Annotated in this window: 384 protein-coding genes, 6 pseudogenes and 1 riboswitch (2 of these 391 cut by a window edge); of the genes and pseudogenes, 210 read left to right on the forward strand and 180 right to left on the reverse strand. The window is 68.8% G+C overall.

What is annotated here, in order from left to right:
* The 14 genes from tsf to HDC36_RS07340 all read left to right on the forward strand — a co-directional run.
* Positions 1–759, forward strand: the 3' portion of a protein-coding gene (tsf, locus tag HDC36_RS07275; protein ID WP_179565874.1) for a translation elongation factor Ts. Its footprint begins 120 nt before the window's first position; the window shows 759 of its 879 coding nt (coding positions 121–879); its start codon lies beyond the left edge, outside the window; its stop codon occupies positions 757–759.
* A 113-nt stretch (positions 760–872) separates the two neighbouring features.
* Complete coding sequence (locus HDC36_RS07280; protein ID WP_179565876.1) at positions 873–2378, forward strand: GGDEF domain-containing protein; 1506 nt, start codon at positions 873–875, stop codon at positions 2376–2378.
* 93 nt (positions 2379–2471) lie between these two features.
* Positions 2472–3194 (forward strand): UMP kinase, encoded by a 723-nt coding sequence (gene pyrH / locus HDC36_RS07285; protein WP_104558608.1) that lies wholly within the window; start codon positions 2472–2474, stop codon positions 3192–3194.
* A 194-nt stretch (positions 3195–3388) separates the two neighbouring features.
* A complete protein-coding gene (gene frr, locus HDC36_RS07290) occupies positions 3389–3946 on the forward strand; it encodes a ribosome recycling factor (RefSeq protein WP_179565877.1) in 558 nt (185 codons plus the stop codon).
* Positions 3947–3984: 38 nt separating this feature from the next.
* Positions 3985–4722 carry a polyprenyl diphosphate synthase gene (uppS, locus tag HDC36_RS07295; protein ID WP_179565878.1) on the forward strand — a complete coding sequence of 246 codons (738 nt, stop codon included), beginning with the start codon at positions 3985–3987 and terminating at the stop codon, positions 4720–4722.
* Positions 4719–5543: a phosphatidate cytidylyltransferase gene (locus tag HDC36_RS07300; protein ID WP_179565879.1), complete on the forward strand. Its 825-nt coding sequence runs from the start codon at positions 4719–4721 to the stop codon at positions 5541–5543. The genes uppS and HDC36_RS07300 overlap by 4 nt, the downstream gene beginning before the upstream one ends.
* A gap of 2 nt (positions 5544–5545) precedes the next feature.
* Entirely contained in the window at positions 5546–6733 is a 1188-nt protein-coding gene (dxr, locus tag HDC36_RS07305; RefSeq protein WP_179565880.1) for a 1-deoxy-D-xylulose-5-phosphate reductoisomerase, read from the forward strand.
* Between the two features lie 26 nt (positions 6734–6759).
* A complete protein-coding gene (rseP, locus tag HDC36_RS07310) occupies positions 6760–8124 on the forward strand; it encodes an RIP metalloprotease RseP (protein WP_179565881.1) in 1365 nt (454 codons plus the stop codon).
* An 86-nt stretch (positions 8125–8210) separates the two neighbouring features.
* Complete coding sequence (bamA, locus tag HDC36_RS07315) at positions 8211–10577, forward strand: outer membrane protein assembly factor BamA (protein WP_179565882.1); 2367 nt, start codon at positions 8211–8213, stop codon at positions 10575–10577.
* A 380-nt stretch (positions 10578–10957) separates the two neighbouring features.
* Positions 10958–11980: a UDP-3-O-(3-hydroxymyristoyl)glucosamine N-acyltransferase gene (gene lpxD, locus HDC36_RS07320; RefSeq protein ID WP_179565884.1), complete on the forward strand. Its 1023-nt coding sequence runs from the start codon at positions 10958–10960 to the stop codon at positions 11978–11980.
* A complete protein-coding gene (gene fabZ / locus HDC36_RS07325) occupies positions 11977–12432 on the forward strand; it encodes a 3-hydroxyacyl-ACP dehydratase FabZ (protein ID WP_179565886.1) in 456 nt (151 codons plus the stop codon). Before lpxD ends, fabZ begins: the two co-directional genes overlap by 4 nt.
* 19 nt (positions 12433–12451) lie before the next feature.
* On the forward strand, positions 12452–13243 hold the full coding sequence (lpxA, locus tag HDC36_RS07330) for an acyl-ACP--UDP-N-acetylglucosamine O-acyltransferase (protein ID WP_179565888.1): 792 nt from the start codon (positions 12452–12454) through the stop codon (positions 13241–13243).
* Positions 13240–14550 carry a lipid-A-disaccharide synthase gene (gene lpxB, locus HDC36_RS07335; RefSeq protein WP_255432638.1) on the forward strand — a complete coding sequence of 437 codons (1311 nt, stop codon included), beginning with the start codon at positions 13240–13242 and terminating at the stop codon, positions 14548–14550. The genes lpxA and lpxB overlap by 4 nt, the downstream gene beginning before the upstream one ends.
* Positions 14547–15266: a ribonuclease HII gene (locus tag HDC36_RS07340; protein ID WP_179565890.1), complete on the forward strand. Its 720-nt coding sequence runs from the start codon at positions 14547–14549 to the stop codon at positions 15264–15266. Before lpxB ends, HDC36_RS07340 begins: the two co-directional genes overlap by 4 nt.
* Before the next feature lie 281 nt (positions 15267–15547).
* Here HDC36_RS07340 and HDC36_RS07345 read toward each other — a convergent pair whose 3' ends face one another.
* On the reverse strand, positions 15548–15730 hold the full coding sequence (locus HDC36_RS07345) for a hypothetical protein (protein ID WP_179565892.1): 183 nt from the start codon (positions 15728–15730) through the stop codon (positions 15548–15550).
* 575 nt (positions 15731–16305) lie between these two features.
* Between HDC36_RS07345 and dnaE the strand changes: the two genes are divergently transcribed.
* The 3 genes from dnaE to HDC36_RS07360 all read left to right on the forward strand — a co-directional run bounded on the left by dnaE (position 16306) and on the right by HDC36_RS07360 (position 21833).
* Positions 16306–19896 (forward strand): DNA polymerase III subunit alpha, encoded by a 3591-nt coding sequence (gene dnaE / locus HDC36_RS07350; RefSeq protein ID WP_179565894.1) that lies wholly within the window; start codon positions 16306–16308, stop codon positions 19894–19896.
* 194 nt (positions 19897–20090) lie between these two features.
* Positions 20091–21050 carry an acetyl-CoA carboxylase carboxyltransferase subunit alpha gene (locus tag HDC36_RS07355; RefSeq protein WP_179565896.1) on the forward strand — a complete coding sequence of 320 codons (960 nt, stop codon included), beginning with the start codon at positions 20091–20093 and terminating at the stop codon, positions 21048–21050.
* Positions 21051–21074: 24 nt separating this feature from the next.
* A complete protein-coding gene (locus HDC36_RS07360) occupies positions 21075–21833 on the forward strand; it encodes a tetratricopeptide repeat protein (protein WP_179565898.1) in 759 nt (252 codons plus the stop codon).
* A 73-nt stretch (positions 21834–21906) separates the two neighbouring features.
* On the opposite strand, the gene HDC36_RS07365 is transcribed toward HDC36_RS07360, so the two are convergent.
* Entirely contained in the window at positions 21907–22362 is a 456-nt protein-coding gene (locus HDC36_RS07365; RefSeq protein ID WP_179565900.1) for a CopD family protein, read from the reverse strand.
* A gap of 81 nt (positions 22363–22443) precedes the next feature.
* Between HDC36_RS07365 and HDC36_RS07370 the strand changes: the two genes are divergently transcribed.
* Positions 22444–23049 (forward strand): class I SAM-dependent methyltransferase, encoded by a 606-nt coding sequence (locus HDC36_RS07370; protein ID WP_179565902.1) that lies wholly within the window; start codon positions 22444–22446, stop codon positions 23047–23049.
* 63 nt (positions 23050–23112) lie between these two features.
* Positions 23113–24342: pseudogene (gene phaZ, locus HDC36_RS07375) on the forward strand (polyhydroxyalkanoate depolymerase); the annotation flags it as partial.
* 133 nt (positions 24343–24475) lie between these two features.
* Here the strand turns inward: phaZ and HDC36_RS07380 are convergent.
* Both HDC36_RS07380 and HDC36_RS07385 read right to left on the reverse strand, forming a co-directional pair.
* The gene (locus HDC36_RS07380; protein ID WP_179565906.1) at positions 24476–25396 is read right to left on the reverse strand and encodes a sensor domain-containing protein; all 921 of its coding nucleotides are present in this window, start codon (positions 25394–25396) and stop codon (positions 24476–24478) included.
* The gene (locus HDC36_RS07385) at positions 25393–25758 is read right to left on the reverse strand and encodes a PadR family transcriptional regulator (RefSeq protein WP_179567918.1); all 366 of its coding nucleotides are present in this window, start codon (positions 25756–25758) and stop codon (positions 25393–25395) included. Before HDC36_RS07385 ends, HDC36_RS07380 begins: the two co-directional genes overlap by 4 nt.
* A gap of 160 nt (positions 25759–25918) precedes the next feature.
* Here HDC36_RS07385 and HDC36_RS07390 point away from each other — a divergent pair, with 160 nt between their 5' ends.
* The gene (locus HDC36_RS07390; protein WP_179565908.1) at positions 25919–27688 is read left to right on the forward strand and encodes an XVIPCD domain-containing protein; all 1770 of its coding nucleotides are present in this window, start codon (positions 25919–25921) and stop codon (positions 27686–27688) included.
* An 85-nt stretch (positions 27689–27773) separates the two neighbouring features.
* Entirely contained in the window at positions 27774–28688 is a 915-nt protein-coding gene (locus HDC36_RS07395; RefSeq protein WP_179565910.1) for a peptidylprolyl isomerase, read from the forward strand.
* A gap of 45 nt (positions 28689–28733) precedes the next feature.
* Here the strand turns inward: HDC36_RS07395 and HDC36_RS07400 are convergent, their stop codons facing one another.
* Together HDC36_RS07400 and HDC36_RS07405 are read right to left on the reverse strand one after the other, a co-directional pair.
* Positions 28734–29249: a DinB family protein gene (locus HDC36_RS07400; RefSeq protein ID WP_179565912.1), complete on the reverse strand. Its 516-nt coding sequence runs from the start codon at positions 29247–29249 to the stop codon at positions 28734–28736.
* An 11-nt stretch (positions 29250–29260) separates the two neighbouring features.
* Positions 29261–30169, reverse strand: a complete 909-nt coding sequence (locus tag HDC36_RS07405) for a DMT family transporter (RefSeq protein WP_179565914.1) — start codon at positions 30167–30169, stop codon at positions 29261–29263.
* Positions 30170–30412: 243 nt separating this feature from the next.
* On the opposite strand from HDC36_RS07405, the gene HDC36_RS07410 reads away from it, so the two are divergent.
* The 4 genes from HDC36_RS07410 to HDC36_RS07425 all read left to right on the forward strand — a co-directional run bounded on the left by HDC36_RS07410 (position 30413) and on the right by HDC36_RS07425 (position 33702).
* Positions 30413–31354, forward strand: coding sequence for a LysR substrate-binding domain-containing protein (locus HDC36_RS07410; RefSeq protein WP_179565916.1), 942 nt, complete (start codon positions 30413–30415; stop codon positions 31352–31354).
* A gap of 189 nt (positions 31355–31543) precedes the next feature.
* The gene (locus HDC36_RS07415; RefSeq protein ID WP_179565917.1) at positions 31544–31858 is read left to right on the forward strand and encodes a metalloregulator ArsR/SmtB family transcription factor; all 315 of its coding nucleotides are present in this window, start codon (positions 31544–31546) and stop codon (positions 31856–31858) included.
* Between the two features lie 32 nt (positions 31859–31890).
* A complete protein-coding gene (locus tag HDC36_RS07420) occupies positions 31891–33342 on the forward strand; it encodes a DUF2867 domain-containing protein (protein WP_179565919.1) in 1452 nt (483 codons plus the stop codon).
* Between the two features lie 66 nt (positions 33343–33408).
* Positions 33409–33702 carry a hypothetical protein gene (locus tag HDC36_RS07425; protein WP_179565921.1) on the forward strand — a complete coding sequence of 98 codons (294 nt, stop codon included), beginning with the start codon at positions 33409–33411 and terminating at the stop codon, positions 33700–33702.
* Positions 33703–33829: 127 nt separating this feature from the next.
* Here HDC36_RS07425 and HDC36_RS07430 read toward each other — a convergent pair whose 3' ends face one another.
* Together HDC36_RS07430 and HDC36_RS07435 are read right to left on the reverse strand one after the other, a co-directional pair.
* Positions 33830–34588: a DUF4349 domain-containing protein gene (locus HDC36_RS07430; RefSeq protein ID WP_179565923.1), complete on the reverse strand. Its 759-nt coding sequence runs from the start codon at positions 34586–34588 to the stop codon at positions 33830–33832.
* Positions 34589–34749: 161 nt separating this feature from the next.
* Entirely contained in the window at positions 34750–35106 is a 357-nt protein-coding gene (locus tag HDC36_RS07435; RefSeq protein ID WP_179565925.1) for a GFA family protein, read from the reverse strand.
* 103 nt (positions 35107–35209) lie between these two features.
* Between HDC36_RS07435 and HDC36_RS07440 the strand changes: the two genes are divergently transcribed.
* Positions 35210–37027 (forward strand): DUF885 domain-containing protein, encoded by a 1818-nt coding sequence (locus HDC36_RS07440; RefSeq protein WP_179565927.1) that lies wholly within the window; start codon positions 35210–35212, stop codon positions 37025–37027.
* A gap of 346 nt (positions 37028–37373) precedes the next feature.
* Here HDC36_RS07440 and HDC36_RS07445 read toward each other — a convergent pair whose 3' ends face one another.
* Positions 37374–39203 (reverse strand): ABC transporter ATP-binding protein, encoded by a 1830-nt coding sequence (locus HDC36_RS07445; RefSeq protein WP_179565929.1) that lies wholly within the window; start codon positions 39201–39203, stop codon positions 37374–37376.
* A gap of 100 nt (positions 39204–39303) precedes the next feature.
* Entirely contained in the window at positions 39304–40266 is a 963-nt protein-coding gene (locus HDC36_RS07450; RefSeq protein WP_179565931.1) for a helix-turn-helix domain-containing protein, read from the reverse strand.
* A gap of 91 nt (positions 40267–40357) precedes the next feature.
* Between HDC36_RS07450 and HDC36_RS07455 the strand changes: the two genes are divergently transcribed.
* Entirely contained in the window at positions 40358–40774 is a 417-nt protein-coding gene (locus HDC36_RS07455; protein WP_179565933.1) for a rhodanese-like domain-containing protein, read from the forward strand.
* A 739-nt stretch (positions 40775–41513) separates the two neighbouring features.
* Here the strand turns inward: HDC36_RS07455 and HDC36_RS07460 are convergent.
* From HDC36_RS07460 to HDC36_RS07485, 6 genes are all read right to left on the reverse strand, one after another.
* Entirely contained in the window at positions 41514–41924 is a 411-nt protein-coding gene (locus HDC36_RS07460; protein WP_343204321.1) for a VOC family protein, read from the reverse strand.
* On the reverse strand, positions 41921–43528 hold the full coding sequence (locus HDC36_RS07465) for a serine hydrolase (RefSeq protein WP_179565935.1): 1608 nt from the start codon (positions 43526–43528) through the stop codon (positions 41921–41923). Before HDC36_RS07465 ends, HDC36_RS07460 begins: the two co-directional genes overlap by 4 nt.
* 256 nt (positions 43529–43784) lie before the next feature.
* On the reverse strand, positions 43785–45038 hold the full coding sequence (locus HDC36_RS07470) for a sigma-70 family RNA polymerase sigma factor (RefSeq protein WP_179565937.1): 1254 nt from the start codon (positions 45036–45038) through the stop codon (positions 43785–43787).
* Positions 45039–45093: 55 nt separating this feature from the next.
* Entirely contained in the window at positions 45094–45501 is a 408-nt protein-coding gene (locus tag HDC36_RS07475; protein WP_179565939.1) for a VOC family protein, read from the reverse strand.
* Positions 45502–45543: 42 nt separating this feature from the next.
* The gene (locus HDC36_RS07480; RefSeq protein WP_179565941.1) at positions 45544–45966 is read right to left on the reverse strand and encodes a VOC family protein; all 423 of its coding nucleotides are present in this window, start codon (positions 45964–45966) and stop codon (positions 45544–45546) included.
* Positions 45967–46005: 39 nt separating this feature from the next.
* Positions 46006–46422, reverse strand: a complete 417-nt coding sequence (locus HDC36_RS07485; RefSeq protein ID WP_179565943.1) for a YciI family protein — start codon at positions 46420–46422, stop codon at positions 46006–46008.
* Positions 46423–46599: 177 nt separating this feature from the next.
* On the opposite strand from HDC36_RS07485, the gene HDC36_RS07490 reads away from it, so the two are divergent.
* The gene (locus HDC36_RS07490) at positions 46600–47001 is read left to right on the forward strand and encodes a YciI family protein (RefSeq protein ID WP_179565945.1); all 402 of its coding nucleotides are present in this window, start codon (positions 46600–46602) and stop codon (positions 46999–47001) included.
* Between the two features lie 110 nt (positions 47002–47111).
* Here the strand turns inward: HDC36_RS07490 and rraA are convergent, their stop codons facing one another.
* A complete protein-coding gene (rraA, locus tag HDC36_RS07495; RefSeq protein WP_179565947.1) occupies positions 47112–47594 on the reverse strand; it encodes a ribonuclease E activity regulator RraA in 483 nt (160 codons plus the stop codon).
* 168 nt (positions 47595–47762) lie between these two features.
* Here rraA and HDC36_RS07500 point away from each other — a divergent pair, with 168 nt between their 5' ends.
* The 3 genes from HDC36_RS07500 (at position 47763) to HDC36_RS07510 (ending at position 50796) form a co-directional block, all read left to right on the forward strand.
* Positions 47763–48593, forward strand: coding sequence for a DUF72 domain-containing protein (locus tag HDC36_RS07500; protein WP_179565949.1), 831 nt, complete (start codon positions 47763–47765; stop codon positions 48591–48593).
* Between the two features lie 209 nt (positions 48594–48802).
* Positions 48803–49768, forward strand: a complete 966-nt coding sequence (gene kdgT / locus HDC36_RS07505) for a 2-keto-3-deoxygluconate transporter (RefSeq protein ID WP_179565951.1) — start codon at positions 48803–48805, stop codon at positions 49766–49768.
* An 80-nt stretch (positions 49769–49848) separates the two neighbouring features.
* A complete protein-coding gene (locus tag HDC36_RS07510) occupies positions 49849–50796 on the forward strand; it encodes a DMT family transporter (RefSeq protein WP_179565953.1) in 948 nt (315 codons plus the stop codon).
* 18 nt (positions 50797–50814) lie between these two features.
* Here the strand turns inward: HDC36_RS07510 and HDC36_RS07515 are convergent, their stop codons facing one another.
* From HDC36_RS07515 to HDC36_RS07525, 3 genes are all read right to left on the reverse strand, one after another.
* On the reverse strand, positions 50815–51882 hold the full coding sequence (locus HDC36_RS07515; protein WP_179565955.1) for a sensor domain-containing diguanylate cyclase: 1068 nt from the start codon (positions 51880–51882) through the stop codon (positions 50815–50817).
* A gap of 88 nt (positions 51883–51970) precedes the next feature.
* The gene (locus tag HDC36_RS07520) at positions 51971–52690 is read right to left on the reverse strand and encodes a pseudouridine synthase (RefSeq protein WP_179565957.1); all 720 of its coding nucleotides are present in this window, start codon (positions 52688–52690) and stop codon (positions 51971–51973) included.
* A 131-nt stretch (positions 52691–52821) separates the two neighbouring features.
* A complete protein-coding gene (locus HDC36_RS07525) occupies positions 52822–54828 on the reverse strand; it encodes a DEAD/DEAH box helicase (RefSeq protein WP_179565959.1) in 2007 nt (668 codons plus the stop codon).
* 159 nt (positions 54829–54987) lie between these two features.
* Here HDC36_RS07525 and HDC36_RS07530 point away from each other — a divergent pair, with 159 nt between their 5' ends.
* From HDC36_RS07530 to HDC36_RS07545, 4 genes are all read left to right on the forward strand, one after another.
* Positions 54988–55494, forward strand: a complete 507-nt coding sequence (locus tag HDC36_RS07530; RefSeq protein ID WP_179565960.1) for a sigma-70 family RNA polymerase sigma factor — start codon at positions 54988–54990, stop codon at positions 55492–55494.
* Between the two features lie 21 nt (positions 55495–55515).
* Positions 55516–56175: a serine/threonine protein kinase gene (locus HDC36_RS07535; RefSeq protein ID WP_179565962.1), complete on the forward strand. Its 660-nt coding sequence runs from the start codon at positions 55516–55518 to the stop codon at positions 56173–56175.
* A 123-nt stretch (positions 56176–56298) separates the two neighbouring features.
* On the forward strand, positions 56299–56520 hold the full coding sequence (locus tag HDC36_RS07540) for an RNA-binding S4 domain-containing protein (RefSeq protein ID WP_179565964.1): 222 nt from the start codon (positions 56299–56301) through the stop codon (positions 56518–56520).
* A gap of 58 nt (positions 56521–56578) precedes the next feature.
* On the forward strand, positions 56579–56917 hold the full coding sequence (locus tag HDC36_RS07545; RefSeq protein ID WP_179565966.1) for a hypothetical protein: 339 nt from the start codon (positions 56579–56581) through the stop codon (positions 56915–56917).
* A gap of 366 nt (positions 56918–57283) precedes the next feature.
* Here the strand turns inward: HDC36_RS07545 and ubiM are convergent, their stop codons facing one another.
* From ubiM to HDC36_RS07570, 5 genes are all read right to left on the reverse strand, one after another.
* Complete coding sequence (ubiM, locus tag HDC36_RS07550) at positions 57284–58471, reverse strand: 5-demethoxyubiquinol-8 5-hydroxylase UbiM (protein ID WP_179565968.1); 1188 nt, start codon at positions 58469–58471, stop codon at positions 57284–57286.
* 120 nt (positions 58472–58591) lie between these two features.
* Positions 58592–58987, reverse strand: a complete 396-nt coding sequence (locus HDC36_RS07555) for an MAPEG family protein (RefSeq protein ID WP_179565970.1) — start codon at positions 58985–58987, stop codon at positions 58592–58594.
* A gap of 43 nt (positions 58988–59030) precedes the next feature.
* Positions 59031–59585 (reverse strand): DUF4019 domain-containing protein, encoded by a 555-nt coding sequence (locus HDC36_RS07560; protein ID WP_179565972.1) that lies wholly within the window; start codon positions 59583–59585, stop codon positions 59031–59033.
* 74 nt (positions 59586–59659) lie between these two features.
* Positions 59660–59920: a hypothetical protein gene (locus tag HDC36_RS07565; RefSeq protein ID WP_179565974.1), complete on the reverse strand. Its 261-nt coding sequence runs from the start codon at positions 59918–59920 to the stop codon at positions 59660–59662.
* Between the two features lie 87 nt (positions 59921–60007).
* Entirely contained in the window at positions 60008–61090 is a 1083-nt protein-coding gene (locus tag HDC36_RS07570; protein ID WP_179565976.1) for a hypothetical protein, read from the reverse strand.
* 190 nt (positions 61091–61280) lie between these two features.
* Here HDC36_RS07570 and HDC36_RS07575 point away from each other — a divergent pair, with 190 nt between their 5' ends.
* From HDC36_RS07575 to HDC36_RS07585, 3 genes are all read left to right on the forward strand, one after another.
* Positions 61281–62756, forward strand: coding sequence for an AlkA N-terminal domain-containing protein (locus HDC36_RS07575; protein ID WP_179565978.1), 1476 nt, complete (start codon positions 61281–61283; stop codon positions 62754–62756).
* Positions 62749–63273 (forward strand): methylated-DNA--[protein]-cysteine S-methyltransferase, encoded by a 525-nt coding sequence (locus tag HDC36_RS07580; RefSeq protein WP_179565980.1) that lies wholly within the window; start codon positions 62749–62751, stop codon positions 63271–63273. The genes HDC36_RS07575 and HDC36_RS07580 overlap by 8 nt, the downstream gene beginning before the upstream one ends.
* A gap of 384 nt (positions 63274–63657) precedes the next feature.
* Positions 63658–65055 carry a chloride channel protein gene (locus HDC36_RS07585; protein WP_179565982.1) on the forward strand — a complete coding sequence of 466 codons (1398 nt, stop codon included), beginning with the start codon at positions 63658–63660 and terminating at the stop codon, positions 65053–65055.
* 178 nt (positions 65056–65233) lie between these two features.
* Here HDC36_RS07585 and HDC36_RS07590 read toward each other — a convergent pair whose 3' ends face one another.
* Together HDC36_RS07590 and HDC36_RS07595 are read right to left on the reverse strand one after the other, a co-directional pair.
* On the reverse strand, positions 65234–65419 hold the full coding sequence (locus tag HDC36_RS07590; RefSeq protein WP_003468076.1) for a 30S ribosomal protein THX: 186 nt from the start codon (positions 65417–65419) through the stop codon (positions 65234–65236).
* Between the two features lie 110 nt (positions 65420–65529).
* A complete protein-coding gene (locus HDC36_RS07595; RefSeq protein WP_179565984.1) occupies positions 65530–65943 on the reverse strand; it encodes a MerC domain-containing protein in 414 nt (137 codons plus the stop codon).
* A gap of 163 nt (positions 65944–66106) precedes the next feature.
* Between HDC36_RS07595 and HDC36_RS07600 the strand changes: the two genes are divergently transcribed.
* A complete protein-coding gene (locus HDC36_RS07600; RefSeq protein WP_179565986.1) occupies positions 66107–68176 on the forward strand; it encodes a TonB-dependent receptor in 2070 nt (689 codons plus the stop codon).
* A gap of 304 nt (positions 68177–68480) precedes the next feature.
* Here HDC36_RS07600 and HDC36_RS07605 read toward each other — a convergent pair whose 3' ends face one another.
* A complete protein-coding gene (locus HDC36_RS07605) occupies positions 68481–68843 on the reverse strand; it encodes a helix-turn-helix domain-containing protein (RefSeq protein ID WP_179565988.1) in 363 nt (120 codons plus the stop codon).
* 165 nt (positions 68844–69008) lie between these two features.
* On the opposite strand from HDC36_RS07605, the gene HDC36_RS07610 reads away from it, so the two are divergent.
* The 7 genes and pseudogenes from HDC36_RS07610 to HDC36_RS07640 all read left to right on the forward strand — a co-directional run bounded on the left by HDC36_RS07610 (position 69009) and on the right by HDC36_RS07640 (position 77796).
* Entirely contained in the window at positions 69009–69416 is a 408-nt protein-coding gene (locus HDC36_RS07610; protein ID WP_179565990.1) for a DoxX family protein, read from the forward strand.
* Positions 69417–69429: 13 nt separating this feature from the next.
* Positions 69430–70173 (forward strand): SDR family oxidoreductase, encoded by a 744-nt coding sequence (locus HDC36_RS07615; RefSeq protein ID WP_179565992.1) that lies wholly within the window; start codon positions 69430–69432, stop codon positions 70171–70173.
* Positions 70174–70215: 42 nt separating this feature from the next.
* Positions 70216–70566: pseudogene (locus HDC36_RS07620) on the forward strand (VOC family protein); the annotation flags it as partial.
* Between the two features lie 459 nt (positions 70567–71025).
* A complete protein-coding gene (locus HDC36_RS07625) occupies positions 71026–73416 on the forward strand; it encodes a TonB-dependent receptor (RefSeq protein WP_179565996.1) in 2391 nt (796 codons plus the stop codon).
* Between the two features lie 340 nt (positions 73417–73756).
* On the forward strand, positions 73757–74590 hold the full coding sequence (locus HDC36_RS07630; RefSeq protein WP_179565998.1) for a 2Fe-2S iron-sulfur cluster-binding protein: 834 nt from the start codon (positions 73757–73759) through the stop codon (positions 74588–74590).
* Positions 74577–75578 carry a xanthine dehydrogenase family protein subunit M gene (locus HDC36_RS07635; RefSeq protein WP_179566000.1) on the forward strand — a complete coding sequence of 334 codons (1002 nt, stop codon included), beginning with the start codon at positions 74577–74579 and terminating at the stop codon, positions 75576–75578. Before HDC36_RS07630 ends, HDC36_RS07635 begins: the two co-directional genes overlap by 14 nt.
* A 22-nt stretch (positions 75579–75600) precedes the next feature.
* Entirely contained in the window at positions 75601–77796 is a 2196-nt protein-coding gene (locus HDC36_RS07640; protein WP_179566002.1) for a xanthine dehydrogenase family protein molybdopterin-binding subunit, read from the forward strand.
* Positions 77797–77970: 174 nt separating this feature from the next.
* On the opposite strand, the gene HDC36_RS07645 is transcribed toward HDC36_RS07640, so the two are convergent.
* Both HDC36_RS07645 and HDC36_RS07650 read right to left on the reverse strand, forming a co-directional pair.
* Positions 77971–78576, reverse strand: a complete 606-nt coding sequence (locus HDC36_RS07645) for a nucleotidyltransferase family protein (RefSeq protein WP_179566004.1) — start codon at positions 78574–78576, stop codon at positions 77971–77973.
* A complete protein-coding gene (locus tag HDC36_RS07650; RefSeq protein ID WP_179566006.1) occupies positions 78573–79643 on the reverse strand; it encodes an XdhC/CoxI family protein in 1071 nt (356 codons plus the stop codon). The genes HDC36_RS07645 and HDC36_RS07650 overlap by 4 nt, the downstream gene beginning before the upstream one ends.
* Before the next feature lie 364 nt (positions 79644–80007).
* Here HDC36_RS07650 and HDC36_RS07655 point away from each other — a divergent pair, with 364 nt between their 5' ends.
* Positions 80008–80829, forward strand: a complete 822-nt coding sequence (locus HDC36_RS07655; protein WP_179567922.1) for an alpha/beta hydrolase — start codon at positions 80008–80010, stop codon at positions 80827–80829.
* A 170-nt stretch (positions 80830–80999) separates the two neighbouring features.
* Here the strand turns inward: HDC36_RS07655 and HDC36_RS07660 are convergent, their stop codons facing one another.
* Positions 81000–82151, reverse strand: a complete 1152-nt coding sequence (locus HDC36_RS07660) for a winged helix DNA-binding domain-containing protein (RefSeq protein WP_179566008.1) — start codon at positions 82149–82151, stop codon at positions 81000–81002.
* Between the two features lie 265 nt (positions 82152–82416).
* Between HDC36_RS07660 and HDC36_RS07665 the strand changes: the two genes are divergently transcribed.
* Both HDC36_RS07665 and HDC36_RS07670 read left to right on the forward strand, forming a co-directional pair.
* The gene (locus tag HDC36_RS07665) at positions 82417–82860 is read left to right on the forward strand and encodes a MarR family winged helix-turn-helix transcriptional regulator (RefSeq protein WP_179566010.1); all 444 of its coding nucleotides are present in this window, start codon (positions 82417–82419) and stop codon (positions 82858–82860) included.
* Positions 82857–84095, forward strand: a complete 1239-nt coding sequence (locus HDC36_RS07670) for an MFS transporter (protein ID WP_179566012.1) — start codon at positions 82857–82859, stop codon at positions 84093–84095. The genes HDC36_RS07665 and HDC36_RS07670 overlap by 4 nt, the downstream gene beginning before the upstream one ends.
* Here the strand turns inward: HDC36_RS07670 and HDC36_RS07675 are convergent.
* The 4 genes from HDC36_RS07675 to HDC36_RS07690 are packed head-to-tail and all read right to left on the reverse strand — an operon-like array spanning position 84092 to position 90639.
* Positions 84092–84787 (reverse strand): TetR/AcrR family transcriptional regulator, encoded by a 696-nt coding sequence (locus HDC36_RS07675; protein ID WP_179566014.1) that lies wholly within the window; start codon positions 84785–84787, stop codon positions 84092–84094. The genes HDC36_RS07670 and HDC36_RS07675 overlap by 4 nt on opposite strands.
* 2 nt (positions 84788–84789) lie before the next feature.
* Positions 84790–86256 carry an AdeC/AdeK/OprM family multidrug efflux complex outer membrane factor gene (gene adeC / locus HDC36_RS07680; RefSeq protein WP_179566016.1) on the reverse strand — a complete coding sequence of 489 codons (1467 nt, stop codon included), beginning with the start codon at positions 86254–86256 and terminating at the stop codon, positions 84790–84792.
* Between the two features lies 1 nt (position 86257).
* Entirely contained in the window at positions 86258–89407 is a 3150-nt protein-coding gene (locus tag HDC36_RS07685; RefSeq protein WP_179566018.1) for an efflux RND transporter permease subunit, read from the reverse strand.
* A gap of 14 nt (positions 89408–89421) precedes the next feature.
* Positions 89422–90639, reverse strand: coding sequence for an efflux RND transporter periplasmic adaptor subunit (locus HDC36_RS07690; protein WP_179566020.1), 1218 nt, complete (start codon positions 90637–90639; stop codon positions 89422–89424).
* Between the two features lie 138 nt (positions 90640–90777).
* Between HDC36_RS07690 and HDC36_RS07695 the strand changes: the two genes are divergently transcribed.
* A complete protein-coding gene (locus HDC36_RS07695; protein WP_179566022.1) occupies positions 90778–91380 on the forward strand; it encodes a TetR/AcrR family transcriptional regulator in 603 nt (200 codons plus the stop codon).
* 126 nt (positions 91381–91506) lie between these two features.
* Here the strand turns inward: HDC36_RS07695 and HDC36_RS07700 are convergent, their stop codons facing one another.
* Positions 91507–91977, reverse strand: a complete 471-nt coding sequence (locus tag HDC36_RS07700) for a cupin domain-containing protein (protein WP_179566024.1) — start codon at positions 91975–91977, stop codon at positions 91507–91509.
* Positions 91978–92267: 290 nt separating this feature from the next.
* Here HDC36_RS07700 and HDC36_RS07705 point away from each other — a divergent pair, with 290 nt between their 5' ends.
* From HDC36_RS07705 to HDC36_RS07730, 6 genes are all read left to right on the forward strand, one after another.
* Positions 92268–93149, forward strand: coding sequence for a DUF2306 domain-containing protein (locus HDC36_RS07705; protein ID WP_179566026.1), 882 nt, complete (start codon positions 92268–92270; stop codon positions 93147–93149).
* A gap of 57 nt (positions 93150–93206) precedes the next feature.
* Positions 93207–94283: a histidine kinase gene (locus tag HDC36_RS07710; protein ID WP_179566028.1), complete on the forward strand. Its 1077-nt coding sequence runs from the start codon at positions 93207–93209 to the stop codon at positions 94281–94283.
* Complete coding sequence (locus tag HDC36_RS07715; protein ID WP_179566030.1) at positions 94283–95065, forward strand: LytTR family DNA-binding domain-containing protein; 783 nt, start codon at positions 94283–94285, stop codon at positions 95063–95065. The genes HDC36_RS07710 and HDC36_RS07715 overlap by 1 nt, the downstream gene beginning before the upstream one ends.
* Before the next feature lie 278 nt (positions 95066–95343).
* Entirely contained in the window at positions 95344–96645 is a 1302-nt protein-coding gene (locus HDC36_RS07720; RefSeq protein WP_179566031.1) for a sugar MFS transporter, read from the forward strand.
* 275 nt (positions 96646–96920) lie between these two features.
* A complete protein-coding gene (locus HDC36_RS07725) occupies positions 96921–97244 on the forward strand; it encodes a hypothetical protein (RefSeq protein WP_179566033.1) in 324 nt (107 codons plus the stop codon).
* A 547-nt stretch (positions 97245–97791) separates the two neighbouring features.
* Positions 97792–98169, forward strand: coding sequence for a hypothetical protein (locus tag HDC36_RS07730; RefSeq protein ID WP_179566034.1), 378 nt, complete (start codon positions 97792–97794; stop codon positions 98167–98169).
* Between the two features lie 224 nt (positions 98170–98393).
* On the opposite strand, the gene HDC36_RS07735 is transcribed toward HDC36_RS07730, so the two are convergent.
* The 12 genes from HDC36_RS07735 to HDC36_RS07790 all read right to left on the reverse strand — a co-directional run bounded on the left by HDC36_RS07735 (position 98394) and on the right by HDC36_RS07790 (position 111462).
* Positions 98394–98882, reverse strand: coding sequence for a transcriptional repressor (locus HDC36_RS07735; protein ID WP_003472952.1), 489 nt, complete (start codon positions 98880–98882; stop codon positions 98394–98396).
* Between the two features lie 16 nt (positions 98883–98898).
* Positions 98899–100305 (reverse strand): glutamate--tRNA ligase, encoded by a 1407-nt coding sequence (gltX, locus tag HDC36_RS07740; RefSeq protein ID WP_179566036.1) that lies wholly within the window; start codon positions 100303–100305, stop codon positions 98899–98901.
* Positions 100306–100512: 207 nt separating this feature from the next.
* Positions 100513–101595 (reverse strand): DUF3616 domain-containing protein, encoded by a 1083-nt coding sequence (locus HDC36_RS07745; protein WP_179566038.1) that lies wholly within the window; start codon positions 101593–101595, stop codon positions 100513–100515.
* Between the two features lie 302 nt (positions 101596–101897).
* Positions 101898–102785: a carbon-nitrogen hydrolase family protein gene (locus HDC36_RS07750; RefSeq protein ID WP_179566040.1), complete on the reverse strand. Its 888-nt coding sequence runs from the start codon at positions 102783–102785 to the stop codon at positions 101898–101900.
* Positions 102782–103387, reverse strand: a complete 606-nt coding sequence (locus HDC36_RS07755; protein WP_179566042.1) for a GNAT family N-acetyltransferase — start codon at positions 103385–103387, stop codon at positions 102782–102784. The genes HDC36_RS07750 and HDC36_RS07755 overlap by 4 nt, the downstream gene beginning before the upstream one ends.
* 462 nt (positions 103388–103849) lie before the next feature.
* Positions 103850–104284, reverse strand: a complete 435-nt coding sequence (locus tag HDC36_RS07760; RefSeq protein WP_179566044.1) for a hypothetical protein — start codon at positions 104282–104284, stop codon at positions 103850–103852.
* Between the two features lie 25 nt (positions 104285–104309).
* Positions 104310–105626, reverse strand: coding sequence for a cell envelope integrity protein CreD (gene creD / locus HDC36_RS07765; protein ID WP_179566046.1), 1317 nt, complete (start codon positions 105624–105626; stop codon positions 104310–104312).
* 692 nt (positions 105627–106318) lie between these two features.
* Positions 106319–107761 (reverse strand): two-component system sensor histidine kinase CreC, encoded by a 1443-nt coding sequence (gene creC, locus HDC36_RS07770; RefSeq protein ID WP_179566048.1) that lies wholly within the window; start codon positions 107759–107761, stop codon positions 106319–106321.
* Between the two features lies 1 nt (position 107762).
* Positions 107763–108476: a two-component system response regulator CreB gene (gene creB, locus HDC36_RS07775; protein ID WP_179566050.1), complete on the reverse strand. Its 714-nt coding sequence runs from the start codon at positions 108474–108476 to the stop codon at positions 107763–107765.
* Positions 108477–108630: 154 nt separating this feature from the next.
* The gene (locus HDC36_RS07780; protein ID WP_179566052.1) at positions 108631–108987 is read right to left on the reverse strand and encodes a NirD/YgiW/YdeI family stress tolerance protein; all 357 of its coding nucleotides are present in this window, start codon (positions 108985–108987) and stop codon (positions 108631–108633) included.
* A gap of 367 nt (positions 108988–109354) precedes the next feature.
* Positions 109355–110803, reverse strand: a complete 1449-nt coding sequence (locus tag HDC36_RS07785; protein ID WP_179566053.1) for an ATP-binding protein — start codon at positions 110801–110803, stop codon at positions 109355–109357.
* Positions 110800–111462, reverse strand: coding sequence for a response regulator transcription factor (locus tag HDC36_RS07790; protein ID WP_179566055.1), 663 nt, complete (start codon positions 111460–111462; stop codon positions 110800–110802). Before HDC36_RS07790 ends, HDC36_RS07785 begins: the two co-directional genes overlap by 4 nt.
* A 202-nt stretch (positions 111463–111664) precedes the next feature.
* Between HDC36_RS07790 and rlmJ the strand changes: the two genes are divergently transcribed.
* On the forward strand, positions 111665–112522 hold the full coding sequence (gene rlmJ / locus HDC36_RS07795) for a 23S rRNA (adenine(2030)-N(6))-methyltransferase RlmJ (RefSeq protein WP_179566057.1): 858 nt from the start codon (positions 111665–111667) through the stop codon (positions 112520–112522).
* 48 nt (positions 112523–112570) lie between these two features.
* On the opposite strand, the gene HDC36_RS07800 is transcribed toward rlmJ, so the two are convergent.
* Positions 112571–113539, reverse strand: a complete 969-nt coding sequence (locus tag HDC36_RS07800; RefSeq protein WP_179566059.1) for a YwqG family protein — start codon at positions 113537–113539, stop codon at positions 112571–112573.
* A 46-nt stretch (positions 113540–113585) separates the two neighbouring features.
* Positions 113586–114515, reverse strand: coding sequence for a cation diffusion facilitator family transporter (locus tag HDC36_RS07805; RefSeq protein WP_179566061.1), 930 nt, complete (start codon positions 114513–114515; stop codon positions 113586–113588).
* Between the two features lie 115 nt (positions 114516–114630).
* Here HDC36_RS07805 and HDC36_RS07810 point away from each other — a divergent pair, with 115 nt between their 5' ends.
* The 12 genes and pseudogenes from HDC36_RS07810 (at position 114631) to HDC36_RS07860 (ending at position 132260) form a co-directional block, all read left to right on the forward strand.
* Positions 114631–115173, forward strand: a complete 543-nt coding sequence (locus HDC36_RS07810) for a GNAT family N-acetyltransferase (RefSeq protein WP_145707860.1) — start codon at positions 114631–114633, stop codon at positions 115171–115173.
* Between the two features lie 227 nt (positions 115174–115400).
* Positions 115401–116708 (forward strand): annotated as a pseudogene (locus HDC36_RS23640) (transcription-repair coupling factor); the annotation flags it as partial.
* Between the two features lie 234 nt (positions 116709–116942).
* Positions 116943–119114: pseudogene (gene mfd / locus HDC36_RS23645) on the forward strand (transcription-repair coupling factor); the annotation flags it as partial.
* A gap of 392 nt (positions 119115–119506) precedes the next feature.
* Positions 119507–119827, forward strand: coding sequence for an STAS domain-containing protein (locus tag HDC36_RS07820; protein ID WP_179566064.1), 321 nt, complete (start codon positions 119507–119509; stop codon positions 119825–119827).
* Between the two features lie 13 nt (positions 119828–119840).
* On the forward strand, positions 119841–121910 hold the full coding sequence (locus tag HDC36_RS07825; RefSeq protein ID WP_179566065.1) for a chemotaxis protein CheA: 2070 nt from the start codon (positions 119841–119843) through the stop codon (positions 121908–121910).
* A gap of 220 nt (positions 121911–122130) precedes the next feature.
* A pseudogene (locus HDC36_RS07830) lies at positions 122131–124218 on the forward strand (methyl-accepting chemotaxis protein); the annotation flags it as partial.
* Between the two features lie 217 nt (positions 124219–124435).
* Positions 124436–126433 carry a methyl-accepting chemotaxis protein gene (locus tag HDC36_RS07835; protein ID WP_179566067.1) on the forward strand — a complete coding sequence of 666 codons (1998 nt, stop codon included), beginning with the start codon at positions 124436–124438 and terminating at the stop codon, positions 126431–126433.
* 94 nt (positions 126434–126527) lie between these two features.
* Positions 126528–128471: a methyl-accepting chemotaxis protein gene (locus tag HDC36_RS07840; protein WP_179566068.1), complete on the forward strand. Its 1944-nt coding sequence runs from the start codon at positions 126528–126530 to the stop codon at positions 128469–128471.
* A gap of 9 nt (positions 128472–128480) precedes the next feature.
* A complete protein-coding gene (locus HDC36_RS07845) occupies positions 128481–129014 on the forward strand; it encodes a chemotaxis protein CheW (RefSeq protein ID WP_179566069.1) in 534 nt (177 codons plus the stop codon).
* A 55-nt stretch (positions 129015–129069) separates the two neighbouring features.
* Complete coding sequence (locus HDC36_RS07850; protein WP_179567923.1) at positions 129070–130329, forward strand: EAL domain-containing response regulator; 1260 nt, start codon at positions 129070–129072, stop codon at positions 130327–130329.
* 13 nt (positions 130330–130342) lie between these two features.
* Positions 130343–131149, forward strand: coding sequence for a protein-glutamate O-methyltransferase CheR (locus HDC36_RS07855; protein WP_179566070.1), 807 nt, complete (start codon positions 130343–130345; stop codon positions 131147–131149).
* Between the two features lie 31 nt (positions 131150–131180).
* Positions 131181–132260 carry a chemotaxis response regulator protein-glutamate methylesterase gene (locus HDC36_RS07860; protein WP_179566072.1) on the forward strand — a complete coding sequence of 360 codons (1080 nt, stop codon included), beginning with the start codon at positions 131181–131183 and terminating at the stop codon, positions 132258–132260.
* Between the two features lie 131 nt (positions 132261–132391).
* Here the strand turns inward: HDC36_RS07860 and HDC36_RS07865 are convergent, their stop codons facing one another.
* Together HDC36_RS07865 and HDC36_RS07870 are read right to left on the reverse strand one after the other, a co-directional pair.
* Complete coding sequence (locus HDC36_RS07865) at positions 132392–133948, reverse strand: phospholipase D family protein (protein ID WP_179566073.1); 1557 nt, start codon at positions 133946–133948, stop codon at positions 132392–132394.
* A gap of 68 nt (positions 133949–134016) precedes the next feature.
* Positions 134017–134835, reverse strand: a complete 819-nt coding sequence (locus HDC36_RS07870; protein WP_179566075.1) for an AraC family transcriptional regulator — start codon at positions 134833–134835, stop codon at positions 134017–134019.
* Between the two features lie 192 nt (positions 134836–135027).
* Here HDC36_RS07870 and HDC36_RS07875 point away from each other — a divergent pair, with 192 nt between their 5' ends.
* Both HDC36_RS07875 and HDC36_RS07880 read left to right on the forward strand, forming a co-directional pair.
* Entirely contained in the window at positions 135028–136428 is a 1401-nt protein-coding gene (locus HDC36_RS07875; protein ID WP_179566077.1) for an MFS transporter, read from the forward strand.
* A 37-nt stretch (positions 136429–136465) separates the two neighbouring features.
* Complete coding sequence (locus tag HDC36_RS07880) at positions 136466–138460, forward strand: beta-L-arabinofuranosidase domain-containing protein (protein ID WP_179566079.1); 1995 nt, start codon at positions 136466–136468, stop codon at positions 138458–138460.
* A 25-nt stretch (positions 138461–138485) separates the two neighbouring features.
* Here HDC36_RS07880 and HDC36_RS07885 read toward each other — a convergent pair whose 3' ends face one another.
* Positions 138486–138746 carry an SHOCT domain-containing protein gene (locus HDC36_RS07885; protein ID WP_179566081.1) on the reverse strand — a complete coding sequence of 87 codons (261 nt, stop codon included), beginning with the start codon at positions 138744–138746 and terminating at the stop codon, positions 138486–138488.
* 36 nt (positions 138747–138782) lie between these two features.
* Positions 138783–139532, reverse strand: coding sequence for a 2,3-diphosphoglycerate-dependent phosphoglycerate mutase (gene gpmA, locus HDC36_RS07890; protein WP_179566083.1), 750 nt, complete (start codon positions 139530–139532; stop codon positions 138783–138785).
* A 354-nt stretch (positions 139533–139886) separates the two neighbouring features.
* Here gpmA and nfi point away from each other — a divergent pair, with 354 nt between their 5' ends.
* Positions 139887–140603, forward strand: coding sequence for a deoxyribonuclease V (nfi, locus tag HDC36_RS07895; RefSeq protein ID WP_179566085.1), 717 nt, complete (start codon positions 139887–139889; stop codon positions 140601–140603).
* A gap of 138 nt (positions 140604–140741) precedes the next feature.
* Here nfi and HDC36_RS07900 read toward each other — a convergent pair whose 3' ends face one another.
* Entirely contained in the window at positions 140742–141128 is a 387-nt protein-coding gene (locus HDC36_RS07900) for a hypothetical protein (protein ID WP_179566087.1), read from the reverse strand.
* 355 nt (positions 141129–141483) lie between these two features.
* Between HDC36_RS07900 and HDC36_RS07905 the strand changes: the two genes are divergently transcribed.
* The gene (locus HDC36_RS07905; RefSeq protein WP_179566089.1) at positions 141484–142353 is read left to right on the forward strand and encodes a pirin family protein; all 870 of its coding nucleotides are present in this window, start codon (positions 141484–141486) and stop codon (positions 142351–142353) included.
* Between the two features lie 204 nt (positions 142354–142557).
* Here HDC36_RS07905 and HDC36_RS07910 read toward each other — a convergent pair whose 3' ends face one another.
* Entirely contained in the window at positions 142558–142833 is a 276-nt protein-coding gene (locus tag HDC36_RS07910; RefSeq protein WP_179566091.1) for a hypothetical protein, read from the reverse strand.
* A gap of 374 nt (positions 142834–143207) precedes the next feature.
* Between HDC36_RS07910 and HDC36_RS07915 the strand changes: the two genes are divergently transcribed.
* Positions 143208–143678: a hypothetical protein gene (locus tag HDC36_RS07915; protein WP_179566093.1), complete on the forward strand. Its 471-nt coding sequence runs from the start codon at positions 143208–143210 to the stop codon at positions 143676–143678.
* A 118-nt stretch (positions 143679–143796) separates the two neighbouring features.
* Here HDC36_RS07915 and HDC36_RS07920 read toward each other — a convergent pair whose 3' ends face one another.
* A complete protein-coding gene (locus HDC36_RS07920; RefSeq protein ID WP_179566095.1) occupies positions 143797–144657 on the reverse strand; it encodes a pirin family protein in 861 nt (286 codons plus the stop codon).
* A gap of 499 nt (positions 144658–145156) precedes the next feature.
* On the opposite strand from HDC36_RS07920, the gene HDC36_RS07925 reads away from it, so the two are divergent.
* Together HDC36_RS07925 and HDC36_RS07930 are read left to right on the forward strand one after the other, a co-directional pair.
* Positions 145157–147229, forward strand: coding sequence for a carbon starvation CstA family protein (locus tag HDC36_RS07925; protein WP_179566096.1), 2073 nt, complete (start codon positions 145157–145159; stop codon positions 147227–147229).
* Positions 147229–147453, forward strand: a complete 225-nt coding sequence (locus HDC36_RS07930; protein ID WP_064539465.1) for a CstA-like transporter-associated (seleno)protein — start codon at positions 147229–147231, stop codon at positions 147451–147453. The genes HDC36_RS07925 and HDC36_RS07930 overlap by 1 nt, the downstream gene beginning before the upstream one ends.
* A gap of 345 nt (positions 147454–147798) precedes the next feature.
* Here the strand turns inward: HDC36_RS07930 and HDC36_RS07935 are convergent, their stop codons facing one another.
* Positions 147799–148485: an HAD family hydrolase gene (locus HDC36_RS07935; protein ID WP_179566098.1), complete on the reverse strand. Its 687-nt coding sequence runs from the start codon at positions 148483–148485 to the stop codon at positions 147799–147801.
* 290 nt (positions 148486–148775) lie between these two features.
* Between HDC36_RS07935 and HDC36_RS07940 the strand changes: the two genes are divergently transcribed.
* Together HDC36_RS07940 and HDC36_RS07945 are read left to right on the forward strand one after the other, a co-directional pair.
* Positions 148776–149543, forward strand: coding sequence for an ankyrin repeat domain-containing protein (locus tag HDC36_RS07940; RefSeq protein ID WP_179566100.1), 768 nt, complete (start codon positions 148776–148778; stop codon positions 149541–149543).
* Positions 149544–149577: 34 nt separating this feature from the next.
* Complete coding sequence (locus tag HDC36_RS07945; protein WP_179566102.1) at positions 149578–150774, forward strand: XVIPCD domain-containing protein; 1197 nt, start codon at positions 149578–149580, stop codon at positions 150772–150774.
* 100 nt (positions 150775–150874) lie between these two features.
* Here the strand turns inward: HDC36_RS07945 and HDC36_RS07950 are convergent, their stop codons facing one another.
* From HDC36_RS07950 to HDC36_RS07960, 3 genes are all read right to left on the reverse strand, one after another.
* On the reverse strand, positions 150875–152119 hold the full coding sequence (locus HDC36_RS07950) for a DUF819 family protein (RefSeq protein WP_179566103.1): 1245 nt from the start codon (positions 152117–152119) through the stop codon (positions 150875–150877).
* A gap of 199 nt (positions 152120–152318) precedes the next feature.
* A complete protein-coding gene (locus HDC36_RS07955) occupies positions 152319–154388 on the reverse strand; it encodes a S9 family peptidase (RefSeq protein WP_179566104.1) in 2070 nt (689 codons plus the stop codon).
* Positions 154389–154580: 192 nt separating this feature from the next.
* On the reverse strand, positions 154581–156545 hold the full coding sequence (locus HDC36_RS07960; RefSeq protein ID WP_179566105.1) for an oligopeptide transporter, OPT family: 1965 nt from the start codon (positions 156543–156545) through the stop codon (positions 154581–154583).
* A gap of 721 nt (positions 156546–157266) precedes the next feature.
* On the opposite strand from HDC36_RS07960, the gene HDC36_RS07965 reads away from it, so the two are divergent.
* Both HDC36_RS07965 and HDC36_RS07970 read left to right on the forward strand, forming a co-directional pair.
* On the forward strand, positions 157267–159033 hold the full coding sequence (locus HDC36_RS07965) for an oligopeptide:H+ symporter (RefSeq protein WP_179566106.1): 1767 nt from the start codon (positions 157267–157269) through the stop codon (positions 159031–159033).
* A gap of 145 nt (positions 159034–159178) precedes the next feature.
* Positions 159179–159601 carry a hypothetical protein gene (locus HDC36_RS07970; protein WP_179566107.1) on the forward strand — a complete coding sequence of 141 codons (423 nt, stop codon included), beginning with the start codon at positions 159179–159181 and terminating at the stop codon, positions 159599–159601.
* A 109-nt stretch (positions 159602–159710) separates the two neighbouring features.
* Here HDC36_RS07970 and HDC36_RS07975 read toward each other — a convergent pair whose 3' ends face one another.
* The 5 genes from HDC36_RS07975 to HDC36_RS07995 form a co-directional block, all read right to left on the reverse strand.
* The gene (locus HDC36_RS07975) at positions 159711–161471 is read right to left on the reverse strand and encodes a prolyl oligopeptidase family serine peptidase (RefSeq protein WP_343204323.1); all 1761 of its coding nucleotides are present in this window, start codon (positions 161469–161471) and stop codon (positions 159711–159713) included.
* Positions 161472–161815: 344 nt separating this feature from the next.
* Complete coding sequence (locus HDC36_RS07980; protein ID WP_179566109.1) at positions 161816–162871, reverse strand: NAD-dependent epimerase/dehydratase family protein; 1056 nt, start codon at positions 162869–162871, stop codon at positions 161816–161818.
* Positions 162872–162873: 2 nt separating this feature from the next.
* Complete coding sequence (locus HDC36_RS07985) at positions 162874–163965, reverse strand: lipid A deacylase LpxR family protein (protein ID WP_179566111.1); 1092 nt, start codon at positions 163963–163965, stop codon at positions 162874–162876.
* A complete protein-coding gene (locus tag HDC36_RS07990; RefSeq protein WP_179566113.1) occupies positions 163955–164848 on the reverse strand; it encodes a MipA/OmpV family protein in 894 nt (297 codons plus the stop codon). The genes HDC36_RS07985 and HDC36_RS07990 overlap by 11 nt, the downstream gene beginning before the upstream one ends.
* Positions 164849–165034: 186 nt before the next feature.
* Complete coding sequence (locus HDC36_RS07995; protein ID WP_179566115.1) at positions 165035–165697, reverse strand: DUF3313 domain-containing protein; 663 nt, start codon at positions 165695–165697, stop codon at positions 165035–165037.
* Positions 165698–165908: 211 nt separating this feature from the next.
* Here HDC36_RS07995 and HDC36_RS08000 point away from each other — a divergent pair, with 211 nt between their 5' ends.
* Complete coding sequence (locus tag HDC36_RS08000) at positions 165909–166589, forward strand: TetR/AcrR family transcriptional regulator (RefSeq protein WP_179566117.1); 681 nt, start codon at positions 165909–165911, stop codon at positions 166587–166589.
* Between the two features lie 99 nt (positions 166590–166688).
* On the opposite strand, the gene HDC36_RS08005 is transcribed toward HDC36_RS08000, so the two are convergent.
* Positions 166689–167693 carry a LacI family DNA-binding transcriptional regulator gene (locus HDC36_RS08005; protein ID WP_179566119.1) on the reverse strand — a complete coding sequence of 335 codons (1005 nt, stop codon included), beginning with the start codon at positions 167691–167693 and terminating at the stop codon, positions 166689–166691.
* A gap of 96 nt (positions 167694–167789) precedes the next feature.
* On the opposite strand from HDC36_RS08005, the gene HDC36_RS08010 reads away from it, so the two are divergent.
* The 5 genes from HDC36_RS08010 to HDC36_RS08030 are packed head-to-tail and all read left to right on the forward strand — an operon-like array spanning position 167790 to position 172412.
* Entirely contained in the window at positions 167790–168842 is a 1053-nt protein-coding gene (locus HDC36_RS08010; protein ID WP_179566120.1) for a sugar phosphate isomerase/epimerase family protein, read from the forward strand.
* 27 nt (positions 168843–168869) lie between these two features.
* The gene (locus HDC36_RS08015) at positions 168870–170087 is read left to right on the forward strand and encodes a nucleoside permease (RefSeq protein ID WP_179566122.1); all 1218 of its coding nucleotides are present in this window, start codon (positions 168870–168872) and stop codon (positions 170085–170087) included.
* Positions 170088–170098: 11 nt separating this feature from the next.
* Positions 170099–171223, forward strand: coding sequence for a Gfo/Idh/MocA family oxidoreductase (locus tag HDC36_RS08020; RefSeq protein ID WP_179566124.1), 1125 nt, complete (start codon positions 170099–170101; stop codon positions 171221–171223).
* A gap of 19 nt (positions 171224–171242) precedes the next feature.
* Entirely contained in the window at positions 171243–172097 is an 855-nt protein-coding gene (locus HDC36_RS08025; protein WP_179566126.1) for a sugar phosphate isomerase/epimerase, read from the forward strand.
* Between the two features lie 18 nt (positions 172098–172115).
* A complete protein-coding gene (locus HDC36_RS08030) occupies positions 172116–172412 on the forward strand; it encodes a cytochrome c (protein ID WP_179566128.1) in 297 nt (98 codons plus the stop codon).
* 28 nt (positions 172413–172440) lie between these two features.
* Here HDC36_RS08030 and HDC36_RS08035 read toward each other — a convergent pair whose 3' ends face one another.
* The 6 genes from HDC36_RS08035 to HDC36_RS08060 all read right to left on the reverse strand — a co-directional run bounded on the left by HDC36_RS08035 (position 172441) and on the right by HDC36_RS08060 (position 177972).
* Complete coding sequence (locus HDC36_RS08035) at positions 172441–173184, reverse strand: DUF1080 domain-containing protein (RefSeq protein ID WP_179567925.1); 744 nt, start codon at positions 173182–173184, stop codon at positions 172441–172443.
* 44 nt (positions 173185–173228) lie between these two features.
* Entirely contained in the window at positions 173229–173804 is a 576-nt protein-coding gene (locus HDC36_RS08040) for a gluconate 2-dehydrogenase subunit 3 family protein (protein WP_179566130.1), read from the reverse strand.
* A complete protein-coding gene (locus HDC36_RS08045) occupies positions 173804–175489 on the reverse strand; it encodes a GMC family oxidoreductase (protein ID WP_179566132.1) in 1686 nt (561 codons plus the stop codon). The genes HDC36_RS08040 and HDC36_RS08045 overlap by 1 nt, the downstream gene beginning before the upstream one ends.
* A 30-nt stretch (positions 175490–175519) precedes the next feature.
* Positions 175520–176422 carry a TIM barrel protein gene (locus HDC36_RS08050; RefSeq protein ID WP_179566134.1) on the reverse strand — a complete coding sequence of 301 codons (903 nt, stop codon included), beginning with the start codon at positions 176420–176422 and terminating at the stop codon, positions 175520–175522.
* Positions 176423–177116: 694 nt separating this feature from the next.
* The gene (locus HDC36_RS08055) at positions 177117–177302 is read right to left on the reverse strand and encodes a hypothetical protein (protein WP_179566135.1); all 186 of its coding nucleotides are present in this window, start codon (positions 177300–177302) and stop codon (positions 177117–177119) included.
* A 154-nt stretch (positions 177303–177456) separates the two neighbouring features.
* Positions 177457–177972 (reverse strand): single-stranded DNA-binding protein, encoded by a 516-nt coding sequence (locus tag HDC36_RS08060; RefSeq protein ID WP_179566137.1) that lies wholly within the window; start codon positions 177970–177972, stop codon positions 177457–177459.
* Between the two features lie 191 nt (positions 177973–178163).
* Between HDC36_RS08060 and HDC36_RS08065 the strand changes: the two genes are divergently transcribed.
* Positions 178164–179162 (forward strand): polyprenyl synthetase family protein, encoded by a 999-nt coding sequence (locus HDC36_RS08065; RefSeq protein WP_179566139.1) that lies wholly within the window; start codon positions 178164–178166, stop codon positions 179160–179162.
* 204 nt (positions 179163–179366) lie between these two features.
* Here HDC36_RS08065 and HDC36_RS08070 read toward each other — a convergent pair whose 3' ends face one another.
* The 4 genes from HDC36_RS08070 to HDC36_RS08085 all read right to left on the reverse strand — a co-directional run bounded on the left by HDC36_RS08070 (position 179367) and on the right by HDC36_RS08085 (position 185717).
* A complete protein-coding gene (locus tag HDC36_RS08070) occupies positions 179367–180161 on the reverse strand; it encodes a dienelactone hydrolase family protein (protein ID WP_179566141.1) in 795 nt (264 codons plus the stop codon).
* Positions 180162–180250: 89 nt separating this feature from the next.
* Entirely contained in the window at positions 180251–181684 is a 1434-nt protein-coding gene (gene murD, locus HDC36_RS08075; RefSeq protein ID WP_179566143.1) for a UDP-N-acetylmuramoyl-L-alanine--D-glutamate ligase, read from the reverse strand.
* Complete coding sequence (gene murL / locus HDC36_RS08080) at positions 181665–183020, reverse strand: UDP-N-acetyl-alpha-D-muramoyl-L-alanyl-L-glutamate epimerase (protein WP_179566145.1); 1356 nt, start codon at positions 183018–183020, stop codon at positions 181665–181667. Before murL ends, murD begins: the two co-directional genes overlap by 20 nt.
* 87 nt (positions 183021–183107) lie before the next feature.
* Positions 183108–185717 carry a bifunctional aspartate kinase/diaminopimelate decarboxylase gene (locus HDC36_RS08085; RefSeq protein ID WP_179566147.1) on the reverse strand — a complete coding sequence of 870 codons (2610 nt, stop codon included), beginning with the start codon at positions 185715–185717 and terminating at the stop codon, positions 183108–183110.
* 174 nt (positions 185718–185891) lie between these two features.
* Here HDC36_RS08085 and HDC36_RS08090 point away from each other — a divergent pair, with 174 nt between their 5' ends.
* A complete protein-coding gene (locus HDC36_RS08090; RefSeq protein WP_179566149.1) occupies positions 185892–186770 on the forward strand; it encodes a PhzF family phenazine biosynthesis protein in 879 nt (292 codons plus the stop codon).
* A 135-nt stretch (positions 186771–186905) separates the two neighbouring features.
* Here the strand turns inward: HDC36_RS08090 and HDC36_RS08095 are convergent, their stop codons facing one another.
* Positions 186906–187526 (reverse strand): glycine zipper 2TM domain-containing protein, encoded by a 621-nt coding sequence (locus HDC36_RS08095; RefSeq protein WP_179566151.1) that lies wholly within the window; start codon positions 187524–187526, stop codon positions 186906–186908.
* A gap of 252 nt (positions 187527–187778) precedes the next feature.
* Entirely contained in the window at positions 187779–188210 is a 432-nt protein-coding gene (locus tag HDC36_RS08100; RefSeq protein ID WP_179566153.1) for an OsmC family protein, read from the reverse strand.
* A gap of 666 nt (positions 188211–188876) precedes the next feature.
* Here HDC36_RS08100 and HDC36_RS08105 point away from each other — a divergent pair.
* From HDC36_RS08105 to HDC36_RS08125, 5 genes are all read left to right on the forward strand, one after another.
* A complete protein-coding gene (locus HDC36_RS08105; RefSeq protein ID WP_145708001.1) occupies positions 188877–189275 on the forward strand; it encodes an HU family DNA-binding protein in 399 nt (132 codons plus the stop codon).
* 151 nt (positions 189276–189426) lie between these two features.
* Positions 189427–190125 carry a tellurite resistance TerB family protein gene (locus HDC36_RS08110; RefSeq protein ID WP_179566155.1) on the forward strand — a complete coding sequence of 233 codons (699 nt, stop codon included), beginning with the start codon at positions 189427–189429 and terminating at the stop codon, positions 190123–190125.
* Between the two features lie 4 nt (positions 190126–190129).
* Complete coding sequence (locus tag HDC36_RS08115) at positions 190130–190693, forward strand: M23 family metallopeptidase (RefSeq protein WP_179566156.1); 564 nt, start codon at positions 190130–190132, stop codon at positions 190691–190693.
* Between the two features lie 278 nt (positions 190694–190971).
* Complete coding sequence (locus HDC36_RS08120) at positions 190972–191271, forward strand: DUF3861 family protein (RefSeq protein WP_179566158.1); 300 nt, start codon at positions 190972–190974, stop codon at positions 191269–191271.
* Between the two features lie 194 nt (positions 191272–191465).
* Positions 191466–191984, forward strand: coding sequence for a DUF1439 domain-containing protein (locus tag HDC36_RS08125; protein ID WP_225209968.1), 519 nt, complete (start codon positions 191466–191468; stop codon positions 191982–191984).
* Between the two features lie 371 nt (positions 191985–192355).
* Here the strand turns inward: HDC36_RS08125 and HDC36_RS08130 are convergent, their stop codons facing one another.
* A complete protein-coding gene (locus tag HDC36_RS08130; protein ID WP_179566167.1) occupies positions 192356–192901 on the reverse strand; it encodes a type 1 glutamine amidotransferase domain-containing protein in 546 nt (181 codons plus the stop codon).
* Between the two features lie 91 nt (positions 192902–192992).
* The gene (locus HDC36_RS08135; RefSeq protein ID WP_179566169.1) at positions 192993–193460 is read right to left on the reverse strand and encodes an SET domain-containing protein-lysine N-methyltransferase; all 468 of its coding nucleotides are present in this window, start codon (positions 193458–193460) and stop codon (positions 192993–192995) included.
* A 201-nt stretch (positions 193461–193661) separates the two neighbouring features.
* Between HDC36_RS08135 and HDC36_RS08140 the strand changes: the two genes are divergently transcribed.
* The 15 genes from HDC36_RS08140 to HDC36_RS08210 all read left to right on the forward strand — a co-directional run bounded on the left by HDC36_RS08140 (position 193662) and on the right by HDC36_RS08210 (position 209701).
* Positions 193662–194120 carry an SUF system Fe-S cluster assembly regulator gene (locus tag HDC36_RS08140; protein ID WP_179566171.1) on the forward strand — a complete coding sequence of 153 codons (459 nt, stop codon included), beginning with the start codon at positions 193662–193664 and terminating at the stop codon, positions 194118–194120.
* Positions 194121–194135: 15 nt separating this feature from the next.
* Positions 194136–195578, forward strand: coding sequence for a Fe-S cluster assembly protein SufB (gene sufB, locus HDC36_RS08145; RefSeq protein WP_179566173.1), 1443 nt, complete (start codon positions 194136–194138; stop codon positions 195576–195578).
* A gap of 165 nt (positions 195579–195743) precedes the next feature.
* A complete protein-coding gene (gene sufC / locus HDC36_RS08150) occupies positions 195744–196508 on the forward strand; it encodes a Fe-S cluster assembly ATPase SufC (RefSeq protein WP_179566176.1) in 765 nt (254 codons plus the stop codon).
* Positions 196508–197770 carry a Fe-S cluster assembly protein SufD gene (gene sufD, locus HDC36_RS08155; protein ID WP_179566178.1) on the forward strand — a complete coding sequence of 421 codons (1263 nt, stop codon included), beginning with the start codon at positions 196508–196510 and terminating at the stop codon, positions 197768–197770. The genes sufC and sufD overlap by 1 nt, the downstream gene beginning before the upstream one ends.
* Positions 197767–199020 carry a cysteine desulfurase gene (locus HDC36_RS08160; RefSeq protein ID WP_179566180.1) on the forward strand — a complete coding sequence of 418 codons (1254 nt, stop codon included), beginning with the start codon at positions 197767–197769 and terminating at the stop codon, positions 199018–199020. Before sufD ends, HDC36_RS08160 begins: the two co-directional genes overlap by 4 nt.
* A gap of 106 nt (positions 199021–199126) precedes the next feature.
* Positions 199127–199663 carry a GNAT family N-acetyltransferase gene (locus tag HDC36_RS08165; protein WP_053841579.1) on the forward strand — a complete coding sequence of 179 codons (537 nt, stop codon included), beginning with the start codon at positions 199127–199129 and terminating at the stop codon, positions 199661–199663.
* On the forward strand, positions 199660–199992 hold the full coding sequence (locus HDC36_RS08170) for a non-heme iron oxygenase ferredoxin subunit (protein ID WP_053841580.1): 333 nt from the start codon (positions 199660–199662) through the stop codon (positions 199990–199992). The genes HDC36_RS08165 and HDC36_RS08170 overlap by 4 nt, the downstream gene beginning before the upstream one ends.
* Before the next feature lie 300 nt (positions 199993–200292).
* On the forward strand, positions 200293–202599 hold the full coding sequence (locus tag HDC36_RS08175) for a catecholate siderophore receptor Fiu (RefSeq protein WP_179566182.1): 2307 nt from the start codon (positions 200293–200295) through the stop codon (positions 202597–202599).
* Between the two features lie 67 nt (positions 202600–202666).
* Entirely contained in the window at positions 202667–203359 is a 693-nt protein-coding gene (locus HDC36_RS08180; RefSeq protein WP_179566184.1) for a Fe2+-dependent dioxygenase, read from the forward strand.
* Between the two features lie 149 nt (positions 203360–203508).
* Positions 203509–204150, forward strand: coding sequence for a PepSY-associated TM helix domain-containing protein (locus HDC36_RS08185; RefSeq protein ID WP_179566186.1), 642 nt, complete (start codon positions 203509–203511; stop codon positions 204148–204150).
* 34 nt (positions 204151–204184) lie between these two features.
* A complete protein-coding gene (locus HDC36_RS08190; protein WP_179566188.1) occupies positions 204185–204697 on the forward strand; it encodes a DUF2271 domain-containing protein in 513 nt (170 codons plus the stop codon).
* Between the two features lie 29 nt (positions 204698–204726).
* Complete coding sequence (locus tag HDC36_RS08195) at positions 204727–205533, forward strand: DUF4198 domain-containing protein (RefSeq protein ID WP_179566190.1); 807 nt, start codon at positions 204727–204729, stop codon at positions 205531–205533.
* Between the two features lie 43 nt (positions 205534–205576).
* Positions 205577–206566 (forward strand): FAD:protein FMN transferase, encoded by a 990-nt coding sequence (locus HDC36_RS08200; protein WP_179566192.1) that lies wholly within the window; start codon positions 205577–205579, stop codon positions 206564–206566.
* The gene (locus HDC36_RS08205; RefSeq protein WP_179566194.1) at positions 206563–208194 is read left to right on the forward strand and encodes a sulfite reductase subunit alpha; all 1632 of its coding nucleotides are present in this window, start codon (positions 206563–206565) and stop codon (positions 208192–208194) included. Before HDC36_RS08200 ends, HDC36_RS08205 begins: the two co-directional genes overlap by 4 nt.
* 538 nt (positions 208195–208732) lie before the next feature.
* Complete coding sequence (locus tag HDC36_RS08210) at positions 208733–209701, forward strand: phosphotransferase (protein WP_179566196.1); 969 nt, start codon at positions 208733–208735, stop codon at positions 209699–209701.
* 386 nt (positions 209702–210087) lie between these two features.
* On the opposite strand, the gene HDC36_RS08215 is transcribed toward HDC36_RS08210, so the two are convergent.
* From HDC36_RS08215 to HDC36_RS08230, 4 genes are all read right to left on the reverse strand, one after another.
* On the reverse strand, positions 210088–210789 hold the full coding sequence (locus HDC36_RS08215) for an EF-hand domain-containing protein (RefSeq protein WP_179566198.1): 702 nt from the start codon (positions 210787–210789) through the stop codon (positions 210088–210090).
* A 371-nt stretch (positions 210790–211160) separates the two neighbouring features.
* Positions 211161–211853 (reverse strand): response regulator transcription factor, encoded by a 693-nt coding sequence (locus tag HDC36_RS08220; protein WP_338123871.1) that lies wholly within the window; start codon positions 211851–211853, stop codon positions 211161–211163.
* A 139-nt stretch (positions 211854–211992) separates the two neighbouring features.
* Entirely contained in the window at positions 211993–212604 is a 612-nt protein-coding gene (locus tag HDC36_RS08225; protein WP_255432641.1) for a HutD family protein, read from the reverse strand.
* Positions 212605–213079: 475 nt separating this feature from the next.
* On the reverse strand, positions 213080–213487 hold the full coding sequence (locus HDC36_RS08230) for a ComEA family DNA-binding protein (protein WP_179566202.1): 408 nt from the start codon (positions 213485–213487) through the stop codon (positions 213080–213082).
* A 132-nt stretch (positions 213488–213619) separates the two neighbouring features.
* On the opposite strand from HDC36_RS08230, the gene HDC36_RS08235 reads away from it, so the two are divergent.
* From HDC36_RS08235 to murU, 4 genes are all read left to right on the forward strand, one after another.
* Positions 213620–215110: a M20 family metallopeptidase gene (locus HDC36_RS08235; protein ID WP_179566204.1), complete on the forward strand. Its 1491-nt coding sequence runs from the start codon at positions 213620–213622 to the stop codon at positions 215108–215110.
* Positions 215111–215302: 192 nt separating this feature from the next.
* Positions 215303–215572, forward strand: a complete 270-nt coding sequence (locus HDC36_RS08240) for a GlsB/YeaQ/YmgE family stress response membrane protein (RefSeq protein WP_179566206.1) — start codon at positions 215303–215305, stop codon at positions 215570–215572.
* A gap of 83 nt (positions 215573–215655) precedes the next feature.
* Entirely contained in the window at positions 215656–216684 is a 1029-nt protein-coding gene (locus HDC36_RS08245) for a phosphotransferase (protein ID WP_179566208.1), read from the forward strand.
* The gene (murU, locus tag HDC36_RS08250; RefSeq protein ID WP_179566210.1) at positions 216681–217412 is read left to right on the forward strand and encodes an N-acetylmuramate alpha-1-phosphate uridylyltransferase MurU; all 732 of its coding nucleotides are present in this window, start codon (positions 216681–216683) and stop codon (positions 217410–217412) included. The genes HDC36_RS08245 and murU overlap by 4 nt, the downstream gene beginning before the upstream one ends.
* Before the next feature lie 199 nt (positions 217413–217611).
* Here the strand turns inward: murU and hda are convergent, their stop codons facing one another.
* From hda to HDC36_RS08265, 3 genes are read right to left on the reverse strand one after another with little or no spacing between them, the layout of a single operon-like run.
* On the reverse strand, positions 217612–218331 hold the full coding sequence (hda, locus tag HDC36_RS08255) for a DnaA regulatory inactivator Hda (protein ID WP_179566212.1): 720 nt from the start codon (positions 218329–218331) through the stop codon (positions 217612–217614).
* Positions 218328–219497, reverse strand: coding sequence for an AI-2E family transporter (locus tag HDC36_RS08260; RefSeq protein ID WP_179566214.1), 1170 nt, complete (start codon positions 219495–219497; stop codon positions 218328–218330). Before HDC36_RS08260 ends, hda begins: the two co-directional genes overlap by 4 nt.
* Positions 219494–220612, reverse strand: a complete 1119-nt coding sequence (locus HDC36_RS08265; protein ID WP_179566216.1) for a DUF2066 domain-containing protein — start codon at positions 220610–220612, stop codon at positions 219494–219496. The genes HDC36_RS08260 and HDC36_RS08265 overlap by 4 nt, the downstream gene beginning before the upstream one ends.
* Before the next feature lie 128 nt (positions 220613–220740).
* Between HDC36_RS08265 and purM the strand changes: the two genes are divergently transcribed.
* The 6 genes from purM to HDC36_RS08295 all read left to right on the forward strand — a co-directional run bounded on the left by purM (position 220741) and on the right by HDC36_RS08295 (position 225109).
* Positions 220741–221766 carry a phosphoribosylformylglycinamidine cyclo-ligase gene (purM, locus tag HDC36_RS08270; protein WP_179567929.1) on the forward strand — a complete coding sequence of 342 codons (1026 nt, stop codon included), beginning with the start codon at positions 220741–220743 and terminating at the stop codon, positions 221764–221766.
* 5 nt (positions 221767–221771) lie between these two features.
* Complete coding sequence (locus tag HDC36_RS08275; RefSeq protein ID WP_179566218.1) at positions 221772–222398, forward strand: DUF2238 domain-containing protein; 627 nt, start codon at positions 221772–221774, stop codon at positions 222396–222398.
* 10 nt (positions 222399–222408) lie between these two features.
* Positions 222409–222849 carry a hypothetical protein gene (locus HDC36_RS08280; protein ID WP_179566219.1) on the forward strand — a complete coding sequence of 147 codons (441 nt, stop codon included), beginning with the start codon at positions 222409–222411 and terminating at the stop codon, positions 222847–222849.
* A 3-nt stretch (positions 222850–222852) separates the two neighbouring features.
* Positions 222853–223506 (forward strand): phosphoribosylglycinamide formyltransferase, encoded by a 654-nt coding sequence (gene purN / locus HDC36_RS08285; protein WP_179566221.1) that lies wholly within the window; start codon positions 222853–222855, stop codon positions 223504–223506.
* Between the two features lie 65 nt (positions 223507–223571).
* Positions 223572–224423: a DUF3108 domain-containing protein gene (locus HDC36_RS08290; RefSeq protein ID WP_179566223.1), complete on the forward strand. Its 852-nt coding sequence runs from the start codon at positions 223572–223574 to the stop codon at positions 224421–224423.
* A gap of 2 nt (positions 224424–224425) precedes the next feature.
* On the forward strand, positions 224426–225109 hold the full coding sequence (locus tag HDC36_RS08295; RefSeq protein WP_179566225.1) for a DUF3108 domain-containing protein: 684 nt from the start codon (positions 224426–224428) through the stop codon (positions 225107–225109).
* Positions 225110–225284: 175 nt separating this feature from the next.
* Here the strand turns inward: HDC36_RS08295 and HDC36_RS08300 are convergent, their stop codons facing one another.
* The 4 genes from HDC36_RS08300 to HDC36_RS08315 all read right to left on the reverse strand — a co-directional run bounded on the left by HDC36_RS08300 (position 225285) and on the right by HDC36_RS08315 (position 230662).
* Positions 225285–228215 carry a TonB-dependent receptor gene (locus HDC36_RS08300; RefSeq protein WP_255432642.1) on the reverse strand — a complete coding sequence of 977 codons (2931 nt, stop codon included), beginning with the start codon at positions 228213–228215 and terminating at the stop codon, positions 225285–225287.
* Positions 228216–228804: 589 nt separating this feature from the next.
* Positions 228805–229116 carry an EF-hand domain-containing protein gene (locus HDC36_RS08305; RefSeq protein WP_179566229.1) on the reverse strand — a complete coding sequence of 104 codons (312 nt, stop codon included), beginning with the start codon at positions 229114–229116 and terminating at the stop codon, positions 228805–228807.
* Positions 229113–230387, reverse strand: coding sequence for a UDP-N-acetylglucosamine 1-carboxyvinyltransferase (gene murA / locus HDC36_RS08310; protein ID WP_179566230.1), 1275 nt, complete (start codon positions 230385–230387; stop codon positions 229113–229115). The genes HDC36_RS08305 and murA overlap by 4 nt, the downstream gene beginning before the upstream one ends.
* Positions 230388–230431: 44 nt before the next feature.
* A complete protein-coding gene (locus HDC36_RS08315) occupies positions 230432–230662 on the reverse strand; it encodes a BolA/IbaG family iron-sulfur metabolism protein (protein WP_003478139.1) in 231 nt (76 codons plus the stop codon).
* A 52-nt stretch (positions 230663–230714) separates the two neighbouring features.
* On the opposite strand from HDC36_RS08315, the gene HDC36_RS08320 reads away from it, so the two are divergent.
* The 17 genes from HDC36_RS08320 (at position 230715) to HDC36_RS08400 (ending at position 246279) form a co-directional block, all read left to right on the forward strand.
* Positions 230715–231716, forward strand: a complete 1002-nt coding sequence (locus HDC36_RS08320; protein ID WP_179566231.1) for a KpsF/GutQ family sugar-phosphate isomerase — start codon at positions 230715–230717, stop codon at positions 231714–231716.
* Between the two features lie 91 nt (positions 231717–231807).
* Positions 231808–232356 carry an HAD hydrolase family protein gene (locus HDC36_RS08325; RefSeq protein WP_179566232.1) on the forward strand — a complete coding sequence of 183 codons (549 nt, stop codon included), beginning with the start codon at positions 231808–231810 and terminating at the stop codon, positions 232354–232356.
* Positions 232353–232919 carry an LPS export ABC transporter periplasmic protein LptC gene (gene lptC, locus HDC36_RS08330; protein WP_179566233.1) on the forward strand — a complete coding sequence of 189 codons (567 nt, stop codon included), beginning with the start codon at positions 232353–232355 and terminating at the stop codon, positions 232917–232919. The genes HDC36_RS08325 and lptC overlap by 4 nt, the downstream gene beginning before the upstream one ends.
* Entirely contained in the window at positions 232897–233478 is a 582-nt protein-coding gene (gene lptA, locus HDC36_RS08335) for a lipopolysaccharide transport periplasmic protein LptA (protein ID WP_179566234.1), read from the forward strand. Before lptC ends, lptA begins: the two co-directional genes overlap by 23 nt.
* Entirely contained in the window at positions 233478–234197 is a 720-nt protein-coding gene (lptB, locus tag HDC36_RS08340) for an LPS export ABC transporter ATP-binding protein (RefSeq protein WP_179566235.1), read from the forward strand. Before lptA ends, lptB begins: the two co-directional genes overlap by 1 nt.
* A gap of 43 nt (positions 234198–234240) precedes the next feature.
* The gene (locus HDC36_RS08345) at positions 234241–235689 is read left to right on the forward strand and encodes an RNA polymerase factor sigma-54 (RefSeq protein WP_179566236.1); all 1449 of its coding nucleotides are present in this window, start codon (positions 234241–234243) and stop codon (positions 235687–235689) included.
* Between the two features lie 58 nt (positions 235690–235747).
* Positions 235748–236065 (forward strand): ribosome-associated translation inhibitor RaiA, encoded by a 318-nt coding sequence (raiA, locus tag HDC36_RS08350; protein ID WP_003478125.1) that lies wholly within the window; start codon positions 235748–235750, stop codon positions 236063–236065.
* Between the two features lie 22 nt (positions 236066–236087).
* Positions 236088–236543, forward strand: coding sequence for a PTS sugar transporter subunit IIA (locus HDC36_RS08355; protein ID WP_179566238.1), 456 nt, complete (start codon positions 236088–236090; stop codon positions 236541–236543).
* A 2-nt stretch (positions 236544–236545) separates the two neighbouring features.
* The gene (gene hprK, locus HDC36_RS08360) at positions 236546–237496 is read left to right on the forward strand and encodes an HPr(Ser) kinase/phosphatase (protein ID WP_179567931.1); all 951 of its coding nucleotides are present in this window, start codon (positions 236546–236548) and stop codon (positions 237494–237496) included.
* Positions 237493–238371, forward strand: coding sequence for an RNase adapter RapZ (gene rapZ, locus HDC36_RS08365; RefSeq protein WP_179566240.1), 879 nt, complete (start codon positions 237493–237495; stop codon positions 238369–238371). Before hprK ends, rapZ begins: the two co-directional genes overlap by 4 nt.
* A gap of 145 nt (positions 238372–238516) precedes the next feature.
* Positions 238517–238909: a PTS fructose IIA subunit family protein gene (locus HDC36_RS08370; protein ID WP_179566242.1), complete on the forward strand. Its 393-nt coding sequence runs from the start codon at positions 238517–238519 to the stop codon at positions 238907–238909.
* The gene (locus HDC36_RS08375) at positions 238902–239171 is read left to right on the forward strand and encodes an HPr family phosphocarrier protein (protein WP_009591660.1); all 270 of its coding nucleotides are present in this window, start codon (positions 238902–238904) and stop codon (positions 239169–239171) included. The genes HDC36_RS08370 and HDC36_RS08375 overlap by 8 nt, the downstream gene beginning before the upstream one ends.
* A gap of 58 nt (positions 239172–239229) precedes the next feature.
* Positions 239230–240936 (forward strand): phosphoenolpyruvate--protein phosphotransferase, encoded by a 1707-nt coding sequence (ptsP, locus tag HDC36_RS08380; RefSeq protein ID WP_179566244.1) that lies wholly within the window; start codon positions 239230–239232, stop codon positions 240934–240936.
* Between the two features lie 453 nt (positions 240937–241389).
* The gene (gene mgtE, locus HDC36_RS08385) at positions 241390–242748 is read left to right on the forward strand and encodes a magnesium transporter (RefSeq protein WP_179566246.1); all 1359 of its coding nucleotides are present in this window, start codon (positions 241390–241392) and stop codon (positions 242746–242748) included.
* Positions 242749–242973: 225 nt separating this feature from the next.
* Positions 242974–243807, forward strand: coding sequence for a prolyl oligopeptidase family serine peptidase (locus HDC36_RS08390; protein ID WP_179566248.1), 834 nt, complete (start codon positions 242974–242976; stop codon positions 243805–243807).
* A gap of 321 nt (positions 243808–244128) precedes the next feature.
* A complete protein-coding gene (locus HDC36_RS08395) occupies positions 244129–244578 on the forward strand; it encodes a hypothetical protein (RefSeq protein ID WP_179566250.1) in 450 nt (149 codons plus the stop codon).
* Between the two features lie 438 nt (positions 244579–245016).
* The gene (locus HDC36_RS08400) at positions 245017–246279 is read left to right on the forward strand and encodes an arsenic transporter (RefSeq protein WP_179567933.1); all 1263 of its coding nucleotides are present in this window, start codon (positions 245017–245019) and stop codon (positions 246277–246279) included.
* 117 nt (positions 246280–246396) lie between these two features.
* Here the strand turns inward: HDC36_RS08400 and HDC36_RS08405 are convergent, their stop codons facing one another.
* Both HDC36_RS08405 and HDC36_RS08410 read right to left on the reverse strand, forming a co-directional pair.
* Complete coding sequence (locus HDC36_RS08405; protein ID WP_179566252.1) at positions 246397–246549, reverse strand: hypothetical protein; 153 nt, start codon at positions 246547–246549, stop codon at positions 246397–246399.
* A gap of 158 nt (positions 246550–246707) precedes the next feature.
* Positions 246708–248102, reverse strand: coding sequence for an amino acid permease (locus HDC36_RS08410; RefSeq protein WP_179566254.1), 1395 nt, complete (start codon positions 248100–248102; stop codon positions 246708–246710).
* A 684-nt stretch (positions 248103–248786) separates the two neighbouring features.
* Here HDC36_RS08410 and HDC36_RS08415 point away from each other — a divergent pair.
* Positions 248787–249269: a hypothetical protein gene (locus tag HDC36_RS08415; RefSeq protein WP_179566255.1), complete on the forward strand. Its 483-nt coding sequence runs from the start codon at positions 248787–248789 to the stop codon at positions 249267–249269.
* Between the two features lie 256 nt (positions 249270–249525).
* Here the strand turns inward: HDC36_RS08415 and HDC36_RS08420 are convergent, their stop codons facing one another.
* From HDC36_RS08420 to HDC36_RS08460, 10 genes and pseudogenes are all read right to left on the reverse strand, one after another.
* A complete protein-coding gene (locus tag HDC36_RS08420) occupies positions 249526–249999 on the reverse strand; it encodes a hypothetical protein (RefSeq protein ID WP_255432644.1) in 474 nt (157 codons plus the stop codon).
* Between the two features lie 260 nt (positions 250000–250259).
* On the reverse strand, positions 250260–252506 hold the full coding sequence (locus HDC36_RS08425; RefSeq protein WP_179566256.1) for a methyl-accepting chemotaxis protein: 2247 nt from the start codon (positions 252504–252506) through the stop codon (positions 250260–250262).
* A gap of 516 nt (positions 252507–253022) precedes the next feature.
* A pseudogene (locus HDC36_RS23650) lies at positions 253023–253139 on the reverse strand (pectate lyase); the annotation flags it as partial.
* 304 nt (positions 253140–253443) lie between these two features.
* Positions 253444–255681 carry a methyl-accepting chemotaxis protein gene (locus HDC36_RS08430; protein WP_179566257.1) on the reverse strand — a complete coding sequence of 746 codons (2238 nt, stop codon included), beginning with the start codon at positions 255679–255681 and terminating at the stop codon, positions 253444–253446.
* 517 nt (positions 255682–256198) lie between these two features.
* Positions 256199–257263, reverse strand: a complete 1065-nt coding sequence (locus tag HDC36_RS08435; protein WP_179566258.1) for a polysaccharide lyase family 1 protein — start codon at positions 257261–257263, stop codon at positions 256199–256201.
* Between the two features lie 461 nt (positions 257264–257724).
* Complete coding sequence (locus tag HDC36_RS08440) at positions 257725–258555, reverse strand: hypothetical protein (RefSeq protein ID WP_179566259.1); 831 nt, start codon at positions 258553–258555, stop codon at positions 257725–257727.
* A gap of 201 nt (positions 258556–258756) precedes the next feature.
* Positions 258757–260760, reverse strand: coding sequence for a M1 family metallopeptidase (locus HDC36_RS08445; RefSeq protein ID WP_179566261.1), 2004 nt, complete (start codon positions 260758–260760; stop codon positions 258757–258759).
* A gap of 167 nt (positions 260761–260927) precedes the next feature.
* Complete coding sequence (locus HDC36_RS08450) at positions 260928–261875, reverse strand: aspartate carbamoyltransferase catalytic subunit (RefSeq protein WP_179566263.1); 948 nt, start codon at positions 261873–261875, stop codon at positions 260928–260930.
* A 19-nt stretch (positions 261876–261894) separates the two neighbouring features.
* Positions 261895–262392 carry a Holliday junction resolvase RuvX gene (ruvX, locus tag HDC36_RS08455; protein WP_179566265.1) on the reverse strand — a complete coding sequence of 166 codons (498 nt, stop codon included), beginning with the start codon at positions 262390–262392 and terminating at the stop codon, positions 261895–261897.
* The gene (locus HDC36_RS08460) at positions 262385–262951 is read right to left on the reverse strand and encodes a YqgE/AlgH family protein (RefSeq protein WP_179566267.1); all 567 of its coding nucleotides are present in this window, start codon (positions 262949–262951) and stop codon (positions 262385–262387) included. The genes ruvX and HDC36_RS08460 overlap by 8 nt, the downstream gene beginning before the upstream one ends.
* Before the next feature lie 106 nt (positions 262952–263057).
* Between HDC36_RS08460 and HDC36_RS08465 the strand changes: the two genes are divergently transcribed.
* From HDC36_RS08465 to HDC36_RS08480, 4 genes are all read left to right on the forward strand, one after another.
* The gene (locus tag HDC36_RS08465) at positions 263058–264866 is read left to right on the forward strand and encodes a DUF4153 domain-containing protein (protein ID WP_179566269.1); all 1809 of its coding nucleotides are present in this window, start codon (positions 263058–263060) and stop codon (positions 264864–264866) included.
* 15 nt (positions 264867–264881) lie between these two features.
* Positions 264882–265421 carry a DNA-3-methyladenine glycosylase I gene (locus HDC36_RS08470; protein WP_179566270.1) on the forward strand — a complete coding sequence of 180 codons (540 nt, stop codon included), beginning with the start codon at positions 264882–264884 and terminating at the stop codon, positions 265419–265421.
* Between the two features lie 44 nt (positions 265422–265465).
* Entirely contained in the window at positions 265466–266641 is a 1176-nt protein-coding gene (locus HDC36_RS08475) for a hypothetical protein (protein WP_179566271.1), read from the forward strand.
* A gap of 104 nt (positions 266642–266745) precedes the next feature.
* Complete coding sequence (locus HDC36_RS08480; RefSeq protein ID WP_179566272.1) at positions 266746–267648, forward strand: DUF72 domain-containing protein; 903 nt, start codon at positions 266746–266748, stop codon at positions 267646–267648.
* Between the two features lie 80 nt (positions 267649–267728).
* Here the strand turns inward: HDC36_RS08480 and HDC36_RS08485 are convergent, their stop codons facing one another.
* From HDC36_RS08485 to HDC36_RS08525, 9 genes are all read right to left on the reverse strand, one after another.
* A complete protein-coding gene (locus tag HDC36_RS08485) occupies positions 267729–268844 on the reverse strand; it encodes an FAD-dependent oxidoreductase (RefSeq protein ID WP_218848120.1) in 1116 nt (371 codons plus the stop codon).
* Positions 268845–268857: 13 nt separating this feature from the next.
* The gene (locus HDC36_RS08490) at positions 268858–270966 is read right to left on the reverse strand and encodes a LodA/GoxA family CTQ-dependent oxidase (protein ID WP_179566273.1); all 2109 of its coding nucleotides are present in this window, start codon (positions 270964–270966) and stop codon (positions 268858–268860) included.
* A 36-nt stretch (positions 270967–271002) separates the two neighbouring features.
* Positions 271003–272376 (reverse strand): hypothetical protein, encoded by a 1374-nt coding sequence (locus HDC36_RS08495; RefSeq protein ID WP_343204324.1) that lies wholly within the window; start codon positions 272374–272376, stop codon positions 271003–271005.
* Positions 272377–272965: 589 nt separating this feature from the next.
* A complete protein-coding gene (locus tag HDC36_RS08500) occupies positions 272966–273682 on the reverse strand; it encodes a YitT family protein (RefSeq protein WP_179566274.1) in 717 nt (238 codons plus the stop codon).
* 129 nt (positions 273683–273811) lie between these two features.
* Positions 273812–274411: an MFS transporter permease gene (locus HDC36_RS08505; RefSeq protein WP_179566275.1), complete on the reverse strand. Its 600-nt coding sequence runs from the start codon at positions 274409–274411 to the stop codon at positions 273812–273814.
* Between the two features lie 50 nt (positions 274412–274461).
* Positions 274462–275958: a GGDEF domain-containing protein gene (locus HDC36_RS08510; protein WP_179566282.1), complete on the reverse strand. Its 1497-nt coding sequence runs from the start codon at positions 275956–275958 to the stop codon at positions 274462–274464.
* Entirely contained in the window at positions 275955–277220 is a 1266-nt protein-coding gene (locus tag HDC36_RS23655; RefSeq protein WP_179566284.1) for a PQQ-binding-like beta-propeller repeat protein, read from the reverse strand. Before HDC36_RS23655 ends, HDC36_RS08510 begins: the two co-directional genes overlap by 4 nt.
* 165 nt (positions 277221–277385) lie before the next feature.
* Entirely contained in the window at positions 277386–278516 is a 1131-nt protein-coding gene (locus tag HDC36_RS08520) for a PilT/PilU family type 4a pilus ATPase (protein WP_179566286.1), read from the reverse strand.
* Between the two features lie 99 nt (positions 278517–278615).
* Complete coding sequence (locus HDC36_RS08525) at positions 278616–279653, reverse strand: type IV pilus twitching motility protein PilT (protein ID WP_104557606.1); 1038 nt, start codon at positions 279651–279653, stop codon at positions 278616–278618.
* Between the two features lie 112 nt (positions 279654–279765).
* Here HDC36_RS08525 and HDC36_RS08530 point away from each other — a divergent pair, with 112 nt between their 5' ends.
* The 4 genes from HDC36_RS08530 (at position 279766) to HDC36_RS08545 (ending at position 283205) form a co-directional block, all read left to right on the forward strand.
* A complete protein-coding gene (locus HDC36_RS08530; RefSeq protein ID WP_343204340.1) occupies positions 279766–280428 on the forward strand; it encodes a YggS family pyridoxal phosphate-dependent enzyme in 663 nt (220 codons plus the stop codon).
* 278 nt (positions 280429–280706) lie between these two features.
* Complete coding sequence (locus HDC36_RS08535; RefSeq protein WP_179566290.1) at positions 280707–281753, forward strand: hypothetical protein; 1047 nt, start codon at positions 280707–280709, stop codon at positions 281751–281753.
* A 150-nt stretch (positions 281754–281903) separates the two neighbouring features.
* Entirely contained in the window at positions 281904–282737 is an 834-nt protein-coding gene (gene proC, locus HDC36_RS08540; RefSeq protein WP_179566292.1) for a pyrroline-5-carboxylate reductase, read from the forward strand.
* Positions 282738–282749: 12 nt separating this feature from the next.
* Positions 282750–283205 (forward strand): DUF4426 domain-containing protein, encoded by a 456-nt coding sequence (locus tag HDC36_RS08545; RefSeq protein ID WP_179566294.1) that lies wholly within the window; start codon positions 282750–282752, stop codon positions 283203–283205.
* Positions 283206–283217: 12 nt separating this feature from the next.
* On the opposite strand, the gene HDC36_RS08550 is transcribed toward HDC36_RS08545, so the two are convergent.
* On the reverse strand, positions 283218–284243 hold the full coding sequence (locus HDC36_RS08550) for a 2-hydroxyacid dehydrogenase (RefSeq protein WP_179566296.1): 1026 nt from the start codon (positions 284241–284243) through the stop codon (positions 283218–283220).
* A gap of 43 nt (positions 284244–284286) precedes the next feature.
* Positions 284287–284724, reverse strand: coding sequence for a redox-sensitive transcriptional activator SoxR (gene soxR / locus HDC36_RS08555; RefSeq protein ID WP_179566298.1), 438 nt, complete (start codon positions 284722–284724; stop codon positions 284287–284289).
* Positions 284725–284823: 99 nt separating this feature from the next.
* Here soxR and HDC36_RS08560 point away from each other — a divergent pair, with 99 nt between their 5' ends.
* Positions 284824–286248: an MFS transporter gene (locus tag HDC36_RS08560; RefSeq protein WP_179566300.1), complete on the forward strand. Its 1425-nt coding sequence runs from the start codon at positions 284824–284826 to the stop codon at positions 286246–286248.
* Positions 286249–286264: 16 nt separating this feature from the next.
* Here HDC36_RS08560 and HDC36_RS08565 read toward each other — a convergent pair whose 3' ends face one another.
* Genes HDC36_RS08565 through pdxH form a run of 3 tightly spaced genes read right to left on the reverse strand, consistent with a single transcriptional unit; the run spans position 286265 to position 288106 of the window.
* A complete protein-coding gene (locus HDC36_RS08565) occupies positions 286265–287056 on the reverse strand; it encodes a cobalamin-binding protein (RefSeq protein ID WP_179566302.1) in 792 nt (263 codons plus the stop codon).
* Between the two features lies 1 nt (position 287057).
* Positions 287058–287510, reverse strand: a complete 453-nt coding sequence (aac(6'), locus tag HDC36_RS08570) for an aminoglycoside 6'-N-acetyltransferase (RefSeq protein WP_179566304.1) — start codon at positions 287508–287510, stop codon at positions 287058–287060.
* On the reverse strand, positions 287507–288106 hold the full coding sequence (pdxH, locus tag HDC36_RS08575) for a pyridoxamine 5'-phosphate oxidase (RefSeq protein ID WP_179566305.1): 600 nt from the start codon (positions 288104–288106) through the stop codon (positions 287507–287509). Before pdxH ends, aac(6') begins: the two co-directional genes overlap by 4 nt.
* A gap of 376 nt (positions 288107–288482) precedes the next feature.
* Between pdxH and HDC36_RS08580 the strand changes: the two genes are divergently transcribed.
* The 5 genes from HDC36_RS08580 (at position 288483) to mdtD (ending at position 294110) form a co-directional block, all read left to right on the forward strand.
* Entirely contained in the window at positions 288483–289025 is a 543-nt protein-coding gene (locus tag HDC36_RS08580) for a shikimate kinase (protein WP_179566306.1), read from the forward strand.
* A complete protein-coding gene (aroB, locus tag HDC36_RS08585; protein WP_179566307.1) occupies positions 289022–290146 on the forward strand; it encodes a 3-dehydroquinate synthase in 1125 nt (374 codons plus the stop codon). Before HDC36_RS08580 ends, aroB begins: the two co-directional genes overlap by 4 nt.
* A gap of 386 nt (positions 290147–290532) precedes the next feature.
* Complete coding sequence (locus tag HDC36_RS08590; protein ID WP_179566308.1) at positions 290533–290787, forward strand: WGR domain-containing protein; 255 nt, start codon at positions 290533–290535, stop codon at positions 290785–290787.
* 10 nt (positions 290788–290797) lie between these two features.
* A complete protein-coding gene (gene hemE, locus HDC36_RS08595; RefSeq protein WP_179566309.1) occupies positions 290798–291868 on the forward strand; it encodes a uroporphyrinogen decarboxylase in 1071 nt (356 codons plus the stop codon).
* Between the two features lie 811 nt (positions 291869–292679).
* Positions 292680–294110, forward strand: coding sequence for a multidrug transporter subunit MdtD (gene mdtD, locus HDC36_RS08600; protein WP_179566310.1), 1431 nt, complete (start codon positions 292680–292682; stop codon positions 294108–294110).
* 91 nt (positions 294111–294201) lie between these two features.
* On the opposite strand, the gene HDC36_RS08605 is transcribed toward mdtD, so the two are convergent.
* Positions 294202–297717 carry an ATP-binding protein gene (locus HDC36_RS08605; protein WP_179566312.1) on the reverse strand — a complete coding sequence of 1172 codons (3516 nt, stop codon included), beginning with the start codon at positions 297715–297717 and terminating at the stop codon, positions 294202–294204.
* A 185-nt stretch (positions 297718–297902) separates the two neighbouring features.
* On the reverse strand, positions 297903–301505 hold the full coding sequence (locus HDC36_RS08610) for an ATP-binding protein (RefSeq protein ID WP_179566313.1): 3603 nt from the start codon (positions 301503–301505) through the stop codon (positions 297903–297905).
* A gap of 238 nt (positions 301506–301743) precedes the next feature.
* Here HDC36_RS08610 and HDC36_RS08615 point away from each other — a divergent pair, with 238 nt between their 5' ends.
* The 5 genes from HDC36_RS08615 (at position 301744) to HDC36_RS08635 (ending at position 305255) form a co-directional block, all read left to right on the forward strand.
* On the forward strand, positions 301744–302403 hold the full coding sequence (locus HDC36_RS08615; protein WP_179566314.1) for a YceI family protein: 660 nt from the start codon (positions 301744–301746) through the stop codon (positions 302401–302403).
* On the forward strand, positions 302400–302966 hold the full coding sequence (locus HDC36_RS08620) for a cytochrome b (protein WP_179566315.1): 567 nt from the start codon (positions 302400–302402) through the stop codon (positions 302964–302966). Before HDC36_RS08615 ends, HDC36_RS08620 begins: the two co-directional genes overlap by 4 nt.
* An 11-nt stretch (positions 302967–302977) precedes the next feature.
* Complete coding sequence (locus tag HDC36_RS08625) at positions 302978–303544, forward strand: YceI family protein (protein ID WP_179566316.1); 567 nt, start codon at positions 302978–302980, stop codon at positions 303542–303544.
* 208 nt (positions 303545–303752) lie between these two features.
* Entirely contained in the window at positions 303753–304325 is a 573-nt protein-coding gene (locus tag HDC36_RS08630) for a GNAT family N-acetyltransferase (RefSeq protein WP_179566317.1), read from the forward strand.
* Positions 304326–304499: 174 nt separating this feature from the next.
* Positions 304500–305255 carry a hypothetical protein gene (locus HDC36_RS08635; RefSeq protein WP_179566318.1) on the forward strand — a complete coding sequence of 252 codons (756 nt, stop codon included), beginning with the start codon at positions 304500–304502 and terminating at the stop codon, positions 305253–305255.
* A 52-nt stretch (positions 305256–305307) separates the two neighbouring features.
* Here HDC36_RS08635 and HDC36_RS08640 read toward each other — a convergent pair whose 3' ends face one another.
* The gene (locus HDC36_RS08640; RefSeq protein ID WP_179566320.1) at positions 305308–305532 is read right to left on the reverse strand and encodes a glutaredoxin family protein; all 225 of its coding nucleotides are present in this window, start codon (positions 305530–305532) and stop codon (positions 305308–305310) included.
* A 90-nt stretch (positions 305533–305622) separates the two neighbouring features.
* Between HDC36_RS08640 and HDC36_RS08645 the strand changes: the two genes are divergently transcribed.
* The 3 genes from HDC36_RS08645 (at position 305623) to HDC36_RS08655 (ending at position 311457) form a co-directional block, all read left to right on the forward strand.
* Complete coding sequence (locus HDC36_RS08645; protein ID WP_179566321.1) at positions 305623–307005, forward strand: L-serine ammonia-lyase; 1383 nt, start codon at positions 305623–305625, stop codon at positions 307003–307005.
* 360 nt (positions 307006–307365) lie between these two features.
* Entirely contained in the window at positions 307366–310353 is a 2988-nt protein-coding gene (locus HDC36_RS08650) for a two-component regulator propeller domain-containing protein (RefSeq protein WP_343204325.1), read from the forward strand.
* Positions 310354–310422: 69 nt separating this feature from the next.
* Positions 310423–311457, forward strand: a complete 1035-nt coding sequence (locus tag HDC36_RS08655) for an alpha/beta hydrolase (protein ID WP_179566323.1) — start codon at positions 310423–310425, stop codon at positions 311455–311457.
* Positions 311458–311479: 22 nt separating this feature from the next.
* On the opposite strand, the gene HDC36_RS08660 is transcribed toward HDC36_RS08655, so the two are convergent.
* The 3 genes from HDC36_RS08660 to HDC36_RS08670 are packed head-to-tail and all read right to left on the reverse strand — an operon-like array spanning position 311480 to position 314828.
* A complete protein-coding gene (locus tag HDC36_RS08660; RefSeq protein WP_179567941.1) occupies positions 311480–312544 on the reverse strand; it encodes a homoserine dehydrogenase in 1065 nt (354 codons plus the stop codon).
* 20 nt (positions 312545–312564) lie between these two features.
* Positions 312565–313782, reverse strand: a complete 1218-nt coding sequence (locus HDC36_RS08665) for an O-succinylhomoserine (thiol)-lyase (protein ID WP_179566324.1) — start codon at positions 313780–313782, stop codon at positions 312565–312567.
* Positions 313779–314828 carry a homoserine O-succinyltransferase gene (locus HDC36_RS08670; RefSeq protein WP_179566325.1) on the reverse strand — a complete coding sequence of 350 codons (1050 nt, stop codon included), beginning with the start codon at positions 314826–314828 and terminating at the stop codon, positions 313779–313781. Before HDC36_RS08670 ends, HDC36_RS08665 begins: the two co-directional genes overlap by 4 nt.
* A 70-nt stretch (positions 314829–314898) precedes the next feature.
* Positions 314899–315017, reverse strand: a riboswitch (SAM riboswitch).
* A 130-nt stretch (positions 315018–315147) separates the two neighbouring features.
* On the opposite strand from HDC36_RS08670, the gene HDC36_RS08675 reads away from it, so the two are divergent.
* The 4 genes from HDC36_RS08675 (at position 315148) to HDC36_RS08690 (ending at position 320631) form a co-directional block, all read left to right on the forward strand.
* Positions 315148–316167, forward strand: a complete 1020-nt coding sequence (locus tag HDC36_RS08675; protein WP_343204326.1) for a M23 family metallopeptidase — start codon at positions 315148–315150, stop codon at positions 316165–316167.
* Positions 316168–316213: 46 nt separating this feature from the next.
* Entirely contained in the window at positions 316214–317818 is a 1605-nt protein-coding gene (locus tag HDC36_RS08680; protein WP_179566326.1) for a peptide chain release factor 3, read from the forward strand.
* Between the two features lie 127 nt (positions 317819–317945).
* Entirely contained in the window at positions 317946–318590 is a 645-nt protein-coding gene (locus tag HDC36_RS08685; RefSeq protein ID WP_179566327.1) for a hemolysin III family protein, read from the forward strand.
* Between the two features lie 61 nt (positions 318591–318651).
* Positions 318652–320631 carry an AsmA family protein gene (locus HDC36_RS08690; RefSeq protein WP_179566329.1) on the forward strand — a complete coding sequence of 660 codons (1980 nt, stop codon included), beginning with the start codon at positions 318652–318654 and terminating at the stop codon, positions 320629–320631.
* Between the two features lie 98 nt (positions 320632–320729).
* Here HDC36_RS08690 and HDC36_RS08695 read toward each other — a convergent pair whose 3' ends face one another.
* The 3 genes from HDC36_RS08695 to mtgA all read right to left on the reverse strand — a co-directional run bounded on the left by HDC36_RS08695 (position 320730) and on the right by mtgA (position 323268).
* Positions 320730–321158, reverse strand: coding sequence for a CBS domain-containing protein (locus HDC36_RS08695; RefSeq protein ID WP_179566331.1), 429 nt, complete (start codon positions 321156–321158; stop codon positions 320730–320732).
* Positions 321118–322140, reverse strand: a complete 1023-nt coding sequence (locus HDC36_RS08700; protein WP_179566333.1) for a glycosyltransferase family 2 protein — start codon at positions 322138–322140, stop codon at positions 321118–321120. The genes HDC36_RS08695 and HDC36_RS08700 overlap by 41 nt, the downstream gene beginning before the upstream one ends.
* A 390-nt stretch (positions 322141–322530) precedes the next feature.
* A complete protein-coding gene (gene mtgA / locus HDC36_RS08705; RefSeq protein WP_179566335.1) occupies positions 322531–323268 on the reverse strand; it encodes a monofunctional biosynthetic peptidoglycan transglycosylase in 738 nt (245 codons plus the stop codon).
* A gap of 63 nt (positions 323269–323331) precedes the next feature.
* On the opposite strand from mtgA, the gene HDC36_RS08710 reads away from it, so the two are divergent.
* From HDC36_RS08710 to HDC36_RS08730, 5 genes are all read left to right on the forward strand, one after another.
* The gene (locus HDC36_RS08710; protein WP_179566337.1) at positions 323332–324246 is read left to right on the forward strand and encodes an Hsp33 family molecular chaperone HslO; all 915 of its coding nucleotides are present in this window, start codon (positions 323332–323334) and stop codon (positions 324244–324246) included.
* A 117-nt stretch (positions 324247–324363) separates the two neighbouring features.
* Entirely contained in the window at positions 324364–325215 is an 852-nt protein-coding gene (locus HDC36_RS08715) for a hypothetical protein (RefSeq protein WP_179566339.1), read from the forward strand.
* A 243-nt stretch (positions 325216–325458) separates the two neighbouring features.
* Positions 325459–328338 carry a TonB-dependent receptor gene (locus HDC36_RS08720; protein WP_179566341.1) on the forward strand — a complete coding sequence of 960 codons (2880 nt, stop codon included), beginning with the start codon at positions 325459–325461 and terminating at the stop codon, positions 328336–328338.
* 77 nt (positions 328339–328415) lie between these two features.
* The gene (locus HDC36_RS08725; RefSeq protein WP_179566343.1) at positions 328416–330263 is read left to right on the forward strand and encodes a tetratricopeptide repeat-containing sulfotransferase family protein; all 1848 of its coding nucleotides are present in this window, start codon (positions 328416–328418) and stop codon (positions 330261–330263) included.
* Complete coding sequence (locus HDC36_RS08730) at positions 330260–330826, forward strand: 2OG-Fe(II) oxygenase (RefSeq protein WP_179566345.1); 567 nt, start codon at positions 330260–330262, stop codon at positions 330824–330826. The genes HDC36_RS08725 and HDC36_RS08730 overlap by 4 nt, the downstream gene beginning before the upstream one ends.
* Before the next feature lie 69 nt (positions 330827–330895).
* On the opposite strand, the gene HDC36_RS08735 is transcribed toward HDC36_RS08730, so the two are convergent.
* Positions 330896–332188: an aspartyl/asparaginyl beta-hydroxylase domain-containing protein gene (locus tag HDC36_RS08735; protein ID WP_179566347.1), complete on the reverse strand. Its 1293-nt coding sequence runs from the start codon at positions 332186–332188 to the stop codon at positions 330896–330898.
* Complete coding sequence (locus HDC36_RS08740) at positions 332188–332799, reverse strand: TetR/AcrR family transcriptional regulator (protein ID WP_179566349.1); 612 nt, start codon at positions 332797–332799, stop codon at positions 332188–332190. Before HDC36_RS08740 ends, HDC36_RS08735 begins: the two co-directional genes overlap by 1 nt.
* Before the next feature lie 160 nt (positions 332800–332959).
* Here HDC36_RS08740 and HDC36_RS08745 point away from each other — a divergent pair, with 160 nt between their 5' ends.
* The 3 genes from HDC36_RS08745 to HDC36_RS08755 all read left to right on the forward strand — a co-directional run bounded on the left by HDC36_RS08745 (position 332960) and on the right by HDC36_RS08755 (position 336885).
* Positions 332960–333859, forward strand: a complete 900-nt coding sequence (locus HDC36_RS08745; protein WP_255432712.1) for an alpha/beta fold hydrolase — start codon at positions 332960–332962, stop codon at positions 333857–333859.
* Positions 333856–336336: an acyl-CoA dehydrogenase gene (locus HDC36_RS08750; RefSeq protein ID WP_179566353.1), complete on the forward strand. Its 2481-nt coding sequence runs from the start codon at positions 333856–333858 to the stop codon at positions 336334–336336. The genes HDC36_RS08745 and HDC36_RS08750 overlap by 4 nt, the downstream gene beginning before the upstream one ends.
* 69 nt (positions 336337–336405) lie before the next feature.
* On the forward strand, positions 336406–336885 hold the full coding sequence (locus HDC36_RS08755; RefSeq protein ID WP_179566355.1) for a hotdog fold domain-containing protein: 480 nt from the start codon (positions 336406–336408) through the stop codon (positions 336883–336885).
* A gap of 31 nt (positions 336886–336916) precedes the next feature.
* Here HDC36_RS08755 and HDC36_RS08760 read toward each other — a convergent pair whose 3' ends face one another.
* The gene (locus HDC36_RS08760) at positions 336917–337270 is read right to left on the reverse strand and encodes a DUF1304 domain-containing protein (protein WP_179566357.1); all 354 of its coding nucleotides are present in this window, start codon (positions 337268–337270) and stop codon (positions 336917–336919) included.
* An 81-nt stretch (positions 337271–337351) separates the two neighbouring features.
* Complete coding sequence (locus HDC36_RS08765; protein ID WP_255432659.1) at positions 337352–338662, reverse strand: MFS transporter; 1311 nt, start codon at positions 338660–338662, stop codon at positions 337352–337354.
* Between the two features lie 177 nt (positions 338663–338839).
* Here HDC36_RS08765 and HDC36_RS08770 point away from each other — a divergent pair, with 177 nt between their 5' ends.
* The gene (locus HDC36_RS08770; protein WP_179566359.1) at positions 338840–340438 is read left to right on the forward strand and encodes a choline dehydrogenase; all 1599 of its coding nucleotides are present in this window, start codon (positions 338840–338842) and stop codon (positions 340436–340438) included.
* 27 nt (positions 340439–340465) lie between these two features.
* On the opposite strand, the gene HDC36_RS08775 is transcribed toward HDC36_RS08770, so the two are convergent.
* On the reverse strand, positions 340466–341362 hold the full coding sequence (locus tag HDC36_RS08775) for a DMT family transporter (protein WP_179566361.1): 897 nt from the start codon (positions 341360–341362) through the stop codon (positions 340466–340468).
* Positions 341363–341678: 316 nt separating this feature from the next.
* Between HDC36_RS08775 and HDC36_RS08780 the strand changes: the two genes are divergently transcribed.
* On the forward strand, positions 341679–343031 hold the full coding sequence (locus HDC36_RS08780) for a serine hydrolase domain-containing protein (RefSeq protein WP_179566363.1): 1353 nt from the start codon (positions 341679–341681) through the stop codon (positions 343029–343031).
* A gap of 1129 nt (positions 343032–344160) precedes the next feature.
* On the opposite strand, the gene HDC36_RS08785 is transcribed toward HDC36_RS08780, so the two are convergent.
* The 10 genes from HDC36_RS08785 to nudE form a co-directional block, all read right to left on the reverse strand.
* The gene (locus tag HDC36_RS08785; protein WP_179566365.1) at positions 344161–344619 is read right to left on the reverse strand and encodes a histone H1-like repetitive region-containing protein; all 459 of its coding nucleotides are present in this window, start codon (positions 344617–344619) and stop codon (positions 344161–344163) included.
* 1284 nt (positions 344620–345903) lie between these two features.
* A complete protein-coding gene (gene gcvH, locus HDC36_RS08790) occupies positions 345904–346299 on the reverse strand; it encodes a glycine cleavage system protein GcvH (protein WP_179566367.1) in 396 nt (131 codons plus the stop codon).
* A 100-nt stretch (positions 346300–346399) separates the two neighbouring features.
* Positions 346400–347506 carry a glycine cleavage system aminomethyltransferase GcvT gene (gcvT, locus tag HDC36_RS08795; RefSeq protein WP_179566369.1) on the reverse strand — a complete coding sequence of 369 codons (1107 nt, stop codon included), beginning with the start codon at positions 347504–347506 and terminating at the stop codon, positions 346400–346402.
* 254 nt (positions 347507–347760) lie between these two features.
* Entirely contained in the window at positions 347761–348192 is a 432-nt protein-coding gene (locus HDC36_RS08800) for an NfeD family protein (protein WP_179566371.1), read from the reverse strand.
* Between the two features lie 3 nt (positions 348193–348195).
* Complete coding sequence (locus HDC36_RS08805; protein WP_179566373.1) at positions 348196–349164, reverse strand: SPFH domain-containing protein; 969 nt, start codon at positions 349162–349164, stop codon at positions 348196–348198.
* Positions 349165–349232: 68 nt separating this feature from the next.
* Positions 349233–349535: a DUF962 domain-containing protein gene (locus tag HDC36_RS08810; RefSeq protein WP_179566375.1), complete on the reverse strand. Its 303-nt coding sequence runs from the start codon at positions 349533–349535 to the stop codon at positions 349233–349235.
* Between the two features lie 152 nt (positions 349536–349687).
* Positions 349688–350011, reverse strand: coding sequence for a YnfA family protein (locus HDC36_RS08815; protein WP_179566377.1), 324 nt, complete (start codon positions 350009–350011; stop codon positions 349688–349690).
* Entirely contained in the window at positions 350008–350787 is a 780-nt protein-coding gene (gene mazG / locus HDC36_RS08820; protein ID WP_255432713.1) for a nucleoside triphosphate pyrophosphohydrolase, read from the reverse strand. Before mazG ends, HDC36_RS08815 begins: the two co-directional genes overlap by 4 nt.
* A 273-nt stretch (positions 350788–351060) precedes the next feature.
* Positions 351061–351861, reverse strand: coding sequence for a 3'(2'),5'-bisphosphate nucleotidase CysQ (cysQ, locus tag HDC36_RS08825; RefSeq protein WP_179566381.1), 801 nt, complete (start codon positions 351859–351861; stop codon positions 351061–351063).
* On the reverse strand, positions 351858–352412 hold the full coding sequence (nudE, locus tag HDC36_RS08830; RefSeq protein ID WP_179566383.1) for an ADP compounds hydrolase NudE: 555 nt from the start codon (positions 352410–352412) through the stop codon (positions 351858–351860). The genes cysQ and nudE overlap by 4 nt, the downstream gene beginning before the upstream one ends.
* Before the next feature lie 74 nt (positions 352413–352486).
* Here nudE and bioA point away from each other — a divergent pair, with 74 nt between their 5' ends.
* The 3 genes from bioA (at position 352487) to HDC36_RS08845 (ending at position 357708) form a co-directional block, all read left to right on the forward strand.
* Entirely contained in the window at positions 352487–353878 is a 1392-nt protein-coding gene (gene bioA, locus HDC36_RS08835; RefSeq protein WP_179566385.1) for an adenosylmethionine--8-amino-7-oxononanoate transaminase, read from the forward strand.
* Positions 353869–354600 (forward strand): 16S rRNA (uracil(1498)-N(3))-methyltransferase, encoded by a 732-nt coding sequence (locus HDC36_RS08840; RefSeq protein ID WP_179566387.1) that lies wholly within the window; start codon positions 353869–353871, stop codon positions 354598–354600. Before bioA ends, HDC36_RS08840 begins: the two co-directional genes overlap by 10 nt.
* Positions 354601–355089: 489 nt before the next feature.
* Entirely contained in the window at positions 355090–357708 is a 2619-nt protein-coding gene (locus tag HDC36_RS08845) for a TonB-dependent receptor (RefSeq protein ID WP_179566389.1), read from the forward strand.
* 162 nt (positions 357709–357870) lie between these two features.
* Here the strand turns inward: HDC36_RS08845 and HDC36_RS08850 are convergent, their stop codons facing one another.
* Positions 357871–358893, reverse strand: a complete 1023-nt coding sequence (locus HDC36_RS08850) for a glucokinase family protein (protein WP_179566391.1) — start codon at positions 358891–358893, stop codon at positions 357871–357873.
* Between the two features lie 891 nt (positions 358894–359784).
* On the opposite strand from HDC36_RS08850, the gene HDC36_RS08855 reads away from it, so the two are divergent.
* From HDC36_RS08855 to HDC36_RS08905, 11 genes are all read left to right on the forward strand, one after another.
* Positions 359785–362403 (forward strand): TonB-dependent receptor, encoded by a 2619-nt coding sequence (locus tag HDC36_RS08855; protein ID WP_179566393.1) that lies wholly within the window; start codon positions 359785–359787, stop codon positions 362401–362403.
* Between the two features lie 103 nt (positions 362404–362506).
* Positions 362507–364201 (forward strand): alpha-L-fucosidase, encoded by a 1695-nt coding sequence (locus HDC36_RS08860; protein ID WP_179566395.1) that lies wholly within the window; start codon positions 362507–362509, stop codon positions 364199–364201.
* 14 nt (positions 364202–364215) lie between these two features.
* Complete coding sequence (locus HDC36_RS08865; RefSeq protein WP_179566397.1) at positions 364216–365271, forward strand: glycosyl hydrolase family 18 protein; 1056 nt, start codon at positions 364216–364218, stop codon at positions 365269–365271.
* Positions 365272–365326: 55 nt separating this feature from the next.
* A complete protein-coding gene (locus HDC36_RS08870) occupies positions 365327–367810 on the forward strand; it encodes a family 20 glycosylhydrolase (protein WP_179566399.1) in 2484 nt (827 codons plus the stop codon).
* Positions 367811–367826: 16 nt separating this feature from the next.
* Entirely contained in the window at positions 367827–370526 is a 2700-nt protein-coding gene (locus tag HDC36_RS08875; protein WP_179566401.1) for a glycoside hydrolase family 2 protein, read from the forward strand.
* Positions 370526–373255, forward strand: a complete 2730-nt coding sequence (locus tag HDC36_RS08880; protein ID WP_179566403.1) for a glycoside hydrolase family 3 C-terminal domain-containing protein — start codon at positions 370526–370528, stop codon at positions 373253–373255. The genes HDC36_RS08875 and HDC36_RS08880 overlap by 1 nt, the downstream gene beginning before the upstream one ends.
* A 148-nt stretch (positions 373256–373403) precedes the next feature.
* Complete coding sequence (locus HDC36_RS08885; RefSeq protein WP_179566405.1) at positions 373404–374849, forward strand: glycoside hydrolase family 125 protein; 1446 nt, start codon at positions 373404–373406, stop codon at positions 374847–374849.
* A 128-nt stretch (positions 374850–374977) separates the two neighbouring features.
* A complete protein-coding gene (locus tag HDC36_RS08890) occupies positions 374978–377320 on the forward strand; it encodes a GH92 family glycosyl hydrolase (RefSeq protein WP_179566407.1) in 2343 nt (780 codons plus the stop codon).
* Positions 377321–377438: 118 nt separating this feature from the next.
* On the forward strand, positions 377439–379286 hold the full coding sequence (locus HDC36_RS08895; protein ID WP_179566409.1) for a beta-galactosidase family protein: 1848 nt from the start codon (positions 377439–377441) through the stop codon (positions 379284–379286).
* Positions 379287–379604: 318 nt separating this feature from the next.
* Positions 379605–380135 carry a hypothetical protein gene (locus tag HDC36_RS08900; protein WP_179566411.1) on the forward strand — a complete coding sequence of 177 codons (531 nt, stop codon included), beginning with the start codon at positions 379605–379607 and terminating at the stop codon, positions 380133–380135.
* Between the two features lie 539 nt (positions 380136–380674).
* Positions 380675–382207: a DUF4403 family protein gene (locus tag HDC36_RS08905; protein WP_179566413.1), complete on the forward strand. Its 1533-nt coding sequence runs from the start codon at positions 380675–380677 to the stop codon at positions 382205–382207.
* An 86-nt stretch (positions 382208–382293) separates the two neighbouring features.
* Here the strand turns inward: HDC36_RS08905 and HDC36_RS08910 are convergent, their stop codons facing one another.
* Entirely contained in the window at positions 382294–382509 is a 216-nt protein-coding gene (locus tag HDC36_RS08910) for a hypothetical protein (RefSeq protein ID WP_179565697.1), read from the reverse strand.
* 407 nt (positions 382510–382916) lie between these two features.
* Here HDC36_RS08910 and HDC36_RS08915 point away from each other — a divergent pair, with 407 nt between their 5' ends.
* Together HDC36_RS08915 and HDC36_RS08920 are read left to right on the forward strand one after the other, a co-directional pair.
* Complete coding sequence (locus tag HDC36_RS08915) at positions 382917–384146, forward strand: hypothetical protein (RefSeq protein WP_179566415.1); 1230 nt, start codon at positions 382917–382919, stop codon at positions 384144–384146.
* A gap of 395 nt (positions 384147–384541) precedes the next feature.
* Positions 384542–384841 carry a SymE family type I addiction module toxin gene (locus HDC36_RS08920; protein WP_343204327.1) on the forward strand — a complete coding sequence of 100 codons (300 nt, stop codon included), beginning with the start codon at positions 384542–384544 and terminating at the stop codon, positions 384839–384841.
* Positions 384842–384941: 100 nt separating this feature from the next.
* Here the strand turns inward: HDC36_RS08920 and HDC36_RS08925 are convergent, their stop codons facing one another.
* Positions 384942–385949, reverse strand: coding sequence for an NAD(P)-dependent alcohol dehydrogenase (locus HDC36_RS08925; protein ID WP_179566417.1), 1008 nt, complete (start codon positions 385947–385949; stop codon positions 384942–384944).
* 149 nt (positions 385950–386098) lie between these two features.
* Between HDC36_RS08925 and HDC36_RS08930 the strand changes: the two genes are divergently transcribed.
* Positions 386099–386485, forward strand: coding sequence for a helix-turn-helix domain-containing protein (locus HDC36_RS08930; protein ID WP_179566419.1), 387 nt, complete (start codon positions 386099–386101; stop codon positions 386483–386485).
* 403 nt (positions 386486–386888) lie between these two features.
* Here HDC36_RS08930 and HDC36_RS08935 read toward each other — a convergent pair whose 3' ends face one another.
* The 5 genes from HDC36_RS08935 to HDC36_RS08955 form a co-directional block, all read right to left on the reverse strand.
* Positions 386889–387212: a RebB family R body protein gene (locus HDC36_RS08935; RefSeq protein WP_179566421.1), complete on the reverse strand. Its 324-nt coding sequence runs from the start codon at positions 387210–387212 to the stop codon at positions 386889–386891.
* Between the two features lie 49 nt (positions 387213–387261).
* Complete coding sequence (locus HDC36_RS08940) at positions 387262–387762, reverse strand: hypothetical protein (protein WP_179566423.1); 501 nt, start codon at positions 387760–387762, stop codon at positions 387262–387264.
* 81 nt (positions 387763–387843) lie between these two features.
* Positions 387844–388296, reverse strand: a complete 453-nt coding sequence (locus tag HDC36_RS08945; protein WP_179566425.1) for a hypothetical protein — start codon at positions 388294–388296, stop codon at positions 387844–387846.
* Between the two features lie 150 nt (positions 388297–388446).
* Positions 388447–389601: a glycosyltransferase gene (locus HDC36_RS08950; protein ID WP_179566427.1), complete on the reverse strand. Its 1155-nt coding sequence runs from the start codon at positions 389599–389601 to the stop codon at positions 388447–388449.
* Positions 389602–389846: 245 nt separating this feature from the next.
* The gene (locus HDC36_RS08955) at positions 389847–390671 is read right to left on the reverse strand and encodes a DUF5694 domain-containing protein (RefSeq protein ID WP_179566429.1); all 825 of its coding nucleotides are present in this window, start codon (positions 390669–390671) and stop codon (positions 389847–389849) included.
* A 297-nt stretch (positions 390672–390968) separates the two neighbouring features.
* Between HDC36_RS08955 and HDC36_RS08960 the strand changes: the two genes are divergently transcribed.
* Positions 390969–391217, forward strand: a complete 249-nt coding sequence (locus HDC36_RS08960; RefSeq protein WP_179566431.1) for a SymE family type I addiction module toxin — start codon at positions 390969–390971, stop codon at positions 391215–391217.
* A 251-nt stretch (positions 391218–391468) separates the two neighbouring features.
* Positions 391469–392803 carry a GGDEF domain-containing protein gene (locus HDC36_RS08965; protein ID WP_179566438.1) on the forward strand — a complete coding sequence of 445 codons (1335 nt, stop codon included), beginning with the start codon at positions 391469–391471 and terminating at the stop codon, positions 392801–392803.
* Between the two features lie 293 nt (positions 392804–393096).
* Here HDC36_RS08965 and HDC36_RS08970 read toward each other — a convergent pair whose 3' ends face one another.
* Positions 393097–393963, reverse strand: a complete 867-nt coding sequence (locus HDC36_RS08970; RefSeq protein WP_179566440.1) for an NAD(P)H-binding protein — start codon at positions 393961–393963, stop codon at positions 393097–393099.
* A 111-nt stretch (positions 393964–394074) separates the two neighbouring features.
* Between HDC36_RS08970 and HDC36_RS08975 the strand changes: the two genes are divergently transcribed.
* From HDC36_RS08975 to HDC36_RS09015, 8 genes are all read left to right on the forward strand, one after another.
* Entirely contained in the window at positions 394075–394983 is a 909-nt protein-coding gene (locus HDC36_RS08975) for a LysR family transcriptional regulator (protein ID WP_179566442.1), read from the forward strand.
* Positions 394984–395423: 440 nt separating this feature from the next.
* On the forward strand, positions 395424–395858 hold the full coding sequence (locus HDC36_RS08985) for a hypothetical protein (protein ID WP_179566444.1): 435 nt from the start codon (positions 395424–395426) through the stop codon (positions 395856–395858).
* Between the two features lie 461 nt (positions 395859–396319).
* Entirely contained in the window at positions 396320–396751 is a 432-nt protein-coding gene (locus HDC36_RS08990; protein WP_179566446.1) for a hypothetical protein, read from the forward strand.
* On the forward strand, positions 396748–399474 hold the full coding sequence (locus HDC36_RS08995) for a hypothetical protein (protein WP_179566448.1): 2727 nt from the start codon (positions 396748–396750) through the stop codon (positions 399472–399474). The genes HDC36_RS08990 and HDC36_RS08995 overlap by 4 nt, the downstream gene beginning before the upstream one ends.
* A gap of 57 nt (positions 399475–399531) precedes the next feature.
* Positions 399532–399939: a DUF2251 domain-containing protein gene (locus HDC36_RS09000; RefSeq protein WP_179566450.1), complete on the forward strand. Its 408-nt coding sequence runs from the start codon at positions 399532–399534 to the stop codon at positions 399937–399939.
* Between the two features lie 164 nt (positions 399940–400103).
* A complete protein-coding gene (locus tag HDC36_RS09005; RefSeq protein ID WP_179566452.1) occupies positions 400104–401213 on the forward strand; it encodes a histidine kinase in 1110 nt (369 codons plus the stop codon).
* The gene (locus tag HDC36_RS09010; protein WP_179566454.1) at positions 401210–401950 is read left to right on the forward strand and encodes a LytTR family DNA-binding domain-containing protein; all 741 of its coding nucleotides are present in this window, start codon (positions 401210–401212) and stop codon (positions 401948–401950) included. The genes HDC36_RS09005 and HDC36_RS09010 overlap by 4 nt, the downstream gene beginning before the upstream one ends.
* A 103-nt stretch (positions 401951–402053) precedes the next feature.
* Positions 402054–403187 (forward strand): acyltransferase family protein, encoded by a 1134-nt coding sequence (locus HDC36_RS09015; RefSeq protein ID WP_179566456.1) that lies wholly within the window; start codon positions 402054–402056, stop codon positions 403185–403187.
* A gap of 167 nt (positions 403188–403354) precedes the next feature.
* On the opposite strand, the gene HDC36_RS09020 is transcribed toward HDC36_RS09015, so the two are convergent.
* From HDC36_RS09020 to HDC36_RS09065, 10 genes are all read right to left on the reverse strand, one after another.
* Positions 403355–404215, reverse strand: a complete 861-nt coding sequence (locus HDC36_RS09020; RefSeq protein ID WP_179566458.1) for a Crp/Fnr family transcriptional regulator — start codon at positions 404213–404215, stop codon at positions 403355–403357.
* A 228-nt stretch (positions 404216–404443) separates the two neighbouring features.
* Entirely contained in the window at positions 404444–404794 is a 351-nt protein-coding gene (locus HDC36_RS09025; protein ID WP_179566460.1) for a RebB family R body protein, read from the reverse strand.
* Positions 404795–404880: 86 nt separating this feature from the next.
* Positions 404881–405201 (reverse strand): RebB family R body protein, encoded by a 321-nt coding sequence (locus HDC36_RS09030; RefSeq protein WP_145702141.1) that lies wholly within the window; start codon positions 405199–405201, stop codon positions 404881–404883.
* Between the two features lie 581 nt (positions 405202–405782).
* Positions 405783–406352 (reverse strand): hypothetical protein, encoded by a 570-nt coding sequence (locus tag HDC36_RS09035; RefSeq protein ID WP_179566462.1) that lies wholly within the window; start codon positions 406350–406352, stop codon positions 405783–405785.
* Positions 406353–406392: 40 nt separating this feature from the next.
* Positions 406393–406866, reverse strand: a complete 474-nt coding sequence (locus HDC36_RS09040; RefSeq protein WP_218848125.1) for a hypothetical protein — start codon at positions 406864–406866, stop codon at positions 406393–406395.
* A gap of 509 nt (positions 406867–407375) precedes the next feature.
* Complete coding sequence (locus HDC36_RS09045) at positions 407376–407609, reverse strand: RebB family R body protein (RefSeq protein ID WP_145702145.1); 234 nt, start codon at positions 407607–407609, stop codon at positions 407376–407378.
* 159 nt (positions 407610–407768) lie between these two features.
* Positions 407769–408332, reverse strand: coding sequence for a sigma-70 family RNA polymerase sigma factor (locus HDC36_RS09050; protein WP_179566464.1), 564 nt, complete (start codon positions 408330–408332; stop codon positions 407769–407771).
* A gap of 247 nt (positions 408333–408579) precedes the next feature.
* Positions 408580–408810 carry a hypothetical protein gene (locus HDC36_RS09055; RefSeq protein ID WP_179566466.1) on the reverse strand — a complete coding sequence of 77 codons (231 nt, stop codon included), beginning with the start codon at positions 408808–408810 and terminating at the stop codon, positions 408580–408582.
* A gap of 23 nt (positions 408811–408833) precedes the next feature.
* Positions 408834–411035, reverse strand: coding sequence for a hypothetical protein (locus HDC36_RS09060; RefSeq protein ID WP_179566468.1), 2202 nt, complete (start codon positions 411033–411035; stop codon positions 408834–408836).
* A 38-nt stretch (positions 411036–411073) separates the two neighbouring features.
* On the reverse strand, positions 411074–411340 hold the full coding sequence (locus HDC36_RS09065) for a hypothetical protein (RefSeq protein WP_179566470.1): 267 nt from the start codon (positions 411338–411340) through the stop codon (positions 411074–411076).
* Between the two features lie 665 nt (positions 411341–412005).
* On the opposite strand from HDC36_RS09065, the gene HDC36_RS09070 reads away from it, so the two are divergent.
* Positions 412006–413097, forward strand: coding sequence for a sialidase family protein (locus HDC36_RS09070; protein WP_179566472.1), 1092 nt, complete (start codon positions 412006–412008; stop codon positions 413095–413097).
* Between the two features lie 645 nt (positions 413098–413742).
* Here the strand turns inward: HDC36_RS09070 and HDC36_RS09075 are convergent.
* The 11 genes from HDC36_RS09075 to pilG all read right to left on the reverse strand — a co-directional run bounded on the left by HDC36_RS09075 (position 413743) and on the right by pilG (position 433525).
* Positions 413743–414462, reverse strand: a complete 720-nt coding sequence (locus tag HDC36_RS09075; protein ID WP_179567949.1) for a copper homeostasis protein CutC — start codon at positions 414460–414462, stop codon at positions 413743–413745.
* A gap of 14 nt (positions 414463–414476) precedes the next feature.
* Positions 414477–415526 carry a N(4)-(beta-N-acetylglucosaminyl)-L-asparaginase gene (locus HDC36_RS09080; protein ID WP_179566474.1) on the reverse strand — a complete coding sequence of 350 codons (1050 nt, stop codon included), beginning with the start codon at positions 415524–415526 and terminating at the stop codon, positions 414477–414479.
* Positions 415527–415669: 143 nt separating this feature from the next.
* On the reverse strand, positions 415670–416203 hold the full coding sequence (locus tag HDC36_RS09085) for a hypothetical protein (protein ID WP_179566476.1): 534 nt from the start codon (positions 416201–416203) through the stop codon (positions 415670–415672).
* 3 nt (positions 416204–416206) lie between these two features.
* Positions 416207–420814: an RHS repeat-associated core domain-containing protein gene (locus HDC36_RS23460; RefSeq protein ID WP_343204328.1), complete on the reverse strand. Its 4608-nt coding sequence runs from the start codon at positions 420812–420814 to the stop codon at positions 416207–416209.
* A gap of 121 nt (positions 420815–420935) precedes the next feature.
* Positions 420936–421400, reverse strand: a complete 465-nt coding sequence (locus HDC36_RS09095; protein WP_179566478.1) for a chemotaxis protein CheW — start codon at positions 421398–421400, stop codon at positions 420936–420938.
* Between the two features lie 44 nt (positions 421401–421444).
* Positions 421445–422803: a chemotaxis protein CheB gene (locus HDC36_RS09100; RefSeq protein ID WP_179566480.1), complete on the reverse strand. Its 1359-nt coding sequence runs from the start codon at positions 422801–422803 to the stop codon at positions 421445–421447.
* Positions 422790–430022, reverse strand: a complete 7233-nt coding sequence (locus HDC36_RS09105) for an Hpt domain-containing protein (RefSeq protein WP_179566482.1) — start codon at positions 430020–430022, stop codon at positions 422790–422792. The genes HDC36_RS09100 and HDC36_RS09105 overlap by 14 nt, the downstream gene beginning before the upstream one ends.
* A gap of 112 nt (positions 430023–430134) precedes the next feature.
* Positions 430135–432171, reverse strand: a complete 2037-nt coding sequence (locus tag HDC36_RS09110; RefSeq protein ID WP_179566484.1) for a methyl-accepting chemotaxis protein — start codon at positions 432169–432171, stop codon at positions 430135–430137.
* 40 nt (positions 432172–432211) lie between these two features.
* Entirely contained in the window at positions 432212–432742 is a 531-nt protein-coding gene (locus HDC36_RS09115) for a chemotaxis protein CheW (protein ID WP_179566486.1), read from the reverse strand.
* A gap of 1 nt (position 432743) precedes the next feature.
* Complete coding sequence (locus tag HDC36_RS09120) at positions 432744–433106, reverse strand: response regulator (protein ID WP_179566488.1); 363 nt, start codon at positions 433104–433106, stop codon at positions 432744–432746.
* Positions 433107–433123: 17 nt separating this feature from the next.
* Complete coding sequence (gene pilG / locus HDC36_RS09125; protein ID WP_003472648.1) at positions 433124–433525, reverse strand: twitching motility response regulator PilG; 402 nt, start codon at positions 433523–433525, stop codon at positions 433124–433126.
* 244 nt (positions 433526–433769) lie between these two features.
* Here pilG and gshB point away from each other — a divergent pair, with 244 nt between their 5' ends.
* The 3 genes from gshB (at position 433770) to HDC36_RS09140 (ending at position 439414) form a co-directional block, all read left to right on the forward strand.
* On the forward strand, positions 433770–434720 hold the full coding sequence (gshB, locus tag HDC36_RS09130; protein WP_179566490.1) for a glutathione synthase: 951 nt from the start codon (positions 433770–433772) through the stop codon (positions 434718–434720).
* Complete coding sequence (locus tag HDC36_RS09135) at positions 434717–435598, forward strand: energy transducer TonB (protein WP_179566492.1); 882 nt, start codon at positions 434717–434719, stop codon at positions 435596–435598. The genes gshB and HDC36_RS09135 overlap by 4 nt, the downstream gene beginning before the upstream one ends.
* Before the next feature lie 819 nt (positions 435599–436417).
* Entirely contained in the window at positions 436418–439414 is a 2997-nt protein-coding gene (locus tag HDC36_RS09140) for a TonB-dependent receptor (protein ID WP_179566494.1), read from the forward strand.
* Positions 439415–439477: 63 nt separating this feature from the next.
* On the opposite strand, the gene HDC36_RS09145 is transcribed toward HDC36_RS09140, so the two are convergent.
* From HDC36_RS09145 to mrcB, 5 genes are all read right to left on the reverse strand, one after another.
* The gene (locus tag HDC36_RS09145) at positions 439478–440395 is read right to left on the reverse strand and encodes an ADP-ribosylglycohydrolase family protein (protein ID WP_179566496.1); all 918 of its coding nucleotides are present in this window, start codon (positions 440393–440395) and stop codon (positions 439478–439480) included.
* A complete protein-coding gene (gene tsaB, locus HDC36_RS09150; RefSeq protein ID WP_179566498.1) occupies positions 440392–441093 on the reverse strand; it encodes a tRNA (adenosine(37)-N6)-threonylcarbamoyltransferase complex dimerization subunit type 1 TsaB in 702 nt (233 codons plus the stop codon). The genes HDC36_RS09145 and tsaB overlap by 4 nt, the downstream gene beginning before the upstream one ends.
* Positions 441094–441171: 78 nt before the next feature.
* Positions 441172–443172: an ATP-dependent DNA helicase gene (locus tag HDC36_RS09155; protein WP_179566500.1), complete on the reverse strand. Its 2001-nt coding sequence runs from the start codon at positions 443170–443172 to the stop codon at positions 441172–441174.
* Positions 443173–443338: 166 nt separating this feature from the next.
* A complete protein-coding gene (locus tag HDC36_RS09160; RefSeq protein ID WP_179566501.1) occupies positions 443339–443863 on the reverse strand; it encodes a tetratricopeptide repeat protein in 525 nt (174 codons plus the stop codon).
* A 16-nt stretch (positions 443864–443879) separates the two neighbouring features.
* The gene (gene mrcB, locus HDC36_RS09165) at positions 443880–446324 is read right to left on the reverse strand and encodes a penicillin-binding protein 1B (protein WP_179566502.1); all 2445 of its coding nucleotides are present in this window, start codon (positions 446322–446324) and stop codon (positions 443880–443882) included.
* Positions 446325–446417: 93 nt separating this feature from the next.
* Between mrcB and HDC36_RS09170 the strand changes: the two genes are divergently transcribed.
* Positions 446418–448514, forward strand: coding sequence for a glycosyltransferase (locus HDC36_RS09170; RefSeq protein ID WP_179566503.1), 2097 nt, complete (start codon positions 446418–446420; stop codon positions 448512–448514).
* A gap of 238 nt (positions 448515–448752) precedes the next feature.
* Here the strand turns inward: HDC36_RS09170 and HDC36_RS09175 are convergent, their stop codons facing one another.
* Positions 448753–450153 (reverse strand): hypothetical protein, encoded by a 1401-nt coding sequence (locus tag HDC36_RS09175; RefSeq protein ID WP_179567951.1) that lies wholly within the window; start codon positions 450151–450153, stop codon positions 448753–448755.
* A 191-nt stretch (positions 450154–450344) separates the two neighbouring features.
* A complete protein-coding gene (locus HDC36_RS09180) occupies positions 450345–452501 on the reverse strand; it encodes a bifunctional (p)ppGpp synthetase/guanosine-3',5'-bis(diphosphate) 3'-pyrophosphohydrolase (protein ID WP_179566504.1) in 2157 nt (718 codons plus the stop codon).
* 407 nt (positions 452502–452908) lie between these two features.
* Here HDC36_RS09180 and pqqB point away from each other — a divergent pair, with 407 nt between their 5' ends.
* From pqqB to HDC36_RS09215, 6 genes are all read left to right on the forward strand, one after another.
* Positions 452909–453808 carry a pyrroloquinoline quinone biosynthesis protein PqqB gene (gene pqqB, locus HDC36_RS09190; RefSeq protein ID WP_179566505.1) on the forward strand — a complete coding sequence of 300 codons (900 nt, stop codon included), beginning with the start codon at positions 452909–452911 and terminating at the stop codon, positions 453806–453808.
* A 10-nt stretch (positions 453809–453818) separates the two neighbouring features.
* Entirely contained in the window at positions 453819–454565 is a 747-nt protein-coding gene (gene pqqC / locus HDC36_RS09195) for a pyrroloquinoline-quinone synthase PqqC (RefSeq protein WP_179566506.1), read from the forward strand.
* Positions 454562–454840 carry a pyrroloquinoline quinone biosynthesis peptide chaperone PqqD gene (gene pqqD, locus HDC36_RS09200; RefSeq protein ID WP_179566507.1) on the forward strand — a complete coding sequence of 93 codons (279 nt, stop codon included), beginning with the start codon at positions 454562–454564 and terminating at the stop codon, positions 454838–454840. The genes pqqC and pqqD overlap by 4 nt, the downstream gene beginning before the upstream one ends.
* Complete coding sequence (pqqE, locus tag HDC36_RS09205; RefSeq protein WP_179566508.1) at positions 454837–455958, forward strand: pyrroloquinoline quinone biosynthesis protein PqqE; 1122 nt, start codon at positions 454837–454839, stop codon at positions 455956–455958. Before pqqD ends, pqqE begins: the two co-directional genes overlap by 4 nt.
* A gap of 183 nt (positions 455959–456141) precedes the next feature.
* Positions 456142–456654 (forward strand): hypothetical protein, encoded by a 513-nt coding sequence (locus HDC36_RS09210; RefSeq protein WP_179566509.1) that lies wholly within the window; start codon positions 456142–456144, stop codon positions 456652–456654.
* A 10-nt stretch (positions 456655–456664) separates the two neighbouring features.
* Positions 456665–458446 carry a chloride channel protein gene (locus HDC36_RS09215; RefSeq protein ID WP_179566510.1) on the forward strand — a complete coding sequence of 594 codons (1782 nt, stop codon included), beginning with the start codon at positions 456665–456667 and terminating at the stop codon, positions 458444–458446.
* Between the two features lie 121 nt (positions 458447–458567).
* Here HDC36_RS09215 and hrpA read toward each other — a convergent pair whose 3' ends face one another.
* On the reverse strand, positions 458568–459288 hold the end of the coding sequence (gene hrpA, locus HDC36_RS09220; protein WP_179566511.1) for an ATP-dependent RNA helicase HrpA. 3467 nt of this gene lie beyond the right edge of the window; the window shows 721 of its 4188 coding nt (coding positions 3468–4188); its start codon lies beyond the right edge, outside the window — the gene reads right to left on this strand; it ends in the stop codon at positions 458568–458570.

The following is a 459288-nucleotide window of genomic DNA, read 5'->3' on the forward strand; positions in this document are numbered from 1 at the left end:
CGCAAGTCGGGCCTGGCCAAGGCCGACAAGAAGGCCGACCGCGTCGCCGCCGAAGGCCGCATCGCGATGGCCCAGGACGGCGGCAAGGCCGTGCTGGTCGAGATCAACTCCGAGACCGACTTCGTCGCCAAGGACAACAACTTCCTGGCCTTCACCGAAGCCGTGGCCCAGGCCGCGCTGAGCTCCGGCGCCGCCGACGCCGAGGCGCTGAAGAGCGCCAAGCTGCCCGGCGGCGAGACCGTCGAGGAAGCCCGCGCCGCGGTCATCGCCAAGGTCGGCGAGAACGTGCAGGTGCGCCGCCTGGCGCGCATCGACAGCGCCAACAACGTCGCCGCCTACGTGCACGGCGGCCGCATCGGCGTGCTGGTCGAGGTCAAGGGCGGCGACATCGAGCTGGCCCGCGGCATCGCCATGCACATCGCGGCGATGAACCCGCCGCACGTGAAGGCGTCCGACGTCCCGGCCGACTTCGTCGCCAAGGAAAAGGAAATCGAGCTGGCCAAGATGTCGGAAAAGGACAAGGCCAAGCCGGCCGACATCCTGGAGAAGATCATCAGCGGCAAGATCGCCAAGATCGTCAACGAAGTCACCCTGTACGGCCAGCCCTACGTGCTGAACACCGACCAGAGCGTGGAGCAGGCGGTCAAGGCCGCCGGCGCCGACGTGGTCGGTTTCCAGCGCCTGGCCGTGGGCGAAGGCATCGAGAAGGTGGTGGAAGACTACGCCGCCGAAGTGATGAAGCAGGCCGGCCTGGCCTGAGTCCGGCCCGTCCGCAGAAAAAAGCCGCGCTTGTCGCGGCTTTTTTTTTGCCGGTGGTACGCTCTGCGGGCAGGGACACATCGCTGTCCCGATCACACTTCTCGCGGAACCGCATGCGCCCTGAACTCGAAGCCATCCTGGCTCACTCCCGAAACCTGCCCTCGCCGCCCGGGATTGCGCTGCGCATCATCGACCTGGCCCAGGATCCGGACGTCGATCTGGCCACCACCGCCGACACCATCGCGATGGACATGGCGCTGAGCGCGCGCATGCTGCGCATCGCCAATTCGCCGCTGTACGCCAGCCGGCGCCGCATCGACAACCTCGGCCAGGCGCTGACCATGCTCGGGCTCAACGCCGCGCTGAGCCTGGCGCTGGGCTTCTCGATGGTGCAGAGCCTGCGCGACGGCGCCGGGGCCGGCGACCTGCAGGAACGGATCTGGCGGCGCAGCGTGCTGTCGGCGCTGGCCAGCCGCCTGCTCGGCCAGGCCATGGGCCTGCGCAAGCAGGAGGAACTGATGCTGGCCGGCCTGCTGCAGGACATGGGCGCGCTGGCCCTTCTGCATATCTGCCACGACGACTACGCGCCGCTGTTGCGCGAAGCCGGCGGCAGCGGCAGCGAGACGCTGGTCGCCATGGAGCGCGAGCGGCTCGGCTGCGACCACGCCGAGGTCGGCGCCTGGCTGGCGCAGAAGTGGAAGCTGCCCGGCTACCTGCAGCGCAGCATCGGCCACAGCGCCGGGACCGAACTGGCGCCGGACACGTTCGGCAAGTGCGTGCTGCTGTCCGGCAGCGTCGCCGACATCTGGCTGAGCAGCGACGTCGACACCGCGCGCGGCCTGGCGATGGAGCGCGCCTATCGCGAACTGCAGCTGGACAGCCGCCGCTTCGACGAAGTGATCGCCGGCATGGCCGAATCCCTGCCGGTCATCGGCCCGATCTTCGACGTGCGCATCGCGCAGCCGGAGCGGATCGACGCGATCATCAGCCATGCCCGCGAACTGATGGTGCTGCGCAACCTGCGCCAGATCCAGGAAGCCACCCTGGCCCGGCACCAGGCCGACGAATCGGAGCACCGCGCGCGGCGCCTGGCCGAGCAGGCCAGCCGCGACGCGCTGACCGGCGTGTACAACCGGCACCAGCTGGACGTCCTGCTCAACCAGCAGTTCGACCTGGCCAGCCGCCACGACTGGCCGCTGTCGGTCGCCTTCATCGACCTGGACGACTTCAAGAAGATCAACGACGCCCATGGCCACCTGATCGGCGACCAGGTGCTGCGCGCGTTCGCGCAGGCGCTGCAGCCGCTGTTGCGCAGCAGCGACACCGTGGCGCGCTTCGGCGGCGAGGAGTTCCTGGTGCTGCTGCCCAACACTACCGAGGAGGCCGCGCTGAGCGTGATCCAGCGCATCCTCCTCGACATCGCGCAGCGGCCGATGGTCGAATTGCAGAGCGGGCCGCTGCACATCAGCTTCTCCGCCGGCGTCGCCACCCAGGGCGGGCGCGAGCGCTTCGGCACCGCGCAGGAGCTGCTGCAGGCCGCCGACGACATGCTCTACAGCTCCAAGCACGGCGGCCGCAACCGCGTCACCGCGCGCTCGTTCCGCGACACCCTGGCCTGAACCGGGCCACTGCATGCACGCGTGCGCGCGGCAGATTCCGCGCCGCGCTTCGGCTAGAATCGCGTGGTTTGCCCGTCCCCCCACGAGGTCACCATGTCCCAGCTCGCCTATCGCCGTATCCTGTTGAAACTTTCCGGCGAAGCGCTGATGGGGGATGGGGATTACGGCATCGACCCCAAGGTCATCAACCGCCTCGCCCATGAAGTGATCGAGGCGCAGCAGGCCGGCGCGGAAGTGGCGCTGGTGATCGGCGGCGGCAACATCTTCCGCGGCGCCGGCCTGGCCGCCGGCGGCATGGACCGGGTCACCGGCGACCACATGGGCATGCTGGCCACCGTCATCAACGCGCTGGCGATGCAGGACGCGCTGGAGAAGCTCGGCGCCAAGGTGCGGGTGATGAGCGCGATCAAGATCAACGACGTGTGCGAGGACTTCATCCGCCGCCGCGCGATCCGCCACCTGGAGAAGGGGCGCATCGCGATCTTCGCCGCCGGTACCGGCAACCCGTTCTTCACCACCGACTCCGGCGCGGCGCTGCGCGCGATCGAGATCGGCGCCGACCTGCTGCTGAAGGCGACCAAGGTCGATGGCGTGTACGACAAGGACCCGAAGAAGCACGCCGACGCGGTGCGCTTCGACAGCCTGACCTACGACGAAGTGATCGCGCGCAACCTGGAAGTGATGGACACCGCCGCCTTCGCGCTGGCCCGCGACAGCGACCTGCCGCTGCGCATCTTCAACATGGGCCAGCCCGGCGAGCTGCTGAAGATCCTGCACGGCGCGGAGATCGGCACGCTGGTCAAAGGCCGTAGCTGAGAAGCCGGGATCGGGGATTGGGGATTGGGGAATCGCAAGCGCGTTGCGCGCTGCAACATCGACGCGAGGCCACCTCCCCGCGGCGCGCCGTTGCGTCAATCGTGCCGGGATCTGCCTTTGCCATTCCCCATTCCCGATTCCCCATTCCCAGCAGGCTATAATCGTCCGATTCAGATTCAGCACGGACACCGGCGATGCTCAACGAAATCAAACAAGACGCACAGACCCGCATGGCCAAGAGCATCGATGCGCTGCGCCATACGCTCATCAAGGTGCGTACCGGCCGCGCCTCGACCGCCCTGGTCGAACACCTGAAAGTCAATTACTACGGCTCGGAAATGCCGCTGAGCCAGGTCGCCAGCGTGGCCGTGGCCGATGCCCGCTCGCTGACCATCAGCCCGTGGGAAAAGCAGATGGTCAGCGCGGTCGAGAAGGCGATCCTGGCCTCGGACCTGGGCCTGACCCCGAACACCTCCGGCACCACCATCCGCCTCAACCTGCCGGCGCTGACCGAAGAGCGCCGCCGCGAGCTGTCCAAGGTCGTGCATAGCGAAGGCGAGGACAGCAAGGTCGCGATCCGCAACATCCGCCGCGACGCCAACCAGCAGATCAAGGATCTGCTGAAGGACAAGCAGGTCACCGAGGACGAGGCCCGCGCCGCCGAGGACGACATCCAGAAGCTGACCGACAAGGCGATCAAGGACGTCGACGACGTGGTCAAGGGCAAGGAACAGGAACTGATGGCGGTCTGAGCCTGCGCCTCGCGGCCATGCCTTCCGACCCCCGCCCCATGTCCCTGCCCCGCCACATCGCCATCATCATGGATGGCAACGGCCGCTGGGCGCAGCGCCGCCGCCGGCCGCGCGTGATCGGCCACCGCGCCGGCGCGCGCGCGGTCAACCGCACCATCGACTTCTGCCTGGAACGCGGCATCCCCGCGCTGACTCTGTTCGCCTTCTCCAGCGAGAACTGGGGCCGGCCGCAGGAAGAAGTGGACGCGCTGATGAAGCTGTTCCTGCATGCGCTGGACCGCGAGGTCGAGGAACTGCAGCGGCGCGGCGTGCGCGTGCGCTTCATCGGCGACCGCTCGCGCTTCGCGCCGTCGCTGCGCGAGCGCATGGCCCAGGCCGAAGCCGGCACCCAGCACAACCAGGCCCTGCACCTGTCAATCGCGGCCAGCTACGGCGGCCGCCAGGACATCGCCCAGGCCGCGCGGGCGCTGGCCGAAGAGGTCGCGGCCGGACGCCTGCGCCCCGAGCAGATCGACGAGACCCTGCTGTCGGCGCACATGGCCCTGGCCGACCTGCCGCCGCCGGACCTGTTCATCCGCACCGGCGGCGACGTGCGCATCAGCAATTTCCTGCTGTGGCAGCTGGCCTACACCGAACTGTGGTTCACCGAGACCCTGTGGCCCGAGTTCGGCCCCGAGGTGCTGCAACAAGCCTTGGACGATTACGCCAGCCGCGAGCGGCGTTTCGGCCTGACCAGCGCGCAAGTCGCCCCGGCGACGGAGAACACACCCGCATGACCCGTACCCGTGTCATCGCCGCGCTGATCATGGCCCCACTGGCCATTTGCGCCATCCTGCTGCTGCCGACGCAATGGCTGGCGGCCCTGGCCGCGCTGATCTTCCTGATCGGCCTGTGGGAATGGCTGAAGCTGGCGGAGGTCGACGACACCTTGCCGCGCACCATCCTGCTGGTGCTGAACCTGCTGCTGATGGTGCTGCTGGTGTGGGCCTCGGCCGGCTCGCTGGTGCTGTTCCAGCTGACCACCCTGGTCGGCGTCGGCTGGTGGTGCGTGGCGCTGCTGTGGCTGCGCTTCTTCCAGTTCGGCTCCGACCACGCCACCTACGCGCGGGTGTTCAAGCTCGCCGCCGGCACCCTGGCGATCGTTCCGGCCTGGGCCGCGCTGGGCCTGATCCATGCCAGCGAGCCGAACGGGCACCGCTGGCTGCTGACCGCGCTGGTCACGGTGTGGGCCGCCGATTCCGGCGCCTATTTCGCCGGGCGCCAGTTCGGCAAGCACAAGCTGGCGCCGCGGATCAGCCCCAACAAGACCGTCGAAGGCCTGCTCGGCGGGCTGCTGGCCGGCCTGATCTGCGCCGCCGGCTTCGGCTGGCTGGCCGGGGTCACCCTGCCGCAGTTGCCCGGCCTGCTGATCGTGGCCGCGGTCAGCGTGCTGGCCTCGGTGGTCGGCGACCTGTTCGAGAGCCTGCTCAAGCGCCACGTCGGCGCCAAGGACTCGGGCAACGTGATCCCCGGCCATGGCGGCGTGCTGGACCGCGTCGACGGCGTGCTGGCGGCGCTGCCGATCTTCGCGCTGGGCAAAGAGATCTTCGGATTCTGAACATGGCCGATGCCGTCCGCTCCATCGCCGTGCTCGGCGCCACCGGCTCGATCGGCGCCTCCGCGCTGGACGTGATCGCGCGTCACCCGCAGCGGCTGCGCGCCAGCGTGCTGGCCGCCGGCGGCAACGTCGCCGGGCTGCTGGCGCTGTGCGCCGTGCACCGGCCGGCGCACGCGGTGATCGCCGACCCGGCCCTGTACCCGGCGCTGCGCGACGGGCTGCGCGATGCCGGACTGCGCACCCAGGCGCATGCCGGCGCCGCCGCGCTGGAGCAGCTGGTGGCCAGCGACGCCTGCGACAGCGTGGTCGCCGCGATCGTCGGCGCCGCCGGCCTGGCCTCGACCCTGGCCGCGGCCCGCGCCGGCAAGCGCCTGCTGCTGGCCAACAAGGAATCGCTGGTGCTGGCTGGCGAGCTGGTCACCGCCACGGCCGCCGCGGCGGGCGCCGAGATCATCCCGATCGACAGCGAACACAGCGCGATCTTCCAGTGCCTGCGCTCGCGCCAGACCGGCGCCGAGGTGCGGCGGGTGCTGCTGACCGCGTCCGGCGGCCCGTTTCGCGGCTGGGACCGCAGCCGGCTGCAGGGCGTGACCCCGGCGCAGGCGGTGGCGCATCCGAAGTGGTCGATGGGCCCGAAGATCTCGGTCGACTCGGCCACCCTGATGAACAAGGGCCTGGAAGTGATCGAGGCGCACCACCTGTTCGCGCTGCCGCCGTCGCGCATCGAGGTGCTGGTGCACCCGCAGAGCCTGGTGCACTCGCTGGTGGAGTTCATCGACGGTTCCACCTTGGCGCAGATGGGTTTGCCGGACATGCGCACCACCCTGGCGGTGGGTCTGGGCTGGCCGGAGCGGATCGAATCCGGAGTCGCCGGACTGGACCTGCTGGCCCATGGCCGCCTGGACTTCGAACCCGCGGACCTGGACGCCTTCCCCTGCCTGGGCCTGGCCTGGCGCGCGATGCAGGTCGGCGGCAGCGCGCCGGCGATCCTGAACGCGGCCAACGAAGTGGCTGTTTCAGCTTTTCTTCAGGGCCGTATCGGTTTCCTATCGATTCCTGCGCTGGTCGAGAACGCCCTGACCGTGCTGCCCGCGGGCGCGGCCGACTCCCTGGACGCGCTGCTGGCGGCGGACGCGCAATCGCGCAAGATCACCGAACTCGCCATTGCCCGCCAGCCTGCCCATGTCTGACACGCACGCCCCTATGAGCCACGCGCATGGGTGACTTCATCGGGTCCGTCTGGTGGATGATCGTCAGCCTGGGCGTGCTGGTGACCTTCCACGAGTTCGGCCACTTCTGGGTGGCCCGCCGCTGCGGGGTCAAGGTGCTGCGCTTCTCGGTGGGCTTCGGCAAGCCGCTGTGGTCGTACTACGACCGCCACGGCACGGAGTTCGCGATCGCCGCGATTCCGCTGGGCGGTTACGTGAAGATGCTCGACGAACGCGAGGGCGAGGTCGCCCCGGCCGAGCGCGACCAGGCCTTCAACACCAAGAGCGTGTGGCAGCGCATCGCCATCGTCGCCGCCGGCCCGATCGCCAACCTGGTGCTGTGCGTGGCGTTGCTGTGGGCGATGTTCGTGATCGGCAAGCAGGATTACGCGGCGGTGGTCGGCCGCGCCGAGGGCCTGGCGCTGCAGGCCGGGCTGCAGCCGGGCGAGCGCATCGTGCGCATCGGCGAGCGCGAGGTCTCCAGCTGGAGCGATGCCAGCATGCAGCTGACCGTGGCGGCGATGGATGCCGCGGACGTGCGCATCCAGACCGAGGACACGCGCGACGGCGCCAGCCGCGTGCATACGCTGCGCCTGTCGCAGCTGCCTGCCGGCTTCGACGAACAGCAGGTGCCGCGTTTGGCTGGCCTCACCTGGCGCTTCAGCCTGCAGCCGGCGATCGTCTCCAAGGTCACTCCGGGTTCGGCCGCCGACGGCGTGCTGCGCCCCGGCGACCTGATCCTGGCGGTGGATGGCGCCTCGGTCGCCGGCGCCGACCAGGTCGCGCCGCAGGTCCAGGCCCTGGCCAGGAACGGCGGCAGCGGCCTGGTCGAGGTCGAGCGCAACGGCGAACGGCTGGCGCTGGAAGTGCGTCTCACCCCCAGCAAGGACCCGCGCCTGAAGGGCCTGTCGCTGGGCGTGGGCCTCGGCCAGGAAGACCGCCCGCCGCCGGCGTTCGACGCCAAGCTGCAGTACGGCCCGCTGGCGGCGATCCCGGTCGCGTTCCGCGAAACCGGCAAGCTGGCCGGGGATACCCTGGGGCTGATCCGGCGCATGCTGACCGGCCAGGCCTCGATCAAGAACGTGTCCGGGCCGATCACCATCGCCAAGGTGGCCAACGTCTCGGCCCAGCAGGGGCCGGACTGGTTCCTGTATTTCCTGGCGCTGCTGTCGCTGAGCCTGGCGATCATGAACCTGCTGCCGATTCCAATCTTGGACGGCGGGCACTTGCTGTATTACCTTATTGAGTTGGTCAAGGGCAGCCCGCTGAGCGAGCGTGCCATGGCTGCGGGGCAGTTCGTCGGTCTGACGATGCTGGCCGGGCTGATGGGGTTGGCGTTCTACAACGACATCTTCGGCCAGGTCCTGCGATGAACCCGATGCTGATCCACTCGACCCCGCTGTCGTCGTCTTACGCCGGCGCCCATGCAACAACGATATCGACCTCTACCGGACGTGACATGACGCGATTTCCCACTCGCCGCCTGCTAGCCCTCGCCCTCGCCGCCAGCCTCAGCTTGCCGGTTCTGGCCCAGGCGACGGAGCCCTTCACCGCCAGCGACATCCGCGTCGACGGGCTGCAACGCATCTCCTCCGGCACCGTGTTCACCTATCTTCCGGTGGAACGCGGCGACACGGTCGACGATGCCAAGGTCGGCGAAGCGATCCGCGCGCTGTACCGCACCGGCTTCTTCGAGGACGTGCAGGTCGATCGCCAGGGCAACATCCTGGTGGTCACGGTCAAGGAACGTCCGGCGATCAACAAGCTGACCGTCACCGGCAACAAGGACATCAAGAGCGAAGAGTTGCTCAAGGGCCTGTCCGACATCGGCCTGACCGAGGGCGGCACCTTCGACCGGCTGAGCCTGGACCGGGTGACCCAGGAACTGACCCGCCAGTACAACAACCGCGGCAAGTACAACGTCGAGATCACTCCGACGGTGAGCCCGCTGGACCGCAACCGGGTCGACGTGGCGATCGCGATCAAGGAAGGCAAGGCCGCCAAGATCCAGCACGTCAACCTGATCGGCACCGAGAAGTTCGCCACCGAGGACATCCTGGAGAACTGGGAGTCGCGCGAGCACAACTGGCTGTCGTGGTACCGCCGCGACGACCAGTACTCCAAGGAAAAGCTGTCCGGCGACCTGGAGAAGCTCAACTCCTGGTACCTGGACCGCGGCTACGTCGATTTCAGCGTCGATTCCACCCAGGTGGCGATCAGCCCCGACAAGCGCGACATGTACCTGACCGCCGGCATCACCGAGGGCGAGCAGTACAAGATCTCCGACATCAAGGTCACCGGCGACACCGTGCTGCCGCAGGAAGAGGTCGAGAAGCTGGTGATCCCGAAGCCGGGCGACACCTTCTCGCGCGCGCTGCTGGAATTCAGCTCCGACGCGATCACCAACACCCTCAGCAACATCGGCTACGCCTTCGCCAAGGTCAACCCGATCCCCACCACCGACCGCGAGAAGCGCACCGTCGCGATCAATCTGCAGGTGGTGCCGGGCCCGCGCGTGTCGGTCCGCCGCATCGTGTTCAAGGGCAACACCCGCACCTCCGACGAAGTGCTGCGCCGCGAGATGCGCCAGTTCGAGAACAGCTGGTACTCGCAGGCCGCGATCGACCGTTCCAAGGTCCGCCTGCAGCGCCTGGGCTACTTCGAGTCGGTGGACGTGGAAACGCCGCCGGTCCCGGGAAGCAACGACAAGGTCGACGTGGTCTACAGCGTCAAGGAAACCACCTCGGGCAGCTTCACCTTCGGCCTGGGCTATTCGCAGACCTACGGCGTGACCACCTCGATCCAGCTGTCGCAGAACAACTTCCTGGGCGGCGGCAACCGCGTCTCGGTGGACGCCTCGCGCAGCAGCTACCAGGAGCGCTACGCGTTCTCCTACACCAACCCGTTCTTCACCGACGACGGCGTGTCGCTGGGCTACAACATCTCCTACCGCAAGCTGGACTACTCCGACTTCGGTACCGCCCAGTACAACAGCAAGAACGGCGCGGCGCAGATGATCTTCGGCGTGCCGATCACCGAGAACGACACCGTCTCGCTGATGTTCGGCATCGACAGCAACCAGATCACCACCTACGCCGGCTACACCCCGCAGGCGATCATCAACTACATCGATGCGATCGGCCAGCGCACCTTCCACGCCTGGCGCAGCGAACTGGGCTGGGCGCGCGACACCCGCAACGACTACTTCATGCCGACCCGCGGCATGTACCAGCGCGTCGGCCTGGAAGCCACCCTGCCCGGCTCCACGGTCGAGTACTGGAAGCTGAACTACCAGATCTCCAAGTACTGGCCGATCATCCCCTCGATCGTGCTCAACACCCGCGCCGAATTCGGCTACGGCGACAGCTACGGCAGCGACGTCAGCCGCACCATCACCAACGCCGACGGCACCACCCGCACGGTCACCGCCTCGGGCCTGCCGTTCTACGAGAACTTCTACGCCGGCGGCACCAACTCGGTGCGCGGCTTCGAGGACAACACCCTCGGTCCGCGTTCGGAAGCCACCGCTTCCTACAGCCGCGGGCAGCCGCTGGGTGGCTCGTTCAAGACCGTGGGCTCGGCGGAACTGTACTTCCCGAAGCTGTTCGACAGCCCCTCGGCGCGCGTCTCCGCGTTCGTCGACGTCGGCAACGTGTTCAACGGCGTGGACAACTACAAGACCAACGAACTGCGCGCCTCCACCGGCGTGGCCTTGCTGTGGCGCGCACCGGTCGGTCCGATCTCGATCAGCTACGCGCTCCCGCTGAAGAAGGAAGACAACGACGAGATCGAGCGTCTGCAGTTCACCTTTGGTGGGCAGTTCTGACGAACTGCCCGCTCCGGGCTTGGCAACCAAATCCCCGCGCCTTCGGCGCGCCCCCTTTACTAAAGGCGTGAGCGCGTCATCGCGTTCGCGCTGACGCCCCACGATTCGCTGCGCGAACCGCGGGCCCCGGCTCGTCTTCTCCCAAATCCCCGCGCCTGTCGGCGCGCCCCCTTTACTAAAGGGGGCTTTTGTCAGAATTGGATGACCGCGATCTGACCGAAGCAGAAGGTTTTCTGCTTGGTTGATCGTGGCATGGCCCTCAAGCGGGGGCTTTTCTGGCGTTGGTTGATGGCGGCCTTGAGCATTGGCCGATCCTGGCCTGTGCGGCCTGCGCGCAGGGGCAGCATGACCGTGCCGATGGCACACGGTAGAATCCCGGCGTGAATACTCCTTCCCATACCGCACACGAGATCGCCGAGCGCTTCGGCCTGCAGCTGCATGGCGACGGCGCCGTCGCCGTGCATGGCGTCGCCACGCTGGCGCATGCCGGCCCCGGGCAGCTCAGTTTCCTGGCCAATCCGCGCTATCGCGCGCAGCTCGCCGACAGCGCCGCAGCGGTGGTGGTGCTGCGCGCCGACGACGCCGAGGCGGCGCCCGGCACCGCGCTGATCGCGCGCGATCCGTACGTCGCCTTCGCCAAGATCGCCGCGCTGTTCGACGTGGCGCCGGCGCGTCCGCCCGGCATCCATCCCAGCGCCAGCATCGACCCCAGCGCGCAGATCGCCGCCGGTGCGCACATCGGCGCCTTCGTCAGCATCGGCGCGCGCAGCGTGGTCGGCGACGGCTGCGTGATCGGCCCGGGCAGCGTGATCGGCGACGATTGCCAGGTCGGCGACGGCTGCGAACTGATCGCCCGCGTCACCCTGGTCACCCGCGTGCGCCTGGGCAAGCGCGTGCGCATCCATCCCGGCGCGGTGCTCGGCGCCGATGGCTTCGGCCTGGCGATGGACGCCGGCCACTGGATCAAGGTGCCGCAGCTCGGCGGTGTGACGATCGGCGACGATTGCGAGATCGGCGCCAACGCCTGCGTCGACCGCGGCGCGCTGGAAGACACCACGCTCGAGGAAGACGTGCGCCTGGACAACCTGGTGCAGGTCGCGCACAACGTGCACATCGGCGCGCACAGCGCGATCGCCGGCTGCACCGGCATCGCCGGCAGCGCCAAGATCGGCCGCTACTGCATGCTCGGCGGCGCGGTCGGCGTGGTCGGCCACCTGGAAATCTGCGACAAGGTGGTGATCACCGGCAAGTCGGTGGTGCGCAACTCCATCCATGAGCCGGGCGAGTATTCCTCCGGTACCCCGTTGACCGACAACCGCACGTGGCGCAAGAACGCCGCGCGCTTCAAGCAGCTCGATGCCCTGGCCCGTCGCATCCTGTCTGTAAGCAAGGAGAAGCAATGAGCCACGACCAGACCCTGCCGGACATCCAGCAGATCCAGAAGTTGATCCCGCACCGCTACCCGTTCCTGCTGGTGGACAAGGTGGTGTCGCTCGACTTCGAGAATCGCAAGATCGTCGCGCACAAGAACGTCAGCGTGAACGAGCCGTTCTTCCAGGGCCATTTCCCCGGCCAGCCGATCATGCCCGGCGTGCTGATCATCGAGGCGCTGGCCCAGGCCGGCGGCGTGCTGACCCAGCTCGCGCTGGGCCGCGATGCGCAGTCCAAGCTGTTCTACATGGTCAAGGTCGACAAGGCCCGCTTCAGCAGCCAGGTCGTGCCCGGCGACGTGCTGGAGCTGCATGTGGAAATCAAGCGGGTGATCCGCAACATGGCCGTGTATTACGGCGAAGCCAAGGTGGACGGCAAGGTCGTCGCCTGCGCCGAGGTGCTGTGCGCCGGCACCCGCGAATGAGCCAGGCAGGAGACCTGCAATGAGCGACAACGCCCCTCTCATCCATCCCACCGCAGTGATCGATCCGTCGGCGACGCTGGCGGCGGACGTGCGCGTCGGCGCCTTCACCCTGATCGGCGCCGAAGTCGAGATCGGCGAAGGCAGCGTGATCGGCCCGCATTGCAGCATCGTCGGCCCGACCCGCATCGGCCGCGGCAACCACCTGGTCGGCCACGTCGCGCTCGGCGGCGATCCGCAGGACAAGAAGTTCGCCGGCGAACGCACCGAACTGGTGGTCGGCGACCGCAACGTGATCCGCGAGTTCGTGACCGTCAGCCGCGGCACCGGCAACGGCGGCGGCATCACCCGGGTCGGCAGCGACAACTGGTTCCTGGCCTACACCCACGTCGCCCACGACTGCGTGGTCGGCGACCATTGCGTGTTTTCCAACAACACCACCCTGGCCGGGCATGTCGAAGTCGGCGACCACGTGATCATCAGCGGCTTCGCCGGCGCGCACCAGTTCTGCCGCATCGGCGACCACGCCTTCCTCGGCATGGGCGCGCTGATCAATGGCGACGTGCCGCCGTTCACCATGGTCGGCGGCAATTCGCTGGGCCGCCCGCGCGGCATCAACAGCGAAGGCCTCAAGCGCCGCGGTTTCGATACCGAGCGCCTGGCCGCGATCAAGCGCGCCTACCGTGCGCTGTACGTGGCCGGCCTGCCGCTGGCCGAGGCCAAGCAGCAGCTGGCGGTGCTGGCCGAAAGCAGCGAGGACGTGCGCGCGATGCTGGAATTCATCGAAGCCAGCGAGCGGCCGTTGTTGCGATGAAAGCCGGGAGTCGGGAATCGGGATTGGGGATTGGCAACGGCGGCACCACGGCCGCCGGCGACCTCGCTCCTGCCTCGACGAATCCCCAATCCCCAATCCCCAATCCCGGCGCAGCAACGCTGCGCATCGCCCTCGTCGCCGGCGAAGCCTCCGGCGACCAGCTTGGCGCCGGGTTGATCGAGGCGCTGCGCGCGCGCCATCCGGATGCCGAATTCGCCGGCATCGGTGGCGACGCGATGCGCAACGCCGGCTGCCAGACCTGGTTCGATGCCAGCGAACTGGCGGTGATGGGCCTGATGGAGGTGCTGCGGCACCTGCCGCGGCTGCTGAAACTGCGTCGCGAGCTGCGCCAGCGCCTGCTGGACTGGCGCCCGGACGTGTTCGTCGGCATCGATGCGCCCGACTTCAACCTCGGCGTGGAGCGCTGGCTCAAGCAGCGCGGCATACGCACCGTGCACTACGTGAGCCCGTCGGTGTGGGCCTGGCGCGAGCGGCGCGCGGCCAAGATCGGCGCCAGCGCCGACCGGGTGCTGTGCCTGTTCCCGATGGAACCGCCGATCTACGCCAGGCACGGCGTGGATGCGCGCTTCGTCGGCCACCCGATGGCCGACGCGATCGCGCTGCACGAAGACCGCGATGCGGCGCGCGCCGAACTCGGCCTGCCGGCCGGCGCGACCGTGCTGGCGGTGCTGCCGGGCAGCCGCCTGGGCGAGATCGGCCGGCTCGGCGATACCTTCTTCGCCGCCGCCTGGCAGGTGCTGCAGCAGACGCCCGGCGCGCACGTGGTGGTGCCGGCCGCCAATCCCGCATGCAAGGCCTTGCTGGCCGAGCAGCTGTCGCGCTCGGCGTTGCCGGTGGTGTATTCGCACCTGCTCGACGGCCAGGCCCGCACCGCCCTGCTCGCCGCCGACGTGGTGCTGCTCGCGTCCGGGACGGCGACGCTGGAAGCGATGCTGGTGAAGCGGCCGATGGTGGTCGGCTACAAGGTCGCGCCGCTGACCTACCGCATTGTCAAGGCGCTGGGCCTGCTGAAGGTCGACCGTTACGCGCTGCCCAACATCCTCGCCGGGCGCGACCTGGCACCGGAACTGATGCAGGACGCCTGCACCCCGGACGCGCTCGCCGCCGCGCTGCTGCACTGGCTGCGTGACCCGCAGGCGGTGGCCGCGCTGCAGCCCGAGTACGCGCGCCTGCACCAGTTGCTGCGCCAGGACGCCTCGGCGCGTGCGGCCGATGCGGTGCTCGAGTTGCTGGAAGGCCGGGATTCGGGAGTGGGGATTCGGGATTCGGGAAAAGCAACGGCATGAAGCGCTCCGATCCCCCATCGCCGCAGCGGGAACTGCTCTGCGAATCCCCAATCCCGAATGCCGAATCCCGGCGGCTCTACGCCGGCGTCGACGAAGCCGGGCGCGGGCCGCTGGCCGGGCCGGTCGCGGTGGCCGCGGTGGTGTTCGATCCGGCGCGCCCCCGCATCAACGGCCTGGACGACTCCAAGCAGCTGACCGCCGCGCGCCGCGAGACGCTGTACGCGCGCATCGTCGAACGCGCGCTGGCCTGGCAGGTGGTGCTGATCGAGGCCGAGGAGATCGACCGGCTGAACATCTACCAGGCCACCATGCTGGGCATGCGCCGCGCAGTCGAGGGCGTGGCGCACGTGGCCGGTTTCGCGCGCATCGACGGCAACCGCGTGCCCAAGGGCCTGCCCTGCGCCGCCGAGGCGCTGGTCGGCGGCGACGGCCTGGACCGCGCGATCATGGCCGCCTCGATCGTGGCCAAGGTCACCCGCGACCGCTTCATGCAGCGCCTGCACGAACAGCATCCGCACTACGGCTTCGACCTGCACAAGGGCTACGCCACCCCGGCGCACCTGGCCGCGCTGGCCGCGCATGGCCCGTGCCCGCAGCACCGGCGCAGCTTCGCGCCGGTACGGCGCGCGCTGGGCCTGGCCGAGGCCCCGAGCGCCTGGGACGTGCCCTGTACTGCGGACGCGGACCTGCTGGCGGCGGATCCACAGCCGGCCTGAGCGCCGCCGCGGCGATGGCCGCGCCGCGGGCCGCCCCGTCGCCAAGTGCGGCCCACTGCCGGCGCAGGATCCATGGCCGGAAACGATCGCGCAGGAGCCGGCCTCGCACAGGGCAACCGCGCCGCCGGCACTCGCGAAGATAATCGAATGAATATCGCGCAATGCGACCCGGAACTTTCCGGGATAATATAAAAATGCAGAATCGAACATATTTCAGCCGCGGTCGCGCATTCCGGTCGCGCGGGCAAAGCGGCGACCCGAAACGGGTCGCCGCGGCTCGCTCAGTTGAAGTAGTCGGAGATGACGTCGGACCAGGTGTCCAGGTAGCACCGCACGGAATCGCCGCCGCTCAGCTGCTGGCACGGCGCGAAGCGGTCGCTCACCTCGCTCAGGCTCTGCGCGGATGCGCTGGACACGGCGCCGAACAGCATCAGCGCGCCCATCACCGGAATCAACTTCTTCATGGAGTTTCTCCTGATCACGCCGTGGGGGTTCACGGCGAGCGAGACGCTATCACCTGATATTCGAATGCGTGGCCAGGTCGAGCGAGTCGACCGCCGAAGATAATAATTTTTCAGAATGGATTCATTTTCCCAGCGCGTCCCCATTTCGCCCCCGACCCACGTAACGCATTGAAAGCAGAACGCATCCGCGCACCCTACGCAGAGGTACTGATAACTGTACCAACATGTACCGTTTAGGCCGACGCAGTCAACTTGCATTCAGAAATCCAACCCGCCCTAACGGCCCGCGCTCCGGTTTTGCGCAGCTTTGGCGCATCGGCCGGTGGCGAGACACGCGGCGGCCGCGCGCTCCGGTAACGACCGCTGGCGGAGGACGGCACATCCGCCCCCCTTGCCCTGCGCCCGCGCAGACCCACGCCGTTCAGCCGCGGCCTGCGCCCGGAGCTGAACGGGCGCCCCGCCCAATCGCCTCGCCAGGCCCGTCGCATCGGACTCCGGACCCGGCAACGGCCCTGTCAAGCCTTGCCCGCCCCCGCCCCCGCCGCTAACCTGCCCGGGCATCGTTCTGGTTCCGCATGTCCACTTCCCGCTTCGCTCATCTGCACGTCCACACCGAGTTCTCGCTGGCGGATTCGACCATCCGTGTGCCCGAGAAACCGGATCAGGCCGACCCGAAGAAAGCCAAGCAGGCCAACCTGCTCAGCCGTGCGGTCGAACTGGAGTTGCCCGCGCTCGCGGTCACCGACCTCAACAACCTGTTCGCGCTGGTCAAGTTCTACAAGGCGGCCGAAGGCGTGGGCATCAAGCCGATCGCCGGTGCCGACCTGCTGATCGCCGACAGCGCCGGCGAGACGCCGTGGCGGCTCACCGTGCTGTGCCGCAACCGCGACGGCTACCTGAGCCTGTCGCGCCTGCTGACCCGGGCCTGGCTGGAAGGCCACCGCAACGAAGGCGGCGTGGCGATCCGCCCGGAGTGGCTGCAGACCGGCAGCGACAACCTGTTCGCGCTGGCCGGGCGCGACAGCCTGGCCGGACGCCTGGCCAGCGAAGGCCGCCACGATCTGGCCGAGCAGCAACTGGCCGACTGGCAACGCATCTTCGGCGACGGCCTGCACCTGGAACTGACCCGCACCGGCCGCGACGGCGAGGAAGCGTTCAACCAGTTCGCGCTGCATGCCGCCGGCACCCGCGGCTTGCCGGTGGTGGCCAGCAACGACGTGCGCTTCCTGTACGCCAGCGATTTCGCCGCGCACGAGGCGCGCGTGTGCATTTCCTCCGGCCGCGTGCTCGACGACCCCAAGCGCCCGCGCGACTACAGCGACCAGCAATACCTGAAATCGTCGGAGGAAATGGCCGCGCTGTTCGCCGACATTCCCGACGCGCTGGACAACACGCTGGCTCTGGCGCAGCGCTGCAACATCGAGATGCAGTTGGGCACCTACTTCCTGCCCGCGTATCCGGTGCCCGACAACGAGACGCTGGACAGCTGGATCCGCAGCCAGTCGCGCGACGGCCTGGCCGCGCGCCTGGAGAAGAATCCGCTGGCGCCGGGCAAGACCCGCCAGGACTACGTCGACCGGCTCGAGTTCGAGCTGGACACGATCATCAAGATGGGCTTCCCCGGCTACTTCCTGATCGTGGCCGACTTCATCCAGTGGGGCAAGAACCAGGGCATCCCGATCGGCCCGGGCCGCGGCTCCGGCGCCGGCTCGCTGGTGGCGTGGGCGCTGCAGATCACCGACCTGGATCCGCTGCCCTACAACCTGCTGTTCGAGCGCTTCCTCAATCCCGAACGCGTGTCGATGCCCGACTTCGACATCGACTTCTGCATGGACCGCCGCGACGAGGTCATCGACTACGTCGCGCGCAAGTACGGGCGCGACCGGGTCAGCCAGATCATCACCTACGGCACCATGGCGGCCAAGGCGGTGGTGCGCGACTGCGGCCGCGTGCTCGGCTTCCCGTACGGCCTGGTCGACGGCGTGGCCAAGCTGATCCCCAACATCCTCGGCATCACGCTGAAGGACGCGATGGGCGAAGGCAAGGACAGCGAGATGGCCTCGCCGGAGCTGATCCAGCGCTACCAGAGCGAGGACGACGTCCGCGACCTGATGGACCTGGCGCGGCAGCTGGAGGACCTGACCCGCAACGCCGGCAAGCACGCCGGCGGCGTGGTCATCGCGCCGACGCCGCTGTCCGACTTCTGCCCGCTGTTCGCCGAACACGACGTCGACAACCTGGGCAAGAACCCGGTCACCCAGTTCGACAAGGACGACGTCGAGCAGGTCGGCCTGGTCAAGTTCGACTTCCTCGGCCTGCGCACGCTGACCATCATCGACTGGGCGGTGAAGGCGATCAACGTGCGCCATGCGCGCGCCGGCATCCCGCCGGTGGACATCACTGCGATCCCGCTCGACGATGCGCCCACCTACAAGGGCATCTTCGCTTCGGGCAACACCGGCGCGGTGTTCCAGTTCGAATCCTCGGGCATGCGCCGGCTGCTGAAGGACGCCAAGCCCGACCGCTTCGAGGACCTGATCGCGCTGGTGTCGCTGTACCGCCCCGGCCCGATGGACCTGATCCCGGACTTCAACGCGCGCAAGCACGGCCAGCAGGAGATCATCTACCCCGATCCGCGCACCGAAGCGATCCTGAAGGACACCTACGGCATCATGGTGTACCAGGAGCAGGTGATGCAGATGGCGCAGATCGTCGGCGCCTACTCGCTGGGCGGCGCCGACCTGTTGCGCCGCGCGATGGGCAAGAAGGTGCCGGCCGAGATGGCCAAGCACCGCGAGATCTTCCGCGAGGGCGCGGCCAAGGGCGGCGTCGGCGAGGCCAAGGCCGACGAAATCTTCGACCTGATGGAGAAGTTCGCCGGCTACGGCTTCAACAAGTCGCACGCCGCCGCCTACGCGCTGGTCAGCTACCAGACCGCATGGCTGAAACGGCACTACCCGGCCGAGTTCATGGCCGCGACGCTGTCCTCGGACATGGACAACACCGACAAGGTGGTCGGCTTCCTCGACGAGGTGCGCAACCTCGGCCTGACCGTGCTGCCGCCGCGGCTCAACGCCTCGGCGTACATGTTCGAAGCGGCCACGCCGGACACCATCCAGTACGGCCTGGGCGCGATCAAGGGCGTGGGCCGTGGCGCCTGCGAGGCGATCGTGGCCGAGCGCGAGCGCGGCGGCGAATACGCCTCGCTGCTGGATTTCTGCACCCGCGTGGAATCGGCCAAGCTCAACAAGCGCACCCTGGAAGCGCTGATCAACGCCGGCGCGATGGACGGGCTGGGCAGCAACCGCGCCACCCTGATGCTGCAGCTGCCGGAGGTGATGAAGGCCACCGAGCAGATGGCGCGCGAGCGCGCCTCCGGGCAGAACTCGCTGTTCGGCGGCGCCGACACCAGCGCCCCGGCGCTGCGCCTGGACCTGCCGGAAAGCAAGGAATGGCCGCTGGGCCAGCTGCTGACCGGCGAGCGCGAGACGCTGGGCTTCTACCTCAGCGGCCACCCGTTCGATCCCTACCGCGAGGAAGTGCGCGAGCTGGTCGGTTGCGACCTGAGCGCGCTGGAAAAGATCTGCGCGCAATCCGGCGGCGGACGCGGCGGTGGCGGCGACGGCGAAAAACGCGCCTGGCGCCCGGAAACCAGCGCGATCCTCGCCGGCCAGGTGGTCGGGGTGCGGCGCAAGGGCGACAGCCAGGTGTTCGTGCAACTCGAGGACGGCCGCGGCCGGGTCGAGTGCAGCGCGTTCACCGACGCCATCGCCGAGTTCGGCCACCTGCTCACCCGCGACCGCATCCTGATCGTCAAGGGCGGCGTGCGCGAGGACGAATTCAACGGCGGCTATGCGATGCGCATCCGCCAGTGCTGGGACTACGAACAGATCTGCACCCACCACGCGCAGCGCCTGTCGCTGCGCCTGGACCTGCGCCAGCGCAGCACCTGGCCGCGCATCGACGCCTTGCTGGCGCGCCACCGCCCCGGCAAGACGCCGCTGCGCCTGGACCTGCTGCTGCAGTCCGAACAAGGCGCGGTGGCCGGCATGCTCGACCTCAACGGCAGCCACGCGGTGCGCGTGGACCCGCAACTGCTGGACACCCTGCGCGCCGACCCGGGCGTGCGCGCGGTGAAGGTGAAGTACAGCCCGCCGTGGGCGTGAGAAGCCGGGATTCGGGATTGGGGATTGGGGATTCGTAGGAGCGGGATCCGCGCTGTCCGCAGCGGCAGGAGCGCCGGCTTTTTCGAATCCCGAATTCCCAATCCCGAATCCCGGCCCCCAAACCGCACGGCCCCGTACGGGTGACCGACATCGGTTCGGCTAAACTGCGTCCCTTACGTTCACGACGGCCTCCAATGAATCCGAACTACCTCGACTTCGAGCAACCCATCGCCGATCTGGAAGCCAAGATCCAGGAACTGCGCAACGCCAGCACCGGCCCGGCGGTCAACGTCGAGACCGAGGTGCGCGCGCTGCAGGACAAGCTGCGGGTGCGCACCGCGCAGATCTTCCGCGACCTGTCGTCGTGGCAGATCTCGCAGCTGGCGCGGCATCCGCAGCGTCCGTACACGCTGGACTACATCAACGTGTTCTGCGACGAGTTCCAGGAACTGGCCGGCGACCGCGCGTTCGCCGACGACAAGGCGATCGTCGGCGGCCTGGGCCGCATCGACGGGCGCCCGGTGGTCATCATCGGCCACCAGAAGGGCCGCGACACCAAGACCAAGGTCGCGCGCAACTTCGGCATGCCGCGTCCGGAGGGCTACCGCAAGGCGCTGCGGCTGATGAAGCTGGCCGAGCGCTTCAAGCTGCCGCTGCTGACCTTCATCGACACCCCTGGCGCCTATCCCGGCATCGGCGCGGAAGAACGCGGCCAGAGCGAGGCGATCGCGCGCAACCTGCTGGAGATGGCCGAGCTCAAAGTGCCGGTGATCTGCACCGTGATCGGCGAAGGCGGCTCCGGCGGCGCGCTGGCGATCGGCGTCGGCGACCGCACGCTGATGCTGGAGTACGGCACCTATTCGGTGATCTCGCCGGAAGGCTGCGCCTCGATCCTGTGGAAGGACGCGGCCAAGGCCAAGGACGCCGCCGAGCAACTGGGCCTGACCGCCAAGCGCCTGTCCGCGCTGGGCCTGGTCGACAAGGTCGTGCGCGAGCCGATCGGCGGCGCGCACCGCAACCCCACGCAGATGGCCAAGCGCCTGAAGGCGGTGTTGCTCAACGAACTGGACGCGCTGGAAAAACTGCCGGTCGAGCAGTTGCTGCAGAAGCGCTACGAACGCCTGCGCGGCTACGGGGCGTACGAAGCGGCCTGATCGCGACACAAGGAAGCGTTGTCCATGAATCCCATCGTCCTGCTGTCGCTGGCCTTGCAGCTGGCCTGCTGCGTGCACGTGGTGCGCAGCGGCCGCCCGCTGTACTGGATCTTCATCCTGCTGATCTTTTCGTATCTCGGGATCCTGATCTACGTGATCGCCGAACTGCTGCCGGAATGGCGCAACGATCCGCGCGCGCGCCGCCACCTGCGCAAGGTCGGCGCCACGCTCGATCCGAACCGCGACAAGCGCACCGCCGGCAATCGCCTGGAACTGGCCGACACCGTGGACAACCGCCGGCAACTGGCCGAGGTGCACCTGGGCAACGGCGAGTACGCGCAGGCGGCCGAGGTGTTCGAGAGCGGCTTGCGCGGCATCCACCGCGACGACCCCGGACTGCTGCTCGGACTGGCCAAGGCGCAGTTCGGCCTGGACCAGCCGGCCGCGGTGAAAGCCACGCTGGACAGGCTGATCGCCGCCAACCCGCAGTTCCGCTCGCACGACGGCCACCTGCTCTACGCACGCGCCACCGAGGCGCTAGGCCAGACCGACGCGGCACTGGAAGAATACGCCGCGCTCGCCGACGACTACCCCGGCGAAGAAGCGCGCGTGCGCTACGCGCAACTGCTGCAGCGCGCGGGCCAGCCGCAGCGCGCCGGCGAAGTGTTCAACGAAGTGCTGAAGCGCTCCAGCCTGGCCCCGCGCTACTACCAGCGCGACCAACGCCAGTGGATCGACCTGGCCCGCAGTGAACTGAAGCAACTCGACAACGGCAGCACTTAGCTGCTGACGCAAACCCGGAAAGGGTCGGAAACGGGGACGTTCGAATCCCCAATCCCAAATCCCCAATCCCGGCTCAAAACGGCTTCGCCAACACCAACCAGATCACCACCAGCAGCGCCAGCACCGGCAGTTCGTTGAACAGCCGGAGCGCGCGCGAAGACGGCAGCGCGCGCGCCTGGCCCACGCCCTTGAGCCAGCGCCCGCTGAAGATGTAGTAGCCGAGCATCAGCGCCACCAGGCCCAGCTTGGCGTGCAGCCAGCCGCTGTGGCCGGGCGCGACCATGGTCGGGAAGTCGGGCAACACCTTGTAGCCCAGCCACAGGGTCAGCCCCAGCAGCAAGGCCAGGCCGAACATCATGTGGCCGAAGCGGTACAGGCGCCGCCCCATCAGCACCAGCCGCGCCTGCACGTCCGGCTGCCCCGCGCTCTCGGCGATGTTGACCAGGATCCGCGGCAGGTAGAACACCGCCGCCATCCATGCGACCACGAACAGCAGGTGCAGGGACTTGATCCACAGGTAGAGTTGCATGCGCTGGCTCCGGGTCGCTGGCGTAGGATGTCACGCCATTTTCGCCGATTCGCATCGCGCCCGCACGGACCACGACCCCGCATGGACAAACAGTACGACGCCGACTACTTCCAGCGCTGGTATCGCCGCGACGATATCGGCGGCAACGCGCGCCTGGCGCGCAAGGTCGCGCTCGCCGTCGCCCAGGCCGAGTACTACCTGGAACGGCCGATCCGCAGCGTGCTCGACATCGGCTGCGGCGAAGGCGCCTGGCGCGCGCCGCTGCTGAAGCTGCGGCCGAAACTGAGTTACCTGGGCTTCGACAGCAGTGAGTACGCGGTGGCGCGCTACGGCCGCCACCGCAATCTGCGCCCGGCGCGGTTCGGCGATTTCGCCTGGCTGCGGCCGTGCGCGCCGGTGGACCTGCTGGTGTGTTCGGACGTGCTGCACTACGTGCCCAACCGCGAATTGCGCCAGGGCCTGCCGGGCCTGGCCGACCTGTGCGGCGGGGTCGCGTTCCTTGAGACCTTCGCCATGGAGGACGCCTTCGACGGCGACCATGCCGGCTTCCAGCCTCGTCCGGCGCGCTGGTACCGGCGCCAGTTTGGTGCACTCGGACTGCGCCCGGTCGGCAGTCATTGCTGGCTATCGCCAGCGCTGGCGGGGGATGCGGCGGCCCTGGAAACGATTGGTCTGGTGCCCCATTAAGGTGCAACCACCCCGGATAGGATATGCTGCACGGCAGCATACGCTCAGGATGGAAACACCGGCATGCTCTACCAGTGGCACGAACTGACCCGCAACCTGCTCGCCCCCTGGGTCCACCAGGCAGCGGCCAACGCCAAGATCTTCTCCGACGCCAATAGCCTGTGGGCCACGCTCCCGGGCGCCGAGCGTCTGGCCGCGACCAACGAACTGCTGCACCGGCTCGGCAAGGACTACGAGAAGCCGGCCTGGGCGCTGGACCACGTCGAGGTCGACGGCCACCCGCTGCCGATCGTCGAGCAGGAAGTGCTGCGCAAGCCGTTCTGCCGCCTGCTGCGCTTCAAGCGTTTCAGCGACGACGCCAAGGTCGTGGCCGGACTCAAGCAGCAGCCGGCGGTGCTGGTGGTGGCGCCGCTGTCCGGGCACCACGCCACGCTGCTGCGCGACACCGTGCGCACCCTGCTGCGCGACCACAAGGTCTACGTCACCGACTGGATCGACGCGCGCATGGTGCCGCAGAGCGACGGCGACTTCGGCCTGGACGACTACGTCAACTACGTGCAGGACTTCATCCGCCACATCGGCGCCGACAAGCTGCACGTGATCAGCGTGTGCCAGCCGACGGTGCCGGTGCTGGCCGCGGTGTCGCTGATGGCCGGACGCGGCGAAGCCACGCCGCGCTCGCTGGTGATGATGGGCGGGCCGATCGACGCGCGCCGCAGCCCGACCCAGGTCAACAACCTGGCCACGCGCAATCCGCTGTCGTGGTTCGAGCACAACGTCATCCACACCGTGCCGCAGACGTATCCGGGACATGGCCGCGCGGTGTATCCCGGCTTCCTGCAGCACACCGGATTCCTGGCGATGAACCCCAGCCGGCACTTCATGTCGCACTGGGATTTCTACGCCAACCTGGTCAAGGGCGACCTGCAGGACGCCGAGGCGCACCGCCGTTTCTACGACGAGTACAACGCGGTGCTGGACATGCCGGCGACCTATTACCTGGACACGATCCGGGTGGTGTTCCAGGAATTCCTGCTGCCGCGCGGGGAATGGGTGATCGGCGGCGAGCGCGTGGATCCGGCGGCGATCCGCGACACCGCGCTCCTCAGCATCGAAGGCGAACTGGACGACATCTCCGGCCTGGGCCAGACCGCCGCCGCGCAGGACCTGTGCACCGGCATCGCCGCGCACCGCCGCCAGCATCTGGAAGTGGAAGGCGCCGGCCATTACGGCATCTTCAGCGGCCGCCGCTGGCGCGACATCGTCTATCCGCAGGTGCGTGCGTTCATCGCCGCCAACGCGTCGGCCACGGCGCAGGCGCCGAGCGGCAACGTCACCCCGCTCAAGCGCCGCGGCAGCCGCAAGGCCGGCTGAGCGGCGTACCGCGCGCGGCCGGCGCCTGCCGGCCGCCGCGTCGATGTCATTGTCATTGCGCCGAGCTGTGCACCAACAGGTGCTTGGCCAGCATGCCGTGCAGCTTGCCGATGCCACGCGCCAGGTGCAGCGTGGCGAACAGCAGCACGATGCCCAGCGCACTCCACAGCGGCAGCAGCCACGGCGCGCTTTCGGTGACGTTCCAGTCGACGAACATGACGTTGAACTGCTGCGGGAAGAAAAATCCCAGCGGTGCCGCCGCGAGCGCCAATCCCGTACTCAGCAGAGTAACGAACACGCTGAAATAGAAGATCCCCAGCGGCAGCATCAGCACGAAGTACAGCATCGTGGTCCAGGTCCGCGCGTCGGTGAACATCTGCCCGATGCGCCGCAGCCATGGCTGTTCGCGCGCGCTGTACAGCGGCCGCCGCGGCATGCGCTCGCCGAGCAGCACCTCGACGATGCGCCCTTCCACCAGCGACAGCAGCCGCACCGAACCGAAGAACAGCACCAGCAACGGCACGCCGATGATCAGCACCAGCATGCCCAGCGAGACGCTGACCCCGGTGACCACCCAGGTGAAGTAGAAGATGCCGGTGACCAGCGACAGCAGCATGTAGAAGAACGCGCCATAGGCACGCGGATCGGCGGCCACGCCGAAGAAGCGGCCGAGCAGCGACTTGCGCCTGGGCGGCGCCGGCGGCTTCAGCGCGCGGTTCACCGTGACCTCGGTGTCGCGGTAGATCGCGGCCACCTCCTCCGGCGCGCCGTAGCTGCCGGCGACTTCGGCGATGACCTCGGCCTCGCTCTTGCCGGCCTGCTCGGCCAGCTCGGCGCGCAGGTATTCCTCCGCGTCGTACAACGCGTCCTGGACCAGCGCCGGATCGGCGCCGGCCAGCGCCGCGCGCAGTTGCGCCAGGTAGTCGGGAATGGTGGCCGGCAACGGCCGCGCCTGGAGTTGTTCGCTGCTCATTCTGAAATCCCCTTCAGGACGGAATCGACGGAATCGCGGGTGGCGCGCCATGCTGCGGCCCATTGCTGCAAGGTGGCGCGGCCGGTTTGGGTAATGCGGTAGTAGCGCCGCGGCGGCCCGGCCACCGACGGCTCGACATGGCTGGACAGCAGCCCGCCCGCTTCCAGGTTGCGCAGCACCGGATACAGCGCGCTCTGCTTGCCGCTGAGCACGCCCTCGCCCACTTTTTCCAGGCGCTTGGCGATCAGGTAGCCGTACAGGGGTTCCTGGGCCTCGGCCAGCACCGCCAGCAGCGCGAGCGACACGGTGCCCGCGCTCAGCTCCTTCTGGAACTTCTTCAGCTGTGCATCCGGTTCGACCATGACCGCCCCCACTAGGTTGGAATGCATACTAGTGTTGAGTTGGGTATAGCGAATGTGCCGGTAGTCATAGCAGGCATAACGAACGCCTGACGCACCGGCAACATCGGCCTGGCTATCCTGCGCGCCGCTCGCGCCGGCAGGCGCCATCCAGGAGGAATGCATGAGTTCGACGACGCCCGCCGACGACGCCCAGGCCAACGACCCCACCTTCGCCAGCGCTGGCAGCAGCCGCAGCGCCGGTCCGTTGAAATGGAATCCGGCCGACGGCAGCGCCAGCGTGGAGCACACGCAGTCCCATGCGCTGGGCCGCAGCGGGCCGCTCGCGCACCAGTTCGTCTCCACCCAGAGCGTGGGCGCCAGCCGGCGCACCGCCGACGGCAAGACCGAATTCGGCCTGGAGATGGAATTCCGCCAGGGCCACCAGCTCGACGCCGCCATCACCGGCCGCAACGCCGCGAGCCTCAGCAGCACGACCCAGCTCGGCGAGCGCGCGCGCTACAACGTCACCCTGCCCGGCGACGCCACCGCCGAGGCCGCGCGCAGCGTCAATCCATTCGATCCACTGAGCATCCCGGTCGGCGGCAGCGTCAGGCTCGACGGCCAGGCCTTCGTTCGCACCTCGCTGGAGACCTCGTTCCGCAGTTTCGCCAGCAGCAGCGAACACACCGACGCGGCAGGCGTGAGCTACACCGCGCAGCGCCTGGACCCGGACCACGTGCGCGTGGCGACAGGACCGACCGCGGCGATCGAACGCCTGGACATGATCGGGCTGAAGACGCCCGTCGCGCAGGCCATGCTCGGCCGCCAGGACGCGCTGGGCCAGGCCAGCATGCACACCGCGACCTTCGACCTGCGCGACCCGCAGGCGCAGGCCGCCTACCGCGATTTCCTCGGCAGCGGCCAGTTGCCGGCGCAGGCGGCACCCGGGGTCAGCGACGTGCAGCGGATCGACACCCTGAGCGCGAGCTCGCAGACCCGCGCCAAACTCGGGGTGGGGCCGCTGAGCCTGGACCTGGCCGGGCAGCGCAACAGCGGCGAGAACGTACGCGCCACCCTCGCCGACGGCAGCAGCACCGTCACCAGCAAGCTGCAGTACGCCGACAACGTGCCGCTCACCCTGACCCGCCAGTGCGATGCCGCCGGCAGCGAACACGTCGAGGCGCGCCGCTACCAGCTCGGCTTCGGCAAGGTCGACGGCAACCAGGCGCAGCTGCTCAATGCCGCGCTGGCCAGGAAGGACACCGCGGACGACGCCATCGCCGCCGGCCAGGACGTGACCCTGAACTTCTCGGAGGCGCAGATGGGCGCGCTGCGCCAGCAGTACGCGCAGGCCGCGCAGGCGCGCCCGTTCGATCGCGAGCAGGCCGGCGCCTACGCCCGCATGAGCAACGAGGAATTCGCGATCGGGCTGGCGCGCAATCTCGGCAATTCCCCGTACGGCCTGAGCGAACGCCTGTTCCGCGTCGCCGCCGATGCCGACGGCGCGCTGAGCGGCGCGCTGACCCGCATCGACGCCGGCGTCGACAATGTCGATCCGAAGGTCGCGGCCGCAGCGCGGGCGACGCCCGCGAGCACGCCGGCCGATCCTCGCGATCCGGCGCATCCGGACCACGCGATGCAGCGCATGATCGACGCCCGGTTGACGCCGGCCGATCCGCAACTGGCCACGCACCTGCTGCTGGCGGCCAAGCGCGAAGGCCTGACCCAGGTCGATCATGTGCTGCGCAACGACGCCGGCCGCGTGTTCGCCGTGCAGGGCGACCCGATGGGGGGCGACAAGCGCACCGCCTACGTGGACGCGCAGGTCGCCGCGGCCACGCCGCTGCAGGACAGCCTGCGCCAGCTCGATGCATTGAATGCGACTGCGCAGCCCGCGGTGGCCGCCCCGCAGGAGACGCAGGACGCCCCGCAACGCGCACCGGCGCGCTGAGCACACCGGCCGGCAACGCAACGGCGGCATTGGCGCAGCGACGGTGGCTGGGTAAGAATCGGCTACCGTCCTCCAGGCTGCCGCCATGCCCTTGCGTCCCACCCTGCTCGCCCTCGCCTTGCTGTCGTCCGCCGCCTGCGCACTGGCCGCCGCGCCTGCCGCACCGTACCGCAGTCCGCAGCAGATCCTGGACGCGTCGAAGCCCGGCGACTGGCGCACGCTGGACCCGGCCAACACGCTGTATCTGGACCTGGACGCCGGCCGCGTGGTCATCGAGCTGGCGTCGGTGTTCGCGCCGCAGCACGTCGGCAATATCCGCACCCTGGCCCACGAGCACTTCTGGGACGGCCTGAGCATCTACCGCTCGCAGGACAACTTCGTGGTGCAGTTCGGCGATCCCGATGGCGAGGAGGCGGACAAGGCCAAGTCGCTGGGGTCGGCCAAGCGGCACCTGCCTGCCGAGTTCCAGCGCCCGGCCGCGGGCCTGGCGTTCCAGGCGCTGCCGGACCGCGACGGCTGGGCGCCGCAAGTGGGCTTCGTCGACGGCTTTCCGGCCGCGCGCGACCCGAAGGACGGCAAGGCGTGGCTGGCGCACTGCTACGGCACCCTCGGCGCCGGCCGCAACAACGACGAGGACAGCAGCATCGGCGCCGAGCTGTACGTGGTCACCGGGCAATCGCCGCGGCAGCTGGACCGCAACATCACCGTGGTCGGGCGCGTGGTCAAGGGCATGGAACTGCTCAGCGTGATCCCGCGCGGACCGGACCCGATGGGGTTTTACGCCAAGCCCGAACAGCGCACCCCGATCCGCGCGATCAAGCTCGCCAGCGACCTGCCCGAGGCCGAACGCACCCCGCTGCAGTTGCTGCGCACCGACACCCAGACCTTCCGCGACGTGGCCGAAGCGCGGCGCAACCGCCGGGACGATTTCTACAAGCGACCGGCCGGGCACATCGACCTGTGCAACGTGCCGCTGCCGGTGCGCACGCCGCCGCAGTAGTCCGCGCTCGCCAGCGGACTGCACTGCATTGGCCTGCGCCGGCGCTCAGGCCGCTGGCGCCGCGCCGCGGCGCTCGGGTTCGCGTGCGTGCAGGAAGCGGGTGAACAACTCGCGCGGCTGCTCCAGCCCGCAGTCGCTGAGCAACATGGCGATGTTGCCGCGGTGATAGGCGCCATGCGCGAGGACATGGAACAGCATCTCCTCGCGGGTCATGCGGCCGGCATCGCCGTCGGTGAAGCGGAATGCGAGCGACTTTTGCAATGCGGCCGCATCGAGCTGGCCGACGTAGCCGGCATACCACCGGTCGGATTCGGCGACGGCCGCGTGCAATGCCTCCAGCGCCGGCGTCTCCGGCGTGTTGCTGGCCGTGAACGCATGCGTGCCGCCGTCCAGGTGCGCGGCGAAGATCCGGTCCACGACGTAGGTGTGGTTCAACAGCCGGATCGCGCGCTGCCGTGGCGCCGGATACGCGGCCGCGTCGATCTGCGCCAGCGCCTGCAGCAACTCGGCGTTGGCCCAGGCCTTGTAGGCGAATTGCGATGCGAGCAGGGAAGCGGTCATCGGCAGGTCCTTCAACGCGCGCGCTGGCTGAAGGCGACGCTGCCCAGGATCAGCGCGCCGGCCAGCAGCATGCTCCAGGTCAACGGCTCGCCGAGGATCGACCAGGACAGCAGCGCGCCGAACACCGGGACCAGGTAGGTCACCGTCGACGCGCGCGCCGGGCCGATGCGCTGGATCAGCCGGTAGTACATCAGGAAGGCGAGGCCGGTGCAGACCACGCCCAGCGCGCCGGCGCAGGCCCAGGCCACCGCCGGCACCGGCGCGGCCGGCCAATGCGTCCATGCCAGCGGCGCCAGCAGCACTGCGCTGCAGCCCAGGGTCGAGGCGGCCGACGCCGCCGGCGGCAGGTCGCTCATGTAGCGCTTCACCAGGCTGTAGCCGATGCCGTACAGCAGCGAGGCGGTGGCGCCGGCGAACGCCGCCGGCCCCACGCTCAGCCCGGCCGACTTGCCGGTGGCCAGGACCACGATGCCGACGAAGCCGATCAGCAGCGCCACCGCGCGGCGCACGCCGATCTTCTCGCCGAAGAACAGGAACGCGATCAGCGCGGTGAACAGCACGGTCATCGCGTTGCAGATCGCGCCGATCGCCGCCGGCGCATGCTGCGCGCCCCAGGCGAACAGCAGGAACGGCAACGCGGAGTTGAGCAGCCCGATCGCCGCCAGCGTCGGCCAGCGCCGCAGCGGAAAGCGCGCGCGCGCCATCCACAGGAACGGCAGCAGCACCGTCGCCCCCAGCGCCAGGCGCAGTTCCACCAGCGCATAGGCGCCGAACTGCGGCGCCGCCACGCGCATGAACAGGAACGAGCAGCCCCAGACGATGCCCAGGAACAGCAGCTCCAGGGGCGTGCGCCAGTCGCGCACCGCGGGCGCCGGAAGGACGTCGGCTGGATCGCCGGACGCGGGATGGGCTGCATTCACCGTGTTGTCTCCTGGATTCATCTTGTGTCCGCTGCCGTCGATCGTGCCGTCGCCGCGGACGCGGCTGCCACCTGCCACCGGGCAACAGGCAACGCGCGCGAACAGCGGCGGAAGCGGGGCCGCGCGCCAACGCGGCCCGTACCGGCCCCGCATCTTGCGCATGGCTGTCAGGATCGCGCGCCGTCGCAACGCCCACAAGCGCGTAGTATCGTCGCGAGCCACAAATCTGCCGCGTGTCTAGCCATGCAACTGCGCCCTGCCCTGCTGCCCGCGCTCGGCGTGTTCGCCGCCGCGGCGCGCCACCAGAACTTCGCCCATGCCGCGGAGGAACTGCACCTCACCGCCAGCGCGGTCAGCCACCACGTGCGCAAGCTGGAAGCGCTGCTCGGCGCGACGCTGTTCCAACGCCATGCGCGCGGGGTCAAGCTGACCGCCGAGGGCCGGCAGCTGGCCGATGCGGCCAGCGCGGCGCTGGCCGACATCGCCGCGGTGGCCGGCAACCTGCACCCGCAGGCCGATACCGCGCCGCTGCGCATCACCACGCTGCGCTCGCTGTCCTACTGCTGGCTGCTGCCGCGGCTGCCGCGCTTCTGCCAGGCGCATCCGCACGTGCGCCTGGACATCCAGACCGACGCGGCGTTCTCGCGCTTCGAGGACGGCGGCCCCGAGCTGGGCATCCGCTACGGCCAGGGCGCGTGGCCGGGGCTGACCTCGCACCACCTGATGGACGACGAACTGTTCCCGGTCGCCTCGCCGGCACTGCCGCAGCTGGCCACGCTGCGCCATCCCGAGCAGATCGCGCAGCTGCCGCTGCTCAGCGACATGTCGCCGCAGGGCTGGCGCGACTGGTTCCGCGCCGCCGCGGTGCGCGGCGTGGAACTGCCGCCGATGCACACCTTCAACGACAGCACCGACGCGATGCGCGCGGCGGTGTACGGCGTCGGCGCGGTGCTGGCGCGCAAGCACATCGCCCAGCCGTACCTGCAACGCTACGAACTGGTGCGCCTGCCCGGTCCGGCGCTGAAGGCGCGCTATTCCTACTACATCGTGCACCCTGGCCACCGCCTGCCCAGCCCGGCGGCCAGCCAGTTCATCGACTGGCTCAAGCGCGAGGCGCTGGACGAACGCACGCCGATGCCGGCGCTGCCGGCGGAACTGCTGGGGCTGCCGCCGAGGGCGGGCTAGGCGTTCGCCTGGTTGCGCGCTTTTGTAGGAGCGGCTTCAGCCGCGACAGACATTGCCGGTAACGCGTGTCGCGGCTGAAGCCGCTCCTACAAGATCCGATCGCCTGAATCAGAGATACGCCGCAGGACGCTTGACACACGGCCATCGATGCGTCATTAATTAGCTAATTCGTTAATTATCTAATCCCTGATGTCCATCGACCGCGTCTTCGAAGCCCTCGCCTCCCGCCCGCGCCGCGAGATCCTGGCCTACCTGTCGGCGCAGGAACTCACTGCCGGGCAGATCGGGCAGCGTTTCGCGATGAGCGCGCCGGCGATCTCGCGGCACCTGTCGGTGCTGGAAGCGGCCGGGCTGGTGTCGAGCGAGCGCCGCGGCCAGTTCGTGGTGTACCGGCTGACCCCCGACAACCTGGTCAATACGCTCAGCGGCTTCGCCTTCGAGGTCTGCCCCAGCGCCGGCCCGCTCAAGCGCGAAGCGCGCAAGCTGGCGAAGAAGAACGCCTGATCCGTCCCGCCCCGGCCAAAAGGAACCCGCCGATGTCCACCGCCCCGCTCCGCGAAACCGCTGCCGCCCAGGCAGGTTTTCCCTCCGTGCGCCTGGCCTCGTACAGCGGCGGGCTGCCGGTGGAAGTGACCCTGATCGCGCAGCTCGGCGCCGGCGCCGGCGATCCGTTGATCGCCCAGGCCTGCGTGCGCCAGCGCGCGCACCCGAGCTTCCACGATGCGCTAGACGAACCGTCGGCACGGCTGGCCGACACCGATTTCGCCAATGGCGAATCGACCGCGCTGTTCTCCTTCGCGGTCGGCGCGAACGGGCATCCCTTCCATCGCCACGCAGGGCACCGCATGTTCACCGCGATCACCGGCAGCGGCGGCGCGCAGCTGCGCTTCTGCACCGCATCGATGGCGCAGCTCGAACAGGACCCGCAGCATTTCCTGGCCGCGTTGCGCCACGTCGACCTGCCGGCCGACTGCCTGTTCACCGTGCGCTTCGGCGGCGGCACCTGGCACCAGTTCGCGCCGCTGCGCGCGAACGCGGCGCATCCGGCGTTCTTCGCGCTGTCCTGCCACAGCGACGAGGCCGGCGGCGATCTGAGCCCGCAGGTGCGCGAACGGGTCATGGCCGGCACCGCCGACATCGCCACGCTGACCGAATTGCTGCCGGAGGCGGTGCGCGCACTGCTGGCGTCGCCACAGGCGCAGGCGGTGCAGGTGCCGACCGTGCGCCTGTCGCTGTCCGCCTCGCCCGGCAGCCGGCGGCTGGCCTGGTGCGCGGACCTGCGCGCGCGCAGCGGGCGCCTGCGCCAGGCGCTGGGCAGGTGGCGGCATCCGCCCGGCTTCGTCGCGCTGGCGCCGCGCCTGGCGGCCGTGCGCTCGCTGCCGCAGCCGGTGCCCGGCTCGCTGCTGTGGGACGAGCTGCAGGCGCACGACCATCAGGACAGCGTGCGCCTGCGCCTGCAGCCGCATCAGCTGCGCCAGCGCGGTGCGCACGCGCTGATGGTGGCGCTGCTGGAAGGCTTCATGCAGCGTCGGCCGCTCGGCGTGACCTGGCTGATGCGGATCCGCAATGCGCTGGTCGCGCCGCTGCGGCTGCGCACCTCGCCGCTCGGGTGCCCGGTGTCCTCGCTGCTGTCGCCGCAGCGCGAACGCCTGTTCGCCGGCCGCTTCCCGGTGCTGGGCCAGGCGCACCCCGCGCACGACCGGCGCGCGCAGGTGCTGCTCGGCGCGGACGACCGGCACCTGGTGTTCCGCAGCTGCGTGGGCGTGGACGTCGCCGAGGACGGCAGCGTGGAACTGAGCCTGGACACGCGGGTGGCCTGCCGCAACTGGTTCGGCCGCCTGTACATGGCCTTGATCGCGCGCGGCCATCGCCACTACATCGCCCCGGCGATGCTGCGCGCCGCGGCCGAGGCGCTGCTGGCGCCGGTGTTCGACGAGACCACGGTGGACCAGGCCGCGCTCGGCAGCGCCGCGTCGCAACCGCGCTGAGCCGTCATCACTTCGTCTTAGCCGGCGCCTGCCTAGCCTTGCCTTCCCCTACCCAGAGGAACACGCATGCCCCTGCTCCGTATCCGCATCACCGGCAGCGAAGACGACGCCCGCGCCATCATCAACCTGCTCGGCAGCCTGGAAGGCATCGAGCACGTCGAGGAAATCGACGATCTGATGAGCCATATGGACGACGACGATTCCAGCTCGGCCGGACTGCCCGACGACCAGGGTCCAGGCACCCACGAGGTCGAGATCGAGGCCGGCAACCTCGCCACCGCGCAGAAGGTGCGCGAAGCGGTGGAGGCGCTGGCCTTCGACCTGGAAGTGATCGTGGAGTTCGAGCAGGACGAAGGCTAGCCGCCTTCTTTCTCCTCGACTGACGAAGCACTGTAGGAGCGGCTTCAGCCGCGACAGGCTCTACCGGTAACGCCCGTCGCGGCTGAAGCCGCTCCTACACAAGTGGTACCTGGCGAGCGCCAGCTTTCTAAACGCGCCTGCGTCGCCGACGCAGCCAGGCGACCAGCCACCACAGCACCACCCCGAGCAGCACGAACGGGGTCAGCGCCGCGATCGTACGGATCGCCCAGGCGGTGGCGGAGGCGAAGATCGCGCCCGTGTCGGCGAAGGCTTCGCCGATCTCGCTGCGGCTGCGTTCGCCGTCGAGCGCGGCGAACTGCAGGGTCAACCGCTGCGTCTCGATACGCCGGCGCTGCTGCGCCGCCTCCTGGCTGGCGGCCAGCAATTGCGTATCGAGTTCGGCCAGCTTCGCCGACAGGCTGATCATGTCGGCGACGCTGAGGTCGCGGCGCTGCTGGAATTCCTGCAGGCGGCGCTGTTCGGCCTGCAGGCGCTGCTGCAACGCGGCGTTGTCCTGCACCGCCTGCGCCAGGTCCTCGGCATGGGTGCTGCGGCTGCCGATCTCGCCGCCATTGCCGGCCTGCGCGATCAGCGGCTCCACCCCGGCGGGCACGATGCGCACGCTCAGTGCGGCCCGCGGATAATCACCGCCGCTTTGCTGCAGCGACAGCACGTTGCAGGCGCCGAAGCGCCCGCTCAGGCAGCTGTCCTGGGCCTGCTTGAGCCGCGTCTCGATCTGCGCCGCCGGCAGTTGCACGTTCACCTCGTGCTCGTAGGCCAGCATCGCCGCGCGTCCGTCCGCGGTCGGTGCCGCGGCCGGCCCGGCAGCGGGCGCCTCGGCCGCGCTTTCGGCGCTGTGCTTGGAGCAGGCGGCGAGCGCCAGCATCAGCACCAAGGGCGCACAGACGATGCGGATGGTGCTTCTTGCAGGAACGACTCCGGGTGGCCTCAGGCCATCAGTGGCAATAGGCCTTCCCGGTGCAGCCCGTCGCGACTGAACTCGCTCCCCCACCATGGCAGGTAGCCACCAGTACCGCGAGCGCGCCGTCACAGGCTCGCTCCGTCCACCGCGTGCACCTGCAGCGCGCGCAGGTCCAGTTCGGGCAGGCAGCGCACGTTGACCGCCACCGTCGCCTCGCCGGTCTTGGGATGGGTGCCTTCGCTGAACGGGGCGATGCCGCAGTCCGGGCAATGGTGATGGTCGATGTGCTGGCGATGGAACCGATACGTGCCCAAGGCCTGCGGCGCGCTGCGCAGCGACAGCGCCGCGCGTGCGCCGAACCACAGCAGCCCGCCGCGGCGGCGGCACATGGAGCAGTTGCAGTCGTAGACCTCGGCGATCGGCGCCTCGGTTTCCAGTTCGAATGCGATGCGGCCGCAATGGCAACTGCCCGTGTAGTTCATCCCTGCGCTCCCGTCCAAGAAGAGGCGCCAGAATAGTCCACGACAGGTGCGCGCGCCGCCGCGGCCGCCTATGCTTGGGAATCGACCCACCACAGGAAACCCGATGCGCAAGCACCTGCTCGCTGCCGCCCTGCTCGCCGCCCTCGCCGGCTGCCAGAAACCCGCCGACGCGCCGACCGCGGCGTCCGCCGCCACGCCCGGCGCGGCCGCCGATGCGGCCGACCCGGCCGCCGACGCCGCCTTCGCCGCGCTGTCCAAGCGTGCCGTGGACACCTGGATGCAGCTGTCCCCGGTCGGCGCCACCCAGACCGGCGATCACCGCTACGACAGCGAGCTGGACGATCTCAGCGCCGCCGGCCGGCAGAAGAGCCTGGGGGCGAGCAAGCAACTGCTGGCGGACCTGGACAAGCTGCAGGTGACCAAGCTCTCGCGCGAGAACCAGGTGGATGCGGCGATCCTGCGCAACCAGTTGCAGTCGGACATCTGGAGCAGCGAAGTGTCGCAGAGCTGGGCCTGGGATCCGCAGGTCTACAACGGCCTGGCCGGCGGCGCGATCTACGGTTTGATGGCGCGCGAATTCGCGCCGCTACCGGAGCGGCTGAAGTCCGCCACCGCGCGCATGGAGAAGATCCCGGCGCTGTTCGCGCAGGCGCGCGCGAACCTGGACCCGGCGCGGGTGCCGCAGATCAACGCGCAGACCGTGGCCAAGCAGAACCAGGGCATCCTCAGCATCGTCGATACGTTCATCGCTCCGCACGTGAAGGAACTGCCGGACGACGACGCGCAGCGCCTGCAGGCGGCGATCGACGGGCTGAAGAAAGCGGTGGCCGAACAGCAGACCTGGCTGGACAAGACCCTGGTGCCCAACGCCAAGGGCGATTTCCGCATCGGCGCGGAGAAATACGACCAGAAGCTGAAATTCGCGCTCAACTCCTCGCTGTCGCGCGCCGAGATCAAGCAGCGCGCCGAGGCCGAGCTCAAGCGCGTGCGCGAGGAGATGTACGGCATCGCCCGCACCGTGCTCAAGGACCGCCCGAACGCGCCGGCGCTGGTCGATGCGCCGAGCGACGCGCAGCAGCAGGCCGCGATCGAGGCGGCGCTGGAGCTGGCCTACGCGCAGCACCCGGCGCGCGACAAGGTGGTCGAGGACGCCAAGGCGTCGCTGGCTTCCTCCACCGAATTCGTCCGCAGCAAGAACCTGCTGACCCTGCCCGACGCGCCGGTGGACATCATCCTGATGCCCGAGTTCCAGCGTGGCGTGGCGGTGGCGTACTGCGACTCGCCCGGCCCGCTGGACAAGAACCTGAAGACCTTCTACGCGGTGTCGCCGATTCCCGACGACTGGAGCGCGCAACAGGCAGAGTCGTTCCTGCGCGAATACAACGGCCGCATGATCCACCTGCTGAGCATCCACGAAGGCGTGCCCGGCCATTACGTCGAAGGCTGGCACTCGGCCAAGTTCCCCTCGACCCTGCGCGGCGTGCTGCGCTCCGGCACGTTCGCCGAGGGCTGGGCCGTGTACACCGAACGGATGATGCAGGAGCAGGGCTACCTGGACAACGATCCGCTGTTCCATCTGGTGCAGCTGAAGTTCTACCTGCGCACCCTCGCCAACGCGCTGCTCGACCAGGGCGTGCACGTGGACAACTGGAGCAAGGAACAGGCCATGCGGCTGATGGTGCACGACACCTTCCAGCAGCAGAGCGAAGCCGAAGGCAAGTGGGTGCGCGCGCAGCTCACCTCCGCGCAGCTGCCAACCTACTTCGTCGGCGTGCAGGAACACCTGGACCTGCGCAAGGCGATGCAGGCCAAGCTCGGCGACAAGTTCGACCTGAAGGCCTACCACGACCAGGTGCTGTCCTACGGCGCGCCGCCGGTGCGCTTCGTGCGCGAGCTGATGCTGGACGAGCCGATCCAGTGAGAAGCCGGGATTCGGGATTAGGGAGTGGGGATTCGTAAAAGCGGTTCCTCGCGCCCGATGACCTCACGCGATCCAACTGGAGAACAGCCCCCCTTGAGTCAAGGGGGGCGCGCCGATAGGCGCGGGGGATCTGGATGGTGATGAGCTGGGGCCCGCGGTTTGCGCAGCAAACTGTGGGGGCGGCGGCGCGAATGCGCTGACGCCGCTCAGGCGCGGGGGATCTGGAAGGTGATGAGCTGGGGCCCACGGTTTGCGCCGCAAACTGTGGGGGCGTTAGCGCGAATGCGATAACGCGGCTCAGCAGCAAACTGTGGGGGCGGCAGCGCGAATGCGCTGACGCCGCGCGCTAGCGCGCTCCGACGAATCCGCCGGTCTGCCGCGCCCACAGCCGTGCGTACAGGCCGCCGCGCGCGACCAGTTCGGCATGGGTGCCGGTTTCGACGATCGCGCCCTGGTCCATGACCACCAGCCGGTCCATGCGCGCGATGGTCGAGAGCCGGTGCGCGATCGCGATCACCGTCTTGCCTGCCATCAGCTCGTCCAGGCTGTCCTGGATCGCCGCCTCCACTTCCGAATCCAGCGCCGAGGTGGCTTCGTCCAGCACCAGGATCGGCGCGTCCTTCAGCAGTACCCGGGCGATGGCGATGCGCTGGCGCTGGCCGCCGGACAGCTTGACCCCGCGTTCGCCCACGTGCGCGTCGTAGCCGCTGCGGCCTTCGCCGTCGCGCAGCGCGTCGATGAAGCCGTCGGCGCGCGCCTTGCGCACGGCTGCCAGCAGTTGCACCTCGCTGGCGTCGGGGCGGCCGTACAGCAGGTTGTCGCGGATCGAGCGGTGCAGCAGCGAGGTGTCCTGGGTGACCAGGCCGATCTGCCCGCGCAGGCTTTCCTGGGTCACCGTGGCGATGTCCTGGCCGTCGATCAGGATGCGTCCGCTCTCCAGGTCGTACAGCCGCAGCAGCACGTTGACCAGGGTCGATTTGCCGGCGCCGGACGGCCCCACCAGGCCGATCTTCTCGCCCGGGCGCACCTGCAGGTCGAGCCCGGCGATGACCCCGCCGCGTTTGCCGTAGTGGAAATGGATGTGCTCGAAGCGCACCTCGCCGCGGCTGACCTGCAGCGCCTGCGCATCGGCGCGATCCTGCACCTGGATCGGCTGGGCCACGCTTTCCATGCCGTCCTGCACGGTGCCGATGTCTTCGAAGATGCCGTTGACCACCCACATGATCCAGCCGGACATGTTGTGGATGCGGATCACCAGCCCGGTGGCCAGGGTGATCGCGCCGACGCTGATCCGGCCCTGGCTCCACAGCCACATCGCCAGCGCGCAGGTGCCGACGATCAGGAAGCCGTTCAACGCCGCGATCGAGAAATCCATGGCAGTGGTCATCCGGGTCTGCCCGCGGTGCTTGACCGCCAGTTCCTGGATCGACTCGCGCACGTAGGCCTCCTCGCGCCTGGCATGCGCGAACAGCTTCAGCGTGGCGATGTTGGTGTAGCCGTCGACGATGCGGCCCATCGCCTTGGAACGCGCTTCCGAGGCGATCCACGCGCGCTGCTGCATGCGCGGCACGAAGTACGCCATCAACGCCACGTAGGCGACCAGCCAGCCGATCAGCGGCAGCATCAGCCGCGCGTCGGCCTGCGCGAACAGGTACAGCGCGGTGCCGGTGTAGACCAGGATGTACCACAGCGCATCGACCATCTGCACCGCCGATTCGCGCAGCGAGGTGCCGGTCTGCATGACCCGGTTGGCGATGCGCCCGGCGAAATCGTTCTGGAAGAAATTCAGGCTCTGCCGCACCACGTAGTTGTGCATCAGCCAGCGCGTGCGGTTGCTCAGCCCGGGCATGATCGCCTGGTTGACCAGCAGGTTGTGCAGCCCGGTCAGCAGCGGCCGCGCGACCAGGGTGATGGCGGCCATCCACAGCAGTTCGTCGCGGTGGCGCGCGAAGAAGTCCGGCCCCGGCGCCTCGGCGACCAGATCGACGATGCGGGCGAGGAAATCGAACATCGCCACTTCGACCAGCGCCAGCAACAGCCCGGCCACCAACGTGGCGGCGAACACCGGCCATACCGGGCGCAGGTAGAACGCGTAGAAGCGCCACACTCCGCGCGGCGGCGTGCGCGGATCGATCTCGGGGAATACGGGAATCAGCGACTCGAACCAGCGGAACATTGCGGACCATCCTTTTGCAAGACGCGCAGCGTAGCCGATGCCGGTGTCCTCGCCATGTGCGCTTGCGCCGGGTAGCGCGGCCTGCGCACGCGTTCAGGCCTCAGGCGAACTGCCCGAAGCCGCTGCGGTACACCGAAGGCGCCACGCCCACATGGCGCCGGAACGCGGCCCGGAACGCCTCCAGCGTCTCGAAGCCGCAGGCCGCGGCCACCCGCTCCAGATCCAGCCGTCCGTCCTCCAGCAAGGCTTTCGCCGCGCGCACCCGCTCCTGCTGCAGCCAATGCGCGGGGGTGGTGCCGATCGCGGCCTTGAAGCGGCGGTAGAAGTTGCGTTCGCTCATCGCCGCCGCCCGGGCCAGGTCCGCGGCGCCGATGCCGGCGTGCAACTGCTGCCGCGCCCAGTCGAACACGCCGTCGAACGGATGGCTGCGCGGCGCGGCGACCGGGCTGGCGACGAACTGGCGTTGCCCGCCCTCGCGGTGCGGCAGCATCACCAGGCGCTGCGCTACGCGGTTGGCCACGGCGGTGCCGAAGTCGCTGCGGATCAGATGCAGGCCGGCATCGATGCCTGCGGCGCTGCCGGCCGAGGTCACGATGCGGCCGTCTTCCACGTACAGCGCATCGCAGACCAGCGTGCTGGCCGGAAAGCGGTCCTGGAACTGCTGCGCGTAACGCCAATGCGTGGTCGCCCTGCGCCCGTCGAGCAACCCGCAATGGCCGAGCAGGAACGCGCCCGAGCAGATCGACAGCAACCGCGCGCCGCGGGCATGCGCCGCGCACAGCGCCGCCTTCAAGGCGGCGCCGGGCAACACCGCCGGCCCGCTCCAGCCCGGCACCACGATCGTATGCGCCTTGCGCAACAGTTCCAGACCGCCGTCGGCGGCGACCCGCAGCCCGCCGATGCCGCTGTGCACCTTGCGCGCGGTCATCGCCACGCCGAAGCGGTACCAGGGCAGGTCCAGTTCCGGCCGCTGCAGGCCGAACAGCTCGGCGGCGATGCCGAACTCGAACAGGCACAGGTTCGGATAGGCCAGCGCGACCACGTAGGGCGGCGTTTTCGTCATGGCAGAAAATGACCGATGTTCGTCAATCCTGCCAGTGTAGCCGCGGTGGCGCCGGCGGCACACTGGCCGCTCCCACCGCGAGGACACGCCCATGCCGAACCCCGTGCTGCAGACACCTGCCGCCTCCAGCGCCGACGCGCTGCGCCATTTCGCCGCCAAGCGCTCGCTGGAGACCGATTGCTGGGACGTCCACGCCGCGATGTCCGGCGCCGACGCCGGCTTCGTCCTGCTCGACGTCCGTTCCCCCGCGCTGTACGCACAGGGCCACCTGCCGGGGGCGCGCAACCTGCCGCACGCCAAGATCGTGCAGGGCAAGCTGTCCGCCTATCCGGCCGACACCCTGTTCGTGGTGTATTGCGCCGGCCCGCACTGCAACGGTGCCGACAAGGCGGCCGTGCGCCTGGCCGCGCTGCAACGCCCGGTGAAGCTGATGATCGGCGGCGTCACCGGCTGGCTGGACGAGGGTTTCGCGCTGGTGCGCGGCGATACCGGTACCGACGCGGCATGATCGATCGCGGTCACCTGGCGCTGCACGAGTAACTGTGGGAACGGTGCTGCCGCTATATGGTTTCTTGCGGGAAGGACTTCCGTCCCGACTGCTGCCGGAGCCGCAGGCCCTCTGGCTTCGATGTCGCGGCTGAAGCCGCTCCTACGAAAAGCCGTGCGTGTCGGAGGCTATCCGCACGTCCGGCCAGGCTTCTTGTGGGAGGGACTTCCGTCCCGACTGCTGCCGGGGCCGCAGGCCTTCCGGTTTCGAGGTCGCGGCTGAAGCCGCTCCTACAAAAAAGCGGTGCGTGGCGAAGGCTATCCGCACGCCGACCTGCTTCTTGTGGGGGAGGCTTCAGTCCCGCCTGCTGCCGGGGCCGCAGGCCTTCCGGCTTCGAGGTCGCGGCTGAAGCCGCTCCTACAAAAAAGCGGTGCGTGGCGAAGGCTATCCGCACGCCGACCTGCTTCTTGTGGGAGAGGCTTCAGTCCCGGCTGCTGCCGGGGCCGCAGGCCTTCCGGCTTCGAAGTCGCGGCTGAAGCCGCTCCTACAAAAAAGCGGTGCGTAGCGAAGGCTATCCGCACGCCGACCTGCTTCTTGTGGGAGGGACTTCAGTCCCGACTACTGACGGAGCCTCAGGCCTTCCGGTTTCCAGGTCGCGGCTGAAGCCGCTCCTACAGCTGGCCTGGCGATCGGCACTTGTTTCCTGCGCCGCGCACCTGCACCGGGAGGGCGGCCCGCGGCATCGCCGCAGCCACCGTGCTCATTCCGCGCCATGGCAGCACACGCACAGCTTGTTGCCGTCCAGGTCGCGGAAGTACGCGCCGTAATAGTGCGGGTGGTAGTGCGGGCGCAGCGCGGGTGCGCCTTCGCAGCGTCCGCCCTGTGACAACGCCAGCGCATGGCAACGATCCACCAGCGCCCGGTTCGCCGCCTGCAATGCGAGCATCTGCCCGTTGCCGGGGGTCGCCGGCTGGCCGTCGAAGGCACGGCCGATCAGCAGCAGCGGCCGCGGCGCGTCCGCTGCGGTCCAGCCGGCCCAGCCGCGCGCGTCGTCGCGGAATTTCAGCTGCAGCCCCAGTGCCTGCAACAACGGCGCATAGAACGCGAACGCGGCCGGGAAGTCGTTCACCCCGAGATGCGCGTGCGAGAGCATCGCCACGGCCTCGTTCACGACGCGGCGGCCACCGGGGTCAACAACAGGTCCTGGAAATCGAAGCTGAAATCGGTAAGCGGCGAGATCGCTTCCATGCGTACCTCGCGCACCTTGCCGTCGGGGGTCAGCGCGAAATTGACGAAGGCATCGGCATTGAGCGAACGGTCGCGCCAGCGCACGATGAAGGTGTCGTGCTGCCAGTGCTCCAGCGTGCCGACCAGTTGCGCGGTCTTGCTGAAACGCAGTTCCAGCTGCTTGCCGCGCTGCACGATCGCCACCTCGCCGTACCACGGATCGCGATAGGTCCCTGCATAGCCGGCCAGCGGCAGCGACGGCCTGGAGGTGGCATCGCGCGCGGCCTGGTGCTTGTGCCAGTCCTCGTCGGCTTTTGCGTCGGCCTTGGCCACCGCGGCGGCATAGGCGGCGGTCCAGTCGGTCGCCGGCGCGCCCAGGTAGGCGTCGAGCACCTGCAGGGTCAGCGCGTTGAACGCTGCGCCGACCTCCTGGTTGGTCAGCACGATCACGCCCAGCTTCTGCTCCGGCAGCAGCGTCAGCCGCGACACCATGCCCGGCCAGCCGCCGGTGTGCCAGACCAGCTTGTGCCCGCGGTAGTCGCTCAGGCTCCAGCCCTCGCCGTAGCCGGCGAAGTTGGGTTTGGCCGGCAGCAGTTGCGGCACGCTCGGTTCGGCGATGGCGATCGGGGTGATCACCTGCCACATCTCCTGCTGGCGCTGCGCGCTGAACAGGCGCCGCTCCTGGCCATCGGCCGACGGCAGGCGCCCGCCGTCGAGCTGCACCTGCATCCACTTGGCCATGTCGTGCACGCTGGCGTAGATGCCGCCGGCGCCGGAATTGTTCGACCAGGTCAGCGGCGGCACCGGGCGCAGGTCGCGGAAATCGAACTTGGCATGGCCGACCGCCGCGCGGTCGCCGGGCTGCAGGTAGTCGCTGTTGATGCGCGCGCCACTCATGCCCACCGGCACGAAGATGCGCTGGCGCACGAACTCGGCATAGGACTGCCCGGAAACCTGCTCGATCACCTTCTGCGCCACTGCGTAGAGGATGTTGTCGTAGGCATAGCGGTCGCGGAAGCCGCCCTTCAGCGGCACCTGCGCCAGGCGCCGCACCACCTCCTCGTTGCTGTAGCTGGTCGCCGGCCAGAACAGCAGGTCGCCGGCGCCCAGGCTCAGTCCGCTGCGGTGGCTGAGCAGGTCGCGCACGCGCATCTCGCGGGTCACGTAGGGATCGGCCATCTGGAACCACGGCAGGTGCTCGATCACCCGGTCGTCGAGCGCGAGCTTGCCCTCGTCGGCCAGGATCGACAGCGACGCGGCGGTGAACGCCTTGGTGTTGGAGGCGATCGCGAACAGGGTCTGCGCGTCCACCGGCTCGGGCTTGCCGAGTTCGCGCACGCCGTAGCCGCGCTCCAGCACCACTTGCCCGTCCTTGACGATGGCGATGGCGATGCCGGGCACGTCGAACTGCTTGCGCACGCGCTCGACCCGCGTATCCAGGTCCTGCAGCGCAGGCGGCAATGCGGCGTCCACCTGAGCGGGCGCCTGCGCCTGCGCGCTGGCGGTCATCGCCAACAACAGGCCGCAGCCCATCGACATCGTCTTCAAATCCGTCGCTCCTCGCAGAAAAAACCGAAAAAGAACCAAGCCGGCGCAGCACCGCGGCTTACGTCCGCGGCGCGGCGCAGGCCGCATCGCCAACCACCATGCCAGCCGTCAAACCGCAGGGCGATCCGGCAGTGAGGCGAGGCGGCACCCATGCCCGACATCGTCCGCAGCGCAGCGATGCCGTATGCGCCGCCCCACCCCGCGCCAGCGCAGCACGGAGTGTAGGACAGCCGGCGGCATGCGCGGCAGTGCCGCGCTACAGCGCCGCCGCTCGCGCCAGCAGCGCCTGCCGCTCGCGCGTGTTGGCGGTGAGCGCGGCGGCCTGCGCGAAGGCCACACGCGCCTCGTCGGTGCGGCCCAGGCGCTGCAGCACATCGCCGCAGGCCGCTGCCAGCGGCGCGTAGTCGCGCAGCCGCGGATCCTCGCGCAAGGGCTGCAGCAAGGCCCAGGCCGCAGCCGCGCCCTCGGCGCGCGCCACCGCCACCGCGCGGTTGAGTTCCACCACCGGCGAGGGATGCCGTTGCGCCAGCCGCGCGTACAGCGCCGCCAGCCGCGTCCAGTCGGTGTCCTCGGCGCGGCGCGCGCAGGCATGGCATTCGGCGATGGCCGCCTGCAGCACGTAGGCGTCGTCGACGCCGCCCAGCGCCTGCGCGCGCCGCAGCGCGTCCTGGCCGCGCGCGATCTGCAGCCAGTCCCAGCGCGCCCGGTCCTGCTCCGGCAACAGCACCGGGCTGCCGTCGGCGCGCACCCGCGCCGCGCTGCGCGAGGCCTGCAGTTCCATCAGCGCCAGCAGCCCATGCACCTGCGGCCACGCCGGCAACCGATGCGCCAGCACCCGGCCCAGCCGCAGCGCCTCCTCGCACAGCGCCGGACGCATCCAGTCGTCGCCGGCGCTGGCCGCATAGCCTTCGTTGAACACCAGGTAGACCACTTCCAGCACCGATGCCAGGCGCTGCCGCAGCGCCGCCTGCCGCGGCACCTCGAACGGCACCCGCTTTTGCGCCAGGGTGCGCTTGGCGCGGACGATGCGCTGGGCGATGGTCGGCTCCGGCAGCAGGAACGCGCGCGCGATCTCCTCGGTGGTCAGACCGCCGAGCAGGCGCAGGGTCAGCGCCACCCGCGCGTCGGCCGGCAGCAGCGGATGGCAGGCCACGAACATCAGCCGCAGCAGGTCGTCGCCGATGTCGTCCTGCAGCGCGTCGCTGTCGTCCGGCGCGGGCAGCGCCTGCGGCTGCAGCGCCTCGCCCCATTGCGCGTGCTGGCCGGCGATGCGCTGGTGCTGGCGCAGCACGTCGATGGCGCGATTGCGCGCGGTGGTCATCAGCCACGCTCCGGGGTTGTCGGGAATGCCCTGCGCGGGCCAGCGCTCCAGCGCGGCCAGCCAGGTGTCCTGGACCAGTTCCTCGGCGCGGCCGACGTCGCCGCCGAGCAGCCGGGACAGGCGCGCGATCAGGCCCGGCGCCTCCATGCGCCAGACCGTCTCCAGGCGTTGCGCGAACGCGGTCTCCATGCGCGGAATCAGAGCACCGGATGCGCCGCGGCACAAGCCGCGGCGGCCGTCGCGCTCAGCCCGGCGCGCCGCTCATGTGCGCGATCTCCCACAGGTGGCCATCGGGATCCTCGAAGCCGCGCTGGTACATGAAACCGTAGTCGCGCGGCGGCTGCGGCTCGCGCGCGCCCGCGGCCAGCGCTTTTCCCAGCAACGCATCGACCGCGGCGCGGCTGGGTGCCGACAACGCGGTGATGACCTCGGTGCGCACACGCGCATCGCTGATCGGCTTGCTGGTGAAGCCGGCGAAGAACGGCTCGGTCAGCAGCATCACGAAGATGCTGTCGCTGACGATCATGCAGGCCGCATTCTGGTCGGTGAAGGTCGGATTGAAGGCGTAGCCCAACGCCGCGAAGAAGGCCTTGGAGGCCTCCAGATCGCGGACCGGGAGGTTGACGAAGATCATCTGCGGCGCATCGGACATGGCGGCGTTTCTCGATCGAGGGCATGCAGGAATGCGTGGGAATCACGGCTGTTTCATGCAGTTGACCATCCACGGCTTGCCGTAGCGATCGACCAGCATGCCCCAGCGCTGCGCCCAGAACGTCTCGGCGAGCGGCATGCCGACCTGGCCGCCGGCGCCCAGCGCGGCGAACACCCGTTCGGCCTCCTCCACCGAATCCACCTCGACGTTGATGGTGGTGATGCCGACGCCCTGCGCGGCGTGGCTGTCGGCCGCCATCAGCACCGCGCCGCCGGCTTCGAGCTGGCTGTGCGCGACCTGGTCCAGCGTGTCCGGGGGCATCTCGCCGCAGCCGTCCATGTTGTCGCTGGGCGGCACGTCGCGATAGGTCATTTCCGACACGACGCTGCCGCCCAGGGCCTGCGCGTAGAACGCCATCGCCTCGTGGGTGCAGCCGTCGAAACTCAGGAACGGAATCAGTTTCATCGGGGTCTCTCCTTGCGGTGGTGGCAGCGGTGGTGTCGCTCAGCCGGGGGTGCACGCGCGCAGGCGGCGCTGCCGGGCCTGCAGCAGATCGGGAGGGAGGGCGTCGCCCAGTTCCTGCAGGTCCATCAACGGGCGCACTTCGACCTCGGTGCCGGCCTCGAACGGGGCGCGCTTGAGCCACTCGGTGGCCTCGTCCAGCGAGCGCACCTGCCACAGCCAGAAACCGGCCACCAAGTCGCCCGTCGCGGCGAACGGACCGTCGACCGCCTGCCGCCGCTGCGGCTCGAAACGCACGCGACGGCCGCGCGAACTGGGCTGCAGGCCTTCGGCGGCGAGCAGGATCCCGGCCTCGGCCAACTGATCGTTGTAGGCGCCCATCGCCCGCCACGCGTCCTCGCTGGGCAAGCGCCCGGCCTCCGAGTCGGCGGTCGCCTTGACCAATACCATCACTTTCATCGCGTTCTCCCTGGGTGCGGCCGCTGGCGGGCCGTGCATTGGGTACGACGCGCGGGGAAGACGGAAATCGACAGGCCTGCGCAAAAGTTTTCGAGGAGCTCGGATGCGGCGCCGCAACACGCGGCCGCGCCGCGCTGAGCGATCATGGGCCTCCCGTTGCCGCCGGCCGTTCGCCCCATGCAATTCCTGCTGCTGATCTACATCGACACGTCCTTGCTGCAGGCCCTGCCCGCCGAGGAATACGACCGCCTGATGCGCGATTGCCTGCAGCACGCCGATGCGCTGCAGGCCGAAGGCACCCTGGTGCTGGCGCAGCAACTGCAGCCGGTGGCCAGCGCCCGCACCCTGCGTTCGCGCCAGGGCCAGCTGCGCATCACCGACGGCCCCTTCGCCGAGACCCGCGAACTGCTCGCCGGGTTCAACCTGATCAATGCGCGCGACCACGACGAGGCGGTGCGCATCGCCAAGCACTTCCCGTGGTCGCGCTTCGGCAGCATCGAGGTGCGGCCGCTGGCCGACATGGACGCCGAGCGCGTCCGGGTCGGCGCGACGGCGGCGAGCCGGATCTCCGCTGCATAGCCGCGCCGCGTCGGCCAGGCGCAGCGTGCCGGGGAGCACCGCAGCGTCGCGGGTGCCGCGCGCGTGGCGCAGCCGCTCGGCAGCGCGTCAGTCCCGCCGAGAAGACACGCTCACGCCGCGGGCAGCGCATGCGCAGCGACCAGCACGCCGTTGCGATCGGCGTACAGCCAGTGCCCGGGCACGAACGCCACGCCGGCGAACTGCAGCGGCACATCGACCTCGCCCAGGCCGCGTTTTTCGGTCTTGCGCGGGCACGCGGCCAGCGCCTGCACGCCCAGCGGCAGCGCCGCCAACGCCTCCACGTCGCGTACGCAGCCGTGAAGCAACAGCCCGGCCCAACCGTTGCGCACCGCGTTCTCGGCGATCTGGTCGCCGAGCAGCGCGCAGCGCAGCGAGCCCTGCCCGTCGACGGCGATGACGCGGCCGGCACCGGGCGTGGCCGCCAGTTCGCGCACCCGCGAGTTGTCCTCGAAGCAGCGCACGGTGACGATCCGCCCGCAGAACGCGGCGTGGCCGCCGTAGCTGCGGAACAGCGGTTCGGCGACCTGCACCTCGGGATGGGCGTCGCACAGATCGGGCGTGGTCCAGGGCATGGTCGGTCGCGGCAGCGGGCAGAGCCTGGATGGTAGCGCGCCGCCTGCAGCGGCGGCAGCGGCCGTCGCAGGCAGGCGTGCCGCCGCCGCTATCGCACGCATCATGCACACGGCAGCGGCGCGGGCTGCGGCACAATTCGCCTCCCTGTCCGCGCCGACATCCATGCCATGAACGATCTCTTCGACTCCGCCCCGTCCGCGCCGGACGGCATCCGCGTCGGCATCGGCGGCTGGACCTATGCGCCATGGCGCGGCGGCATGTTCTACCCGCAGGAACTGGTGCAACGCCGCGAGCTGGAATACGCCAGCCGCCACGTCAACAGCATCGAGATCAACGGCACCTACTACGGCACGCAGAAGCCGGACACCTATGCGCGTTGGCGCGACGAGGCGCCGGCCGATTTCCTGTTCTCGGCCAAGGCGCCCAAGCGCATCACCGGCATGCGCAAGCTGGCCGCCGCCGGCGCGCAGATCGAGGATTTCGTCGGCGGCATCGCCACGCTCGGCGACAAGCTCGGCCCGTTGGTCTGGCAGTTCGAGCACGGCCGCACGCTCGACCTCGACGACCTGGCCGCGTTCCTGGACCTGCTGCCGCCGCAGGCCGACGGCCGCCGCCTGCGGCACGTGCTGGAAGTGCGCGACCCGGCCTGCGTCGGCCCGCGCCTGCTGGAGCTGGTGCGCCGCCACGGCGTGGCCACGGTGTTCACCGATTCGCCCGACTTCCCCTCCTTCGCCGACCTCAGCGCCGACTTCGTCTACGCGCGGCTGATGCGCAGCCGCGCCGAACTGGCGCACGGCTATGCGCCCAAGGAATTGCGCGCCTGGGCGGCGCAGGCGCAGGCCTGGCGCCGCGGCGAGGATCCGGACGCGCTGCCGCACGCCGGCACGCCGACCGCCAGGGCCAAGCCGCGCGAGGTCTTCGTCTATTTCATCAGCGCGGCCAAGGAACGCAATCCGGCCGCAGCGATGGCGCTGCTGGCCGAACTCGGCAAGCGCTGAGCACACTGCAGCGGCGCGAGCGAGCGCGGGCAGGCGCAGGCGACCGACCGCACAGTACCGCTGCGACGTGCGGCTGAACCCGGCACACACGGCACCGCGCCGCGACACCCTTCGCGCAATGCAGTTGCAGTACAAGCGGGAACGCAGAACGACACCGGCGCATGCCGGCGCCGGACGCGCCTTTTTTCCCGAGCGGACATCCAATCCCGATGCAGATCAAGCGCACGCTCGAACGCGTTCCAGGCGGCATGATGCTGGTGCCGCTGCTGCTCGGCGCCGCCTGCCATAGCGCATGGCCGCAGGCCGGCGCCTTCCTCGGCTCGTTCAGCCAGGGCCTGATCGGCGGCGTGGTGCCGATCCTGGCGGTGTGGTTCCTGTGCATGGGCGCCTCGATCCGGCTGCGCGCCAGCGGCCGGATCCTGCGCCAGTCGGGCGTGCTGCTGCTGACCAAGCTCGGCGTGGCCTGGCTGGTGGCAGTGCTCGCGGCACGGCTGCTGCCGCCGGCGGGGATCGCGCAGGGCTGCTGGAAAGGCGTCTCGGTGCTGGCCCTGGTCGCGGCGATGGACATGACCAACGGCGGGCTGTTCGCCTCGCTCATGCAGCAGTACGGCAAGCCCGGCGAAGCCGGTGCGGTGGTGCTGATGTCGCTGGAATCGGGCCCGTTGATGACCATGCTGATCCTCGGCAGCGCCGGCATCGCGGTGTTCGAGCCGCGCCTGTTCCTTGGCGCGGTGTTGCCGCTGCTGGTGGGGTTCGCGCTCGGCAACCTGGATCCGCAGCTGCGCGCGCTGTTCGCCGCGGCGGTGCCCGCGCTGATCCCGTTCTTCGCCTTCGCGCTGGGCAATACGCTGGACCTGCACGTGATCGCCAGCGCCGGCGTGCCTGGCGTGCTGCTCGGCGTGCTTGTCGTGGTCGTCACCGGGATCCCGTTGCTGTTCGCCGATCGGCTGCTCGGCGGCGGCAGCGGCAGCGCCGGCATCGCCGCCTCCAGCACCGCCGGCGCCGCGGTGGCCACGCCGGCGCTGATCGCGGCGATGGCGCCGCAGTTCCGTGCGGCGGCCCCGGCCGCCACCGCGCTGGTGGCGACCTCGGTGATCGTGACCTCGCTGCTGGTGCCGCTGCTGACCGCGCTGCACGCGCGTGCGCGCGCCAAGCGCGCTCCACCCGGCGATTGACCCGGCACCGGCGACGCGATTGCAGGGTCCCGGCGAAAACGCCGTCCGCCGCGCCGGCGGTTTACGCGACAATAGGCGCCATGCCCCTGCACCCCACCACCAAAGCCCAACTGCAAATCCACTTCTGCGTGCTGCTGTGGGGAATCACCGCGATCCTCGGCAAGCTGATCACCCTGCCGGCGCTGCCGCTGGTGTGGTGGCGGATGCTGATGGTGGTGGCGGCGCTGGCGCTGCTGCCGCGGGTGTGGCGCGGGCTGGCCGCACTGACCCCGAAGCTGGCGCTCGGCTACGCCGTGGTCGGCGCCCTGGTCGGCCTGCACTGGCTGACCTTCTACGGCGCGATCAAATTGGCCAACGCCTCGGTGGCGGCGACCTGCATCGCGCTGGCGCCGGTGTTCACCGCGGTGATCGAACCGTGGGTGGCCAAGCGCCCGTTCCGCCCCAGCGAACTGGTGTTCGGCCTGGCGGTGCTGCCGGGCGTGGCGCTGGTGGTCGGCGGCGTGCCCGACGGGATGCGCGCCGGCGTCGTGGTCGGTGCGGTCTCGGCGCTGTTCGTCGCCGCGTTCGGCTCGCTCAACAAGCGCCTGGTCGACCATGCCGACCCGCTGACCGTGACCGCGCTGGAACTGGGCGCCGGCACCCTGACCCTGACCCTGCTGGCGCCGCTGCTGCCGTTCGTGCTGCCGGCGCTGAGCGGCCCGTTGCTGGTGCTGCCGAGCCTGCACGACACCCTGCTGCTGCTCGCCCTGGCGCTGCTGTGCACGCTGCTGCCGTTCGCCCTGGCGCTGGTCGCGCTGCGCCGCCTCAGCGCCTACGCGGTGCAGCTGGTGACCAACCTGGAGCCGGTCTACGCGATCGTGTTCGCGATCCTGCTGCTGGACGAGCAGAAGGAGCTCACCGCGCTGTTCTACCTCGGCGTGGCGGTGATCCTGGGCGCGGTGTTCCTGCATCCGTTGCTGACCCGCGACAAGCCGCTGCGGCACCCGGAACTGCTGGCGACCTCCGAAGCGAAGAACGCGCTGGACTGAACCCGCCGCCGGCGCGGTTCACTGCGCCAGCGAGACGCAATCGCGGCCGGCGCGCTTGGCCCGGTACAGGGCCTGGTCGGCGCGCTTGAGCAACTGATCGGCGTTTTCGCCCGGCTGCTGGGTGGCCACGCCGAAGCTGGCGGTCAACGGTACGCCGAGCTGCAGCAGAGAGACTTCCTGGCGCAGCGTCTCGCATTCGTGCATGGCCTGGCGCGCGTCCAGCCCCGGCAGCAGGATCGCGAATTCCTCGCCGCCGTAGCGCGCCACCAGGCTGTCCGCCGGCGCCTGCGCGCGCAGCATGTCGGCCAGCGCCAGCAGCACCGCGTCGCCCTTGTCGTGGCCGTGCAGATCGTTGATGTGCTTGAAATAGTCCAGGTCGAGCAAGGCCACGCTGAGCGGCACGGCGCCGAACTGCGCGGTCTCCGCATTGACCATCAACGCGGTGGCGAAGGCGCGGCGGTTGAACAGCCCGGTCAACGGATCGGTGCGCGATTGCTCGAGCAGGTCGGCGTTGAGCGATTCCAGCGAAGCCTGGTACCGGGCCAGCTGCTGCTCATAGCGTTCGCGTTCGCGCAGTTGCAGCGCCAGCGCGTGGCTGGTGCGGCGCAGCTCGATCAATTGCATCACCTGCCGCGACAGCGCCTGCAGCGCCACCACCTGCTCGGGCTCGAGCGTGCGCGGGCGGTGGTCGAGCACGCACAGCGCGCCCACCGCCAGCCCCTCGCGGTTCAACAGCGGCGCGCCCGCATAGAAGCGGACGCCGACCTCGGTGACCAACGGGTTGAACGCGAACCGCGGATCCGCGGCCGCGTCGGCGACCACCAGCACGTCCTGCGGGGCGAGAATGGTGTGGCCGCAGAACGAGTCGTCGCGCGAGGTGCTGAGCAGGGTGACGTTGCGCTGCGACTTCAGCCACTGCCGCTCGTCATCGACCAGCGAGATCAGCGCCGACGGCGTATCGCACAGGCTGGCGGCGATGCCGACCAGGTCGTCGTAGGACGCTTCCGGCTCGGTATCCAGGATCTGCAGCGCATGCAGCGCGCGCAGGCGGTCGGCTTCGTTGTCGGGCTTGCGTGGCTTGATCACGGGAGCGGGCGGCAGGGCAGCGGGATGCGCCGCGGAGTATCGCCAATTTCGGCACAACTGCCAGTGAAAAGCAGCGCCGCGGCCGGCCTCACCAGTCCTGGCGCTGCGGCAGCAGGCCGCGCAGTTCCTGCTCGGTGAGGTTGCGCCACTGGCCCGGCTTCAGCGCGCCGAGCTTGATGTTGTCGATGCGCACCCGGCGCAGCTGGGTGACGCGGTAGTCGAACGCGGCGGCCATCAGCCGTATCTGCCGGTTCAGGCCCTGCTCGAGCACGATGCGGAAGCCGAACTTGGCGATCCGCGCGGTGCGGCACGGCAGCGTGGTCTCGTTGTGCACGCGTACCCCGCGCGCCATGCCGCGCAGGAACTCGTCGCTGACCGGCTTGTTCACCGCCACCAGGTATTCCTTCTGGTGGCGGTTCTCGGCGCGCAGGATCTCGTTGACGATGTCGCCGTTGCTGGTCATCAGGATCAGGCCCTCGGACTCCTTGTCCAGGCGTCCGATCGGGAAGATGCGCTGCTCGTGGCCGACGAAATCGACGATGTTGCCCTTGACCTCGCTCTCGGTGGTGCAGGTCACCCCGACCGGCTTGTTCAGCGCGATGTAGACATGGCGGCGGCCGGATTTCTGCTTGGCGCGCGCGCGCAATGGCTGGCCATCGACCTGCACCTCGTCGCCCTCGCCCACCACCGCGCCGACCCCGCCGGGCCGGCCGTTGACGGTGACGCGGCGCGCGGCGATCAGCCGGTCGGCCTCGCGGCGCGAACAGTAGCCGGTCTCGGCGATGTGCTTGTTGAGGCGGATGGACATTGAGCGGGGATTCGGGAGTCGGGATTCGGGATTGGCAAAAGCGGGCTACCGCCATCGGAAGCGGCACGAAGGATCGAGGGGACCAGGGAGCCGATACGAATCCCGAATCCCCAATCCCCAATCCCGGCCCCTCAGCGCTTCGGCGGCCCCTTGCGCGGCGGGCGTTCGCCGGCGCGGTCGGCGATGCGGGTGGCGGCGCCGGCCGGGCGCGGACCGGCCGCGTTCGGGCGGCCGCCGGGCTTGCCGGCGGCGCGCGCGAACTTCGGCTTGAACGGCGCGCTGGCGCCGGCGTCGTCGCCGTCGAGCTTGCGCATCTGCAGTTGCTGGCCGGAGACCCAGACCTTCTTCAGGTGGGTCAGCAGTTCGCGCGGCATGTCCGCCGGCAGGTCCAGCACCGAATGGTCGTCGTGGATGTCGATGCGGCCGATGTACTTGCTCTCCAGGCCGGCCTCGTTGGCGATCGCGCCGACGATGTTGGCCGGCTTGACCCCGTGCTGGTGGCCGACCTCGATGCGGTAGGTCTCCATGCCCACTTCCGGCTCGCCGCGCGGCGCCTTGGGCGCCTTGTCGCGGCGCGGCGCCTCGAAGCTGCCGACGTCGCGCTGGTAGTCGAAGTCGGGGCCGTGCCCGGCCGGCGCGGGACGCGGCGCACGCGGCGCGCGCTCGCCCTCGTCGCGGCGCGGCGGGCGCGCCTCGCGGTCGAACTTGGGCTCGAACTTGGGACGTTCGCTGCGCTCGCCGCGGTCGGCGCGCTCGCGGCGCTCGGCGCCCGGGCGCTCGAAGCGCTCGCCCTGCGGCGGACGCGCCCGCTCCGGCGCCAGCAGCAGCGGCGTGTCGCCCTGCAGCAGGCGCGCCAGCGCGGCGGCCACTTCGACCATCGGCACGTTCTTCTCGGTCTCGAAGCGCTGCAGCAGATCGCGGTAGGTGTCGATGCCGCCGCTTGCGATGGTCTCGCTGATCTTTTCCATGAAGCGGGTCACGCGCTGGTCGTTGACCGCGTCGACGCTGGGCAGCTGCATCTCTTCGATCGGCTGCCGGGTGGCGCGTTCGATCGCGCGCAGCATGCCCTTCTCGCGCGGGCTGACGAACAGGATCGCCTCGCCGCTGCGGCCTGCGCGGCCGGTGCGGCCGATGCGGTGCACGTAGCTTTCGGTGTCGTACGGGATGTCGTAGTTCAGCACGTGGCTGATCCGCTCCACGTCCAGGCCGCGCGCGGCCACGTCGGTGGCGACCAGGATGTCGAGCTTGCCGTCCTTGAGCTGCTGGATCACCCGCTCGCGCTGCGACTGCTGGATGTCGCCGTTGATCGCCGCGGCGGCCAGGCCGCGCGCCTGCAGCTTCTGCGCCAGTTCGTCGGTGGCGGCCTTGGTGCGCGCGAACACGATCATCGCGTCGAACGGTTCCACTTCCAGGATGCGGGTCAGCGCGTCGAGCTTGTGCAGGCCGCTGACCGCCCAGTAACGCTGGCGGATGTTCGCCGACGTGGTGGTCTTGGAGGCGATGATGACTTCGGCCGGATCGTTCAGATAGGTCTGCGCGATGCGCTTGATCGCGGTCGGCATGGTCGCCGAGAACAGCGCCACCTGGCGCGAGGCCGGCAGCTTCTTCAGCACCGCCTCGACGTCGTCGATGAAGCCCATGCGCAGCATCTCGTCGGCCTCGTCCAGCACCAGCGTCTTCAGCTCCGACAGATCCAGGGTGCCGCGCTCGAGATGGTCGATGACCCGTCCCGGGGTGCCCACCACCACGTGCACGCCGCGCTTGAGCGCCGACAGCTGCTGCACGTAGGGCTGGCCGCCGTACACCGGCAGCACCTGGAAGCCGGGGATCGCGCCGGCGTAGCGATGGAACGCCTCGGCGACCTGGATCGCCAGCTCGCGGGTCGGCGCCAGCACCAGCGCCTGCGGCTTGCGCTGGTTGAAGTCCAGCCGCGACAGAATCGGCAGCGCGAACGCGGCGGTCTTGCCGGTGCCGGTCTGGGCCTGGCCGAGCAGGTCGCGGCCGGTCAGCAGCGCGGGAATGGTGGCGGCCTGGATCGGCGACGGCGACTCGTAGCCGACATCGGCGACGGCCTTCATCACAGCAGGCGAGAGGCCGAGATCTGCGAACAGCAGCGGCGCGGGGGTATCTTGGGACATGGGAGACTCCGGAGGCGCCGCAGAGAACCGGCAGGCGCAAAGAAGCACATTGTGCGCCTTGGCGGGCCGCATGTCGAAACCGGGTGAACGAAGCCGTTCAGGCGTGAGAAACCTCGGCCTGCCGCGAACCACCTTGCAGACCCTTCCGCGACCCGTCCCATGCCCGACGCTCCCACCCCCGCCGCCCCGCCCCCAGCCGACTTCGCCACGCTGTTCCAGGCGCACCGCGGCATCGCCGCGAAAGTGGCCGGCAGCTATTGCCGGGATCCGGACGACCGTGCCGACCTGATCCAGGAGATCGCCGCGCAGGCCTGGCGGGCCTTCCCCCGCTACGACCGGCAGCGGCCGTTCTCCACCTGGCTGTACCGGATCGCGCTGAACGTGGCGATCGGCGACCTGCGCGGGCGCAGCCGCGCGCACCGGCAGACCCTGCCGCTGCAGGACCTGGACATCGCCGACCCGCATGCCGCCGACCCGGAGCGCGAACGCCAGGTGCAGGCCCTGTACCGCTTCATCGCGCAGTTGCCGGCGCTGGAGCGGGCGCTGGCGCTGCTGTACCTGGACGACCGCCCGCAGCGCGAGATCGCCGAGATCCTGGGCATCGGCGAAAGCAACGTCTCCACCAAGATCGGCCGCCTCAAGCAACGCCTCCGCGACGAACTCTGACTCTTCCACAGGACCCGCCCCATGCACCCCGACGAACTGAAACAAGCCTGGCACGCGCTGGATCAGCGCCTGCAACGCCACGACCGCCTGCAAGCGCAGCTGCTGCTGCAGCACAACCTGCAGCGCGTGCAGCGCAGCCTGCGCCCGCTGCTGTGGGGCCAGCTCCTGCAGCTGCCGTTCGGCCTGTGCTGCATCGCCCTGGCCGGCCTGCTGTGGAGCCGCGGCGGTGCGCTGCCGGCGTACCTGATCGCCGCCGGCGTGGTGGTGCATGCCTATGGCGTGGCCACCGTGGCGCTGGCCGGCATCGTCCTGGGCCGGCTGCTGCAGATCGACTACAGCGCACCGGTGCTGGAGATCCAGCGCCGGATCGCGCGCACCCGGCGCTGGTACGTCGGCAGCGGCGTGGTCTGCGGGCTGTCGTGGTGGCTGCTGTGGGTGCCGGTGCTGATGGTGCTGGCCGCGCTCGCCGGCATCGACCTGCTGGCGCGGGCGCAGGCCGTGGTGTGGATCGGGCTCGGCGTCGGGATGGCGGGTCTTGCGGGCAGCGCATGGCTCTATCGCTGTTCGCGCCATCCCGGGCGGCCGCGGCTGCGGCGCATCGTCGACGACAGCCTGGGCGGAGCGAGCCTGCGCAAGGCCAGCGGTCTGCTCGACGAGGTGGAGCGTTTTCGGCACGACTGAGGGCGCAGCCACTGCGTCGCGGTACACGCGCAGATGTCCAGCGCGGCGTGCGCGGCGCGAAGTCCGAGCGTTTCGTCCGCGAATGACCGACAATGGGCGCCGATTTCCGAACAGCGTCCCCCAATGCAGACCATCGATCTCCAATTAGAAAGCGACTACGTCGAACTCAAGCACCTGCTGAAACTGACCGGCGTGTGCGACAGCGGCGGCGCGGCCAAGACCGTGATCAGCGAAGGCCAGGTGCGCGTGGACGGCGAAGTGGAAGTGCGCAAGGCCTGCAAGATCCGCGCGGGCCAGGTGGTGGCGCTGGACGACGTGCAGATCCGGGTGATCGGCAAGGCATGAGCATGGACGGCGCGCCCTGCGCGTCGCGTTTGCGGCCACCGCATACGGCGGCCGCGACATGCTGATCGACATCGGCGCACGCAACATCGCGCCGTCGGCGGACGATCCGCTGCACGACGTGTACGGACTGTCGATCGACCCCGACGCGACGCGGCCGTTCTGCCTGTCGCAGTCCATCCGTGGCGGGCATGCCGAAGGCGGCGGCGCCATCTTCCTGGGCCTGGACGAACTGGACGGCTGGGCCGGCGACTGGCGCCTGCACCTGCGCCGCGCCGGCTGCGCCTGGGCCATCGCGCCGATCGAGGCCGCGCAACGTTCGGGCGATGTGCAAGGCGCCCTCGCCCAGCTCATCGCCAGCGCTGACGAACGGCGTCTCGGCGGCACCCCGCAGCGCTAGGTGCTTTGCTGCATCGGTCCCAGGCAACGATATTTTTTGTGGGAGCGACTTCAGTCGCGACGGGCGTTACCGGTAGAGCTCGTCGCGACTGAAGTCGCTCCCACAATTACTTCGCCAGACGAATAGGACAGCCGGCATCCGCGTGCCGATCAATCCGCCATGCCACCACCGCTTTTTGTAGGAGCGGCTTCAGCCGCGACCGGAACTTTCCTGGTGACGTCCTGTCGCGGCTGAAGCCGCTCCTACAGGGTGCATGTAGGCAGGCGCAAGAAGCGTTGCGCGGTGGCGCTGTCCTGGCGGCTCGGCTGTCGCTGTGGCTCGCCGAGCAACGGATATGCCGCCCAACATCCCACGCGCGTCCGCGCCTCAGCGCGCGCCCACCGCCGCGCGCTGGGTCAGGTGCGCGGCGATCGCGCGCTTGAACGGCGCCACCCGGTCGGCCACGCGCAAGGCCGCGTTGCGCAGCGCGCGCGCCGGCAGGCGGTCGTCGGTGTACAGCGCGGCGATCGCGTTGGTCGCCTCGTACAGCGGGCGCGTGGCCAGGCGGTGGCCGCGTTCGTAGCCGGCCAACAGGGCCGGCGCGGCGATGTCGCGGCCCTGCGCCGCGGCCGCATGCAGCGCGCGCGCCAGCCGCGCCTGGCTCTGCAGGCCGAAATTGAAGCCGTGCGCGGTCACCGGATGCATGCCCACCGCGGCATCGCCGATCAGCGCGTAGCGCTTGCCGACGAAACGTCGCGCGTACACCGCGACCAGCGGATACACCTGCGGCCGCACGATCGGCGTCATCGCGCCGAGCCGGTGCTCGAAGCGGGCGCTGATCTCCGCGCCCAGCGCGACTTCGTCCATGTCCAGCAGCGCCTGCGCGCGATCCGGCGGCAGGGTCAGCACCGCCGAGGCCTGGTTGCCGTGCAGCGGCAGCAGCGCCAGGGTCTGGCCGTAGCCGAACCACTCCCACGCGGTATGGTGGTGCGGGCGCTCGTGACGCACCCGGCATACCAGCATGCTGCGGCCGAAATCGCGCATCTGCGCGCCGATGCCGAGCATGCGCCGGGTCGTCGAGAAACGGCTGTCGGCCGCCACCACCAGGCGCGCGGTCAGCGCCTGGCCATTGGACAGGCGCAGCTGCGCCTGGCTGTCGTCGCTGCGCAGCGCCTGCACCGAGACGCCGTCGAGCAAGGTCAGGCCCGGCTGCGCCTGCACCGCGGCGAACGCGGCGCGGCGGATCAGGTGGTTGGGCACCAGCCAGCCCAGGTCGCCGCGGCGGTCCTGGCTGGCGGCGAAGGTCAGCGCGAATGGCGAGGAGCCGTTCATCACCCGCGCATCGCGCAGCGGCGCGATCGCGTCCGGATCGATCCGCGACCACAGGTCCAGTTGCTCGAGCAAGCTGCGCGAGGCGTGGGTCAGCGCGATCTCGCGGCCATCGAAGGCGGCCTCGGCCAGGGCCGCGCGCGGCTGCGGCTCGATCAGCGCCAGCGACAGGCCGCTACCGGCCAGCGACCGGGCGAAACACAGGCCCGCGGGGCCGGCACCGACAATGGCGATATCCACATGCATCGCTGCGCTTCCTGTCCAAGACGCAGCCAGCATAAACCCGCCGCGGCGCGCGGCATTGATCTGGATCAGCGCTGCGGCAAACGGTCGCAGCGTCGCGCTTCGAACGCGATGCGCGCAGCCTCAGACCAGCGCCCACACCAGTTGCAGGATCGACCACAGCGACACCACCCACACCAGGCTGCGCAGATAGGGCACGCCCGCCGCGTACAACGGCACATAGGCCAGCCGTGCCCAGAAATACAGTTGCGCCGCCAGCGCGGTATGCGCACTGCCCTTGCCCATCGCCACCACCGCCAGCGCCGCGGCGGCGAAGAACGGGAAGGTCTCCAGGAAGTTGCGCAGCGCGCGGTCCAGGCGCCCGGCGACGCCGCCGGGCGGCGGCAGCGTCGCGTCGCGCGCGCCGGCATTCCACTTCAGGCCGCGCTGCGCGGTGACGAACGCGGCGGCCAGCAGCAGTTGCACGATCCCGAGCAGGATCGCCCAGGCCAGCATGCGGATTTCGATACTCATCGACACCTCGGCGGTTGCGAAAAACTAAGGAGCGACGCGCGCGTGCGCGTCAGTTGGGCGGACCGACGTGGTAGCCGACCAGGCGCCAGGTCTTGTCCTCGTCCAGGCGCAGCGAGACCAGCTCGCGCACCGGCTGCGGCGCGTTGGCGAACCGGCTGGGGAAACTGATGTTGACGTAGACCCCCGGCGGCACCTGCGAACCGGCCGCGTACTGCACCCGCGCCACGCTGGCCACGCCGCGGCCGAGCAGCGCGCCGAGCCGTGCGCGGCTGGCATCGACCTGACGTACGAACACATCGCGCGCGACGGCCTTCTTGGCCACCGCGGATGCGCCATCCCACAGCTCGCCGCTGCGTCCGGCATCGACCAGCTGCGCGGCGCGCAGGCCGGCCTGCGCCATCTGCGCGTCCTGCTTGGACAGCGGTCCCGGCGCGGCAGGATCGGCACGCTTGGCTGCGGCGGGTTTCGCGGCGGCAGGCTTGGGCGCCGCTGGCTCGGCCGGCGCGGGCTGCGCGGGAACGCTCTGCGTGGGTGCGGTCTGCGCCGCCGCAGCGAACACGGCAGCGCCCAGCAACGCGGGGAACAGGCGAAGTGACAACGGCATGGGCATCGCTCAGGCAGCGCGGTGACGGCGGGGGCCGCAGTCTACGCCGGCCACGCGCGCCTGCGCAGCGACGCTCATGGCTCCTCGCCCGGCGCGGTCGCGGTCACCGGCACCGCATAGCGCTGCCGGTGCCAGGCATGCCAGCTGACGCCCAGGGCCCAGGCGGTGCCGCCCAGCAGGCCGGCCAGGCTCAGCAGCGAGGCGATGCGCGCCAGGATCTGCGCATGCGCGCCGCTGGCGAAGTGCAGCAGCAGTTCGGCGGCCACAAAGCCACCCAGCACCAGCAATGCCGGCGGCAGATAGAGCCGCACCATCAGCCTGGTTCCGATCGCCATGCGCCTGCTCCCGAAGTGGATGGCGCGGACGCTAGCGCCGCCGCGGTGCCTGGCGCGTGAACGCCGGGCGCAGCGCGCAACCGGCGTTCAGGCCCCGGGCGAGGCCAGCGGCAGCGTGGCCACGTCGATTTCCGACAGCGGGCTCTCCGCCGGGCAGGCCTGGTCGGGGAAGCCGAAGCGCTGCTTCAGCGCCTGGCCGCAGGCGGTCAGCGTTTCCAGGTCCACGCCCTTGGCCTTGCACTCGTGGTCGAAGGCGATCAGGAACGCGTCCTTGCGCCGCACGAAATCGTCGCCGCACTTGCGCAGCTGCTTGATCCGCTCCAGGTCGTCCTGCACCGCGTTGGTCCCGTCCAGCCCGTACTGTTTGAGTTCGTCGCTGCTGAGCAGGCGCAGGCTGCGATTGGGCACGGTCATCATCAGGTCGGCCACCGCCACCGCCACGCCGTTGCGCTCCAGGTAGTCCTTGACGTTGCCGTAGACCTCCTGCAGTTCGCGATTGAGCTCGGCGCGCGAGGTCGCGGTGGAACTGATCCGCATCATGCGGTGGATGCCGACCTTGCCGGAGATCAGTCGGTTGTCGCCGGCGGCGAGCACGAACACGCAGGCGCTGTGGCAGATCGAGCCTTCGCGCACCCAGATGGTCCAGCCGGACTCGCCGATCGCATCGCCGGCGCGGATCGCGGCCTCGACCTGGCCGCCGCTGGAATCCAGGTCCAGCACGCGCTTGCCGATGCCGGCGTGCGCGGCGACCTCGGCCAGGCGCCGCACCATCTCGGCGAAGCCGGCGTTGATCTTGCCTTCGTAGCGCACCCGCAGCAGGCCGCGCTCGCGGCAGGGCGCCAGCGCCGCCTCGATCGTCGGCCGGTCCAGCCCGGCCAGCGCCTCGCCGTCGCCGGCCTCGGCCGCATAGTCGGTGTCGCAACTGACGAAGGCCTCGCCGTTCTCCAGCGCCGCCTGGTCCCAGACGTCGGGATCGGGCTTGGGCGTGGCCGCAGGCCGCGGCGCGGGCGCCGGCGGCGGCGTGCCGACCGACACCATGTGCTCGCCGTCGCCGGGCGGGCTGTCGGCCACGGTCCTGCCGGCGGATGGCGCGCCCTGCTGGCACGACAACAGGCCGACGCAGCACAACGACAGCCACCAGGTTTTTGACGGAAGAGGCAAGCAGGACATCCGCGAAGGAAGGGACGGCGCTTTCGAAGGTGCGCGTCGCTAGTCTAGTGCCGATACGCATTCGGTTCCCAACTGCGCCTAAACCGCAGGCATCCCGCCACGGGAACATCCGCATGGACCACGCCGGGGCCGATGCATCCATGTCCGAAAACGGCGAGTCCGGCGCGCCGGCGCGGACTAGACTGGCCGCATGCCGCACACCACGCTCGACGATCACGACCTCTACGACCGCGCCCGCCAGTCCCGCGATGCGCGCTTCGACGGGGTGTTCTTCACCGCCGTGCGCAGCACCGGCATCTACTGCCGGCCGGTGTGCCCGGCACCGCCGCCCAAGCGCAGCAACGTGCGCTACTACCCCAGCGCCGCCGCCGCGGCCGCCGCCGGCTACCGTCCGTGCCTGCGCTGCCGGCCGGAGCTGTCGCCGGAAGCGCAACAGCACCTGGGCGAGGAATCGGTGCAGCGTGCGCTGGCGCTGATCGCCGAGGGCGCGCTGCAGGACGCCAGCGTCGAACGGCTCGCCGCCGACGTCGGGCTCAGCGCGCGCCAGTTGCAGCGCGTGTTCGTCGCCCAGCTCGGCGCCACCCCGGCCGCGGTGCATGCGACGCGGCGCCTGCTGCTGGCCAAGCAATTGCTGACCGAGACCGCGCTGCCGATCACCCAGGTGGCGCTGGCAGCCGGTTTCAACAGCCTGAGGCGCTTCAACACCGCGTTCCTGGAGGGCTGCGGCATGCCGCCGTCGGCGATCCGCAAACAGCGCGCCGAGGTGCCCGGCGGCGACCTGCTGCTGCGCCTGGGCTACCGCCCGCCGCTGGATTTCGCGGCCATGCTGGCGTTCCTGCGCAAGCGCGCGATCCCCGGCATCGAGCGCATCGGCGAGGCCAGCTACGAGCGCGTGCTGGGCCCGCTCGACGCCTCCACCAGGATCCGCGTCGAGGCCGATCCGCAGCGCCACGAATTGCGCCTGCAGATCGCCGCGGCCGATCCGCGCGCGATTCCCGACATCGTGCGGCGGGTGCGCCGCATCTTCGATCTGGATGCCGACCTGCGCGCCGTGCACGCCACGCTCGGCACCGAACCGCTGCTGGCGCGCGCGATCGCGCGGCGCCCGGGACTGCGCGTGCCCGGCGGCTGGGACGGCTTCGAAGTGGCGGTGCGCGCGGTGCTCGGCCAGCAGGTCAGCGTGGCCGGCGCGGCGACCCTGGCCGCGCGTCTGGTCGAGCGCCACGGCGCGCAGCGGCCCGGCCAGCCGTCCGGCCTGGACCGCGCATTCCCGGCGCCGCAGGACCTGCTGGACGCGCCGCTGGAGGCGATCGGCCTGCCGCGCTCGCGCGCCGCCACGATCCGCGCGCTGGCCGCGGCGGTGGTGGACGGACGCCTGCCGTTCCGCGCCGGCCAGCGCCTGTCCGACTTCGTCGAACGCGCCACCGCCCTGCCCGGCATCGGCGCCTGGACCGCGCACTACATCGCGCTGCGTGCGCTCGGCCAGCCCGATGCGTTCCCGGCCGGCGACCTGGTCCTGCAACGCATGCTCGGCGCCGACGGCGCGCGCCTGAGCGAACGCGCCACCGACGCCCGCGCGCAGGCCTGGCGGCCATGGCGCGCCTATGCCGTGCTGCACCTGTGGCATCTGGCCGGCGATCCACCCGAGGAGACTCCCGATGATTGAGCAACGCCTGTACTACGACGCCTTCGCCACCCCGATCGGCGAACTGACCGTGGCCGTCGGCGACGACGGCGTGCGCCACATCCTGTTCCCGGAGAACCGCTACGACGCGCGCGGCCGTGCCGACTGGATCCGCGACGCGGCGCCGGTGCGCGCAGCGCGCGAGCAGTTGCTGGCGTACTTCGCCGGCGAACGCAGCCGCTTCGACCTGCCGCTGGCGCCGCGCGGCACCGCCTTCCAGTGCCGCGTGTGGCAGGCGCTGGCGCAGATTCCGTTCGGCGCGACCTGGAGCTACGCGCAGCTGGCGCGGCATATCGAGCAGCCACGGGCGGTGCGCGCGGTCGGCGCCGCCAACGGCCGGAATCCGCTGCCGATCGTGCTGCCCTGCCACCGGGTGATCGGCGCCAACGGCACCCTGACCGGCTTCGGCGGCGGCCTGCCGACCAAGGCCGCGCTGCTGGCGTTGGAGCGGCGTGGCGCCGTCGAGGCGGACGGCGCGCCGGCGTCGTTGTTCGACTGAACCGCGGCGCGGCTGTCCCCCGAAAACAACTGAGCGCACCGCGGTGCAGGACGATCGCTCCCTTCTCCCTGCGGGAGAAGGTGCCCCGAAGGCGCGGATGAGGGTACGGGCGAAGCCTGGAAATTCTGGCGTATCGGATCGCCCGTGCCGCCGGACCCTCACCCCAACCCCTCTCCCGATGGGAGAGGGGCTGCTGCATCCACAGCACTTCGCAACCCTTGGCGAGTCACTCCCACGCCACGTTGCCGACGGCACAGACCGCGTCGCCTCCACCCGCGTTCGACGGAATAACGTGCCCAAGCGCGCAACGCCACACTGCGCCGGGCATGAATGTGTGGACGAGGCGACAGGCCCACGCGATGGCGCGCATGCGACAATCCGCGCATGCAGTCGCCCGATCCCGTGCCGCCGCCGCGCATGCGCCATCGCCTGCGCCCTTTGCTTTCGCACGAGAGCTGGAAACAGCGCGCGGTGCTGTGGGGCGGCGCGGTCGCGGTGGCGCTGGTCGCGATCGTGTTCGCCAAGGCCAGCGACGCGGCCTTCCACCTGTTCCAGCGCATCATCGCGCACTCGCCGTGGTGGGCGCTGCTGCTCACGCCGAGCGTGTTCGCGCTGCTCGCCTGGCTGACCAACGGCGTGTTGCGCCCCACCCGCGGCAGCGGCATCCCGCAGGTGATCGCCGCGCTGGAACGGCCCGACGACGCCTTCCGGCAGACCAACCTGTCGCTGCGCGTGTCCGCCGGCAAGCTGCTGCTGACCACACTGGCCTTGCTGGGCGGCGCCTCGGTCGGGCGCGAAGGCCCGACCGTGCACGTCGGCGCCAGCCTGATGTACGTGCTCGGGCGCTGGTTCGGCTTCCGCGATCCGCGCCAGGCCTCGCATTTCCTGCTCGCCGGCGGCGCCGCCGGCATCGCCGCGGCATTCAACACGCCGCTGGCCGGGGTGGTGTTCGCGATCGAGGAACTGAGCGGCCGCTTCGAACACCGTTTCTCCGGCACCTTGCTGACCGCGGTGATCGTCGGCGGCGTGATCTCGCTGGGCCTGCTCGGCAACTACACCTACTTCGGCAAAGTGTCCGCGGCGCTGCCGCTGGGCCGGGCGTGGCTGGCGATCGTGCTGTGCGGGGCGGTCGCCGGCCTGCTCGGCGGCGCGTTCAGCCGCATGGTGCTGGCCACCGTCGCCGGCAAGCCGCGCTGGCTGGGCGCGCTGCGCGCCCGCCATCCGGTCCTGCTGGCCGCGGCCTGCGGCCTTGCCCTGGTCGCGCTGGGCCTGATCTTCGGCAACGGCGCGTTCGGCACCGGCTACGAGCAGGCGCGCAGCCTGGTGCAGGGCCACGCCAGCGTCGGCCACGAGTTCGGGCTGATGAAGCTGCTCGCGAACCTGGTGTCGTACGTGGCCGGCATTCCCGGCGGCCTGTTCTCGCCGGCGCTGGCGGTCGGTGCCGGCGTCGGCCACAACCTGGCGGTGCTGATGCCGGACGTGGATCCGCGCACTTTCGTGCTGCTCGGCATGTGCGCTTATCTGACCGGCGTCACCCAGGCGCCATTGACCTCGGCGGTGATCTCGCTGGAACTGACCGACAGCAGCGACATGCTGCTGCCGATCCTGGCCACGGTGCTGATCGCGCGCGGCGCCTCGGCGCTGGTGTGCCGCACGCCGATCTATCGCGGCCTGGCCGAACAGTTGCTGACGGTGCCTCCCGTCGCCGAACCAGAACCCGAGCCGACGCCGCTGACCACCGACCTGGCCGGCGACAGCGGCGAGGACGATCCGCCGCGCTGAGCGCCGACTCCGCGAGTCGCTTCGCGCCGGACCCTCCCCCCAACCCCTCTCTCCCACGGGGACTTCCTTCGGTCGCCGGGGGGAGAGGGGCTTAAGCTGCACCCTGCCGCGTTTTTTTTCGAGGCAAAAAAAAACGCGGCGCAAGCGCCGCGTTCTTCCGTACTGCTGGAGCCGAGGCTCAGCCGGCCTTGGCGACCGTCTTCTTGGCCACGGCCTTCTTCGCCGCCGGGGCCTTGACCACCGACTTCTTGGCGACCGGCGACGCGGCGCCCACGGCCACCTTGCTCACGCTGTGCGAGCGCGAATTGCCATAGCTGGCGTTGTAGCGCTTGCCCTTGGCGGTCTTGCGGTCACCCTTACCCATGCTCATCGACTCCTGAATGTGTGTGCGAAAATCCCCGCGCGGTGCACGGGTTTGGCGAGGCCAACGCGGTCAGCGCCCTCGCGCAAGGGCGGCAAGCCTATCACGTGCGCTCAGTGGGCGCAGCTGGCGTCGTGCACGTGGCCGTGGTTCAGCCGCAGGTTGAGCAGGTGCGCGAGCCCGACCAGGGTGCCGCCGAAGGTCATGATCGCCGCGTGCGGCGCCACCGCATGGTGCAGTGCCGGCACCAGCATGCCGGCCCACAGCGACAGCAGACCCAGCAGCAGCAGGCCCAGCGCCTGCCGGGCGCGATGCCGGCGGTAGCCGAGCACCAGGCTGAACAGGCCCAGGCAGGTCACGAACAGCACCAGCGTGCGTTCCACGCCATCGCCCAGCCACACCGAAAGGCCCAGCGAGGGCAATACGGCCAATGCCAGCGGCAGCAGCGCGCAATGCACCGCGCACAGCAGCGAACCGGTGGCGCCGAGGCGGTCGAGCAGTGCGCGCAGATCGGAGGTGGGCGACATGACTTCCAGCACAGTGGTGATTGCGTTATAGAATAATATAACATTACCCGGCCGGCGACCAGGGGGTCGCCACGCCCCCCATGCCATGCCTGCCGCCGCCTCCGCGCGGCGCACGCGAGCGCCCGCGCTCGCCTGGCGGCGCCTTTTTTCCCTCCCATTCGGTATGCCTATGTCCTCCTCCCGCTCCCGCTCGCTCCGTCGCACCGCCCTGTCCCTGGCGCTGGGCGGCCTGCTCAGTCCCGCCCTGGCCCTGGCCGCCGATGCGTCCGCCGCGGACGCCGCCACGCCGCCGGCCAGCGACAGCCGCCATGCCGAGGGCCGCAAGCAGGACCGCCACGTGAAGGACATGGACGCGGTGGTGGTCACCGCCAGCCCGCTGCGCGACGCCGCCGGCGACCTGAGCCAGCCGGTGGAGGTGCTGGCCGGCGAGCGCCTGGACGAGAACCGCGGCGCCAGCATCGGCGAGACCGTGGCCAGCCTGCCCGGCGTGCAGAGTTCCAACTTCGGCCCCGGCGTGGGCCGACCGATCATCCGCGGCCTGGACGGCCCGCGCGTGGCGGTGCTCAGCGACGGCCTGTCCACCCAGGACGTGTCCACCGTCAGCCAGGACCACTCGCCGGCCGTGGAATCGTTCCTGGCCGACCAGATCGAAGTGCTGAAGGGACCGTCCACGCTGCTGTACGGCTCCGGCGCGATCGGCGGCGTGGTCAACGTGGTCGACGGGCGCATCGCCGAGACGCCGGTGGACGGCGTGCACGGCCGCGCCGAAGTGCGCTTCGACGGCGGCGACAAGGACGGCAACACCGACATGTTCCGGGTCGATGCCGGCAACGGCAGCGGCCTGTCGATCCATGCCGACGGCGTGTACCGCAACCAGAAGGACTACGACACCCCGCAGGGCCACCAGGCCAATTCCTTCCTGGACACCAAGACCGGCTCGATCGGCGCCTCGCTGGCCGGCGACTGGGGCTTCGTCGGCGTGTCGGCCTCGCGCTTCCGCGACAACTACGGCAACCCGGGCGAACCCGGCGACCTGGCCGCCGGCGAGCGCGGCGTGTCGCTGCGCATGCACCAGGACCGCTACGAGCTCAAGGGCGGGCTGACCGATCCGTGGGGCGACGGCAGCGCGCTGCGCTACAGCTTCGGCCACACCGCCTACACCCACACCGAGTTCGAAGGCGAGGAAGTGGGCACGGTGTTCGACAAGCGCGCCAACGAAGGCCGCGTCGAAGCCTCCTTCACCGTCGGCGGCGGCTGGCAGACCGCGTTCGGCGTGCAGGGCAGCGATTCCACCTTCCAGGCGATCGGCGAAGAGGCGTTCGTGCCGAAGACCGACACCCGCGCCATCGGCGTGTTCGCCGTGGCCCGCAACAACTGGGACCGCGTCACCGCCGAGGTCGGCGCGCGCGTGGACAAGGTCAAGTACGAGACCGACACCGGCGTGGACCGCGACTTCACTCCGAAGAGCTTCTCGCTCAGCGGCGGCTTCCGCTTCAACGAGCAATGGCGCCTGACCGCCAACCTGGATCACGCCGAGCGCGCGCCGGCCGAGGAGGAACTGTTCGCCGACGGCCCGCACATCGCCACCCTCGCCTACGAGATCGGCGACGCCGACCTCAAGCCGGAGAAGGCCAACCAGGCCGAGCTGGGACTGAACTTCAAGAACACCTGGGTGGATGCCAAGCTGGCGGCGTACTACAACCGCTACGACGATTTCATCTACATCGTCGATACCGGCGCGCAATGGTTCCACGAGGAAGACAACGACTTCCTGCCGATCCGCCAGTGGACCCAGGCCGACGCGATCTTCCATGGCTTCGAGGGCGAGGCCACCTTCCACCTGGCCGACAACGACAGCGGCGCCTGGGACCTGCGCGTGTTCGGCGACACCGTGCGCGCGCGGCTGAAGGACGGCGGCAACCTGCCGCGCATCGCCCCGGCACGCTACGGCGCGCAGCTGCGCTGGGACGCGAGCAACTGGCGCGCGTCGCTCGGTGCGACCCGCTACCAGAAGCAGGACAAGGTGGCGGTCAACGAGACCCCGACCGACGGCTACACGCTGGTCGATGCGCACCTGGCCTACCACGTCGATGCCGGCGCCACCGCGTGGGAAGTGTTCCTGGACGGCAACAACCTGACCGACCAGGACGCGCGCGTGCACACCTCGTTCCTGAAGGACGACGTGATGCTGCCGGGCCGCAACGCTTCGTTCGGCGTGCGCCTGTTCTTCTGACGCGGCTCCCCTCCCGCCCGCGCCGGAAGCGAGGCCGCCTCAGGGCGGCCTCTTTTTTTGTGTCCCCGCCATGATGGGGCAGCGCTCCCAAAAGGCGCCGCGCGCAGCAGGTCCGTTCGGAAAACGAAAGCGGCGCACAGCCAGCGCTTCGGCGCGCGATCGCGCGCGCTCCCGGATTATCCGACGCCCGGATCCGCTGTCGCCGCGCATATGCACAGGCCGCACCGGAACCATTCCGGCCGCCAAAGCCGCGCTGCACGGGCTCGCGTGCCAGACGCGATGCGGGCCAAGGAAGCGGCCTCGGTCATTTCGGTTTTCGGCCCCGCGCGTTCGCCTTGGTCGGCACCGTCTTTCCATGCTCATTCCACCAGGCGGTGAGCGCCTGCATCGTGGGACCAAGGCCTCGCGCCTTGTCGGTCATCGCGTACTCCACGCGCGGCGGAACCTCCGCATAGACGGTGCGTGAGATGAGGCCATCCAGTTCCAGCTCGCGCAACTGCGACGTCAGCATGTGCTGGGTGATGCCCGGGATCGACTTGCGCAATTCGCCGAAGCGATACACCCGCTGATTGAGCAGCCACATGATCTCGAGCTTCCATTTGCCCGAGAGCATCGAGAAAGCACGGCGCATCTCATCCTGCATGGTGAAATCACCTTTCGGTTTCATTGGTCTGCTTTTCCATACTTGGTGTCGATAATTCATCCTACTTGTGCGGATTCATCAAGCGCGTAAATTCTTATACATGCTCTTTGCCGCAGCGCAAACGAGCGAACGAGCGAAACGAAAATCGACAAAAGGCCTTGCCCAGGCGCGAGGCGACCGGAAACAACCATGACCCCGATCATTATCTATTGGACCAGCACGGCGCTATTGTCGCTGCTCTATCTGAGCTCCGCATTTGTATACGCGAGCAAAGCAGCGTGGGTCCGGCGGATCCTTGCCGAGCTGCATTATCCTGCCGCCTACCTCGTGCCGCTCATGATCGTGGTGAAGCTGCTCGCGCCGCTCGCGATCCTGTCGCGTTTCAGCGTGCCGCTGAGCGACCTGGCCTATGCCGGCATCTTTTTCCACCTGCTGCTGTCCGGATCTGCGCACCTTGGCGTGCGCAAGCCGAAGGGCGCGCTGCCGGCCGTCGTCGGCCTGGCCCTGCTGGCCGCGTCCTTCACCACGCAGAACGCCGCGCGCGACGTGCCCTCGCCCTACGGCTCGACCGCTGCGATCCACGACACAGCCCACTGAAGGGAGCAACGAAATGGCACGACTGAATGGAAAGATCGCGCTCGTCACCGGCGCCACGCGCGGGATCGGCCGCGCCACCGCCAGGCTGTTGGCGGCCGAAGGCGCCAAGGTGGCCGTGCTGTCGCGCACCGCGGCCACTGTCGACGCCGTCGTGGCCGAGATCAAGGCCGCCGGCGGCACCGCGATCGGTATCGCCGCCGACATCAGCGACGCGCAACAGATCAAGGCGGCGGTGAACAGGGCCGTGGAAGCGTTCGGCGGGCTCGACATCCTCGTCAACAACGCCTTCGATCCGTCGGCGCCGTTCTCTTCCGTCATCGAACTGTCGGCGGAGCAGTTGCAGCGCAATTTCGACACGGGGCCGATCGCCTATCTGCGCACCATGCAAGCCGCCTATCCGTATCTGAAGGCCAGCGGCGAAGGCCGCGTCATCAATTTCGGCTCATCGGCCGGCGTGGTCGGCTTGGCTGGCTATACGCCCTACAACATGGCGAAGGAGGCGGTCCGCGCCCTGACCCGCACCGCTGCGCGCGAATGGGGCGCCGACCGGATCACCGTGAACAACGTCCTGCCCGTGGCCGAGACCTGGGGTCCGGAACACGGCGTGCCGCCGCCGACCAATGCGTTGGGCCGCTTCGGGCAACCTGAGCCCGATATCGCCCCTGTCGTGCTGTTCCTCGCGACAGCGGATTCACAGTTCATCACGGGATCCAGCCTGACCCCTGACGGCGGACTCATCATCGACAGCGCCCGCTGAGACGCTGCGGCGCCGCACCGCGGCGCCGCGTGCCCTTCAACAAGGAAAACGCCAATGAAAACGCATGCACTCACCATCGACACGATCGACCCGCAGGCACTGGCAGCGTGGTGGTCGCAAGCCCTGGGCGTCGCGATCGGCACCGATCACGGCGTGCTCGTCACCCTGGACACGCCACCGCACCTCCTCCCTTTGCAGTTCTTCAAAACCGAACGGGCGACAACGGGGCGCAACAGGGTGCATCCGGATTTCAGGACGCCGGACCTGGACAAGGAGACCGAGCGCCTGTCCGCGCTCGGTGCGAGCGTGGTACAGAAATACGAACTGCCGCAAATCCGCTTCACGACCCTGGCCGACCCGGAAGGCAACACGTTCGATCTCATCCAGGAGTGATCGGGCGCGGCGATCCTCTCCCGCCAGGAGGATGCGACCGGCACAGGCGCAAAGCGTCGCATCGCCGCTATGGCCACTACCGAGAACGAACGGCCCGCTGTCGTGCCCGCTCTGCGTATCGATGGCGCCAGGTATTGGCGACAAGGCGCGCGCCGGCCCACCGGCCATTCGCAGCGGGAGACGCTGCAGCGCTGCGACGAAGCGATCGGCGCGGCAGCGCCTGCGCAGCGCCTCGCACGCGACGCCCGGCGGCGGCGATCGGCCTGCGCAGCCTGTCACGCAAACGCTGCCTCTACCGCGCTGCACAATGGCCTGGCCGCGCAACGGCGTTACAAAGAGTCCCGCGCGATGCCCCCTGCGTCGCGCTGTGCCGGCCGATCCTGCGTTGACCTGCGCTGCGCGCGCGGGCCGCCATGCCCACCGGCGCACCGTTGCGAATGAAGAAAGGAGAGATTCTTCATGAAACCTGCCATGCCCCTGCGCCTGCTGCCGCTGTCCATCGCCGCCACCCTGCTTGCACCAACGGCGTTGGCGCAGACCGCCACTGCGCCCGCCGCGCCCACAACGCAGTCCGACGCCACCACCCTGGATACCGTGGTGGTCAGCGGCACCGCGCGCTTCAAGGGCCTACGCAAGCGCGACGCCAGCTTCTCGATCACCACCGCCACGCCCGAACAAATCCAGCAGGCGGTGCCGCAGAGCAGCGCCGACCTGCTGAAGATCGTGCCCGGCGTGTGGGCCGAGCCCAGCGGCGGCGGCACCGGCGCCAACATCTTCGTGCGCGGCATGCCGTCGGAAGGCGATGCGCCGTTCGTCACCTTCCAGCTCGACGGCTCGCCGCTGTTCCCGCCGCCGACGCTGTCGTTCCTGGAAAATTCCACCCTGTTCCGTACCGACGACACCGTCGAGCGCCTGGAAGTGCTGCGCGGCGGCTCCAGCCCGATCTTCTCCAACGGCCAGGCCGGCATCACCGCCAACTTCATCCAGAAGCAGGGCCAGGACGAGCCGGCGGGCAGCGTGCGCCTCACCGGCGGCAGCGACAATCTGCGCCGCATCGACCTGTTCAACAGCGGGCCGATGGGCAACGGCTGGTACTACAGCATCGGCGGCTTCTTCCGCGAGACCGACGGCGTGCGCGACCCGCAGTTCTCCGCCGACAAGGGCGGCCAGTTCAGCGCCACCCTGAGCAAGCGCTGGGACAGCGGCGACCTGACCTTCTACGCGCGCCACACCGACGACAACAACGCCTTCTACACCGCGATCCCGCTGCTGTCGCGCAACAACGGCAGCGACCTGTCCAGCTTCCCCGGGCTCAACGCGCAGACCGGCACCCTGCTCAGCAACGACTTCCGCAATGTCAGCCTGCCGGTCGGCCCGAATGGCGAGACCGTGCAGCGCGACCTGGCCGACGGCCGCGGGGTCAACATCGACGTGTTCGGCGGCGAACTGAACTGGCAACTCGGCGACTGGACTCTCGCCGACCGTTTCAGCGTGATGGGCGGCACCGCGCCGACCTATGCATTGTTCACCGGCGATGCGCCGCAGCGCCTGGGCGATTTCATCGCCGGCTACGGCAGCACCGGCAGCGCCAGCTATACCAACGGCGGCGGCGCGGTCGATCCCGACCAGCAGGTGCTGGAAGCCGGCTGGTGGTCGGTGGACAAGCGCCTGAACTCCTTCACCAACGACCTGCGCCTGAGCCGCGAGCTGTTCGCCGGCAATACGCTCACCATCGGCAGCTACTACGCCAAATACTCATCCAACGACACCTGGTATCTGGGCAACACCATGCTGCTGACCGCGCAGAACCACGCGCGGCGCATCGACGTCAGCCTGGACGACGGCCGCCAGCCGACCCGCGACGGCTTCACCAGCACCGCCTTCTTCGCCCTGCGCGCGCACTACGACGGCGAGAACACGGCGGTGTTCGTCGCCGACGAATGGGAACTGGACGAACGCCTGCGCCTGGACCTGGGCGTGCGCTACGAGCGCCAGCGCGTCACCGGCACCGTGCACGACACCGCCACGGTGGACCTGGACGGCAACCCGGCCACGCTGTACGACAACGCCACCTCGGTCTCGCTGCCGAGCGCGCGCCGCATCGACCAGGACGACAATGCGCTGTCGTGGACCGCCGGCCTGAACTTCAAGCTCGACGACCACAACAGCCTGTTCGCGCGGGTCAATTCCGGGGTCAAGTTCCCCGGCTTCGACAACCTGCGCGACGGGCAGACCAAGGTGCAGGACATCGACCAGTACGAACTGGGATTGAAGTCCGGTGCGGCCGCCTACGACCTTTACCTGACCGCGTTCTACAACACCTTCAAGAACTCGCCGTTCCAAGCCTTCCTGGCCAATGGCAGCAACTTCACCACGGTCGGCGATTCGCGCGCCTACGGCCTGGAGGTGGAAGGCGCGATCCGTCCGTTCGGCGGCTTCGAACTGGCCGGCACCGGAGTGTGGCTGGACGCCAAGTACCGCAACTACCGCGAGTACACCGGCAACCAGGTGATGCGCCAGCCCAAGCGCCAGTTTAGGCTGACCCCGAGCTACTACTGGATGCTGCCGTTCGGCGACCTGCGCGTGTTCGCCACCTACTCCTACATCGGCGAGCGCTACGCCGACCTGGCCAACAGCCAGCGCCTGCCGTCCTACGACATGCTCGATGTCGGCGCCAGCCTGCATGCCGGCGAGCACTGGGAAGTCACCGCCAGCGGCAGCAACGTGACCGACGAACTGGGTCTGACCGAAGGCAATGTGCGCGTGCCCGGTGCGGCCACCGGCGGCGTGTTCATGGGCCGCCCGATCGCCGGCCGCCAGTACCAGGTGTCGGTGGCGTATCGCTGGTAGCGCCTGCGCATTGCCACCGCCGAAATTTACGATCGGCACGCTGTCGTAGGAGCGGCTTCAGCCGCGACAGGCGCTATCCGTAGCGCCTGTCGCGGCTGAAGCCGCTCCTACAGGAACGCAAAACGCTGCCCCCTTGCGAAATCCCGAATCCCGGCGACATCACCACCCCACCACCCTCCCTTCGCAATCTCTTCGCGACGCCGCTGCAATGCTCGGGCATGGGCGTCTCAGCGCGCCCGTGCGCCGGTGCCGCGATGGCGGCACCGCTACCCAGGTCGAACCGCCGATCCGTTGCTGCGCCAACGCAGCGATGCGGCGGTCCCCCAGGCAGGAGAGACCGATGCAGCACGATCCCCACCCTTCCCAGGCCGCGCCCGGCGCCGCCGACCCCACGCACGATGCCGGGCTGAGCGACGACGAGGCCGCGCTCGCGCGCCGGCTCGGGATCAGCGGCCTGTCGCGGCGCGAATTCCTCGCCCTGCTGTCGGCCGCCGGCCTCAGCAGCGCGGGCGGGCAGATCGTCTTCAGCGACGCCGCCTTCGCCGCGCCGGCCCCCAGTGCGGCCACGCCGCAGAACGCGATGCCGGTGGTGCTGCAGGTCAACGGCCAGCGCCACGCCTTGCAGCTGGACCCGCGCACCACGCTGCTGGACGCGCTGCGCGAACACCTGGCGCTGACCGGCACCAAGAAAGGCTGCGACCACGGCCAGTGCGGCGCCTGCACGGTGATCGTCGACGGCGAGCGGCGCCTGTCCTGCCTGACCCTGGCCGCGCAGGCCGAGGACGCGCAGATCACCACCATCGAAGGCCTGGCCGACGGCGAACGGCTGCATCCGATGCAGGCCGCGTTCGTGCAGCACGACGGTTTCCAGTGCGGCTACTGCACGCCCGGGCAGATCTGCTCGGCGGTGGCGCTGCTCAACGAGATCAAGCGCGGCGACGCCAGCCATGTCAGCGCCGACGTCAGCCAGCCGGTCACCGAACTCAGCGACGCCGAGGTGCGCGAACGCATGAGCGGCAACCTCTGCCGCTGCGGCGCCTATCCGAAGATCGTCGCCGCGATCCAGGACGTGCACAGCGGCGGCGCGCCGCGCCCGCTGACCTGGCGCTACGTCGACCAGTCCCAGCTGACCGCGCTGAAGCTGGCGAAGGAGGTGGCCGATGACGCCGTTTGACTACCGGCGCGCCAGCTCCGCCGAAGACGCGGTGCGCCGCGTCGCCGCCAATCCGAACGCGCGCTTCCTCGGCGGCGGCACCAACCTGCTCGACCTGATGAAGGAAGGGGTGACCGGCGCCGACGAGATCGTCGACCTGACCCGGCTCAAGGGCCTGGCCGAGATCGCCGAAACCGCCGACGGCGGCCTGCGCCTAGGCGCGCTGGCCAACAATACCCACACCGCCAACCACCCGCTGGTGCGACAGCGCTATCCGCTGCTGAGCCAGGCGATCCTGGCCGGGGCGACGATGCAGTTGCGCAACATGGCGACCAACGGCGGCAACCTGCTGCAGCGCACCCGCTGCGGATATTTCTACGACACCGCCCTGCCCTGCAACAAGCGCACTCCCGGCAGCGGCTGCGGCGCGCGCGAGGGGCTCAACCGCACGCATGCGATCTTCGGCCACAGCGAACATTGCGTGGCGGTGCATCCGTCGGACATGTGCGTGGCCCTGGCCGCGCTGGAGGCGACGGTGCAGGTGCGCACGCCGGCCGGCACCCGCCGCGAGATTCCCTTCGCCGACTTCCACCTGCTGCCCGACGCCCGCGCCGACCTGGACAACCAGCTGGCGCACGGCGAGCTGATCGAGTCGATCACCCTGCCCGCGCAGCGCTTCGCCGCGCACAGCCACTACCTGAAGGTACGCGACCGCGCCAGCTACGCGTTCGCGCTGATCTCGGTGGCCGCGGCGTTGGCGCTGGAGCCGGACGGGCGCATCCGCGAGGCGCGCATCGCGATGGGCGGGGTGGCGCACAAGCCGTGGCGCGCGCACGCCGCCGAACGCGCGCTGGTCGGGCAACGCGTCGGCGAAGCCGCCTTCGCCGCCGCCGCGCAGGCGGAGATGGCCGCCGCGCGCCCGCTGGCGCACAACGCCTACAAGGTGCCGATGGGCACCCACGCGATGATCCGCGCCCTGCACCGCGCCAGCGGCAGCGACGCCGCGTGAGCACCGAACCGGAGAACCCGCAATGAACTACATCGGCAAGGAAATGCGCCGCGTCGACGGTTACGCCAAGGTCACCGGCAAGGCGCGCTATGCGGCGGAATTCCAGATCCCGCACCTGACCCACGGCTACATTCTCACCAGCACCATCGCCAAGGGCCGCATCGTGCGCATCGACACCCGCGCCGCCGAGGCCGCGCCCGGGGTGATCAAGGTGCTGACCCATCTGAATTCGGTCAAGCCGGTGTCCGACGAGGTCAAGAAGAAAGGCGAAGACCTGTCGTTCCGCGCGCTGGTCGACGACCGCATCCATTTCAGCGCGCAGCCGATCGCGGTGGTGGTGGCCAGCACCTTCGAGCAGGCGCGGCATGCATCGCGGCTGATCCAGGTGGACTACGCCGCCGAAACCGCGCACACCGATTTCGACGCGCTGCTCGGCCAGGCGCACGATCCGACCCCGGACGAGTCGCCGAAGCCGCGCGGCAACCCGGCTGCCGCGTTCGCGGCCGCAAAGGTCAAGGTGGAAGCCGCGTACACGATGCCGATCGAGCACCACAACCCGATGGAACCGCATGGCGGCATCGGCTACTGGATCGGCGACACCCTGACCGTGGTCAACAAGAGCCAGAACGTGCACCAGGACCGCGAGCAGCTGGCCGGTTACTTCGGCATACCGATCGAGCGGGTCAACGTGGTGTCGCTGTTCGTCGGCGGCGCGTTCGGCTCGTGCCTGCGCCCGAACTACTACACCTTTTTGCTCGGCGCGGTGTCCAAGGCGGTCGGCCGCCCGGTCAAGATCGTCTACACGCGGCGACAGATGTTCAGCGGCCACGGCTACCGGCCCTACTACCGGGTGGAACTGGGGCTGGGCGCCGACGCCGCCGGCAAGCTGCAGGCGATCCGCTACCGGCACGTGCTCAACACCTCGCGTATCGAGGCATTCAACGAGGCCTTCTTCCGCAACGCGCGCTCGCTGTACGCCTGCCCCAACGTCGAGGACCGCTTCGAGGTGGTGGAGACCGACCTGCCGACGCCGCAGGCGATGCGCGCACCCGGCACCATCAGCCAGATGTTCGGCATCGAGTGCGCGATGGACGAACTGGCCTACGCGCTGAAGATGGACCCGCTGCAATTGCGCCTGGCCAACTACGCCGAAACCGACCCGGAGAGCGGCAAGCCGTTCTCGAGCAAGGCGCTGCGCGAATGCTATTCGCTCGCTGCCGAGACCTTCGGCTGGAGCAAGCGCACGCCCGAACCGCGCTCAATGCGCGACGGCCGCCTGCTGGTCGGCTGGGGCATGGCCACCGGCACCTGGGCGGCGATGCAGATGCCGGCGCTGGCGCGGGTGGTGTTGAAGGCCGACGGCAGCGCCCAGGTCGGCAGCGCCACCGCCGACATCGGCCCCGGCACCTACACGGTGATGACCCTGATCGCCGCCGAATACCTGGGCCTGGACGCCAAGCGCGTGCAGTTCGAACTCGGCGACACGCGCCTGCCGAAGGCGCCGTCGCAGGGCGGCTCGTGGACCACCGCCAGTGTCGGCAGCGCGATCCACGGCGCCGCGCGCGAGATCCGCGGCAAGCTGCTGGAACTGGCCAGGCAGGACGGGCAAGCCGCGTTCAGCGGGCTGGACGTGGATGCGGTGGAATTGGCCGACGGCAAGCTGCGCCCGACCGGAAAGCCCGAGGCCGGCCTGGAAGTGGCCAAGCTGATGCGCCAGCACGGTTTGCAGGAACTGGAAGTGGTGCACGAATCCAAGCCCTCGGCCGAGCGCAAGAAGTACGCCACCGCCGCGCACGGCGCGCAGTTCATCGAGGTTAAGGTCGATCCGGACACCGGCATGGTGCAGGTGACCCGGGTCATCGAGGCCACCGCCTGCGGCAAGATCATGAATCCGCTGACCTCGCACAGCCAGGAGATCGGCGGCGTGGTGATGGGCATCGGCATGGCGCTCAGCGAAGGCACCGAGGTCGACCATCGCTACGGGCGCATGCTCAACGCCTCGCTGGCCGACTACCATGTGCCGGTCAATGCCGACGTGCACCTGATCGAGACCATGTTCGTCGAGGAAGACGACAAGATCGTCAACCCGCTAGGGGTCAAGGGCATGGGCGAACTGGGCATGGTCGGCATTCCCGCCGCGATCGCCAACGCCGTGTTCCATGCCACCGGCAAGCGCATCCGCGAACTGCCGATCACGCCGGACAAGCTGATCGGCTGAGCGGCCATCGAGGCGCCGCGCGGTTGGCCTCGCGACGTCCGCTTATGCCATTGCCCTCCCATGCCTTGTTGTAGGAGCGGCTTCAGCCGCGACATGACGTATCAGGCAACCATGACGTATCAGGCAACGGGTCGCGGCTGAAGCCGCTCCTACAAAGGCGGGTTGCCCTGTGGCTTACGGATCCAACCAGCCGCGTTCCACCGCGGCCTGCACGTCCTGCGGCGTGTCCAGGTCCAGCGCCAGTGCCGGGGCAACGATGCAGCCGAGGCTGTCCGGCGCCATCGCCTCGAACAACCCGCGCAGGCCCTGGTCGCCGCCCAACGGCAATGCGTGCCAGCACGCCTGCGCCACCACCGCCGGCATACCGCGCACGCCGGCGTAGGCGCTGACCGCGCAACCGGAGGTGGCGCGCCGCGACGCAGCCAGCAGATCCTGCAAGTGCGCCGCCTCCAGCGCCGGCTGATCGCAGCCCAGCACCAGGCTGTGGGTGATCGAGGCATCCCCGTGCAATGCCTCGCGTAGACAAGCCAGGCTGCCGCCCATGCCGGTCGACCAATCGCGATTGACCACGATCTCCACCGGCAGGTCGTCCAGCGCCTGGCGCAGCGCCTCGGCCTGCGCACCCAGCACCACCACGCAGCGGGCCGGCGACGAGGCCAGCGCCAACCGCGCCGCGCGCCGCAGCAAGGGCTCGCCGTCGCGGGTCAGCGCCTGCTTGGCGTGGCCGAGGCGGCGGCTGGCGCCGGCGGCGAGAATCAGAGCGGCATGCGCGTTGCTCATCGCGCCGCCCCGCGCGCGCCGCTGTCGGCGCGCAACGGCGCGACCGAGGCCGACGCGACATCGCCGTGCAAGCGGGTCACGCTGCAACGGTTCGATTCTGGGATGGCGCTAGCCTGCTGCACGTCGCGGATGCCTTGCAATTGCGCGGCGATGCTCAGCGCGATCGCCTCCGCGCCGCTGCCGCCGAGGCGCAACCCGATCGGCGAATGCAGCCGCGGCAACAGTTGCGTGTGCTGCTGCGGGCGCAACAGCCGGAACAGGTCCTCGCGCCGGCGCGCCGGCCCCAGCAGCCCCAGGAACGGGATCGCGCTCGCCGCCAGCGTCTCCAACGCCTCGCGGTCGAGTTCGAAATGATGGTGCATCACCAAGGCCGCGTCGCTGTCGGCGCAAGCGTCCAGCGCACGGGTCGGCGTGCACGCCAAGACCTGGTCGGCCAGCATCGCCTGCGCCGCCCAGCGCGGACGCTGTTCCACCAGCGTGGTCATCCAGCCCAGTTGCCGCAGCAGCGGCAGCAGCACGGCGGTTTCCGGGCCGGCGCCGAACACGCTGACCCGCGGCGGCGGCGGCACCTGCACCTGGCCGCCGCAAGCCGCCGCGCCAGCCCATGCCTGGCACCGCAAACGCCACTGCAAGGTCTCGCCGGCCACCGCCGCGACGATGCCGCCGTCGGCATCCAGCGCCAGGCGCAACGCACCGCGCCGCTGCAGCCACGCCTGCGCCAGGCGTTCGAACCCGGGCAAGGCGCGCAACGGCAGCAGGGCCAGATGCAGGCGGCCACGGCAGCCCACCGCCGAACCGGACAGCAGGTCCTCGTCGTCGCGCGTGTCGATGTCCATCCAGGCCAGTTCGTTCGCGGCTGCCGCGGCCGCCGCGCAACGCGCGATCTCCGGCTCCAGGCAACCGCCGCTGAGCCAGCCCTGCTGCGCGCCGTCGGCGCCGAACAGCGCCACCGCACCGGCATGCGCGTAGGTGGAGCCTTCGGTGGCCATCACCACCGCCAGCACCGCAGGCGCGCGCTCACGGCAGGCGGCGATGGCATCGTGGAAACAGTGTCTGGCAGCGGACATGCGGCGGCACAGGCTGGGGGGGAACCCGCAGCCTAAGCAGCGGCCTGTGGTGACGAGGTGACTTGGCGGCGACGAAAGCGCGATGGCGCGACCGCGCATGCTCCAGGCGTGGCGCGGCAAACCAGCAGGATTATGCAATCGGCATCGTCCCGCGCCGCGCATCATCTGCATCGCTGCTTTCGACGCGGGAACTGCAATGGATGCTCACACGACGCACACCGGCATCGCCGATCCTGTCAGGCGGCGCCTGCTGCTCGGCGCCGCCGCATTGACCGCCCTGCCCCTGGCAGGCATCGCCGCACCGGGCCGAACCGGCCTTTCCCCCACGCCTGCGGCCAGCCCGCACGCCCATCAGGACACCACCATGCCCAGCATCACCACGCAAGACGGAACCGAACTCTTCTACAAGGACTGGGGCACCGGCCAACCCATCGTGTTCCATCATGGCTGGCCGCTCAGCGCCGACGACTGGGACGCGCAGATGCTGTTCTTCGTCGCCCAGGGCTACCGCGTCATCGCCCACGACCGCCGCGGCCATGGCCGTTCCACGCAGACCGCGAACGGCAACGACATGGACACCTACGCCGCCGACGTGGCCGCGCTGGCCAAGCATCTGGACCTGAAGAACGCGATCCACGTCGGCCATTCCACCGGCGGCGGCGAAGTGGCGCGCTATGTCGCCAAGCACGGCGCCGGCCGCGTGGCCAAGGCGGTGCTGATCGGCGCGGTGCCGCCGATCATGCTCAAGACCGTGAACAACCCGGGCGGCCTGCCGATGGACGTGTTCGACGGCTTCCGCACCCAGCTCGCGGCCAACCGCGCGCAGTTCTACCAGGAGGTGCCGGTTCCGTTCTACGGCTACAACCGCGATGGCGCCAAGGTCTCGCAGGGGATCAAGGACAACTGGTGGCGGCAGGGCATGATGGGCGGCGCCAAGGCCCACTACGACTGCATCAAGGCGTTCTCGGAAACCGACTTCACCGAGGACCTGAAGCAGATCGACGTGCCGGTGTTGATCCTGCACGGCGACGACGACCAGATCGTGCCGATCGCCGACTCGGCGCTGCTGTCGGCCAAGCTGGTCAAGCACGCCACGTTGAAGGTCTACAAGGGCTACCCGCACGGCATGTGCACGACCCACCCGGACGAGATCAACCAGGATCTGCTGGCCTTCTTCAAGGCCTGATCCGCCCGCCGGCGCACGCAACGCGTGTGCGCCGGCAGTTGCACGGCGGCCAGCATGGGGCTGCGCTGCGCGCTGCGCACGCAGCAAGCGCGGCAATGCCAACGCGATGCACGGTTCCATGATCTGCACCACGAACCACGACGTGCGCGGCAGGGCGCGCAGCGCCTGCGCTATTGCAGATGAAACCGCTCGAAGCGCTGCAGCGCCGCGTCGATCGCCGCCTTCAGCGCCGGCCGCTGCGGCACCAGCCAGGTCCATTTCTGGATCAGCAGCCTGCCCGCCTGGCGATCCATCTTCAGATCCAGCGCGGCGACGATGCGGTCGCCGACCAGCACCGGCAGCGCGAAGTAGCCGAGCACCCGCTGCGGCGCCGGCACGTAGGCCTCGAAGCGGTGTTCGTAGCCGAAGAACTGCTGCAGCCGCTTGCGCTGGATCAGCAACGGATCGAACGGCGACAGCAGCTGCGCGAGGGAATCGTCCGGCAGCGGCGGCGCATGCTCCAGCAGCGCCGGCGCAGCCCACAGCGCGGCCTGCTCCTGGCCCTGCAGATGCACCGGGACCAGGCGTTTGGCGGCGACCGCCGCGGCGATCAGCGCGCGTACCGCTGGCTTGGAGCCGGCATCGCCGTAGCAGATCGAATCCACGCCGACCAGGCCCTGCGCGCGCAGCGCGCGCTCCAGCAGATAGCGCGCGTACTGCACGTCGCTGGCCGGGCGCGGGCGCCGGCTCCAGCCGAAATGGCGCGCGGCCAGCTCGTAGGTCTTGAGCATGCCGCTGCGCTGGCCGACCACCAGGTCGCCGCTGAAGAAGCCGTAGCGCAACGCCGCGCGCGACGGCTTGCGGCTGCCCCACGGATGGGTCTTCTCGACCAGCACGTCGTCGTCGATATCGCGGATCGACAACGGCCCGTCGTTGCGGATGCGCCGCAGCAGCCTGGCGTAGTCGGCCGGATCGATCTTGCCGGCCGCGTCCGCCTGGGCACGGTAGCGCGCCATCTGCGCCACGTACATGCGGTAGTCGGCGATCGGCACATAGGCCAGCGCATGCGTCCAGTATTCGAACACCGACTTGTCCTGCGCCTGCGCCTGCTCCAGATCCTGCTTGCGATAGGCGGGAATGCGGCTGTACAGCACATGGTGGTGGCTGCGTTCGATCACGTGGATGGTGTCGATCTGCACGTAGCCCAGGTGCGCGGTGGCCTGCCGCACCGCCTCGGCCCCGGCGCCGAACGGCGCCGGGGTGGTCAGCCGCTGCGCATCCAGCCACAGCGCGCGCGCCCGCGCGGCGGCGATCGGCACAGAGACGGTGCGTGTGTTCGGCATCGGGACGGCACTCCGGCAAGCGCAAGGCGCCGCAGAGCATAGCAATGCCGGCGATCCGCGAGCGTGTGCGCAAGCGTCCGCGTGCGTCGCTGCGCCTGGGCGAAGCGTTGCATCGCTGCAGCTGCACGCGAGCCGCACCATTCGCCTGCATGCCGTCGACCGGCCATGGTCCCGCCCGCGCCGCCCGCGAACGGCGGCGGCACGCCGCCCTGCCCGTCCGTCCGGCGCTTGCCAATTACATGCATATGCACGTACTTTGCCGGACATGGACGACACCGCACCCTGCCGCTGCACCTGTTTCCTGCTGCGCCGCGCCGCGCGGCGTACCTCGCAGGTCTATGACCGCGAACTGAGCGCGGTGGGGCTGAGCCTGAACGAGTATTCGATCCTGCGCCGCGCCGGCACCGCGCAGCAGCTGGGCGCATTGGCCGAGCGGCTGGGCATGGACCGCAGCACGCTGTCGCGCAATCTCAAGCCGATGCAGGCGGCCGGCTGGATCGAGCAACGCCGCGGCGACGATGCACGGCAGAAGCTGGTGGTGGTCAGCGCCGCCGGCCGGCGCCTGCTCAAGCGCGCACTGCCGCATTGGGAACGCGCGCAGGCGCGGATCGATGCACTGGCCGGCAATGCCGCCATCGACGCCCTGCACCGCCAGCTGCGGCAGCTGGAACGCGCGCTGTGCGCGGACCGCGAGGACGCCGCCGCATGAGCGCCGCGGCGCCGCACGCGCAGGCCAGCCGTCACTGGGGCCTGCTGATCATCGCCTCGGCGACGCTGATGCTGACCATGGGCGCGCGCCAGACCACCGGCCTGTTCGTCGAGCCGATCCACCGCAGCAGCGGCGTCGGCATCGCCGCGATCAGCTTCGCGCTGGCGGTCGGCCAGTTCGTATGGGGCGCGGTCCAGCCTGTGTTCGGCGCGATCGCCGACCAGCGCGGCCCGCTGCCGGTGCTGTGGCTGGGCGGGATGATGCTGGCGCTGGGCCTGGCCCTGGCGCCGTGGCTGCCGACCGAGTGGGGCCTGATCGTCAGCCTGGGCCTGCTCGCCGCGGCGGGCGCCGGCGCCGGCAGCTTCTCGGTGCTGATCGGCGCCACCGCGCATCGCCTCGCGCCGGAACAGCGCTCGTTCGCCGCCGGCCTGATCAACGCCGGCGGCTCGCTCGGCCAGTTCCTGTTTGCGCCGCTGGTGCAATGGATGATCGGCGCCGCCGGCTGGGCGATGGCCATGACCGGCATGGCCGCGTTGTCGCTGTTGACCCTGCCGCTGGCCTGGCCGCTGCGCCGCAAGGGCCAGGCGCAGGTCGCGACCACAACCGCGACGGCGGCCGCGCCCGACGGCGGCTTGCGCGCGCAGCTGCGCGTCGCCCTGCGCGACCGCAGCTATTGGTGCCTGCACCTGGGCTTTTTCACCTGCGGCGTGCACATCGCCTTCCTGGTGACCCACCTGCCCGGGGAAATCGCGTTGTGCGGGCTGGCGCCCAGCGTCTCGGCCATCGCTATCGCGCTGATCGGCCTGTGCAACGTCGCCGGCAGCCTGATCGCCGGCAAGCTCGGCGAGCGCGTGCGCATGAAGTGGCTGCTGCTGGCGATGTACGCCAGCCGCGCGGTGCTGATCGCGCTGTACCTGCTCGCGCCGCCGACGCCGCTGACCTTCTACCTGTTCGCGGCCGCGCTCGGCTTCACCTGGCTGGCGACGGTCCCGCCCACCGCCGGGCTGATCGGCAAGCTGTTCGGGCCGCGCTATCTGGGCACGCTGTTCGGCCTGACCCTGCTGTCGCACCAGATCGGCGGCTTCTTCGGCGCCTGGCTCGGCGGCGTGGCGATGGAGCGCTTCGGCAACTACCAGTGGATGTGGTACGCGGACATGGCCCTGGCCGTGGCCGCAGCGCTGGTCAATCTGCCGATCCGGGAACAGCGCCCGCTGGCGGCCGCGCGGCCCGCCTAGGGCCTGGCGGCGATGCGCCGGCGCGTTGCCGGCGCAGGCTTGGCCGCCGCGCGATAGCCGCGCACGAACAGCGCGACCGCGCTTTCCACGCAACGCGCGCCCGGCCGCGGCGGCGCGACCGGCTCGCCGGTCAGCAATCCGCGCAACGCCGACCCGCTGGCGATCAACGCGAAGAACTGTGCGGACGCCTGCGCCACGTCGGCGATCGCCAGCGTGCCCTGCCGGATCTGCGCGCGCAGGAACCGCTGCATGGCGCGGTCGTAGCGCGCGAAACACAGGTCCCAGTACGTATCGGCCTGCTGCAGCGACACCTGCGTGGACAGCGCGAGCATGCGATGGATGGCCTGCAGCATCGGCGCGGCCGTCATCGCCATGAGGTCGTGCGCCACCGCCGTCAACCGCAGCTGCAGCGGCCCGCCGCTGGCGAGCAGCGCATCCCAGCGATCCGGCATCTCCCCCACCATCGCGTCCACGACCGCCTGGAACAGCGCGTCCTTGCTGGCGAAATGCGCATAGACGGTGGCCTTGGACACGTCCGCGCAGGCAGCGACGGCGTCCATGGTGGTGGTGTCGAAGCCGTTGCGGGAGAACAGCTGCCGCGCCGCATCCAGGATCGCGGCGTGCTTTTCGCGCGTCGCGCCCCGCTCGCCACGCCGCCGCGCCCGCGCCGGCGCGGGCACCTGGCGCGGCACCGCTAGCGTCCCGTCGAGGCCGTCGCGTCCGCGGACGCGGCCATCTCCACCCAGCCGCCGCCCAGCGCCTTGTAGAAGGTCACCAGGTTGGTGAAGCGCGACAGCCGCGTGCTGATCAGAGTCTGCTCGGCGCCGTACAGCGTGCGCTGCGCATCCAGCGCGCCGAGGTAGCTGTCCACGCCGCGCTCGAAACGCGCCTGCGACAGCCGGTAGCTGTCGGCGGACGCGTCCACCAGCGCCTGTTGCGCCTGCAGCTGGCGGCCCAGCGTGTTGCGCTCGGCGAGCGCGTCGGAGACCTCGCGGAACGCGGTCTGGATCGCCTTCTCGTAGTTGGCCACGTCGATGTCGCGCTGCACCTTGGCGACGTCGAGATTGGCGCGGTTGCGGCCGCCGTCGAAGATCGGCAGCGAGATGCTGGGCGCGAAGCTCCAACTGCCCGAGCCGCCCTTGAACAGGCCGGACAGGCCGGCGCTGGCGCTGCCGGCCGAGGCGGTCAGGCTGATGCTCGGATAGAACGCGGCGCGCGCCGCGCCGATGTTGGCGTTGGCCGCCTGCAGTGTGCGCTCGGCCTCCAGGATGTCCGGGCGGCGCTGCAGCAGTTCCGACGGCAATCCGGCCGGGATGCCGGCCAACACGTTGGCGTCGGCGCTGGCGCTGTCCGGCAGCGCGATCGGCAGCAGTTCGCTCGGCACCTCGGTGCCGGCCAGCAGGCGCAGCGCATTGCGATCCTGCGCCACCTGCGCGGTGTAGCGCTCCACGTCCACCCGCGCGCTTTCCACCGTGGTCTGCGCCTGGCGCAGGGTCAGCGCCGAGGCCGCGCCGAGGTCGAAACTGCGCTGCTGCAGCCGGTAGCTCTCGCTCTGGCTGGTCAGCGTGTCCTGCGCCAGGCGCAGCAGATCCTGGTCGGCGGCCAGGGTGAGATAGGCCGTGGCGACCTGCGCGACCAAGCTGATGTGGGTGCTGCGCTGCGCCTCGGTGGTGGACAGGAACTGCTGCAGCGCCTGTTCCTTGAGGCTGCGCACGCGGCCGAACAGGTCCAGTTCGTAGGCGCTGATGCCGAGCGTGGCGCTGTAGCTGTGCGCCACCAGCGGTTGCCCGGTGCCGGACAGATCGCCCGGGGTGCGCGAACCGTTGCCGCTGCCGCCCAGGTCCACGCCCGGCGCCAGATCGGCGCGCTGCACGCGGTACTGCGCCCAGGCCTGGTCGATATTGAGCGCGGCCACGCGCAGGTCGCGGTTGTTGTCCAGCGCCAGCTCGATCACCTGCTGCAGCTTGGGATCGGTGAACACGGCGCGCCAGCCGATGTCGGCGACGGGGACGGCGCCGGTCTGCGCGCCGGCATCGGCGGCGGCGCCGTCGAATTGCGCCGGCACCGGCGCCGCCGGGCGCTCGTAGGCCGGCATCAGGCTGCAGCCGGCGAGCAACGTGGATACCGCCAGCGCCAGCGGGGTCAGGATCGAACGGGACATGTCAGGCTCCTTCCGCGACGCGCGCGGCGGACGGATCGTCGGGGGTATGGGCGCGGCGCTTGAACAGGCCGCACACCAGCACGAAGAACAGCGGCACGAAGAAGATCGCCAGGACCGTGCCCGACAGCATGCCGCCGATCACCGCGGTGCCCAGCGCATGCTGCGCGCCGGCACCGGCGCCGCTGCCCAAGACCAGCGGCACCACGCCGAGGATGAACGCCAGCGAGGTCATCAGGATCGGCCGCAGGCGCATGCGCGCCGCCTCCAGCGCCGCCTCCAGCAGGCTCTTGCCGCCCTCGTGCAGCTCGCGGGCGAATTCCACGATCAGGATCGCGTTCTTGCAGGCCAGGCCGATCGTGGTCAGCAGACCGACCTGGAAGTAGACATCGTTCATCTTCCAGGTCAGCACCGCGCCGAGCAGCGCGCCGAACACACCCAGCGGCACCACCAGGATCACCGCGAACGGAATCGCCCAGCTTTCGTACAGCGCGGCAAGACACAGGAACACGATCAGGATCGACAGCCCATACAGCATGCCGGTCTGGCCGCTGGACGCCTTCTCCTGACGCGACAGCCCGGTCCACTCGAAGCCGATGCCCGGCGGCAGCTTGGCCGCCGCCGCCTCGACGATGGCCAGGGCTTCGCCGCTGGACGCTGCGCCGGGCAGCGCCATGCCCAGGATCTCCACCGACGGCACGCTGTTGTAGCGTTCCAGCCGCGGCGAACCGGTGGTCCAGCTGGCCTTGGCGAAGGAATTGAACGCGACCATGGTGCCGGCGCTGTTGCGCACGTACCAGCGGTCGATGTCCTCCGGCAGCATGCGATACGGCGCATCGGCCTGCAGCATCACCTTCTTGACCCGGCCCTTGTCGATGAAGTCGTTGACGTAGGTGCTGCCCCAGGCGCTGGAGAACGTGCCGTTGATGTCGGAGATCGACAGGCCCAGCGTCTCCGCCTTGTGCGGATCGATCTCCAGCTTGAACTCGGGCGTGTCCTCCTGCCCGTTCGGGCGCACCGCGACCAGCCGCTTGTCCTGCGACAGCTCGGCCAGCAACTGGTTGCGCGCCTGCATCAGCGCGTCGTGGCCGAGGTTGGCGCGGTCCTGCAGCATCAGGTCGAAGCCAGTCGCATTGCCCAGTTCCGACACCGCCGGCGGCGCGAACGCGAACACCTTGGCGTCGCGGATGCCGGCGAAGTACTTGCCGGCCTTGGCCGCCACCTCGGTCACGCTCTGGCCCTTGCCGGTGCGCTCGTCCCAGGGCCGCAGCTTGACGAAGGCCAGGCCCAGGTTCTGCCCGCTACCGGCGAAGCTGAAGCCCGACACCGTGAACAGGCCGGCGACCGAGTCCTTCTGATCGACCAGGAAATGCTGCTCGACCTGGCGCAGCACCGTGTCGGTGCGCGCCGCGGTGGCGCCTGGCGGCAACTGCACCAGCACGAACAGCGTGCCCTGGTCCTCGTCCGGCAGGAACCCGACCGGCAGCTTCATGAAGCCGACCACCACCAGCGCCAGCACCACCGCGTAGGCGATCATGTAGCGCCAGCCCTTGCCCAGCATGTGCCGCACCGCGCCCTGATAGCGGCCGTTGCCGCGATCGAACACGCGGTTGAACCAGCCGAAGAAACCGGTGGTGGCCATGCCGTGCTGCTTGGCCGGCTTGAGCAGGGTCGCGCACAGCGCCGGGGTCAGCACCATCGCCACCAGCACCGACAGCGTCATCGCCGCGACGATGGTGATCGAGAACTGCCGGTAGATCACGCCGGTGGAGCCGCCGAAGAACGCCATCGGCACGAACACCGCGGCCAGCACCAGGGCCACGCCGACCAGCGCGCCGGTGATCTGCCCCATCGACTTGCGCGTGGCTTCCTTCGGCGGCAAGTGCTCCTCGCTCATCACCCGCTCGACGTTCTCCACCACCACGATGGCGTCGTCCACCAGCAGGCCGATCGCCAGCACCATCGCGAACATGGTCAGCGTGTTGATGGTGTAGCCGAACACGGCCAGTACGCCGAAGGTGCCCAGCAGCACCACCGGCACGGCGATGGTCGGGATCAGCGTGGCGCGGAAGTTCTGCAGGAACAGGTACATCACCAGGAACACCAGCACCACCGCCTCGATCAGCGTGCGCACCACCTCTTCGATCGAGATGCGCACGAACGGCGTGGTGTCGTATGGCTTTTGCACCTTCATGCCCGGCGGGAAGAACTTCTCCTGCTCGGCCATGCTGGCGTCGATCGCCTTGACCGTGTCCAGCGCGTTGGCGCCGGTGGCGAGCTTGATCGCCAGGCCGGCGGCCGGCTTGCCGTTGTAACGACCGACGCTGTTGTAGCTCTCGCTGCCCAGTTCGATCCGGGCCACGTCGCGCAACCGCACCTGCGAACCGTCGGACTGGGTGCGCAGCAGGATGTCCTCGAACTCGGCGGCGGTCTTCAGCCGCGTCTGCGCGGTGATGGTGGCGTTGAGCTGCTGGTTGGGCGCCGCCGGCAGCGCGCCGAGCTGACCGGCCGAGACCTGCGCGTTCTGCGCCTGCACCGCGGTCTTCACGTCCAGCGGGGTCAGGCTGAAGTTGCTCAGCTTGTTGGGGTCCAGCCAGATCCGCATCGAATACTGCGAACCGAACAGGGTGGTGTCGCCGACGCCTTCGACGCGGCTGATCGCTTCCTGCACGTTGGCGGCCACGTAATCGGACAGGTCCGAATCGCTCATGCTGCCGTCTTCGGAAGTGAAGGCCAGCACGTTGAGGAAGTTGGTCGCCGACTTGGTCACGGTCACGCCCTGCTGCTGCACCTCCTGCGGCAGCAACGGCGTGGCCAGCGACAGCTTGTTCTGCACCTGCACCTGCGCGGTGTCCGGGTCGGTGCCGTTGTCGAAGGTCAGGGTGATGGTGACCTGGCCGCTGGACTCGCTGGTGGAGGCCATGTAGCTCAGGTGGTCCAGGCCCTTCATCTTCTGCTCGATGACCTGGGTGACGGTGTCCTCGAGGGTCTTGGCCGAGGCGCCGGGATAGTTGGCGGTGATCGCCACGGCGGGCGGCGCGATGCTGGGGTATTGCGCGATGGGCAGGGTGACGACGGAGAGGATGCCGGCCAGCATCACGATGATGGCCAGCACCCAGGCGAAGATCGGACGGTCGATGAAGAAGCGTGCCATGACGGTCTAGCGCCTCAGTTCGCCGCGCGCGGCGCGGCCGCGGCGGATGCGGCTGCAGGGGCCGCGCCGGAGGCGGCCGTGGCGGCCTTCGGCTGCCACGGCACGGTCTTGACCGTCACCCCCGGGCGCGCCCGCGACTGGCCATCGACCACCAGCTGCTCGCCGGGCTTGAGCCCGCTGCGCACCAGCCATTGGTCGCCGACCGCACGATCGGTCTCCAGCACGCGCAGCTGCAGCTTGTGGTCGCTGCCGACCACGTACGCGGTCGGCTTGCCCGCGCCGTTGCGCGAGACCGCCTGCTGCGGCACCAGCACTGCATCGTCCTTCACGCCTTCCTGCAGCACCGCGCGCACGTACATGCCGGGCAACAGATCCGCGTTCGGATTGGGGAACACCGCGCGCACGGTGATCGAGCCGGTGTTCTGGTCGACGGTGACGTCGGAGAACTCCAGCCGCCCCTGCAGCGGATACGGGCTGCCGTCTTCCAGCAGCAGGTTCACCTTGGCCGCCGTGGCGTCGGCCTTCTCCAGTTCGCCGCTGGCCAGCGCCCGCTTGAGCCGCAGCAGCGAGGCGCTGGGCTGGGTGACGTCGACGTAGATCGGATCCAGCTGCTGGATGGTGGCCAGCGCGGTCGACTGGCTGGCGGTGACCAGCGCGCCGGCGGTCACGCTGGACTTGCCGATGCGCCCGGAAATCGGCGCATCCACCCGCGCATAGGCCAGGTTGATGCGTGCGCTCTCCACGTTGGCCTTGGCCGCGGCGACGTCCGCCTCGGCCTGGCCCAGCGCGGCGCCGGCGTCGTCGTTGTCCTGCTTGCTGATCGCCGACACCTTGACCAGTTCGCTGTAGCGCTCGGCCTTGAGGCGCGCGCTGCGCAGCGTGGCCTGGGCCTTGCCCAGCGCGGCCACGTAGCTGTCGTAGGTGGCGCGATAGGTGGCCGGATCGATCTGGTACAGCGTCTCGCCGGCCTTGACCTCGCCGCCTTCGCGGAACTTGCGCACCTGGATGATGCCGTTCACCTGCGGCCGCACGTCGGCGATCAGGTACGGCAGCGTGCGCCCCGGCAACTCGGTGGTCAGCGCGACCGGCCGCGTGGCGACGGTGACCACGCCCATCTCCGGCGTGCCCTCCTGCGGCGGCGGACCGCCCGGGGGCGAACCGCACGCGCTCAACAGCGAGGTGGCCGCCACGGCCAGGGCCAGCGATAGACGAGAGGACAGGACAGGACGCACGAGGAATCTCCGGGTGGGGACGCAGGGAGGCGGAAAGAATCTAAACGGTACGGTTCGGTATACTATTCAAGCGATCCGGCGCCGTCAACCATTTCTGCCCTCCCGGTATACTTAAGCGCCCTTCCCCATGGCAGAACGATGCGCGTCAGGACCGAAGCCAAGCGCGAAGCGATCGTCGAAGCGGCGGCCGCGGTGTTCCTGGAGGCCGGCTTCGAGGGCGCCTCGATGACCCAGATCGCCACCCGCGCCGGCAGCTCCAAACGCACCCTGTACGGCTATTTCCCGTCCAAGGAAGAACTGTTCGTGGCGGTGGCGCACAGCGTCGCCGAGCGCTTCATGGACCCGATCCTGGCCGCGCTGATGCAGACCCAGGACGATCTGCCGACCGCGTTGCAGCGCCTGGGCGAAGACGCCCTGGCGTTCCTGTGCTCGGAACAGTCGGTGCAGGTCTGGCAGACCATCATCGGCGTCTCCGGCCGCTCGGACATCGGCCTGCTGTTCTTCGAAAGCGGCCCCGACGAAGGCATGAGCCGCCTCGGCACGTTCCTGCAGGAACAGATGGAGCAGGGCCGCCTGCGCCGCGCCGACCCGACCACCGCCGCCCGCCACCTGGCCGGGCTGCTGGAAGCGGAAACGCTGATGCCCTGCCTGTTCGGCGCGCTGAAGAATCCGTCGCCGGAGTACCTGCGCGACGCGACGCGGCGCGCGCTGCAGGTGTTCTTCGGGGGCTATGGGGCGTAGCGAGAGCGCCGATCGGCGCCTCTGTAGGAGCGGCTTCAGCCGCGACAGGCTCTATCGGTAATGCCCGTCGCGGCTGAAGCCGCTCCTACAGGTCAATCGGAATCGCGCACCCCGCTACTGCACCACTCACGCACTGCGATACTGGCTCTCCGACACCGGCTCCAGCCAGGTCACCGGCGAACCGTCCACCGCTTCGGCGATGGCGATGTGGGTCATCGCCACCTGCGCGCTGGCGCCGTGCCAGTGCTTGACCCCCGGCGGAATCCACACGATGTCGCCGGGACGGATCTCCTGCGCCGGCTTGCCCCACTCCTGCACATGGCCGACGCCGGCGGTGACGATCAGCGTCTGCCCCAAGGGATGGGTGTGCCAGGCCGTGCGCGCGCCCGGTTCGAAACTGACCGTGGCGCCGCCGACGCGCGCCGGCGCCTCGCCCTGGAACGGCGCATCGATGCGCACCGTGCCGGTGAAATACGCCGCCGGACCGACCGCCGAGGCGGTGCTGCCGGCACGAGTGACCTTGATCGGCTTGGTGTCCCCATCGGGAACCGCAGCGGCCATCATCGACAGCGACATGGCAGTGGCGAACAGGCTCATCGGAATCTCCTTGCATGGACGTCCGTACCGACTGTAGGCGCGCTGCGCCGGCGGCACTAGCCCGCGCCATGTACATGCCGCCGTAAGCACCGCTCATCAATCGTCCGGGGTTGTTGCAGCAAGGCCGCGCGATCGGCGATGACCACCGCAGCGCCGGACGCGACCGGTCGGCCTCGCTTCGTCGGCACCTGGCGCCGTCCATCCGACCCAGCCGTCGCCGGTCGGAAGGCGCATGCCGGCGCGGGCATGGCGCAGCAACACTGCGCGCCTCGATCCCAGCGCCCTCTCGCATGCTCCCGACCGCCGCCCGCCAGGCACACGTTGCCGCTCCCACCGCCGCCACGCGCGCTGCGTCCAGCCAATGCCGACCGGTAGCGGCCGCGAACCGGCTGCTGCGCGGCGCCGCGGCGCTGTGGCTGTGCATCGCCGTCGCCGGACAGCTCCTGTTCGCCGCCTACGTGGCCGGCTTCTACGGCCGCGCCGCGCTGGCCGGTACACCGGAGCGCTGGAACCGGGTGCTGACGCATGGCTACGTCGCCGGCGACCACGTGTTCAACGCGGTGCTGGCCCTGCACCTGTTGCTCGCCGTGGCCATCGTGCTGGCCGGCGCGGCGCAACTGCTGCCGGCGCTGCGCCGGCATGCGCCGGCCGTGCATCGCTGGAACGGGCGCGCCTACATGCTGTGCGCAATGCTGTTGAGCCTGGGCGGCCTGGCGATGATCTGGGTGCGCGGCGGCGCCGCCGGCGACCTCGGGCAGCATCTGGGCACCAGCCTCAACGCGCTGCTGATCGCCGTCTTCGTGGCCATGGCCTGGCGCAGTGCGCGCAGCGGCCGCCTGGCGGCGCATCGGCGCTGGGCGCTGCGGCTGTTCCTGGCGGTCAGCGGCGTCTGGTTCTTCCGGGTCGGCCTGATGTTCTGGCTGGCGGTCAACCAGGGCCCCGCAGGGTTCGATCCGGACCGTTTCGTCGGCCCGGCGCTGACCACGCTCGCGTTCGCGCAGACGCTGCTGCCGCTGGCGGTGCTGGAACTGTACCTGCGCGCGCGCGACAGCCGGCGGCGTGCGCTGCACTGGCTGGCCGCCTCGACCCTGGCGCTGATGAGCCTGGCCACGCTGATCGGCACCGTGGCCGCCGCCGCAGGCATGTGGTGGCCGATGCTGCGGCCTGCCTGAGCCCATGACGCCGCTCGCCGAGCAAATCGCGCCGCGCCCTCGGTTATCCTCCCGCCCATGTCCCGCACCGTTCCGCTCTCCGCAGCGCAACGCGCGCCCGCGCTGCTGAGCTGGGCGCGCGTCGTGCCCGTGTGCGTCATCTCCGGCGCGCTGGGATTGCTGCTGAGCCTGAGCTGGGATTCCACGCTCTCGGCGCTGTGCCGCAGCTTCACCTTGGGCGCCGCGGCGCTGCTCGCCTACGCCGCGCTCGAACGCTGGCCGCGCCGGCTGCCTGCATGGCTGGCACGCTGGGTGCTGCAGGTGCTTGGCGTCGCGCTCGCCATCCCGCTGACCACGCTGCTGCTCTACGTCGGCCTGACCAAGGCCGGTGCGCCGCCGTTCTGGCAGGACCAGGAGCGGCTTTCCGGCTTTCTCATGCTGACCGTGACCGGCGTGCTGATCGCACCGTGGACGGCGCTGGCCGCCCTGGTCAGGCAGAAGGACGCGCTGGCCCGCCATCAGGCGCTGGCCTTCGAGCTGGAACGCAGCGAACTGGAACGCGAAGCGCTGGATGCGCGCCTGCACCTGCTGCAGCGCCAGGTCGCGCCGCATTTCCTGTTCAACACCCTGGCCAACGTGCAGGCGCTGATCGACATCGGCTCGCCCAAGGCAGCGGACCTGATGCGCAGCCTGATCGCCTACCTGCGCGCCGCGGTGCCGCGGCTGCACGAACCGACCACCACGCTGGGCGAAGAACTGGCGCTGGTCCGCGCCTATCTGGAATTGATGTACATGCGCATGCCGGATCGGCTGCAGTACGCGATCGAGACGGACGCGTCGCTGCATGCCGTCCGCTGCCCGACCCTGACCCTGCTGACCTTGGTGGAGAACGCAGTCAAGCACGGCATCGATCCGGCAGAGGACGGCGGCCGCATCGTCATCCGCATCTGGCGCGACGCCGGCCGCTGCCGTCTGCGGGTGGAGGACAGCGGCGCCGGACTCGGCGCGAGCGCGCACGGCCTGGGCACCGGCCTGAGCACCTTGCGCGACCGGCTCGCGCTCAGCTTCGGCGCCGGCGCGGAACTGCAGGTGGCGGCGCATCTGCCGCACGGCACGCGCGCCGACATCGGTTTCCCGTTGGCGGTGGACGCGTGATGCCCACCCCGCCGAGCGCACTGATCGCCGACGACGAGCCGCTGCTGCGCGAAGCGCTGAAACGGCAATTGGCGCGCCTGTGGCCGGAGTTGCAGATCGCCGTCGAGGCGCGCAACGGCCGGGACGCGGTACGCCTGTTCGAGGAGCGGCAGCCGCAGATCTGTTTCCTCGACATCCAGATGCCGGGGCTGTCCGGGGTGCAGGCTGCGCAGCAGATCGGCCGCCGCGCGCATATCGTGTTCGTCACCGCGTACGACGACTACGCGGTGCAGGCCTTCGCCGAAGGCGCGCTGGATTATCTGGTCAAGCCGGTGCAGGACGCGCGCCTGGCCGATACGGTCGAGCGCCTGCAACAACGGCTGCAGGCCGCGCAGCCGGCGGCCGATATCGCCGAGCAGTTGCGGCGCCTGGCCGCGCAGCTGTTGCCGCCGCAGCCCCGCGCGCCGCTGCGCTGGCTGCATGCGCAGGCCGGCAACACGCTGCGCCTGATCCCGGTGGAGGCGATCGATTACCTGCGCTCGGACAGCAAATACACCTGCGTGGCCTGGCGCAACGAGGCCGCGCAGGCCTGCGAGGCGATCGTCGCCACCCCGCTCAAGGAACTGGCCGCGCAACTGGATCCCGCCTGTTTCCTGCAAGTGCACCGCTCGGTGGTGGTCAACCTGCACGCGATCGAGCACCTGGTCCGCCACGACAACGAAACCGCGCAGATCCATCTGCGCGGGCGCCGGGAGAAGCTGCCGGTCAGCCGCAGCTATCTGCCGCTGTTCCGCGCGATGTAGCGATCGCATCGAGGCGCGACGCTGTCGGCACGGCACCGCTCCCGCGCATGCGCAGCGACTGCCGCAGCGCAGCATTGCAATAAGCGTATAAGCGCCGCGATTTAAATCATTGGTCGCGCGCCGAGTGCGCCGCCTATCCTCGGCGCTGCGCCGACACCACGACGCGTTCGATCGCACTGTGCGAAACGCAGCGGCACGCGCGAAGGCGGCGGCGCGCGCAGGCGCCCCGTGGCTTGCGCAACCACAGAATCCGCAACAGCCCAGAGGACACACCCACGATGGCAGGACCGATGGGGCCGGCGGCTCCGCTCTCGCACTCCGCACCGTTCGCCGGCCATGCGCCGTCCTACCGCGCCGCGCTGTCGCTGCTGGCCTCGCTGTTCTTCATGTGGGGCTTCATCACCGTCATCAACAACACGCTGCTGCCGCACCTGCGCAGCGTGTTCGAACTGAGCTACACCCAGGCCACGCTGATCGAGTCGGTGTGGTTCATCGCCTACTTCTTCGCCTCGCTGCCGTCGGCCAAGCTGATCGAACGGATCGGCTACCAGCGCGCGCTGGTGATCGGCCTGGGCATCATGGCGCTGGGCGCGCTGGGCATGATCGCGGCCGCGCGCCTGGTCTCGTACGGCATCACCCTCGGCTCGCTGTTCGTGATCGCCAGCGGCATCACCTTGCTGCAGGTCGCGGCCAATCCCTACGTCGCGGTGATCGGCAGCCCGGACACCGCCTCGGCGCGGCTCAATCTGGTGCAGGCGTTCAACTCGGTCGGCACCACGCTGGCGCCGCTGTTCGGCGGCTACCTGATCCTGGGCCGCTCGGCCTCGGGCACCGCCAAGGGCGATGCGGTGCTGACCCAGGCCGAACGCCTGGCCGACGCGCAATCGGTGCAGCTGCCCTATCTCATCGTCGCCGTGGTGCTGGTGCTGCTGGCCGTGGTCATCGCCCGCTTCAAGCTGCCCGCGCTCGGCCAGGCCACTCAGCGCGCCACTGGCGCGCAGCGCGCCAGCCATTCGCTGTGGCGGCATCGCAACCTGGTGCTCGGCATCCCGGCCATCTTCATCTACCTGATCGCCGAGATCGGCGTGTCCAACCTGTTCATCAATTTCGTGTCGCAGCCGCACATCGGCAACCTCACCCACGAACAGGCGTCGCATTATCTGTTCCTGCTGTGGGGCGGGATGATGGTGGGCCGCTTCGCCGGCAGCGCGCTGATGCGCCGCATCGCGCCGGAAACGGTGCTGGCGCTGTTCTCGATCGGCGCGTTCGCGGTGATGCTGCTGACCGTGTTCACCAGCGGCCACGTCGCGATGTGGTCGCTGATCGCGGTGGGCCTGTTCCACTCGATCATGTTCCCGACCATCTTCACCCTCGGCATCAAGGGCCTGGGCCCGCTCACCGAGGAAGGCTCCGGCCTGCTGATCATGGCCATCGCCGGCGGCGCGCTGGTGGTGGTGCAAGGCTGGCTGGCCGATCACGTCGGGCTGCAGCAGGCCTTCCTGCTCACCGCCGCGTGCGAGTTGTACGTGCTGTTCTATGCGCTGTGGGGCGCGAGGACGCCGCCGCAGGCAAGCGCCTAGCTGCGACGGTCGGCGAGACCGACAGGGAGCACCGCCACCAGGCGCGCTACAGCGATCCGGCACTGCGCCGGATCGCGCTCTACGTCGGCGGGGCCACGCCGACAACTCGCCGCTCTTCGCCCAGGCCGCAATGGCGTGGGCGGCCTAGCCGTCGCCGTTCGGTAGACAAACGCGGCATGGCTGTCCGCTCGCCTGCGTTGCGCGCGTTGGTCCTGGTGGCAGACAACCAGAAGCGCCACGCCTCTGCCACCTCGCCTACATCCGGAGCCGACACCATGGACGCACGCTTTGCCGCACTCTCTACCCTCTTGTTCGCCGCCTCGACCTTCGCCGCACCGGCCGGCGCCAAAGGCACGCAAGTCGACTGCCAACCTGGCTCGGAAGCGGTCTGCGACGCGTGGTGCAAACATGCCGGCGGCGGCATGTCCAGCAACCCGGACGGCTCGGTCACCTGCACCGTCATCGTGTCGGCACGCAGCAAGAAGGGATTCGCCTTGCCGGAGGGCAACTACGAGGTCAGGAAGATCGCCGACGCTCCCGGCCGTGGCAACGCTGCCGGCGCCGATGCCGCTCCCCCCAAATCGAAGGACAAGCACTAGGCTCGGCCCCGCGACGCTGTCCAGGAGAGTGCGCAGCGGCGCAGCGCGCCGCTGCACGGCATGGTGCGGCTCTTGCGGCGGCGGCGCGCGTCGCCCGCAGCCAAGGGAGGCCGATGGCCAGCGTGCGCGCGCACGCGCAGCGAGAGCGGTTCCATCGGGCGTGCTGGCTGCGCGGCCGTGCGGCGCGCACCCTCGGCGCAAGCACGCAAGCGATCGCGTCGGCGCGTGCCGAGCCGACAGCCTCAACGCGGACGCGAACGGCCCTGGCGGACAGGTGCAGCAGGCCCGGATTGCTCACACATTTCCTTCAAAAACAATAGTTTGAAATGAGAAAAAGCGCTTGTCGCGGCACCCTGGAATGGGTACGCTGCGGCGGTCGAAAGAGAGCAGGCCGGATGGTAGCCCGGCCGTCGCCGCATCAGCGGCGACATCTCAGCCAATCGGGCACCCGCGACACCAGCCACCGGCAGCGCCGGTCGATGCAGGTGTGTCCGATGGGGTCTCGCAGGTCTCCCGGCACGCCTTCTAGGACACAGAAGGAGCGAGCATGCACAAGACCAACGACCCGAGTCCCACCCCGCACGGTACGCACGCGTTCGCCGCGTCGCTGGAGCGCGCCCGCCCTGCCGCAATGCGCAATGCCGCTGCGGGCGACACGGCGCTAGCCGAGGCCGACTGGCGGCGCGACACGCTGGCGGACCTGCTGATCTGGCGCTGCGACGTGAGCACCGGGAAACCGGAACTGCCTGCGTTGCTGCTCGCGGTATGGCTGCCCAAGCGAACACGGACCTGGGAATGGGAAGTCATCGATCCGCGCGGCGATACCACCCTGGCCGAGGGCAGCAGCAGTTCGTCTGCGCTCGCACAGGCGGCGGCCGAAGCGTGGACACGGCTTCGCTTCGGCGATGTACTGGAGCGTGGCTGATGCCGGTGGCCGCACCGGCATGCGCCGCAGGCTACGCCTAGCCGGTCTTCCTAGCGGAGTGCCGGCCTCGGCCGCCGCCATCGGCTGTCGATGCGACGGCGGTGGCCGGGGTCAGCGACGGCGATCGGCGGCCGTAGCGTCGCCGCCGCGCGTGCGCGGCAATCGCATCATGCCGGCGCCGCCCTGCAACCCATGGACATCCGCGCCGCCGACAGCGCAACGCCCTACCCCGCGCAGCGCGCGCACAGCCCGTGCACTTCCAGGGTCTGCGCCTGCGGCTGGAAGCCCAGCGCCTTGGCGCGCTGTTCCAGTTGCGCGACCACGTCGCGGTCCTCCAGTTCGACCGCGCTGTGGCAGCGGTCGCAGATCAGGAACGGCACCGAGTGCTGCGCGCTGCTGGGATGGTGGCAGGCGACGAAGGCGTTGACCGACTCGAGCTTGTGCACGAAGCCGTTGGCCATCAGGAAATCCAGCGCGCGGTACACGGTGGGCGGCGCATCGGCGCCCACGCTCTTGCCCTCGCGCACCCATTCCAGCAGGTCGTAGGCCTTCACCGGCCGCCCCGCCTCGGCGATCAGGCGCAGCACGTTGGCGCGGATCGGGGTCAGCCGCAGCCCGCGTTCGCGGCTCACCCGCTCCACCACCTTGACGAAGTCGTCGGCGTCGTGGACGTGGTGGTGCGGCTCGGTGCAGGCGGTCTTCTTGCTGGACATGGGCTTCTCCGGGGAATCAGCTTCCCGCTGGGATCTTGATGAGCGCGGCATCGATGCGTTTCAAGGCCTGTTCGCGCCCGGCCAGGTACACCGTGTGCGAGATATCCGGGCTGACCTGGGTGCCGGTGATGGCCACGCGCAGCGGCTGCGCCACCTTGCCCATGCCGATCTCCAGCGCCGCGGCGGCGTCGTGCAGCGCGGCGGACACGCCGTCCACGCTCCACTGCCCCAACGCGGCCAGCAGCTCGCGCGCCTTGCCCAGCGCCAGTTCGGCGCCCGGTTTCAGGTGCTTGGCCACCGCGGCCTCGTCGTAGGTCTCCAGCGGCCGGTACCAGACCACCGCCTTCTCGGCCATTTCCTTCAGCGTCTGCACGCGCTCGCGCAGCGCCACCACCACGTCGGCGGCGGCCGGGCCGGCGGCCGGGTCGATGCCGAGCTTGGCCAGTTGGTCCTCCAGCTGCGGCGCGATCGTGGCCGGGTCGTCGGTCTTCAGGTAGTGCTGGTTGACCCAGCCGAGCTTGGCCATGTCCAGCCGCGCGGCCTTGGAGTTGACGTCCTTGACGTCGAACAGGTCGATCAGCTCCTGGCGGCCGAACAGTTCCTGGTCGCCGTGCGACCAGCCCAGCCGCGCCAGGTAGTTGATCAGCGCGTGCGGCAGGTAGCCGGCATCCTTGTACTGCATCACGTCGGCCGCGCCGGTGCGCTTGGACAGCTTGGCGCCCTGCTCGTCCAGGATCATCGGCATGTGCGCGAACTTCGGCACCGGCGCGCCCAGCGCTTCGTAGATGTTGATCTGGCGCGGGGTGTTGTTGATGTGGTCGTCGCCGCGGATGACCTCGGTGATGCCCATGTCCCAGTCGTCCACCACCACCGCGAAGTTGTAGGTGGGGTAGCCGTCGGGGCGGAAGATGACCATGTCGTCGAGCTCGCTGTTGGCGATCTCGATGCGGCCCTTGATCAGGTCGTCGAACACCACGCTGCCGCCGACCGGGTTCTTGAAGCGGATCACCCGGTTCGGATCGTCGCGGTATGGCAGGCCCTGCTCGCGCGCGGCGCCGTTGTAGCGCGGCTTTTCCTGCTTGGCCATCGCCGCCTCGCGCATCGCGTCGAGTTCGGCGCGGGTCTCGTAGGCGTAGTAGGCCTTGCCGGCGGCGAGCAGCTGTTCGGCCACTTCCTGGTAGCGGGCGATGCGCTGGGTCTGGTAGACCGGGCCCTCGTCGTAGTCCAGGCCGAGCCAGTCCATCGCTTCGAGGATGGCGTCGATCGCCGCCTGGGTGCTGCGCTCGCGGTCGGTGTCCTCGATGCGCAGCACGAACTCGCCGCCGCGGTGGCGCGCCTCCAGCCAGCAGTACAGCGCGGTGCGCGCGCCGCCGATGTGCAGGTAACCGGTGGGACTGGGGGCGAAACGGGTGCGGCAGGCCATGGAACGCTCGGAGCAAACGGGAATCGGGCGATTTTACCCCGCCGTGCCCTGCATTGCCCGGAGCGGCGGTGCGGCGCCGTGCCTGGGCGTTTCCATTGTAGGAGCGGCTTCAGCCGCGACATGACCTTACCGGAGAGTACCTGTCGCGGCTGAAGCCGCTCCTACAAAAGACCCTGGCAGGGCCTGCCACCACGATTGGGACAGGCGCTAACGCAGCAGATCGCCATGCACGACGCACTCGCCGTCGCTGCGCGCCGGCCCCGGCGCGTCGTACAGCACCAGCCAGCTCGGCACGCCGCCGGACAGCGCCGGCGGCAGGTTGCACAGGGCTTCGGCGCGGTCGCTGTCCTCGCCGTGCGGCAGCACCAGCGACTTGACCAGCTCGCGCTGGAACCGCACCGGTTCGCGGTTGGCGGCCAGCGCCGCGCGCGCGCCGGGCCAGCGGAACAGGCGGATCTCGCCGTTCAGCACCATGGTCGGGCCGGCCAGCAGGTACAGGTCCTCGCCGTGGAAGTGCAGGTCGCGCACGCCCAGCCCGCCCAGCTGCAGGAAATGCTTGCGCAGCAAGGTGCCCTGCGCGTCCAGCGGCACCAGCCGCAGATGGTCGTGGTGCGCCTCCACCGCGATCTCCAGCAATCCGGCCCAACCGCGCAGCACCGGGCCGCGCAGGCCCAGCAGCAGGCGCTGGCCGTCCACCGCCATGCCTTCGATATCGAAGCCGTTGTCCTTGCCGGGGATCTTCAGGTAGGCGCCGAAATGCGGATCGTCTTCAAGCAGCTCGGTGAGCTGGTTGTGTTTGGCATCGCCCTTCAGCCGCAGCGCGCGGCGGCCATCGGCGGTGTCGCGCACCAGCTGCGGCGCGCCGTCGGCATCGCGCTCGATCGGCAGGCAGGCGAGCAGGCGCCGGTTGGCGTCGAGCTTGAGCTTGGCCAGGCGCTTGCCGTTGTCGGCGTCGTCGCGGTCGGGCTTGGCGTTCTTGCGCTTCATGCCATGCGAGCCGACCACCCACAGATAGCCGGGCGACAGCGCCATGCCTTCCAGGTCGGCCTCCTCGTCGTGGTCGCCGGGCAGGTCGAGCAGCTCGCCGAGGGCGAAGCTGCGGCCTTCGCCGAAACGCAGCGCCTCGCCGCCCACCGGTGCCAGCGCACGCAGGCGATCGACCGCGCAGGCTTCGTCACCGGCCACCCACAGCCAGTCGTCGGTGAAGGCGGCGCCGGACAGGTTGGCGTGGACCAGCGCGCCGGGCGCGAATTCCAGGCGTACGGCGTGCGGCAGCAGGGTCTTGGGCATCGGAGCGGTAGGCCGGTAGCGGAGCGGAAGCGACAGCAGAGCGCATCGTGCGTTCGGATGGCGTATGTTGCGCAACGCATGCGGCGGCGGCTGGCGAATGCAGTTCGCGCGCCGCAGCCTTGGTCATGGCCTCGGCGCGCGGCTGCTGGCCCAGCACTGTTCGGCATGTGAGTGAACGCCTTGGGCGCAAAACCACGCTGGCAGTGGCGCGACCGATCCGCGCTGCACCAAGCATGGCGCGCTAGCGCGGCACCGGTGATGGCCAGCCGAGTCCAGCGCCTGCGCGTGGATCGACCAGCCGGCTACTCGAAGCCGCCCAGCTCCGCGCGCACGATGGCCGGCGCCAGCTGACCGCGCCAGTCGCGGTCGTTGGCGACCTGGGCGCGGGCGCGGCTGGCCTCGAACGCGGCGAAGTCCAGCTCGGCGAGCGCCCAGACCTGCTCGCCCCGGGTCTGCGCGACGATGCCGTCGGCCGGGAAGCCGGCGTCCATCGGCGCGTAGATCGCCGCCTCGCCGGTGTTCACGTCCAGCGCCGGGCTCCATTCGGCCAGGCCGGCGGTGACCGACTGGGCGACGAAGATGCGGTTCTCCAGCGCACGCGCCAGGCAGCCGATGCGCACGCGGGTGGCGCCGGCCTCGGTATCGGTGCAGCTGGGCACCACCAGCAGCCGCGCGCCGGCCTCGTACTGGGCGCGCACCGGCAGCGGGAATTCGCTGTCGTAGCAGACCGCCACGCCGGCGCGCACGCCGTCGCCCGCCGCGAACACCTTCAGCGCGTCGCCGCCGTCGATCAGGCCGGTGGCCTTCTCGAAGCCGGTCAGCTGCAGCTTGTCCTGCCAGCCGTGGCTGCCGTCGGGCGCGAACCAGTAGGCGCGGTTGCGGTAACGGCCCTCGCCGCTGGCCAGCAGGAAGCTGCCGGCGACCAGATGCAGGCGATGCCGCTGCGCCAGCTGCGCGAACAGCGCCAGGTACTGCGGATGCAGCGCCTGGATCGCCGCCAGCGAGGCCGGCAGGTCCTCGGACACGGCGCTGGCGAAGGTCGCGGCCAGTTCCAGCGACAGGTATTCCGGCAGCACCGCCAGCTGCGCGCCGGCCTGCGCGGCCTGGCCGATCAGGGCCGCCTGCTTGTCGGCGAAGGCGGCGAAATCGACCGGCGCGCCGATCGGGTACTTGGCGACGGCGATCTTCATGCGGCGGGCTCCAGCGGGCGGGTCCAGAAACTCAGGGTATGCAGGATCTCGCCGCGCTCCAGTTCGTCCCACGCCAGCTGCATGCGCAGCGACGGCTGCCGCACGTAGCCGCGCTTGTGCCAGAACGCGTCGTTGCCGCGGTAGCCGGGCGGGCGGCGCGGATCGTCGGGATCGCGGTCCACCGCGCAGAACGCGGTCAGCGCGAAGCGGCCGAGCGCGCGCGCATGCGCCTCGCGATGATCGAAGAAGGCATGGCCGACGCCGCGGCCGCGATACGCGGGCAACAGCACCGATTCGCCGAAATAGAACACCTCCGATACCGCGATGTCGCTGCCGGCGAAGGCCGCGCCGAACGCCTCGGCATCGTCGCCGAGCGGCAGCCCGGTGGAGGCGCCGATCACGCGGTCGCCGTGGCGCGCCAGCACGAACACGCTGTCGGGCGAGGCGGCGTAGGCGGACAGATACTCGCGCTCGTAGTCCAGGTCGCCTGCGTACAGGTACGGCCAGTCGCGGAACACGGCGATGCGCAGCCGCGCGACATCGTCCAGGAACGGGGCGATCTGCGCGCCGCGCAGGCGCTGGATGGGAAGCGGAGAGTCCATCCGTGAACTCTACCGCAGGCGTTTCCGTGGCGCTGCCGGCTTGGCGATGCCCTGGTCGATTCACTCCTGTCGCCATCCCTGGCGCTGGGCGTCCCTGCCCGGTCCTGCGTCCTGCCGCGGCCTCCATGGCCGCGATGGCGTCGCGCGATCGCGATTGCCCGTGCCATCCATGACACCTTCCCTGGCGCCGGGCCTCCTGCCGGTTGCTGCGTCCTGCGGCGGCGTCCTTGGCCGCGGTTGCCGCGCACGATCGCGCCGTCCTGCTCGATCCATCCATGCCGCCGTCCCTGGCGTCGTGCTTCCTGTCCGTTGCTGCGTCCCGTCGCGGCGTCCGTGGCCGCTACGCCGTCGCGATCGCGCTTGCCTGTGCCTCCGCTCGCCAGCCCGACCACGACCGACGCTCGCGATGCCGGGAACGAGGGCGGCACGCGAAGCCGCGCTTGGCCCGCATCGGTGATCGCTTCACCGCCACCAGCGGCACAGCAGCGCCGCCTGCGCCGGCAGCACCAGCAGCCGCGCGCGTCCCTGCGCTTCCCAGGTCACGAAGCCGGGGCCATGGCTGGCCTGCGCGGCCTGCCCGGCGGCCTGCGCCCAGGCCGAATCGCGGCGCAGCGCGCGCCAGGCGCAGTAGCGCCAGGGTTCGGCCTCGCCGGGCAAGGCGGCGCGGGCCTGCTGCGCCGCCGCCAGGAACGCCAGGCCCTGCGCGACCAGCGCATCGCGGCTGCGCTCGCTCAGCCGCAACCACAGGGCGCCGCCGCGGTCGGCGGCGGTGACCAGCGCCGCCTGCGCGCTGCGCGCCAGGCTCGCGCCGGCGTTGCCGCGGTGCAGGCCGCGCGTGTCCAGCGCGTCCGGCAGCAGGGCCTGGACGCGACGATGCAGATGGGTATGTGCCGACATGGCGGAGTCCTGATCGCGTGCCGGCTCAGCGCAATGCCGCGCCGAGTTCGTACCAGTCGATCTTGCGGGTGATCCACATGATCGCGGCGAGGATGCCGAACAGCAGCAGCGAGCCCATCAGCAAGGCGTTGTCTTCCGACGCCAGCAGTCCGTACAGGGCGCCGTACAGCACGGTGAGCATGCTGGCGAAGCCGGCCGCGCGGCCGCGGCTGCGCAACACCCCGGACAGGTAGAAGAACTGCAGGCCGATGCAGGCCACCGCCGAGACCAGGTAGGCCTGCCAGAACGGGATGTGCTCGGACAGGCTGAGCAGCAGCAGGAAGAAGATCGCCAGCGCCAGGCCGACCAGCAGGTATTGCAGCGGATGGATCGGCAGGCGCTTGATCAGTTCGAACAGGGCGAAGGCGACGAAGGTCAGCACCACGAACAGGATGCCGTACTTGCTGGCGCGATCGGCCTGGGTGTAGACGTCGACCGGATCGACCAGGTCCACGCGCAGCGCATCGATGTCGCCGCCGGAGAACAGCTGCGCCTGCGCGCCGGTGGCCAGCGACGACAGCGCCCAGCTGGCCTGGAAGCCCTGCTCGGTGATGCGGCGCTCGTTGGGCAGGAAGCGGCCGCCGAACAGCGGATGCGGCCACGGCGAGGTCAGCGCGATCTGGTTGTCGTCGCCGACCGGTACGATCGACAGGCCCTGGGTACCGTCGAGCACGAATTCCATTTCCACGCTGTGCAAGTCGGTGAGCGTGCCTTGACGCGTATCCGCCAGCGCCGGCAGCAGCGCATGCACGCCCTTGGACTGGCCGGCGAGCGCCAGCGAACCCGGCTGCAGCGCCAGCGCCTTGCCGTCGGTGCGCAGGTTGGGCGTGCCGACCAGGCCGCGCACGTCCTGGAGGCCGACCACCAGATACGGCTGGCCATAGCTGCGGCCTTCGACCGCCTCATAGTCGAGATCGTCGAACTGCGCCTTGAGCCGCGCATGCCAGCTGTACACCTGCACCTTGAACAGGCCGATGCTGCGCTGCGACGGCTTCAGCTCGCCGCTGATCGCCAGATGCCTCGGCGTCTGCAGGTCGTAGCCGCTTTCGGTTTCGCGCTTGACGCTGCGCTTGCCGTCGGCATCGACCACCGCGACATCGCGCACCTGCGTCCACGGCACCACGCGCAGCGGACCGAGCAGGCGCTGTTCGCCGGCCTTGCTTTGCGACACGCGTTCCACCGCCTGGTCGCGGTAGCGCTGGCGGTCTTGCACGGTGCCGCGGATCATCAACAACGGGATCAGCAGCAACAGGATCAATCCGCCGATGGTGGCGAATCGCAGAACGAGCTTGAGGGATTTCATCGGCGGTCCTCGGTGATGGAGGACGCCAGGGTGCCGCGCCTGCGTGTGCGGGGTTTGAGGCGAATTTGAAGCGAGTGTGAAGTGGGTGGCGTGCGTGCCTGAGGCGGGCCGCAAACGCCATCGCGCAAGGCGTTCGCTTGCGAGCGATGTCGGGACCAGCATCGGCGGCGAACAGCGTCGGGGCTGAAGCCCCTCCTACAGTGCACGCAGGAAGCTGGCCGCAAGCCCCCTGTAGGAGCGGCTTCAGCCGCGACGAGCGGAGTCAGGCATCCCAATGCTGCCGGCTATCTGTCGGGGCTGAAGCCCCTCCTACAATGCACCCAGGAAGCTGGCCGCAAGCCCCCTGTAGGAGCGGTTTCAGCCGCGACGAGCGAAGCCAGGCATCCCAATGCTGCCGGCTATCTGTCGGGGCTGAAGCCCCTCCTACAGTGCACCCAGGAAGCTGGCCGCAAGCCCCCCTGTAGGAGCGGCTTCAGCCGCGACGAGCGAAGCCAGGCATCCCAATGCTGCCGGCTGTCTGTCGGGGCTGAAGCCCCTCCTACAGTGCCCCCATCCAGTTGGCCGCGAGTCCCTTGTGGGAGCGACTTCAGTCGCGACGAGCGAAGCCTTGCGCCGCAGCGGTCACGCACACCGTCGGAACCGATGGCTTGGGACCACGCCGGAGCCGATCCTGCGCTGGATCCAGGCCCCGCTCAGGCGGCCGGCAGCGACAGCCGCGCCACCGCGCCGCCAGTCGCGCGGTTGCGCAGGCTGGCTTCGCCGCCATGCAGCCGCGCCACTTCGCGCACGAACGGCAGGCCCAGGCCGGAACTGCGCTGCCCGGTGGCCGGCCGCGCCAGCGAATAGAAGCGTTCGAACACCCGCTCCAGCGCGTAATCGGGAACTCCGGGGCCTGCGTCCTCCACCAGCAGCGCGATGCGCGCGTCCGCGTCGCGCTCGGCACGCAGCACCACGACCCCGCCATCCGCCGAGAACGCGATCGCGTTGTCGAGCAAATTGTGCAGGGCCTGGCGCAGCAGATACGGATCCCCAACCAGCGCCAGCTCCGCGTCCGGCACCTGCACCTGCAGTTGCACGCCGCTGGCGAGCAGCTGCGGCGCCAATGCCTCCTGCAACTGCGCGAATAGCGGCGCCAGCGCGATGCGCTCGCGCCGCTGCAGCCAGCCGTGCTGCTCGATCTCGGCCAGCGCCAGCAGCTTGTCGATGGTTTCGGTGAGGCGCTGCTGCTGCTCGGCGATGTTGCGCACGAAGCGTTGACGCTCCGCCTCCGGCAGCGGTTCCTGCAGCAGTTCGGCGGCGCCGCGGATCGCCGCCAGCGGACTCTTCATTTCGTGGGTCAGCGACTGCACGTACTGCTCGACATAGGCCTTGCCCTCGAGCTTGCGCCGCATCGTCTCCAGCGCGCGACCGAGGTCGCCGATCTCGTCGCGGCGCGGCGGCGGCGGCGGCACCGGCTCGCCGGCGCTGACCGCCTGCGCGTAGCGGTTGAGGCGGCCGATGCCGCGCAACAGGCCCCAGGTCATCAGCAGCCCGATCAGCGCGGAGATGCCGATCAGCCAGGCGCCGCGCAACAGGATGCTGCGCTGGCTGGCGACGATGAACGGCTCGATGCTGCGGTTGGGCTGCGACAGGGTCAGCACGCCGATCAGGCGGCGGGCGTCGTCCGGATCGTAGATCGGCGCGGCCACGTGCATCACCGTGTGGTTGGGGTCGCCGTCGCCCTCGGCGCTGGAGCGCGCGCCGTATTCGCCGCGCAGGGTGCGGTAGACGTCGTTCCAGCGCGAGTTGTCGCGGCCCAGGTCCTGGCCGCGCGAATCGAACACCACCACGCCGGCCGCGTCGGTGATGGTGACCCGGTAGTCGACGCTGCGCTTGGGGAAGCGCCACACCATCGCGCGCGGATTGCGCCGCTGCGCCGCGCCGAGGTCGCGAGCGAAGGCGCCGCTGTCGATGCGCCCGGCCTTGAGGTCGGTGGCTGCCATCTGCGCCAGCACGTTGGCCGCGTCCACCAGGGTCGATTCCATCGCCTGGCGCACGCCGGGCTTGACCTCGTTGACGAACACCCGCATCACGAAGAACGCGGCGACGCCGACGATCAGGAAGAAGCCCAGGAACAGCCTCAGCCCCAGCCGCATCTCACTGCTCCAGCGCGTAGCCGATACCGCGATGGGTGCGGATCGGGTCGTGCGCGGCGCCGGCCGCGCGCAGCTTGGCGCGCAGCGTCTTGATGTGGGTATCCACGGTGCGGTCGGCGCTGTCGGCGCTGCTGTCCCAGCCGCGGTCCATCAGTTGCGCGCGGCTGAGGATGGCCCCGGGGCGCTGCAGCAGCGCGGCCAGCAGCGCGTATTCGTAGCGGGTCAGGTCCAGGGCGGCGTCGCCGTAGTGGATACGGCGGCCGTCGCGGTCGATCGCGAACGCGCCGTGCCGCTGCCAGCCCTGTTCCGCTTCCGCACTCGCCGCAGGCGCTGGGCGCCGCAGCCGCGCACGCACCCGCGCGACCAGTTCGCGTGGCGAGAATGGTTTTGCCATGTAGTCGTCGGCGCCCAGTTCCAGGCCGAGCACGCGGTCGATTTCGTCGTTGCGCGCGGTCAGGAAGATCACCGGCACCTGGCTGAAGCTGCGCAGTTCGCGGCATACCTCGAAGCCGCCCAGGTCGGGCAGGCCGACATCCAGCACCACCACGTCGATGCCGCCAGCGCGCGCCTGCACCAGCGCCTCGCGCCCGAGCAGGCAGTGCCGTACCTGGTAGCCCTCGCTGCGCAAGGCGTACAGCACGGTATCGGCGATGGCGGATTCGTCCTCGACGACGAGGACACACGGGGCGGTGGACGCGGACATGGCGCGCAGCATAGCCGTAGCGGAGCGCGGCGTGCAGCGGCCGGCTGGCCGAAACGCGGCGGCGCGTGCGGCCCGGGTCCGGCGCACGCCGTCGGCGCCCGCGCGCGGCCATGGCCTGCCGCAGCGCGGCGCAGCGGCCAACGCCACGCCGCGATGCTGCGCCGGCTCAGCGCAGGAAGCGCACCTCGTCCACTTCGACTTCGGCGGAACGGAAGTCCTTGTCGAACTCGCCCAGCAGCTCGACCTGCGCCTTGTCGTCGAACGCACGCCCGGCCGGCAGCCGGTGCGCATCGATCTCGACCTTCACGCTGCCGGTCGCGTCGCGGAAGGTGTAGCGGTCGCCGCCGTCGTGGGACACGATGTTCCCGCGCAGCACCACCTGCTGTTCGTCCTTGCCCTGCTCCAGCAACTGCTTGACCGTGGTCACCGGCACGCTGCTGGGGCCGGTGTATTGCGCGATGGCCTGGCCACTGGCGAGGACGGCGATGGCGGCGGCAAACGCGGAAAGAAGGGTCTTGCGCATGGAGTGCTCCTTGGGGTCGATGTCATGGCCGATCGCCATGGACGCCATTGGAACGCGCGAACCTGAAGTGGATCTGATGCCTCGGACTGCGATTCAGGCGCACCGCCTGGATCGGGAGCGGCGTCGATCGGCATGCTCCCGGCGCAGCTTCGACGGCACGCATGGCATCTGGCGCTTCTCGGGAGCCGTACGCACGCAGCGCCGGCGCATGTCGCGTTCCAGGCTTGGCATCTCGCACAAAGCGACGCGCCGCCTGGGTCGGCGGGTTCGCATTGCGCATCGCACATGCCGCCGTTGTCGATCGCCCAGCGCGAACACACCCACGACGCGACGCCGATCGGCGCTGCGTATGGCGACAAGCAACGTTCTATCCGGCCACCGGCTCGCGCTGCGGCAACTCGATGCGCACCGCCAGCCCCATGCCCTGGCCGCCGGAGTCCAGGCGCAACTGCCCGCCGTGCAGGGCGACGATGCGCTCCACCAGCGACAGGCCCAGCCCGCTGCCCTGCCCGGCATTGCCGAGCACGCGGAAGAAACGCTGGGTGAGCCGGGCCAGGTCGCCCGGCGCCACGCCGGGGCCGTCGTCGCGCACGACGATGCGCACCGCCGATAGCGCCCCCGTGGCGCCGCGCACCGCGGTGGCGTCGATGCGGACCTGGCCTTCCGCCCTGCCGTAGCGCACCGCGTTGTCGAGCAGGTTGCGCAGCGCGCTGCGCAACAATTCGCCATGCGCCCAGACCGTGTCCACGCCGATGTCCACGTGCAGTCCGATGCGCTTGGCCGCCGCCGCGGGCGCGATGTCGGCCAGTACCGCGTCGACCAGCGCCGGCAACGCCACGGCCGCGCAGGCCAGGCTGCCGGGTTGCTGCGGATCCAGCCGCGCCAGCATCAGCAGGTTGTCCACCAGCGCCGTGGCGCGGTCCACGTCGGCGCGCAACGTCGCCAGGTCCTGGCGCTGCGCCGGGTCCAGGGTCGCCGCGTGGCTGCGCTGCATCAGCTGGATCTTCATGCGCAGCCCGGCCAGCGGCGTGCGCAGTTCGTGCGCCGCATCGGCGGTGAAGCGGCGCTCGGCCTGCAGCGCCTCGCCCAGCCGCGCGAGCACGCCGTTGAGCGCCTGCACGATCGGGCGCAGCTCGTCGGCCTGGCCGGTCGCGGACACCGCGTTCAGCGCCTGCGGCGACTGCCGACCGATATCCTCGGCCAGGCGCTCCAGCGGCCGCAGCTGGCGGCGGATCACCCACCAGTTGAGCGCGGCCAGCAACACCAGCAGCGCCAGCGCCGGCCACACCAGGTTCTCGGCCATGTCCTCGAGCAGCTCGGTGCGCTCTTCCAGCGGCTGCGCGACCTGCACGTAGACATCCTGCGCGCGGGCGTGCAGCACGTGCACGCGCCACAGCCGCTGCGCGTGGCGCACGCTGGTGGTGGTGTCGTCGTCGTGTACCTGGCCCGGCGGCACGAACGGCTGCCGCGGCACGTCCGCCGAGCGGCGCAGCACCGTGCCGTGGCGATCGACGATCTGGTAGTACAGGCGCACCCCGCCGTCGGCGTCCGCCACCGCGTCGTCCTCCGATGGCGCCGCGCCGTGCAACAGGCCGGGGCCGAAGGTCGCGACCAGGCGCGCGCTTTCTTCCAGCGCATCGTCGAACACGTCGCTGGTTTCGGTCCAGGCCACGCCGACGATGACCGCCAGGCTGACCAGCCAGCAGGCGATGCTCGACCCCAGCGTGGTGGCGATCAGCCGCCGGCGCAACGAATAGCGCGCATCCGCCGGCTGCGGCGCGGCCGCCGCGGCGCGCCGCCAGCGCGGCCACCTCATCGCGGCGCTCCCAGGCAGTAGCCCTGGCGCCGGATGGTGGTGATCAACGCGCTGCCCAGCTTCTTGCGCAGGTGCGAGATGTGCACCTCGATCGCGTTGCTCTCCACTTCCTCGCCCCAGCCGTACAGCGCGTCCTCGAGCTGGTCGCGGCCGACGATATGGCCCTTGCGCGCCAGCAGCGCATGCAGCACCGCGTACTCGCGCGCGGTCAGCGCCACCGGCTCGCCGTTGCGGGTGACGCGCTTGGCCACGGGGTCCAGCGTCACCTCGCCGTGCGACAGCAACACCGCGGGATCGCCGCCGCCCCGGCGCAACGCGGCGCGGATGCGCGCCGACAGCTCTTCCAGGTCGAACGGCTTGACCAGATAGTCATCGGCGCCCAGGTCCAGGCCCTGCACCCGGTCTTCCAGCGCATCGCGCGCGGTGATCATCAGCACCGGCGTGGTCACCCGCGCCGCGCGCAGCGTGCGCAGCAGGGCGTCGCCGTCGAGCCCGGGCAGGCCGCGGTCGAGCAGCACGCACTGGTAGGGCTGCGCCTGCAGCGCGGTGCGCGCCTCGTCGCCGCGGGTCAGCCAGTCCACGGTGTAGCCGTCCAGCTTCAGCCACGCGCGCAGGGTGTCGCCGAGCGAGAGATCGTCTTCTACCAGGAGGATGCGCATCGGGGAAAAATAGCGGACCGGGCTTAAGGGAATCTGATGGCCGCGACCATACGCGATGCGCGGCGGTGCTGCCGCGAGGACCCGCGCAGGCGAGCCGCGGCGCGTTCCTGGCGGACCGACACCCGCCATGCCAGCTCGACCGCCGCAGCGCCCGGCGCGTGCCGGCATGGCTCCGCGCCGATGCGCCCCGTACACTGCGCCGATGAACTATCGCCACGCCTACCATGCCGGCAACCATGCCGACGCGCTCAAGCACACCGTGCTGCTTGCGCTGATCGATGCGCTCAAGCGCAAGGACAGCCCGTTCTTCGTGCTCGACACCCATGCCGGGCGCGGCCGCTACCTGTTCGCCGGCAGCGAGGCGCGCAAGACCGGCGAGGCCGCGGCCGGGGTGCTGAAGCTGATGGGCCAACCCACCTTGCCCGAAGTGCTGGAGCGCTACCTGCGCGCGGTGCAGGCCGACAACCCGGTGGGCGCCCTGCTCGCCTACCCCGGCTCGCCGCTGCTGGTCGCCCAGGCCATGCGCGAACAGGACCGGCTCGCCGCCTGCGAACTGCAGCCGGAGGAAGCGGCCGAACTGAAGGCGCTGTTCGCCAGCGACCGCCGCGTGCAGGTGCATGCCGGCGACGGCTATGCGGCGATCAAGGCGTTCGTGCCGCCCAAGGCCGGCGCGGCCAAGATCGGCCGCGGCCTGGTGCTGATCGATCCGCCCTACGAATCGCAGGACGCCGAGTACCCGCTGATCGCAGCGGCGCTGCGCGAGACCCTGACCCGCTGGCCGCAGGCGATGTGCGCGGTGTGGTATCCGATCAAGCAGCGCCGCAGCCTGCAGCCGTTCTTCCGCAAGGCCGCGGCGATGCCGGCCAAGTCGGTGCTGCTGGCCGAACTGCAGGTGCGCCCCGACGATTCGCCGCTGCGGCTCAACGGCAGCGGCATGCTGCTGCTCAATCCGCCATGGCAGTTCGAGCAGGCCTTGGCGAGCGCGTTGCCGGCGCTGAAGACGCACCTGGGCGAAGCGGGCGCATCGACGCGCCTGGAGTGGCTCAAGCGCGAGGAGTGAGCCGGCGCGCGGAGCTCCCGCCGCCTCGCAACCGCGCACCGCGCTGGGTCAGTAGCAATCCCAGTTGTAGGCGACGCGGCTGAAATCGCCGCGCTGCAGGTCGGCCGGATCGATGAAGAAGTTGGCGATGCCGCTGTCGCCCCACATCATGTCGTCGTCGCTGTCCAGCTGCAGCAGCAGCACCTGCCGATCCTGCGGCTTGCGCGGATCCTCCTGGGTGAACTCCGGATAGCCGCCGAGCTTGTGCCCGCTGCGATTCAATGCGTCGTACAGCGCCTCGTCCACGTCGTCCTGCGGCAGCGCATGGCGGCCGGCGTAGGCGGCAGCAACCTCGTCCAATGGCCGGCCAAGCGCCTGTTCGAAGTGCACGTCGCTGCTGCCGATGGTTTCTTCGCCGACAGCGAAATGCATCGCCCGCGGATGCGCCGGATCGAACGGCAGCGTGTCGGCGGCCGGCAACGGCACCTCGACCTGCCGCGCCGAGGCCTCGGGCCGCGGCCAGTACACGACGCGGAAATTGCGTTGCGCGCTCAATGCGGCCAGGTCGGTGGCGCCGTCGAGGTTGGCGCCATAGAAATCGTCGCTGCCGATGAAGAACTGCAGCATGCCGTGCGTGGGATAGCCCTGCAGCGGCGGCATCTTGGCCAGGTCGACCTGCGCCAGCAGCGCCAGCGGCTGGCCATGGGCGTCTTGCGGGTATGCCTTGTCCGCGGTCCAGTACGGGCGGCCGCCGACCTTGCTGGCCAGACGATCGTCCTGCGCCATCGGCTGCAGGCGCAGCTGCGCCACCGGCTTGCGCGTGGCGTCCAGGCGTTGCCGGTACGGCCCCAGTACCGCGTCGGCCTTCACCTCCGCCTTCGCGGCGGACGCTGCGTGGGGCGATGGCGCGACCGGCGGCAGCGACACCTGCGCATTGCGCTCTAGCCACCAGCCGCCGCCCAGCACCAGCCCGCCCAGCACCGCGACCAGCGCCAGGGTGATCACGGTGGACAGCAGCACAGCGTTCGAGGTCTTCATTCCGTTGTCGCCCGCGATGGACCGGGCGCCACTGTAGCAATGCCGCTCAGTTGCCGGAAGCGACCGCGGCGGCGCCCGCCTCCGGCTCGAAGAAGCTCCAGCGCACCGCCGGGAATTGCTGCTTCAGGCCACGCTCGATGCGGGTGATATCGGCGAGCAACGCCGCCGCGTCGTGCTTCTGGCGCAGCGTCGCCTGCACCGACACCATCACATCCTCGCCGAGCTGCACCGCGATCAGGTGGATCACCCGCTCGATCTCCGGCTGCCCCTGGAAGAACGCATGCAACTGCCGCTGCAGCGCCGGGTCCACGCTCTGCCCGATCAGCATCGCCTTGATCTCGATCGCCACCAGCACCGCGACCACGATCAGCAGCGCGCCGATGGCGATGGTGCCCAGCGCATCCCACAGCGGGTTGCCGGTCAGCACCGTCAGCAGCACCGCGGCCAGCGCCAGCGCCAGGCCGAGCAACGCCGCCAGATCCTCGCCGAAGATCACGATCAGCTCGGCCTGGCGGCTTTCGCGGAACCAGGTCCACAGCGAACGCCCGCCGCGCACCTTTGCGATCTCCTGCAGGCAGGTGCGCAGCGACACGCCCTCGGCGACCAGCGCGAACCCCAGCACGCCCACCGCCCAGCCCCAGCTGCTCAGCGGCTCGGGCTGCAGCAGCTTGTGCACGCCTTCGTACACCGAGAACATGCCGCCGATGCAGAACAGCATCACCGCCACCAGGAACGACCAGAAGTAGATCGCACGGCCATAGCCCAGCGGATATTCGGCGCTGGCCGGGCGCTTGGCCTGGCGCATGCCCAGCAGCAGAAGCAGCTGGTTGCCGCAGTCGGCCAGCGAGTGCACGGTCTCGGCGAGCATCGCGCCCGAGCCGGTGGCCAGCGCGGCCGCGCCCTTGGCCAGGGCGATGGCCAGGTTGGCGCCCAGCGCGAAGAAAATGGCGCGTCGCGAATCGCCGCTGCCGGACATGGCCTCTCCTGATCGAAAACCGTCGCCTAGCGTAGGCAAACGCGGTGAGCGCAGCGTTCACGGCAGCGGCCCCGGGTAATGCGAGAATCGAGGCTTCGTCGAGGATCATCCGGCCATGGCTACCCGCAACCGCATGCCTCCGTGGCATGAAAACTTCACCTTGCCCAGCGGCCGCGAGCTGCTGATCCGGCCGATCCGGCCGGAAGACAGTGCGCCGCTGCAAGGCGCCTTCAGCCTGCTAGGGCCGACCGAGATCCGCGAGCGGTTCCTGCATTCGGTGCAGGAACTGACCGAGGACATGGCGCAGCGCCTGACCCATCCCAATCCAAAGACCGAACTGACCCTGGTCGCGGCCGAACCGTTGCCGCCGGGCGAAGCGGTGGTCGGCGCGGTGGCGCGCGCGGCGATCACGCCCGGCACCCGCGAGGCCGAGTACGCGATCCTGGTCAGCAGCTTCGTCGCCGGCCAGGGCCTGGGCCGGCAGCTGATGCGCAAGCTGGTGAAGTGGGCGCGGCGCAAGTACCTCGACCGGTTGTACGGCGACGTGCTCGAAAGCAATCTGCCGATGCTGCAGCTGGCCGAATCGCTGGGCTTCCAGCCGATGCCGCATCCGGACACCCCGGGGCTGGTGCGCGTGGTGCTGGAACTGGGCAACTGAGCGAAGCCGGCCGCGCGCGGACTGCGGTGCGGCGCGAGCCCGAGCGGCGCACCGCGAACCGCCGCAGGTGCGCAATGCCCGGCGGCTTGCGCAGCGCAGCGGGGACATCAACAGCCTGCCCCGCCGGCCCTCCCCGCCAGGCCATGCGACACGTCACACCGCGCGCAGGCTTGCAGCCACTCCCCAATCCCAACTCCCCAATCCCGGCTTGCTAGACTAAGCGGTCAATGGCGCCTCTTTCCTTCCCCGTTCCGCCGCTGCCCAAATCCGGCCAGCTCCGCGCCTTCTGGCGCGCCCCTGCGTCCCCGACCGCACTGGCCTGGCACATCGCCTGCGCCGCCGCGGCGCATCGCGGGCCGCTGCTGGTGGTCGCGCGCGACAACCAGAGCGCGCACCAGATCGAGGCCGACCTGCACACGCTGCTGGCCGGCGACGACAGCCTGCCGGTGGTGCCGTTCCCGGATTGGGAAACCCTGCCCTACGACCAGTTCAGCCCGCACCCGGACATCGTCAGCCAGCGCCTGTCGGCGCTGCACCGGCTGCCGACCCTGCAACAAGGCATCGTGGTGGTACCGGTGCAGACGCTGATGCAGCGGGTGGCGCCGTTGCGCTACATCGTCGGCGGCAGTTTCGACCTGCACGTGGGCCAGCGCCTGGACCTGGAGGCGGAAAAGCGCCGCCTGGAAAGCGCCGGCTACCGCAACGTGCCGCAGGTGATGGACCCGGGCGATTTCGCGGTGCGCGGCGGCCTGCTCGACGTGTACCCGATGGGCTCGGACACGCCGTTGCGGATCGAACTGCTGGACGAGGACATCGACTCGATCCGCGCCTTCGACCCGGAATCGCAGCGCTCGCTGGACCACGTGCAGGCGGTGAAGATGCTGCCCGGCCGCGAAGTGCCGATGGACGATGCCAGCGTGGAGCGGGTGCTGGCCACGCTGCGCGAACGCTTCGACGTGGACACCCGGCGCAGCGCGCTGTACCAGGACCTGAAGGCGCGGCTGGCGCCGTCGGGCATCGAATACTACCTGCCGCTGTTCTTCCAGGAAACGCGCGGCGCCGGCGCCGCGGCGCGCGATGCCACCGCCACCCTGTTCGACTATCTGGGCGAGTCGGTGCTGCCGCTGCTCGCGCCGGGCGTGGGCGCCGCCGCCGATGCGTTCTGGGCGCAGACCCAGAACCGCTACGAGCAGCGCCGCCACGACGTGGAGCGCCCGCTGCTGGCGCCCGAAGAGCTGTACCAGGCACCGGACACGCTGCGCGAAAAGCTCAACGGCCTGCCGCGCATCGAGGTGTGGGCGGCCGACCATGCGCGCATCGACGAGGCGCAGGCGCTGGGCGACCAGCCGCTGCCGCCGCTGCCGGTGGCGGCCAAGGACGCTGCCCCGGCCGAGGCGCTGAAGAGCTTCCTCGGCAGCTACCCGGGCCGGGTACTGATCGCCGCCGATTCACCGGGCCGCCGCGAAGCGCTGCTGGAAGTGCTGGCCGCGGCGGGGCTGAAGCCCGAGGTGATCCCCAATTTCGCGGCATTCCTCCCTTCTCCCACCGGGAGAAGGTGGCGCGAAGCGCCGGATGAGGGGACGGCGCGCGCGCCATCCCCATCGAAAAAGGCTGCTGCTTCGTCCGAGTCCTCAACAGCCGCGCGGAAGCAGACCGCGAGCGGCCGTACCCTCACCCCAACCCCTCTCTCCCACGGGGACTCCCTTCGGTCGCCGGGGGGAGAGGGGCTCGGCGGCTTCGGTGGACTCGATGTTGCGCCGGCAGCATTCGCCATCGCCGTGGCGCCGCTGGACGACGGCTTCGCCCTCGACGAGCCGCGCATCGCGGTGCTCACCGAGCGCCAGCTGTTCCCCGAACGCGCCGGCCAGCCGCGGCGCACGCGTCGCGCCGGGCGCGAGCCGGAAGCGATCATCCGCGACCTCGGCGAACTGACCGAAGGCGCGCCGATCGTGCACGAGGATCACGGCGTCGGCCGCTACCGCGGGCTGATCGTGCTCGATGCCGGCGGCATGCCCGGCGAGTTCCTGGAGATCGAATACGCCAAGGGCGACCGCCTGTACGTGCCGGTCGCGCAGCTGCACCTGATCAGCCGCTACTCCGGCGCCTCGGCCGAAACCGCGCCACTGCATTCGCTGGGCGGCGAGCAATGGACCAAGGCCAAGCGCCGCGCCGCCGAGAAGGTGCGCGACGTGGCCGCCGAACTGCTGGAGATCCAGGCGCGGCGCCGCGCCCGCGCCGGCCTGGCCCTGCAGGTGGACCGGGCCATGTACGAACCGTTCGCCGCCGGCTTCCCGTTCGAGGAAACCACCGACCAGCTGGCCGCGATCGAGGCCACCCTGCGCGACCTGGGCAGCAGCCAGCCGATGGACCGCGTGGTTTGCGGCGACGTCGGCTTCGGCAAGACCGAGGTCGCGGTGCGCGCCGCGTTCGCCGCGGCCAGCGCCGGCAAGCAGGTGGCGGTGCTGGTGCCGACCACGCTGCTGGCCGAACAGCACTACCGCAACTTCCGCGACCGCTTCGCCGACTGGCCGCTGCGCGTGGAAGTGCTGTCGCGCTTCAAGAGCGCCAAGGAGATCAAGGCCGAGCTGGAGAAGGTCGCCGACGGCGGCATCGACGTGATCATCGGCACCCACCGCCTGCTGCAGCCGGACGTGAAGTTCAAGGACCTGGGCCTGGTCGTGGTCGACGAGGAACAGCGCTTCGGCGTGCGCCAGAAGGAAGCGCTGAAGGCGCTGCGCGCCAATGTGCACCTGCTCACCCTCACCGCCACGCCGATCCCGCGCACGCTGAACATGGCCATGGCCGGGCTGCGCGACCTGTCGATCATCGCCACCCCGCCGCCGAACCGGCTGGCGGTGCAGACCTTCGTCACCGCCTGGGACAACGCGCTGCTGCGCGAAGCGTTCCAGCGCGAGCTGGCGCGCGGCGGCCAGCTGTACTTCCTGCACAACGACGTGGAAAGCATCGGCCGCATGCAGCGCGAGCTCAGCGAGCTGGTGCCCGAAGCGCGCATCGGCATCGCCCACGGACAGATGCCCGAGCGCGAGCTGGAACGGGTGATGCTGGATTTCCAGAAGCAGCGCTTCAACGTGCTGCTGTCGACCACGATCATCGAATCGGGCATCGACATCCCCAACGCCAACACCATCGTCATCAACCGCGCCGACCGCTTCGGCCTGGCCCAGCTGCACCAGCTGCGCGGCCGCGTCGGCCGCTCGCACCACCGCGCCTACGCCTACCTGCTGGTGCCGGACCGGCGCAGCATCACCGGCGATGCGCAGAAGCGGCTGGACGCGATCGCCTCGATGGACGAACTCGGCGCCGGCTTCACCCTGGCCACCCACGACCTGGAAATCCGCGGCGCCGGCGAACTGCTCGGCGAGGACCAGAGCGGGCAGATGGCCGAGGTCGGTTTCAGCCTGTACACCGAGCTGCTGGAACGCGCGGTGCGCAGCATCCGCCAGGGCAAGCTGCCGGACCTGGACGCCGGCGAGGAAGCGCGCGGCGCCGAGGTGGAACTGCATGTGCCGGCGCTGATCCCGGACGACTACCTGCCCGACGTGCACACCCGCCTGACCCTGTACAAGCGCATCTCCAGCGCGCGCGACAGCGAGCAGCTGCGCGAACTGCAGGTGGAGATGATCGACCGCTTCGGCCTGCTGCCGGATGCGGTGAAGCACCTGTTCGCGATCGCCGAGCTCAAGCTGCAGGCCAACACGCTGGGCATCCGCAAGCTGGAACTGGGCGAGAACGGCGGCCGCATCGTGTTCGAGGCCAAGCCCGACGTCGATCCGATGACCATCATCCAGATGATCCAGAAACAGCCCAAGCTGTACGCGATGGACGGCCCGGACAAGCTGAAGGTGAAGCTGCCGCTGCCGGAAGCGGCGGACCGCTTCAACGCCGCGCGCGGCCTGCTGGCGGCGCTGTCGCCGCGCTGACCGCCAGGCCCTGAGCTGCGCGCAGGACGCCTGCGCCAAGGGCGGCATGCCCTCCAGGCAGTCGCGCGCCCAGGCTGCGCACAATGCGAACGTTGCGAAAACGGCCGGTTTCCCGGCCGTTTTCTGTTGTGGTAGCGCTACCGCGACGTTGGCACGGCGCATGCATCCGTTACCTGTCAGCGGATGGCGTTCGCCCACAACTGGAATGGGTTACCGCTCACCAGCCTGAACCGCTCATCCGTGTCAAGGATTTGCGAGACAAATGCGTCTTTCGGCCTAAATATTCCGAAAAGGCGCCGATATCTGCTTACAGCAAGCCCGACCGGCTTGTTCGCACCCGCGCCGCGGCCGGGATTTCGCGACGTTCCCCCTGCTCGAATCGGAGACATGCCATGCGCTCGAAACTCCCGGACTCCCCGCCCCCGCCGCTGCAACTGAGCCTGGACGGCGACATGACCATCCGCCGCGCTGGCGAACTGAAGCCGCTGCTGTTGCCGGCGCTGGAACACCCCGGCGGCCTGCAGCTGCAGTTGCAGGCGGTCACCGAAATCGACGCCACCGGCATCCAGCTGCTGCTCGCCACCCAGGCCGCGTTGCGCGCGCTGGGCCGGCCGTTCCAGCTCGACGGCTGCAGCGCGCCGGTCAACGACGCGCTCGACCTGCTCGGCCTGCGCGACACGCTCGCGCCCGGCGCCAGCGACACCTTCCACTGATCGGCGCCAGCTCATGAATTTCGCTCAACTGCTGCAGACCTTCATCGCCGAGAGCCGCGACCTGCTCGAGGACATGGAACGCAACCTGCTGGAAGCCGAACGCGGCGAAGCCGGCACGGACGCGGTCAACGCCATCTTCCGCGCCGCGCACACCATCAAGGGCTCCGGCGGACTGTTCGACCTGGCGCAACTGGTGGGCTTCACCCACGTCGTGGAGAGCGTGCTGGACCTGGTGCGCGAGAACGCGGTGGCGCTGGATTCGGAGCTGATCCAGTTGATGCTGGCCTGCTGCGACCACATCCGCGCATTGGTGGAAGCGGCGGCCGGTGCCGAGGCCGACGAAGCGGTGCTCGCCGCCGAGGGCGAGCCGCTGCTGGCGCGGCTGCAGACCTATCTGCAGCCGGCCGCCGCGCCGGCCGCCGCCGCCGCAGCCGTGGCCACCACCGCGGCGCAGACCGGCTACTGGCGGATCTCGCTGCAGCTGTTCAGCGATGCGCTGCGCTTCGGCAACTCGCCGCTGCACCTGATCCGCTGCCTGCGCAGCCTGGGCACGCTGGAGGCGGTCCGCACCCGCCACGAGCGCGTGCCGGCGCTGCCGGACCTGGATCCGGAAGCCTGCTACCTGGGCTTCGACATCCTGCTGCGCTCCGACGCGCAGCAATCGGCGATCGAGGACATCTTCGAATTCGTCCGCGACGACTGCGACCTGCAGGTGCTGGCGGTGGATCCGCACGGCGATGCCGCCAATCTGGAGCTGCCGCTGCTGGTCGCCGAGGCCGGCGGCCACGGCCACGCCGACGACTTCGCCAACTTCGGCAGCCCGGAGCCGGCGGCGGTGCCGGCCGCGCCCGCACCCGCGGCTGCTCCCGCGCCGGCGCCGCCGGCCAAGGCCGCCGCGGCCGCGGCGGCACCCGCCGCCGCACGCAGCGAGGGCGGCTCGATCCGCGTCGATGCCGACAAGCTCGACCGCATGATCGACCTGGTCGGCGAGCTGATCATCGCCGTCGCCAGCACCGGCGCCAACGCGCAGCGCACCGGCGACGCGCAACTGCTCGAATCCACCTCGATCCTGGCCGGGCTGGTCGAGGAAGTGCGCGAGAGCGCGCTGCAGCTGCGCATGGTCAAGATCGGCGGCACCTTCAGCCGCTTCCACCGCGTGGTCCACGACGTGGCGCGCGAACTGGGCAAGGACATCGTGCTGGTGGTCAACGGCGAGGACACCGAGCTGGACAAGTCGGTGGTGGAGAAGATCGCCGATCCGTTGACCCACCTGGTGCGCAACGCGATGGACCACGGCATCGAACCGGCCGAACTGCGCCAGGCGCGCGGCAAGCCGGTGCGCGGCACGGTACGGCTCAACGCGTTCCACGATTCGGGCAGCGTGGTGATCCAGATCAGCGACGACGGCGGCGGCCTGAACCGCGACAGGATCCTGGCCAAGGCGCTGGAGCGCGGGTTGATCGAGCCCGGCCGCAGCCTGTCCGACCGCGAGGTGTTCGCGCTGATCTTCGAGCCGGGCTTCTCCACCGCCGAGAAGGTCACCAACCTGTCCGGCCGCGGCGTCGGCATGGACGTGGTCAAGCGCAACATCGCCGCGCTGCGCGGTAGCGTGGACATCAGCAGCCAGCAGGACGTGGGCACCACCATCTCGGTGCGCCTGCCGCTGACCCTGGCGATCATCAACGGCTTCCAGGTCGGCGTGGGCAAGTCGGTGTTCGTGGTGCCGCTGGACGTGGTCGAGGAATGCGTGGAATTCGCGCCGAACTACCAGAGCGACTACATCGACCTGCGCGGCGGGGTGCTGCCGTACGTGCGCCTGCGTTCGCTGTTCGGCATCGCCGGCGCGCCGCCGGCGCGCGAGAGCATCGTGGTGATCCGCCAGGGCGCGCAACGCTTCGGCCTGGTCGTGGACACGCTGCTGGGCGAATGGCAGACCGTGATCAAGCCGCTGGCCAAGGTGTTCGCCGGGGTCAAGGGCATCAGCGGGTCGAGCATCCTCGGCAGCGGCGGTGTCGCGCTGATCCTGGACGTGCCCTCGCTGCTGTCGCAAGTCGAACCTTCCACCGATTCGCTGGCGGCCTGACGCCGCCCCGCGGGTGCGCTTGCGCACCCACGCCACTCATAGACGCTAGCCAGGAACCGCTGCCATGTCTCATCGCTCACGGATCGCGACCACCTTGTTGACCACGACGGCCATCGCCGTCGCCCTGCCCGCCGCTGCCGCCGCCACGGCGCTGCTGCTGCCGCTCGCGCAGGGCACCGCACTGGCCCTGGTCGCGGCCGCGACGCTGGCCTGCGCCGGCGTGCTGGGCTGGGCCGCGCTCGCCGCGGCGCGCACGCTGAATGTGGCCACCGCCGGGCTGGACGCGCTGGTGCGCGGCGACCTGGAGCGCATCGTGCCGGCAGCCGGCGCCACCGAAAACGAAGTGACGCAGCTGCTGCGCACCGCGCAGGCCGACCTGCGCCAGTTCCACGCCGACGTCGTCCACATGGCCAGCGCGCATGCCGCCGGCGAGTGCGAGGTGGCGCTGGACCTGGCGCGCTGGCCCGGGACCCACCGCGACCTGGCCGACAACATCAACAAGATGGTCGCCGGGCACATCGGCGTGAACAAGCAGGCGATCGACTGCGTGGCCGAATTCGGCCGCGGCAACTTCGCCGCGCCGCTGGCCGCGTTCCCGGGCAAGAAGGCCTTCATCAACGACACCATCGAGCAGGTGCGCCGCAACTTGACCGGCCTGAACGCGGAGATGCGGCGCATGTCCGACCAGCACGAGGCCGGCGAGATCGACGCGATCATCGACAGCGCGCAGTTCCAGGGCGATTTCCGCGGCATGGCCGACGGCATCAACCGCATGGTCGGCGGGCACATCGCGGTCAAGAAGCTGGCGATGGGCGTGGTCGCCGAGTTCGGCCGCGGCAACTTCGACGCGCCGCTGGCGCAGCTGCCCGGCAAGAAGGCCTTCATCAACGACACCATCGAGCGCGTGCGCGGCAACTTCAAGCAGCTGATCGCCGAGATCAACCGCATGTCCGCCGAGCACGACAGGGGCGACATCGAGGTGATCATCGACACGGCCAAGCTCGAAGGGGATTTCCGCGCCATGGGCGACGGCATCAACCGGATGGTGGCCGCGCACATCGCGGTCAAGAAACTGGCGATGGGCGTGGTCGCCGAGTTCGGCCGCGGCAACTTCGACGCGCCGCTGGCGCAGCTGCCCGGCAAGAAGGCCTTCATCAACGATACCGTCGAGCACGTACGCGGCAATTTCAAGCACCTGATCGCCGAGATCAACCGCATGTCCGCCGAGCACGACAAGGGCGACATCGACGTGGTCATCGACACCGCCAAGTTCGAAGGCGACTTCGGCGCGATGGGCAACGGCATCAACCAGATGGTGGCCGCGCACATCGCGGTCAAGAAACTGGCGATGGGCGTGGTCGCCGAGTTCGGCCGCGGCAACTTCGACGCGCCGCTGGCGCAGTTGCCCGGCAAGAAGGCCTTCATCAACGACACCATCGAGCAGGCGCGCGGCAACCTGCGCAGCGTCGCCGACGTGATCAAGGTGATGGGCGCGGTCGCCGACGGCGACCTCAGCTGCAAGGTGCAGGGCCGCTACGAGGGCGCGTTCGCCGACATGCAGCGCTACGTCAACGCCACCATCGACAAGCTCACCGGCATCGTCAACGAGGTCAACGGCAACGCCGCGACCCTGGCCAGCGCCTCCGAGCAGTTGTCGGCCACCGCGCAGTCGCTGAGCCAGGCGGCCAGCGAACAGGCGGCCGGCGTGGAGGAGACCAGCGCGTCGCTGGAACAGATGACCGCCTCGATCTCGCAGAATTCCGAGAACGCCAAGGTCACCGACGGCATGGCCGCCAAGGCCTCGCGCGAAGCCGCCGAGAGCGGCGAGGCGGTGCGCGCCACGGTTGCGGCAATGAAGGAGATCGCCCGGAAGATCAGCATCATCGACGACATCGCCTACCAGACCAACCTGCTCGCGCTCAACGCCGCGATCGAGGCCGCACGCGCCGGCGAGCACGGCAAGGGCTTCGCCGTGGTCGCCGCGGAGGTGCGCAAGCTGGCCGAACGCAGCCAGGTCGCCGCGCACGAGATCGGCGACGTGGCCGGATCCAGCGTGGACCTGGCGGAAAGCGCCGGGCGCCTGCTCGACGGAATGGTGCCGTCGATCCGCCGCACCTCCGACCTGGTGCAGGAGATCAGCGCCGCCTCCGAGGAACAGACCTCCGGGGTGGGCCAGATCAACTGCGCGGTGGTCCAGCTCAATCAGACCACGCAGCAATCCGCCGCCAACGCTGAAGAATTGGCCGCCACGGCCGAAGAAGTAAGCAGCCAGGCCGAACAACTGCAGATGCTCATGAACTTCTTCAAGACCAATCCCAGCGCCGCCGCGTCCGCCCCGACCCCGTTGCCGCGGCGCGCGCCGGCACCGGCAGCGCGGGCGCCGCGCCTGCGCGCCTTCGCCGGCAGCGTCCCGGCGGCGGCGCGACTGGACGAAACCGCCTTCGAAACCTTCTGACCCCGCAACAGCCCACCGGAACCGGCCGCAAGGCCGGGTGCGCCACCCCAACATCCATAGGTACACCGTCATGTCCAACGCCATCTCACTCTCCTCCAAGCTATGGACTGGCTCCTGCATCGCCGTGCTGCTGCCGTTGGCAGCCAGCGCGGCCGGCTTCGCGCTGGCGCTGCCGCCGGGCCAGATCCTGGCGCTGGCCGTCGCCGCGGCGGTCCTGGGCGGCGCGGCGCTCGCCTACGCCGCGCATGCGATCTCCCGCTCGCTGCGGATCGCCACCACCACCCTGACCCGCTTCGCCCGCGGCAATTTCGAGGTGGTGATGCCGACGGTGCGCAACGACCAGGCCTGCGAGATCCTGCTGGCGCTGCGCGAAGTGCAGTCCGGCGTGCGCCAGATCGGCGACGAGATCGGGCGCATGACGCGCGAGCACGATGCCGGCGACATCGACGTGGTCATCGACGGCCAGCGCTTCGAAGGCGACTTCCGCGCCATCGCCGAGGGCATCAACCGCATGGTCGGCGACCACATCGCGACCAAGAAGAAGGCCATGGCCTGCATCGCCGAATTCGGCCGCGGCAACTTCCAGGCGCCGCTGGAGAGCTTCCCGGGCAAGAAGGCGTTCATCAACGACACCATCGAACAGGTGCGCCGCAACCTGCTGGGGCTGATCGCGCAGATGAACCACATGTCCGCCGAACACGACGCCGGCGACATCGACGTGACCATCGACAGCCAGCGCTTCGAAGGCGATTTCCGCAGCATGGCCGACGGCATCAACCGCATGGTCGTGGGCCACATCGCGGTCAAGAAGCTGGCGATGGGCGTGGTCGCCGAATTCGGCCGCGGCAACTTCGATGCGCCGCTGGCGCAGTTGCCCGGCAAGAAGGCATTCATCAACGACACCATCGAACAGGTGCGCGGGAACCTGCGCGCGCTGATCCGCGACACCAACCTGCTGGTCGACGCCGCCGGCGCCGGGCGCCTGGACGTGCGCGCCGAGGCCGGCCAGCACCACGGCGATTTCCGCCGCATCGTCGACGGCATCAACCAGACCCTGGACGCGGTGATCGGCCCGCTGAACGAAGCGCGCCTGGTGCTCAAGGCGATCGAGGACGGCGACCTGACCCGCACCGCCAACGTGCCGTGCCAGGGCCAGCTGAAGGAACTGTGCGACAGCATCAACGGCACCGTCGCGCGCCTGGCGCAGGTGGTCGGCGAGGTCAACATCAACGCCGAAGCGCTGGCCAGCGCCTCGGAGGAAGTCAGCGCCACCGCGCAGTCGCTGAGCCAGGCGGCCAGCGAGCAGGCCGCGGGCGTGGAGGAAACCAGCGCGTCGCTGGAGCAGATGACCGCCTCGATCGCGCAGAACACCGAGAACGCCAAGATCACCGACGGCATGGCTGCCAAGGCCGCGCGCGAAGCCATCGAGGGCGGCGAAGCGGTGCGCTCCACGGTCGCGGCGATGAAGCAGATCGCGCAGAAGATCGGCATCATCGACGACATCGCCTACCAGACCAACCTGCTGGCGCTGAACGCGGCGATCGAGGCCGCGCGCGCCGGCGAGCACGGCAAGGGCTTCGCCGTCGTGGCCGCGGAAGTGCGCAAGCTGGCCGAGCGCAGCCAGATCGCCGCGCAGGAGATCGGCGACGTCGCCACCTCCAGCGTCGAGCTGGCCGAGAACGCCGGCAAGCTGCTCGACCAGATGGTGCCGTCGATCAAGCGCACCTCCGACCTGGTGCAGGAGATCACCGCCGCGTCGGAGGAACAGACCTCCGGCGTCGGCCAGATCAACGCGGCGGTCGGCCAGCTCAACCAGACCACCCAGCAGGCCGCGTCCAATTCCGAGGAGTTGGCCGCCACCGCCGAGGAGATGAGCGGCCAGGCCGAGCAGCTGCAGCAGCTGATGAGCTTCTTCCGCACCAACCAGGTGACGGCGCCGCGGCGGCCGGTCGCGGTACCGCGCGCCAGCAAGAAGGCGGCGCCTGCGCGGACACGCACCTTCAGCTACGGCGAGGGCGGGCTGGCGCTGGTGACGTCGCCGGACGAAGTGCACTTCGACAGCTTCTGATCCGACGCCACGTCCAGTCCCGCAGTTGCCGACAATCGCCGTCCGCTGCCCGGACAACGCCACGCTCTCCAGTCAATCAACAGAGATCACACCCGTGTTCGCAAATATGAAGATCGGTACAAGAATCGGACTCGGCTTCGCCGCAGTGCTGCTGCTAATGCTCGGCATGGGCCTGTTCGCCACCGACAAGCTGGCCCAGGTCAACCAGTCCTCGACCGACATGGCCGAGAACTGGATGCCCAGCATCCGCTACATCCAGCAGATGAACACCAACACCTCCGACCTGCGCGTGGCCGAGCTGCAGCATGTGATCAGCGAGCGCCCCGAAGAAATGGCCCGGCTCGATCACGTGATGGAGCAGATCCTGGCCGACTACGCGAGCAACCGCGACCATTACATCAAACTGATCTCCTCACCCGAGGAAAAGGCCGACTACGACGACTTCGCGCAAAAGTTCGACGAATACCTGGCGCTGCACAAGCAGGTGCTGCAGCTGTCGCGCGACCTCAAGACCAGCGAGGCGATGGCCCTGCTCAACGGCCGCCAGCAGACGCTGTTCGACGATTCCTCGGCGATCCTGGACAAGCTGGTCGACATCAACGTCAAGGGCGGCGAAGCCGCCAGCGCGCAGGGCGATGCGCTGTACGCCAGCGCGCGCAGCTGGATCATCGCGGTGATCGCGGTGTGCGTGCTGCTCGGCGCGGGCATCTCGGTGTTCATCGTGCGCGGGCTGATGCGCCTGCTCGGCGGCGAGCCGGCCTACGTGGCCGAGATCGCCAACAAGGTGGCGCAGGGCGACCTGGCGCTGGACGTCAAGGTCCGCGCCAACGACAACGGCAGCGCGCTGTATGCGATGCGCAGCATGGTCGAGCGGCTGAAGCTGGTCATCGACGGCCAGCGCCGCGTGGTCCAGGCCGCCAACCGCGGCGATTTCTCCGAGCGCATCGCTCTCGACGGTCTGGCCGGCTTCCAGCGCGAGATGGGCCAGGGCCTGAACGATCTGGTGCAGACCACCGGCGACAGCATCCAGGACGTGGTGCGGGTGATGGGCGCGATGGCCGACGGCGACCTGACCAGGAGCATCGACAAGAATTACGATGGCGCCTATGCGGAGATGAAGAACTACGTCAACGACACCATCGCGCGCCTGTCGCAGGTGGTCGGCGAGGTCAACGGCAATGCCGAGGCGCTGGCCAGCGCCTCGGAGGAAGTCAGCGCCACCGCGCAGTCGCTGAGCCAGGCGGCCAGCGAGCAGGCCGCGGGCGTGGAAGAGACCAGCGCCGCGATCGAGCAGATGACCGCCTCGATCGGGCAGAACACCGAGAACGCCAAGGTCACCGACGGCATGGCCAGCAAGGCCTCCAGCCAGGCCATGGACGGCGGCGAGTCGGTCCGCGCCACGGTGCAGGCGATGAAGCAGATCGCGCAGAAGATCGGCATCATCGACGACATCGCCTACCAGACCAACCTGCTCGCGCTCAACGCCGCGATCGAAGCGGCGCGCGCCGGCGAACACGGCAAGGGTTTCGCGGTGGTCGCCGCGGAAGTGCGCAAGCTGGCCGAGCGCGCCCAAATCGCCGCGCAGGAGATCGGCGACGTCGCCAGCTCCAGCGTCGAACTGGCCGAGAATGCCGGCAAGCTGCTCGACCAGATGGTGCCGTCGATCAAGCGCACCTCCGACCTGGTGCAGGAAATCACCGCCGCCTCCGAAGAACAGGCCTCGGGCGTCAACCAGATCAACACCGCGATCGGCCAGCTCAACCAGACCACCCAGCAGGCGGCGTCCAATTCCGAAGAACTGGCCGCCACCGCCGAGGAAATGAGCGGCCAGGCCGAGCAACTGCAGCAGCTGATGAGTTTCTTCAAGCTCGCCGGCGTGGCGCAGGCACGCCGCGCCGCGGCCACGCCCGCGACCGCGCGCAAGCCGCAACAGCCGCCCGCGCGTGCCGCGGCCCGCAAGCCGTTCGTGCGTTTCGCCGACAGCCAGCTCGCGCTGGCCGGCGATACGCCGGACGAAGCCCAATTCGATACTTTCTGAGGACCGGCCATGACCGCTCACGCATCGCCCGTACCGTTCGGCGGCACCGATCTCGCTCCCGACCAGTTCCTGACCTTCCTGCTCGGCAAGGAGATGTTCGGCGTCGGCATCCTCGGCATCAAGGAAATCATCGAATATCGCACGCCGACCGACGTGCCGATGATGCCGCCGGCGTTGCGCGGGGTGATCAACCTGCGCGGCGCGGTGGTGCCGGTGGTGGACCTGCAGCAACGCTTCGGCCGCGCCGCCAGCGAGGTCACCAAGCGCACCTGCATCGTCATCGTCGAAGTCGCCAACGGCAACGAGCGCCAGGTGCTGGGGCTGCTGGTGGACGCGGTCAGCGAAGTGCTGGAGATCGCCGCCGCCAACATCGCCCCGGCCCCCGCGTTCGGCGCCGGCATCCGCCGCGATTTCATCCACGGCATGGGCAAGGTCGGCGAGCGCTTCGTGATCCTGCTCGATGCCGATGCGGCGCTGTCCACCCAGGAGTTCGTCGCCATGGCCGGCGTCGAGTCGGGTGTCGAGGAAGGCATGGCCGCCTGAGTTGCCCTCGCGGCGTGGCGCCTGGCGCCGCGCCCAGCCCTCGCCCATCGACGGAATCCGCATGTCGCTCGTCCCCGAAATCGCCACGCTCAGCCAATTCGGCACGGTCCTGGTCGTCGACGACAGCCATGTGCAGCGCGAGCATGCGCTGGCGCTGTGCCTGCGGCTGGGCGCGGTGGCGGTGGAGGGCGTGCCGGACGGCCATGCGGCGCTGGCGCGGGTCAGCCAGGGACCGGCACCGGGGTTGCTGATCGTGGACCTGGAAATGCCCGGCATGGACGGCGTGCAGCTGCTCGATGCGCTGGCCCGCTGCAGCGTGCGCGTGCCGATCGTGGTCGCCTCGCAACGCGGCGCGGCGCTGATCGACTCGGTGCTGCAGGTCGGCCGCGCCAACGGCCTGCAGGTGCTGGCCGGCCTGGAAAAACCGCTGCGCGCGGCCGAGCTCGATGCGGCGTTGCAGGCGCACCCGCAGCCGCTGCCGGCCACGCGCCACGACGCCGGCGCCGGCGACCCCACCGACGCGGCGATGCTGCAAGAAGCGCTGCGCCGCGGCGACATCGAAGTGGCGTACCAGCCCAAGGTGGACATGCGCAGCGGCCAGGTCAGCGGCGTGGAAGCGCTGGCGCGCTGGCGGCATCCGCAGAACGGGCAGATCGCGCCGGACCGCTTCATCGCCCTGGCCGAACGCGAAGGCCTGATCCACGCGCTGACCGCCAGCGTCGCCGACCAGGCGATGGCGCGGCTGGCGACCTGGAAGCAGTCCGGCTTCCGCCTGAGCCTGGCGATCAACCTGTCGCCGTGCCTGCTGCAGGACCCGGGACTGCTCGACGAACTGCATAGCCAACTGCGCCGCCACGGGCTGGTGCCGGCCGACGTGATCCTGGAGATCACCGAAAGCTCGCTGGTCGAGGCCAGCGCGCTGGGCATGCTGGCGCGGCTGCGGCTGCAGGGCTTCGGCCTGTCGCTGGACGACTACGGCACCGGTTTCTCCTCGCTGCAACAGCTGACCCGCATTCCCTTCACCGAACTGAAGATCGACCGCATCTTCGTGCACGACGCGCACCGCAGCCGCAATCTGCGCACCGTGCTGGAATCGGCGCTGGGCATGGCGCAACGGCTGGGCCTGAGCACCGTCGCCGAAGGCATCGAAACCGTCGAGGACTGGCAACTGCTGCAGGAACTGGGCTGCGACCTGGGCCAGGGCTATCTGCTGGCGCGCCCGATGGGCGGCGGCGCGCTGACCACCTGGCTGCTCGAGCACCAGACCCGACTGCAGGAACACGGCCCCACCGCGGCGCAAGCGCCGCATCACTGACTCCCGGACCATCATGATCAGCACCGACACCATCACCGAGCAGGAATTCGGCAAGTTCCAGCGCTTCATCTTCGACGCCGCCGGCATCACCATTTCCCCGGCCAAGAAGGCGATGCTGTGCGGGCGCCTGGGCAAGCGCCTGAAGGCGCACTCGCTGCAGACCTACACCCAGTACCTGAAGCTGCTGGAAAGCCGCGAAGGCAGCGGCGAGGTGCAGACCGCGATCGACCTGCTGACCACCAACGAGACCTACTTCTTCCGCGAGCCCAAGCACTTCGAACTGCTGCGCAAGCTGGCGAGCGAGCACAAGGGCAACGCGCCGTTCCGCATCTGGAGCGCGGCCAGTTCCACCGGCGAGGAGGCATACAGCATGGCGATGGTGCTGGACGACACGCTGCAGGGACGCCCCTACGAAGTGGTCGGCACCGACATCAGCACCCGCGTGCTGGCCAAGGCGCGCACCGGCCACTATCCGCTGCAGCGCATCGAGCACATGCCGCCGGCGCTGCTCAAGCGCTACTGCCTGAAAGGCCGCGGCGAATACGAAGGCAGCCTGCTGATCGACCGCAAGCTGCGCGACAACGTGCGCTTCCTGCACGCCAACCTCAACGCATCGCTGCCCAACCTCGGCCAGTTCGACGTGATCTTCCTGCGCAACGTGATGATCTACTTCAACGGCCAGACCAAGCGCGAAGTGGTCGCGCGGGTGCTTTCCGTGCTCAAGCGCGGCGGCATCTTCTGCATCGGCCACTCGGAAAGCCTCAACGACGTCAACAACGAGGTCGTGCAGGTGGCGCCGTCGGTGTACCGCAAGCCATGAACACCGCTGCCGCTTCTCAAAGGAACGACCGATGACGACGACGATCAAGGCCATGGTGGTCGACGATTCGGCGGTAGTGCGCCAGGTGCTGGTGGCGGTGCTCAACGAGGCGCCCGGCATCGAGGTGATCGCCGCGGCCGCCGATCCGCTGCTGGCGATGGACAAGATGCGCCAGCAATGGCCGGACGTGATCGTGCTGGACGTGGAAATGCCGAAGATGGACGGCATCACCTTCCTGCGCAAGATCATGAGCGAGCGCCCCACCCCGGTGGTGATCTGCTCCACCCTCACCGAGAAGGGCGCGCGGGTGACCATGGACGCGCTGGCCGCCGGCGCGGTGGCGGTGGTGACCAAGCCCAAGCTCGGCCTGAAGCAGTTCCTCACCGACTCGGCCGACGAACTCGTCGCCACGGTGCGCACCGCCGCGCGCGCCAACGTCAAGCGCCTGGCGGCGCGCAGCGCCGCGCCGTCGGTGGAAGCGGAGGTCAAGCACAACGCCGACGTGATCCTGCCGGCGCAGGGCGGGCGCCCGCTGGCGCAGACCACCGAGCGGGTGATCGCGATCGGCACCTCCACCGGCGGCACCCAGGCGCTGGAGGAAGTGCTGACCGCGCTGCCGCGGGTCAGCCCCGGCATCGTCATCGTCCAGCACATGCCGGAGAAGTTCACCGCCGCGTTCGCCGCGCGCCTGGACAGCCTGTGCCAGATCGCGGTGAAGGAAGCGGCCAACAACGACCGCGTGGTGCCGGGCCGCGCGCTGATCGCGCCCGGCGGCAAGCACATGCTGCTGCGCCGCAGCGGCGCGCAGTATTTCGTCGAGGTGGTGGACGGGCCGCCGGTGAACCGGCACCGGCCGTCGGTGGACGTGCTGTTCCGCTCCGCCGCGCGCGCCGCCGGCGGCAATGCGCTGGGCATCATCATGACCGGCATGGGCGACGACGGCGCGGTCGGCCTGCTGGAGATGCGCCAGGCCGGCGCGCGCACCGTGGCCCAGGACGAACAGAGCAGCGTGGTGTTCGGCATGCCCAAGGAAGCGATCAAGCGCGGCGGCGCGGAGAAGATCCTGCCGCTGGGATCGATGGCGCGCGAGATCGTGCAGCAGCTCGGCTAACGCCGCTCCGCGGTCGCTAGCTCCTGTAGGAGCGTCTTCAGCCGCGACGGGCATCACCGATGGACCTGTCGCGGCTGATGGAACCTGTCGCGGCTGAAGCCGCTCCTGTAATTTCGCGACGGTCGGTGCCGCTACAGCTGCGACTCCACCGGCAGCCAGCCGATCACCCGCGCCGCGGCACGCCGCCAGAGCCCCGCCTCCGGCTCGCGGTCCCAGGTCTGCGGCGGCCGCGCCGCGGCATCGTGCCAGCGCACGGCCCCATCCTGCAGCGCCAATCGGTAACTGACCGGCGCCGACACTTTCGTCCGGTACAGCCGCTCGAGTTCGGCCGCCGCCGCGCGATCGCGGAACAGCAGGCCCATCTCGGTATTGAGGTTCATCGAGCGCGGGTCGAGATTGAACGAGCCGATGAAGCCTTCGCGCCCATCGACCACGAACGCCTTGGTGTGCAGGCTGGCGCCGCTGGAGCCGAACAGGCTGCCGCCCGGATCGCCCTGCGGCTTGAGCTCGAACAACGCCACGCCCTGGCGCAGCAGCGGCACCCGGTAGCCGGCATAGCCGCCATGCACCGCGACCACGTCGTTGGCCGCCAGCGAGTTGGTCAGCACGCCCACCGCGACGCCGCGCTGGCGCAGCTGGCCGATCCAGCGCATGCCCTCCTCGCCCGGCACGAAGTACGGCGAGATCAACGCCAGCTCGCGTTGCGCGCGCGTCATCTCGCCGACCAGCCGCGGCGTCATCCAGTCCGCGCGCGGCGGCGCGCCTTCGGCCTTCTCCGGCGGGTCGGACACGATCGACGCTTCGGCGCTCCAGTGGAGCGGGCGCTCGCCCTCGACCAGGTTGCGCACGCTGGGCGCCTGCCGCAGGCGCTGCACGTAGGGATGCGCACGCGCCGAGCCAAGGCCGGCATCGATGCTGGCGCGCAGCCTGGGCAGCGCCTCCGGCTCGGCCTGCACCAGCGCACCGAGCGGCACCGCGGTGCGGCTGTTCCAGTAGGCGTCGAAGATCTGCGCGGCCTGCGCCACCGCCGGCCCGACCACCGCGACATCGGTATCCATGAAATTGGTGTCGCGCGCCGCATCGAAGTATTCGTCGCCGACGTTGCGCCCGCCCACCACCGCCATGCGCCCGTCGGCGATCCAGGCCTTGTTGTGCATGCGCCGGTTGACGCTGAAGAACCGCAGCACCAGCTCCACGCCGCGCATCAGCGTGCCTTCGCGGGCGCGGGTCGGGTTGAACAGCCGCACCTCGATCAGCGGATGGCGATCCAGCGCGGCCAGCACCGAATTGCTGCCGTGCACATTCATGTCGTCCAGCAGCAGGCGCACGCGCACGCCGCGGTCGGCGGCGCGCAACAGCTCGTTGTAGAGCAGGTTGCCGGTGAAATCCGCATGCCAGATGTAGTACTGCAGGTCCAGGCTGCGCCCGGCCGCGCGCGCGGCCGCCGCGCGCACCGCGAACGCCTCGACGTTGTCGGGCAGGATCACCATGCCGCTGTGCCCGGGATGCGCGGCGGTCAGTGGCGCCACCACGCGGTCGATCGGGGTCTGCAGTGCGGTCGCCGGCAGGGCATGGCTGGCCGGCCCCTGCGCGCGGTCGGCGAAGCGGCCGTAGCCGTACAGCGCCGCCAGCGAGGCCAGCACGAACGCGGCCAGGGCGATGCCGCTCCATTTCAGCGCCTTCTTCATCTTGCGGACTCTCCATGACATCGGCGCAGTGTAGGCAATGCCCTGTGTAGGCCGCTGCGCGAACGCGCTCACCCCGAGTTGATGTGCTCCTTGCAGTACAGCCGCCGATACGCGGTCGGGGTCATGCCCAGGCGTTGGCGGAAGATGCGGCGGAAATAGCCGCCGTCGCTGAAGCCGGCGCGCTGCGCGACTTCGTCGATGGTGCAGGTGTTCACCAGCAGCAGCTTCTCGGCAAAGGCGATGCGCTGGCGATGGATCGCCTCGGTCAGCGTGGTGCCGAACGCGCGGCGGTAGATGCGGCCCAGGTAGTCCGGGTTGCAATGCAGCTGCGCGGCCAGCGTGGACGCGGTGAGCGCGGTGTGGAACTGGGTGCCGATCAGTTGCTTGGCGCGGTACGCCAGCGCCACGCCGGCACGGTCGGAGTCGTGCGGGTCGGGCCAGGCGCCGGCCACGCATTGCAGCATCGACAGCACGATCGGCTCCAGCATCGGCAGCGTGCGCCGTTCTTCCTGCTCGCTGAGGAACCAGCGGAACAGGCCGACGAAACGCTCCGGGTCGCGGATCGCGCTGCGTTGCGGCATCGACAGCAGCGTCGCCTCGTCCGCGGCGACGGCGGTCGGCGCCAGTTCGAAATGCACCCAGTAGAAGCGCAGTTCGTCGGAGAAGCGGCCCAGGCCGGCGTGTTCGCGGCCCGGCCACAGGATCAGGGTCTCGCCGGGGCCGATGTGGAAGTCGTCGTCCTGTTCGCGGATCGACAAGGTGCCGCGCTCGACGAAGATCAGCTCGTAGGACTGGATCACCCGGGTCGGGTGCGCGCCGACCCCGCGGGAAATGAACAGGCCGCCGTTCTGGACCCGGATCGGATAGGCGACTGCGAGTTCGAGCATGTCGGAAGCGTCTCCCCGGCGAGAATGGCACGCTGCACTGCAGCAAATAACGCACGGCATCGCCGCAAGCGTCACTGCGGCCATGCAGGTCGGAATCGTACCGTTTTTATACCGCGCCGGCTCTTGTTCCGATGCCGGCGGCATGCGACTTTGCGGTGGCGCCGCCTCCCGCGCCCGCCAGGAACCGTCCCGTTGAATGCGACCGCCGTTGGCCCCGTTGCCGCAGGCGCCGAACAGGCCGCCACGCACCGACTCTCGCGCCTGGAAAAGTTCGGCTATGGCCTGGGCGATGCCGGCGGCACCATCGTCACCTGCCTGATCGCCAACTTCCTCACGTTCTTCTACACCGACGTGTTCGGCCTGACCCCGGCGCTGGTGGGGACGCTGTTCACCGTGCTGCGCATCGCCGATGCGGTGTCCGATCCGGTGATGGGCCTGCTCGCCGACCGCACCCGCAGCCGCTGGGGCCGCTTCCGCGGCTGGCAGCTGTGGATCGCCTTGCCGATCGGCATCGCCTGCGTGCTGACCTTCAGCACCCCGCAGCTGAGCTACGCGGCCAAGGTCGCCTACGCCTTCGCCAGCTATTTCCTGCTGTCGCTGTGCTACACCGCGATCAACGTGCCGTATTGCGCGCTGATCAACAGCATGACCGGCGACCACCGCGAAGTGGTGTCGGCGCAATCGTGGCGCTTCGTGCTGTGCGGCATCGCCGGCTTCCTGGTCTCGGTCGGGCTGCCGTGGCTGGTGCGGGTGCTCGGCAATGGCGATGCCGCGCACGGCTACCAGCTCGGCGTGGGCGTGCTCAGCGGGCTGGCGGTGGCGATGTTCCTGTGCTGCTTCTTCGCCGTGCGCGAGCGCGTGCCGGTGAGCCTGCTGGGCGAGGCCGGCATCGGCGAACACCTGCGCGGGCTGCTGCGCAACGACCAGATGCGGCTGGTGCTGCTGATGTCGTTCCTGCTGATCAACGTGTTCAACATCCGCGGCGGCGGCTATCTGTATTTCATCAACTACGTGCTCGGCGGCGGCGCCGGCTACACCTCGCTGTTCTTCGCGATGGTGGCGCTGGCCACGGTGCTCGGCGCGCTCGTGGTCAACGCGCTGTGCCGCCGCTTCGATCCGCTGGCCCTGTACCTGCACACCAACCTGGCGCTGGCCGCGCTGGGCGTGCTGCAGTGGTGCATGCCCACCGGGCCGGCGCAGCAGACGCTGTGGCTGGGGCTGATCTTCGTCAACTGCCTGGTGCTGGGCTTCGCGCTGCCGCTGCACTTCTCGATCATGGCCTTCGCCGACGACTACGGCGCGTGGAAGAACCGCATCCGTTCCTCCGGCATCAACTTCGCCTTCAACCTGTTCTGCATCAAGCTGGCCTGGGCCTCGAGCGCGGTGGTGATCAGCTACCTGTTCGTGCGCGTGGGCTACCGCGCCGGCGCCGAGCACCAGACCGCCGCCTCGCTGCAGGCGATCACCCTGCTGGAAACGCTGATTCCCGCCGCGCTGCACCTGCTGCTGGCCGCGGTGATCTACCGCTGCCGCCTGCGCCGGCCGCTGCTGGCCGAGATCGGTGCCGATCTGGCCGCGCGCCCGGTGCACTGACCGCTTCCCTCCTCCTCCCCACAGGATCGCCGCCTCCATGCCGCACTCGCTCGCCCCGCCGCCCGAACTCCCGCTCGACCGCCTGCGCATCGCCGACCCGTTCTGGCAGCGCTACCAGCGCCTGGTGCAGGACGTGGTGCTGCCGTACCAATGGGATGCGCTCAACGACAACGTCGCCGATGCCGAACCCAGCCACGCGATCGAGAACTTCCGCATCGCCGCCGGGCGCAGCGACGGCGCGTTCTACGGCATGGTGTTCCAGGACAGCGACGTGGCCAAGTGGCTGGAAGCGGTGGCCTACCTGCTCGCGCAGCATCCCGATCCGGCGCTGGAGCGCGATGCCGACGCCACCATCGAACTGATCGGCGCCGCGCAACAGGCCGACGGCTACCTCAACACCTATTTCACGGTGAAGGCGCCGGAGCAGCGCTGGACCAACCTGGCCGAATGCCACGAGCTGTACTGCGCCGGGCACATGATCGAGGCGGGCGTCGCCTACCACCAGGCCACCGGCAAGCGCGCGCTGCTGGACATCGTGTGCCGGCTCGCCGACCACATCGACGCCACCTTCGGCCCCGGCCCCGCGCAGCTGCACGGCTATCCCGGGCATCCGGAGATCGAACTGGCGCTGATGCGCCTGTACGAGGCCACCGGCGAGCCGCGCTACCTGGCGCTGACCCGCTACTTCGTCGAGCAGCGCGGCACCGCGCCGCACTACTACGACGAAGAGTACGAAAAGCGCGGGCGCAGCTTCTTCTGGGGCGGCCATGGGCCGGCGTGGATGATCGAGGACAAGGCCTACAGCCAGGCGCACGTGCCGGTCGCGCTGCAGACCACCGCGGTCGGCCACGCGGTGCGCTTCGTGTACCTGTACGCCGGCGTGGCGCACCTGGCGCGGCACAGCGGCGACGCCGAACTGCGCGCGACCTGCGAACGGCTGTGGGAGAACACCACGCAGCGGCAGCTGTACCTCACCGGCGCGATCGGCGCGCAGAGCTACGGCGAAGCCTTCAGCGTCGACTACGACCTGCCCAACGACACCGCCTACAACGAGAGCTGCGCCTCGATCGGGCTGATGATGTTCGCCAACCGCATGCTGCAGCTGGCGCCGGACAGCCGCTACGCCGACGTGATGGAGCGGGCGCTGTACAACACCGTGCTGGCCGGCATGGCGCTGGACGGGCGCCACTTCTTCTACGTCAATCCGCTGGAAGTGCATCCGCCCACCGTGCACGGCAACCACGGCTTCGACCACGTCAAGCCGGTGCGCCAGCGCTGGTTCGGCTGCGCCTGCTGTCCGCCGAACATCGCCCGCGTGCTGACCTCGCTCGGCCACTACATCTACACCCGCCGCGACGACACGCTCTACGTGAATCTGTACGTCGGCAGCGACGCCGCGTTCGACGTGGACGGGCAGACCTTGACCCTGCACCAGCGCGGCGAGTACCCGTGGCAGGAACAGGTGGAACTGAGCGTGGATTGCGAGGCGCCGATCGAAGCTGCATTGGCGTTGCGCCTGCCTGACTGGTGCCGTGCGCCGCAACTGCAACTCAACGGCGAAGCGGTGGCGATCGAGGCGCATCTGCAGCACGGCTACTGCGTGCTGCGCCGGCGCTGGCAGCGCGGCGACACCCTGCACCTGCACCTGCCGATGCCGCCGATGCGGGTCAGCGGCCATCCGCGCGTGCGCCATCTGGCCGGCAAGGTCGCGCTGCAGCGCGGGCCGCTGGTCTATTGCCTGGAGCAGGCCGACAACGGCACGCAGCTGCACCAGCTGCGCCTGCCCGCCGACGCGGCGATCCGCAGCGAACCCGGCAGCGGCACGCTGGCCGGCCAGGTGCTGCTGCAGGCCGAAGGCGAACGCCTGCACGGCCACGACGATGCGCAGGCCGACACCTCGCCGCTGTACCGCTACGACGCGCCGCCGCCGTCGCGACAGGCGCAGACCCTGACCTTCGTGCCCTACTTCGCCTGGGCCAACCGCGGCGAAGGCGAGATGCGGGTGTGGGTGGACGCGAGCGGCGACGACTGAGCCCGCGCGCCGCCGCGCGGCGCGCTCACAACTCGGCGAGGATCTGCTGGCGCCGGCGTTCGTACTCCGCCTGGTCGATCAGGCCCTGCGCGCGCAATGCTTCGAGCGCGCGCAGCCGCGCTTCCACCGATGCCGCCGGTGGCAACGGCGGCGGCGAAGCAGCGCGCTGGGATGCTTGCGCACGCTGGTCGCGACGCATGGCCAGCCATACCGCCGCAAAGACCAGCACCGGCAGCGCCAGCACGACGAACAGAATCACGAAGTGCCAGATGCTGAATCCACCCATCCCATCCTCCTTGATGCGGCGCGTGCCGCGCGGGTGTTACTTCGCCTTGCCCTGGTTGGCCACCGCTTCGGCCGCCTTCTTCGCCGCTTCCGGATCGCCGAGATAGCGGTAGGACTGCACCTTCAACTCGTCGTCCAGCTCGAACAGCAGCGGGATGCCGGTGGGGATGTTGAGTTCCAGGATTTCCTCGCGCGAGACGCCGTTCAAATACTTGTACAGCGCGCGCAACGAGTTGCCGTGCGCGGTGACCAGCACGGTCTGCCCGGCCTTCAGCTGCGGCGCGATCGCGTCGTGCCAGTACGGCAGCACGCGCTCGAGCGTGGTCGCCAGCGACTCGGTGGCCGGCAACGCGTTGCGGTCGAGCGTGGCGTAGCGGCGGTCGTGCAGCGGATGGCCCGGATCGTCGGCCTCCATCGGCGGCGGCGGGATGTCGTAGGAACGGCGCCAGATCTTGACCTGCTCCTCGCCGTGCTTGGCCGCGGTCTCGGCCTTGTCCAGGCCCTGCAGGCCGCCGTAGTGGCGTTCGTTGAGGCGCCAGCTCTTGTGCACCGGCAGCCAGTCCTGGTCCAGTTCCTTCAGCGCGCCCTGCAGGGTGTGGATGGCGCGCTTGAGCACCGAGGTGTGCGCCACGTCGAACTGCAGCCCCTCCTCGCGCAGCAGGCGACCGGCGGCGGCGGCTTCCTGGCGGCCTTGCTCGGTGAGATCCACGTCCACCCAGCCGGTGAAGCGGTTATCCAGGTTCCACTGGCTCTGGCCATGGCGCAACAGTACGAGTTTGCGGGTCACTGCGACGGTCTCCGTTGGGGGATGCGTGGGTCGTGCGGCCCTGGATTGTAGCCGGTGGCTGGGAATGGGGAGTCGGGAATGGGGAATGGAAACGGCTTGGCGTTCCGGCGCGCTTTGCCGTCTGGCGATCTGTCGCGGCTGAAGCCGCTCCTACAAAGGGCACGCCGGGCTGACGCTGCGCTGGAACGCAAGCGGATCGGCGCCGACGACCGTCACCCTCTCGTCGAGACCGTGGCCTCTCGTCGCCAGACATCGATCAGGAGCATGCTTCGACGATTCCCCATTCCCCATTCCCGTTTCCCCATTCCCAGCTCCTCCACGCCACGGCCACGAATGCGGCGCGATCATTCGCAAATGGATACTTCTTCGCACAAGGTCTTCGGCGACTGGGACGGCAGCATCGTGCAGGCGCGGGCGCTGCAGGCCACGCTGGCCAAGCAGGTGCGGCTGCACGACGAAGTGCCGGACCCGCCGCGCTGGCTGGCCGGATTCGACGTCGGCTTCGAGGACGAGGGCCGCATCACCCGCGCCGCCGCCGTGCTCATCGACGCCGACACCCTGCAGCCGCAGCAGGCCGAGATCGCCCGCGTGCCGACCTCGATGCCCTACGTGCCGGGACTGCTGAGCTTCCGCGAACTGCCGGCGCTGCTGGCCGCGCTGGCCCTGTTGCGGCAGCGTCCGGACCTGGTGTTCGTCGACGGCCAGGGCATCGCCCATCCGCGCCGGCTCGGCATCGCCGCGCACTTCGGCGTGGTCACCGGCCTGCCCAGCATCGGCGTGGCCAAGAAACTGCTGGCCGGACGCTATGACGAACCCGGGCCGCAGGCCGGCGACCGCAGCCCCATCGTGCACCGCGGCGACACCGTCGGCTGGGCGCTGCGCAGCAAGCCGCGCTGCAATCCGCTGATCGTCTCGCCCGGCCACCGCGTCGCGGTGGACAGCGCGCTGGACTGGACCCAACGCTACCTGCGCGGCTACCGGCTGCCGGAGCCGACCCGCCTGGCCGACCGGCTGGCCTCGCGCCGCGGCGAGGTCACGATGCAGGCGGCCGAGAGCGGGCAGTTGTTCTGAATCCAGCCGCTACGCATCGATGCGTCGGGTGCCGCCTGCGCGGTGCGCGGCGGCGGCAAGCACGGCCTGCAGCAGCGCGATGCGATGCCGCCGGCCACGCGTCGATCGCGCATGGCCGGCGGCGGGCATCGCTGGCGACTACCGGTTGCCGATGTTGATCCCGCCGTTGACGATCTGGATGTACATGCCGGCCGGGCGCGGGCGCGCGAAGAACTGCAGGTTGACGCTGGCCAGGCCGGTTCCGCCGGCGCAATTGGCCGAGCTCATGCCGATCGCGGTGTAACGAATATTGGTACGCAGCGTCGGGCCGGCGACGCGGCCGCCGTTGTTGACCGGATAGCATCCGCCGCCCTGCCCGCCCGCCACCAGCAACGCCTTGGCGTTCCACAGGTTGTTGATGATCACGGTGGGGACATTGATGTCGGCGCTTTGCGCCTGTGCCGGCACGGCGGCAAACGCCGCCAGCGCCATCGCGATCGACAGCACGGCGGTGACGGTATTGCTGGATTTCGACGAACGGATCATCAGGATGCTCTCGAGTTGGGGAAGGAATGCAGCGAGCGCGCTGCAACGCTGCAGGCCGGGACGGCCCCGGCCGGCAGCGCCCGATTATTCCGGTTCGCCGTCGATAACATCACCCAAAGTTACAAATTTGCAGACAAAAAACGCGCGCCCTTCAGCATTATGCGATTTCGCTAGTCTGGCATGCCGACACGCATGCCAATCGCGGCGCAACGCCGACCCAGCCTTGGGAGGACTCGCCCCATGCGACACAGTAAACACTGCGGCCCGGGACAGTCCGTCTTGCCGCAACGCTCCCACTTCGGCCATCGCGCATGCGAAGCTCGTGCCCCTTGTTCCCACGTCCGCGAGGCCGCGCATGCCCACCCTGATCGCTCCCCGCGTCCACGACATCGGCGGTTTCGAAGTGCGCCGTTCGGTGCCCAGCCTGCAGGCGCGCAGCGTCGGCCCGTTCGTGTTCATCGACCACATGGGCCCGGCGATCTTCGAACCCGGCCACGGCGTGGACGTGCGCCCGCATCCGCATATCGGCCTGGCCACGGTGACCTTCCTGTGGTCCGGCGAGATCGGCCACCGCGACACGCTCGGCTCGGACCAGGTGATCCGCGCCGGCGACGTCAACTGGATGACCGCCGGCCGCGGCATCGCCCATTCCGAGCGCACGCCTACATCGCTGCGCGCGCAGCCGCATCCGCTGCACGGCATGCAGACCTGGGTGGCGCTGCCGAAATCGGCCGAGGAAACCGCGCCGGCGTTCTACCACCATGCCGCCGCCAGCCTGCCGCAGCAGCGCCGCGACGGGGTGTGGCTGCGGGTGATCGCCGGCCGCGCCTACGGCGAGGAATCGCCGGTCAAGGTGTTCGCCGACACGCTCAACGTGGCGCTGGACCTGGACGCGGACGCGGAGATCGACCTGGACACGGGCCACGTGCAGCGCTCGCTGTACGTGCTGGAAGGCGAGGCGCAGCTGGACGGCGTGGACATCCCCGCGCGGTACCTGGTGCTGCCGGAAGCCGGCGCGCGCGGACGCTTGCGCGCCAAGACCCCGCTGAAGGCGATGCTGATGGGCGGCGAGCCGCTGGACGGGCCGCGCCACCTGTGGTGGAACTTCGTGTCCAGCTCCACCGAGCGCATCGAGCAGGCCAAGCGGGACTGGCGCGAGGGCCGCTTCGGGCTGATCCCCGGCGACGACCAGGAATTCATTCCGCTGCCCGAACCGGGCAAGTAAGGCGGCCGGCGCGACCGGCTCGATTCGGGCGCGGCGCCGCGCATCGCGGCATGTCGACCAGGACGCCGCGACCCGAGGGAGCGACGCCGGGCGGCCCGGTGTCGCCCGTCGCCGCGGGCACCATCGGTCAGGCCCGTCGCGACCGATGAGCGAGGCCACCCGGAGTCGCTTTCCCAGTGCGTCAAAAGCGGATCGCGAAACGCGCTAGCGCGCCGCAGCGGCCGCGACGCGGCCCTTTGCCGGCACCGCGTCGTCGGCCAAGTCCACCGCAAGCTGCTGCAGCTGTTGCGCCAGGGCCTTGTTGCTTACGCCGTCGCTGGCCTCGAGCAGGGTGTAGACCGCCTGCAGCTGGCGCAGGCCCTTGGGCGGCACCTTGATCACCTTGCCGCCGACGATGACGAAACCGCCGCCACCGACGGCGACGCCGGGCGACAGGTAGCTGGCGACGATGACGAATCTGCGCGGATCGATGCTGGGCATGGGCTGTACTCCTTTACAGGGATGGAAGGACGACACCGCAATGCGCCTGCTGGCGCGGCGGCATCCCCTGCTTCAACGCGGCGCGGGCGCCGCAGCGGCCACCGCCCACTGACTGCATTCAGGCGAGCGCCGCCCCACGCCGGTGCCGGCGCGCGGGTTTTCGACCCGCATTCCAATTGTCAAGTGCCGCTCGCTGGGCTATGGTTCGGGCAGCGGCGGGGAAATGGCGGCCGCACACCGGGACACGCATTGCGTAGGGGTATGCACTGCACGCGGATCCCGCAAAGGAATGAGGGTGACGTGCCGTGCGCCTGCGTCGGCGTGCGCTGAAGATCGATACCGTCGCAACGCGGCGGTGCATGGGGACATCGCGAATGAGGGTTGCAAACTGGCTCACCGGCCTGTCGGTCCTGCCTGCCGTGCTGGCGGCGGCCACGGCCATGGCGCAACAGGCGCAGAACTGTCCGCAACTGCCGCCGCAGTCCAACCTGCAGTGGAGCGAGCGCAGCGACAAGGGCTTCATCGTGTGCCGCGCGACGGCCGCCGACGGCCGCCAGGTGCTCGGCATGATGCTGACCTCGCGCGATCCGAACATCCCGCTGGCGCGCAACCTGCGCGAAGAGAAAGGCAGCATCGCCGGCGAGAGCGTGCATTGGTACCGGCCGGATCTGGGCGGAGTCGATGCGCCGGGCCTGGCCTCGCGCCGGGTCACCGTGGTCGAGCTGGGCAAGGACCACTACGCCCAGGTCTGGATCGATGCCGGCGACGTGCAGGAGCTGCAATCGCTGCAGTCGCTGGTGCAGGGACTGGATATGCGTCCGACCAGTGTGGCGCTGGATCGCTGAACCTGCCGACGCCTTTGTAGGAGCGGCTTCAGCCGCGACAGACTCCACCCGCAGAGTCTGTCGCGGCTAAAGCCGCTCCTACAGGGTTTCATGGCGTGCCGATCGCCATCCCAGGCCGCTAGAACCGCCCTTCCTGGAAATCGACGAAGGCCTGCATCAGTTCTTCGCGCGTGTTCATCACGAACGGCCCGTGCCGCGCCACCGGCTCGCGCAACGGCCGGCCGGCGACCAGGATCAGCCGCGCGCCCGCCGCGCCCGCCCGCAACTGCAGCAGGTCGCCGCCGCCGAGCACGGCCAGGGTCTGCGCCGGCAGTTCGCGCGCGGCCTCGCCCTCGCCCAGCAGCGCGGCACCCTCGTAGGCGTAGGCGAACGCGTTGTGCCCGGCCGGCAACAGGTGGTCCCAGCGCGCGTCGGCGTCCAGCGCGATGTCCAGATACAGCGGATCGGTGGCTGGCTGCACGATCGGCCCGTGCACGTCGCCGACCTGCCCGGCGATCACCTTGACCGTCACCCCCGGCGCCGGCTGCGCCAGCGGGATGCGCTCGGGCGCGAACTCCTGGTAGCGCGGCGCGGTCATCTTGTCGCGCGCCGGCAGGTTCACCCACAGCTGGAAGCCGCGCATGCGCCCGGACTCCTGCTCCGGCATCTCCGAATGCACCAGGCCACGGCCGGCGGTCATCCACTGCACGCTGCCCGGGGTCAGCAGGCCTTCGTTGCCGTGGTTGTCCTTGTGCCGCATGCGCCCGTCGAGCATGTAGGTGACGGTCTCGAAGCCGCGGTGCGGATGGCTGGGGAAACCGCCGATGTAGTCCTCGGCGCGGTCGGTGCCGAATTCGTCGAGCAGCAGGAACGGGTCCAGCTCGGGCAGTTCGCCGCCGCCGATGACGCGGGTCAGCCTGACCCCGTCGCCGTCGGCGGTGGCGCGGCCACGGATGGTGCGCGCGATGCGCGCGGGCGCGGCGGTGAGGGTGTCGGTCATGGCGGGCGATCTCCTGGTGAAGCACCGTATATGGGCGCGCCGCCGCCGGCGGCCAATCGCGATCGGCGCAACCCATCGTTCCATCGCAGGGGCGCCGGCCGGCCGTGCGCCGGGTGCGCCGGCTGCACCGGCTGCACCGGCTGCACCGGAAGTGTCGGCGTGGCGCGTTTGGGCGCGATGCGGATGCCGATGCCGGTGCGCGTGCCGGCCATAACCGCTCTTGTGGGAGGGACTTCAGTCCCGACTGCAGCCAAGCCCGCCGATCCCGCAGCCGCGCTCTTGCACCCGATGCTCCGCGCGATGCCTAGCGATCAGGCAAAGTCCGTCTCGACCCACCGCCTCCCCATCGCCACGGCCTGGCATGCGTCCCCGGGACCCGCGCGATCGTCGAATACGGCGCCGACTACGACCAAAGTACTAGGGCCATCGTCTGTCCCGGCATTGACCCCCCAGGCCATCGGGGCGACCCTTGCGGGAATCTTGTGGGGGAGCGATCTGCATGAAAGGGTTTTCCAAACTGGCCTGGGCCGCGCTCGCGGTGCTGGCGGCGTTCTGCCTGGGCACCATCGCCCTGCGCCGCGGCGAACACATCAACGCGCTGTGGATTGTGGTCGCCGCGGTCTCGATCTACCTGATCGCGTATCGCTTCTACAGCCTGTTCATCGCCACCAAGGTGATGCAGCTGGACCCCACCCGGGCCACGCCCGCCGTGCTCAACAACGACGGCCTGGACTACGTGCCGACCAACAAGCACGTGCTGTTCGGCCACCACTTCGCCGCCATCGCCGGCGCCGGACCGCTGGTCGGCCCGGTGCTCGCCGCGCAGATGGGCTACCTGCCCGGCCTGCTGTGGCTGGTGGTCGGCGTGGTGTTCGCCGGCGCGGTGCAGGACTTCGTGGTGCTGTTCCTGTCCAGCCGCCGCAACGGCCGCTCGCTCGGCGACCTGGTGCGCGAGGAGATGGGCCAGGTGCCCGGCACCATCGCCCTGTTCGGCGCGTTCCTGATCATGATCATCATCCTGGCGGTGCTGGCGATGGTGGTGGTCAAGGCGCTGGCGGAGAGTCCCTGGGGCATGTTCACGGTGATCGCGACGATGCCGATCGCGATCATGATGGGCGTGTACATGCGCTACATCCGCCCCGGCAAGATCGGCGAGATCTCGGTGGTGGGGCTGATCCTGCTGCTGGCCGCGATCTGGTTCGGCGGCAAGGTCGCCGCCGATCCGACCTGGGGCCCGGCCTTCACCTTCACCGACGTGCAGATCACCTGGATGCTGATCGGCTACGGCTTCGTCGCCTCGGTGCTGCCGGTGTGGCTGCTGCTGGCGCCGCGCGACTACCTGTCCACCTTCCTCAAGATCGGCACCATCATCGCCCTGGCCATCGGCATCCTGGTGGTCATGCCCGACCTGAAGATGCCGGCGCTGACCCAGTACGCGCACAACGGCATGGGCCCGGTGTGGACCGGCGGCATCTTCCCGTTCCTGTTCATCACCATCGCCTGCGGCGCGGTGTCCGGCTTCCATGCGCTGATCTCCTCCGGCACCACCCCCAAGCTGCTCGCCAACGAAGGCCACATGCGCTACATCGGCTACGGCGGCATGCTGATGGAATCGTTCGTCGCGGTGATGGCGCTGGTCGCCGCCTCGATCATCGAGCCGGGCGTGTATTTCGCGATGAACGCGCCGGCCTCGATGGTCGGCAGCGACGTCGTCGCGGTCGCGGCCAAGGTCAGCGAATGGGGCTTCGCGATCACTCCTGAAGTGCTCGAAGCCACTGCCCGCGACATCGGCGAGACCACCATCCTGGCCCGCGCCGGCGGCGCGCCGACCCTGGCGGTGGGCATCGCGCAGATCCTGCACCAGCTGTTGCCGGGCGAGGACATGATGGCGTTCTGGTACCACTTCGCGATCCTGTTCGAGGCGCTGTTCATCCTCACCGCGGTCGACGCCGGCACCCGCGCCGGGCGCTTCATGCTGCAGGACCTGCTCGGCAACTTCGTGCCGGCGCTGAAGCGGACCGAATCGTGGGGCGCCAACATCGTCGCCACCGGCGGCTGCGTGGCGCTGTGGGGCTACCTGCTCTACACCGGGGTCAAGGATCCGTACGGCGGCATCCGCACGCTGTGGCCGCTGTTCGGCATCTCCAACCAGATGCTCGCCGGCATCGCGCTGATGCTGGGCACGGTGGTGCTGTTCAAGATGAAGCGCGACCGCTACGCCTGGGTCACCATCGTGCCGGCGCTGTGGCTGCTGATCTGCACCACCTACGCCGGGCTGATCAAGATCTTCGACCCGAATCCGGCGCAGGGCTTCCTGGCGCAGGCGCACAAGTTCCAGGACGCGATCGCCAGCGGCACCATCACCGCACCGGCCAAGACGGTGCCGCAGATGCAGCAGATCGTCACCAACGCCTACGTCAACACCGGGCTGACCGCGCTGTTCCTGTTCGTGGTGTTCTCGATCCTGATCTACTCGGTCAAGACCATCCTCGCCGCGCGCCGCAACCCGCAGCGCAGCGACAAGGAAACCGCGTACGTGGCGCTGCAGCCGCACCAGATGGCGGACGTGTGATGAGCAACGACCTGGTTCCGGTCGGGCAATACCAGGCGCACCGCCGGCTGTGGCGGCGCCTGGTGCAGACCGCGCGGCTGTGCTGCGGCATTCCCGACTACGACAACTACGTGCGCCACGTGCTGGAGAAACATCCCGACCGGCAACCGATGGACTACAAGACCTTCTTCCGCGAGCGCCAGGAAGCGCGCTATGGCGGCAAGAGCGGGTTTCGTTGTTGTTGAACAGCCGGGATTCGGGATTGGGGATGACCAGCCATTCGGCTGTGGAAAGCCGGGATTGGCAATGGCGGGAGCGCGGTGCCTGAGAGCATCGCGGCTGCGGGGCATGTCATGCCACTTCGGTGCGCGAGCGTACGCTCAGACCTGCTTTGAACACACGCCACCCCATGTAGGAGCGGCTTCAGCCGCGACAGGCAGCCCGGAGAAGACACACACCACGGATGGCGCGATGCTGTCCGGAGACGCTCTTTCCGTCCGCCACGCTCCGCGGCAAGGCCACAGCGAGCGGACAGCCCCGACTCCGCGTTTGTGCGTCGCCGCCATCCGGCGCGCGGCCCCCGATCGACACTACGCCGCCGCCGCGCGCACCAGTTCGGCGTAGACCTGCGGCAACTGCGGCATGTGCTCCATCACCGCCGCCACGCCGAGGTGACGCAGGGTGTCGGCGTGGCCCGGCGGGATGTGCGCTGCGCCGGTGAAACCGATCACGGTCATGCCCGCGGCCAGCGCCGCGCTGGCGCCGGTGACGCTGTCCTCGATCACCAGGCACCGCGGCGGCGCCGCGCCCAGCGTGTGCGCGGCCAGCAGGTAGACGTCCGGCGCCGGCTTCGGCCGCGCCACCATGTCGGCGCTGAAGATGTGGCCGCTCACCCGCTCGGTCAGCCCGGCACGCGCCACCGACGCCACCACGCTGTGGCGCAGGCTGTTGGAGGCGACCGCCAGCGGCAGCGGCAACGCCAGCAGCGCCTCGCGGACGCCGTCGATCGGTTGCACCTCGGCGGCGATCAACGCTTCCGAACGTTCCCGGATTTCCTCGAACAGGCCCGGCGGCAGGGTCACCGCGAAATGCCGCTGCACCCGCTCCACGATCTCGTGCGCGGTCTGGCCGAAACTGCCGGCGAGGTAGGCCTCCAGCTCGGCCCGCGGCACGTAGGCGCCCAGCGCGTCGAACATGACCCGGTCGGCCAGCACCTCGCTGTCGACGAGCACGCCGTCGCAATCGCTGATCAGCAGGTCGAAGGGGGTCGCGGTCATCGCAAGGGCCTCGGCGGAAAACCCGCATTATGCCAAGTTGCGCATGTATGCCACCTGCGTGCGGCAGTGCCGGCGGGTGCACTGCGCCGCAATCGGGCCATTCTCCGCCCCCGGCGCAAACATTCGTCCGGGTCGATATGCGCTCCACCGCGCATGCCACGCCATGCAGAGCGCGCCAGCGCTGTAACAAAACCTTACCGAACCGGCGCCGGACAGCTGCTAGCATCGGTCACGGTGGCAAGGAACGTCGCCACCGGCAACAGGAACGCGAACAGGAAAAGGAGCCCTCCATGCGCAAGCAGTTCCCCGTCCTGATCGCGCTTGCGACCTCGATGTCCATCTCGGTCTCATGCGCCGCCCCGCCCGGCGCCAAGGAGCACTCTGCCATGTCAGCCACGCTGCAGGATCACTCGGTCGCGTTCCGCGATCCCCATCTCGCCGACATCGCCGCCGCCGTCGCGCGCGGCGATGCGGCCCGTATCGCCGCGCTCGCGCCGGGCGTGGACCTGTCCGCGCACGGCGACCAGAACGTCACCCTGCTCGAATACGCGATCTGGAACGAACAGCCGCGCGCGCTCAGTGCCTTGCTGGACGCTGGCGCGAATCCGGCCGAACCGGGCATGGACCAGGAAACCGTGGTGCACATGGCCGCGATGGCCAAGGACCCGCAATACCTGAAGATCCTGCTGCAGCATGGCGCGCCGGTGGATCCGGTCAGCGCGCGCGGCAACTGGACGCCGCTGTTCCGCGCGCTGCAGAGCAAGCGCGACGAACAGATCCAGCTGCTGCTGCAGGCCGGCGCCGATCCGCACCGGGTCGATGCCAGCGGCAACTCGCTGCTGCACCTGGCCGCGCAGAGCAGCGCCGGCAACCCGTGGGTGCTGAAACTGCTGCAGGCCGGGGTCGATCCGGGCCTGCGCAACGCGCAGCAGAAGACCTTCCAGGCGTATTTCTTCACCACGCCCGAGCGCCTGCTCAACAGCACCGCGCAGCAGACCCGCGCCGCGGTACGCGACTGGTTGAGCGCCCACGACATCCCCCTGGAAGCGGGCCGCTGAGGCGGCTGTTCGCAGCACACGCAAGGAGCCGCGCATGAGCCAGAACGATCTTTCCAATACCGACGCGTCCGCCCCGTTCGCCGAAGCCGTTCGCGGCCAGCAGCCGCAGGCGGTGGACACGCAACTTCCCACCTTGCTGCAGGATCTCTACAGCACGGCAGCCCAGCGCCGCGCTGGCGGCGCGGAAAGCTTCGCGGCGCTGCCCGACGGCTGGACCCGCCTGGACGATGGCGCCGTGCAGCGCGCCGGCATCGATCCGGGCATGCTGCACGATGCCAAGAGCGGCTTCGATGCCGCGTTCTATCGCAACGAACAGGGCAACGTGGTGCTGGCGTTCTGCGGCACCGACGAAGGCAAGGACTGGAAGCACAATATCGGCCAGGGCCTGGGCTTCGCCGACGCGCAGTACGCCTCGGCGATCCAGCTCGGTAGCCAGGCCAAGCAGGCGTTCGGCCAGGACCTGATGATCTCCGGGCATTCGCTCGGCGGCGGCCTGGCCGCGGCCTCGGCGATGGTCAACGACGTGCCGGCGGTCACCTACAACGCCGCCGGGGTCAACGACCGCACCCTGGAGCGCGAAGGTCTGGACGCGTCCGCCGCCAAGGACTACGCCGCCGATGGATTGATCCGCGGCTACCACGTCAAGAACGAACTGCTGACCCACCTGCAGGAAGACAGCATCCCGCTGAAATGGGCGATGCCCGACGCCGCGGGCCACCAGATCCAGTTGCCGGACCCGGATCCGCTGTCGTTCGGCCAGCGCCTGGTGCCGGGGATGATGCTCAAGCATCGGCTGGACCTGCACGGCATCGATTCGGTGATCAAGGCGCAGGAACTGGAATCGCAGAGCCACGCGCAGACCCAGGAACGCGCGCTGCCCACCGGCAGCCGCCTGTTCAACGACGCGGTGGTGCAACTGGACGGGCAGCGCGAGCGGCTCGGCCTGCGCGACGACGCGCAGTTCCTCAACACCGCCGCCAGCGTCGCCGCGCATGCCGGACAGGACGGCCTCAAACAGATCGACCAGCTGGTGCCCAGCCGCGACGGCGACCGCCTGTTCGCGGTGCAGGGCCGCGCCGACGACCCGGCGCATCTGCGCAGCCAGGTGCAGACCGCGGCGGCGGCCAACGAACCGGCGCAGGCCAACGTCGGCCAGCTGCAGCAACAGAATCTGCAGGCGAACGTGCCGCAGCAGGAAGAGCAGCAGCGCCGGGTCGCGCTGCAGCAGTAGGCCGCCGCAAATCCCCTGTACGAGCGGCTTCAGCCGCGACAGAACGTATCGGTAAAGCCCGTCGCGGCTGAAGCCGCTCCTACAGGGTCATGCCGGTGCGCTACGGCGCGCCCGCCATCGCGCGCAAGGTGATCCCGACCAGATACGCCAGGTAGGTGCCGGTGGCATAGCCCATCGTGCCCAGCAGCACGCCGACCGGCGCCAGCGCCGGATGAAACGCGGCCGCCACCACCGGTGCCGAGGCCGGGCCGCCGACGTTGCTCTGCGAGCCGATCGCGAAATAGAAAAACGGCACCCGCAGCAATTTGCCCAGCGCCAGCAACAGCAGGATGTGCACGCACAGCCAGATCAGCCCGAGCAGGAAGATCCACGGGCGGTCGAACAGCGCCAGCAGGTCCATCTGCATGCCGATGCAGGCGATCAGGAAATACAGCAGCAGCGAGCCGATACGCGAGGCGCCGGCGCCTTCCAGGGTGCGTGCGCGGGTGAAGCTGAGCAGCAGGCCGATCGTGGTCGACAGCACCACCACCCACACGAACGGCGCGCCGAGGCTGAACTGCTTGGCCCAGGCGACGTTGGCCGCGAACCACGCCGCGGTCGGCACCGCGATCGCATGCGCCAGGCCGACCGCACCGAACGCGAGGCCGACGATCAGCATCAGGTCGGTCAGGCTGGCGACGCGTTCGTGCTGCGCCTGGAACTGCGCGATACGCTGCTTGAGATCGTCGATGCCGCTGGTGTCGGCACCGCTGCGCGCATCGATCGCCGCCGCGCGCGGGGCGAGGAAGATCAGCAAGGCCATCCACACGTAACCGACGCCGACATCGACCACCGCGAACTGGCCGAAGGTGGTGGCATCGACGTTGAACACTTCGCGCATCGCCAGCATGTTGGCGCCGCCGCCGATCCAGCTGCCGGCCAATGCGGCCATGCCGGCCCAGGTATCGCCGGCCACCGTGGCCGGATGCAGCCACTTCATCAGCTGGAACGCGACCACCGCGCCGAGCATGATGCTGAAGGAGGCGCCCAGGTACATCGCCACCAGCTTCGGCCCCAGGCGCAGGATGCCTTTCAGGTCGACGGTGAGCGTCAGCAGCACCAGCGCCGCCGGCAGCAGCACGTCGCGCGCGACCGGGTCGTACAGGCGGTTGTGCTGCCCGTCGATCAGCCCGACGGTGTTGTAGATGCCGGGAATCAGGTAGCACAGCAGCAGCGCCGGCACGACGCTGTAGAAGCGCTTCCAGAATCCATGCGGCCGCGCGGCGGTCCAGAACACCGCCCCGAGCGTGGCGGCGATCAGGCCGAAGATGACGATGTCGTTGTGGATCAGGGCATCTGTGGGCATCAAGTTCTCGGCAGGCCGGGAATGGAGAATCGGGAACGGGGAATCGGAAAAGCAGAGGTCGATCGCGCAGGCTCGCCCGCCGCGATCGCCAGGCAACGTGTGGACGCAGACTCAGCCAACGCGTGCGCCGCTACGAATCCCGGCTTTCCACAGCCGAATGGCTGGTCATCCCGAATCCCCAATCCCGAATCCCGGCGCATCACTGCCCGATATGCTGCTTCAACCAGCCATTGACCGTGTCGTGCCACAGGATGCTGTTTTGCGGCTTCAGCACCCAGTGATTTTCGTCCGGGAAATACAGGAACTTGGAGGCGATGCCCTTGCGCTGCAGCGCGCTGAACGCGGCCAGGCCCTGCTCCACCGGGATGCGGAAATCCTGCTGACCGTGGATCACCAGCATCGGCACCTTCCACTTGTCCACGTGCAGCACCGGGTTGAACTTCTCGTAGCCGGCCGGGTTCTGCCACGGCGTGCCGCCGTTCTCCCACTCGCTGAACCACAGTTCCTCGGTGGCGTAGCCCATGGTGCGGTTGTCGAACACGCCGTCGTGGTCGACCAGGCACTTCCACGGCTGGTTCCAGTTGCCGGCCATCCAGTACACCATGTAGCCGCCGTAGCTGGCGCCGAGCGCGCAGGCCTTGTCGCCATCGAGGAACTTGTACTGCTGCTGCGCCGCGGCCCAGCCCTTCTGCAGGTCTTCCAGCGGGCGGTCGCCCCAGTGCTGGCTGATCGCATCGGTGAACGCCTGGCCGTAGCCGGTGGAGCCGTGGAAATCGATCATCACCACGGCGTAGCCCTGGCCCGCGTAGGTCTGCGGATTCCAGCGGTTGCTCCAGCCGTTGCCGAAGCTGCCCTGCGGGCCGCCGTGGATCAGGAACGCGACCGGATAGGTCTTGCCGGGCTGGTAGTTGTACGGCTTGACCACGTAACCGTGCACGGTCTCGTCGTTCCAGCCCTTGAACTGGAACTGCTCGTAGTCGCCGAAGGCCACGTCCGGCAGCTGTTCGCCGGCGCTGGCGGTGATCGCGCGCGGATGCTGGCCGTCGGCGTCGGCGACGAATACCTGGTCGCCGCTCTTGAGGCTGTTGCGGGTGAACGCGAGCGTGTTGCCGGCCAGCACCGGCGCGCCGACGCTGCCGCCATCGGCCACGGTGCGCACCTTGCCGCTGGCGGTATCCACCGCGAACAGCGGATGCTGGCCGAGGTCGTCGGCGGTGGTGTACACGGTGGCGCCGTCGGCCGAGGGCACGATCTCGCCGGCCGAGCGGTCCCACTGCGGCGCGATCTCGCGGGTCTTGCCGCTGGCCACGTCCATCGCCATCAGGCCGAAGCGGTCGGCTTCGAAACCGGGGCGCTTCATGGCGCGGTAGTACAGGGTCTTGCCGTCGGCGGAGAACACCGGGCCGGCGTCCCAGGCCGGGTTGGCCGCGGTCAGGTTGACCGGCGCGGCCTTGCCCGCCGCATCCAGCCGGTACAGGTCGAAGTTGGTCGACCACGGCTCCTCGCGCCCGGCCACGCGCACGCTGGCCACCAGCGACTGCCCGTCCGGCGCCCAGGTGTAGTCCTCGCTGCCGCCGAACGGCTTGGACGGAATGTCGCCGGCCAGGGTCACGCTGATCGCCGAGGCGCCGACTACCGGCTTGGCCTTGGCGTCGCCGGGCAGCGGCGCCACGAACAGGCTGTTGCGGCGGCCATCGTTCCAGGTGTCCCAGTGGCGCACGAACAACTGGTCGAACACCACGCCGCTGGCCTTGGCGTTCTTCTTCGCGTCCAGGCGCTTCTGCGTGCAGCCCAGGTCGGAACCGCAGTCCTGGAACACGCCGGCGCTGAAGGCGACGCGGTCGCCCTGCGGGGCGACGCGGTAGCTGTCCACGTCCAGCGCGAAGTCGGTGAGCTGGCGCGGCGCGCCGCCGGCCAGCGGCAGCGCGTACAGCTGCTGGCGGCCGGACTTGGCGCTGAGGAAGTACACGGTCTTGCCGTCGGCCGACAGTTCCGGCGAATTGACGTTCCAGCCGTCCGGGGTCAGCCGCTTCGGCGGCGCCGCATCGCGAGTGCGCAGATTGCGCAGCCACAGCCCGGTACTGGCCTTGTCGCTGGCCTTGTCCACCTGCCGCTTGGCGAAGATCACCGTGCCGCCGTCGGGCGTCAGCAACGGCGAGGACACCCGGTCCAGCGCCACCATGTCGCGGACATCGAAACCGCGGGTCGCCGCCAGCGCAGGCAGCGCGGTCAGCAGGCACAGGGGCAGCAAGGCGTAGCGCAAGGTCATCGGGCGTCTCCGGAACACGGCAAAACGTCGATGGTAGGCGCGCGGGTGGACGTGGTGCAAAGGCATGAAGTCATGGAGGGGCCGGGATTGGGGATTCGCGGGAGCGGACTGCGTGTTGCGCTTGTGGGCGATCGCCACAAACACGAAGCCCGGCGCAGGCCGGGCTTCGTGTCTTGCCGAGGGTGCTGATGCTTACGCCGACGGCGGCAGCGGTGCGGTCGGCTCGCCCTTCTTGCCGGTGCGGTACAGCAGCCAGCCGACGAAGGCGAGCAGGACCAGGCCGTACCACTGGTTGAGATGGAAGCCGGCAGGCAACGCCAGCACGTCGGCGTGGCCGGAGACCACGATCGGCACCGCGATGGCGATGCCCATCAGCGCCTCGCCGGTGATCAGGCCGGCGGCGAACAGCGTGCCCGGACGGTGCACGCGGTCGCGGCCTTCCTCGTCGTCGGCGCGGATCTTGTGGAAGCGCTCGACCAGATAGGTGATCAGCCCGCCGAGGAAGATCGGCACCATCAGTTCAAGCGGCAGGTAGATGCCGATCGCCGCGGCCAGCACCGGCACGCGGAAACGCTTGCCGGTGCGCTTGAGCCATTCGTCCAGGGCGATGATCGCCGCACCGACGCCGGCGCCGATGGCGATCATCGTCCACGGCAGCTCGCCGCCGAACAGGCCCTTGGCCACCGAGGCCATCAGCGTCGCCTGCGGCGCGGCCAACGAGTTCGGATGCTCCGGCGTCGCCGCGCCGATGCCGTAGGCCTGGGCCAACAGGTTCAGCACCGGGGCCATGATCAGCGCGCAGGAGAATGCGCCGATGGCCAGCATCAACTGCTGCTTCCACGGCGTGGCGCCGACCAGGTAACCGGCCTTCAGATCCTGCAAGTTGTCGCCGCCCACCGCTGCAGCGCAGCACACTACTGCGCCGATCATGATCGCGGCGACCGCGCCGATCGGCGAGTCGCGCCCGAGCAGCAGCACCAGCACCGCCGAGGCGAACAGGATGGTGGAGATGGTGATGCCCGACACCGGATTGTTCGACGAGCCGATCAGCCCGGCCAGGTAGCCGGACACCGACACGAACAGGAAGCCGGCGACGATCATGATCAAGGTCATCGGGATGCTGACGTGCCACTGGCCGACGATCGCCTGATACAGGCCCAGCAGCGGCAGCGTGCACAGCAGCAAGGCGACCAGCATCCACTTCATCGGCAGATCGCGGTCGGTCTCGGCCACCACCGTGCCGACGGTGCTCTTGCGCGCGGCGGCGAAGCCGCTCTTGACCCCGGACAGCAGCGACTTGCGCAGCGAAAACAGCGTCCACACGCCACCGATCAGCATCGCGCCCACGCCCAGGTAGCGCACCTTGGCCGCCCAGATGGCGAACGCGGCCTCGGCCGCCGGCGCGGTGGCCAGGCTCTGCGCCAGCGCCGGATCGGAGCCCATGAAGAACTGCTGGTACAGCGGAATGGCGATGTGCCAGGACAGGATCGAGCCGGACAGCACGACGATGCCGACGTTGAGCCCGACGATGTAGCCGACCCCGAGCAGCGCCGGCGACAGGTTGGTGCCGACGTAGCCGACCAGCTTGCTGCTGCCCAGGTAGGTGGCCTGCGCCCAGGTGTCGGGAATCACTTTCAGGCCGCTGGCCGCTGCCAGCTTGACCAGTCCGCCGATGGTCGCCGACAGCGCCAGGATCTTCAGTCCCGGTCCGGGATTCTCGCCGGCCTTGAGCACTTCGGCCGCGGCCTTGCCCTCGGGGAACGGCAGCGGATCCTCGACGATCATCGAGCGCCGCAGCGGCACCGAGAACAGCACCCCGAGCAGGCCGCCCATGCCGGCGATGCCGAGCACCCACCAGTACTTGAAGTCCGGCCAGTAGCCCATGATCACCAGCGCCGGGATGGTGAAGATCACCCCCGCCGCGATCGACGAACCGGCCGAGGCGCCGGTCTGCACGATGTTGTTCTCCAGGATGGTGCCGCCGCCGAGCAGGCGCAGCACGCCCATCGACACCACCGCCGCCGGGATCGCGGTGGCGATGGTCAGGCCGGCGAACAGCCCCAGGTAGGCGTTGGCGGCCGACAGCACGACGGCCAGCACGATCGCCAGCACGACCGCGCGGAAAGTGAGCTGACGCGGCGCAGCAGCGTTGTTCATGGTTACCCCTGAAACGACAAAAACGTTTTCCACGCTAGCGTCTGGGGCTGGGCAAGTCCAGCATCCCGGCGCCCAGCTTGTGGCACATGCCTGGGAGGCGGGGATTTGGGATTGGGGATTGGGGATTTGCAAATGCAGCGGCGCCCCGGCGGCCAATGGGCAGCCCCTCTCCCATCGAGAGAGGGGTTGGGGTGAGGGTACGGGGCCAAGCCTCGCGCTGTTTCGCCCCCATGAAGCTGCGCCCGCACCCTCATCCGCCCCTACGGGGCACCTTCCCCGAAAAGGGGGCCATGGTCCCGGTGGGAGAAGGAACCGCGATCGCCCCTCTCCCATCGGGAGAGGGGTTGGGGTGAGGGTCCGGGCGAAGCCTCGCACTGCTTCGCCTCCATGAAGCTGCGCTCGCACCCTCATCCGCCCCTACGGGGCACCTTCCCCCGAAAAGGGGGCCATGGTCCCGGCGGGAGAAGGAACCGCGATCGCCCCTCTCCCATCGGGAGAGGGGTTGGGGTGAGGGTACGCGGCGAAGCCTCGCACTGTTTCGATCCCATGAGGTTGCGCCCGCACCCCCATCCGCCCCTGCGGGGCACCTTCCCCCGAAAGGGGGCCATGGTCCCGGTGGGAGAAGGAACCGCCTCCCGAATAACGCCACGCTGCGGCGACTCAGCCAAGCGCCGCCGGCACGCCTATACTCCGCCGCTGCCCTTCCCGCCCCAGGCCAGCCGTGTCCGCCACCGCCCTCCCCGCCCGCGACGCGCGCGACGATTTCCTCGGCCACCCCAAGGGCGTCTACGTCTGTTTCTTCACCGAGATGTGGGAGCGCTTCTCCTTCTACGGGATGAAGGCGCTGCTGCTGCTGTACCTGACCAAGTACCACCTGTTCGGCGACAAGGCCGGGCTCGACCTGCTCGGCGCCTATGGCGGGCTGGTGTACTGCGTGCCGGTGATCGGGGGCCTGCTCGCCGACCGCTGGCTCGGCATGCGCAAGGCGGTGGTGTTCGGCGGCATCCTGCTGGTGCTCGGCCACGTCGGCATGGCCTTCGAAGGCCACGCCGCCACGCGGGTCGGTGGCGAAGTGGTCCGCGATACCGCGTCGCTGGGCGTGACCTACCTGTCGCTGGCGCTGATCATCATGGGCGTGGGCTTCCTCAAGCCCAACATCTCCACCATCGTCGGCAAGCTGTACGCCCAGGACGATCCGCGCCGCGACTCCGGCTTCTCGCTGTTCTATGCCGGCATCAACCTCGGCGCGCTGTTCGCCTCGCTGGTGTGCGGCTTCCTCGGCGAAGCCTACGGCTGGCGCTACGGTTTCGGCGCCGCCGGGATCGGCATGCTGCTCGGCCTGGGCATGTTCCTGTGGGGCCAGAAATACCTGCACGGCCATGCCGAGCCGGCGCAACCGGCGCTGCTGCGCCAGCGCGTGGCCGGGCTGCCGCGCGAATGGGCGATCTATCTGGTCGCGGTGCTCGGCGTGCTGCCGGTGGCCTGGCTGATGTGGGCCGCGGCCAATGGCGCCTTCAGCCTGGGCGGCGAGATCTCGCTAGCCTTGCTGCTGATGCTGGTGGTGCTCGGCGGCGTGCTGCTGTGGTTCGCCTGGTTCACCGGCACCCAGTGCACGCCGGTGCAGCGCCAGCAGATGATCGCGCTGATGGTGCTGATCGCGATGGCGCTGGTGTACTTCACCCTGTACGAGCAGACCTACGGTTCCTGGGTCACCTTCACCGACCGGCTGATGACCAAGGACATCGTGCCGTCGCTGGTGATCCGCACTGGCACGCCGCTGCCGTGGTCGATCGCCTCGTTGCTGCTGGCGCCGCTGAGCTTCGTCGCCGCGGCGTCGCTGTCCGACCGCAACCCGACCTCGGCCGCGCCACGCCTGCTGTTCGTCGCGGTCAGCGTGCTGATGCTGCTGCTCCTGATCCGCGACTGCCTGGTGCTGCCGCAGACCGCCGGTTCGCTGACCTACCTGGGCGCGCTGTTCCTGGTGCTGCTGGCGCCGCTGTTCGCCGCGCTGTGGGCGTGGCTGGAACGGCGCGGCCTGGAGCCGTCCAAGCCATCCAAGTCGGCCATGGGCCTGTTGTTGGCCGGGGTGTCGTTCGTGCCGCTGGCGCTGGCCGCGCAGCAGGTCGGCGCCAGCGGGCAGATGGCCAGCGTGTGGTGGCTGGTGCTGGCCTACCTGGTGCTGGAAGCCGGCGAGATGTGCCTGTCGCCGGTCGGGCTGTCGGCGGTGACCCAACTCGCAGTGCCGCGCGTGGTCAGCCTGATGATGGGCACCTGGTTCCTGGCCACGGCCTTCTCCGAAGCGCTGGCCGCGCTGTTCGGCAAGCTCGCCGCGATCGACGTGCCCGAAGGCGAAGCGCTGAACATCGCCGACGCCGCCGCCAAGTACGCGCACCTGTTCTGGCTGATGCTGTGGATCGGCGTGGGTTGCGCGGTACTGGCCTTCCTGGCCGCGCCGCTGCTGCGGCGGATGATGCACGGGGTGCGCTGAGCGCATCCCGGCGCGGGCACAGCACGGTGCCGGCGTTTCACAAACGCGGCCGCGCGCACGTCCTGCAGATTGCAGGCACCGCCTGCGCAGGCGCCGGGCACCGAGCCGGGCGCCTGGACCCCATCCGTCGCAAGGGAGCGCTGCAATGAAGAGTACGAAGTGGAAGATTTTCGCCGCACGGGCGATGGCCTGTCTGACCCTGTGCCTGGGCACCACGGCGGCGCAGGCCGCCTGCCCGTCTCCGTTCCGCCTGAGCGGCAACATCGATCAGCAATGGAAACAGGTGACCAATTCGGCCTGGAACAAGATGCTGCCGCAGCAGTGGACCGACAACGGCTTCCATTTCTACAGCCGCGTGCGCGATCGCGGCCCTGCCGACGGCATCAACACGCCGTCGGACCTGGAATCGGAAATCCTGAAGAAGGTGCGCGAGGAACCGGAAGGCACGCCCAATCGCTGGCAGATCGTGCTGCCCATCCTCAACTCGAAGGGCGCCAACCTGCGCGTGATCTACGACTACGATGGCGGCAAGACCTCCAAGTGCCAGCTGGTGACGCTGAGCTACTGAGGGCTCGCGCCATCCGCGGCCCGACCATGAGGGTCGGGCCACGGGTTGGTCTTCGTCGCTTGGGGTGTCCGCGCGCCGAGTGCGTCGACGGCGCGGATACCGGCAGCCGCTAGCGCGCAGGCGCCGGCGCCGCCTGTGCACCGCCCAGCGAGCGGCTCAGGAACGCCAGCAGCCGGGTGTAGAACTCACGGCGGTGTTCCTCGGTGTAGAAGCCGTGGCCCTCGGTCGGGACATACAGCGTCTCCACCGGTACGCCGGCCTTCTTCAGCGCCGCTTCCATCTTCTTCGAATGCTGGATCGGCGCACGTTCGTCCTCGCCGCCCGCCGCCAGGAACACCGGCACCTTGATCTTGTCGGCGAGATTGACCGGCGACACCGCGGCCAGTTCGGCGCTCGATCCCACCCATTCGCGCAGAAATGTCTGATCGGAGTCGCTCTGGTAGGTGTCGCCCCTGACGTACATCATCGGCAAATCGTAGACGCCGACATAGCCGGCCGCACAGCGGTACAGCGCCGGTTCCTTGGCCACGCCCATCAGCGACGCATAGGCACCATAGCTGGCACCGTACATGCAGATGCGCGCAGGATCGGCGATGCCCTGAGCGATGGCCCAACGCGTGGCGTCGGTCACGTCGTCCTGCATCGCACCGCCCCATTGCCCGCCGCCGGCCTGGTGGAAGGCGCGTCCGTAGTTGCCCGAACCGCGGTAGTTGACCTGCAGCACCGCATAACCGGCGCTAGCCAGGATCTGCGCATCCTGATCGAACAGGCCGTCGTCGAACACGCCGAACGGGCCGCCATGCGGCATCACCACCATCGGCACCTTGCCGGCCGCAGCCGCCGCTGGCAGGGTCACGAAGCCGTGCAGCGGCAGGCCGTCGCGCGCCTGCAATGCGATCGGCCGCACCTCGGCCAGCTTCGGCGGCTGCAACGCGGCACGGCTGGCGAATGCGAAATCCGCCTTCTTCGCCACGGTGTCGAACAGATAAAACTCGCCGGGATTGCGTCCGGACAGCACCTGCACCAGGTTGAGCCGGCCATCGCGGGTGCTGGAGGTCACGTAGACCGCCTGCCCCGGGAACGCCGCCTCCAGCGAGCGCTGGGTCTTGGCCTCGGGCGAGGCCGGGTCGAAGAACAGGCTGCGCGGCTTGTCGCCCAGTACCTGGATCCCCACCGGGACACGGGTATCGTGGCGATAGAGGACCCGGAACGGATCGGCCAGGGCATCGCGTGCCACCTGCTTGCGCTCGTTGCTGTCCACGTTCCAGGCCACGATCGCGTCGCTGCCCTTGTCCTGCTGGACCTGCAGATACGCGGTGTGCCCGTCTTCGGAAAGGCCGATCGGCCATTCGGCGTGATGGCTGAGGTTCTCGTCGTTGATCAGCCGCCAGTCGCCGCCTTGTGCGTCGCGGTAGAACAGCTTGTTGGCATTGTCGGCATCGGCACCCCAGGCAAAACGCACCTTGCCTTGCTCGTCGCTGTAGAACTTGGCCCTACGCACCTTCGGCGAGCCGACCAGCGGCCGCCGGCGGCCGCTGTACACGTCCAGTACCTCGCTGCGGCTGTACGGATCCTTGTTGACGCTGAACGGACGCACCTGGATCACCACATTGCGGTCGTCGCCGGGCAATCGGCCGACCATGTGCGCGATGACGTCCTCCACCTTCTTTGTCTGGATCAGCGTGCCCGGACCGCTGCCGGTAACGCGCTGGCCCACCAGCAGCTCGGCCGCGCTGCCGTCGGCATTGATCGCGAACAGCTCGCCAGTGGGACGTGGCTCATCCATCGCCCCGATCTTGATGTCCATGCTGAACAACACACGCGTGTCGTTGACCCACTCGAAGTCGGCGACATGGGTGTTCTTCTCCATCGAGAAACTGCCGACGATCTTGTTGTCGGAGCGGCGCATCACCGCCAGCGCGGTGCGGTCCGCCAGCGGCACGGTGGCCGCGTAATACTCGCCGGTCGGCGACAGCTTCAGCTCGACGACCTGTTCCTTCATCAGGAACGGCGCCAGATTCACCTGCGCCTGCGCGCTCCCCATTCCGATCCCCATCCCCAGCAAACAGCACAACGCGACTGCCCCCAGTCTCCCGCTCATCCCTATCCCCTGTATCCATGTGTTGGTTTGGCTTGCGGGCGAAGTGTAATACGGCGCGCACGTAGCGGAAGCGGTCGCCGCCGGACATGACAAGAAAATGGCCGAGTGCAACGCTATACCTGCCCCGCCAGGATCAGGCTCCTGGCCGCGTCGATCAGGCTGTCGCGCGCAGGACGCGGCGACCAGCCGAGCACCCGCGTCGCCTTGGACGTGTCGTAGTCGCGGCAACGGCACAACTCCGGCGCGAGGCGCTGCACGCCGGTGTCGAACAGCCGGTCCAGGCACGCGCTCAGGCCTGACGCCACGCGCGTGGGCATGCGTGCGGCGTATTGCGGGAAACGCGCGCGCAGCAAGGTCACGATCTCATCGACCTGCATATGCTCGCCGACAGCCAGGAAGCGCTGATCGGCGGCGTCCGGATGCCGCATCGCGCGCAGGTGCAGCGCGGCCAGATCGCGCGCATCGGCCACGTCGAACCCCAGCCGCGGCAGCCGCCGCACGCGGCCGTTGAGCAGGCACGCGAGCAGCTGCGCCGAGGCCGGGGTGTCGGCGCCCAGCAGCGGCCCATGCACCGAACCGGCCAGCAGCGTGGTCAGCTGCATGCGGCTGCGGTGGCGTTCGACGAACGCCCACGCATCGCGCTCGGCGAGGATCCGCATCTGCGTTCGCGCGTCGAGCCGCACCGTTTCCATCCGGGTCCAGCAACTCTCGTCGGCACGGCGCATCGCTCCGCACGGCGGCAGCGCCGCCAGCGCCGGCGCGGTCATCACCACGCGTTGCACGCCGGCGCGGTCGGCCGCGTGCAGCACACGCCACGTCGCCTGCTGCGCGCGCTGCGCCAGTTCCGTGCGCCGCGGCGTGCCGGCCACGAGCGGCGCGGCGTTATGCAGCACGAACGCGCATCCGGCAATCGCGCGCTCCCAGCCGGCGTCGCACTGGACATCGGCGGCGACGATGTCGAAGCGGCCGGCGGCGTTCGCGTGTAGCGCGATCGCGCCGCGGATCTCCGCTTCCCAGCGCGGATCGGCCACCGCCGCACGCACCCGGTAGCCGTCGCGCAACAGCGCGACGACGATCCAGCGTCCCAGGTAGCCGAAACCGTCGGTCACCAGCACGCACTCCTGGTGCCGCCCGCGCATCCTGGTCGCGTCGTCGCAGAGCGTGGCCATGGCTAGAACGCGCGGCTGATACTGAGGCTGCCGAATACCGCCGGCTCGCGCTGCTGGTCGAACTCGCGCGTGCGCCGGTACTGCGCCAGCGTCGCCTGCCAACGGCCGCGCCGCAGCACCGCGCCGGCGGCGAGATCGCCCACCCACGGGCGCGGATCGATGCGCTGCCCGGACTGCCCCTGCAGCGTCAGGTCGTGGGCCATCCAGCGCGCGTCGATGCCGACGAACAGATGCCAGGCCCACGGCCGCGCGGCCCATCCGGTTTCGGCCATCGCACTGTGCCCGCCGGCCGGGCGCAATGGATCGCTGCCGAAATCGTCCGGCAAGCGGCGGCCCCAGCGCCATTCGAATCCGGCGTTGGCATAACGGGCGAAATTGCCGACGCTGGCGCCGACATGGCCGACGCCGTCCCAACCCCACCCGTCGCCAGGCGCCGATCCCGGCCAGCGCTGCAGGCGTTCGTGCACCAGCTGCAGCACCGGCCGATCGCGCAACTGCCGGTCCCAGCCCTGGAAGCGCTGCAGCCCGAACACGCCGTGCACCGCGTCCTGCACCTCGCGCCCGCGCGCCGACGGACCGACCATGCCGACGCGCAACTGCGTGCTGCGCAGACTGCGGGCATCGCCGAGGTTGTAGCCAAGACCGAGCATCGCCACCGCCGCATACGGACGATCGTCGAGGATCGGATCGGCGCGCTTGCCGTCGGTCGGCGTGAACAGGCCCTGGCCGAGGCTGACCGTCAGCTGCTGGCGGGTGAAGCGGCCGGGGAACCACTGCTCGGTGCGCGCGTTGAGCCAGCGCGCGACGCGGGCGCGGCAGGGATCGGCCGCCGCGCCGACCAGATCCGGCAGTACCACGCTGGCCACCGCACCGTTGGTATAGCCCTGGTCCTGCTGCGCCAGGCCGAGAAAATCGTTGTCCAGGCGCAGATCGAACAGCGCCGGGCCGCGTTGCGCCGCAGGCGTCGCGCATGCCTGCGCCGCAGCCAGGTCCGGCACGGCCAAGGCCGCGGCCAGCCACAGCCAACAGCTGCCACCGCGCCGTCGCCGACGATCCAGCGCATGCACCGAGCGCGGCGCGCGCTCAGAACACATGCACGTAGCCCAGCACGATGCGCGACTGCAGCGCGCTGTCGACCAGCGGGCTGTCGCGGATCTGCGCACCGAAGCGATCCACGCCCACATCGAGAAACAACGAATCGCGGTGCGCGACGCGGCAGGCCGCGCGCAGACCGGCCTCGACATTGATGCTGGCGCCGGGGCGATACGGCAGCCGCTGCGCACGCGCTTCCTGCGGCCGCACGCCGTAGTAATAGTCCACGTAGCGGCGATCCAGCCATGCCGCACCCAGCCGCGGAATCAGTTCGAACAGGCCGCGATCGAAGACATGCTCGACCGAAAGGCCGACGCGCTGCCCGCGGCTGTAGCCGGACACGTCGTGCATCCACTCCAGCGTCGTGTTGGCGATGCCGGTGCGCCACGTGCCAGAACCGCCGAGCCATAGCCGATCCTTGCGCTGCTGCATGCCGTCCAGGGACGGCGAATCGGATGCGTCGTAGCCGTCGTGGGACAGCCGCGTGGTCAACGACAACGCCACCGGCCCCAGCGACGGCAGATTCAGGCTGAGCGAAGGCCCGTACACGCTCCACCACTTGCTCTCGTAGACCAGCAAGGGCAGCGCGATCAGGTCCGGCTCGACCCCGCGGTACGGCTTGTGCACCGTCAGTGCGGCCATGCCCAGGCCCCAGCGCGAGCCGCGTGCCGGCGCGCTGTCGTCGTCGGCCGTCGCTGCCCAGGCTGCACGGATCGGCAGCACCAGCAGCGCGGCCAGGACGACCGCCACCACCGCGCCGCGCCAGAACAGCGACGCCGCCGGCATACGCGGACGCGGCGGGATATCGGGAAGATCGTACAGCGCCTGCAATCCCGGACGCAGGCTATGCGGAAGGCGTGGCGGAGTGGGTCGACGCGGGCGCATGGGGGTGTCCTGATCGGAGAGAAGCGGAACGGAAAGCAGCTGTGCGCGAGGCGGTGCAACGTGCGGCGACGCGGTGGACGCAGCCGCAACCGCAACAACATCCGGGCGTGTGCGCGGTGGCGGCGCTGCATGGGCGCGATGGCGTTGGCGACACGGCGGCGTGGCCTGTCGCCTGCCGCGACGGCGCTAGTTCAACCGTGCGACCAGATCCTCGGCGCCCTTGCGGATCCCCGCCTTCGCCGCGCCCAGGCCACCGATGCTGGCCTTGACGTTCATCGCGTTCGGATACTGCTTGGACACGTAGGCGCCGAGCAGGCGGTTGTTGCCGGCGTCGTAGATCTCCACCGCGTAGCTGACCGAACCGGACAAGGCACCTTCCTTGCCGCGGATCGACTGCACCACGTTGTACGGGCCGCCGGCCAGATCGAACTTGGTCACCGTGCCGGCCACCTGCGGCGTCTTCTTGGCGCCGGTCAGGGTCACCGCCACGCGCAGCGAACCCGGCCGCGGCCGGTCCAGCAGCGCAAAGCGCGCCTGCAGCGCTTCGCCGAACGTGGCGCGCATGAAATTCGCCAGCTCCGCCTTGTCCTGCTCGGTCACCTTTTCGTCGAACTGGCTGTCCGGCCCGCGATAGATCGCCACCGGCTCGATCACCGCGCTGTCGTAGTCGCGCCAGTCGGCGCCGGCCGCGTAGTCGTACGGAACCCGGCCGGAGCGGTCGCCGAGGTTCGGCCGCAACTGCTGCGCCGAAGCAAGCCCGCTGTAGACGACCGGGCGCGTGCTGGCGCAACCGACTGCACCCAGGCAGATCGTCAGCGCCAGCGGGCAGAGCAAGGAAGAACGTTTCATGGGAAAGCCCTTTTCGTGGATTCGACGGGACAGCCGCTTCGCGCGGTGGTGCACGGAACATCGCAGTGCGGCATCACAGCGACCGACGCCGCCGATCGCTGGCCGAGACATCGTCGCCTCGAAATGAAACCGTACTGTACGGTTTATTATTAGAAGCGAATTTCCCCACTGTCAAGAAAAATGTACAGTTGGGTTCACTTTAGGAGGCGCAATGAAGGTTCGAACCGAGGCCCGACGCGAGGCCATCGTCGAGGCGGCGACGAAACTGTTCCAGGAACTGGGCTACGAGCGCGCCTCGATGAACGAACTGGCCAAGCGGCTGGGCGGCTCCAAGGCCACCCTGTACGGCTATTTCGCGTCCAAGGAGGAACTGTTCAGCGCGGTGGTGCGCGCCGCGGCGACCGCGCATCTGTCCGACGCGATCCGGCGCCTGCAGGCGCCCCTGGCCGGCGAGACCGACCTGCAGTCGATGCTGCTGCACTTCGGCGAATGCATGCTGCAGGTGGTAACCAACGATGCGCTCGCCATCGCGGTCTACCGCATGGTGGTGGCCGAGGCCGGCCGCTCCGAGGTCGGGCAGCTGTTCTACCAGGCCGGCCCCAGCGAATCGGTGGTGGCGGTGGCCGCGGTGCTGGAAGCGGCGATGGCGCGCGGCGAGCTGCGCAACAGCGACCCGACCATCGCCGCCCTGCACTTCCTGGCGCTGCTCACCGCGGAAGTGGACGCGCGCATCTACCAGCGCGATCCGCCGCCGCTGGCGCCAGCGCTGGTGCGCAAGATGACGCAACGCGCCGTCGAGCAGTTCCTGCTCGGCGCCGCGCCGCGACAGGCGACCGGCACGGGCGCACGCGCAGCCGGCAAGGCGGCGGCGCGCAAGCGCGGGCGCGCCTGAGAGCGATCGTGCGCCATCGCAATACTCGCGCCGAGCTGCGTTTCGCGATGCCCCTCTCTCGGGAACTGCGCCACCAGCCCGGTCGCCCCCTGCCGTCACCTACCCCCGCGGCGCACCAGTCGACCCACGCAACATCAAGCTGAAATCCAGGGTCTGCTGAAGCGGCACGTCCACGTTTTCGATGATGGCAAGCAGCAGGTTGACCGCGCGGACACCGATCTCGCGCATGGGTTGCCGGATGGTCGTCAATGGCGGCGTGAGATAACTGGACGACGCCAGGTCGTCGAAGCCGACGATGGACAGGTCGTCCGGCACGCCGATGCCCAGGTCGCGGCAGGCCGCCAGGGCGCCCAGCGCCATCTGGTCGCTGAAGCAGAAGATCGCGGTCGGCATGGGCGCGCGAGCCAATAGCGCCATCGCGGCCGCATGGCCGGATTCCACGGAGAAGTCGCCCGGCACGACGGTCAGGTTGCGCAGGCGGCCGCGCGCCTTGCCGCAGGCCCGGACCCCTTCCAGCCGTTGCTGGTGCAGGGGATTGTCGGGCGGGCCGCCCACCACGGCGATCCGCTCGTGCCCCAGTCCATACAGGTGTTCCATCACGGTGCGCGCGGCGGCCGCGTTGTCGATGTGGACGCTGGGAATGCCCAGCGCCGGGTCGAACTCGCATCCGTTGACCACCGGCGCGGCGGCACCCAGCTGCTTGACGATCGCGCGCGCCGTCGGCGGGAGGCGGTGCCCCAGCACGATCAGGCCGTCCGCCTCGTTGCGCCGGAGCATCTGCGCGTAGCGCTCCTCGCGATCGGGCTGGTGCTGGGTATCGCCCAGCAGGACGGCGTAGCCGACGGCCTGCGCCGCGTCCTCCGCGCCCTGCAGGATCTGGGCGAAGAAGGGATTGGCGATGTCCGGAACGGTGACCAGGAGCTTGCCGCTGCGCTGGGTCTTGAGCGTCCTGGCGACCGTGTTGGGGACATAGCCCAGCGCGGCGGCGGCCTGCTCGATGCGCGTGCGCGTGGCCGGCAGGACTTTTTCCGGCCGGGAAAGCGCTCGCGACACCGTGCCGGCGGAGACGCCGACCTGCCTTGCGATGTCGTAAATGGTTGCCATGACGTCAGTTCTTCTTTCTTCTGTGCAGTGCACAACGGGTCTTGCGGAAGGCCCATGCTAGGATAAATGCAATCGATTGCATCAGGGCGAATCACGGTGAAAACGCTCAAGGGTCCGGCGCTGTTCCTGGCGCAGTTCATCGGCGACACTCCTCCCTTCGATCGCCTGGACACGCTGGCCGGGTGGGCCGCGGGCCTGGGGTATTCTGGCGTACAAGTACCGACCAGCGCGCCCCACCTGTTCGATCTGGCCCAGGCCGCGCAGAGCCAGGCGTACTGCGACGACGTCGCCGGCATGCTGGCCGGACACGGCCTGCAGATCACCGAGCTGTCCACCCACCTGCAGGGGCAACTGGTCGCCGTCCACCCTGCCTACGACCACCTGTTCGACGGATTCGCACCGCCGGACAAGCGCGGCGATCCCGCCGCCCGCCAGGCCTGGGCGGTGGAGCAGTTGCTGTTGGCCGCCAAGGCCAGCCAGCGCCTGGGGCTGGCGGCGCATGCCACGTTCTCCGGTGCACTGGCCTGGCCTTACTTCTATCCCTGGCCGCAACGCCCGCCCGGCCTGGTGGAAGAGGCCTTCGCCGAACTCGGCCGCCGCTGGCGTCCCATCCTGGATGCCTTCGACGCCTGCGGCGTGGACCTGTGCTTCGAGATCCACCCGGGCGAGGACCTGCACGACGGCGCGACCTTCGAGCGCTTCCTCGAGGTGGTCGACCACCACCCCCGCGCCCGGATCCTGTACGACCCCAGCCACCTGCTGCTGCAGCAGATGGACTACCTGGGCTTCATCGACCGGTATCACGCGCGCATCGGCATCTTCCACGTCAAGGACGCGGAGTATCGCGCCAGTGCGCGCAGCGGCGTCTATGGCGGCTACCAGGACTGGATCGATCGTCCGGGACGGTTCCGTTCGCTCGGCGACGGCCAGATCGACTTCAAGGCGATCTTCTCGAAGTTCGCGCAATACGATTTCCCGGGCTGGGCGGTGCTGGAGTGGGAGTGCTGCCTGAAGCATCCGGAAGACGGCGCACGGGAGGGTGCCGCGTTCATCCGCGACCACATCATCCGCGTGACCGAACGCGCCTTCGACGACTTTGCCGACAGCGGCGCCGATCCGGAATCGCTGCGCCGCATGCTGGGGACCTGAGCCATTACCGCCCTGGGAGGGGAAGCCATGACGCACACCATGTCGCGCTTGGGCGCGATGATGTTTCTGCAGTTCTTCATCTGGGGGGCATGGTTCGTGACCCTGGGCACGTACCTGGTGCAGGGCCCCCTGCAGGCCAGCGCGAGCCAGGTGGCGACGGCCTTCCTCAGCCAGTCCATCGGCGCCATCGTGGCGCCGTTCCTGGTCGGCCTGATCGCCGATCGCTACTTCGCGGCGCAGCGCATCCTCGCGGTGCTGCACCTCGCCGGCGCGGTGCTCATGTGGCTGGCGTCCACGGCGACGAGCTTCGGCATGTTCTCCGTCTGCGTCATGGGCTACATGCTGCTGTTCATGCCGACGCTGGCGCTGGCCAACAGCGTGGCGATGCGGCACATGCAATCGCCCGAAAAGCAGTTTCCGCTGGTGCGGGTGGCCGGCAGCGTCGGCTGGATCGTGGCGGGCGTGCTGATCGGCTGGCTGGGCTGGGAACAGGCGCACCGGCTCGAGCTGACGTTCCGGATGGCGGCGATGGCGTCGCTGGCCCTGGGCCTGTACGCCTTCACCCTGCCGCACACGCCGCCGCTGGCGCAACAGCGCGACGCCGGGCTGGGGCAAATCCTCGGACTGGACTCGCTGCGGCTGCTGAAGTCGCGCTCCTACCTGGTGTTCTTCCTGGCGTCCATCGCCATCTGCATCCCGCTGGCGTTCTACTACAACTTCACCAACCCGTATCTCAACGATCTGGGCGTGCGCGGCGCGGCCGGCCTGCAATCGCTGGGCCAGGTGTCCGAAGTCCTGCTGATGCTGGCGATGCCGTTCCTGTTCGTGCGGCTTGGCGTCAAAACCATGCTGGCGGTGGGCATGGCGGCCTGGGTGGTGCGCTACGCCCTGTTCGCCTTCGGCGATGCGGGCGGCGGCTTCTCCCTGCTGGTGATCGGCATCGTGCTGCACGGCATCTGCTACGACTTCTTCTTCGTCACCGGCCAGATCTACACCGATGCGCACGCCGGTCCCGCCGCGCGCAGCAGTGCGCAGGGATTCATCACCCTGGCCACGTACGGCGTGGGCATGTTGATCGGCACGTTCCTGTCCGGCGCGGTGGTGGAGCACTACACCACGGCGGCGGGTCCGGACTGGCAGCGGATCTGGCTGTTCCCGGCAGGCGTGGCGCTGGTCGTGCTGGTCGCCTTCCTGTTGCTGTTCCGCGACCGGCCGGTCGCCGCCGCTGCGCCCTCCACGCGCTGAGACCCCATCCGATGAGCAAGCTTGGAATCGCCATTGTCGGCACGGGCATGATCGGCGCCGTGCATCGTCGCGCGGCGCTGCTGGCCGGTGCCCAGGTCCGCGGCATCGCCGCCTCTTCCCCGCAACGCGCACGCGACGTGGCCCAGTCATGGGATGTGCCGCGCGCCTACCGCGACATCGCGGACGTGGTCGCCGATCCGCAGGTGCAGGTCGTACACGTGTGCACGCCCAACCACCTGCATCGCGCCATGGCGCAGGCGGCGCTGGACGCCGGCAAGCACGTGATCTGCGAGAAGCCGCTGGCCACGACGTTGCAGGACGCCCAGGCCTTGGCGGCATTGGCCGCCGCGACCGGGCTGGTCGCCACGGTGCCCTTCGTCTACCGCTACCACCCGGTGGTCCGCGAGGCGCGCGCACGCATCGCGCAGGGCGAACTGGGGCCGCTGCGCCTGATCCACGGCAGCTACCTGCAGGACTGGCTGCTGGACCCCGCCAGCAACAACTGGCGCGTGGACCCGGCACTGGGCGGCGCGTCGCGCGTGTTCGCCGACATCGGCTCGCACTGGTGCGACCTGGTGGAATGGGTCGGCGGCGAGCGTTTCGTCGAGGTCAGCGCGGCGTTCGCCACCGTGATCGCCGAGCGCGGCGCCCTCACCGGGCAGAGCTTCACCACGCCGGCGGCGGGCGGCGCGATGCAGGCGGTCTCGAGCGAGGACGTGGCCGCGGCGATGTTCAGGACCGACGCGGGCACGCTGGCGTCGTTGACGGTCAGCCAGGTCTCGGCGGGACGCCGCAATCGCCTCTGGTTCGAGATCGATGGCGCCAGGGCCAGCGTGGCGTTCGACCAGGAGGACGCCGAACGGCTGTGGATCGGCCGGCCCGACCAGCGCGAGGAAATCTTCGTGCGCGGACCGGGCGCCGGCAGCGCCGAACAGCGCCGGCTGTCGACGTTGCCGGCCGGGCACGCGCAGGGCTACGGCGATTGCTTCGAGGCGTTCGTCGCCGACACCTATCGCGCCATCGAAGGCGAACGGCCGGAAGGCCTGCCCACGTTCGAAGACGGCGTGCGCTCGGCGCTGATCGTCGATCGCGTCATCACATCGGCCAGGACGCGCGCCTGGACATCCATCGGTTGAATCCCGGGAGGACTTCTTGATGAACACACCTATACGCAGGACCGCGACCCTCGCACTGCTGCTCCTCGTCGCCCTGCCCGCCTTCGCACGCGACGCCGCCGGCCCGCAAGCACCTATCGCGGTGCAGATGTACACGCTGCGCGACGCCGGCTCGCTCGACCAACAGTTGAAGATCGTCCACGACGCGGGCGTGGGCGCGGTGGAAACGGTCGGCACGCAGAACGTCAGCGCGGTGGAACTCAAGCAGCTGCTGGACAGGTATGCGATCAAGGCGATCTCGTCCCACGTGCAACTGGCCGATCTGCGCAAGGACCTGGACGGCGTGGTGGCCTTCAACCGGTCGATCGGCAACACGACGCTGGTGGTGCCTTACCTGGCCGAGAAGGATCGGCCAACCGATGCCGCGGGCTGGACCGCATTGGGCCGGGAACTGGGCCAGATCGCGAAGCGGGCGCGGGCCAAGGGCATGCGCCTGGCCTACCACAACCACGACTTCGAGCTGGTCGACTTCGATGGCAAGATGGGCCTGGAACTGCTGTTCGCCGCGGCCGGCCCCGATCTGCAGACCGAGCTGGACCTGGCCTGGGTCGCGCGCGCGGGCTACGACCCGGCGGCGATGCTGGGCAAGTTCAAGGGCCGCATGTTCGCGGTACACGCCAAGGACAACGCGCCGAAAGGCCAGGCCGAGGACGAGGGCGGCTTCGCCGCCGTGGGCCGGGGCGTGCTGGACTGGAACGCGATCCTGCCTGCCGCGGCGGGTGCCGGCGTGCGCTGGTACATCATCGAGCACGACCATCCGCGCGATCCGGCCACGGTCATCCAGACCGGTGCCGACTATCTGCGCGAACACCTGCCCGCCAGCACGCATCGCTAGCACGCAAAGGAGCCTCGCTTGAAAACGATCCTGACAGTGGCCGCGGCTCTACTCGGAGCGACGCTTGCGAGCACGGCGTGGTCCAAGGATGACCCTGCGGCCGGCGCGCAGCTCTACGCAACCAACTGCACGGCCTGCCACGGCGCCGATCGCGCGGGCGTCCCGGGCGCGTTCCCCGCGCTCACCGACGTGGGCAAGCGGCTGGACTCGGCGCAGATCAAGGAGAAGATCAGCAAGGGCGGCGGGTTGATGCCGCCGTTTCCGCAGCTGTCCCAGCAGGACGTGGACAACATCGCCAGCTTCCTGGCGCAATAGGAGACCGGCGCCGGCTACCGCGCCGGCGCTACAGCTCGCGCACCCAGATGTTGCGGTAGCTGACCTTGGAATCGTGCTCCTGCAGGGAGATCGGCGCGCACGCGTGTGGCGAGTACGACGGCGCGCCGATGTATTCGGTCTTGCCCGACAGGACGGTGTCGTCCTGCACCAGCACGCCGTTATGCAGGACGGTGATGCGGGCAGGTGACGTGAGCCCGCCCCCCTGCGAGAAGCGGGGCGCCTTCCAGATGATGTCGTAGGCCTGCCACTGGCCCGGCGCACGCGAAGCGTTCACCAACGGAATGGCCTGCTTGTAGATCGCGCCGGCCTGGCCGTTGGCATAGGTCGGGTTGTTGTAGCTGTCGAGCACCTGCAGCTCGTACAGTTCCTGCAGGAAGATGCCGCTGTTCCCCCGCTGCTGGCCGTCGAAGCCCCGGGTCGCGGTGGGCGTGCGCCACTCGACATGCAGCTGGATGTCGCAGAAGCGCTGCTTGGTCCGGATGCCCTTGCTGCCCGGAACCACGGTCAGCGCGCCGTCGGCGACGCTCCAGGGCACGCGTCCGCCCTGCTCCGACTCCCAGGCGGAGAGATCCTTGCCATCGAACAGCACGATCGCGTCGGAGGGCGCGCGGCCCGGGGGCGTGGCCACGATCGCCGGCACGGGCTTCCACACCTCGGTCTTCGCCGGATCGCGCGACAGGTCGCCGCCGGCCTGCGCGAACGCAGGCGCCGCGGCCAGCAGGCATGCCGCCGTCAGGAAGGGTCTGGTCATCTTGTCCCCTGGAAAGTGGTGCATGGGCGAATCGTTGCGGTCCATCAGTTGGTCGCCCAGGCGGGCGTACCGGGGGCATAGGCCAGATCGCCGTCGTAGCGACCCGGCACGGCGACGTAGCGCAGCACGTCGGTCGCGGCGACCTTCGAGGTGAAGAAGCTGAAAATGGCCAGCTGCTTGAGCATCGTGAAGTGATGCGGCATCGCGTCCGCCACTTTGGCGGTGCCGGTGTCGGTCATGGCGACGACGTGTTTCCTGGCTTCTGCGTCGAGGGTGCGCAGCAGCTCGGTGCGGGCCTGCGGCGTGAGCGCTACGAATCGGCCGCCGGCGCGTTTGTCGATCTCGACCAGGCCGGCGCGGAACGCCGCCTGCTGCTGGGCGGTGTAGCAATCGGTGACGAATTGCGCCATGAACAGGCCCACGCCCGCGTCCTTCGCCCCCGGCGTTTTGGTCCGCGGCAGGATGGTCTCGGCGATCTCGTCCAGCGTGCCGACATCGGCCGCGGAGAAGGCGTTGTTCGCCCCCTCGGCCGGCGCCTGTGCATGGACGAGCGCGGGCAGGCCGATCATGGCCGCGCCCGTGGCGGCGACGATCATCTTCAGCAGTTCGCGGCGTTCCATCACAGGTTCCCCGCTTTCAGCTCGCGCACGGCATGGTCCGCTGCCCGTGCCGTCAGCGCCATGTAGGTCAGCGAGGGATTCACGCAGGCGCTGGAGGTCATGCAGGCGCCGTCGGTCACGTAGACGTTCGGCGCGTCCCAGACCTGGTTGTGCTGGTTCAGCACGGAGTTGCTGCGGTCGCGGCCCATGCGCGCGGTCCCCATTTCGTGGATGCCCTTGCCCGGGGCGTAGTCGTCGTCGTGCATCTGCACGTCCTTGACGCCGGCGGCCTCCAGCATCTCCGCGGCATCGGCGGCCATGTCCTTGCGCATGGCCTTTTCGTTCGCGCGCAGGGACACGTCCATCGCCAGCACCGGCAACCCCCATTTGTCCTTGCGCTGCGGGTCCAGGCGGATCGTATTGTCGTGGTGCGGCAGCATTTCGCCGAATCCGGTCATGCCGATGCGCCAGTCGCCCGGCAGGGTCAGCGCGTCCTTCAGGTCGGCGCCGATGTTCAGCTCGGCGATCTCGCGCGACCACCCGGTGCGGCTGGCGCCGCCCTGGTAGCCGAACCCGCGCAGGTAGCCACGCCTGTCCGCGGCGACGTTGCGGAAACGCGGAATGTAGAAGCCACAGGGACGCCGGCCGAAGTAGTACTTGTCGTCGTAGCCCTCGACCCGGCCGGCGGCACCGGCGCCGAAATGATGGTCCATCACGTTGTGCCCAAGCTCGCCGGACGACGAGCCCAGCCCGCCTTCCCAGACATCGGTGGCCGAGTTCATCAGCAGCCAGGTCGAGTTGAAGGAGGAGGCGTTGAGGAAGATCACGTTGGCCGTGTACTGGTAGGTCTGTCCGCTCTCGGCATCGATGATCTCCACGCCCCGCGCACGCTTGCGGTCCTTGTCGTAGAGCACTTCCTTGACGATCGAGAACGGCCGCAAGGTCAGGTTGCCGGTCTTCATGGCCGCCGGCAGCGTCGCCGACTGGGTCGAGAAATAGGCGCCGTAGGGACAGCCCAGGATGCACTTGTTGCGATACTGGCAGTTGACGCGGCCCTGCTCGACCTTGGGCTGGGTGATGTTCGCGGTGCGCGAGTGGATCAGGTGCCTGGTCCCGCCAAAGGCCTTCTTGATCCGCGCGGCCACGTCCTTCTCGACGATGTTCAACGGGATCGGCGGCAGGAACTCGCCGTCGGGCAACACGTCCAGGCCCTCGCGCGTGCCGGCGATGCCGGCGAACTTCTCCACATAGTCGTACCAGGGCGCGATGTCGGCGTAACGGATCGGCCAATCGGTGGCGATGCCGTCCTTGAGGTTCGCCTGGAAATCCAGGTCCGACAGACGATAGCTCTGCCGTCCCCACAGCAGCGAGCGACCGCCCACGTGATAGCCGCGGTACCAGTCGAATCGCTTGATCTCGGTGTAGGGCGATTCCTTTTCGTTGGCCCACATGCCCTGCAGGTTCTCGACCAGGCCGTAGTCGCGCATCAGCACCGGATAGTCGGCCTTCATCGCCTGGGTCGGCCGGTTGCGGTGCGGGAAATCCCACGCCTCCTTCATCGCGTTGACGTAGTCCTTGACGTGCTCGATGTTGCGTCCGCGTTCCAGCATCAGCACCTTGAGGCCTTTCTCGGTCAGCTCCTTCGCCGCCCAACCGCCACTGATTCCCGAGCCGACGACGATGGCGTCGTAGTGATTGTCTGCCATGGGTTCTACTTCACCTTGGTGGATAGCGTTTCAGACGTCGCAGAGGCGGATCGCCTCGCGCAGCGAGCCGACAGGATCCGGCGCCGCAGGCATGAATTCCTGCGCCAGATAGCCGTCGAAACCGGTGTCGCGGATCGCGCGACAGATGGCGGGATAGTGGAGTTCCTGCTGGTCTCCGATCTCGTGCCGGCCAGGCACGCCCGCGGTGTGGTAATGCTTGAAGCACGCGTGATGCTTGCCGATGGTGGCGATGATGTCGCCCTCCATGATCTGCATGTGGTAGATGTCGTACAGCAGGCCGAAATGATCCGAGCCGATCCGCCGACACAGCTCGACGCCCCAAGCGGAGTGGTCGCACAGGTAGTCGGGATGATCGACCCTGGAGTTCAGCAGCTCCATCACCAGCACGACGCCGCGCTTCTCGGCATGCCCGAGGATGCGCTTGAGTCCGGCTTCGGCGTGGGCCATGCCTTCCTGGGGATCCATGCCGTTGCGATTGCCGGAAAAACAGATGAGGTTGCGATAGCCGGCATCGGCCACCAGATCGATGTGCCGCGTATAGCGCTCGACCAGCTGGTCGTGGAACTGGCTCCCGGCGAAGCCCTTGTCCAGGCCCATCTCCGCGCCGTTGCACATCGCGCTGTACACGCCATTGGCCTTCAGTGTGGGCCAATCCGCCGGGCCGACCAGATCGATGGCGGCAAAACCGATGCTCTTCACCGTCTGGCAAAGCTGGGCGACCGACTGCTGCGGAAACGTCCAGCGGGCGACGGAATGCTTCAGGTTGCACTTGAGCGGCGCGGCAGCGGCAGCGGCAAACGCAGGCAGCATGCCCGCAGCGCCCAGGCCAAGGCTTCCGGCGACAGCAACGCGCAGCGCATCTCGCCTCGTGAACCCCGGGGCTGGCGCCGGTCCGATCGAATGGATGGACATCCACTTCCGGCCTCCCAACCGGTATCAAACATTGAGGATTCGCCGCAATGCAATCGATTGCACCATAAAGTAGGCAATCGTTTTTTTGCAAGACGCAGTGCACGAAAACCCATGCTGCAAAGCACAACGCCCGTCGCGCCGGTCGCTGCAGGACGGCGATGGAATTTCGGGCGGCGCACGGAGGGGACTACCGGAGGTGCAGCGGAAAGGGGCTGGCATCCCGTGCACCATGGCCCGCTACGCAGGCGAGGCACGGCGAGAAACCGGTGAAACCGGATTCCCGCTTGAGGTTGTGGCAGCGGACTGCCTGGATGGCGGCTGGGGGGCCGGTTCGACGATGCGTTCCAGGGCTTGTTCGCCACACTGGCTACGCGCATTCACGCCACTTGACCCGTTCCGGCCGGGCTGTGCCCGCCCGTGAGCGACAGCATGGATTCGGCACGAAAGACCGCGCCAGATCGTTGCCCGAGGCGGCCGCTCGCGAAGCCACGCCGGCGATCAATCGGTTCCGCGAAGGCAAGAACAGCGAGGCACGCGCCGCTTGCGCGCACGCTTCGGCCCCAATTCCCCAAATCGTGAGAAGAACCATGCCTACGGCGACCCAATCGGCCGATACCGTCTGGCTTCGACGCCTTCGTTTGGGGGTAAGGGACGAACCAGCGCTGAAGATGCACCGCGCCTCTCAGTCGGCCAATCATCCTGGCACGCAAGCCAGTGTCAACGAGACCACTGGATCGAGGTCTTCCGCGCTTGCTTGCCCGATCGCGACAAGGTCGAGACGGGCTTTGTGACTGACGGTGCCGGCGGCCGCAGCGAACAGATCGATATCGTCATCTTCGATCGACATTTCACGCCGATATCGCTCGACCGACAGCGGCATCGCCCCGTCCCCGCCACAGCGGTGTACGCCGTATGCGAATCCGAGCCGCACTTCGACAAGAACTGCTTCGCGTCTGCGGGCCAGCAGCATCGAGAAAAAGAAAAGCCCCGCAAAACGGGGCTCTTCCTGGACCTATTTCTAAGGACTATGTGTCTTAGAACGGGATATCGTCGTCCGCGAAATCGTCCATCGGCGCGGACTGCTGCGGTGCCGGCTGCTGGCGGCGCGGCGCGTAGTCCTGCCCGCCGCCGCCCTGGCTCGGGCGCTCCTGGCGCGGCGGTGCCGAACGCTGCGGGCGATCGCCGCCCATGCCGGCACCACCACCGCCGCCGCCTTCGCGACCGCCCAGCATCTGCATCTCGTCGGCGACGATGTCGGTGGAGTACTTCTCCACGCCGTCCTGGCCGGTGTACTTGTCGTAGCGGATCGAGCCTTCGACGTAGACCGAGCTGCCCTTGCGCAGGTACTCGCCGGCGATCTCGCCGAGCTTGCCGAAGAACACCACGCGGTGCCATTCGGTGCGCTCCTGCTGGTTGCCGTCCTTGTCCTTGCGCACGCTGGTGGTGGCCAGGCTGATCCGGGTGATCGCCATGCCGGCCTGGGTGTACTTGGTGTCGGGGTCGTTGCCGAGGTTGCCGACGAGGATGACTTTATTGATGCCGCGGGCCATGGAATTCTTCCGTTCGGGGTGGTGAACCCGCTCGGGCGCGGGCATGTCGGATAGGGTTGCCCGTTCGGGAACGGGCGAGGACAGTGAATTATACCGGGCTGGCGGCGGATATCAGCCCGACCCCGGTTCAGGCGTAAGACTTGCCCGCACCGGGGGGCCTATAATCCCTGCATTCCCCCTAGTCCGACCGCATGAGCCTCGCCGAAGACCTCCGCCCCGCCCTGGGGCTGCCTCAGATCCAGGCGCTGGCCGCGCCCGACATGAGCGCCGCCGATGCCCTGATCCGCCGCCGTCTGGCTTCGGACGTGGTGCTGATCAACCAGATCGCCGAGCACATCGTTTCCGCCGGCGGCAAGCGCCTGCGGCCGATGCTGGTGATGCTGGCCGGGCGCGCCTGCGGCGACGGCGGGCCGATGCACCACCAGCTGGCGGTGATCGTCGAGTTCATCCATACCTCGACCCTGCTGCACGACGACGTGGTCGACGAATCGGACCTGCGCCGCGGCCGCAGCACCGCCAATGCGCTGTGGGGCAACGCGCCCAGCGTGCTGGTCGGCGATTTCCTGTACTCGCGCAGCTTCCAGCTGATGGTCGAACTGGACAGCATGGCGGTGATGCGGCTGCTCGCCGACACCACCAACCGCATCGCCGAGGGCGAGGTGCTGCAGCTGTTGCACGTGCACAACCCGGATACCGACGAGGCCGCCTATCTGCGCGTGATCGAGCGCAAGACCGCGGTGCTGTTCGCCGCCGGCACCCGGCTCGGGGCGATGGCCTCGGGCGCGTCCGAAGAGGTGCAGCAGCGCCTGTACGACTACGGCATGCACCTGGGCTATGCGTTCCAGATCGCCGACGACGTGCTCGACTACACCGCCGATGCCGCCGACCTGGGCAAGAACCTGGGCGACGACCTGGCCGAAGGCAAGGCCACCCTGCCGCTGATCCACGCGATGGCGCACGCCGACGACGCCACCCGCCAGCGCCTGCGCCATATCGTCGAACAAGGCGATGCCGCCGCGATGCCGGAAGTGCTGGCGGCGATCCAGGCCAGCGGCGGGCTCGACTACAGCCGGCGCCGCGCCGCCGAATACGCCGCCGCTGCCGAACGCGCGCTGGACGGCCTGCCGGAAAGCGAGGCGGTGGCCGCGCTGCGCGGGTTGGCGCGTTACGCGGTCGAACGCAGGCATTGATCCGGCGCGCTGCGCGCGCCGGACGGGATTGGGGATTGGGGATTCGCAGAAGCGGCGATGCGGCTTCTGCGAATCCCCATGGTTCTGAAACGCGTGCTCCGCAGTCGAACTTAAGCGCTGATCCGACGCGCGCGCGTGCCCTGACAGGGTTGGGATTCGTAAAGCGCAGACCTGCCGCTTTTGCGAATCCCGAATCCCTAATCCCTAATCCCATCGCTCATCAAAGAAATCGTGCAGCATGCGATAGGCACGCTTCGCCGCGCGCGGATTGTATTGGCAGCCCGGCGGGCTGTTGGCGTCGGCCTCGGCGAAGCAATGCACCGCGCCGCTGAAGTTGACGAACTGCCAGTCGGCGCCGGCGCCGTTCATTTCCTGCTCGAAGGCGGCGATGTCGTCGCGGCTCACGCTCTTGTCGTCGGCGCCGTTGAGCACCAGCAGCGGCGTCTTGGCGCTGCCTGCGGCGGCCGGTGACGGCGTGCTCAGGCCGCCATGCAGGCTGACCACGCCCGCCAGCGGCGCGCCGGCGCGGACCAGTTCCAACACCGTGGTGCCGCCGAAGCAGAAGCCGACCGCGCCGATCCGTGCAGCGTCCAGCGGCGCCTTGCCGGCTTGCGCCTTCAGCACCTCGACCGCCTTCAATGCACGCGCGCGCAACGTCGCCGGATCCTTCTTCAGCGCCCCGGCGAACTGTCCGGCCTCGGCATCGTTGGCCGGACGCTTGCCCTTGCCGTAGACGTCGGCCAGCAGCACCACGTAGTCATCGCCGGCGAGCTGCTTGGCCTTTTCGATCGCCGACGCGTTGACCCCGCGCCAGTTCGGCACCATCACCAGGCCCGGGCGCTTGTCGTTGTCTTCATCGTCGTAGACCAGCACGCCGCTGAAGCTGTCCTTGCCGACCTTCCATTCCACCGGCTTGGCCTGCATCGCGGCCAGCGCCGGCAACGGCAGCGCCAAGGCCAGGCCCAGCAGGCCGATCCACCGCATCGAACGAGTGCGCATCGCGTCTCTCCCATCGGAACCAGCCGGCAGTCTAAGCGCAGCGGCGGTCATGCGGCGTGCGCGCCAGCTCAATGCGCGAAGCCCCCAGATCAGGCGATGCCCAGCCCCGGGATCGCGCTGATCGCCTCCGGATCGAACCCGGCCAGTTCGGCGAAATGGCGGCCGCGCGCGACGTAGTCGCGGTAGGCGCCGAAGCTGGGGGCGCCCGGCGACAGCAGCACCACGCCGCCGCCCTCGCCCAGCGCTTCGCGCGCCAACGCCACGGCGGCCGGCAGGTCCGCGGCCGCGTGCAGGCCGAAACCGCCGGTCGCGGCCAACGGCGCCAGCAGCGCGTGGATGCGCGGACCGTTGCCGCCCATGGTGACGATCTCCAGCGGCGCGCCGTGGCGCATCGCCTCCGCGAACGCCTGCCAGTCCAGGCCGCGATCGTGGCCGCCGACCAACAGCGCGATGCGGCGCCCGCGAAAGCACTCCAGCGCCGCCAGCGTGGCGTGCGGCGTGGTGCTGATCGAATCGTTGACGTAGGCGACGCCGTCGCGCTCGCCCAAGGTCTGCAGCCGGTTCGGCAACGGCCGGAACTCCGCCGCGGCCGGCGCCAGCGCCGCCGCGTCCAGGCCCAGCGCCTCGATCGCCGCCAGCACCGCGCACAGGTTGCCGCGGTTGTGCCGGCCCGGCAGCGGCGCCCGCGCGCTGTCGAACACCGCCACTTCGCCGCGATGCACGACATCGCCGCGCATGTGCCAGCCGTCTTCGCGATTGAACCAGCGCACCTCGCTGTCGGGCAGCGCCAGCGCCGCCAGCTGCGGATCGGCGGCGTTGAGCAGCGCGATGCGCGGCCGCGCCTGGGTCACCAGCGCCAGCTTGTCCTCGACGTAACGCGCCTGGCTGCCATGCCAGTCCAGATGTTCCGGGAACAGGTTCAGCACCAGCGCCAACTGCGGCCGCGCACCGCTGCGCGCCACGTCGCCGGTCTGGTAGCTGGACAGTTCGATCGCCCAGTAGTCGGGCGGCTGCGGCGGCGCCAGCACTTCCAGCAGCGGCAGGCCGATGTTGCCGACCAGGCCGGTGCGATGGCCGCCGGCGCGCAGCAGGTGCGCCAGCAATGCGGTGCTGGTGCTCTTGCCCTTGGTGCCGGTGATGCAGACGCTGCCCGGCACCACGCCGTCGGCGTCCGCACGTTCGGCGAACCACAGCGCGGTACCGCCGATGAAGCGCGTGCCGTGCGCGGCGGCGGCCTGCGCCTCGGGCCGATACGGGCTGATCCCGGGCGACTTGATGACCACGTCGAACGCAGCCAGCCGCTCGGCACTGATCTCGGTTTCCACCTGCAGCGCGGGATCCCCGAGCGCCGACAGCGAAGCCGCTTCGTCAACCGAACAGAATACCGTCAGCGGCAGCGCCGCCGCCGATTCCCCATTCCCCATTCCCCATTCCCTGCCGCGCACCGCGGCATACGCCGCCCGGCCCTCGCGGCCCCAGCCCCACAGCGCGACGCGCAGACCGTCAAGCTGCGAAATTCGCACGCACGCGTTCCCACAGCTCGGCCGGAATGCGATGCTGCGTGTCCAGCGCCAGCAGCGGCTCCACGCGCAGGTCGCCGGCGTCCAGCTGCGGCTGGATCTCGCGGATGAACCGCGCCACCAGCGCGTCCTCCTTCCATTCCGCGCGCGCAGCCAGCGTGGCCATCGCCGCGCGCGATTCGCGGCCCTCGCCGACGCATTCGAACGGCTTGTGGTCCTGGAATTCCAGCAGCGCATCGAAACCCGGCGCCTGCGCCGCATCGTCGAGCAGGTTGCGGCCGAAGATCCGCACCAGCCGCGTCTTCGGCATGAACGGGGCCAACGCCAGGAACACGAAATGGCACTTCGGGCACACCCCGCACCAGCGGTGCGCCGGGCGCTCGCCGAGGATGTGGAAATTGCGGTTGCAACTGGAAAAATGCGCGTCGTAATGGTCGGTCTTGGCGAACTGCCGCGCCACCGCCAGCTCCGACAACGGGCGCAGCAGCGAGTAGTAGCGCAGATCCGCGGCCACGTAGCGCTGCACATGCGCGCCGAACGCCTGCTCGAACGCCCAGCCCTTGGACCACTGGTGGTTGACCTCGCCGGTGCCGGCGATCTGGCTGCCGTAGCTGGCCGAGTGCTCGTTGGAAAACACCACCTGGCCCGCGTCCTGCAGCAGCGCGGCGAACACCAGGATCGCCGAGTTCACCGCGGTCACCGGGATATGCCCGTTCCACGCGCCCTGCCGGTTCAGTTCGAACAGCTCCGGCGCCAGCGCGCGGCCGATGTTCAAGGTCGGCAGCGCGGTGCGCTCGGCGCAGGCGCGGATCAGCTGCGAGCCGCCGATCCAGGCCACGGTCTGCTCCACGCCGGCCGCGCGCAACGCCTCGATGCTGACCAGCGAATCCTTGCCGCCGCCGATCGCGACCAGCGCATGCCCGCGCAGGCCCAGTGCCGGAGCACCCTGTTCGTCTGCCGCCGTCGCCGGAAAGCGGATCCGCTCGCGCAGATCCAGCCCGTTGCGATAGGCGAACTCGCCCAGGCCGTGCAGATACACGCTGTCCAGCAGCGCCGCAGTCTCGGCGTCGATCGCGTAGTCGTCGATTTCGATCCGCGGCGGCACCGCGGCCTTGTAGTAGCTGACCCCAGCGATCAGGTGCAGCAGGCGCAGCGCGTGCTGCACGGCCTGCGCGCGCGCCGCGTCCAGCACGAACGGCGCGCCGGGCACGGTGATCGTCTCCACCAGCTCCGGGCCCTGGTCGAAGGCATAGACCAGGCGCGCGACGCCGCTGTCGGCGTCGAACGCGCAGCGCACGAAGCGGAAGGTGGTGATCTGCTGTTTGTCGAAAGCGGTCATGGCGTATCCGGAATCGGGCTGAGCGGCATTCGCGCCGAAGCGCGGCATGCCGCTCGCGCTGCGCGCGGCGGCGCAAGAAAGCGGGTCTCAGACGGCAGGCGCATCGATCACGTCCTCCCGCGGCAGCTCGCGTTGGTTGTAGGTGCTGGCCATCGCGTAGCCGTAGGCGCCGGCATCGGCGATCAGCATCACGTCGTCGGCCGCGGTGGCGGCAGGCAGGCGGCGGCGCTTGCCGAACACGTCGCTGGATTCGCAGATCGGGCCGACCACGTCGAACACCGCATCGGCCTCGCGCTCGAGCCGGCTCAGGTTGGCCACGTCGTGCCAGGCGTCGTACAACGCCGGGCGCACCAGCGCGTTCATGCCCGCATCCAGGCCGACCCGGCGGATGCCGTCCTTCTCGATCACCTGGGTGGCGCGGGTCAGCAGCACGCCGCATTCGGCGACCAGATAGCGGCCCGGCTCGACCGCCAGGCGGAATGCCGGGTGCACCGCCTTGACCTCGGCCAGGCCCTGCGCCCAGGCATCGAGATCGAACGGTTCGTCGTCGGCGCTGTAGGCGATCGGCAGGCCGCCGCCGATGTCGATGACCTCCACGCTGCCGATGCGGCGTGCGAAGCCGGCCAGTTCGTCGCACATGCGCCGCCAGTGCTGCGCCGTCTCCACGCCGCTGCCCAGGTGCGCGTGCACGCCGACAATGCGGATATCCAGCGTGCGCGCGACCTCGACGAATTCGTCCACCCGCGTCGCCGACAGGCCGAACTTGGACGCCTTGCCGCCGGTGTTGACCTTCTCGTGGTGGCCGTCGCCGTGGCCCAGGTCGATGCGCAGCCACAGGCTGCGGCCGCGGAACAGTTCCGGCCAGCGCTGCAGCAGCTCGACGTTGTCCACGGTGACGGTCACGCCCAGCGCGAACGCGGCTTCGTACTCGGCCTTGGGCGCGAAGCTGGGGGTGAACAGCACCCGCCGCGGCGACAGCTCCGGCAAGGTGTCGAACACCCGGCGCAGTTCGCCGTGCGACACGCATTCCAGGCCGAAATCCTCGGCGACCAGCGCCTCGAGAATCGCCGGATGCGAATTGGCCTTGATCGCGTAGTAGCGCTGGTCGATCGGCGCGATCGCCTTGAGCGCGCGGGCGCGCTCGCGCAGCGTCGGCAGATGGTAGACATAGCGCGGCGTGCCGGCGTCGGCCAGGCGCAGCAGGTGCTCGCGCTCGGCATGCCACCACGGCGTCGGCCGCGCGCGCACGCTGCCGGTGATCTCACGCCAGCGCGGGCCGAACACCTCGGTCTCCTCCACCGGCATCGCGCCGCTGTCGATCAGCTCGGCGTGCAGGATCGGCAACAGGCCGTCGGCATCGGCCTCGTCGATGACGAAGGTCAGGTTCAGGTCGTTGGACGACTGCGAGATCATGTGCACGCGCTCCTTGCCGAACGTGGCCCACACGTCCGAGAGCTTGTGCAGCAGCGAGCGCATGCCGCGTCCGACCAGGGTGATCGCCGCGCACGGCACGATGATCTTGACCCGGCAGATCTCCGCCAGGTCGGCCGACAGCGCCGCCAGCACGTCGGTGTTGACCAGGTTCTCGCTCGGATCCAGCGACACGGTGACGTTGGTCTCGGCCGAACCGATCAGGTCCACCGACAGCCCATGCTTGGCGAAGCGCGCGAACACGTCGGCCAGGAAGCCGACCTGCTGCCACATGCCGATGCCTTCCATCGACACCAGCACGATGCCGTTGCGGCGGCTGATCGCCTTGACCCCGGGCACGGTGCGCGCGTTGCCGTCGATGCTGGTGCCGGGCAGCTCGGGGCGCTCGGTGTCCAGGATCGCCATCGGCACGCCGCCGTCGCGGCACGGCTTGATCGAGCGCGGATGCAGCACCTTGGCGCCGGTGGTGGCGATTTCCTGCGCTTCGTAATAGTCCAACCGGGTCAGCAGGCGCGCATCGGGCACTTCGCGCGGATTGGCGCTGAACATGCCTGGCACGTCGGTCCAGATCTCCACCCGGCTGGCGCCGAGCAGCGCGCCGAAGTACGCCGCCGAGGTGTCCGAGCCGCCGCGGCCGAGGATCGCGGTACCGCCGTCCTGGTGCCGCGAAATGAAGCCCTGGGTGATCAGCATCCGCGCCGGCTGGGCGACGAAACGTTCGCGCCAGGCCGTGTCGGACTGCCACTGGCACGACACCGACAGCCGCTTGGACCACTCGCTCTGGTTCGGCTGCGGCGGCAGCGCGTCCAGCCACTGGCGCGCGTCCATCCAGCCGAAATCCAGGCCGCTGGCGCGCAGGTAGGCCGCGCCCAGTGTCGAGGACAACAACTCGCCCTGGCCCAGCACCTCGGCCTGCCAGTCCAGCGTGCGGCTCGCCGCGCGCGGGTCGTCGAGCAATCCGCGCAGCGCCACCAGGCGCGCGCCGAGCACGCTGTCCGCATCCAGTTCCAGTTCGCCCAGGAACTCGCGGTGGCGCTGCTCCAGCGCGGCCACGCGCTGCGCGCTGTCGGCGCTGCCGTCGGCGATCGCGGTCAACTCGTTGGTCACCCCCGACAGCGCCGACACCACCACCAGCACCCGCGCCCCGGTCTCGTCGGCGCGTTTTTTCGCCAGCTTCCCGATCGTGTCCCAGCGATGACGACGCGACACCGAGGTGCCGCCGAACTTGAGGACGATCCAACGATCGACGTGGGGGGAAGAGGACATTTCGTTGTGGGGTCTGGTGGAGGGAAAGAGGCCCGGAACGCCGGGCGGAACCTGCGATTCTATGCCAAGCGCAGCGCTCCTGGCGCTTGCCGGCCAAGCCCGCGATGCGCCGGCCCTGCATCGGGCGCGCGCCGCGGTTGCTAAGCTGCGCGCCCCCGCCTTCGAGTGCCTGCCATGACCACGCGCCGTTTCCTGCAACTGGATGTGTTCTCCCCGCGCCCCGGCGCCGGCAATCCGCTGGCGGTGGTGCTGGATGCGCAAGGCCTGGACGCGGCGGCGATGCAGGCGATCGCGCGCTGGACGCGGCTGCCGGAGACCACCTTCGTGTTCCCGGCCACGCAGCCGGGCGCCAGCTACGGCATCCGCATGTTCAGTCCGCAGAAGGAAGTGCCGTTCGCCGGCCACCCCAGCGTCGGCACCGCGCATGCGGTGCTGGAGGCGGGCATCGCCGTGCCCAAGGACGGCGTGCTGGTCCAGGAAGGCATCGCCGGGCTGCTGCCGTTGCGCGTGGATGCGGACGGTGGCGTGCGCAGCATCGCCATCCGCACCCCGCGCGCGCAGGTCGCGGAGATCGCCGACGCCGCCGATCCGCGCCTGGCGGCGGCGCTGGCCGGCTGGACGCTGGGCGCGCAACCGCCGGTGCGCATGGACGGCGGCCGCTGCTGGTGGCTGGTCGAAATCGCCGACGAAGCCGCGTTGCGCGGCCTGGCGCCGGACTGGGAAGCGATCGCCGCGCTGGCCGAAAGCACCGCCAGCATGGGTGTGTTCGCCTATGCGCGGGCCGACGACCAGGCGTATCAGCTGGCAGTGCGTGCGTTCGTCGGCAATGGCCGCCGGTTCGAGGATGCCGCATCCGGCGCCGCCAACGCCGTACTCGCCGCGTGGCTGGACCACCGCGACGCCCTGCCCGGCCGCGACGGCCGTTACGTGGTCAGCCAGGGCCGCGAGGTCGGCCACGATGCCTTGCTGACCCTCAGCGTGGACAGCGCCGGCGAGGTCTGGTCGGGCGGCCAGGTACAGACGGTGATCGACGGGCGCATCGACTGGCGCTGAGCGGCAGATCGATAACGCTTGCCTGCAACGGCAGGAGTGGGCGGCAGGGCCGCCTGACGAATCGTCGTCGGCGGCCAGCGCCGTGGCGCTGGCCGCCGATGCCCCATGGACGCCTCAGCGAGGCGTCCGCATCGTTCAGTCGGGCAACACGTCCACGCGCACCCGGATGCGGTCGCCCGGACGCTCCGCGCTGCGCGTGTGGTAGTAGCGGCCGCCGTATTCGTAGGTCACGTCGTAGCCGTCCACCCGGTCGTAGCTCTCGCTGCGATAGGCCACCGGTTCGCACACGCTGACCGAGCCGGTCTGCACGGTGGTGCGGGTATTGCTGTCGTAGATCGAGCGCCCGGCCAGGCCGCCGACCATGGTGCCGACCGCGGTGCCGACGAAGCGCCCGCTGCCGCCGCCGACGCGGCTGCCCAGCAGCGCACCGGCGATGCCGCCGACCACCGTGGCCGCGCTGCGCCCGCCGTCGGTGCCGCGGTAGCCGTCGCTGTAGTAGCCATTGCCGCGGTAGCCGTTTTCGACATATTCGCCCGAGGCCGGGCGCTCGTAGCAGCGCTCGGTGGTTTCGCGCGGGCCGCGCACCGGCACGATGATCGGGTCGGCACGGACCACACGGGCGTATTCGTAGCTGCCGCTGCTCGGATAGCCGCGATCGCGATAGCCATCGTAGCGGCCGTAGTCCTGCGCAGTGGCGGAGCCGACCACGCCCACGGCGAGCGCGGCGGTCAGAAGACGGGTCGAGAGCTTGTTCATGTCGAAGATTCCAGGCGCGTGGATCGCGCACCTGCATGCTCGGTCCGCGCCGGTGAAACGAGACTGAATTGGGCCCGGTCGACGGCGACTGTTTAGCGCCGCGACAGCTGTTGCCGCAACGGGGGCTTGCGCGTATCGCGACTGGAACCGCTCCCATGCAACGGCAAACGGCCAGGCCGCGCGAGCCGTAGCCGGCGTGGCCTGACCGTCGTTTCGGGGAAAAGGCCTGGCGGCGCGCGCCAGGCCCGACGCTCAGCCCAGTTCGGCTTCCAGGCTGATCGGCACGGCGCTCAGCGCCTTGGACACCGGGCAGTTCTGCTTGGCGTCGTCGGCCAGCGCACGGAACTGCGCCGCCTCGATGTTCGGGACCACGGCCTTGACCTTGAGCCGGATCTGCGACAACTGCGGACCGCCTTCCATCGACAGATCGACCTCGGCGCGCGTGTCCAGCGAGGTCGGCGGGAAGCCCGCCTCGCTGAGCTTGGCCGACAGCGCCATGGTGAAGCAGCCTGCGTGCGCGGCGGCGATCAACTCTTCCGGATTGGTGCCCTTCTCGTCGCCGAAGCGGCTGCTGAAGGCGTAGCGGGTGTTCTCCAGCAGACCGCTCTGCGGCGTGCTCAGCTGGCCCTTGCCGTTCTTGAGATCGCCTTCCCAATGCGCGGTGGCGTGACGCGAAATGCCCATGCGGTACTCCCGTGGTGAATGAGGCAGGCACGATAGAGCAGCGGGCGTTACGGCCTTGTGCGGCGCAGTACCCGCCGTGGGCGGTGCGCATCCGGGCACCGCTGGCGGCGTTTTTGGCGGAGCGCAGCGATGCTCCGCAAGCGATGGCGATCGCTCGCCCGCAGGCGCCGCCGGTCGCCCAGCTCGGCGAACTCGTCGATAGCCGACACCGCGACCAACTCGCCAGGTGGCACGCCCTCTGCGCAGCAACGGCCAGCGCGCGGCGCAACCCGGCGCCTCCACGCACGGCAGCGACCGCGCCGCCTCCGGAGCGTGCGCGCCCAGCCGTACACATCGGAAGCAGACGGCGACGCGGCGAGTGGGATTGCTGTCCGCCGGACCGGTCCGAGCAGCCGCCTGCGCACTGGATTCCAGCATTGCCAATGGCCGCGGCGAGGCGGCGGCGATGCCGGTCGCGGCTCGGCATGAACGCTGCGCCTAGCGGCAGCGCGCTGCCGTTTTCCCGGTCCAAATCCGCCCTTGCGGCGAAAAAAAACGCGGCATGGGGCTTTTTCCGCGTCTTTTTGCGGTTTGCCTATTGGCGCGGCGTAGCACATGCCCTACATTTCGCCATGCCGACGGGGTCGGCGCGACCCAACCACCTATCGTTTACGGAATCAGGACATCATGGCAAAGACCGCGAAAAAGGCTGCCCCGAAAAAGGCAGCGAAGAAAGTAGCCACCAAGACCGCCGCCAAGCCGGCCGCTCCCAAGCCGATCAAGGAAGCGCTGAGCAAGTCCGCGCTGGTCGCCCACATCGTCGAAGCCAGCGGCGTCGTCGCCAAGGACGTGCGCGCGGTGATGGCCTCGCTCGAGCACGCCGTGGCCGGCTCGGTCAGCAAGAAGGGCGCCGGTTCGTTCACCCTGCCGGGCCTGCTCAAGATCACCGCCGTCAGCGTGCCGGCCAAGCCGAAGCGCAAGGGCATCAACCCGTTCACCAAGGAAGAGCAGTGGTTCGCCGCCAAGCCGGCCACCACCAAGCTGAAGGTGCGCCCGCTGAAGAAGCTCAAGGACGCCGCGCTCTGAGCAGCGTCGCCTGATCCAGGCAAGCACACCGGACGAGACGGCCTGCGCCGTCTCGTTTTTTTTGCGCGCTCGCCGCCGCCCGCAGCGGGATTGACAGCCCGCTAAGGCGGCGCCGGCTATACCGGTGCTTCAATTCGAAAGGAACGCGTGCATGAAGCTACAGGGCTTTCTCGACCAACTGCTGCAATCGGCGCAGGGCGCCGCCGGCCAGGCCATGGCCAAGACCGGCACGTCCGCCTCGGCGGGATCGCCCGCCAGGAGCGGCGGCCTCGGCGGCATGCTCAACGCCGACTTCGGCAAGGGCGCCCTGAGCGGCGGCGCGCTCGGCCTGCTGCTGGGCAAGAACCGCACCACGCGCAAGCTGGCGACCTATGGCGGCCTGGCCGCAATCGGGGTGATGGCCTACCGCGCCTACGGCGACTACAAGCGCCAGCAACTCGGTGCTGCCGCGCCTGAAGAACCGCAGACCCTGGACCGGTTGCCGCCGCTGGAAGTGGAACAGCACAGCCAGGCGATCCTGCGCGCACTGGTCGCCGCGGCCAAGGCCGACGGCCATATCGACACCCGCGAACGCGAACTGATCGAAGGCGAGTTCACCCGCCTCGACGGCGACGAGGACGTGCAGCGCTGGCTGCACGCGGAACTGGAGAAGCCGCTGGACCCGGCCGAAGTGGCGAAAGCCGCGACGACGCCGGAAATCGCCTCGGAGATGTATCTGGCCAGCCTGCTCGCCGCCGACGAACAGAGCTTCATGGAACGCAGCTACCTGGACGAACTGGCGCGCCAGCTCGGCATCGACGACGCGCTGAAGCAGCAGTTGCAGAAGCAGGCCGGCACGCAGGCTGGCTGAGGCGATGCCGGCAGCGGCGCCCTCGCCTGCGCGGACGCTGCGCCGTTGGCTGCTGCGCTCGACCGCACTGGCCTGCACGGCGCTCGCGCTGGCCTGGGCCTGGCAGCAGCCGTGGGCGCTGCGTGCGCGGGCCGGTTGGGAACTCGCGCGGCAGCCGCCGCCCACCGCGCTGCGCATGCCGGTGCAAGGCGTGGACCCGCGCCGCGTGGCCGCCACCTTCGGCGCGCCGCGCGGTCGCGATCGCCAGCACGCCGGCGTGGACATCTTCGCCAAGCGCGGCACGCCGGTGCTGTCGGCCACGCGTGGCATCGTGGTCGCAGTCGCCGAGCGCGGCCTCGGCGGCCGCCAGGTGTGGGTGATGGGTCCGGCCCGGCAACGCCATTACTACGCGCATCTGCAGGACTGGGCGCCGGACCTGCAGGTCGGCGACCTGGTCGAGGCTGGCGATCCGCTCGGCACGGTCGGCGACAGCGGCAACGCGCGCGGCACGCCACCGCATCTGCACTACGGCGTCTACGCCGAGGGCGGTGCCTACGATCCGCTGCCGCTGCTGCGTGCGGCGCGCTGAACGGTCGCAAAGAGGCGTGCCATCGCGTCCAAGCCATGCCCACACGGGGTTTGGCGGCCGTGCAGAGGGACATGGCAACGCGTCTCCGATAGTCGGACCCACGCCGCGTAGCGCCGATCAGCGGCCGCCATGGCCCAACCCGCACGGCCGTCGCCTGCGGCACGACCGGCGCCCGATGCTTGATGACGCGCCCTGGAACAGAGCGTCGCGGCCATCCCTCTCGTGATAGTGGCGGACGGCGCCTATCTTGGGTCGACCGACCCGCCGTGCGCACGCCCATGACCGCCTCCCAACGCTACCGCATCACCGTCACGCCGATCGAGGCCGACGGGCTGCAATGCCAAGGCCGCTGCACCATCGAATTCGAGGCCCGCTGCCGGCAGGACTGGATGCGCCTGCTCGAAGCCGCGCAGCGTCATCCCGGCCTGCACGGCGACGAGCGCGCCGCGCTGACCGTGGGCACGCAACTGCTGCGCGGACTCAGCGAGCGCAGCGACAGCGAGGCGCAGGCCTTGCTGGCACCGCTGCGTCCGGCGCTGGATGCGATCCTGGCGCGGCTGGCGCCGACCGCCGCGTGACCAGCCGGCGCACGCGTTTCCGCAGGCCTGACCGCTTCACCCCCCTCTTCCGCTAATCGCGCATTCACCGGCTGCGGTTATGTTGAACCCCTGATTCCGCCAAGGCACCACATCCCATGAAGCTCCGCCTGCTGACCTTGCGCGCCGCCGCGCTGCTGACCCTCGTTGCCGCGACCCAGCTGCAGGCCGAGCCGATGATCCAGGGCAAACAGGTCAGCGTCGGCGCTGCCGATGTGCAGCAGTATCTGGACGGCAGCTTCCCGCAGACGCACAAGGCGCTCGGCGGGCTGGTGAAGATGACCATCCGCGATCCCAAGCTGTCGCTGCCGCCGGGCGACCGGCTGAAGATGCAGTTCGACCTGAGCATGGCCACCGGCGGCGGCGCGCCGACCCCGCTGGGCACGGTGCTGCTGACCAGCGGGCTGCGCTACGAACAGCAGACCCAGGGCTTCCACCTGCAGTCGCCGACCATCGACGATTTCCGCCCGGCCGCCAACGGCGGCAAGCTAGACGCCAATACCCGCGAGTTGCTCAACGTCTGGCTGGGCGACTACGCGCGCAAGGAACCGATCTACAAGCTGGATCCGGCGCTGGGCGCGGTGATGGGCAACGTGCAGATCGAATCGGCGGCGGTGGAGAACGGCAAGCTGGTGGTGCACTTCAACCAGGACATCGGCAAGCTGGTACCGGCCGGCGCGCTGTCGGGGCAGTGAGGCTGCGCTGCGGCGGGTGAGGCGGTGACGCTGCGCGCCTTGGATCGGCGCGGGGAAAGAAACCTAGTATTGCCTTCGGTGCGAGTCGCGCGCGGCGTCCTGGGCGCGACGATCGACAGGAAGCTCTGTCGGAACCTAAGCGGTAGTGGGACAGCGTCAGGCGTCGGATGCCGTCCGTCGCGGCTGAAGCCGCTCCTACAGTGCACCCAGTGGGCCTGTCGCAGTTCCTGTAGGAGCGGCTTCAGCCGCGACCCTTTTCTCGGCTCGAGCGATCCGACTGTTTCATTCCACGGTCGGGGCTGAAGCCCCTCCTACAGAAAAACGGCGGCCCGCAGGCCGCCGTTTTTCGTTGCGGAGACTGTGTGCCGAACTCAGCCCAGCGCCTTGGCCACCGCCGCGGCGAACGCGGGAATGTCGTCCGGCTTGCGGCTGGTGATGAGGTTGCCGTCCACCACCACTTCCGCATCCTGCCAGCGCCCGCCGGCATTGCTCAGGTCGGTCTTCACCGACGGCCACGAGGTCACCTGCTTGTCGCGCACCAGGCCGCTTTCGGCCAGCAGCCAGGGGCCGTGGCAGATCGCCGCGACCGGCTTGCCGGCGCCGGCGAAGGACTGGATGAAACGGATCGCGGTGGCTTCGGTGCGCAGGTTGTCCGGATTGATCACTCCGCCCGGCAGCACCAGCGCGTCGTAGTCGCCTGCATTGGCCTGGGCCAGGCGCTTGTCGACCGGCACGCTGTCGCCCCAGTCCTTCTTGTTCCAGCCGCGGATGCTGGAGGCATCGCCGGGCGCGATCACATCGACCTGCGCGCCCCACGATTCCAGCAGCCGCTTGGGCTCCTGCAACTCGGACTGTTCGAAGCCGTCGGTGGCCAGGACCGCGACGCGCTTGCCGGACAGGGAAGATGCTGTGCTCATGGGAAACTCCTCTACAGGGGGAGCGTCACCGTAGGAGCGCCGCGGTTGCAGCGTCGTGAGCCGCGCGTCTAGGCCAAGTGCAGGTGCGCACTCAGCGCTTGGGCTGCAGCATGGTCCCGGTGCAGTTCTTGGATCCGCAGCGGCACTCCCAGATCTTCTTCAGCCGCGGCGTATGCCGTTCGCCCAGGGTGATGCCGTAGTTGTAGGTCAGTTCCTCGCCCGGCTTGATCGCGCGCAACGTCTCGATCACCACCTTGTCCTGGCGCCGGTCGTCGCCTTCGGCCTCGATGATCACCGCCTCGCAGTTGGGCGCGCAGCTGTGGTTGATCCAGCGCGCGTCGTTGCCTTCGTAGTTGGCGTCGATCACGTAGTCGTCGCTGAGGGTGAACAGGAAGGTGTGCCCGGTCTCGACATCGCCGGCCTCGTCGCGATCCACTTCGGCATGGGTGCGGCGGCGGCCCTTGTACTCGATGACCCGCTCGCCTTTCTTGAGCGGCAGCACGGCGAACACGCCATTGCCATGGATGCGGGACTTGCGGGCGGCGATCTTGCGGGGCATGCGGCGGTCCGGAACGGGAAAGCGCTGATTCTGGCGCACATCGGCGGCGATCCCAAGCCCCGCGGATCGCGCCAGGCTGCCGCGCCGTGGCCGCTGGCGGCGCCGATCGCCGCGATAGGGAAAAACATGAACGCGCGGCTTGGACGCCGGCGCCGCGAAAGCGTACAATTTCGGTCCGCATTGAATTCCGGCCGTTGCCCCATGCTCCGCGTCACCAAGTTGACCGATTACGCCACCGTCGTGCTGACCGTGCTCGCCGCGCGTCCCGGCGAGGTGCTGAGCGCGACCGAACTGGCCGAGCAGTCCGGGCTGGAGCCTCCCACCGTCAGCAAGCTGCTCAAGCCGCTGGCCCAGGCCGGGCTGGTCGAAGGCCTGCGCGGCGTGCACGGCGGCTACCGGCTGGCGCGCCCGGCCGACGCCATCACCCTGATCCAGATCGTCGAGGCGATGGAAGGCCCGCTGGCGATCACCGAATGCAGCCACCAGGAAAGCCAGTGCAGCATCGCGCAGAAATGCGGCGTGCGTTCCAACTGGCGGTTGATCAACGACGTGGTCGCCGATGCGCTGCGCGGCGTGACCCTGGCGCAGATGCTGCACCCGCTTCCCTCTTCCGGCGAAACCAGACGGCGTCCGATCGCCGTGCGTTTCGCGACCACCTGACTGTAGGCAGCCCCCATGGCCACCGAAAACGCTGAAATCCTGGAACGGCTGGGACGTCGCTACGACGCCGGCTTCATTACCGACATCGAATCCGACTCGTTCCTGCCCGGCTTGAACGAAGACGTCGTGCGCGCCCTGTCCGTCAAGAAAGACGAGCCGGAGTGGATGACCGAGTGGCGCCTGGCCGCCTACCGGCACTGGCTGAAGATGCCGATGCCGCACTGGGCCAAGCTCAACATCGCGCCGATCGATTTCCAGGCGCTGAGCTACTACTCCGCGCCCAAGGGCCCCAAGTACGCCTCGCTGGACGACGTGCCCAAGGAACTGCTGGACACCTACGACAAGCTCGGCGTGCCGCTGCACGAGCGCGCCAAGCTGGCCGGCGTGGCGGTGGACGCGGTGTTCGACTCGGTCTCGGTCGGCACCACCTTCCGCAAGGAACTGGCCGAGAAGGGCGTGATCTTCTGCTCGATGTCCGAGGCGATCAAGGAACATCCGGAGATCGTCAGGCAGTACCTGGGCAGCGTGGTGCCGGTCGGCGACAACTACTTCGCCGCGCTCAATTCGGCGGTGTTCTCCGACGGCAGCTTCGTGTTCATTCCCAAGGGCGTGCGCTGCCCGATGGAACTGAGCACCTACTTCCGCATCAACGCCGGCCACACCGGCCAGTTCGAGCGCACCTTGATCGTGTGCGAGGACAAGGCCTACGTGTCCTACCTGGAAGGCTGCACCGCGCCGATGCGCGACGAGAACCAGCTGCATGCGGCGGTGGTCGAGCTGGTGGTGCTGGAAGACGCCGAGATCAAGTATTCGACCGTGCAGAACTGGTACCCGGGCGACGAGAACGGCGTCGGCGGCATCTACAACTTCGTGACCAAGCGCGGCGAATGCCGCGGCGCGCGCAGCAAGATCACCTGGACCCAGGTCGAGACCGGTTCGGCGATCACCTGGAAGTATCCCTCCTGCGTGCTGCTCGGCGACGACTCGGTCGGCGAGTTCCACTCGGTGGCGCTGACCCATCATCGCCAGCAGGCCGATACCGGCACCAAGATGATCCACATCGGCAAGCGCACCAAGAGCAAGATCGTCAGCAAGGGCATCAGCGCCGGCCGCGGCCAGAACACCTACCGCGGCCTGGTCAAGGTGGAGCGCAGCGCCGAGGGCGCGCGCAACTACACCCAGTGCGATTCGCTGCTGATCGGCAAGCAGTGCGGCGCGCACACCTTCCCGTACATCGAAGTCAAGCATCCCACCGCCACGGTCGAGCACGAGGCCACCACCTCCAAGATCAGCGACGACCAGCTGTTCTACTGCCGCGCCCGCGGCATCGACCAGGAAAACGCGGTGTCGATGATCGTCGACGGCTTCTGCAAGCAGGTGTTCCGCGAACTGCCGATGGAGTTCGCGGTGGAGGCCAAGAAGCTGCTGGAAGTGTCGCTGGAAGGCAGCGTCGGCTGACGCCTTACCCTTCTCCCACCGGGAGAAGGTGGCGCGAAGCGCCGGATGAGGGTACGGGCGAAGCCTAGCGTCCCCAAATCCACGAGACGCTTCGCGCCGTACCCTCACCCCAACCCCTCTCCCGGTAGGAGAGGGGCTACACAAGAATTCTGACGGATCATCTGCATGCTCAACATCGAAAACCTCCACGCTTCCGTCGCCGGCAAGGACATCCTCAAGGGCCTGTCGCTGCAGGTGCAGCCCGGCCAGGTGCACGCCATCATGGGTCCCAACGGCGCCGGCAAATCCACGCTGGGCAATATCCTCGCCGGCCGCGACGGCTACGAGGTGACCCAGGGCAGCGTGCGCTTCGAAGACCGCGACCTGCTCGAGCTGGAACCGGAAGAACGCGCCGCCGCCGGCGTGTTCCTGGCCTTCCAGTACCCGGTGGAAATCCCCGGGGTCAACAACACCTACTTCCTGCGCGCCGCGCTCAACGCGCAGCGCAAGGCGCGCGGCGAGGCCGAACTGGATTCGATGCAGTTCCTGAAGCTGGTGCGGCAGAAGCTCGCCGTGCTGCACCTGAAGGACGAGCTGCTGCACCGCGGCGTCAACGAGGGTTTCTCCGGCGGCGAGAAGAAGCGCAACGAGATCTTCCAGCTGGCGGTGCTGGAGCCGAAGCTGGCGATCCTCGACGAGACCGACAGCGGCCTGGACATCGACGCGCTGAAGACCGTCGCCGAAGGCGTCAACGCGCTGCGTTCGCCCGACCGCGCGTTCCTGGTCATCACCCACTACCAGCGCCTGCTCGACTACATCAAGCCGGACGTGGTGCACGTGCTGGCCGACGGCCGCATCGTGCAAAGTGGCGGTCCGGAACTGGCGCTGGAACTGGAAGCGCATGGCTACGCATGGTTGAAGGACCGTGTGGCGCCGGAGGCGACGGCCTGATGAGCGCCCTGCTCGACTCCCTGGCGGCCGCCTTCCACGGCGACGGCGCACGCCGCGCGCCGCTGGAACAGGCGCTGCGCGACGGCCTGCCCGGCCCGCGCAGCGAGGCGTGGAAGTACACCTCGCTGCGTGCGCTGGAGCGGCGCAGCTTCAGCCCGGCGCCGAGCGCGGCGCCCGCCGTGGATGCGGCCATCGTCGACGGCATTCCTGCGCCGCGGCTGGTGTTCGTCAACGGCCGCGCCAGCGATGCGCTGTCCGACCTGGCCGGCCTGCCGGCCGGGGTCGAACTGCAGCGCCTGTCCACGATCCTGCGCAGCGGCGACGATGCGATGCGCTTCCTCGGCCGCCGCTTCGAGCGCAGCGACGAAGTGTTCGCCCAGCTCAATTCCGCGCTGGCCGACGAAGGCAGCGTGCTGCGCGTGGATGCCGGCGTGCAGGCCGCGGTGCCGCTGCACCTGGTGTTCGTGTCCACCGCCGGCGCCGGCGACCATGCCTGGCACCATCGCCACCTGATCGAACTGCGCCAGGACGCGGCGCTGTCGCTGGTCGAGCATCACCTGCACCTGGGAGAGGCCGCGCACCTGAGCAACACCCTGGCGCACGTGCACCTGGCCGCCGGCGCGCAGCTGACCCACGCGCGGGTTCAGGCGGACGCGTCCGGCGTCACCGCGCTGCTGCGCACCGATGCGGTGCTGGCGCGCGACGCGCAGTACCGGCGCATCGACCTGGAGCTGGGCGGCGCGCTGTCGCGGCACGAGCTCAACGTGCGCCTGGAAGGCGACAACGCGCGGCTGGTCGCCAACGGCGTGCTGCTCGGCAACGGCCGCCGCCAGATCGACACGCGCCTGGGCATCGAGCACATCGCCCGCGACACCGCCTGCGAACTGCTGTGGCGAGGCGTGGCCGCGGCGCGCAGCCGGGTGGTGTTCCATGGCGGCATCCACATCCGCCAGGGCGCCGACGGCAGCGATGCCAACCTGTCGAACAAGAACCTGCTGCTGTCCGCCGATGCCGAGATCGATACCCAGCCGGTGCTGGTGATCGACGCCGACGAGGTCAAGGCCGCGCACGGCGCCACCGTCGGCCAGCTCGACGCCAATGCGCTGTTCTACCTGCGCTCGCGCGGCCTGCCGCGCGAGCGTGCGCAGCAGTTGCTGACCGCCGCGTTCTGCCGCGAACCGCTGCGCGTGCTGGATGCATCGCTGAGCGAATTCCTGGTCGCGCGCCTGGACCAGGCGCTGGCCGCCGCGGGCGTGGCATGAGCAGCGTCGCCCCGCACAAGACCGCGCCGGACCAGGCGCCGGACTGGGACAAGGTCCGCAGCGATTTCCCGCTGCTGATGCGACAGGTGCACGGCAAGCCGCTGATCTATTTCGACAACGCCAACACCGGGCAGAAGCCGCTGCAGGTGATCGCGGCGCTGGACGAGTTCTACCGGCGCTACAACGCCAACGTCAGCCGCGCGGTGCACGCGCTGGGCACCGAGGCCACCGACGCCTACGAGGGCGCGCGCAACAAGCTGGCGCGCTTCCTCAACGTGCGCGCCGACGAGCTGGTGCTGTGCAGCGGCACCACCTTCGCGATCAACCTGGTGGCCTATTCGTGGGCGCTGCCGCGGCTCAAGGCCGGCGACAGCATCCTGGTGTCGCGGATGGAGCACCACGCCAACATCGTGCCGTGGCAACTGGTCGCACAGCGTACCGGCGCCACCATCAAGGTCGCCGAGATCACCGCCGACGGCGCGCTGGACCTGGACGCGCTGCGCAAGGCGATGACCCCGGACGTGAAGCTGCTGGCGCTGACCCACGTGTCCAACGTGCTGGGCACGGTCAATCCGGTGCGCGAGATCTGCCGCGAGGCGCGCAAGCGCGGCATCGTCAGCGTCATCGACGGCTCGCAGGCCGCGCCGCACCGCGCCCTGGACGTGGCCGCGATCGGCTGCGACTTCTACGCCATCACCGGGCACAAGATGTGCGGCCCGACCGGCACCGGCGCGCTGTGGGCGCGGCGCGAGCATCTGCAGGCGATGCCGCCGTTCATCGGCGGCGGCGAGATGATCAAGGAAGTCAGCTTCGACGGCACCGTGTTCAACGATCCGCCGCACAAGTTCGAAGCCGGCACCCCCAACATCGCCGGCTTCGTCGGCCTGGGCGCGGCGGTGGACTACCTGACCGGGCTGGGCCTGGAACACGTGGAAGCGCGCGAGACCGAACTGCTGGCGCATTTCACCGAGGAACTGCAGAAGATCGACGGCCTGCGCATCTTCGGCACCGCGCCGGGCAAGGCCGCGGTGGTGTCGTTCCTGGTCGAGGGCGCGCACGCCCACGACCTGGCCACGCTGCTGGATCTGGAAGGCGTGGCGGTGCGCTCCGGCCAGCACTGCGCGCACCCGCTGCTGCAGTTCTACGGCGTCGCCGCCACCTGCCGCGCCTCGCTGGCGTTCTACAACACCCATGCCGAGATCGAGCGCTTCGTGGCGGCGTTGCTGAAGGTGCGCAAGCTGTTGATGTGATTGGAGCCGGGATTGGGGATTCGGGATTGGGGATTCGCAAAAGCGCTGCCTTGGCGAATCCCCAATCCCCACTCCCGAATCCCGGCCGCCAGGCTAAAATCGGCCCATGCACACCCTCACCTTCCGCACCGCCACCGTCGCCGATCTCGACGCCATTGCCGCCCTGGTCACCTCGGCCTATCGCGGCGACAGTAGCCGCATCGGCTGGACCACCGAAGCCGACCTGCTCGACGGCAACCGCATCGACCGCGAGGTGTTGCGCGCCGACATCCTGCGTCCGCGCAGCCTGGTGCTGCTGGCCGAGCGCGACGGCGACCTGATCGCCTGCGCACACATCGCCGACGACGACGGCGCCGGCTATTTCGGCATGTTCTCGGTGCAGCCGCAGGCGCAGGGCGGCGGCCTGGGCAAGACCGTGCTGGCCGAGGCCGAACGCATCGCCTGGCAGGAATGGCAGCTGCCAGTGATGCGGATGGCAGTGATCGACGTGCGCGACGAACTGATCGCCTTCTACGAGCGCCGCGGCTACCGCCGCACCGGGATCAAGAAACCCTTCCCCTACGGCGACGCACGCTTCGGCGCGCCCAAACGCGACGACCTGCGCTTCGAAGTGCTGGAAAAGCCGCTGGGCGGCGCCGCATGAGCGAGACCTGGACCTTCGTCTGCGCCGACGGCGCGCTGGCGCCGGGCGAGACCGCGACGGTGTGGGACGAAGTCACCGCCACCCCGATCGTGGTGTTCAACCTCGACGGCACCTTCTACGCGTTGGAGGACCGCTGCAGCCACGAGGACTACGAGCTGTCCCCCGGCACCTTCGATGCCGCCGCCGGCAGCATCGAATGCCTGCTGCACGGTGCCCGTTTCGACATCCGCGACGGCCGCCCGTTGTGCGCACCGGCCTACAGTCCGGTGCCCAAGTTCCCGGTGAAGTCCGAACACGGCGGACTGTGGACCCGCGACGACCGCGACTGAGCGCGCCGCTGCGCTCGCCCCCGAAAATCTTTATCTTTCAAATATCTACAACGGAACAAGCTGCTTGCGCGGCGACCCCGGGAGCAGCGCCACCGGCCGCCATGTAACGCAATGTAACGAAAGCTATTGCAAATAATTCGCATTTGCGCGGAAATAGATGTGATGTCCGCGTTAAGCGGCCAGCGGCAGCCGGTCCATCCGGCCACCCTCCGACCTTTCGCACGCGCTTCCCTGTCCTTGCGGACACGGCGGCAGCGTGCGCGGCGGACCGCCCTTCCATCCTGCATAGCCGAACCTTCCATGACCTCCCCGATCAAGAGCCGCAAGCACGCCGTTTCCCGCCAGGTCTCCGCGCAGACCCTCACCGCCGCCGCGCTGCTGAGCGGCCTGAGCCTGCTGTCCGCTCCGGCGCTGGCCGCCGATGCCGCGGCTGCCGACCAGCCCACCACCCTGGACAAGGTCGACGTGGAAGCGCAGCGCGCCAAGCGCTACCTGGTGGAAACCCCGGACTCGCCCAAGTTCACCCAGCCGCTGATCGACACCCCGCAGACGATCAACGTGATCAGCAAGGACCTGTTCAACGAACAGGGCGCCACCACGCTGACCGAGGCGCTGCGCAACAGCCCGGGCGTGGGCACCTTCTACGTCGGCGAGAACGGCAACACCACCACCGGCGATGCGATCTACATGCGCGGCTTCGACAGCTCCAGCAGCATCTTCGTCGACGGCGTGCGCGACCTGGGCTCGATCTCGCGCGATGTGTTCAACATCGAGCAGATCGAGGTCGAGAAGGGCCCGGCCGGCACCGACAACGGCCGCAGCGCGCCGACCGGCGCGATCAACCTGGTGACCAAGCAGGCGAATCTGACCGATGCGGTCAGCGGCACGCTGTCCGGCGGCAGCGACAACCAGCGCCGCGTCACCGCGGACTGGAACCAGGCGCTGGGCGCCAGCAGCGCGCTGCGGGTCAACGTCATGGGCCAGGACAGCGATGCGATCGGCCGCGACCACGTCAACAACAAGCGCTGGGGCCTGGCCTCGTCGCTGGTGTTCGGTCTCGGCAGCGACACCCGTTATTACTTCGACCTGCTGTACGTGAAGCAGGACAACGTGCCCGACGGCGGCGTGCCGACCTTCGGCCTGCCCGGCTACACCTCGCCCGATCCTGCGCGTCCCTGGCTGACCAACGCCCCGCGCGTGGACAGCGAGAACTTCTACGGCACCCGCTACGACCACGACGACGTGACCGCGAAGATGGCGACCTTCCGCTTCGAGCACGACTTCTCCGACACGGTCAAGCTGACCAACACCGCGCGCTGGGGCCGCAACGAACAGGACTACCTGCTGTTCGCGTTCATGCCCAACACCGCCAACCTGCGCACGCCGAACCCCGCCGACACCTCGACCTGGACGGTGGCGCGCAGCCTGCCCACGTTCAAGGACCAGCAGTACACCATCCTCACCGACCAGCTGAACCTGCGCGTGGACTTCGCCACCGGCGCGATCCAGCACAACCTCAGCACCGGCGTGGAAGCCGCGCGCGAGGAGCTGCAGAGCTGGGGCCACAACATCGTCAACCGCGCCGCCTGGCTGGCGGCCAACCCGGCCAACGTCTACGCCCCGGACTGGAACACCACGCCGCTGTTCACCGCGCGCAACGGCGCGCACAGCAAGGGCACCACCACCACGTTCTCGGCCTACGCCTTCGACACGCTGAAGTTCGGCGACAGCTTCCTGGTCACCGCCGGCGTGCGCGCCGACCGCTACAAGACCGACTTCAACAGCCTGACCTGCACCACCGCCACCTCCACCGCCGTGCCCTGCACCACCGCGGTCGGCGTGGACGCGGACGTGTCCGATACGCTGTTCAGCTGGAAGCTCGGCGCGGTCTACAAGGCGGCCGACAACATCAGCCTGTACGCCAACTACGCGATCTCGCAGCAGCCTCCCGGCGGCAGCTCGCTGGAACTGAGCGCGTCGGCCAACAACGCCAACAATCCGAGCTTCGACCCGCAGAAGGCCAAGACCGCCGAAGTCGGCACCAAGTGGAACTTCCTGGACGACAACCTGTTCGTGACCATGGCGCTGTTCCGCACCGACGTCAGCAACGAGATCGCGCAGGGCAGCGACGGGCTGTACTACCAGACCGGCGAGAAGCAGGTGCAGGGCGTGGAACTGTCGGCGGTCGGCAAGCTCAGCGACAACTGGTCGATCTCCACCGGCTACACCAAGCTCGACGCGCAGGTGAAGCAAGGCGCCAAGGTGTCGCAGGACGGCAGCATGGACCTGGCCTACACCCCGGACAGCGCGTTCACCGCGTGGACCACCTACACCCTGCCGTTCGGCCTGACCGTCGGCGGCGGCGCCCGCTACTCCGGCGAGATGAAGCGCGGCACCGACGGCGCGGTGGGCACGCCGACCCTGGTGAAGTCGTATACGGTATGGGACGCGGTCGTGACCTACCCGATCAACGACCACTTCAACCTGCGCCTGAACGTGTACAACGTGTTCGACAAGGACTACGTCGCGGCCATCAACAAGAGCGGCTTCCGCTACACGCCCGGCGCGCCGCGCTCGGCGATGCTGAGCGCCGAAATCAAGTTCTGACCGCCGCTTCGTCCATCCATGCGCAGCGGCCGCCTTCGCTCGAAGGCGGCCGCTGCCGGAGCGCCCCATGCTGCTGCACATCCCCGATATCCTCAGCGCCGACGAAGTGGCGCGCTTCCGCCAGGCGCTCGACGGCGCAGACTGGACCGACGGCCGCGAGACGGTCGGCGCGCAGGGCGCGCAGGTCAAGCGCAACCTGCAACTGCCCGACGCCTCGCCGCTCAAGCACGAACTCGGCCAGGCTGTGCTCAACGCGCTGGCGCGCAGCCCGCTGTATTTCGCCGCCGCGCTGCCGCTGCGCACGATCCCGCCGCGCTTCAACCGTTACGAGGGCGGCGGCGAGTACGGTTTCCACGTCGATGGTTCGGTGATGACCCTGGCCGCCAGCGCCACGCAGCCGGCGCTGACCCTGCGCACCGATCTGTCCTGCACCCTGTTCCTGTGCGAACCGGAGGAGTACGACGGCGGCGAACTGGTCATCAGCGACACCTACGGCGAGCACGAAGTGAAGCTGCCGGCGGGCGACCTGATCCTGTATCCGTCCAGCAGCCTGCACCGCGTGCTGCCGGTGACCCGCGGCGCGCGCCTGGCCTCGTTCTTCTGGGTGCAGAGCCTGGTGCGCGACGCCAGCCGGCGGCAATTGCTGTTCGAGCTGGACACCTCGATCCAGGCGCTGACCGCAACCAAGGCCGACGCCGCGGCGCTGCTGCGGCTGAGCAACGTCTACCACAACCTGCTGCGCGACTGGTCCGAGACCTGACCCGGGCGGTCAACCGGGACGGCGCCGCTGCGTTTGAGGTGTAGCTCGACCATCGCCGGGCCGCATCTGCGGCGACAGCACCGCCGTAATTGCGACTAATTCTCATTTATGTAGAATGCATCCCGCCCTACTTCGATTCGACCGCCGCGTTGTCCGACTCCTCCTCTCCCGATCTGGCCACGGCGCAGCAGCGCCGCGGTTTCTGGCTGCGCACGCTGCACCAGTGGCACTGGATCAGCTCGGCGCTGTGCCTGATCGGCATGCTGGTGTTCGCCGCTACCGGGCTGACCCTCAACCACGCCGCGCGCATCGAGGCCAAGCCGCAGGTGCTCAATCGCACGACGCAGCTGCCGGCCACGTTGCTGCAACGGCTCGGCGCCCATGCCGATGGCGACGCGCCGCTGCCGCGGCCGGTGTCGGCCTGGCTGGAACGCGAACTGGCGCTGAGCCTGGGCCGGCAACCGGCCGAGTGGTCGGCCGACGAGGTGTACCTGGCGCTGCCCGGTCCCGGCCGCGATGCCTGGCTGAGCATCGACCGCGCCAGCGGCGCGGTCGAGTACGAGCGCACCGACCGCGGCTGGATCTCCTATTTCAACGACCTGCACAAGGGCCGCAATGCCGGCCCGGCGTGGGGCTGGTTCATCGACCTGTTCGCGGTGGCCTGCCTGGTGTTCTGCATCACCGGCCTGTTCCTGCTGCAGCTGCATGCGCGGCAGCGGCGCTTGACCTGGCCGCTGGTCGGGCTGGGCCTGCTGATTCCGCTGCTGATCGCACTGCTGCTGATCCACTGATCCGATCCACCTCTTTCACCCCATGGAGCCTCGCATGCGCGTCACCCTGACCATCGCCCTGAGCGGCCTGCTGTCGATGCCCGCGTATGCGGCCACGCTGGAACTGGACGTGGAGATTCCCAAGCTCAACGTCGCCGAATACCACCGCCCCTATGTCGCGATCTGGGTGGAAGGCGCCGACCAGCAGGTCGCGCGCAACCTGGCGGTCTGGTACCAGTCCAAGGACACCGCCGAAGGCCACGGCACCAAGTGGCTGCCGGACCTGCGCCAGTGGTGGCGGCGCAGCGGGCGCACGCTGCAGATGCCGGTGGACGGCGTCAGCGGCCCGACCCGCCCGGCCGGCAAGCACGCGCTGGCGTTCACCGACGCGCAGCAGCTCAAGGGCCTGGCGCCGGGCCAGTACACGCTGGTGGTCGAGGCGGTCCGCGAAGTCGGCGGCCGCGAGCTGCTGAAGATCCCGTTCGCGTGGCCGGCCAAGGCCGGCGCAACCGGCAGCGCGCAAGGCAGCAGCGAACTGGGCGCGGTGCGCCTGAGCGTCAAGCCGTGATTCCCTCTTTCGTCGCAAGGAGCAAGTCCATGAAGCGTTCTTTCGTGCTGGCATTGGCCATCGCCGCAGTGCTGCCGTTCTCCGCCCTCGCCCACAAGGCCTGGCTGCAACCCTCGCAGACCGTGCTGGCCGGCGAGCGGCCGTGGATCACCGTCGATGCGGCGGTGTCCAACGACCTGTTCTACTTCAACCACGTGCCGCTGCGCCTGGACACCCTGGCCATCACCGCGCCCGACGGCAGCGCGGTGCAGCCGCAGAATCCGGCCACCGGCAAGTACCGCAGCGTGTTCGACGTGGAACTGCTGCAGACCGGCACCTACCGCCTGGCCCTGGTCAACGACGGCCTGTTCGCCAACTGGAACGAGAACGGCCAGCGCAAGCGCTGGCGCGGCAACGCCGCCAGCTTCGCCAGCGAAGTGCCGAAGGACGCGAAGGACCTGCAGGTGTCGCAATCGCTGGGCCGGGTGGAAACCTTCGTCACCAACGGCGCGCCCAACCAGACCGCGCTCAAGCCCAGCGGCCGCGGCCTGGAACTGGTGCCGGTGACCCATCCCAACGACCTGTTCGCCGGCGAGAAGGCCACCTTCAAGCTGCAGATCGACGGCAAGCCGGCGCCGGGGCTGGAGGTCGAGATCGTGCGCGGCGGCACCCGCTACCGCAACGCGCAGGACGAACTGAAGCTGACCACCGACGCGCAGGGCAGCTTCAGCGTGACCTGGCCGGAAGCGGGCATGTACTGGCTGGAAACCACCAGCGAGGACAGCAAGACCTCGCTGCCGCAGGCCAAGCAGCGCCGGCTCAGCTACGTGGCGACGCTGGAAGTGCTGCCGCAGTGACCGCGACAGCGCACCTGCCCTGCGCGTGGCGGCACGGCGCGGCATGAACACGCCGCTCGCGCCCCAGGCCGACGCCGAGACCGAGATCGCCACGCTCGGCGGCCAGAGCATGGGCACGACCTGGAGCGCGAAGCTGGTGCTGCGCCGCCGTCGCGACCTGCATCCGCTGCACGCGGCGATCCAGGCGCAGCTCGACCAGGTGGTCGCGCAGATGAGCACCTGGGAGGCGGACTCGGACATCGGCCGCTACAACCGCGCCCCCGCAGGCAGCGTGCACGTGCTGCCCGCGGCGTTCGCCGAGGTGCTGCGCTGCGCATTGGACATCGCGCGGCGCAGCGACGGCGCGTTCGATCCCACCATCGGCGCGGTACTGGGCCTGTGGGGGTTCGGCGCCGACGCCAGCCGCCAGCGCGTGCCCGATGCGGATGCGTTGCGCCAGGCGCGTGCCGCTGGCGACTGGCGGCAACTCATGCTGGACGAGAGCGGTGCCAGGCTGCGCCAGCCGGGCGGCCTGCGCCTGGATCTTTCGGCGATCGCGAAGGGCTACGGGGTGGATCTCGCGGTGCGCGCACTGCAGGCGCAGGGCGTGGCCAGCGCGCTGGTCGAGGTCGGCGGCGAACTCTACGGCTACGGCCGCAAGCCGGATGGTCAGCCATGGCGGGTGCTGGTGGAATCGGCACCGGACGAAGACGCGCAGGCGCCGACGACGCCGCGGGTGCTGGCGCTGGACGGCCGCGCGGTCGCCACCTCGGGCGATCGCTGGCACCGCTTCGAACAGGACGGCCAGCGCTACAGCCATACCCTGGATCCGCGCAGCGGCAGGCCGATCGCGGCGACGCTGGCGGCGGTCAGCGTGGTCGCCACGGATGCGATGCAGGCCGATGCCTGGGCCACCGCGCTGAGCGTGCTCGGCGCCGACGCCGGCCTGGCCTGCGCCGAACGCGAACGGCTGGCGGCACGCTTCCTGCTGCGCGATGGCGAACGCGTGCAGGAGCGGCTCAGCAGCGCCTTCGCCGCGCTGCTCGACGCATGACCCGGCCGCGGCCGCAACGCAACTGGAATGCCGTCGGGCACGTGGCGACGTTCGCGTTGCTGGGCGCGATCGGCTATGCGCTGCTGCGGCTGCACCCGCAACCATGGTGGAACGGTGCGCCATCGCAGCAGCGCATTCTCTACGCGGCGCTGGCAACGGGCAGCTACGCGGCAGCCTGCCTTTGGCTGTGGGGGCGCGGTCGCCGCGGCGCGCGGCGCACCGGCAAGCAGGGCGATGCGCCGCTGCTGCTGGCCTGGGCCAGCCAGACCGGCTTCGCCCAGCAACTGGCGCTGCACAGTGCCGCGGCCTTGCGCGCGGCGGGCCAGGCGGTACGCGTGCTGCCCTTGCAGAACGTCACCGCGGCCGACCTGGCCGGCGCAACGCAGGCGCTGTTCGTGGTCAGCACCAGCGGCGAAGGCGATCCGCCCGACCACGCGCTGCCGTTCCTGCGCAAGACGATGGCGCAGTCGCAGGCCTTGCCGCAGCTGAGCTACGCGCTGCTGGCGCTGGGCGATCGCCGCTACGACCATTTCTGCGCATTCGGCCGCCAGCTCGATGCCTGGCTGCGCCAGCACGGCGCGCATCCGCTGTTCGACCGCATCGATGTGGACAACGCCGACGACGCCGCATTGCGCCACTGGCAGCAATTGCTCGGCCAGCTCGCCGGCGGCAGCGAGCAACCCGACTGGAGTCCACCGGCCTACCAGCGCTGGCAGTTGCAGCAGCGGCGCCTGTGCAATCCCGGCAGCGTCGGCGGCGCGGTGTTCGAACTGGCGCTGCTGCCTGCCGACGGCGCCCTGCCTGCGTGGCAGGCCGGCGACCTGGTCGAGATCGGCCCGTGTCATGGCGACAGCGTGGTGCAGGCCTGGCTGCAGGCCAGCGGCGTGGACGGCACGGCGACGCTGCAGCGCCCCGGCCAGGCGCCGACGACGCTGGCCGCGCTGCTGGCGCGCAGCCACCTGCCGGAGCCGGAGCAGCTCGCCGGCACCGCACCCGCCGCCGTGGCCGCGCGCCTGCAACCGCTGCCGCACCGCGAATACTCGATCGCCTCGATGCCCAGCGACGGCGCGCTGCGCCTGTTGCTGCGCCGCGCGCTGCACGCGGACGGCACGCCCGGCCTGGGCAGCGGCTGGCTATGCGACACCGCGCCGATCGGTGCCGAGATCGCGCTGCGGCTGCGCCCGAATCCGCACTTCCATCCGCCGGCCGATCCGGCGCGGCCGCTGATCCTGATCGGCAACGGCACCGGCCTCGCCGGGCTGCGCGCGCACCTGCGCGCGCGCATCGACGCCGGCGCGACCCGTACCTGGCTGCTGTACGGCGAACGCCATGCCGCGCACGACGACCATTACGGCGAAGAACTGCGCACCTGGCTGGCGCACGGCGCGCTGCAGCGGCTGGATGCGGTGTTCTCGCGCGACGCCGGCGCGCACCGCTACGTGCAGGATGCGCTGCGCGCGGCCGCAGCGGACCTGCGCGACTGGGTCGCGCAAGGCGCGGCGATCTACGTCTGCGGCAGCCTGCGCGGCATGGCCCCGGGCGTGGACGCGGTGCTGGAGGAGGTGCTGGGGCGGCTGGGCAAGGAAACCCTGCTGCTGGAAGGGCGCTATCGGCGCGACGTGTACTGAGGCCAGCGCTTGCGCCGGCGTCGGGGCAATGCGATCCAGGCGTGGCCATGTGCGATAGCGGTTCGCGCAACCTGCCGGTGCGCCTTTTCCGTGTGTACGCCGACCTCGGCCAACTCGACCAGCAGCCTGGCGCAGCTCTCCACAGCACCTACGCTGCGCGGACGGCCATGGCGCTGCGTCTGGCCGCCGACGTGGACGCGACGTCGATCGGGCGACCAGCGTCGGCTGGGCCTCCGACGCATGCGCTCCGGGTCGGGTACCGGGCATCGGTGCCATCGCGGACTTCGCCGCGGCAATGGTGGCGCTTGCCGACTCGGTAACGCACCGCCACCTGCACCTACGCTTCGAGAGTTGGCGTCTGCGCCAGTGAGTGTGGCGGTTCGCCATGCACACTTCGGCCTCACCGCCAACGATGGAGTAACGGGATCTCGGAGACTGCTTTCCCCGCCCGATGCATGACACGCGCGAAAGCCCGCGCGGCGGCGGCGGCAAGGCGTGCCGGCGTATGATCGCGTGCGCAACGCCAGCACCTTCCGCAATGAAAATCTCCGTCGCCTGTTTGCCCGAACAACCCAGCATTGCCCAGTCCTGCGAGCTCATCGCGCGCGCGCCATTGAGTGACTGGATGCCGGTACTGGACCGGCTTCGACAAGCGTTTCGATTGCCGGGCGATCGCTGGACGCGGATCCCCGAGGGCGCCAATGCCTTGTTCCAGCTTGGCGACGAGGTGATCGTCAAATTGGTGCCGCCCAACTGGCGCCAGCAAGGCGAAAAGGAGCGCCTCGTCGCACCGTTGCTGGACGGCAGATTGTCGCTGCAGACGCCGCGTCTCCTTGGCGGCGGCGTGGTCGACAATTGGGTGTTCGTGATCTGCAGCCGACTGCCGGGCTCCTCGCTGGCCGATGTCTGGCCGGCGCTGGAGGTCGGCCAGAAGCGTTCGATCATGCTGCAGGTGGGAACGTTGCTGCGCGAGCTGCGCAGCGTCGCGTTCGAGGCCGACATCGCGATCCGGGTGGAGTGGCGCCACTACATCGCCACGCTGATCTCCGATTGCCTCGCGCGGCATCGGCGCAATGCGATGCCCGCGCATCTGGCGGCGCAGGTCCTGCCCTACATCGAGGCGGCGGGCGATTTTTCGCCACCCGCGCAGCCGCGCTTCATTCACATGGACATCCATCCCTGGAATTTGATGGCGCACTCCATCCAGGGGAAATGGACCCTCAGTGGGCTGCTCGATTTCGGCGACGCGATCGTCGGCCACTGCGATCTGTTCGAGTTGCTGACGCCGCTGATCTTCATGGCGCAAGGCGACCCGACCCTGGTGAAGGCGCTGCTCGATGCCTATGGCCTGCTCGACGGCTACGATGCGCCAACCCTGCGCCGCCGGCTCATGGCCACCGCCTTGATCAGGCCCGATTCCGACATCGGCTTTTGCATGCAGCAGGTTCCGATCAGCGGACCGCGCGACACCTGGGAACAGATCGCCTTGCAGCTGTTCCCGTTGTGAGCCGGGACCGGCGCTGAACTGCGCGAGCGCGTCGTCGGCCGATCGCCTGCGATGCACGTTGCCGGACACGGCGCCGGCGCCGTGCGCTGGCCGAGGCACAGGGCGAACGTGACCCGTCGCGGGAAACGCGGAAGCGGTCGTACGCCATCGCTCCACTGCGCGCCGATGCACATGAAGCACGATCATGCGAGCCACGTCGGCAATGCCGGCGAGTGCGCGCTTACCGCCGTCCGCAGGCGTGCCCGAGACATGTGGGATGCGCAATGCGCGCGCCGATGCCGTGCGAATCGCCTGAATGATCCCTACGCTGCGTCGGCACCGGACGTGCCGTGCGCCAGCGGCGCACGACGGGGCGGACGGTCCGCCACGAGGGCGGACCGCCGCGGTCAGGCGGCGACGGAGAACGAACTCGATGCGCTGGCGGCGCCGCCGAAGCTGCGGTATTGGTTCGATGCCAGCTGGGCCAGCAAGGCATAGGCATCCTGCGCGCTGCTGTCGCTGCTTGAACTGGAGGCGCTGGAACTGCCGGTACCGGCGCTGGCGGCATCGCTGCCCTCCGCCCCCCGCGGCGGCGGCGGTCCCATCGGACGCGTGCCTTCCTTCAGCTCCTGCAGGCTGATCCCCCCATCCTGGTCGCTGTCGAGCGTGGCGAACAGATCGCTGCTGTCGCTGCCCTGGCTCGCTGCGCTCAACTCCTCGCTGCTGATGGTGCCGTCGCCATCGGTGTCCAGGCTGTTGAGCAGCGATTCGGCGTCCACCTTGTCGCCACCGCCATCGCCACGCGGCGGCGGCGGCTGCAAGGCCTGGGCGAACTCGCTTTCGCTGACGGTGCCGCCGCCATCCTGGTCGAGCATGCCAAGCAAGCCATCGATATCGATGCTGGAATCGGTGTCGCTGTCGCTGGACTTCAACGCCGTGCTCAGCTCCGAACTGCTGAGGCTGCCGTCGCCGTCGCTGTCGATGCTCTTGAACAATTGCTGGAGCGGATTCTGCTTTTCGGCCTGCGTCGTCTGCGCTAGCGCACTGCTGGCCGTGCTGGTGCGGCTGACGGCATAGGCCGAACTGCCACTGCTGATGCTGCTGATCATGTTGACCCCCTGTGGTCATGAAGTGCAGTCGTGGAATGCAGCCATCGCTGCGGTCATGGCTGCGCCGACGCGGCAACCCGACGCAGGCAGTGTCGATGCAGGGTTTGTCAGCCAGATATCGGCTTTGTATCGATATTGAAACACGCGATAAACATCACATTGCAGCCGCGACCGACGATGCGAAGCGGCGCGCGGCATCCGCTGGTCGAACACGTGCCACGCGCGCGCCGGCAGTCTCATCGCGCCGGCCGCATGGGCGCGGCCATGCCGGGCACCGCGAGCGGTACCGGCAGCTGACACGCGGATCGGCGATGCCCGGCGTGCAGGCACGACTGAACCGATCTCCATGCCGCCTGCAACGCGGCACGGGATCAGCGTGCGGCAGGCATCCCCAACCGATGCGGCTCGAACAGATAGCCCTTGCCGCGCACGGTGCGGATCCATTGCGGCACCAGCGGGTCGTCGCCCAGCTTCTGCCGCAGCCGCGAGACCTGCAGATCGATGCCGCGACCGCCCTGGGGAACGCTGCCGTCGCTGTCGCCGATCGCCGCCCGCAGGTCCTCGCGACTGAGCACGTTGCCAGGCTGCTCGAGGAACACCGCCATCAAGCGCAATTCGCTGGGCGACAACGGGATCGCGCGCCCATCCGGCGCCACCGCCTGGTGCCGGTAGGCATCGACCTGCCACGCGCCGTCCTGCGCCGGCGCTGGCGGCGGCGCCGCACGGGTACGCCGCAACACCGCGTTGAGCCGCGCCACCAGTTCGCGCAGGTCCAGCGGCCGGCTCAAATAGTCGTCCGCGCCCAGATCCAGGCCGATCACCCGATCCACCGGCTCCGCCTGGTCGGCCATCATCACGATCGCGATGCCGCCACGGTCGCGCAGCTGCCGACACAGGTTCAGCCCTTCGCCGCCGCCGAGGCCGGCATTGAGCAGCACCGCGTCGTAGCGATCGGCCGCCAGCTGCGCATACAGCTGCACGCCGTTTTCGGCATCGTGGGTCTGCAAGTTGAAACGGGCCAGATAATCGCGAATCCGGTCGCGCAAGGCCGCGTCGTCGTCCACTACCAATACTTTCGCCAACCACCTGCTGTTATCCGAGGCCACCTGTTCGTTCCGGTCCACGGCTCCGGGATAGCCGCGTTCGCGCATTGGACGCGGTCGGCGGCAACCCCGCAAGAGCCACGCGCGTGGCGCAGGAAGCTCAGTCGGCGGGCCTCGCCAGCGGCTCGATGCGGATCGCCAGCAGCTCGCCGCCACCGCTCAAAGCGAAGCGCTGCCTGGTGTTGGCGGCCAACCAGGCGCTGTCGCCGGCGGCCAGCGGCGGCAATCCGCAGCCCTCATCGAACTGCGCCTGCCCTGCCAGAAGATGAACGACCCAACGGATTCCAGGTTCGGCGAAGAACAGCATCGGCCCGACCAGCGGCCGATGCAGCAGTTGCGTGCGCAGGCGGTCGCGACGCCACATCAGGTTGAAGTCGTGGGTGGGGCCGTCGAGCAGTTCGCCGCGCAGCGGCCGCTCGCCGGCGAAGCGCAGCCGCGCATACGGCGGCTCGAGCAGGTGCACCGCGCCGTCGTCGAAGCGCAGGCGCAGGCCGGCGCCGCGCAGCAGCACCAGTTCCCGATCGATGCCGGGAAAACGGGAAAAGGCCGCGTCCTGCTCGATCTCGGCGATCGACAGGCGCAGCAGCCAGTCGTCGCTGTCCGCTTGCGGCAGGCGCAGGATCTCCCGCGTCCAACCCAGTCCGTTACGCCAGCGCTCGCGGCGGTAGTCGTTGGCGGGGATCACCCGCGAAGGCATGTTGCACCAGTCCATCGGCGCATTCTGCACGATCCGGCGGCGCTGCCGGAGGCAGCGACATCGGCAGGCATCTGCGGTTTCCCGCGCCTACCCCCCAGCCGTCGGCAAGTACGAACGGCGTCGGCGAGCACCAGCCAGCGGTCTTGCGAGAATCGCGACGGGCCATCGCCCGTTCGGCGACGTCGGCGGGTCTCGCCAGCGCAGGCGCATCGGCGCGCCGCTCTGGCAGCCACCGACAGCAGGAGTACCGGATCGCGGCGAGCAGACCGGCGCGAAGCGCCCGACAAAAAACCTTCGCCCATAAAAAACGTCGCCCGGCTGCACGTCATTGTGCAACACCGGGCGACGATGTACGTCCTTGTCGGCTTCCTGCCTCCCCCGCTGAGCGTCCTGCTCAGCGAGGTCGCGACCGCGCGTCCTGCGCCAGCCGTATCCTCTGTCCTTTCAAATCCCTTGAATGCCTTTAAATCCGTTTAATCCTTAAATCCGTTTAACGCCTTTCCACCGGCTTGGCGGCTGCCGTCTTGGCTACCGTCGGCGTGGTCGCCTTCGTGGCTCCCACTTCGATCCGGTCGTGGTTCCGTTCGACCGTCTTGAGTCCGATTCCCTTCACCTGCGTCAGGTCCTCGACGCTTTTGAAGGGGCCGTGTGCCTGTCTGTAGTCGACGATCGCCTGTGCCTTGGAGGCACCCACGTTCAACAACACCCGGTCGATTTCCGCTGCACTAGCGGAGTTGATGTTGACCTTGTCCGCGGCGAGCGCGGAACCGGTCAGCAGCAACGCCAGGACCAGAGACTTCAGGACCACGATAAAAGACTGCATGGCAACACTCCTTGTGACTTGGATGGGGACTTCACCGGCCTCTCCTGCCGGTGTCGAAAGCATCCCTCGCCACATGGGTACAGCCTATCGCCAACGCCCTTTCCAAACAGCAGGTAAACGGCGCGTCAACGTGTAGGAAAAACCCTACACGGCGGTCGCGGCGTAGAATGTGCGTCACTTTCTTTTGCAACAAAGCTGGAGTGCTCCATGGACAGTGCCAAGATCGACCGTTTCCTGAGCGAGAAGTGGGACGACGACATCGTCCCGCAACTGGTCGATTACATCCGCATCCCCAACAAATCGCCGATGTTCGACGCCGATTGGGTCGCCAATGGCTACATGGACGATGCGGTGCGGCTGATGGAGCGCTGGGCGCGCGCGCAGGCCATCCCTGGCCTGGCGGTGGAGGTGGTGCAGTTGGAAGGGCGCACGCCGCTGATCTATCTGGAAGTGCCGGCCACCGGCGCGGAGACCGGCGCGGACACGGTGCTGCTGTACGGGCACCTGGACAAGCAGCCGGAAATGACCGGCTGGGACGACGACCTGGGTCCGTGGACGCCGGTGCTCAAGGGCGACCGCCTGTACGGCCGCGGCGGCGCCGACGACGGCTATGCGCTGTTCGGTTCGCTGGCCGCGATCCTGGCGCTGCAGGACCAGAGCATCCCGCATGCGCGCTGCGTGATCCTGATCGAGGCCTGCGAGGAATCGGGCAGCTACGACCTGCCCGCCTACGTCGACCACCTGGCCGAACGCATCGGCAAGCCGTCGCTGGTGGTGTGCCTGGATTCGGGCTGCGGCAACTACGAGCAGCTGTGGTGCACGACCTCGCTGCGCGGCCTGGCCGGCGGCAACTTCAGCGTCAAGGTGCTCAGCGAAGGCGTGCATTCGGGCGATGCGTCCGGCGTGGTGCCGTCCAGTTTCCGCGTGCTGCGCGACCTGCTGTCGCGGCTGGAGGACGAGGCCACCGGCAAGATCAAGATCGAGGGCCTGTATTCGGAGATTCCGGAAGAACGCCTGGCGCAGGCGCGCAAGGTCGCCGAGGTGCTCGGCGACGAGGTCTACAGCAAGTTCCCGTTCCTGCCGGGGATGACCCCGATGGACGAGGACCTGACCGAACTGGTGCTCAACCGCACCTGGCGCCCGGCCCTGTCGGTGACCGGTGCCGACGGCCTGCCGCCGCTGGCCTCGGCCGGCAACGTGCTGCGCCCGCAGACCGCGGTGAAGCTGTCGCTGCGCCTGCCGCCGACGCTGGACGGCAAGCGCGCCGGCGAGTTGCTGAAGGACGTGTTGCTGCGCGACCCGCCGTACGGTGCCGAGGTGTCGCTGGCGCTGGAGAAGTCATCCTCGGGCTGGAACGCGCCGGCGCAGTCGCCGTGGCTGACCGACGCGATCGAGGCCGCCTCGCAGGCGGCGTTCGGCAAGCCGGCGATGTACATGGGCGAAGGCGGCTCGATCCCGTTCATGGGCATGCTCGGCGAGAAGTTCCCCGGCGCGCAGTTCATGATCACCGGCGTGCTCGGCCCGCACTCCAACGCGCACGGGCCCAACGAGTTCCTGCACATCCCGATGGGCAAGCGGGTCACCGCCTGCGTGTCGAGGGTGATCGCCGAGCACCATGCGGCCAGCGTGCGCGGCGAGACCACCGGCAGCGCCGCGGTGGCCGGCGGCGAGCAGCACGGCGGGCACGGCTGCTGCTGAGCGTGCGGCGGCCGTCGGCGACGACGGCCGCCATGCTGCAGGCGCGGCCAGACCCGGTGCATCGCTGCAGCGCCTGCACGAGCCGCGCCTGCACGGCCGCTTAAAGGGCGTCGCCCGCCGCTGCGCCATGTACGCCGCGTAGCGGCCGAATCTGGCACGATCCGCTTCACTTCCACGTTTCGGTACGCTCCCATGCACAACCTGTTCGGCAGCGACAGTTGGCTGTACGTCATCCTGGTCGGCTTCGTGGTCGGCCTGCTGGCGCGCTTCCTGGGTCCGAGCGGCGGCCGCTCCGGCTGCCTGTTCACGGTCGTGCTCGGCATCGCCGGCGCGCTGGTGGCCGGCTGGTTCGGCCACTACATGGGCTGGTACAGCCGCGGCGAGCCGGCCGGCTTCCTCGGTGCGCTGCTCGGCGCCATCGCCCTGCTCGCGCTGCTGCGGCTGTTCCTCGGCAAGCGCTGAGGCCGCACCGCGGCGCCGGCACGGCTCGCCATGCCGACGCCGCACGTTTACGCTGTGCGGCCAATGTCCGCCGCAGCGTACCGATGAGTTCCAGCACCGATCTTCCCGACGCGCCGGACCTGCGCGCAGCACAACGCCAACACTGGGCGCGCACCGCATTGGGCGATACGCAGGCGACGCTGCAGCGCGCGTCGATCGACGCCGGCTGGCGCAGCTACTGGCGCAGCCACGGCACAGGCGCCAGCCGCGTGCTGATGGATTCGCCGCCCGGCCTGGAGGACGTGCGTCCGTGGTTGCGCATGCATGCGCTGCTGCAGCAAGGCGGCGTGCGCGTGCCGGCGATCCTGGCGCAGGACGCGGAGGCCGGCTTCCTGCTGCTGGAAGATCTGGGCGGGCCGACCCTGGCGCAGACGCTGGACGCTGCCTCGGCCGATGCCCACTTCGATGCCGCGCTCGGGCAACTGCTGCGGCTGCAGGCGATCGCGCCGCCGCCGGAACTGGGCGTGTTCGGCGAAGCGCTGCTGCAGCGCGACGCGGGCTTGTTCGACGAGTGGTTCCTGCGTCGGCACCTGGGCCTGGACCTGGACTGCGCCGAAATCGACGCGCTCGAACTGGTGCAGCGCCGCTTGATGGACAACGCGCTGGCGCAGCCGCGGGTGCTGGTGCACCGCGACTTCATGCCGCGCAACCTGATGCCGGTGGCCGACGGCCCGGCGGTACTGGATTTCCAGGACTGCGTGCTCGGCCCGGTCGCCTACGATCCGGTCAGCCTGTTCAAGGACACCACGGTGAGCTGGCCGCTGGCGCGGGTCGATGGCTGGCTGGCGCGCTACCACGCGCGCGCGCTGCAGGCCGGGATCGCGCTGCCGCCGCTGGCCCAGTTCCTGCGCGATGCGGACTGGATGGGCGTGCAGCGGCACCTGAAGAACCTGGGCATCTTCGCGCGGCTGAACTACCGCGACGGCAAGGCCTGGTACCTGGACAACGTGCCGCGCTTCATCGGCTACCTCGACGAGGTGTTGCCGCGCCACCCCGCCCTGCAGCCGCTGGCGCAGTTGCTGGAGACGCGGATCAAGCCGGCGCTGGCGCAGCGCGCGGCGGCTGGCGCATGAAGGCGCTGGTCTTCGCCGCCGGCTTCGGCGAACGCATGCGGCCGCTGACCGAACGCACGCCCAAACCGCTGCTGAGCGTGGGCGGCACGCCGTTGATCGTCTGGCACCTGCGCAAACTCGCCGCACTCGGCGTGCGCGACGTGGTGATCAACACCTCGTGGCTGGCCGAGCAGTTCCCGCAGGCGCTCGGCGACGGCAGCGCGTTCGGCCTGCGCATCGCCTATTCCTACGAAGGCGCCACGCCGCTGGAGACCGGCGGCGGCATGCTGCACGCGTTGCCGCTGCTCGGGCCGGCGCCGTTCCTGCTGGTCAATGGCGACATCTGGACCGATTTCGATTTCGCGCAGCTGGCGCCCGAGCCGGCCGGGCTGGCGCAGCTGGTGCTGGTCGATCCGCCGGCCTATGCCGCGCACGGCGATTTCGCGCTGCATGCCGACGCCACGCTGCGCAGCGACGGCGCGCCGCTGCTGACCTACGCCGGCGTGGGCGTCTATCGGCCGGAGCTGCTGCGCGATTGGCAGGCGGCGTTCGCTACGCCGATTGCCGACCACGGCACGCCGCCTCGATTCGCCTTGGCGCCGATCCTGCGTGCGCACATGCGCGACGGCGCCATCCATGGCCTGCACCATCGCGGCCGCTGGACCGACGTCGGCACGCCGCAGCGGCTGGCAGCGTTGGATGGAGAGCTGGGAATGGGGAATGGGGAATCGGGAATGGGGAAAAGCTGAGGTTCCCGCGGGGTTGCCCGCGTCACGCTGGCGCGCAGCCCCCTCCAAGAACGTCGATTCCGAGAACGGCACGCCAGGGCACGGCCGATGAAATGCGAACGCGTGCGTCGAGTTCTTGGGAGATCGGGGACGTCCGTGCATCGCCCAAGCAGGGAAAATCGCGTACCGAGTTCGCAGCACGGCTTCCGGTTGCGGAGTGTCAGCTCTTCCCCATTCCCGATTCCCCACTCCCCATTCCCAGCCTGCGCAAGAACGGCACCGTGACCCGCCGCTGCGCCGCCAGCGATTCGCGGTCCAGCCGCTCCAGCAACGCGACCAGGCCGGCCAGGTCGCGGCCGGCATGGGTCAGCAGCCAGTCGATCGCCGCATCCTCCAGCACCAGCCCGCGGCGTTGCGCGCGCTCGCGCAGCACCGCGGCGCGGCCGGCGTCGTCCAGCGGCGACAGCGCGATGCGCGTGCATTGCGCCAGCCGCGAGCGCAGGTCGGGCAGATTCAGCGCCAGCCCGTCGGGCATCGCCTGCGCGGTGTACAACAGGGTGCCCCCCGCGCTGCGCGCGCGGTTGTGGAAATCGAACAGCGCCACTTCGTCCTCGCGCTGCCCGGCGATCGCCTCCAGCCCGTCCAGCGCGACCACGTCGCGGCCTTCCAGCGCTTCCAGCGCGTCGCGCAGGCGCCCGGACGCGGCCTGCAGCGGCAGGTAGGCGGCGCTGCGCCCGGCCTGCTCGGCCGCCGCGCACAGCGCCAGCGCCAGATGGGTCTTGCCGGTGCCGGCGGGACCGGACAGGTAGATCCAGTCCACGTCGCGGCCGTCGGCGACGGCCTGCAATTGCGCCAGCAGGCCGGCCGGGGCGCCGACATAGCGGTCGAAGCGCTGCTCCGGCGGATAGCGCAACGCCAACGGCAGCTGCGGCACACTCACGGCTGGTCGGGGCTACGCGGCGGCAGTTCGATCAGCGGCCCGCGCTCGGCGCTGCCATCGAGCAGGATCGCCGACTTGTCGCCGGCATACAGCTCGCTCTGCCGGTACTGCTCGTGCAGGTAGTGCAGCAGCACGTTGGCCACCGCCGCCACCGGCAGCGCCAGCAGCATGCCGAGGAAGCCGAACAACTGGCCGCCGGCCATCACCGCGAAGATCACCGCCACCGGGTGCAGGCCGATCTTGTCGCCGACGATGCGCGGGGTCAGCACGTAGCTTTCCAGCAACTGGCCGACGGTGAACACCACGCCGACCAGGATCATCAGTTGCAGGTCGAAGCCCTTGGACTGGACCAGCGCCGCCAGGATCGCCAGCAGGATGCCGGTGGTCGCGCCCAGGTACGGGATGAAGCTGATCAGGCCGGCGACGATGCCGATCAGCAGGCCCAGATTGAGCCCGATCAGGCTCAGCCCGCCGGCGTAGATCACCCCCAGCGCCAGCATCACCAGGAACTGGCCGCGGATGAACGCGCCCAGCACGTCGTTGGACTGCCGCGCCAGGCGGCCGACCGTGGCGACGTGGTTGCGCGGGATGGTCGCGGCCACGCGCTCGACCAGGATGTCCCAGTCGCGCAGGAAGTAGAAGGTCAGGATCGGCAGCAACACCAGGTTCACCACCCAGGTGACCATGGCGAAGCCCGAGCGCGACAGATAGCCGAAGAAGGTCGCGGCGACGCCGCCGGCCTGCTGCCAGTGGCCGCGGATCCATTCGATCAGCCGCTCCGGATCCAGCCAGGCCATCAACTGCAGCCCGGTCTTCTGCTCGGCCCACGGGATCGCGGTGCCGGTGAACCAGTCGCGCGCCTGCGGCAGCACATCGATGAAGGTGACGATCTGCCGCTCCAGCATCGGCACCAGGATCAGCAGCGCCAGCACCAGCAACAGCAGCATCAGCACGAACACCAGGGTCACCGCCATGTTGCGCGAACGGCCGGCGCGCTCCAGGCGATCGACCAGCGGATCGCCGAGCCAGCCCAGCAGCAGCGCCAGCACGAACGGGGTCAGAATCGGCGCCAGCAACGCGATCACCCACAACACGCCCAGGATCACCGCGGCCCATTTCAGGCGGCGCAGGAACTGGGCGATTTCCGCTTCGGGGGACAGCGTCATTTGAGCCGGTACTCCGTGCGCTCGGTATTGAGGATGATCGGACCGCCCTCGACCGGCACCGTCACCGGCTGCAGCGGACTGTCGGCGCCGAGCATGCGGTTCAGCCCGGACACGCCGCTGAGCAGGTCCAGATCCAGTTCCAGGCGGTCGCCGCTGGCCTGGATCGGCACGATGCGCCGCACCACCGAGGTGTTCTGCAGCGCCGCGGACACGCGCAGGTAGTCGTCGGCGCTACGGATGCCGCTGATCACCACCCGGTACACGCCGGCCGGGCCGGTGCTGGCCGCCTTGGCGTAGCGCTTGACCAGCGCGTCGGCGGCACCGTCGGCGCCGGCGGCCATGGCCCGGCGCGCGTCGGCGTCGCTGACCGACCAGTTGGACAGCGTCTTGCCGCTGTCGACGAACACCCAGTCGGCGGTCCAGCCGCCGGACTTGCTGCGATACAGCTTGCCGATCAGCTGCATCGGCGGGCTGTAGCGCGACGAGGCGCTGGCCACCGCGGCGGTGTCCTGGCGCCAGATCGCGCCGACCAACGCCTGCTCGGCGGCGCTGCCGGTGGGCAGGCCGAGCCGGTAGCCGCGCTCGATCGCCCGGTCCAGCACGCTGCGCGCGGCATTGGACTGCTGCACGCCGACCAGGCGCGGGCCGCTGCCGTCGTCGATCGCCAGCCACAGCACCGGCTTGGGCCGCGGCTGCGGCCACAGCGGCAGGCCCAGCGCCGCGGCCAGGCCGTCGACGTCGCTCTGCCGGAAGCGCGCGATCAAGGTGGTACGGAAGGTCGGCGCGCCGCTCGGCGAGGTGCCCTGGTCCTGGCGGTAGTCGTAGCTGTCGACGAAGTTCTTGGCGTTGCGCAGCGCCTGGGTCACCCCCGGGCGCGACATCACCGCGCGGTCGCCGGAGATCTTGCCGAGCACCACGCCCAGCGCGCGCGCCACCGCGCCGTTGCGGTCGGCCTCGCTCTGGCTGTTGACCGGCACCTCGGCGTCGTAGGGGCTCTGCGCGCCGGCGACGTCGCCTTCGGTGCGCAGACCGGCCTGGGCCAGGGCGGCCGCGGCAGGCAGGCACAGCGCGAAAGACAGGAGTAAGGCAAGGCTGCGGCGCATCGAAGGTTCCATTGCTCGGCGTATCCGGGGCGAATTGTTGCCCGAATGCGGTCGTAGCGCCAATGCGGCCTGTTAAAATCGCCGTCTTTCCGCCGACGCCACCGCCCGTGACCACTCCCAAGACCCCCGCCGCCGCCCCGTTGACCTACCGCGACGCCGGCGTCGACATCGATGCCGGCAATGCCGTCGTCGAACGCATCAAACCCTTGGTCAAGCGCAGTTTCCGCCCCGAAGTGATGGGCGGGCTGGGCGGTTTCGGCGCGCTGTTCGACCTGTCCGGCAAGTACCGCGAGCCGGTGCTGGTGTCCGGCACCGACGGCGTCGGCACCAAGCTGAAGCTGGCGCAACAGCTGGGCCGGCACGACAGCATCGGCATCGATCTGGTCGGCATGTGCGTCAACGACGTGCTGGTGCAGGGCGCCGAGCCGCTGTTCTTCCTGGACTACTTCGCCACCGGCAAGCTCGACGTGGAGACCACCGTGGCGGTGGTCGGCGGCATCGCCCGCGGCTGCGAACTGGCCGGCTGCGCGCTGATCGGCGGCGAAACCGCGGAAATGCCCGACATGTACCCGCCGGGCGAGTACGACCTGGCCGGCTTCACCGTCGGCGCGGTGGAGAAGTCGCAGCTGCTCGACGGCGCCAAGGTGCGCCAGGGCGACGTGCTGATCGGCATCGCCTCTTCCGGCCCGCACTCCAACGGCTATTCGCTGGTCCGCCGCATCTACGACCGCGCCGGGCGCCCGGCCGAGCTGCAGCTCGGCGGCACCACCCTGGCCGACGCGCTGATGGCGCCGACCGCGCTGTACGTCAAGCCGATCCTGTCGCTGCTGCGCGGCGAGCACGCCGACGGCATCCACGCGATGGCGCACATCACCGGCGGCGGCCTGACCGAGAACATCATCCGCGTCATCCCCGACGGCCTGGGCCTGGACATCCGCGCCAGCGCCTGGACCCTGCCGCCGGTGTTCGAATGGCTGCAGCGCGAAGGCGCGGTCGCCGACAGCGAGATGTGGCGCACCTTCAACTGCGGCATCGGCTTCGTGCTGGTGGCTGCCCCCGACCAGGTCGCCGCGCTGGAGCGCAGCCTGGACACGCTGGGCCTGGCGCATTGGCAGATCGGCGCGGTGGTGGCGGCCGGCGCCGGCGAACGCGTGCACATCGGCTGAGCCGCATGGCGGCGGGCAAACGCGCCTGGCTGGCGCTGACCCTGGCGGTGTTCGCCGCCAGCTGGGTGCATCCGCTGTGGCCGGCGGAACAGGCGATGCACAGTTCGCTGGCGGTGCTGGGCATCGCCTGGCTGGTCTGGCACGACCGCCGCTGGCCGCTGCGCAGCGCGCACTTCGCCGCGATCTGCGCGTTCATCAGCGTGCACAACATCGCCGCGCACTGGCTGTATTCCAACGTGCCCTACGACCAGTGGCTGCGCACGCTGAGCGGCGGCTGGTCGCCGAACGCCGCGTTCGGCTGGCAGCGCAACCACACCGACCGGCTGATCCACCTTCTGTTCGGGCTGTGCTTCGCGCCGGCGCTGCGCGACTACGCGCGGCAACGCTGGCCGGCGCTGTCGCCGCGCCAGGCATTCGCGCTGGCGACGATGGCGATCATGTGCGCCAGCCTGCTCTACGAATGGCTGGAGTGGCTGATCGCGCTGCTGCTGTCGCCGGAGCAGGCCGAGTCCTACAACGGCCAGCAGGGTGACCCGTGGGACGCGCACATGGACATGCTGCTGGCCACGCTGGGCTGCGCGAGCGCCTGGCCGTGGCAGCGCGGCGGGCGTCTGCCCCCTTCCCCGCACTAGAAGACCGACGATGGCACTGCCCCCACCCCTTCCCGTTGCGGACATCGCCCACGCCGAGACCCTGCGTGCCGAGTCCGAGCTGAGCACCCTGGCGATGCTGTATGCCGTGATGGCGGGGCTGCAGTGCCTGATGCTGCTGCTGGTCGCCGGCCTCCTGGCCTACGGCGTGCATCGCGAGGCCGAGCTCAACGCCGTCGGCCAGAGCCCCGACCAGGCCCAGGCCGGGGTGGTCGCGATCGTGCTGCTGTCGATGCTGCTGGCGTTCGGGCTGGTCTCGCTGATCCTGAAGGTGCTGACCGCGCGCGCGCTGCGCCAGCGCCGCCGCCTGCTGCTGTGCAACGCCACCGCCGTGGTGACCTGCCTGGGTTTCCCGCTGGGCACGGCACTGGGCGTGTGGACCCTGCTGGTGCTGCAGCGCCCGGCCGCCATCGCCCTGTTCCGGAAGGCGTAGCCGATGACGATCCGTCTTGCGGTGCTGGTCTCCGGCCGCGGCTCCAACCTGCAGGCGCTGCTCGACGCGATCGCCGCCGGCGCGCTGGACGCGCAGGTGGTCGGCGTGTTCAGCGACCGCGCGCAGGCGCCGGCGTTGGCCAAGGTGGCGCCGGCACAGCGCTGGTCGGCGGCGCCTGGCAGCTTCCCCGACCGCGCCGCCTTCGACCAGGCGCTGGGCGACGCGGTCGCCGCCGTGCAGCCGGACTGGATCGTCTGCGCCGGCTACATGCGCATCCTCGGCGCCGGCTTCGTGCAGCGCTTCGCCGGCCGCCTGCTCAACATCCACCCGTCGCTGCTGCCCAAGTACCGCGGCCTGCACACGCATGCGCAGGCGCTCGCCGCCGGCGACGCCGAACACGGCGCCAGCGTGCACTTCGTGGTGCCGGAACTGGATGCCGGCGCGGTGGTCGCGCAGGTGCGGGTGCCGGTGCAGCCCGGCGACCGCCCGGAGGACCTGGCGCAACGCCTGTTGCCGCGCGAGCACCAGCTGCTGTGCGCGGCGCTGCAGCTGGCCGCGTCCGGGCGCCTGGCTGAACGGGATGGCAGGGTCTGGCTCGACGGTCAGTGCCGGTTTAGTCCGCTGCGCCTAGATTGCCAGGGCATGCTGATTCCCTGAATACGTCGCAGCGCGAAGCGCACTGGTCGTGTTCGCGCCCAACTCCCCTCCCTCGCAGCCATCCCATGAAGCTCCTTCCGCGTCAGTTCGCTGTTCTCGCCGTGGCCAGCCTCGGCCTGCTGGCGCCAGCCGTCGGCGTGCTCGCGCAGGCGCCGCCGCCTGCGCCATCTGCACCGGCATCGGCCCAGGCCGCACCGGCCACGGCCGCCGCCCCCGGCGCGCCTGCCGCGGCGGCGCCGGGCCTGCCGGCCGAAGCCTGGACGCCGCCGCCGCTGCAGCCGTTCGTGGCCACCTACCAGGCGCTGTACAAGGGCAAGCAGGCCGGCGACGCGCGCATGGAAGTCAGCCACGGCAATGGCGACGAATGGCGCGTGGACCTGGGCGTGCAGGGCCGCAGCGGCTTCGCCAGCATCCTCGGCCTGAACATCGAGCAGAGCACGGTGTTCCGCACCCAGGACGGGCGCTACGTGCCGCAGAGCCAGAGCACGGTGAAGAAGGCGATGTTCTTCGGCAAGAAGGTCACCGGCGTCTACGACTGGAGCAAGGGCGTGGCGCGCTGGGACGGCGACCTGAAGAAGGACCGGCAGCAGCCGATCCCGCTGCAGCCTGGCGACCAGAGCGCGCTGCTGATCAACCTGTCGATCATGCGCGACGCGCAGCCGGGCAAGACCATGACCTACCGCTTCGTCGATGTCGGCCGGGTGCGCGAACACATCTACCACGCCGCCGAGCAGACCGAGACGGTGCAGGTCGGCGACATCAGCTACGACGCGCTGCGCGTGTCGCGCACCAACGGCGGCAAGAATGAGACCATTCTGTGGATCGCCAACGGCGTGCCGACGCCGGTGCGCATCCTGCAGCGCGAAGACGGCGAAGACCGCATCGACCTGCGCCTGACCGAATACCAAGGAGTCTGACCATGACACGCATCGCCCGCCCGCTGTCCGCCGTCGCCGCCGCCCTGCTGGCGCTGGCCAGCCTGCCCGCCCTGGCGCTGGAGCCGTTCAAGGCGGACTACCAGGCCAGCTACATGGGCATGCAGGCCAACGGCTTGATGACCCTGGCCAGCGAAGGCAACAACCGCTGGCGCTACAGCCTGTCGATCAAGAACCAGGTCGCCGACCTGAGCCAGAGCACCGTGTTCGAGGAAAAGGGCGGGCAGCTGCGCCCGCTCAGCAGCGACGACCGCTCGCTGTTCCTGATCAAGAAGAAGGCGGTGACCGCCAACTACGACTGGAGCACCGCGCAGGCGACCTGGGCCGGCGACATCAAGCCCGACCGCCGCGGCCCGGTGAAGCTGCAGCCCGGCGACATGGACGCGCTGCTGATCAACCTGGCGATCGCGCGCGACGTCAACGCCGGCAAGACCCCCAGCTACCGCATGGTCGACGAGGGCCGCGCCAAGCCGATGACCTACAAGGTGGCCGGCAAGGAAACGATCACCGTCAACGGCAAGAGCGAGCAGGCGACCAAGGTCAGCCGCAGCGACGGCTCCAAGGAAATCATCGCCTGGATCGTGCCGGACATGCCGGTGCCGGTACGCATCCTGCAGCGCGAGAACGGCCAGGACGCACTGGACCTGACCATCAAGACGCTGCACTGATCCGCGCAAGGGCGGCGAAGCTCGTCCACGGCGCGGACCGCCAGATCTTCCGCGCCGTGCGCGCCGGCAACGCCCTTCCGCAAAAAGGAAACCCCGGCCGAGACCGGGGTTCTTTTTTAGCCGATGGCGGACGCCAGGGTCCGCCGACCGTGCGTTCGGGCACGGCACCGGCGCATCACCATTCGTACATCAGCTGCAGACGCGCATAGCGCGGCGTCTGGTAGTACTGACCGAGCTTGTAGTACTCGTAGTAGCTGGTACCGGACGAGCTCACGGTCTCGTAGGCCTGATACACCTGCAGCGGCTTGACGTTGTTGAAGACGTTCAACAGCGAGAGTTGCGCCGTCAGGCCCTTGATCGCGGCAGGCTTGTAGACCAGATTCGGACTGGCGTTGAAGGTCCACGGCGTGCGCCCCTGCGTTCCCTGGGTGCTGATCTCGCCGTTGCACACGTGCCACTGCGCTCCATAGCCGTAGTAGGTATCCAAGGTGCCGTAGCCACCGCCGTAGCAGCTGATCGGAGCGCCCGACTGCACCTGCAGGGACAGGCCAACCTGCCATTCCGGTGAGAACTTGTAGGCCCCATAGAGCTTCAGCGTGTGCATGTGGTCGTTGGGAAGGAAGCCGTACGCGCCTTGCATGATCTGCGCGAAATCGAAATCCGCCGTGGTTCCGGTATCCGACTGGCCGTTGTTGGATTTGACCAGGCCCTCGTAGTTGCCCTTGCTCTGCGACCACGTGTAATTGACGTTGGCATACCAGGTGTCGGTGGACTTCTCCGCGCTCAGGGTCAACGCCTTGTAGGTACGCCGGGCCTTGGAACCGAGCGAATCGGCGGACATGGTGATGGTGTCGAGCTTGCCGTCGCCATCGACGTCGACACTGACGGTGGAGGAGCTTCCGGGATTGTAGAGCCAGCAACCCGAAGCGCCTTCCGGCGCAGTCCACTCGTCCCATGCCGAGGTGTCGTAGCCGGCGGAAGTGGCCGCGTTGTAGAGCGACTGGGTCGAACAGGTATCGTCGATGGCGTTGTGGATCTTGCGGTAGGTTCCCTTGATTCCCAGCACCCAGCTGTTGAGGAAGTCGTTCTGGGTGTTCAAGGTGTACTGGTAACCGAGGATCGCCTCGTCCTGGGTATACGGCTTGAGGTTCTTGCTGGTCACGCTTGTCGCATTGGGCGAGGTGCCGTTCTCGCCGTTGTAGTAGTAGGTGTCGCCGATCTGCGAGGCGTTGAGCGGCACGCCGGTCGAACTGACGCCGCTGTAGCTGTACAGCGTCTCCGAGTAGACCGAGGCGCTGGCCGCGCGCAGCGCGACGTTCGCGGCGATCGGCAGGGCGTAGCGTCCCAGGTTGCCGAACAGACGCGACGCGCCGTCGCCGTTCACGTCCCAGGAAAAGCCCAGGCGCGGCTGCCAGATGTTGTCCTGCTTGACGAACACGTCGCCGGCGGTGTTGTAGTTCTTGAAGCCGTCGTTGCGGATGCCCAAGGACAGCAGGAAATTGCTGGTGACATGCCACTTGTCCTGCACGTACCACGAATTCTGCTTCACCTCGACGGTGCCGCCGGTCTTGTAGACGTAGTCGTAGACGTAGTTGTCGTTGTAATAGTAGTAGTAGTGGCCGCCGGAATACGAAGTGCCCTGGCGAGCGGTGAAGTCGTTGTAGTCGTAGCCGAAGGACAGATCGTGGTCGCCCAGCGTCCACTGGAAATCGAGCCGGGTGTCCTCGCGCTGGCTGTAGCCATTGCTGATGCCCAGCGTCGAACTGGCGTAGCAGCTGTTTTCGGCACCGGTGTAGCGCGACGCATAGAAGGTGACCGGGCAGCCGGAGCTGCTGGTGGAATTCACATCGCCGTCGTAGGTCGTGGTCGTGCCGTCCGGGCTTCTGGTGTATTGCTCGCTGACGGTCTTCATCTTGCCGTATTGCAGCGACGCGGTCAGATTGTCGGTCAGGTTGCTGGTCCACTTGAAGACCGTCGTGGGACCACCGCTCTTGGACACGAGCCGGCCGTTGTAAGTGGTCCGGGTCACCTCGTCGCCGCTGAACGAGGTCTTGAAATAGTCGTAGCTGGTCCGGCTGCTGTCGTCGAAGCCGGTGAATTCCAGATGGTTGCGATCGTTCGGGAACCAGTCCAGCTTGACCAGCTTGTACGGCTTGCTGGTGTTGTAGTCGTAGCTGGTGCTGCTGGTGCTGGTGGACGCGGTGCGTCCGTTCCAGACGCTGCCGGTGTTGCGCTGAAACTGTCCGATCACGAACACGAACAGCTTGTCCTGGATCAGCGGACCGCCTTCCCAGAGCGAGTAGGTATTGGAGTTGGTGGTGTTGTTGCTTTGCGGGCGGTACAGGCTGCCGCTGCGGAAATACTCGTCGTCCAGGTGCGCGCGCAACGCGTCCGGCGCCGAATCGATGCTCACCCCGCCGTGCCACTCGTTGGTGCCGCGCTTGATGTTGACGCTGGTGACGCCGCCAGTGGAAAAGCCGTACTCGGCGCCATAGCCGCCGGTCTGCACGTCGAGCTGGTCGATCGCCTGCCACGGCACCTCGCTGAAGGACAGGCTGTCGTAGGAGTCGGTGATGTTCATGCCGTTGACGTAGTACGCGTTCTCGGCCACCGACGCGCCACCGAACGAATTCAGGTTGCCGAAATAGCCGCTGCCCTGCGAGGTGCCTGGGGTCATGCGGGCGACGCTGCTCACGTCCCGCGGCAACGGCAGTTCGTTCAACTGTGCGGCATTGAAGGTGCTGCGCGATTCGACGCTGCTGGTGTCGATGCCGTTGACCACGATCGGCGCCTTGACCGTGACGGCACGCAACGACTTGGTCGCCGGCTCGCCGAAATCGACCGTCACCGTCTTGCCGGCCACGACCATCACGGTGCGCGTGGCGACCACATTGCCCTTTTCGATGAGACTGACATCGTAGCTGCCGCTCGGCAGCGCGGGGATGCGGAACTTGCCTTCCGCGCCCAACGCGACGACGCGGGCTGTCCCGCTATCCAGGCTCTTGATCTGGATCTGCACGCCTTGCACATAGGCCGCGCTGCCGGCGATGTCGCCGGCGGTACTCTGCGCCAGCGCAGTGCCCTGCACCAGGCACAGGCTGAGCATCGTGGCTATTACGGTAGGTTTGAACGAGTGGCGTGAACGTGTCTGGCTCATGAGGGCGGGTTCTTGCAGGACGAGGCGTTGGGGCCTTCCGCGGCACGCGCGGCGAGAGGCGCGCACGTGGGCGGAAGACGGAGTCGCCGTTACGCAGGCTCTTAACGAAATTCCTACGAAGGCTTGACGCGCATTTACGCACCGGGGTTGCGCCGGACGTTTACCGGGCATCGCCGCCGCTTCACGCGATCACGACGTTCAGGCAAGAACCACGACATTGCGGACACGCTTTGCCCGCGCGCTGCGCCGAAAACGTCTGTCCACCAGAATTTCAGTCGTTGCGGTCACCGATACAAACGGCGCCACGCATGAACGGCGGGCTGCAAATCGGCCCACCGTTCTTCATAAAACGTTCATATGCGCGATGTGGGGCAGCCGGAGCAGCTGCGTGCGCAGCTTCCACGCCATCCGGCGCGGCCGTCCCGATGCCGCCATCCAGGCGCAAGACGCGCCGCATGCGAAGCGCCGGGCGTTGCGTCGTGGCAACGCCCGGCCTTGGCGCGGCCGCCGCGATCGACGGCGGGGCCGTGGCCGCCGACTACTTGGCGTGGTTGGCCGGCGCGAACGTGGTGCGGCAGTCCACGCGGATCTGCGCGCCGCTGTCGCGCCAGTAGAAGGTGCTGCACTGGCGCGGGCCGTCCTGGGTGCGGGTCACGCCGACCGCGTAGAACGCCTGCGCGATCTCGCTGCGGCTGACCTGGCCGTCGCCGTTCCAGTCCATGTCGCGCTGTTCGATGCCCTGGGTGATGGCGATGCCCGCATACCAGGCGTAACCGACCCAGGCCAGCACCAGGATCACCACCGCCAGCAGCACCTTGCGCCGGCGGGTGAAGCGGCCCTTGAGGATCATGCGATGCGCCGGATGGACGCGCCCAGCGCCCCCAGCTTCTCCTCGATGTTCTCGTAGCCACGGTCCAGGTGGTAGATGCGGTCGATGGTGGTGTCGCCGTCGGCGACCAGCCCGGCCAGGATCAGCGAGGCCGAGGCGCGCAGATCGGTGGCCATCACCGGCGCGCCGCTGAGCCGCTCGTTGCCGCGCACGATCGCGGTATGGCCTTCGACCTGGATGTCCGCGCCCAGGCGCAGCAGTTCGTTGACGTGCATGAAACGGTTCTCGAAGATCGTCTCGTTGATCACGCCGACGCCGTCGGCCACGCAGTTGAGCGCCATGAATTGCGCCTGCATGTCGGTCGGGAACGCCGGGTACGGCGCGGTGGTCAGGCTGACCGCGCGCGGGCGCTTGCCGTGCATGTCCAGGCGGATCCAGTCCGGGCCGCTCTCGATGGTGGCGCCGGCCTCGCTCAGCTTGTCGAGCACAGCGTCGAGCGTGTCGGCGCGCGCGCGGCGCACGGTGACGCTGCCGCCGGTCATCGCCGCGGCGACCAGGAAAGTGCCGGTCTCGATGCGGTCGGGCAGCACCGCGTGGCGGCCGCCGGACAGGCGCTCCACGCCCTGCACCACGATGCGCGAGGTGCCGGCGCCTTCGATCCTGGCGCCGAGTGCGATCAGGCAGTCGGCCAGGTCGGTGACTTCCGGTTCCATCGCCGCGTTCTCCAGCACCGTGGTGCCGTCGGCCAGGGTCGCGGCCATCAGCACGTTCTCGGTGCCGGTGACGCTGACCATGTCGAACACGTAGCGGCCGCCCTTCAAGCGGCCGCTGCTGGTCGCCTTGATGTAGCCGTTCTCGACGCTGATCTCCGCGCCCAGCGCCTGCAGGCCCTTGATGTGCTGGTCCACCGGCCGCGAGCCGATCGCGCAGCCGCCGGGCAGCGACACTTCGGCCGCGCCGAACTTGGCCAGCAGCGGGCCCAGCACCAGGATCGAGGCGCGCATGGTGCGCACCAGCTCGTACGGCGCGACGTGCTGGTCGACCTTGCGCGGATCGACGGTGATCGCGCTGCCGCGCGCCAGGGTGCCTTCGTCGATGGTGACTTCGGCGCCCAGTTCGCCGAGCAGCTTCACCGTGGTGATCACGTCGTGCAGTTGCGGCACGTTGGTGATCTCCACCGGCGCATCGGCCAGCAGGGTCGCGCACAGGATCGGCAGCACCGCGTTCTTGGCGCCGGAAATATTCACTTCACCGTGCAGCGGGTTGCCGCCGGTCACTACGATTTTGGCCATGGGTCTCGGGGGATTCGAAAAGAAGAAACGGAACGGAACGCGGCTCAGCCGGCCTGCTCGGGGGTCAGCGTGGTCAGCGCCAGCGCATGGATCGCCCCGCCCATCAGCTCGCCCAGCGTCGCGTAGACCATGCGGTGGCGGGCCAGCGGCAGCTTGCCGGCGAACGCGGCGCTGACAACGGTGGCCTCGAAGTGCACGCCGTCGTCGCCCTGCACCTGCACGCGCGCGCCGGGCAGGCCGGCCTCGATCAGTTTACGGATGGTTTCGGCGTCCAACGGGCTTTCCTAATAAAATGATCGGCCATTCTACCCTCCGACCGGCATCCGCATGGCTGTATCGCCCCTGTCCCCCGCCGCGATCGACGACGCCAGCCTGGTCGCCAGCGGCCGCCGCGTGGTCGAGATCGAGCAGGCTGCGCTGGGCGCGGTCGGCGCGCGCATCGGCGCCGAGTTCGCCGCCGCCTGCCGGCTGATCCTGGCCTCGCGCGGGCGCGTGGTCGCCACCGGCATGGGCAAGTCCGGGCATGTGGCGCGCAAGATCGCCGCTACCCTCGCCTCCACCGGCACCCCGGCGTTCTACGTGCATCCGGGCGAGGCCGGGCACGGCGACCTGGGCATGATCACCGATGCCGACGTGGTCCTGGCGCTGTCCTACTCCGGCGAATCCGACGAGATCCTGATGCTGCTGCCGGTGCTCAAGCGCCAGGGCAACGCGGTGATCGCGATGACCGGCCGCGCCCAGTCCACGCTGGCCCGCGAGGCCGACCTGCACCTGGACGTCAGCGTGCCGGCCGAGGCCTGCCCGCTGGACCTGGCGCCGACCTCCAGCACCACCGCCTCGCTGGCGCTGGGCGATGCGCTGGCGGTGGCGCTGCTGGACGCGCGCGGCTTCACCGCCGACGATTTCGCCCGCTCGCACCCGGCCGGCAGCCTGGGCCGGCGCCTGCTGCTGCACATCACCGACGTGATGCACGGCGGCGACGACCTGCCGCGGGTGCGCGAGGACGCCAGCCTCAGCGAAGCGCTGGTGGAGATGAGCCGCAAGCGCCTGGGCATGACCGCGGTGGTCGATGGCGACGGGCGCCTGCTCGGCCTGTTCACCGACGGCGACCTGCGCCGCACCCTGGACAGCGCGCTGGACGTGCGCCAGACCCGCATCGCCGACGTGATGACCCGGCAGCCGCGCACGATCGGCGCCGACCAGCTCGCCGCCGAGGCCGCACGGCTGATGGAAACCCATAAGATCAACGGCTTGATCGTGGTCGACGGCGACGGCCGCGCGGTCGGCGCGCTCAACATTCACGACCTGTTGCGCGCCAGAGTGGTTTAACAGCCTGAACTTGTTCACCGCCCGCCGGCGCCCTGCGCCGCTGGCCCTGGCCTGCTGGAAAGCCGGCCTTCCCGCCCCGATATAGCGAACCATGCCCTATTCCCCGCTGGCCGACCTTCCCGCCGACCTGATCGACCGCGCCGCCCGGATCCGCCTGGCGTGCTTCGACGTGGACGGCACGCTGACCGACGGCCGCCTGTACTACGACCGCGACGGCAACGAGAGCAAGGCGTTCAACGTGCTCGATGGCCAGGGCCTGGTGCAGTTGCGCCGGCACGGCATCGAGGTGGCGCTGATCACCGCGCGGCCCAGCCTGGCCGCGGAGAAGCGCGGCCAGGAACTGGGCCTGCTGGTGCAGATCGGGGTCAAGGACAAGCGCGCCGGGGTGCAGGCGCTGTGCGACGAGCGCGGGCTGAGCCTGGAGCAGGTGTGCTTCATGGGCGACGACCTGCCGGATCTGGCGCCGCTGCGCGTGGTCGGGCTGGCGGTGGCCCCCGCCAATGCGCATCCGTGGACCGCCGAGCACGTGCACTGGCTGACCCGCGCCCGCGGCGGCGAAGGCGCCGCGCGCGAGCTGTGCGACGTGCTGCTGGCCGCGCAAGGCCACGTCCCCTCCCTGCTGCAGGAGCATGGCGCATGAGCTGGCGCACCGTTCTCGGCGGCCTGTTGCTGGTCGCCGCGCTGGTCAGCGGCTGGTCGGCCTGGCACCAGCGCAGCAAGCGGGTGCCGACGAGCGACGCCGAGGCCCGCTCGGACTACATCGCGCACGATTTCCAGATCGTCGCGCTGGACAAGCAGGGCAAGGAGTCGATGACCCTGCGCGCGCCGCAGATGGAACGCAGCCGCGCCGACCAGACCATGGCGATCGAAACCCCGCTGTTCCTGATGCCGGACGCCAATGGCCAGCACTGGGAAATGCGCAGCAAGACCGGCTGGGTCAGCGCCGACGGCACCGAACTGCGCCTGCGCGGCGACGTCGCCGGCGACAGCCCCAAGGTGCCCAGCATCCCGCCCACCACCTTCCGTACCCAGAGCCTGGACGTCTTCCCGCAGACCAGCACCGCGCGCACCGCCGAACCGGTCACCATGACCCGGCCCGGTATGATGCAGTCCGGCGTCGGCTTCGAGGTCGACTTGAAATCCCGGCAGTACAAGCTCCTTTCACAGGTCAAGACCCGCTATGAACCGAACGCTGCCCGCTAAGCTCGCGCTGCTCGCCCTGCTGCTGCCCGCACTGGCGATGGCCAAGTCGTCCGATCGCAATCAGCCGATGGATATCACCTCCGCCAGCCAGAGCGGCAACATGCTCGACGACAACGGCAAGATCCGTTACACGGGCAATGTCGTCATCATCCAGGGCACGCTCGAAATCCACGCCGACACCGCCGACCTGTTCCGCAAGGACGGCGACATCGACCGCGTCGTGCTGACCGGCAAGCAGGCCACGCTGAAACAGCAAATGGACGACGGCTCGCCGATGGACGCCGTCGCCGACAACATCGACTACAAGGTCGGCACCGATACCGTGGTGTTGACCGGCAACTACCGCATGACCTCGCCCAAGGGCACCAATGCCGGCCAGCGCATGGTCTACAACACCAAGACCGGCGACATGCAGGGCGGCGGCGACGGCACCCGCGTGCACACGGTGATCCAACCGAAGAACGCGGCGCCGGCAGGCGCCGCTGGCGCCAAGCCGGCCGCCAAGCCCGCCGCGACGCCGGCCAAGCCCACCACCCCGGCCAAGCAAGGAGGCCAGTGATGCTGCTCGCTGAAGGCCTGCGCAAGCGCTACAAGCAGCGCGAGGTCGTGCGCGAGTTCGCCCTGACCCTGGAGGCGGGCGAAGTGGTCGGCCTGCTCGGCCCCAACGGCGCCGGCAAGACCACCTGCTTCTACATGATCGTCGGCCTGGTCGAGGCAGATGCCGGGCGCATCGTGCTCGACGGCAACGACATCACCGCGCTGCCGATGTACAAGCGCGCCAAGCTCGGCGTCGGCTACCTGCCGCAGGAGCCGTCGGTGTTCCGCAAGCTCAGCGTGGCCGACAACATCCGCCTGGTGCTGGAACTGCGCGAGGACCTGGACGACGCCGGCCGCGAACGCGAACTGTCCTCGCTGCTGGACGAACTGCAGATCGGCCACGTCGCCGAGCAGCTCGGCGCCAGCCTGTCCGGCGGCGAGCGCCGCCGCTGCGAGATCGCCCGCGCGCTGGCCGCCAAGCCGCGGATGATGCTGCTCGACGAACCCTTCGCCGGCGTCGACCCGATCTCGGTCGGCGAAATCCAGCGCATCGTCACCCACCTCAAGCAACGCGGCATCGGCGTGCTCATCACCGACCACAACGTGCGCGAAACCTTGGGAATCTGCGACCGGGCGTATATCCTCAACGAAGGCAGCGTGTTGGCGCAGGGGGCGCCGGAAGCGCTGCTGGCCAATAGCGACGTCCGCCGCGTCTACCTCGGGGAAACCTTCAGGCTCTGACCGCGCGGGCGTTGCGCCACGCCCTTTCCCGTTCGGCACAGGCATGAAAGCACGGCTGCAGACATCGCTGGGACAGCATCTGGTCATGACGCCGCAGTTGCGGCAGGCGATCAAGCTGTTGCAGATGTCCAGCGCCGAACTGGAAGTGGAGATCGCCGAGGCGGTGGAGAGCAATCCGCTGCTGGAATGGGCCGAAGACGCCGCACCCACGCTCGATGTGGCCGGCACCGGCAGCGCCGAAGGCGAGGCCGAGGTCGCGCCGCCGGCCGGCGATACGCTGGACAACGTGCCGCAACACGACGGCGACGCCTGGTCCGATGCCGAGCCGGCCTGGAGCAGCGGCGGCGGCGGCTCCTTCGACGACGACGACGACATGGGCAGCGCCGCCGAGCGCGTCGCCGAACCCGACACGCTGATCGATCACCTGTTGTGGCAGTTGCACCTGTCGCACCTGTCGCCGCGCGACCGCAGCATCGGCGCGGCGCTGATCGACGCGCTCGACGACGACGGCTACCTGCGCGAACCGCTGGCCACGATCGCCGAAACCTTGCAGCCGGACATCGTCGCCGAGGAGGAGGAAATCCTCACCGTGCTGCACCAGATCCAGCGCTTCGACCCGGTCGGCATCGCCGCGCGCACGCTGGGCGAATGCCTGAACCTGCAGTTGGACGTGCTGCCCGCGGACACGCCCGGACTGGAACTGGCGCGCGCCATCGCCAACGGCCCGCTGGAGAAGCTGCCGCGCAGCGGCATCGCCGGCATCGCCCACGAACTCAAGCGCCCGGCCTCGGCGGTGGAGACCGCGGTCACGCTGCTGCGCTCGCTGGACCCGCGCCCGGGCAAGCAGGTCGGCGAACTCAGCGCCGATACCTACGTGGTGCCCGACTGCGTGATCTGGCGCCAGCGCGGCGTCTGGCACGCGGCGCTGGCCGGGCACGCGCGGCCCAAGGTCACCATCCACCGCGGCTACGAACAGCTCATCCGCCAGTGCGGCGAAAGCGACGCCGGCTACCTGCGCGGCCAGCTGCAGGAAGCGCGCTGGCTGCTGAAGAGCCTGGAAGCGCGCGGCGAGACCCTGCTCAAGGTGACCCGCTGCCTGCTGCGCCAGCAGGCCGGCTTCCTCGAATTCGGCGAACAGGCGCTGCGCCCGCTGACCCTGCGCGAGATCGCCGGCGAACTGGGCCTGCACGAGAGCACCATCTCCCGCGCCATCGCCCGCAAGTACGTGCGCACCCCGCGCGGCACCATCCCGCTGCGCGCCTTCTTCGCCTCGGGCATCGACACCGACAGCGGCGGCGAAGCCTCCAGCACCGCCATTCAGGCGATGATCCGGCGCCTGATCGAGGCCGAGAACCCGCGCAAGCCGCTTTCTGACGCCAAGCTGGCCGACCTGCTGAAAGGCGCCGGCGTGCCTGTAGCGCGGCGCACGGTTGCGAAGTATCGTGAGGCCATGAACATTTCCGCTTCCCACGAACGCGTCCGCATCGGTTGACGCATCGGCGGCAGGCGGCAATGGTTCATAAGGTGAATCCCGAACCAAGGAGTATCCGATGCGTATCGAGACCTACGGCCAGCAGATCGAAGTCACCCCCGCCTTGCGCGAGTACGTGGAGACCAAGCTGCAGCGGCTGAAGCGGCATTACGAGGAAACCATCGAGGTCCGCGCCCAGCTGGCGCTGCGCAAGCCCGACCACCACGTCGAGGCCACGGTCAACGTTCCCGGCCGCACCCTGCACGCCGATGCCAGCGCGCAGACCATGTACGCGGCGATCGACCTGCTCGCCGACAAGCTCGACCGGCTGATCATCAAGCACAAGGAAAAGAAACAGGACCACCACGCCGCCGAGGTGCGCGACAATATCGTGTGATCCTGCACACGTTGCTCCTGCCATGCCCTTGACCGATCTGATGGCGGCCGTCCGCACCCAGGTGCTGCCGGCCGCCGATCGCGACACCCTGCTGCGTACCGCCGCCGGCCTGCTGGCCTGTCCGCAAGCCGGCTTCGACGAACTCTTCGCCAGCCTGCGCGAGCGCGAACAGCTTGGCAGCACCGCCATCGGCCATGGCATCGCCATCCCGCACGGCCGCGCCCCGCATCTCGACGCCCCGCGTGGCGCGCTGTTGCGGCTGGACCAGCCGATCGACTTCGACGGCCACGGCGCGCAGGTCGACCTGATCTTCGCGATGGCCGTGCCGGCGCACTACACCCACCAACACCTGATGCTGTTGTCGGAACTGGCCGAACAGTTCTCCGACGAGGGCTTCCGCGCCGCGCTGCGCCGCGCCCCCGACGCTGCCGCATTGCACGACCTGCTCGGCGGCGCCCCCCAGGCCAGCGCCGCATGAGCATGAATACCAGCATCACCGCCCGCGAACTGTTCGACCAGCAACGCGACCGGCTCGGCCTGCGCTGGCTGGGCGGACAGAAGGGCGAACACCGCGAGCTGGAAGCCGGCAACGCGGTGTCGCGGCGCCCGTCGCTGGCCGGCTACCTCAATACGATCTACCCGAACAAGGTGCAGATCCTCGGCACCGAGGAACTGGCCTGGCTGGATTCGCTGGATTCGCGCCAGCGCTGGGAGACCATCGAGAAGATCGTGCAGGTGCGGCCGCTGGCGCTGGTGATCACCAAGAACCAGTCGTGCCCGGAAGACCTGCGCGCGGCCGCCGACGAATCCGATACGCCGCTGTGGGGCTCGCCCAAGCGCGGCCACGAACTGCTCAACCACCTCTCCTATCACCTGGCGCGCACGCTGGCGCCGCGGGTGATCCTGCACGGGGTGTTCATGGAGATCTACTCGATCGGCGTGCTGATCACCGGCGAGGCAGGCTCGGGCAAGAGCGAGCTGGCGCTGGAACTGCTCAGCCGCGGCCATCGGCTGGTCGCCGACGACGCCCCCGAGTTCACCCAGATCGCGCCCGACGTGCTCGACGGCACCTGCCCGGAACTGCTGCAGGACCTGCTGGAAGTGCGCGGCCTGGGCGTGCTCAACGTGCGCGACATGTTCGGCGACACCGCTGTAAAGAAGAACAAGTATCTTCGCCTGATCGTGCACCTGACCCGGCCCATGACCGAACCGACCCCGCATGGCTACGAGCGCCTGACCGGCGATTCCGGCACCCGCCACGTGCTGGACCTGGACGTGCCGCTGATCACCCTGCCGGTGATGCCCGGGCGCAACCTGGCGGTGCTGACCGAGGCCGCCACGCGCCTGCACATCCTGCGCACCAAGGGCATCGACCCGGCGGCGATGTTCATCGCCCGCCACAGCAACCTGCTCGAACGGCGCACGCCATGAACGCGGTGGCGAACACCTCCACCCTGGTGATCGTCAGCGGCCTGTCCGGCTCCGGCAAATCGGTGGCGCTGAAGACCTTCGAGGACCTGGACTACTACTGCGTCGACAACCTGCCGGTGGAACTGCTGCCGGCCTTCGTCAAGAGCCTGGTGCGCGACGACGTCGGCCCCGGCAAGCTGGCGGTGGGCATCGACGTGCGCAGCCGCCACAGCGACCTGGCGCAGCTGTCGCGCTGGCGCGAGGCGGTGGCGCAGTTCGGCCTGGACGCGCGGCTGCTGTTCTTCGACGCCACCGACGAGGCGCTGATCAAGCGCTACGCCGACACCCGCCGCCGGCACCCGCTGTCGCACCTGGGCCTGTCGCTGCCCGAGGCGATCGAGCGCGAGCGCGCGCTCACCGAACCGCTGCGCCGCGAGGCCGACGCGGTGATCGACACCAGCACGCTCAACGTGCACCAGCTGCGCCGGCGGGTGACCACCGAGTTCGCGCTGACCAACGAGAACAGCCTGTCGCTGCTGTTCGAATCCTTCGCCTACAGGCGCGGAGTGCCGGCCGAAGCCGACTTCGTGTTCGACGCGCGGGTGCTGCCCAACCCGCACTGGGATCCGGAACTGCGGCCGCTGACCGGCCGCGACAGCGGCGTGCGCGACTACCTGGACGCACAGCCGGACGTGCAGCGGTACACCGCGCAGATCGTCGACCTGCTCGACACCTGGCTGCCGCGGCTGCGCAACGACACCCGCAGCTACGTCACCATCGCCTTCGGCTGCACCGGCGGCAAGCACCGCTCGGTGTACCTGGCCGAACGCCTGGCCCGCCACGCGCGCGAGCAGGGCTGGCCGGAAGTGGCGACGTTCCATCGCGAGCAGGACTGAAGGGCCGGGATTGGGGATTCGGGATTGGCAAAAGCGGGAGCGGCTGCGGCCGTTGCTCTGGCGTTTGCGAATCCCCAATCCCGAATCCCCACTCCCGGCCTTCCGGCCATTCCCTGCGCCCTGCCCGACCTGTTAACGTTCTCCCATGGCCTGTGGCATTCTCCTGATTACTCATCCCGGTGTGGGCGCGTCGCTGTTGAGCGTGGCCACCGGATTGTTGCGGCAGTTGCCGCTGAAGACCGAAGCGTTCGAAGTTCCGCTCGATGCCGATCTGGATGCGCTGCTGCCGCAGGCGTCGGCGGCGTTGCGGCGGGTCGATGACGGCGACGGCGTGCTGGTCGTGACCGACCTGTACGGCGCCAGCCCGAGCAACCTGGCGACGAAACTCGCCCGCCTCGGCACGCCGGTGCGGCGCGTCTCGGCGCTGAGCCTGCCGATGCTGCTGCGGATCATGAACTACCCCGAACAGGGGCTGGACCAGTTGCCCGCGACCGCGGCCGCTGGCTCGCGCAATGGAGTGGTGATCGACGATGCTTGAACGCGAACTCATCGTATCCAACCGACTGGGCCTGCATGCGCGCGCGACCGCCAAGCTGGTGCAGACGCTGTCCTCGTTCCGCTGCAACGCCACGCTCGCGGCCAAGGGCCGCGAGGTCAACGCCAAGAGCATCATGGGCGTGATGCTGCTGGCCGCCGCGCAGGGCACGCCGGTGACGGTGCGGGTGGACGGCGCCGACGAAGCCGACGCGCTGGAGGCCGTGGTCGGCCTGTTCGAGCGGCGCTTCGACGAGGACAGCTGAGCATGCAGTGCCGGCCGCCGGCCGCGACCACGCCGCCGCGCCGACGCGGATGCGCGCGGTGAGCCTGCGCATCGCCGGCCATGGCGCCTCGCGCGGCAACGCGCTGGGCCGCGCGCGCGTGCGCCTGCCGCATGCGCTGGACGTGGCCGAACAACGCATCGGCGCAGCGCAGGTGCCCGAGGAACTGGAACGCCTGCACCTGGCGGTGAACGCCGCGCGCGAGGAAATGCACGGCCTGCGCCAGCGCCTGCATGGCGCCCTGGCCAAGGAGGTCGGCGAGTTCCTCGACCTGCACGCACTGCTGCTCGACGACCCGGAACTGCTGCACGGCCTGGACGAACTGATCCGCACCGGCCGCTACAGCGCCGACTATGCGTTGCGCCTGCAGCGCGACCGCCTGGCGACCGTGTTCGACGCCATGGAAGACGCCTACCTGAAAAGCCGCATGGACGATCTGGACCATGTGATCGGGCGCATCCACGCGTTCCTGCAGAAGCGCCAGCCCGACAGCGCCGGCCTGGCCGGCGAGATCCTGGTGTGCGAGAACGTGGCGCCGTCGGAACTGGCGCAATTGCAGGCGCAGGGCGTGGTCGGCATCGTCACCAGCGCCGGCAGCGCGCTGTCGCACAGCGCGATCCTGGCGCGCAGCCTGCACCTGCCGCTGGTGGTCGGCGTCGCCGATGCGCTGCAGAAGATCAACGACGGCGACGTGCTGATCGTCGACGGCGTGCAGGGCGCGGTGATCGTGGAGCCCACGCCCGACGACCTGCGCGACTACCGGACCCGCGTGCGCGACCAGGCCAAGCTGCAACGCGGCCTCGGCAAGCTGCGCTCCAAGCCCAGCCGCACCCTGGACGGGGTCGATATCGTGCTGCTGGCCAATGCCGAGTCGCGCGACGACGTGGCCCGCGCGCATGCGCTCGGCGCCGACGGCCTGGGCCTGTACCGCACCGAATTCCTGTTCCTGCAGCGCGACGCGCTGCCCGACGAGGAAGAACAGTTCCGCACCTACCGCGACGCGGTGCTCGGCATGAGCGGGCGGCCGGTGACCATCCGCACCCTGGACCTGGGCGCGGACAAGGCCGACCGCACCGGCCTGACCATGAGCAACGAGCAGAACCCGGCACTGGGCCTGCGCGGCGTGCGCCTGTCGCTGGCCCGGCCGAAGGTTTCGGACACGCAGCTGCGCGCGATCCTGCGCGCCTCCGGCTACGGCCCGGTGCGCGTGCTGGTGCCGATGATCAGCGCGCGCGAGGAGATCATGGCGATGCGCCGGCATCTCAAGCGCATCGCCGCGCAACTGCGCCGCGAGGGCCACGCCATCGCCGAGCAGGTGCAGATCGGCGCGATGATCGAGGTCCCGGCCGCGGCGATCGCGCTGGACACCTTCATCGACGCCATCGACTTCCTGTCGATCGGCACCAACGACCTGGTGCAATACCTGCTCGCCGCTGACCGCAACAACGAAGCGCTGGGCGAGCTGTATTCGCCGCTGCACCCGGCGGTGCTGCGCCTGATCGCGCAGGTCATTGCCACCGGCCACGCCCACGCCAAGCCGGTGGCGGTGTGCGGCGAGATCGCCGGCGATCCGGCGCTGACCCCGATCCTGCTGGCGCTGGGGCTGCGCGAGTTCAGCCTGCACCCGGCGACGATGCTGGAAGTACGCCGGGTGATCCGCGACACCGATCTGCAGGCGCTGCGCCTGCGCGGCGCCAAGCTGCTGCAGGCACGCGACCGCAAGGGCATCGAGCGCTGGTTGGCTTGAGAGCCGGGATTGGGGATTGGGGATTGGGGATTGGGGATTCGCAACAATCAAGAGCGTGCGTGGCCACGTGCGCTACCGCCGCGTCGGTGCTAGCGCAGTGACCCCTGCTCCAGCTCCCGCGCTTTCAGGCCCCACCGCCTCTGGAAAGCAGATTCGGGATCTGCAGCTGCGCCTGCGTAGGAGGAGCTTCAGCTCCGATGCTCTACCGGTGAGGCGTCGGGGCTGAAGCCCCTCCTACAGGGAGCGGACGCCGATTTGCGGGCATGGCACTTTTTTCGCCAGCCCGCCGGCCGCGATTTCGCCGGACGGCGCCGCGCCGTTGCGACTCCCCAATCCCGACTCCCAAATCCCAGCCCGCTGTGCTTCCCGCAACATGCAGGCGATAATGTTGCGATGAACATCTGACCGACCGCGAGCCCTCGGCGCGCGGCCTTCCACTTTCAGGAGCAGCGCATGGCCGATGCCGTCCGCCACGACAAGACCGCGCGGCAGCTGCGTTTGCTGTCCGATGCGCTGGACAGCGGGCGCCTGGGCCCGGTGCGGCGGCTGGTCAATACGCTGGCGCCGGCCGAGATCGGCAACCTGCTCGAGTCGCTGCCGCCGGGCAAGCGCGTGGTGGTGTGGGGCCTGGTCGATCCGGAAGACGACGGCGAAGTGCTGCTGCACGTCGGCGAGGAAGTGCGCGAAAGCCTGCTCGCGGACATGGACCCGGACGAGATCATCGCCGCGGTCGAAGACCTCGACATCGACGACCTGGCCAACCTGGTCGAGGATCTGCCCGACACGGTCATCGACGAAGTGCTCAAGTCGATGGACCGCGAGAACCGCGAGCGCCTGGAACAGGTGCTGTCCTATCCCGAGGACAGCGCCGGGCGCCTGATGAACCCGGACGTGGTCACCGTGCGCGCCGACGTCAACGTCGACGTGGTGCTGCGCTACCTGCGCCTGCGCGGCGAACTGCCGGACCACACCGATCACCTGTTCGTGGTCAGCCGCCGCCACCAGTACCTGGGCCGGGTGTCGCTGGCCGCGCTGGTCACCCACGAGGATTCCACCCCGATCAACCGGCTGATCGACGACGAGCAGCCGGCCATCGACGTGGGCGAAGGCGCCGACGAGGTCGCGCGGCAGTTCTCCGACCACGACTGGATCTCCGCGCCGGTGGTGGACGACAACAACATCCTGCTCGGCCGCATCACCATCGACGACGTGGTCGACATCATCCGCGACCAGGCCGAGCACCAGGCGATGAGCGCCGCCGGCCTGGACGAGGACGAGGACATGTTCAGCCCGGTGCGGCGCGCGTTCCGGCGCCGCCTGCTGTGGCTGACCATCAACCTGGGCACCGCGTTCATCGCCTCCAGCGTGGTCAGCCAGTTCGAGGGCACCATCTCCAAGCTGGTGGCGCTGGCCGCGCTGATGCCGATCGTCGCGGGCATGGGCGGCAACGCCGGCACCCAGGTGCTGGCGCTGATGGTGCGCGGCCTGGCGCTGGGCCAGATCGGCGCATCCAACGTCACCGTGCTGTTGCGCAAGGAGCTGGCGGTGGCGCTGATCAACGGCCTGGCGCTGGGCATCGGCCTGGGCCTGATCGTGCTGGCCTGGTTCAAGCAGCCGCTGCTGTCGCTGGTAATCGGCTCGGCGCTGACCATCAACCTGCTCACCGCCGCGCTCGGCGGCGTGCTGGTGCCGCTGACGCTCAAGCGCCTGGGTTTCGATCCGGCGCTGGCCGGCGGCGTGATCCTGACCACCCTGACCGACGTGATGGGCTTCCTCAGCTTCCTCGGCCTGGCCACGCTGGTGCTGCTGTAGGCGAGCCTGCGCGGCCTGCGCATTGCCGCGAACGCCGTCGCATCGCCCGCGCGCGCACATGTGTCGGCTTTCTCGCCGTCGCGTGCCGGGCGGCCGCGACAGGCTGAACGCCGCGCGGGCGGCGCCTGACTGGCGCATGTCCGGGCCCGGCCCTGGCCGCACGCCGCTCTGTCGCCGAAGCGCCGGGACGCCGATACTGGGGACCTCCACCGCCGAGGGCCGCCCATGTCCATGCGTTCGTTGCTGATGCTGCTGTGCCTGTCGATGGTCGGTTGCAGCAGCCTGCCCAGCGACCCGGCCACCGGCCATTTCGTGTCCCGCCAGTTGACCTTGGACGGTCGCCTGTACCGCTACCAGGTGTTCGTGCCGGCGCCGCCGCACCGCCAGGGACCGGTGCCGGTGGTGCTGTTCCTGCACGGCTCCGGCGAGCGCGGCAGCGACGGCAGGCAGCAGGCCGATGCCGGCGTGGGCCCGTACCTGCGCCGCCACCTGGGCGACTTCCCGGCGCTGGTGGTGATGCCGCAGGTGCCGGACGAGCAGGAGTGGAACGGGGTCAACGCGACCATGGCGCTGCAGGCGCTGGACGCGGCCAGCGCGGAATTCAACGGCGATCCGCAGCGCACCTACCTGACCGGCATGTCGATGGGCGGCTACGGCACCTGGGAAATCGCGCTGCAGCAGCCGCAGCGTTTCGCCGCGCTGGTGCCAGTGTGCGGCGCGATCCTGTCCCCGCACGAGGATCGCGAATACCTGGTGGTGACCCCGGTGGCGGAACTGCCCGACCCCTACACCGCGCTGGCCGAACGCCTGCAACGGATCCCGGTATGGATGTTCCATGGCGCCGAGGACGACGTGGTGCTGCCGCACGACGACCGCAAGATCTATCGCGCGTTCAAGAACCTGGATGCCGACGTGCGCTACACCGAATATCCGGAAGGCAACCACAACGCCTGGGATGCCACCTACCGCGACCCGAAGATGTGGCAATGGCTGTTCGCGCAGAAGCGCGGCGGCGACACCGCCGACGCGGCGCCGGAGACCGCGACCGGCGGCAGCTGAGCCGGCGGTGCGCACCGGCGCGTCTTCCGGCCCTGCCCCTGTAGGAGCGGCTTCAGCCGCGACCGAACCCTTGCCACAAGCGGCAGCGCCCGGACCGGAAATGCGCCCGACACGGCCGGCGCCAAGCCAGGCGAAGGCAGGACAGCAACGGCGACCAGACGAAGGCGCCTGAACGCCGCAGCGGCGCGCTCACCCGCCGAACGTGCATGCAGATGCTGCGCGCCCGCGCGGCATGCACACCGCGCCCTCCCTCGGCGGCGCAGCACCCACCCCCCGCGCAAAACCGCGTACAGTCCGCGCTCGTTTCTTCCCGGGCCGCCCATGGCTACCGACACCGCCTCCGCACAGGCCGATTTTCTCGAACGGCTGCAGCGCCTGGACGCGAGCGCCGCCGGCCTCGCCGATGCCGCGATCCCGCCGTTGCTGATCGCCACCTCCGATCCCGCCGCGCCCTGGCGGCTCAGCGAGACCGGGCAATGGCTGCTGCAGGTACTGAAGGCCAGGCAGGCGCTGTCGCACGCCGCGCACGCCACCACCCTGTCCGCCGATGCGCTGCGCCGCGACCAGAAGTTCGCGCCGCCTGGGCGGCCGTCGCTGCACATCGTGCAGTTGCGCCAGCAGCAGGCGGCCGCGCAGCAGGCGACGCGGCGTGCGAAACAGGATTTCGCCCAGGCCGCCGCAGGTTTCGCGCGCAGCGCCGGTCTATCGCCGCCGACCAGGCTGAGCCTGAGCGAGTTCCTGCAGCGCTGGATCGATAGGTATGTGCGGTAGGGGAATGGGGAATGGGGAATGGGGAATCGGCAGAAGCGGGGTTGGTCGATCGCTGCCTGCACCACGCGCGCGCAGTGCATTCGCAGCGCTGGTGCGGGCTTTTCCGAGGCCGGCAGAAATGTGCGTGGCGGTCGCCGGGTGCAACGCATAGTGGCGACGCCGCCATGGCCCTTGTCCCTGCTTGTCGGAGTTCGCGTTTCGCTACCGCCTCGCCGCTGAACGCCGACGCGCGCCCGCTCCGCGAAGCGGGTTGAACGCCAGGCCGCAGGCGACCGGCTTGCTATCCTTGCCGGCCCGTTCTTCCTCGCCGATACGCGCGCCGATTGCCGCCATGTCCGTTCTTCCCTCCGCATCCGCCGCAGACCGCGCCATCACCCTCGCCGACTGCCGCGGGCATGCGCCCTGCCCGGCCGCACACGCCGCAACGGCAGCGTGACCATGCTCAGCGGACACACGGCGAACCTCGCCACCTGGAGCATCTGCGCGCTGGCCACGGCGGGCGTGATCACGCGGCCGTTCAAGCTGCCCGAGGCGCTGTGGGCGGTGGGCGGCGCGGTGCTGTTGATGGTCCTCGGCCTGATGCCCGGCGTCGAAGCCTGGCATGCGGTACTGAAGGGCTACGACGTCTACCTGTTCCTGATCGGGATGATGCTGCTGTCGGAAACCGCGCGCGCCGAGGGCCTGTTCGACTGGGTGGCGATGCATGCGGTGAATCTGGCCAAGGGCTCGCCGCGGCGCCTGTTCGCGCTGGTGTTCGGGGTCGGCATCGTGGTCACCACGTTCCTGTCCAACGACGCCACCGCGGTGGTGCTGACCCCGGCGGTATACGCGGCCGCACGCAAGGCCGGGGCCAAGCCGCTGCCGCTGCTGTTCGCCTGCGCGCTGATCGCCAACGCCGCCAGCTTCGTGCTGCCGATCTCCAATCCCGCCAACCTGGTGCTGTACGGCGGCACCATGCCGACCCTGGGCGCGTGGATGGCCGCGTTCGCGCTGCCGTCGCTGCTGGCGATCGGGGTCACCTTCGGCATGCTGTACTGGGCCGAGCGCAAGGACCTGCGCGGACGCTGCGCCGAACGCGTGGACACGGTGCCGCTGAGCCGCGGCGGCGCCTTCGCGCTGGCCGGCATCCTGGTCACCGCCGCGCTGCTGGTCGGCGTCTCGGCGCTGGGCCTGGAGCTGGGCCTGCCCACCTGCCTGGCCGGCGTGGCCACGCTGGCGGCGGTGTGCCTGGGCGGCCGGCAATCGCCGCTGCCGCTGGCCAAGGCGGTGTCGTGGGCGGTGCTGCCGCTGGTGGCCGGGCTGTTCGTGCTGGTCGAGGCGTTGTCGCGCACCGGGGTCATCGCCTGGCTCGCGCAGACGCTGTCCGCCTCCGCGGCGCAGTCGCCGCTGGCCACCGCCGGCGCGTCCGGCACGCTGCTGGCGTTCGCCTCCAACCTGATGAACAACCTGCCGGCCGGATTGATCGCCAGCACCACCATCGCCCAGGCGCATCCGCCGCAACTGGTCGTCGACGCGCTGCTGATCGGCGTGGACCTGGGGCCGAACCTGTCGATCACCGGCTCGCTGGCCACCATCCTGTGGCTGACCGCGATCCGCCGCGAAGGCGAGGACGTGGGCTTCTGGCGCTTCCTGAAAGTCGGCGCGCTGGTGATGCCGCCGGCCCTGCTGTGTGCGCTGGGCGCGCGCCTGTTGCTGGGCTGAGCCGTCGCCGCTCTTGTGTACGAGCGGCTTCAGCCGCGACGAACGTGAGCACCGGGCGCTCTGCGTTCCTCGCAAAAAACGCAACGTGCTCTTCAGCCTTCATCGCAGTGCCCGGCATCAGGTCGCGGCTGAAGCCGCTCCTTCAGGAAGCTGGGCGCCCTGCCCTGCCCGCTGCGCGCGCAGTCGCCGCGCCACGCCGCCGATCAACGCGATCGCGGCGGTCAGCGCGGCCATCGACAGGAATTGCGCACGGGTGTCGGGCGAGGCCACCAGGCCGTTACCGCTTTTGTGTAGGAGCGGCTTCAGCCGCGACGAACGTGAGCCAGAGGGCTTTGCGTTCTCGCAAGAACCCCGTGCTGTGCAGGCCTGATCGCGTTACCCACCTTCCGGTCGCGGCTGAAGCCGCTCCTACAAGGTAGCGCGGCGCCCTACCCTGCCCGCCCGCCGCGCAGCTGCCGCGCCACGCCGCTGATCAACGCGATCGCGGCGGTCAGCGCGGCCATCGACAGGAACTGCGCGCGGGTGTCGGGCGAGGCCACCAGCAGGCCGAAGATCACCGCCAGGATCGCCAGCGCCAGCAGGGTCAGCACCGGATAGCCGCGCATGCGGAACGGCAGGCGCGTCCCGGCGCGATCGGCGCGCGCGCGCAGGATCAGCTGCGACAGCAGCGAGATCGTCCACACCAGCAGGCAGGTCGCGCCGACGATGTTCAGCAGCGTCGGCAGCACCCGATTCGGATACAGCAACTCCAGCACCGCGGCGACGAAGCCGAACAGCACGCTCGCCAGCACCGCCAGCAGCGGCACCTGCTGGCGGTTGGTGAAGGCCAGCACGCGCGGCGCCTCGCCGCGCTGCGCCAGCGAGAAGATCATCCGCGAGGCGCCGTACAGATTGGCGTTGAGCGCCGACAGCAGCGCGATCACCGCGATCAGGGTGATGCCGGTGGCCGCGCCGGGAATCTTGGCCGCCTGCAGCACCGCGGCGAACGGCGAACTCAGCGCCTCGCTCTGCCACGGCACCACCGCGATGATCACGCTCAGCGAGCCGATGTAGAACACCAGGATGCGCCAGGCCACGGTACGGATCGCGCGCGCGATGCTGCGCTCCGGGTCGGCGGTCTCGGCCGCCGCCACCGCCACGATCTCGGTGCCGCCGAAGGCGAACACCACCACCAGCAGCGCCGCGCCGATGCCGGCGGCGCCCTTCGGCGCGAAACCGCCGTTGCCGGTGACGTTGGACCAGCCCGGCGAGGCCACGTTCGGCAGCCAGCCGGCCAGCAGCGCCACGCCGACCAGGATGAAGGCGACGATCGCCACGACCTTGAGGATCGCGAACCAGAATTCGAACTCGCCGAAATTGCGCACGCCGAGCAGGTTGATCGCGGTGAAGGCGGCCATGAACACCACCGCGACCAGCGGCACCGGCAACGCCGGCCAGACCGTGGCCAGCAGCCCGGCCGCACCCACCGCCTCGGCGGCGATCACGATCACCAGCTGCAGCCACCACAACCACCCCACCGTCGCGCCCGCGGTGGCGCCCATCGCATCGGCGGCATACACCGAGAATGCGCCGCTGGCCGGCTTGGCCGCGGCCATCTCGCCCAGCGCGTTCATCACGATGATCACCAGCGCGCCGGCGACCAGGTAGGAAATCAGCACCGCCGGCCCGGCCGCGTGCACGCCCACGCCCGAACCCAGGAACAGGCCGGCGCCGATCGCGCTGCCCAGCCCCATCATGATCAGTTGCCGCGGCTTCAGCGCATGGCGCAACGCAGGCGCGGCGGACGGGGCGGCGGGACCGGGAGGCATGGACGGATGCGGCATCGGGTTCGTCGATTGGCAGGAATCCCGACACGATACCGCGTCGCGATGGTGCCGTGCTCGCCGCCGCGCAGCAGCCGATCCTGAGCGGGTCGCGCCGGATCTTCAGACCCGCAGCCGGTCTGGACGGGCGCGGCCTGCGCTCGGTGGCGCCGAGCGTGCGGCGCAGCGTCCGCGCTGTCGAGCGGCGACCGCCCCATCCACTGCGCTGCGCGTTCGCGCGCAGCCGAGAGCCGCGGCGCCGCCGCCACCGGACGCATGCCCGTCGCCCTGCCCTGCACGTTGCCCTGCCCTGCCCGTCGCTCCGCCCTTCGCGCTCCCTGCCCGTCTCACCCTGCCCGCACGAGTGCGGACCGGGCACGACCTGCACGGCCGATAGGCGACACCCCGAGTTCGGAGATACAAAACAATGAAATTTTGCCGCGCGTGACGTATCTCGTTGATTATAGATATTGACAGCGATACTAACGTCAGAAATACTGAACAAAGCGTCGAGTCGGAAGCGTTGCCCGACGACCGGCGTAGCGCCGCCCAAAGGCGCTACGCCGATCATCCGGTACGGCTCCGTCCGCACGCGTGATGGCAGGCCGGGAGATGGCCTGCACCGAGCGGTTCGGCCGGAAAGGACCACGGCTGCCGCCCGGCCCGAGCGCAACGGTCCGCTGCATCAAGACAAGGAGAGACACCATGATCAAACCCCTGTTGACCCTGGCCGTTCTGGCGGTCGCATTCACCGCGGCGCAGACCCACGCCACCGGGCAGAAGCTGGACGCCAACGACACGATCCAAGGCCTAGGCGAACGCGTCCCGGCCGGCAAGAAGAACGTCAGCCTGTCGCCGCTGTTCAAGGTCTACACGTTCGAGAAGTCCGGGCTGACCTTCGCCCAGATCAACTCGTCGAAGGACGAGGTGATCACGGTACTCGGGATCACTCCGGGTGCCCAATCGCGCCTGCCGATCGGCCTGGCCGCCGAAGAGCAGCTGATCGTCGTCAACGACGAGAAGGACCGCCCGCTCGGCATGGTCACCGCCGCCGCGAGCTGCCCGTGCAGCGCCACCGTGGTCTACCAGGACGCCAACCAGATGATCGTCGTGGTCTACGGCTCCAACGGCGAGTACATCACCTCGTACGTGCTCCCGCGCACCAAGGCGCCGAGCGCGCCGCAGTAACAGGCCTCACCTGCACCTGCATCACAGCGCCGCGGCTGGCGACGGCCGCGGCGTTTTCGTTGCAGGGAGCAAGCGTCCACATGCGAACGAGTCGTGCGCGCGATCCGTAACCGCGCGCACGACCGGGCGAAACAGGCATGCCGGCACTACGGAGACAGCGAACGCTACAGCGACTCCATGCATCGGCGTGCGGTACGGGCACGCGCATCGGCGATCTCCCGCTTGGCGCCTTTCGGGCCGGTGATGTCCACCATGGCTAGCCTCCCTGGCCGCTCTTCTGGAATTCCACCGGACCGGCATATCCGGGGTACTTCTTCTTGATCAGGATCCTGTCTGCAGGCCGCAGACAGGCATGCTCCAGCGAATCCTTCACGTGGCCCTCGTCGACGAAGAACTCCTCGTAGGGCAGCGCCAGCACGCGTTCGTGTCCATCGACGGTGAATTTCAGCAACAGCGCGTCGTCGCGCTCGAAACACAGCCGCTGCCACGGGAAGTCCGTCAGTGCCGAAGCCGGCACTTCGACCGCATCGCGACGACCCAGCAGCGCATCGACCTGCCGCGCGAAGTGTTCTTTGGAAAGCGAAGAATCGGCCATCGCGCATCCCGCAATCGAAACGAGAGAGAAAATCAGCAAGGCGAGACGAGGCAGTGCCGGCCCCCGCCCACGCGCGCGTGCATCGCCAACGCTACAGTGCGGCGCGGGCGCCGCCGCGGTGGTGGTGTCGAACATGGAACGCGGCTCCTTCCGCCGTCGATGCCGCATTCTGTGGCATACCGGCACACGGCTCAACGTCACGCCGCCACAAGAACGACAGCGAACCCGACGGCGCGAAGCGCGTCTGGCGACCGAGATAGCGTTGCGGGTGGCGGCGCGGCATCCGCCGCCAGATGCCGCGGCAACTGGCCTCACTTCCAGCGCGACATGCGATGCGTACGTCGCGACAGCAAGCCGCCCTCCGGCGGGAGGGCGGCGAACACCGCAGGTGCCGATCAGAACTCCTGCCAGTCCTTGTCCGTGGCCAACGCGGGGACGGACTGCAGGCGACGCGCAGCGGCCGGCGCCGGCGCCGGCGCCGGGCGGGCGTAGTTCCTCGGCTTCGGCGCCTTCGCGAGGGTCGGCTGGCGTACCGGCGCGGCGTTCTCTTCCAGCTTGAACAAGGCCACTGCCTGGGTCAGTTCGGTCGCCTGCTGCTCCATCGAGCGCGCCGCGGCGCTGGCCTCTTCCACCAGCGCCGCATTCTGCTGCGTGCTCTCGTCCATTTGGGTCACGGTCTGATTGACCTGTTCGATGCCGGCGTACTGCTCCTGCGAGGCGGCGGAGATCTCGCTCATGATGTCGGTGACGCGCTGCACCGAGGACACGATCTCGTGCATGGTCTTGCCGGCCTGGCCGACCAGCGCCGAACCTTCGGCGACACGGCTCACCGAGTCGTCGATCAGCTCCTTGATCTCCTTGGCCGCGCTGGCCGAACGCTGCGCCAGCGTGCGCACTTCCGAGGCGACCACGGCGAAGCCGCGGCCCTGTTCGCCGGCGCGCGCCGCTTCCACCGCCGCATTGAGCGCGAGAATGTTGGTCTGGAAGGCGATGCCGTCGATGACGCTGATGATGTCGGCGATCCTCTTCGAGGAAGCTTCGATGCCGCTCATCGTGGTCACCACCTGGCCGACCACCTCGCCGCCTTCCGACGCCACCGTCGCGGCGCCGACCGCGAGCTGGTTGGCCTGGCGCGCGTGTTCGGCGTTCTGCTTCACGGTGGAGGTCAGTTCCTCCATCGAGGCGGCGGTTTCCTCCAGGCTGGCGGCCTGCTGTTCGGTACGCCGCGACAGGTCGTCGTTGCCGGTCGCGATCTCGCTGGCCGCGGCGTTGATCGACACCGCCGAGTGCTTGATCCGGCTGACGATCTCGGACAGCTGCTCGGCCGTGGCATTGGCATCGTCGCGCATCTGCGCGAACACGCCGCGGAACTCGCCGTGCATGCGCGCGGTCAGGTCGCCGGCGGCGATGGATTGCAGCAAGGCCGACAAGGACTGCAGATTGCCGTCGGCGGTGGTCATCAGCTGGTTGAGACTCTCGACCATGATGCGGAAGTCGAACTGGAAACGCTGCGCATCGCCGCGCGCGCTGAAGTCGCCGTCGGCGGCGGACTGCGCCAGCTGCCTGATCTGGCCGTTCATCGCCGACAGGTTGGCCTTGACCTCGTCCATGGTCTGGGTCAGTACGGCCTTCTCGCCAGGCAGGCGGTCCATGTCCTGGCTGAGGTCGCCGATCGCGTAGCGGCCCATGATCTGCATCAACTTCATCTTGATCTCGATATGCGAGCCGACCACGGCGTTGGTTTCCGCGGCCATGCGTCCGTAGTCGCCGGGGAACGCAGCGGCGTCCATGCGGAAGCTGATCTGGCCGGCATCGTGGCGCTTGGCCATGTCCAGCTGTGCGGCGATCAGGCTGCGCAACTGGTGCTGCATGCCGTGCATCGCGCCGAGCAGGCGCCCGGTTTCGTCGGTGGCCTGGGTCTGCACGTCGTTGTCCAGGTCGCCACGTGCGATCGCTTCGGCGGCGCGGGTGGCGCGGCGCAGCGGCACGGTCAGGCTTCGGGTGATCAGCCAGGCCAGCAACGCGCTGACCACGACCACCACCACGCCGCCGCTGATCAGCATGGCGCGGCCACGATCCATCGCCGAGCTAGCGGCGGCATAGGCGCTCGCACCACGCACGCGCTGCCGTTCCGAATACGCGTTGATCGCGTCCTGCCACTGCTGAGTGGCCGGCGCGGCCTGCTTCATCAGTACCTGCAGCGCCTCGTCGGGCTTGTCGTTCATGCCCAGATCCAGCACTTGCTGGTTGGCGGCGCGCGAGCGCTCGTAACCGAGATCGATCTGCCTGCGCATCTCCGCGCCGGTGGCATCGGTCACCGGAATCGCATAGAGCTTGTCGTGGGTCTCGCTGTAGTTCTGCTGCTGCTGCTCGACGCGCTTGGCGAACTGGATGTTTTCTTCCTGCGTCGTCGGCAGGACGATATTGCGCAGGTTGACCGCGATGATCGAACTGGCCTCGCGCATCGCGCTGGTGTACTCAAGGATGGTCATGTTGCGGTTGACGATACTGTCCATGCGTTCACGCGCTTGCGCCAGGGTCATCAACCCGGCGACGACGAGCGCGCAGGAAAGCAGGATGAGTACGCCGAAGGCCGCGGAGAGGCGCGTACCGACGTTGTAGCGTTGAAGAAATCCGATCATGGGGTACCTGCCAGGGGATGGAATGGAAACGCGCTACGAGTTCGAAGATGCGAAACCGGGCACGAAATGGAACACATCGCGAAGCTGCGACGCAGCGTGGACTGCAGGCCGAATCTTGAAAATCTTGCCCACTGCGCGCGACGCCAGCGCCGATGCTTGGGCGAAGTAACGGCGACCGCATTGGATTCTTGATGCGCATTGACACAGATTTTTTTGAATGCCGTCACGGACATCATCGTGATGTGAATCCGAAGTTGCGGATGGATCCGGAAAGCGGGAAAACGGTGAAATCAACGTGAAACGCGCAAGGCCGGCAGCGACGGCGTCATGACGTCGCGCGTCCTTGGCTGGCGGCCATAGCGCGGCTCGGCCAGGTCGATCGCCGCATCGGCGGCCGCGCTCTTCACGCGTCTTGCACCGCAAGTTCGCGTTCTGCAGCGTGCGCGCAAGACGCAGTGCCATGCGCCCGCGAACGAATCGCGCGGACGCATGGCGTGACGCGAGAAGCGCAAGTCGCTAGGCCGAATTGGTGCTCACAGCGGCCGTCGCGATAACCTTGGCCTTGGCCTGCGCCGCCGTGATCGCGGCGTACATGTAGCCCAGCGGCTGCAGGAGCGGCTTGGACGAGATCCAGGTGACGGAACGGCGCGGGCAGCGCCGCGGCGGTGGCGTCGAACATGGGACGTGGTTTCTTCCCCGTCGATGCGGAATGCCGGGGTAGACCGGCAGACGGCTCAACATCACGCCGCCGCGAAAACACAGCAAGCCCGACGGCGTGAGGCGCGTCGAGCGATCGAGATAGCGTTGCGGGCGGCGGCGCGGCGTCCGCTGCCGGATACGGCGGCAACTGGCCCGCACTTCCAGCGCGACGTGCGATGCGTGTGCTGGACAGCAAGCCGCCCTCCGGCTGGAGGGCGGCGAGCAGCGCATACGCCGATCAGAACTCCTGCCAGTCCTTGTCGGTGGCCACCGCGGCGACGGACTGCAGGCGACGCGCAGCGGCCGGCGCCGGCGCCGGGCGGGCGTAGTTCCTCGGCTTCGGCGCCTTCGCGAGGGTCGGCTGGCGTACCGGCGCGGCGTTCTCTTCCAGCTTGAACAAGGCCACCGCCTGGGTCAGTTCGGTCGCCTGCTGTTCCATCGAGCGCGCCGCGGCGCTGGCCTCTTCCACCAGCGCCGCATTCTGCTGGGTGCTCTCGTCCATCTGGGTCACGGTCTGGTTGACCTGCTCGATGCCGGCGTACTGCTCCTGCGAGGCCGCGGAGATCTCGCTCATGATGTCGGTCACGCGCTGCACCGAGGACACGATCTCGTGCATGGTCTTGCCGGCCTGGCCGACCAGCGCCGAGCCTTCGGCGACCCGGCTCACCGAGTCGTCGATCAGCTCCTTGATCTCCTTGGCCGCCCCCGCCGAACGCTGGGCGAGGGTGCGCACTTCGCTGGCGACCACCGCGAAGCCGCGGCCTTGCTCACCGGCGCGCGCCGCTTCCACCGCCGCATTGAGCGCGAGAATGTTGGTCTGGAAGGCGATGCCGTCGATGACGCTGATGATGTCGGCGATCCTCTTCGAGGAGGCCTCGATGCCGCTCATCGTGGTCACCACCTGGCCGACCACCTCGCCGCCCTGCGACGCGACCGCGCCGGCGCCCACTGCGAGCTGATTGGCCTGGCGTGCATGCTCGGCGTTCTGCTTCACGGTGGAGGTCAGTTCCTCCATCGAGGCGGCGGTCTCTTCCAGGCTGGCCGCCTGCTGCTCGGTGCGGCGCGACAGGTCGTCGTTGCCGGTCGCGATCTCGGTGGCGGCGGCGTTGATCGACACCGCCGAATGCTTGATCCGGCCGACGATCTCCGACAACTGCTCGGCGGTGGCATTGGCGTCGTCGCGCATCTGCGCGAACACGCCGCGGAACTCGCCGTGCATGCGCGCGGTCAGGTCGCCGGCGGCGATGGATTGCAGCAACGCCGACAAGGATTGCAGGTTGCCATCGGCGGTGGTCATCAGCTGGTTGAGGCTTTCGACCATGACCCGGAAATCGAACTGGAAACGCTCGGCATCGCCGCGCGCGCTGAAGTCGCCGTCGGCGGCGGACTGCGCCAGCTGCTTGATCTGGCCGTTCATCGCCGACAGGTTGGCCTTCACTTCGTCCATGGTCCGGGTGAACGTCGCCTTCTCGCCGGGCAGACGGTCCATGTCCTGGTCGAGGTCGCCGACCGCATAGCGGCCCATGATCTGCGCCAGCTTCAGCTGCACCGCGACATGCGAGCCGACCACGGCATTGGTTTCCGCGGCCATGCGCCCGTAGTCGCCGGGGAACGCCTGCGCATCGATGCGATGACTGATTTCGCCGGCATCGTGCCGCTTGGCCATCTCCAGTTGCGCGCCTATCAGGCTGCGCAGCTGGTGTTGCATGCCGTGCATCGCGCCGAGCAGACGCCCGGTTTCGTCGGTAGCCTGGGTCTGCACGTCGTTGTCCAGGTCGCCACGTGCGATCGCTTCGGCAGCGCGGGTGGCGCGGCTCAGCGGCACGGTCAGGCTGCGGGTGATCAGCCAGGCCAGCACACAGCTGATCAGGATCACGATGACGCCGCCGGCGATCAGCATGCCGCGGCCGCGGTCCATCGCCGCGTTGGCGGCGGCGTAGGCGCTCGCGCCACGCTGGCGCTGCCGCTCCGAATATGTGGTGATCGCCTCCTGCCACTTGTCCGTCGCGGGACCGGCCTGCTCCGTCAGCACGAGCAGGGCCTGCTCGTCCTTGTCTTCCATCCCCAGATCCAACACCGACTGGTTGGCCACGCGCGAGTTCTGGTAGCCGAGATCGATCTGCCTGCGCATCTCCGTGCCAGTGCTGTCGGTGACCGGTATCGCGTAGAGCTTGTCGTGCGCTTCGCTGTAACGCGCGCGCTCCTGCTCGATGATCTTCGCGAAATGGAGGTTCTGCCCGTGCGTGGTCGGCAGGACGATATTGCGCAGGTTGATGGCGATGATCGCGCTGGCCTCGCGCATTTCGCCGGTATACGCCAGGATCGTGTTGCGCTTGACGATGTTTTCCATCTGGTTGCGCGACTGCGCCAGCGTGATCAGCCCGGCAACGACGAGCCCGCAGGAGAGCAGGATGAGCAGGCCGAAGGAAGAGGAAAGGCGCGTACCGACGTTGTAGCGCTGAAGAAATCCGATCATGGAGGTACCTAGTGGGGGAAATGGAATAGAAAGGCGCCTCCACTGGTCGAGTGCGGAAATGAGCACGAAATCGAGGAGCCGCGGAGCCCTGACACAACGCGAGCGCCGAGCCGAATGTTTCAATTTCGAGAAATTTTTACGCAACGCAAGTATCGGCGCTTGGGGCGATGTAACGGCGAGCGCCGCGAATTCTTGATGCGCAATTTCGCACATTTTATTGAATGCCCTCACATACGTGAAAGGCGCGTGGAGATCGACCGGCGAAGTGACTGCGACGCGCCCGGACCGATGAATTCCACGTGAAAATGCGCCTGCAAGGCGCGACGGCGCCGGGATCGCGGCACCCAGCAGCGAGTCGTTGCGACCAGCACGCCGTTCCGAATCTGGCCCAAACCGAGCGCCGATGCGGCGCGGATTCGCGCACACGCCGCTCGCATCGCAAGCGCGGTGCGCACGCGGATGGACCGCCTGCGGCCGCTCCGGACAGCGCCGGGCGGCCGCACGGCAGTCGGGCGGCCTACTCCGCCAGGTTGGTGCCCGCGCCGGCCGTGGCGATGACCTTGGCCTTGACCTGCGCCGCCGGAATCGCGGTATAGACGTAGCCGAGCGGCTGCGGGAACGTCTTCGACGAAATCCAGGTGGTGGCATTGGCGTAGGGCTTGCTGGTGCTGTCCGGCACGCTCCAGGTGATGCCGCCGCCGACGTAGTTGTTGATCAGGTCCCAGTAGCCGATTTCGCTGCTGTCGCGCGAGGTCACCGGATTCTTCGCGTTCTCGAAGTAGTTGGCCTCGACCAGCGCGATCCCACCCATGCGCACGTTGATGCCGGAGGTCAGCACGTTGTTGAAGTAGTTGTTGTAGATGTGGCTCAGCCCGCGGCGCTGCAGCGGCAGCCGCGACTCCACGTTCTCGAAGCGGTTGTGGTGATAAGTAGTTCGCGCGGCGGCGTTCTTGGTGTCGTTGTCGCTGTAGCCGTTGAGCGCGACCTTCTGGTAGTCGTGCACGTAGTTGTACGACACGGTGACGTGGTGGACGCCCTTCTTCATGTCGATGCCGCCGTCGAAGGACGCGTCGCCGGCGCCGGAGCACTTGGTCAGCGAGGCGAACAAGGTGTTGTGGTCGACCCAGATATTGGACGGCTCGCCGCTGGAGTTGCCTTCCAGCGAGATCGAGTCGGCGTCCTCGCCGCCGGGCAGCAGGCCGATGGTCATGTTGCGGATGATGATGTTGTGCGCATTGCCCACCACCCACAGGCCGAAATTCGCCGACGAGCCGTTGGCGCCCTTGATGGTGATGTTGCTCTTGTTCTTGATCTGCACGGTGTTGGCCGGCAACTGCCACTGCGCGCAGACGTTGCCGATGCTGGCGAAGTTGAACTGGCCGGTGTAGTTCAGCACCAGGCCGCCGCTGCCGGAGTAGTTGTCGATGGCGGCCTGCATCGCCTGCATCGTGGCGACGTTGATCGGGGTCGCGTTGCCGCCGCCGGTGGTGGCGGCGCCGTAGCCGACCGGGCCGGCGACGGCCGGCGATACGCAGAAAACCAGGGCAAGCGCGAGCGCGCCCTTGAGCGGCTGGATGTTCATCAGACTCTCCCATCTTGCAGCGATAGATGCCTGACGCCCTCGCGGACGCGATGGGCGATGGCACGGGGCGTGGGGGCCGGGCGCAGTCTTCGCCCGGCTCGGCGCCGGCGCAATCGGCCGAAACGGGAAGCTAGATCCGCACCTACGATCGCGCCGCAAGACATGCGAAACAGACACGAACGGACAGATGGAGACAGACAACGACAGGCGAAGACAGGCGCCTGCAACGCGCTCGCGCGCGACGTTGCGGGCGTGCCGACTACGACGAAGAACCGCGGCGCAGCGTCATCGGCGCGACGCTCGGCGCCACCCGCCGAGCGCGCTCGCTTCGCCGCGGAGACATTCGCGCGCCATTGGCGCATCCGCCGCACATGCAGCCGATGTTGCGTGTGCAGCATGGACCGGCGCAGGCGATGTCGGCCGAGCGCTGCCGCCAACGGCCGCCCGGACGATCGGGAACGCTACGGGCCGGCCGGTGCCGGCGTGATTCTGCCATGCTCGCGCGCCGCCCACGCCACGCGCTTCTGCGCGGACCCGAGCAACGCGGTGGCACGGCTGTTGTGCGGTCGCGCGGTGTAGAGGATCCACTTGGGCAAGCCGGGCAGACGCGCGTCGGCGTATGCGGCGCGCCCGTGGTCGAAACGCAACAGGCGATAGACCCAGAACAGGTGCGGCTTGCGGTCGCGGGTCAGCGATGCATCGGCCCAGACCGGCACCAGCTGCAGCAGTCCGCAGCCGGCGCGGTGCGGCAGCGCCCGGTAATCGTCGGCGCTGGGCTCGTGGGTCTCCACGTCGATCGAGCGGTAGCCGTTGGCGTCGGACAGCAGCACCCGGCGCCACGCGTTGCCGCCGGCCAGGCCGACCCCGCCGCTGCCGAGGGTGACGATGAAATCCGGCCGTCGGTCGTGGTTGAGATCCGACGTTTCCACGCCATGGAACCCCATCGGCGAGCCGCTCAAGGCGACCGGCGCGACCAGGGCCCGGTCGTGCGCATCGAACAGCTGCAGCGTTGGCATATCGGTGACGTCGAGCTGCAGGCGGATGCCGGCATGGCGATAGGTCGTGATCCCATCCCAGCGCATCTCGCCGCCATCGGCCGGCTCCAGCGCCTGCAGCTTGCAGGCCGCGCTCGGCGGCGTGCCGGCCCAGGGCGGATATTGCGGATGCCAGGCGCTGGCGAGCGGCGCGGCTGCGAGCAGGCACAGCAGCGCGGCCAGACGCGACACGCCGCCGCGCCATCGCGGCAACAGGCGCGCGCGTGGCGGCGCCGTCGTCGCGTGGATCGGGCGCATGCGCATGGCCAGCGCAACGCGCGACGCCCTGCCCGGCGTTACGGCACTGCATGCGGCGATCGCTACGGCGGCGACACGGGTTCGCAAGATCCTTCTCCCTGCGTGCGAACGCACGCGGACGCGTGCGGCGCGGCACGATCGCCGCGCCGGCGGCACGGCGCAAGCGGCGCGCAGCCGCCAGGCGCCGTGGTGCCCGCGGACTCAGCCTACCGCGTCGATCGCGTTGTCGCCCCGATCGGCGTCGGGCAGGCGGTGGTCCGGATCCAGGGTCACATGCAGCACCTTCTGCGTGCTCGGCACGCGGATCTGCGGCTGGGTCTGCTGGATCCAGGTCTCCACCGGCACGCGCTGGTCGAGATGGCTGCCGTCGGCGAAGTCGATGCGCAGCGTTGCCGGCATCACCAGCTTCTGCCTGCTCTGCAAGGTCACCAGCAGGCCCTTGGCCGGATCGTGCTCGACATAGCTGGCCGCGCGCACGCCCATGTCCAGCTGCCAGTTGTTGAGATACCAGCCGCGCCACCACCACGCCAGGTCCTCGCCGGACTCGCTTTCCATCAGCCGGAAGAAATCCGAGGGAGTCGGATGCTTGTACGCCCAGGTGGCGATGTACTTGCGGAACGCCGGGTCGAAGCGCGCCGGGCCGAGGATCTGTTCGCGCAGCAGCACCAGGCCCAGCGCGCCCTTGAAGTAGGTCAGCGGATGCCGGTAGGTCTCGCTGGTGGCGTCGGCGCGGTCGAGCAGGTTCGGCGCCTGCGCATCGGCCAGCAGCGGCAGGATCTCGTCGACCGGGTTGCCGCCCTTCGGCGCGTACTCGCTGTCGCGCTTGGGCGCGAATTCGCCGTGGTTGACCGCATCGGAGGCGTAGACGTCGATGAAGGTGTTGAAGCCTTCGTCCATGAACGCGTAGCGGCGTTCGTTGGAGCCGACGATCATCGGGAACCAGCCGTGGCCCAGTTCGTGCGCGGTGATCCAGAACAGGTCCTTGCCGCCGTCGTGCATGTCGTCGAAGACGATGCCCGGATATTCCATGCCGGCGCCATGGCCGCCGAGGTTCACCACGACCGGCCACGGATACGGATACCACTGCGAGAAGTGCTCGATCGACGCCTTGACGAACTCGGTGGAGCGGTCCCACTTGTCGGCGCCGACGCCTTCGCGCGGATACACCGACATCGCCAGCGCATGCTTGCCTTCCGGCAGGTTGATGCGCGCCGCGTCCCAGACGAACGCCGGCGAGGCGGCGAAGGCCACGTCGCGGGTATTCGCCATGTGGAAGCGCCAGGTCTGGGTGCCGCTGGCGGTGGGCCGGCTGGCCGCATCGCCGACTTCGGCGGCGCTGCGGATCGCCACGGTGCGGTCGCTGGCCGCGGCCTGGGCCAGGCGCTGGCGCTGCGTGGCGGTGAGCACCTGCGCCGGGTTCACCAGCTCGCCGGACCCGGCGACCAGGTAATTCCACGGCACCGTCACCGCGTAGTCGAAGTCGCCGTATTCCAGGTAGAACTCCGCGCCCAGGTAGGGCTGCGTGTCCCAGCCGCGCTGGTCGTCGTACACCGCCATGCGCGGATACCACTGCGCGATCTCGTAGATGTCGCCGTCGCCGGTCGGGGTGACCGCGGTGCGCCCGCCCCAGGTGCCGGGCACCGTGTAGGCGTAGTCGATATGCAGCTTCAGCGCCTTGCCGGCACCGGCCAGCGGCTGCGGCAGGTCCACGCGCATGCGCGTGTCGTCGACCAGGAAGTTGGCCGGCACGCGCTTGCCGCCCTGCTCCACTTCCACCTTGGCGATGCGATAGCCGTCGCTGGCCGGGGCCGGCGGACGTTCCGCCCGCGCCGGGCGCACGCCGCGGGCGCGCGCGTCGGCGCGGTAGATGTTCTGGTCCAGCTGCAGCCACAGCACGTCCAGCGTGTCCGGGCTGCGGTTGCTGTAGGTGATGGTTTCCTGGCCGCTGAGCGTGCGCGTGGCCGGGTCGATGCTGGCGTGCAGGTCGTAGTCGGCGCGGTTCTGCCAGTACAGCGGCCCGGGCACGCCGCCGCCGCTGCGATAGGCCGTGGCCGGCTGCGGCAGTTGCAGTGGCGCGAACAGGGCCAGCGGGTCGTAGCCGCCGGCGGGCGCGGCGGCAGCCGGCGCGGCGGCGCTGGCCTGGGCGAAGGCGACGAGGGAAGCGCAAGCCGCGGCGAAACCGGCGCGGCGCAGGACATGGATCATGTGGGGCGTCCGTGGGGAGGATCGCCCCCGATGGTAGGCCGAAACGGCGTGGCGCGGATGTGCCAGTCAGCCTGTGGGAGCGACTTCAGTCGCAACAGGCTCCATCGACAAGGCCCGTCGCGACTGAAGTCGCTCCCACACGTTCTGTCGCGATCACACGCTCGCGCTCACCCCAACAACGTCTCCAGCACCGCCATGCGCACCGCCACGCCGTTGGCGACCTGGCGCAGCACGCAGGACTGCGGACCGTCGGCGACCTCGTCGGTGATCTCCACGCCGCGGTTGATCGGGCCCGGATGCAGCACCACCGCGCCCGGCGCAGCGCGGCGCAGGCGTTCGGCGGTGAGGCCGTACTGGGCGTGGTAGCCCTCCAGCGAGGCCACCAGGCCTTCCTCCATGCGCTCGCGCTGCAGGCGCAGCATCATCACCGCGTCCACGCCGTCGAGCATGGCGTCGAAGTCGTCGCCGACCACGCAGCCGTCCAGGGTGCCGTCGTCGGGCAGCAATGCCTGCGGGCCGCACACGCGCACTTCGCCGGCGCCGAGCGTGCGCAGCGCGTGCAGGTCCGAACGCGCCACGCGCGAGTGCTTGACGTCGCCGACGATGACCAGCTTGAGCTTGGAGAAATCGCCGCCCTTGGCGTGGCGCAGGGTCAGCATGTCGAGCAGGCCCTGGGTGGGATGCGCGCTGCGGCCGTCGCCGGCGTTGATCAGCGCGGTGCCCTCGCCGGCCGCTTCGGCCAGGCGCTCGACCGCGCCGTCCTCGGGATGGCGCACGACGAAGCCGCGCACGCCCATCGCTTCCAGGTTCTTCAGCGTGTCGCGCGCGGTCTCGCCCTTGCGCGTGGACGAGGTCGAGGCGTCGAAGTTCAGCACGTCCGCGCCGAGCCGCTGCGCGGCCAGCTGGAACGAGCTGCGGGTGCGCGTGGACGGTTCGAAGAACAGCGTGCACACCGCGGTGCCGGCCAGCACGTTGCGCTTGCCGACCCGGCCCACCGCCGCGTCGCGGATCTGCCCGGCGCGGTCCAGCAGTTGCAGCAAGGTCGCGCGCGGCAGGCCTTCCAGGGTCAGCAGGTGGCGCAGGCGCCCGTTCGAATCGAGTTGCGGGTCAGTCATGGCGGGTCCGGGCAGGGAATCAGGAAATGGGAGTGGCGTCGTCGGGCGCGGCCAGCCAGCGCTCGATGATCACCGCGGCGGCCACCGCGTCCAGCGCGGCGGCATCGCGGCGGCGCTTGCGGCCGGCGGCGCGGTCCACTGCGAAGCGCTTGGCCGCCTCGACCGAACTGGAGCGCTCGTCGACCAGCACCACCGGCAGCTTGTAACGGGCGCCGAGTTCGCGGGCGAAGGCGTGCGCGCGCTTGCGGTTGGGTTGGTCGGCGCCTTCCAGGGTCAGCGGGTCGCCGACCACCAGGCCGTGCGGGCGCCATTCGGCGTGCAGGCGGTCCAGCGCCGGCCAGTCCGGCCCCTGCGCGTGCACGTCGACCACGGCCAGGGCGCGCGCGCCGCTGCCGAAACTGCTGCCCACGGCCACGCCGATGCGGCGGTTGCCGACGTCGAAACCGAGCACGGTGCCGTCGCGGCGAATCGTGCCGGCGGCGGCGCTGTCCGCAGCGGGCGCGCCGGGCTCAGGCATGTCCGCTGTAGTCGGTGAGGCGGAACAGGTCCACGCCGATGCGGCCGGCCGCGGTCTGCCAGCGCCGCTCCAGCGGCAGCTCGAACAGCAGTTCGGCGTCGGCCGGCGCGGTCAGCCAGCTGTTCTCGCCCAGTTCGTATTCGAGCTGGCCGGCGCCCCAGCCGGCGCAGCCCAGCGCGACCACCGCGTTGCGCGGACCGTCGCCGCGCGCCATCGCTTCGAGCACGTCACGCGAGGTGGTCAGGAACAGGCCGTCGCCGAACGCCAGGCTCGAATCCCAGGCGCGTTCGCCGTCGTGGATCACGAAGCCGCGTTCCGGATGCACCGGCCCGCCGCTGAGCACCACCTGCTCGCGCAGCGTGTCGTCGATGGTGTCGATGCCCATCTGCGCCAGCACTTCGCCCAGCGTGTATTCGGAGGCGCGGTTGACCAGCACGCCCATCGCGCCGTTGGCGTCGTGCTGGCAGATCAGGGCCACGCCGCGGGCGAAGTTGGGATCGGACAGCGCCGGCAGCGCGATCAGCAGTTGGTTGGCCAGGGGGGTAGGCAAAGCGGACATGGCCCCATTCTATCGTCCCTCCCGCGCCGGCGCTGCGCCGGACCGGAGCGGACTGCCATAATCGCCCCGATCGCGCACCGCCGCGCCGCCAAGGATGCTGTCTCGCATGGAAACCGCCCCCGATCTGCCGCGCCAGACCCGCGCCTTCATCGTTCTGGTGGCGCTGCTGCAGGGCGCGCTGCTGTACCTGGCCCAGCGTGGCGCCGATGCCGGGTGGTGGCCGTTCGCGGCGCTGGGCGGCCGGGTGTGCTGGTACACCCTGGTGCTGACGGTGCCGACGCTGATCCTGCTGTCGGTGCGGCGCCTGGGCGAATTGCGCCTGTGGCAGCACGCGATCGCCCTGGCCTTGCTGGTGGCGGCGCTGTCGGCCTGGGCCGCGTGGAGCGCCACCGGCGCGCCCGGGCTGCGCAGCGAGAAGGTGCTGGTGCCGTTCGGCATGGCCATTGCGCTGGGCATGTTCGTGCTGCTGCCGTGGCTGCAGTGCCGGCTGCAGCATGGCCACTGGCAGGCGCCGTACCGCGAATTGTTCGAACATGCCTGGCAGAACGCGCTGACCCTGGCCCTGGCCTGGCTGTTCGTCGGCATCTGCTGGCTGGTGCTGTGGCTGTGGGGCGCGCTGTTCGCGCTGGTGAAGCTGGAGTTCTTCCGCGAGCTGTTCCGCCAGAGCGCGTTCGTCTACCTCGCCACCGGCATCATGTTCGGCCTGGGCCTGCTGATCGGCCGCACCCAGCAGCGCGCGGTGCAGGTGATGCGGCAGATCCTGTTCGCGATCTGCACCGGGCTGCTGCCGTTGCTGGCGTTCGTGGCGGTGCTGTTCGCGCTGAGCCTGCCGTTCACCGGCCTGCAGCCGCTGTGGGAAACCCGCGCCGCGGCCAAGATCCTGATCGCGCTGGTGGCGGCGCTGGTGGTGTTCGTCAATGCGGTCTACCAGGACGGCGCCGCCACCGCGCCCTATCCGCAATGGCTGCGGCGGCTGATCGACGCCGGCCTGCTGAGCCTGTCGCTGTACGCGCTGCTGGCGTTGTACGCGCTGTGGCTGCGCATCGACCAGTACGGCTGGAGCGCGGAGCGCTTCAACGGCGTGCTGGTGGCGGTGGTCGCCTGCGGCTACGCATTCGGCTACGCGTGGGCGGTGCTGCGCCCGGACGGGCGCTGGCTGCGGCCGCTGGCGCCGGTCAACCGGGTCATGTCCTGGGGGGTGATCGCGCTGGCACTGGCCACCGCTTCGCCGTTGCTGGACCCGTACCGCATCGTGGCCGGCAACCAGCTGCAACGCTTCGCCGACGGCCGCACCGCGGCCGCTGACGTGGATCTGTATTACCTGCGCTTCGACAGCGGCCGCCGCGGTTACCGGGCGGCGCAGTCGCTACGCGATGCGCCCGGCTTCGCCGAGGACCCGGCGCAGCGCGAACGGCTGCAACGCATCCTGCAGCGCACGCAGCGCTGGGGCGACGACGGCGACGCCAGCGACGAGAAGCGCGCGCCGGAGCGCATCGCCGCTCCGGCCGAACTGCGCCAGCACATCCCGCTCGCCGCCGGCAGCGCCGATCCCGGCGATGGCTGGTGGCAGGCGGTGCTCGCCGGCACCCTGCACGACGGCGGCTGTCGCCAGCGCGAGGACCACTGCGTGCTGCTGGTGCGCGACCTGGACGGCGACGGCAGCAGCGAAGCGCTGCTGTGCAACGACACCGACAACTTCGGCATGGAATGCCGGATCCATGCGCACCGCCAGGACCGCTGGCAGGACGTGGCGCGCGTGCATTTCTCGCCCAGCTCGCCCGATCGCGCGGATGCGCCGTTCGACGCGCTGCGCGCCGGCAAGCTGCAACTGGCGCCGCGGCGCTGGCCGGACCTGACCTTGCCGGATGCGCAGCGCGCCGAAATCTCCCCCGAAGACAACGACCAGGACGACTGACGGAGTCCGCCCGACATGACCAGCTATTGCGACATCGCCCCCGGCCACGCGCTGCACGGCCCCTACCACGACGACGAATACGGGGTTCCGCAGCGCGCCGAATCCGACCTGTTCGAACGGCTGGTGCTGGAGATCAACCAGGCCGGACTGAGCTGGGAGCTGATGCTGAAGAAGCGCGCCGGTTTCCGCGCCGCCTATGCCGGGTTCGATGTGGACACGGTCGCCGGCTACGGCGAGGCCGACGTGCTGCGCCTGCTCGCCGACCCCGGCATCGTCCGCAACCGGCTCAAGGTGCACGCGGCGATCCACAACGCGCAGGTGATCCAGGGCCTGCGCGCCTCGCACGGCGGTTTCGCCGCCTGGCTGGACGCGCACCATCCGCGCGCCAAGGCCGAGTGGATCAAGCTGTTCAAGCGCACCTTCCGCTTCACCGGCGGCGAGATCACCGGCGAGTTCCTGATGAGCCTGGGCTACCTGCGCGGCGCGCACCGCGAAGACTGCCCGGCCTTCGCGCGCATCGCGCGGCTGGATCCGGCGTGGATGCGCAGCGCGTGAACCATGCCGCGCCTGCGTGCGTCGCCGGCGCCGCCTCGCAGCGGATGCCACGGACACGACCGACATCGTGGATTGCGGCAACGCTGCTTGCGCTGGCCGCGTTCGGCGCGGCGCAAGCGCATGCGGCCGATGGCGGGACGACGACGCTGCCGCAGGTGCTGGAACAGCTGCGCCGCGAAATCGAGGCCGAACCGGCCACCGACCCCACCCCGATCGACACGGTGCTGCAGCGCCATGCGGACACCACCGGGCTGAGTTTCGACATCGCCACGGCGGACGCGGACGGCGCCGCGGCGCCGCCGCCCAAGCAACCGGCCGGCGCCAGCGCCGCCGAATGGCAGGCGTTGCGTACATACCTGGGTCCCGCGAGCACCGTGCAGGACGACGTCTCCGAAAACGGCAACCACCACTACACCCTGCTCGACCTGGACGAAGACGGGCAACGCGACCTGCTGGACAGCGCCTACGTCGGCGGCACCGGCCTGTTCACCGAGATCGCGGTGCTGCGCCGCGACGCCGCGCACGGCTTCCTCGCCCCGCCCAACGCCGCATCCGAAGCGGAACCGGCGACGGGGGTATTCAGCATCAATGGCCGCGGCGGCGACCAGGCCCTGTACTGGCTGCGCATCGACGGCCGCAGCTATGCGGCGTATCGCGACGGCGATTACTTCCAGGACACGCTGACCCTGTCGCGCCCGCTGTCGCCGCTGCCCGGCGAGCGCAGCAGCCCGCGCGTGCTGCAGGTGCGCTACCGCTACCGGCACATGCTGGCGCCGCCGCAGGATCCGGCGCAGGCCACGCCCGAGGACCAGGACGCAGCGCACTGGCTGGCACAGCACCCGCAGTGGCGCGCGGTCGCGGACCGGGAGCTGCAGCGCCTCGGCTTCGATGCGCAGGGCCGGCAGCGCAGCCCGGACCCGAACGCGCGCTGCCCGGTTCCGGCCGGGATCGGCGACCCCGAGGAACGCGCGCAATGGCCGTGGCGCGATGCCGGCCACTACACCTTCGACTACGTCGCCGACCTGCGCCTGCGGCACGGATCGGACTGCTACAGCGCCAGCATCGTCGCCTTCCGCAGCAGCTACCTGACCTCCTACGTCGCCTGCTGCGCGCTGTGGCTGTACGCCGCGCCCGGCCAGCAGGCGGTGGCGTTGCCGTTGTTGTCCATTCGCGCGCGCGCCGGCGTCGCAGTGGTCGCGGCCACGCCGGCTGGGCAATGAACGCCGCCGGCTGACCGTCTGCGCCACGCCGGCCGCGCCACGGCCGACGCGGTCTTGCCATGGCATGCACGGCGCTTGAACGCCGCCGCCGGCATGGTCGGCGCATGAGCCTGCGTATCGGCATCTCCGGCTGGCGCTACCCCCGGTGGCGTGGCGTGTTCTATCCGCCCGACCTGGTGCAGCGGCGCGAACTGGAATACGCCTCGCGCTGCTTCCGCTCGGTCGAGCTCAACGGCTCGTTCTATTCGCTGCAGACGCCGAAGAGCTACGCCGCCTGGCACGCGGCGACGCCGCGCGGCTTCGTGTTCGCGGTCAAGGGTCCGCGTTTCGTCACCCACCTGAAACGGCTGCGCGATTGCGAGCAGCCGCTGGCCAACTTCTTCGCTTCCGGCCTGCTCGGGCTGGGGCCGAAGCTGGGACCGTTGCTGTGGCAACTGCCGCCGTCGCTGGCCTTCGACCCTGCATTGCTGGACGAGTTCCTGTCGCTGTTGCCGCGCAGCCACGCAGCGGCGCTGACCCTGGCCAGCAAGCGCGACGCCGCACGCATGCGCGAGCGCAGCCTGCTGCATATCGACCGCAACCGGCGCCTGCGCCACGCGCTGGAGGTGCGCCATCCCAGCTTCGCCACGCCCGCGGCGATCGCGCTGCTGCGCAGGCACCGCGTCGCCCTGGTGCAGGCCGACACCGCCGGCAAATGGCCGTACCTGGAAGACGTGACCGCCGATTTCCTGTACCTGCGCCTGCACGGCGACGCGCAGCTGTATGCCAGCGGCTACAGCGACCAGGCGCTGGACGCCTGGGCCGCACGGATCGACGCCTGGCACCGCGGCGGCGAGCCGGCCGCGGCGCAACGCGCGGGTCCTGCCGCCGCGCGGCGCACGCGCCGCGACGTGTATTGCTACTTCGACAACGACATGAAGGTGCATGCGCCGTTCGACGCGCGGCGCCTGGCGCAACGGCTCGGCATCGCGACGCCGTGCCCGGATCGCGACGAACGCGACGGCTGACGCCGGCACCAGCGCGCAACGGTACACCCCGACACGGTCGTTGCGCCGAAGCGCACACGCAGCTCCGCCGTGCGGGCGGATCAAGCCGCCAGCCGCGCCTGCCAGAACGGCGCTTGCGCCCAGCGCCGCTCGCGCGCGTACAACGCCCCGCGCTCGCGCAGATAGGCACGGAAGCGTGCGAACACCCCGTCCTGGTAGGCCGCCAGCGGTGCCGCGCCGCCGCCCTGCAGCCGCGCCGCCAGGGCGTGCGCCGCCGCCTCGCCGTCCTGCAGGGCCTTGACGATGCCGTGCGCGGTCAGCGGGTCGTAGGCGCTGGCCGCGTCGCCCACCGCCAGCCAATCCTCGCCGACCACGCGGCTGAGGATCGCCGACGGCCCGAGTGCGGCGATCAGGCCGCCGGCATCGGGCAACGTCGCACCGCCCTGCGCCAGCCAGCGCGCGACGTGCTGGGTCTGCTGCGCCGCCGCCAGCCACGACGCCGTGTCCAGGAAATGCCGCTGCCGGCGCGGCTCCAGCGCCAGGGCCAGCATCATGCGCCCACCCGGCAACTTCGCCGCGTACCACCAGCCATCGCGACAGGCCTCCAGCAAGGCCTGCGACGGAATCGCGTCCGCGCGCTCCAGCGCGAAGACGCCGGCGACGAACGCCAGGCAGTCCACTTCGTTGCGCGCCACGCCCAGCCGCCGCACCGCCGCGGCGGCGATGCCGCTGGCATCCACCAGGAATCCGGCACGCACGCGCTGCGCACCGCCGTGCTGGCCATGCAGTTCCAGGACATGGCCGCCGTCCGCGTCGCGGCCGATCGCGCCCAGGCGCAGTCCGCGCAACAGCGTGCCGCCCCGCGCCGGAACCGCCGCCGCCAGCATCGCATCGAAGGCGGCGCGATCCACGTGCCAGCCCTTGCCCTGGCCGGCGACGATGAAGTCGTTGTAGCCCAGTTCCGGCGCGCCCCAACTGGCGCAACTGCCGGCCGACGCCAGCGGCCGCTGCGCCAGGAACGCGTCCCACACGCCCAGGCGCTGCAGCGCCGCGCTGGCCGTCGGTGCCAGCGCCTCGCCCAGCCGCCAGCCCGGCGCGCGGCCCATGTCGACCACGACGACATCCTCGACACCGCGCGCGGCCAGCGCCAGTGCGGTGGCGCATCCGGCCGCACCGCCGCCGACGATCGCCACGGCATGGCGTGCATTCGCGGCCATCGCGTCGATCGGCTCAGCCGAGACCATCGGCGTCGGCGGTCACCGCTGCCGACGGCGGCGGATAGGCCGGAATGTTCGCCATCGGCCAGGGCGCGACGAATTCCTGGCCCACGTCGAACTGGCTCGCGACCTCCAGGTACATGTCCGCCGGATACGGCGGCTGTCCCGCCGGCGGCGCGATCTGCGCACCGCTGACGACGAAGCCGACCTTGGCCCAGTTGGCGACGAAATCCGCGTAGTTCTGGAAGCGCCCGACCTGCGCCGGATAATCGCTGTCGGTGCCGCTGCCGCGCACGGAATACACCTGTGGGCCCGGATACCATGTCTCGTCGTCCGGATCGACCTGGCACAACGCCACCGGATAGACCGCGAAGGGCCGTTCCGCCGGCCACGACCAGAACAAGGTGTTGTTCGGGGTGATGTTCGTGTTGCTGCTGCCGGCTCCCGGGTTGGGATCGGGCAGATGGGTGGCGCAGGAGTTGTAGTCGGTATGCCACGGCACCGACATGAACTTGGACAGATCGCCTGGTTCCACCGGGTACGACTGCAGCGGCACGTAGCCGAAGCTCAGGAACGGCTTGCCCTTCTGCGCGGTGCCGTAGTCCAGCGACGCCTGGTTGATGCGGAACGGCCCGCAATCCTGTTGCTGCCATTGCGTCACATAGAGGTTGGTGTCGCGGATCGGGAACGACACCTCGATGCCCGGGCTGTAGCGGCCGCCCAGGCAGTTCTGCAGCGTGACCCGGTCCAGCAGCTCGCCGGGTCCCAGCGTCGGTGCGCCGCCTTGCACGTAGTTGTTGCCATGCCACTGGTTCAGCAGGAAGTACTGGGTCGCGCTGACGCTGAGGAAGCTCTTCTGCGCATCGCCGAGCGAGAGCGGCATCATCGGCGAGCCGGTCTGGGTGTCGGCCGTGGAGGCGGGATCGCGGATCAGGGTCTTCAGGTTGGGGATCTTGGCGGTCGGGTCGTCGGTCGGCTGGATCTGCCCGATCATGTCGTGGCCCCTGATCGCGCCCGACGGCAGATTGGTGTTCCAGCGCTGCAGCATGGCCGCGTGGAAGATCGGCTGGATGTCGTCGCTGAAGGACGGCTGGTAGGTGCCGACGAAGGCGTTGTTGGCGTACAGCGACGGCACCAGCCCCAGTTCGCGCACCCACACGTCGTAGACGTCGTCCCAGGTGGAGACCACATTGCGGGTCTGCGGCGCGTAGCCCGGATCGCCGGTGACGTACCAGGCGCCCTGCACGCTGGCGCTGGAGCCGTCGCTGAAGATCAGCACCGCATTGACCGGGCCGTCGGCGGCATCGTCGTACCACAGGCCGTTCTCGGTCGCATCCGTCAACGGCGGATAGCTTCCGTCGGCCTGCGCGACCGCCGAGGTCCGCGCAAAGCCGCCGGCCACGATCAACGCGCCGTTGGCTTCCACGCGCATGTCGCCCAACGAGTCGAGCGTGCCCAGCGGCTCGTGAAGCGTATGGAACATCGACGGGAAGCTGACCGGATAGTCCGGCGCCGGCTGGATCGTGCCAGCGGCATCGGCGTAGCTGGGAGTGGTCTGCATATCGAAACCGAGCGCCGCCGCACTGCCGGCAGCGACGCTGATCGCGCGCGGACCGGGGTCGATGACCAACTGCTGCAGGCGCACCGGATCGTCGGGGTCGCCCGAACCGGTGTAGTCCGGATTGCGCAGTTGCAACAGGCCCGGCGACTCGTACGCGGCGATGCCACGAAACTGCTCGCCCTTGCTCACCGTCGAATAGTTGTTGAGCTTCTTGTTGGCCACATGCACGGTCCAGACGATGTCCTTCACCATCTTGCCGTCGATCGTGCTGCCCACGTCCACGCGCGTGCCGCCGCCGTTGGGATACGTGCCGGAACTGCCGCTGGGATAGGCGTAGATGTGGAAACGCGCGGCCTGGCGCTTGACGTTGCCGTCGGCATCGCGGAACTGCTCGGCGGTGATCGGCGTGGACTCGGTACCGGGCTGCACCGGCAAGCCGCCCATCAGACCGTCGGCGCCGCGCACGCCGGCCGCGGTCACCGGGGCCAGATAGAACGCCTGGCTATCGCCGACGCGGCCGATGCCGATCGCCGGATGCACTCGAAACACGTTGCTGGACATGATGATCTGCTCCTGATCCGGATGAGGGGGCGCGCATCAGCGCTGCGCGGCCGGCCGCGGCGCCGGCGGCGCCTTCTGCGGCAGCTGCGCCTGGAAGTAATCGTTGATCACCACATGGCTGAGATTGACGTTCAGCCCCGGCAACGACTGCGCGCGCGGATCGGGCGAAATCACCTGGGTGGTGTTGTGGCAGGCGAAGCAGTTGTCCTGCGTGCTCTGCACCTGGGTGAAGGTCTCGATGGTGGAATTGGACAGCCGCATCGATCCGGTGAGCAGCGGCGATTTGTCCGGCGGCACGCACTCCAGCGACGAGCCGGGCTGGAAGGTGCAGTTGGGCTGCAGCGCGTCCATCTGGTTGAACCAGATCGCGCCGACCTCGAAGTAGTTCTTCCACACATCGTTCAACTGGCCATCCACCGAGGCGTTCATCGACTTGATGTTGTCGATGTTGCAGTCCTGTCCGCTCGGGCACGGCTTTTCTCCGCCGTAAGGCACCATGCGGCACACCTGGGTGACCGGGCTCAGGGTCTGCGTCTGCGCGTTCAGGGTCAGCGCACCGGAACCGGCCGCGTTGAGGTTGCACTGCTTCAGCGGGGTATTGGCCTGATAGAACGTCCAATCCCTGGCGGAGACGATATCGTTCGGCTGCATCTTCTCCATCGGCTGCGGCAGGTCCGGCGCATTGTTCTGGTGCTCGAAGGTGGCCCAGATCATTTCCGGATGCCCGTTGACCGTGCCGCCGATATGGAAGCCGACCAGCGCCACGGTCTGGGTTTCGGTGTCGGCGGTGGCGACGATCTTGCCCTTGCGCATGCCCAGCTTCGCGATCTGCGCCTGGCGGGTATAGAACGTCGAGACGTCCTCGCCCGGCTGCACCACCTTCCACGCCGCCTTCAGGGTCATGCTGCCCACCGGAAAGGCCGTGTCGGGATTGAATGCGCGCAGTCGCTTGGGGTCCTGCAGGCCGTTGCTGGCGATGAACTGGCCGAAGACATCGTTGGAGTGGATCGAGTAGTAGACCGCGCGTCCGTTGCGATCCACCAACACCCCGTCCGGCCCGGCCTGATCGATCAGTTCCACGGTGCGCGCCTGCTGCGCGCGGCCGATCAACGGGTCCAGCACGCCGTCGGCGACACCGCCGATGCCGTCGGTGGTCATGGTCAGGAACCGCGGCTGGCCGCCCACGTCCTGGGTCAGCCACAGGAACGCATTCCACGACCAGATGTGGAAGTCGCAATTGGTGCTGTCGGAACCGAAATCCGTCGAATCCGGCGCCGGGGTGTTCGCGTGCGGAAACCAGTTCGAATTCGGCGACCCGGGCGGCACGCAGGCGCCGGCCACGGATCCCGGCTTGGTCGGCAGCACGCCGCCACTGCCCAGCTGCGGTCCCGGACCGGGACCGGGATTCACGGCCGAACACGCCGCGATCAAGACACAGACAAACGCCGCGAACCCTATCGCACGCTTCATCGCATTCTCCTTCGGTACGCGAAAGACAGCTGAAAACGCCACATTCCATGACGGCGCGCGGCCATGCGGCAGCTCACGATGCCAACCGGCAAGCGCTGGAAAATCTAGTTCGGTTCCCCCATCGCAGGCACGATGACTCCCGTGGATCGCGTCACGTCATTCGCGCGTATTGCCCCTCGCCTGCGCAACCAGCATGCGCCGCCGGCGAACGCGCCGACAAGGCCATTTCGTAGACACGCGGGATCTCCCGTAGACAGTTGCGAACGGGCCCATGCCTTCACCCGAGGCATGGCGTCCTGACTCCAACTGTTGCTGCGGTCACGCGCCCGCAGCGCATGGAATGCGCATCATGAAAGTGCGAAAGGTGGATCGGACGCCCACTACCGCAAAGGCGGTTGCACGCACATGGGATCGGCACGGCATCGAGCGCCGCCTGGCGATGGTGTCGGCATTCGCCGCCTGCGTCCAACGCAGACCGACGCGTCGCGCATTGCGCGCGTCGCGCAACGCAGGCGCAGCGGCGTGCCGCTCACACGCCCATGTAGCGCCCGGAGCGGTGGTTGAACATCAGCACCAGGCTCAGCACCACCGCGCCGATCGCCGAGTACAGCACCTGCTGCGGCGCCAGCACGAAGAACGCGATCAGCATCAGCGCCCCGTCGAAACTCATCTGCACCTTGCCCGCGCTCCAGCCGCGGCTGCGCTGCAGGTAGACCGCCAGGATGCCGACGCCGCCGAGGCTGGCGCGATGGCGGATGAAGAACAGGATCGCCAGCCCGACCAGCGCGCCGCCGACCAGCGCCGAATACAGCGGCGTCATCGCCGAGTACTGCGCCCAGCGCGGCAGCAGATCGGTCAGCACCCCACAGGCGGCGACCGCGACGAAGGTCTTCAGGGTGAACTCCCAGCCCATGCGCCGCACCGACAGCCAGTAGAACGGCAGGTTCACCAGCACGAACATCAGGCCGAAGTTCCAGCCCAGCGCGTAGTGCAGCAGGAACGCCACCCCGGCCATGCCGCCGATCATCAGTCCGCCCTGGGCGAACACCGCCAGGCCCAGCGAGGCCACCAGCGTCGCCAGCAGCATGCCCTGGATGTCTTCGGCCACGCTGTGCCGCAGCGCCTGCGCATCGCGCGCGGTGCCGGCCGAATCCGCCGGCGGCGTCAGCGGCCCGGAAGTGACGACGGTACCGTCGTCGGGCAAAGGGTCCAGGTCCGGACGCAGATCGGAATCGGGGAGGCTCACGGGAATAGGCAAGACGCGGGGGTGCGGTATTAGACACCAAGCGGGGCGGTGGTTGCAGATGAAACTTCATCCACGGATCGCGACCGCATGCCGGACCGGCGATGCGCCGGCCCCCCCGGCGACGCCGGCTCAGCGGGGTGCGGGCAAGTTCACCTGGATCGGTTGCTGCAGCAGCACGTTCACCACCAGCATGAAGATCGCCAGCGAAAAGAACGGTGCGACGATCGCCAGCCACACCCACGTCCACGCGCTGAATCGCTCCTGCGGGCGTTCGCGCAAGCCGCGCGCCCGCTTGAAGCGGACCAGGCGCCGGTTGATCGCGAGCAGCGGCGTCCAGGACAGCAGCGCCAGGAACGAAAGTCGGGTCGGCCACGCCGCCAGCAGGCTCAATCCGACATAGGCCAGGGCCGGTCCCCACCAGCCCAGTACGCTGCGGCGGTGCGCGCCGATCAAGCGATCCAGGGCGCGGAAGCAGGCGAAGATCCAGATCAGCGAGAACACCGAGCGCCACACCGGCGAGATGCGCCGGCGCCCGGAGATCAGGCGGATCGCCTGCCAGTTGCGATAGAACCAGTACAGCGCATACCAGCCGAACGTGGTCGTGCACAGCAGGGCCAGCTTTATGCCCGACGGCGCGAACAGCGTGGCCAGCGGATCGGTCGGGGCGGCGTCGGGCGCGGCGTCCGCCAGCGCGGCGGCGGGGACGGCGTAGGGGTTGTCCATTTGCATGCGTGGCACTCGGCCGATGCGTTTGTCGAATCACGCCGCGTCGACCGCGGTCAGCGAGCGAAGGCGCGGCGCTGCCGCTTGTCCGCGTACATCTCCGCATCGGCGTGTTCGAGAAGTTCCTCCAGCGCCTCCGCGTCCAGATCCCGCCGGTCGCACAGGGCCAGGCCGAAGCTGGCCGACAGCCCGGTCGCGAAGCCGTCGTCCTCGCCGGGATTGGCAAGCGCCCCGCGCAGCGCATCGGTGAGCCCGCGCGCCTTGTCCGGCGTGGTCAGCGGCAGGTACAGCGCGAACTCGTCGCCCCCGCGGCGCCCGAGCAACTGGCCCGGCCGCAGACAGCTCCGGCAGCGCTTGACGAAGGCGCGCAAGGCCGCATCGCCGGCGGCGTGTCCGAACTGGTCGTTGATCGCCTTGAGGTTGTCCATGTCGGCGACGATCACCGCCAACGGACGTGGCTCCTGTGCGGCCAGTTGCAGATCGTTGAGCACCTGTTCCAGGAATCCGGTCCGCGACAGCGCCCCGGTCACGGGATCGCGCACCAGCGCATGGCGCAGCCGCGTGTTGTCGGCGTAGAGCCCGGGGACGGCCAAACCGAAGTAGCTGTTCGCCGCCAGGCTGATCATGGCGAACTGCAGCGCGAGCGCCTGTGCCTCGAGCCGCAGCAGCGGCGTGGCCAGTGCGATCATCAGGCTGAAGGCGGCGATCGCCACCAGCGCCTGCAGCATTCCGTGGGTATGCACGATCCACAGCTGGATCACCACCACCACGAACAACGCGAAGACCACCGCCGGCTGTCGCGGCAACGCGGCCGCGAGCCACATCACCACCAGGGTGATCCCGAGCAGCAGCGCGAGCTTGACCAGATAGCCCGCGGCGCTTCCGCTCGGCGCGATCATCCCCGACAAGCGCGGGATGCCGGGCCGCGGTGCGATCCCCAGGGACTCGGCCAGACGCAGCACCGCGAGGATCGCCAGCGGGCCGAGCGCCAGCAGACCGGCGTAGTCGCCGATCGCCCACGGGATCGACTGGGCGAACATGGCCGGCAGATCGATGGCGCCGGTGACGACCAGTCCCGCGCCGCCCAGGCAGGCGGACAGCAGCGAGGCCACCCCGCCGCCCAGGATGAAGTAGGTGACCGCGCGCGGCAGGCTGGTCGAGGACATCCCCTGCCCGACCCGCCGCAGCAGCCAGGCCAGTCCGCCCCAGATGCAGAACTGTTGCGCGGTGAACAGCAGCGCGTACCACAGGACCGCCCGGCCGGGGACGGCCGGATGCTCGGTCGTGCGATAGAAGCTGAGCAGCGTGGCCAGCACGCAGGCGATGGCGATCGCCGGCGCGCCGCGCCAGCCCAGCACCATGAAGGCGGCCAGCGTCACCGCCACCGGCGGGAACCACAGGCTCGCATGCGTCTGATAGCCCAGCACCCGCGCCAACTCGAAGCCCGCCAACCACGCCACCACCAGCACCACCGACAGCATCAGCAGCGCGCCGGGACGGCGCGGCGCCGCGGCGCGCGTGCGGAACGGCGCCTCGGCGTCCCAGCCTGTCATCCATCCGCCTCCGGCCGGTTCCGGACGGTGGCCGAACCGGGGCCGACGAACGCGGTGACCGAACTGTCGTCGCTGCCGCCCACCACCACCGACGCATCGCCGCTCAGCCGGATCGGCCAGCTCATGTTGCCCGCGGCCCAGTTCCATTGCAGCGCGCCATCGCTCGCATCCCACAGGGTGAACCCGCCAGGCGTACCGTCGGGGTGGCCATCGGCCAGCCCCAACCAGCGCCCGCCAGGATCGAACGCCAGGCAGTTGGGCGAGTACTGGCTGGACGCCGTCCACTGCGGCTGGGCCGCGCCGCCGGTATCGGCGAACACGGCGACGATGCCGCCTTGCGGGACGTTGCCGGCGATCGCGACCTTGTCCCCGGCGGCATCGCAGGCCAGCCCGTAGATGGTCTTCGCGCCACCCGGTGCTGCCACGCTCCAGGCCGGCGCGGGCGTGCGCTGGAACGCGGCCACGTCGAAGGCGTACAGCGTGCCGTCGCCGGCGCCGGCATAGGCCCTGCGCCCATCGCCGGACAGCGCCGCGGTATGGGTGTAGGCGCCATTGGGCAACTGCCAGCGCGCCAGCGCCGTCGGTTGTCCGGAGGCGATCGAGAACAGGATGATCTCGCCGTGATAGCTGGCCACCAGCCCGGTGCTGCCGTCGATGGAGAGGCCCGTGGCGACGACGGTGTCGCCGGCAGCGCTCAGCGCGATGTACACAGGCGCGGGGAAGGCTGCGGCGGCGGCGCGGCAGAACAGATAGCCCTGATCGGCACCGGCCAGCAAGGTCAGCCCGCGCCCATCCAGCGACACCATGTTGCCGCGGCCCCCAGTCAGCGGATACGACAGCAGTTCCTCGCCGCCGGGCACCGACCAGGCCCCGATGAAGCCCGCGTACGGATTCTGGCTCCTCCAGCCGCAGCTGGCGACGGTGCTCCCGTTCGCCGCGACATCGACCCAGTACACGCCCTGCCAGCCGTCGAATTCCTTCGCCAGCAGCGGCTTGCCGGTGCGATCCCAGGCGTAGGTGCCGAAGGTCCCGTCCTGGTTGCCGCGCACATCGCTGCGCGTGGCGGCAGGGTCGATGCGTTCGAAGATCTTGCGCTGGGCGACGGGCACCGCGTCCAGCCCGGCACTCTGCGACGCGCTGCTGTATTCGTGGAAGAAGGTACCGGCGGCGATGACATTGCCATCGCCGGACACCGCCACCGAATTGATGTAGTAGCCGGCATGCGGCTGTGTCGACCAGAGCACCTCAGGCACGTCGTTCACGCGGATCCCCTCCCTTGGGTTGAAGAGTCCTCAACGGACTCCTGCGAGCATTTGGCTGAAAACACGACACCAGCGGAGGACCTGCATATAACCGGTGTCGTGTCGATTCCCTGTCATCTTGCCTGCGCCTGCCCTCCCGACCGCCTGTCGGACGGACGGACCGGCTCAGCGCACCTCGGCGATCTCCACCCCGTCCATGCCCTGCGCCAGGGTCTTGGCGTCGCCGCCCTGGGCGAGCTTGATGCGCAGGCGCACTTCGTTCTGCGAGTCGGCGTGGCGCAGCGCGTCCTCGTAGCTGATCTCGCCGGCCTGGTACAGCTCGAACAGGCTCTGGTCGAAGGTCTTCATGCCCAGGTTGGTGGATTCCTTCATCACGTCCTTGAGCTTGTGGATCTCGCCCTCGCGGATGTAGTCCTGCACCAGCGGGGTGCCGAGCATGATCTCCATCGCCACGCGCCGGCCCTTGCCGTCGGGGGTCGGGATCAACTGCTGGGCGACCACGCCGCGCAGGTTCAGCGACAGGTCCATCAGCAGCTGGCTGCGGCGGTCCTCGGGGAAGAAGTTGATGATGCGGTCCATCGCCTGGTTGGCGTTGTTGGCATGCAGGGTACACAGCACCAGGTGGCCGGTTTCGGCGAAGGAGATGGCGTGGTCCATGCCTTCGCGGGTGCGCACCTCGCCGATCATGATCACGTCCGGCGCCTGGCGCAGGGTGTTCTTCAGCGCGTTCTCCCAGCTGTCGGTGTCGATGCCGACTTCGCGCTGGGTGATGATGCAGCCTTCGTGCTTGTGCACGAACTCGATCGGGTCTTCGATGGTGATGATGTGCCCGGTGGAATTCTGGTTGCGGTAGCCGATCATCGCCGCCAGCGAGGTCGACTTGCCGGTGCCGGTGGCGCCGACGAAGATGATGATGCCGCGCTTGGTCATCGCCAGGGTCTTGATCACCGGCGGCAGGTTCAGCTCATCGACGGTGGGGATGCGCGTCTCGATCCGGCGCAGCACCATGCCGACCTGGTTGCGCTGGTAGAAGCAGCTGACGCGGAAGCGCCCCACCCCGGCCACGCCGATGGCGAAGTTGCACTCGTGGGTCTTCTCGAACTCCTCGCGCTGCGCCGGGGTCATCACGTTCAGCACCAGGTCGCGGCTCTGCTGCGAGGTCAGCGGCGTCTGCGTGATCGGGGTGATCTTGCCGTGCACCTTGATCGCCGGCGGCATGCCCGAGGTGATGAACAGGTCCGACGCCTTCTGGTGCGCCATCAGTTTCAGGAACGAGGTGAAGTCGATGGTGCTCATGGCTTGAACTCCGGGATTTGGGATTGGGGATTAGGGATTCGCAAGAACCGGGCTGGCGAGTTGCCCTGCCAATCCCGAATCCCGAATTACCAATCCCGGCTACTCGAACACACGCTTGTCCTTGGCGTACTCGCGCGCCTGGTTGCGGGTGATCAGGCTGCGCTTGACCAGGTCCTGCAGGTGCTGGTCCAGGGTCTGCATGCCGTTCTGCTGGCCGGTCTGGATCGCCGAGTACATCTGCGCCACCTTGTCCTCGCGGATCAGGTTGCGGATCGCCGGGGTGCCGACCATGATCTCCCACGCCGCGGTGCGGCCGCCGCCGACCTTCTTCAGCAGCGCCTGCGAGATCACCGCGCGCAGCGATTCGGACAGCATCGAGCGCACCATCGGCTTCTCGCCGGCGGGGAACACGTCGATGATGCGGTCGATGGTCTTGGCCGCCGAGCTGGTGTGCAGGGTGCCGAACACCAGGTGCCCGGTTTCCGCGGCGGTCAGCGCCAGGCGGATGGTTTCCAGGTCGCGCAACTCACCGACCAGGATGATGTCCGGGTCTTCGCGCAGCGCCGAGCGCAGCGCCTCGTTGAAGCCGTGCGTGTCGCGGTGCACCTCGCGCTGGTTGATCAGGCACTTCTGCGAGGTGTGCACGAATTCGATCGGATCCTCGACAGTGAGGATGTGGCCGTATTCGTTCTTGTTGATGTAGTCGATCATGCCGGCGAGCGTGGTCGACTTGCCCGAGCCGGTCGGGCCGGTGACCAGGATCAGGCCCTGCGGCTGGTCGATCAGCTGGCGGAAGATCGGCGGGCAGCCGAGGTCTTCCAGGGTCAGCACTTCCGAGGGAATGGTGCGGAACACCGCGCCCGCGCCGCGGTTCTGGTTGAACGCGTTGACGCGGAAGCGCGCCAGGCTGGGAATCTCGAACGAGAAGTCGACTTCGAGGAACTCTTCGTAGTCGCGGCGCTGCTTGTCCGACATGATGTCGTACACCAGCGCGTGCACCTGCTTGTGGTCCAGCGCCGGGATGTTGATGCGGCGCACGTCGCCATCGACCCGGATCATCGGCGGCAGGCCGGCGGACAGGTGCAGGTCGGATGCCTTGTTCTTGACCGAGAACGCCAATAGTTCAGCGATATCCATACGCTGCTTTTCCCCTTGGGCTGCGACTGGAAGGATGATTCCCCGGGCGGCAGTATAGCGCCCTTCCCCATTGCCAGAAGCGCCGCCCGTGCCCCTCTCCCCCTTGCAGCAGATCCGCCTGGACATGGACCGCGCCGCGGCCTGCGCACAGCGCCCGCCGGCGTGCCTGCTGGCCGTGTCCAAGACCCAGCCGGCCGCGGCGATCGCGGCCCTGGCCGCGCAGGGACAACGCGCGTTCGGCGAAAACTACGTGCAGGAAGCGGCCGGCAAGATCGCCGAGCTGGCGGGGCTGGAGCTGGAATGGCATCTGATCGGCCACCTGCAGTCGAACAAGGCCGAACAGGCCGCCGTGCTGTTCGACTGGGTGCAGAGCGTGGACCGGATCAAGCTGGTCGCCGCCCTGGCCAACGGCCGCCCGGCGCAGCGGCCGCCGCTGAACGTGTTGATCCAGGTCAACATCGACGACGAGACCAGCAAGCACGGCTGCGCCCCCGACGAGGTGGACGCGCTGGCCGCGGCCATCGCCGCGCAACCGAGGCTGCGCCTGCGCGGGCTGATGGCGATCCCGGCACCGTTTCCCGAAGAGGCGCTGCGGCGCGCGGCGTTCCAACGCATGCGCGCCCTGCTCGCCGGCCTGCAAGCGCGGCACCCCGGCGCCGACACGCTGTCGATGGGCATGAGCGGCGACTTCGCCGCGGCGATCGCCGACGGCGCGACCATGGTGCGCATCGGCACCGCGCTGTTCGGCAGCCGCGCGCCACGCGCGGCGCCCTGAAACCGCGCAGCGCGGCCGACGCTGTTGCGATGGCAAGCGCGTGCGCGCGCTTGTCTACGAAATATTCAAACGCGATTAAGCGACGTCGGAAAGATGTCGTAGGTCAAACAGTTGAAAAACATCGCTTTTCTGCGTGCCCGAACGTCCGCCCGCAGATCGGGTCAATAACCGTTAAGTCGGTCAAAGTCCTGCCTCGAAAACCTCCGCTTCCATGGCGCCGGCCGCGGGCTTTCCGCGGCCCATCGCCGAATGAGATCGGCTCGTACGAGGTCAACCAAATGGATGCATCGACCAGATTCCTGCTTGCTTCGTGTGTCATCGGCTTGCTGCAGGTCCCCGCCGCCATGGCCGCGCCAATGGCGACTGCGGCGTCGGCAACCGACGAATCGCTGATGACGCCCGCCGAGGTGCGCGCGCACGGCGCCTGGCGCGACACCATGGCGCACCTGCCGGCGCCGGCCGAAGGCTGCTTCCACGCCACCTACCCCAGCACCGACTGGCAAGCGGACACCTGCAAGACCCTGACCCGGCATGTCCATCCCATCCCGCACCGCGTGCACTGGGGCGCCACCGAAACCACCGGCAACGGCTACGACTACGCGTTGCAGTCCAGCACCCTGATCAGCAAGACCGTGGGCAGCTTTCCGCAGGTCAGCGGGGTCACCTCGGAAACCGGCGTCGGCGTCTCCGCCTTCGGCGGCGGCGGCATTCTCGGCCCCAACGAATACTCGCTGCAGATCAACTCCAACTACGACGGCACCACCAGCGTGTGCAACGGACACTCCGGCTGCACCGTGTGGCAGCAGTTCGTCTACGCCACCGACTACGAGACCCAGGGCGAGGCGGCGGTGTTCATCCAGTACTGGCTGATCGGCTACGGCTCCAGCTGCCCCAGCGGCTGGCTCAGCGACGGCGGCACCGACTGCTACCGCAACAGCAATGCGGTCAGCGCCCCCGACGTGCCGGCGACACAGCTGGCCAACGTCAAGCTGACCGGCTCGGCGACCGCCAACGGCAACGACAGCATCACCTTCACCAACGGCAGCACCGCCTACAGCATCAGCGCCAAGGACAGCGTGGTGAAACTGGCGACGGTGTGGAAGTCGTCCGAGTTCAATGTGGTGGGCAATGCCGGCGGTTCGCGCGCGAACTTCAATTCCGGTTCGTCGATCACGGTCAAGGTGGCGGCGACCAACGACTCCACTGCCGCGCCGACCTGTGCCGCCAATGCCGGCACCACCGGCGAGACCAACAATCTGAACCTGGGCAGCTGCACCGCGTCGGGCGGCAGCACGCCCTCGATCGCCTTCACCGAGGCCAACTGAGCCACCCCGCGCTGGCGATGCGGCCTGTCGCCAGCGCGGGCCACCGGAACGGCAGCAGCGGCCGCTCGCCGCGCCGGCCAGCGGCCGACAGGCTGTCCGCCGGCAGTGCAGCCGCTACCATAGGCGCACTCGCGTCCTCGGTGCCTCGCCATGCCTCCTGCCCATTCCAGCGCCGACATCGCCTTCATCGGCGGCGGCAACATGGCCCGCAGCCTGATCGCCGGACTGGTCCGGCAGGGCATCGCGCCGGACACCATCCGCGTCGCCGAGCCGGTGCCGGCGCTGCGCGAGGCGCTGGCCGCCGACTATGCCGTGCACGCGGTCGCCGAGGCGGCCGAAGCGGCCGACGGCGCGCCGCTGTGGGTGTTCGCGGTCAAGCCGCAGGTGCTGCGCAGCGTCTGCAACGAACTGGCCACGCTGGCCCAGGCGCAGCGGCCGCTGCTGCTGTCCATCGCCGCCGGCATCACCGCACGGCAGATCGACCGCTGGCTGGGCGGCGCGCACGCAGTGGTGCGGGCGATGCCGAACACGCCGGCGCTGCTCGGCGCCGGCGTCACCGGGTTGTTCGCCAACGCGCAGGCCAGCGCCGCGCACAAGCGCCAGGCCGAACAGTTGCTGGCCGCCGCCGGCGTCACCGTCTGGGTCGAGGACGAGGCGCTGATCGATGCGGTCACCGCGGTCTCCGGCAGCGGCCCGGCCTATGTGTTCCTGCTCGCCGAAGCGATGGAAGCGGCCGCCATCGCGCAAGGCCTGCCGGCCGCGGCGGCGCGCACGCTGGTGCTGCAGACCGTGCTCGGCGCGGCGCGCATGCTCACCGAATCCGGCGAGGCGCCGAGCGAACTGCGGCGCCGGGTGACCTCCCCCAACGGCACCACCCAGGCCGCGATCGAGACCTTCCAGGCCGGCGGCTTCGAGGCGCTGACCGCCACCGCCATCGCTGCCGCCGCCGCCCGCGGCCGCGCCTTGTCTGCCGCCAACGACTGACCCGGAGCCGCCATGCGCCGCCTGCCTGCCACCGTGCTGTTGTGCCTGACCCTGGCCGCCTGCTCGGCGCAGGACGCGCCGCGCCCCGCCACGCTGGTCGCGGCCACGCCCGCACAGGCCGACCTGGGTGCGCTGCGGGTGCACTACAACGCGCTGCCGACGCTGGCGATGAGCGACAGCGTGGCGCGCCGCTACGGCATCGTGCGCGCCGCCGACACCGCCCTGGTGATGATCGCGCTGCGCCGCGTGCACGGCAGCGAAGAACTGCCGGCCACCGGCGAGGTGCGTGCCGTGGCCGCCGACCTGAGCGGCCGCCGGCAACCCATCGCCTTGCGCGAAGCGGTCACCGACGCCTACACCGACTATGTCGGCACGGTGCGCACCAGCGAGCACGACCAGCTGAATTTCGTGGTGGACGTGCGCAGCGCCGACGGCGCCGGCACGGTGCGCTTCAGCCGCAGCTTCTAGCGCGTTTTCGGGTCAGGCGCCGCCGCTCGCAGCGCCGGGCGGGAGCGGCAACGGAATCGGGTTCGGCACCGGCGCGCCGCGTTCGAAGGCGCTGATGTTGTCCAGCGTCGCCGCCATGATCTGGCCGATCGCCTCTTCGGTGAAGAACGCCTGGTGGCCGGTGACGATGACGTTCGGGAACGACACCAGGCGCTGGATCACGTCGTCGGTGATGACCGTGGCCGACAGGTCGTGGAAGAACAGGTCCGCTTCCTGCTCGTAGACATCGATCGCCAGGCCGCTCAGCCGTGCCGATTTCAGTGCGGCGATGACCGCTTCGGTATCGACCAGGCCGCCGCGGCTGGTGTTGACCAGCAGCGCGCCGAGCTTGATCCGCTGCAGCGCGGCCGCGTCGATCAGGTGCTGGGTCTGCGGCGTCAGCGGGCAGTGCAGCGAGACCACGTCGCTCTGCGCCAGCAGGGTCGGCAGGTCCGCATAGGTGCCGCCCTGGGCCAGGAACTCGGCATGCGGGAACGGATCGAAGCCGAGGATGCGGCAGCCGAAGCCGGCCATGATGCGGCCGAAGATGCGGCCGATCTTGCCGGTGCCGACCACGCCGACGGTGCGCCCGTGCAGGTCGAAGCCCATCAGCCCGTCCAACTCGAAGTTGCCGTCGCGGGTGCGCTGGCTGGCGCGGGCGATGCGCCGGTTGACCGCGATCAGCAGCCCCACCGCGAACTCGGCCACCGAGTACGGCGAATAGTCGCTGACCCGCGCGGTGGCGATGCCGTGGCGCTGCGCGGCCAGCGCGTCGACATGGTTGAAGCCGGTGGAGCGGGTGGTGACCAGACCCACGCCCAGCGTGGCCAGCAGCGCGAGTACGGCGTCATCGACCCGGTCGTTGACGAACACGCAGACCGCACCGCAGCCGGCCGCCAACGGCGCCGTCGCCGCGCTCAGCGCGTCCTGCACGAACACCAGGTCGTGGCCATGCGCGGCATTGGCCTGCGCCAGCAACTTCATGTCGTAGCGTCGCGCGCTGTAGACCGCCACTTTCATCGCACCGCTCCGCTGGTTACGCAGCGCCCAGCATCGGCGTGGCTCACGGCGCTGTCCAGCGCTGCGCGCCTTCGCCCTGCGCGCCCAGCGCATCGGCGGGGTTGCTCAAGCGGCAGCGGCGCAGCGACAGGCAGCCGCAGCCGATGCAATCGGTGAGCTGGTGGCGCAGTTGGGTCAGCTGCAGGATGCGTGCGTCCAGTTCCTGGCGCCAGGCCGCCGACATCCGCGCCCACTCCGCGCGCGTGGGCGTGCGCGCATCGGGCAGCTGCGCGAACGCGGCCTTGATGCTGTCCAGCGGCACGCCGACGCGCTGCGCAACGCGGATCACCGCCAACCGGCGCAGCACGTCGCGCGCATAGCGGCGCTGGTTGCCGGCGGTGCGCAGGCTATGGATCAGGCCCTTCTTCTCGTAGAAATGCAGCGCGGACACCGCCACGCCGCTGCGTTCGGCCACCTGCCCCACGCTCAGTTCCTCGTGCATCGCTTGACCTCGAGCCCGGTTGAGGTTGCATGCTGCGCGTCCGCTCCCCGCCGCGCAAGCGGCCGCTGCCGGCCCGTCTGCCCCGCACAAGGCTTTTCGATGAACCACGCCACGTCTTCCAGCAACGAATCCCAAGGCGCCGCACCGGCGCTGCCGGACGCCACCGCACCCGCAGCGTCCGCCGCCGATTCGGTGCTGGCACCGCGCTATCGCGCGACCACGCTGGGCATGGTCGCGCTGGTCTCGCTGATCGCCTTCGAAGCGCTGGCGGTGGCCACCGCGATGCCGACCGTGGCGCGCGAACTGGACGGCCTGCGGCTGTATGCGCTGGCGTTCGGCGGCACCCTGGCCACCAGCGCGATCGGCATGACCGTGGCCGGGCGCTGGAGCGATCTGCGCGGTCCGGCGGCGCCGCTGTGGGCCGGCCTGCTGTGCTTCGTGTGCGGCCTGCTGCTGGCCGGCTTCGCGCTGTCGATGCCGATGCTGCTGGCCGGGCGGCTGGTGCAGGGCGTGGGCGCCGGTGCGATCTCGGTGGCGCTGTATGTGCTGGTCGCACGGCTGTATCCGCAGGCGCTGCGGCCGCGCATCTTCGCCGCGTTCTCCGCCGGCTGGGTGGTGCCGTCGCTGATCGGGCCGAGCATCAGCGGGCTGATCGTCGAACACGTCGGCTGGCGCTGGGTGTTCCTGGCGGTGCCGCTGCTGGCATTGCCCTCGGCGGCGCTGCTGCAGCCGGCATTGCGCAGCCTGCCGCGCGTGGCCGCAGCGGCGCGTTCCAGCGCGGCGCCGTTGCTGTGGTCGATCGGCGCTGCGGCCGGGATCTGCCTGCTGTATCTGGGCGGCCAGCAGCGCGGCGCCTGGGCGGCGGCCACGGTGCTGCCGGCGCTGGCGCTGCTGCTGGCCTGCGCATGGCGGCTGCTGCCGCGCGGCACCCTGCGCGCGGCACGCGGGCTGCCCAGCGTGATCGCGCTGCGCGGCATCGCCGGATCGGCGTTCTTCGGCTGCGAGGCATTCCTGCCGCTGCTGCTGTCGCGCGAACGCGGCCTGTCGCCGACCTGGGCCGGGGTGGCCTTGAGCGTGGGCGCGCTGGGCTGGTTCGCCGGCTCCTGGTACCAGGGCCACTACGGCCGCGACGGCACCCGCCTGCGCCGGCTGCGCGTGGGCTGCGCACTGATGACGCTGGGCGTGGCGATCACCGCGTTGGCGCTGTGGCCGGCGCTGCCCGCGGCGGTCGCGATCGGCGGCTGGGCCGCCACCGGCCTGGGCATGGGCCTGATCTATCCGACCCTGTCGGTGCTGACCCTGACCCTGTCGCCGCCGGCGCAGCAGGGCGCGAACAGTTCGGCGCTGCAGTTGAGCGAGGCGATCGCGGTGGCGACCACGCTGGCGGTAGGCGGCTCGCTGTTCGCGGCGCTGCTGACCCGGTCGGTGGCCGCCGCGTACCTGTCCACCTTCGCGGTGGCCGCGCTGCTGGCGCTGCTCGGCGTGGGCATCGCCGGCCGCACCCAGGCGGTGCCGGCGCGCTGAGCCCGCGTGGGCGCGGCTACTGGCGCTGCGCCCAGGCCTGCACGATCGCCGCGATCGCGCGCACGCCGTCGGTCAATGCCGCCGGTCCCGGCTGCAGGATCAGCGGCGACTTGATCTCGAACAGCTGGCCGTCGCGCACCGCCGGGATCGCCGCCCAGCCCGGCCGTGCGGCCACGCGCTCGGGGCGGAAGCGCTTGCCGCACCACGAGCCGAGGATGATGTCCGGCGCGCGCCGCACCACTTCGTCGCCGTTGGCCAGGATCCTCGCCTTGGCCAGCGGTTCCACCGACAGCTCCGGAAACACGTCGTCGCCGCCGGCGATGCGCACCAGTTCGGCGACCCAGCGGATGCCGGTGATGATCGGCTCGTCCCATTCCTCGAAATACACTTTCGGCCGCCGCGGCAGCGCCGCCGCCTGTGCCGCGACCGTGTCCAGCCCGCGCTGCAGCTCGTCGGCGTAGGCCGCGGCACGCGCGCCGACGCCGACCAGCGCGCCGAGCCGGCGGATGTAGTCGAGAATGCCGTCGACGCTGCGGTGGTTGGCGATCCACACCTCCACCCCGTTGCGCACCAGTTCGGCGGCGATCTCGGCCTGGATGTCGGAAAAGCCGATCGCCAGATCCGGCTGCAGCTTGAGGATCTCGCCGATCTTGGCGCTGGTGAAGGCGCTGACCTTGGGCTTGTCGCGGCGCGCCTGCGGCGGACGCACGGTGAAACCGCTGATGCCGACGATGCGCGCCTGCTCGCCGAGCGCGTACAGCGTCTCGGTGGGTTCCTCGGTCAGGCAGACGATGCGCTGCGGACCCACGTCAGTCCTCGACCGGCATGCGGAAATACACCACGCGCTCGGTTTCCTCGAACCCGCAGGCACGGTGCGCGGCCTGCGCCGCGGCGTCGTCGATCAGCGCATCGGAGGCCAGCTCGCTGCAGCCCTGCGCGCGGGTCCACTCGCGCACCTCGCGCAGCAGCGCGCGGCCGATGCCGTGGCCGCGCCACGCCGGCGCCACGTACCAGCCTTCCAGAAACCCCACCGGCGAACTGTCGGTGCCGTTGACATAGTCCTGGCGCAGGGTGACGTCGGCGAAGCCGATCGCCTGGCCATCGCCGGCGAAGGCCAGGAAATTGGCCGCGTCCTCGCGCTGCAGCGCTTCGGCCACGCCGCCGAAGGCATCGCGCTCGTCCGGCCACAGCGCCATCCGCAGCGCCGCCCAGGCGCGCAGGTCGGCGGCAGCGGCGGCGCGGATCGAGAACCGCTCGGTCACGGGAACAGCATCCGCTTGGACCAGTGGCCGGCGGCGTCGGCGGCGTAGTGCCAGCGCTCGTGCAGGCGGTACTTGCCGCCGTACCAGAACTCGAAGCTGCGTGGCACCACGCGGAACCCGCCCCACCCGTCCGGGCGCGGCACCTCGCGGCCTTCGAAGCTGGCCTCGGCCTTGGCCACGCGCTGCTCGAACTCCTCGCGCGACTGCAAGGTGCGCGACTGCGCCGACGCCCACGCGCCGATCTGGCTCATGCGCGGACGCGAGGCGAAATACGCATCGGCCTCGGCCGCGGCGACCAGTTGCACCTCGCCATCGATGCGCACCTGCACCCCGTCCTCGCGCATGCGCCGCCACAGGAACAGCAGCGAGGCCTGCGGGTTGGCCTGCAGCTCGCGGCCCTTCTGGCTGTCCAGGTGGGTGTAGAACACGAAACCGCGCGCGTCGTAGGACTTCAGCAGCACCACCCGCGAGGACGGACGCGCCTCCAGCGTGGCCGAGGCGACGACCATGGCGTTGTATTCGGCCTCATCGCTGGTCCGCGCCTCCGCGAACAGGTCGGCGAACGTGGACAGGGCTTCGGCGTAGAGATCGGGCATGGCGGCAAGGCACTCGGCGGACGATGCCCCATTGTCGCGCCATGCACGGCGCGACGCACGCGGCAGCGCGGGGCTGCCATGGCGCCGGCCCTACCGGCCCTGACCGCGTGCCGCGATCGGCTGCGCGCTCGCCAGCCTTTGCTGCGGCCCGCAGCACCGCGCGACACATGCCGTGCGCAGGGCCGCGCGGCCACGGGCGCCGCGACCGGCGCGCTGGCCGTCCCAGCTGACTGGCCGCCAACGCCGCGCAACGCGCAGAGGCGCCGCCCAGCGCCGCGACGCGCTCGTGCCGCAAGCGCATCGGCACGCGCTCGGCGCAATGCATGCAAGCAGCGCGACCGGCCTGCGCACGCGGCGCGTCTGCTAGCATCGGCGGATGAATCCCGCCCCCAATCTCGTGCTGGTCGGCCCGATGGGAGCCGGCAAGAGCGTCATCGGCCGCCGCCTGGCCGAGCGCTTCAGCCTTGCCTTCGTCGATAGCGACCAGGCCATCGTCGAACGCACCGGCGCGAGCATCGCCTCGCTGTTCGAGCATGCCGGCGAAGCCGGTTTCCGCGAGCACGAGCGCACCGTGTTGGAAAGCGTGCTCAGCACCCCCGGCCACCTCATTTCCACCGGCGGCGGCGCCGTGCTCGACGCCGACAGCCGCCGCGAGATGCGCGAGCACGGCTTCGTGGTCTACCTGCGGGTCAGCGTGGCCTCGCAGCTGCAGCGCCTGCAACGCGACCGCAGCCGCCCGCTGCTGCAGCGCGGCGACCGCGAACGGGTGCTGCACGAGCTGCACGCGGTGCGCGAGCCGCTGTACCGCGAAGTCGCCGACCTGATCCTGGACACCGACCACCTCAATCCCGCCGAAGCCACCGCGCAGCTGGTCGTGCGCCTGGCCGCGTCGTGGAAACTTCCGGACCCCATTGCATGACTGTCTCCCAACGCAGCGTCGCGGTCGAAGGCGACCCGGCCTACACCATCCGCATCGGCCCCGGCCTGCTCGACGACGGCGCGCTTCTGGCCGAGCACGTGCGCGGCCGCCATGTGCTGCTGCTCAGCGACAGCAACGTCGCCCCGCTGTACGCGGCGCAGGTCCGCCAGGCCTTGCTGGCCGCGCGCCCGGAATTGCAGATCGGCGCCTTCACGATCCCCGCCGGCGAGGCCTCCAAGACCCTGGACAATTTCGGCGCGGCGATCGCCGCGCTGGCCGAGCTCGGCGCCACCCGCGACGCCTGCGTGCTGGCGCTGGGCGGCGGCGTGGTCGGCGATCTGGCCGGCTTCGCCGCCGCGTGCTGGATGCGCGGGGTCGACTGCGTGCAGCTGCCGACCACGCTGCTGGCGATGGTCGATTCGTCGGTCGGCGGCAAGACCGCGGTGGACATCGCCCAGGGCAAGAACCTGGTCGGCGCGTTCCATCCGCCGCGCGCGGTGCTGGCCGACACCGCCACCCTGCGCAGCCTGCCGCCGCGCGAACTGCGCGCGGGCCTGGCCGAGGTGATCAAGTACGGCGCGATCCGCGACCCGCTGTTCTTCGAATGGCTGCATGCCGAACGCCACGCGCTGCTGGGCGCCGAGCCCGCCGCGCTGGCGCAGGCGATCGCGCGCAGCTGCGAGCACAAGGCGGAGATCGTGGCCCGCGACCCGCTGGAGAAGGGCGAGCGCGCCCTGCTCAACCTCGGCCACACCTTCGGCCACGCGATCGAGACCGAACAGGGCTACGGCGCGCCCGGCAACGCCAACCTCAACCACGGCGAAGCGGTGGCGGTGGGCATGGTGCTGGCGGCCGAACTGTCGGCGCAGCTGGGCATGGCCACGGCGCAGGACACCGAACGGCTGCGCGCGCTGCTGGCCGACTACGGCCTGCCCACCGCGCTGCCGGCCGGACTGGCGCCGCAGGCGCTGCTGGCGCGGATGCGGCTGGACAAGAAGAACATCGCCGGGCGCCTGCGGCTGGTGCTGTGGCGCGGCATCGGCCGGGCCGAGGTGGTGCCGGACGTGGACGAGGCGGCGGTGCTGGCGGTGCTGGACGCCGCCGTGCGCGCCGCGGCATAGCGCACCGCGTCGAGCCGCGGCATCCATCCGCCCTCGGCGGCCGGCGCGCCGCAAGTCCCTATGGGAGCGACCTCAGTCGCGACGAGCGACGTGGTGGGTCTCAGTCTCACCACGTCGGACCTCCCACAGCGCCCCCAGCCGGAACCAGCATGCGCGCGTGCCCTGCACCGCGTCCGGGGCGCAGGCCTGCGCCAAGACGCGCGCGCCCCGGACGTCGCGCGTCGTCCATGGTTCAGCGCGCTGGCAAATGCGCATATCGCGCCGGCCGCCTGCCGCCGCGGCCGCCCACCGACCGCGGCCCGGACGCCCTGCCGGCTTCCCCACCCGTCCCATAACGCGCGGCCGGCGCCGACGCCGCGGCGACCCGCGATGGGTACAATCGGCCCATGCGCGTCTTCCTACAGCAACGCCCCGGCGGCAACGAGCCGCCCCGCTACATCCAGCTAACCCTGCAACCGGACCTGTTCGGCAGCTGGGAGCTGTTGCGCGAGAGCGGCCAGATCGGCGGCCGCGCGCAGCTCAAGCGCGAGCAATACCTGCTGCAGGACGAGGCCCACGCCGCCTTCGAGAAAGCCCGCGATGCGCAAATCAAGCGCGGCTTCCAGGTCATGTTCACTCGCGGCGCCGACGCCCCGCGCTAAGGAAACCCCCATGCTCAAGAACGACCGTCTGCTGCGCGCCCTGCGCCGCGAGCCCGTGGACCAGACCCCCGTGTGGCTGATGCGCCAGGCCGGGCGCTACCTGCCCGAGTACCGCGCCACCCGTGCCCGCGCCGGCAGCTTCCTGGCGATGGCCAAGACCCCGGAACTGGCCTGCGAAGTGACCCTGCAGCCGCTGGCGCGGTTCCCGCTGGACGCGGCGATCCTGTTCTCCGACATCCTCACCATCCCCGATGCGATGGGCCTGGAGCTGTATTTCGTCGAGGGCGAAGGCCCGAAGTTCAAGCACCCGGTGCGCGACGCGGCGGCGATCGCCCGGCTCGGCGTGCCGGACATGGAGACCGAACTGCGCTACGTGATGGACGCGGTGCGGGTGATCCGCCGCGAGCTGGACGGCAGCGTGCCGCTGATCGGCTTCTCCGGCAGCCCGTGGACGCTGGCCTGCTACATGGTCGAGGGCGGCGGCAGCGACAACTACGCGCGGATCAAGGCGCTGGCCTTGAACGAACCGGCGGCGCTGCACCAGTTGCTGTCGGTCAACACCGACGCGGTGATCGCCTACCTGGCGGCGCAGCGCGCGGCCGGCGCGCAGGCGCTGCAGGTATTCGACACCTGGGGCGGCGTGCTCAGCCCGGCGATGTACCGCGAGTTCTCGCTGCCCTACCTGCAGCGCATCGCCCGCGAACTGCCGCGCGGCGACGGCGCCGAGCGCACCCCGCTGATCCTGTTCGGCAAGGGCAACGCGCCGTATCTGGAAGAGCTGGCCGCGTCCGGCGCCGAAGGCCTGGGCGTGGACTGGACCATCGACCTGGCCGATGCCGCGCGCCGCACCGGCGGCCGCGTCGCGTTGCAGGGCAACCTGGATCCAGCGACACTGTACAGCTCGCCGGCGGCGATCGAACGCGAGGTGCAGCGCGTGCTGCGCAGCTATGCCGACGGCAACGGCTCGGCGGAAGGCCATGTGTTCAACCTCGGCCACGGGCTGTCGCCGGACATGCAGCCCGAGCACGTCGGCGCGCTGGTCGCCGCGGTGCAGCGGCACAGCCGCCGCGGAGTGGCATAGCGCCGCGCGCTGAGCCGTCGCATCCGCTGGGCGCCTTGCGTCCCTCGGATGCGGGGGGCGGCGCAACATGCACTTCCAACATCTTGCAGTCGGGACTGAAGTCCCTCCCACAGAACCCAGCCGGCCCGCCGCAAGCTCCCTGTAGGAGCGGCTTCAGCCGCGACGAACGAAGTGGTGAAGCCGACGACTGCGAGCATCGGTCGGGGCTGAAGCCCCTCCTACAGTGCACCCAGCCAACTTGCCGCAAGCTCACTGTAGGAGCGACTCCAGCCGCGACGAACGAAGCGGCGGACCCGACAGCTGCGGACACCGGTCGGGACTGAAGCTCCCTACAGTGCACCAGCCAACTCGCCACAAATCCCTGTAGGAGCGGCTTCAGCCGCGACGAACGAAGTAGCGGACCCGACAGCTGCGGACACCGGTCGGGACTGAAGCTCCCTACAGTCCACCAGCCAACTCGCCGCAAATCCCTGTAGGAGCGGCTTCAGCCGCGACGAGCGAAGTGGCGGACCCAACAGCTGCGGACACCGGTCGGGGCTGAAGCCCCCTACCGTGGACCAGCCAACTCGCCGCAAATCCCTGTGGGAGCGACTTCAGTCGCGACGAACGCAGCGGTTAACCCGACAGCTGCGGACAGCTTCGGCACCGAAGCCCCGCACAGAACAGAAGACGACACGCCGCACGACGCGCCCCGCTCCGCCGTCGCAGCAAGGCCGCCGTGCTCGCCACGCGCCACAACCGCCCGCTGCTGCACGACGCCGCGACGCGATCTGCGCGATCCTATGCATCCCTCGCGTTGCCGTGCGTGCCGATGTCCGCGCCCTCCCCCGATCCGATCTCCGTTCCGAACTACCGCAGTTTCCGGCCGCTGCTGTGGCTGGTGTCGCTGGCCATCTTCATGCAGATGCTGGACGCGACCATCGTCAACACCGCGCTGCCGGCGATGGCGCGCAGCCTGGGCGAGAGCCCGCTGCAGATGCAGTCGGTGGTGTTCAGCTATGCGCTGGCGGTGGCGATGTTCATCCCCGCCTCGGGCTGGATCGCCGACCGCTACGGCACGCGCCGCACCTTCCTGGCCGCGATCGTGTTGTTCACCCTCGGCTCGCTGCTGTGCGCGGCGGCGCCGCGCCTGCCCTACCTGGTCGCCGCGCGCGTGCTGCAAGGCATCGGCGGGGCGATGCTGCTGCCGGTCGGGCGCCTGGCGGTGATGCGCTCGGTGTCGCGCGAGCAGTTCCTGAGCGCGATGAGCTTCATCGCGATCCCGGCGCTGATCGGGCCGCTGGTCGGGCCGACCCTCGGCGGCTGGCTGGTACAGGTGGCGTCGTGGCACTGGGTGTTCCTGATCAACCTGCCGATCGGCGCGATCGGCTTCGCCGCGGCGCTGAAGGTGATGCCCGATTTCCACGGCGAGCAGCGCACCCGCTTCGACCTGATCGGCTACGCGATGCTGGCCTTCGGCATGATCGCGCTGTCGCTGGCGCTGGACGGGATTTCCGAACTGGGCCTGCGCCATGCGTTCGTGATGTTGCTGGCCATCGCCGGCCTGGCCGCGCTGATCGGCTATTGGCTGCACGCGGCCAACGCGCCGGCGGCGCTGTTCCCGCTGCACCTGTTCAAGGTGGTCAGCTTCCGCATCGGCATCCTCGGCAATCTGTTCGCGCGCGTGGGCAGCGGCAGCATGCCGTTCCTGATCCCGCTGCTGCTGCAGGTCGGCCTGGGCATGAGTCCGATGCGCGCGGGCCTGATGATGATCCCTGTGGCGCTGGCCGGCATGGCCGCCAAGCGCGCGGCGGTGAAACTGGTGGAGAGCTACGGCTATCGCCGGGTGCTGATGAGCAACACGGTGCTGGTCGGCGTCGCGATGGCCAGCTTCATGCTGTTCGACGCCGGCCAGCCGCTGGGCTGGCGGCTGCTGCAGCTGGCGCTGTTCGGCGCGGTCAATTCGTTGCAGTTCACGGTCATGAACACGGTCACGCTGCGCGACCTGGACCGCGACCAGGCCAGCGCCGGCAACAGCCTGCTGTCGATGGTGATGATGCTGGCCACCGGCTTCGGCGCCGCCGCCGCGGGCAGCCTGCTGGCCGCCTTCAACGACCACCTCGGCGACAGCCACGGCGCCACCGCCGCACTGCACGCGACCTTCGTCTGCGTCGGCGCGATCACCCTGACCTCGACCCTGATCTTCTGGCAGCTGCCGGATACGCGGCCGCATCCGGACAAGGTGGAGGAAGTGGCTGAGTAGCTGAGGGGCCGGGATTGGGGATTCGGGATTGGGGATTCGCAAGAGCGGCAGTGGCGGCAATTCGCTTTTGCGAATCCCCAATCCCGAATCCCTAATCCCGGCCTCCGAGCACTGCCTCGATCGCCTCGGCCAGCATGTCTCCCGTCACCGGCTTGCGCAGGAAGCCGTCGAAGCCGGCCGCGCGGGCCTGCGGTTCGGCGTCGGCGTCGGCGCGCGCGGTGACCGCGATCAGCGGCATCTCGTAACCGAACACGCGCAGTTGCCGCGCCAGCGCCAGGCCGTCCAGACCGGGCAGGTCCAGGTCCAGCAAGGCCACGTCGAAGCGGTTGCCGGCCGCTTCGGTCAGCGCCGCCAGGGCATGCGCGGCATGGGTGATGTGGTGCCCGCGCGCGCTGAGCAGGCCGCTGACGACTTCGGCGACGGTAGGGTCGTCCTCGACCAGCAGGATGCGCAGCGGCTGCGTCGCCGCCAGGGCCTCGCGCTCGCCGCGCGTCGCGGGATGCAGCGCGTCGGGGGTCCACGGCAACGGCAGGTCGACGATGAAACGGGTGCCGACGCCGAGCTTGCTGTGCAGCTCCACGCGGCCGCCCATCGCCACCGCCAGTTCCTGGCAGATCGCCAGGCCCAGGCCGCTGCCGCCGTAGCGGGCGGCGGTGCGCGGGCCGTCGGCCTGTTCGAAGCGCTGGAACAGCCGCGCCTGCTGCTCGGCGTTGATGCCAGGACCGGTGTCGGCGACCTCGAAACGCACGCCGTGACGCTCGTGCAGCGGCGCCACGCGCAGGGTCACGCCGCCGTGGTCGGTGAACTTGATCGCGTTGTTGAGCAGGTTCAGGAGGATCTGCCGCACCCGGGTCGCATCGCCGCTGGCGGTCACCGCCGCGGGCATCGCGTTGTCCAGGGCGAAGGCCAGGCCGCGGCTGTACGCCATCGGCGCCATCATCGCCTCCAGTTCGGCGATCAGCTGGATCAGGTCGAACGGCTGCTGGTCCAGCTCCAGGCGGCCGGCCTCGATCCGCGCCAGGTCCAGCGCATCGTTGACCAGGCGCAACAGGTGCGCGCCGGCACGGCGGATCGAGTCGGTATAGCCGCGCTGTTTGGGATCCAACGGCGTGGCCAGCAACAGTTCGCTCATGCCGAGCACGCCGGTCATCGGCGTGCGCACCTCGTGCCCGAGCGTGGCCAGGAAACGGGTCTTGGCCAGCGAGGCCTGCTCGGCCAGCTCCTGCTTGTGCAGGGCCAGTTGCCACGCGTTGCGCCGGCGCAGGCGCCGCCGGTACAGGTAGGACGCCAGCCACAGCGCCAACAGCGCCAGCAAGGCCAGCCCGGCCATGCCCCAGGGGCTGCGCCACCACGGCGGCAGCACGCGGAAGCGCAGCGTGGTGACCTTCGACCACACCTTGTCGGCGGTGCGCGCCTGCATTTCCAGTGTGTAGTGGCCCGACGGCAGGCGCGAGAACAGGCGCTCGCCGCTGGCGCCGACGTCGACCCAGTCCGGGTCGTAGCCGCTGAGCCGGAACCGGTAGGTGTTGGCGTCGGTGTCGGAGAACGACAGCAGGCGCGCGACCACATGCAGGTCGCGGTCGCCTTCCTGCAGCGCGATGCTGCCGGCATGCAGCAGATCCAGCGCGCGCTCGCCGCGGCGCACGCCGATGCGTTCGATCACCAGCGGCGGCTGCCGCCGCGACGGCACCACCTGCGCCGGCTCGAACAGCACCACCCCGTCCGGGGTGCCGCCGAGGATCTGCCCGCTGCGCGCCTGGATCAGGGTCTGGGCGCGGAATTCCTGGTTGGGCAGGCCGTCGTGCACGCTGTAGGAGCGGATCGCCTTGCTCGCCGGGTCGACCCGGATCAGGCCGCGCACGCTGCTCAACCAGGCCACGCCGCTGGCATCGACCACGATGCCGTTCGGCGCCAGCGACGGGAACTCCTGCTCGGCGTCGATGCGGTCGAGCAGGCTCAGCCGCTCGCCGTCCCACAGATAGCGTTCCAGGCGGCCGAGGCTGGCCAGCCACACCACGTTGCCGTCGGTGATGGTGAAGGCGCTCAGCGGCCGCGTTGGCGCACCCGGTACCGGCGCGAAGCGCTCGCTGGTCGCGTCCCAGGCCAGCACGCCGTGCTGGCCGAGCACCCAGGGTTGGCCCAGCGGGCCGGGCCGGGCATCGTCCACGGTCAGCTCCGCCGGCAGCCCGTCGGCGCCTGGGGCGATGTTGCGCAACACGTGTCCGTCCAGATCGCGGACCTGCGCACCGCCGACCTCGCCGAACAGCCACAGGCGGCCGTCGCCGCTGAGCATCGCCCGGTCGACGTCACCGGGCATCGGCGCATCGGCGCCGTCCTGCTTGCCCCAGCGCCGCACCTCGCCGCTGACCGGGTCGTAGCGCAGCACTCCGGCCAACGCCGACGCCCATACCCGACCCTGGCCGTCCTCGACCAGCGTGCGCGACCAATCGCGCCCGAACAGCGCCATGATGTGGTGACGCACCGTACCGGTGGCCGGATCCAGCTTGTCCAGCACGCCGCGCGTCCCTGCCAGCCACACCCCGCCATCGCGCGAGGCGGCGGTCGCGATGACGTAGGGATTGCCCATCGAGTCCGGATCGTCCACCCGGTACGACAGCACCGAGAACTGCCGCCAATTGGCCGGCAGGTACCACAGGCCGGCGTTGAAGCTGGCGAACCACAGATCGCCCTCGCGGTCTTCGAACGCCAGCGACCAATTGGGCTTGACCAAGCCGTGCGCGGAGTTGCTGTACAGCGGCACGTTGTGGATCTGCCCGGCTTCGCTCTCGCGGCCCAGGCCGTCCAGGGTGTCGAACCAGCGATTGCCGTGGCGGTCGTGGACCAGCATCCCCAGCACGCTCTCGCTCGGCATGTTGCTCCAGTACGGGGCCACCACGCTGCCGTCGGCGCGCAGCAGGCGCGCACCGCCCTGGCTGGCCACCCACAGCGTGCCGTCGCGCTCGGGGGTCAGGCCCAGCACCTCGGGCCGCGGCAGCGCCGAGGCCGGCAGCCGTTCGAAGTCGTGCCCGGTCCAGCGCGCGACGCCGCCGCGCGTCCCCACCCACAGCGTGCCGTCGGGCGTGGTCGCCAGGGAGATCACCGCCGGCGACGGCAGGCTGCGCTCGTCGCCCGGCATCGGCATGTAGCGATTCAGCGTGCCGTCCGCCCGCAGCCGGTCCAGGCCGCCGTTGGCGGTGCCGAACCAGATGCTGCCGTCGGGCGTGGAGGCGATCGCCCAGACCGTGCCGCCGCCGATCTGCGGATAGTTGCTGCGGTCGTAGTAGCGGAACGTGCGCCGGTCCGCCGAGAGCATGCCCATGCCGGCGTTCTGGGTGCCGAACCAGACCCGGTTCTGCGCATCGACGTGCACGGTCCAGATCTTGTTGTCGCGCAGCCCGTCCTCGACCCGCCAGATGCGGTAGCCGCGCCCGTCGAACCGGGCCAGGCCGTCGCTGCTGGCCAGCCACAAATAGCCGAGTTGGTCTTCGGCGAAGCCGTTGATGCTGTTGGACGGCAAGCCGTCGGCCACGGTCAGCTGGCGCGGCTGCGGCGTCGGCGGCACCGCCGCGGCGACCGCCGTCGACCACAGCAGCAGTAGCCATCCCAAGATCCGTCTCGACCGCATCCTCGTCCCCTTGTGCATGGGCGCCGTGTCCCCCGATGCCCGCTGCCATCGTCGGCGATAAGCGCCGCCGCTGGCAACAGACGGACGCTGGGCGCGGGACCCGGGACCCGGGACTCGAAGCGTCACAGGCCCCGGCTTGCGACCCCGCTGCGCAATCGAGCGAGACCTTACGCTTTCCGGGTCCCGGGTCCCGCGTCCCGGGTCCCGGCCTCAGCCTCCATCACTCCTCCGATCGCCTCGGCCAACATGTCGCCGGTGACTGGCTTACGCACGAAAGAGGCGAAACCGGCCGCCTTGGCTGCGGCCTCGGCCTCGCCGTCGGAACGCGCGGTCACCGCGATCAGTGGGAAGTCGTAGCCGAGCGCGCGCAGTTGCCGCGCCAGCGCCAGGCCGTCGAGCGCCGGCAGGTCCAGGTCCAGCAGGCCCAGGTCGAACGTGCCCTGGGTCACTTCGGTCAACGCTTCCAGGCCATGCGCGGCGCAGGCCACATGATGGCCGCGGCTGCGCAGCAGTTCGGCCATCACCTGGGCCACGGTCGGTTCGTCCTCGACCAGCAGGATCCGCAGCGGCGCCTGTGCCCGCGCCGGCAGCGGCACCACCGTCGCCGTTTCGGCAGGCCGCGCCTGCCAGCGCAGCGGCAGCGTCACCCGGAAGCGCGCGCCGTGCCCGAGCCGGCTGTCGACCTGGATGCGCCCGCCCATCGCCATCGCCAGTTCCTGGCTGATCGCCAGGCCCAGCCCGCTGCCGCCGTAGCGGGCGGCGGTGCGCGGGCCTTCGCCCTGCTCGAAACGCTGGAACAGCCGCGCCTGCTGCTCGGCGCTGATGCCCGGGCCGGTGTCGGCGACCTCCACGCACAGCCCGTGCCCGCTGTGCAGCGGCGACACGTGCAAGGTCACCGAGCCGCTGGCGGTGAACTTGATCGCATTGCCGATCAGATTGAGCAGGATCTGCCGCACCCGCACCGCATCGCCGTTGACGGTCACCGCGCCCGGCAAGGTGTCGTGGCATTCGAAGCGCAAGCCGCGCGCCTGCGCCAGCGGCGCCATCAGGTTCACCACGTCGGCGATCAGCGCCTGCAACGCGAACGGTTGCAGGTCGAGTTGCAGCCGCCCGGCCTCGATCCGCGCCAGGTCAAGCGCATCGTTGACCAGGTGCAGCAGGTGCGTACCGGCGCGGCGGATCGATTCGGTATAGCCGCGCTGCTTGGGATCCAGCGGCGTGGCCAGCAGCAGTTCGCTCATGCCGAGCACGCCGGTCATCGGCGTGCGCACCTCGTGTCCGAGCGTGGCCAGGAAACGGGTCTTGGCCAGCGACGCCTGCTCGGCCACTTCCTGCTTGTGCAGCGCCAGCTGCCAGGCATGCTGGCGGCGCAGGCGGCGGCGGTAGGCGCGCAGCGAGGCCAGCACCAGCAGCGCGGCGGCGGCGAGCAGCCCGGCAATGCCCCAGACGCTGCGCCACCACGGCGGGTACACCCGGAACGGCAGCCGCAGCGTCGGCGACCAGGCGCCGTTGCGGGTGCGCGCCTGCACCTCGAGCACGTGCGCGCCGGCCGGCAACTGCGGCAGCGTGCGCTCGCCGGTGGCGCCGACCGCGACCCAGTCGCGGTCGTAGCCGGCCAGGCGGAAGCGGTAGACGATGCCCTCCGGATCGACGAACGACAGCAGCCGCGCCACCACGCGCAGATCGCGATCGTCCGGCTGCAGGGCGAAGCGGCCGCTCACCGGCAGCGCCAGCAGCCGCTCGCCGCGGCGCACCTGCACGCTCTCCACGCTCAGCGTCAGCGGCACCGGCGGCGGGTCCGGCAGCCGCGTATCCAGCAGCGCCACGCTGCCATCGGCGGCGGCCGCCACCAGCACCCCGTCGGCCGCCATCAACAGCCCGCGCTTGACCACTTCCTGGCTGCTCAATCCGTTGCGGGTGCCGAACGCGCGCACCGCGGGCGTATGCCGCGGATCGATCCGGAACAGGCCGCGGCGCGTGCCCAGCCAGGCGCGTCCCTGCTGATCGACGACCAGGCCCTGCGACTCGGTCGCCGGCACGCCCTCGGCCGCCGCATAGCGGTGCGCCTGCTGCCAGTGCCCGCCCTCGCGGCGCCACAGCTCGAGTCCGGACAGGCGATGCAGCCACAGGGTCTGCGCATCGGCGAAGGCGAACGACTGCACCCGCTCGCCGGCGAACTCCGGCGGGGCGCGGAACTGGCCGGCGGCGGTGTCCCAATAGTGCAGGCGCTCGGCGGCCAGCCACGGCGTGCCGTCCGGCGCCAGGTCGAACGCGGCGATATCGGCGGCAGCGGCCAGGCCGCGTTGCGGGCCGTGGATGTTGTCCAGCACGTGGCCGTCGGCGAGCGCGCGCACCTGCACGCCGAACCCGGGCGCGGCCACCCACAAGGTGCCGTCGGCGCGCTGACGCAACCAGCTGTTGACGCCGATGTCGGGGGTCGCGTCGGCCGCCGACGCACGCCCCCACCCCTTCAGCGCGCCGCCGTGGGCAGGACCGCGCAGCAGCTGGGCGCTGCTGCCCAGCCACAGGTCGCCGGCCGTATCTTCCAGCACCGACAGCACGCGCACGCCGGGCAGGCTGGGCGTCCAGCGCGGCTTGCTCAGCTCGCCGCTGGACGGTTGCAGCCGGTACACATTGCCGCCGGTCCCGGCCAGCCACACCCCGCCGTCTCGGGCCGGCGCCAGGCTGGCATACAGGTCCGGCGCCAGGCCGTGCGCCGGCCCCAGCACCGCCAGCCGCCGCCAGCCCGGGCGCAGATAGCCCAGGCCGCGGGTCGGCAACGACACCCAGAGTCCGCCCTCCTTGTCGCGCAGCATGCTCACCACCACGTTGGCGCCGGCCACCGCTGCCTCGCCCTCGGCGATGCGGCGCAACGCGCCGTCGACCGGCTTGTGCCACAGCCCCTGGCCGTTGCCGAGCCAATAGCCGCCGTTGCCGTCCTCGGCCATGCACAGCACCCCGCGCTGCAACGCGCCGGTCCAGTCGGCGCGCTGCCAGCGGCCATCGTGACCGAGCCGGTACAGCTCGCCGTTGGTGCTGACCCACAGGCCGTCGGACAGGGCGATCACCGCCGCGACCTTCTGCGGCGCATCCGTGGGACCGGGCAGGCGGTAGGCGCTGGCGCGCGTGCCGTCGTAGCGCACCATGCCCTTGAAGGTGCCGATCCACAGCACCCCGGCCGCGTCGAAGCCCAGGCCGACGATCGCGCCGTCGAGCATCGCGTCGACCTCGCCGTCGCCGGCCTGGATGCGCTGCACGCGTCCGTCCGCGGGAACCCGGTACAGGCCGCCGGCATAGGTGCCGAACACCACCTCGTCGCCGCGGCTGGCGATCGCGAACACCTCGTCGCTGCGCATCGCCGGTTGCGTGGCCATGTTGAAGTGGCGGAACCCGCGGCGCGCGGCATCGAGCATGCTCAGGCCGCCGCCTTCGCAGGCGACCCAGACCCGGTTGCGCGCATCGATGTGCAGTTCCTGCACGTAGTTGCAGCGCAGGGACTGCGGATCGTCCGGGTCGTGGCGCCAGATGCGGAACTCGCGCCCGTCGTAGCGGGCCAGGCCGTCGCCGCTGGCGATCCACAGGTAGCCGTCGCGGTCCAGCGCCAGCCGCGAGATCTCGCTGGACGGCAGCCCGTGCTCGGCGCCCAGCACGCGGAACCGCGGCAGCTCCGGCACCGACGCCAGCGCACCGGTGCAGCAACCGGCCAGCAACAGCAGCAGCCAGGCGAGCGTCCAGCCGCGGCGCAGGCGTCGAGGACATGGGATTTGCATCGACATCGGCTCCAGCGGCAGTGAACGATCGGCGGCGGATGAACACCGGCGCACTGCCGGGGCCGGCCGCAGACAGCGCGACCGCTCCGTGCCGCCTTGATGCGGCAGCGTTCTTATACCGCGGAGGGCCGCAAAATCCCACCCGCCGCGCAACGCAACGAACCATTGCGCCACGCGCTGGCGCAAGCGCCGCGGACTGCGCCTAGAATCCCGCCTACCCCTCCTGCCTGGCCCACCCATGCTCCAGCGCTGCCTGATCGCCCTGCTGCTGACCTTGCCGACCGCCGCGCTGGCCGCCCCGGCGCAGTACGCGCTGGATCCGGTGCACACCCGCGTGCTGTTCGCGATCGAGCACGCCGGCTTCTCCAAGGCGCTGGGCACCGTGTCCGGCAGCACCGGCACGCTGTCGTTCGACCCCGACGACTGGCGCAGCGCGCGGCTGGACGCGCGGGTGCCGCTGCAGCGCCTGGACCTGGGCGACGACAAATGGAACCGCGCCGCGCTGGCGCACAACCTGGTCGATGGCGAACATTTCCCCGAGGCGCGCTTCGTCTCCACCCGGATCGAACCGGTCGACGCCACCCACGCCAAGGTGTTCGGCACGCTGACCCTGCACGGGGTCAGCCGCGAGATCGCGCTGGACGTGACCCTGAACGCGCTGAAGCGGCATCCGCTGCCGCCGTTCCGCCGCACCGTGGGCTTTTCCGCCACCACCACGTTGCAGCGCGCCGACTTCGGCATCGCCGCCTGGCCGTCTGTGATCGGCGCCACGGTCGAGCTGCGCATCGAGGCCGAGGCCACCCGCGACGGCCGCGCCGACGCCGACCCGCCGTCGGCGGACGCACCCGCCAACACCCCCACTCCCTCGCCCAGCGCCAGCCAGGAATCCACGCCATGACCGCCAAGAACACCGCCGAGCGTTGGGGTGGCGTCAGCCAGACCCTGCATTGGCTGATCGCCGCCTTGATCCTGTTGCTGGGCGTGGTCGGCCTGACCATGGGCGAGCTGCCGAAGACGCCCAAGTACTTCTGGGTCTACACCGCGCACAAGTCGCTCGGCCTGACCGTGCTGGCGCTGGTGATCGCGCGCCTGGGCTGGCGTCTGTACGCCGGCGCGCCCAAGCCGGTGCCCGGCACGCCGAGCTGGCAGGAACGCATCGCCAGCGCCACCCACGCGCTGCTGTACGTGCTGATCTTCGCCATGCCGCTGTCCGGCTGGCTGTACGACTCCAGCAGCGGCCTGCGCCCGTTCCGCTGGTTCGGCCTGGTCGCCGTGCCCAAGCTCAGCGCGCCCGACGCGCACCTGCGCGACCTGTCGCATGCGGTGCACGAATGGGGCTTCTGGATCCTGATCGCGGTGGTGCTGGCGCATGCCGGCGCCGCCTTCTACCACCACCTGTTCCAACGCGATGCCACCCTGGCGCGGATGTTGCCGCGCGGCTGGCTGACCCCCAAGTCCTGAGGAGTTCCATCATGTCGTCCCGTTTCGCCTCCCCCGCCGCCGTTGCCGCCAGCCTGGTGGCGATGCTCGCCGCCGCCCCCGCGTTCGCCGCCGATTACGTGCAGGCGCCGGGCTCGAGCCTGGTGTTCGCCAGCAAGTACGACGGCGAAGTGTTCACCGGCCAGTTCCCCGGCTTCGACACCAAGCTCAGCTTCGACCCGGCCAACCTGGCCAGCGCCAAGCTCGACGTGGCGATCCCGCTGGCCGGCGCCAAGAGCGGCAATGGCGACCGCGACTCCACCTTGCAGGGTCCGGACTTCTTCAACGTGGCCAAGTTCGCCACTGCCCACTACCGCGCCGACAAGTTCCGTTCGCTGGGCAACAACCAGTACGCCGCCGACGGCACCCTGGAACTGCGCGGCGTGTCCAAGCCGGTGACCCTGACCTTCACCTGGACCCCCGGCGCGCAGCCGGTGCTGGCCGGCAAGGCCACCGTCAAGCGCCTGGACTTCGGCGTCGGTGGCGGCGATTGGGCCGACACCAAGACCATCCCCAACGAAACCGCGATCAGCACCAAGGTGGTGTTCAAGGCGAAGTGATTCGCCACAGGCCGCAGCGGCATGCGGCCACTGGGCGGCGGATTCCCTCGTCGGGTCCGCCGCTTTTTTTGTGCCTGGACGGGTGCGGCAAGGGCATGGCCTGCCGTCTTGGCCTGCGATGCCCGGCTCGCTGGCAGACCACGCGCTGAGCGCTCGCGTGCCGAGGCCGGCCAACGGCGCGCTTCGCCACGCATGCCACACTTGCGGCATGGAAAAGGACATCTTCAGGACCGCGCGCCTGATCGGCCGCCACCTGCGCCCATCCGACGTCGATGCCTTGTTCGCGGTCTACGGCGATGCCGAGGCCATGCGCTGGGTCGGCGACGGCGAGCCGCTGGATCGCGCGCAGTGCAGGGAATGGGTCGCCGTCTCCGAACGCAACTACCGCACGCGCGGCTACGGCATGTCTGCGTTGGTGAACCGCGCCGATGGCCAGACCATCGGTTTCTGCGGGCTGGTCCACCCGGCCGGCCAGGCGGAGGCCGAACTGAAATACGCGTTCCGGCGCGAACACTGGGGACGCGGACTGGCCACCGAAGCGGCGCAGGCGATGCTGGCGTATGCGCGGGAGGAACTGGGCCTGCAGCACGCGATCGCCACCGCGTATCCGCAGAACCTGGCCTCGCTGCGCGTGCTGCGCAAGGCCGGCATGCATCCGGCGCCGACCCGCACGGACGCCGACGGCACGGTGATCTGCTGTTTCGCATGGCATGCGGACGGAGCGCTGGCGAGCGAGGATGCGCAAGGCAATGCGTCGGTCGGCGATAAGACAGGAGAATGATGGCGGGACCATCCCATAGCAGCAAGTGCAGCAACGTCGGTAGCGCGGCGATCAAGCAACTAGACGGCTGCGGCTCGGCAACCGGGCCGACACCAAGGCAATCCCCAATCACACAGAAATCAACACCAGGCTAGTAGTCAATGCCAAGCAACCACTATGAGCGAGTTGTAACCAATGTCCATACCGCATCCAACAAGAAGAACTCAATCCGCCTACTTCCTTCTTCACAAAACGCGGGAAATTCGCTTCCGTCTATCAGAGCTCCTCAACGTCTGCGAGACTTCCAGATGGCGATTCGCTAAAAATGAGCCGCCGATTGAAGGTGGAGGTCAACTTGTCAACTTTCACTTCTCAGCACTCTCTTCGATCGTCCAGACGATCAAAGACCTTATCCCAGTAATTTCTGAGAAGACAGTCACTTGGACTGATCTTTCCAACATACGACATATGCAATTCATGCATTCAGCCCGGAACGCCATAACTCATGACGGCAACCCCGTCGTGAACATGTGGGCTGACGGGCGCTACTATATCGCTATCGATTTTTTGCGCCTCGACAGGAATCAAAATCCAGTTTCGGTTAAAGCACCCCTTGAAGACATTGAGACATTATCGATTCAATTTACGATGGATTTGTGCTCTTATTTAAAAGAAATGATTTCACCCCTACTCGAAAGCCCAGCCCTGACTGGACCACTGTATGGCGCAGAATTTTTCGATAACGCGATCAAGCATCCTGCAGTTCCAGAATTTGTACGACGCCTTTATGCTGAAACAGACCGACCTTCCATTGATCTCATGGACGGAAACCCAGTTACTGAAGTTCTTACCGAGTTAAATTCTCTAGTTACTTTCTGCCATTCCCGACAGCAAGAGCTCTTGATGCAGCAAACAGAGCCATCAAGTGCAAATAATTATATAAATCGTTAATGCGCGTAACTTTATCGAAACATAACAATTTTCTCACCTGAGTTCTAAACAGCTATCTCCCCAACCAATCCACAACGCAATCCATATCGAACGGCCACGCCAGCTCGCGCCCGCCGACGTCGCGCAGCACCGGCACCCGCTCGCCGTAGCGCGCTTCCAATGCCGGGTCGCCGTCGATGAAGATGCTGTCCAGGTCGCCCACGCGCGCCTGCGCCAGGACCAGCAGGGCCTGGTCGCACAGGTGGCAGTCGTCGCGCTGGTACAGGGTCAGGGACATGGCCGCGGCTCCGATGCTGCGTTGCGGGCGTGCGCAATGCGCCAGGGGCATAGAATAGACGGTCTTTGGCCTTCCACCTCTCCGGCACGTATGGCTGTCAGCACCTTCGACCTGTTCAAGATCGGCATCGGGCCGAGCTCCTCGCATACCGTGGGGCCGATGCGCGCGGCTGAGCGCTTCGTGCACCGCTGGCTGCTGGATCCGGGCCGGCTCGGCGAGGTGGTGCGGATCCGCGCCGAGGTGTTCGGCTCGCTGGCGCTGACCGGGCGCGGCCACGGCACCGACAAGGCGGTGCTGCTGGGCCTGGAAGGCCAGCGCCCGAACCTGATCGACCCGGACATCATTCCGAGCACGCTGGAGCGCATCCGCAGCAGCAAGCGCATCAACCTGATGGGCCAGCACAGCATCGCCTTCGACGAGAAGCGCGACCTGGCGCTGAACAAGCGCCAGAAGCTGCCCTACCACACCAACGGCATGCGCTTCACCGCCTACGCCGCCGACGAGGAGGTGATCGCCACGCGCGACTACTACTCGGTCGGCGGCGGCTTCGTGGTCAACCAGGACGACGCCGCCGACGACCGCATCGTCGCCGACGAGACGCCGCTGCCCTACCCGTTCAAGAGCGGCGACGAACTGCTGGCGCAGGCCGCGCGCAGCGGCCTGAGCATCGCCGCGCTGATGTTCGAGAACGAGAAGTGCTGGCGCAGCGAGGACGAGATCCGCGACGGCCTGCGCGAGCTGTGGAACGCGATGCAGGCCTGCGTGGCGCGCGGCATCCGCGAGGAAGGCACGCTGCCCGGCGGCCTGCACGTGTCGCGCCGCGCGCCGGCGCTGTACCGCGAACTGTCGTCCAAGCCGGAAGCGGCGATGCGCGATCCGCTGACCACGCTGGACTGGGTCAACCTGTATGCGCTGGCGGTCAACGAAGAGAACGCCGCCGGCGGGCGCGTAGTCACCGCACCGACCAACGGCGCGGCCGGGATCATTCCGGCGGTGCTGCACTACTTCGACCGGTTCTGCCCGGGCAGCGACGAGCAGCGCATCTTCGATTTCCTGCTGACCGCCGCGGCGATCGGCATCCTGTACAAGGAAAACGCGTCCATCTCCGGCGCCGAAGTCGGCTGCCAGGGCGAAGTCGGCGTGGCCTGCTCGATGGCCGCCGGCGGCCTGGTCGCCGCGCTCGGCGGCAAGCCGGGGCAGATCGAGAACGCCGCCGAGATCGGCATGGAACACAACCTCGGCCTGACCTGCGACCCGATCGGCGGGCTGGTGCAGATCCCGTGCATCGAGCGCAATGCGATGGGCGCGGTGAAGGCGATCAACGCCAGCCGCATGGCCATGCGCGGCGACGGCAAGCACAAGGTGTCGCTGGACAAGGTGATCCGGACCATGCGCGACACCGGCCGCGACATGCAGGACAAGTACAAGGAAACCAGCCGCGGCGGGCTCGCGGTGAACGTGATCGAGTGCTGAGATGATGCCGCCGGCGCGTCCTCCCTGTCCGAGCGCATCGCGCCGCCGCGGCGGATGCGCGGACCAGGCCGCGGCGCGGCCCCGCGCAGCGCGCAGCGCCCGCACGGCGACGCTGCATCGGCGGCGCGCCACCGCGTGCCACGGGTCGGACCTGCCTGGATGACAGGCCTTGCGGCCGTCGCGATCGCCGACGCCGCGCAGGCCTTTGTTGCGCTACGGATAAAGATCGGCGCGCCTGCGCCGATAGCGACATTGACGATCCGCCGAACCGGCACTGGAATGCCCTTGCAGTCCCACCCCGCTTCCTGGTGCACCTGTGCGCTAAAGCTGGCCATGCTCCTGGGAGTGTGGATCTCGCTCGTGCCGACGGCGGCCGCCTTGCAGCCGGACAAGCAGTTCAACCACTACGAACGCCAAGGCTGGGGCCTGGAACAAGGGCTGCCGCAGCTGAGCGTGCAGGCCTTCGCGCAGGACCGGCAGGGCTACCTGTGGATCGGCACGATGGGCGGGCTGGCGCGCTTCGACGGCGTGCGCATGACCACCTTCGGCGAGAAAGCCCCCGCCAACCTGCCCGGCCCGTGGATCAAGGCCTTGCAGGTGGACCCGCGCGGCGACCTGTGGATCGGCACTTATCGGGGCCTGGCGCGCTACCGCGACGGCCGCTTCCGCAATCTGCTGCCGCAGGACCCGCAAGCCCCGCTGCTGAACATCGAAGCGATCGCGGTCGACGCGCAAGGCACGGTGCTGGTCGCCGCGCAGGATGGCGTCTACGCCGTGGTCGGCGACGGCCTGCGCCTGCGTCATCGCATCGCCGACGGCGCCTATGCGCTGCTGCCGCGCGGCGGCGAGCTGTGGGTCGGTACGCGCGGCGCCGTGCTGCGCTTCGCCGAGGGCGACGAGGAGCCGCTGCCGCTGCCGGCCGACGCGCACGCAGCGCCGGTGCGGCAGCTGCTGGACGCGCAGGGACGGCTGTGGGCCGGCAGCCGCGACGGCCTGCTGTTCCGCCGCGACGGCCGCTGGCAGCGGCTGCCCGGCGACCCGGCGGTGACCCGGCGCGCAGTGGAAGCGCTGTTCCAGGACAGCGACGGCAACCTGTGGGTGGGCCTGCCCGGCTATCTGCTGCGCGTGCGCGACGGCGGCATCGTCGAGCAATCCCTCCAGCACGGTCAGAATACCGTCGTCAGCGCGGTCTTCGAGGACCGCGAGCGCAACCTTTGGCTGGGCACCCAACTGAGCGGCGTGAGCAGGCTGTGGAACGGCTGGACCCGCCGCTACAGCAGCTACGAAGGGCTGACCGATCCGCTGGTGTGGACGCTGGCGCGCGACCCCGACGGCTCGCTGTGGGTCGGCACCGGCAGCGGCCTGGCGCGGCTGCGCGCCGGCCGCTATCAGCAGGTGCTGAGCCGCGACCAACTGCCCGGCGACGTTCCCTACACCCTGCTCGCCGAACCCGGCCACCTGTGGATCGGCACCCGCCGCGGCGCACTGCTGTACCGCGACGGGCGCGCCGCCGAGCCGCCACTGCTGGCGCCGCTGCACGAACTGCAGGTCAACGGCATCGTCCGCGATCGCGCGCAGCGGCTGTGGTTCGCCACCAGCGACGGCCTGTTCCGCAGCGACGGCGTGCGCCTGCAGCGCTACGGCAACAGCGAGGGCCTGCGCGACCCGCGGGTCCGCCTGATCCACGAAACCCGCGCCGGGCGCCTGCTGATCGGTTCCCAGGCCGGCCTGTACGAAGTGCGCGGCGAGCGCCTGCTGGCGCTCGCCGAGGCCGGTTCGGCGCTGGCCGACGCCGACGTCACCGCGATCCACGAACTGCCCGGCGGACAGTGGGTGATCGGCACCCTGTCCGACCAGCTGTGGGTGTTCGACGGCAAGCGCTGGACCATGTTCGACGAACACGACGGGCTGCCCGCCAACGCCGCGTTCTTCATCGCCGACGACGGCCACGGCAGCCTGTGGGTGGCCGGCCTGCGCGGCGTGTACCGGGTGCCGCTGGCGAGCCTGCTCAAGCGCATCGCGGTGCCGGGCACGCCGCTGCAGGCCGAACTGCTGCTCAACGAGCGCGGCCAGCGCCACGGCGGCGTGCAGGGCCTGTGCTGCAACGGCGCCGGCAACGGCAAGGGCTTCATCGACAACGGCACGCTGTGGCTGCCCAGCCGCGACGGCGTGGTGACCATGGACACCGCCGGCATCGTCAAGAATCCGGTCGCGCCGCAGCCGGTGGTGGAACGGATCCGCGCGCAGGGCCGCTGGATGGCGCCGCAGGCGCTGCGCGACACGCCGCTGCCGGCGCAGGCGCGCGACCTGGATTTCGAGTTCACCGCGGCCTCGTTCCAGGCCCCGGAGAACGTGGAACTGCGCTACCGCCTGGTCGGCTACGACACCCAGTGGCGCAGCCTGGACGACATCCGCCAGCGCGTGGCCAGCTATACCAACCTGCCCGGCGGCGACTACGTGTTCGAGGTCAGCGGCAGCAACAACGCCGGTGTCTGGGCGCAGGCGCCGGCGCAGTTGCCGCTGCGGATCCGGCTGCGCTTCCAGGAGACGCTGTACTACAAGCTGCTGCTGGTGCTGGGCGTGCTGGCCCTGGCGCTGCTCGGTATCGGCATCGCGCGCGTGGTCAACCAGCGCCAGCGCGAAACCCTGGAACGGCAGGTGCGCCAGCGCACCGAGGCGCTGCAGGCGGCCAACCAGCGCCTGCAGGAAGCCAGCTTCACCGACGACCTGACCCAGCTGCGCAATCGCCGCTACCTGTCGCTGCACATCCCCAGCGACATCGCGCTGTACCGGCGCATGGCCGCCAACGACCAGGACATGCTGTCCTCGGGCATGCTGTTCGCGCTGATCGACATCGATCATTTCAAGTCGATCAACGACAGCGGCGGCCACCACACCGGCGACGCGGTGCTGCAGCAGATGGCGCAGCTGCTGGTCAAGCTGACCCGCGAAAGCGACTACGTGGTGCGCTGGGGCGGCGAGGAATTCCTGCTGGTGCTGCGCTCGGCGCCGCGCGAGAACCTGACCGTGGCCGCCGAGCGCCTGTGCCGCTCGATCGCCGCGCACAGCTTCGCACTCGATCACGGCCGCCACAGCCAGGTCACCTGCTCGATCGGCCTGGCCGAATTCCCGTTCGTGCACGATCCCGACAACCGCCTGGGCTGGGAGCAGTTGCTGATCCTCGCCGACCGCGCGCTGTACCAGGCCAAGGCCAAGGGCCGCAACGGCTGGGCCGCGTACCGGCCGGTGCTGGGCACGCAGGCCGAGCAGGTGCTGGCGGCGCTGCAGGAGCCGCCCGAGCGCATGCAGCACCACGCCTGCCTGAGCCTGGTGCACTCGCGCTGCTGAAGCGCGTTGACGCGGCCCGTGCATGTCCCGGGCTAGAGTCGCGGCATCCCCGCACTCGCTCCAGCCCGCATGCGCCGACACACGCTCCTCGCCGCGCTCGCCGCCGCGCTCCTGCTGCCGCCCTGCCACGCCGCCACGCCCGCACCGCGCTACGGCGCGCAGCTGGAAGGCTTCGACTATCCGTATCCCGTCGCGCGCTACGACTTCGCCTCGCAGCGCCAGCCGTTGCAGATGGCCTATCTGGACGTGGCCCCGAGCGGCACGCCGAACGGCCGCACGGTCGTGCTGCTGCACGGCAAGAACTTCTGCGCGGCGACCTGGGAGTCGGCGATCGCCGCGCTGGTCGCCGCGGGCTACCGGGTGATCGCGCCGGACCAGATCGGTTTCTGCAAGTCGAGCAAGCCGCAGGCCTACCAGTTCTCCTTCGCGCAACTAGCGGCCAATACCCATGCGCTGCTGCAACACGCCGGGGTCACCCGGGCGGTGTTCGTCGGCCACTCGATGGGCGGCATGCTCGCCGCGCACTACGCGCTGCAGTATCCGCAGGACGTGAGCCGGCTGCTGCTGGTCAATCCGATCGGGCTGGAGGACTGGAAGGCGGCCGGCGTGCCATGGCGCAGCGTCGACGACTGGTATGCGAAGGAACTCAAGACCGATGCCGCCTCGATCAAGCAGTACCAGCAGAGCGTCTACTACGGCGGGCAATGGAAACCCGAATACGACCGCTGGGTGACGATGCAGGCCGGGCTGTATGCCGGCCCCGGCCACGCGCGCGTGGCCTGGAACCAGGCGCTGACCTCGGACATGGTGTTCAACCAGCCGGTAGTGCAGCAGTTCGCGCAACTGCGCGTACCGACCACGCTGTTCATCGGCCAGCGCGACCGCACCGCGATCGGCAAGGATCTGGCGCCGCCGGCGCTGGCCAGGACCCTGGGCGACTATCCGGCGCTGGGCAAGCGCGCGGCGGCGGCGATTCCCGGCGCGACGCTGGTCGAATTCGCCGACCTGGGCCACTCGCCGCAGGTCGAAGCGCCGCAGCGCTTCAACGCCGCGCTGCTGCAGGCGCTGGCCGCGCCGAGCGCCGCACCGAACACTGCGCCGTAGCGGCGCAGCGGATGCCGGCGTTTCAGCGCACCGCGATGCGCAGCACGTCGTCGAGCAAGGCCGCCGCGGTCACCTCGGCACCGGCGCCGGGGCCCTGGATCAGCAACGGCTGCTGCAGGTAGCGGTCGCTGTGGATGGCGACGCGGTTGTCGGCACCGGCACCGCTGGCCAGCGGATGCGCCAGCGGCAGCTCGCGCAATCCCACCGACGCGCCGTGCGCATCGAAGCGGCCGACGAACCGCAGGCAGGCGCCGTTCGCGTGCGCCTGCGCCAGGCGCGTCGCCAGCGGCGCATCCAGCGCCGACAACGCGGCATCCACGTCCCGCGGTGCCGCCGCGGCCAGCGCCGCCGGCAGCAGCGATTCGACCTGCACCTGCTCGGCGCGCAGCGGCAGCCCGGCCGCGCGCGCCAGGATCAGCAGCTTGCGGCGCACGTCCTCGCCGGACAGGTCCTCGCGCGGATCCGGCTCGGTGTAGCCGGCCGCCGCGGCCTCGCGCACGCACTCGGAGAAGGCGCGGCTGCCGTCGTAGCGATGCAGCAGCCATGCCATCGAGCCGGACAGCACGCCTTCCACCGCGTGGATATGGTCGCCGCCGGCCGCCAGCGCGCGCAGGCTGCTCAGCAACGGCAGGCCCGCACCGACCGTGGCGCTGTCGCCGTAGTGCGCGCCGGCGGCATGCCGCGCGGCATGGATCTGTTCGGCGCGCGCCAACGCCGCGCCCTGGCCGAGTTTGTTCGCGGTCACCACATGCACCCCGCGCGCCAGCCACTCGGCATGCCGCTGCGCCACCGCCTCGCTGGCGGTGGCGTCGACCACGATGTCGCCGGCACGCAGGTCGGCGGGCTGCGGCGCGCTGCCGCCATCGCCACGCGCGGCGGCATTGGCCACGGCCAACGCCTGCGCCGGCGCTTGCCGGCACTCCTGCAGGATCCGCGAATTGGCCAGCCAGGCGAACGCCGGCAAGCCCGGGCGGCGCTGCTGCAGCACCTGGTAGCGCGCGACGAAAGCGCGGCCGACCGTGCCGGTGCCGAGCAGACCGAGTCGCGGCAATGCGGCATCGGCGGCCTGCGCCGGCGCCGGCGCTATTGCATCGGCGACGCTGTCGCTCACGCGTCCACCCGTTTGCGCGCCACCGCCTCGCCCGCCTGCTGCGCACGCAGCAGACCTGCCTGCAGGTCGGCGATCAGGTCCTCGCTGGACTCGATGCCCACCGACAGCCGCAGCAGGCCATCGCTGATGCCGGCATTGGCGCGCGCCTCGGCGGTCATCGCCGCGTGCGTCATCGACGCCGGATGCGCGACCAGGCTCTCGACCCCGCCCAGCGACTCGGCCAGGGTGAAATAGCGCAGCCCATCGACGAAGGCACGTACCTCGGCTTCGCCGCCGGCCAGCTCGAAGCTGATCATCGCGCCGAAGCCGGTCTGCTGCCGCGCCGCCACCGCATGCCCCGGATGCGTGGCCAGGCCCGGGTAATAGACCTGGTTGACCGCGGCATGCCCGTCGAGCAGCGCCACCACCGCCTGCGCATTTTCCTGGTGCACGCGCAGGCGCGCATCCAGCGTGCGCAGGCCGCGCAGGGTCAGGAACGCATCGAACGGCGAACCGGTCAGGCCCAGCGCGTTGGCCCACCACACCAGTTGCTGGTGCAGTTCGGCGGTGGCGGCGATCACCGCGCCGCCGACCACGTCGCTGTGGCCGTTGACGTACTTGGTTGTGGAATGGATGACCAGGTCGGCGCCGAAGGCGATGGGCTTCTGCAGCGCCGGCGACAGGAAGGTGTTGTCGACCACCGCCAGCGCGCCGGCCTTGTGCGCGGCATCGATGACGAACCGCAGGTCGGTGATGCGCAGCAGCGGATTGGACGGGGTCTCGATCAGCACCAGCTGCGGCGACTGCGCCAGCGCCTCGGCCAGCGAGCGCGGATCGGTCAGGTCGGCGGTGATCAGCTCGAAATGGCCCTTCTTGGCCAGCGCGTTGAACAGGCGCCAGCTGCCGCCGTACGCATCGTGCGGCACCACCAGCTTGTCGCCCGGCTGCAGCAGCGCGTTCAGCACCAGGTTGATCGCGCCCATGCCGGTGGCCGTGATCACGCCGCCGGCGCCGCCCTCCAGCTCCGCCAACGCTTCGCCGAGCAGGTCGCGGGTCGGATTGCCGCTGCGGGTGTAGTCGTACTGGCGCTTGTTGCCGAAGCCGTCGAAGCTGAAGTTCGACGACAGCACGATCGGCGGGGTCACCGCGCCGTAGGCGGTATCGCGATCGATGCCGGCGCGCACCGCGGCGGTAGCGGCGCTGCAGGGCAGATAGTTGTCTTGGGCAGTGCTCATGCGGTAGCTCCGGTGGGGCGAAGGGCGGTGGCGAGGATCGCGTCGATGCGGTCGGTTTCTTTCAGGAAGGCGTCGTGGCCGTACGGCGAACGCAGCACGCGCAGGCTGCCGCGCGGGCCCAGGCCTTCGACCAGAGTGACCAGGTCGGCCAGCGGCACCAGGCGGTCGCCTTCGACCGCGACCACCACGGTCGGCACGGCGACGGCGGCCGGGTCGATGCGGTGCAGGTCGATGGATTCGGACAGGCGCAGGTAGGCGTTGACCTGGGTGCGCGCCACGTACTGCGCGCCGGCGGCATCCAGGTAGTCCTCGGCGGCGACGCGGACGCGGCCGTTGATCACTTCCGGCGGCGCATCGAAGCGCTCGCCGAATTCTTCCGGGGTGCGGTAGCTGAGCATCGCGAACTGCCGCGCCAGCGACAGCCCGTGGCTCTCGGCGCACTGCAACTGGCCCAGCGCCACCGCGCGGCGCTGCAGCGCGCGCCACGCCGCGGCATACGGATGCGCGCGGTGCGCGCCGCTGACCGCGACCAGTTTCAGCAAGCGCTGCGGATGCCGCACCGCCAGCTGCAGGCCGACCAGCGCGCCGTAGGAATAGCCGACGAAGCCGTGCAGTTGGGCGATGCCCAGCGCATCCAGCAGCGCGGCGATCGCATCGGCCTGGTCGGCGCTGTCGATCGGCGCGTCCAGGCTGCCGTCGGCGCCGACGAAATCGAACGCCAGCAGCCGCCGCTGACTCGGGTCCAGCGCCCGTCCCGGCCCGACCAGGCCTTCGGCCCAGCCCTTCTCGGGAAAGCTCGCGTTGGCGGCGAGATGGCGATGCGCGGAGATGCCGCCGGCGACGAACACCACCGGTGCGTCCGCCGGACCGGTCAGCTCGTAGCGCAGGCGCAGCAACTGCACGCCGGCGTGGCGCAGCGGCAGCGCCACCGCCACTTCGCCGCGCAGCGCGAGCACGCCGTCGGCGGCCGGCGCAACGGCGGCGGCATAGCGGTCGAGCGGGGCATTCACAGCAAGGGGGCGGTTTGGCGTATTCACGAGGCTCATGGCGGTATCCGGGGAGGAACGGCCATCGAGCTTCGCGGAGCTCGCGTTCGACGTGCGGAAGGCACGAATCGAACCATCTTTCGGCGGACGCGGTGGTCCCCGCAGGATTTGGCACCTACACGGTCGCTTGCGCGTCCGCTGGCTGCCCCGGCATCAAAGGGCCTGTCCCTCCGCCGGTCTCGATGGTGACGCCACGATGCCAGCGTTTTTCGGCGTTGTCAAATCTCTTTATTCGGATGGAGCGATATAAGGGAGCCCGGGCCGCGGCTGCCGCATACTCCGCACCCACGGCGCTCCCACGCCGGCGCCAGGAGCCCCGATGCCCGGCCAGTGCCCGGCCCCCGCCACCGCCCACAACGCCCTCGCTCCGTTCCGCGCCGCGCCACGCTGGCCGCTGCTGGTCGCCTGGGCGCTGGGTGTCGCATCCACCCCAGGCGCAGCCGGGACGCTGTATGCGTGGAAGGACGCCAACGGCATCGCCCACTACGGCGACCACGTGGCCGATCCGCAGCGCGCTGCGGCGCCCGAACCGCCGCCGGCGTCGGCGAGCGCCGAGCCGCCGCTGGCGCAGTTGCGCCTGGATGGCCAACCTCCACGGCAACAGGCCTGGGCCGACAACCGCCTGGACGGGCCGCTGCAGGTGCAACTGCGCTCCCGCCACGCCGACAACCTCGCCGCGGTCCCGGCATTGCCGCTGCGCGCAGTGCTGCCCGCCCGCGGCAGCGCCCTGCTGTCGCGGCTGTACGCCAGCGACCCGCGCTACGCCAGCCCGTTCGAACTGGTGCTGGAGGCCGTGCCCGGCGACCCGGCGGCCAAGCCGCAGGACGCCCTGTACCGGTTGCCGTTCGCTGCGGCGCCGGTGCGCGTGGACCAGGGCGTGGGCGGCCACTTCAGCCACCACGACGCGCAGAACTACTACGCGCTGGATTTCGCCCTGGCCGAAGGCACCCCGATACTGGCCGCGCGCGGCGGCACGGTGATGCAGGTGGAAGCGGGCTTCGCCGAGGCCGGACTGGACCGCGAGACCTTCGGCGGCCGCGCCAACTTCGTGCGCATCCTCCACGCCGACGGCAGCATGGCGCTGTACGCGCACCTGGCGCCGAGCGGCGTGGCGGTGCAGCCGGGCCAGCGCGTCGTCGCCGGGCAACGCCTCGCGCTGTCGGGCAACACCGGCCTGAGCACCGCGCCGCACCTGCACTTCGCCGTACAGGTCAACCGCGGCATGCGCCTGGACTCGATCCCGTTCCGCATGGCCGGCGCGCTCGGCGAACTCAAATTGCCGCGCAGCGAGGACGCCGCGGCCGCCGCGCAACCCGTGTCCGCCGCCGCGGCGCTATAATTGCGTTCTTCCCTGTAGCCGTGATCGCCCAGTGGGCGCCGTTGCCATGTCCGATGTTGCCCAGGAAGCTGCGCGCCGCCGCACCTTCGCCATCATTTCCCACCCCGACGCCGGCAAGACCACGCTGACCGAAAAGCTGCTGCTGTTCGGCGGCGCGATCCAGATGGCCGGCTCGGTCAAGGGCCGCAAGGCCGCGCGCCATGCGACCTCCGACTGGATGGCGCTGGAAAAGGAGCGCGGCATCTCGGTGACTTCGTCGGTGATGCAGTTCCCGTACGAAGGCAAGATCATCAACCTGCTCGACACCCCGGGCCACGCCGACTTCGGCGAGGACACCTACCGCGTGCTCACCGCGGTGGACTCGGCGCTGATGGTGATCGACGTGGCCAAGGGCGTGGAAGAACGCACGATCAAGCTGATGGAAGTGTGCCGGCTGCGCGACACGCCGATCATGACCTTCATCAACAAGCTCGACCGCGAAGGCAAGGAGCCGATCGACCTGCTCGACGAAGTGGAGACCGTGCTCGGCATCCAGTGCGCGCCGGTGACCTGGCCGATCGGCATGGGCCAGCGCCTGAAGGGCGTGGTGCACCTGATCAGCGGCGAGGTGCACCTGTACGAACAGGGCCGCAACTTCACCCGCCAGGACTCGACCATCTTCCCGTCGCTGGACGCGCCCGGCCTGGCCGAGCGGATCGGCGCGCAGATGCTGGCCGAACTGCGCGAGGAACTGGAACTGGTGCAGGGCGCCAGCCATCCGTTCGACCTGGACGCCTACCGCGCCGGCAAGCAGACCCCGGTGTTCTTCGGCTCCGGCGTCAACAACTTCGGCGTGCAGCCGCTGCTGGACTTCTTCGCCGAGCACGCGCCGCCGCCGCAGGCGCATGCCACCACCGGCCGCCCGGTGCAGCCGACCGAGGAGAAGCTGACCGGCTTCGTGTTCAAGATCCAGGCCAACATGGACCCGCAGCACCGCGACCGGGTCGCGTTCATGCGCATCTGTTCCGGCCGCTTCAGCGCCGGCATGAAGACCCTGCACGTGCGCACCGGCAAGGACACCAAGCTGGCCAACGCGCTGACCTTCATGGCCAGCGACCGCGAGATCGCCGCCGAGGCCTATCCCGGCGACGTCATCGGCATCCACAACCACGGCACCATCTCCATCGGCGACACCTTCACCGAGGGCGAGGCGCTGTCGTTCACCGGCATCCCCAACTTCGCCCCGGAACTGTTCCGCCGCGCGCGGCTGCGCGACCCGCTCAAGCTCAAACAGTTGCAGAAGGGCCTGGCGCAGCTGTCCGAGGAAGGCGCCACCCAGTTCTTCCGCCCGCTGATGAGCAACGACCTGATCCTGGGCGCGGTCGGCGTGCTGCAGTTCGAAGTGGTCGCCTACCGGCTCAAGGACGAATACGGCGTGGACGCCAGCTTCGAGCCGGTCGGCGTGGTCACCGCACGCTGGGTGCACTGCGACAACGCCAAGAAGCTGGAGGAATTCCGCGAGAAGAACGCGATGAACCTCGGCATCGACGGCGCCGGCGAACTGGTCTATCTGGCGCCGACCCGGGTCAACCTGCAGTTGGCGCAGGAACGCGCGCCGGACGTGCGCTTCGCCGCGACCCGCGAGCACGCGCACAGCGTCGCGCTGGACTGACGCGAGGAACCGAGGCGGCAGCGCGCGGGCATGAACCGCGCGCCAAGTGCTGCATCGCAACGGATGCGAACCGCTCGCAATTGCGGTACCGTTTCGGGTCATGGAAGCAGACCCGCGGTCCTCGCTCATGAACGCCGACGCGCCGCCTTCTACGGACTGGCGCGACGAACTCGCCAGCGCGCTGACCCACGGCCTGGGCGCGGTCGCCGCACTGGCCGGCAGTTCGGTGCTCATCACCCTGGCCGCGATCTACGGCGACGGCTGGCAACTGGCCGGCGCGATCGTGTTCGGGGTCGCCTTGCTGCTGCTGTACACCGCCTCCACGCTGTACCACGCCATTCCGCATCCCGGCGCCAAGGCGCGGCTGCAGGTGCTGGACCACTGCGCGATCTATGTGCTGATCGCCGGCACCTACACGCCTTTCACCCTGATCGGCCTGCGCGGCCCCTGGGGTTGGGGCCTGTTCGCGGCGATCTGGACCATCGCCCTGGCCGGGGTGATCTTCAAGCTGTTCTTCACCGGCCGTTTCCGGCTGCTGTCGACCATCCTCTACCTCGCCATGGGCTGGCTGATCGTGGTGGCGATCGAACCGCTGCTGCACTCGGTCGATGTCCGCACCCTGTGCTGGCTGCTGGCCGGCGGCCTGTTCTACACGCTTGGCACCTACTTCTACCAGCGCGACACGGTGCGCTACTTCCATGCGATCTGGCACCTGTTCGTGCTCGGCGGCAGCGTCTGCCACTTCGTCGCGGTGACCGGGCAAGTCCTGTAGACCGGTTTGCCGGAGGGCGCGCTTTCGCACCCCGTGCACGCACGCTGCCTAGTATGGCGGGATGGATCGCGAACCCACTTCTGCGTCACGTGGCCGGCGCCGCTCCTGGCCCTGGCGCCGGCCCGACGGCCGCTTGCGGCGTTGGCCGCTGGTCCTCGGCGCACTGGTACTGGTGCTGTTGGTCGTCATTCTGATCTTCGACTGGAACTGGTTCAAAGGTCCGGTAGAACGCGCGGTGCAGACCAAGACCGGCCGCGCATTCCACATCGACGGCAATCTCGACGTCGACCTCGGCAGCACCGTCACCATCCGCGGCGATCGCCTACGCTTCGCCAACGCGGACTGGTCGAAACAAGCGCAGATGGCCAGCGCGCAGCGTGCCGAGATCGACCTGTCGCTGTGGCCGTTGCTGCGCGGCAAGGTACGCATTCCGGAGATCCGCCTGACCCAGCCAACGCTGCTGCTGGAAACCGGACCGAACGGGCAACCCGGCAACTGGAGCTTCGGCAGCAACGACGGCGGGACGCAGGTGGTCCTGGGCCGCATGCTGGTGCAGCAGGGACGGCTACGCTTCCAGGACATCCCCGGCCGCACCGACATCGACGTCAGCGTGGACAGCCTGACCTCGCAGCGCCGCCGCGGCGACGCCGCGCCGCCGATCGCGGTCGCCGGCGATGGCCGCTGGCGCGGCAACCCGTTCACGCTCAAGGGCAGCACCGCCTCGCCGCTGGAACTGAGCGAGAGCGACCATCCGTTCAAGATCGACCTGCGCGGCAGCGCCGGCAGCACCCGCGCGCACATGCGCGGCACGCTGACCAATCCGTTCCAGCTGCGTGTGTTCGACCTGCAGCTGAGCCTGGCCGGTACCGACATGGAACACCTGTATCCACTGCTCGGCATCGCCATTCCCTCCACCCCGCCCTACCAGCTCGACGGCCGGCTCAAGCGCAATGGCGAAATCTGGCGCTACGAGGAGTTCAGCGGCCGCGCCGGCGACAGCGACCTGGCCGGCACCGTGCAGATCGACACCGCCGGGCAGCGCCCGTTCCTGCGCGCCGACCTGCGTTCGCGACGCCTGGACTTCGACGACCTGGCCGGCTTCGTCGGTGCGCCGCCGCGCACCGGCGCTGGCGAGACCGCCAACGACGAACAGAAGGCGCAGGCGGCCAAGCTCGCCGCCAACAGCAAGGTGCTGCCCTCCACCCCGTACGACCTGGGCAAGCTGCGCGCGATGGACGCCGACGTGCGCTGGAAGGCGCAGCGGATCAACGCGCAGACGCTGCCGCTGGACGACATGGACGCGCACCTCAAACTCAACGACGGCGTCCTGCTGCTGCAGCCGCTCGACTTCGGCGTGGCCGGCGGCAACATCCGCTCCGACATCCGCATGGATGCGCGCAAGCCGACCATCGCCACCCGCGCGCAGATCTCGGTGCGCGGCATGCAACTGGGCAAGCTGTTCCCGGACGGGCAACTGGCCAAGGAAGCCTCCGGCGCGATCGGCGGCGAGATCGCGCTCGCCGGCACCGGCAACTCGATCGCGCAGATGCTCGGCAGCGCCGACGGCAGCGTCGCCATCGGAATGGGCAAGGGCCACATCAGCAACCTGATCATGGAACTGGCCGGGCTGGACATCGCCGAATCGCTGAAATTCCTGGTCACCAAGGACCGCGAGATTCCGGTGCGCTGCGCGTTCGGCGATTTCGCGGTCAGGGACGGGGTGATGGCGTCGCGCGCCCTGGCCTTCGACAGTACCGATACGCTGCTGATCGGCAGCGGCGACATCGACCTGGGCGACGAGACGCTGGACCTGCTGCTGAAGGCGCGCCCGAAGGACCGCAGCATCCTGTCGCTGCGCTCGCCGCTGCGCGTCGGCGGCACCTTCAAGGATCCGACCTTCCGCCCCGACTTCAAGGCCCTGGGCATGCGCGGCGCGATCGCCCTGGCGCTGGGCAGCATCGCCCCGCCGGCGGCCCTGCTCGCCACGCTGGAAACCGGCCCGGGCAAGGACGCCGATTGCGGCGGTCATTACGCCAAGTAGCCGGGATTGGGGATTCGGGATTGGGGATTCGGAAAGTCAAAAGCACGTCAGTCGCTCTTGCTTTTCCGAATCCCCAATCCCGAATCCCCAATCCCGCGTCAGCTACTGATATAGCGCTGCAGCTGATCGAGCTCCTGCTGTTGTTCCTCGATCACCGCCTTGACCAGATCGCCGATCGAGATCACCCCGACCACCGCGCCGGCCTGTACCACCGGCAGATGGCGGATGCGCTGCCCGGTCATCAGCTCCATGCATTGCTGCACGCTCTGCGACGGCTCCACCGTGTACACCTTCGCGCTCATGATGTCGCGCACCGGCGTGGTCGCCGAAGAGCGGTCCTGCAGCACCACCTTGCGCGCGTAGTCGCGCTCGGAGAGGATGCCGGCCAGACGCCCGTCCTGCATCACCAGCACTGCGCCGATGCCCTTGTCGGCCATCAGCCGCAGCGCATCGACCACCGCCGCATCCGGCGACACCGCGTGGATCTCACCGCCCTTGTCGCCCAACAACTGTCGTACCGTACGCATCGCTGCCTCCCGGTTCGCTGGATCGTACGGCCGAGGATACTCCTCCGCTCGGTGCGCGCCAGCTGTCGACCAGATACAGCGGCCGCTGCTTGGATTCCTCGTACAGCCGGCCCAGGTATTCGCCGATCAGGCCCAGCGCGATCAGCTGCGCGCCGCCCAGGAACAGGATCACCGCCATCATCGTCGGCCAGCCGGCGACCGGATCGCCCCACAGCGCTGCCTTGATCACGATCCAGGTGCCGAACACGAACGCGGCCACCGCCGTCGCCAGGCCCAGATAGGTCGCCACCCGCAGCGGCGCGGTGGAAAAACTGGTGATGCCCTCCAGCGCGAAGTTCCACAACCGCCACAGGCCGAACTTGCTGCGCCCGGCCAGGCGCGGCGCACGCCGGTACGGCAGCGCCATCTGCCGGAACCCGACCCAGCCGAACAGCCCCTTCATGAAGCGATGGCGCTCGCGCAACTGCGCCAGCGCCGCCAGCGCGCGCGGCGACAGCAGGCGGAAATCGCCGGTGTCGGCCGGAATCGGCGTCTTCGACAGGCGCCCGATCACCCGGTAGAACAGCGACGCGGTGCCGCGCTTGAGCCAGCCTTCGCCGTCGCGCGCGATGCGGGTGCCGTAGATGTCGTCGTAGCCGGCGCGCCAATGCGCGACGAACTGCGCGATCAGTTCCGGCGGATCCTGGCCGTCGGCGTCCAGCAGCATCGCCGCGCCGCGCTCGACGAAATCCAGGCCCGCGGTCAGCGCCAGCTCCTTGCCGAAATTGCGCGACAGGCGCAGCGCCCCGACCCGCGGATCGGCCGCGGCCAGCGCCAGGATCACCTCCCAGGTCGCATCGCGGCTGCCGTCGTCCACGTACAGCACCCGCCCCTCCAGGCCATCCACGCCATCGAGCGCGGCGAGGATCCGCGGTTGCAGCAGCGGCAGGGTCTGCGCCTCGTTGAAGGCAGTGACGACGACGGTCAGGCGCTCGGGTTCCATGTGCCGATGGTACGGAGCGGCCTGCGCGTTCACCAGCGGCAGCGCATCACCTGACGAGGATCCGGAGTCACTCCCTTCCCCCACCGGGACCATGGCCCCCTTTTCGGGGGGAGGTGCCTCGAAGAAGCGGATGAAGACACGCCTGCCGCCGAAGACCCCAAGTTCATGGACGGCCGTACCCTCACCCCAACCCCTCTCCCGATGGGAGAGGGGCTAAAACGCGGCGCCTACGCAGCGCCATGCCGAAACCCTCGACCGCGTCCTGGCAGGCAGCGTCCGCCTTACGCCGGGACGGCTCAGGCAGGCCCATGGGCTGGCGCCCGAGCGCTCACGTCGCTACGCACATATGCAAAAACGGCCAACGTCGCATGCGCCATAGCTCGAATGTTCCTAGGGCGCCTGCAGATAGGCCGGCCCGCCCAACTGCCGCGTCTGCCGCTGGATCCAGTTGGCGCGGCGCTGCACGTACGGTCCCGGGCGCGCGGCGTTGTAGCGCTGCGGCGCCGGCAGCACCGCCGCCAGCAGCGCGCTCTGCGCTGGACTCAGTTGCGCCGCATCCTTGCCCCAGAAACTGCGCGCCGCCGCCTGCGCGCCGTAGACCCCGTCACCGAACTCGGCGACGTTGGCATACACCTCTAGGATCCGCTGCTTGGACCACAGCGCCTCGATCAGCACCGTGTACCAGGCCTCCAGTCCCTTGCGCAGCCAACTGCGGCCCTGCCACAGGAACACATTCTTGGCCACCTGCTGGCTGATCGTGCTGGCGCCGCGCAGGCGCCCGCCGCGCGCATTGTGGTCGCGCGCCTTCTCGATCGCCTCCAGATCGAAGCCGTGGTGGCTCGGGAAGCGCTGGTCCTCCGCGGCCACCAGCGAAATCGGCAGGCTTGGAGCGATCTGCGCGCTGTCGCGCCAGTCGTAGGCGACGCGGAACGACCAGTCGCCCTCGCCCCAGGCGCCGAGCTGGCGCTCGAGCATCATCGCCGAGAACGGCGGATCGACGAAGCGCAGCATGATCACCTGCGACGTGCTCGCCAGCGCGAACAACAGCGGCGCCGCCAGCAGCCAACGCAGCCAGCGCCGTCGCCGCGGCACGGCCGCGCCACTTGCAACGCCCCGCGTCGCCCCCATTGCTATGCCTTCTTCGACTTTGTCCACCGAGATGACCCACTATCCTGCGGTCGCCATCTTCCCATGCGCAGCGAGGCCGCGATGAGTTCTTCCGATCACGATCACCTGACCCGCTTCCTGCTGCCCAGCGCCGGCGTGCGCGGTGTGCACGTGCGCCTGGAGTCCGCCTGGCGCGACATCCTCGCGCCGGCCAGCTATCCCGCAGCGGCGACCGAGTTGCTGGGCGAGGCCTGCGTGGCCGCGGCCCTGTTCACCGGCCACACCAAGGTCGACGGACGCCTGTCGGTGCAACTGCGCAGCCAGGGCGCGCTGCGCACCCTGTTCGCCGAGTGCACCGCGGCCGGCACCCTGCGCGGCATCGTCCAGCTCGGCGAGGGCAGCGACGCCCCGCGCGACCTGCGCGCGCTCGGCAGCGGCGCGCTGCTGGCGATCACCATCGAGAACCCCGGCCTGGACCCGCGCGAGCCGCAGCGCTACCAGAGCCTGGTGGCGCTGTCGGCGGCCGAACTGGGCGAGGCCTTCGAAGACTATTTCCGCCAGTCCGAACAGCTGCCGACGCGCCTGATCCTGGCCGCCGACGGCCGCCAGGCGGCCGGCCTGCTGCTGCAGAAGCTGCCCGGCGACAGCGGCGACGAGGACGGCTGGAACCGCGCCGGCGCCCTGTTCGAGACGGTGAGCGAGGCCGAACTGCTGGCGCTGCCGGCCGACACCCTGCTGCACAGGCTGTTCCACGAGGAAGCGCCGGAGTTGCTGGGCACCAAGCCGCTGCGCTTCGGCTGCTCCTGCTCGCGCGAGCGGGTGGCGGCCATGCTGCGCTCGCTGGGCGAGGAAGAAGCGCGCGCCGCGGCCGAGGCAACCGGCCAAGTTGAGATACGGTGCGAGTTCTGCGGCCGACACTATGACTTCCCCTTGACGGAATTCGGCGTATTGTTCGCTGTAACCCCGGCTGAACCGGCGCCCTCGGAGCGCTTGCAATAGGCAGGGGCGAGGACTAGGACCGGGGAGTCCGACTTGTTAAAGAAACATAAACCCCCTAGTATCGTTCACCCTGCAAGGCGGGAACTTTAGTCCCCGCCCGAGAGTCACAGACTGCCGATGCGAGCCTTACTGCGCCTGCCACTTGCCCTTCTGATCGCCCTTGCGGCGAGCACGGGCGCGCATGCGCAGAGCAAGCCCGCGGACCGTACCGTGCTGCCGGTCTGGAACAAGGGCAGCGGCAAGGTCGAGGCGCTGCTGTACCTGGAGCCGACCGGCGAACAGGCGGTCGGCGCGCGCTGGCACTTCGGCCGCAACTCGCTCGACGCCGCCTTCGGCCTGTCCTCCGGCGATTCGCTCGGGCTGCTGTGCAACAGCGCCAGCGGCAGCAGCATCAGCGGGCTGGCCAGCCATTGCATGCTCGCCAGCCTCGGCGACGACGACAACGATGTCGGCCACCACGTTGCCGCGACCACCACCTTCAACCGCCCCGGCGGGCGCGTGTCGCTGTCGGCCGGCACCGGCCGCGAGAACATGCCGGCGTGGCTGGCGGGTCCCAACAAGACGCCCGCGCTACGCATGGAGCAGAACGATCTGACCGTGTTCGCGCAACAGAACATCGGCCGCGAAGGCTTCGTCTCGATCGGCGGCACCTATGCGCGTGCGCGCCTGGTCCCGATCGCCGATGCCTCGCAGGCGCTGGTCGACCAATGGGACAGCAAGAGCCTGAGCATCGGCGGCGGCTACGGCTCGTTCAGCGCCAACGTCATCGGCCGCGTCGTCGACGCGCCGGGCCAGCCGGGCAAGTGGTCCGGCCTCGGTGTGGGCCTGACCTGGCGCACGCCGTGGAGCGGCCAGCTGACCGTCGGCGCCGAGAACGTGATCACCCGCGGCAAGAACCCGTTCGCCCCGAACAACATCAGCACCGAGGAAGGCACCATCCCCTACGTGCGCTACGAACAGGACTTGTAAGTACAACCCCTTGTTCGAAAAGGAGTTGCCGCGGAAAAACGCCCCCTCGAGGGGCTTTTTTTTGTCCGATCGGCGCAAATTATTGATACTTACATCACAGTTATGTCGATCTTATTAACAACTCTTTAATTTCTCTGAAGACGCAGTTACTATCGGTTCACCCTGCGGATTTTGGCATCGCCTTTCGACGCCACCGCCGGACAACCTTCAGTTGACACCACATCTCATTCGGAGAGAGAGCCAATGAATTGCAAGACCCATCGCCTGCGCGACGCCATCACGTTCGCGCTCGCCGCTGGCACCACCGCCCTGCTCAGCACGGGTGCGGCCGTTGCCCAGGACAGCTCTTCCAGCGACCCCTCCAAGACCCTGGACACGATCCAGGTGACCGGCTCGCGCGTTGCCCGCGTCGAGACCGAAACCGCCAGCCCGGTGGTGGTGATCGATCGCGCCGCGATCGAGCAGACCGGCAAGCTGACCCTCGGCGACCTGGTGCAGGAACTGCCGGCGATGTCCGGCGCACCGTCCACCCCGGCGGTCAACAACGGCGGCGGCGACGGCAAGTCCTCGGTCGACCTGCGCGGCCTGGGCGATGAGCGCACGCTGCTGCTGGTCAACGGCCGCCGCGTCGCCAACAACGACGTCAACTCGATCCCCGCCACCGCGGTGGAGCGCATCGAAGTGCTGACCAGCGGCGCCTCGGCCGTATACGGCTCCGATGCCGTCGCCGGCGTGGTCAACTTCATCCTGCGCAAGGACTTCGAAGGTCTGGCGGTCACGGTCGATTACGGCCAGGCGACCCACCTGAGCGACGGCGCGCGTAACGGCGGCTCGGTGACCTTCGGTCAGGTCGGCGACCGCGGCAACATCATGGCGGGCCTGAACTACAACAAGTTCGACGGCATCTCCTCGGCCGACCGCAAGTACTCCAAGGACGCCACCTACCTGTACAGCGGCTCGGTGACCATCCTCGGTTCCAGCCGCACCCCGGGCGGCCGCATCACCATGCCGGCCAACCTGGCCACGCAGTACGGCTGCGCCACCGTCACCCTGACCCCGGGCGCCAGCGGCGCTTCGCAGGGCGACTACCGCTGCTATTCCGGCGCGCGCGACTCGTTCAACTATCAGGCCACCAACCTGATCATGACGCCGCAGGAGCGCACCAACGCGTTCTTCCTGGCCAACTACCAGATCACCGACAGCATCAACGCGTTCGCCCAGGTCTACCACAACAAGACCAGCTCGAACTTCGCCATCGCGGCGCTGCCGTTCGATGCACGCGGCGACAAGGTGGTGATCTCCGCCGACAACTTCTACAACCCGTTCGGCGTCGATTTCGGTGCCGACACCGCCGGCAATCAGTACAACCAGTTCCTGACCCGCTTCACCTCGCTGGGCCAGCGCCGCTCGTACTACAGCACCGTCACCGACCAGGTCGTCGCCGGCCTGGAAGGCTTCGTCGGCGACACGTCCTGGAAGTGGGACGCGGCGATGAACTACGGCCACTACACCCGCGAGAACACCAGCTACGGCTACGTGTACTACGCCGGCCTGCGCGACGCGCTGGGCCCGTCGTTCCAGGACACCGACGGCGTGGTCAAGTGCGGCAGCGCCGGCAACGTGATCGCCGGCTGCACCCCGCTCAACATCTTCAACATCAACGATCCGCAGACGATCTCGACGCTGAAGGACTACGAAGCGCGTCCGACCTACTCGACCACGTACCAGATGCGCAGCTTCGAAGCCAATGCCAACGGCGAGCTGTTCACGCTGCCGGCCGGCGCCACGCAGCTGGCGGTGGGCGTGTCCTGGCGCGAGGAGTACCAGAAGAGCGCGGTGGACTACATCGCCATCGCCGACGCGAACGGCAACTGCTTCATCTCGCAGGAAGCCTGCGGTACCCCGCTGAGCGGCAAGTACAACGTCAAGGAAGTCTACGGCGAGCTGTACGTCCCGCTGCTGTCGGAAGTGCCGTTCGCGCACCTGCTGGCGCTGACCCTGGGTACGCGTTACTCCGACTACAACACCTTCGGCAACACCACCAACAGCAAGATCCAGCTGGAATGGCGCCCGATCGAGAACCTGCTGCTGCGCGGCACGGTGGCTGAAGTGTTCCGCGCTCCGACCATCGACAACCTGTACGCGGGTGCGAGCGGCGATGCGCCGAACTTCACCGATCCGTGTATCGGTTACGGCGCCACCGGCACCTCGCGCAATCACGAAGCCGCGTGCGGCGCGGGCTCGGGCGCGACCGCCATTCCCGCCACCGGCATCACCTCCAGCGGCCTGTCGCAGACCACCGGCGTGTGGTCGGGCTCGGTCGCTGCCGGTTTCGACCTGAAGCCGGAACAGGGCAAGTCGTTCGACTGGGGCGTGGTGTACGACCCGGATTGGCTGCCTGGCTTCTCGGCCAGCCTGGACTACTGGCGCCTGTACCTGAACGACACGATCAACCGCGCCGATGCGCAGACCGTGGCCAACATCTGCTACAACGACGAAAGCAGCCCGTTCTGCGGCTTCATCAGCCGTTACTCGGATGGCCAGGTCAACTTCATCCGCGAGCCGATCGTCAACCTGGGCCGCCTGGATACCAAGGGCTGGGATCTGGCGCTGCGCTACCGCCTGCCGGATACCGCGTGGGGCAGCTACACCTTCGGCCTGGACGGCACCTACATCGCGCGTTACGACAACAACACCAACCCGGCCGATCCGGATGGCGTCGTGACCCACGTGGCAGGCACCTACAACAAGACCTACGGTCTGTACTCGCGGGTCCGTGGCCGCTTGTTCGTCAACTGGCAGAAGGGTGACCTGGGCGCCAGCTGGCGTATCCGCTACATCGGTCCGTTCGACGTGGGCAGCGCCGATCCGTCGCAGAACTTCAGCTCCGACGCCGGCTACCCGAACATCGTCACCTCGTACGGCTCCTACTTCCTGCACAGCGTCAGCCTGAACTACGCGCTGCCGTGGTTCAACTCGAAGGTGGAAGTCGGCCTGGACAACGTGTTCGACAAGCAGCCGCCCATGCTGTATCAGAACAACGTGCTCAACGCGAACACGGACGTCAACAGCTTCGACACCGTGGGCCGCTACCTGTGGGCTCGCTACAGCATGAACTTCTGAGCACGGCAACGACGCGCTTGATTTGAAGACGGGGCCGCGCGAACCATTCGCGCGGCCCTTTTCATTGGCAGATCCGAATGAACTCACCGCAACTGCAATACGCCATCCAATTGATCGACCAGGGTCAGGCCGAGATGGCCGCCGACCTTTGTCGCAAGGCGCTGGCCAACGCCGCTGGCGATCCTTCCTGGAACACGCTGTTGGCGATGTCGCTGCAACATGCCGGCGATATCGCAGGCGCTGCCGCCATCTATCGGCGGTTGACCGAACTGCAGCCGCACGAATCCGCGCATTGGGCCAATCTCGGCCTGACCCTGCGCACGCTCGGCGAGCACGCCCCGGCCGAGCACGCCTATCGGCAAGCCCTGGCGCTGGCGCCGCAGACGTATCACTACCTGGTCGATTACGGCCTGGTATTGCTGGACAAGGGCGACATCGCCAATGCCCGCCACCGATTCCTCGATGCCGTGGACCTGGACCCCAGCCAGGCCGAGGCACGCATCTATGCCGCGATCGCCTGCTTCGAGTGCGGCGACGCCCAGCGCGCGGCAGCGTTGCTGCCGCCACCGGCGATCTGGCCGCAACTGCCGGACAACCTGCGCGAGGAACTGGCCACCGCCTTGATCCAGGTCGGCCGCACCGATGAAGCCGAAGCGCTGCTCACGCAGAGCCGGCCCGGACAGGCCCCGTCGCTGTCCAACGTCCTCCGCCTGGCCCAGTTGCACGAACGCACCAACCGCGTCGAACAGGCCAGCGCGCTGTTGGCGCAGGCGGCATCCATGCCGCCACAGCAGCACGACCGTCAGACCCGCGTGGAAATCCTGCAACTGGAAGCGTCGCTGGCGCAGCGCCGCAAGGACTATGCCGCGGCACGCCGCGCAATCGAGAACCTGCTAGAGCTGCAGCCGCACATCCAGGTCCAAGCCATCGCCTATTTCGCTCTTGCCGGCATCGAGGACAAGCAAGGCCATCCCGCCGCCGCGATGGCCATGCTGGAGAAGGCGCATGCCATCCACTTCAAGCTCGCAGCCGATAGCGTGCCGGAGATCGCCTACTCCAACGAAGAGCCGCTGCAGGTCTCCAGCCTATGGCTGGACGACGCACAGGCGCGCTACGCCGGCGTGCGCGGCGACGCGCCAGGCAGCGACGCCTCGCCGGTGTTCATCGTCGGTTTCCCGCGCTCGGGTACCACCATGCTCGAGCAGATGCTGGACGCGCACCCGGGTTACGCGTCGATGGACGAACGCGCCACCTTGCAGCGCTGCATCGAGTGGATGGAGGCGCAGGGCAAGCGCTATCCCTACGATCTGGGCGCACTGGACGATGCGCAGGTGGAGGCGATGCGCCAGCTGTACTGGTCGGAGATCGCCAAAGTCATCGCGCTGGCCCCGGGCCAGCAGCTGGTCGACAAGAATCCGCTCAACATGCTGCGCCTGCCGATGATCGTGCGCCTGTTCCCGAACGCCAAGATCATTCTCGCCCTGCGCCATCCCTGCGACGTGCTGCTGAGCTGCTACATGCAGAACTTCCGCTCGCCGGCGTTCATGGTGCTGTGCTCCAGCCTGGAACGCCTGGCCAAGAGCTACGTCAACGCGATGCGGTTCTGGATCCACCATCAGGCGCTGCTGCAGCCGGACCTGCTGATCCTCAAGTACGAGGAAACGGTTGCCGATTTCCCCGCGCAGGTGCAGCGCATCGGCGGCTTCCTCGGCATCGCGCAGCCCGAGTTCCTGGAAGGCTTCAGCCAGCATGCCGCACGCAAGGGCTATATCAGCACGCCCAGCTACTCGCAGGTGGTGGAACCGGTGAACCGGCGCGCGGTGGACCGCTGGCACGCCTACGCGCCGTGGCTGGCCGGCGCGTTGCCGATCCTGCAACCGGTGGCCGCGCATTGGGGGTACGACCTGGAGACAGCTGCGCCATGAAAGCACTGAGCGACTACATCCGCAGCTACGACGATGCGCTGCCCGAGGCGTTCTGCCGCCAGCTGATCGACGGCTTCGAGGCCTCGCGCGCGCATCACCAGCGCAACGGCAGCAACAGCCGCGCGGCGCTCGGCGACAGCAACTGGACCGAACTGGATGTCGGCAAGCTGGCCGATCCGGCGTTCCTGGGATTCTTCCTGGACAAGATCGAGCACTACCTGGCGCGCTACAACCAGGACCTCGGGCTGACCCTGTCGATCCCGTACCGGCCCACCATCGATCGGCTGATCCTGAAGAAATACCAGGTCGGCGGCAGCGACCGCTTCCAGCCGCACTTCGATTCGATCGACGAGGTGTCCGAACGCTACCTGGTGTTCCTGTGGTACCTCAACGATGTGGCCGAGGGCGGCACCACGCGCTTCTGCGACCTGGACGTGGAGACCGTGCCGCGCACCGGCAGGCTGCTGATGTTCCCGCCGTACTGGATGTACCAGCACGTCGGCAACCCGCCGGTCTCCAACGACAAGTACATCCTCTCCACCTACCTGATGTTCAAGCGCTGAGCGGCGCGTGCCGGCCCGACGCCGGGTGCTTGGAGCGGGCCGCGCGCGGCGTCCCGCCGACTGCGCCCGCTACAGGCCAGCGCGCAGGTTGAACGCGCCGATCGTCTCGATCAGCTGCCGCAGCGCCAGGGTCTCGGCTTCTTCCAGGTCTGGATGCCAGGTGTCCAGGATCATCACCACCCGCAGCTGATCGCTGTGGTTCCAGGCCTGGTGCAGGCAGGTGTCGTTGAAGGTGACCAGTTGCCCGACCTGCCAGTGGTGGGCGATGCCGGACACCTCCAGCGCGCACTCCGGCGGCACGATCAGCGGCAGATGGGTGACCACGCGCGAGTTGCTGACGCCATAGTGCGGCTTGATCGTGGTACCGGGCGCCAGGATCGAGAACAGCACCTCCGGCGCGTGCAGGTCGATCCGGGTCAACGGCACATGCGCCAGCGCCGCCGCGGTGACCGGGCAACGCTGCAGGTTCTCGGCATGCGCAACGCCGTGCCGATAGAAGAAATAGGCATCCCAGGCGCCATCGCCGTGCTTGGCGCTGAGATAGTCCTGCGGCGTGGCGCCGTTGCTGAAATCCAGGAACGGTTGCACCGCCTGGCGCGACGCCAGCACCTGCCGCACTTCGTTGCAGATGCCCTCGGTGGCGGCCTGCAGCCGCGCGTACCAGGGGAAACGCGCCGCGCCCAGATACGGCGAGGGATCCAGATCCGGCACATACAGGAAGGTGGGGCGCTGGCCGTCGTCGGCAGGACGCGGCTGCAGCCCCAGATAGATCCGCAGCGCCGCCGTCACACGGCGCAGCGCCGCTTCGCCGAAGCGGTCGATCAGCGGCTGCACCGCCGCCGCGAACAAGGCGTGCCGCCCCTGGTCGATCCGCGCCATCGCCGCGATCACCCGCGGCCGCAACTCCGGCGCGGTGCTGTGCTGATCGAGCCAGCGGCCCTTGGCCTGCGCGGCGTGCACCGCGGCAAAATACATCGGCAAGGCGTCGTCGCCGCGCCCCACCGCATCCAGACTCTCGGCGTAGCACAGCCGCACCAGGAACGCGTCCGCCGACAGCTGCAAGGCCTGCTCGAACGCGGGCAACGCCTGCGCATGCTCGCCCAGGTGGGCCAGGCAGATGCCCAGCCGGCTGCACGCCTCCAGGCTCGGTTCGGCGGCGGCCACCAGGGCCCAGGCCTGGGCCGCGCGCGCGATCTCGCCGCTCTCCATCAGCAGCATCGCGTGCATGCGCCGCAGCGTCACATCGTCCGCCGCCGTGGCCAACACCTGTTCGCACAGCGCATCGGCACGCCGATGGTCGCCCTGGGCGAGATGGCGGCGCACTTGCTCGTGCACGCTGGCGCGGGTCAGTTCCTGGAACATCAGCCGGGAATCAGGGTCACGATCACGTGTTCGACGTAGGCCTCGAACTCCTCGCGCGCCTGCTTGGGCTGGTGCAACTGCAGCGACAACTGCAGGAAGCCGACGTAGGCCGCGTAGGCCAGGCGGGCGCGGTGCTGGGCATCGGTGCGGCTGAGGCCGGCCTGGCGGAACGAAGCGATCAGGTACTCCATGCGCCGCTGCGAGACCCGGTCGATGACCGGGCGCACCGCCGGATGGTCCAGCGCCTTCAGCAGCTCGCTGTAGATGATGTGCGGCTTGACCTCGTGCGCGACCAGCTGGAACAGCGCGCGCAGCCGGGTGCGCGGATCCGGCACCTCTTCCAGGCTGCCGAACACCTGCTGCTGCTCGACCAGTTCCCAGCGCTCCAGCGCCGCCTGCAGCAACGCATCGCGCGAGGGGAAGTGCCAGTAGAAGCTGCCCTTGGTCACGCCCAGACGCCGTGCCAATGGCTCCACCGCCACCGCGTTGACGCCCTGTTCGGCGATCAGGTCCAGTGCCGCCTGCGCCCAATCTTCGGCGCTGAGTCGGTTGGTGCGGCCACCGCTGGGAGCGGCGGCATCGTCGGTGGTAGACACGGAGGCATTGTTCATCCGTCGATTTAACCATACGGGGAAGTCGGTTGCAGTATGTGCCCTCCATGAATCGCACGCAAATGCCCGGCAGCATTGGCTTTTCGTTTCCATACTGCATCGTATTGACATCGCTGCCGGCTCATCCATACTAGCTCGTATGGTTTCCTCTCCTTCCAGCATGCCGATTGCGGCCTCCGCCCTGCTCGCCGGCGCGGACGACATGCAATTGGCCGCGACCGTCACCGAGTCCGGCGCTGCGGGCAGCGTGCTGTTCGCGCACGGCTTCGGGCAGACCCGGCATGCCTGGATGGCCAGCGCCGCGGCGTTGCAGGCGCACGGCTACCGCAGCGTCGCCTACGATGCGCGCGGCCATGGCGACTCCACGCGCAATCCCGCCGCCCTGCCTTACCGCGGCGAGCAATTCACCGACGACCTGATCGTGGTCGCCGGCGAAATGGCGCCAGCGCCGGTGCTGGTGGCCGCCTCGATGGGCGGGCTGTTCGGGCTGATGGCCGAGGCGCGCTGGCCGGGGCTGTTCCGCGCTATGGTGCTGGTCGACATCACCCCGCGCTGGCAGCCGGCCGGGGTCGAACGCATCCTCGCCTTCATGACCGCGCATCCGCACGGCTTCGCCACGCTGGACGCCGCCGGCGATGCCATCGCCGCCTATCTGCCGCAGCGCGCGCGCAAGTCGCCCGACGCGCTGCGCAGCGTCCTGCGCCGGCACGCCGACGGCCGCTGGTACTGGCACTGGGACCCGCGCCTGGTCGAGGAGCTGGCGCGCGACAGCGAGCAGCACCAGGACGCGATCGCGCAGGCCGCGAGCAAGGTGCATTGCCCGGTGCTGCTGGTCAGCGGCGGGCGCAGCGACCTGGTCACGCCGCAGACCATCGAAGAATTCCTGTCGTTGGTGCCGCATGCGCAGCATGTGCACCTGCCCGAGGCCACGCATATGCTGGCCGGCGACGACAACGCCGCGTTTACCGCCACTGTGTTGCATTATCTGGACGCACTGCCACCGGCTAGCGCCGGCGCACCGTCCGCCGTCACCGAGCAAGTCCCCGGAGCAAGCCCATGAGCATCGTCGCACCCTTCCTCGTGTTGTTGTTGGCAGGCGCCTTCGCCGCCTATCACCGCATGCGGCTCGCCGTCTGGGCCGCGCTGAGCGCCACGCTGCTGGTCGCATGCTGGCTGCTCGGCGCCAGCCACACCGCCACCATCGTCGCCGCCGTGCTGCTGGCGCTGATCGCGGTGCCGCTGCTGTTGCCGTTCGTGCGCAAGCCGCTGCTCACCGCGCCGATGCTGAAGGTGTTCCGCAAGGTGCTGCCGCCGCTGTCGCAGACCGAGCGGATCGCGCTGGAAACCGGTTCGGTCGGCTTCGAGGGCGAACTGTTCACCGGCGACCCGGACTGGCAGAAGCTGCTCGATTATCCGAAGCCGCAGCTGACCGCCGAGGAGCAGGCCTTCCTCGACGGCCCGGTGGAAGAGCTGTGCCGGATGACCAACGACTGGGAAATCACCCACGTCCATGCCGACCTGCCGCCGGAGCTGTGGAGCTTCGTCAAGAAGCACAAGTTCTTCGGCATGATCATTCCCAAGGAATACGGCGGCCTGGGTTTCTCCGCGCTGGCCCACCACAAGGTGATCCAGAAGATCGCCTCGGTCTCGAGCGTGGTCAGCTCCACCGTCGGCGTGCCCAATTCGCTGGGCCCGGGCGAACTGCTGCTGCACTACGGCTCCAAGGAGCAGAAGGACTATTACCTGCCGCGTCTGGCGGTCGGCCAGGAAGTGCCGTGCTTCGGCCTGACCGGCCCGTTCGCCGGCTCCGATGCGACCTCGATTCCCGACTACGGCATCGTCTGCAAGGGCGAGTGGAACGGCGCCAACGTGCTCGGCGTCAAGCTGACCTTCGACAAGCGCTACATCACCCTGGCGCCGGTGGCCACGCTGGTCGGCCTGGCGTTCCGCATGTACGACCCGGACGGCCTGATCGGCGACACCAAGGACATCGGCATCACCCTGGCGCTGCTGCCGCGCGAAACCCCCGGCGTCGAGATCGGCCGCCGCCACTTCCCGCTGAACTCGCCGTTCCAGAACGGCCCGATCCACGGCCGCGAGGTGTTCATCCCGCTCAGCCAGCTGATCGGCGGCGTGGACATGGTCGGCAAGGGCTGGAACATGCTCAACGAGTGCCTGGCCGTGGGCCGCTCGATCACCCTGCCCTCCACCGCCAGCGGCGGCGCCAAGTACGGCGCGATCGTCACCGGCGCCTACGCGCGCATCCGCAAGCAGTTCGGCCTGTCGGTCGGCCGCTTCGAGGGCGTGGAAGAGGCGCTGGCGCGGATCGGCGGCAAGGCCTATGCGATCAGCGCGCTGTCGCAGGCGACCGCCGCGGCGGTGGACCGCGGCGACGTGCCGTCGGTGCCGTCGGCGATCGCCAAGTACCACTGCACCACGATGAGCCGCGAGGTCATCAGCGACGTGATGGACGTGGTCGGCGGCAAGGGCATCATCCTCGGGCCGCGCAACTTCGCCGGCCGCAGCTGGCAGGCGGCGCCGATCGCGATCACCGTGGAAGGCGCCAACATCATGACCCGCAGCCTGCTGATCTTCGGCCAGGGCGCGATCCTGTGCCATCCGTGGGTGATGAAGGAAATGAAGGCCGCCGGCAATCCGGACCACAAGGCCGGCGTCGACGAGTTCGACCGCAATCTGTTCGGCCATATCGGCTTCGCGATCTCCAACGCGGTGCGCTCGCTGTGGTTCGGCCTGACCGCCGCACGCATCGGTGCCGCGCCCGGCGACGCCTACACCCGCCGCTTCTTCCGCAAGCTGGACCGCTATTCGGCGAACCTGGCGCTGATGGCCGACGTGTCGATGCTGATGCTCGGCGGCAAGCTGAAGTTCAAGGAATCGCTGTCCGGCCGCCTGGGCGACGTGCTGAGCCACATCTACATGACCAGCGCGATGCTCAAGCGCTACCACGACGACGGCGCGCCGGCGACCGACCAGCCGCTGCTGGCCTGGGCGTTCCACGACAGCGTTCACAAGATCGAACTGGCGCTGTCGGCGGCGTTGCGCAACTTCCCGATCCGTCCGGTGGGCTGGCTGATGTGGGCGCTGATCTTCCCGTGGGGCCGCCGCGCCGAAGCCCCGGGCGACCGCCTGGGCCACCGCGTCGCCGCGCTGCTGATGACGCCGAACGAAGCCCGCGACCGCCTTGGCCAGGGCGTGTTCCTGACCCCGTGCGAGAACAATCCGGGCGGCCGCATCGCCAGCTACCTGACCAAGGCGGTGCTGGCCGAGCCGGTCGAGCGCAAGTTCCTGAAGGCGCTCAAGAGCAAGGGCATCGAGGCGCTGGACTTCGCCTCGCAGCTGGACGAAGCGGTGCGCGAAGGCGTGCTGTCGGCCGACGAGCGCCGCCAGCTGGAGGAACTGCGCGAGATCACCATGGACACGATCAGCGTGGACGATTTCGACGCCGACGAACTGCGCTCGGCCAGCTACTACCACCGTGCCACGGCCGGCGACGACCATTCGCGCGAAGCGGCCTGAGATCCATTCGGCAATGCGCTCACCACGACGGCGGACTTCGGTCCGCCGTCTTCATTTGAGGCACGCACCATGAGCAAACTGCTGTCGCTCTATCGACGCATGCAGCGCTGGCCGGCCGGGCAATGGCTGTTTTCCCGCGCCGTGTGCTTCAAGGCGCCCTACTTCGCCAGCATCGCCCCGCGCATCACCGTGCTGCAGCCGGGCCGCTGCGAGGCGCGCATCGCGCATCGGCGGCGGGTCAGCAACCACCTCGGCACCGTGCATGCGATCGCGTTGTGCAACCTGGCCGAGTTGGCCGGCGGGGTCATGGTCGATGCCAGCCTGCCGCCGTCGATGCGCTGGATCCCCAAAGGCATGCGCGTCGAATACCGCAGCAAGGCCAACGGCACGATGCACGCGGTGGCGACGCCGGACGTGGCGATCGTGGCCGCCGACAGCGGCTACGAGCTGCCGGTCAGCGTGGAGATCCGCGACGCGCGCGAACAGGTGGTGTTCTTCGCCAGCATCGCCATGTGGGTGTCGCCGCGCGCGAAGGCAGCGAACGGCTGAGGCGGCACCGCGATGCCGGCGCGCAGCCGGCTCAATACGCCAGCAGCACCGCCGCGCTCGCCAGCGCCGCCGGCAGCGCCTGCACGAACAGGATGCGGCGGCTGACGCTCCACGCGCCGTACAGGCCGGCCACGACCACGCAGCCCAGGAAGAACAGCATCACGTCCACGCGCTGCGCCGCCACGCCCCAGCCCAGGCCGGCGGCGAGGAAGCCGTTGTACAGGCCCTGGTTGGCCGCCAGCACCTTGGTCAGCTGCGCCTTGTCCGGCGTGTTGCGGAACACCTTCATGCCCAGCGGCCGCGTCCACAGGAACATCTCCAGCACCAGGATGTAGACGTGCAGCAAGGCCACCAGGCATACCAGGATCGAGGCCAGCAGGGTCATGCGCGCGTCCATCGGCAAAAGAGGATGCACAGCATAGCGGCTGGCGCGGCGGCCGGCAGTGGGGGCGTACGGCGCGCAGGCTCAGCGCGTCGGGGACGTCTCTGCCGCTGCAACGGGCGCGGCGCTTTCGACCGCACGCGCCAGGCGCCAGCCGATGACGCCGGAGAGCGTCGCCGCCAGCGCCGCCAGCGCGGCGAAACCGGGCACGCCCATGCCCAGCCCGCGCAGGCCGATCATCGCAGAGGAGACGGCCACGTCGCCGGCACGCCACACCGCCGTATCCACTGCGTTCTTGCCCTGGTAGCGCAGCTGCCGCGGCACCCGCGTGTACAGCGATTCGCGCGCCGGGCCGACCATGCCGTAGGTCAGCGAACGGGTGATCACCACCGGCAGCACCACCCAGGGCACGATCCACACCGCCAGGGCATAGGGATCGGGCGACAACGCGGTCGCCACCAGCGTGCCCACGCTGATCAGCGCCCATAGCGCGATCACCGCGCCGGCGCCCTTCTTCATCAGCAGCCAGCGGGTCACGGTGATCTGCACGGCGACCTGCAACACGTTGGCCAGCATATCGATATTGGCAGCGAACTCGGTACGCTCGACCGCGTTGTGGAAGGTGGCGCCGGAGTAATCGGTCATCAGCGCATAGCCGGCCGTGCCGATGCAATCGCCCAGCAACATCAGCAGCGCCATGCCGCGCATGAACGGATTGGCCAGGATCTGTTTGAGGCCGTCGAACATGCCCCCACCGACCGCCGCTTCGTGGCCGGCGTCGTGGCGGCGCGCGCCATGCACCCGCGCCCAGCGCCCGAGCAGGATCACGCATGCCAGCGCCATACCGAGCAGCGCCGCCGACACCAGCAGCAGCGGCGCCACACCGATCACCCCGACCAGCCCGCGGGTCAGCAGCGGCCCGGCCACCGCGCCGGCGGTGCCGCCCAGGCCGATCAGCGGGAACAGCCGCCGCGCCTGTTCGTTGCTCCAGATATCGGCCATGAAGCTCCAGAACACCGACACCACGAACAAATTGAACACGCTGACCCAGACGAAGAACACGACGCCCAGCGCACGCGGACCAAGCCCGCCGTAGCCGCTGAACAGCGGCACGAAGCCGATCAGGCACAGCGCGAAAAACACGTACACCGCCGGCACCACGATCCGCCGCGGCCAACGCGCCGCCATCCAGGCGAACAGCGGGGTCAGCAGCAGCGTGGCGACGAAGGTCGCCATGTAGAACCAGGGCAGTTGGGTCGAGCCGACCGCCGCGGCCAGCTGCTCGCGCACCGGGCGGATCACGTAGTAAGCCGACAGCACGCAGAAGAAATAGACGAAGGACAGCAGCACCGCGCGCAGCTCGCCGGTCTGGACGCGCTTGTTTTCCGCTTGCATCGGCCTGCCGTTCGCCGTGTGGTTGCGCGCACGTTAGCCGATGCACTGCAACATCGCCAGCGCCGCCGACACGCGCAGACCCACGCCCATCGCGGCGTCCGCAATCCCGCGGCGCGGCCGAGCATATGCTCTATCCCCGGCGACTAGCGTCGGCGCCACGAAACAGGGGGACCGCGGGTGTACGACTACATCATCATCGGCGCAGGCTCGGCAGGCTGCGTGCTGGCCAACCGGCTCAGCGAGGATCGCGATTGCAAGGTGCTGCTGATCGAGGCCGGGCCGCGCGACCGCAATCCCTTCATCCACATGCCGGCGGGCCTGGCGCGGCTGACCGGCAACCGCCGCATCAACTGGAACTATCTCACCGCGCCGGAGCCGGCCTTGAACGATCGGCGCCTGTGGTGGCCGCGTGGCAAGGTGCTGGGCGGCTCCAGTTCGATCAACGCGATGTGCTACGTGCGCGGCGTGGCGGCCGACTACGACGACTGGGCCGCCGACGGCGCCGAGGGTTGGGACTGGCAGGGCGTGCTGCCGTATTTCCGGCGCAGCGAACGCAACAGCCGCGGCGGCGATGCGCTGCACGGCGGCGACGGGCCGCTGCACGTGTCCGATCTGCGCTATCACAACCCGCTGTCGGACGCGTTCATCGCTGCCGGAGAACAGGCCGGTTTCGCCCACAACCGCGATTTCAACGGCCCGCAGCAACAGGGCGTGGGCCTGTACCAGGTCACCCAGAAGGACGGCGCGCGCTGCTCGGCGGCGGTCGCCTACCTGGCGCCGGCGCAGGCGCGCGCCAACCTGCAGGTGATCACCGACGCGCTGGTGCTGCGCCTGCTGCTCGAGGGCGAGCGCGTGGTCGGCGTGGCCTACGCGCAACGCGGCGCCGAAGTGCAGGCGCGGGCCGCACGCGAGGTGCTGCTCAGCGCCGGCGCGGTGAACTCGCCGCAATTGCTGATGCTTTCGGGCATCGGCCCGGCCGACGAACTGCAGCGCCATGGCATCACGGTGCGCCTGGACCAGCCGCAGATCGGCGCCAACCTGCAGGACCATCTGGACGTGTGCACGCTGTACCGCACCCGCCCGGGCATCAGCTACGACCGCCGCAACCAGCTGAAGATCGCCTTCGACTATTTCCTGCGCGGCCACCGCGGCGCCGGCAGCAGCAACATCGCCGAAGCCGGCGGCTTCATCCGCTCGCCGCTGGCGCCGGACGCGCGCGCCGACATCCAGCTGCATTTCGTGCCGGCGATGCTCGACGACCACGGCCGCAACCGCCTGCCCGGCGACGGCTTTACCCTGCACGCCTGCCACCTGCAGCCGCGCAGCCGCGGCCGCCTGTCGCTCAACGACGCCGACCCGCGCACGCCGGCGCGGATCCAGGCGAACTACCTCAGCGATCCGGACGGCTTCGACCTGCGCATGCTGGTGGAATGCGCGCGCCTGGCGCGGCGCATCCTGCAGCAGCCGGCGTTCGATCCCTGGCGCGGCGCGCCGCTGCTGCCGGCGCGCGACGACCTGGACGACACCGGCCTGGTCGCCTACATCCGCGCCAAGGCCGAGACCATCTACCACCCGATCGGTACCTGCCGCATGGGCAACGATGCGCAGGCGGTGGTCGATCCGCAACTGCGCCTGCGCGGACTGGAAGGGTTGCGCGTGGTCGATGCATCGGTGATGCCGCGCCTGGTCAGCGGCAACACCAACGGCCCGACGATGATGATCGCCGAGCGCGCCGCCGACCTGATCCGCGGCCACAGCGTGCTGCGCGACGGCTGAGGCGCAGCGTGCGGGCCTACCCGCGCCTCACCGCGCGCGCCCTGCCAGCCACACACCCAGCGCCGCCAGCGCGAAGCCGCACAGCTTCAGCGCGGTCAGGTGCTCGCCGAGCAGCACGTGGCCGAACACCGCGGTCACCGGCGGCATCAGGAAGAACAGGCTCGCCACCTGAGTGGCCGCGCCGCGCCGCAGCAGCAGGAACAGCAACGCGAAGCCGCCGATCGAATTGACCAGCACCAGCCACGCCATCGCCGCGACGAAGCCGTCGCTGGCCTGGAAGCGGAAGCCTTCCCACGCCGCCAGCGGCAGCAGCACCAGCGTCGCCGCGGCGTTCTGCACCGCCAGCCCGACGCGCAGATCGAGCTGCGCGGCATGCCGCTTCTGGTACAGGGTGCCGGCGGCGATGCCGAACAGGCCCACCAGCAAGGCCAGCCAGCCGCCCCACGGCGTCGCCCCGTCGATGCGGTCGGCGGCGACCGTGGCGACGCCGGCGAAGCCCAGCGCCATGCCCAGCCACTGCGCCGCGCGCAAGCGCTGGCCGCCCCACCATGGGCTGGCCCAGGCCACCAGCAGCGGCATCGCCCCGATCACCAGCGCGGCCACGCCGGAACCGGTGCCCAGCGCGAAGGCGGCGTAGACCCCGCCGAACTGCAAGGCGAGCATCAGCACCCCGGCCACGGCGCTGCGTGCCAGTTCCTGCCGCGGCAGCGCCTGCAAGCGTGCGGGACCGGCAGCCAGCGCGAAGCACAGCGCGGTCAGGCCGAAGCGCCACAGCAGTGCGGTGAACGGCGCCGCATGCGCCACCACCTGCTTGCCGGCGATGTAGCCGGTGCACCAGACCAGCACGAAGGCCAGTCCCAGCCAGGTCGCGGCGGCCGGCGCCGTACGCGCAGCGGGGATCGGGGGAAGGTCGGGATCGGGCATGCGCCATGATCCCGCAGCGGTACCGCGCCGTCACTGCGCTGGCAACGGTTCAGCCAGGCCGGCGGCGACCGCAGCGGCTTCGGCACATCGATTGCATGCGTTTCAGGCACCCGCCGCGCCGTTGCGGCAACCGCGGCGGACGCCGCGTTGCCGGGCTTGTCGGCCCGGCAAAATCACCAGCAGGATCAAGACGATGCCCATTCATCTTCTCCCGGTTTGTGCAATGGCGAAAAGCGGCGCTAGAATCGGTTTCGGCAGCACCTCACAGGCCACACGCGCGATGAAACAGAACAGCAGGCACCGGCTCCTTCGACCGGTGGCAACCGGGTTGCTCGGGGCATTGCTGCCCTTTGCGATGTCCTCCACCGCGCAGACGCCGGCGCCCTCGCAGCCGCTGCCGCCGCCGATCTACACCGAGGCCACGCGCTACACCTCGCCGACCCAGCCGTTGCCGTACCGCGCCTCGCTGCCGGAGAGCAAGGTGCTGCCGCTGGCCAGGGACTTCGATGTCGCCAGCCTGGAAGCGATGGCCGAGCAGCTCACCTACGGCGAGCGCGTGCCCGGCCTGGCGGTGGCGATCGTGCACAACGGCCAGGTGATCAGCGCGCGCGGCTACGGCGTCACCGACGTCAACCGCCCCGAGCCGGTCGATGCGCACACCGTGTTCCGGCTGGCCTCGCTGTCCAAGGCCTTCGCCGGCACCATGGCCGGCCTGCTGGTCAACGACGGCACCCTGCGCTGGGACAGCAAGGTCGTCGACTACGTGCCCGGCTTCCAGCTCAGCGATCCGGTCGCCACCCGCCAGTTGAACGTGGCCGACCTGCTCAGCCATCGCGTCGGCCTGACCTACAACGCCTACGACCGCGACGTCGAATCCAATACCGACTACTACACGCTCAGCCACAAGCTCGCCTACGCGCCGCTCAAGTGCGCGCCGGGCGACTGCTACGCCTACCAGAACGTCGCCTTCAGCCTTATCGGCGACGTGGTGTTCGCCGCCTCCGGCAGCTTCTACGAGCAGTCGGTGGAGCGCCGCATCTTCAAGCCGCTGGGCATGAACGACGCCAGCATGGGCCTGGCCGGGATCCAGGCCAGCCCGCGCTGGGCGCGCCCGCACGTGCGCAGCCGCAACGGCTGGGTGTCGCTGATGCCCAAGCCCACCTACTACCGGCTGGCCCCGGCCGCCGGCGTCAACGCCAGCATCAGCGACATGGCGCAATGGCTGATCGCGCAGACCGGGCATCGTCCGGACGTGCTGCCGGCGCCGCTGCTGGCCACGCTGCACGCGCCGCTGATCACCACCCCGGGCGAGATGCGCTCGGGCTGGCGCCGCGAGCGGGTCAATTCGGCCAGCTACGCGCTGGGCTGGCGCATCTTCGATTACTCGGGCCACCAGGTGGTGTTCCATGCCGGCGCGGTGCAGGGCTATCGCGGCCTGGTCGCGCTGGTGCCGGAACGCGACCTGGGCGTGGCGATCCTGTGGAACGGCGAGAGCGGCCTGCCCTCCGGCCTGTTGCCGACCATCCTGGACCGCGCGATCGGCCTGCCGACGCAGCGCTGGCTGGACGTGGACACCGACTTCGGCAGCGACAACATGATGGCCGAGCGTCCGGATCCGAAGGACAAGAAGGGCGCTTCTTCGTCCAAGTCGACCGCGTCGCCGCACTGACGCAGGCTGTCTCCTGATGGATTGGGCGGAAGGCGGCGCGAGCCGCCTTTCTGCTGTCTGCGCGCTGGCTTCGGGAGACCTGTGCTCCGGCGCGACAGGATCTGGTGAGGCTGCGCAAGTCAGCAATTGCGCCGGCCCCGACGTCGATGGAATCCAGGCGATACGGTCGCGGCTGAAGCCGCTCCTACAGGGGAGCGGCACGCGGTAGCGGCTCGGCCAACATCGAAAGCCATCGACCGAAAAAACCTTGGTCGCGTCGACCGTCGTCCGTCACTACGACAACCGGCGCCGGATCAGCTGCGGATACCCGCGCAGAAGTCCCATCAAGCGAATAGAGCCCCTCTCCCATCGGGAGAGGGGTTGGGGTGAGGGTCCGGGCGAAGCCTCGCGGCAAGAGGTTGCCGAGGGTCCGGGCGAAGCCTCGCGGCAAGAAGCTGCTGTGAGGATCCGGGCCAAGCCTCATGGCAGTGAGTGCGCATGGCGACGCACGTCCACCTCGCCCCACACGCGTCGCTACGCACGCACCCTCATCCGGCGCTGCGCACCACCTCCCCCCCCCTGTGGTCCGGTGGAGGAGCAGGATCAGCCAGCCGGCCCGAGCAGCAGGTCGGCACTGCAGCGATGGGGTTGCCAGCACCTCAGCGCCTGCCCGCTCGCACTCGCACGCTCCACGCCGGCGCCGCCAGCGCGCGCGGCACCGGCGCATGGAGCACGGTGCGGATGGTTTGAAAACGCCGAGGCTGCCAGCGCGACATGGCAGCGTCGCCGGGATGCCCTCGCGCAGACGAAAGCGAGGAGCCGAGCGGCGGCGTCGACCACGTCGCCTGCGGCAGCGAGGCAGCCGCTTGGCGAACTCGCGCAGCATCGCCGCCTGCAGCGCAGTCGGAATTTCAGTGCAGGCCGGGCACGCACCCGGCGGCGAGAGAACACGGTGGCGGCAACAGCGCCGGCTCGGGGACTGGCCACCGTGCAGGCGACACGTCGGCGGCAGATGGGCGGCAGATCGGTGCCATGTCGACGCCGGCAAGCAGCTCGTCGCGGCGACGGCAGACGGACGCCCATAAAAAAGCTCCCTCCCCGCTGGGCACCGGGGAGAGAGCTCTAGGTACGGCTATCGGGATGGATCAGATCAGATCAGCGGCGCGGGCGTTGCCGGCAGCGCGACCGGAGCGGTCTTCTTCTTGCGGGCAACCGGCTTCTTCTTCGCGACGGCCTTCTTGGCGACGGCCTTCTTCGCGGCCGGCTTCTTGGCAGCCGACTTCTTCACCGCCTTCTTGGCGACGGCCTTCTTCGCGGTCTTCTTTACGGCCTTCTTAGCGGTGGCCTTCTTCGCGGTCTTCTTGGTGGCGGCCTTCTTTGCGGTCGCCTTCTTCGCCGTCTTCTTTACCGCCTTCTTCGCGGTGGTCTTCTTGGCGGTGGCCTTCTTGATGGCCTTCTTCACCTTGGCGACCTTCTTGGCGACTTTCTTGGCGACCTTCTTGACCGCCTTCTTTACCGAGACCTTCTTCGCTGCCGGCTTCTTGGCGGCAGTCTTCTTGACCGCTTTCTTAGCGGCCGGCTTCTTTTTCGCAGCTTTTTTCGTGGCCATGGGATGGCTCCTCGTCAGTGAACTATGGATTGAAAACGCCCAGTTAAAGCAAACCCGCGGCGATGGTCCGCCTGCAGGATCCGCCGGCGCGTAGTGCGGGCCGGGTCGGATACAGAAACACCCGTATCGAAGCTCGATACGGGTGTCGTGCCAGGGGAGACGTTGCGTTTCTCGGAGGGAAGCGACACCTGATCCACCATCGTCAGGTTCCTGGTGGAGGTCCAAGTTGTGCTTCGCGTTCTGATGTCGATCCGATTCACTCGCTTGCGCAGCAACGTCTGCTGGGCGAAACCTAATCACGCTTTTTTTTACTGTCAACAGTTCTACGCAATTTTTTTTCAGGCGTCGCGTGCCGCGAGCGCACCGATCGTCGCGATCGGCGGCCCCGGGACCTCGACGACAGCCGTTGCGAAACCCGCGGCGAAACTTCGACGCAAACAAAAACAGCGGTAATTCCCGTGCTTTTTCGCAACACGCCGACGCGACCGGCCGTTTCGCGTGCTGCCGCGCGCGGCGCTGGCGGCATCCAGGCAAGCGCACGCGAGCCTGTCCGCAAGCTGAAAAAAACTTTTCGCGGCATGCGCCGTTCCGGCATCGCACAAGAGCAAATGCGCAAAACTGCGCAAACTTTTTCGCGTTGTTCGGCGCTTGCGAGCGCGCGTGCGCGGCGCCTCGCAGTGCATCGCCGCGGCGACGACGATGCCGTTGTAGCGTCCGCATGTCTGCGCATGCTCCTCACCGGCACATCACGCACACGCGACCGGATGCGTCGCGCGTGCTGTTGCCGCCGCGTCCGCTGCCGAGTGCGTGTCTCGCCTCGACCGACCCGCAGCACCGCGCGCGCACGCCACGACGAACACACCCGACCGGACGAACGCGACGCCGCTGGCCGCAGCGCAGCAAGCGCTGCTGCGATCGCAGACGCCGCGCCCGCGACGCCCGACTGCGATGCACATCACCGTCACTGCCAAAAAACCGGCGCGACGTTCGCCGCGTCCAGGCACCGCTGCAGCGGCGCCGCCTTCCAGCATGTGGCGACCGAGTCGTGCGCGTCGATGCGTGCGGCGCGGCCGGCATCCGCCGCCTGGCGTGGCGCATCCGGCGCCTGCGTTGCGTCCGCTCGCTGCTACTCCGGCCATTCGGAGATGCCGATCGCCCGATTGGCAAACCTCGCGGACTGTCGACAGCGCGCTCCGCTTCCTGCCGCCGCTTTCGTTTGTGCCGCACAAACGAAAACCGGCCGCACAAGGCGGCCGGTTCGGCTGTCGCGACGTGGGGCTCGGCTCAGTGGCCGTCTTCCTCGAGCAGCTCGGCGTAGTCGTCCGGCGTCAGCAGGTCGTTCAACTGCTCCGGATCGGCGATCTCCAGCACGAAGATCCAGCCTTCGCCGTAGGCGTCCTCGTTGATCGTCTCCGGCTTGTCGCTGAGTGCGGCATTGACCTCGACCACCTTGCCGGTGAGCGGGCTGTACACGTCCGACGCGGCCTTGACCGACTCGACCACGGCCACGCCGTTGCCGGCGACGACCTCGTCGCCGACGTTGGGCAGCTCGACATAGACCAGGTCGCCGAGCAGGCCCTGGGCATGTTCGGAGATGCCGACGGTGACGCGACCGTTGCCTTCGACGCGCGCCCATTCATGGGACTTGAGGAATTTGAGGTCGCCAGGGATCTCGCTCATGGGGCTGCTCCGGAAAAAGACGGTATCGGGGATGGGTGGCTAGTGTAGCGAACCGGATGCTCCGCAACGACGTCGCGGGCGCATTGCGGCGGCCGCCGGTTCAATCGAGGACGCCGGGCTGGACCTGGCCTTCGCGCACGAACGGGAACTTGACCACGCGCACCGGCACCTCCTTGCCGCGGATGTCCACCCGCACCTGCCCGGGGTCGCCGGCCGGCACGCGCGCGAACGCGATCGCCTTGCCCAGCGTCGGCGAGAACGTGCCGGACAGGATCTCGCCGTCGCCCTGCGCGGTGAGCACCTTCTGGCCGTGGCGCAGCACGCCCTTCTCGTCCATCACCAGGCCGATCATCTGCCGCGGCGCGCCGTTGGCCTTCTGCGCCTCGAGCACGTCGCGGCCGATGAACACACGGCCCTCGTCCAGCGCCACGGTCCAGGCCAGCGCCGCCTCGTACGGCGACACGCTGTCGTCCATGTCCTGCCCGTACAGGTTCATGCCGGCCTCCAGGCGCAGCGTGTCGCGCGCCCCCAACCCGGCCGGCTTGACCCCCGCTTGCAGCAGCGCGTTCCAGAACGCCACCGCCTGCTCCTGCGGCAGCACGATCTCGAAGCCGTCCTCGCCGGTGTAGCCGGTGCGCGCGACGAACAGCGCCACGCCGTCGGCCGAGGTCGCCTCGAACGCGGCGAAGCGGCCCAGCTTCTGCACCGCGGCACGGTCGTCCTCGCGCAGCAGGCCGATCGCCTTGGCGCGCGCATTCGGGCCCTGCACCGCGATCATCGCGAAGTCCTCGCGCTCGCGCACCTCCACGTCGAACGCCTGCGCCTGCGCGCCGATCCAGGCCAGGTCCTTGCTGCGCGTGGCGGCGTTGACCACCAGGCGGAAGAAGGTGTCGGACATGTAGTAGACGATCAGGTCGTCGATCACCCCGCCCTGCGGGTTGAGCATGCAGGTGTACAGCGCCTTGCCCGGCAGCTTCAGCTTGTCTACCGAGTTGGCCAGCAGGTGGCGCAGGAACCCGCGCACCTGCGTGCCATGCAGGTCGACCACGGTCATGTGGCTGACGTCGAACATGCCGGCGTCGCGGCGCACCTGATGGTGCTCGTCGATCTGCGAGCCGTAGTGGATCGGCATGTCCCAGCCGCCGAAGTCGACCATCTTGGCGCCGAGGGCGCGATGGCTGTCGTTGAGGATGGTCTTCTGGGTCATGGCGCGGGTCCGTGAGAAAAGTCGCCCATTATCGCCGCCGAGCGGCCGGGATTGGAGATTCGGGATTGGGGGATTCGGGGCGGCCGCATACGATTCCGCCCGAAGGCACGCCGTTGTAGGAGCGGCTTCAGCCGCGACAGGCAGTATCAGAGATTGTGTCGCGGCTGAAGCCGCTCCTACAACGGATGCATGCAGCATGCGGAGATGCCGCGCACGCACGGCAGCCTCCCAATCCCCAATCCCCAATCCCGGCCCTACTCCGCCTGCACCAACAGCGTCATCCCATCCACCCCGACGATGCGCACCGCGCTGCCGGCCGGCAGGTCGGGGCCGCCGACCACCCAGAACGCGTCGTCGACCTTGGCGCGGCCGCGGCCGGCCTGGATCGGCTGGTCCAGCGTCACCACCCGGCCGATCAACTGTTCGGCACGGCGGTTGAGCAGCGGCCGGTCGCTGACCCGGTCGCGGCCGCGGAACCAGGTGCGGTAGATCTGGATCGAGACGAAGCTGAGCACCACGAACGCGCCGATCTGCAGCAGCAGCGCGATGTCCGGCAGCACCAGCACGGCCACGAACACCGCCGCGGCGGCGAAGCCCATCCACAGCATGAACGCGCCCGGCGCCAGCGCCTCGGCCGCGAACAGCAGCAAGGTCAGCGCGCCCCATGCGACCACCTCGGCGCGCATGGCTCAGACTCCGCTGCGCGGCGGCATGCCGCGCGGCACCGCCGGCGGCGCGGACTGCTGCTTGCCCAGCGCCTCGCGCGCCAGTTCGCCGATGCCGGCGATCGAGCCGATGATGCCGCTGGATTCCATCGGCATCAGCACGAACTTCTGGTTCGGCGCGGTGGCCAGTTCCTTGAACGCCTCCACGTACTTCTGCGCGATGAAGTAGTTGATCGCCTGCACGTCGCCCTCGGCGATCGCCTTGGACACCATCGTGGTCGCGCGCGCTTCGGCCTCGGCCAGGCGCTCGCGCGCCTCGGCGTCGCGGAACGCGGCTTCCTTGCGGCCTTCGGCCTCCAGCACCGCCGCCTGCTTCTCGCCCTCGGCGCGCAGGATCTCCGACTGCCGCGAGCCCTCCGCCTCCAGGATCTGCGCGCGCTTCTCGCGCTCGGCCTTCATCTGCCGCGCCATCGAATCGATCAGGTCGCGCGGCGGCTGGATGTCGCGGATCTCGATGCGGGTGACCTTGATGCCCCACGGATTGGTCGCATGGTCGACCACGCTGAGCAACTGCGCGTTGATGGTCTCGCGCTGGCTCAGCGATTCGTCCAAGTCCATCGAGCCGATCACGGTGCGGATGTTGGTCTGCACCAGCGCGATGGTGGCGATCTCCAGGTTCGACACTTCATAGGCGGCCTTGGCCGCGTCCAGCACCTGGAAGAACACCACCCCGTCCACCCGCACCACCGCGTTGTCCTTGGTGATCACGTCCTGGCTCGGCACGTCCAGCACCTGCTCCATCATGTTGACCTTGCGGCCCACACCGTAGACCACCGGAATCAGGAAGTGCAGGCCGGGCGACAAGGTGTGGGTGTAGCGGCCGAAGCGCTCCACGGTCCACTGGAACCCTTGCGGCACCATGCGCACGGTCTTGAACAGCACGATCACGCCCGCGACCAGGATCACCAGCGCGAGGAAATAGGTGGACGGCATCGGCTCGCTCCATTGACCAAAGAAATGAATACGCCGCGAGTATAGCGAGCGCCGGCAGGCCGCCAGCGCTACCAGCGGATACGCCCGAGCAGCATGTCCTTGAACATGACCCAGTCGCCGGCGAACGAATACAGCGGATGGCGGAAGGTGGCCGGGCGGTTCTTTTCGAAGAAGACATGTCCGGCCCAGGCGCAACCGTAGCCGCACAGCGGTGCCGCCCACAGCCAGCGTGGCTGGCCGCTGCAGATCGCCAGCAGCACGATCAGCAGCACCCCGGCGCTGCCGACGAAGTGCAGCCGGCGCGACAGCGGATGCCGGTGCTCGCTCAGGTAGAACGGATAGAACGCGCGGAAACTGTCGAAGCGACGCATGCGTTGGCCCTCCCAGGCAGCGCAGGCACAGCATACGCCGCCGCGCGGGCGCCTACATCAAAGAGGATGGACGCGGCAGCGGGGAACCGCTGCGCAGGACGTAGCGAGCAGGGTGGACCGCCCGCATCTGCGCCACGCCCACATTGCGCAGCTCAGGCCTGCCGCGGCGCGAACATGATCACTGCCATGCCCAGCAGGCACAGGCCGGCGCCGAGCAGGTCCCAGCGCGTCGGCCGGATCGATTGCACCGCCCACAGCCACAGCAGCGCCACTGCGATGTAGACGCCGCCGTACGCGGCATAGACGCGGCCGCTGGCCTCCGGATGCAGGCTCAGCAGCCACACGAACGCGGCCAGGCTGGCGCCCGCCGGCAGCAACAGCCACGCGCTGCGCTGCTCGCGCAGCCACAGGTACGGCAGGTAGCAGCCGACGATCTCGGCCACGGCGGTCAGCACGAACAGCAGCAGCGTCTTCACTGCGCCGCGTCGCGTTCCTGGCGCTTGGCACGCTGCCAGTAGGCTTCCTGCCGGTCCAGCGACAAGCCATCCAGCGCGCCGCCGTCGTGCTGCGCCAGCTGCTCCATCGCGCGGAAACGGCGTTCGAATTTCTGGTTGGCATGGCGCAGCGCAGCACCGACATCGACCTGGGCGTGGCGCGCGAGATTGGCGCAGACGAACAGCAGGTCGCCGATCTCGTCCTGCAGCCGCGCCTGGTTGTCCTGCACGGGGCCGCGCGCGAATTCCGCACGCACTTCCTCCAGCTCTTCCTGCACCTTTTCCAGCACCGGCTCCGGCCCCGGCCAGTCGAAGCCGACCCGCGCCGCGCGCGCCTGCAGCTTCACCGCGCGCTGCCATTCCGGCAGGCCGCGGGCGATCCCGGCCAACGCCGAACTGTCGGTCTTGCCGGCCGCGGCGCGCTCGTTGCGCTTGATCTCTTCCCACTTCAGCGTCTGCTGCTCGGCGTCGGCGACCTGGCTGTCGCCGAACACATGCGGATGCCGGCGCACCATCTTGTCGCAGATCGCGGCGACCACGTCGTCGAAGCCGAAGGCGCCCTGCTCGCGCGCCATCTGCGCATGGAACACCACCTGCAGCAGCAGGTCGCCGAGTTCGTCCTTCAGCTCGCCCAGGTCGTTGCGGTCGATCGCATCGGCGACTTCGTACGCTTCTTCGATCGTGTACGCGGCGATGCTGGCGAAATCCTGTTCCAGGTCCCAGGGGCAGCCGTGCGCGGGATCGCGCAGGCGCGCCATGATCTCGAGCAGGGCGGGAAGGTCGTAGCGGGCTGCGGTCACGTGCGGGTTCCGATGCGACGGCAACGGCGCCGCCTGCCGGCTAGTTTGGCAGAGCGGCCTGCACGATGAGCGGTCGGCGACGGGACCAGCGGCGCGGCGGCGCACGCGAACGACCGGCGGCGCATGGCCGCAACGCCGTCATCGCGCCTGGCGACCGAGGGCGCGCATTGCAGCGGCGTCAGCCGCGACGCCGCCTTGCAGGCGATCGCCGCTGCCGGCGACAGCGGGCGCTCAGCCCAACCAGCTGCGCCACGGCAGCATCGGATCGCCCAGCGCCAGGAAATCGCCGTTGAGCAGCGATTCGCGGCGGTTGTAGCGGAACGGCTTGCCGGTATCGGCGGCGAGCAGCGTGCCGCCGGCGGCCTGCAGCACGCACTGGCCGGCGGCGGTGTCCCATTCGGAGGTCGGGCCGAAGCGCGGGTACACGTCCAGCTCGCCGTCGGCGATGCGACAGAACTTCAGCGACGAGCCCTGCGCGATCACCTCGGTCTCGCCCATGCGCAGCAGCAGCGCGTCGGTGCGCGGATCGCGGTGCGAGCGGCTGGCCGCCACCCGCAGCGGCGCGCTGGCCGGCCGCCGCGTGTTCAGGGCGGTGTCGCGGAAACCGTCGCGACGGTACGCCTGCTCGCCGCGCACCGCGTGCCAGACGCGGCCATCGACCGGCGCCTGGACCACGCCGAACACCGGCGCGCCCTGGTGGATCAGCGCGATGTTGACGCTGAACTCGCCGTTGCGCTTGACGAACTCGCGGGTGCCGTCGAGCGGGTCCACCAGCCAGTAGCTGGTCCAGTGCTCGCGCACGTCCCAGGGAATGTGCGCCGACTCCTCGGACAGCACCGGCAGGTCGGGGGTCAGCCGTTCCAGGCCTTCGACGATGATCCGGTGCGCGGCCAGGTCGGCCTGGGTCAGCGGGCTGGCGTCGGCCTTGTGCTCGACGTCGAAGCCGGTGGCGTAGACGGCCATGATCGCCGCGGCGGCGTCGATGGCGATGGCGATGACGGTTTCGCGCAGGTCTGCGGTGATGCGGATCATCCGGTACGACCCAGCCACTCGCGGGCGATGAACAGCGCCGCCAGCGAACGCCCTTCGGAAAAATCCTCACGCAACATCAGTTGGTCCAATTCAGCCAGTTTCCAGGGCACCACTTCTAGTTCCTCCGGCTCGTCGCCGGCAAGTTTTTCGGGATAGAGATCTTGCGCGAGCACCAGCCAGGATTGGTGGCTCATATACGTGGGCGCCAGGGTCATCGCGCGCAGCACCTGCAGCTGGCGGGCGCCGTAACCGGCTTCTTCCTTGAGTTCGCGGTCGGCCGCCTGCAGCGGCGTCTCGCCGGCATCGATGCGGCCCTTGACCAGGCCCAGTTCGTAGCGGTGCACGCCGGCGGCGTACTCGCGCACCAGCAGCACTGTCTGCGCGTCCAGCATCGGCACCACCACCACCGCGCCGTGGCCGGGGGATTTGAGCCGGTGGAACACGCGCCGTTCGCCGTTGCTGAACTCCAAGTCCAGCTCTTCGACCTTGCGCTCCATGGCCGACTCGCCGCGCTCGCGCAGCGCGTGGATGATCGGCAACGGACGGCTCACGCCGGCACCCCGCGGCGCTTTGCGGCGTCGATCGATAGAATGCACGGAGCGAAGAACCTGTTCATGAGCGCGAAATGCTAACAGACCTGACCGCATCACAGACTGCCGCCGCCTGGCGGCAACGCGACCTGGCGGTGCTGTGGCACCCCTGCACGCAGATGCGCGAGCATCCGGACACCCTGCCGCTGCTGCCGATCGCGCGTGGCGAAGGCGCCTGGCTGATCGATCACGAAGGCAACCGCTACCTGGATGCGGTGAGCAGCTGGTGGACCAATCTGTTCGGCCACAGCGAGCCGCGCATCGCCGCGGCCATCGCCGCGCAGGCCACCCAGCTGGAACAGGTGATGCTGGCCGGGTTCAGCCACGCGCCGGCGGTGGAACTGGCCGAGCAGCTGCTGGCGCTGGCGCCGCGCCAGGACGGGCGCGCGCCGCTGGCCAAGGTGTTCTACGCCGACAACGGCTCGGCCGGGGTCGAGGTGGCGCTGAAGATGGCCTTCCACTATTTCCACAACCGCGGCGAGACCCGCCGCACCCGCTTCGTCGCGCTGGAGAACGGCTACCACGGCGAGACCATCGGCGCGCTGGCGGTCGGCGACATCCCGCTGTACCGGCGGGTCTACGCGCCGCTGCTGTGCGAAGCGCTGTTCGCGCCCTCGCCCGACGCCTACCTGGCCGCGCCGGGACAGAGCGCACGGCAGCGCGCCGATGCCGCCGCCGATGCGCTGGCCGACCTGTTCGACCGCCATCCGGGCGAGATCTGCGCGGTGATCCTGGAGCCGCGCCTGCAATGCGCCGGCGGCATGCGCATGCACGACCCGGCCTACCTGCGCCGCGCGCGCGAGCTGTGCGACGCCAACGGCGCGTTCCTGATCGCCGACGAGATCGCCACCGGCTTCGGCCGCACCGGCACCCTGTTCGCCTGCGAGCAGGCCGGGGTCATGCCGGACCTGCTGTGCCTGTCCAAGGGCCTGACCGGCGGCTTCCTGCCGCTGTCGGCGGTGCTGGCCACGCAACACTTATATGACGCCTTCCTCGACGACAGCCGCGAGCGCGCCTTCCTGCACTCGCACAGCTATACCGGCAATCCGCTGGCCTGCGCCGCCGCGCTGGCCTGTCTGCGGATCTTCCAGCAGGACGACGTGATCGCGCGCAACCGCAGCACCGCCGAAACCATGCGCGCGCTGTCGGCGCCGTTCAACGACCATCCGCACGTGGCCGACGTGCGCCAGGCCGGGATGGTGGTCGCGTTCGAACTGACCCGCAACGGCGACAAGCGCACCCCGTTCGCCGCCGGCGCACGGGTCGGCCTGTGCGCGTACCGGGCCGCCCTGCAGCGTGGCGTGGTGCTGCGCCCGCTGGGCGACGTGCTGTACTGGATGCCGCCGTACTGCGTGGACGACAACCAGCTGGCGCTGCTCGCCGAGACCACCCTGGCCGCGATCGACGAGGCCGTGGCATGCGCCTGACCCGCTGCCATGTCGATCTGCCACTGCACGCCGGCGACGACGTGGTGTTGCCCGAGGACGTCGCCGGGCATCTGCTGCGCGTGCTGCGGCTGCGCGAGGGCGACCGCTGCGTGCTGTTCAACGGCGACGGCTGCGACTACGACGCCGAACTGCTGCAGGTCGGCAAGCGCGGCGCCAGCGCGCGGATCGGCGCGGCGCAGCCGGCGGACAACGAGTCGCCGCTGGCGATCACCCTGCTGCAGGGCGTGGCGCGCGGCGAGAAGATGGACCTGATCCTGCAGAAGGCGACCGAACTGGGCGTGGCCGCGATCGTGCCGGTGTGGGCCGAACGCACCGAGGTGAAGCTGGATGCGGCGCGTACGGAAAAGCGCGTGGCGCACTGGCGCAGCGTCGTCGTCTCGGCCTGCGAACAGTCCGGCCGCGCGCGCGTGCCCGGCCTGGCCGCGCCGCTGGCGCTGGCCGATGCCGCCGCTGCCGTGGCCGGCACGCAGCTGAAGCTCATCCTCGATCCGCAAGGCGAACACCGGCTGCGCACGCTGGACATCGCCGGCAACGCGGCGACGATCGCGATCGGCCCGGAAGGCGGCTGGTCGCCGCGCGATCGCGCCGCGCTGCACGCCGCCGGCTTCGCCGGCCTGCGCCTGGGACCGCGCATCCTGCGCACCGAAACCGCCGGCCTGGCCGCGATCGCCGCATTGCAGGCGCGCTGCGGCGACCTGTGAACCGGCGCACGCAATCGCGTAGACATCGTTGACCGCAGGCGCGCCGCGGCGGCGCCGCCGACGCCGCACGAATTGCGGATTCCCCCTGCAAAACAGCGCTTTTCTTAGCGATTCTTTAACCGCGATGCGCGTTGACAACGAAGGACAAGCGCGACACAGTCGGCGCTCCTGAGCCATCGCGCGGGGTGCTTCCGGTTTGAACCGGCGCAACGAACGACACGGCCCGCCAGCGCGTGGTCGCCCGTCCGCACAACCCACGCACGCGCAGCCGCGTGCGCCATCCGCCGCTGCCGCGCCCACGTGCGGCGCGCGCGCCGTCACGCAGCGCAGCGCCGATGCCGACGTGCCGTCTCCGCCGCGCGGCGGCATGCACGCCCCGCCCTTCTTTTCCATTCGCCCATCGCGCCGCATCCGGGCCGATGGCGTCACTTGCCTGCCGCCACGCCGGCAGGCTTTTCGCGTCCTGCGCACCTTTCGGAGACCGCCCGCTTGAACCACACCCGCCTCGCTCCCCTGGCCTTCGCCATCGCCGCCGCACTGGCCGCACCGGCCAGCGCCTTCGCCCAGCAAGTTCCCACGCCGCAGCGCGACGACGCGGCAGCGCCTGTGGCCGACGCCGGTGCATCCGCCAGCGGCCAGGCCACGCCCGCGGCGGTCCAGGAACTGGATGCGGTCAAGGTCACCGGCTATCGCGCCAGCCTGCAGAAATCGCTCAACATCAAACGCAACGCCGATGCGATCGTCGATGCTATCTCGGCCGAGGACGTCGGCAAGTTTCCCGCAGCCAATGTCGCCGAATCGCTGTCGCACCTGCCCGGGGTTAGCGTAGATCGCCAGTTCGGCGAAGGCGAGAAGGTCTCGATCCTGGGCACCGATCCGGCCCTGAACCGGGTCCTGCTCAACGGCCAGAGCATCGCCTCCACCAGTTGGGGCGGCGATCCGAACAATCCGGACAGCCGCTCGTTCAACTATTCGCTGCTGGCGCCGGAAGTGATCGGCAGCGCCGAGGTCTACAAGAGCCCGCAGGCCAGCATCGACGAAGGCAGCCTGGGCGGCACCGTGATCCTGCACACGCGCAAGCCGCTGGAACTGGACAGGAACCTGCTGACCGGCAGCGTCAGCTACGGCTACAACGACCGCTCCGAGGACGGCAAGCCCAACGCCTCGCTGCTGTACAACTGGAAGAACGACGCCGGCACGCTCGGCGTGCTCGGCTCGGTGATGCATTCGGAGCGCTCGCTGCGCCGCGACGGCGTGGAGATCTTCGGCTACAGCGACATCCAGGGCGCCGGCTTTCCCGACGCGGTCGCCGCCGGCAAGCAAGGGGTCTACCCCACCGCGATCAACAGCGCGCTGTTCACCCAGACCCGCAAGCGCGACGGCGTCACCGGCTCGCTGCAGTGGAAGCCGAACGATGCCTTCGAACTGACCTACACCGGCCTGTATGTCGAAGAGACCTTCGACAACGTCAACCAGAGCCGCTACGCCAACGTCGTGCCGGCCAACGCCACCGCGCTGGACGTGACCGACGGCGTCGCCACCTCGGGAGCCTATGGCGACAACGCCGAAACCATCCTCGATTCGTACGTGCGCAAGACCACGGTCAAGACCAGCAGCAACACCCTGCGCGGCGACTGGCACGGCGACGGCTGGAACGTTTCCGGCCAGGTCGGCGCGACCCGCTCGGCCGGCGGCGCCGACCGCATCTACGGCCTCACCTTCCGCGGCAACGGCGCCTACGACTACGCCATCGACCACCGCACCGTCGGCGTGGACTACGCCGTGCCGCCGTCGGCGCTGGAATCGATGTCGGTGCTGGGCGCCACCGTCAACCGCTATCCGAACCTGGACAAGGAGCGCTACGCGCAACTGGACTTCGACCACGACGTGGCCTGGGGGCCGATCACCAAGCTGCGCGCCGGGCTCAAGGCCACGCGCCACAGCACCGCGCAGGACATGTACTACGACAGCTTCCCCGCCGATCCGGACACCACGCTGGCCGCGGTCTATGGCGGCGGCACGCCCGGCGGCTACCTGGACGGCCTGTCGGTCAGCGACGACATGCGCCACTGGCCGCGGCAAAGCCCTGGCGCGCTGGTGGACTACGTCGGCGGCCTGCCCGGCAGCGACACGCTCGCCCCCAGCTACGGCAGCAGCTTCGACGTGGTCGAGCGCAACCGCGCGGCGTACCTGCAGGCGGATTTTTCTGGCTACAACTACCGCGGCAACATCGGCGTGCGCTACGTCAACACCCGCGACGCGATCGGCGGCTACCAGTACGACGGCAGCGCCTATGCGCCGGTGCGCTACAACAAGTCCTACGGCGAATGGCTGCCGTCGCTGAACTTCGCCTACGACCTGTCCGATGCGCTGATCCTGCGCGTGGCCGCGGCCAAGGTGATCGCGCGGCCGCGCTATGCCGACCTCACGCCCTACGTCAATGCCGACGACAACAAGCTCACCGCCAGCAGCGGCAATCCGGCGCTGGACCCGTACCGCTCCACCAATTACGGCGCGTCGCTGGAATGGTATTTCGCGCCCAACAGCGTGCTCGCCGGCGAACTGTTCTACCGCGACATCTCCAACTACATCCTGCAGACCCTGGTGCAGCAGCCGCTGCACAACAACACCTACGACCGCGAGGACATCTACGAGGTGACGCTGCCGCAGAATTCCGGCGCAGCCAAGGTCAAGGGCGTGTCGCTGAGCTACCAGCAGGAACTCGGCGGCGGCTTCGGCCTGGCGGCGAACTATACCTACTCCAAGGCCGACACCCAGGGCGACTACAACCTGCCCTACAACTCCAAGAACAGCTACAACCTCAGCCCCTACTTCGAGAAAGGGCCATGGGAGGCGCGGCTGACCCTGGGCTGGCGCTCGGCCTACTTCACCCAGATCGGGCGCCTGGGCGCGAACCAGATGACCGACGACTTCACCCAGCTCGATGCGTCGGTGTCCTACGCCGTCACCGACAAGGTCAAGCTGCAGCTGGAGGGGACCAACCTGCTGGACGAGACCTACTACAGCTACGTCGGCCAGGAGAGCCAGCCCTACTATCTGTACAAGAACGGGCGCGGCTACATGCTCAGCGTGCACTTCACGCTGTAGCCGCGGCGGCGCGGCGGCCGCGCAGGCGGTCGCCGCACTGCGATCGCAAAGTCGGTCAACCCGCGCGACGACGGCACAAAAACGACGCGGGAGCGGCACTGGGTGGTTTGGGGCCACCCAGCGACACTCCCGCAGTCGGTCGACAATCGCGGCGAGGAGGCGCTAGCGCTGCTGCTGCAGGAACCAGTTCGCCGCGCCGATCACCCCGAGCTGGCCGTGCTCCACCAGCTTCACCGGGATCTGCTCCAGCGCCGGGCGCATCGCGCCCTTGTTCAAATAGCGCTCGACGAAGGCGCTGGCGGCCAGGAACGCGCCGATCTGCGGCAGGAAGCCGCCGGCCAGGTAGATGCCGCTCTGGATGCCGTACAGCAGCGCCATATCGCCGACCACGCTGCCGAGCAGGCCGCAGAACGCCGACAGCGCTTCGTGCGCCAGCGCATCGTTGCCGCCCAGCGCCGCGGCGGTGACCTCGCTGGGCGAGGCATGCACCGGCGCGGCATCGTGCAGTTCGCACAACACCTTATAGAGATTGAGCAGACCGGGGCCGGACAGCAGGTGTTCCACCGGCACATAGCTGCGCGTGCGCAGCAGCCGTTGTGCGATCGCCATTTCCAGTTCGCTGCCGATCGGCAAGGCCGCGTGTCCGGCTTCGGTGGCCAGCACGACTGCGCCGCCATTGGTCGGAATCCACACCGCCGCGCCGAGCCCGGTGCCCGGGCCGATCACCAGCGCCGGTCCGCGCTGCGCCTTGCGCGGGCCGGTCACATGCAACACTTCGCTGGCATCCATCGACGAGGCGGCATAGGCCACCGCTTCGAAATCGTTGACCAGGTGCAGCGCCTGCATGCCCAGGCGCTCGCGGATCTCCGGCGGCGACAGGCTCCACGGCAGATTGGTGGTGATCACCCTGCCGTCTTCCAGCGCATAGCCGGCGCTGGCGATCACGCCACGGGTCGGCGCCGGACCCGGCACGCCGGACAGGAACTCGCCGATGATCTCGGTCAGGCCCGGATAGTCGGCACAGCGGTACTTGCGATAGTCCAGCACCTTGACCGTCTGCACGCTGTCGGTGGCGTCGCCGCGCGACACCAGGCCGATACGTACATGGGTACCGCCGACGTCGGCGGCGATGAAAGGCTCGGCGCGCGGCCCGGCCGCTGCCACTGGTGAACTGCTTGCGGACACGTATTCTCCCGTTGCGCCCCACAGGGCGCAGCCGATGGGCCTGTTGATCGATCGAGTTTCAGACCACCTTGACAACGTTGTCAAGATGAAATTCACCCAAATGTCGCTCTACCGTCACTGCTTCCACGATAAGCCATCGCGGCCGATTCGTCGCCTTATTCCGACAGGACACCGACATTGCCGATGGAGCGCCCGAAAGCCGATGCGAACGGCGGGCGGAAATTCGCCGCAATGCACAAATTCTGGGATGCAGGTCTTGCTGTCGCGCGTCGCAGCCCAGCGGACATGCCGCCACCAATGCGCCGCCGGACCACCTTCCCAGCGTGGATTTCCTTTGCCAGACAAGCACCTACGCAGCGACCCGGAAACTAAGCAGGTTCATCTTCGGCACCTGTCGTCGCATCCGTGCCGAGAATTGTCAAAATCCCGTGAAGTAAGTGTTGACAACGCTGTCAACGCTATTACAGACTCGGTCGCATACAAGTTTTACATCTTCAAGACACGCCACGTTCAGGGACACCGGGCAGCGCCACCTCGCGATCCGGTGCCTGGCAGGCCGCGCTCAGGAGGTTTCCTGGCCGCGGCCCGCAACGGAAGGCGAACGGCTCCAACGCCGTGCACGGAACGGGACAGTCCCGTCCGCGCATCAGGCAACTGCAACTTGCACGGCTTTGCTGGATTTGGTTGTCACTCAACAGGAAACAAGGAAGGACCGGCGCCCTCGGTGCCGCCGGCCGGCTACTTCCGCGTCAACGACCGGACGACGCGCACCGAGACGCGATACGCGCAGCCACCGCAAGGTGTCGCGCAATCAACAGGCCGGGCAGCGGCCAGCACGCCGGAACATCGGTTGGCACCTCATGCCCATGTACTAACCCAGAGGTTTAGCCAATGAATAGCCGCACCACCACGTTAGCCATCAGCATCATGGCCGCGCTGTACCTGTCCGGTAATGCTATGGCGCAGGAAGCACCCGCTTCCAGCGCAGAATCGAAGAACGTCCAGGAGCTGGACACCATCACCGTCACCGGCTACCGCGCCTCGCTGGAGAAGAGCCAGGCGGTCAAGCGCTCGGCCAACTCCATCGTCGACGCGATCAGCGCCGAGGACATCGGCAAGTTCCCGGACACCAATGCCGCCGAGTCGCTGGCGCACCTGCCGGGCATCAGCGTGGACCGCCAGTTCGGCGAAGGCGAGAAGGTCAGCATCAACGGCACCGACCCGGCGCTGAACCGCGTGCTGCTCAACGGCCAGACCATCGCCTCGGGCGACTGGGGCGGCAACCCGTCCGACACCAGCGGCCGCACCTTCAACTACACCCTGCTGTCGCCGGAAATCATCGGCCTGATGGAGGTCTACAAGACCCCGGAAGCGCGCATCGACGAAGGCTCGATCGGCGGCACCGTGATCGTGCACACCCGCAAGCCGCTGGACCTGCCGAAGAACACCATCCGCGGCTCGGTCGGCTACAACTACAACGACCGCTCGGAAGAAGGCAACCCGCGCGGCTCGGCGCTGTGGAGCTGGAAGAACGACGACGAGACCTTCGGCGCGTTGATCTCCGCCACCCACGACAAGCAGGACATCTCGCGCGCCGGCATCGAGTTCTTCGGCTACACCACCGGCGCCAACATCCCCGCCACCGCCAATGTCACGGGCGACGGTGGTAACGTTGCTACTGCCAAGGTGCCGGCCGGCATCAACAGCGCCTACTTCCAGCAGACCCGCGAGCGCAACGGCCTGCAGGGCGCGCTGCAGTGGAAGCCGAACGAGCAGAACGAGTTCAACCTGACCGGCATCTACATCAAGGGCAAGTACAACAACTTCAGCGAGTCGCGCTACGTCTGTCCGGCGTGCAACAACGACCTGCAGAAGGTCACCAGCGCCAACGTCGAGAACGGCTACATCACCTCCGGCACCGTCACCGACGGCGCCGCCGGCCAGCCCTATGCCCAGCTCGACACCAACTATCGCGAAAGCACGGTCACCACGCAGAGCGTGAACCTGCGCCACGACTGGTACGGCGACAACTGGGTGTTCACCACCCAGGCCGGCACCACCAAGGCCACCGGCGGCAAGAACCCCGAGTACCTGATGAAGTTCCTGCTGCAGGACGGCGGCTACAACTTCAACTACGACGGCAGCCACACCGGCGTCACCTACGACAACAACAGCGCGTCCAACTGGGGCCTGGCGTCCGGCCAGCAGGCCGGCGGCGTCGAGTACACCACCACCCAGGACAAGGAAAAGTACTTCCAGTTCGATGCGGCCCGCGATCTGCAGTGGGGCCCGTTCAACAAGGTGCTGGTGGGCTACAAGTACATCAACCACGACAACGGCCAGAACTCGCGTGGCAATGCGATCTTCGCCAACCAGGACGTGCTGCTGACCGATTTCAGCCCGGGCACCACGCCGAGCGGTCTGTACGACGGCCTGGGCGCCAGCGGCGACCTGGTCAACTGGCCGACCGCCAACCTCAACTCGGTGCTCAAGTACCTGAAGTCGCTGCCGCAGGCGGCGCTGACGCCCAAGTACGGCCAGATCTACGACGTCAAGGAAATCACCAGCGACCTGTACGCGCAGATGAACTTCGAAGCCGGCAAGTTCCGCGGCAACGTCGGCCTGCGCTATGCCGATACCAAGGACAAGTCGCAGTACTACCAGACCAACGATGGCGGCACGACCTACACCTTCGAGCAGGTCAGCAACGAGTACAAGAAGCCGCTGCCCAGCTTCAACATCGCCTATGACCTGGACGACACCAAGGTGCTGCGCTTCTCCGCGGCCAAGGTGATGGCACGCCCGCGCTACAGCGACCTGGCCGGTTCGTTCTCGCTCAACAGCACCAGCGGCGACCTGACCGCCAGCGGCGGCAACCCGGACCTGAAGCCGTACGAGTCGACCAACTACGATCTGGCCGCCGAATGGTACTTCGCCCCGTCCAGCATGCTGTCGGCCGAGGTGTTCTACCGCGACATCAGCTCCTACATCGTCAGCACCACGACCACCGAGATCCTCAGCGACCCGACCAACGGCATCGTCAACCAGCCGTACAGCGTGACCCGTCCGGTCAACGCCACCGGCGCCAAGGTCAAGGGCGCGTCGCTGAACTACCAGCAGGCGTTCGGCTACGGCTTCGGCCTGCAGGCGAACTACACCTACGCCGAGTCCAGCTCCGAGGACGGCCTGAACCTGCCGTACCTGTCGCGCAACACCTACAACGTGATCCCGTACTGGGAAAACGGTCCGTGGATGGTGCGGGTGAACTACAGCTACCGCTCCAAGTACTTCACCCAGATCGGCCGCCTGGACTCGAACGTGTTCACCGACGAGTACAAGCAGCTCGACCTGACCGCCTCGTACGAGATCAACGACTGGATGAGCGTCAGCGTCAGCGCCACCAACCTGCTCGACTCCACGTACTACTGGTACAACGAGGTCAAGTACGCGCCGATCGGCATGTACAAGAACGGCCGCGGCTACCAGGCGCAGCTGAACTTCAAGTTCTGATGTAGGACTGGCGCGCCACCGACCCTCCACGGTGGCGCGCCCTTTTTTTGCCCGGCGGTTCGTTTGCGCCGGCATCGCGTTTTCTACAGAGGAGTGCAGTTCCATGACGTCCGAGACCCGCCTGCGCGCGGACCGATCCCGCCACGCCGGAGCTGTACGCAAGACTCTGGCAAGCAGCTTCTCCCTCATTCTCGCGTTGGCGGCCGTGTCCGCCGACGCCGCGGATGCGCCGTCGCCGACCGCGCCCACCGCCACCACCCTCAGTCCCGAACAGATCGACCAGCAGTGGCTGCAGGCCACCGCCAAGTACGCGCCCGAACGCGCGCGGCTGGTACGCGAAGCCGATGCCGGCGCGCGCAAGGGGCCGTTCCGCCCGGACTGGACCTCGCTGAAGCACTACCGTTCGCCCGGCTGGTACGACAACGCCAAGTTCGGCATCTTCATCCACTGGGGCGTGTTCTCGGTGCCGGCCTTCGGCAACGAGTGGTACTCGCGCAACATGTACCAACCCGACGCCAAGGACAGCCAGGACTACGCGCACCACCGCGAGAAGTACGGCCCGCAGTCCACCTTCGGCTACAAGGACCTGATCCCGCTGTTCACCGCGCCCAAGTTCGACCCGCAGGGCTGGGCCAAGCTGTTCCGCGAGGCCGGCGCGCGCTACGTGGTGCCGGTGGCCGAGCACCACGACGGCTTCGCGATGTACGACTCGCAGCTGTCGGACTGGACCGCGACCAAGATGGGCCCCAAGCGCGACGTGATCGGCGAGCTGTCCAAGGCGATCCGCGCGCAGGGCATGCACTTCGGCCTGTCCTCGCACCGCGCCGAGCACAACTGGTTCTTCGACGGCGGCCGCACGTTCGACTCGGACGTCAACGATCCGCGCTACGCCGGCCTGTACGGCCCGGCGCAGATCCGCCTGCGCGGCAAGGACGACGCCGACGTCGCCAACGACTGGACGCCGGTGTCGCAGGCGTGGCTGGACGACTGGCTGGCGCGCACCACCGAGCTGATCGACCGCTACGACCCGGAGCTGATCTACTTCGACTGGTGGATCGCGCACCCCACCTTCCGCAGCACCCTGCCGACCATGCTGTCGTACTACTACAACCACGGCGCCGCGCGCGGCGACGGGGTGGTGGTGAACTACAAGCTCGGCGCGTTCCCGGAAGGCGCCGGCACGCTGGACATCGAGCGCGGCCAGCTCACCGGCATCCATCCGACCCACTGGCAGACCGACACCTCGGTCAGCAACGCCTCGTGGGGCTATGTGGAGAACGACACCTACAAGACCCCGACCTTCATCGTGCACATGCTGGTGGACGTGGTCAGCAAGAACGGCAACCTGATGCTCAACATCGGCCCGCGCGCCGACGGCTCGATCCCGGACACCGAACGCGACATCCTGCTGTCGATCGGCAAGTGGCTGAAGACCAACGGCGAGGCGATCTACGACAGCCAGCCGTGGCGCACCTACGGCGAGGGCCCGACCGAAGTGGTCGGTGGCACCTTCCAGGACACCAAGACCAAGCCCTACACCGCCGAGGATTTCCGCTTCACCACCGGCCACGGCGCGCTGTACGTGATCGAGCTGGGCTGGCCGGCCGGCGGCAAGGCGGTGATCCGCTCGCTCACGCCCGCCGACGGCGTGCGCGGCGTGACCCTGCTCGCCACCGGCAAGAAGGTGCCGTTCGAACAGCGCGCCGACGGCCTGCACCTGACCCTGCCGGCCAAGCCCGCCGGCGAACACGCCTACGTGTTCCGCATCGACCTGCCCTCCCCCACCTCCACCCGCTGACGGATATTCCCCCGATGATGAAGCGATTCGCAGGGCTGCTGCTTGCCCTGGCCATGGTCTGCACCCCGGCCATGGCCAAGAACCCGACCGCGCTGTTCTATCTGATGAGCACGCAGAAATCGACCAACTCGTTCCTGGCCAACGTCGACAAGATCGACGTGCTGGTGCCGACCTGGTACGGCGTGGACCAGAACGGCCTGGTCAACGGCACCCCCAACGCGTACATCTACGACATCGCCAAGCGCAAGCAGCTGCGGGTGATGCCGATCCTGTCGATGACCACCGGCCGCGACGGCTTCCACAAGCTGATGCACGACGAGGACGCGAAGAAGCGCATGATCGCTTCGCTGCTGATCCACGGCAAAAAGAACGGCTACTACGGCTTCCAGTTCGATTTCGAGAACATCGCCTGGACCGACCGCGACGCCTACACGCTGATGGTCAAGCAGACCGCCGACGCGCTGCACAAGGCCGGCTTCAAGATGTCGGTGGCGGTGGTGCCGAACGCGCCCGGCTATGCCGAAGGCGGACAGTTCTCCAAGTGGATGTGGGAGTACTGGCGCGGCGCCTACGACCTGAAGGCGCTGGGCCAGGCGGTGGACCTGGTCAGCCTGATGACCTACGACCAGCACACCCGCTGGACCACGCCCGGCCCGGTCGACGGCATGGTGTGGATGAAGAAGCACCTGGACTACGCGCTGACCCAGGTGCCGAAGGAGAAGCTGTCGCTGGGCATCGCCACCTACGGCTACCGCTGGTACACCGGCAACCCGGTGAAGGAAGACGGCACCGAAGCATCGAACATCTCGGCGACCTACATCGACGCCGACGAGTCCTTCCCGCTGGCGATCGAGCAGAACGCCACCGTGCAGTGGGATGCGCAGGAGCAGGAGTCGTGGTTCTATTTCTACCGCGACGACATGCGCGAGTGGGTGTTCCGCCCGGATGCGCGCAGCTTCCGCGCGCGCTACGACCTGGTGAAGGAATACGGCCTGGAAGGCTTCAGCTGCTGGGTGCTGGGCGCCGAGGATCCGAAGGTGTGGGACGAGCTGCCGATCGCATCGCGCTGATCCGTTACGCGCCGATCCACTACGATAGGCGTCCGCACAGCACGAGGTAGACCGAATGATTGCAGCAGGTGCACGCCAGCGCACGCCACACCGCCCGACGACCGCCCCGGCGGGCGTCGCGGCGACGTCCCGCACCACGTGGCTGGGGCTTGCCCTGTTCGCCCTCACTGCCGTGCTGAGCGGCTGCGACCGCCAGGCCCCCGCCACGGCGGACACGGCCAAGCCCGCCGCAGCGCCCGCGCCGGCTGCGCCGAAACCGGTCAGCACGGCGCCGCTGCCGCTGATTCCGGCGCCGGCGCAGGTCAAGCGCGGCAGCGCCACGCTGACCATCGGCACCGGCAGCACGCTGTCGGTCCCGACCGACGACGAGGCGGCCATGCGCGTGGCCCGGCAACTGGCCACGCTGCTGGAAAAGACCCGCGGCCTGTCGCTGGAGGTGCGCGCCGAGACCATTCCGGCCAACGGCGCCATCCGCCTGCAGATGAACCCCAACGCCCCGGTGGAAGCGCCGGAAGGCTACGGGCTGGACGTGGACGGCAGCACCATGCTGATCCAGGCGCGCGACGAGCGCGGCCTGTTCTACGGCGCGATGAGCGCCTGGCAGCTGCTCACCCCCGATGCCGGCAAGGGCGAAGTGGACGTGCCCGAGGTCAAGATCCGTGACTGGCCGCGCTTCGGCTGGCGCGGCCTGCTGCTCGACGTGGCCCGCCACTTCCACGGCCCGGACACGGTCAAGCACGTCATCGATGCGATGGCCGAGCACAAGCTCAACGTGCTGCACCTGCACCTGACCGACGACCAGGGCTGGCGCATCGAGATCAAGCGCTATCCCAAGCTCACCGAGATCGGCGCCTGGCGTACCCCGCCTGGCGCAGGCACGCAGGGCGTGCCCGACCGTTACGGCGGCTTCTACACCCAGGACCAGATCCGCGACCTGGTCGCCTACGCCGCCGCGCGGCACATCACCATCGTGCCGGAACTGGACATGCCCGGGCATGCGCAGGCGGCGGTGGCGGCGTATCCGGAACTGGTCGGCGTGACCAAGCAGCGGCCGAAGGTGTCGGTGGACTGGGGCGTCAATCCCTACCTGTTCGACACCGACGAAAAGAGCATGACCTTCATCCAGGGCGTGCTCGACGAAGTGCTGCAGCTGTTCCCCTCGCAGTACATCCACATCGGCGGCGACGAAGCGGTCAAGGACCAGTGGGAGCGGTCGCCGGCGGTACGCGCGCAGATGCGCAAGCTCGGGGTCAAGGACGCGCACGCGATGCAGGGCTGGTTCAACCAGCAGCTGTCCGACTACCTGACCAAGCACGACCGACGCCTGATCGGCTGGGACGAGATCCTGGAAGGCGGCCTGCCGGCCAGCGCGTCAGTGATGTCCTGGCGCGGCGTCGACGGCGCGGTGACCGCGGCCAAGCAGGGCCACGACGTGGTGCTGGTGCCGGCCGGCTGGCTGTACCTGGACAACCTGCAGAGCGCACGCAGCGACGAGCCCAACGGCCGGCTGGCGGTGCTGCCGCTGCAGAAGGTCTACGAGTTCGATCCGGTCCCGGCCGCGCTCAGCGCCGAGGAAGCCAAGCACGTGCTCGGCGCGCAGGCCGCGCTGTGGGCCGAATACATTCCCTCGGCCTGGCATATCGACCACGCGCTGTTCCCGCGCCTGGGCGCGCTGGCCGAGGCGGCGTGGTCGCCGATGGCGGTGCGCGGCTGGGACGGTTTCCTGCAGCGCCTGCCGGCGCAGCTCAACCGCTACCGTGCGCTCGGCATCGACTATGGCGACGGCGCGTTCGCGCCGGACATCGCCATCCAGGGCGGCGACAACGCCGCGCTGGACAGCGGCAAGGCCAGCATCGTGCTCGGCAACCAGGCCAAGTTCGGCAGCTTCCGCTACACCACCGACGGCAGCGAGCCCAAGGCGGATTCGCCGCGCTACGCCAAGCCGTTCGAGGTGACCCTGCCGGTCACCGTGCGCGCGGCCACCTTCGCCGACGACGGCAGCGTGCTGGCCGCACCGCGTACCCGCATCCTCGACCGCCCCGGCCTGCTCAGCCGCGACACCCAGGGCCTGGGGTCCTGCGCCGACGGCAGCCTGGGCCTGCGCGTGCCGCTGCTGCCGGACATGCCGGGCAAGGACACGCCGGTGTTCAACATCGACCTGTTCGGCAGCTGCTGGCGCTACGCCGACGCGCGCCTGGACGGCATCGCCAGCATCCGCATCGATGCGGCGCGGCTGGCACGCAACTACGGGCTGGCGCACGAGCAGGCCAAGGTCAAGCAATACCCGGCCAAGACCGCGCACGGCGAACTGGAAGTGCGCCTGGGCGACTGCAAGGGCAAGCTGCTGGCGCGGATCCCGCTGCCAGGCGGCAAGGCCCTTGGCGAGCAGTTCTCGCTCGAAGCGCCGTTGCCCAAGCAAACCGGAACGCACGACCTGTGCCTGCGTTCGACCGCCCGCATCAACGGCCCGTACTACGCCATCGGCGCCGTCCACCTGATCGAAACCACCGCGCAGGCGCCCCCCGCCGCCGCGCGTTGACCCTGGAGACCCACGCATGACCCAGCCGCACCGCCGTCCCCGTTCCGCGCCGCGCGCGCGCTTCCCCGCCCGGCTCGGGCTGCTGCTGGCCATGGGCCTGCCGATGTTGGCCCAGGCGGCGGTGCCGGCGACGCTGTCGCTGCAACAGGGCTGGCAGGTGCGGCTGGCGCCGGGCGAGGCGCATGCCAAGGAGTTTCCGAAGGCCGCGCAGTGGCTGCCGGCGCAGGTGCCGGGCACGGTGCAGACCGACCTGATCGCGGCCGGGGTGGTGCCCGATCCGTTCTATCGCGACAACGAAGCCAAGATCCAGTGGGCCGGGTTGAGCGACTGGCAGTACCAGACCCGCTTCAAGGCCGACGCCGCGCTGCTCGCGCGCGAGCACGTGGAACTGGTGTTCGACGGCCTGGACACCTACGCCGAGGTCTACCTCAACGGCAAGAAGCTGCTCGCCGCCGACAACATGTTCCGGCAGTGGCGGGTCGACGCCAAGCCGCTGCTCAAGCGCGGCGACAACGTGCTGGAAGTGCGGCTGTTCTCGCCGATCAAGAAGATCCAGCCGTGGCTGGCCAAGCAGCCGTACGCGCTGCCCGGCGCCTACGACTCGGCCTTCGGCGACGAACCCGTCGCGCGGCACAGCTCCACCTACGTGCGCAAGGCGCCGTACACCTTCGGCTGGGACTGGGGTCCGCGCATCGTCACCGCCGGCATCTGGCAGGACGTGCGCGTGGAAGCCTGGGACGCGCTGCGCGTGGAAGGCCTGCACATCGCCCAGCAACGCGTCGATGCCGACGCGGCGCAACTGCTCGCGCAACTGGAGGTGCAGGCCGGCCGCAGCGGCGAGGTGCAGCTGGAGCTGGACGTGCTCGGCCCCGACGGCCAGCGCGTGGCGCAGCTGAGCCAGAAGGCGGTGCTCGATCCGGGCAGCAACACGCTCACCGTGCCGGTGCGCATCGCCAAGCCGCAGCGCTGGTTCCCCAGCGGCTACGGCAGGCAGGACCTGTACACGTTCAAGGCGCGCATCCGCGACGCCGCCGGCGACAGCTACGCCACCCAGCGCGTCACCGGCCTGCGCAGCGTCGAGCTGCGCCGCGACACCGACAAGTGGGGCAAGGGCTTCGCGATCGTGGTCAACGGCATCCCGGTGTTCGCCAAGGGCGCCAACCTGATCCCGTTCGACAGCTTCCCCAGCCGGGTCGATGCGGCGCGCATGCGCGGCATCCTGCAATCGGCGCGCGACGCCAACATGAACATGCTGCGCATGTGGGGCGGCGGCCACTACCAGCCGGACAGCTTCTACGAGGATGCCGACCGTCTCGGCATCATGATCTGGCAGGACTTCATGTTCGGCGGCGCGATCCCGCCCTACGACGTGGCGTTCCGCGAGAACACCCGCGCCGAGGCCGAAGCGCAGGTCAAGCGCCTGGGCGACCACCCCAGCATCGTGATCTGGTGCGGCAACAACGAAGTGCAGACCGGCTGGGAGAACTGGGGCGACCGGGTCAAGTTCAAGCAGTCGATCGATCCGGAAGAACGCAGCCGCATCGAACGCGGCATGACCACGCTGTTCGGCACCGTGCTGCGCGAAGCGGTGAGCAAGTACGACAGCGACACCCCGTACTGGGCTACTTCGCCCGGCACCGACTTCGACGGCGCCGCCGACCAGCCCGACGACGGCGACATGCACTACTGGAAGGTCTGGGGCGGCCCGGCGCTGCCGGTCACCGAATACCTCAACGTGACCCCGCGCTTCATGTCCGAATACGGACTGCAGTCGTTCCCGGAGATGCGCACCATCCGCGCCTTCGCCGAACCCGGCGACCTGCAGCCGGAATCGCCGGTGATGCGCGCGCACCAGAAGTTCGACAAGGGCAACGGCAACCAGCGCCTGCTGCTGTACATCCGCCGCGAATTCGGCGAGCCCAAGGACTTCGAGAGCTTCGTCTACCTGAGCCAGCTGATGCAGGCCGAGGGCATCGCCCTGGCCGCCGAGCACCTGCGCGCGTCGCGGCCGCAGTCGATGGGCTCGCTGTACTGGCAGCTCAACGACGTGTGGCCGGGCGCGTCCTGGTCGAGCCTGGACTACTTCGGCCGCTGGAAGGCGCTGCATTACCACGCCAAGCGCTTCTACGCGCCGGAGCTGATCGCCGCGCTGCGCAACGACAAGGGCCAGACCGAGGTGACGCTGGTGTCCGACCGCACCGTGCCGCTGGCCGCGCGCTGGCGCATGCGGGTGATGGACGTCTCCGGCAAGGTGCTGAGCAAGAGCGAGAAGCCGGTGACCCTGGCGCCGCTGTCCAGCGTGCGCGTGGGCAGCTTCAGCGATGCGCAGCTGCTGCGCCGCGCCGATCCCAAGCGCAGCGTCGCGGTATTCGAACTGCTCGACGGCGCGCGCGTGCTGTCGCGCAACCTGGTGTTCTTCGATGCAGCCAAGAACCTGCATCTGCCCAGCCCTGATATCCGCAGCGAGCTGCGCGCCGACGGCGACGGCTACACACTGACCCTGACCAGCACCACGCTGGCGCGCGAGGTATGGCTGGCGTTCGGCGATCTGGACGCCACGCTGTCCGACAACGCCTTCGACCTGCTGCCGGGCGAGCCGCTGACCGTGCACGTGCGCAGCAGCGCCACGCTGGAACAGCTGCGCGGCGCCCTGCAGGTGCGCGATCTGGCCGCCACGCTGGCCGGTGCGCCGCCCGAGCCGGCGGAGGCGAAGTGATGCGGAGGGCAACGACACTGCACCAGGAAATCCGGGGAACCATGAGCGGTTGCGCGCGACGCGATGCGGACAGCGCACGGTCGCGGCTGAAGCCGCTCCTACAGGGGATTTTGCGGGGGTTGTCTCTGCTTGGGTTGGCCGCTGCGCCGCTCGCCCATGCCGACGACGCCGAGGACCGCGCCGCCGCGCTGGTGGCCAAGATGACGCGCGAGGAAAAGGTCGCGCAGGCGATGAACGACGCACCGGCGATCCCGCGCCTGGGCGTGCCGGCCTACGAGTGGTGGAGCGAGGGCCTGCACGGCATCGCCCGCAACGGCTACGCGACCGTGTTCCCGCAGGCGATCGGCCTGGCTGCGACCTGGAACACCGCCCTGCTCGAGCAGGTCGGCACCGTGACCTCGACCGAGGCGCGCGCCAAGTTCAACCTCGCCGGCGGCCCCGGCAAGGACCACCCGCGCTACGCCGGGCTGACCATCTGGTCGCCGAACATCAACATCTTCCGCGACCCGCGCTGGGGCCGCGGCATGGAGACCTACGGCGAGGATCCCTACCTCACCGGGCAGCTGGCGGTGGGCTTCATCCACGGCCTGCAGGGCGACGACCTCAGCCACCCGCGCACCATCGCCACGCCCAAGCACATCGCCGTGCACAGCGGCCCGGAACCCGGCCGCCACGGCTTCGACGTGGACGTGTCGCCGCGCGACCTGGAAGCGACCTATACCCCGGCATTCCGCGCCGCCATCGTCGACGGCCGTGCCGGCTCGGTGATGTGCGCCTACAACTCCTTGCACGGCACCCCGGCCTGCGCCGCCGACTGGCTGCTCAACGGCCGCCTGCGCGGCGACTGGGGCTTCAAGGGCTTCGTCGTCTCCGACTGCGATGCGGTCGACGACATGACCCAGTTCCATTATTTCCGCGCCGACAACGCCGGTTCCTCCGCCGCCGCGCTCAAGGCCGGCCACGACCTCAACTGCGGCCACGCCTATGCCGAACTGGGCCATGCGATCGAGCGCGGCGAGGCCGACGAAGCCCTACTCGACCGCTCGCTGGTGCGGCTGTTCGCCGCGCGCTACCGGCTCGGCGAACTGCAGCCGCAGCGCAAGGACCCGTACGCACGGCTGGGCGCCAAGGACGTGGACAGCGCCGCGCACCGCGCGCTGGCGCTGCAGGCCGCGCAGCAATCGCTGGTGCTGCTGCAGAACCGCAACGCCACCCTGCCGCTGAAGCCAGGCCTGCGGCTGGCGGTGATCGGCCCCAACGCCGACGCACTGGCCGCGCTGGAAGCCAACTACCAGGGCACCTCGGCCGCACCGGTGACGCCGCTGCTGGGCCTGCGCGAGCGCTTCGGCGCCGCGAACGTCAGTTACGCGCAAGGCGCCCCGCTCGCCGCCGGCGTGCCCGGCATGATCCCGGAGACCGCCCTGCGCAGCGACGGCAAGCCCGGCCTGCGTGGCGAGTATTTCGACAACGTCGATCTGGCCGGCACGCCGCGCACGCAACGCCAGGACCGCGTGGTCAGCTTCAACTGGGACCACGTGGCGCCGGCCAAGGGCGTGGACAAAGACCGCTACTCGGTGCGCTGGAGCGGCGAGCTGCTGCCGCCCGGGCCGGGCGACTACACCCTGGCGGTGCGCGTGGCGCGCTGCTTCGATTGCACCGGCCACGATCCGGTGCGGCTGTACATCGACGACAAGCTGGTCGTCGCCGGCAACGCCGAGGACAAGCACCTGCCGGCCGGCATGCACAACGCCGACGGCCGCAACGTCGAGACCGTGCTGCACTTCGACGACGCGCGCCCGCGCCGCATCCGCCTGGAACTGGAGCACCGCGGCCAGGACCAGGGCCTGCGCCTGGAATGGCTGGCGCCGGCCGCGCCGCAACTGGCCGAGGCCGAACGCGCGGTCGCGCAGGCCGATGCGGTGGTCGCCTTCGTCGGCCTGTCGCCGGACGTGGAAGGCGAGGAACTGCGCATCGATGTGCCCGGCTTCGACGGCGGCGACCGCAACGACCTCGCCCTGCCCGCGGCGCAGCAGGCGCTGCTGGAGCGCGCCAAGGCCAGCGGCAAGCCGCTCGTGGTGGTGCTGATGAGCGGCAGCGCGGTGGCGCTGAACTGGGCCAAGCAGCATGCCGACGCGATCGTCGCGGCGTGGTATCCGGGGCAGTCCGGCGGCACCGCGATCGCGCAGGTGCTGGCCGGCGACGTCAACCCGGGCGGCCGCCTGCCGGTGACCTTCTACCGCTCCACCAAGGACCTGCCGGCCTACGTCAGCTACGACATGAAGGGCCGCACCTACCGCTACTTCAAGGGCGAGCCGCTGTTCGCGTTCGGCAGCGGGCTGAGCTACACCAGCTTCGCCTACACCGCGCCGCAGCTGTCGGCGACGACGCTGCAGGCAGGCGCGCACCTGCAGGTGCGCACGCAGGTGCGCAACAGCGGCACGCGCGCCGGCGACGAAGTGGTGCAGGTGTACCTGGAATACCCGCAACGCGCGCAGTCGCCGCTGCGAACGCTGGTCGGCTTCCAGCGGGTGACGCTGCAGCCGGGCGAGTCGCGCGAGGTGCAATTCGACTTGACGCCGCGCCAGCTGAGCGATGTCGATCGCGCCGGCCAGCGCGCGGTGCAGCCCGGCGACTACCGCGTGTTCGTCGGCGGCGGCCAGCCCGGCACCGGCGCGCCCGGCGACGGGACCGCGTTTTCGATCCAGGGCAGCGCGCCCATCCCGCGGTAACCAGCGAATGCGCCACACCATTGCTTCCTGTAGGAGCGGCTTCAGCCGCGACCGGGTCTCACCGGTAACACCCGGTCGCGGCTGAAGCCGCTCCTACAGAAAAGCAAAGCAATGCGTCCACACGTATAAACCAGACCAGGAGTCACCCATGCCTTCCCGCCGCGATGTCCTCCAGCTGCTCGGCAGCGCCGCCGGCGCCGGCCTGCTCGCCAGCGCCGTGCCCGGCTTCGCCGCGTCCGGCGCAGCGGCGGCAGGCCTGCCCAGCAAGCGCCCCGCCCCGGCGCAACGGCGCTTCGTCAGCGCCGCGGTGGAAAAGCACCTGCGCACGGTCAAGGCCGGCATCGGCGATCCGCGCCTGGCCTGGCTGTTCGAGAACTGCTATCCGAACACGCTCGACACCACCGTGGAAATCGGCACCCGCAACGGCAAGCCGGACACCTTCGTCATCACCGGCGACATCGAGGCGCTGTGGCTGCGCGATTCCTCGGCGCAGGTGCATCCGTACGTGCCGCTGGCCAAACGCGACCCGGCGCTGCGGCGCATGTTCCATGGCCTGATCCAGCGCCAGGCCGCCTGCATCCAGCTCGACCCCTACGCCAATGCGTTCCTGCCCGACGGCAAGAGCCAGCGCCTGAAGTGGTCGGTGGCCGACATCACCGAGATGAAGCCCGGCGTCGGCGAGCGCAAGTGGGAAGTGGATTCGCTGTGCTACCCGATCCGGCTGGCGCACGAATACTGGCGCGCCAGCGGCGACGCCGCCCCGTTCGACGACGACTGGCGCGCGGCGATGCACGTGGTGGTCAAGACCTTCCGCGAGCAGCAGCGCCTGCACGACCGCGGCCCCTACACGTTCCAGCGCCCCTCGCCGCTGGCCACCGAGACCCTGGTGCTGGAAGGCTACGGCCAGCCGACCAAGCCCAACGGCATGATCCACTCGATGTTCCGCCCGTCCGACGACGCCTGCCTGTACCCGCTGTTCGTGCCGGCCAACCTGTTCGCAGTGACCTCGCTGCGCCAGCTGGCGACGATGAGCGAAGCGTTGCACCACGATGCCGCCTTCGCTGGCGAATGCCGCGCGCTGGCCGACCAGGTCGAGACCGCCACGCGCCAGTTCGGGCAGATGCGCGATGCCGACGGGCAGGCGTTCTGGGCCTACGAAGTGGACGGCTACGGCAACCAGCTGTTCATCGACGACGCCAACGCGCCGGGCCTGCTGAGCCTGGCCTACCTGGGCTGCTGCGACCGCCGCGACCCGCTGTTCCTGCGCACCCGCCAGCTGGCGTGGAGCGAGCGCAACCCGTACTTCTATCGCGGCCGCGCCGCCGAAGGCGTGGGCAGTCCGCACAGCGGCATGGGCACGATCTGGCCGATGTCGATCATGCAGTACGCGCTGGCCAGCGACGACGACGCGCAGATCCGCCAATGCCTGGCCTGGCTGAAGAGCACCGACGCCGGCAGCGGCTTCATGCACGAAGCCTTCGACAAGGACGACCCGAGCAAGTTCACCCGCGACTGGTTCGCCTGGGCCAACACCTTGTTCGGCGAACTGATCATCGACCTGCACCAGCGCAAACCGCACCTGCTGAAAGCCTGACCACCCCCAGCCCCTGTAGGAGCGGCTTCAGCCGCGACCGGATCTGACCGGCAACGCCAAGGTCGCAGCTGAAGCCGCTCCTACAAAAACATCATCCCCTCTCAGCTGCACACCCCGAGGACAGCACCATGGCCACACGACGCGGTTTCCTGCAGGGCGCCATCGCCCTGGCCCTGTTCGGCAGCAGCGGCATCGCCCGCCTGGCGCAAGCACGCGCCGGCAGCTACGCCCTGCCCGCCGACGCGCGCGCCAAGGCCGAGCTCACCCGCCACGTCGACGTGTTCATCGGCACCGGCGGCCACGGCCACACCTTCCCCGGCGCCACGCTGCCGTTCGGCATGGTGCAGCTGAGCCCGGACACCTACAACGCGGTGTGGGATTCGTGCTCCGGCTACCACGAATCCGACGGCTCGATCATGGGCTTCTCGCACACCCACCTGTCCGGCACCGGCGTCGGCGACCTGCTCGATTTCCTGGTCGTCCCCGCCACCGGCGACGTGAAGCTGGTCCCCGGCACGCTGGAAGATCCGGACGCCGGCTACCGCTCGCGCTACGACCACGCCGACGAAGCCGCCTCGCCCGGCTACTACCGCGTGCGCCTGAAGGACAGCGGCGTGCACGCCGAGCTGACCGCCACCGCGCGCGCCGGCCTGCACCGCTACCACTTCCCCAAGGGCAAGCCGGCGCACCTGCTGCTGGACCTGTGCCACGGCATGCAGGACAAACCCGAGATCGCGACCCGGGTCAGCGACGCGCAGCTGCGCATCGTCGATGCGCGCACCCTGACCGGCGGGCGCCGCGTGTACCAGTGGGCGACCGGCCGCTACATCTACTTCGCCATGCGCCTGTCGCGGCCGTTCGCCAAGGCCCAACTCTATTCCGAAGACCAGCCGCTGGCCGCCGGCGCACACCAGGCCGACGGCACCCACCTGAAGGTGGCGCTGCACTACCCCGACGCCGCCGACGCGCCGCTGCTGGTCAAGGTCGGCATCTCCGCGGTCAGCGCCGACAACGCCCTGGCCAACCTCGACGCCGAACTGCCCGACTTCGATTTCGCGCGCGTGCATGCCGCTGCCGTGGCCGCGTGGGAGAAGGAACTGGCGCGGGTGCGCATCGACAGCGACGACGACGCGCAGCAGCGCATCTTCTACACCGGCCTGTACCACAGCCTGCTCGCGCCGACCCTGTTCAGCGACACCGACGGCCGCTACCGCGGCATGGACCTGCAGGTGCACCAGGCACCCGCCGGCTACCACAACTACAGCACCTACTCGCTGTGGGACACCTACCGCGCCCTGCACCCCTTGCTGACCCTGATGCAGCCCGAGCGCGTGCCCGACCTGGTGCAGTGCCTGGTGCGCGGCGCCAACGAATGCCCGGACGGCGTCGGCATCTGGCCGCTGCAGGGCGTGGAGACCGGCTGCATGATCGGCTACCACTCCGCCGTGGTGCTGGCCGAAGCGCACGCCAAGGGCTTCACCGGCATCGACTACGCCGCCGCCTGGCCTGCCTACCGCAAGCGCGCCATGGACGACACCACGCACGGCCTGGACGAGTACCGCAAGCGCGGCTACATCCCCAGCGACACCGTGGACGAAGCGGTCAGCCGCACCCTGGAATACGCCTACGACGACTGGGCCGTGGCGCACCTGGCGCAGGCCGCCGGCGCCACCAAGGAGGCGAGCGCCCTGCGCGAACGCTCGCGCAACTACCGCAACGTGTTCAACCGCAAGAGCGGCTTCGTGCAGCCGCGGCTGAGCAACGGCGACTGGGCCGCCCCGTTCGATCCGCGCGCGATGGGCCACCTCACGAAATGGCGCGATTTCACCGAGTCCAATGCCTGGCAGGCCACCTTCCTCAACCAGCACGACCTGTACGGCTACATGGAGCTGTTCGGCGGCCGCGACGGCTTCGTCGCCAAGCTCGACGAACTGTTCTCCACCAGCTCCGAACTGCCGGCCGACGCGCCGCCGGACATCGACGGCATGGTCGGCCAGTACGCGCACGGCAACGAACCCAGCCACCACGTGGCCTACCTGTTCGCCTACGCCGGGCAGCCGTACAAGACCCAGGCGATGGTGCGGCGGCTGCTGCGCGAGCAATACCACGACGCGCGCAACGGCCTGTCCGGCAACGAGGACTGCGGGCAGATGAGCGCCTGGTTCGTGCTCAGCGCCCTGGGCTTCTACGCCGTGGACCCGGTCAGCGCCACCTACGTGCTCGGCAGCCCGCTGTTCAAGCGCGCCGACGTCGATGTCGGCAACGGCCGCACCCTCAGCGTCGTCGCCCACGGCAACAGCGCCGCCAACGTCTACATCCAGCGCGCCCGCTGGAACGGCAAGCCGTACACGCGCAGCTGGCTGCGCCACGCCGACCTCGCCGCCGGCGGCACCCTGGAACTGGAGATGGGCCCGAAGCCGAACCCCGCCTTCGGCGCAGCCAAGGAAGATCTGCCTCCTTCCTTCGTTTGATACGCCCCGCCCTTTGTAGGAGCGGCTTCAGCCGCGACCGAGACTCTCCGGTAGCACTCTGTCGCGGCTAAAGCCGCTCCTACAAAAAACAAAACTCACCCCCGCCAGAGACCCCCACATGCTGCGTCGTTCCCTGTCCGCCCTTGCCCTGTCGCTCCTGCTGTCCCTCCCGGCATCCGCACAGCCGACGCACGCCACCACGCCCTGGCCCGCCTTCGCCACCCAGGGCGAACACTTCACCCGCGACGGCAAGCCCTACCAGATCATTTCCGGCGCCATCCACTTCCAGCGCATCCCGCGCGCCTACTGGAAGGACCGCCTGCAGAAAGCGCGCGCCATGGGCCTGAACACCGTGGAGACCTACGTGTTCTGGAACCTGGTCGAACCGCGCCAGGGCCAGTTCGACTTCAGCGGCAACAACGACCTGGCCGCCTTCATCGACGAAGCCGCCGCACAGGGACTCAACGTGATCCTGCGTCCCGGCCCCTACGTCTGCGCCGAATGGGAAGCCGGCGGCTACCCCGCCTGGCTGTTCGCCGAACCGGGCCTGCGCGTGCGCAGCCAGGACCCGCGCTTCCTCGCCGCCAGCCAGGCCTACCTCGACGCCGTCGCCGCGCAGGTCAAGCCCAAGCTCAACCACAACGGCGGCCCCATCATCGCCGTACAGGTCGAGAACGAATACGGCTCCTACGACGACGACCACGTCTACATGCAGGCCAACCGCGCCATGTTCGTCAAGGCCGGTTTCGACAAGGCCCTGCTGTTCACCGCCGACGGCGCCGACGTGCTGGCCAACGGCACCCTGCCCGACACCCTGGCGGTAGTGAACTTCGGCCCCGGCGAAGCCGAGAAAGCGTTCCAGAGCCTGGCCACGTTCCGCCCCGGCCAACCGCAGATGGTGGGCGAATACTGGGCCGGCTGGTTCGACCAGTGGGGCGACAAACATGCCAACACCGACGCAGCCAAGCAGGCCAGCGAATTCGAATGGATCCTGCGCCAGGGCCATTCCGCGAACATCTACATGTTCGTCGGCGGCACCAGCTTCGGCTTCATGAACGGCGCCAACTTCCAGAAGAACGCCAGCGACCACTACGCCCCGCAGACCACCAGCTACGACTACGACGCCGTGCTGGACGAAGCCGGCCGGCCCACGCCCAAGTTCGCCCTGTTCCGCGACGCCATCACCCGCGTCACCGGCGTGCAGCCGCCCGCCCTGCCCACCCCGATCCGCTTCGCCGAACTGCCGGCCACCCCGCTGCGCGAATCCGCCTCGCTTTGGGACAACCTGCCGGCCCCGGCCGCCACCACCGACACCCCGCAACCGATGGAGCGCTACGGCCAGGCCTACGGCTACATCCTCTACCGCACCACCGTCACCGGCCCGCGCAAGGGCAGCCTGTACCTGGGCGAGGTGCGCGACTACGCCCGCGTCTACGTCGATCGCCAGCTGGCCGGCAGCGCCGAGCGCCGCCTGCAGCAAGTGGCCGTGGACGTGGACATCCCCGCCGGTACCCACACCGTGGACGTGCTGGTGGAAAACGGCGGCCGCATCAACTACGGCGCCCACCTGGCCGACGGCCGCGCCGGCCTGGTGGACCCGGTGCTGCTCGACGGAAAGCCGCTGACCGGCTGGCAGACATTCCCGCTGCCGATGGACGCCCCGAGCAAGCTCACCGGCTGGACCACCGCCAAGGTCGACGGCCCCGCTTTCCACCGCGGCACCGTCAAGATCGGCACGCCCACCGACACCTTCCTGGACATGCAGGCCTTCGGCAAAGGCTTCGCCTGGGCCAATGGCCACAATCTGGGCCGGCATTGGAACATCGGGCCGCAGCGGGCGTTGTATTTCCCGGCGCCGATGCAGCGGAAGGGCGAGAACAGCGTGATCGTGTTCGATTTGGATAGCGCGGCGGATGCGAAGGTGAGTGGGGTTAAGGCGCAGGTTTGGAGTACGCCGGGTAACTGAGTCATTCGCGGAACGCGCCGTCCGGTAAATCTGGATGACGCGGGATCAAACAACTTGTCTACAAATTAAGGCTGCCGGCGGTTACGCCGAGCGGCCTTTAACTTGTGACGACCGTCAACAAGTGATAGCGTCGGCTTCGTGCGGGGATGCACTGGGGAATGGCGGTGGGGTTAGACGCAAGGGTTATGCGACAGCGCAACTTACGAAAGATCGAAACTGCAATGCGTGCTGCTCCGAAAGGTAGCGGTATCGGAGCGCTACACACCTGTTTTACACACCATTTTTCCGCTGAATAGTAGTTAGGCAACATGAGGCAGCATGGATTCCATACTAATTGTCGCAACCATTCTTGGTGGAATTGCCGCCATCGGGTACTTCTGGGACAAGATCAAAGAGATATTTGGAGGGAGAGGTAAGGCAAACCAACACGACATTGACCTGTATAGGCAGTACAGGGAACTAATTGTAGATAGCGGAGTTGCCGACTTCTACCGTAGTCATGACTTCCTCGGCGCTTTTAAAAACTCCTATTGGTCACCATTCTCTCGCTATGTGGATTCGTGGGGAACGGTCGATCATAAGTTCATCGACTCCCGCCTGAACAAAGCGCACGAAAAGGTCTATAAAACGGCGTCTGAGTTGGGAATGGCAATTGCAAAGAACACCGTTTCGGCTGGAGCTACGGGCCACTTGCGATCCGTAAAACCCGACAGTTTGCCGGCTGGCCCTACACCTGAGCACATCAAGGCTGAGGCGAGGGAGATAAATTTGCTGGTGCCCTGCTTTACTAGAGCACATGAAAAGTTTGTTCGGCTGGCAAATCGGCGGCTTCGCGGCATCGTTGCCTAACAATTCATTCAAGCCGAACTGGCTTGGCCAGCGGGCTTAATTCAGACGTTAGGCCGCAAGAGGAGATTTCGGTGTCAGCAATTCTTATCGCCACTATCGCCAACGTTGTCGCTATGGTTTCAGCGATTGTTGCAGCTGCGCTTTGGTACAAATCTGCCGTCGTTAAAGTCGCGCTCACTCCAGGCGGCACCGGCAGCCCAGAAATACTCGTTGACGGGTATGCATTCGTTTCTACTGCCAAGGCACAGACTAGTTGGAGTCGCCGTGCCGCGGTCGCCGCATCAGTCGCTGCGCTGTTTCAAGGCATTGGGCTTGCGGCTACTCTCGTTGCGGCCTAACAATTCATTCAGCCGACGCCGCTTCGCGGCGCGGCTTAATTCAGGCGTTAGACAGAATAATCTGCCGCATCCACAACTCTGAGGAAGGAGAAAGCACCTCTTATTTCGCTCGTTTCGTGCCTTCCTCAATCAAACCTCCAGTTGGCCTCCACAACTGTGAGCCAGCACATTCAAGTGTTTTGCCGGAGAGGGCAAAGACCGATGAAAACCAAAATTGTGCGCTCAAGCAATCACGAATTGAACTTAGCGTCACTCGTGCTTTTCCCCCTGTTGATCGTAGTAACAGCTCCTGCAAAAGCTCAGTCACTCAGTGCCGCCGATTCCAACCTGACGATTCCTATTCGCCTTAACCTAGCTACTGCTCAGGCTCAAGTAAACGCAGCAGTACCTAGCGAACTCGCTCGCATTGACCAGAAGAATGCCATATGCGTCGAGGCGCAGTGGTTAGAGACTAAGGGAATTCCGAAGTGCAAGATGGAAGGTATAAAGATCTACTGTGAAGACAATTGGATCAAAACAAAGATAACTCCCGAAGTGAAGTGCGACATCAGTGGATGGATTCGTCGGAGCGGCCCGATTGCGCTCGACGGATCGGGTCAAAAGCTTCGCGTTAGTATTCCGATTAAAGCAAGCATCTCCGCAAAAGCGATAGCTCAAGAGACCGCTGACGCTGAGGCTGTGATCTTCGCCGACGTTATCCCTAGCATAGATTCATCATGGAATCCGACCATCAGGGTTGAACCAAACTTTACATGGACTCAGCGTCCCACGATAAAGCTTTTCAATGCTGTCAAAGTCACGATTGGAAGTGAAGTCGAACCGAAGCTGCGCGAAGAACTCCAGAAGATGGCCCGCGAAGCACCTGAACTCTTGGAGAAACTTGAACTGAGACAAAAAGTGGAGGCCGCTTGGCGCGGCATACAAAAGCCGCAGCCGCTGCTTCGCGATCCCGAGTCATTCATACAGTTTTCGCCAAATTCCGCCCAGTTCTCAGGAATTCACATCGAAAACGGCATTCTTTACGCCACGGTAGGAATTTCTGGGAAAACCACCGTCACACTTGGGAAGCCGAAAGTTGAAGGCACCATGGTGGCTCTTCCGTCACTCCAAGCCGCGGATAGAACTGGCGGTTCGTTTTCCCTCATGATCCCAGTTGTAATGCCACATGCCAAGATTTCAAAGTACATGAATGAAAAGTTTCCAAAAGGATACGAGATAGCGCTTCAGAGAGGCGAGATGCCTGCGAGAGTTGTTTTGGATCGCCTGAGAGTCAGTTCGACGCAAGGAGGAGACCTATTGATATCGGTCCGCGTCGACTTCGATACTCGTTCCAAATTTTGGAAAACCATAGATGTATTTGACTGGCTTACGTTCTCCGGCGACTTGACATTCACGGGCAGGCCAGTCCTCAAGGCGGCGACGCGTGAGCTTGCCGTTAAGAATCTTACCTATACCGCCTCAACTAGCAGCAGGCTTACCGATTCTCTGATCTCACTTGCCGGGATCGAGCCAATTCGAAATTTTTTACAGGATCAGATTATGTTTCCGTTTGGCCCACATGTCGACAAAGCCAGGGGTCAGGCGAACTTGGCGCTAGCCAATATAAAAATCGGTAATGCGAAGCTGACCGCCAGCTTAGATATGATTTCTCTAGATTCCGTGGAGAACACGAATTCCGGAATTATGGTAAATACGCGAATGTCGGGAACTGCGGGATTAGATGTCGGCCTCTAAATAGAGTCAAGATAAATATTATGAACTCAGGAAAACAGGGGTCAGAGTCTGAGGTATCCCCACGTTTTTCATGAGGGAGCCAGCATCTAATGGAACACGGTTTCCGGCAGGGTTCGTAACCGCCTTATCCAGTTCCAGACCGGTTCCATGGGCCAACGGCGCAGCGTCCGATTCGGATGGTGGAGTGCAGCTTGCGCGCTTTCCTGCCCTTGCACCGAACGCAACAACACCGCCTCGCGCAGCGCATGCATACCGCCAAGTGATTCGGACAGGCACTTCTGCAATACTCCGCTGGCGCGCATGGTCGTCAGTCCTTTTTGGTTTCGTCAACTAGAAGACTGCGCCATGCGCGCGCTCACTTCCAGCCTGAAACTCCGTAAATCACTGATCTCACGATGAAAAACGTGGGAATACCTCAGACTCTGACCCCAGTTTTCGCCACGACAGGAGCGGCACGCTGTGGGAAGGCCGCTACAAGGCGTGCCCAACAGAGGCCAGAGTGGCCTCTTGTCAGTCAAACCTTCAACGCTCATCCAGCAGGGAGGATGCGACTTATAGCAGCGCTTCCACAGGACGCCGGCACGACGGCATTAATTATTAATTTGGCACACATAGCGGTGACCAAACGATTGCATCAGCGTTGACTCCACGTCAGATTCTGGCTCTTGTATAGAACAACCATCCAACCGCCGTTTGGCCCGGAAAGCTTATGTCAGTAAAGTGGAAGCAAAAGTATAATCCAAAAATTATCTTAGAAAAAATTGATAAATACCGGACCGTTACTGATAGTGAAGTAACCTTTTCCGGCTTCGATTATCAAGAGCATATGGCTGTACTAGCCTCCATGCTTGAATTTCCCGTAGCAGCAAATGGGCTCAATAAAAGCACGCTCATCTGGAAGGCAATTAGAAGCGTCAAGGGCGCACTGGAAAAAGATGTATTTATACACTCACTGAATGGCCACCTTGGACGTCAATTATCCAACAGAATAACCAAATACTCACTTATATCCAGCCTGTCATTAAGAGCACAGGACTTCCCCAAAGTTATTTCTATCCTTGATTGCAAGACATTTTTCTTGGGCAACACTCTGCCCAAGAAGTTTTCTAACCGATCGATCACTATCAATAATGCGAATATAGACATACCAACAACACCCATTAACTATTGCTTCATCAGAATAGATACGACTGCAAAGTCCGCTGAGGCCGCCGCCCAGAAGGCGATAGATGCACTCGATTTTCTTAGAGGAATTCTTGCACTTAGATGCAATTTCACAATGGAGTGGTCTTTTGGCGGCGGCAAGTCAAATAAGCCTATTAACAGGGTGCGCGCCGGAGGATTTCATACATTACATCATCCTGACGGCACCTCTGCAGGTCCAATTTTTTGGTATGAGCCAAATTTTAAACCTACTGAAAAAATCTATAAAAGCAAAACCGGAATTAACCTTGGGTCAATACTTAGAAGCGATCTCCGAAGTATCAGCCAGACGCCATATGAAGGAGAAATAAAATCTTCACTTATTAATTGCGCACGTAGCCTAGATGAGAAGGACCCTAATACCGCATTTGTAAAACTATGGTCTGCTTTAGAGTCCCTCATGAGCCCGAAAGTTGCCAAGTATGATGACATTATTCGGCGATGTAGCTTTTTGTACACTGAGAATGATTATCACCGCCAGGTATTGGAACATCTTCGCGATTACCGAAACCGCACGATTCATGCCGGATCTTCTTCTGAGGACGCAAGAACTAACTGCTATTTGCTTCAAGAGTACTTTCGGACGGCCATACATTTTTACGTAGGCAACAGAAGGGCGTTTTCCTCAATCGCCAGCGCAAATGAATTTCTTGATCTGCCACCAGATAAAAATGCTCTTGAGGAAAAGTTAAAAATGCTGAGAAAAGCTATAAAATTTGTCACCCCTGAGAATTAAACATCACAATGGCCAAGCTCACTAAAAGCTTACCGGCGCATGTAGCCCAAGCATTTGACATCGCAAGCGACCAGTAGCAATATCCTATGTAAGGAGCGTAGAAACTCCTCACAGAGCGGCACCCACCTCCGTCAAACTGGTGGGTTTTTTGTGCCTGTTCGCAGGCACACTCCGACGCGCTGTCTGCGTCGGGAGGGCGGTGAATACAACACCCTTCGGGGAAATAAGCCCGCCGGCTCTGTGCGGTTTCTAACCTCCCGACATCCCGTCGTCGGTCGGCGCGGGTTCCTGTCTGCCAAGGAGGCTGTGCCATGCGTCAACCCACATCCCGTAGCGCACCTGCTCGCCCCACGCCTGCCCGCAACCGTGCAACGCGCCAACCGAAGCCCGGTCCCGTGCCCGAGCCGGCCGGCTTCCTGCGTTACATCGAGCCACCGTGCACGCCGATGATGTCGGTTAAAGACGCCGCGGCCGCCATCGCCGCCGAGCTGGCCCGCCCGCCACGCTCACCCCGCCGCACACGCCCGCCGCAGACCTGCACTGTGGGCTGCGGCCACTCCGCCAGTGGCAAGCGCACGCCCGCGCTGCGCCTGGGCGGCCGCTGGATGGAGGCACTGGGCTTCACCATCGGCAGCACGCTGCGCGTGCAGGTGCGCGACGGCGAGCTGGTGGTGAGCGTGGCCAGCAAGGACTGACGCGGCCATCGATTACCGCGCATCAGAGGATCGCTGAGATGGCGTCTAACCGCTTTGTCTTCAAAAACAGGGGGCAGAGTGCACTTGCCCCCGTCCCTTACTAAATCGACAAGCACAGCTTCCCAAAATGCTTGCCCGCCGCCTGGTGCGCAAATGCATCGGCGATGTCTTCCAGCGCGAATGTCTGGTCGACCACCGGCTTGATGCCGGTTGCGTCGATGGCGCGGACCATGTCGCGCTGGTGGCTCCGGCTCCCGACGATCAAGCCCTGCAGGGTCTGGTGGCGTTGCATCAGCGCCACCGTGGGCACCGGGCCGGCAATGCCGGTCAATACGCCGATCAAGGCGATATGTCCGCCGATGCGGCAAGCCTGGATGGATTGCCCCAGCGTGTCGGGGCCGCCCACTTCGATCACGTTGTCGACGCCACGGCCGCTCGTGTACTCGAGCACCTTGGCCGCCCAGTCGGTATCGCGCCGGTAGTTGATCGTGAAGTCGGCGCCCAGTGCCTGCGCACGCGTCAGTTTCTCGTCGGAGGATGACGTTGCGATCACGGTGGCGCCCATCTGCTTGGCGAACTGCAGCGCAAAGATCGACACGCCCCCCGTGCCGAGCACCAGGACCGTGTCGCCGGCCTTCAGGCGCGCATCCACCACCAGTGCCCGCCATGCGGTGAGCCCGGCGGTCGTCAGCGTCGCCGCTTCGGCGTGGCTGTAGCCGCGCGGCGCATGCGTGAACCACTGCGCTGGGCGAACCACGTATTCGCGCGCATAGCCGTCGACACCGTCGCCGGGCACGGTCGCGAAATCGGCGATCGTCGGCCCGCCCTCCAGCCATGTCGGGAAGAACGTCGAGACGACGGCATCGCCCACGGCGAACTCGTCCACGCCCTCACCCACCGCCTCCACCACGCCGGCGCCGTCGGACATCGGGATGCGGCCGTCGGCGCTGGGCATCCGGCCGGTCACCACGCCCAGATCGTGGAAGTTGAGGGAGCTGGCATGTACGCGCACGCGGATTTCGCCGGCGCCCGGTTGGCCGGGGTCCGGAAGATCGACGAGGCGGAGGTTATCCAGGCCAGCGGGCTGGCGCAGGGTGATGGCTTTCATGAGCACGGAATCCTTGGTGGAAAAGTGGCGAGGGGTCGCGCTGCACCATTTGCAGCGCTGCCGCATTGCAGGCATTGTCAGCACGTACCTCCCGCATCGCAAGAACGTACAATTTTCACTGGTACTATCAATTTTGTAGGTAAGAAACCATGCGTCTGAAACGCCAGGACAGCAAGAGCGGCTGCGCGGTCGAAGTCACGCTTTCGGTGATCGGCGGCGTCTGGAAGCCCGTGATCCTGTTCCACCTGCTCTCGGGAAAGAAGCGCTTCATGGAACTGACGCGCCTGATTCCGAATGCCACGCAGCGCATGCTGACGTTGCAGTTGCGCGAGCTCGAGGAGGACGGCGTCATCGTGCGGCACGTCTATCCGCAGGTGCCGCCCAAGGTCGAATACGCGCTCACCCCGCTTGGCAAATCCCTCGCGCCGGTCCTGATCAGCCTGCGCGAATGGGGCGAGTCGTATCGCACCAGCGAGATGTCACGCGCGCCGGCCGAAGCTCCGGAATGCGCGCTTGGCGAAGCGACGGCTAATTGATTCAGGCAAGAACTTCCGGAAAACAGGAGCGCGCATCACGAGACGGCGTCAGCGTGGCAGGAAGCGCGACGTGGCGTAGCGAACGCCGATAGTCGAGAGCGACATCGCTGCAGATGCGAGGTCCGATGACGCAAGGGAGCCCTCAATCGTGAAGGAAGGCCCACTTGCAGGCGTCAATGCTCATGCGGCCGCTACGAACCACGTCTGCCGGTCACCCTACCTTGGCAGGCATCTGGACTGAAGTCTCTCCCACAGTGGACTTGGCCAACGCACCGCAAATCCTGAGGAGCGGCTTCCGCCACGACGCGCGTGGGCACGATGCCCGTCGCGGCGGAAGCCGCTCCTTCAAGCACAACGACGTGTCTCGCTGAGCCGTGGCAACGCATGTCTTCAGCGATGCCCCTCAAGACCCCGTAAGCGTGTTGTCCTCGAACGCCCGCGGCACCGTCAGCAAGCTGGCGAGATTATCGGTGGCGCCAGCCTGGGCGATCTTCTCAACCGTGCCCGCGGTGGTGCCTGCGCTGTGCGTCTGTATTGCTCCCGCCTGCGCCAGCGTGGCCGGCGACGGCGGCGCGGATACGGCATGCTCGAACACCGTGCCGACCGAACGCGCCAGGCTCTCGTAGAGCGACGTCACCGCCTGTGCCGGCGCTTCGCTGACGGCCTTGACGTGGGACTGGGTGACCGCATCGGTGATCTGCGCGTTGACGCCTGTGGGAAGTGCCATGTCTCGCTCCTGGATGGCGTGCATTCGATGTCGTAAGGGGTGCGGCGGCTCAGTCAGCCGATGATGGCGGCGACGCAATCACGCCCTGCGCACGCGCTGCGTCGACCACTTCCTGCATCTGTTGCGCAAGCACGGCGAAATGACGATCGAACTGCTCCTGCACCTCGCGCCTGATCGTTTCGGCCAGCAGGTCGGCCTGTTGGCCCGCCGACGGCCTTCCATCTGGATCCGGGCCCGCGTGCCCCTTCAGCCAGACCATGTCCTGCGCCGCTGCGGCCGCGATCGCATCGTGTGCCGCCTGGTCGCCCTCACGCATGGCGTTATCGGCGCTGCGCCTGGCCGCATCGCTCCGCTGCCGCGTGCGTTCGATCTCGGCAGCGCGTGACGAGGCAGCCGGATTGGGCGCCTCGCTCGTCGCCTGCGGTGCGCTTTGAGTCGCCAATGCGAATGCGCGCAATTGCGCGCGCTCGGCGTCCGACAACTCACGCCCCAGCCACTGGCGGGTCAAGTCGTACAAGGCCTGCATCTTCGGATCCGGCGTTTCGTTCATGCGCTGCTCCCCGCGAATGGTGGTGTGGTGGATACCGTCATGCGGCGGCACGCGGCCGCCTACGCAGTGTGCGCTCAGCGGCTACCTGGCATTGGAGTGATCCGGCGCGTCGTCGGTGTTGCCGGCCTGCTCGGCCCCCGTGCCCGGTGCAGCCGTCGCCACGGCAACGACAGCATCGGCCGGCAGGTCGATCCCTTGAAGTTGCGGGACATCGTCGACCGTCGCCACCATCTGCTTGAGCAAGGCGGCTTGCGCCGCCAAGGCTGTCTTGCTGTCCTCGCCGAAGTACGCGCCCGCCGACGGCAGTGCCAGGCCCGGTGCATGGCTGATGCGCATCTCGACACCCGCTCCAACCGGTACTGGTGCTTCAGCATCGGGCGCGGCGGGCGCAGACTCGGATGCAGCGTCGGCCGCTGTCGGCAATGCTCCGATCTCTTTGGCGTGATCGTCGAGATGGTCGCTCCGCCCGGCGGCTGCGGTTGCCTGTGCGGCGGCTTGCCCCGTTTTTTCGTCGTTTGCATTCGGCAGCATCATGGTTTCCTCGCATGGGCCTGGCAGGATGATTCACAGCGGTCGGCGTCGGCGGTTTCTAGAAATGCGCTATCGGGTCACAGGCCTGGGAGGCACCTTAAGTCCATCACAAGCACCCAGGCCAGGTGGGCCAATGTGCGACGGATGGGCGCTCTATCTGCGGCCCGCATCATGCGGCATGCTCTGCAACACACGTTGAAGCACGGTCGCTGCGGCCTGGGGCTTGCCGAGCGCAAGGCTGCACGCGGCCATGGTTCGCAATTTCGGCCGATCGGCCATCAGCCGTTCGACCTTGTAGTCAAGGCCAATGGCATCGTAGGCCAGCCATGCTGCGCCCTCTTCCATCAGGAAGCCGGCGTTATGTTCTTCTTGGCCAGGGATCGGCGAGATCAGCAGCATCGGCTTGCCCAGCGCCAGGCATTCGGACACGGTGAGGCCGCCGGGCTTGGTGACGACCAGATCGGCAGCTGCCATGAGCTTGTGCATCTCATCGGTGAAGCCCACCGCAATCATCCGGCCCGGATGGCGAAGCGCCAGCGCCGCCAGTCTGGCGTGCGTTTCGGCATTGCGGCCCGCCACGGCGATGACCTGGAAATCGCTTGCCATGCCCAGGGCACGTTCGACCATGCTCGCTAGGCCGCCAACGCCAGCGCCGCCCGACGCCATCAGCAGCGTGGAGCGCGATGGGTCCAGACCCAGGGCGGCCGCGCACGCATCGCGGTCCAGCGTCGGCGCGTCGGGCTTCGAGAATGCTGGCATCACCGGAATTCCTGTGACGTGCACACGGTCGGCCGGAATGCCGCGTGCGCGAAGCCGGAACGCGACCTCTTCGTTCGCCGCCAGGTAGCCGGTCATCTCGGGAACGAGCCACATGTTGTGCAGGTCGTAGTCGGTGATCTGCAACCAGACGGGGTAGTCGAGGCGAGCGTTTCTGCGTTCGCGCATCAGCAACTCGGCCGGCAGGAAGTGGGTGCAAATCACCGCATCGGGTTTTGCGTTTCGAATCTCGCGCAGCAGCGCGCCGGTGCTCAGTCGCTCGATGCCGCGGCGCAAGCGCTGCGACGCCGCGTGGTGCGGCGTGACGTCGCTGCGCTGATGCAGATACGACCACAGTTCGGGCGCGCGATTCACGAGCTGGATGTACCAATCCGTATAGATCCTGCGGAACGCCCCTGACACATGGGCCATGGTGTCGATATGTACAGCCGTGCACGGGGGAGCGAGAGAGAGTGCGGCGGCAGCAAGCGCCTGTGCTGCGCGCACGTGGCCATTGCCGGCGCTTACACTGAGGATCAGAACTTTGGTCATGGCTGGAGTCGGCGTGGTCGGTGTCGGGGATGAAACTGGGAAAACAGGGCGCAGATTCTGAGGCCTCCCCGGCTTTAGTTCTTAGCAATTATTGTGCAGCGGCTTTGGTTTGCAAAAGCGCGGGCATGGCGCATCTTCACCGTTACCACACCAATGAGGATCGCCAACAACGGGGCAAAGGAAATATCAATTTTTCTTCTGGCCCCACTGTTGCGCCCCGCTCCTGCCCTTAACCTCAGGTGGACTTACGGCGCCAGATACCCGCTCACGTCCTCGGCAGTGCGCTGCATGTCGATCGCCAACAGGTCCTTGAGGATCGCCGTATGGCCGGATCCCGCGATCACCAGCACGCGGTGGCCGGGTTGTGCGGCCTTCTGCACGTTGGCATACATGCGGAAGTTGCGATGCCACCAACTGGCCGCGGCGTCGGCACCGGCAAAGCTGCCACCGGCATCCACGGCATTGGTGCTGATGTAGAGATTCTTGTTTTCGCGGTCGCGCGCGGGATCGTTGGTCAGGCGCAGCAGCTCGTGCAGCGGCAACGTCGATTGCTCGCGGTCGGCGCGCGCGGAGAGATTCTTGAACGTGGCATCCATCGTCGCCTGCATGGCCGGGTCGTGCGCCTTGATGTAATCGAACATCGGATCGGAGTCCCAGCCTACTTGGCCTTCGTCGAAGCACGTCACTCCCGCAATCCCTGAGGCTTTGGCGACGCGGAAGCCGATCTGGTGGATTTCGTTATTCGGCAGGGTCGACTGACCGTCGCGGTAGCGGGCAAACGCAGCGTCGTAGTTCGCCTGCTCGGACGGCTCGCATTCCACCAGGACATCGGTGGGATGGAACGCGGCGAGCCGCGCGGCAAGGCCCGCGAGGTAGGCCTGGTTGTCTTTCGACATGACGTCGGAGACCTTGAACTTCACCATGTCCCGCCCCGGATTTTCGAAGTGGAACGAGCCAAGCATCATCACTTTCGCCGGGGCGACGGGCGCCTGGGTCGCGGCGGCGGCGAGCGCAGGCAACGTGGTCAGGCAAGCGGACAACGCGGCGACAAAAAAACGGTGGGCGTTCAAGGTGTCTGCTCCAGGACGGTAAGCCGATGGCGGCTCCGGCATTAGAGCACTCGTTCACGCGTTGGGCATAGGGGTCGCCGATCGCCGGCTTGCGCAGACAAAAAAGCCGGCACCCGATCTCGCCACTCGGCGCGGCTTCCTGTCTGCCAAGGAGGCTGTGCCATGCGTCAACCCACATCCCGTGGCGCCCCTGCCCGCCCAACGCCTGCCCGCAACCGTGCAACGCGCCAACCGAAGTCCGTTCCCCCGACCGAGCCGGCCGGATTCCTGCGTTACATCGAGCTACCATTCACCCCGATGATGTCGGTTGAAGACGCCGCGGCCGCCATCGCCGCCGAGCTGGCCCGCCCGCCACGCGCGCCCCGCCGCCCTCGCCCGCCGCAGACCTGCACCGTGGGCTGCGGTCACTCCGCCAGCGGCAAGCGCACGCCCGCGCTGCGCCCGGGCGGCCGCTGGATGGAGGAACTTGGCTTCACCATCGGCAGTACGCTGCGCGTGCAAGTACGCGACGGCGAACTGGTGGTGAGCGTGGTCACCGAAGACTGATGCGGTCATCGCCCACCCCGCACCGGAGGATCGCTGAGATGGCGTCCAACCGCTTTGTCTTCCCCTGAGATGCTAGGCGACACCGGGGAGAGCCCGCCGGGATTGGCATAGCCTGTGCGGTCCTCCGCCGTGAGCTGGAACGAGTGCCGCACCTCCAACCGACGCACTCCATCCAGCAACCTCCTGTGCCCGGGTCCGATAAGTGCATACTGACCCCGGTTCCCCTCGCCATTCAGGCCTTACACTTTTTTATGGAACCGAATCCTCACGCGCCGTCGGCCAGCTTTATCGATCTCATGATGGATGCCGTCTTTGCGGTGGATGTCGACGCCCACGTGGTCTTTGCGAGCGCTTCGTGCGAGCGTATTTTCGGGTATACGCCGAAAGAAATGATCGGCAAGAACATGTTCGACATGATGCTGCCTGAAGATCGCGAGATGACCCGCACCTCGCTGGTGGCCGTGATGGCAGGCCATCCTCAGCTGCATTTCGAGAACCGCTACCTGCACAAGGATGGGCACGTCGTGCACATCATGTGGTCAGCGCGCTGGTCGCCGGCCGATCAGCTGCGCATCGGGGTTGCGCGCGACATTACCGAACGCAAGCAATTCGAATCCTTGCAGGCTGCGCTCTATTCTATTTCCGAAGCGGCCCACACTGCCGAGGATCTTCTCAAGCTATTCCAACGCATCCATCAGATCGTCGGCACGCTGCTGCCCGCAGATAACTTCTCCGTGGCGCTCTATGACGATGAAACCGACCAGCTCAGCTTTCCCTATCATGTGGATGAGCATCTGCAAACGCCGGCGCCGTTCACCCTGGTCCCGGGGACACTCTACGCAGAGATCATTCAGACCGGCCAGGCACTGCTGCTGACACCTGAGACGATGGTGGATCGCCTGAAAGTGCTGCGGCCCTCCTTTGGCACGCATCCGTTCTCTTGGCTGGGTGTTCCGCTCAAATCGCAGGAAGGGACCATTGGCCTGCTCATGGTCAAAAGCTATCCGGGCGGTGTCTGCTACAGCGAACAGGACCAGGAGTTGCTGCAGTTCGTCTCGACGCAAATTGCCACCGCCATCCACCGCCAGCAAATGCAGGTTCGACTGCAATACATGGCGCAGTACGATCAACTGACCGCGCTTCCCAACCGTGTCTTTTTTCACGATCGCCTGAAGGTGGCGCTGTCTGCGGCACGACGAGAGCAGGGGCCGCTGTCCTTGCTTTATCTCGATCTGGATAAATTCAAGCAAGTGAACGATGCACTGGGCCACCGTATCGGCGATCTATTGCTGAAGGAGGTAGCCGTACGCCTGACGCAATGCATCCGCGAATCGGATACCGTCGCGCGCGTTGGTGGCGATGAGTTTGTGGTCCTGCTCCGGGGGACCTCTTCGGAGGGCGTGACGCGAGTGTCAGGCAAAATCCGCGACGCGTTCGATCATCCCTTTATGCTGGACGGCCACCACTTGAACATCGCGCCGAGCATCGGGATCGCGCACTATCCCGAGCACGGGGATGATGAGCATCAGCTTCTCGAACATGCCGACAAAGCGATGTATTTTGTCAAAAATGTCAAAGGGAACTGACGGGTCTCTATCCACCCTTGGGTGCCCGCATGCCAAAGCGCTCACACACGTGGCACAGCAGACCGCGATAGCCATGTCGATCTTCGTCGTCCCGGAGAATTGACCCCACGCTGGACGACATGCATCGGAATGCCTGGAAGCTCCAGGCGCCGTCGACTCCGCATGGCAACTCACATGACGATGGGAAGGATCTAACCCTGCTCGTCGCCTACCGCGCATGCCGTCAGGCACTACCACGGCAACCCATGGGGTTTGGTCGCTTAATTACCTCCGTCACCTTTGTTCCTGGCGCATCAGGCGCTCACCGAGACAAGGCCTCGCAACACCGTCTCGAGTTCCGTCGTGCCCTTCAACGATGCCTCACGGCCGGCTTCGAATTCGATCCAGCCATCGTTGAAGCCGTCCAGCATCCGGATGCGCGGCTCCGGGTTGGCCATGCCTTGTGAGCGGAAAAGCGCGTCCCAGGTCGCCCGCGGTACCGGCTGCACCACGACATCGCGCCCGAGCACCCGGCCCAAGGCGGCGGCCAGGGCCAACGGCGTGATGCGGTGCGGCCCTTCCAACTCGACCACCCGGTCTCCTTCCCACACCTCGCGCAGCATCCGAACCGCCGTCGCGGCGACGTCTGCCGTCGCCACCATGGGCACCGGCTTGTCCAGCGGCTGCAGGAAGCTCGACACGACACCAAGCGAGCGCGCACCGTCGATGTCCCACGCGGTGTTCTCCATGAACCACGCGGCGCGCAGAAAGGCGACCGGCATGGGCAGCGCTTCAAAGGCGCGTTCCATGATCTGCAATTGGGTCAGCAAACTGTCTTGCGTCGCCTGGGCACCGATGGTGGAAAGGGCCACCACACGCTGCGGCCGTACCTGCTGCAGCGCCGTGACCAGCGCTGCGACATTGGCCCGGGTTTCGGCATAGCCCGGCGTCGGATCGAACACGGGCGGCAAGAGCACGAACACGGCGTCGGCCCCGGCGAATGCGTCCGCCAACGCCGCGGCGTCGTCCATCGTGGCCAATGCCGTCTCGCAACCGAGACCGGCCCACGTCGATGCCTTGGCCGCATCCCGCAGAACGGCGCGCATGGAAACGCCTTCGGCCAGCAACGCTCTGGCGATCCGACCACCGACCTGGCCGGTCACTCCGGTAATGACAAACATGGGGTTCTCCTGATGCCACGCGGGGTGCGTAGCGTTGAACGGAAGTCTGAGTACGCGCTCCGCGAAAGGCGATAGCATGGGAGGCATCTTGTTCATGCGCGGCAGTCATCAATGGCAATGTTCGACCCGCAACTGCTCGAAGGCCTCGACGTCATGGCAGCCGTGGTCGACATGGCCAGCTTCAGCCGGGCCGGGGAAGCGCTCGACATGTCCCAATCCGGCGTCAGCCGGGCGGTGGCGCGACTCGAAAGCAGGCTGGGCATCCGCGTGTTCGAGCGCAGTACCCGGTCCGTGCGTTTGACGGACGAGGGGCGCCGTTTCTACGAGCAGGTCATGCCCCTGGTCGGCGCGCTCGAAGAGGCCACCAGCAGCGCCGCGGGAGGCACTGCCGCGGTACGCGGCCGGCTGCGCGTCAACATCGACCCATTCTTTTCCCGGCTGATCCTTGGCCCCATGCTGGGCACCTTTCTGGACAGTCATCCGGGTCTCGAGGTGGAACTGCGCAGCCGGGACGACCTTGGCGACATGGTGACCGACGGCTTCGACCTGGCGATCCGCTTTGGTTTTCCGCAACCCTCGTCGTTGGTGTCCCGCAAGTTGCTCGATACACGGGTGTTGACCGTCGCGTCGCCGTCCTATCTCCGACGCTACGGGCGGCCGACCGATCCCCGCGAACTCGAGACAGGTCACCACCGCTGCATCCTGTTTCGTGACTCGATCACTGGTCGGCCATTCCCCTGGGAATTCCACCAGCGCCGACGAAAGCTCACCGTCGCGGCCCGTGGCGCCTTGACTGTCAACGATGCCGGCACCCTCTACAGCACCTGCCTGGCTGGCCACGGCATCGCCCAGCTGTTCGAACTGGGCGCCGAGAGTTACCTCGCCGGCAACAAGCTCGTGCCCTTGTTCCCTGATTGGCAGGACGAGCGCTTTCCACTGCACGCCTACTACCCCACCAGGCACCACGTCCCGGCCAAGACGCGGGCGCTGCTGGACTTCGTGGTCGGCCTACTGCGGTGAGTTGAGGCCAGTCGACCCAGGCGAGGTGGTGACCGGCTATAGAACAAAAGGGGACGGAGGCAATTGATTCCCAGCCCTCTTCCCTTGGCCGGCCACGTGCAGGAATCACCGCCGCCGATGCCGCCGATCTTGCCCGCGCATCGCGTGCGCCCCGCCACCCACGCCCGCCGCAGCAGCGCTGTATCGGCTGTTGCCACTCCGCCAACCGCAAGCGGCCGCCCGCGCTACGCCCGGACGGTCATTGAATGAAGGAACTGTGCTTCACCATCGGCAGTACGTTGCGCGTGCAAGTGCGCGACAGCGAACTGGAGGTGAGCGTGGCCACTGCGTCATAAAGCAAGGCTAGTCAGCTATTCAACAAACGATTGCATGTACGGCTATCGCCGCTAGACAATCGGGAAAGACACTGGGACTTTGATTACGACAAGGAGCAACAGGCATTGGACTCGTACAATCACCGCACCTTCGATTGGGTGCAGTTCCCCGAGGGGCGTGCAAGGTTCTCAGGCGGCGTACGCGGCATCATGGATGAGCAGCGCCATGAAACCTTTTCCGTCGAGGTCCGTGGCGAAGAGTACTTTGGAGAAATCCGAAAAGCGTTTCTACCGAATGGCAACGACTACAACGTGGAAGTCGTTTCATTTGGCTATGGCAGCGACGGCTACGTCGGCATGCCGCCAACGGCATGCCAGACCTTCACGAAAGCGGAAACCAGCACCATCCAGACGCTGATCGTTCAATTGATCGCCGCCGGCAGACAATTTGCGTACAGACCGCATGTGCTCACGGAATATCCCCATGCCCACTTCATGGGCGAAGTCATGTTCGGTGAAAACTGGGTGCTGGCCGCGGATGACGCGTCGCGTCACGAGTGATGGCGGCTCCAACGGCTTGAGACCATAAACACACCAGTCGCCCGCAACGCCGAAAGCGAACCGATCGCGGGCACATCCCTGGTCATCGAGGCGCAAGCTCTCAGGACTCTTCACCGCCGTCTTGGGGATGACGGCGACATCCGCCATTTCTACGTCGATGCCACCATCTGCGCGTGATCGTGCTTTGGGGCCCATCTACCGGAGCACAGATCACCCAGACGCCGGCACTTATCCCCACCATGGCATCTTGGCGTTAGAGCCTGCCAGCACCGAGCCGTGACCTTCAGGCGGCCTGTACCGCCATGGATCTTCATCCCGATCGCTGATGGCGGAAGGCGCTAGAGGCTTGTAGAGTAGTGCTCGCAACCCGATCGCGAAGCGATTGCCTACCCTGGCGCCGCTGCTGGACAATCTGCCGCAGGAAGCCGGAATTTCCGATCATCTAACAGGGAGCAACCGACATGGATCTGCATGACCACCCCACCTTCGCCTGGGTACAGTTTCCCGAAGGGCGAGCACGATTTTCGGGCCTAGTCCGGGGCGTCGACGAGCTCGGTCACGAGACATTCGCTGTCGAGGTGGATGGCATTGAATTTTTTGGAGAAATCCAAACAGCCTTCCTGCCCAATAACAATGACTACAACATTGAAGTGGTGTCCTTCGGCTACGGCAGCGAAAAATCTCTCGGAATGCCGATGCTTGATGGATGTCAGATCTTCTCGCAAGCTCAAGTCAACACCATTCAGGCACTGATCGTTCAACTGATCGCTGCTGGCACTAAGTTTCCGAATAGACCATCCATATTGACGGAATACCCAACCGCCCACTTCATGGGCCAGGTTATCTTCAGGGATGGCTGGATTCTAGTCACGGATGATGTGGTCGCGTCATGAGCGATGACTACACCAGGCAAATCGAACAAATCAGAAAAGCGGCCTCGCTGGAAGAAATCCAGGCCGTCGCACGTCAGTACCCTGCCAAAGCGATAGGCGAAGGAGGAATTCTCTATAGCCGACAGGTCGGCGAGGTACCGTCTGAGGCGATCGCATTGGAGCTGTCGAGCAAGACTGGCTTACCCGTCATTAACAATACGCCACGGGCGCAATTTCTCGCAGATTCTGAAGTCACAAGCGAAATTCGCAGAGCGGCGGAACGTGTCTTCGTAGGACAGGGGCAAGACCTCGCCCAAGCCCGAGAATCGGCCACGAAGTTTCTTTTTGGCGATCCAAAGGCCGTCGCTAAAAGCGCCACCTCGCTTGAAGGCTGTTTATGGGGCGAAGCCTCCAACGAATTCGCAGGCTCGCTGCGCGGCGACATCAAGGTAGTCGCCACCAATGCCAACATCGAACGTGTCTTCGGCAAGGTGGAACTGCCCGTCGTGTTGGAGAACCCCAACGTCAGAACCCTGGGCGGGCAGCCGGTAAGCGAACTGAAAGCGCTCTACGCCCAAGGTGGCGCCGATGCCGTGTTGCCCAAGGTGCAGGCGCAGTTCATCGAGGCAGTGCCCAAGGGCATTTTTGTGTCGCCTGACAATGTGGGACCGAAGGTCACCAAGGTCTCGCTCTCGCAGGAGGCCGCCGCCACCCTCGGCGCAGATGCCGCCAAATTCCCGCCCGCCGCCGAACTGGCAAACGCGGGCCTGCCCCGTGCGCCCACCGGATTCGGCGCACCTGCGGCGTCGCTGGGAGAGGCGGCCATCACCGGTGAAGCGGTGGCGGCATCCAAAGGCCTGCGTCCCGGCATGCTGGCGAAAGGTGGGACCGTGATCGCGGTGGCCGCGCTGGCATACGACTTCTCCACCACCGGCCATCAAGTGGTGAAACTGGAAGCGCAGGGCAACACGACAGGTGCCGAGTCGGCCAAGACCCATTTCATCGGCCGCAACGTCGGCGGCATCGGTGGCGGCATCGCCGTCGGCTTCCTGGCCGGCGCCGGATATGGCCTGGCGGGCGGCTCGCCGAGCGGCCCGGGCGCCCTCGTCACTTCGGCGATCGGCGGCGTGGCCGGTGGCGTTGGCGGTGCCTTCCTCGGCGAGAAATGGGCGCAGCAGAAGGATATCGACAGCGTCTTCACCCAGAAGGACCGGGACGGCAACGAATGGAGCCGCGATCCCAACGATCCGAAAGGTACCTGGTCACGGGTGGCGGAGACGCAGCAGATCAAGGCCACGACCACGGCATCGCCGGAAAACGAAAGCGCCACCTACAGCAAGGTCAGATATGTGGCCGGCGACGTGCTGGCCAACCAACTGAACTACAAGTCCGCCAACGCGTCCTACGAATTGGGACTGGCGAATCTGTCGCAGCCGCAGAATCCCTACTCCATCCCATCTGGCAAGGGCGAAGCTCCCAGCCTGGACGGGGAAGGCCACTGGACCCGCGATCCGCAGACCCACATCTGGTCGCGGACGGTCGTCGACCAATACATCGAGCACGGCATGAAGGTCACCCATGCCGAAACCGCCACCCCGCAACGCGCGGCCGAACTGGAGCAGGCCTCGAAATTGATCATCGCCCAGAACGCGGCCAACACGCCGGCTGCGATCGCCGGCCGCTACCAGGTGGCCTACAACCAGTTCGGCTGGCACCAGCACGGCGACATGCCGGCCGCCGTGAAGCACGCCAGCGCGCAGACGGACGCCCTGCAGGCGTCCGATGGCCACACCTACACCCGTGGCGCCAATGGCGAATGGACGACGCCGGGCATGATCTACGGCACCAACCAGGCCCAGGGCAACGTCCGCGACGAATTGAACGAAGTGCATCGCAGCCAGCAGGCCGGGTTGCAGGAATACGCCGCCATGGCCGCCGAAGCGCACGCCAATCCGACGCTGCCGAAAGCCACGACGATGCGCGGCATGGTGGCCAGCGCCTATGCCGGCGCCGGTATCGCGCGAACCGAAGCGGAGCTCGACGCCGCCATGGCCGCCGTCTCCCGCACTCACGCCCACGACGGCCTGGATGCCGGCAAGCCGTATTCCCTGATGCTGCAGCCCGATCCCAAGACCGGTCGCCCGGGGCCGGACAGCGCGATCGTGACGATGATGGACGATGGCCGCGACGGCTTCCTGTCCGACAGCAAGATGGTGCCCAAAGCGATCACCACCGCGGAAGACATCAAGCAAGCAGAAACGCCTGCACTGGAAGGCAAAGGCCCGGCGATCCAAAGCGGGACCAAACCAGCGGAGCCCGTGCCACATGCCTCCTTGCCGGCGCAAGGCTCGCCGATGGCAACCGCTATCGAGCACACCGACAAGCAGGCATCGCCGCTCGGGCAACTGTCCCCGAACGATCAGGCGCTCTTCGCGAAGCTCAGGGATGGCACGCCGGCACATATCGCGGACGACCATGTCGCCCACGCCATGCTGCTGAGCAAAAAGGAAGGCATGACCGACGCCAGCAAGATCGATGGCGTGCGCCTGGCGGGGGACACGTTATGGGTGACGGGGACCACGCCGGGGTTCAGGGCTTCGGTCAACACCAACGAACCCGTCCCCTCGCTGCAGGAAACTTCCCAGCAATCGCTGGCGTTCAACAAGCACCAGGAACAGCAGCTTGCGCAGGAAGCGACGCAGCGCAATCAAGACGTCCCCGGTCGTGGAGGACCGGTGGTGTAATGACCCTACCGGCGCTGAGCGACAGCGCTGACCTATCCAGCAGCCGAGCGAACGTACATGCCCATCACCCTCACTGCCGAAAGCGAGTTGCTCGTCGGTACCGCCCTGGTTGTCGAGGCGCAAGCGCCCGAGGAGCCGTTCGTCGCCGTCTTCGAGGACGACGGCGACACCGGCTATTTCTATGCGGTCGACCCGTCGGCGGATGACAACCCGATCCAGAATGCGCTGCACATCTACAACGCTGCCGACGTCGCCGACCGGGAGACGCCTTCCGAAGTGAAGATCGGCTGGTCCCAGGACAGCAAGAAGGTGGTACTGCTGATCAACGGCTATCCGCATGCGATCTTCGATTTCGAAGCCAAGCGCGGCTATTGCCGGACCGGGTTCCCGCCGGCGCCGGAGGACAGCCCGTGGGGATTGCATGGGCATGCGTGGAGCGATGCCGCGGTGGAGTTGTTTGCGTAACGCGCCCCCAGAGCCAGTCAACTAGACACCAAACCACTGGCCCGTTGCTCAGACCTGGCAACAGCCTGGATGCATCGCCCCCCGTCACGTCCCACTTGCCCCATGCAGGTCCCGCTTGCCACATAGGCGCGCCCGCGCCTAGCGCCGTGGCTACACTTGCCGACATGAACGCGCCATCTCATCCATCGCTGGCAGGCGTCGACGCCGCCAGCGGCGCGATGCTCACCCGGAATGCCTTGATCGTGTTGTGGACCGGATTCTGTCTGCTGATGATCGGCGTTGCCCTGCAGGAAGGTCTGCGCAATCCGCTCACCCGCTGGTGGGAGCCGGTACTGTGGGAAGGAAGTTCCGCGCTGGTCGCGACCGGATGGCTCTGGCTTGCGTTCCGGGTGCGTGGACGCCACGCGCCTTCTCTGGACAAGCCCCTGACCTGGTTCGGCCGCTACCTGCGCTGGTTGCCGGTGGTTGCGGTCACGTTCGTCGTGTCGGTGTACGCGATCCGGCATGGGGTCTATGCCGCGCTGGGCCTCACCTACGCGCATCCGAGCTGGCGCTATCTGTTCGTATACGAAACCGCCAAGCTGACGGTCTTCGTGGGACTGTGGCTGGGGATCCTGTTTGGACTCGAGTCGCATGGCCAGTGGCAACTGCAAAGGACGCGCCTGCTGCAAACGCAGAAGGCGCTGGCCGAGGCGCAGCTGGCGCACCTTCAGGGTCAGCTGCGGCCGCACTTCCTGTTCAACGCACTCAATACCGTCTCTTCGGTGATGCATATGGACGTGGCGCGGGCCGACCGTCTGTTGGCGGCGCTCGGCGACCTGCTGCGCACCAGCCTTGGGACAGTCGAGAACGCGATGACGCCGCTCGCTGCGGAGCTGCGCACGCTCGAGCTATACGCGGACATCATGCGCGAGCGGTTCCGGGATCGGGTGACCCTGACGTGGCGGGTCGATGCCGCACTGCTCGATGCCAGCGTTCCTGCACTCCTCCTGCAACCCTTGCTGGAGAATGCGTTCAAACACGCCGTCGAGCCCACGTTGTCGTGCGTGGACATCACGATCAGTGCGCGGCATGAAGGCGGCTCGCTGGAAATCGAAGTGCGCAATTCTGGATCCATGCTGCCGGCGCTGGAGATGCATGACGGGTTGGGATTGCGCAACTGCCGGGAGCGGCTAGGCATCATCTATGGCGATGCTGCGTCCCTGGTCGTCCGCAACGAAGGTGGCGGTGTCGCCGCGCGCGTCTCGATCCCGCTGGCGGAGGCCACGCGATGATCCGCGCCGTGATCGCCGACGACGAAGCGCCCGCGCGCGAGAAGCTCGAACGCTGGCTGGCGGAGCAACCGGGCATCGCCGTGGTCGGGTCGGCCGGGGACGGATTGTCGGCAGCGCACTGCATCAGGCAACTCCGGCCGCACGTGGCGTTTCTGGATGTGCGTATGCCGACGCTGTCGGGACTGCAGGTCGCGGCGCAGCTCGACCCCTCGAGCGCGCCGCTGATCGTGTTCGTGACCGCCTTCGATGCGCATGCCGTAAAGGCGTTCGACCTCAACGCGATCGACTACCTGCTCAAGCCCTACGACCGGGATCGGCTCGCGCGCACCGTGCAACGCGTGCGCGAGCGGCTGGACGCGCACGAGTCCGGTGCGGCGGCGGTCGCGATCGGGCGGGCACGCGCCCCGGAGTGCGAGCGCCTGCTCGTGCCCGATGGCGAACGGCTGCACCTGATCGAAACCGCATCGATCGAGTGGCTGGAAGCCGACGACAACTACGTGCATGTGCATACCGCTGCGCGCACCTACCTGATGCGCAGGACCCTGCAGGATCTGCTGGCGCAGCTGGGCGAACAGCGCTTCGTCCGCATCCATCGGTCGGCCGCGACGAACGTCGCCTGCATCGGATCGCTCACGCCGCTGTTCAAGGGCGACTACGAACTCCATCTCCGCAACGGCCGCACCCTGCGGCTCAGCCGGCGGTATCGCGAAGCCTTGTTCGCGCGCATGGGCTGGTAGCGTCCGCTTTGCCACGGCCGGCCTCCGCCCGCCACAAATCCGCTGCTGGCCAGCTGCCGATCGCTCAGGCTTCCCGATATCGCGGATACGGGAGACCCAACCGATGCTTGCCACCACACAACCGCAGGAACGCTACGACTTCCTGGACTGGTTACGCGTCATCGCCATCTTCGTGCTGTTCTTCTTCCATACGGGGATGATCTTCGTCGGCTGGGGCTGGCATGTCGTCAACAGCCAGACCATTCCCTCTCTCGAGTGGCCGATGGATATCGCCCATCGTTTGCGCATGCCGCTGCTGTTCGTCATTGCCGGGGCCGGCATGTGGTTCGCGCTGCAGCGGCGCAGTACCGGGCTGTTCCTGCGAGAACGGACGCAAAAACTGCTGCTGCCCCTGATCGTGGGCATGTTCCTGGTCGTCCCGCCGCAGATCTACTACGAGCGGCTGCTGCATGGACAATGGACTGGCGGCTATCTGGATTTCTACCTGACGCGCGTTCTGCAATTCCATTTCTATCCGGCCGGCGATTTCAGCTGGCACCACCTGTGGTTCATTCTTTACCTGTACGTGTACGTGGTGTTGCTGCTCCCCGCAATGCTGTGGTGGAAGCGAACCGCAAAACACATTGCGCCGGGAAAATGGCTTTTCCTGCTGGGGATCCCGCTGGGCATCAACGAAGCCCTGCTGAAACTGCGGTTCCCGGAGACGCACAATCTCGTCAGCGATTGGTACATCTTCAACCATTACTTGCTGCTGACGGCGTACGGATACTTCATGGCCTCCATGCCCGGCGTCTGGAAGTGGCTATCCGATTTCCGCCGATGGTCGCTCGTCATGGGACTGGCGGCGTTCTTCCTGCTGATCTCGCTGTTCACCACGGGGATCATCCTGCACGACTCCCTGATCGACAGGGTCGGCTCCAACCTCTTCACCTGGCTATGGCTCATGGTGTTCCTCGGCTACGGCTACCGCTATCTCTCCCGCACGAATCGCGTCCTTGCCTGGGCGAAGGACGCCAGCTATCCGTTCTACATCATGCATCAGACGATCATTGTCGCGATCGGCTATTACGTCATCCAATGCGCGTGGGGCCCGTGGATGAAATACTTCGCCATCCTGCTTCTCAGCATGGGCGCGTGCCTAGTGCTTTACGAGGGGTTCCTGCGGAGGTTTGCCGTATTGCGCCTTGCCTTCGGGATGAGGGAGAAGCCTGCGCGCTCGGGTCATATTGCGAAATGACGCACCCTACTCGGGGATTTTTCTTATCCGGTGCCCTCCTGGGCGGTGCGAGGGTGCCGAAGAATAGGGTAACCATGCTTGCGCAGGGCGGTTGCCATCCGTGTTCCTGGGGCATCCTGTCGCGACTGAAGCCGCTCCTACAGGGGTACTGTGAATTCGGCGATGCGCTAGCCACTGCACGGAAGCAACGGCAGGCACGGCACCGGTCGCAGTCCGTCCTCGCCGTGCCAGGCCAGCGTGCGCAGCGGTGCGTTGGCGTGCAGGTAGGCCTTGGCGCACAGCGCGTCGAGGTCGTGGATGCGCAGCAGGTTGCGGCGGCGGCTGACCAGGCCGTTGCGCTTCCATTGCTGCAGCTGGGCATTGAGCTTGGAGCGGCTGACGTTGAGCATCGCCGCCAGGATGCTCTGGTTGGGCGGCAGCACGATCGCGCAGTTGCCGCCGCGCTGCCACTCCTGCACCTCCAGCTGGCGCAGCACGTAGCGCGCCAGGCGCACTTCCAGCCGGTGCAGGCACATGCTTTCCAGGCTGTCCAGGGCCTGTCGCAGGCGCACGCGCAGCAGCGCTTCGATGCGCTGCCGCAGCAACGGCGATTCCATCAGGGGCGCGAAGTGCCGGCGCGACAGCTTGAGCACGGTGCTGGCGCCGAATGCGATCGCGGTGAAGCTGCGCCCGTGCGGCTCAAGCAGCGCGGCTTCGTCCACCAGGCCGCCCGGCTCGATGGTGCCGACGATCAGTTCCTGTCCGTCCGCGCCATACAGCACCTTGTACAGGCGCCCGCGCACCACCACGCCGACGAAGCTGCTCGGGTCGTGCTTGAAGAACAGCACGCTGCCCGGCACCAGGTCGCATTCGCTGGCATGTGCGAGCAGGTGGTCGAGCAACGCGGCAGGCAGGTCGTGGAACAGCACCGAACGCTCCAGCAGTGTCCGATGGCCGGCATGGGCCGCGGGCGTTTGCAGGTCGTTGCCGACATGGGCCGCAGCGACGATGTCTGCGGCCTCCAGGGTGGCCACTGCAGGAAAGTCCATACTCCCCCTTCTCAGGCGCCGCATTGCGCAACGCCTGGCGTCGAACGCATCCTGCCGCGGCGGGCAGCCAAGGCGCGCACCGGTCGAGGGCAGGGCGTGGTGGAAGGCGGCGCGGTACGCGCCGCGGCGGCATCGCCGCTCCGATCCGCACGCCTGCGGACCGAAGTGGACGAGACCGGCAAAGGAACGGCGCGACCGCGTCGTGGCGCCGTCCTGGACGCGCCGGCGTCAGGGGTTGTTCAAGCCCGCGACGCCGCCGCCCTTGAACGCCTGCAGCACGGTCATCAGGCTGGTGAGGTTGTCGGACACGCCGGTCTGCGCGATCTTCTCCGACGCCCCCGCCGCGGCGGTGGTGTCCAGGCTGTAGATCTGCATCACGCCCTGGTTGTTGGCCGCCTGCGCCAGCGTGTTCTGCTGCTGCTGGGAAGCGACCGCGTTCTCGTACAGGATGCCGCTGGAATGGGCCAGGCTCTGGTAGATCGAGCCCATGGCGAAGGCCGGCGCCTCGCCGATGACCTTGACGTTGGACTGGGTGACGGCATCGGTGATCTGGTTGTTGACTGCGGTGGGATAAGCCATGAAACGCTCCTCGATAGGAAAGGAATAGCAGACTCGCGCCCCGCGCTACCGTCGCCGCGCTATGGCGACGGCAAGCGGGCCGACGCTTACTTGAACGCGTTGAGCACGGTCAGCAGGCTGGTGAGGTTGTCGGAGACACCGGTCTGCGCGACCTTCTCGGTGGCGCCGGCGGCGGCGGTGGTATCCAGGCTGTAGATCTGCATCACGCCCTGGTTGGCCGCGGCCTGCGCCAGCGTGTTCTGCTGCTGCTGCGCCGAGACGGCGTTCTCGAACAGGATGCCGGTCGAGTGCGCCATGCTCTGGTAGATCGACGCCATCGCAAAGGCCGGCGCTTCGCCGATGACCTTGACGTTGGACTGGGTGACCGCATCGGTGATCTGGTCGTTGACGGCGGTTGGAAATGCCATGTGTTCGCTCCTGGGTTGGCGTACGGCCCACGCCGTACGATCACTGAAAACGGCGCAGTGCACGGACTGTGAAACCAGGCGCCGCACTTGTCTCGCTGTTCCACCGGGTTTGGCGCAGGCCGGCAGGGTCGCCGGCAAACACGTGCGCACCGCCGTGCCGGATCGGCGACGGCGACGGCGACGACGGCGCAAGCGAACTGCATGGCCTGCGGTACCGCCGCCCTTGCCGCTGCATCGCCTGTCTCGCGACGGCGGGTATCGCCACGTTCGCTTGGCGTCATGGCAGCGGCTGCCTACTACAGGCGCATGCGATGGCCCACAGACGGCTACCGAGGGATCGCATTCGGCAGCCCATGCAATGCCGACCTGTGCGTCATCGATCGGTCCCATCGCCGTATCGCCACTGCTGCGGCAGATATGTGCGCAGGCGCATCCGGCACGAATTGCGCAGCACGTACCGCAGCATTGCCGCCGCCGCATCACCGCACTGCCACACCGCCACACCGCAGATACGCAAACACGCACGGCCGCGCACATCCGCCGACGAAGCGGACATGCACGGCCATGCGCGTTCGGATGGATCAGCCCGAAGCGGGCGTTGCCGGGGTACTTTCGCCCGCCTCCGCCGACGGCGGCGCATCGACCAATCCGACCGCGCGCGCCGCGTCCACCACCGTCTGCATCTGTTGCGCCAGGTTGCCGAACTCGCGATCGAAGCAGGCCTGCACTTCCTTGCGTACCAGGTTGCCCAGGCGATCGGCGATCTGCGCCACCAGCAGCTGGTTGCCGCTGGTCTCGCCGCTCTGCAGCGGGCGCAGCCGGCCCGGACGCAACGCGTCCAGCGACGGCGCGGCGGCGACCGCATCGAGCACCGCATGGCCGCTGGCGCCGTCGGCCAGCTCGACGCCGCGCGCGGCGTCCTGCATGCCGTGCATCATCTGCGCGATCAAGCCGTCCACGCGCTGGCGCTCCGCGTCGATCAGCGATTTCGACATCTCCCGCGCCTTGGCCGACGGCTTGCTCTGCGCGGCATTGGCCGACTGCGCGAAGGCCTGCAACTGCACGCGTTCGACCGGGCTCAGCTCGCGCCCCAGCCAGCGCTGGGCGAAGCCGTACAACGGATCGAGTTCGGATTCTGGGGTGTCCTGCATGATGGCTCCCGATGGCGGGTGTCTCGCGCGGTGCGCGCGCTCAGCTGCTGGCCGACTTGCGCCCGCGCATCAGGTCGGCGTACTTGGCGATGCTCTGGTCGATCTTGTCGATGGCGAAACTGGCCGACTCCGCTTCCAGCGCGCCGGCCGCGGCCGCCACCGCCGCTGCCGCACCGACCAGCACATCGGTCGCCAGCACGCCCAGCGCATCCTCGGCGGCCTGCTCGAGCTTGTTCTCGGCCAGGTTCTCGGTCATCTGCTTGATCAGCACGCCCTGGCTGGCCAGCGCCATCTTGCTGACGCCGTCGAAATAGACCGCCGCCGACTGCGCGACCAGACCGGCCGCCTGGCTGATCAGCATGTCCGAACCGATCACGATCTGCGATGGCGCATACGCCATCGTTTCGGCATTGGTGAGCCGCACCGCCTGCACGATCTTGCTGTTGAGCGCGTCGCTGGCCGGTGTCGCTGCAGCCGCCTGGTCCAGCATGCGCGCGTTGAGGGTCCTCAGCATGGATGGCGGTGGCGGTGGCGGTGGCGGTGGCGGAGGAGGCGGAGGCGGTGGCGAGGTCGGTGTCGCCGGCGGCGGCGACGCGCCATCGCCATCGCTGGCCGGGGCAACCGCAGCGCTGCCGGCACTGGCCGCCGCGGCGTCGGTGGCGGTCGACGCGGGCGCCGCATCGGGACTGCCTGCATCGGCGCCGCCAGCGCTTCCCGTCGGCGAAGCCGTCGGTACACTGGCAGGCACCGCCTCAGCGGCAGCGGCAACGGTGGGCGCGGGCGCGGATGCGGGGGCCGATGGCGCCGCGCCGTCCGCTGTCGGCACGGGCCCGTCTGCCGCCGCAGCGCTCGCCGCCGGTGCGTCGGGTACCGTCGCAGCACCCGGCGCCGGCGATGCTACCGCGGGCGCCGGCGCTGCGGCGGCCGCTGGCGGCGGGTTGGTCTTGCTGTTGAAAGGCCACATGCCACTCTCCTGAAGGATGGAACGACGCCGCGGCAGCGCCCGGCGCTATGCGGGCCGCGTCACTTCTCGCCGATCGCCATGATCAGCGCCACCGCCTTGGACACCACCGCGGTGGAGATCTGGTTGAGCGCCTGTTGGCTGTACACCGCGTTCTGCAACGCCAGCCCGGTGGAGTGGCTGGAGACCTGGTACAGCGAGGCGATCGCCTGGGCGGGCGCCTCGGCCACCACCTTGACGTTGGTCTGGGTGACCGCATCGGTGATCTGCGAATTGACGAGCGTGTTGTCTGCCATGAACCTGTTCCTTCGTAAGTCGCCTGCCGGGAGGCGCTGCGGTCGTCACGGACGGAGCCGTGGGTCAGCCGCAGTGCCCGCGATGCCGCAGCCCGCGCCGGCCCGGCGTTGAATGAAAACGCCGCCGTGGGCGGTTTGTGAAACCCTGGCCGCGCGTGCTCACTCCGCCACCAGCGCGAGGCGCAGGCGCTTGCGCAGCAACTCCACGCGCTTGCGCACCAGCGGCTGGTTGATGCTGAGCAGATTGGCGATCACCGGATACGGCAATTCCTCGACGAAGCGGTAGCCGAACAGGCGCCGCTGTTCGCGGGTCAGCGCCGCCACCGCGGCGACCACACGCTCCATCTGATCGCTCAACTCGGCGCGCTGCAGCGCGGTCATGCCCTGGTCGGCCACGGTGTCCACGTCGTGCGCCTCGTGTTGCCGGTCCAGCGGCTCGCCGCCGCGGCGACGCCTGACCGTGTCCAGAAACACGTGGCGCAACACCACGAATAGGAATCCCTGCGGATCGGTCATCGCCTCCGGCGAGCGGCGCATGAACAGCAGCGCCTTCACCGCGGTATCCGACAGCAGGTCTTCCGCAGCATCCAGGCGACCGTTGGCCAGCCGCAACGCACGCCGGCGCAGATCCGGCAGAGCGTTGCGCCATGCCCGCGTGAACATCTCGTCGGCCCTGGCGAAACGGCCGGCATCCCCTTCCTCTTTCCCCGTTGCCACATCCATCGCACACACTCCCGAAGTCCCTTGTGCAACGAGTCTCTGCGGGGCTTGCAGGCAATAGCTGTTCCCTGGGTGACAACGCCACGCCGCATTGGCGGCCGGCCGCGCCACATGCGGCACGCCACCTTGCTTTGTCTACGAATGCATACGCGCGTGCGCCGCAGCGACCAAGTTTCCTGTCGCGCGCGTACGCAAAAAAAGGGCCTGCTGCGCATGCAGTCAGGCCCGGATCGGAATGTGTCGGCGTGGATCAGCGGGGCTGCAGCAGCTTGACCAGGGCCTCGCGCACTTCGGGGTTGCTCAATGCACGCAGCAACTGGTCCAGGTTGGGCTGATAGGGCTGCTCCGGCGCCGGCGCCGGCGCCGGCGACTGCGACTGCGGCGGCGTAGTCGCTGCGGCGTCCACCGGCGGCGTGTCTGCCGCCACGGTTGGCGGTTGCGCTAGTTGCTCTTGCCACAGGTACTCGGTGATCTCGTCCATCGCGATGTCCCCTTGCCCGGAGGTCACGGCTGGGTTGGCGGCGTGCGCCGCACCACGACCACCGAGGCGGGACCCTTGAAGCCATCCAGCGATTCCAGGCCCAGCGGATCGGCGTTGACCTCGAGCATGCCCGGCTGGCCGATGGTCGCCCGCCAGTAGCCGAGCGCGAGTTTGCGCAGCAGCGCGGCCACGGTCTGCAGCAGGTCCACCTGCAGATCGTTCTGGTTGTTCGGCAGCAGCGTATAGATCAACAGCACCAGCATGCGCAGATACTCGTGCTGCACGCCGGTGTGCTCCACGCCCTGGCCGTCGGCGCCGAGCAGGTAGGAACGCCAGTTCTGGAACACCAGCAGGCTGCGCACCATCGCCTGGTAACGCGAGGCGGCGGAGGGGTCGTCGCCGGCGCAGTACAGGGTCAGCTTGCAGTAGGTGTCGAACATGAAATCGTCCTGCGCCGGATCGTGGATCGGCGCCAGCGCGTCGGTCAGCAGCGGCTGCAGCACGGCCCGGTTCTGCTGCAACGTCGTGGCCAGATCGTCCGGCCGACTGAGGCCGATGAAGGTGGCGACCTGCGCGCGGCTCAGTCCCTGCGCCTCCATGCTCAACACTGCGTTGCCGACCGCGGCGAGCACGTCGGTATCGATGTAGCCGTCCAGATGCCGGTAGCCGCGATTGAGCCGGTAGCCCTGCACCGAGTCGAACAGCGCCGAGGCGCCTGTGATCGCGTTGCTGCCCAGGTTGGTGTCGAAGGCCAGCCACGGATAGCGCGACACCATGTAACTGCGATAGTAATAGTCGTGCCCGAGACGGAACGCATACAGCGGATTGTCCTGCACCAGCGCGTGGTAGCAGTCGGTCGCCGGCGTCGCCGATGGCTGGTCCAGCGCCTCGCTCAGCGCCATCACGTTGCGCTTGGCGTGATAGCCGGCCAGCTCGCGCGACAGCGGCGCATTGATGTCGAACCGGCGCAGCACGTGCCCGGCATGCCCGAATGCGGTATTGGTGAACAGTTCCTCGAACAGGCCCTGCGGCGTGGCGGTCCCGCGCGTGCCGCGCGGCGTGTCGCGGCGCTTGGCCTGCGCCGCATTCCAGGCATCGAGCACGTGCGCGGACAGCGCCGCGTAGAACGCCGGATCCGGCTCGCCGGCCTGATGGATGTAGTAACCGGTGAGCGAGCGGTTCTCCGCGCCGAAGCCGCTGCCCTCGCCGCAGTGGATGTGCACGATCGCGCGCAACGCCCGCTTGCCGTCGCCGCTGCCGAAGTTGCCGCGCAACGCATCGGCAGTGGACTGCAGCCAGGCGAACAGCTCGCCGTAGTTGCCGACCTTGTTCTCCGCGCCCAGCAGGTCCAGCCCGACGATGGTCGCGTAGCCGTCGCCCGGCCCGGCCAGCAACGGCTTGACCTTGTCGGTCAGATACTTGGTCAGCGCGCCATCGGGCATGTACTGGTGCGGCGTGTGCACCAGCAGGCGGTAGTCCGTGCCGTATTGCGCGTTGTACTGCTGCGCGAGCGCGGCCAGCTGCGGGATCTCGTCCTCGGTGGCCGCGCTCTGGGTCAGCAGCACGCCGTCCTCGCGCAGGTAGTCGAAGGTCGCGGTCACCCACAGCCGGTAGTCTGCCTGCTGCGCTTCGCTCCAGCTGCCGTAGCGGGCCGGATCGCCCTGGCACAGCTGCTTCACGAAATTCCCGCGCAGTTTGTAGGCGTCGTCGAACGGGGTGTACTTGCTGGCGCTGTAGATCTTGTTGTTGAAGTAGCGCACCAGCTCGCGCAAGCGCGCGTCCGGTCCTGCCGCGGACGCCAGCGCCGGGGCGACGATCTCGCGGCCGACCAGCGCATACAGCGCCGGCGACTGCGGCGGCAGCGCCAGTTCTTCCTGCAGGTAACCCGCGTTCGCCGCCAGCACCTGGCAGGCGATGTACAGATTCTCCGCCACGCACTCGGCGCGCTCGTACTCGGCGCGATTGGCCTTGCGCAGCAGCCGTGCGAACGGATTACTGGCCGGATCGGTCATCAGCGCCAGCGCATAGTCGAACAGCAGCAGTTCGCCCTTGGCCAAGCCATGCGCGTCGTTGGGATAGAAACGCTGCGCCAGCAACCGCGCCAGCGACGGCCCGGCCGCGTCGTCCTGCTTGCGCTGCGTCGGCAGGATGCCGGTGAAGTGGCTGTGGTAATCGCAGACGTAGCGGGTCAGCTGGGTTTGTTCGGCGAGCTTGAAATAGGCCATGGCGGATCCTTTAGGAAGAGACGGGCGGCATCCGCCGCCTAGGGACGAGAATGAAAACCGGATCGCTCCGGGTCCGCAGCGCAGCGCGAGCGCGGACGGCCGGCGGCGAGCGCGACGCGTTGCAGCGCATCGATCGAATCGTCGCGCCTGGTCGGCGCCAGCGGCGTGCCGGGAGGCCGAGGGGTGATCGGCTGCTCGCGGGCGGTCCGCAATGGATCGCGGCAAGCCTCGGCCATGGCCGACAGCGACTGCGCACGCGTATCCCAGGAGGGCGCCAGCATGACCGCGATGCACGCCAGCGCCACGCACCATGCCTGACGCAGGCGCGCGCGGCGCCGGACCCTGCAACGCGCCCATGCCGACCGGAAACGGGATCGGCGTCCACCTGCCCTGCTGACCATGGCGATGCTCCGTTCGGAAACGTATCGCCATCGACTCGCGCATGCCTCGTCCGCGCAGCGCACTGCAGGCATCGCGCGATGCTCGGCGACACTCTCCTAAACGCAGGCTTCGCCGCGATGTGAAAAAGGCCGCGCCCGGCGGACGCCAGGCGCGGCCGGTGCGTGGCGCAGACGGGCGGATTCAGCGCGCGGCAGCGCCCATGCCGAACAACTTGAACGCGCGGATGTGCGACGCGTCGGCGCTGGCCAGTTAGATTCAGGCGCACGCGCGAAGCCATGACCGCCGGGAAGCGATCGATCTTCGTATGCCCGATCGCGTCGGCCTGCGCGACCTGGACCCCGAACTGCTGCGACGACGGCTTCCCTCGGGGGAAGCTATCCGCCAGCGCGCGCGGCGCGGCCAGCGCGGCAGGCCAGGGCGGCCAGCCGGCGGATCGGCGAGAGCGGGCGGTTCGGCTCGCAGGTCCTCGACGGTGTCGAAGCACCCGATTGCTGCCTACACAGTCAGCATGTGGTATTTAATTGATGATAAATAGGTATCTCTTTAACCGGCACAGGACCGGACCACCATGATGTACCCCACGCTGCTCCCACTCCTTTCGCTGTTCGCCGTGCGCGCGATCGCCGCGCCCGCGCCGACCGCACCGCCGCTCGGCCTGCCCTCGCCGATCGTCTACAGCGAATTCGTCAACGCCGCGGCGCCGACCGCGCAGTGCCATGCCTCGACCCTGCTGGAAACCCGCGACGGCCTGCTCGCCGCGTGGTTCGGCGGGCGCCACGAGGGCGCCGACAACGTCGGCATCTGGGTCGCACGGCGCGACGCGCACGGCTGGCAGCCGGCGCAACGCGTGGCCGACGGCAAGCAGCCAAAGGGCGCGCCGTTGCCGGCATGGAACCCTGTGCTGTTCCAGCCGGCCAAGGGACCGCTGCGGCTGTTCTACAAGGTCGGTCCGGACCCGAAGCGCTGGTGGGGCATGCAGATCACTTCCCGCGATGGCGGCGCGCACTGGTCTGCGCCCGAGCGCCTGCCCGAGGGCATCCTCGGCCCGATCAAGAACAAGCCGGTGCAACTGGCCGACGGCCGCATCCTCAGCCCCAGCAGCAGCGAAGACGCCGGCTGGGTCGCGCACATGGAGTGGTCCGACGACAACGGCGCGCACTGGACCCGCGGCCCGGCGCTGAACGACCCGGCGCGGATCGGCGCGATCCAGCCCAGCGTGCTGGTGCACACCGACGGCCGCGTGCAGGCGATCGGCCGCAGCCAGCAGAACCACGTGTTCAGCACCTGGTCGCACGACCACGGCCGCAGCTGGGGACCGATGACCCTGCTCGACCTGGCCAACCCCAACTCCGGCACCGACGCCGTGGTCCTGGCCGACGGCCGCTCGCTGCTGGTCTACAACCCCACCGAAGCCGGCAAGGACTGGTGGGACGGCCGTGGCACCCTGGCGGTCGCCCTGTCCGCCGACGGCAGCCACTGGACCCGCGTGCTGACCCTGGAAGACAGCGCCAAGGACGAATTCTCCTACCCGGCGGTCATCCAGACCCGCGACGGCCTGGTGCACATCAGCTACACCTGGAAACGCACCCGCATCAAGCACGTGGTGCTGGACCCAAAGCGATTGAGCGTGGCTGCGGCGAAGCCGGGCGGCAAGGAGTGAGGTTTCGCGTCTCGGCATGAGGCGCTGGTTGCGCGAAGCGTCATTCGTACTTCATGCGAATGGGCGATCTGACGCCGCAGCGACCAGCGACCAGCGAACGCGGCGCGGGCTTCCTGTAGGAGCGGCTTCAGCCGCGACACAGGCCACGACGAACTAGCGGACTTCGGCAACCGCCGGGACTGAAGTCCCTCCCACAGTGCGCCCAGCCAGCTAACCGCAAGCCTCCTTGTAGGAGCGGTTTCAACCGCGACACAGACTGCGACGAGATAGCAGGCTCCGGCAGCCGTCCGTCGGGACTGAAGCCCCTCCTACAGTGCGCCCAGCCAATCAATCGCACACTTCCTTGTAGGAGCGGTTTCAACCGCGACACAGCCCACGACGAACCAGCTGACTTCGGCAACCGACAGGGCCGATGTTCCTCCCACAGCGCACCAGGCAGCCCAGCCGCAAGCCCCTGTGGGAGCGACTTCAGTCGCGACGAACGGAGCCTGTCACTCCACCGATTTGTTGATCTGTCGGGACCGAAGCTCCTCCTGCCATATCGCAGACGCTGACCGCAATCCACATCATCGGCGGAAATCAGGATAGCTCTGCCCCATCCAGTCGCGGCAGACGAATCGCCTCCCACACACCGCCGGCGCCCCACTACTCCGCGAGCAACGCCACCATCCGCCGAACCCGCTCCACATCGGTCTGCATGCGATCCCCACCCAGGCTGCGCACATGCGGATGCGGCGTCAGCGCGCGCGACGCCAGCGGCCCGCGCGCCGAACCATGGAACTCGCGCGCGCCGGTCAGCGCACGCAGCCGCGCCAGATTGGTATCGGACACTCCCGATCCAGGCATCACGCTCAAGCGCGTGCCTGCCTGCCGGACCAGCTCGGCGATCAGCGCAGCGCCCTCCTCCGCCGTCTCGCGCGCACCCGACGTCAGCACCCGCTCGCACCCTAGCGCGATCGCATCCTCCAACGCACGCCGCGGATCGGCGCTGACATCGATGGCGCGGTGGAACGTGACCCCGAGCGATCCAGCCGCCGCGATCAACACCCGCATCGTCGCCATATCGACCTCGCCGGCCGGATCCAGCGCACCCAGCACCACCCCGTCGCACCCCAGCCGCACGCACTGCTCCACGTCGCGGCGCATCGCCTCCACTTCCGCGTCGTCGAACACGAAATCGCCGACCCGCGGGCGGATCAGCACATACAGCGGAATGGTCAAGCGATCGCGCAGCACCGCCAGCGTGCCGAACGAGGGCGTCAGCCCGCCGCCGTCCAGGCCGCCGCACAGCTCCACCCGCATCGCCCCGCCGGCCTGCGCCGCCAGCGCCGAACCGATCGAATCGGCAGCCACTTCAAATCCCATCGGCACGGCCTGGCTCATGCGGCCGGCTTCGCGAAATGGCTCTGCCCCGGCAGCAGCAGATCCTGCCGCTGCGCATCGCAGACCGCGTAACTGAAACCGGGCTGGATCGCGAACGCGCCGACCTCGCCACGCTTGTTCATCGCCAGGAACCCGACCTGCAGGTCGCGGGTCAACTGCGGCTTGCGCCGCACGATGCGCATCACCACCTCGCGGCAGGCCTCGGCCGGACTCTTGCCCTGGCGCATCATCTCCACCACCGCGAAACTGCCGACATTGCGGATCACCTCCTCGCCGACGCCGGTCGAGGTCGCGCCGCCCACTTCGTTGTCGACGTAAAGACCGGCACCGATGATCGGACTGTCGCCGACCCGTCCGTGCATCTTCCACGCCATGCCGCTAGTGGTGCAGGCGCCGGACAGATTGCCGTGCGCGTCCAGCGCCAGCATGCCGATGGTGTCGTGGTTGTCCTTGCCGCCGGGCAACGTGCCCTTCTGGTAGGCGCGGTTCTCGATGTTCGCCTCCGGCTTGTACTCCGATTTCTTCAGCCACTCCTTCCACGCCTTCTCCGACGACGGCGTCAGCAGGTTGGTGCGCTCGAAGCCCTGCGCCAGCGCGAACTGCAGCGCCCCGTCGCCGACCAGCATCACGTGCGGCGTCTTCTCCATCACCCGCCGCGCCACCGAGATCGCATGCACGATGTCCTCCAGCGCCGCGACCGACCCGCAGCCGCCGGTGTGATCCATGATGCAGGCATCGAGCGTGACCCGCCCATCGCGGTCGGGATAGCCGCCCAACCCCACCGTCGGATTGTCCGGATCGGCCTCCGGCACCCGCACCCCGGCCTCCACCGCATCCAGCGCCGCGCCACCGCGCGCCAGCACCTGCCACGCCACCTGGTTCGCCGCGATCCCGAAGTCCCAGGTCGAGATCACCCGCGCCGCGCCGCGCGGCAGGGGTGCGACGCCGTTGCTGGCGGCAGCCCGTACACGTGGCAGCGCGGCGGCCAAGCCGGTCGCAAGGGCGCCGAAGGCGGCGGTCTTCAGGAAGTGGCGGCGTTCGTGCATGGGGTGGCTCCGGCGCGGGGAAGGATGGGCGCCGCGCGAAGAGCATGCGCGGTTGGCCTTGCATCATGCGACAGAGCGGGGTGGGATTGAAGGCATGCCCCTTGATTGGAGATTTATCGCATCACCCATGCATTAGGCAAATTTTAGTTATGCACAACACATGCCCAACCTGAATCATATTGAGAGCAAAGCTCCACACACTTACCCTTATCCTTATTTAGCGAATGCGCGAATGCCTCACAAATTGAGACAGACTCCTTAAGATCTGTCTGCCCCAACAAGGCGCATCGGTCATCAGTAGGATTCTCGGGAACCCTAGCTTTTACAACCGCTTCATTTCCCGCAACAAAAAATACTTCTTTACCTGCATTTTTTTTAAAAAAACTTATTGAATCCTGATGACTGCACTCGAACTCAACATCAATCAATCCACTTTTGTAAGGAACAATGCGCAATGGAGTACCAATTTTCACACCAGAAGAAATAGTCTGCGCACAAACTTGCTTAGCCTTAGATGATTCAAATAAATATTGAGAGGTTGACCATTTTTTTGTTTCAACAGACGCCCCTACCTGTTCACATGCAGGGACAATATACCCAATCGATTCCGAAGATCCAGCACTAGCACCGCAAGAAAGAAGGCCCAAAAAAGATAAAATGATAAGAAAAAATTTCATGAATTACCTCCTCATCATCTGAAGCTCTCGCAGCCTAGCTGCGATCTCCAACGCGTCCATGAATTCCGCTTGGTCAGGCCCAGTCCTTGGCAACTGATCTCCAAACAGTGCCTTCCTACACTGGCATCCTCTACGCATAACATTTATGAGAGTTTGATAACCACCAATCTGCCCCTCTCTTTCCCATTGATCAGATATAGAACATTGGTCCTCTGACTTTCGACGCATGCACCAGACGTCGATGCAATACATCGTATAGTCCCACGGGACCAAACTTATTGCAGCAGACTCCCAATAGCTTGAAGTAGCGTCATGCACTGAGAAACTCAACGGTATATTTACGCCCGGAGGAGTATACGGAATGTCGGACTTTATACTTGAATAATTCCCTGCATTTTTTCTCCAGGTATGCGCACTCGGAGCTCTGACTTGAAGTCCATACGGATCAAGCGAGGCCGCTGGATCAGCATTCGTATACGCATAAATACTGGGGCCAGCTCGCAAGCCTATTGGATCGGCCTGCCCATACCGCCCGGTGCCGGGATCGTAATCCCGGAAGTAGTTCTGGTTGAACCCAGTAGCAGAGTCGTAGCGTTGCCCCGGGAAGCGCATATCGAACACGAACGCGGTGCCGTCCTTGTCCGGGTCCTGGTCGGGTGGGGTGTTGCCGAAGGCTTCGCCCTTCAAGTCCCAGGTCCAGATCGCTACGTCGCGGGTCGGGTCGATCACCGCGCGTGGGCTGCCCAGGTGGTCCGGCTGCACGTAGCGCAGGCTGTTACTGGCCAGCACGCCTACCGGCAAGTCGTCCAGCCAGATCGCCTGCTGCAGCGCGGCACCGTTGGCGTCGTAGTTGCCCAGCCAGTGCCCGCTCTCGTCGTACAGCGTGTAGGAGTTGGTCTTGTCCACCCGACGCACCTGCTCGCCGCGGCCGTTGTAGCCGTACTTCATCACGACCGTGCCGGCGCGCTTGGCCTGGCTCATCCGGCCTGTGGCATCGTAGGCGAACTCCTGTGCGGTGCCGCCGATGGACAGCGTGTTGCCGATCGCGTCGTAGGTGCGCGCGGTGCCGGCCACCGCGCTCAGGCGGTGGTTGGTGGTCGGGTAGGTGTAGCTCTGCGTGCTGGTGTTGACCTTGGCGCTGAGCCGGTTGCCGGTGGCGTCGTAGCTGTAGCCGTCGATCACCGTGCCGGTCGGGCCGTCCTTGAACGCGGTCAGCCGGCCCAGGGCATCGTAGTCCAGGCTGACCACCGGCGCGGTGTTGCCCGCCTCGGTCAGGGCGCTGAGGTTGCCGGCCGGGTCGAAGGCGAAGCCGGTGCTCAGGCCGTCGCTGCGGGTGTCGTTGACCGCCAGCGGGCGGTAGTCCTGGTCCAGCACGCGCTGCATCGGGCGGCCGTTGCCGTAGGACCAGCTGGCCACCGGGCCGAACGGGTAGTAGGTGGCATTGCCCAGCAGTACCTGCCGGGTGCCGCCGGCCGGGGTCACGCCCACTTCCGTGGTCTGGTCCTGGGCGTTGCGCACGTAGTCCACCGCTGCGCCGTCGGGGTAAGTCAGGCGGCTCAGCTGGCCGGCCTTGGTGTAGGCATAGCGCAGCACGAACACCTTGCCGTTGATGGTCTGGACCTTGCGCACCAGGTCGCCGAAGCGGTCGTAGCAGTAGTCGGTGGTGCCGCTGCCGTCCTGCATGCTTGCCAGGCGACCGACGGCGTAGGTCTCACCGCTGGCGCACGTGGTCTGGCTGACGTCGTAGGTGTAGGTGACGTTCAAGTCTGCATCGGGATATGCCACGCCTGTCAGCCGGTTCAATGCATCGTAGCCGTAAGCAGTGGTGACGCCGCGCGCGTCGGTCTGGGTGGCGCGATTGCCGGCGCTGTCGTAGGTGTAGGTGGTAACGCCGGTGTCCGGGCTGGTTAGCTTGGTCAGGTCGCCCAGGCCGTTGTAGGCGTAGGTGGTGTCCAAACCCTTGGGGTCGGTGACCTTGGTCAGGTTGTCGAGCGCGTCGTAGCCGAACTTGGTCTCCGCCGCGATGCCGCCCACGTCCTGCAGCGTGCGCGCCAGGCGGTTGAGCGGGTCGTAGTCGTTTTGCGTTTTGTGCCCGATCGCATCGGTGACGGCGGCGGTGTTGCCGTTGGCGTCGTAGCCGAAGTCGGTCGGGTCGCCATTGGCGGTGGCCTGCGTGGCCAGCTGGCCGAGCTGGTTGTAGACCCGCGACAGCGTGCGCTTGAGCGTGCCCGACGCGTCCTTGGTGTCTTCCTTGACCCGGTTGCCGGCGTTGTCCAGCGTGTAGTGCAGCGTGTTGCCGGCGTTGTCTGCGATATCGGTCAGGCGGTGCGCTGCATCGTAGGTGAAGGCGGTGAACGCGCCGTCCGGCTGCGTCACCTGCTTGACCAGGCCGGTCGGCCAGTAGTCGATGCGGGTGATGCGGTCGTCGCTCTCGCTGCTGTCGTCGGCGCCGCGCACCTTGCTGGCGGTCAACCAACCGCGCGCGTGGTAGGTGTAATCGGTGATGGTGCCGTTGGCGTCCTTCACCGACAGCACGCGGCCGGCGCCGTCGTAGGACAGGTATTCGGTGACCTGGCCAAGCGCGTTGGTCACTTTCCACAGGTCACCCTTGCGGTGCGGGCAGGCACTGGAAGTAAAGGCGCACGAAGCAGCATCGTCCAGATAATAGGTATATGTTGTAACATCAGCCACATCCAAACGAGCACCGTCCACTCTGGTCAAGAGACCAATGAGAGGACAATCCCCGGCATCAATATCAGACGCTTCACAGTAAATCATAGAAACTGTGCGACTCTCAGATGGGGCTACTTGCGCATCAGAAATAACTTGACCGCGCTGATTGTAGGACCAACGCCGTTCTGAATAATCGCCATCTGCGCCTTGGACAATGCGACTTAACGGGACGCGAAGAGACTCATCCCAAGTATTCGTTATAGTTCGAAGTGAAGTGCCATCTGCAGAAATTCCATCAACCTGACGCAGAAGATGTCCATGGGCATCAAAATAAAAATCAGATCCAATTCCGCTGGCGTCAGTCTTTTTTTTCAAACGGCCATACGTATCGTACACATAGCCTTGATCAACCATCTTGCAATCAGAACAATCCTCAACCATTCGCACTACTTTCTTAACACCATTCACTGTCGAAAAGTACCGCTGCCGCACAGCTCCTGATGGGCTGATCACTGAGGATCCATCTCCACCCACATAAGAGAATTGAAATTTATCTACTCCATCCCCATGAAATGTAGCGACACCTCGCGCCTCGGCGTCATATTGGTATGTAGCATAACGAGCGCCATTCTCATCAATAATTCCAGTCAGCAACCGAAAAATATTAGAGCCAGCCAAATTATCTGGCTCCCCATATACATATTTGCGCTTAGAACCATCCGAGTATTCAGCAGATGTCAGCATCCCGACATCATCGTAACTGTAAAAAACCACATTGCCTGACGAGTCAACTACTGATATCAACTTAGCATCAGATGCATATTTGAAAATTAATCCCCTGCCGTTTTGATCTATTATATTTAGTAGCGCGCCCTTCGCAGCACCACTATCGCCATCATTATATTTTAGATGAACAAATTCACCATTGACTTTTCGGACTTCTACAACTCGCCCAAGCAAATCATAAAGCTCCACTTCCTTTCCATATTCACGAATGAACTTCCAACCCACTTGGACGCCAGCACCGTCATTTATATATTCCAAGGACTCTGCCGCATCAGGGGTTGGAATCCAAGCTCCCTCAGAAAGAGAAAAGCTAACTACATTGCCTTCGGGCCGAAGAACACGCGCAACAGTGCCATCAGCGCTTTTTATAATCTTACGACTGTATGTATGAGACCAATTATAACCAAGTGTATCCCCATAAGCACTGGAATCGCTGTTGTAATAACGCAAAAATTCGACCGAATGCGCTCCATTCAAATCAACCTCAACCTGATATTTATTGCCAGTAGCCGAGTTAATGGGATTTCCACAATAAAGATTCGGCGAACTGCATTTTGTAGGCCCAAGATTTTTAACAGCCTCATAATTATGTCCAGATTGGACACAGACTGCACCGGTAGTTGTTCCATCCACACCGACTGACCCGTCAGTCTTTTTTGACCATGCGGTTTCACAACCTAATACGCATTGGACTGTGCCGCTCAACGCTTCGTCAATCGCGCTTTTCTTAGCACGACTGGCACAAGTCTTATCTACAGGCCATCTACGCCCAAAAGCGGCCAATTTAGTATTTCTAGAAATCCAAGTTGCGTCAGCGCTAGCCGTTTGTGAAGCCATGTCAATCGTAGGATGTTCGATCCGGATATTTCCAGGACCCACCCCCCCGATACCACCAGACCTAGCCTTTTCAGCCACATACACGACCGCCTCAAAAGCCTCTCCCTGATCAGCGCAATACTCAGCTGAGTGCGGAGCAAATTTCGTCCAGCAATTGGAGGTGTCTTGCGCCATCGCCTCCCTAGAAAAAAAAGCAAAGACAAATGCGCCAGCAATTAAAATTGCAGACGTTACTCGAAAAAAATAAAATTGCGATAAAGAAATTTTTCGCAAAGACCCAGTTGATCGATTTGCAAAACCACAGCTACAACGCATTATCGCCACCAATTGACTTTGCAACCGAACAAATATCACCTAGAAATGACAGAAGCTAAAAATCCACAAAGATCATCGACATCAAAACAAAAGATAGGCGGTTCAGACTCACCACACTGAACTATAACCGCTCCACCACCATCCCCTCGATCGCCTCCATATCCGGCAACAACGCACTCTGCTCGCCCAGCAACACGCGCATATGCACGCCAGCGGGCAACGTTTCTTCGGAGGCGTCGGCAAGCAGGCCGTCGCGCGGGACCGAGATCAGTTGCGGGAAGGATTGGGTGATCAGGGCGAAGTACGGCAGGTCGGGGTTGCCGCCCAGCGCCTTAAGCACGACGATCTTGTTGTTGGAGGCGACGGTTTCGCTGCCCAGGCCGGTCAGGCGGGCGAACGAGAGCAGCGGGACTTTCCAGCCGTACCAGGCGATCTGGCCGAGCAGCCAGTGCGGGGCGTCGGGCAGCGGTTCGACCGGCACGCGCGACATCACTTCGGCGACGGTGGCGTTGGGCAACAGCGCCCGCTCGCTGCCGGCCTGGATCAGGACTCCGCGGATTTCGTCGTTGCTGGCGTAGCTGCTCATGGATTACGTCGTCCTGGAACCGGGAAAAACGCGCGGGCGGCGGCTCAGCCGCCCCACCGCGCGGACAAGGCCTGCGCCAGCTGCACCGGGTCGCCGCTGGGGTGGCCGCGGCCAATCAGTTGCGCGGCGGCGGCCGGGTCGTAGCAGCCGTCGCCGGTCTGGCCGGCGACCCAGGCGCCTTGTGTGGCGAGTGCGAGCACGTCTTCGACCTGCTGCGGGTCGCTGCCGCTGAGCAGCAGCACGGCACTGTGCGCGGCGGGCAAGCCGCCGACCACCGAGGCGCCGGCCTGCTGGGCGACGAAACGCAGGCCGGCGGTTTCGCCGCTGCGCACGCCGACACCGTCGGGCAGGATGTAGACGTTGCCGACGCCGACCGCCTGGCCGGCTTCGGCCAGCAGCACCGGCAACGCGGACACGCGCGCGATCTGCTTGACCAGGTTGCCGTAGCGGCCGCCGTCCAGGCGCAGTTGCACCAGCAGCGGCTGCGGGAAGCCCGCCGGCAATGCGGCGAGCAGGCGACGGATGGCATCGGGACCGCCGATACCGGCCATCACCAGCACCGCGCCCTGCGCGACCGTCACTGCAGCGGCGGCGGCATTGTCGATGGTGGACTCCTCCTCGGACTCCAGCGCGACCAGCGACAGGCCTTCGGTGGAAATCTGCATCTGGCTCAGCGGCGCACGCGCCTGCACGACCAGCGGCGCGTCGTCGTCCACCAGCGACCAGGCGCTGGCCGGCAGCGGTGGCGGCGCGCTGGTCGGCGCAGCGGATGCCGCCTCGGTCGCAGTCGCCGGTTCCGACGCCGTTGCAGGCGCGGCCACATCGCCGGCAGCGATCTGATCGCGCGAGAACTGCATGTCCTCGAACCCGGGCGCGGCATCGGCCGGCGGCTGCCAGGCGTAGAAGCTGTCGCCGGGCACAGTGGTAGCGAAGCTGGCCGCTTCCTCGACGTGGAAACCGATCGGCGCGCCTTCGTGCAGTTGCGCCGGGGTCGCCGGCAGGCCCGGTTCGGGCTGCAGGCCGGTGTCGGTTTCGCGCCCGGGCGGCAGCACGTCCTGGTGGCCTTGCAGCTTGGCCGCCAGGTGCCGCGCCCAGCGCTGCGCTTCCCAGCCCTCGCGGCGCGCGGCCAGTTCGGCCTCGTCGAAGATCACGGTGAGGCCGGGCAGGTCCAGTGCCGCATCCAGCCGTTCCAGTGCGTCCTCGATCGCCGGTTCCAGCGCGATCAGCACCGCGTCGGGCGCGGCGTCGGCCAGGGTCTGCGCATCGATCGCGCCGGGATCGTCTTCGAGCACGATCGCCGCGCCGACCTGGTGCAGCGCCTCGCGCAGGCGCTCGCGCGCCTGGCCGGGACGCGCCAGCAACGCGACCGGGGTGCCGCTGGCGGTGCCGTCACTCGCGAACACGGGCGATCCCCAGCAGGTCGTACACGTTGCGCATCAGATCCAACTCTTGGTAAGGCTTGCCCAGGTAGCGCTGCACGCCGATCTCGAAGGCGCGCTGGCGGTGCTTCTCGCCGCTGCGCGAGGTGATCATCACGATCGGCACGGATTTGTAGCGGGGGTCGGCGCGCATCGCGGTCGCCAGTTCGTAGCCATCCATGCGCGGCATCTCGATATCCAGCAGCATCAGGTCGGGGACGCGCTCTTCCAGGCGCTCCAGCGCCTCGATGCCGTCGCGGGCGACGATCACGTCGAAGTTGTGGCGTTCCAGCACGCGGCCGGTGACCTTGCGCATGGTCAGCGAATCGTCGACCACCATCACCAGCGGCACGCGCCGCTGTTCGGCCGGCGCCGCTTCCACCACCGGCCGCGCCGGCTGCGCCAGGTAGCGGCGCACCAGCGGGGCGACGTCCAGGATCACCACCACGCGGCCATCGCCGGTGATGGTGGCGCCGTAGATGCCGGGTACCGAGGCGATCTGCAGGCCGACCGGCTTGACCACGATTTCGCGGTTGCCGAGCACCTGGTCGATCGCCACCGCGGCGCGCAGGTCGCCGGCGCGCACCAGCAGCAGCGGCACCTGCGCCTGCCCTTCGGCGCGTGCCGGCGCCTGGCCGACCAGCGAGCCGAGGTCGTGCAGGGCGAATTCCTCGCCGCTGTAGTGGTAGCCGCCGTCGGCCGCTTCGAAACGCTCGCGGCTGATGCGGCCGATGCCGCTGACCGAGGCCACCGGCACGGCGAAGGTGGTCTCGCCGATCTGCACGAACACCGCCTGGGTCACCGCCAGGGTCTGCGGCAGGCGCAGGGTGAAGGTGACGCCCTGGCCCCATACCGAATGGATGTCCACCGAGCCGCCGAGCTGGCGTACTTCGTTGCGCACCACGTCCATGCCCACGCCGCGGCCGGCCAGCTGGCTGACCTGGTCGTAGGTGCTGAAGCCGGGGGCGAAGATCAGCGAATCCAGCTCTTCGTCGGACAGCGCGGCGCCGATCGCGATCAGGCCGCGCTGTTCGGCGCGGTGACGGATCGCGTCGCGGTTGAGGCCGGCGCCGTCGTCGGCCACTTCCAGCACGATTTCCGAGCCTTCGCGGCGCAGGCAGATGGCGATGCTGCCCTCTTCCGCCTTGCCCGCGGCGCGGCGCTGCTCCGGCGTTTCCAGGCCGTGCGCAACCGAGTTGCGCAGCATGTGTTCCAGCGGCGCGATCATGCGGTCGAGCACGTTGCGGTCGAGTTCGCCGTGGGTGCCTTCCAGGGTCAGGTGCACCTGCTTGCCGGTCTCGCTGGCGGCCTGCCGCACCACGCGGCGCAGCCGCGGCACCAAGCCGTCGAACGGCACCATGCGCGCGCGCATCAGCCCGTCCTGCAGCTCCGAACTCACGCGCGACTGCTGCTGCAGCAAACCGTCGTACTGGCGCGCCAGGTCGTCGAGCACGCCTTGCAGGCCGCCCAGGTCGGCCGCCGATTCGTTTAGCGCGCGGCTGAGCTGCTGCAGCGTGGAGAAGCGGTCCAGTTCCAGCGGATCGAAGCTCTGCTCGCTCTGGTCCTGTTCGCGCTGGTAACGGGCGACGATCTGCGCTTCGGTTTCCAGGTCCAGGCGGCGCAGCTGGTCGCGCAGTCGCGCATTGGTGCGGTCCAGTTCGGACATCGCGCCGCGGAACGCGCCAAGCTGCTGCTCCAGCCGCGAGCGGTAGATCGCCACTTCGCCGGCGTGGTTGACCAGGCGGTCCAGCAGGTCGGCGCGCACGCGCACCTGTTCCTGCATCGGCCGCGCGATCATCGACTCCTCGTCGAGCGTGCCGTCCACCGGCAGCGGTGCCGACAGCGGCGCCGGTGCCGGTGCGGGCACCGAGGCCGGATCGACCGCGGCCTGGATCATCGCCGCCACGTCGGCATCGGTTGCGGTTTCGGCGACGGCATCGATGCCGTCGGCGGCGAGCGGCAGGCTGCGGCCGTGGGTGCGCGCGTCGAAGCGGCCGATCAGATCGAGCGGCATCGCCACCGCGCGGTGGTTGCCGGTGAGAGTGAGCAACTGATGCAGGCGGTCGAACCCGCGCTCGAGCAATTGCACGTCGCTGCGATCGAGTTCGGTGCGGTTGGCGGCCACCGCCTCCAGCAGCGATTCGATGCCGTGGCCGAGGTCGCCGATCGGGTTGACCCCGGCCATGCGCGCGCCGCCCTTGAGCGTATGCAGGTCGCGCTGCAGGCCGGCGAGCGCGTCGCGGTCCTGCGGCGCGGCGCGCAGTTCGGCGATCAGGCGGTCGCAATGGTCGAGCAGGTCCTTGCCTTCCTCGACGAAGATATCGACCAGTTCGCGGTCCAGATCGGCGAAGTCCAGCGGGCCGAGATCGACCGCGGCCAGGTCGCTGGATTCGGCCGAGGCGGTGTCGTGCCGGGTGGGTTCGGCGAACGACGGTTCGTCGGATGCGGCGGCTGGCGGGTGATGCTCGTCGCCGGTTTCGGTCGGCTCGGCGGCTTCCGCGTATGCAGGCTCGGCCTGCGTATCCGCGGCGTCTCCCGGATCGCCGGCATGCTCCGCATGGTCCGGCGCGGCGTCGGCAGAGTCGGTCGCTTGCGTTGCGTCGACGTGCGCCTCATCGGCGTACGCTGCTTCGGCCGGCGTTGCGTCGGCACCAGCATCGCCCTCATGCGCGGCATCGGCCGCTGGCGCATGCTCCTGATCGGTCGAATGCTGCTCTTCGGCGTGCGCTTCATGGGCATACGACGCTTCGACCGGCACCGCGTCAAAGCTGGCATCGCCTTCGTACCCGGCATCGGACGCTGGCGCGTCGGCCGTTTCGGTCGAATGCGCTGCTTCAGCATCTGTCGTCGCGCCAAGCGCTGCTTCGGCATCGGTATCGGCGAGTTCGGATGCGGCATGTGCGGCGTCTTCATCGTGCGACGTAGACGCGCGGTCGTGCGCATCGTTCGCTTCGACATCGGCCGGATGCGTTTCGATATCGGTCTGCGCGGCGTAACCATCGGCGCCTTGCTCGACGGTCTCGTGCTGCGATTGCGCTGCAGCATCCACGATGTCGTGCGCGTGCGCCGCGGTGTCGGCATGCGCCGCAGCGTCGTCCGCCGCAAGCAGCGGTTCGGCATCGTCGTTCGCAGACACCGGCTCGCTGCCGTGCCACTGCGTGGACGGCTGCACCGGCTCTGCATTGAACGCATAGCCCTGCGGATCGCGCTCCTGGTCGTGCTCGCCCTGGTCGTGCGTGCCTTGCGGGTCTTCCCGATGCGCGCCGTGATGGGTGTCGTCGTGCGTCGCGCCATCGTCGGCCGCTACGTCCTGCTCCTGCGTCTCGACCGTCGCTTCCAGAGGCGGCGGCAATTCACTGTCCGCCGGCACGCGCTCCTCGGCCAGCGGCGCGTCGACGGTCAATTCGTCGAGCTTGCCGTCCTGCGCCAGCAGTGCCTGTTCGTCGGCGCCGATCGCAGCAGGCTCGCTGTCGGCCGGCGCCTCGGCGATCACGTCCGAATCCTCTGCGGCCTCCGCCTCCTGCGCAACGCCGGCTGCGGCGATGCCGTCTTCCTCGTCGGCGGACGCATCGTGGTCGTCGAGCGCAGGCGCCGTCGATACCACGCCGTCGGCGGATTCTTCGCCAGTCGCGTGCGACTGCGCCGCATCGAACGCCGACGGCGCATCGACTGCATGCGCAACGAAGGCATCGGTATCGGCACTTTCGGCGACATGATCGGCGACGGCATGATCGTCCGTGCCGGCCGCGTCGAGATGCCTGGCATCGCCCAGGTACGCCGACAGGTCGTCGGCCGAAGTGAGTTCCACCGCCTGCAGCAACTGCGCATCCAGCCCGGCATCGGCGTGCGGCTGCGGTTCGTTATCGTCCTCTTCGTCGTGCGCGACCGAAGGCCACTGCACTTCCGGCAGCGTGGCGACCAAGGCCTGCAGCCGCTGCGCCAGTTCGGTGAACGGCGGGATCACCGGCGACGGCGCCTGCAGTTCCTCGATGGTGGCGGCGATGGCCTGCGCGGCATCGTCGAGCGCACGCACGCCGTCGGCGCCGGGCACCATCGCGGCGGCCAGCAGGCGCTTGACGTAGCTCTCGGCCGGGCCGGTGACGTCGGTGATTTCCGGCACGTCGGTCATCGCGAACGCGCCGCTCATCGTGTGCACCGCGCGCAGCAGCGCCTCGGTGGCCGGCTGCGGCGCATGCTGCAGCCAGTCGCGGACCGTCTCCAGATGCGTGCCGACCTCGGCTTCGAGGATCTCGCGCAGCACGCTGTCCACCGAGGCCGGCGTGCCGGCGCGCGGCGCGGCAACGGCCGGTGCCGGCGCGGCGGCGAAATAGTAGGCGTCCTCGCCTGCCGCGATGCGGTCGGCGACCGCCTGGATCGCGTCCAGGTCGGCATGGATGACGCCATGTCCGCGCAGTGCGGCGTTGAGCTGCGGCAACACCTCGTAGGCCAGTTCGACCATGGTCACCACGGCCGGGCTGGCCGCGCGGCTGCCATCGAGCACGCGATTGAGCATGCCCTCGATCTTCCAGCTGAACTCGCCGAGCACGCGCGCGCCGACCAGCCGGCCACTGCCCTTGAGGGTGTGGAACACGCGACGGATCGGACGCAGGCTTTCCAGGTGATTCGGCGACGCGCGCCATGCCGGCAGCAGGGTGCCGAGGTTGACCAGCTCCTCGTCGAATTCCTCGAGGAACACCTCGCGGATGTCGGCGTCGATCTCGCCGCCGTCGTCGACGAAGCCGCCGTCGATGGCGGCCGGCGCGGGCGCCTCGGGTGCCGCGACCGCATCGGTCGGCGCTTGCGCGTGGTCGGCAGTGGCCTCGGTCGCGCCGGCGGACTCTGCCGCGGCGGGCGCGGCGACATCGAATTGTGCGGCAGCGGCGTCGAGTTCGGCGAGGAACGCCGCCGAAGCGGCGTCCAGCTCGATCGGCTGGATGCTGGCCTTGTGCACGCCGGGCGCCGGCGCTTCCGGCTCCGGGGTCGGCTCCGGCCAGGTCAGGTCGACGAACGGACTCTGTTCCGCGCCTGCAGCGGCGTCGGCATGCTCCGCCTCGTCGGCCTGCGCGTGCGGAGCTTCGGCGCTCTCGGCCTCGGCCTCGGCCTCGGCCGCGAACACGGTCTCGCTCGACGAAAGGTCGATGGTGGGCGTGCCGGACTCGGCGACAGCGTCGCTGTCGTCGTCGGCCAGGGTCGCCGGCGTGTCGTTCCAGGCGATGCTGTGGACCTCGTCGGACGCGGTCTCGGCGAAGGCCGGCGCATCCTCCAGTTCGATCACCAGCACATCGTCGTGGACGTTGTCGGTGGGCGCGGCGGCCGGGGCTTCGACGATGACCAGGGCCGGATCGTCGTGCCCGGCAGCCGATTCGAATTCTGCGTATTCGGCGGCCACCGGGTCGAACCCGTAGCTGGCCGGTGCCGCTTCGTCGCTCGTGGGCGCGGCATCGGCATGCGCGACGGCCTGCTCGGGCGCCGCTTCGGCGCTTTCCCAACGCAACGCATCGCCTTCCAACGCCAGCGTGTCGGTGCTGATCTGCAGCGGCTCGACAGTGGCCGACCATTCTTCCTGCTCGGCGGCGACCGGATCGAAACTGATCGGCGACGACACGACGACGGACGCATCGTCGTTGCCCGCAGCGCTGACCGCCGCGGCGGACGGCTCGGCGTCGGCGTCGGCGTCGGCACGCTCGGCAGCCCCGGCGTTCGCGGCGGCCTCGGCAGCGTCGTGCAAGGTCCACTGCGGTGCCTGCGGCGACTCGCCCGGCAGCGGCGGCGGCGTGCTCGCGACGATCGGTGCATCCGCGACCGGTGCCAACTCCCAGGACGGCACCGGCGGCGGCGCGGACGCCGCGCTCGGCACGTCGGCAACGGCATCGGCCGACGCGATGCCCGGCTCCGCCACGGGCGCAAGCAACGGCGCATCGGCCACCTGCGGCACCACGCCCTGCGGCGCCGGCGCATCGCTGGGCAGCGGCCAGTAGCGCAGCGTTTCCAGGCTGGTGCGGGTGATGTCGAGGATTTCCTCGCGGCCCGGGCGGCGCTCGCGCAGTGCTTCCAGGTAGTACTCCAGGCTGGCCATCGCATCGGCCAGCGTGTCCAGCTGGCGCCCGCTGGGCACGCGGCGCTTGCCGATCAGCTCGGTGGCGACGTAGCGGCGCACGCCTTCCAGGTAATCGGCCGGCTGCGGCAGTTCCAGCATGCGCAGCGCACCGGCGACCTCGCCAAGCAGGCGCGGCACTTCGGTCAGGCGCTCGTGTTCCCAGTTGGTCTCGATGAAGGCGACGAAATGCTCGCGCGCGGCGGCGAAATTGGCGATCGCCTCGTGCGCCAGCACTTCCACCGTGCGCCGCGCCTCGGCGGCGCTGGCATCGTCATGGATGCCGGCGCTGGCGCCGAGATAGGCGACCTGGTCGTCGAGCGAGGCATCCACGTACAGCAGCGCGCCGGCGATATCCAGCAACAGGCCCTCGTCGGCCTGGCGCTCGCCGTCGACGATGCTGCGCAGCGCATCGCGCTGCTGCACCACCACGCCGCGGGCCACGCCCAGGCCCATCACCCCGAGGGTATCGGCGACGCTGCCCAGTTCGTCCACCTGGGTCTGCAGCGCGGCCACGTCGCCACCGGTGCGCAGGTGCAGGTCGAGCGCGTCCTTGACCCGCAGCAGTTCTTCCTTGATCGCGGTGCCGACGGTGTCGAGCAGTTCGCGGTTGCGGCCGCTGAGGCTGCCGCGGGCATGGTCCAGTTCGGCCTCGGTGGCGGCGCTGGCGTCGGGCGACAGCGCGAACAGCGCGCCTTCGCTCAAGCCGGGCTCGCCGCGCGAGGCGCGGATCTCGTTGAGCAGCGGCAGCAGCACGATCGGGATGTCGCGATGGCCGTCCTGCAGGCGCTCCAGGTAGTCGGGCAGCAGCACCGTGCCGCGCATCAGCGTGGCGCAGGCCTCGTCACGGTCGGGCACCTGGCCGTTCTGCACGGCGATGGCCAGCAGTTCCAGTTCCTCGGCGACCATCGCCGGCGCGTACAGCTCGACCATGCGCAAGGTGCCCTGCACCTGGTGCAGGTAGCCGGCGCAAAAGCGCATGCGGCTGGTGTCGGCCGGGTCTTCGACGAAGTATTCGATCTCCCCGCGCACCTGGCGCAGGGTCTCGTCCAGCTCCGGCTTGACCCAGCCCAGGGCGGCGTGGCTCATCGCATCGCGCAGCGCGCTCATCGCCGCGTCTCCGCGGACGGCCGCGCGCCGTGCCGCGCCAGCGCGGCGGCGGGATGCAGGGAGTTTTCGCGGTACGTCATGTGCACTGTCCTTCCACCCTGTTCCGATCCGCTCACGCCGGCAGCTTGAAGTCGGCGACCGAGCGCCGCAGGTCCGCCGCCAGCTGCGCCAGCCGTCCGATCGATTCGGCGGTCTGGCCGGCACCCTGCGAGGTCTGTCCGGTGATGCGGCGGATCACGTCCATCGTCTGGGTGATGTCGGTCGCCGCGGCGGACTGCTGGTGCGCGGCGATGGAGATGTTCTTGATCAGGTTGTTGAGCGCGTTGGAGACGCGCTCGATCTCGGTCAGCGCGGTGCCGGCGTCTTCGGCCAGGCGCGCGCCGGACACCACTTCGGAAGTGGTCTGCTCCATCGAGCTGACCGCTTCGTTGGTATCGGCCTGAATGGTCTGCACCAGGCCTTCGATGCGGCGCGTGGCGCCGGAGGTGCGTTCGGCCAGGCGCTGCACTTCGTCGGCGACCAGCGCGAAACCGCGGCCGGCCTCGCCCGCCGAGGCGGCCTGCACCGCGGCGTTGAGCGCCAGGATGTTGGTCTGCTCGGAGATGTCGTTGATCAGTTCGACGATCGAGCCGATCTCCTGGGTCGATTCGCCCAGGCGCTTGATGCGCTTGGAGGTTTCCTGGATCTGGTCGCGGATCTGGTCCATGCCCTGGATGGTCTCGCGGACCACGCCGGCTCCCTCGGCGGCGATCACCACCGAGCGCTGCGCCACTTCGGCCGACTCGCTGGAGTTGCGCGAGACCTGTTCGATGCTGGCCGCGATTTCGTTGATGCGCTCGGACGCCGAACCGATCTGCTCGGCCTGGTGGCCGGCGGCCTCGGCCAGCTGCAGCGCGGTGGCCTGGGTTTCCTCGGTGGAGATGGCGACCTTGGCCGAGGTGTCGTTGATCGTGGTCACCAGGTGGCGCAGTTCGTCGACCGCGTAGTTGATCGCGTCGGCGATGGCGCCGGTCATGTCCTCGGTGACCGAGGCCTTGACGGTCAGGTCGCCTTCGCCGAGCGAGCTGATTTCGTCGAGCAGGCGCATGATCGCCTGCTGGTTGCGGCTGTTGTATTCGACCTGGGTCTGGTAGCGGATCTCCTGGTCGCGGGTGCGGCTGCGCACCGAGGTCCAGACGAAGCCGATGATCGACAGCAGCGCCAGCAGGCCGGACACCACGCCCAGCCAGAAGTTCGGGAACAGGCGGGTGTCGCGGGTGGAACCGAACGCGGAGAAGGCGTCGAACAGCTTCTTGCTGTCGTCGAGCATCTTGTCCGAGCCGGCGGTCAGCGCCGCGGCCGAGGACTGCGCGGCGAACAGGCTGCGCGAGCTGGCCAGCAGCGCGTCCAGGTCCTTCTTCATTTCCGCCCACTGCGCCTGCGACTGCTCCAGCGCGGCCAGCGCGGCGGCGTTGCGCACCGGCGCGATGCCCAGTTCCTCGTTGCCGTTGCGCAGGCCTTCGAGCATCTGCCCGAACACCACCGAGTCGCGCGCCAGCGCATCGCCGGCGCTGGCCGCACCGCTGCCGCCGGCCCGCATCTCGGTGACGCGGCGGGCCATGGTGCCGGCCACCACCACCTGCTGCAGGGTGTTGTAGATCTGCGCGGCGGGGGCGCCGCCGACGGTCATCGCGCGCACCACCTCGTTCAACTGCGCCTGCAGCTGCGGCACGCCGCCGACGAAACGCTCGGCATTGCCGGCCAGCGCCAGCACCGCCGGTTCGCTGTCCACCACCTGCTGCGCGTTCTTGCCCAGCGGGGTCCAGGTGCGGTTGAGTTCGGCCAGCGGGCCGGCGATGCCGGTCTCGTTGGCGTAGCGCGCGTTGAGCCCGGCGACGGTGCTCTCCACTCGCGTCTTGGTCTGCTTGAATTCCTTGTAGGTGGCGGCGTTGCCGGACACCGCGTCGCGCGCCTGGTTGGCCAGCTGCTGCGACAGCACCTGCAGATCGGCCGCGCCGGTGCTGGCGCCGGCCAGGCGGTTGCCCTGCCAGGTGGCCACGCCGGTATTGGCGCCGAACACGATCAGCGACAGCGCCAACAGGCCCAGCCAGAAACTCGTCCCCACGCTGCCAAGCTTGCTGGCCTTGGGGGCGTCCGGTGCAGTACTCATGATTCGACCTCGATCTTCGATGCGAAGGCAGGCCGCGCGCTCAGGCGGCGGCTTGACGGAATTCGGGTGTGCGCGACAGCAGCGACAGCGAGAACACGCCCCAATCGTGGGTGTCGCCGCGGAACGCGCGGTCGACGAAGTGCGCGTAGCGGCCCTGCGCCAGGTCGCCGGGTTCCACCGCCTGCGATTCGGCGAAGCTGCGCTGGCCGAACAGTTCGTCGATGGTCAACGCCACGTCGCCGCCGCTCTGGCGCATGATCAGCACGCGCTGGCCTTCCAGCAGCGAGGTGCGCTGGCCTTCCATGAACTGCTTCAAATCGACCACCGGGAACAGGTTGCCGCGCAGGTTGCCCACGCCCAGCAGCCACGGCTGCGCGCCCGGCACCGGGGTGATCGGCGGCATGCGCACGATTTCCACCACCTCGCGGAAGTCGGACACCAGATGGCGGTTGCCGACGCGGAAGCCGACCCCGCGCCAGATGTCCTCGTCGAATTCGCGCTCGGGCATCTGCACCGCGTGCGCCAGGCTGCGCCGCTCGTAGGCCTCGAGGATGTCGAAGGGCGAACGCACGTCAGCCGACCAGCTGGTTGATGCGGGCGATCAGCTCGTCTTCGCGCGGCGGCTTGACGATGTAGTCGGTGGCGCCCTGGCGCATGCCCCAGACCTTGTCGGTCTCCATGCTCTTGGTGCTGATGATCAGCACCGGGATGTGCCGGGTGGCCTCGTCGCGCGACAGCGCGCGGGTGGCCTGGAAGCCGCTCATCCCCGGCAGCACCACGTCCATCAGCACCAGGCTGGGCGCCTGCTCGCGGACGATCTTCAGCCCGTCCTCGGCGTTGTCGGTGGCGAGCACCTCGTGCCCGGCTTTTTCCAGCCACTGCGTAAACACCGCCCGGTCGGTCGGTGAGTCCTCGATCAACAAGATTCGAGCCATGGTGCCTTTCCCCCTGGTCAGGCGTTGACGTATGTACGGATCGCGCCCAGCAGTTCTTCGCGTGTGAAGGGTTTGGTGAGGTACTGCTCGGAACCGACGATGCGCCCGCGCGCCTTGTCGAACAGGCCGTCCTTGGAGGACAGCATGATCACCGGCGTCGCCTTGAACAGCTGGTTGCCCTTGATCAGCGCGCAGGTCTGATAGCCGTCCAGCCGCGGCATCATGATGTCCACGAAGATGATCTGCGGTTGCTGATCGGCGATCTTGGCCAAGGCCTCGAAGCCGTCGGTGGCAGTGACCACCTCACACCCCTCGCGCTTCAACAGCGTTTCGGCAGTACGACGGATCGTCTTCGAGTCATCGATCACCATGACCCTCAGTCCTGCGAGTTCCCCACCCGCAGTCGTGTTTTCACTCATTCACTTGCCCCCCAGGCGCGCGACGCTTCATCGGTTCCGACGTCGCTGCGAAACGACATGTATCCCAAGACCCGCTCGGACTGTCAAGGCCGCCGCCACGGCTCTGCTTTGGATCACTTTCCAGCGCTAACTATGTCACAGTTTGATTGCCGCCGCAGGGCAGCGCATGGCCCCGTGCCACGGCCCTTGCGCACCCCTGCCGCCGACCCGCTACCATCCTCCGCTCAGTCCCCCGGGTAACGCCATGTCGTTCGATGTCATCGTGGTGATGGATCCCATCGCCAGCATCAAGATTGCCAAAGACACTACCTTCGCGATGTTGCTGGAAGCGCAGCGCCGCGGGCATCGGTTGCACTACGTGCGCCCCGGCGGGCTGTCGCTGCGCGAGGGCCGCGCGCTGGCCCAGGCGGCGCCGCTGCAGGTGCGCGACAACAAGACCGGCTGGTTCGAACTTGGCGCGTTCGCCGAGCTGGCGTTCGGCACCGGGCAGGTGGTGCTGATGCGCAAGGACCCGCCGTTCGATTCGGAATTCCTGTACGACACCCACGTGCTGAGCGTGGCCCAGCGCGCCGGCGCGCAGGTGGTCAACGACCCGCAGGGCCTGCGCGACTTCAACGAGAAGCTGGCCGCGCAGCTGTTCCCGCAATGCTGCCCGCCGACCCTGGTCAGCCGCGACGCGGCCGCGCTGAAGGCGTTCGTGCTCGAGCACGGCCAGGCGGTGCTGAAGCCGCTGGATGGCATGGGCGGGCGCTCGATCTTCCGCAGCGGCACCGGCGACCCCAACCTCAACGTGATCCTGGAGACGCTGACCGACGGCGGCCGCACCCTGGCCCTGGCGCAGCGGTTCATTCCCGACATCAGCGCCGGCGACAAGCGCATCCTGCTGGTCGATGGGGTGCCGGTGGACTACTGCCTGGCGCGGATCCCGCAGGGCGACGAATTCCGCGGCAACCTGGCCGCCGGCGGCCGCGGCGAAGGCCGCCCGCTGAGCGAGCGCGACCGCTGGATCGCCGCCCAGGTCGGCCCGGAGATGAAACGGCGCGGCATGCGCTTCGTCGGCCTGGACGTGATCGGCGATTTCCTGACCGAGGTCAACGTCACCAGCCCGACCTGCGTGCGCGAACTGGACGCGCAGTTCGGGCTGAACATCGCCGGGCTGCTGTTCGACGCGATCGAGGCCTACCCGGCGCGATGAGCGCGGCCGCCGCGACGCCCGCGCCGCGCATCGGCGAGCGCGACAGGCTCGGCGCCACCCTGGTGCTGTCGCTGATCGTGCACGGCCTGCTGATCCTGGGGGTCGGCTTCGCGATCGACGACGACGCGCCGCTGGTGCCGACCCTGGACGTGATCTTCAGCCAGACCAGCACCCCGCTGACGCCGAAGCAGGCCGACTTCCTGGCCCAGGCCAACCAGCAGGGCGGCGGCGACCACGACAAGGCGCAGCGCCCGCGCGACAGCCAGCCCGGCATCGTGCCGCAGCAGCACGACGGCCTGGCGCCGCAGGCGCTGCGCGCGCAGACCGCGGCGGCGGCACCGGAGCCGACCCCGCGCGTGGTCAGCAGCGCGCGCGGCGAACAGCCGCAGCCGGCAGCGCAGACCCAGCCGCGCACCGACGCCCCGACCCAGCCGGTGGATGCGCAGCGCGAGCAGCGCGATGCGGAGATGGCGCGCCTGGCCGCCGAAGTGCACCTGCGGTCGGAGCAATACGCCAAGCGCCCGAACCGCAAGTTCGTCTCCGCCAGCACCCGCGAATACGCCTACGCCAATTACCTGCGCGCCTGGGTCGACCGTGCCGAGCGCGTCGGCAACCTCAACTATCCCGACGAGGCGCGCCGGCAGCGGCTGGGCGGCCAGGTGGTGATCAGCGTCGGCGTGCGCCGCGACGGCAGCGTCGAGAGCAGCCGCATCCTGCGCTCCAGCGGCGTGCCGATGCTCGACGCTGCGGCGATGCGGGTGGTGCAGCTGGCGCAACCGTTCCCGCCGCTGCCGCATACCGAAGACAACATCGACATCCTGCAGGTCACCCGCACCTGGGTGTTCCTGCCCGGCGGCACCCTGCGCGACGACCGCTGAGCGCGCGGCGGCTGAAGCAATTGGCCCCTATGGCCCCTCTCCCACCGGGAGAGGGGTTGGGGTGAGGGTACGGCCGCCACGGACTGCGTGGCGACACCCAACGTTTCGAGGCTCCGCCCGTACCCTCATCCGCCCCTGCGAGGCACCTTCTCCCGTTGGGAGAAGGACAAACCGAGCCCCTCTCCCACCGGGAGAGGGGTTGGGGTGAGGGTGCGGCCGGCACGGATCGCCCGGTGGCACTGAACGTTTCGAGGCTCCGCCCGTACCCTCATCCGCCCCTGCGGGGCACCTTCTCCCGATGGGAGAAGGGACAAACCCAGCCCCTCTCCCACCGGGAGAGGGGTTGGGGTGAGGGTGCGGCCGGCACGGACTGCGTGGCGACACCCAACGTTTCGAGGCTTCGCCCGTACCCTCATCCGCCCCTGCGGGGCACCTTCTCCCGGAGGGAGAAGGGACAAACCGAGCCCCTCTCCCACCGGGAGAGGGGTTGGGGTGAGGGTACGGCCGGCACGGATCGCCCGGTGGCACTGAACGTTTCGAGGCTCCGCCCGTACCCTCATCCGCCCCTGCGGGGCACCTTCTCCCGATGGGAGAAGGGAGCTGCTATTTGCATCGCGTGGCAGGGCGTGCGCGCCTGCGGCAAGCATCGAGATAACGATTCATGCCAGCGACATAACGACGCGGCATTTCTGAATAGGCGTCACATTAAGGTTAATGGTGGCGGGGAACGTTACCGCGCACACCGCATCGCCAAGGACGAGTGACTCGGAGGCCGGCGCGGCGCTTCCCCGCCCCCCACTACCCCGAGTCGCCTCCTCCATGAAAAAGCCCCACCTCCTTCGCAGGCCCGCCCTGCTCGCGCTGGCGCTGGGCGCCGCCCTCGCTGCGCCCGCCGCCCTGGCCCAGTCCACCACCGGTACCGTCGCCGGCCAGGCGCCGGCCAACGCGCAGCGCGTGCAGGTACGCAGCGACAGCGGCCTCAGCCGCGAAGTCGCGGTCGATGCGCGCGGCCGCTACAGCATCGGCCAGCTGCCGCTTGGCACCTACACCGTCGTCGCCAAGGGCGCCGACGACGCCGTGCTCGGCAGCCGCGAAGGCGTCGGCCTCACCGTCGGCGCGGTCACCGACGTCTCCTTCGCCGCGGTCACCAGCCTGACCGGGGTCAACGTCAGCGCCGACCGCGCCGCCGCCGCGATCGACGTGAGCAGCGTGGATTCGCGCACCGTGATCAACGCCGAACAGCTGCAGCGATTGCCGCTGGGACGCTCGGCCGAGGCGATCGCACAGCTGGCGCCCGGCGTGGCCGGCAACAGCGGCAGCGGCACCTATACCGGCCCGACCGGCGCGCAACTGCTCAGCTTCGGCGGCTCCTCGGCTGCGGAGAACGCCTATTACATCAACGGCTTCAACACCACAGACCCGCTGCGCGGACTGGGCGGACTGACCCTGCCCTACGGCAGCATCGACCAGTTGGAGGTCTACACCGGCGGCTACAGCGCCAAGTACGGCCGTTCCGACGGCGGCGTGATCAACGCGGTCGGCAAGCGCGGCAGCAACGAATGGCATTTCGGCGGCCAGGCCACCTGGGAACCCGATGGCCTGCGCTCCTCGCAGAAGGACGTCTACGCGCCCGGCAACGGCGCGCTGTACCGGCCGGACAGCAAGAGCGGTTCCACGCTCAGCACCCAGAGCGTGTACGCGGGCGGCCCGCTGATCCAGGACAAGCTGTTCTTCTTCGGCTCCTACGAACTGCAGCGCCAGGACGGCGACAGGTTCTACGGCGCGCGCGAAACCACCCCGGGCGAGTATTACTACGACTACCACTACCGCCGGCCGAGCTGGTACGCCAAGCTCGACTGGAACATCAGCGACAACCAGTTGCTGGAGATCACCGGCGCCTCCAGCCGCTACATCACCCGCGGCAAGTACTACGAGTACAGCGGCTACGACATCGGCGACCTGCGCGGCGACGCAAACACCACCAAGACCGGCGGCGACCTGTGGACCGCCAAGTACACCGGCTACCTCACCGACCGCCTGACCTTCAGCGCCCAGTACGGCAAGCAGCGCACCGACGACTACACCGGCAACCCCACCTACAACGGCGCGCTGACCTACCTCAGCGGCACCTCGTTCCAGAACCCGGCCTACACCGGCGGCACCCCGATCACCAATACGCAGACCACTTCGCTGCTGGTCGATCCCGACCGCGGCAACCGCACCGACAACCTGCGGCTGGACCTGAACTACGTCATCGGCGCGCACAGCATCACCGTCGGCATCGACAACCAGAACGCGCGCGCGCTCAACCGCGGCTCGGTGGCCTCGGGCGATGGGTACCAGTGGATCTACGGCCAATCCAATCCGGACATACCGATCAACACCGGCCTCGGCGTGCCGGCCACCGGCGGCTACGCCAACGGCGAGGACGGCTACTACGTGCGCAGGTACGTCTACAGCGCCCTGGCCTCGGTGCGCGCGGTGCAGCGCGCGCAGTACATCGAAGACAACTGGCAGGTCAGCGACCGCTTCCTGCTCAGCCTCGGCCTGCGCCTGGACCAGTTCACCAACTACAACCGCGACGGCGACGCCTACATCAAGCAGACCAGCGGGCAGTGGGCGCCGCGCCTGGGCTTCAGCTGGGACGTCGACGGCGACGCGCGCTTCAAGGTCTACGGCAACGCCGGCCGCTACTACCTGGCGCTGCCGCTGAACCCGGCATTCAACGCCGCCGGCGCGACCCTGGCGACCTCGACCTACTACACCTACGGCGGCATCGACGCCAACGGCTACCCCACCGACTTGACCCAGATCTCCGGCGCGGTCTCCTCCAACAACAACTACGGCATCCTGCCCGATGCCAAGACCGTGGCCACGCAGGGCATCAAGCCCTCGTTCCAGGACGAGTTCATCCTCGGCTTCACCAAGGCCTGGGGCGACAACTGGGTCTACGGCGCCAAGGGCACCTACCGGGTCCTGCGCAGCGGCGTGGACGACTACTGCGACAGCGACACGGTGTTCGCGGCGGCGGCCGCGCAAGGACATACGGTGACCCTGGACAGCAATCCGGTCAGCTGCTGGCTGATCAATCCGGGCAAGTCCAACACCTTCACCCTGGTGGACACCTCGGGCAACTACGTCAGCGTCCCGCTGAGCAATGCCGAGCTCGGCTTTCCCAAGTTCAAGCGCAACTACTACGGGCTCAACCTGTCGCTGGAGCACCCGTTCGACCAGCGCTGGTACGGGCGCTTCGACTACACCTGGTCGCGCAGCTATGGCACCACCGAAGGCCAGTTGCTGTCGGGCATCGGCCAGACCGCGGTGTCCACCACCCAGGCCTGGGACTACGCGCAGCTGATGGAACACACCAACGGCCCGCAGAGCAACGACCATACCCATCAGTTCAAGTTCTACGGCTATTACCAGTTCAATCCCGAATGGCTGGTGTCGGCCAACCTCAAGCTGGTGTCCGGCTCGCCGTTCAGCGCGCTGGGTTCCTACGGCGCCGACCAGAGCGACCCGTCCGGCTACGGCATCGCCTACCACTATTACCAGGGCAAGGCGGCGCCTCCGGGCAGCCAGGGCCGGCTGCCGTGGCTGAAGCAGCTCGATCTGGGGGTGTCGTGGCGGCCGGCGTACGCCGACCACAAGCTGGCCTTCAACCTGGACGTGTTCAACGTCTTCAACGGTCAGGCCACGCTGTGGAAGTACCCGTATTCTGAAACCGACCCGGGCGTGAGCGATCCGGTCTATGGCGCGGCGTTCGTGAGCCAGGCACCGCGCTCGCTGCGGCTGAGCGTCAGTTACGACTACTGACCGCTACCGCGCAGCCGCAGCGCGGGGAGACCGACGAGCCATCGCCGGCCTCCCCGCATGCGGTCATCCCGCCACGCTGGCCGCATGCAGGCGATCGGCCAGCGCGACGATGTCCGCCGCGTCCTGCACGCGCTCGCGCCAGGCCGCGGGGATGCCGTCGATGCCGTAGAAGGCGCCGGCCAGCTGCCCGCAGATCGCCGCGGTGGTATCGGCGTCGTCGCCGAGATTCGCCGCGCGCAGTACCGCATCGGCGAAGCACTCGGTCGTCGCGAAACACCACAGCGCCGCCGACAACGCATCGACCACGTAGCCGGTGCCGCGAATCTGCCTTGCCGGCACCGCGGCATGGTCGCGCACGGCCAGCGCGCGCAGCGCCGGCGTGTCCAGGGCCACATCCGGCGCCTGCAGCACCTGCACGCGATCGCCGCCGAGCAGGGCCGCGCGCAACTGCAACGCGAACAGCCGGCAGGCATCCAGCGCTTCGGCGGCGGCATGGGTGGTGCGCGAACTGTCCGCCGCGCGGTCGGCCAGTACATCGGGGCGATGCGCGTAGTACATCGCCACCGGCGCCAGCCGCATCAGCGAGCCGTTGCCGGCCGCGCGCGGGTCGGCGCTGCCGCTGAAGGCCGGGCCGCCGTCCAGATAGCGCTCCAGCGCCTGGCGCACGGTGTTGCCGATGTCGAAACATGTGCCGGTACTGCTCAGGTAGCCGTGGCGGTACCAGTTGCAATAGCGGTTCATCTGGTCCGCGGCATCGAAGCCTTCGCGGTACAGCAGGCTGTGCGCCAGGCACAACGCCATCGAGGTGTCGTCGGTCCACTGCCCGGGCTGCAGATCGAACGGACCGCCGCCCACCATGTCGTCGATCGGCGCGAAGCTGCCCGGCGCCTTGAATTCCAGCGTGGTGCCGAGCGCATCGCCGACCGCCAGGCCCAGCAGGCAGCCGCGAAAACGCGCGCGCTCGCGCTCGTCCGCGCTCATCGTGCGGCCCGCTGCGCCTGCTGCTCGGCCAGGGTCAGCGCGACGTTGTCGCGCAGATAGGCCGGTTCGGCGCGTTCCGGCGCGATCGCTTCGCCGCGCGCGTGGGCCGCCAGCGCCAGGGTCAGCACGTCGGCGGCATGCGGCAGGGCCTGCGCATCGACGCTGCGCAACTGCGCGTGCAGACGCCGCTGCAGCGCGTTGTCGATCGCCGCCAGGCCGGTGCCGACGCCATGCCAGGGCGCGTCCGTCTGCGGCAGCACGAACGCGTCCGGGACCAGCACCTGCTCGGGCGTCAGCGCGTGCAGGCCGTCGGCATCGCGCACGAAGGCCGCCGCATAGATCTCGCCCATGCGCGCGTCGATCGCGGCCAGCACCTGCGGCGCATCGTCCGGCGCGCGCAAGGCCAGCGCATGCAGGGTGGACACCGGCAGCACCGGCAGGTCCAGCGCCAGCGCGATGCCCTGCGCCAGCGCGATCGCCAGGCGCACCCCGGTGAACGCGCCAGGACCGCGGCCGAAGGCGATCGCATCGAGCTGGCTGCGCGCGATGCCGGCCTCGGCCAGCAACTGCTCGGCCCACGGCAGCGCCAGCTCGGCATGCCGGCGCGGCGCCAGCTCGAACCGCTCGCGCACCGCGCCATCGACATGCACGGCGACGGAGAGGGCTTCTGTGGCGGTTTCGAAAGCGAGAATTTTCATTGGAGGCCGGGATTGGGGATTCGGGATTGGGGATTCGAAAAAGCGAAGCGAGGAGCAAAAGCGGATGCCGTGCGCCGGCTAGTCGAACGGCGGCGAGGCGATGTGTTCGTGATTATCCACCGGCAGCGCGGCGTCGGCGCCGAAGAACTGACGCACGTCCTCGACATCGCGGGTGCGCGCGAACGGCGGCAGCGACTCCAGGAAGGTGCGGCCGTAGGATTTGGACAGCAGCCGCGGATCGCACAGCACCAGCACGCCGCGGTCGGTCTCGCTGCGGATCAGCCGGCCCACGCCCTGTTTCAGCGCGATCACCGCCTGCGGCAGCTGTTCGTCGCGGAACGGATTGCCGCCGTCGCGGCGGATCGCGTCCAGCCGCGCCTCGAACACAGGGTCGTCCGGCGCGGCGAACGGCAGCTTGTCGATCACCACCACGCTCAGCGCATCGCCGACCACGTCCACGCCCTCGCGGAAACTGGCGGAGCCGAGCAGCACGCCGTTGCCGGATTCGCGGAAGCGCTGCAGCAGGCTCGCGCGCGGCGCCTCGCCCTGCACGAACAGCGGCCACGGCCCGTCGCGCAGCGCCTCGGCGGCCTCGCGCAGCGCACGGTGCGAGGCGAACAGCAAAAAGGCGCGGCCCTGCGAGGCCTGCAGCACCGGATGCAACGCCGCGATCAGCGCGGTGCCGAAGCCGCGCGCGTTCGGGTCCGGCAGCGCCGGCAGATAACACAGCGCCTGCCGCGCCCAGTCGAACGGACTGGGCTGCAGCAAGGTCATCGGATCGCTCAGCCCCAGGCGGGTGGCGATGTGCTCGAAATCGCCCTTCACCGCCAGCGTCGCCGAGGTGAACACCCACGCCGCGTGCGACTTTTCGCGGTGCAGGCGCAGCGGGCCGGACACGTCCAGCGGCGTGCGCTGGCAGCGGAAGCCGCGCGCGCTCAGTTCGTACCACAGCACATCGTTGGACGGCGGCGCCGGCTCGGCGTCGAAATCTGGGATCGGCGCGTCGTCGCCGAGCCAGTGGCCCAGGCGCGCGCGCATCTCCTGCGCGCGCGCGGCGCACGCGTCGAAACCGGGCGAGGCCTCGCGCAGCCCCGCCAGGCTGTCCTGCAGGCGCGCCAGTTCCGCCAGCAGCGCATCGAAGCCATCGCGTACCTGCGGCTTGGCCAGCAGCCGCCATTGCGTGCCGCGGGTGGGCAACCCTTCCATCGCCGCGCGCAGTTCGCGCAAGGCCTGCTCCAGCGCCTGCACCGGCGCCTGCAGGCTGGCCAGCGCGCCGGCGACGTGGCGGCTCTCGGCCAGGCAGTCGCGCGCCAGCTCCTGCAGCGGACGCATGCCGAAGCTTTCGCCGAAGAAGTTCGCCGCCAGTTCCGGCAGCTGGTGCGCCTCGTCGATGACGAAGACCTGCGCGCCGGGCAGGATCTCGCCGAAGCCTTCCTGCTTCAGCGCCAGGTCGGCCAACAGCAGGTGATGGTTGACCACCACCACGTCGGCGGCCTGTGCGCGCTGCCGCGCCTGCACCACGAAGCACTCGCCCCAGAACGGGCATTCGGTGCCCAGGCAGTTGTCCATGGTCGAGGTGACCATCGGCAGCAGCGGCGAATCGTCGGGCAGCGCCTCCAGCTCGGCGATGTCGCCGAAGCGGGTGCGCCCGCCCCAGGCGACGATGCGCTGGAACTGCGCGATCTGCTCGCGCGAGGTGAAGCGCGGCTCGCCCTTGGCCTGCTCCAGCCGGTACTTGCACAGATAGTTGGCGCGGCCCTTCAGCAGCGCGCTGTTGAGGCCCACGCCCAGCGCCGCGCGCACCCGTGGCAGGTCGCGGTGGTAGAGCTGGTCCTGCAGCGCGCGGGTGCCGGTGGAGACGATGGTCTTCAATCCCGACAGCAGCGCCGGCACCAGGTACGCATAGGTCTTGCCGGTGCCGGTGCCGGCCTCGGCGAGCAGCACGTCGCGCTGCTCGAACGCCTCGGCGATCGCCGCGGTCAGCCGCAGCTGCGCCGCCCGCGGCACGAACGCATCCAGCTGGCGGGCGAGCGCACCGCCTTCGCTGAGCGCTTCGGTGCTGGCGTGGGCGAGGGACATTGGGGGCCGGGATTGGAGATTCGGGATTGGGGATTCGCTAGAGCTGCACGTCGGGTTTCGCTATCTAGCGCGCCCACCGACACGGCGGTATCGGCCTGCCACACATAACCGAACAGCCGTCGCTTTTACCAATCCCGACTCCCCAATCCCCAATCCCGGCTCTCAATCAATACCGCTTGATCCCCGCCACCGTGCAGCCCTCGATATGCGCATGCGCGGACGCCGCGTTCTCCTTCTGCCCGCGGGCCAGCCGCGACTGCTCGATGGTGGCCCAGTGGCGCCGGCACAGCGGGCCGGTCTGCGAGCCGAGGTCGACGGCGCGCTTGGCGAAGGCCTCGGCGCCCGCGTCGTCCTTCAGCAGCAAGGCCAGTTCGGCGCGGTCCTGCAGCAGCGCCGGATCTTCCGGCACCAGTTGCAGGGCCTGGTCCAGCGCCGCCGCCGCGCCGGCCAGGTCGCCGGCCGCGCGCTTGCGCTTGGCGCTGTCGCGCAGGTCCTCGACCTGCGGGTCGCGCAACGGCTGCACGCTCAATTCGGTGTCGTCGGCACCGCCGCTGGCGTCGATCGCGGCGACGCGCTGCGCCGGGGTGGTGGTGTCCACCGGCGGCGGCGGGGGCGGCGGCGGTGCGCTGACGCAGGAGGCCAGCAGCAGGCTGAGCGCGGCGATGGCGACGGTGGGGGTGTATCGGGTCATGGCAGGCATCCGTGGATCATTGCGCCGGAGGGGTGGACGCCGCGTCGGCGGGCGGCGCTTCTTTCTTCTTGTCCAGGCCGAACCAACTGCGCCAGCCGCCGCCACGACTCTCCTCGCCCTCGGCAGCGGGCTGCCCTTCTTCGGGCAGCGCCTGCGGCGGCGCGCACGGCGCATACGCCGGGGCGAAGCCGACCACGAACGGGAACTGGCGCGCGCCAGGGCAACTGGGATCGGTGCTGTTGCTGCCGGCCGGATCCATCCATTGCCAGTCGATGCCCTTGCCCTGCACCTTCAACGGCGAACTCGGCAGCCGCGCGAAGATGCCCGACCACACCCGCATCGCGCCGGTGGCGCCGTACAGGCCGGTCTGCTTGTTCTGGTCGTTGCCGATCCAGATCACCGCCAGATGATCGCCGGTGTAGCCGGCGTACCAGCTGTCCACGCCATCGTTGCTGGTGCCGGTCTTGCCGGCCGGGGTCAGCTTGCCCAGGCCGTCGCCGAGCAGCTGCCGCGCGGTGCCGTTGCTGACCACCTGCTGCAGCGCCAGCCCGACCAGGTTGGCCGCGACCGAATCGCCTTCCTGCGCCGGCGCCGGGGCCTTGTCGTAGCGCTTGAGCAGCTTGCCCTGCGGATCGAGCACGCCGCGCACCGCATGCAGCGGCTGGATCTCGCCGCCGGAGGCGAGGAACTGGTACAGCTGGGTCATCGCGTACGGGCTCTGGTCGGTCGCGCCCAGGATCAGCGACGGATTGTTCTCGGCCTCGAGCCCGGCCAGCACCTTGATCAGCTGCGCCACCCGCTCCGGCCCGACCTGCATGCCGATCCGCACCGTGGCCTGGTTGTACGAATGCGCCAGCGCATCGACCACGCGCACCGTGCCGTGGCTGCGGTTGTCGGAGTTGCCCGGGGTCCAGCGCTTGCCGCGGCTGAGCTGTACCGTCACCGGCGAATCGTCGACCCAACTGGCCAGCGAGTAATGGTCCGGCTGCGCCAGCGCCAGCAGGTACACGAACGGCTTGAGCAGCGAACCGACCTGGCGCTGCGCCTCGATCGCGCGATTGAAGCCGGGCTGCGACACGTCGCGGCTGCCGACCACCGCCAGCACGTCGCCGTTGTGGGTGTCGGTCAGCACCAGCCCGGCCTGCAGCGGCGGCCGCTTCTTGTTGGTCTCCAGCGCGGTCAGGGTGCGGGTCACCGCGCCTTCGGCATAGGCCTGCGCCGAGGGCGACATGCCGGTCAGCACGCTCAGCCCGGCGCCCTGCAGCGCGCTTTCCGGGTAGTCGCGCGCCAGCTGGCGGCGCACCAGGTCCACATAGGCCGGGAAGCGGTTGGCCGCGACCAGCCCCGGATTGGCCGGCACCCCCAACGGCGCGGCCAGCGCCTTGCGGTAGGTGGGCTCGTCGATCAGCTCGCTTTCGCGCAGCTTGCCGAGCACGAAGTTGCGCCGGTCCAGCGCGCGCTCGGGGAAGCGCCGCGGGTCGTAGTAGGACGGCCCCTTGACCAGGCCGATCAGCAGCGCCACCTGCTCCGGCGGCAGCGAATCCAGTTCGCGCCCGAACCAGAACTCCGCGCCCGAGGCCACGCCGTGGATCGCCTGGCTGCCGCGCTGGCCCAGGTAGACCTGGTTCAGATAGGCCTCGAGGATGGTGCGCTTGTCGTAACGCGCTTCCATGATCAGCGCGTACAGGATCTCGTTGAACTTGCGGGTGAGCGTCTGTTCCTTGCCGATGCCGAGCAGGCCGCTGCGCGCCAGCTGCTGGGTCAGGGTGCTGGCGCCCTGCCGGCTCTTGCCGCCGGAGCGCACCATCACCCAGGCCGCGCGCACCATGCCGCTGAGGTCGATGCCGTGGTGGTAGTTGAAGTCGCGGTCTTCCACCGCCTGCAGGCCGGTGACCAGCAGCTCGGGCACTTCGTCCACCCGCACCAGCCGGCGCTCTTCCTGTTTCTGCCCGTACAAGGTGGCGATGCGCGCCGGATCCAGCCGCGCGGCGGTCAGCGACTTGCGCGTCTGCGCATCGCGCAGCGCCGCCACGCGGCCGCCGGACAGGCTCACTTCCACGCGCCTGGGCGCGACCCGGCCGTCCACGTCGACGTAGCCGCGGCTGGCGATGACGAAGCGGCTACCGTCCTGCTGGTAGGTGCCGGGGCGCTGCGCGCCGGCATCCTCGCGGTAGCTGGCCGCGTCCAGTTCGGTCTTCAGCGTCTGCGCGTCCATCGCCGTGTCCGGCGCCAGCGCCAGCGGGCGGGCGTAGACCCGGGTCGGAATCTGCCAGCGCAGTTCGCCGAAGCGCTGCGTCACCTGCTTGTTCAGATAGACCGTGTACGGGATCAGGAAGCCCAGGCCCAGCGCGGTGGCGGCCAGGCCCCAGGTGAGCAGGCGCCGGCGCCAGGGCGAGGCGCCGCTGTCGAGATCGTCGGTGTCCTGATCGTCGGTGTCGTTGTCGTCGTAGCGTCGTGGCACGGGGATGCGAGAATGTAAATTCCGGCGAGTCTAGCGCAGGCCAGCAGGCAGCGCGGCGCGGGGTCCCCTTTGTTTCAGCTGGAGTTGCAACGGATGTCGATGTCCTGGGCGAACCTGCGCTACGCCCTGAACCGTTTTGCCGGCCTGCTGCGGCGCGGCCTGGCCAGCCTGCGCTCGCGCGGCTGGCGCAGTACCTGGCAACGGCTGCGCGTGCATGCGCAGCCGCTGCCGCCGCCGCGGCGCACGCTGTTCGCGGTCGCGCCGCAGCCGTTCGCCGCCTTCGCGGTGCCGGCCAGCGACGCGCCGCTGGTCAGCATCGTGATCCCGGTCTACAACCACGTCGCGCATACCCTCGCCTGCCTGCGCGCGCTCGCCGCGCACCCGCCGGCCGCGGCCTGCGAGATCCTGGTGATCGACGACGGCAGCAGCGACGAGACCGTGCAGTGGTTGCCGCAGATCCAGGGCCTGCATTACCACGTGCGCCGCCAGAACGGCGGCTTCATCGCCACCTGCAACGACGGCGCGGCGCGCGCGCGCGGCCGCTACCTGGTGTTCCTCAACAACGACACGGTGCCGCAGCCGGGCTGGCTGGATGCGCTGCTGGACACCTTCGCGCAGGTGCCGCAGGCCGGGCTGGTCACCGCGCAGTTGCTGTACCCGGACGGGCGCCTGCAGGAAGCCGGCGGCGTGGTCTTCGCCGACGGCAGCGCCTGGAGCTACGGCCGCTTCGAATCGCCGGACGATCCGCGCTACGCCTACCTGCGCGACATCGACTACGGCGCTGGCGCGGCGCTGGCGATCGAGCGCGAACGCTTCCTGGCGCTGGGCGGCTTCGACACGCGCTACCTGCCGGCCTACTACGAGGACACCGACCTGGCGTTCGCCGTGCGCAAGGCCGGGCTGCGCACCCTGCTGCAGCCGGCAAGCCAGGTGGTGCACGACGAGGGCACCAGCAACGGCACCGATACCGGCAGCGGCATCAAGGCCTACCAGGTGCGCAACCGCGGCGTGTTCGCGGCCAAATGGGCCGATGTGCTGGCGCGGCAATTGCCACCCGGTACCACGCCGACCCCGGCGCAACTGCACCGGCGGCAGCGCCAGGTGCTGATCCTCGACGAGGCGCTGCCGCAACCGGACCGCGACTCGGCCTCGCTGCGCCAGCTCAACCTGATCCGCCTGCTGCTGCAGGAAGGCGCGCACGTGGTGTTCGTGCCCAGCGGCCGCGAGTACGCCAGCCGCCACAGCGAGGCGCTGCAGCGGCTCGGCGTGGAGGTGTGGTATGCGCCCTACCTGAAGAGCGTGAGCGGGTTCCTGCAGCAGCACGGCGCACGCTTCCATGCGGTGCTGCTGGTGCGCCACCACGTCGCCCATGCCTGCCTGCCGCTGCTGCGCCGCTTCGCACCGCAGGCGCGGCGGCTGTTCGATACCGTCGATCTGCACTACCTGCGCGAGCGCCGCGGCGCCGAGCTGGCCGGCGACGCACGGCTGCTGCGCGAGGCCGAACGCACCCGCGCGCGCGAGCTGGAGGTGATGGCCCAGGTCGATGTCACCGTGCTGGTCAGCGGCGTCGAGCGCGAACAGCTGCAGCGCGAGGCGCCGCAGGTGCGCACCGCGTTGATCTCCAATCTGCACGAAGTGGCCGGACCGGGCCTGCCGTGGGCGCAGCGCCGCGATCTGGTGTTCGTCGGCGGCTTCCGCCATGCGCCCAACGTGGATGCGGTGCGCTGGTTCCTGCAGGAGGTGTTCCCGCCGCTGCGCGCGCTGCTGCCGGACCTGCGCTTCCACTGCATCGGCGCCGACATGCCCGACGACATCCGCCGCCTCGGCGCCGCCACGCCCGGGGTCGAATTGCTCGGCTACGTGCCGGACATCGTCGCCTACATGGACGAGATCCGCATCGCGGTGGCACCGCTGCGCTTCGGCGCCGGGGTCAAGGGCAAGGTCAACCTGAGCATGGCGCACGGGCAACCGGTGGTGGCCACGCCATGCGCGGTGGAAGGCATGCACCTGCGCCACGGCGAGGACGTGCTGATCGCCGACAGCGCGCCGCAGTTCGTCGCCGCGCTGGCGCAGCTGTACACCGACGAGGCGCTGTGGAACACGCTGGCCGGCAACGGCCTGCGCAACATCGCCACGCACTTCTCGCTGGACGCGGCGCGCGCCACGGTGCGGCAGGTGTTTCTCGACTAGGGTTGCTGTGAAGCCGTTGACGCCCGACAGCAGCGGCTCTGGCTAGCAGCCTTCCATCGCCCTGATGCGCTATCGGTAAGGCGTCGCGGCTGAAGCCGCTCCTACAGTGCATCCGGCAAGCGCGCGGCACGCCTCTGTAGGAGCGGCTTCAGCCGCGACCAACCACATCCGGGGCCAGGACGGCTCGGCCACACGGCTGCCCCTCTCGCCGACGTAGCAACCCGCTGCCCAACGGCACTCAGCGCCCGGGCGACAAGCTGCGCAAGCGGCGCTCGAACGCGGCCAGCTCCGGCGTGCCTGGATCGATCGCGCGGGCGCGACGCAGCGCCTCGCGCGCGAAGTCGGCGTCGCCGGCGCTCAGGCGCTCGTCGCCGACCGCGAGCCAGCGCTGCGCCAGGCGCCGGCGCGCCGCGGCCACGCCGTTGCCGCCCGGCGCCAGCGCACGCCAGGCGTCGTAGCACGCGCTCGCCGCCAGCACCCGGTTGCCCCGCAATTCGGCGTCGAAACAGCGCCGCAGCGCCGCCAGCACGCGCTGCTCGGCGCTGCGCACGCGGGCATCGCGCGGCGCCAGCACCTGCGCCGCCTGCAGCGCGTCGTAGGCGCTGCTGCCGGGCGGGGTCAGCCAGTCGCCGCGCGCCTCGGCCGCCTGCAGTTCCGCCAGCAATGTCTGCAGGCGGCGCGCGCGCGCGGCGGGCGACAGCGGCGAATGCAGCGTGGCCTGGCTCTGCCGCGCACGCGTCAGCGCCTGCCGCGCGTCGGCCAGCGCACGGTTGTCGGGCGCCACCGCCTGCCCTTTCTGAAGCGCGCGCTCGGCCTCGGCGAAACGGAAATCGGCGGCGGCGCGCGTGACCTGCGCCGCATACGCCGCGGCCACGCGCTCCTCGTCATCGCGCACGCCAGCGGCATCGGGCGCGGCCGCGCGCAGCTTGGCCAGCGCCCGCGCCGCCGCGTCCGGCCGCTGCCGGCGCAGCGCTGCATCGATTTCGCGCTGCAAGGCTTCCAGCGCGCGATTGAGCGCCGCCTGCGCCGCCGGCAGGTCGACGTGCCCGGGGTCGTAGTCGCGGGCGCTGTCCACCAGCGCCGCGGCCGCCGCCACGTCGCCGCGCGCCAGCGCCGCCTGCGCGCGCTGCAGCAATTCCGACAAGGCATCTTCGCGGCCTTCCAGCGCCGCGGTCCGTTCCGGGGCGAACTCCAGCACCTGCCGGTACAGCGGCAGCGCTGCGTCGGGGGCGCCGTCCAGGCGGCCCTCGCGCTGGGCTTGCGCCGCTTTTTGCAACAGTTGGTCGAGCCCGGCATGCGCGGCTTCGCGCTGGCGCAAGGCGGCGTCGATACGATCGGCGTCGGCGCGCGGCACCTGCAGCGCGCGCGCCAGCGCCAGCGCCGAGCGCACCTGCGCATAGCGCCCGACGGCCAGCGCCGCACGCGCCTGGCCGAGCGCGGCGCGGCCGGTGGCGGCCAGCCCGGCCCGTGCCTGCAGGCGGTCGCCGTCCAGCGCGAGCGCCGCCTCGTAGCGCTCGCGCGCGCCGCTGCCGTCGGCGGCGCTGAGGCGGCCGGCGCGCAATGCCGCATTGCCCTGGTCGAGCAGTTGCTGGATCCGCGTTTCCGGCCACAGCAGATCGGCCAGCGGGCGGCGGAACATCACCAGCGCCAGCGCCGCCAGCAGCAGGACGGCCAGCGCCCAGCGCCAGACACGGCGGTCGCGCCACAGCGGCACCGACCGCTGCCGGCGCCGGCGTTCGTCCCTGACCTGATCTGGCGGCTTGCTCACCGCGCAAGCTTAGCGTGCGTGCATGGCAAGACCATGCATGCGCGCGCAGCGCGCGGCCCGGGTCAGCCCAGGCGCCGCGCCTCGTCCACCCCGGGCAGCGCGTCGAGCTTGCCGAGCAAGGTCGACAGCTGCCCGTAGTCGCCGACCTTCAGGCGCAGCCGCAACTGGGTGCGGCCGCTGTCGCGCACGTTGTCGCTGTTGATCTCCAGCACGTGCGCGTCCTCCTGCGCGATCAGGTTGGTGATGTCCTTGAGCAGCCAGCGCCGGTCCATCGCCCGCACCAGCACGTCCACCTCGTAGCCGCCGCCGGCCTGGCCCCACTCCACCGGCAGCACCCGTTGCGGGTTGCTGGCGGCGAGCCGGGCGAAGGACGCGCAATCGACCCGGTGCACGGTGACGCCGCGGGTGCGGGTCAGGTAGCCGGCGATCGGCTCGCCGGCGACCGGCTGGCAGCAGCGCGCCAGCTGCACCAGCAGGTTGCCCACGCCCTGCACGGTGAACTTGGACTTGGCCAATCCGCTGCGGCGCGCGGTCGGCCGCGGCAGTGCCGGCGCCGCCGGCTGCGCCGCGGCGCGTTCGGCCTCGTGCAGGGCGCGGCCGACCTGGCTGGGGCCGACGTCGCCCAGCGCGACCTGGATGTACAGCTCCTCGATGCCGTCGGCATGGAACTTCTTCGCCGCCGGCAACAGGTCGGCGTGCTGCAGGCCCAGGCGCTTGAGTTCGCGCTCGAGCAGGTCCTTGCCGGCCTGCACGTTGCGCGCGCGGTCGAGTTTGTGGAACCAGGCGCGCACCTTGTCGCGCGAGCGGCCGCTGGCCAGGTAGCCGTTGGCCGGCAGCAGCCAGTCGCGGCGCGGCTCGGCCTCCTTGCCGGTCAGTATCTCGACGCGGTCGCCGCTGCGCAGCTTGTGGGTCAGCGGCACGATGCGGTTGTTGACCTTGGCGCCGCGGCAGCGGTGCCCGACCATGGTGTGCACGTGGTAGGCGAAATCCAGCGGCGTGGCGCCCTGCGGCAGGTCGATCACCTCGCCCATCGGAGTCAGCGCATACACCCGGTCCTCGACCAGCTCGGCGTCGAGCGCGCCGGCCAGCCCGCCCTGCTCGCCGTCCTGCGACTGCTCCAGCAGCTGCCGCATCCAGGTGATCTTGCGGTCGAACGCCTTCTCCGCGCCCTTGCCGCCTTCCTTGTACTTCCAGTGCGCGGCCACGCCCAGCTCGGCCTGCGCGTGCATCTCGTGAGTGCGGATCTGCACCTCGATCGTGCGCCCTTCCGGGCCGACCACGGCGGTGTGCAGCGAGCGGTAATCGTTGGCCTTGGGCCGGGCGATGTAGTCGTCGAACTCGCTGGGCACCGGCGCCCACAGCGCATGCACCACGCCCAGCGCGGCGTAGCAGGCGGCGACGTCGTCGACCATCACCCGCACCGCGCGCAGGTCGTACAGCTGGTCGAAGGCCAGCCGCTTCTTCTGCATCTTCCGCCAGATGCTGTAGATGTGCTTGGGCCGGCCGCTGATCTCCGCCTGCAGGCCCTGCTCGCCCAGCGCCTTGGACAGGATCTTCTTGACCGCCTCGATATAGCGCTCGCGCGCCACCCGGCTCTCGTCCACCTCGCGCGCGATGCGCCGGTAGGTGTCCGGCTCCAGGTGGCGGAACGCCAGGTCCTCCAGCTCCCATTTCAGCTGCCAGATGCCCAGCCGGTTGGCCAGCGGCGCGTGGATGTCGCGGGTCAGCTGCGCCAGCGCGCGGCGCTGCGCCTCGGGCAGCTTGTCGGCCACGCGCATCTTCGCCAGCTGCCGCGCCAGCAGGATCGGCACCACGCGCAGGTCCTGCACGATCGACAGCAGCAGCCGGCGCAGGCCTTCGCTGTTGCGCCCGGCCTCGCGCCCGGCGTGCAGCGCCCAGACCTGGTCGGCCGCGTCCTGGCCGTCGAGCAGGCCGACCACCGCCTGCGCCCGCGCCGGCGGCGCGACCGGCAACTGCGCCAGCTGCGCGCGCAAGCCGGGCAGGTCGAACAGCAGCGCGGCCAGCAGCGCCGCTTCGTCGGCGGACAGCAGCGCCAGCGCGTCCAGCGTATCGGCCAGCACCGGCCACGGCGCGCGCGCGGCCTGTTCCGGCTGCGCGTGCCAGGCCTGCAACAGCGCTTCGCGCAGCGCGGGCGCCAGCGCGGCGGCGGCCGGACGCTGCAGCAGCGCCTCCAGGCCGGGATGGGGAGAGTGATTCAAGGACGGACGGTCGTGACGAAGCGGTGCCGCCTACACTAGCGCGCTTGCGCGCCCGCCCACAATTGCGCGCAACGCGCCGCGCGGACCGCCGCGGCCGCATCCCTACCAGAAGCTCATTGTGACCGGCTTGCGACTTGGCCCGCCCTTACCGGAAATTTCACATCCCCCGTGGGGTGCGGGCCTATTCTCGAAACCGACGCCGCGCTCCGCTGAAACCGATGTCGCCGTCGTCGCCCTGTGATCCCACCCGAAGAGGAACGCCCATGAAGAAGTGGAACAAGCCCGTGATCCGCGAAATCTGCGTCGGTGCGGAAATCAACTGTTACGCCTCCGGCGAGCTTTGATCGCGTGTCAGCCCCGTTCCCGAGACGATGCGTGACCGGCCAGGCGCCGTAGACGGAGACCGGATGCACCTCATCGTATTGGGATCGGCGGCCGGCGGAGGGCACCCGCAATGGAACTGCCATACACCCGCGAGCCTGCGGGCATGGCAACAGCTTGCGGGTGCCCAACGTCGCACCCAGGCCAGCATCGCGGTCAGCGCCGACAACCAGCGCTGGCTGCTCATCAACGCTTCCCCCGATTTCCGCCAGCAGCTGCTGGCGACCCCCGCGCTGTGGCCGCAACGCGACCTGCGCCATTCGCCGATCGAGGCCGTGCTGCTGACCAGCGGCGAGATCGACCATATCGCCGGCCTGCTGTCGATGCGCGAAAGCCAGCGCTTCGACCTGCATGCCAGCGGCCGCGTGCTCGACCTGCTGGCGCAGAATCCGATCTTCGACGCGCTGCACCCGGCCTACGTGCAGCGCCATGCCTTCACCCTGGACACGCCGCTGTCGCTGCTCGGCCTGCAGGTGACGCCGTTCGCGGTGCCGGGCAAGGTGCCGCTGTTCATGGAGAGCCGCCACAGCGGCGACCTGGCCGGCTCCGACGAAGAGACCCTGGGCCTGACCATCGACGACGGCCGCCATCGCTTCCACTACATTCCCGGCTGCGCGACCATGACCGACGCGTTGCGCACGCGCCTGCGCGGCGCCGAACTGGTGTTCTTCGACGGCACCCTGTGGCGCGACGACGAACTGGTGCAGCTCGGGGTCAGCGCCAAGACCGGCCAGCGCATGGGCCACCTCAGCATCGACGGCGAGGCCGGCACCCTGCGCGCGTTCGCCGACCTGGACGTGGCGCGCAAGGTCTTCATCCACATCAACACCACCAACCCGATCCTCGACGCCGGCTCGGCCGAACGCGCAGCGGTGGCCGCGCACGGCTGGGACGTCGCCCACGACGGCATGGACATCACCCTGTGAGAACCCGCCTGTGAGCGCATTGCTGAGCCCCGAGCAATTGGAAGCGGAACTGCGCGCGATCGGCGCGCGCCTGTACCACGACCAGCACCCGTTCCATGCGCTGCTGCACAGCGGCCGGCTCGAGCGCGGCCAGGTCCAGGCCTGGGCGCTGAACCGCTACGAGTACCAGCGCTGCATCCCGCTGAAGGACGCGGCGATCCTGGCGCGGATGGACGATCCGGCGCTGCGCCGGATCTGGCGCCAGCGCATCGTCGACCACGACGGCAGCGCCGACGGCGAAGGCGGCATCGCGCGCTGGCTGCACCTGACCGACGCGCTGGGCCTGGACCGCGACCTGGTGCAATCCGGCCGCGCCCTGCTGCCGGGCACCCGCTTCGCGGTGCAGGCCTACCTGCACTTCGTGCGCGAGAAGAGCCTGCTGGAAGCGATCGCCTCGTCGCTGACCGAGCTGTTCGCGCCGGGCATCATCGGCCGCCGCGTCGCCGGCATGCTGCAGCACTACGATTTCGTCTCGCGCGAGGCGCTGGCGTATTTCGAGCACCGCCTGCACGAGGCGCCGCGCGATTCGGACTTCGCCCTGGACTACGTCAAGCGCCACGCCGACACGGTGGAAAAGCAGCAACTGGTGCAGGACGCGCTGCGCTTCAAGTGCGGCGTGCTGTGGTCGCAGCTGGATGCGTTGCACTTCGCCTACGTGCAACCCGGCGTGGCCTGGCCGGACGCGTTCGTCGCCGCGCCCGCGCAGGCGGCGGCATGAGCGCAGCGGCGCCCGACAGCTGCCCGCGGCTGGCGGCCGGCGTGCGCCTGCAGCACGACCGCACCCGCGCGCAATGGGTGCTGCTGGCGCCGGAACGGGTGGTCGAACTCGACGAGATCGCGCATGCGATCGTGTCGCGCTGCGACGGCACGCGCTCGCTGGCGGCGATCGCCGCGGACCTGGCCGCGGAGTTCGACGCCGATCCGGCCGAGGTCGAGCGCGACGTGCTCGAGCTGGCCGCGGACCTGCACGGCAAGCGTCTGCTGCGCGCATGAACGCGACCGTGCCGCCGCCGCTGTCGCTGCTGCTCGAGCTGACCCACCGCTGCCCGCTGGCCTGCCCGTACTGCTCCAACCCGATCGCCCTGGCCGGCCTGCGCGAGGAGATGGACACCGCCGGCTGGCGCTCGGCGCTGGACCAGGCCGCGGCGATGGGCGTGCTGCAGGCGCATTTTTCCGGCGGCGAACCGATGCTGCGCAAGGACCTGCCCGAGCTGGTCGCGCATGCGCGCGCGCTGGGGCTGTACAGCAACCTGATCACCTCCGGCGTGGCCGGCGGCGCGCCGATGCTGGCGCAACTGGCCGCCGCCGGGCTGGAACACGTGCAACTGAGCGTGCAGGACGCCGACGCCGCCGGCGCCGACTTCATCGCCGGCTACCGCGACAGCCTGGCCAAGAAGCGCGCGTTCGCCGCCTCGGTGCGTGCGCTCGACCTGCCGCTGACGATCAACGCGGTGATCCACCGCCACAACGCCGAACGGGTGCCGGCGATGATCGAGCTGGCGCTGGAGCTGGGCGCCGAGCGCCTGGAAGTGGCGCACACCCAGTACTACGGCTGGGGCCTGCGCAATCGCGCCGCGCTGATGCCCAGCCGCGCGCAGATCGACGCCACCGTGGTCGCGGTGACCGCGGCGCGCGAACGGCTGGGCGACCGGCTGACCATCGATTTCGTCACCCCCGACTACTACGCGCACCGGCCCAAGGCGTGCATGGGCGGCTGGGGCCAGCGCTTCGTCAACATCTCGCCGCGCGGCGACGTGCTGCCCTGCCACGCCGCCGAGACCTTGCCGGACATGGTGTTCGAAAACCTGCGCGAGCGGCCGCTGGCGGCGATCTGGCAGGACGGCGAGGCGTTCGCCCGCTACCGCGGCACCGCATGGATGCCGGAGGTGTGCCAGGGCTGTCCGAAACGCGAGATCGACTGGGGCGGCTGCCGTTGCCAGGCGCTGGCGCTGAGCGGCGATGCGGCCACGCTGGACCCGGTCTGCGAGCGCGCGCCCGAGCATGCCGACGTGCAGGCGCTGGCCCAGCGCGAGGCGGCCGCTGCGGCGCCGGCGTTCGTGTACCGGCGCCCGGCACGGCCGCAAGCGGAAACCGAGTCCAGCGCGGGCTGATCGCCGGCCGGGCATCTGCGCCGGCCAACCGCGTGCCGCGGCGGCGTCGGCGAGTGACCCGCGCCAGCGCCGTGGGATGGCGCACAGCGGGGCATGACCGCAGCACTGGCGGGCATCGCCACCCAGCACCCGCGCCACGTCTTGCGACTACACTACGTCGCACTCCACTGCCCGGATCCCGCCATGCTGCTTGCGCGCCTCACTCCCCTGGTCCTGTGCGCGGCGCTCGCCGTGTGCGCCGTTCCCGCCGCCGCCCAGCGCACCGTCGCCGGCGACCTGCAGACGCAGATGTCGGCGCAGGAATTCAAGGCCGCCGGGCTGGACAAGCTGTCGCCGCAGGAACTGACCGCGCTGAACGACTGGCTGCAGGGCAAGGTCGCCAAGGAGACCGCGGTGGCGCTGGAGAAGGCCAAGGAAGAAGGCCGCCAGGAAGTGATCGTGAAGAACCGCGGCTTCTTCGACTTCGGCAGCCAGGAGCCGATCGAAAGCACCCTGGTCGGCGAGTTCACCGGCTTCTCCAAGGGCCGCCGCTACGTGCTGGCCAACGGCCAGGAATGGGAGCAGACCGAATCCGCCAGCCTGAGCAGCGTGCGCCGCAGCGCGCCCAAGGTGCGGATCAAGCCGGGCATCGGCGGCGTGTGGTACATGCAGGTGGACACCTACAACACCCAGGCCAAGGTGCGCCGCGTCAAGTAAGGCGCAGGCCGTGAACGTGCGCCAGCATCCGCGGCTGGGCCTGGCCGACGCCTCGCACAGCCTCGCCGACGCGCTGCGCCGGCGCTTCCGCGCCAGCGACGTCTGGTTCATCGCGCTGGCGTTGCTGGTCGGCCTGGTCGCCGGCCTGCTGACCCTGCTGCAGAGCGGCCTGGCGCATGGCGCGCAGGCCTGGCTGTACGGCCTGGACGTCGATGCCCGGCTCAGCGCGATGCCCGAACTGAGCCTGGGCCAGTTGCTGGTGCTGCCGCTGGGCGGGCTGCTGGTCGGCCTGCTCGGCATGGCCGCGCGCGCGCGCAAGCGCCAGCTGATCGATGCGGTCGAAGCCAATGCGCTGTACGGCGGGCGCATGTCGATGCGCGACAACCTGATCGTGTCCGCGCAGACCCTGCTGTCCAACGGCTGCGGCGCCTCGGTCGGGCTGGAGGCGGCGTACACGCAGATGGGCGCGGGCAGCGGCTCGCACCTGGGACGGATCCTGCGCCTGCGCCGCGCCGACATCCGCACCCTGGTCGGCGCCGGTGCCGGCGCGGCCATCGCCGCTGCGTTCGGCGCGCCGCTGGCCGGCGCGTTCTACGCGTTCGAGATCGTGATCGGCGCGTACTCGCCGTCGGCGCTGGCGCCGGTGGCGGTGGCCTCGCTGGGCGCGGTGTTCGTGGCCCAGGCCGCCGGCGTGCAACCGTACCTGCTGCCGGCCTCGGCGGCATCCGCGCTGGAAGCGCGCGACTACCTGCTGTACGCGCTGCTCGGCGCGATCTGCGCGCTGCTGGCGGTGGCGGTGATGCGCCTGGTCGGCGCGATCGAGCAGGCGGTCAACCGCAGCCCGCTGCCGCGCTGGGCGCGACCGGTGGCCGGCGGCCTGATGCTGATCCCGCTGGCGCTGATCACCCCGCAGGTGCTCTCCTCCGGGCACGGCGCGCTGCACCTGGACCTGACCAGCCCGACCTCGCTGCAATGGCTGGGCGTGCTGTTGCTGCTCAAGTGCCTGGCCTCGGGCATTTCGCTCGGCTTCGGCTTCCGCGGCGGCCTGTTCTTCGCCTCGCTGTTCATGGGCTCGCTGGTCGGCGGACTGTTCGCCGGGCTGTTGAACCTGGGCACCGGCATGGCCCTGGTCGACGGCACCGCCGCCTCGCTGGCCGGCATGGCCGCGCTGGCCGCGGCGGTGGTCGGCGCGCCGATGACGATGGCGATGCTGGTGCTCGAGGGCACCCACGATTTCGTGCTGGCCAGCGCGGTGATGGTGGCGGTGCTGGTGGCCAACACCATCGTGCGCCAGGTGTTCGGCTATTCGTTCTCGACGTGGCGCCTGCACCTGCGCGGCGAGACCATCAAGAGCGCGCGCGACGTGGGCTGGGTCAAGCACCTGAGCGCCGGACGGATGATGCGCCAGGACGTGCACCCGCTCGCCGCCGGCACCTCGGTGGCCGAATTCCGCCGCCGTTTCCCGCTCGGCTCGGGCGTGCGCGTGGTGCTGGAAGACGAACAGGGCCACTACGCCGGACTGGTGACGCTGGCCGCCGCCTACGCCGACGGCGTGAACGCCGACGCGGCCATCGCCGACTACGCCGGCAACCGCGACGTGGCGCTACGCGCCGAGACCGACGTGGTCACCGCGATGCGCCAGTTCGACCTGACCCAGAGCGACGAACTGGCGGTGGTCGACGACCACGGCAAGGTGCTCGGCGTGCTGACCGAGAGCTTCGTGCGCAAGCGCTACGCCGAGGAACTGGACAAGCGCCAGCGCGAGCTGATGGGCGAACGGGTCGACGATTGAGTTAGGGGCCGGGATTTGGGATTGGGGATTCGGGATTCGTAAAAGCGCAAAGCGTGCGATCAGACATCCGTAGTCGCTTTTACGAATCTCCAATCCCGAATCCCGAATCCCGAATCCCGAATCACCGCACCCCAGCCACCCGCTGCGCCAGCTTCTTGGCCGAGATCCCGGGCTTGGCGCCCAGTTCCTGCGCGAACAACGACACCCGCAATTCCTCCAGGTCCCAGCGCAGCGCCTGCCACTGCGGATCGGCGCTGCGCCCGGCCGCGGCGGCATCGGCCAGCGCATCGACGAAAGGTTTCAACTCCAGCATCCGCGCCTGATCGCGCGCCGGATCGCGCTTGGCGCGTTCGGCGCGCAGGATCATCGCGCGCAGGTAGCGCGGAAACTGCGCCAGCGCCGTCGCCGGGGTCTCGCGCAGGAAGCCCGGATGCACCAGCGCCGCCAGCTGCGCGCGCAGGTCGTCGAGGTTGCCGCTGGCCCAGCCCATCAGCGGCGATTCCAGCTGCGGCTTCAATTCCGCCGCCGCGCCCATGATCGCCTCGGCCAGCTTCAGCCGCTCCATCGCCTCGCCGAACAGTTGCTTGCCGGCGGCATCGCGGCGCTGGGCGAAGCCGCCCGGGTCGCGGATCACGTCCAGGCCATCTTCGAGCAGCGCATTCAACGCCGCATCGACCAGATCGCCGCGCAAGCGCTCCTGCGACTCGATCGCCGCATACAGCAGCCCGGTCTTCGGCGACACCGGCAGCTGCTTGCGCGCCTGCTTGACCTTGTCGGCCAGCGCGATCTCCAGCAGCCGGCGCACGCCGCGCGGATGCGCCGCCTCGGCCTGCGCGCGGTCG

Origin of the sequence: Xanthomonas sp. JAI131 (assembly GCF_013410075.1) — a bacterium.
In the GTDB taxonomy this organism is placed as follows: domain Bacteria; phylum Pseudomonadota; class Gammaproteobacteria; order Xanthomonadales; family Xanthomonadaceae; genus Xanthomonas_A; species Xanthomonas_A bonasiae.

Excerpts from the sequence above, each read along its gene's own strand:
- HDC36_RS08410 (WP_179566254.1), bottom strand. The coding sequence starts at position 248,102 with ATGCCGCATCCGTCCATGCCTCCCGGTCCCGCCGCCCCGTCCGCCGCG.
- HDC36_RS07920 (WP_179566095.1), bottom strand. The coding sequence starts at position 144,657 with ATGACCGACACCCTCACCGCCGCGCCCGCGCGCATCGCGCGCACCATC.
- sufB (WP_179566173.1), top strand. The coding sequence starts at position 194,136 with ATGGCCACCGAAAACGCTGAAATCCTGGAACGGCTGGGACGTCGCTAC.
- HDC36_RS08170 (WP_053841580.1), top strand. The coding sequence starts at position 199,660 with ATGAGCGAGACCTGGACCTTCGTCTGCGCCGACGGCGCGCTGGCGCCG.
- HDC36_RS07905 (WP_179566089.1), top strand. The coding sequence starts at position 141,484 with ATGCCCACCCTGATCGCTCCCCGCGTCCACGACATCGGCGGTTTCGAA.
- HDC36_RS09110 (WP_179566484.1), bottom strand. The coding sequence starts at position 432,171 with ATGAGTACTGCACCGGACGCCCCCAAGGCCAGCAAGCTTGGCAGCGTG.
- HDC36_RS07995 (WP_179566115.1), bottom strand. The coding sequence starts at position 165,697 with ATGAAACGTTCTTCCTTGCTCTGCCCGCTGGCGCTGACGATCTGCCTG.
- HDC36_RS08655 (WP_179566323.1), top strand. The coding sequence starts at position 310,423 with ATGCGCCGACACACGCTCCTCGCCGCGCTCGCCGCCGCGCTCCTGCTG.
- HDC36_RS07480 (WP_179565941.1), bottom strand. The coding sequence starts at position 45,966 with ATGAAACTGATTCCGTTCCTGAGTTTCGACGGCTGCACCCACGAGGCG.
- HDC36_RS07935 (WP_179566098.1), bottom strand. The coding sequence starts at position 148,485 with ATGACCGCGACCCCCTTCGACCTGCTGATCAGCGATTGCGACGGCGTG.
- HDC36_RS08855 (WP_179566393.1), top strand. The coding sequence starts at position 359,785 with ATGAATAGCCGCACCACCACGTTAGCCATCAGCATCATGGCCGCGCTG.
- HDC36_RS08810 (WP_179566375.1), bottom strand. The coding sequence starts at position 349,535 with ATGCGTCGCTTCGACAGTTTCCGCGCGTTCTATCCGTTCTACCTGAGC.
- HDC36_RS08745 (WP_255432712.1), top strand. The coding sequence starts at position 332,960 with ATGCCGATTGCGGCCTCCGCCCTGCTCGCCGGCGCGGACGACATGCAA.
- lptB (WP_179566235.1), top strand. The coding sequence starts at position 233,478 with ATGCTGCTCGCTGAAGGCCTGCGCAAGCGCTACAAGCAGCGCGAGGTC.
- HDC36_RS08195 (WP_179566190.1), top strand. The coding sequence starts at position 204,727 with ATGAAGCGTTCTTTCGTGCTGGCATTGGCCATCGCCGCAGTGCTGCCG.
- HDC36_RS09005 (WP_179566452.1), top strand. The coding sequence starts at position 400,104 with ATGAACGCGCCATCTCATCCATCGCTGGCAGGCGTCGACGCCGCCAGC.
- HDC36_RS08015 (WP_179566122.1), top strand. The coding sequence starts at position 168,870 with ATGACGCACACCATGTCGCGCTTGGGCGCGATGATGTTTCTGCAGTTC.
- hemE (WP_179566309.1), top strand. The coding sequence starts at position 290,798 with ATGCTCAAGAACGACCGTCTGCTGCGCGCCCTGCGCCGCGAGCCCGTG.
- HDC36_RS08110 (WP_179566155.1), top strand. The coding sequence starts at position 189,427 with ATGAAGCTACAGGGCTTTCTCGACCAACTGCTGCAATCGGCGCAGGGC.
- HDC36_RS07425 (WP_179565921.1), top strand. The coding sequence starts at position 33,409 with ATGCCCCTGCTCCGTATCCGCATCACCGGCAGCGAAGACGACGCCCGC.
- HDC36_RS08000 (WP_179566117.1), top strand. The coding sequence starts at position 165,909 with ATGAAGGTTCGAACCGAGGCCCGACGCGAGGCCATCGTCGAGGCGGCG.
- HDC36_RS08715 (WP_179566339.1), top strand. The coding sequence starts at position 324,364 with ATGCGAGCCTTACTGCGCCTGCCACTTGCCCTTCTGATCGCCCTTGCG.
- HDC36_RS08395 (WP_179566250.1), top strand. The coding sequence starts at position 244,129 with ATGGCTACCGACACCGCCTCCGCACAGGCCGATTTTCTCGAACGGCTG.
- adeC (WP_179566016.1), bottom strand. The coding sequence starts at position 86,256 with ATGTCCCGTTCGATCCTGACCCCGCTGGCGCTGGCGGTATCCACGTTG.
- HDC36_RS08800 (WP_179566371.1), bottom strand. The coding sequence starts at position 348,192 with ATGCGCGCCGAGGTGGTCGCATGGGGCGCGCTGACCTTGCTGCTGTTC.
- HDC36_RS08910 (WP_179565697.1), bottom strand. The coding sequence starts at position 382,509 with ATGCGCGCCAGCGGAGTATTGCAGAAGTGCCTGTCCGAATCACTTGGC.
- HDC36_RS07645 (WP_179566004.1), bottom strand. The coding sequence starts at position 78,576 with ATGAGCAACGCGCATGCCGCTCTGATTCTCGCCGCCGGCGCCAGCCGC.
- HDC36_RS08880 (WP_179566403.1), top strand. The coding sequence starts at position 370,526 with ATGCGGAGGGCAACGACACTGCACCAGGAAATCCGGGGAACCATGAGC.
- HDC36_RS08665 (WP_179566324.1), bottom strand. The coding sequence starts at position 313,782 with ATGAGCACTGCCCAAGACAACTATCTGCCCTGCAGCGCCGCTACCGCC.
- HDC36_RS08945 (WP_179566425.1), bottom strand. The coding sequence starts at position 388,296 with ATGATGCTGCCGAATGCAAACGACGAAAAAACGGGGCAAGCCGCCGCA.
- sufC (WP_179566176.1), top strand. The coding sequence starts at position 195,744 with ATGCTCAACATCGAAAACCTCCACGCTTCCGTCGCCGGCAAGGACATC.
- dnaE (WP_179565894.1), top strand. The coding sequence starts at position 16,306 with ATGTCCACTTCCCGCTTCGCTCATCTGCACGTCCACACCGAGTTCTCG.
- HDC36_RS08730 (WP_179566345.1), top strand. The coding sequence starts at position 330,260 with ATGAAAGCACTGAGCGACTACATCCGCAGCTACGACGATGCGCTGCCC.
- HDC36_RS07485 (WP_179565943.1), bottom strand. The coding sequence starts at position 46,422 with ATGAAAGTGATGGTATTGGTCAAGGCGACCGCCGACTCGGAGGCCGGG.
- HDC36_RS07960 (WP_179566105.1), bottom strand. The coding sequence starts at position 156,545 with ATGAACAACGCTGCTGCGCCGCGTCAGCTCACTTTCCGCGCGGTCGTG.
- HDC36_RS08225 (WP_255432641.1), bottom strand. The coding sequence starts at position 212,604 with ATGGACTGGTGCAACATGCCTTCGCGGGTGATCCCCGCCAACGACTAC.
- HDC36_RS07805 (WP_179566061.1), bottom strand. The coding sequence starts at position 114,515 with ATGTCCGGCAGCGGCGATTCGCGACGCGCCATTTTCTTCGCGCTGGGC.
- HDC36_RS07975 (WP_343204323.1), bottom strand. The coding sequence starts at position 161,471 with ATGGAGAAGAACACCCATGTCGCCGACTTCGAGTGGGTCAACGACACG.
- HDC36_RS09135 (WP_179566492.1), top strand. The coding sequence starts at position 434,717 with ATGAGCGCGGCCGCCGCGACGCCCGCGCCGCGCATCGGCGAGCGCGAC.
- pqqE (WP_179566508.1), top strand. The coding sequence starts at position 454,837 with ATGAACGCGACCGTGCCGCCGCCGCTGTCGCTGCTGCTCGAGCTGACC.
- HDC36_RS08895 (WP_179566409.1), top strand. The coding sequence starts at position 377,439 with ATGCTGCGTCGTTCCCTGTCCGCCCTTGCCCTGTCGCTCCTGCTGTCC.
- HDC36_RS08860 (WP_179566395.1), top strand. The coding sequence starts at position 362,507 with ATGACGTCCGAGACCCGCCTGCGCGCGGACCGATCCCGCCACGCCGGA.
- HDC36_RS07705 (WP_179566026.1), top strand. The coding sequence starts at position 92,268 with ATGCTCCCGACCGCCGCCCGCCAGGCACACGTTGCCGCTCCCACCGCC.
- HDC36_RS07900 (WP_179566087.1), bottom strand. The coding sequence starts at position 141,128 with ATGATCCGTTCGTCGAAATCCAGCAATACCGTCACCGCCGTGCTGTCG.
- HDC36_RS07700 (WP_179566024.1), bottom strand. The coding sequence starts at position 91,977 with ATGAGCCTGTTCGCCACTGCCATGTCGCTGTCGATGATGGCCGCTGCG.
- HDC36_RS07760 (WP_179566044.1), bottom strand. The coding sequence starts at position 104,284 with ATGTCGGCACATACCCATCTGCATCGTCGCGTCCAGGCCCTGCTGCCG.
- murA (WP_179566230.1), bottom strand. The coding sequence starts at position 230,387 with ATGGCCAAAATCGTAGTGACCGGCGGCAACCCGCTGCACGGTGAAGTG.
- HDC36_RS07655 (WP_179567922.1), top strand. The coding sequence starts at position 80,008 with ATGCCCAGCATCACCACGCAAGACGGAACCGAACTCTTCTACAAGGAC.
- HDC36_RS07750 (WP_179566040.1), bottom strand. The coding sequence starts at position 102,785 with ATGAAGATCGCCGTCGCCAAGTACCCGATCGGCGCGCCGGTCGATTTC.
- HDC36_RS08265 (WP_179566216.1), bottom strand. The coding sequence starts at position 220,612 with ATGGAACCTTCGATGCGCCGCAGCCTTGCCTTACTCCTGTCTTTCGCG.
- HDC36_RS07385 (WP_179567918.1), bottom strand. The coding sequence starts at position 25,758 with ATGGTCGAACCGGATGCACAGCTGAAGAAGTTCCAGAAGGAGCTGAGC.
- HDC36_RS09010 (WP_179566454.1), top strand. The coding sequence starts at position 401,210 with ATGATCCGCGCCGTGATCGCCGACGACGAAGCGCCCGCGCGCGAGAAG.
- HDC36_RS09095 (WP_179566478.1), bottom strand. The coding sequence starts at position 421,400 with ATGAGCAGCTACGCCAGCAACGACGAAATCCGCGGAGTCCTGATCCAG.
- HDC36_RS07950 (WP_179566103.1), bottom strand. The coding sequence starts at position 152,119 with ATGCCCACAGATGCCCTGATCCACAACGACATCGTCATCTTCGGCCTG.
- HDC36_RS09075 (WP_179567949.1), bottom strand. The coding sequence starts at position 414,462 with ATGGGATTTGAAGTGGCTGCCGATTCGATCGGTTCGGCGCTGGCGGCG.
- HDC36_RS07860 (WP_179566072.1), top strand. The coding sequence starts at position 131,181 with ATGACGACGACGATCAAGGCCATGGTGGTCGACGATTCGGCGGTAGTG.
- HDC36_RS07580 (WP_179565980.1), top strand. The coding sequence starts at position 62,749 with ATGATTGAGCAACGCCTGTACTACGACGCCTTCGCCACCCCGATCGGC.
- HDC36_RS08400 (WP_179567933.1), top strand. The coding sequence starts at position 245,017 with ATGCTCAGCGGACACACGGCGAACCTCGCCACCTGGAGCATCTGCGCG.
- HDC36_RS07800 (WP_179566059.1), bottom strand. The coding sequence starts at position 113,539 with ATGAAGACCTCGAACGCTGTGCTGCTGTCCACCGTGATCACCCTGGCG.
- HDC36_RS07280 (WP_179565876.1), top strand. The coding sequence starts at position 873 with ATGCGCCCTGAACTCGAAGCCATCCTGGCTCACTCCCGAAACCTGCCC.
- HDC36_RS07880 (WP_179566079.1), top strand. The coding sequence starts at position 136,466 with ATGCCGCACTCGCTCGCCCCGCCGCCCGAACTCCCGCTCGACCGCCTG.
- HDC36_RS08120 (WP_179566158.1), top strand. The coding sequence starts at position 190,972 with ATGACCGCCTCCCAACGCTACCGCATCACCGTCACGCCGATCGAGGCC.
- rlmJ (WP_179566057.1), top strand. The coding sequence starts at position 111,665 with ATGAACTATCGCCACGCCTACCATGCCGGCAACCATGCCGACGCGCTC.
- mazG (WP_255432713.1), bottom strand. The coding sequence starts at position 350,787 with ATGGCGCGCCTGCGCGATCCCGCGCACGGCTGCCCCTGGGACCTGGAA.
- HDC36_RS08440 (WP_179566259.1), bottom strand. The coding sequence starts at position 258,555 with ATGCGCCCGATCCACGCGACGACGGCGCCGCCACGCGCGCGCCTGTTG.
- HDC36_RS07710 (WP_179566028.1), top strand. The coding sequence starts at position 93,207 with ATGTCCCGCACCGTTCCGCTCTCCGCAGCGCAACGCGCGCCCGCGCTG.
- HDC36_RS07575 (WP_179565978.1), top strand. The coding sequence starts at position 61,281 with ATGCCGCACACCACGCTCGACGATCACGACCTCTACGACCGCGCCCGC.
- HDC36_RS07445 (WP_179565929.1), bottom strand. The coding sequence starts at position 39,203 with ATGTTCCGCTGGTTCGAGTCGCTGATTCCCGTATTCCCCGAGATCGAT.
- HDC36_RS08680 (WP_179566326.1), top strand. The coding sequence starts at position 316,214 with ATGTCCGATGTTGCCCAGGAAGCTGCGCGCCGCCGCACCTTCGCCATC.
- HDC36_RS07450 (WP_179565931.1), bottom strand. The coding sequence starts at position 40,266 with ATGACGAAAACGCCGCCCTACGTGGTCGCGCTGGCCTATCCGAACCTG.
- HDC36_RS07970 (WP_179566107.1), top strand. The coding sequence starts at position 159,179 with ATGAAGAGTACGAAGTGGAAGATTTTCGCCGCACGGGCGATGGCCTGT.
- HDC36_RS08510 (WP_179566282.1), bottom strand. The coding sequence starts at position 275,958 with ATGACAGGCTGGGACGCCGAGGCGCCGTTCCGCACGCGCGCCGCGGCG.
- HDC36_RS07715 (WP_179566030.1), top strand. The coding sequence starts at position 94,283 with ATGCCCACCCCGCCGAGCGCACTGATCGCCGACGACGAGCCGCTGCTG.
- HDC36_RS08190 (WP_179566188.1), top strand. The coding sequence starts at position 204,185 with ATGCGCGTCACCCTGACCATCGCCCTGAGCGGCCTGCTGTCGATGCCC.
- HDC36_RS07470 (WP_179565937.1), bottom strand. The coding sequence starts at position 45,038 with ATGGAGACCGCGTTCGCGCAACGCCTGGAGACGGTCTGGCGCATGGAG.
- HDC36_RS07585 (WP_179565982.1), top strand. The coding sequence starts at position 63,658 with ATGCAGTCGCCCGATCCCGTGCCGCCGCCGCGCATGCGCCATCGCCTG.
- HDC36_RS08240 (WP_179566206.1), top strand. The coding sequence starts at position 215,303 with ATGCACAACCTGTTCGGCAGCGACAGTTGGCTGTACGTCATCCTGGTC.
- HDC36_RS08105 (WP_145708001.1), top strand. The coding sequence starts at position 188,877 with ATGGCAAAGACCGCGAAAAAGGCTGCCCCGAAAAAGGCAGCGAAGAAA.
- HDC36_RS08990 (WP_179566446.1), top strand. The coding sequence starts at position 396,320 with ATGGATCTGCATGACCACCCCACCTTCGCCTGGGTACAGTTTCCCGAA.
- HDC36_RS08100 (WP_179566153.1), bottom strand. The coding sequence starts at position 188,210 with ATGGGCATTTCGCGTCACGCCACCGCGCATTGGGAAGGCGATCTCAAG.
- HDC36_RS08425 (WP_179566256.1), bottom strand. The coding sequence starts at position 252,506 with ATGATCGGATTTCTTCAACGCTACAACGTCGGTACGCGCCTCTCCGCG.
- HDC36_RS07870 (WP_179566075.1), bottom strand. The coding sequence starts at position 134,835 with ATGCTCGAACTCGCAGTCGCCTATCCGATCCGGGTCCAGAACGGCGGC.
- HDC36_RS08025 (WP_179566126.1), top strand. The coding sequence starts at position 171,243 with ATGAACACACCTATACGCAGGACCGCGACCCTCGCACTGCTGCTCCTC.
- HDC36_RS07430 (WP_179565923.1), bottom strand. The coding sequence starts at position 34,588 with ATGCTGGCGCTCGCCGCCTGCTCCAAGCACAGCGCCGAAAGCGCGGCC.
- HDC36_RS07475 (WP_179565939.1), bottom strand. The coding sequence starts at position 45,501 with ATGTCCGATGCGCCGCAGATGATCTTCGTCAACCTCCCGGTCCGCGAT.
- nfi (WP_179566085.1), top strand. The coding sequence starts at position 139,887 with ATGGATACTTCTTCGCACAAGGTCTTCGGCGACTGGGACGGCAGCATC.
- HDC36_RS07630 (WP_179565998.1), top strand. The coding sequence starts at position 73,757 with ATGCAGCACGATCCCCACCCTTCCCAGGCCGCGCCCGGCGCCGCCGAC.
- HDC36_RS08470 (WP_179566270.1), top strand. The coding sequence starts at position 264,882 with ATGACCAGCTATTGCGACATCGCCCCCGGCCACGCGCTGCACGGCCCC.
- HDC36_RS07540 (WP_179565964.1), top strand. The coding sequence starts at position 56,299 with ATGCAGACCATCGATCTCCAATTAGAAAGCGACTACGTCGAACTCAAG.
- HDC36_RS09050 (WP_179566464.1), bottom strand. The coding sequence starts at position 408,332 with ATGGATGTGGCAACGGGGAAAGAGGAAGGGGATGCCGGCCGTTTCGCC.
- HDC36_RS08620 (WP_179566315.1), top strand. The coding sequence starts at position 302,400 with ATGACCGCCAAGAACACCGCCGAGCGTTGGGGTGGCGTCAGCCAGACC.
- HDC36_RS08925 (WP_179566417.1), bottom strand. The coding sequence starts at position 385,949 with ATGAAAGCCATCACCCTGCGCCAGCCCGCTGGCCTGGATAACCTCCGC.
- HDC36_RS07605 (WP_179565988.1), bottom strand. The coding sequence starts at position 68,843 with ATGAAACCGAAAGGTGATTTCACCATGCAGGATGAGATGCGCCGTGCT.
- HDC36_RS08675 (WP_343204326.1), top strand. The coding sequence starts at position 315,148 with ATGCCCGGCCAGTGCCCGGCCCCCGCCACCGCCCACAACGCCCTCGCT.
- HDC36_RS09035 (WP_179566462.1), bottom strand. The coding sequence starts at position 406,352 with ATGCAGGACACCCCAGAATCCGAACTCGATCCGTTGTACGGCTTCGCC.
- HDC36_RS09175 (WP_179567951.1), bottom strand. The coding sequence starts at position 450,153 with ATGTTCCGCCGCCCGCTGGCCGATCTGCTGTGGCCGGAAACGCGGATC.
- HDC36_RS07785 (WP_179566053.1), bottom strand. The coding sequence starts at position 110,803 with ATGAGGTGGCCGCGCTGGCGGCGCGCCGCGGCGGCCGCGCCGCAGCCG.
- HDC36_RS08060 (WP_179566137.1), bottom strand. The coding sequence starts at position 177,972 with ATGGCCCGCGGCATCAATAAAGTCATCCTCGTCGGCAACCTCGGCAAC.
- creB (WP_179566050.1), bottom strand. The coding sequence starts at position 108,476 with ATGCTGCGCGCCATGTCCGCGTCCACCGCCCCGTGTGTCCTCGTCGTC.
- HDC36_RS07925 (WP_179566096.1), top strand. The coding sequence starts at position 145,157 with ATGAAAGGGTTTTCCAAACTGGCCTGGGCCGCGCTCGCGGTGCTGGCG.
- HDC36_RS09210 (WP_179566509.1), top strand. The coding sequence starts at position 456,142 with ATGCTGCTTGCGCGCCTCACTCCCCTGGTCCTGTGCGCGGCGCTCGCC.
- HDC36_RS08950 (WP_179566427.1), bottom strand. The coding sequence starts at position 389,601 with ATGACCAAAGTTCTGATCCTCAGTGTAAGCGCCGGCAATGGCCACGTG.
- HDC36_RS07435 (WP_179565925.1), bottom strand. The coding sequence starts at position 35,106 with ATGAACTACACGGGCAGTTGCCATTGCGGCCGCATCGCATTCGAACTG.
- HDC36_RS08290 (WP_179566223.1), top strand. The coding sequence starts at position 223,572 with ATGAAGCTCCTTCCGCGTCAGTTCGCTGTTCTCGCCGTGGCCAGCCTC.
- HDC36_RS08900 (WP_179566411.1), top strand. The coding sequence starts at position 379,605 with ATGGATTCCATACTAATTGTCGCAACCATTCTTGGTGGAATTGCCGCC.
- HDC36_RS07825 (WP_179566065.1), top strand. The coding sequence starts at position 119,841 with ATGAATTTCGCTCAACTGCTGCAGACCTTCATCGCCGAGAGCCGCGAC.
- HDC36_RS08890 (WP_179566407.1), top strand. The coding sequence starts at position 374,978 with ATGGCCACACGACGCGGTTTCCTGCAGGGCGCCATCGCCCTGGCCCTG.
- HDC36_RS08940 (WP_179566423.1), bottom strand. The coding sequence starts at position 387,762 with ATGAACGAAACGCCGGATCCGAAGATGCAGGCCTTGTACGACTTGACC.
- HDC36_RS07820 (WP_179566064.1), top strand. The coding sequence starts at position 119,507 with ATGCGCTCGAAACTCCCGGACTCCCCGCCCCCGCCGCTGCAACTGAGC.
- HDC36_RS07570 (WP_179565976.1), bottom strand. The coding sequence starts at position 61,090 with ATGTCCTGCTTGCCTCTTCCGTCAAAAACCTGGTGGCTGTCGTTGTGC.
- HDC36_RS07745 (WP_179566038.1), bottom strand. The coding sequence starts at position 101,595 with ATGCCCAAGACCCTGCTGCCGCACGCCGTACGCCTGGAATTCGCGCCC.
- HDC36_RS08525 (WP_104557606.1), bottom strand. The coding sequence starts at position 279,653 with ATGGATATCGCTGAACTATTGGCGTTCTCGGTCAAGAACAAGGCATCC.
- HDC36_RS07980 (WP_179566109.1), bottom strand. The coding sequence starts at position 162,871 with ATGGCCACGCTCTGCGACGACGCGACCAGGATGCGCGGGCGGCACCAG.
- rapZ (WP_179566240.1), top strand. The coding sequence starts at position 237,493 with ATGAACGCGGTGGCGAACACCTCCACCCTGGTGATCGTCAGCGGCCTG.
- HDC36_RS07595 (WP_179565984.1), bottom strand. The coding sequence starts at position 65,943 with ATGTCGCCCACCTCCGATCTGCGCGCACTGCTCGACCGCCTCGGCGCC.
- creD (WP_179566046.1), bottom strand. The coding sequence starts at position 105,626 with ATGAAATCCCTCAAGCTCGTTCTGCGATTCGCCACCATCGGCGGATTG.
- HDC36_RS07600 (WP_179565986.1), top strand. The coding sequence starts at position 66,107 with ATGCCTATGTCCTCCTCCCGCTCCCGCTCGCTCCGTCGCACCGCCCTG.
- HDC36_RS07985 (WP_179566111.1), bottom strand. The coding sequence starts at position 163,965 with ATGTGTTCTGAGCGCGCGCCGCGCTCGGTGCATGCGCTGGATCGTCGG.
- HDC36_RS08915 (WP_179566415.1), top strand. The coding sequence starts at position 382,917 with ATGTCAGTAAAGTGGAAGCAAAAGTATAATCCAAAAATTATCTTAGAA.
- HDC36_RS07300 (WP_179565879.1), top strand. The coding sequence starts at position 4,719 with ATGACCCGTACCCGTGTCATCGCCGCGCTGATCATGGCCCCACTGGCC.
- HDC36_RS09070 (WP_179566472.1), top strand. The coding sequence starts at position 412,006 with ATGATGTACCCCACGCTGCTCCCACTCCTTTCGCTGTTCGCCGTGCGC.
- HDC36_RS08550 (WP_179566296.1), bottom strand. The coding sequence starts at position 284,243 with ATGAAAGTGGCGGTCTACAGCGCGCGACGCTACGACATGAAGTTGCTG.
- HDC36_RS08885 (WP_179566405.1), top strand. The coding sequence starts at position 373,404 with ATGCCTTCCCGCCGCGATGTCCTCCAGCTGCTCGGCAGCGCCGCCGGC.
- HDC36_RS08355 (WP_179566238.1), top strand. The coding sequence starts at position 236,088 with ATGCCCTTGACCGATCTGATGGCGGCCGTCCGCACCCAGGTGCTGCCG.
- HDC36_RS08325 (WP_179566232.1), top strand. The coding sequence starts at position 231,808 with ATGCCCTATTCCCCGCTGGCCGACCTTCCCGCCGACCTGATCGACCGC.
- HDC36_RS07365 (WP_179565900.1), bottom strand. The coding sequence starts at position 22,362 with ATGCAACTCTACCTGTGGATCAAGTCCCTGCACCTGCTGTTCGTGGTC.
- HDC36_RS08590 (WP_179566308.1), top strand. The coding sequence starts at position 290,533 with ATGCGCGTCTTCCTACAGCAACGCCCCGGCGGCAACGAGCCGCCCCGC.
- HDC36_RS08580 (WP_179566306.1), top strand. The coding sequence starts at position 288,483 with ATGAATCCCGCCCCCAATCTCGTGCTGGTCGGCCCGATGGGAGCCGGC.
- frr (WP_179565877.1), top strand. The coding sequence starts at position 3,389 with ATGCTCAACGAAATCAAACAAGACGCACAGACCCGCATGGCCAAGAGC.
- fabZ (WP_179565886.1), top strand. The coding sequence starts at position 11,977 with ATGAGCCACGACCAGACCCTGCCGGACATCCAGCAGATCCAGAAGTTG.
- HDC36_RS08320 (WP_179566231.1), top strand. The coding sequence starts at position 230,715 with ATGGCTGTATCGCCCCTGTCCCCCGCCGCGATCGACGACGCCAGCCTG.
- HDC36_RS07730 (WP_179566034.1), top strand. The coding sequence starts at position 97,792 with ATGCACAAGACCAACGACCCGAGTCCCACCCCGCACGGTACGCACGCG.
- pilG (WP_003472648.1), bottom strand. The coding sequence starts at position 433,525 with ATGAGTGAAAACACGACTGCGGGTGGGGAACTCGCAGGACTGAGGGTC.
- HDC36_RS08630 (WP_179566317.1), top strand. The coding sequence starts at position 303,753 with ATGGAAAAGGACATCTTCAGGACCGCGCGCCTGATCGGCCGCCACCTG.
- rraA (WP_179565947.1), bottom strand. The coding sequence starts at position 47,594 with ATGCCCTGGACCACGCCCGATCTGTGCGACGCCCATCCCGAGGTGCAG.
- uppS (WP_179565878.1), top strand. The coding sequence starts at position 3,985 with ATGTCCCTGCCCCGCCACATCGCCATCATCATGGATGGCAACGGCCGC.
- HDC36_RS07415 (WP_179565917.1), top strand. The coding sequence starts at position 31,544 with ATGTCCATCGACCGCGTCTTCGAAGCCCTCGCCTCCCGCCCGCGCCGC.
- HDC36_RS08210 (WP_179566196.1), top strand. The coding sequence starts at position 208,733 with ATGAAAATCTCCGTCGCCTGTTTGCCCGAACAACCCAGCATTGCCCAG.
- HDC36_RS08435 (WP_179566258.1), bottom strand. The coding sequence starts at position 257,263 with ATGAACATCCAGCCGCTCAAGGGCGCGCTCGCGCTTGCCCTGGTTTTC.
- HDC36_RS08485 (WP_218848120.1), bottom strand. The coding sequence starts at position 268,844 with ATGGCCGCGAATGCACGCCATGCCGTGGCGATCGTCGGCGGCGGTGCG.
- HDC36_RS08545 (WP_179566294.1), top strand. The coding sequence starts at position 282,750 with ATGCGCCGCCTGCCTGCCACCGTGCTGTTGTGCCTGACCCTGGCCGCC.
- HDC36_RS08875 (WP_179566401.1), top strand. The coding sequence starts at position 367,827 with ATGACCCAGCCGCACCGCCGTCCCCGTTCCGCGCCGCGCGCGCGCTTC.
- HDC36_RS08295 (WP_179566225.1), top strand. The coding sequence starts at position 224,426 with ATGACACGCATCGCCCGCCCGCTGTCCGCCGTCGCCGCCGCCCTGCTG.
- HDC36_RS07735 (WP_003472952.1), bottom strand. The coding sequence starts at position 98,882 with ATGTCCAGCAAGAAGACCGCCTGCACCGAGCCGCACCACCACGTCCAC.
- HDC36_RS07885 (WP_179566081.1), bottom strand. The coding sequence starts at position 138,746 with ATGGGTGGATTCAGCATCTGGCACTTCGTGATTCTGTTCGTCGTGCTG.
- HDC36_RS08610 (WP_179566313.1), bottom strand. The coding sequence starts at position 301,505 with ATGCAAATCCCATGTCCTCGACGCCTGCGCCGCGGCTGGACGCTCGCC.
- HDC36_RS07855 (WP_179566070.1), top strand. The coding sequence starts at position 130,343 with ATGATCAGCACCGACACCATCACCGAGCAGGAATTCGGCAAGTTCCAG.
- HDC36_RS08275 (WP_179566218.1), top strand. The coding sequence starts at position 221,772 with ATGGCGGCGGGCAAACGCGCCTGGCTGGCGCTGACCCTGGCGGTGTTC.
- lpxA (WP_179565888.1), top strand. The coding sequence starts at position 12,452 with ATGAGCGACAACGCCCCTCTCATCCATCCCACCGCAGTGATCGATCCG.
- HDC36_RS08975 (WP_179566442.1), top strand. The coding sequence starts at position 394,075 with ATGGCAATGTTCGACCCGCAACTGCTCGAAGGCCTCGACGTCATGGCA.
- HDC36_RS08045 (WP_179566132.1), bottom strand. The coding sequence starts at position 175,489 with ATGGCAGACAATCACTACGACGCCATCGTCGTCGGCTCGGGAATCAGT.
- HDC36_RS08480 (WP_179566272.1), top strand. The coding sequence starts at position 266,746 with ATGAGCCTGCGTATCGGCATCTCCGGCTGGCGCTACCCCCGGTGGCGT.
- HDC36_RS07755 (WP_179566042.1), bottom strand. The coding sequence starts at position 103,387 with ATGGACTCTCCGCTTCCCATCCAGCGCCTGCGCGGCGCGCAGATCGCC.
- HDC36_RS07560 (WP_179565972.1), bottom strand. The coding sequence starts at position 59,585 with ATGCCGTTGTCACTTCGCCTGTTCCCCGCGTTGCTGGGCGCTGCCGTG.
- HDC36_RS07410 (WP_179565916.1), top strand. The coding sequence starts at position 30,413 with ATGCAACTGCGCCCTGCCCTGCTGCCCGCGCTCGGCGTGTTCGCCGCC.
- bioA (WP_179566385.1), top strand. The coding sequence starts at position 352,487 with ATGCTAACAGACCTGACCGCATCACAGACTGCCGCCGCCTGGCGGCAA.
- HDC36_RS08055 (WP_179566135.1), bottom strand. The coding sequence starts at position 177,302 with ATGCCGCTGTCGGTCGAGCGATATCGGCGTGAAATGTCGATCGAAGAT.
- HDC36_RS07665 (WP_179566010.1), top strand. The coding sequence starts at position 82,417 with ATGGACGACACCGCACCCTGCCGCTGCACCTGTTTCCTGCTGCGCCGC.
- HDC36_RS08535 (WP_179566290.1), top strand. The coding sequence starts at position 280,707 with ATGGATGCATCGACCAGATTCCTGCTTGCTTCGTGTGTCATCGGCTTG.
- HDC36_RS08235 (WP_179566204.1), top strand. The coding sequence starts at position 213,620 with ATGGACAGTGCCAAGATCGACCGTTTCCTGAGCGAGAAGTGGGACGAC.
- raiA (WP_003478125.1), top strand. The coding sequence starts at position 235,748 with ATGCGTATCGAGACCTACGGCCAGCAGATCGAAGTCACCCCCGCCTTG.
- HDC36_RS07440 (WP_179565927.1), top strand. The coding sequence starts at position 35,210 with ATGCGCAAGCACCTGCTCGCTGCCGCCCTGCTCGCCGCCCTCGCCGGC.
- HDC36_RS09045 (WP_145702145.1), bottom strand. The coding sequence starts at position 407,609 with ATGGCAGACAACACGCTCGTCAATTCGCAGATCACCGATGCGGTCACC.
- ubiM (WP_179565968.1), bottom strand. The coding sequence starts at position 58,471 with ATGCATGTGGATATCGCCATTGTCGGTGCCGGCCCCGCGGGCCTGTGT.
- HDC36_RS08475 (WP_179566271.1), top strand. The coding sequence starts at position 265,466 with ATGCCACGGACACGACCGACATCGTGGATTGCGGCAACGCTGCTTGCG.
- tsaB (WP_179566498.1), bottom strand. The coding sequence starts at position 441,093 with ATGAAAATTCTCGCTTTCGAAACCGCCACAGAAGCCCTCTCCGTCGCC.
- HDC36_RS07865 (WP_179566073.1), bottom strand. The coding sequence starts at position 133,948 with ATGAAGAAGGCGCTGAAATGGAGCGGCATCGCCCTGGCCGCGTTCGTG.
- HDC36_RS08710 (WP_179566337.1), top strand. The coding sequence starts at position 323,332 with ATGCGCAGCGAGGCCGCGATGAGTTCTTCCGATCACGATCACCTGACC.
- HDC36_RS07955 (WP_179566104.1), bottom strand. The coding sequence starts at position 154,388 with ATGACCTTGCGCTACGCCTTGCTGCCCCTGTGCCTGCTGACCGCGCTG.
- HDC36_RS08645 (WP_179566321.1), top strand. The coding sequence starts at position 305,623 with ATGGCTGTCAGCACCTTCGACCTGTTCAAGATCGGCATCGGGCCGAGC.
- pqqD (WP_179566507.1), top strand. The coding sequence starts at position 454,562 with ATGAGCGCAGCGGCGCCCGACAGCTGCCCGCGGCTGGCGGCCGGCGTG.
- HDC36_RS08765 (WP_255432659.1), bottom strand. The coding sequence starts at position 338,662 with ATGCAAGCGGAAAACAAGCGCGTCCAGACCGGCGAGCTGCGCGCGGTG.
- HDC36_RS08775 (WP_179566361.1), bottom strand. The coding sequence starts at position 341,362 with ATGCCCGATCCCGACCTTCCCCCGATCCCCGCTGCGCGTACGGCGCCG.
- HDC36_RS08865 (WP_179566397.1), top strand. The coding sequence starts at position 364,216 with ATGATGAAGCGATTCGCAGGGCTGCTGCTTGCCCTGGCCATGGTCTGC.
- HDC36_RS09040 (WP_218848125.1), bottom strand. The coding sequence starts at position 406,866 with ATGCTGAGGACCCTCAACGCGCGCATGCTGGACCAGGCGGCTGCAGCG.
- HDC36_RS08785 (WP_179566365.1), bottom strand. The coding sequence starts at position 344,619 with ATGGCCACGAAAAAAGCTGCGAAAAAGAAGCCGGCCGCTAAGAAAGCG.
- HDC36_RS08135 (WP_179566169.1), bottom strand. The coding sequence starts at position 193,460 with ATGCCCCGCAAGATCGCCGCCCGCAAGTCCCGCATCCATGGCAATGGC.
- HDC36_RS07490 (WP_179565945.1), top strand. The coding sequence starts at position 46,600 with ATGCAATTCCTGCTGCTGATCTACATCGACACGTCCTTGCTGCAGGCC.
- HDC36_RS08760 (WP_179566357.1), bottom strand. The coding sequence starts at position 337,270 with ATGACCCTGCTGGCCTCGATCCTGGTATGCCTGGTGGCCTTGCTGCAC.
- kdgT (WP_179565951.1), top strand. The coding sequence starts at position 48,803 with ATGCAGATCAAGCGCACGCTCGAACGCGTTCCAGGCGGCATGATGCTG.
- HDC36_RS08070 (WP_179566141.1), bottom strand. The coding sequence starts at position 180,161 with ATGCGCACTCGTTCGATGCGGTGGATCGGCCTGCTGGGCCTGGCCTTG.
- gcvH (WP_179566367.1), bottom strand. The coding sequence starts at position 346,299 with ATGAGCGAGATCCCTGGCGACCTCAAATTCCTCAAGTCCCATGAATGG.
- HDC36_RS08345 (WP_179566236.1), top strand. The coding sequence starts at position 234,241 with ATGAAAGCACGGCTGCAGACATCGCTGGGACAGCATCTGGTCATGACG.
- HDC36_RS07910 (WP_179566091.1), bottom strand. The coding sequence starts at position 142,833 with ATGCCCAGCATCGATCCGCGCAGATTCGTCATCGTCGCCAGCTACCTG.
- HDC36_RS09015 (WP_179566456.1), top strand. The coding sequence starts at position 402,054 with ATGCTTGCCACCACACAACCGCAGGAACGCTACGACTTCCTGGACTGG.
- creC (WP_179566048.1), bottom strand. The coding sequence starts at position 107,761 with ATGCGGCTGGGGCTGAGGCTGTTCCTGGGCTTCTTCCTGATCGTCGGC.
- HDC36_RS08840 (WP_179566387.1), top strand. The coding sequence starts at position 353,869 with ATGCGCCTGACCCGCTGCCATGTCGATCTGCCACTGCACGCCGGCGAC.
- HDC36_RS08165 (WP_053841579.1), top strand. The coding sequence starts at position 199,127 with ATGCACACCCTCACCTTCCGCACCGCCACCGTCGCCGATCTCGACGCC.
- HDC36_RS08970 (WP_179566440.1), bottom strand. The coding sequence starts at position 393,963 with ATGTTTGTCATTACCGGAGTGACCGGCCAGGTCGGTGGTCGGATCGCC.
- HDC36_RS07530 (WP_179565960.1), top strand. The coding sequence starts at position 54,988 with ATGCCCGACGCTCCCACCCCCGCCGCCCCGCCCCCAGCCGACTTCGCC.
- HDC36_RS07670 (WP_179566012.1), top strand. The coding sequence starts at position 82,857 with ATGAGCGCCGCGGCGCCGCACGCGCAGGCCAGCCGTCACTGGGGCCTG.
- HDC36_RS08205 (WP_179566194.1), top strand. The coding sequence starts at position 206,563 with ATGACCCGGCCGCGGCCGCAACGCAACTGGAATGCCGTCGGGCACGTG.
- murU (WP_179566210.1), top strand. The coding sequence starts at position 216,681 with ATGAAGGCGCTGGTCTTCGCCGCCGGCTTCGGCGAACGCATGCGGCCG.
- HDC36_RS08085 (WP_179566147.1), bottom strand. The coding sequence starts at position 185,717 with ATGTCCTCTTCCCCCCACGTCGATCGTTGGATCGTCCTCAAGTTCGGC.
- proC (WP_179566292.1), top strand. The coding sequence starts at position 281,904 with ATGCCTCCTGCCCATTCCAGCGCCGACATCGCCTTCATCGGCGGCGGC.
- HDC36_RS08040 (WP_179566130.1), bottom strand. The coding sequence starts at position 173,804 with ATGGAACGCCGCGAACTGCTGAAGATGATCGTCGCCGCCACGGGCGCG.
- HDC36_RS08965 (WP_179566438.1), top strand. The coding sequence starts at position 391,469 with ATGGAACCGAATCCTCACGCGCCGTCGGCCAGCTTTATCGATCTCATG.
- HDC36_RS08020 (WP_179566124.1), top strand. The coding sequence starts at position 170,099 with ATGAGCAAGCTTGGAATCGCCATTGTCGGCACGGGCATGATCGGCGCC.
- HDC36_RS09080 (WP_179566474.1), bottom strand. The coding sequence starts at position 415,526 with ATGCACGAACGCCGCCACTTCCTGAAGACCGCCGCCTTCGGCGCCCTT.
- HDC36_RS09060 (WP_179566468.1), bottom strand. The coding sequence starts at position 411,035 with ATGGCCTATTTCAAGCTCGCCGAACAAACCCAGCTGACCCGCTACGTC.
- HDC36_RS07340 (WP_179565890.1), top strand. The coding sequence starts at position 14,547 with ATGAAGCGCTCCGATCCCCCATCGCCGCAGCGGGAACTGCTCTGCGAA.
- HDC36_RS08640 (WP_179566320.1), bottom strand. The coding sequence starts at position 305,532 with ATGTCCCTGACCCTGTACCAGCGCGACGACTGCCACCTGTGCGACCAG.
- HDC36_RS08870 (WP_179566399.1), top strand. The coding sequence starts at position 365,327 with ATGATTGCAGCAGGTGCACGCCAGCGCACGCCACACCGCCCGACGACC.
- pqqB (WP_179566505.1), top strand. The coding sequence starts at position 452,909 with ATGCACCTCATCGTATTGGGATCGGCGGCCGGCGGAGGGCACCCGCAA.
- purN (WP_179566221.1), top strand. The coding sequence starts at position 222,853 with ATGACGATCCGTCTTGCGGTGCTGGTCTCCGGCCGCGGCTCCAACCTG.
- pyrH (WP_104558608.1), top strand. The coding sequence starts at position 2,472 with ATGTCCCAGCTCGCCTATCGCCGTATCCTGTTGAAACTTTCCGGCGAA.
- HDC36_RS08625 (WP_179566316.1), top strand. The coding sequence starts at position 302,978 with ATGTCGTCCCGTTTCGCCTCCCCCGCCGCCGTTGCCGCCAGCCTGGTG.
- gltX (WP_179566036.1), bottom strand. The coding sequence starts at position 100,305 with ATGGCCTGCCGCACCCGTTTCGCCCCCAGTCCCACCGGTTACCTGCAC.
- HDC36_RS07685 (WP_179566018.1), bottom strand. The coding sequence starts at position 89,407 with ATGGCACGCTTCTTCATCGACCGTCCGATCTTCGCCTGGGTGCTGGCC.
- HDC36_RS08305 (WP_179566229.1), bottom strand. The coding sequence starts at position 229,116 with ATGATCCTCAAGGGCCGCTTCACCCGCCGGCGCAAGGTGCTGCTGGCG.
- HDC36_RS08245 (WP_179566208.1), top strand. The coding sequence starts at position 215,656 with ATGAGTTCCAGCACCGATCTTCCCGACGCGCCGGACCTGCGCGCAGCA.
- HDC36_RS08035 (WP_179567925.1), bottom strand. The coding sequence starts at position 173,184 with ATGACCAGACCCTTCCTGACGGCGGCATGCCTGCTGGCCGCGGCGCCT.
- HDC36_RS08805 (WP_179566373.1), bottom strand. The coding sequence starts at position 349,164 with ATGCCGTCCACCTATTTCCTCGCGCTGGTGATCCTGGTCGCGGGCGTG.
- HDC36_RS07520 (WP_179565957.1), bottom strand. The coding sequence starts at position 52,690 with ATGTCCATCCGCCTCAACAAGCACATCGCCGAGACCGGCTACTGTTCG.
- HDC36_RS08685 (WP_179566327.1), top strand. The coding sequence starts at position 317,946 with ATGAACGCCGACGCGCCGCCTTCTACGGACTGGCGCGACGAACTCGCC.
- HDC36_RS09020 (WP_179566458.1), bottom strand. The coding sequence starts at position 404,215 with ATGGACTTTCCTGCAGTGGCCACCCTGGAGGCCGCAGACATCGTCGCT.
- HDC36_RS08935 (WP_179566421.1), bottom strand. The coding sequence starts at position 387,212 with ATGGCACTTCCCACAGGCGTCAACGCGCAGATCACCGATGCGGTCACC.
- HDC36_RS08635 (WP_179566318.1), top strand. The coding sequence starts at position 304,500 with ATGTCCATACCGCATCCAACAAGAAGAACTCAATCCGCCTACTTCCTT.
- HDC36_RS08465 (WP_179566269.1), top strand. The coding sequence starts at position 263,058 with ATGGAAACCGCCCCCGATCTGCCGCGCCAGACCCGCGCCTTCATCGTT.
- HDC36_RS08300 (WP_255432642.1), bottom strand. The coding sequence starts at position 228,215 with ATGCTCAGCCTGTGCCTGGTGCAGGGCACTGCGCTGGCGCAGAGTACC.
- HDC36_RS07545 (WP_179565966.1), top strand. The coding sequence starts at position 56,579 with ATGCTGATCGACATCGGCGCACGCAACATCGCGCCGTCGGCGGACGAT.
- cysQ (WP_179566381.1), bottom strand. The coding sequence starts at position 351,861 with ATGATCCGCATCACCGCAGACCTGCGCGAAACCGTCATCGCCATCGCC.
- HDC36_RS07640 (WP_179566002.1), top strand. The coding sequence starts at position 75,601 with ATGAACTACATCGGCAAGGAAATGCGCCGCGTCGACGGTTACGCCAAG.
- HDC36_RS07915 (WP_179566093.1), top strand. The coding sequence starts at position 143,208 with ATGAGGGTTGCAAACTGGCTCACCGGCCTGTCGGTCCTGCCTGCCGTG.
- HDC36_RS07720 (WP_179566031.1), top strand. The coding sequence starts at position 95,344 with ATGGCAGGACCGATGGGGCCGGCGGCTCCGCTCTCGCACTCCGCACCG.
- dxr (WP_179565880.1), top strand. The coding sequence starts at position 5,546 with ATGGCCGATGCCGTCCGCTCCATCGCCGTGCTCGGCGCCACCGGCTCG.
- lptA (WP_179566234.1), top strand. The coding sequence starts at position 232,897 with ATGAACCGAACGCTGCCCGCTAAGCTCGCGCTGCTCGCCCTGCTGCTG.
- HDC36_RS07940 (WP_179566100.1), top strand. The coding sequence starts at position 148,776 with ATGCGCAAGCAGTTCCCCGTCCTGATCGCGCTTGCGACCTCGATGTCC.
- HDC36_RS08520 (WP_179566286.1), bottom strand. The coding sequence starts at position 278,516 with ATGAGCACCATCGACTTCACCTCGTTCCTGAAACTGATGGCGCACCAG.
- HDC36_RS08720 (WP_179566341.1), top strand. The coding sequence starts at position 325,459 with ATGAATTGCAAGACCCATCGCCTGCGCGACGCCATCACGTTCGCGCTC.
- HDC36_RS09145 (WP_179566496.1), bottom strand. The coding sequence starts at position 440,395 with ATGAGCGCGGACGAGCGCGAGCGCGCGCGTTTTCGCGGCTGCCTGCTG.
- HDC36_RS08125 (WP_225209968.1), top strand. The coding sequence starts at position 191,466 with ATGATCCAGGGCAAACAGGTCAGCGTCGGCGCTGCCGATGTGCAGCAG.
- mgtE (WP_179566246.1), top strand. The coding sequence starts at position 241,390 with ATGGCCGATGCCGTCCGCCACGACAAGACCGCGCGGCAGCTGCGTTTG.
- HDC36_RS07930 (WP_064539465.1), top strand. The coding sequence starts at position 147,229 with ATGAGCAACGACCTGGTTCCGGTCGGGCAATACCAGGCGCACCGCCGG.
- HDC36_RS09120 (WP_179566488.1), bottom strand. The coding sequence starts at position 433,106 with ATGGCTCGAATCTTGTTGATCGAGGACTCACCGACCGACCGGGCGGTG.
- HDC36_RS08695 (WP_179566331.1), bottom strand. The coding sequence starts at position 321,158 with ATGCGTACGGTACGACAGTTGTTGGGCGACAAGGGCGGTGAGATCCAC.
- HDC36_RS08670 (WP_179566325.1), bottom strand. The coding sequence starts at position 314,828 with ATGAGCCTCGTGAATACGCCAAACCGCCCCCTTGCTGTGAATGCCCCG.
- HDC36_RS07590 (WP_003468076.1), bottom strand. The coding sequence starts at position 65,419 with ATGGGTAAGGGTGACCGCAAGACCGCCAAGGGCAAGCGCTACAACGCC.
- HDC36_RS08130 (WP_179566167.1), bottom strand. The coding sequence starts at position 192,901 with ATGAGCACAGCATCTTCCCTGTCCGGCAAGCGCGTCGCGGTCCTGGCC.
- HDC36_RS08750 (WP_179566353.1), top strand. The coding sequence starts at position 333,856 with ATGAGCATCGTCGCACCCTTCCTCGTGTTGTTGTTGGCAGGCGCCTTC.
- HDC36_RS08115 (WP_179566156.1), top strand. The coding sequence starts at position 190,130 with ATGCCGGCAGCGGCGCCCTCGCCTGCGCGGACGCTGCGCCGTTGGCTG.
- lpxB (WP_255432638.1), top strand. The coding sequence starts at position 13,240 with ATGAAAGCCGGGAGTCGGGAATCGGGATTGGGGATTGGCAACGGCGGC.
- sufD (WP_179566178.1), top strand. The coding sequence starts at position 196,508 with ATGAGCGCCCTGCTCGACTCCCTGGCGGCCGCCTTCCACGGCGACGGC.
- HDC36_RS07945 (WP_179566102.1), top strand. The coding sequence starts at position 149,578 with ATGAGCCAGAACGATCTTTCCAATACCGACGCGTCCGCCCCGTTCGCC.
- HDC36_RS07835 (WP_179566067.1), top strand. The coding sequence starts at position 124,436 with ATGTCCAACGCCATCTCACTCTCCTCCAAGCTATGGACTGGCTCCTGC.
- HDC36_RS07660 (WP_179566008.1), bottom strand. The coding sequence starts at position 82,151 with ATGCCGAACACACGCACCGTCTCTGTGCCGATCGCCGCCGCGCGGGCG.
- HDC36_RS08200 (WP_179566192.1), top strand. The coding sequence starts at position 205,577 with ATGAACACGCCGCTCGCGCCCCAGGCCGACGCCGAGACCGAGATCGCC.
- HDC36_RS07610 (WP_179565990.1), top strand. The coding sequence starts at position 69,009 with ATGACCCCGATCATTATCTATTGGACCAGCACGGCGCTATTGTCGCTG.
- gshB (WP_179566490.1), top strand. The coding sequence starts at position 433,770 with ATGTCGTTCGATGTCATCGTGGTGATGGATCCCATCGCCAGCATCAAG.
- HDC36_RS08215 (WP_179566198.1), bottom strand. The coding sequence starts at position 210,789 with ATGATCAGCAGCATCAGCAGTGGCAGTTCGGCCTATGCCGTCAGCCGC.
- HDC36_RS08180 (WP_179566184.1), top strand. The coding sequence starts at position 202,667 with ATGCTGCTGCACATCCCCGATATCCTCAGCGCCGACGAAGTGGCGCGC.
- HDC36_RS07790 (WP_179566055.1), bottom strand. The coding sequence starts at position 111,462 with ATGCGCATCCTCCTGGTAGAAGACGATCTCTCGCTCGGCGACACCCTG.
- HDC36_RS07390 (WP_179565908.1), top strand. The coding sequence starts at position 25,919 with ATGAGTTCGACGACGCCCGCCGACGACGCCCAGGCCAACGACCCCACC.
- HDC36_RS07810 (WP_145707860.1), top strand. The coding sequence starts at position 114,631 with ATGGCTACCCGCAACCGCATGCCTCCGTGGCATGAAAACTTCACCTTG.
- murL (WP_179566145.1), bottom strand. The coding sequence starts at position 183,020 with ATGACCGCTTTCGACAAACAGCAGATCACCACCTTCCGCTTCGTGCGC.
- HDC36_RS07565 (WP_179565974.1), bottom strand. The coding sequence starts at position 59,920 with ATGGCGATCGGAACCAGGCTGATGGTGCGGCTCTATCTGCCGCCGGCA.
- HDC36_RS08740 (WP_179566349.1), bottom strand. The coding sequence starts at position 332,799 with ATGAACAATGCCTCCGTGTCTACCACCGACGATGCCGCCGCTCCCAGC.
- HDC36_RS08175 (WP_179566182.1), top strand. The coding sequence starts at position 200,293 with ATGACCTCCCCGATCAAGAGCCGCAAGCACGCCGTTTCCCGCCAGGTC.
- HDC36_RS07695 (WP_179566022.1), top strand. The coding sequence starts at position 90,778 with ATGCGCGTCAGGACCGAAGCCAAGCGCGAAGCGATCGTCGAAGCGGCG.
- rseP (WP_179565881.1), top strand. The coding sequence starts at position 6,760 with ATGGGTGACTTCATCGGGTCCGTCTGGTGGATGATCGTCAGCCTGGGC.
- HDC36_RS08995 (WP_179566448.1), top strand. The coding sequence starts at position 396,748 with ATGAGCGATGACTACACCAGGCAAATCGAACAAATCAGAAAAGCGGCC.
- HDC36_RS08050 (WP_179566134.1), bottom strand. The coding sequence starts at position 176,422 with ATGTCCATCCATTCGATCGGACCGGCGCCAGCCCCGGGGTTCACGAGG.
- HDC36_RS08460 (WP_179566267.1), bottom strand. The coding sequence starts at position 262,951 with ATGTCCGCTTTGCCTACCCCCCTGGCCAACCAACTGCTGATCGCGCTG.
- HDC36_RS08065 (WP_179566139.1), top strand. The coding sequence starts at position 178,164 with ATGAGCCTCGCCGAAGACCTCCGCCCCGCCCTGGGGCTGCCTCAGATC.
- HDC36_RS08505 (WP_179566275.1), bottom strand. The coding sequence starts at position 274,411 with ATGCAAATGGACAACCCCTACGCCGTCCCCGCCGCCGCGCTGGCGGAC.
- HDC36_RS08390 (WP_179566248.1), top strand. The coding sequence starts at position 242,974 with ATGTCCATGCGTTCGTTGCTGATGCTGCTGTGCCTGTCGATGGTCGGT.
- HDC36_RS09160 (WP_179566501.1), bottom strand. The coding sequence starts at position 443,863 with ATGACCCGATACACCCCCACCGTCGCCATCGCCGCGCTCAGCCTGCTG.
- HDC36_RS08960 (WP_179566431.1), top strand. The coding sequence starts at position 390,969 with ATGATGTCGGTTGAAGACGCCGCGGCCGCCATCGCCGCCGAGCTGGCC.
- HDC36_RS08450 (WP_179566263.1), bottom strand. The coding sequence starts at position 261,875 with ATGACTGACCCGCAACTCGATTCGAACGGGCGCCTGCGCCACCTGCTG.
- HDC36_RS08930 (WP_179566419.1), top strand. The coding sequence starts at position 386,099 with ATGCGTCTGAAACGCCAGGACAGCAAGAGCGGCTGCGCGGTCGAAGTC.
- HDC36_RS07625 (WP_179565996.1), top strand. The coding sequence starts at position 71,026 with ATGAAACCTGCCATGCCCCTGCGCCTGCTGCCGCTGTCCATCGCCGCC.
- HDC36_RS08140 (WP_179566171.1), top strand. The coding sequence starts at position 193,662 with ATGCTCCGCGTCACCAAGTTGACCGATTACGCCACCGTCGTGCTGACC.
- HDC36_RS08230 (WP_179566202.1), bottom strand. The coding sequence starts at position 213,487 with ATGTGGCGAGGGATGCTTTCGACACCGGCAGGAGAGGCCGGTGAAGTC.
- HDC36_RS08420 (WP_255432644.1), bottom strand. The coding sequence starts at position 249,999 with ATGTTCGACACCACCACCGCGGCGGCGCCCGCGCCGCACTGTAGCGTT.
- HDC36_RS07535 (WP_179565962.1), top strand. The coding sequence starts at position 55,516 with ATGCACCCCGACGAACTGAAACAAGCCTGGCACGCGCTGGATCAGCGC.
- hprK (WP_179567931.1), top strand. The coding sequence starts at position 236,546 with ATGAATACCAGCATCACCGCCCGCGAACTGTTCGACCAGCAACGCGAC.
- HDC36_RS07455 (WP_179565933.1), top strand. The coding sequence starts at position 40,358 with ATGCCGAACCCCGTGCTGCAGACACCTGCCGCCTCCAGCGCCGACGCG.
- HDC36_RS08260 (WP_179566214.1), bottom strand. The coding sequence starts at position 219,497 with ATGACGCTGTCCCCCGAAGCGGAAATCGCCCAGTTCCTGCGCCGCCTG.
- lptC (WP_179566233.1), top strand. The coding sequence starts at position 232,353 with ATGAGCTGGCGCACCGTTCTCGGCGGCCTGTTGCTGGTCGCCGCGCTG.
- HDC36_RS08690 (WP_179566329.1), top strand. The coding sequence starts at position 318,652 with ATGGATCGCGAACCCACTTCTGCGTCACGTGGCCGGCGCCGCTCCTGG.
- HDC36_RS09085 (WP_179566476.1), bottom strand. The coding sequence starts at position 416,203 with ATGAAATTTTTTCTTATCATTTTATCTTTTTTGGGCCTTCTTTCTTGC.
- HDC36_RS07400 (WP_179565912.1), bottom strand. The coding sequence starts at position 29,249 with ATGACCGCTTCCCTGCTCGCATCGCAATTCGCCTACAAGGCCTGGGCC.
- HDC36_RS07380 (WP_179565906.1), bottom strand. The coding sequence starts at position 25,396 with ATGAGCAGCGAACAACTCCAGGCGCGGCCGTTGCCGGCCACCATTCCC.
- HDC36_RS08005 (WP_179566119.1), bottom strand. The coding sequence starts at position 167,693 with ATGGCAACCATTTACGACATCGCAAGGCAGGTCGGCGTCTCCGCCGGC.
- HDC36_RS08090 (WP_179566149.1), top strand. The coding sequence starts at position 185,892 with ATGACCACGCGCCGTTTCCTGCAACTGGATGTGTTCTCCCCGCGCCCC.
- HDC36_RS09055 (WP_179566466.1), bottom strand. The coding sequence starts at position 408,810 with ATGGACGAGATCACCGAGTACCTGTGGCAAGAGCAACTAGCGCAACCG.
- HDC36_RS09155 (WP_179566500.1), bottom strand. The coding sequence starts at position 443,172 with ATGTCCCTCGCCCACGCCAGCACCGAAGCGCTCAGCGAAGGCGGTGCG.
- HDC36_RS23460 (WP_343204328.1), bottom strand. The coding sequence starts at position 420,814 with ATGCGTTGTAGCTGTGGTTTTGCAAATCGATCAACTGGGTCTTTGCGA.
- HDC36_RS07635 (WP_179566000.1), top strand. The coding sequence starts at position 74,577 with ATGACGCCGTTTGACTACCGGCGCGCCAGCTCCGCCGAAGACGCGGTG.
- HDC36_RS09000 (WP_179566450.1), top strand. The coding sequence starts at position 399,532 with ATGCCCATCACCCTCACTGCCGAAAGCGAGTTGCTCGTCGGTACCGCC.
- mtgA (WP_179566335.1), bottom strand. The coding sequence starts at position 323,268 with ATGGGGGCGACGCGGGGCGTTGCAAGTGGCGCGGCCGTGCCGCGGCGA.
- HDC36_RS08905 (WP_179566413.1), top strand. The coding sequence starts at position 380,675 with ATGAAAACCAAAATTGTGCGCTCAAGCAATCACGAATTGAACTTAGCG.
- HDC36_RS07500 (WP_179565949.1), top strand. The coding sequence starts at position 47,763 with ATGAACGATCTCTTCGACTCCGCCCCGTCCGCGCCGGACGGCATCCGC.
- HDC36_RS09030 (WP_145702141.1), bottom strand. The coding sequence starts at position 405,201 with ATGGCATTTCCAACCGCCGTCAACGACCAGATCACCGATGCGGTCACC.
- HDC36_RS07360 (WP_179565898.1), top strand. The coding sequence starts at position 21,075 with ATGAATCCCATCGTCCTGCTGTCGCTGGCCTTGCAGCTGGCCTGCTGC.
- ruvX (WP_179566265.1), bottom strand. The coding sequence starts at position 262,392 with ATGCCTGAGCCCGGCGCGCCCGCTGCGGACAGCGCCGCCGCCGGCACG.
- HDC36_RS07370 (WP_179565902.1), top strand. The coding sequence starts at position 22,444 with ATGGACAAACAGTACGACGCCGACTACTTCCAGCGCTGGTATCGCCGC.
- HDC36_RS07355 (WP_179565896.1), top strand. The coding sequence starts at position 20,091 with ATGAATCCGAACTACCTCGACTTCGAGCAACCCATCGCCGATCTGGAA.
- HDC36_RS08735 (WP_179566347.1), bottom strand. The coding sequence starts at position 332,188 with ATGTTCCAGGAACTGACCCGCGCCAGCGTGCACGAGCAAGTGCGCCGC.
- HDC36_RS09105 (WP_179566482.1), bottom strand. The coding sequence starts at position 430,022 with ATGAGCGCGCTGCGCGATGCGATGAGCCACGCCGCCCTGGGCTGGGTC.
- HDC36_RS08445 (WP_179566261.1), bottom strand. The coding sequence starts at position 260,760 with ATGATCCATGTCCTGCGCCGCGCCGGTTTCGCCGCGGCTTGCGCTTCC.
- HDC36_RS08725 (WP_179566343.1), top strand. The coding sequence starts at position 328,416 with ATGAACTCACCGCAACTGCAATACGCCATCCAATTGATCGACCAGGGT.
- HDC36_RS08095 (WP_179566151.1), bottom strand. The coding sequence starts at position 187,526 with ATGAACAAGCTCTCGACCCGTCTTCTGACCGCCGCGCTCGCCGTGGGC.
- HDC36_RS07725 (WP_179566033.1), top strand. The coding sequence starts at position 96,921 with ATGGACGCACGCTTTGCCGCACTCTCTACCCTCTTGTTCGCCGCCTCG.
- HDC36_RS07990 (WP_179566113.1), bottom strand. The coding sequence starts at position 164,848 with ATGCGCCCGCGTCGACCCACTCCGCCACGCCTTCCGCATAGCCTGCGT.
- soxR (WP_179566298.1), bottom strand. The coding sequence starts at position 284,724 with ATGCACGAGGAACTGAGCGTGGGGCAGGTGGCCGAACGCAGCGGCGTG.
- aroB (WP_179566307.1), top strand. The coding sequence starts at position 289,022 with ATGACTGTCTCCCAACGCAGCGTCGCGGTCGAAGGCGACCCGGCCTAC.
- bamA (WP_179565882.1), top strand. The coding sequence starts at position 8,211 with ATGACGCGATTTCCCACTCGCCGCCTGCTAGCCCTCGCCCTCGCCGCC.
- HDC36_RS08755 (WP_179566355.1), top strand. The coding sequence starts at position 336,406 with ATGAGCAAACTGCTGTCGCTCTATCGACGCATGCAGCGCTGGCCGGCC.
- HDC36_RS07395 (WP_179565910.1), top strand. The coding sequence starts at position 27,774 with ATGCCCTTGCGTCCCACCCTGCTCGCCCTCGCCTTGCTGTCGTCCGCC.
- HDC36_RS08160 (WP_179566180.1), top strand. The coding sequence starts at position 197,767 with ATGAGCAGCGTCGCCCCGCACAAGACCGCGCCGGACCAGGCGCCGGAC.
- HDC36_RS07650 (WP_179566006.1), bottom strand. The coding sequence starts at position 79,643 with ATGTCCGCTGCCAGACACTGTTTCCACGATGCCATCGCCGCCTGCCGT.
- HDC36_RS08615 (WP_179566314.1), top strand. The coding sequence starts at position 301,744 with ATGCTCCAGCGCTGCCTGATCGCCCTGCTGCTGACCTTGCCGACCGCC.
- HDC36_RS08430 (WP_179566257.1), bottom strand. The coding sequence starts at position 255,681 with ATGATCGGATTTCTTCAGCGCTACAACGTCGGTACGCGCCTTTCCTCT.
- gcvT (WP_179566369.1), bottom strand. The coding sequence starts at position 347,506 with ATGACCCAGAAGACCATCCTCAACGACAGCCATCGCGCCCTCGGCGCC.
- HDC36_RS08370 (WP_179566242.1), top strand. The coding sequence starts at position 238,517 with ATGGCCTGTGGCATTCTCCTGATTACTCATCCCGGTGTGGGCGCGTCG.
- HDC36_RS07510 (WP_179565953.1), top strand. The coding sequence starts at position 49,849 with ATGCCCCTGCACCCCACCACCAAAGCCCAACTGCAAATCCACTTCTGC.
- HDC36_RS08415 (WP_179566255.1), top strand. The coding sequence starts at position 248,787 with ATGATCAAACCCCTGTTGACCCTGGCCGTTCTGGCGGTCGCATTCACC.
- HDC36_RS09170 (WP_179566503.1), top strand. The coding sequence starts at position 446,418 with ATGTCGATGTCCTGGGCGAACCTGCGCTACGCCCTGAACCGTTTTGCC.
- mdtD (WP_179566310.1), top strand. The coding sequence starts at position 292,680 with ATGTCCGCGCCCTCCCCCGATCCGATCTCCGTTCCGAACTACCGCAGT.
- HDC36_RS08700 (WP_179566333.1), bottom strand. The coding sequence starts at position 322,140 with ATGGAACCCGAGCGCCTGACCGTCGTCGTCACTGCCTTCAACGAGGCG.
- HDC36_RS07525 (WP_179565959.1), bottom strand. The coding sequence starts at position 54,828 with ATGTCCCAAGATACCCCCGCGCCGCTGCTGTTCGCAGATCTCGGCCTC.
- HDC36_RS08490 (WP_179566273.1), bottom strand. The coding sequence starts at position 270,966 with ATGTCCAGCAACGTGTTTCGAGTGCATCCGGCGATCGGCATCGGCCGC.
- pdxH (WP_179566305.1), bottom strand. The coding sequence starts at position 288,106 with ATGCCCGATCTCTACGCCGAAGCCCTGTCCACGTTCGCCGACCTGTTC.
- HDC36_RS08280 (WP_179566219.1), top strand. The coding sequence starts at position 222,409 with ATGGCACTGCCCCCACCCCTTCCCGTTGCGGACATCGCCCACGCCGAG.
- HDC36_RS08560 (WP_179566300.1), top strand. The coding sequence starts at position 284,824 with ATGAACCACGCCACGTCTTCCAGCAACGAATCCCAAGGCGCCGCACCG.
- HDC36_RS07780 (WP_179566052.1), bottom strand. The coding sequence starts at position 108,987 with ATGCGCAAGACCCTTCTTTCCGCGTTTGCCGCCGCCATCGCCGTCCTC.
- HDC36_RS07845 (WP_179566069.1), top strand. The coding sequence starts at position 128,481 with ATGACCGCTCACGCATCGCCCGTACCGTTCGGCGGCACCGATCTCGCT.
- HDC36_RS07345 (WP_179565892.1), bottom strand. The coding sequence starts at position 15,730 with ATGAAGAAGTTGATTCCGGTGATGGGCGCGCTGATGCTGTTCGGCGCC.
- HDC36_RS09140 (WP_179566494.1), top strand. The coding sequence starts at position 436,418 with ATGAAAAAGCCCCACCTCCTTCGCAGGCCCGCCCTGCTCGCGCTGGCG.
- HDC36_RS07420 (WP_179565919.1), top strand. The coding sequence starts at position 31,891 with ATGTCCACCGCCCCGCTCCGCGAAACCGCTGCCGCCCAGGCAGGTTTT.
- HDC36_RS09025 (WP_179566460.1), bottom strand. The coding sequence starts at position 404,794 with ATGGCTTATCCCACCGCAGTCAACAACCAGATCACCGATGCCGTCACC.
- HDC36_RS07615 (WP_179565992.1), top strand. The coding sequence starts at position 69,430 with ATGGCACGACTGAATGGAAAGATCGCGCTCGTCACCGGCGCCACGCGC.
- HDC36_RS08375 (WP_009591660.1), top strand. The coding sequence starts at position 238,902 with ATGCTTGAACGCGAACTCATCGTATCCAACCGACTGGGCCTGCATGCG.